The sequence below is a fragment of the Tractidigestivibacter scatoligenes genome (assembly GCF_001494635.1).
GTDB classification, from domain to species: domain Bacteria; phylum Actinomycetota; class Coriobacteriia; order Coriobacteriales; family Atopobiaceae; genus Tractidigestivibacter; species Tractidigestivibacter scatoligenes.
The window spans coordinates 114,169-575,541 of the sequence record NZ_LOJF01000001.1 but is presented as its reverse complement, the minus strand read 5'-3'; the positions used below and the strand labels follow the sequence as shown (position 1 = coordinate 575,541).

393 protein-coding genes, 21 tRNA genes, 1 other RNA gene, 6 pseudogenes and 1 riboswitch (2 of these 422 cut by a window edge) are annotated in these 461,373 nt (G+C 61.8%); of the genes and pseudogenes, 136 read left to right on the top strand and 285 right to left on the bottom strand.

What is annotated here, in order from left to right; genetic code table 11:
* The 5 genes from AUL39_RS02590 to AUL39_RS02570 form a co-directional block, all read right to left on the bottom strand.
* Nucleotides 1-608: the 5' portion of a DeoR/GlpR family DNA-binding transcription regulator gene (locus AUL39_RS02590; protein ID WP_070807534.1), read on the bottom strand. Its footprint begins 187 nt before the window's first position; only the first 608 of its 795 coding nucleotides appear in the window; it begins with the start codon at nucleotides 606-608; its stop codon lies beyond the left edge, outside the window.
* Nucleotides 609-616: 8 nt separating this feature from the next.
* Nucleotides 617-1,534: a 1-phosphofructokinase family hexose kinase gene (locus AUL39_RS02585; RefSeq protein WP_059053309.1), complete on the bottom strand. Its 918-nt coding sequence runs from the start codon at nucleotides 1,532-1,534 to the stop codon at nucleotides 617-619.
* A 120-nt stretch (nucleotides 1,535-1,654) separates the two neighbouring features.
* The gene (locus AUL39_RS02580; RefSeq protein WP_059053307.1) at nucleotides 1,655-2,110 is read right to left on the bottom strand and encodes a PTS sugar transporter subunit IIA; all 456 of its coding nucleotides are present in this window, start codon (nucleotides 2,108-2,110) and stop codon (nucleotides 1,655-1,657) included.
* 9 nt (nucleotides 2,111-2,119) lie between these two features.
* Nucleotides 2,120-3,631 carry a PTS fructose transporter subunit IIC gene (locus AUL39_RS02575; RefSeq protein WP_059053305.1) on the bottom strand — a complete coding sequence of 504 codons (1,512 nt, stop codon included), beginning with the start codon at nucleotides 3,629-3,631 and terminating at the stop codon, nucleotides 2,120-2,122.
* A 293-nt stretch (nucleotides 3,632-3,924) separates the two neighbouring features.
* Nucleotides 3,925-4,884, bottom strand: coding sequence for an ROK family protein (locus tag AUL39_RS02570; protein ID WP_059053303.1), 960 nt, complete (start codon nucleotides 4,882-4,884; stop codon nucleotides 3,925-3,927).
* Between the two features lie 251 nt (nucleotides 4,885-5,135).
* On the opposite strand from AUL39_RS02570, the gene AUL39_RS02565 reads away from it, so the two are divergent.
* The 3 genes from AUL39_RS02565 to mscL all read left to right on the top strand — a co-directional run bounded on the left by AUL39_RS02565 (nucleotide 5,136) and on the right by mscL (nucleotide 7,731).
* Nucleotides 5,136-6,686, top strand: coding sequence for a carboxypeptidase M32 (locus AUL39_RS02565; protein ID WP_059053300.1), 1,551 nt, complete (start codon nucleotides 5,136-5,138; stop codon nucleotides 6,684-6,686).
* A gap of 1 nt (nucleotide 6,687) precedes the next feature.
* Nucleotides 6,688-7,146 carry a D-aminoacyl-tRNA deacylase gene (gene dtd, locus AUL39_RS02560; protein ID WP_059053298.1) on the top strand — a complete coding sequence of 153 codons (459 nt, stop codon included), beginning with the start codon at nucleotides 6,688-6,690 and terminating at the stop codon, nucleotides 7,144-7,146.
* Nucleotides 7,147-7,287: 141 nt separating this feature from the next.
* Nucleotides 7,288-7,731, top strand: a complete 444-nt coding sequence (gene mscL, locus AUL39_RS02555; protein WP_059053297.1) for a large conductance mechanosensitive channel protein MscL — start codon at nucleotides 7,288-7,290, stop codon at nucleotides 7,729-7,731.
* A 234-nt stretch (nucleotides 7,732-7,965) separates the two neighbouring features.
* Here the strand turns inward: mscL and manA are convergent, their stop codons facing one another.
* From manA to AUL39_RS02530, 4 genes are all read right to left on the bottom strand, one after another.
* Entirely contained in the window at nucleotides 7,966-8,949 is a 984-nt protein-coding gene (gene manA, locus AUL39_RS02550; RefSeq protein ID WP_059053295.1) for a mannose-6-phosphate isomerase, class I, read from the bottom strand.
* Nucleotides 8,950-9,072: 123 nt separating this feature from the next.
* Complete coding sequence (locus tag AUL39_RS02545; protein WP_059053293.1) at nucleotides 9,073-10,473, bottom strand: cation:proton antiporter; 1,401 nt, start codon at nucleotides 10,471-10,473, stop codon at nucleotides 9,073-9,075.
* 36 nt (nucleotides 10,474-10,509) lie between these two features.
* Complete coding sequence (locus AUL39_RS02540) at nucleotides 10,510-11,118, bottom strand: TetR/AcrR family transcriptional regulator (RefSeq protein WP_059053290.1); 609 nt, start codon at nucleotides 11,116-11,118, stop codon at nucleotides 10,510-10,512.
* 488 nt (nucleotides 11,119-11,606) lie between these two features.
* Nucleotides 11,607-12,263 carry an HAD family hydrolase gene (locus AUL39_RS02530; protein ID WP_059053285.1) on the bottom strand — a complete coding sequence of 219 codons (657 nt, stop codon included), beginning with the start codon at nucleotides 12,261-12,263 and terminating at the stop codon, nucleotides 11,607-11,609.
* 126 nt (nucleotides 12,264-12,389) lie between these two features.
* Here AUL39_RS02530 and AUL39_RS02525 point away from each other — a divergent pair, with 126 nt between their 5' ends.
* The 5 genes from AUL39_RS02525 (at nucleotide 12,390) to glpK (ending at nucleotide 18,069) form a co-directional block, all read left to right on the top strand.
* Nucleotides 12,390-13,031: a glycerol-3-phosphate acyltransferase gene (locus AUL39_RS02525; protein WP_059053283.1), complete on the top strand. Its 642-nt coding sequence runs from the start codon at nucleotides 12,390-12,392 to the stop codon at nucleotides 13,029-13,031.
* 134 nt (nucleotides 13,032-13,165) lie between these two features.
* The gene (locus tag AUL39_RS02520; protein ID WP_059053281.1) at nucleotides 13,166-14,083 is read left to right on the top strand and encodes a choline/ethanolamine kinase family protein; all 918 of its coding nucleotides are present in this window, start codon (nucleotides 13,166-13,168) and stop codon (nucleotides 14,081-14,083) included.
* A gap of 92 nt (nucleotides 14,084-14,175) precedes the next feature.
* Nucleotides 14,176-15,396: an ethanolamine utilization protein EutH gene (eutH, locus tag AUL39_RS02515; RefSeq protein ID WP_059053279.1), complete on the top strand. Its 1,221-nt coding sequence runs from the start codon at nucleotides 14,176-14,178 to the stop codon at nucleotides 15,394-15,396.
* A 166-nt stretch (nucleotides 15,397-15,562) separates the two neighbouring features.
* On the top strand, nucleotides 15,563-16,573 hold the full coding sequence (locus AUL39_RS02510; protein ID WP_059053277.1) for an alpha/beta fold hydrolase: 1,011 nt from the start codon (nucleotides 15,563-15,565) through the stop codon (nucleotides 16,571-16,573).
* A 2-nt stretch (nucleotides 16,574-16,575) separates the two neighbouring features.
* Entirely contained in the window at nucleotides 16,576-18,069 is a 1,494-nt protein-coding gene (gene glpK, locus AUL39_RS02505) for a glycerol kinase GlpK (protein ID WP_059053274.1), read from the top strand.
* Nucleotides 18,070-18,231: 162 nt separating this feature from the next.
* Here the strand turns inward: glpK and AUL39_RS02500 are convergent, their stop codons facing one another.
* From AUL39_RS02500 to AUL39_RS11610, 5 genes are all read right to left on the bottom strand, one after another.
* Complete coding sequence (locus AUL39_RS02500) at nucleotides 18,232-20,760, bottom strand: homocysteine S-methyltransferase family protein (protein WP_059053272.1); 2,529 nt, start codon at nucleotides 20,758-20,760, stop codon at nucleotides 18,232-18,234.
* 18 nt (nucleotides 20,761-20,778) lie between these two features.
* On the bottom strand, nucleotides 20,779-21,486 hold the full coding sequence (locus AUL39_RS02495; protein ID WP_059053270.1) for a vitamin B12 dependent-methionine synthase activation domain-containing protein: 708 nt from the start codon (nucleotides 21,484-21,486) through the stop codon (nucleotides 20,779-20,781).
* A 4-nt stretch (nucleotides 21,487-21,490) separates the two neighbouring features.
* Complete coding sequence (locus AUL39_RS02490; RefSeq protein ID WP_059053267.1) at nucleotides 21,491-22,357, bottom strand: methylenetetrahydrofolate reductase; 867 nt, start codon at nucleotides 22,355-22,357, stop codon at nucleotides 21,491-21,493.
* A 126-nt stretch (nucleotides 22,358-22,483) separates the two neighbouring features.
* Nucleotides 22,484-23,329 carry an HAD family hydrolase gene (locus AUL39_RS02485; protein ID WP_059053265.1) on the bottom strand — a complete coding sequence of 282 codons (846 nt, stop codon included), beginning with the start codon at nucleotides 23,327-23,329 and terminating at the stop codon, nucleotides 22,484-22,486.
* Between the two features lie 310 nt (nucleotides 23,330-23,639).
* Nucleotides 23,640-24,338, bottom strand: coding sequence for a prepilin peptidase (locus tag AUL39_RS11610; protein ID WP_059053263.1), 699 nt, complete (start codon nucleotides 24,336-24,338; stop codon nucleotides 23,640-23,642).
* A 310-nt stretch (nucleotides 24,339-24,648) separates the two neighbouring features.
* Here AUL39_RS11610 and AUL39_RS02475 point away from each other — a divergent pair, with 310 nt between their 5' ends.
* The 4 genes from AUL39_RS02475 (at nucleotide 24,649) to epsC (ending at nucleotide 28,080) form a co-directional block, all read left to right on the top strand.
* Nucleotides 24,649-25,821, top strand: coding sequence for a cation diffusion facilitator family transporter (locus tag AUL39_RS02475; protein WP_059053261.1), 1,173 nt, complete (start codon nucleotides 24,649-24,651; stop codon nucleotides 25,819-25,821).
* An 8-nt stretch (nucleotides 25,822-25,829) separates the two neighbouring features.
* Nucleotides 25,830-26,276 (top strand): aminoacyl-tRNA hydrolase, encoded by a 447-nt coding sequence (gene pth2, locus AUL39_RS02470; protein WP_059053258.1) that lies wholly within the window; start codon nucleotides 25,830-25,832, stop codon nucleotides 26,274-26,276.
* 218 nt (nucleotides 26,277-26,494) lie between these two features.
* Nucleotides 26,495-27,406 (top strand): cysteine synthase A, encoded by a 912-nt coding sequence (gene cysK / locus AUL39_RS02465; protein ID WP_059053257.1) that lies wholly within the window; start codon nucleotides 26,495-26,497, stop codon nucleotides 27,404-27,406.
* Nucleotides 27,406-28,080, top strand: a complete 675-nt coding sequence (epsC, locus tag AUL39_RS02460) for a serine O-acetyltransferase EpsC (protein WP_059053254.1) — start codon at nucleotides 27,406-27,408, stop codon at nucleotides 28,078-28,080. The genes cysK and epsC overlap by 1 nt, the downstream gene beginning before the upstream one ends.
* Before the next feature lie 198 nt (nucleotides 28,081-28,278).
* Here epsC and AUL39_RS02455 read toward each other — a convergent pair whose 3' ends face one another.
* The 3 genes from AUL39_RS02455 to AUL39_RS02445 are packed head-to-tail and all read right to left on the bottom strand — an operon-like array spanning nucleotide 28,279 to nucleotide 31,578.
* Entirely contained in the window at nucleotides 28,279-29,673 is a 1,395-nt protein-coding gene (locus AUL39_RS02455) for an MFS transporter (RefSeq protein WP_059053252.1), read from the bottom strand.
* Complete coding sequence (locus AUL39_RS02450) at nucleotides 29,674-30,852, bottom strand: metallophosphoesterase (RefSeq protein WP_059053249.1); 1,179 nt, start codon at nucleotides 30,850-30,852, stop codon at nucleotides 29,674-29,676. It lies immediately after the preceding gene.
* 57 nt (nucleotides 30,853-30,909) lie between these two features.
* The gene (locus AUL39_RS02445; RefSeq protein WP_059053247.1) at nucleotides 30,910-31,578 is read right to left on the bottom strand and encodes a class II aldolase/adducin family protein; all 669 of its coding nucleotides are present in this window, start codon (nucleotides 31,576-31,578) and stop codon (nucleotides 30,910-30,912) included.
* A gap of 157 nt (nucleotides 31,579-31,735) precedes the next feature.
* Here AUL39_RS02445 and AUL39_RS02440 point away from each other — a divergent pair, with 157 nt between their 5' ends.
* The 3 genes from AUL39_RS02440 (at nucleotide 31,736) to AUL39_RS02430 (ending at nucleotide 36,381) form a co-directional block, all read left to right on the top strand.
* Nucleotides 31,736-32,719: a LacI family DNA-binding transcriptional regulator gene (locus tag AUL39_RS02440; protein WP_059053245.1), complete on the top strand. Its 984-nt coding sequence runs from the start codon at nucleotides 31,736-31,738 to the stop codon at nucleotides 32,717-32,719.
* Between the two features lie 226 nt (nucleotides 32,720-32,945).
* Nucleotides 32,946-34,901 carry a PTS beta-glucoside transporter subunit IIBCA gene (locus tag AUL39_RS02435; RefSeq protein ID WP_070807533.1) on the top strand — a complete coding sequence of 652 codons (1,956 nt, stop codon included), beginning with the start codon at nucleotides 32,946-32,948 and terminating at the stop codon, nucleotides 34,899-34,901.
* Between the two features lie 82 nt (nucleotides 34,902-34,983).
* Nucleotides 34,984-36,381 carry a glycoside hydrolase family 32 protein gene (locus AUL39_RS02430; protein ID WP_070807532.1) on the top strand — a complete coding sequence of 466 codons (1,398 nt, stop codon included), beginning with the start codon at nucleotides 34,984-34,986 and terminating at the stop codon, nucleotides 36,379-36,381.
* 181 nt (nucleotides 36,382-36,562) lie between these two features.
* Here AUL39_RS02430 and AUL39_RS02425 read toward each other — a convergent pair whose 3' ends face one another.
* The 3 genes from AUL39_RS02425 to asnS form a co-directional block, all read right to left on the bottom strand.
* Nucleotides 36,563-39,349 carry a glycoside hydrolase family 3 N-terminal domain-containing protein gene (locus tag AUL39_RS02425; RefSeq protein ID WP_059053243.1) on the bottom strand — a complete coding sequence of 929 codons (2,787 nt, stop codon included), beginning with the start codon at nucleotides 39,347-39,349 and terminating at the stop codon, nucleotides 36,563-36,565.
* Between the two features lie 181 nt (nucleotides 39,350-39,530).
* Complete coding sequence (locus tag AUL39_RS02420) at nucleotides 39,531-40,511, bottom strand: magnesium transporter CorA family protein (RefSeq protein ID WP_059053241.1); 981 nt, start codon at nucleotides 40,509-40,511, stop codon at nucleotides 39,531-39,533.
* Nucleotides 40,512-40,537: 26 nt separating this feature from the next.
* The gene (gene asnS / locus AUL39_RS02415) at nucleotides 40,538-41,947 is read right to left on the bottom strand and encodes an asparagine--tRNA ligase (protein ID WP_059053239.1); all 1,410 of its coding nucleotides are present in this window, start codon (nucleotides 41,945-41,947) and stop codon (nucleotides 40,538-40,540) included.
* A 107-nt stretch (nucleotides 41,948-42,054) separates the two neighbouring features.
* Here asnS and AUL39_RS02410 point away from each other — a divergent pair, with 107 nt between their 5' ends.
* Both AUL39_RS02410 and pyrE read left to right on the top strand, forming a co-directional pair.
* Nucleotides 42,055-42,582 carry a GAF domain-containing protein gene (locus AUL39_RS02410; protein ID WP_059053237.1) on the top strand — a complete coding sequence of 176 codons (528 nt, stop codon included), beginning with the start codon at nucleotides 42,055-42,057 and terminating at the stop codon, nucleotides 42,580-42,582.
* Between the two features lie 50 nt (nucleotides 42,583-42,632).
* On the top strand, nucleotides 42,633-43,295 hold the full coding sequence (gene pyrE, locus AUL39_RS02405; protein ID WP_059053235.1) for an orotate phosphoribosyltransferase: 663 nt from the start codon (nucleotides 42,633-42,635) through the stop codon (nucleotides 43,293-43,295).
* A 103-nt stretch (nucleotides 43,296-43,398) separates the two neighbouring features.
* Here pyrE and AUL39_RS02400 read toward each other — a convergent pair whose 3' ends face one another.
* The 3 genes from AUL39_RS02400 to AUL39_RS02390 form a co-directional block, all read right to left on the bottom strand.
* A complete protein-coding gene (locus AUL39_RS02400) occupies nucleotides 43,399-44,391 on the bottom strand; it encodes a DUF5692 family protein (RefSeq protein WP_059053227.1) in 993 nt (330 codons plus the stop codon).
* A 57-nt stretch (nucleotides 44,392-44,448) separates the two neighbouring features.
* Nucleotides 44,449-45,033, bottom strand: coding sequence for a TetR/AcrR family transcriptional regulator (locus tag AUL39_RS02395; protein WP_059053225.1), 585 nt, complete (start codon nucleotides 45,031-45,033; stop codon nucleotides 44,449-44,451).
* A 188-nt stretch (nucleotides 45,034-45,221) separates the two neighbouring features.
* Nucleotides 45,222-45,737, bottom strand: a complete 516-nt coding sequence (locus tag AUL39_RS02390) for a ferritin (protein WP_059053222.1) — start codon at nucleotides 45,735-45,737, stop codon at nucleotides 45,222-45,224.
* A 593-nt stretch (nucleotides 45,738-46,330) separates the two neighbouring features.
* On the opposite strand from AUL39_RS02390, the gene AUL39_RS02385 reads away from it, so the two are divergent.
* Complete coding sequence (locus AUL39_RS02385) at nucleotides 46,331-46,813, top strand: hypothetical protein (RefSeq protein WP_059053220.1); 483 nt, start codon at nucleotides 46,331-46,333, stop codon at nucleotides 46,811-46,813.
* A 28-nt stretch (nucleotides 46,814-46,841) separates the two neighbouring features.
* On the opposite strand, the gene AUL39_RS02380 is transcribed toward AUL39_RS02385, so the two are convergent.
* Nucleotides 46,842-47,063: a hypothetical protein gene (locus AUL39_RS02380; RefSeq protein WP_059053218.1), complete on the bottom strand. Its 222-nt coding sequence runs from the start codon at nucleotides 47,061-47,063 to the stop codon at nucleotides 46,842-46,844.
* A 90-nt stretch (nucleotides 47,064-47,153) separates the two neighbouring features.
* Between AUL39_RS02380 and AUL39_RS02375 the strand changes: the two genes are divergently transcribed.
* The 7 genes from AUL39_RS02375 (at nucleotide 47,154) to AUL39_RS02345 (ending at nucleotide 53,904) form a co-directional block, all read left to right on the top strand.
* The gene (locus tag AUL39_RS02375; RefSeq protein ID WP_059053216.1) at nucleotides 47,154-47,399 is read left to right on the top strand and encodes a helix-turn-helix domain-containing protein; all 246 of its coding nucleotides are present in this window, start codon (nucleotides 47,154-47,156) and stop codon (nucleotides 47,397-47,399) included.
* Between the two features lie 101 nt (nucleotides 47,400-47,500).
* The gene (locus AUL39_RS02370) at nucleotides 47,501-47,914 is read left to right on the top strand and encodes a holo-ACP synthase (protein WP_059053215.1); all 414 of its coding nucleotides are present in this window, start codon (nucleotides 47,501-47,503) and stop codon (nucleotides 47,912-47,914) included.
* Nucleotides 47,911-48,945 (top strand): NADH:flavin oxidoreductase, encoded by a 1,035-nt coding sequence (locus AUL39_RS02365; RefSeq protein WP_201783898.1) that lies wholly within the window; start codon nucleotides 47,911-47,913, stop codon nucleotides 48,943-48,945. Before AUL39_RS02370 ends, AUL39_RS02365 begins: the two co-directional genes overlap by 4 nt.
* A gap of 35 nt (nucleotides 48,946-48,980) precedes the next feature.
* Nucleotides 48,981-49,277: a hypothetical protein gene (locus AUL39_RS02360; protein ID WP_059053213.1), complete on the top strand. Its 297-nt coding sequence runs from the start codon at nucleotides 48,981-48,983 to the stop codon at nucleotides 49,275-49,277.
* The gene (locus AUL39_RS02355; RefSeq protein ID WP_059053210.1) at nucleotides 49,274-51,889 is read left to right on the top strand and encodes a DEAD/DEAH box helicase; all 2,616 of its coding nucleotides are present in this window, start codon (nucleotides 49,274-49,276) and stop codon (nucleotides 51,887-51,889) included. Before AUL39_RS02360 ends, AUL39_RS02355 begins: the two co-directional genes overlap by 4 nt.
* A 151-nt stretch (nucleotides 51,890-52,040) precedes the next feature.
* On the top strand, nucleotides 52,041-52,502 hold the full coding sequence (locus tag AUL39_RS02350; RefSeq protein ID WP_059053209.1) for a universal stress protein: 462 nt from the start codon (nucleotides 52,041-52,043) through the stop codon (nucleotides 52,500-52,502).
* A 358-nt stretch (nucleotides 52,503-52,860) separates the two neighbouring features.
* Nucleotides 52,861-53,904 (top strand): coiled-coil domain-containing protein, encoded by a 1,044-nt coding sequence (locus AUL39_RS02345; RefSeq protein WP_235810728.1) that lies wholly within the window; start codon nucleotides 52,861-52,863, stop codon nucleotides 53,902-53,904.
* 248 nt (nucleotides 53,905-54,152) lie between these two features.
* Here the strand turns inward: AUL39_RS02345 and AUL39_RS02340 are convergent, their stop codons facing one another.
* Nucleotides 54,153-55,118: a DMT family transporter gene (locus AUL39_RS02340; protein ID WP_059053207.1), complete on the bottom strand. Its 966-nt coding sequence runs from the start codon at nucleotides 55,116-55,118 to the stop codon at nucleotides 54,153-54,155.
* A 193-nt stretch (nucleotides 55,119-55,311) separates the two neighbouring features.
* On the opposite strand from AUL39_RS02340, the gene AUL39_RS02335 reads away from it, so the two are divergent.
* The 3 genes from AUL39_RS02335 to AUL39_RS02325 are packed head-to-tail and all read left to right on the top strand — an operon-like array spanning nucleotide 55,312 to nucleotide 61,367.
* Nucleotides 55,312-58,281 carry an insulinase family protein gene (locus AUL39_RS02335; protein ID WP_059053204.1) on the top strand — a complete coding sequence of 990 codons (2,970 nt, stop codon included), beginning with the start codon at nucleotides 55,312-55,314 and terminating at the stop codon, nucleotides 58,279-58,281.
* 1 nt (nucleotide 58,282) lies between these two features.
* Nucleotides 58,283-59,602: a 2-hydroxyacyl-CoA dehydratase subunit D gene (locus tag AUL39_RS02330; protein ID WP_059053202.1), complete on the top strand. Its 1,320-nt coding sequence runs from the start codon at nucleotides 58,283-58,285 to the stop codon at nucleotides 59,600-59,602.
* Nucleotides 59,592-61,367 carry an acyl-CoA dehydratase activase gene (locus AUL39_RS02325; RefSeq protein ID WP_059053200.1) on the top strand — a complete coding sequence of 592 codons (1,776 nt, stop codon included), beginning with the start codon at nucleotides 59,592-59,594 and terminating at the stop codon, nucleotides 61,365-61,367. The genes AUL39_RS02330 and AUL39_RS02325 overlap by 11 nt, the downstream gene beginning before the upstream one ends.
* A gap of 27 nt (nucleotides 61,368-61,394) precedes the next feature.
* Here AUL39_RS02325 and AUL39_RS02320 read toward each other — a convergent pair whose 3' ends face one another.
* Together AUL39_RS02320 and AUL39_RS02315 are read right to left on the bottom strand one after the other, a co-directional pair.
* Complete coding sequence (locus tag AUL39_RS02320) at nucleotides 61,395-61,979, bottom strand: nitroreductase family protein (protein ID WP_059053198.1); 585 nt, start codon at nucleotides 61,977-61,979, stop codon at nucleotides 61,395-61,397.
* Nucleotides 61,980-62,086: 107 nt separating this feature from the next.
* A complete protein-coding gene (locus AUL39_RS02315; protein ID WP_059053195.1) occupies nucleotides 62,087-63,247 on the bottom strand; it encodes an aminotransferase class I/II-fold pyridoxal phosphate-dependent enzyme in 1,161 nt (386 codons plus the stop codon).
* A 509-nt stretch (nucleotides 63,248-63,756) separates the two neighbouring features.
* Between AUL39_RS02315 and nrdD the strand changes: the two genes are divergently transcribed.
* The 4 genes from nrdD to nrdG all read left to right on the top strand — a co-directional run bounded on the left by nrdD (nucleotide 63,757) and on the right by nrdG (nucleotide 67,689).
* Entirely contained in the window at nucleotides 63,757-65,979 is a 2,223-nt protein-coding gene (gene nrdD / locus AUL39_RS02310; RefSeq protein WP_059053193.1) for an anaerobic ribonucleoside-triphosphate reductase, read from the top strand.
* Nucleotides 65,980-66,559: 580 nt separating this feature from the next.
* Nucleotides 66,560-66,850 (top strand): hypothetical protein, encoded by a 291-nt coding sequence (locus AUL39_RS02305; protein ID WP_059053191.1) that lies wholly within the window; start codon nucleotides 66,560-66,562, stop codon nucleotides 66,848-66,850.
* Nucleotides 66,843-67,112: a type II toxin-antitoxin system RelE/ParE family toxin gene (locus tag AUL39_RS02300; protein ID WP_059053188.1), complete on the top strand. Its 270-nt coding sequence runs from the start codon at nucleotides 66,843-66,845 to the stop codon at nucleotides 67,110-67,112. The genes AUL39_RS02305 and AUL39_RS02300 overlap by 8 nt, the downstream gene beginning before the upstream one ends.
* Before the next feature lie 28 nt (nucleotides 67,113-67,140).
* On the top strand, nucleotides 67,141-67,689 hold the full coding sequence (gene nrdG / locus AUL39_RS02295) for an anaerobic ribonucleoside-triphosphate reductase activating protein (protein WP_059053185.1): 549 nt from the start codon (nucleotides 67,141-67,143) through the stop codon (nucleotides 67,687-67,689).
* Nucleotides 67,690-67,822: 133 nt separating this feature from the next.
* Here the strand turns inward: nrdG and AUL39_RS02290 are convergent, their stop codons facing one another.
* The 3 genes from AUL39_RS02290 to AUL39_RS02280 form a co-directional block, all read right to left on the bottom strand.
* A complete protein-coding gene (locus AUL39_RS02290; RefSeq protein WP_059053183.1) occupies nucleotides 67,823-69,622 on the bottom strand; it encodes an ABC transporter ATP-binding protein in 1,800 nt (599 codons plus the stop codon).
* Between the two features lie 137 nt (nucleotides 69,623-69,759).
* Nucleotides 69,760-70,092, bottom strand: a complete 333-nt coding sequence (locus tag AUL39_RS02285; RefSeq protein ID WP_059053181.1) for a type II toxin-antitoxin system PemK/MazF family toxin — start codon at nucleotides 70,090-70,092, stop codon at nucleotides 69,760-69,762.
* A complete protein-coding gene (locus AUL39_RS02280; RefSeq protein ID WP_059053179.1) occupies nucleotides 70,089-70,388 on the bottom strand; it encodes an AbrB/MazE/SpoVT family DNA-binding domain-containing protein in 300 nt (99 codons plus the stop codon). The genes AUL39_RS02285 and AUL39_RS02280 overlap by 4 nt, the downstream gene beginning before the upstream one ends.
* 150 nt (nucleotides 70,389-70,538) lie before the next feature.
* Nucleotides 70,539-70,623, top strand: a riboswitch (ZMP/ZTP riboswitch).
* Between the two features lie 75 nt (nucleotides 70,624-70,698).
* Between AUL39_RS02280 and AUL39_RS02275 the strand changes: the two genes are divergently transcribed.
* Nucleotides 70,699-71,334: an IMP cyclohydrolase gene (locus AUL39_RS02275; protein WP_059053177.1), complete on the top strand. Its 636-nt coding sequence runs from the start codon at nucleotides 70,699-70,701 to the stop codon at nucleotides 71,332-71,334.
* Nucleotides 71,335-71,630: 296 nt separating this feature from the next.
* The gene (locus tag AUL39_RS02270) at nucleotides 71,631-72,809 is read left to right on the top strand and encodes a phosphoribosylaminoimidazolecarboxamide formyltransferase (protein ID WP_059053175.1); all 1,179 of its coding nucleotides are present in this window, start codon (nucleotides 71,631-71,633) and stop codon (nucleotides 72,807-72,809) included.
* Here AUL39_RS02270 and AUL39_RS02265 read toward each other — a convergent pair.
* From AUL39_RS02265 to yedF, 16 genes are all read right to left on the bottom strand, one after another.
* Nucleotides 72,806-73,279: a GNAT family N-acetyltransferase gene (locus tag AUL39_RS02265; RefSeq protein WP_059053173.1), complete on the bottom strand. Its 474-nt coding sequence runs from the start codon at nucleotides 73,277-73,279 to the stop codon at nucleotides 72,806-72,808. The two genes, AUL39_RS02270 and AUL39_RS02265, sit on opposite strands and share 4 nt — an antisense overlap.
* A 187-nt stretch (nucleotides 73,280-73,466) precedes the next feature.
* On the bottom strand, nucleotides 73,467-74,126 hold the full coding sequence (locus AUL39_RS02260; RefSeq protein ID WP_059053171.1) for a potassium channel family protein: 660 nt from the start codon (nucleotides 74,124-74,126) through the stop codon (nucleotides 73,467-73,469).
* 11 nt (nucleotides 74,127-74,137) lie between these two features.
* Nucleotides 74,138-74,791 carry a potassium channel family protein gene (locus tag AUL39_RS02255; protein ID WP_059053169.1) on the bottom strand — a complete coding sequence of 218 codons (654 nt, stop codon included), beginning with the start codon at nucleotides 74,789-74,791 and terminating at the stop codon, nucleotides 74,138-74,140.
* A 6-nt stretch (nucleotides 74,792-74,797) separates the two neighbouring features.
* Nucleotides 74,798-77,662, bottom strand: a complete 2,865-nt coding sequence (locus AUL39_RS02250; protein WP_070807529.1) for a cation-translocating P-type ATPase — start codon at nucleotides 77,660-77,662, stop codon at nucleotides 74,798-74,800.
* Between the two features lie 284 nt (nucleotides 77,663-77,946).
* Nucleotides 77,947-78,702 carry a response regulator gene (locus tag AUL39_RS02245; RefSeq protein WP_059053166.1) on the bottom strand — a complete coding sequence of 252 codons (756 nt, stop codon included), beginning with the start codon at nucleotides 78,700-78,702 and terminating at the stop codon, nucleotides 77,947-77,949.
* On the bottom strand, nucleotides 78,693-80,291 hold the full coding sequence (locus AUL39_RS02240; protein WP_059053164.1) for an ATP-binding protein: 1,599 nt from the start codon (nucleotides 80,289-80,291) through the stop codon (nucleotides 78,693-78,695). Before AUL39_RS02240 ends, AUL39_RS02245 begins: the two co-directional genes overlap by 10 nt.
* A complete protein-coding gene (locus AUL39_RS02235; RefSeq protein ID WP_059053162.1) occupies nucleotides 80,288-80,806 on the bottom strand; it encodes a GNAT family N-acetyltransferase in 519 nt (172 codons plus the stop codon). Before AUL39_RS02235 ends, AUL39_RS02240 begins: the two co-directional genes overlap by 4 nt.
* A gap of 111 nt (nucleotides 80,807-80,917) precedes the next feature.
* A complete protein-coding gene (locus AUL39_RS02230) occupies nucleotides 80,918-81,244 on the bottom strand; it encodes a hypothetical protein (protein ID WP_153001535.1) in 327 nt (108 codons plus the stop codon).
* A gap of 90 nt (nucleotides 81,245-81,334) precedes the next feature.
* Nucleotides 81,335-81,466 (bottom strand): hypothetical protein, encoded by a 132-nt coding sequence (locus AUL39_RS11525; RefSeq protein ID WP_268873214.1) that lies wholly within the window; start codon nucleotides 81,464-81,466, stop codon nucleotides 81,335-81,337.
* 61 nt (nucleotides 81,467-81,527) lie between these two features.
* On the bottom strand, nucleotides 81,528-82,091 hold the full coding sequence (locus AUL39_RS11405) for a hypothetical protein (protein ID WP_235810760.1): 564 nt from the start codon (nucleotides 82,089-82,091) through the stop codon (nucleotides 81,528-81,530).
* Nucleotides 82,092-82,249: 158 nt separating this feature from the next.
* A complete protein-coding gene (locus tag AUL39_RS02220; protein WP_059053158.1) occupies nucleotides 82,250-83,278 on the bottom strand; it encodes an XdhC family protein in 1,029 nt (342 codons plus the stop codon).
* A 51-nt stretch (nucleotides 83,279-83,329) separates the two neighbouring features.
* Entirely contained in the window at nucleotides 83,330-84,409 is a 1,080-nt protein-coding gene (gene selD / locus AUL39_RS02215) for a selenide, water dikinase SelD (protein ID WP_059053155.1), read from the bottom strand.
* Between the two features lie 2 nt (nucleotides 84,410-84,411).
* On the bottom strand, nucleotides 84,412-85,218 hold the full coding sequence (gene yqeB, locus AUL39_RS02210; protein ID WP_059053153.1) for a selenium-dependent molybdenum cofactor biosynthesis protein YqeB: 807 nt from the start codon (nucleotides 85,216-85,218) through the stop codon (nucleotides 84,412-84,414).
* A gap of 34 nt (nucleotides 85,219-85,252) precedes the next feature.
* Nucleotides 85,253-85,492, bottom strand: a complete 240-nt coding sequence (locus AUL39_RS02205; RefSeq protein ID WP_059053151.1) for a DUF3343 domain-containing protein — start codon at nucleotides 85,490-85,492, stop codon at nucleotides 85,253-85,255.
* Entirely contained in the window at nucleotides 85,479-86,678 is a 1,200-nt protein-coding gene (locus AUL39_RS02200; RefSeq protein ID WP_059053149.1) for an aminotransferase class V-fold PLP-dependent enzyme, read from the bottom strand. Before AUL39_RS02200 ends, AUL39_RS02205 begins: the two co-directional genes overlap by 14 nt.
* Before the next feature lie 16 nt (nucleotides 86,679-86,694).
* Nucleotides 86,695-87,306 carry a sulfurtransferase-like selenium metabolism protein YedF gene (gene yedF / locus AUL39_RS02195; RefSeq protein WP_032110448.1) on the bottom strand — a complete coding sequence of 204 codons (612 nt, stop codon included), beginning with the start codon at nucleotides 87,304-87,306 and terminating at the stop codon, nucleotides 86,695-86,697.
* A gap of 217 nt (nucleotides 87,307-87,523) precedes the next feature.
* On the opposite strand from yedF, the gene yqeC reads away from it, so the two are divergent.
* Complete coding sequence (yqeC, locus tag AUL39_RS02190; protein WP_059053146.1) at nucleotides 87,524-88,231, top strand: selenium cofactor biosynthesis protein YqeC; 708 nt, start codon at nucleotides 87,524-87,526, stop codon at nucleotides 88,229-88,231.
* Between the two features lie 244 nt (nucleotides 88,232-88,475).
* Here yqeC and AUL39_RS02185 read toward each other — a convergent pair whose 3' ends face one another.
* The 10 genes from AUL39_RS02185 to AUL39_RS02140 all read right to left on the bottom strand — a co-directional run bounded on the left by AUL39_RS02185 (nucleotide 88,476) and on the right by AUL39_RS02140 (nucleotide 96,859).
* Nucleotides 88,476-89,048 carry a hypothetical protein gene (locus AUL39_RS02185; protein WP_059053144.1) on the bottom strand — a complete coding sequence of 191 codons (573 nt, stop codon included), beginning with the start codon at nucleotides 89,046-89,048 and terminating at the stop codon, nucleotides 88,476-88,478.
* Between the two features lie 194 nt (nucleotides 89,049-89,242).
* The gene (gene dhaL, locus AUL39_RS02180) at nucleotides 89,243-89,887 is read right to left on the bottom strand and encodes a dihydroxyacetone kinase subunit DhaL (RefSeq protein WP_059053142.1); all 645 of its coding nucleotides are present in this window, start codon (nucleotides 89,885-89,887) and stop codon (nucleotides 89,243-89,245) included.
* 34 nt (nucleotides 89,888-89,921) lie between these two features.
* Complete coding sequence (locus AUL39_RS02175; protein ID WP_059053141.1) at nucleotides 89,922-90,926, bottom strand: dihydroxyacetone kinase subunit DhaK; 1,005 nt, start codon at nucleotides 90,924-90,926, stop codon at nucleotides 89,922-89,924.
* Nucleotides 90,926-91,387: an RpiB/LacA/LacB family sugar-phosphate isomerase gene (locus AUL39_RS02170; protein WP_059053139.1), complete on the bottom strand. Its 462-nt coding sequence runs from the start codon at nucleotides 91,385-91,387 to the stop codon at nucleotides 90,926-90,928. Before AUL39_RS02170 ends, AUL39_RS02175 begins: the two co-directional genes overlap by 1 nt.
* 58 nt (nucleotides 91,388-91,445) lie before the next feature.
* Nucleotides 91,446-92,360, bottom strand: coding sequence for a cupin domain-containing protein (locus tag AUL39_RS02165; protein ID WP_059053136.1), 915 nt, complete (start codon nucleotides 92,358-92,360; stop codon nucleotides 91,446-91,448).
* Nucleotides 92,361-92,430: 70 nt separating this feature from the next.
* Nucleotides 92,431-93,543 (bottom strand): PTS fructose transporter subunit IIC, encoded by a 1,113-nt coding sequence (locus tag AUL39_RS02160; protein ID WP_059053134.1) that lies wholly within the window; start codon nucleotides 93,541-93,543, stop codon nucleotides 92,431-92,433.
* A gap of 41 nt (nucleotides 93,544-93,584) precedes the next feature.
* The gene (locus AUL39_RS02155) at nucleotides 93,585-93,878 is read right to left on the bottom strand and encodes a PTS fructose transporter subunit IIB (RefSeq protein WP_059053132.1); all 294 of its coding nucleotides are present in this window, start codon (nucleotides 93,876-93,878) and stop codon (nucleotides 93,585-93,587) included.
* 62 nt (nucleotides 93,879-93,940) lie between these two features.
* A complete protein-coding gene (locus AUL39_RS02150; RefSeq protein WP_201783897.1) occupies nucleotides 93,941-94,786 on the bottom strand; it encodes a class II fructose-bisphosphate aldolase in 846 nt (281 codons plus the stop codon).
* A 110-nt stretch (nucleotides 94,787-94,896) separates the two neighbouring features.
* Entirely contained in the window at nucleotides 94,897-95,802 is a 906-nt protein-coding gene (locus AUL39_RS02145; RefSeq protein ID WP_059053127.1) for a sugar phosphate isomerase/epimerase family protein, read from the bottom strand.
* A 253-nt stretch (nucleotides 95,803-96,055) separates the two neighbouring features.
* Complete coding sequence (locus tag AUL39_RS02140; RefSeq protein WP_059053125.1) at nucleotides 96,056-96,859, bottom strand: DeoR/GlpR family DNA-binding transcription regulator; 804 nt, start codon at nucleotides 96,857-96,859, stop codon at nucleotides 96,056-96,058.
* 308 nt (nucleotides 96,860-97,167) lie between these two features.
* Here AUL39_RS02140 and AUL39_RS02135 point away from each other — a divergent pair, with 308 nt between their 5' ends.
* Nucleotides 97,168-97,647 carry a fructose PTS transporter subunit IIA gene (locus AUL39_RS02135; protein WP_059053123.1) on the top strand — a complete coding sequence of 160 codons (480 nt, stop codon included), beginning with the start codon at nucleotides 97,168-97,170 and terminating at the stop codon, nucleotides 97,645-97,647.
* 296 nt (nucleotides 97,648-97,943) lie between these two features.
* Here the strand turns inward: AUL39_RS02135 and AUL39_RS02130 are convergent, their stop codons facing one another.
* From AUL39_RS02130 to AUL39_RS02100, 7 genes are all read right to left on the bottom strand, one after another.
* Nucleotides 97,944-98,324: a Rid family detoxifying hydrolase gene (locus tag AUL39_RS02130; protein WP_059053122.1), complete on the bottom strand. Its 381-nt coding sequence runs from the start codon at nucleotides 98,322-98,324 to the stop codon at nucleotides 97,944-97,946.
* A gap of 101 nt (nucleotides 98,325-98,425) precedes the next feature.
* On the bottom strand, nucleotides 98,426-99,811 hold the full coding sequence (gene hydA, locus AUL39_RS02125) for a dihydropyrimidinase (protein WP_059053119.1): 1,386 nt from the start codon (nucleotides 99,809-99,811) through the stop codon (nucleotides 98,426-98,428).
* Between the two features lie 12 nt (nucleotides 99,812-99,823).
* The gene (locus tag AUL39_RS02120; protein ID WP_059053118.1) at nucleotides 99,824-100,840 is read right to left on the bottom strand and encodes an NTP transferase domain-containing protein; all 1,017 of its coding nucleotides are present in this window, start codon (nucleotides 100,838-100,840) and stop codon (nucleotides 99,824-99,826) included.
* A 41-nt stretch (nucleotides 100,841-100,881) separates the two neighbouring features.
* Complete coding sequence (arcC, locus tag AUL39_RS02115) at nucleotides 100,882-101,823, bottom strand: carbamate kinase (RefSeq protein WP_059053117.1); 942 nt, start codon at nucleotides 101,821-101,823, stop codon at nucleotides 100,882-100,884.
* A 135-nt stretch (nucleotides 101,824-101,958) separates the two neighbouring features.
* Complete coding sequence (ygeW, locus tag AUL39_RS02110) at nucleotides 101,959-103,161, bottom strand: knotted carbamoyltransferase YgeW (RefSeq protein WP_059053115.1); 1,203 nt, start codon at nucleotides 103,159-103,161, stop codon at nucleotides 101,959-101,961.
* Nucleotides 103,162-103,267: 106 nt separating this feature from the next.
* Complete coding sequence (locus AUL39_RS02105; RefSeq protein ID WP_059053112.1) at nucleotides 103,268-104,650, bottom strand: YgeY family selenium metabolism-linked hydrolase; 1,383 nt, start codon at nucleotides 104,648-104,650, stop codon at nucleotides 103,268-103,270.
* Between the two features lie 528 nt (nucleotides 104,651-105,178).
* Complete coding sequence (locus tag AUL39_RS02100; RefSeq protein WP_059053109.1) at nucleotides 105,179-107,968, bottom strand: beta-glucosidase; 2,790 nt, start codon at nucleotides 107,966-107,968, stop codon at nucleotides 105,179-105,181.
* A 147-nt stretch (nucleotides 107,969-108,115) separates the two neighbouring features.
* Here AUL39_RS02100 and AUL39_RS02095 point away from each other — a divergent pair, with 147 nt between their 5' ends.
* Nucleotides 108,116-108,832, top strand: coding sequence for a LytR/AlgR family response regulator transcription factor (locus AUL39_RS02095; RefSeq protein WP_059053106.1), 717 nt, complete (start codon nucleotides 108,116-108,118; stop codon nucleotides 108,830-108,832).
* 29 nt (nucleotides 108,833-108,861) lie between these two features.
* The gene (locus AUL39_RS02090; protein WP_160327007.1) at nucleotides 108,862-110,163 is read left to right on the top strand and encodes an ATP-binding protein; all 1,302 of its coding nucleotides are present in this window, start codon (nucleotides 108,862-108,864) and stop codon (nucleotides 110,161-110,163) included.
* A gap of 435 nt (nucleotides 110,164-110,598) precedes the next feature.
* Here AUL39_RS02090 and AUL39_RS02085 read toward each other — a convergent pair whose 3' ends face one another.
* Both AUL39_RS02085 and AUL39_RS02080 read right to left on the bottom strand, forming a co-directional pair.
* Nucleotides 110,599-110,913 (bottom strand): hypothetical protein, encoded by a 315-nt coding sequence (locus tag AUL39_RS02085; RefSeq protein WP_059053101.1) that lies wholly within the window; start codon nucleotides 110,911-110,913, stop codon nucleotides 110,599-110,601.
* Nucleotides 110,914-110,916: 3 nt separating this feature from the next.
* On the bottom strand, nucleotides 110,917-111,336 hold the full coding sequence (locus AUL39_RS02080) for a hypothetical protein (RefSeq protein WP_235810726.1): 420 nt from the start codon (nucleotides 111,334-111,336) through the stop codon (nucleotides 110,917-110,919).
* Nucleotides 111,337-111,600: 264 nt separating this feature from the next.
* Between AUL39_RS02080 and AUL39_RS02075 the strand changes: the two genes are divergently transcribed.
* Nucleotides 111,601-112,569: a Fic family protein gene (locus AUL39_RS02075; RefSeq protein WP_059053097.1), complete on the top strand. Its 969-nt coding sequence runs from the start codon at nucleotides 111,601-111,603 to the stop codon at nucleotides 112,567-112,569.
* A gap of 167 nt (nucleotides 112,570-112,736) precedes the next feature.
* On the opposite strand, the gene AUL39_RS11175 is transcribed toward AUL39_RS02075, so the two are convergent.
* From AUL39_RS11175 to AUL39_RS02040, 8 genes are all read right to left on the bottom strand, one after another.
* The gene (locus AUL39_RS11175) at nucleotides 112,737-112,901 is read right to left on the bottom strand and encodes a hypothetical protein (protein WP_160327006.1); all 165 of its coding nucleotides are present in this window, start codon (nucleotides 112,899-112,901) and stop codon (nucleotides 112,737-112,739) included.
* A gap of 238 nt (nucleotides 112,902-113,139) precedes the next feature.
* Nucleotides 113,140-115,197: an FtsX-like permease family protein gene (locus AUL39_RS02070; RefSeq protein ID WP_059053095.1), complete on the bottom strand. Its 2,058-nt coding sequence runs from the start codon at nucleotides 115,195-115,197 to the stop codon at nucleotides 113,140-113,142.
* Complete coding sequence (locus AUL39_RS02065) at nucleotides 115,187-115,999, bottom strand: ABC transporter ATP-binding protein (RefSeq protein WP_153001534.1); 813 nt, start codon at nucleotides 115,997-115,999, stop codon at nucleotides 115,187-115,189. The genes AUL39_RS02070 and AUL39_RS02065 overlap by 11 nt, the downstream gene beginning before the upstream one ends.
* Nucleotides 116,000-116,156: 157 nt before the next feature.
* Nucleotides 116,157-117,209, bottom strand: coding sequence for a sensor histidine kinase (locus AUL39_RS02060; protein WP_059053092.1), 1,053 nt, complete (start codon nucleotides 117,207-117,209; stop codon nucleotides 116,157-116,159).
* Entirely contained in the window at nucleotides 117,206-117,883 is a 678-nt protein-coding gene (locus tag AUL39_RS02055; protein WP_059053089.1) for a response regulator transcription factor, read from the bottom strand. Before AUL39_RS02055 ends, AUL39_RS02060 begins: the two co-directional genes overlap by 4 nt.
* A gap of 150 nt (nucleotides 117,884-118,033) precedes the next feature.
* The gene (gene dpaL, locus AUL39_RS02050) at nucleotides 118,034-119,257 is read right to left on the bottom strand and encodes a diaminopropionate ammonia-lyase (RefSeq protein WP_059053087.1); all 1,224 of its coding nucleotides are present in this window, start codon (nucleotides 119,255-119,257) and stop codon (nucleotides 118,034-118,036) included.
* Between the two features lie 280 nt (nucleotides 119,258-119,537).
* The gene (locus tag AUL39_RS02045) at nucleotides 119,538-120,932 is read right to left on the bottom strand and encodes a uracil-xanthine permease family protein (RefSeq protein ID WP_059053085.1); all 1,395 of its coding nucleotides are present in this window, start codon (nucleotides 120,930-120,932) and stop codon (nucleotides 119,538-119,540) included.
* Between the two features lie 355 nt (nucleotides 120,933-121,287).
* On the bottom strand, nucleotides 121,288-122,571 hold the full coding sequence (locus AUL39_RS02040) for a double-cubane-cluster-containing anaerobic reductase (RefSeq protein ID WP_059053084.1): 1,284 nt from the start codon (nucleotides 122,569-122,571) through the stop codon (nucleotides 121,288-121,290).
* A 403-nt stretch (nucleotides 122,572-122,974) separates the two neighbouring features.
* On the opposite strand from AUL39_RS02040, the gene AUL39_RS02035 reads away from it, so the two are divergent.
* On the top strand, nucleotides 122,975-123,481 hold the full coding sequence (locus tag AUL39_RS02035) for a hypothetical protein (protein ID WP_235810725.1): 507 nt from the start codon (nucleotides 122,975-122,977) through the stop codon (nucleotides 123,479-123,481).
* A gap of 215 nt (nucleotides 123,482-123,696) precedes the next feature.
* Here the strand turns inward: AUL39_RS02035 and xdhC are convergent, their stop codons facing one another.
* The 15 genes from xdhC to ssnA form a co-directional block, all read right to left on the bottom strand.
* Nucleotides 123,697-124,203 carry a xanthine dehydrogenase subunit XdhC gene (gene xdhC, locus AUL39_RS02030; RefSeq protein WP_059053082.1) on the bottom strand — a complete coding sequence of 169 codons (507 nt, stop codon included), beginning with the start codon at nucleotides 124,201-124,203 and terminating at the stop codon, nucleotides 123,697-123,699.
* Nucleotides 124,203-125,084 carry a xanthine dehydrogenase subunit XdhB gene (gene xdhB / locus AUL39_RS02025; protein ID WP_059053079.1) on the bottom strand — a complete coding sequence of 294 codons (882 nt, stop codon included), beginning with the start codon at nucleotides 125,082-125,084 and terminating at the stop codon, nucleotides 124,203-124,205. Before xdhB ends, xdhC begins: the two co-directional genes overlap by 1 nt.
* Nucleotides 125,084-127,426 (bottom strand): xanthine dehydrogenase subunit XdhA, encoded by a 2,343-nt coding sequence (gene xdhA, locus AUL39_RS02020; protein WP_059053077.1) that lies wholly within the window; start codon nucleotides 127,424-127,426, stop codon nucleotides 125,084-125,086. The genes xdhB and xdhA overlap by 1 nt, the downstream gene beginning before the upstream one ends.
* 234 nt (nucleotides 127,427-127,660) lie before the next feature.
* Entirely contained in the window at nucleotides 127,661-128,944 is a 1,284-nt protein-coding gene (locus tag AUL39_RS02015; protein ID WP_059053076.1) for an amidohydrolase family protein, read from the bottom strand.
* Between the two features lie 44 nt (nucleotides 128,945-128,988).
* Nucleotides 128,989-130,509 (bottom strand): NCS2 family permease, encoded by a 1,521-nt coding sequence (locus tag AUL39_RS02010; protein WP_235810724.1) that lies wholly within the window; start codon nucleotides 130,507-130,509, stop codon nucleotides 128,989-128,991.
* A gap of 438 nt (nucleotides 130,510-130,947) precedes the next feature.
* On the bottom strand, nucleotides 130,948-132,036 hold the full coding sequence (locus AUL39_RS02005; protein ID WP_059053072.1) for a BMP family lipoprotein: 1,089 nt from the start codon (nucleotides 132,034-132,036) through the stop codon (nucleotides 130,948-130,950).
* 40 nt (nucleotides 132,037-132,076) lie between these two features.
* Nucleotides 132,077-132,574: a nucleoside deaminase gene (locus tag AUL39_RS02000; protein WP_059053069.1), complete on the bottom strand. Its 498-nt coding sequence runs from the start codon at nucleotides 132,572-132,574 to the stop codon at nucleotides 132,077-132,079.
* 112 nt (nucleotides 132,575-132,686) lie between these two features.
* Nucleotides 132,687-133,811, bottom strand: coding sequence for a BMP family lipoprotein (locus AUL39_RS01995; protein ID WP_059053067.1), 1,125 nt, complete (start codon nucleotides 133,809-133,811; stop codon nucleotides 132,687-132,689).
* A gap of 158 nt (nucleotides 133,812-133,969) precedes the next feature.
* Nucleotides 133,970-134,902, bottom strand: a complete 933-nt coding sequence (locus tag AUL39_RS01990) for an ABC transporter permease (protein ID WP_059053065.1) — start codon at nucleotides 134,900-134,902, stop codon at nucleotides 133,970-133,972.
* The gene (locus AUL39_RS01985; RefSeq protein ID WP_082667180.1) at nucleotides 134,902-135,993 is read right to left on the bottom strand and encodes an ABC transporter permease; all 1,092 of its coding nucleotides are present in this window, start codon (nucleotides 135,991-135,993) and stop codon (nucleotides 134,902-134,904) included. The genes AUL39_RS01990 and AUL39_RS01985 overlap by 1 nt, the downstream gene beginning before the upstream one ends.
* A gap of 12 nt (nucleotides 135,994-136,005) precedes the next feature.
* Nucleotides 136,006-137,517, bottom strand: a complete 1,512-nt coding sequence (locus AUL39_RS01980; protein WP_059053063.1) for an ABC transporter ATP-binding protein — start codon at nucleotides 137,515-137,517, stop codon at nucleotides 136,006-136,008.
* Nucleotides 137,518-137,586: 69 nt separating this feature from the next.
* Complete coding sequence (gene xdh / locus AUL39_RS01975) at nucleotides 137,587-140,385, bottom strand: selenium-dependent xanthine dehydrogenase (RefSeq protein ID WP_059053061.1); 2,799 nt, start codon at nucleotides 140,383-140,385, stop codon at nucleotides 137,587-137,589.
* A 12-nt stretch (nucleotides 140,386-140,397) separates the two neighbouring features.
* The gene (locus AUL39_RS01970; RefSeq protein WP_059053059.1) at nucleotides 140,398-140,868 is read right to left on the bottom strand and encodes a 4Fe-4S dicluster domain-containing protein; all 471 of its coding nucleotides are present in this window, start codon (nucleotides 140,866-140,868) and stop codon (nucleotides 140,398-140,400) included.
* A 76-nt stretch (nucleotides 140,869-140,944) separates the two neighbouring features.
* A complete protein-coding gene (gene ygfK, locus AUL39_RS01965) occupies nucleotides 140,945-143,938 on the bottom strand; it encodes a putative selenate reductase subunit YgfK (protein WP_059053057.1) in 2,994 nt (997 codons plus the stop codon).
* A gap of 114 nt (nucleotides 143,939-144,052) precedes the next feature.
* Nucleotides 144,053-145,405 (bottom strand): putative aminohydrolase SsnA, encoded by a 1,353-nt coding sequence (gene ssnA, locus AUL39_RS01960; RefSeq protein ID WP_059053055.1) that lies wholly within the window; start codon nucleotides 145,403-145,405, stop codon nucleotides 144,053-144,055.
* A 669-nt stretch (nucleotides 145,406-146,074) separates the two neighbouring features.
* On the opposite strand from ssnA, the gene AUL39_RS01955 reads away from it, so the two are divergent.
* From AUL39_RS01955 to AUL39_RS01945, 3 genes are all read left to right on the top strand, one after another.
* Nucleotides 146,075-146,725: a helix-turn-helix transcriptional regulator gene (locus AUL39_RS01955; protein ID WP_174519236.1), complete on the top strand. Its 651-nt coding sequence runs from the start codon at nucleotides 146,075-146,077 to the stop codon at nucleotides 146,723-146,725.
* A gap of 4 nt (nucleotides 146,726-146,729) precedes the next feature.
* The gene (locus AUL39_RS01950; RefSeq protein ID WP_082667179.1) at nucleotides 146,730-147,956 is read left to right on the top strand and encodes a M20 family metallopeptidase; all 1,227 of its coding nucleotides are present in this window, start codon (nucleotides 146,730-146,732) and stop codon (nucleotides 147,954-147,956) included.
* A gap of 160 nt (nucleotides 147,957-148,116) precedes the next feature.
* Nucleotides 148,117-148,977, top strand: a complete 861-nt coding sequence (locus AUL39_RS01945) for a pirin family protein (RefSeq protein ID WP_059053049.1) — start codon at nucleotides 148,117-148,119, stop codon at nucleotides 148,975-148,977.
* Nucleotides 148,978-149,155: 178 nt separating this feature from the next.
* Here AUL39_RS01945 and AUL39_RS01940 read toward each other — a convergent pair whose 3' ends face one another.
* The 8 genes from AUL39_RS01940 to AUL39_RS01905 form a co-directional block, all read right to left on the bottom strand.
* The gene (locus AUL39_RS01940; protein ID WP_059053047.1) at nucleotides 149,156-149,695 is read right to left on the bottom strand and encodes a MogA/MoaB family molybdenum cofactor biosynthesis protein; all 540 of its coding nucleotides are present in this window, start codon (nucleotides 149,693-149,695) and stop codon (nucleotides 149,156-149,158) included.
* Nucleotides 149,696-149,700: 5 nt separating this feature from the next.
* Complete coding sequence (locus AUL39_RS01935) at nucleotides 149,701-150,774, bottom strand: molybdopterin-binding protein (RefSeq protein WP_059053045.1); 1,074 nt, start codon at nucleotides 150,772-150,774, stop codon at nucleotides 149,701-149,703.
* Complete coding sequence (gene moaC / locus AUL39_RS11605; protein ID WP_059053042.1) at nucleotides 150,771-151,751, bottom strand: cyclic pyranopterin monophosphate synthase MoaC; 981 nt, start codon at nucleotides 151,749-151,751, stop codon at nucleotides 150,771-150,773. Before moaC ends, AUL39_RS01935 begins: the two co-directional genes overlap by 4 nt.
* Nucleotides 151,752-151,754: 3 nt before the next feature.
* Nucleotides 151,755-152,702 (bottom strand): GTP 3',8-cyclase MoaA, encoded by a 948-nt coding sequence (gene moaA / locus AUL39_RS01925; protein WP_059053041.1) that lies wholly within the window; start codon nucleotides 152,700-152,702, stop codon nucleotides 151,755-151,757.
* Entirely contained in the window at nucleotides 152,695-153,837 is a 1,143-nt protein-coding gene (locus AUL39_RS01920; protein ID WP_059053039.1) for a sulfate/molybdate ABC transporter ATP-binding protein, read from the bottom strand. The genes moaA and AUL39_RS01920 overlap by 8 nt, the downstream gene beginning before the upstream one ends.
* A complete protein-coding gene (modB, locus tag AUL39_RS01915; RefSeq protein WP_059053036.1) occupies nucleotides 153,834-154,517 on the bottom strand; it encodes a molybdate ABC transporter permease subunit in 684 nt (227 codons plus the stop codon). Before modB ends, AUL39_RS01920 begins: the two co-directional genes overlap by 4 nt.
* A 6-nt stretch (nucleotides 154,518-154,523) precedes the next feature.
* Nucleotides 154,524-155,402 (bottom strand): molybdate ABC transporter substrate-binding protein, encoded by an 879-nt coding sequence (modA, locus tag AUL39_RS01910; protein ID WP_059053035.1) that lies wholly within the window; start codon nucleotides 155,400-155,402, stop codon nucleotides 154,524-154,526.
* Between the two features lie 258 nt (nucleotides 155,403-155,660).
* Nucleotides 155,661-156,017 carry a hypothetical protein gene (locus tag AUL39_RS01905; protein ID WP_059053033.1) on the bottom strand — a complete coding sequence of 119 codons (357 nt, stop codon included), beginning with the start codon at nucleotides 156,015-156,017 and terminating at the stop codon, nucleotides 155,661-155,663.
* Nucleotides 156,018-156,143: 126 nt separating this feature from the next.
* Here AUL39_RS01905 and AUL39_RS01900 point away from each other — a divergent pair, with 126 nt between their 5' ends.
* From AUL39_RS01900 to AUL39_RS01880, 5 genes are all read left to right on the top strand, one after another.
* Nucleotides 156,144-157,424, top strand: coding sequence for a Y-family DNA polymerase (locus AUL39_RS01900; RefSeq protein ID WP_059053028.1), 1,281 nt, complete (start codon nucleotides 156,144-156,146; stop codon nucleotides 157,422-157,424).
* Complete coding sequence (locus AUL39_RS01895; protein WP_059053026.1) at nucleotides 157,417-157,716, top strand: hypothetical protein; 300 nt, start codon at nucleotides 157,417-157,419, stop codon at nucleotides 157,714-157,716. The genes AUL39_RS01900 and AUL39_RS01895 overlap by 8 nt, the downstream gene beginning before the upstream one ends.
* A 149-nt stretch (nucleotides 157,717-157,865) precedes the next feature.
* Nucleotides 157,866-158,921, top strand: a complete 1,056-nt coding sequence (galE, locus tag AUL39_RS01890; protein ID WP_059053024.1) for a UDP-glucose 4-epimerase GalE — start codon at nucleotides 157,866-157,868, stop codon at nucleotides 158,919-158,921.
* A gap of 2 nt (nucleotides 158,922-158,923) precedes the next feature.
* A complete protein-coding gene (locus AUL39_RS01885; RefSeq protein ID WP_059053021.1) occupies nucleotides 158,924-159,991 on the top strand; it encodes a polyprenyl synthetase family protein in 1,068 nt (355 codons plus the stop codon).
* Nucleotides 159,992-160,035: 44 nt separating this feature from the next.
* Nucleotides 160,036-160,953: a peptidoglycan-binding domain-containing protein gene (locus AUL39_RS01880; RefSeq protein ID WP_059053019.1), complete on the top strand. Its 918-nt coding sequence runs from the start codon at nucleotides 160,036-160,038 to the stop codon at nucleotides 160,951-160,953.
* Between the two features lie 108 nt (nucleotides 160,954-161,061).
* On the opposite strand, the gene glgP is transcribed toward AUL39_RS01880, so the two are convergent.
* From glgP to AUL39_RS01850, 6 genes are all read right to left on the bottom strand, one after another.
* On the bottom strand, nucleotides 161,062-163,323 hold the full coding sequence (gene glgP / locus AUL39_RS01875) for a glycogen/starch/alpha-glucan family phosphorylase (RefSeq protein WP_059053017.1): 2,262 nt from the start codon (nucleotides 163,321-163,323) through the stop codon (nucleotides 161,062-161,064).
* A gap of 72 nt (nucleotides 163,324-163,395) precedes the next feature.
* Nucleotides 163,396-164,904, bottom strand: a complete 1,509-nt coding sequence (gene malQ, locus AUL39_RS01870; RefSeq protein WP_059053015.1) for a 4-alpha-glucanotransferase — start codon at nucleotides 164,902-164,904, stop codon at nucleotides 163,396-163,398.
* 131 nt (nucleotides 164,905-165,035) lie between these two features.
* Entirely contained in the window at nucleotides 165,036-166,241 is a 1,206-nt protein-coding gene (locus AUL39_RS01865) for an ABC transporter ATP-binding protein (protein ID WP_032110493.1), read from the bottom strand.
* A gap of 154 nt (nucleotides 166,242-166,395) precedes the next feature.
* On the bottom strand, nucleotides 166,396-167,262 hold the full coding sequence (locus AUL39_RS01860) for a carbohydrate ABC transporter permease (protein WP_042088917.1): 867 nt from the start codon (nucleotides 167,260-167,262) through the stop codon (nucleotides 166,396-166,398).
* On the bottom strand, nucleotides 167,262-168,164 hold the full coding sequence (locus AUL39_RS01855; protein WP_059053012.1) for a carbohydrate ABC transporter permease: 903 nt from the start codon (nucleotides 168,162-168,164) through the stop codon (nucleotides 167,262-167,264). Before AUL39_RS01855 ends, AUL39_RS01860 begins: the two co-directional genes overlap by 1 nt.
* An 88-nt stretch (nucleotides 168,165-168,252) precedes the next feature.
* A complete protein-coding gene (locus AUL39_RS01850) occupies nucleotides 168,253-169,593 on the bottom strand; it encodes an ABC transporter substrate-binding protein (protein ID WP_059053010.1) in 1,341 nt (446 codons plus the stop codon).
* 355 nt (nucleotides 169,594-169,948) lie between these two features.
* Here AUL39_RS01850 and AUL39_RS01845 point away from each other — a divergent pair, with 355 nt between their 5' ends.
* On the top strand, nucleotides 169,949-170,668 hold the full coding sequence (locus tag AUL39_RS01845; protein WP_059053007.1) for a GntR family transcriptional regulator: 720 nt from the start codon (nucleotides 169,949-169,951) through the stop codon (nucleotides 170,666-170,668).
* A gap of 306 nt (nucleotides 170,669-170,974) precedes the next feature.
* Here AUL39_RS01845 and AUL39_RS01840 read toward each other — a convergent pair whose 3' ends face one another.
* From AUL39_RS01840 to AUL39_RS01830, 3 genes are all read right to left on the bottom strand, one after another.
* On the bottom strand, nucleotides 170,975-171,610 hold the full coding sequence (locus AUL39_RS01840) for a metal-dependent hydrolase (protein ID WP_059053005.1): 636 nt from the start codon (nucleotides 171,608-171,610) through the stop codon (nucleotides 170,975-170,977).
* Between the two features lie 22 nt (nucleotides 171,611-171,632).
* Nucleotides 171,633-172,460, bottom strand: coding sequence for an HAD hydrolase family protein (locus AUL39_RS01835; protein ID WP_235810723.1), 828 nt, complete (start codon nucleotides 172,458-172,460; stop codon nucleotides 171,633-171,635).
* 166 nt (nucleotides 172,461-172,626) lie between these two features.
* Complete coding sequence (locus tag AUL39_RS01830) at nucleotides 172,627-174,243, bottom strand: alpha-glucoside-specific PTS transporter subunit IIBC (RefSeq protein ID WP_059053000.1); 1,617 nt, start codon at nucleotides 174,241-174,243, stop codon at nucleotides 172,627-172,629.
* Nucleotides 174,244-174,342: 99 nt separating this feature from the next.
* Between AUL39_RS01830 and AUL39_RS01825 the strand changes: the two genes are divergently transcribed.
* The 6 genes from AUL39_RS01825 (at nucleotide 174,343) to AUL39_RS01800 (ending at nucleotide 180,513) form a co-directional block, all read left to right on the top strand.
* Nucleotides 174,343-174,417 (top strand) — tRNA-Gln (locus tag AUL39_RS01825).
* Between the two features lie 205 nt (nucleotides 174,418-174,622).
* Complete coding sequence (locus tag AUL39_RS01820; protein WP_059052998.1) at nucleotides 174,623-175,618, top strand: ribose-phosphate diphosphokinase; 996 nt, start codon at nucleotides 174,623-174,625, stop codon at nucleotides 175,616-175,618.
* Between the two features lie 5 nt (nucleotides 175,619-175,623).
* A complete protein-coding gene (locus AUL39_RS01815) occupies nucleotides 175,624-176,313 on the top strand; it encodes a chloride channel protein (RefSeq protein ID WP_059052996.1) in 690 nt (229 codons plus the stop codon).
* A gap of 195 nt (nucleotides 176,314-176,508) precedes the next feature.
* On the top strand, nucleotides 176,509-177,903 hold the full coding sequence (glmU, locus tag AUL39_RS01810; RefSeq protein WP_059052994.1) for a bifunctional UDP-N-acetylglucosamine diphosphorylase/glucosamine-1-phosphate N-acetyltransferase GlmU: 1,395 nt from the start codon (nucleotides 176,509-176,511) through the stop codon (nucleotides 177,901-177,903).
* A 7-nt stretch (nucleotides 177,904-177,910) separates the two neighbouring features.
* Nucleotides 177,911-179,410, top strand: coding sequence for an alpha-amylase (locus AUL39_RS01805; protein WP_059052992.1), 1,500 nt, complete (start codon nucleotides 177,911-177,913; stop codon nucleotides 179,408-179,410).
* Between the two features lie 62 nt (nucleotides 179,411-179,472).
* Nucleotides 179,473-180,513, top strand: a complete 1,041-nt coding sequence (locus AUL39_RS01800; RefSeq protein ID WP_059052990.1) for an asparaginase — start codon at nucleotides 179,473-179,475, stop codon at nucleotides 180,511-180,513.
* Between the two features lie 239 nt (nucleotides 180,514-180,752).
* On the opposite strand, the gene AUL39_RS01795 is transcribed toward AUL39_RS01800, so the two are convergent.
* The 12 genes and pseudogenes from AUL39_RS01795 to AUL39_RS11590 form a co-directional block, all read right to left on the bottom strand.
* Nucleotides 180,753-181,958, bottom strand: coding sequence for an MFS transporter (locus AUL39_RS01795; RefSeq protein WP_167542305.1), 1,206 nt, complete (start codon nucleotides 181,956-181,958; stop codon nucleotides 180,753-180,755).
* Between the two features lie 173 nt (nucleotides 181,959-182,131).
* The gene (locus tag AUL39_RS11325) at nucleotides 182,132-183,247 is read right to left on the bottom strand and encodes a PASTA domain-containing protein (RefSeq protein WP_059052987.1); all 1,116 of its coding nucleotides are present in this window, start codon (nucleotides 183,245-183,247) and stop codon (nucleotides 182,132-182,134) included.
* Nucleotides 183,248-183,275: 28 nt separating this feature from the next.
* Nucleotides 183,276-184,619 (bottom strand): glycoside hydrolase family 3 protein, encoded by a 1,344-nt coding sequence (locus AUL39_RS01785; protein ID WP_070807528.1) that lies wholly within the window; start codon nucleotides 184,617-184,619, stop codon nucleotides 183,276-183,278.
* Between the two features lie 29 nt (nucleotides 184,620-184,648).
* A complete protein-coding gene (locus AUL39_RS01780) occupies nucleotides 184,649-186,394 on the bottom strand; it encodes a DUF5050 domain-containing protein (RefSeq protein WP_235810722.1) in 1,746 nt (581 codons plus the stop codon).
* 90 nt (nucleotides 186,395-186,484) lie between these two features.
* Nucleotides 186,485-186,631: pseudogene (locus tag AUL39_RS11600) on the bottom strand (zinc-ribbon domain-containing protein); the annotation flags it as partial.
* An 83-nt stretch (nucleotides 186,632-186,714) separates the two neighbouring features.
* A complete protein-coding gene (locus tag AUL39_RS01775) occupies nucleotides 186,715-187,725 on the bottom strand; it encodes a hypothetical protein (RefSeq protein WP_059052983.1) in 1,011 nt (336 codons plus the stop codon).
* Between the two features lie 442 nt (nucleotides 187,726-188,167).
* Entirely contained in the window at nucleotides 188,168-189,007 is an 840-nt protein-coding gene (locus AUL39_RS10765) for a zinc ribbon domain-containing protein (protein ID WP_070807527.1), read from the bottom strand.
* Between the two features lie 54 nt (nucleotides 189,008-189,061).
* Nucleotides 189,062-189,613, bottom strand: coding sequence for a hypothetical protein (locus AUL39_RS01765; RefSeq protein ID WP_235810721.1), 552 nt, complete (start codon nucleotides 189,611-189,613; stop codon nucleotides 189,062-189,064).
* 24 nt (nucleotides 189,614-189,637) lie between these two features.
* Nucleotides 189,638-189,703: pseudogene (locus tag AUL39_RS11595) on the bottom strand (zinc-ribbon domain-containing protein); the annotation flags it as partial.
* Nucleotides 189,704-189,762: 59 nt separating this feature from the next.
* Complete coding sequence (locus AUL39_RS01760; protein ID WP_143189944.1) at nucleotides 189,763-190,929, bottom strand: zinc ribbon domain-containing protein; 1,167 nt, start codon at nucleotides 190,927-190,929, stop codon at nucleotides 189,763-189,765.
* A 202-nt stretch (nucleotides 190,930-191,131) separates the two neighbouring features.
* Entirely contained in the window at nucleotides 191,132-191,848 is a 717-nt protein-coding gene (locus AUL39_RS10845; RefSeq protein ID WP_235810720.1) for a hypothetical protein, read from the bottom strand.
* A 141-nt stretch (nucleotides 191,849-191,989) separates the two neighbouring features.
* Nucleotides 191,990-192,157, bottom strand: a pseudogene (locus AUL39_RS11590) (zinc-ribbon domain-containing protein); the annotation flags it as partial.
* A gap of 261 nt (nucleotides 192,158-192,418) precedes the next feature.
* On the opposite strand from AUL39_RS11590, the gene AUL39_RS01750 reads away from it, so the two are divergent.
* The 7 genes and pseudogenes from AUL39_RS01750 to AUL39_RS01720 all read left to right on the top strand — a co-directional run bounded on the left by AUL39_RS01750 (nucleotide 192,419) and on the right by AUL39_RS01720 (nucleotide 199,135).
* Complete coding sequence (locus AUL39_RS01750; protein WP_059052975.1) at nucleotides 192,419-193,258, top strand: FHA domain-containing protein; 840 nt, start codon at nucleotides 192,419-192,421, stop codon at nucleotides 193,256-193,258.
* Nucleotides 193,255-194,511 carry a protein kinase domain-containing protein gene (locus tag AUL39_RS01745; protein ID WP_059052973.1) on the top strand — a complete coding sequence of 419 codons (1,257 nt, stop codon included), beginning with the start codon at nucleotides 193,255-193,257 and terminating at the stop codon, nucleotides 194,509-194,511. The genes AUL39_RS01750 and AUL39_RS01745 overlap by 4 nt, the downstream gene beginning before the upstream one ends.
* 84 nt (nucleotides 194,512-194,595) lie before the next feature.
* Entirely contained in the window at nucleotides 194,596-195,168 is a 573-nt protein-coding gene (pth, locus tag AUL39_RS01740) for an aminoacyl-tRNA hydrolase (RefSeq protein ID WP_059052971.1), read from the top strand.
* A gap of 169 nt (nucleotides 195,169-195,337) precedes the next feature.
* Nucleotides 195,338-196,180: a sulfide/dihydroorotate dehydrogenase-like FAD/NAD-binding protein gene (locus tag AUL39_RS01735; protein WP_032110505.1), complete on the top strand. Its 843-nt coding sequence runs from the start codon at nucleotides 195,338-195,340 to the stop codon at nucleotides 196,178-196,180.
* Nucleotides 196,168-197,575, top strand: a pseudogene (gltA, locus tag AUL39_RS01730) (NADPH-dependent glutamate synthase). Before AUL39_RS01735 ends, gltA begins: the two are co-directional and overlap by 13 nt.
* 796 nt (nucleotides 197,576-198,371) lie before the next feature.
* Nucleotides 198,372-198,848 carry a ribonuclease domain-containing protein gene (locus AUL39_RS01725; RefSeq protein WP_070807526.1) on the top strand — a complete coding sequence of 159 codons (477 nt, stop codon included), beginning with the start codon at nucleotides 198,372-198,374 and terminating at the stop codon, nucleotides 198,846-198,848.
* Nucleotides 198,849-198,856: 8 nt separating this feature from the next.
* Nucleotides 198,857-199,135: a barstar family protein gene (locus AUL39_RS01720; protein ID WP_059052969.1), complete on the top strand. Its 279-nt coding sequence runs from the start codon at nucleotides 198,857-198,859 to the stop codon at nucleotides 199,133-199,135.
* A gap of 204 nt (nucleotides 199,136-199,339) precedes the next feature.
* On the opposite strand, the gene AUL39_RS01715 is transcribed toward AUL39_RS01720, so the two are convergent.
* Complete coding sequence (locus tag AUL39_RS01715) at nucleotides 199,340-200,335, bottom strand: glycosyltransferase (RefSeq protein ID WP_059052967.1); 996 nt, start codon at nucleotides 200,333-200,335, stop codon at nucleotides 199,340-199,342.
* 141 nt (nucleotides 200,336-200,476) lie between these two features.
* On the opposite strand from AUL39_RS01715, the gene AUL39_RS01710 reads away from it, so the two are divergent.
* Nucleotides 200,477-201,631 carry a glycosyltransferase family 2 protein gene (locus AUL39_RS01710; protein ID WP_059052965.1) on the top strand — a complete coding sequence of 385 codons (1,155 nt, stop codon included), beginning with the start codon at nucleotides 200,477-200,479 and terminating at the stop codon, nucleotides 201,629-201,631.
* Nucleotides 201,632-201,911: 280 nt separating this feature from the next.
* Here the strand turns inward: AUL39_RS01710 and AUL39_RS01705 are convergent, their stop codons facing one another.
* The 74 genes from AUL39_RS01705 to tatA form a co-directional block, all read right to left on the bottom strand.
* Nucleotides 201,912-202,982, bottom strand: a complete 1,071-nt coding sequence (locus tag AUL39_RS01705) for a glycosyltransferase family 2 protein (RefSeq protein ID WP_070807551.1) — start codon at nucleotides 202,980-202,982, stop codon at nucleotides 201,912-201,914.
* A gap of 226 nt (nucleotides 202,983-203,208) precedes the next feature.
* Entirely contained in the window at nucleotides 203,209-204,000 is a 792-nt protein-coding gene (locus tag AUL39_RS01700; protein WP_059052960.1) for a hypothetical protein, read from the bottom strand.
* Between the two features lie 45 nt (nucleotides 204,001-204,045).
* Entirely contained in the window at nucleotides 204,046-204,984 is a 939-nt protein-coding gene (locus AUL39_RS01695) for a putative manganese transporter (protein ID WP_059054026.1), read from the bottom strand.
* A 36-nt stretch (nucleotides 204,985-205,020) separates the two neighbouring features.
* Nucleotides 205,021-205,893, bottom strand: coding sequence for a tRNA pseudouridine(38-40) synthase TruA (gene truA, locus AUL39_RS01690; protein ID WP_235810719.1), 873 nt, complete (start codon nucleotides 205,891-205,893; stop codon nucleotides 205,021-205,023).
* A 138-nt stretch (nucleotides 205,894-206,031) separates the two neighbouring features.
* Complete coding sequence (gene rplQ, locus AUL39_RS01685; RefSeq protein WP_059052958.1) at nucleotides 206,032-206,532, bottom strand: 50S ribosomal protein L17; 501 nt, start codon at nucleotides 206,530-206,532, stop codon at nucleotides 206,032-206,034.
* Nucleotides 206,533-206,565: 33 nt separating this feature from the next.
* The gene (locus AUL39_RS01680; RefSeq protein WP_059052956.1) at nucleotides 206,566-207,507 is read right to left on the bottom strand and encodes a DNA-directed RNA polymerase subunit alpha; all 942 of its coding nucleotides are present in this window, start codon (nucleotides 207,505-207,507) and stop codon (nucleotides 206,566-206,568) included.
* Between the two features lie 24 nt (nucleotides 207,508-207,531).
* Nucleotides 207,532-208,125 (bottom strand): 30S ribosomal protein S4, encoded by a 594-nt coding sequence (gene rpsD / locus AUL39_RS01675; RefSeq protein WP_059052954.1) that lies wholly within the window; start codon nucleotides 208,123-208,125, stop codon nucleotides 207,532-207,534.
* An 18-nt stretch (nucleotides 208,126-208,143) separates the two neighbouring features.
* Nucleotides 208,144-208,545 carry a 30S ribosomal protein S11 gene (gene rpsK / locus AUL39_RS01670; protein WP_059052952.1) on the bottom strand — a complete coding sequence of 134 codons (402 nt, stop codon included), beginning with the start codon at nucleotides 208,543-208,545 and terminating at the stop codon, nucleotides 208,144-208,146.
* 12 nt (nucleotides 208,546-208,557) lie between these two features.
* Complete coding sequence (gene rpsM / locus AUL39_RS01665) at nucleotides 208,558-208,929, bottom strand: 30S ribosomal protein S13 (RefSeq protein ID WP_059052950.1); 372 nt, start codon at nucleotides 208,927-208,929, stop codon at nucleotides 208,558-208,560.
* Nucleotides 208,930-208,950: 21 nt separating this feature from the next.
* The gene (gene rpmJ, locus AUL39_RS01660; protein WP_013252436.1) at nucleotides 208,951-209,064 is read right to left on the bottom strand and encodes a 50S ribosomal protein L36; all 114 of its coding nucleotides are present in this window, start codon (nucleotides 209,062-209,064) and stop codon (nucleotides 208,951-208,953) included.
* A gap of 125 nt (nucleotides 209,065-209,189) precedes the next feature.
* The gene (gene infA / locus AUL39_RS01655) at nucleotides 209,190-209,408 is read right to left on the bottom strand and encodes a translation initiation factor IF-1 (RefSeq protein WP_059052948.1); all 219 of its coding nucleotides are present in this window, start codon (nucleotides 209,406-209,408) and stop codon (nucleotides 209,190-209,192) included.
* A gap of 115 nt (nucleotides 209,409-209,523) precedes the next feature.
* On the bottom strand, nucleotides 209,524-210,318 hold the full coding sequence (gene map / locus AUL39_RS01650) for a type I methionyl aminopeptidase (RefSeq protein WP_059052946.1): 795 nt from the start codon (nucleotides 210,316-210,318) through the stop codon (nucleotides 209,524-209,526).
* Entirely contained in the window at nucleotides 210,315-210,941 is a 627-nt protein-coding gene (locus AUL39_RS01645) for an adenylate kinase (RefSeq protein ID WP_059052944.1), read from the bottom strand. The genes map and AUL39_RS01645 overlap by 4 nt, the downstream gene beginning before the upstream one ends.
* A gap of 60 nt (nucleotides 210,942-211,001) precedes the next feature.
* Nucleotides 211,002-212,279: a preprotein translocase subunit SecY gene (gene secY / locus AUL39_RS01640; protein WP_059052942.1), complete on the bottom strand. Its 1,278-nt coding sequence runs from the start codon at nucleotides 212,277-212,279 to the stop codon at nucleotides 211,002-211,004.
* A complete protein-coding gene (gene rplO, locus AUL39_RS01635; RefSeq protein WP_059052941.1) occupies nucleotides 212,273-212,722 on the bottom strand; it encodes a 50S ribosomal protein L15 in 450 nt (149 codons plus the stop codon). Before rplO ends, secY begins: the two co-directional genes overlap by 7 nt.
* Before the next feature lie 11 nt (nucleotides 212,723-212,733).
* Nucleotides 212,734-212,922, bottom strand: coding sequence for a 50S ribosomal protein L30 (gene rpmD / locus AUL39_RS01630; RefSeq protein WP_032110520.1), 189 nt, complete (start codon nucleotides 212,920-212,922; stop codon nucleotides 212,734-212,736).
* A gap of 2 nt (nucleotides 212,923-212,924) precedes the next feature.
* Nucleotides 212,925-213,446 (bottom strand): 30S ribosomal protein S5, encoded by a 522-nt coding sequence (gene rpsE / locus AUL39_RS01625; RefSeq protein WP_059052939.1) that lies wholly within the window; start codon nucleotides 213,444-213,446, stop codon nucleotides 212,925-212,927.
* 9 nt (nucleotides 213,447-213,455) lie between these two features.
* Complete coding sequence (gene rplR, locus AUL39_RS01620) at nucleotides 213,456-213,824, bottom strand: 50S ribosomal protein L18 (protein WP_059052937.1); 369 nt, start codon at nucleotides 213,822-213,824, stop codon at nucleotides 213,456-213,458.
* 60 nt (nucleotides 213,825-213,884) lie between these two features.
* Complete coding sequence (gene rplF / locus AUL39_RS01615; RefSeq protein ID WP_059052934.1) at nucleotides 213,885-214,421, bottom strand: 50S ribosomal protein L6; 537 nt, start codon at nucleotides 214,419-214,421, stop codon at nucleotides 213,885-213,887.
* 31 nt (nucleotides 214,422-214,452) lie between these two features.
* Nucleotides 214,453-214,851, bottom strand: coding sequence for a 30S ribosomal protein S8 (gene rpsH / locus AUL39_RS01610; protein ID WP_032110524.1), 399 nt, complete (start codon nucleotides 214,849-214,851; stop codon nucleotides 214,453-214,455).
* 87 nt (nucleotides 214,852-214,938) lie between these two features.
* Nucleotides 214,939-215,124, bottom strand: a complete 186-nt coding sequence (locus AUL39_RS01605) for a type Z 30S ribosomal protein S14 (protein ID WP_032110525.1) — start codon at nucleotides 215,122-215,124, stop codon at nucleotides 214,939-214,941.
* Between the two features lie 68 nt (nucleotides 215,125-215,192).
* Nucleotides 215,193-215,753 (bottom strand): 50S ribosomal protein L5, encoded by a 561-nt coding sequence (rplE, locus tag AUL39_RS01600; protein WP_059052932.1) that lies wholly within the window; start codon nucleotides 215,751-215,753, stop codon nucleotides 215,193-215,195.
* Between the two features lie 295 nt (nucleotides 215,754-216,048).
* On the bottom strand, nucleotides 216,049-216,738 hold the full coding sequence (locus AUL39_RS01595) for a zinc-ribbon domain-containing protein (protein WP_059052930.1): 690 nt from the start codon (nucleotides 216,736-216,738) through the stop codon (nucleotides 216,049-216,051).
* A 105-nt stretch (nucleotides 216,739-216,843) separates the two neighbouring features.
* Nucleotides 216,844-217,842, bottom strand: a complete 999-nt coding sequence (locus tag AUL39_RS01590; RefSeq protein ID WP_059052928.1) for a D-2-hydroxyacid dehydrogenase — start codon at nucleotides 217,840-217,842, stop codon at nucleotides 216,844-216,846.
* A 102-nt stretch (nucleotides 217,843-217,944) separates the two neighbouring features.
* Nucleotides 217,945-218,262 (bottom strand): 50S ribosomal protein L24, encoded by a 318-nt coding sequence (gene rplX, locus AUL39_RS01585; RefSeq protein ID WP_032110529.1) that lies wholly within the window; start codon nucleotides 218,260-218,262, stop codon nucleotides 217,945-217,947.
* 14 nt (nucleotides 218,263-218,276) lie between these two features.
* The gene (rplN, locus tag AUL39_RS01580; RefSeq protein ID WP_032110530.1) at nucleotides 218,277-218,645 is read right to left on the bottom strand and encodes a 50S ribosomal protein L14; all 369 of its coding nucleotides are present in this window, start codon (nucleotides 218,643-218,645) and stop codon (nucleotides 218,277-218,279) included.
* An 81-nt stretch (nucleotides 218,646-218,726) separates the two neighbouring features.
* Nucleotides 218,727-218,993 (bottom strand): 30S ribosomal protein S17, encoded by a 267-nt coding sequence (gene rpsQ, locus AUL39_RS01575; RefSeq protein WP_032110531.1) that lies wholly within the window; start codon nucleotides 218,991-218,993, stop codon nucleotides 218,727-218,729.
* Between the two features lie 17 nt (nucleotides 218,994-219,010).
* A complete protein-coding gene (rpmC, locus tag AUL39_RS01570) occupies nucleotides 219,011-219,226 on the bottom strand; it encodes a 50S ribosomal protein L29 (RefSeq protein WP_032110532.1) in 216 nt (71 codons plus the stop codon).
* Between the two features lie 5 nt (nucleotides 219,227-219,231).
* Nucleotides 219,232-219,657, bottom strand: coding sequence for a 50S ribosomal protein L16 (gene rplP, locus AUL39_RS01565; RefSeq protein ID WP_059052926.1), 426 nt, complete (start codon nucleotides 219,655-219,657; stop codon nucleotides 219,232-219,234).
* Complete coding sequence (rpsC, locus tag AUL39_RS01560) at nucleotides 219,657-220,367, bottom strand: 30S ribosomal protein S3 (protein WP_032110534.1); 711 nt, start codon at nucleotides 220,365-220,367, stop codon at nucleotides 219,657-219,659. Before rpsC ends, rplP begins: the two co-directional genes overlap by 1 nt.
* A gap of 7 nt (nucleotides 220,368-220,374) precedes the next feature.
* A complete protein-coding gene (gene rplV / locus AUL39_RS01555) occupies nucleotides 220,375-220,734 on the bottom strand; it encodes a 50S ribosomal protein L22 (RefSeq protein ID WP_032110535.1) in 360 nt (119 codons plus the stop codon).
* A gap of 13 nt (nucleotides 220,735-220,747) precedes the next feature.
* The gene (gene rpsS, locus AUL39_RS01550; protein WP_032110536.1) at nucleotides 220,748-221,008 is read right to left on the bottom strand and encodes a 30S ribosomal protein S19; all 261 of its coding nucleotides are present in this window, start codon (nucleotides 221,006-221,008) and stop codon (nucleotides 220,748-220,750) included.
* 29 nt (nucleotides 221,009-221,037) lie between these two features.
* On the bottom strand, nucleotides 221,038-221,874 hold the full coding sequence (gene rplB, locus AUL39_RS01545) for a 50S ribosomal protein L2 (protein ID WP_059052925.1): 837 nt from the start codon (nucleotides 221,872-221,874) through the stop codon (nucleotides 221,038-221,040).
* A 135-nt stretch (nucleotides 221,875-222,009) separates the two neighbouring features.
* Nucleotides 222,010-222,315, bottom strand: a complete 306-nt coding sequence (gene rplW / locus AUL39_RS01540; RefSeq protein WP_059052922.1) for a 50S ribosomal protein L23 — start codon at nucleotides 222,313-222,315, stop codon at nucleotides 222,010-222,012.
* Nucleotides 222,315-222,941 carry a 50S ribosomal protein L4 gene (gene rplD, locus AUL39_RS01535; RefSeq protein WP_059052918.1) on the bottom strand — a complete coding sequence of 209 codons (627 nt, stop codon included), beginning with the start codon at nucleotides 222,939-222,941 and terminating at the stop codon, nucleotides 222,315-222,317. The genes rplW and rplD overlap by 1 nt, the downstream gene beginning before the upstream one ends.
* A 45-nt stretch (nucleotides 222,942-222,986) precedes the next feature.
* Entirely contained in the window at nucleotides 222,987-223,607 is a 621-nt protein-coding gene (gene rplC, locus AUL39_RS01530) for a 50S ribosomal protein L3 (protein WP_032110655.1), read from the bottom strand.
* 250 nt (nucleotides 223,608-223,857) lie between these two features.
* Entirely contained in the window at nucleotides 223,858-224,478 is a 621-nt protein-coding gene (locus AUL39_RS01525) for a zinc ribbon domain-containing protein (protein WP_059052913.1), read from the bottom strand.
* Nucleotides 224,479-224,686: 208 nt separating this feature from the next.
* Nucleotides 224,687-224,995, bottom strand: a complete 309-nt coding sequence (gene rpsJ, locus AUL39_RS01520) for a 30S ribosomal protein S10 (protein WP_032110541.1) — start codon at nucleotides 224,993-224,995, stop codon at nucleotides 224,687-224,689.
* A gap of 40 nt (nucleotides 224,996-225,035) precedes the next feature.
* A complete protein-coding gene (gene fusA / locus AUL39_RS01515; protein WP_059052911.1) occupies nucleotides 225,036-227,132 on the bottom strand; it encodes an elongation factor G in 2,097 nt (698 codons plus the stop codon).
* Nucleotides 227,133-227,149: 17 nt separating this feature from the next.
* Entirely contained in the window at nucleotides 227,150-227,620 is a 471-nt protein-coding gene (rpsG, locus tag AUL39_RS01510; protein WP_032110543.1) for a 30S ribosomal protein S7, read from the bottom strand.
* A gap of 45 nt (nucleotides 227,621-227,665) precedes the next feature.
* Nucleotides 227,666-228,037, bottom strand: coding sequence for a 30S ribosomal protein S12 (rpsL, locus tag AUL39_RS01505; protein WP_032110544.1), 372 nt, complete (start codon nucleotides 228,035-228,037; stop codon nucleotides 227,666-227,668).
* Between the two features lie 252 nt (nucleotides 228,038-228,289).
* Nucleotides 228,290-229,402, bottom strand: a complete 1,113-nt coding sequence (locus AUL39_RS01500; protein ID WP_059052909.1) for a glycerol dehydrogenase — start codon at nucleotides 229,400-229,402, stop codon at nucleotides 228,290-228,292.
* Between the two features lie 106 nt (nucleotides 229,403-229,508).
* Nucleotides 229,509-231,515, bottom strand: coding sequence for a heavy metal translocating P-type ATPase (locus tag AUL39_RS01495; RefSeq protein WP_082667172.1), 2,007 nt, complete (start codon nucleotides 231,513-231,515; stop codon nucleotides 229,509-229,511).
* Between the two features lie 439 nt (nucleotides 231,516-231,954).
* On the bottom strand, nucleotides 231,955-232,299 hold the full coding sequence (locus AUL39_RS01490; protein WP_082667171.1) for an ArsR/SmtB family transcription factor: 345 nt from the start codon (nucleotides 232,297-232,299) through the stop codon (nucleotides 231,955-231,957).
* Nucleotides 232,300-232,473: 174 nt separating this feature from the next.
* Nucleotides 232,474-236,919 (bottom strand): DNA-directed RNA polymerase subunit beta', encoded by a 4,446-nt coding sequence (locus AUL39_RS01485; protein ID WP_059052904.1) that lies wholly within the window; start codon nucleotides 236,917-236,919, stop codon nucleotides 232,474-232,476.
* 5 nt (nucleotides 236,920-236,924) lie between these two features.
* The gene (gene rpoB, locus AUL39_RS01480) at nucleotides 236,925-240,443 is read right to left on the bottom strand and encodes a DNA-directed RNA polymerase subunit beta (protein ID WP_059052902.1); all 3,519 of its coding nucleotides are present in this window, start codon (nucleotides 240,441-240,443) and stop codon (nucleotides 236,925-236,927) included.
* Nucleotides 240,444-240,767: 324 nt separating this feature from the next.
* On the bottom strand, nucleotides 240,768-243,188 hold the full coding sequence (locus AUL39_RS01475) for a pyruvate formate lyase family protein (RefSeq protein ID WP_059052901.1): 2,421 nt from the start codon (nucleotides 243,186-243,188) through the stop codon (nucleotides 240,768-240,770).
* 99 nt (nucleotides 243,189-243,287) lie between these two features.
* Nucleotides 243,288-244,217, bottom strand: coding sequence for a glycyl-radical enzyme activating protein (locus AUL39_RS01470; RefSeq protein WP_059052899.1), 930 nt, complete (start codon nucleotides 244,215-244,217; stop codon nucleotides 243,288-243,290).
* 179 nt (nucleotides 244,218-244,396) lie between these two features.
* On the bottom strand, nucleotides 244,397-245,056 hold the full coding sequence (locus tag AUL39_RS01465) for a Crp/Fnr family transcriptional regulator (RefSeq protein ID WP_059052897.1): 660 nt from the start codon (nucleotides 245,054-245,056) through the stop codon (nucleotides 244,397-244,399).
* Nucleotides 245,057-245,257: 201 nt separating this feature from the next.
* Nucleotides 245,258-246,550: an MFS transporter gene (locus AUL39_RS01460; protein ID WP_059052895.1), complete on the bottom strand. Its 1,293-nt coding sequence runs from the start codon at nucleotides 246,548-246,550 to the stop codon at nucleotides 245,258-245,260.
* A 657-nt stretch (nucleotides 246,551-247,207) separates the two neighbouring features.
* The gene (gene rplL / locus AUL39_RS01455) at nucleotides 247,208-247,588 is read right to left on the bottom strand and encodes a 50S ribosomal protein L7/L12 (protein WP_059052893.1); all 381 of its coding nucleotides are present in this window, start codon (nucleotides 247,586-247,588) and stop codon (nucleotides 247,208-247,210) included.
* An 84-nt stretch (nucleotides 247,589-247,672) separates the two neighbouring features.
* Nucleotides 247,673-248,191 carry a 50S ribosomal protein L10 gene (gene rplJ, locus AUL39_RS01450; protein WP_059052890.1) on the bottom strand — a complete coding sequence of 173 codons (519 nt, stop codon included), beginning with the start codon at nucleotides 248,189-248,191 and terminating at the stop codon, nucleotides 247,673-247,675.
* Between the two features lie 384 nt (nucleotides 248,192-248,575).
* A complete protein-coding gene (gene rplA, locus AUL39_RS01445; protein ID WP_032110551.1) occupies nucleotides 248,576-249,283 on the bottom strand; it encodes a 50S ribosomal protein L1 in 708 nt (235 codons plus the stop codon).
* 108 nt (nucleotides 249,284-249,391) lie between these two features.
* On the bottom strand, nucleotides 249,392-249,823 hold the full coding sequence (gene rplK, locus AUL39_RS01440) for a 50S ribosomal protein L11 (RefSeq protein ID WP_032110552.1): 432 nt from the start codon (nucleotides 249,821-249,823) through the stop codon (nucleotides 249,392-249,394).
* Nucleotides 249,824-249,913: 90 nt separating this feature from the next.
* A complete protein-coding gene (gene nusG / locus AUL39_RS01435) occupies nucleotides 249,914-250,465 on the bottom strand; it encodes a transcription termination/antitermination protein NusG (RefSeq protein WP_059052888.1) in 552 nt (183 codons plus the stop codon).
* Nucleotides 250,466-250,468: 3 nt separating this feature from the next.
* On the bottom strand, nucleotides 250,469-250,867 hold the full coding sequence (gene secE / locus AUL39_RS01430; protein ID WP_059052886.1) for a preprotein translocase subunit SecE: 399 nt from the start codon (nucleotides 250,865-250,867) through the stop codon (nucleotides 250,469-250,471).
* Nucleotides 250,868-250,940: 73 nt separating this feature from the next.
* A tRNA-Trp gene (locus tag AUL39_RS01425) sits at nucleotides 250,941-251,016 on the bottom strand.
* A gap of 17 nt (nucleotides 251,017-251,033) precedes the next feature.
* Entirely contained in the window at nucleotides 251,034-251,183 is a 150-nt protein-coding gene (gene rpmG / locus AUL39_RS01420) for a 50S ribosomal protein L33 (protein ID WP_032110555.1), read from the bottom strand.
* Nucleotides 251,184-251,446: 263 nt separating this feature from the next.
* Nucleotides 251,447-252,652 (bottom strand): elongation factor Tu, encoded by a 1,206-nt coding sequence (tuf, locus tag AUL39_RS01415; protein ID WP_059052884.1) that lies wholly within the window; start codon nucleotides 252,650-252,652, stop codon nucleotides 251,447-251,449.
* A gap of 97 nt (nucleotides 252,653-252,749) precedes the next feature.
* A tRNA-Met gene (locus AUL39_RS01410) sits at nucleotides 252,750-252,826 on the bottom strand.
* Nucleotides 252,827-252,848: 22 nt separating this feature from the next.
* Nucleotides 252,849-252,924, bottom strand: a tRNA-Thr gene (locus AUL39_RS01405).
* 1 nt (nucleotide 252,925) lies between these two features.
* Nucleotides 252,926-253,009 (bottom strand) — tRNA-Tyr (locus AUL39_RS01400).
* Nucleotides 253,010-253,278: 269 nt separating this feature from the next.
* Nucleotides 253,279-253,353 (bottom strand) — tRNA-Thr (locus AUL39_RS01395).
* 80 nt (nucleotides 253,354-253,433) lie between these two features.
* Nucleotides 253,434-254,021, bottom strand: a complete 588-nt coding sequence (locus tag AUL39_RS01390) for an NYN domain-containing protein (protein WP_059052882.1) — start codon at nucleotides 254,019-254,021, stop codon at nucleotides 253,434-253,436.
* On the bottom strand, nucleotides 254,014-254,991 hold the full coding sequence (gene rlmB, locus AUL39_RS01385) for a 23S rRNA (guanosine(2251)-2'-O)-methyltransferase RlmB (RefSeq protein ID WP_059052880.1): 978 nt from the start codon (nucleotides 254,989-254,991) through the stop codon (nucleotides 254,014-254,016). Before rlmB ends, AUL39_RS01390 begins: the two co-directional genes overlap by 8 nt.
* Nucleotides 254,992-255,000: 9 nt before the next feature.
* The gene (cysS, locus tag AUL39_RS01380; RefSeq protein WP_059052878.1) at nucleotides 255,001-256,461 is read right to left on the bottom strand and encodes a cysteine--tRNA ligase; all 1,461 of its coding nucleotides are present in this window, start codon (nucleotides 256,459-256,461) and stop codon (nucleotides 255,001-255,003) included.
* Between the two features lie 99 nt (nucleotides 256,462-256,560).
* The gene (locus AUL39_RS01375; RefSeq protein ID WP_059052875.1) at nucleotides 256,561-257,478 is read right to left on the bottom strand and encodes a cysteine peptidase family C39 domain-containing protein; all 918 of its coding nucleotides are present in this window, start codon (nucleotides 257,476-257,478) and stop codon (nucleotides 256,561-256,563) included.
* Nucleotides 257,479-258,044: 566 nt separating this feature from the next.
* Nucleotides 258,045-258,530, bottom strand: a complete 486-nt coding sequence (ispF, locus tag AUL39_RS01370; RefSeq protein ID WP_059052873.1) for a 2-C-methyl-D-erythritol 2,4-cyclodiphosphate synthase — start codon at nucleotides 258,528-258,530, stop codon at nucleotides 258,045-258,047.
* Nucleotides 258,531-258,802: 272 nt separating this feature from the next.
* Entirely contained in the window at nucleotides 258,803-259,567 is a 765-nt protein-coding gene (gene ispD / locus AUL39_RS01365) for a 2-C-methyl-D-erythritol 4-phosphate cytidylyltransferase (RefSeq protein WP_082667170.1), read from the bottom strand.
* On the bottom strand, nucleotides 259,564-260,640 hold the full coding sequence (gene disA / locus AUL39_RS01360; protein WP_059052871.1) for a DNA integrity scanning diadenylate cyclase DisA: 1,077 nt from the start codon (nucleotides 260,638-260,640) through the stop codon (nucleotides 259,564-259,566). The genes ispD and disA overlap by 4 nt, the downstream gene beginning before the upstream one ends.
* A gap of 105 nt (nucleotides 260,641-260,745) precedes the next feature.
* The gene (locus AUL39_RS01355) at nucleotides 260,746-263,343 is read right to left on the bottom strand and encodes an ATP-dependent Clp protease ATP-binding subunit (protein ID WP_059052869.1); all 2,598 of its coding nucleotides are present in this window, start codon (nucleotides 263,341-263,343) and stop codon (nucleotides 260,746-260,748) included.
* Between the two features lie 147 nt (nucleotides 263,344-263,490).
* On the bottom strand, nucleotides 263,491-265,731 hold the full coding sequence (gene lysS, locus AUL39_RS01350) for a lysine--tRNA ligase (RefSeq protein ID WP_059052867.1): 2,241 nt from the start codon (nucleotides 265,729-265,731) through the stop codon (nucleotides 263,491-263,493).
* Nucleotides 265,732-265,952: 221 nt separating this feature from the next.
* The gene (gene greA / locus AUL39_RS01345; protein WP_059052865.1) at nucleotides 265,953-266,432 is read right to left on the bottom strand and encodes a transcription elongation factor GreA; all 480 of its coding nucleotides are present in this window, start codon (nucleotides 266,430-266,432) and stop codon (nucleotides 265,953-265,955) included.
* 51 nt (nucleotides 266,433-266,483) lie between these two features.
* Complete coding sequence (tatA, locus tag AUL39_RS01340) at nucleotides 266,484-266,825, bottom strand: twin-arginine translocase TatA/TatE family subunit (protein WP_059052864.1); 342 nt, start codon at nucleotides 266,823-266,825, stop codon at nucleotides 266,484-266,486.
* A gap of 166 nt (nucleotides 266,826-266,991) precedes the next feature.
* Between tatA and AUL39_RS01335 the strand changes: the two genes are divergently transcribed.
* The 3 genes from AUL39_RS01335 to AUL39_RS01325 all read left to right on the top strand — a co-directional run bounded on the left by AUL39_RS01335 (nucleotide 266,992) and on the right by AUL39_RS01325 (nucleotide 269,966).
* Nucleotides 266,992-267,807, top strand: coding sequence for a spermidine synthase (locus AUL39_RS01335; RefSeq protein ID WP_059052861.1), 816 nt, complete (start codon nucleotides 266,992-266,994; stop codon nucleotides 267,805-267,807).
* Nucleotides 267,808-267,940: 133 nt separating this feature from the next.
* On the top strand, nucleotides 267,941-269,248 hold the full coding sequence (locus AUL39_RS01330; protein ID WP_059052859.1) for an alpha-amylase family glycosyl hydrolase: 1,308 nt from the start codon (nucleotides 267,941-267,943) through the stop codon (nucleotides 269,246-269,248).
* A 97-nt stretch (nucleotides 269,249-269,345) separates the two neighbouring features.
* Nucleotides 269,346-269,966, top strand: a complete 621-nt coding sequence (locus AUL39_RS01325; RefSeq protein ID WP_059052858.1) for an NUDIX domain-containing protein — start codon at nucleotides 269,346-269,348, stop codon at nucleotides 269,964-269,966.
* 23 nt (nucleotides 269,967-269,989) lie between these two features.
* On the opposite strand, the gene AUL39_RS01320 is transcribed toward AUL39_RS01325, so the two are convergent.
* On the bottom strand, nucleotides 269,990-270,814 hold the full coding sequence (locus AUL39_RS01320) for a Cof-type HAD-IIB family hydrolase (RefSeq protein WP_059052856.1): 825 nt from the start codon (nucleotides 270,812-270,814) through the stop codon (nucleotides 269,990-269,992).
* A 175-nt stretch (nucleotides 270,815-270,989) separates the two neighbouring features.
* Here AUL39_RS01320 and AUL39_RS01315 point away from each other — a divergent pair, with 175 nt between their 5' ends.
* Both AUL39_RS01315 and AUL39_RS01310 read left to right on the top strand, forming a co-directional pair.
* Nucleotides 270,990-271,397 (top strand): YbaN family protein, encoded by a 408-nt coding sequence (locus AUL39_RS01315; RefSeq protein WP_059052854.1) that lies wholly within the window; start codon nucleotides 270,990-270,992, stop codon nucleotides 271,395-271,397.
* 64 nt (nucleotides 271,398-271,461) lie between these two features.
* Entirely contained in the window at nucleotides 271,462-271,779 is a 318-nt protein-coding gene (locus AUL39_RS01310) for an MGMT family protein (RefSeq protein ID WP_059052852.1), read from the top strand.
* A gap of 313 nt (nucleotides 271,780-272,092) precedes the next feature.
* On the opposite strand, the gene AUL39_RS01305 is transcribed toward AUL39_RS01310, so the two are convergent.
* The 3 genes from AUL39_RS01305 to AUL39_RS01295 all read right to left on the bottom strand — a co-directional run bounded on the left by AUL39_RS01305 (nucleotide 272,093) and on the right by AUL39_RS01295 (nucleotide 273,391).
* Nucleotides 272,093-272,169, bottom strand: a tRNA-Pro gene (locus AUL39_RS01305).
* Nucleotides 272,170-272,184: 15 nt separating this feature from the next.
* Complete coding sequence (locus AUL39_RS01300) at nucleotides 272,185-273,075, bottom strand: 4-(cytidine 5'-diphospho)-2-C-methyl-D-erythritol kinase (protein WP_059052850.1); 891 nt, start codon at nucleotides 273,073-273,075, stop codon at nucleotides 272,185-272,187.
* Nucleotides 273,076-273,091: 16 nt separating this feature from the next.
* A complete protein-coding gene (locus AUL39_RS01295) occupies nucleotides 273,092-273,391 on the bottom strand; it encodes a Veg family protein (protein ID WP_059052848.1) in 300 nt (99 codons plus the stop codon).
* Nucleotides 273,392-273,587: 196 nt separating this feature from the next.
* Between AUL39_RS01295 and AUL39_RS01290 the strand changes: the two genes are divergently transcribed.
* Nucleotides 273,588-274,664 (top strand): M24 family metallopeptidase, encoded by a 1,077-nt coding sequence (locus AUL39_RS01290; RefSeq protein ID WP_059052846.1) that lies wholly within the window; start codon nucleotides 273,588-273,590, stop codon nucleotides 274,662-274,664.
* Between the two features lie 181 nt (nucleotides 274,665-274,845).
* Here AUL39_RS01290 and nagB read toward each other — a convergent pair whose 3' ends face one another.
* The 4 genes from nagB to AUL39_RS01270 all read right to left on the bottom strand — a co-directional run bounded on the left by nagB (nucleotide 274,846) and on the right by AUL39_RS01270 (nucleotide 277,401).
* Nucleotides 274,846-275,580: a glucosamine-6-phosphate deaminase gene (nagB, locus tag AUL39_RS01285; RefSeq protein WP_059052844.1), complete on the bottom strand. Its 735-nt coding sequence runs from the start codon at nucleotides 275,578-275,580 to the stop codon at nucleotides 274,846-274,848.
* Nucleotides 275,581-275,828: 248 nt separating this feature from the next.
* A complete protein-coding gene (gene rdgB / locus AUL39_RS01280) occupies nucleotides 275,829-276,452 on the bottom strand; it encodes an RdgB/HAM1 family non-canonical purine NTP pyrophosphatase (RefSeq protein WP_059052842.1) in 624 nt (207 codons plus the stop codon).
* A 43-nt stretch (nucleotides 276,453-276,495) separates the two neighbouring features.
* Nucleotides 276,496-277,239, bottom strand: coding sequence for a ribonuclease PH (gene rph / locus AUL39_RS01275; RefSeq protein WP_059052840.1), 744 nt, complete (start codon nucleotides 277,237-277,239; stop codon nucleotides 276,496-276,498).
* A gap of 86 nt (nucleotides 277,240-277,325) precedes the next feature.
* Nucleotides 277,326-277,401: transfer RNA gene (locus tag AUL39_RS01270), tRNA-Val, on the bottom strand.
* 165 nt (nucleotides 277,402-277,566) lie between these two features.
* On the opposite strand from AUL39_RS01270, the gene ucpA reads away from it, so the two are divergent.
* From ucpA to AUL39_RS01235, 7 genes are all read left to right on the top strand, one after another.
* Complete coding sequence (gene ucpA, locus AUL39_RS01265; RefSeq protein ID WP_059052838.1) at nucleotides 277,567-278,358, top strand: SDR family oxidoreductase UcpA; 792 nt, start codon at nucleotides 277,567-277,569, stop codon at nucleotides 278,356-278,358.
* Nucleotides 278,359-278,581: 223 nt separating this feature from the next.
* Nucleotides 278,582-280,042, top strand: a complete 1,461-nt coding sequence (locus AUL39_RS01260; RefSeq protein WP_059052836.1) for an APC family permease — start codon at nucleotides 278,582-278,584, stop codon at nucleotides 280,040-280,042.
* A 59-nt stretch (nucleotides 280,043-280,101) separates the two neighbouring features.
* Entirely contained in the window at nucleotides 280,102-281,430 is a 1,329-nt protein-coding gene (locus AUL39_RS01255; protein WP_059052835.1) for an aspartate aminotransferase family protein, read from the top strand.
* Between the two features lie 9 nt (nucleotides 281,431-281,439).
* The gene (locus AUL39_RS01250; protein ID WP_059052832.1) at nucleotides 281,440-282,438 is read left to right on the top strand and encodes a phosphotransferase enzyme family protein; all 999 of its coding nucleotides are present in this window, start codon (nucleotides 281,440-281,442) and stop codon (nucleotides 282,436-282,438) included.
* 73 nt (nucleotides 282,439-282,511) lie between these two features.
* Entirely contained in the window at nucleotides 282,512-282,853 is a 342-nt protein-coding gene (locus AUL39_RS01245) for a P-II family nitrogen regulator (protein ID WP_059052830.1), read from the top strand.
* A gap of 38 nt (nucleotides 282,854-282,891) precedes the next feature.
* Nucleotides 282,892-283,662 (top strand): GntR family transcriptional regulator, encoded by a 771-nt coding sequence (locus AUL39_RS01240; RefSeq protein WP_082667167.1) that lies wholly within the window; start codon nucleotides 282,892-282,894, stop codon nucleotides 283,660-283,662.
* 64 nt (nucleotides 283,663-283,726) lie between these two features.
* Nucleotides 283,727-285,271: a Mur ligase family protein gene (locus AUL39_RS01235; RefSeq protein WP_059052826.1), complete on the top strand. Its 1,545-nt coding sequence runs from the start codon at nucleotides 283,727-283,729 to the stop codon at nucleotides 285,269-285,271.
* Nucleotides 285,272-285,351: 80 nt separating this feature from the next.
* Here AUL39_RS01235 and deoD read toward each other — a convergent pair whose 3' ends face one another.
* The 5 genes and pseudogenes from deoD to AUL39_RS01210 all read right to left on the bottom strand — a co-directional run bounded on the left by deoD (nucleotide 285,352) and on the right by AUL39_RS01210 (nucleotide 291,825).
* Complete coding sequence (gene deoD / locus AUL39_RS01230) at nucleotides 285,352-286,086, bottom strand: purine-nucleoside phosphorylase (protein ID WP_059052824.1); 735 nt, start codon at nucleotides 286,084-286,086, stop codon at nucleotides 285,352-285,354.
* 2 nt (nucleotides 286,087-286,088) lie between these two features.
* Complete coding sequence (locus tag AUL39_RS01225) at nucleotides 286,089-287,279, bottom strand: phosphopentomutase (RefSeq protein ID WP_059052822.1); 1,191 nt, start codon at nucleotides 287,277-287,279, stop codon at nucleotides 286,089-286,091.
* Nucleotides 287,280-287,342: 63 nt separating this feature from the next.
* Nucleotides 287,343-287,993 carry a deoxyribose-phosphate aldolase gene (gene deoC, locus AUL39_RS01220; RefSeq protein ID WP_059052820.1) on the bottom strand — a complete coding sequence of 217 codons (651 nt, stop codon included), beginning with the start codon at nucleotides 287,991-287,993 and terminating at the stop codon, nucleotides 287,343-287,345.
* A gap of 373 nt (nucleotides 287,994-288,366) precedes the next feature.
* Nucleotides 288,367-289,594, bottom strand: a pseudogene (locus AUL39_RS01215) (iron-containing alcohol dehydrogenase).
* Nucleotides 289,595-289,968: 374 nt separating this feature from the next.
* Nucleotides 289,969-291,825, bottom strand: coding sequence for a carbon starvation CstA family protein (locus AUL39_RS01210; RefSeq protein ID WP_059052819.1), 1,857 nt, complete (start codon nucleotides 291,823-291,825; stop codon nucleotides 289,969-289,971).
* A 421-nt stretch (nucleotides 291,826-292,246) separates the two neighbouring features.
* On the opposite strand from AUL39_RS01210, the gene AUL39_RS01205 reads away from it, so the two are divergent.
* The 4 genes from AUL39_RS01205 (at nucleotide 292,247) to AUL39_RS01190 (ending at nucleotide 294,855) form a co-directional block, all read left to right on the top strand.
* Nucleotides 292,247-293,320 carry a hypothetical protein gene (locus tag AUL39_RS01205; RefSeq protein WP_059052816.1) on the top strand — a complete coding sequence of 358 codons (1,074 nt, stop codon included), beginning with the start codon at nucleotides 292,247-292,249 and terminating at the stop codon, nucleotides 293,318-293,320.
* On the top strand, nucleotides 293,317-294,288 hold the full coding sequence (locus AUL39_RS01200) for a hypothetical protein (protein WP_059052813.1): 972 nt from the start codon (nucleotides 293,317-293,319) through the stop codon (nucleotides 294,286-294,288). Before AUL39_RS01205 ends, AUL39_RS01200 begins: the two co-directional genes overlap by 4 nt.
* Nucleotides 294,289-294,319: 31 nt before the next feature.
* Nucleotides 294,320-294,394 (top strand) — tRNA-Glu (locus tag AUL39_RS01195).
* Nucleotides 294,395-294,558: 164 nt separating this feature from the next.
* On the top strand, nucleotides 294,559-294,855 hold the full coding sequence (locus tag AUL39_RS01190; protein ID WP_059052812.1) for a PTS sugar transporter subunit IIB: 297 nt from the start codon (nucleotides 294,559-294,561) through the stop codon (nucleotides 294,853-294,855).
* A gap of 24 nt (nucleotides 294,856-294,879) precedes the next feature.
* Here the strand turns inward: AUL39_RS01190 and AUL39_RS01185 are convergent, their stop codons facing one another.
* The 15 genes from AUL39_RS01185 to glgB form a co-directional block, all read right to left on the bottom strand.
* The gene (locus AUL39_RS01185) at nucleotides 294,880-295,878 is read right to left on the bottom strand and encodes a transketolase family protein (protein ID WP_059052809.1); all 999 of its coding nucleotides are present in this window, start codon (nucleotides 295,876-295,878) and stop codon (nucleotides 294,880-294,882) included.
* Nucleotides 295,871-297,529: a UTRA domain-containing protein gene (locus AUL39_RS01180; protein WP_059052807.1), complete on the bottom strand. Its 1,659-nt coding sequence runs from the start codon at nucleotides 297,527-297,529 to the stop codon at nucleotides 295,871-295,873. The genes AUL39_RS01185 and AUL39_RS01180 overlap by 8 nt, the downstream gene beginning before the upstream one ends.
* A 147-nt stretch (nucleotides 297,530-297,676) precedes the next feature.
* Nucleotides 297,677-297,761: transfer RNA gene (locus AUL39_RS01175), tRNA-Leu, on the bottom strand.
* Nucleotides 297,762-297,777: 16 nt separating this feature from the next.
* Nucleotides 297,778-298,776, bottom strand: a complete 999-nt coding sequence (locus tag AUL39_RS01170; protein ID WP_059052805.1) for a Ppx/GppA phosphatase family protein — start codon at nucleotides 298,774-298,776, stop codon at nucleotides 297,778-297,780.
* Nucleotides 298,776-299,474: an FtsB family cell division protein gene (locus tag AUL39_RS01165; RefSeq protein ID WP_059052804.1), complete on the bottom strand. Its 699-nt coding sequence runs from the start codon at nucleotides 299,472-299,474 to the stop codon at nucleotides 298,776-298,778. The genes AUL39_RS01170 and AUL39_RS01165 overlap by 1 nt, the downstream gene beginning before the upstream one ends.
* Nucleotides 299,475-299,696: 222 nt before the next feature.
* Nucleotides 299,697-301,808, bottom strand: coding sequence for a nucleoside triphosphate pyrophosphohydrolase (mazG, locus tag AUL39_RS10840; RefSeq protein WP_160327002.1), 2,112 nt, complete (start codon nucleotides 301,806-301,808; stop codon nucleotides 299,697-299,699).
* A 151-nt stretch (nucleotides 301,809-301,959) separates the two neighbouring features.
* Complete coding sequence (gene mfd, locus AUL39_RS01155; protein ID WP_059052802.1) at nucleotides 301,960-305,430, bottom strand: transcription-repair coupling factor; 3,471 nt, start codon at nucleotides 305,428-305,430, stop codon at nucleotides 301,960-301,962.
* A gap of 213 nt (nucleotides 305,431-305,643) precedes the next feature.
* Nucleotides 305,644-306,588, bottom strand: coding sequence for a DMT family transporter (locus tag AUL39_RS01150; protein WP_059052800.1), 945 nt, complete (start codon nucleotides 306,586-306,588; stop codon nucleotides 305,644-305,646).
* A gap of 23 nt (nucleotides 306,589-306,611) precedes the next feature.
* Nucleotides 306,612-308,381 (bottom strand): phosphotransferase, encoded by a 1,770-nt coding sequence (locus AUL39_RS01145; RefSeq protein WP_059052797.1) that lies wholly within the window; start codon nucleotides 308,379-308,381, stop codon nucleotides 306,612-306,614.
* A gap of 233 nt (nucleotides 308,382-308,614) precedes the next feature.
* Nucleotides 308,615-311,890, bottom strand: a complete 3,276-nt coding sequence (locus tag AUL39_RS01140) for a 4-alpha-glucanotransferase (RefSeq protein WP_059052795.1) — start codon at nucleotides 311,888-311,890, stop codon at nucleotides 308,615-308,617.
* A gap of 3 nt (nucleotides 311,891-311,893) precedes the next feature.
* Complete coding sequence (glgA, locus tag AUL39_RS01135; RefSeq protein WP_059054016.1) at nucleotides 311,894-313,393, bottom strand: glycogen synthase GlgA; 1,500 nt, start codon at nucleotides 313,391-313,393, stop codon at nucleotides 311,894-311,896.
* Between the two features lie 11 nt (nucleotides 313,394-313,404).
* Nucleotides 313,405-314,499 (bottom strand): glucose-1-phosphate adenylyltransferase subunit GlgD, encoded by a 1,095-nt coding sequence (gene glgD, locus AUL39_RS01130; RefSeq protein WP_059052793.1) that lies wholly within the window; start codon nucleotides 314,497-314,499, stop codon nucleotides 313,405-313,407.
* A 3-nt stretch (nucleotides 314,500-314,502) separates the two neighbouring features.
* Entirely contained in the window at nucleotides 314,503-315,648 is a 1,146-nt protein-coding gene (locus AUL39_RS01125; protein ID WP_059052791.1) for a glucose-1-phosphate adenylyltransferase, read from the bottom strand.
* Nucleotides 315,649-315,721: 73 nt separating this feature from the next.
* A complete protein-coding gene (locus tag AUL39_RS01120) occupies nucleotides 315,722-318,151 on the bottom strand; it encodes a glycogen/starch/alpha-glucan phosphorylase (protein ID WP_059052788.1) in 2,430 nt (809 codons plus the stop codon).
* Nucleotides 318,152-318,286: 135 nt separating this feature from the next.
* Nucleotides 318,287-320,482, bottom strand: a complete 2,196-nt coding sequence (gene glgB, locus AUL39_RS01115) for a 1,4-alpha-glucan branching protein GlgB (protein WP_059052786.1) — start codon at nucleotides 320,480-320,482, stop codon at nucleotides 318,287-318,289.
* Between the two features lie 320 nt (nucleotides 320,483-320,802).
* Here glgB and nth point away from each other — a divergent pair, with 320 nt between their 5' ends.
* On the top strand, nucleotides 320,803-321,480 hold the full coding sequence (gene nth, locus AUL39_RS01110; protein WP_059052784.1) for an endonuclease III: 678 nt from the start codon (nucleotides 320,803-320,805) through the stop codon (nucleotides 321,478-321,480).
* 317 nt (nucleotides 321,481-321,797) lie between these two features.
* Here the strand turns inward: nth and AUL39_RS01105 are convergent, their stop codons facing one another.
* The gene (locus tag AUL39_RS01105; RefSeq protein WP_059052781.1) at nucleotides 321,798-323,117 is read right to left on the bottom strand and encodes an O-acetylhomoserine aminocarboxypropyltransferase/cysteine synthase family protein; all 1,320 of its coding nucleotides are present in this window, start codon (nucleotides 323,115-323,117) and stop codon (nucleotides 321,798-321,800) included.
* A 385-nt stretch (nucleotides 323,118-323,502) separates the two neighbouring features.
* Here AUL39_RS01105 and AUL39_RS01100 point away from each other — a divergent pair, with 385 nt between their 5' ends.
* Complete coding sequence (locus AUL39_RS01100) at nucleotides 323,503-324,240, top strand: DUF975 family protein (protein WP_059052779.1); 738 nt, start codon at nucleotides 323,503-323,505, stop codon at nucleotides 324,238-324,240.
* 99 nt (nucleotides 324,241-324,339) lie between these two features.
* Here AUL39_RS01100 and rbr read toward each other — a convergent pair whose 3' ends face one another.
* The 11 genes from rbr to AUL39_RS01045 form a co-directional block, all read right to left on the bottom strand.
* The gene (gene rbr, locus AUL39_RS01095; protein ID WP_059052776.1) at nucleotides 324,340-324,885 is read right to left on the bottom strand and encodes a rubrerythrin; all 546 of its coding nucleotides are present in this window, start codon (nucleotides 324,883-324,885) and stop codon (nucleotides 324,340-324,342) included.
* 90 nt (nucleotides 324,886-324,975) lie between these two features.
* Nucleotides 324,976-325,875 carry an HhH-GPD family protein gene (locus AUL39_RS01090; RefSeq protein WP_059052773.1) on the bottom strand — a complete coding sequence of 300 codons (900 nt, stop codon included), beginning with the start codon at nucleotides 325,873-325,875 and terminating at the stop codon, nucleotides 324,976-324,978.
* Nucleotides 325,875-326,354 carry an RrF2 family transcriptional regulator gene (locus AUL39_RS01085; RefSeq protein WP_059052771.1) on the bottom strand — a complete coding sequence of 160 codons (480 nt, stop codon included), beginning with the start codon at nucleotides 326,352-326,354 and terminating at the stop codon, nucleotides 325,875-325,877. The genes AUL39_RS01090 and AUL39_RS01085 overlap by 1 nt, the downstream gene beginning before the upstream one ends.
* 25 nt (nucleotides 326,355-326,379) lie before the next feature.
* Nucleotides 326,380-327,117: an HAD family hydrolase gene (locus tag AUL39_RS01080; protein WP_153001531.1), complete on the bottom strand. Its 738-nt coding sequence runs from the start codon at nucleotides 327,115-327,117 to the stop codon at nucleotides 326,380-326,382.
* A gap of 234 nt (nucleotides 327,118-327,351) precedes the next feature.
* A tRNA-Asp gene (locus tag AUL39_RS01075) sits at nucleotides 327,352-327,428 on the bottom strand.
* A gap of 434 nt (nucleotides 327,429-327,862) precedes the next feature.
* Nucleotides 327,863-328,699 carry a hypothetical protein gene (locus tag AUL39_RS01070; RefSeq protein ID WP_059052767.1) on the bottom strand — a complete coding sequence of 279 codons (837 nt, stop codon included), beginning with the start codon at nucleotides 328,697-328,699 and terminating at the stop codon, nucleotides 327,863-327,865.
* 52 nt (nucleotides 328,700-328,751) lie between these two features.
* Nucleotides 328,752-329,357, bottom strand: coding sequence for a recombination mediator RecR (gene recR / locus AUL39_RS01065; protein ID WP_059052765.1), 606 nt, complete (start codon nucleotides 329,355-329,357; stop codon nucleotides 328,752-328,754).
* A gap of 2 nt (nucleotides 329,358-329,359) precedes the next feature.
* A complete protein-coding gene (locus AUL39_RS01060) occupies nucleotides 329,360-329,707 on the bottom strand; it encodes a YbaB/EbfC family nucleoid-associated protein (protein WP_235810718.1) in 348 nt (115 codons plus the stop codon).
* Between the two features lie 56 nt (nucleotides 329,708-329,763).
* Nucleotides 329,764-331,968, bottom strand: a complete 2,205-nt coding sequence (gene dnaX, locus AUL39_RS01055) for a DNA polymerase III subunit gamma/tau (protein WP_059052763.1) — start codon at nucleotides 331,966-331,968, stop codon at nucleotides 329,764-329,766.
* 338 nt (nucleotides 331,969-332,306) lie between these two features.
* Nucleotides 332,307-333,461: a hypothetical protein gene (locus tag AUL39_RS01050; RefSeq protein ID WP_059052761.1), complete on the bottom strand. Its 1,155-nt coding sequence runs from the start codon at nucleotides 333,459-333,461 to the stop codon at nucleotides 332,307-332,309.
* Nucleotides 333,462-333,866: 405 nt separating this feature from the next.
* Complete coding sequence (locus tag AUL39_RS01045; protein ID WP_082667165.1) at nucleotides 333,867-337,007, bottom strand: glycoside hydrolase family 3 N-terminal domain-containing protein; 3,141 nt, start codon at nucleotides 337,005-337,007, stop codon at nucleotides 333,867-333,869.
* Nucleotides 337,008-337,154: 147 nt separating this feature from the next.
* Here AUL39_RS01045 and AUL39_RS11170 point away from each other — a divergent pair, with 147 nt between their 5' ends.
* The 5 genes from AUL39_RS11170 (at nucleotide 337,155) to AUL39_RS01020 (ending at nucleotide 341,897) form a co-directional block, all read left to right on the top strand.
* Nucleotides 337,155-337,871 (top strand): LytR/AlgR family response regulator transcription factor, encoded by a 717-nt coding sequence (locus AUL39_RS11170; RefSeq protein WP_059052759.1) that lies wholly within the window; start codon nucleotides 337,155-337,157, stop codon nucleotides 337,869-337,871.
* Nucleotides 337,868-339,265 (top strand): ATP-binding protein, encoded by a 1,398-nt coding sequence (locus AUL39_RS01035; protein ID WP_082667164.1) that lies wholly within the window; start codon nucleotides 337,868-337,870, stop codon nucleotides 339,263-339,265. Before AUL39_RS11170 ends, AUL39_RS01035 begins: the two co-directional genes overlap by 4 nt.
* 355 nt (nucleotides 339,266-339,620) lie before the next feature.
* Nucleotides 339,621-340,301 (top strand): methionine ABC transporter ATP-binding protein, encoded by a 681-nt coding sequence (locus AUL39_RS01030; protein ID WP_235810717.1) that lies wholly within the window; start codon nucleotides 339,621-339,623, stop codon nucleotides 340,299-340,301.
* Nucleotides 340,294-340,965, top strand: a complete 672-nt coding sequence (locus tag AUL39_RS01025) for a methionine ABC transporter permease (RefSeq protein ID WP_059052751.1) — start codon at nucleotides 340,294-340,296, stop codon at nucleotides 340,963-340,965. Before AUL39_RS01030 ends, AUL39_RS01025 begins: the two co-directional genes overlap by 8 nt.
* Nucleotides 340,966-341,039: 74 nt before the next feature.
* A complete protein-coding gene (locus AUL39_RS01020) occupies nucleotides 341,040-341,897 on the top strand; it encodes a MetQ/NlpA family ABC transporter substrate-binding protein (protein WP_059052749.1) in 858 nt (285 codons plus the stop codon).
* Nucleotides 341,898-341,978: 81 nt separating this feature from the next.
* On the opposite strand, the gene AUL39_RS01015 is transcribed toward AUL39_RS01020, so the two are convergent.
* The 3 genes from AUL39_RS01015 to AUL39_RS11320 all read right to left on the bottom strand — a co-directional run bounded on the left by AUL39_RS01015 (nucleotide 341,979) and on the right by AUL39_RS11320 (nucleotide 349,423).
* Entirely contained in the window at nucleotides 341,979-344,930 is a 2,952-nt protein-coding gene (locus AUL39_RS01015; protein ID WP_059052747.1) for a glycoside hydrolase family 3 C-terminal domain-containing protein, read from the bottom strand.
* A 158-nt stretch (nucleotides 344,931-345,088) separates the two neighbouring features.
* The gene (locus AUL39_RS01010; RefSeq protein ID WP_059052745.1) at nucleotides 345,089-346,303 is read right to left on the bottom strand and encodes a CapA family protein; all 1,215 of its coding nucleotides are present in this window, start codon (nucleotides 346,301-346,303) and stop codon (nucleotides 345,089-345,091) included.
* Between the two features lie 585 nt (nucleotides 346,304-346,888).
* Nucleotides 346,889-349,423: a glycoside hydrolase family 3 N-terminal domain-containing protein gene (locus AUL39_RS11320; protein WP_160327001.1), complete on the bottom strand. Its 2,535-nt coding sequence runs from the start codon at nucleotides 349,421-349,423 to the stop codon at nucleotides 346,889-346,891.
* Nucleotides 349,424-349,589: 166 nt separating this feature from the next.
* On the opposite strand from AUL39_RS11320, the gene AUL39_RS11005 reads away from it, so the two are divergent.
* Together AUL39_RS11005 and AUL39_RS00995 are read left to right on the top strand one after the other, a co-directional pair.
* Complete coding sequence (locus tag AUL39_RS11005) at nucleotides 349,590-350,393, top strand: LytR/AlgR family response regulator transcription factor (protein WP_059052741.1); 804 nt, start codon at nucleotides 349,590-349,592, stop codon at nucleotides 350,391-350,393.
* Nucleotides 350,390-351,718, top strand: coding sequence for an ATP-binding protein (locus AUL39_RS00995; RefSeq protein ID WP_059052740.1), 1,329 nt, complete (start codon nucleotides 350,390-350,392; stop codon nucleotides 351,716-351,718). Before AUL39_RS11005 ends, AUL39_RS00995 begins: the two co-directional genes overlap by 4 nt.
* 626 nt (nucleotides 351,719-352,344) lie before the next feature.
* Here the strand turns inward: AUL39_RS00995 and AUL39_RS00990 are convergent.
* Together AUL39_RS00990 and ffs are read right to left on the bottom strand one after the other, a co-directional pair.
* Nucleotides 352,345-353,004 carry a VTT domain-containing protein gene (locus AUL39_RS00990; RefSeq protein ID WP_059052738.1) on the bottom strand — a complete coding sequence of 220 codons (660 nt, stop codon included), beginning with the start codon at nucleotides 353,002-353,004 and terminating at the stop codon, nucleotides 352,345-352,347.
* Between the two features lie 101 nt (nucleotides 353,005-353,105).
* An RNA gene (ffs, locus tag AUL39_RS10760) (signal recognition particle sRNA small type) lies at nucleotides 353,106-353,201 on the bottom strand.
* Nucleotides 353,202-353,446: 245 nt separating this feature from the next.
* On the opposite strand from ffs, the gene AUL39_RS00985 reads away from it, so the two are divergent.
* The 4 genes from AUL39_RS00985 to AUL39_RS00970 all read left to right on the top strand — a co-directional run bounded on the left by AUL39_RS00985 (nucleotide 353,447) and on the right by AUL39_RS00970 (nucleotide 357,471).
* Nucleotides 353,447-354,166, top strand: a complete 720-nt coding sequence (locus AUL39_RS00985; RefSeq protein WP_059054009.1) for a GntR family transcriptional regulator — start codon at nucleotides 353,447-353,449, stop codon at nucleotides 354,164-354,166.
* Between the two features lie 343 nt (nucleotides 354,167-354,509).
* A complete protein-coding gene (locus AUL39_RS00980) occupies nucleotides 354,510-355,103 on the top strand; it encodes a hypothetical protein (RefSeq protein WP_059052736.1) in 594 nt (197 codons plus the stop codon).
* Between the two features lie 122 nt (nucleotides 355,104-355,225).
* Nucleotides 355,226-356,629 (top strand): AmmeMemoRadiSam system protein A, encoded by a 1,404-nt coding sequence (gene amrA, locus AUL39_RS00975; RefSeq protein ID WP_059052734.1) that lies wholly within the window; start codon nucleotides 355,226-355,228, stop codon nucleotides 356,627-356,629.
* A complete protein-coding gene (locus tag AUL39_RS00970) occupies nucleotides 356,626-357,471 on the top strand; it encodes a radical SAM protein (protein WP_059052732.1) in 846 nt (281 codons plus the stop codon). The genes amrA and AUL39_RS00970 overlap by 4 nt, the downstream gene beginning before the upstream one ends.
* Nucleotides 357,472-357,479: 8 nt before the next feature.
* On the opposite strand, the gene AUL39_RS00965 is transcribed toward AUL39_RS00970, so the two are convergent.
* From AUL39_RS00965 to AUL39_RS00955, 3 genes are all read right to left on the bottom strand, one after another.
* Nucleotides 357,480-358,841: an ATP-binding protein gene (locus tag AUL39_RS00965; protein ID WP_235810715.1), complete on the bottom strand. Its 1,362-nt coding sequence runs from the start codon at nucleotides 358,839-358,841 to the stop codon at nucleotides 357,480-357,482.
* A 370-nt stretch (nucleotides 358,842-359,211) separates the two neighbouring features.
* On the bottom strand, nucleotides 359,212-360,906 hold the full coding sequence (pgi, locus tag AUL39_RS00960) for a glucose-6-phosphate isomerase (protein ID WP_059052728.1): 1,695 nt from the start codon (nucleotides 360,904-360,906) through the stop codon (nucleotides 359,212-359,214).
* A gap of 68 nt (nucleotides 360,907-360,974) precedes the next feature.
* The gene (locus AUL39_RS00955) at nucleotides 360,975-361,532 is read right to left on the bottom strand and encodes a hypothetical protein (protein ID WP_059052725.1); all 558 of its coding nucleotides are present in this window, start codon (nucleotides 361,530-361,532) and stop codon (nucleotides 360,975-360,977) included.
* A 160-nt stretch (nucleotides 361,533-361,692) separates the two neighbouring features.
* On the opposite strand from AUL39_RS00955, the gene trxA reads away from it, so the two are divergent.
* Both trxA and AUL39_RS00945 read left to right on the top strand, forming a co-directional pair.
* Nucleotides 361,693-362,013: a thioredoxin gene (gene trxA, locus AUL39_RS00950; RefSeq protein WP_059052723.1), complete on the top strand. Its 321-nt coding sequence runs from the start codon at nucleotides 361,693-361,695 to the stop codon at nucleotides 362,011-362,013.
* 115 nt (nucleotides 362,014-362,128) lie between these two features.
* Entirely contained in the window at nucleotides 362,129-362,809 is a 681-nt protein-coding gene (locus AUL39_RS00945; protein ID WP_059052721.1) for a phosphatase PAP2 family protein, read from the top strand.
* 144 nt (nucleotides 362,810-362,953) lie between these two features.
* Here AUL39_RS00945 and AUL39_RS00940 read toward each other — a convergent pair whose 3' ends face one another.
* The 5 genes from AUL39_RS00940 to AUL39_RS00920 form a co-directional block, all read right to left on the bottom strand.
* Complete coding sequence (locus AUL39_RS00940; RefSeq protein ID WP_082667161.1) at nucleotides 362,954-363,694, bottom strand: Spy0128 family protein; 741 nt, start codon at nucleotides 363,692-363,694, stop codon at nucleotides 362,954-362,956.
* Complete coding sequence (srtB, locus tag AUL39_RS00935; protein ID WP_059052717.1) at nucleotides 363,675-364,616, bottom strand: class B sortase; 942 nt, start codon at nucleotides 364,614-364,616, stop codon at nucleotides 363,675-363,677. Before srtB ends, AUL39_RS00940 begins: the two co-directional genes overlap by 20 nt.
* A complete protein-coding gene (locus AUL39_RS00930) occupies nucleotides 364,617-365,717 on the bottom strand; it encodes a DUF7601 domain-containing protein (RefSeq protein WP_059052715.1) in 1,101 nt (366 codons plus the stop codon).
* Between the two features lie 61 nt (nucleotides 365,718-365,778).
* A complete protein-coding gene (lepB, locus tag AUL39_RS00925) occupies nucleotides 365,779-366,333 on the bottom strand; it encodes a signal peptidase I (RefSeq protein ID WP_059052713.1) in 555 nt (184 codons plus the stop codon).
* On the bottom strand, nucleotides 366,333-368,846 hold the full coding sequence (locus AUL39_RS00920) for a VWA domain-containing protein (protein WP_059052711.1): 2,514 nt from the start codon (nucleotides 368,844-368,846) through the stop codon (nucleotides 366,333-366,335). Before AUL39_RS00920 ends, lepB begins: the two co-directional genes overlap by 1 nt.
* Nucleotides 368,847-369,484: 638 nt before the next feature.
* Here AUL39_RS00920 and AUL39_RS00915 point away from each other — a divergent pair.
* A complete protein-coding gene (locus AUL39_RS00915; protein ID WP_059052709.1) occupies nucleotides 369,485-370,339 on the top strand; it encodes a LytR/AlgR family response regulator transcription factor in 855 nt (284 codons plus the stop codon).
* Nucleotides 370,340-370,375: 36 nt separating this feature from the next.
* On the opposite strand, the gene AUL39_RS00910 is transcribed toward AUL39_RS00915, so the two are convergent.
* The 6 genes from AUL39_RS00910 to AUL39_RS00885 all read right to left on the bottom strand — a co-directional run bounded on the left by AUL39_RS00910 (nucleotide 370,376) and on the right by AUL39_RS00885 (nucleotide 379,209).
* Complete coding sequence (locus AUL39_RS00910; RefSeq protein ID WP_059052707.1) at nucleotides 370,376-370,837, bottom strand: metallophosphoesterase family protein; 462 nt, start codon at nucleotides 370,835-370,837, stop codon at nucleotides 370,376-370,378.
* A 28-nt stretch (nucleotides 370,838-370,865) separates the two neighbouring features.
* Nucleotides 370,866-371,585 (bottom strand): LytR/AlgR family response regulator transcription factor, encoded by a 720-nt coding sequence (locus AUL39_RS00905; RefSeq protein WP_174519234.1) that lies wholly within the window; start codon nucleotides 371,583-371,585, stop codon nucleotides 370,866-370,868.
* Nucleotides 371,586-371,670: 85 nt separating this feature from the next.
* Nucleotides 371,671-373,011, bottom strand: coding sequence for a sensor histidine kinase (locus AUL39_RS00900; RefSeq protein ID WP_059052705.1), 1,341 nt, complete (start codon nucleotides 373,009-373,011; stop codon nucleotides 371,671-371,673).
* The gene (locus tag AUL39_RS00895; RefSeq protein WP_059052702.1) at nucleotides 373,004-374,227 is read right to left on the bottom strand and encodes a glycosyltransferase family protein; all 1,224 of its coding nucleotides are present in this window, start codon (nucleotides 374,225-374,227) and stop codon (nucleotides 373,004-373,006) included. Before AUL39_RS00895 ends, AUL39_RS00900 begins: the two co-directional genes overlap by 8 nt.
* Before the next feature lie 407 nt (nucleotides 374,228-374,634).
* Nucleotides 374,635-378,189 carry a pyruvate:ferredoxin (flavodoxin) oxidoreductase gene (gene nifJ, locus AUL39_RS00890; protein WP_059052700.1) on the bottom strand — a complete coding sequence of 1,185 codons (3,555 nt, stop codon included), beginning with the start codon at nucleotides 378,187-378,189 and terminating at the stop codon, nucleotides 374,635-374,637.
* A gap of 360 nt (nucleotides 378,190-378,549) precedes the next feature.
* Nucleotides 378,550-379,209: a hypothetical protein gene (locus AUL39_RS00885; protein WP_059052699.1), complete on the bottom strand. Its 660-nt coding sequence runs from the start codon at nucleotides 379,207-379,209 to the stop codon at nucleotides 378,550-378,552.
* A gap of 202 nt (nucleotides 379,210-379,411) precedes the next feature.
* Here AUL39_RS00885 and AUL39_RS00880 point away from each other — a divergent pair, with 202 nt between their 5' ends.
* The 4 genes from AUL39_RS00880 (at nucleotide 379,412) to AUL39_RS00865 (ending at nucleotide 381,634) form a co-directional block, all read left to right on the top strand.
* The gene (locus tag AUL39_RS00880; protein WP_059052697.1) at nucleotides 379,412-380,128 is read left to right on the top strand and encodes a GNAT family N-acetyltransferase; all 717 of its coding nucleotides are present in this window, start codon (nucleotides 379,412-379,414) and stop codon (nucleotides 380,126-380,128) included.
* A 46-nt stretch (nucleotides 380,129-380,174) separates the two neighbouring features.
* Nucleotides 380,175-381,167, top strand: coding sequence for a tRNA glutamyl-Q(34) synthetase GluQRS (gene gluQRS / locus AUL39_RS00875; RefSeq protein ID WP_268873213.1), 993 nt, complete (start codon nucleotides 380,175-380,177; stop codon nucleotides 381,165-381,167).
* Between the two features lie 97 nt (nucleotides 381,168-381,264).
* Nucleotides 381,265-381,355, top strand: a tRNA-Ser gene (locus AUL39_RS00870).
* A 202-nt stretch (nucleotides 381,356-381,557) separates the two neighbouring features.
* Nucleotides 381,558-381,634: transfer RNA gene (locus AUL39_RS00865), tRNA-Arg, on the top strand.
* Between the two features lie 89 nt (nucleotides 381,635-381,723).
* On the opposite strand, the gene AUL39_RS00860 is transcribed toward AUL39_RS00865, so the two are convergent.
* Nucleotides 381,724-382,116 carry a hypothetical protein gene (locus AUL39_RS00860; RefSeq protein ID WP_059052692.1) on the bottom strand — a complete coding sequence of 131 codons (393 nt, stop codon included), beginning with the start codon at nucleotides 382,114-382,116 and terminating at the stop codon, nucleotides 381,724-381,726.
* A 187-nt stretch (nucleotides 382,117-382,303) separates the two neighbouring features.
* Between AUL39_RS00860 and AUL39_RS00855 the strand changes: the two genes are divergently transcribed.
* Nucleotides 382,304-383,257: a patatin-like phospholipase family protein gene (locus AUL39_RS00855; protein WP_059052691.1), complete on the top strand. Its 954-nt coding sequence runs from the start codon at nucleotides 382,304-382,306 to the stop codon at nucleotides 383,255-383,257.
* Between the two features lie 106 nt (nucleotides 383,258-383,363).
* Here the strand turns inward: AUL39_RS00855 and serS are convergent, their stop codons facing one another.
* On the bottom strand, nucleotides 383,364-384,650 hold the full coding sequence (gene serS, locus AUL39_RS00850) for a serine--tRNA ligase (RefSeq protein ID WP_059052689.1): 1,287 nt from the start codon (nucleotides 384,648-384,650) through the stop codon (nucleotides 383,364-383,366).
* 147 nt (nucleotides 384,651-384,797) lie between these two features.
* Between serS and AUL39_RS00845 the strand changes: the two genes are divergently transcribed.
* On the top strand, nucleotides 384,798-384,992 hold the full coding sequence (locus tag AUL39_RS00845) for a DUF6724 family protein (protein WP_059052686.1): 195 nt from the start codon (nucleotides 384,798-384,800) through the stop codon (nucleotides 384,990-384,992).
* A 318-nt stretch (nucleotides 384,993-385,310) separates the two neighbouring features.
* Here the strand turns inward: AUL39_RS00845 and AUL39_RS00840 are convergent.
* A tRNA-Leu gene (locus tag AUL39_RS00840) sits at nucleotides 385,311-385,397 on the bottom strand.
* A 218-nt stretch (nucleotides 385,398-385,615) separates the two neighbouring features.
* Here AUL39_RS00840 and AUL39_RS00835 point away from each other — a divergent pair.
* The 8 genes from AUL39_RS00835 to dcm all read left to right on the top strand — a co-directional run bounded on the left by AUL39_RS00835 (nucleotide 385,616) and on the right by dcm (nucleotide 398,433).
* Nucleotides 385,616-387,403, top strand: coding sequence for a serine/threonine-protein kinase (locus tag AUL39_RS00835; RefSeq protein ID WP_059052684.1), 1,788 nt, complete (start codon nucleotides 385,616-385,618; stop codon nucleotides 387,401-387,403).
* Entirely contained in the window at nucleotides 387,387-388,589 is a 1,203-nt protein-coding gene (locus AUL39_RS00830; protein WP_059052682.1) for an FhaA domain-containing protein, read from the top strand. The genes AUL39_RS00835 and AUL39_RS00830 overlap by 17 nt, the downstream gene beginning before the upstream one ends.
* A gap of 3 nt (nucleotides 388,590-388,592) precedes the next feature.
* Entirely contained in the window at nucleotides 388,593-389,006 is a 414-nt protein-coding gene (locus AUL39_RS00825; RefSeq protein WP_059052679.1) for an FHA domain-containing protein, read from the top strand.
* Nucleotides 389,006-390,583: a Stp1/IreP family PP2C-type Ser/Thr phosphatase gene (locus AUL39_RS00820; RefSeq protein WP_059052677.1), complete on the top strand. Its 1,578-nt coding sequence runs from the start codon at nucleotides 389,006-389,008 to the stop codon at nucleotides 390,581-390,583. Before AUL39_RS00825 ends, AUL39_RS00820 begins: the two co-directional genes overlap by 1 nt.
* Nucleotides 390,584-390,585: 2 nt before the next feature.
* Entirely contained in the window at nucleotides 390,586-393,456 is a 2,871-nt protein-coding gene (locus AUL39_RS00815; RefSeq protein ID WP_059052675.1) for an FtsW/RodA/SpoVE family cell cycle protein, read from the top strand.
* Nucleotides 393,457-393,545: 89 nt separating this feature from the next.
* The gene (pknB, locus tag AUL39_RS00810) at nucleotides 393,546-395,534 is read left to right on the top strand and encodes a Stk1 family PASTA domain-containing Ser/Thr kinase (RefSeq protein ID WP_059052673.1); all 1,989 of its coding nucleotides are present in this window, start codon (nucleotides 393,546-393,548) and stop codon (nucleotides 395,532-395,534) included.
* Nucleotides 395,535-395,718: 184 nt separating this feature from the next.
* On the top strand, nucleotides 395,719-397,080 hold the full coding sequence (locus AUL39_RS00805; protein ID WP_082667158.1) for a Sau3AI family type II restriction endonuclease: 1,362 nt from the start codon (nucleotides 395,719-395,721) through the stop codon (nucleotides 397,078-397,080).
* A gap of 63 nt (nucleotides 397,081-397,143) precedes the next feature.
* A complete protein-coding gene (gene dcm, locus AUL39_RS00800; RefSeq protein WP_059052669.1) occupies nucleotides 397,144-398,433 on the top strand; it encodes a DNA (cytosine-5-)-methyltransferase in 1,290 nt (429 codons plus the stop codon).
* 302 nt (nucleotides 398,434-398,735) lie between these two features.
* On the opposite strand, the gene AUL39_RS00795 is transcribed toward dcm, so the two are convergent.
* From AUL39_RS00795 to AUL39_RS00750, 10 genes are all read right to left on the bottom strand, one after another.
* Entirely contained in the window at nucleotides 398,736-399,998 is a 1,263-nt protein-coding gene (locus tag AUL39_RS00795; RefSeq protein WP_059052667.1) for an AlbA family DNA-binding domain-containing protein, read from the bottom strand.
* Between the two features lie 354 nt (nucleotides 399,999-400,352).
* Nucleotides 400,353-400,428: transfer RNA gene (locus tag AUL39_RS00790), tRNA-Arg, on the bottom strand.
* Between the two features lie 51 nt (nucleotides 400,429-400,479).
* Entirely contained in the window at nucleotides 400,480-401,247 is a 768-nt protein-coding gene (locus AUL39_RS00785) for a hypothetical protein (RefSeq protein ID WP_059052665.1), read from the bottom strand.
* A complete protein-coding gene (locus AUL39_RS00780; RefSeq protein ID WP_174519241.1) occupies nucleotides 401,234-402,130 on the bottom strand; it encodes a phosphoribosylaminoimidazolesuccinocarboxamide synthase in 897 nt (298 codons plus the stop codon). The genes AUL39_RS00785 and AUL39_RS00780 overlap by 14 nt, the downstream gene beginning before the upstream one ends.
* 112 nt (nucleotides 402,131-402,242) lie before the next feature.
* A complete protein-coding gene (locus AUL39_RS00775; protein WP_059052663.1) occupies nucleotides 402,243-403,784 on the bottom strand; it encodes a HAMP domain-containing sensor histidine kinase in 1,542 nt (513 codons plus the stop codon).
* A gap of 9 nt (nucleotides 403,785-403,793) precedes the next feature.
* Nucleotides 403,794-404,531, bottom strand: a complete 738-nt coding sequence (locus AUL39_RS00770) for a response regulator transcription factor (protein WP_032110099.1) — start codon at nucleotides 404,529-404,531, stop codon at nucleotides 403,794-403,796.
* A 104-nt stretch (nucleotides 404,532-404,635) separates the two neighbouring features.
* Complete coding sequence (locus AUL39_RS00765; RefSeq protein ID WP_059052661.1) at nucleotides 404,636-405,877, bottom strand: hypothetical protein; 1,242 nt, start codon at nucleotides 405,875-405,877, stop codon at nucleotides 404,636-404,638.
* A gap of 9 nt (nucleotides 405,878-405,886) precedes the next feature.
* Nucleotides 405,887-406,153 (bottom strand): TIGR03905 family TSCPD domain-containing protein, encoded by a 267-nt coding sequence (locus AUL39_RS00760; protein ID WP_059052659.1) that lies wholly within the window; start codon nucleotides 406,151-406,153, stop codon nucleotides 405,887-405,889.
* Nucleotides 406,154-406,205: 52 nt separating this feature from the next.
* Nucleotides 406,206-407,552, bottom strand: coding sequence for an adenylosuccinate lyase (gene purB / locus AUL39_RS00755; RefSeq protein WP_059052658.1), 1,347 nt, complete (start codon nucleotides 407,550-407,552; stop codon nucleotides 406,206-406,208).
* Nucleotides 407,553-407,604: 52 nt separating this feature from the next.
* The gene (locus AUL39_RS00750; protein ID WP_059052656.1) at nucleotides 407,605-408,630 is read right to left on the bottom strand and encodes a hypothetical protein; all 1,026 of its coding nucleotides are present in this window, start codon (nucleotides 408,628-408,630) and stop codon (nucleotides 407,605-407,607) included.
* Between the two features lie 220 nt (nucleotides 408,631-408,850).
* On the opposite strand from AUL39_RS00750, the pseudogene AUL39_RS11395 reads away from it, so the two are divergent.
* Together AUL39_RS11395 and AUL39_RS11390 are read left to right on the top strand one after the other, a co-directional pair.
* Nucleotides 408,851-409,627, top strand: a pseudogene (locus AUL39_RS11395) (oleate hydratase); the annotation flags it as partial.
* 92 nt (nucleotides 409,628-409,719) lie between these two features.
* The gene (locus AUL39_RS11390) at nucleotides 409,720-409,959 is read left to right on the top strand and encodes a hypothetical protein (protein ID WP_059052652.1); all 240 of its coding nucleotides are present in this window, start codon (nucleotides 409,720-409,722) and stop codon (nucleotides 409,957-409,959) included.
* Nucleotides 409,960-410,365: 406 nt separating this feature from the next.
* On the opposite strand, the gene argH is transcribed toward AUL39_RS11390, so the two are convergent.
* The 6 genes from argH to AUL39_RS00710 form a co-directional block, all read right to left on the bottom strand.
* Entirely contained in the window at nucleotides 410,366-411,751 is a 1,386-nt protein-coding gene (argH, locus tag AUL39_RS00735) for an argininosuccinate lyase (RefSeq protein ID WP_059052650.1), read from the bottom strand.
* 157 nt (nucleotides 411,752-411,908) lie between these two features.
* On the bottom strand, nucleotides 411,909-413,129 hold the full coding sequence (locus AUL39_RS00730) for an argininosuccinate synthase (RefSeq protein WP_032110093.1): 1,221 nt from the start codon (nucleotides 413,127-413,129) through the stop codon (nucleotides 411,909-411,911).
* A gap of 452 nt (nucleotides 413,130-413,581) precedes the next feature.
* Nucleotides 413,582-413,657: transfer RNA gene (locus AUL39_RS00725), tRNA-Lys, on the bottom strand.
* Between the two features lie 61 nt (nucleotides 413,658-413,718).
* Nucleotides 413,719-414,984, bottom strand: coding sequence for an aminopeptidase (locus AUL39_RS00720; RefSeq protein ID WP_235810713.1), 1,266 nt, complete (start codon nucleotides 414,982-414,984; stop codon nucleotides 413,719-413,721).
* A 121-nt stretch (nucleotides 414,985-415,105) separates the two neighbouring features.
* A tRNA-Gly gene (locus AUL39_RS00715) sits at nucleotides 415,106-415,180 on the bottom strand.
* Between the two features lie 108 nt (nucleotides 415,181-415,288).
* Nucleotides 415,289-415,663, bottom strand: a complete 375-nt coding sequence (locus AUL39_RS00710) for a hypothetical protein (protein ID WP_059052645.1) — start codon at nucleotides 415,661-415,663, stop codon at nucleotides 415,289-415,291.
* Between the two features lie 538 nt (nucleotides 415,664-416,201).
* Between AUL39_RS00710 and AUL39_RS00705 the strand changes: the two genes are divergently transcribed.
* Nucleotides 416,202-419,996 carry a SpaA isopeptide-forming pilin-related protein gene (locus tag AUL39_RS00705; RefSeq protein WP_160327000.1) on the top strand — a complete coding sequence of 1,265 codons (3,795 nt, stop codon included), beginning with the start codon at nucleotides 416,202-416,204 and terminating at the stop codon, nucleotides 419,994-419,996.
* 89 nt (nucleotides 419,997-420,085) lie between these two features.
* On the opposite strand, the gene AUL39_RS00700 is transcribed toward AUL39_RS00705, so the two are convergent.
* The gene (locus tag AUL39_RS00700) at nucleotides 420,086-422,704 is read right to left on the bottom strand and encodes a hypothetical protein (RefSeq protein WP_153001526.1); all 2,619 of its coding nucleotides are present in this window, start codon (nucleotides 422,702-422,704) and stop codon (nucleotides 420,086-420,088) included.
* A gap of 283 nt (nucleotides 422,705-422,987) precedes the next feature.
* On the opposite strand from AUL39_RS00700, the gene AUL39_RS00695 reads away from it, so the two are divergent.
* On the top strand, nucleotides 422,988-423,977 hold the full coding sequence (locus AUL39_RS00695; protein WP_235810752.1) for a helix-turn-helix transcriptional regulator: 990 nt from the start codon (nucleotides 422,988-422,990) through the stop codon (nucleotides 423,975-423,977).
* Nucleotides 423,970-424,920: a WYL domain-containing transcriptional regulator gene (locus tag AUL39_RS00690; RefSeq protein WP_059052637.1), complete on the top strand. Its 951-nt coding sequence runs from the start codon at nucleotides 423,970-423,972 to the stop codon at nucleotides 424,918-424,920. The genes AUL39_RS00695 and AUL39_RS00690 overlap by 8 nt, the downstream gene beginning before the upstream one ends.
* Before the next feature lie 11 nt (nucleotides 424,921-424,931).
* On the opposite strand, the gene AUL39_RS00685 is transcribed toward AUL39_RS00690, so the two are convergent.
* Both AUL39_RS00685 and AUL39_RS00680 read right to left on the bottom strand, forming a co-directional pair.
* Complete coding sequence (locus tag AUL39_RS00685; protein WP_059052635.1) at nucleotides 424,932-427,910, bottom strand: helicase C-terminal domain-containing protein; 2,979 nt, start codon at nucleotides 427,908-427,910, stop codon at nucleotides 424,932-424,934.
* A gap of 1 nt (nucleotide 427,911) precedes the next feature.
* The gene (locus AUL39_RS00680; protein WP_059052633.1) at nucleotides 427,912-428,883 is read right to left on the bottom strand and encodes a D-alanine--D-alanine ligase family protein; all 972 of its coding nucleotides are present in this window, start codon (nucleotides 428,881-428,883) and stop codon (nucleotides 427,912-427,914) included.
* Between the two features lie 108 nt (nucleotides 428,884-428,991).
* On the opposite strand from AUL39_RS00680, the gene rlmN reads away from it, so the two are divergent.
* Nucleotides 428,992-430,050 (top strand): 23S rRNA (adenine(2503)-C(2))-methyltransferase RlmN, encoded by a 1,059-nt coding sequence (gene rlmN / locus AUL39_RS00675; RefSeq protein WP_059052631.1) that lies wholly within the window; start codon nucleotides 428,992-428,994, stop codon nucleotides 430,048-430,050.
* A 108-nt stretch (nucleotides 430,051-430,158) separates the two neighbouring features.
* Here rlmN and AUL39_RS00670 read toward each other — a convergent pair whose 3' ends face one another.
* The 9 genes from AUL39_RS00670 to rpmH form a co-directional block, all read right to left on the bottom strand.
* On the bottom strand, nucleotides 430,159-430,404 hold the full coding sequence (locus AUL39_RS00670) for a hypothetical protein (RefSeq protein ID WP_059052630.1): 246 nt from the start codon (nucleotides 430,402-430,404) through the stop codon (nucleotides 430,159-430,161).
* 8 nt (nucleotides 430,405-430,412) lie between these two features.
* Nucleotides 430,413-431,267 carry a ParB/RepB/Spo0J family partition protein gene (locus AUL39_RS00665; protein WP_059052627.1) on the bottom strand — a complete coding sequence of 285 codons (855 nt, stop codon included), beginning with the start codon at nucleotides 431,265-431,267 and terminating at the stop codon, nucleotides 430,413-430,415.
* Nucleotides 431,260-432,060 carry a ParA family protein gene (locus tag AUL39_RS00660; protein WP_059052625.1) on the bottom strand — a complete coding sequence of 267 codons (801 nt, stop codon included), beginning with the start codon at nucleotides 432,058-432,060 and terminating at the stop codon, nucleotides 431,260-431,262. Before AUL39_RS00660 ends, AUL39_RS00665 begins: the two co-directional genes overlap by 8 nt.
* Before the next feature lie 726 nt (nucleotides 432,061-432,786).
* Nucleotides 432,787-433,542, bottom strand: coding sequence for a 16S rRNA (guanine(527)-N(7))-methyltransferase RsmG (gene rsmG, locus AUL39_RS10815; protein ID WP_082667156.1), 756 nt, complete (start codon nucleotides 433,540-433,542; stop codon nucleotides 432,787-432,789).
* A 150-nt stretch (nucleotides 433,543-433,692) separates the two neighbouring features.
* Nucleotides 433,693-434,295: a Jag family protein gene (locus tag AUL39_RS00650; protein WP_174519233.1), complete on the bottom strand. Its 603-nt coding sequence runs from the start codon at nucleotides 434,293-434,295 to the stop codon at nucleotides 433,693-433,695.
* A 103-nt stretch (nucleotides 434,296-434,398) separates the two neighbouring features.
* The gene (locus tag AUL39_RS00645) at nucleotides 434,399-435,163 is read right to left on the bottom strand and encodes a YidC/Oxa1 family membrane protein insertase (protein ID WP_059052619.1); all 765 of its coding nucleotides are present in this window, start codon (nucleotides 435,161-435,163) and stop codon (nucleotides 434,399-434,401) included.
* Nucleotides 435,164-435,190: 27 nt separating this feature from the next.
* Complete coding sequence (gene yidD, locus AUL39_RS10810; RefSeq protein WP_235810712.1) at nucleotides 435,191-435,427, bottom strand: membrane protein insertion efficiency factor YidD; 237 nt, start codon at nucleotides 435,425-435,427, stop codon at nucleotides 435,191-435,193.
* A complete protein-coding gene (gene rnpA / locus AUL39_RS00640) occupies nucleotides 435,420-435,749 on the bottom strand; it encodes a ribonuclease P protein component (RefSeq protein WP_032110078.1) in 330 nt (109 codons plus the stop codon). Before rnpA ends, yidD begins: the two co-directional genes overlap by 8 nt.
* A gap of 9 nt (nucleotides 435,750-435,758) precedes the next feature.
* Entirely contained in the window at nucleotides 435,759-435,893 is a 135-nt protein-coding gene (gene rpmH / locus AUL39_RS00635) for a 50S ribosomal protein L34 (protein ID WP_032110077.1), read from the bottom strand.
* Between the two features lie 393 nt (nucleotides 435,894-436,286).
* Between rpmH and AUL39_RS00625 the strand changes: the two genes are divergently transcribed.
* The 7 genes from AUL39_RS00625 (at nucleotide 436,287) to gyrA (ending at nucleotide 447,011) form a co-directional block, all read left to right on the top strand.
* The gene (locus tag AUL39_RS00625; protein ID WP_059052615.1) at nucleotides 436,287-437,387 is read left to right on the top strand and encodes an ATP-binding protein; all 1,101 of its coding nucleotides are present in this window, start codon (nucleotides 436,287-436,289) and stop codon (nucleotides 437,385-437,387) included.
* 165 nt (nucleotides 437,388-437,552) lie between these two features.
* Nucleotides 437,553-439,115 (top strand): DnaA ATPase domain-containing protein, encoded by a 1,563-nt coding sequence (locus tag AUL39_RS00620; RefSeq protein WP_059052613.1) that lies wholly within the window; start codon nucleotides 437,553-437,555, stop codon nucleotides 439,113-439,115.
* Nucleotides 439,116-439,349: 234 nt separating this feature from the next.
* Nucleotides 439,350-440,447, top strand: a complete 1,098-nt coding sequence (dnaN, locus tag AUL39_RS00615) for a DNA polymerase III subunit beta (RefSeq protein ID WP_059052611.1) — start codon at nucleotides 439,350-439,352, stop codon at nucleotides 440,445-440,447.
* Nucleotide 440,448: 1 nt separating this feature from the next.
* Entirely contained in the window at nucleotides 440,449-441,537 is a 1,089-nt protein-coding gene (gene recF / locus AUL39_RS00610; RefSeq protein WP_059052609.1) for a DNA replication/repair protein RecF, read from the top strand.
* Nucleotides 441,530-442,066, top strand: coding sequence for a hypothetical protein (locus AUL39_RS00605; RefSeq protein ID WP_059052606.1), 537 nt, complete (start codon nucleotides 441,530-441,532; stop codon nucleotides 442,064-442,066). The genes recF and AUL39_RS00605 overlap by 8 nt, the downstream gene beginning before the upstream one ends.
* A 128-nt stretch (nucleotides 442,067-442,194) precedes the next feature.
* Nucleotides 442,195-444,162 (top strand): DNA topoisomerase (ATP-hydrolyzing) subunit B, encoded by a 1,968-nt coding sequence (gene gyrB, locus AUL39_RS00600; RefSeq protein WP_059052604.1) that lies wholly within the window; start codon nucleotides 442,195-442,197, stop codon nucleotides 444,160-444,162.
* 44 nt (nucleotides 444,163-444,206) lie between these two features.
* The gene (gene gyrA, locus AUL39_RS00595) at nucleotides 444,207-447,011 is read left to right on the top strand and encodes a DNA gyrase subunit A (RefSeq protein WP_059052602.1); all 2,805 of its coding nucleotides are present in this window, start codon (nucleotides 444,207-444,209) and stop codon (nucleotides 447,009-447,011) included.
* Nucleotides 447,012-447,149: 138 nt separating this feature from the next.
* Here the strand turns inward: gyrA and AUL39_RS00590 are convergent, their stop codons facing one another.
* Complete coding sequence (locus AUL39_RS00590; protein WP_059052599.1) at nucleotides 447,150-447,686, bottom strand: bifunctional nuclease family protein; 537 nt, start codon at nucleotides 447,684-447,686, stop codon at nucleotides 447,150-447,152.
* A gap of 217 nt (nucleotides 447,687-447,903) precedes the next feature.
* Between AUL39_RS00590 and AUL39_RS00585 the strand changes: the two genes are divergently transcribed.
* The 5 genes from AUL39_RS00585 (at nucleotide 447,904) to typA (ending at nucleotide 454,067) form a co-directional block, all read left to right on the top strand.
* Nucleotides 447,904-447,980: transfer RNA gene (locus AUL39_RS00585), tRNA-Ile, on the top strand.
* Between the two features lie 59 nt (nucleotides 447,981-448,039).
* Nucleotides 448,040-448,115, top strand: a tRNA-Ala gene (locus AUL39_RS00580).
* Nucleotides 448,116-448,619: 504 nt separating this feature from the next.
* Nucleotides 448,620-451,385: a magnesium-translocating P-type ATPase gene (gene mgtA / locus AUL39_RS00575; protein ID WP_059052597.1), complete on the top strand. Its 2,766-nt coding sequence runs from the start codon at nucleotides 448,620-448,622 to the stop codon at nucleotides 451,383-451,385.
* Nucleotides 451,386-451,614: 229 nt separating this feature from the next.
* Nucleotides 451,615-452,070 carry a hypothetical protein gene (locus AUL39_RS00570; RefSeq protein WP_059052595.1) on the top strand — a complete coding sequence of 152 codons (456 nt, stop codon included), beginning with the start codon at nucleotides 451,615-451,617 and terminating at the stop codon, nucleotides 452,068-452,070.
* A 158-nt stretch (nucleotides 452,071-452,228) separates the two neighbouring features.
* Nucleotides 452,229-454,067: a translational GTPase TypA gene (gene typA / locus AUL39_RS00565; RefSeq protein ID WP_059052592.1), complete on the top strand. Its 1,839-nt coding sequence runs from the start codon at nucleotides 452,229-452,231 to the stop codon at nucleotides 454,065-454,067.
* A gap of 149 nt (nucleotides 454,068-454,216) precedes the next feature.
* Here typA and AUL39_RS00560 read toward each other — a convergent pair whose 3' ends face one another.
* Nucleotides 454,217-455,098, bottom strand: a complete 882-nt coding sequence (locus AUL39_RS00560; RefSeq protein WP_059052590.1) for a class II fructose-bisphosphate aldolase — start codon at nucleotides 455,096-455,098, stop codon at nucleotides 454,217-454,219.
* Between the two features lie 299 nt (nucleotides 455,099-455,397).
* On the opposite strand from AUL39_RS00560, the gene AUL39_RS00555 reads away from it, so the two are divergent.
* Nucleotides 455,398-456,099 carry a GntR family transcriptional regulator gene (locus AUL39_RS00555; RefSeq protein ID WP_059052588.1) on the top strand — a complete coding sequence of 234 codons (702 nt, stop codon included), beginning with the start codon at nucleotides 455,398-455,400 and terminating at the stop codon, nucleotides 456,097-456,099.
* 204 nt (nucleotides 456,100-456,303) lie between these two features.
* Nucleotides 456,304-457,707: a PTS fructose transporter subunit IIC gene (locus tag AUL39_RS00550; RefSeq protein ID WP_059052586.1), complete on the top strand. Its 1,404-nt coding sequence runs from the start codon at nucleotides 456,304-456,306 to the stop codon at nucleotides 457,705-457,707.
* 114 nt (nucleotides 457,708-457,821) lie between these two features.
* Here the strand turns inward: AUL39_RS00550 and AUL39_RS00545 are convergent, their stop codons facing one another.
* A complete protein-coding gene (locus tag AUL39_RS00545) occupies nucleotides 457,822-458,580 on the bottom strand; it encodes a trimeric intracellular cation channel family protein (RefSeq protein ID WP_059052584.1) in 759 nt (252 codons plus the stop codon).
* 132 nt (nucleotides 458,581-458,712) lie between these two features.
* Between AUL39_RS00545 and AUL39_RS00540 the strand changes: the two genes are divergently transcribed.
* The 6 genes from AUL39_RS00540 to AUL39_RS00515 all read left to right on the top strand — a co-directional run.
* Nucleotides 458,713-458,803, top strand: a tRNA-Ser gene (locus AUL39_RS00540).
* A gap of 44 nt (nucleotides 458,804-458,847) precedes the next feature.
* Nucleotides 458,848-458,937: transfer RNA gene (locus tag AUL39_RS00535), tRNA-Ser, on the top strand.
* Between the two features lie 425 nt (nucleotides 458,938-459,362).
* A complete protein-coding gene (gene rpsF / locus AUL39_RS00530; RefSeq protein WP_059052582.1) occupies nucleotides 459,363-459,656 on the top strand; it encodes a 30S ribosomal protein S6 in 294 nt (97 codons plus the stop codon).
* Between the two features lie 47 nt (nucleotides 459,657-459,703).
* A complete protein-coding gene (locus tag AUL39_RS00525) occupies nucleotides 459,704-460,240 on the top strand; it encodes a single-stranded DNA-binding protein (protein WP_059054003.1) in 537 nt (178 codons plus the stop codon).
* Between the two features lie 47 nt (nucleotides 460,241-460,287).
* Nucleotides 460,288-460,566 (top strand): 30S ribosomal protein S18, encoded by a 279-nt coding sequence (gene rpsR, locus AUL39_RS00520; RefSeq protein WP_059052580.1) that lies wholly within the window; start codon nucleotides 460,288-460,290, stop codon nucleotides 460,564-460,566.
* A gap of 32 nt (nucleotides 460,567-460,598) precedes the next feature.
* Nucleotides 460,599-461,373, top strand: the 5' portion of a protein-coding gene (locus AUL39_RS00515) for a DUF2232 domain-containing protein (RefSeq protein ID WP_059052579.1). The gene runs 305 nt beyond the window's last position; the window shows 775 of its 1,080 coding nt (coding positions 1-775); the start codon lies at nucleotides 460,599-460,601; its stop codon lies off the right edge, out of view.

Below are 461,373 nucleotides of genomic sequence, written 5' to 3'. Positions count from 1 at the left end.
TCGACCTTCGTGGTGGCCGTGCGCTCGAACTCGGCAAGGAAGCCAAAATCTGGCTCGAAGGCGTCCGCGCCGAGAAAAACCTTGTCGAGGTAGATATCGGAGAGCGACGAGGCCACCATGGGGCCGGCAAAGTGTCGGTATTCGCGGCCCAGGATGCCACCCGTACACACAGGCGTGGCCTGCGGGAGAAACTGCTCGACGTAGATGAGCCCGTTGACATCGTTGGTGATGATCGTGATGCCACACTTCTCGCCCAGCCAGTGGAGAAAGGCCAGGGTTGTGCTGCCTGAGCCGACAAGGATTGTCTCGCCATCTTCGACAAGCTCTGCAGCACGACGACCAATGGCGTCTTTGGCACGGGCGTTCTTATGCACGCGCTGCGGAACTGCCGGAATGACATGCTGCGAAACAGGTACAGCGCCCCCATGCGTGCGCTTGAGCTGCCCCTCGCGCTCCATGGCGTCAAGGTCGGTTCGAGCAGTCACCGAGGATACGCCGCAATGCTCGCTGATCTGAGCAACCGAAACGGTGCCGGTCTCGTGGATCACGTCGAGAATGTACTTTTGCCGCTCGGCGGCAAGCATCCGGTGATTCATTGACGAATGCATGGCTCCCTCTACTCCACTACCTCCACGCGGATTGACTGCGCAAGCTTGTCGACAAGGGCAAAGTCCCCAAGGCCCGCGCTCATGGCCACGTTGGCGCCGGTTGCCATTGCCCGCGTGAGCGCAGGCTCTACCAGAGTAGGATCTTCCAGCCACAGCGAGAGGAAGCTCGCAAGCGTGGCATCGCCGGCGCACGCCGTGGAGAGCACCTTGACCTTGGCGGCATTGGCATGCCAGACGTGCTCGCCGTTGAAGAAGTAGGCGCCATCGCCACCGAGCGTGAGGAGAATGTTCTTGGCACCGGCATCGTGGATGGCATGAAGCGCCGAGACGATATCCTCCTCGCTCTTCACGTCCACGCCAAAGATGGCCGCGACCTCCTCGTCGTTTGGCTTGATGAGCAGGGGCTGCTTCTCGACCAGCTCGCGCAGGTGCGGATGAGAGATGTCCAGCACGAACTCCGCGCCCTTCTCACGCACCACGCCGACGAGCTCGTCGTAGTACGAAGGGTCAATCCCCGTGGGCAGGCTCCCGGAGACCACGAGGCACTCAAGGTCATCCAGGCCACGGATGAGCGAGAGCATCTCCTCCTGCTTGGCACGGTTGACCTCGGCGCCGGCATTGGGGAACTTGTACTCCCCCTCCGGCGTGGTGAGAAACACGTTCACACGGGTGATGCCATCAATCTGGACCGGCATCACCGGGCAGATCTTGTCGGCCTCGCGAACGATGTAGTCACCCGAGAAGCCCCCAAAGAAGCCAAGTATCTTGGAGTCGATACCGTAGTGCTTGAGCGTGAACGAGACGTTCAGGCCCTTGCCGTTCGGCGTGTACACCGCGTCGCGCGTCCTGTTGACATGCTCGGTCGATATGGTGTCCGAGGTGATGTTCATGTCGATTGCCGGGTTGGTGGTAAGTGTGTAAATCATTGAGCTTCCCTTGATCGTTCTCGACGCGTGTCACGCGATTGATATCGCCGTACTAGAAAGGGGACCCGACGCGCAGGCGACGGGTCCCCAGCACGAACCTCAGACCGGATGCCCGGTCATCTAGCTCTCGAGACCGCTGTTGATGAGACCCGCGATCTCCTGCGAATCTGCAGAGGCAAGTACCTTCTCGCGGAAGTCTGCGTCCATGAGAAGCACGGCCACCTTGGAGAGCAGGCGCAGCTGCTCGGTCTGGGTGCCGTCATCGGGGATGAGCAGGGCGATGGCGCAACGGACGGGCTTGGAGTCCATGGTTGCCCACTCGACCTCGCCGGAAAACTTCACCACGATGACGGTTGGCGTGCTGACCTCTGCGGTCTTGGCGTGCGGGATGGCGAATCCGCCCATCATCCCCGTAGTTCCCTCGGCCTCGCGCGCCTTGAAGGCCTCGAAGACCTTGTCGGCGTCGTTGGCCACCCCGTAGGAGACGGCCGTCTGGGAGAGGAACCTCAGAACCTCGTCCACGGTGCTTGCGGGGTTGTCCACGTAGACATGGGATGCTGGAACGAACTCGCTCATGCGCTCTCCTTACTCCACGACCTTGTCACCGTTCTTATGGTATTCGTTGCGCTTGAAGATGACGTAAAGAATACCGCCAACAAGGACGCCGGCAAAGATTGCAATGAGCCACAGGTACCAACCGTCAACGACGGGCAGGACCAGGAAGCCGCCGTGAGGCGCGGGGTCATGGACGCCAAAGAGGATGGTGAGAATCGCGGCAATCGAGGAGCCGCACATCATGATGGGCATCACGGGCCAGATGTTCTTGGTCATGAACGGGATTGCGCCCTCGGTGATGTGGGTGCAGCCCAGGACGATGTTGACGATACCGGCGTCATGGTCTTCCTTGGAGAAGTACTTCTTGCCCACGATGACGGCAAAGGCGGTGATCAGCGGCGGGACGATGCAGGCAGCGGAGACGGCAGCCATGAAGTTGGTGCCGAAGTTGTAGGTCGGGGTGCCGATGCCAGCCTGAAGCGCCTCGGTAAGAAGCGCGGTGCCGGTGACGTAGGCAGCCTTGTTGACTGGGCCGCCCATGTCGAACGCGCACATGCAGCCAATCGCCAGGCCGAGGACGATGGGGCCGGAGGCCTCGAGGCCCTCGAGGAAGCTCATCATGCCGGTGTTGATGGCGGCCATGGGGCCGGAGATGCCGAGCATGATAAGACCGGTGATGAAGGTAGAGAGCAGCGGGTACAGGAAGATGGCCTTGAGACCGTCAAGGTTCTTGGGCATGCCGGAGAGCAGCTTCTCCAGGCCGACGATCACGTAGCCGGCAACAAAGCCGCCGACGATGCCGCCGAGGAAGCCAAAGCCCACGCCCGCGCCACCGGCGTCGATGAGCCCGGTCTCAGGGGAGACGGGCAGGCCGGTGATGGCGATCATACCGGCAACAAAGCCAGGGACCAGTGCCGGGCGCTTGCCGATGGACTCGGCGATGTAGGCAGCGAGCACCGGGACCATGAGGTTCATGGCGATGCCGCCGATGATCTTGAGCATTGCCGCGAACGAGTTGTAGTCCGCCGCGGTGGAGTCGAACGACGTGATGCCCCAGAGGAACGAGACGGCCGTGAGGACGCCACCGGCAACCACGAAGACGAGCATGTGGCTGACGCCGTTCATCAGGTGCTTGTAGATGATGTGGCCCACGGACTCCTTCTCGTCGGAGGAGCTGTTGTCGCTCGAGGCGTTTGCGACCTCCTCGCTGAGCTCGCCCTGAGCCTTGGCCGCCAGAGCCTTGTCGATGAGGCCCTCGGGGTCCTTGATTGCGGCGGTCACGCCGACGCTCACCATGGGCTTGCCCGCAAAGCGCTCGGCCTGGACGTCCTTGTCGGCAGCGACAATGACGGCCTTCGCAGCCTTGATCTGCGCCGGCGTCACCTCGTTCTCGATGCCGACCTGCCCGTGGGTCTCGACCTTGATGGTGAGGCCCTTGGCCGCGGCGGCCTTCTCGAGGGCCTCCTTAGCCATGTAGGTGTGGGCGATGCCCGTTGGACAACCGGTAGCGGCAATGAGGTCGTATGTCGTGTCTTCGGCCATACCTTCACTCCCCTCTCTTGTGGCGCCCATAGCGCCAATCAGACGGTCCCGTGGGGCCGTGTCCTGCGGTGGAGATGCTGCTTCTTCACATCTCCTCCTAAAACTGGACACAACTTTATCACGTAATCGCAAGCAGGCGAGATAAAACGAAGAAAAACGAAAGTACAAGGCCCCAATGGCGGCTAACGGTAGTGCATTGACCGGGGAACGGCATGTTAGTGCCGGAGAGAAGCGCGTCTGCGCGGTGAACGGTCACCTCGCAGGCGCGCGCTTCTCGCACTGAAATGTCTACCTTACTTGCCTGCCTGGGAGCGCTTGCGAAGCTCGAGCGCCTCATACGCGCAGCCGTACATGGCGGCCTGGTTGCCCAGCGAGGCCGCCTCGATGGCAACGTCCTTGCACGTGGGAAGTGCGTGCGCCTGGAAGCGGCGGCGCAGCTCGGGGGCAAAGGTTGCAAACGAGCCGGCAACGCCGCCGCCGATGAGGTACATAGCCGGATCGACCACGCAGGAGACCTGCGACATCGCCTGCGCGAGGTACTCGCACATCTGGTCGACGGCGATCTTTGCGCACTCGTCGCCCTTGGCGAGCGCGCGGAAAACCGAGAGGGTGTCGGTAGCGTGCTCAACGTGGACCGGCGTCACGCCGCGGTGCTCGCACTCCTCGAGGTAGAGGCGCACGATGCCCTTGGCCGAGGCGTACTGCTCGAGGCAGCCGTGGCGGCCGCACCCGCAGGTCTCGGTCTCGTTGGGGTTCACGGTGATGTGGCCAATCTCACCGCCGGCGCCAAACGCACCCGCCACCAGGCGCCCGTTCACCACAACGCCAGCGCCCACGCCCGTGCCCAGCGCGATAAGCACAAAGCTCGAGACGCCATGGGCCACGCCGGCCCATAGCTCACCAAGTGCGGCGGCGTTAGCATCGTTCACAAAGGCAATCGAGGCGTTGGGGAAGGCAGCACTTATCGCAGCGACAAGGCCGTCGGGATCAAGCTGGATGTTGGGGAGAAAGCCCACTTTGCCGTCATCGGCAACGGGGCCGGGGATGTCCAGGCCGCAAGCGATAACGTCCTCGGGGGTGTTCTCGTGCGCTGCAAGAAGGAGCGTCAGGCCGTCGGTCACGATAGCGAAGGCCTCCGCGTTCACCAGTGCGGGCGTGGGGATCTTGCGCTCCTCGAGCAGCTCACCCTCGGGCGAGAAAAGCCCTGCCTTGATGCTGGTTCCCCCAATGTCAATGCCAAGGACGGCTTGCATGTCTTCCCCTCTCGGTTGGCTCTCTGACAAGTGATCCCCTTACCACAGGCGGCAGGGAGCAGTTGGCCACTATCATCCCACGACGATGGAGACCATGCACGACTCATGGCGCAGAAATGGCGAGGGCTGTCGCAATCGGCGGCGTACGCGTGACGACTACCGGCAAGCGCACGGGGCGCCCACAGCCATGGGCTACACTCGTTGTTCGTGCAGTCGACTCTTTGCGCCCCTCGGGGCAGTCTGGAGGCATCATGACCGACAATACGCCCTCCGCGATCAACGCGGCGCTTCCCAATCCCAAGCAGGACATGGCAGACCTCGACCGGCTGGAGCACCGGCGCTTTGCCCTGCGCTACGCACTTGACGAGATAGCCACCCTTGGCCCCTCCATTGACCCGCCCAAGGCAACGGAAGAGCGAGCAGAGGCGTCTGCGGTTCTCGACGAGGAGGCAACGCGCATTCTATGCGCTCCCGAGGTTGGAGCCCTGCTCAACCGCCTGGAGTCCAACTCTGGCATCATCGGCGAGACACGCGCGGCGCAGGTCAAGATCTTGAAGCGCGATCGCAGCTCGCTGGTGGACGTTCCCGCAGACGAGCGTGCGGCCTTCTGCCGCCTTGCCGTCGAGGCCAACGACGTCTGGCGCCGTGCAAAGGCGGCAAACGACTGGGCCAGCTTCGAGCCCTACCTCGACCGCCTCGTAGCTGCCCGCGTGCGCATGGCAAACGCCATGAACCCGGACGCAGACCCCTATGACGTCTGGCTGGACCAGTACGAGCATGGCACAAACCGCGCCTTCTACGACCCCTTCTTCGAGCAGGTCAAGAAGTGCGTGGTTCCATTGCTGGCAGAGTGCATGGCCGCACCGAGAAAGCCCAGCCACCGCGTGGTGGATGGCACCTTTGACGAGCGCCGCCAGTGGGACCTCGCGCGTGACCTCATGCATCTGGAGGGGGTGGACACCGACGCCCTCTGGCTTGGCTCGACCGAGCACCCCTACACGGGCGGCCCCTCCATTGGGTTTGTGGCCATCGCGACCCACGTCTATCCGGAGAACGTCCTCTCGAACGTCTTCAGCATGCTCCACGAGGGCGGGCATGCCATGTACGAGCAAAGCGTTGACCCGGAATACCGCTTCACCTCACTCAAGGGAGGCACCAGCTCGGGCATGCACGAGGCGCAGTCGCGCTTCTTCGAGAACTACGTGGGCAGAAGCGAAGCATTCTCCGAGCCCCTTGCGAGACTTCTCGCCAAGCACTTCCCCGGGCAGCTTGGCCGCATGACCCCACACCAGCTCTACATGGCAGAGAACTGCGCGGAGCCGGGCCTCATCCGCTGCGACGCCGACGAGCTCACCTATCCCCTCCACATCCTGGTGCGCTACGAGATCGAGCAGCTGCTCTTCTCGGGCGAGGCAAAGGCAGCGGACGTTCCCGGCCTCTGGGCCGATCGCTACCGCGAGTACCTGGGCGTGGAGGTGCCAACAGACACCGAGGGCGCCCTCCAGGACACGCACTGGTCCGACGGCGACTTTGCCTACTTCCCCACCTACGCGCTGGGCAGCGCCTTTGGCGCGCAGTTCAAGGCCGCCATGGTGCGTCAGGGCGTGGACTTTGACGGCTGTTGCGCCGCGGGCAATCTTGCACCCATTCGCGAGTGGTTGCGCGCCAACATCTGGCACTGGGGCCGTGCCAAGGACTCCGCGCAGCTCATCCGCATGGCCTGCGGCGAGGACTTCGAGCCGCGCTACTACACGGACTACCTCGTCGAGAAGTTCTCGGACATCTACGGGCTGGCGAGGTAACGTGCGTGCGCTGATCCAGCGAGTCGAGCGGGCATCGGTCGAGGTGGAAGGGCACGAGGTGGGTTCCTGCGGGGCAGGCTACCTCGTGCTTCTCGGCGTTGGCCCCACCGATACCGAGGACACGGCGAGGCGCATGTGGGAGAAGGTCCGCAAGCTCCGCATCTGCGCGGACGAGAATGGTCGTACCAACCTCTCGCTTGTGGACGTGGGCGGGTCTCTTCTTGTGGTGAGCCAGTTCACGCTCTATGCGGACGCGCGTCACGGCAACAGGCCTTCCTTCTCGGGAGCAGCACCAGCAGAGCTCGCAGACCATCTCTACGAGTTCTTCTGCGAGCAGGCCGAGAAGGACCTGGGGCCAAGCCGCGTGGGTCGCGGCGTATTTGGCGCACACATGCGGGTAAGCCTCGTAAACGACGGCCCCTTTACCGTGATGCTCGACTCAGAGGAGCTTGGACTGTAGTGCCCGAATTCTGGCATGAAGAGCTCCCCTCTACGTACGAAACCCCCAACGTGGTAGAGTTTTTTGACTATGGATAACGACATGCAGGTAGGCGTCGTTACCCTGTGGCCCCGGCCCAATGGTTTTAGAGAGAGGATCATCATGAAGGGCTTCTTCAGCGAATTCCGCGAGTTCATCTCACGTGGCAACGTGATGGACATGGCAGTTGGTGTCATCATTGGCGGCGCATTTACAGCCATCGTCAACTCGCTGGTTGGCGACATCATCCAGCCGCTCATCTCGGGCCTCACGGGAGGCGGCGAGCAGATTGGCCTCGTGGTGAACGTTGGGGCTGCTCAGCTCAACTTTGGCGCGTTCATCTCGGCAATCATCAACTTCATCATCATTGCGTTCATTATCTTCTGCCTGGTCAAGAGCATGAACAAGCTCGCCGAGGAGGCCAAGAAGATTGCCGGCAAGCAGGAAGAGGCAGAGGAGGCGGCAGCTCCAATCTGCCCGCACTGCCTTGAGGAAGTCAAGGCTGGCGCCACCCGCTGCCCGCACTGCGGCGGCGAGATCCCCGGCGGCGCGAAGTCTGCGGCTTAGCGACCGCACAACAACGAAGTGCATGCGGCGCCCGGAGGTTCAGGCCTCCGGGCGCCGTTGCTATGAGCTCCAAACACCAACCAGGGCCCCGACACCGTTGCCAGGTGCTGTTGAGAAGTATTTGGACACATAACAATGTCTAGCCGAGCAATTCTGTCCAATTCCTTCTCAGCAGCGCCTGATGAGCTGGCGCGGACCCTAGGTCAGATGGCCGAGCGGACAGGCAGAGCTCCTCTATGCGCGCTCGGGAAGGTGCGAGGTAATGAGCGTCATCTCACCTGTCAGGCGAACGTCGCCAGAGCCGGAAGGAGCCAGGAAGTGGCTTCCGGCGCGCACTGCGTACTCGACACCGGCACCGTCGCAGACGCTGCCGGAGCCCTCAATAACCGAGAGGCACATGAACGGCCACGGCTGGGCAAGCGTCTTCTCGCCAGACACACGCACGCGCTCCACGTCGAAGTTAGGGCAGGCCATAAGCTCGGTCACGCCGTCCTTCTCGGGCGCGGTGACCTTGCCGCTGGTGGGCGCCACCTGGTCGTAGTCAACCACGTCGAGCGACTGCTTGACGTGGAGCGGGCGCTTGGTGCCGTCGGGCTGCACGCGGTCGTAGTCGTACACGCGATAGGTGACGTCAGAGGACTGCTGGGTTTCAAGGATGAGGGTGCCGCCCATGATGGCGTGCATGGTGCCAGGCTCAATGCGGAAAAAGTCGCCCGGGTGGATGGGCACGTAGTTGAGCATGTCATCCCAACGGCCCTCCTCGATCATGGCGGCAAGCTCTTCTCGGCTCTTGGAGCGCTGACCCACGATGATGCGCGTGCCGGGTTCGCAGTCGATCACGTACCAGCACTCGCGTTTGCCCAGCGAGCCGTTCTCATGCTCCGCGGCATAGGCGTCATCCGGATGCACCTGCACAGAGAGGTTATCGCGCGCGTCAAGAATCTTGATAAGCAGCGGGAAGCGATCTCCCTCGGCACCAGCAAAGAGGTCGTGATGGTTTGCCCAGAGCTCTGAGAGATGCTGACCATCATACTCTCCGCCGTCTACCACGCAATCGCCATTGGGGTGGGCAGAGATGCCCCAGCACTCACCAATGGGGCCATCTGGAATGTTGTAGCCAAAGCGCTTCTCCAACTCGCGCCCACCCCAAATCTTCCCATGGAAGATGGGCACGAGAAATATGAGGTCCTGTGCCGTACCAGTTGTTGCGTCTGCCATTAAAGCCACCCTTCCCATGGTCACCATCAACGCATTCATCATACGATTGACGGACAGCCGAATCCCTCACGGCAGACGCTGCAAAAATCTGACATATTTAATTTTCTAAGTTAACTGAGACAATCACGAATCACCGTTGCCGGAGGGGCCGTCGCTAGGCTCGTCTCCCCCATGGCGGGCAATGTACTCGGCAGACGAGAGGGTCCTGCCAAGCTCGCGCCTGCGACGGGCGCGCGCCGCCTCAAAGCGCCTGCGCGAGGTCTGCATGGCTCGTCGCTGCCGCTCCAACGCCTCGTTTGCGCTCTCCTCGCCCGAGACAATGCTGCTGAGGGCATGCACGGGATGCGCCGGCGCAGTCACGCGAACAAGCGAGGTGAGAACGGGCACCACCAGCACCGTCACGGCACCGGCAGTCACAAGGACCGAGGCATCCTGGCTGGTCATGGCACCCGCATCCACCACAAGCTGGGTGATTGCAACCACAAGTGGCAGCGCCATCACACAGTATGCTGTTGTCACAAAGCGTTCCTGCGGCTCCATCTCACGCGTCTCGGGGTTCACGTGAAGCGATATCGCAACCGAGACCCCACGCACGGCGACAAGCAGCCCAATGAAGAGGAAAAGCAGGCCAGGGTCGGCAACGGCAGCAGAAAGGTCGATGCCTGCACCAGAGATCACAAAGAACGCCGGGATGAGAAACCCGTTGCCAATGGCTTCAAGGCGCGTCTCCAGGTCCTCGCTGCCATCTGGGAAAAAGACGCGCAACACAAAGCCGGCTGCAAAGGCACCCAGCACCGAGTCAAAGCCGGCCGCCTCGGCAAGGAAGAGCAGAAACACGAGAAGCAGCACAACCAGCCGAAGAGGCGTCTGGGTGCTGGCACCCGCGCTCGACCTTACAAAGTCACGAAAGCGCGCACCGATGCGCGCCGTGGACGTGGAGAGATGCGCAATGCGTACGCAGACCAGGAGAAACACCACAAGGACAATCACCGTAACGAGCAGAGACCTCGTGGAGAGAAGCAACGCCACCGCAATGACCGGCAGTACCTCGCCGGTGGCGCCATATGCCGTGACAGCGCGGCCAACGCGCGTGTTGGTGAGGTCGCGAGCGCGCATGATGGGTGCTAGGGTGCCGTAGGCCGTGGTGGTAAGCATGATGGCAAAAGCGATACCCGCCATACCGGTAAAGCGGCTAAAGCCCGTGAGACTCACAAGCGCAATGGCCGCTACAAGCGAGATGCCCCAGCAGATGGAGGCATGGCGTCCCATAGGGCCAACCAACTCGGAGGGCTTTATCTCATAGCCAGCCATCAGGAAGAGAAATGCCATGCCCAGCTCAGAGACAAGGGAGAGGGCGCCTCCACTCGTCCGGATGACATCTGCCCCATAGGGGCCAAGAAGGGCTCCGGCAAAGACGAGAAAGACAACCTCGGGAATGGCCCTGCCAGGTACGAGGCTTGCCACAAACGGAGCAAGCGCCGCCACAAGCATGGTCACGGAAAGCGAGAGGAGCTGACTTACCACCGTGCCATCTCCTCTCGCCTCGCTTGGCTTTTCGCCTTACTTTTTGAGCGTGGCCTCCAGGCCACCGCGCACAAACGCCGACACCTCGGAAAGGTGGCGTGCAATGACGTCAAGGTCATCGTCGTTGGCGAGGACCTCGATGAACGCGTCCGCACACATGGTAGCAAGAAGGCGTGGGGAGAAGCCGTCGGAGGTGTGGCCGTCCTTGCGCTCGGCACGGCTCGCGATGCTCTGGGCAATCTCGTCTACCTTGGCATCGAGATACCCCTTGATTACGGGGTTATCGCGGTTGCTCATGACAATCTTGGGAACCAGCGGATACTGCTCGAGAAGTTCTGCAAGGCCGTCGGGAAGCTGCTCGACATTCGTAGGCTCACCCTTGCCGTCACAGATCACAGAGAGATCGTGCTCGATCCACGTGGCAAGAATGGAGGGAAACTCGGTCATCAAGGGAGAGACAACGCTCTTGAACAGGTCTTCCTTGCTATCGAAGAAGAAGTAGAGAGCACCGGTCGTCACGCCAGCCTTTGAGCAAATCTGGCGTAGCGAGGCTCCCTCGTACCCGTACTCAGCAAACTCCTCCGTGGCTGACGCAACGAGGCTCCTCTTAGTCTCGCCACTGTCGGTCTGGGCCTTTCTCGACATCTGGCTACCGCCTTTTCTCCCTCTTGAGCATGTGGCTAAACACTGCTAATGCCCCCTCGGCACTAGCTCTTACCTGCAGTGCATTATGAACACAATACGTTATTCGATACACATTAGAAGTGAAGCATTTGATAGAAATTCAAGAAACTTCCCCTTGGCTTACTTATTCGCCGTATGGCCGGGCATCTTGGGGGCGCAAGAAGTGGTTGCATACGTTGGTCTGGCGAAGGTACTCATTCCCGTACGGATCGATAACGGGCACCAGCTCATCAGGGGTGTTTGCAAAAAACATATCGGGCTCCTTGTACACATGCGGGACCGCCAGCGTAAAGCCGCGACTGCAAGAGCCTTGGTACTTCCCGGTATCCTCATTAATAGAAAAGGAGCCGTACATGCACTCGGAACAGTGAAAACCAGCCATGAGAGAAACCTCCCACTAAAAGACAGCAGATATTGGCGCTGAAGAAACGGGCAGCCGGCCCCTTTGACTAACCCATTTCCCCTTGGGCGAGAAGGTCGCGCACCTCGAGGAGGCTCGAGCACACACGCGAGGCAACGGAACGAATCTCGTCATTGGGCTGAGCGAGGTCTGGAACCATCACCGTGAAGAAGCCACCTGTGGCCCCCGCGCGAACCCCATTGAAGGAGTCCTCGAGCACCATCGTACGAGGGGGCTTGGTGCCAAGGCGTCGCGCCGCCTCGAGGAAGATGTCAGGCGCGGGCTTGGCATGAGCGACTTCGCTCGAGGGGACTATTGCCTGGAAGCAGTCAAGGTCACCAATAAAGCGCAGGTTGCGCTCTATGCCCTTCTTGGACGAGGATGACGCCACGGCGCAGGGAACGCCTCTCTCCCCCAGATATGCCAGGAGCTCGTCAAGGCCTGGCTTCTTATCGACGCCTTGGGAGAAAATCTTCTCGGCAAGAGACGAGAAGTAGTCCCAGAATGCCCTTGTGTCGAGCTGGGGACTAACCATCTCGTGAAGAATGCGAGAAGCGGTGTCGCCGGCCGATCCGCGCACTGCGTCAGCAAGCCCAGGAGGAACCGCATAGCCAAAATGGGCCAGCGCCGGCTCCCAGCACTCCATCCAGACTGGCTCGGTGTCAACCATCAGGCCATCCATGTCGAAGATGACGCCGTCGAACATGTGGCGCACCCCTTCCGTCGCTTTCCCAGGCAAACGCCTCGTAGTAGGGTACCCTAACTGGGAAGCCTCAAGAATCTCTTCACTTCATCGATACCTTTGTGACGTAACTGAGGAGGCTTGACCGTGATGCCGAGCGTGGGAACTGCAGTGGCTTGCTCGCTTGCCATAGGCTACGTCTGTGGGTCTTTCCTCACGGCAGAGCTGGTGAGCAAGCACGTGAGCGGCAAGAGCGCCTTCGAGGTGGGGCTTGGCAACCCTGGCATGGCAAACATGGGCGCCACCTATGGCACCACGTGGGCCGCCGTCACGCTTGCAGGCGACATAGCCAAGACCATCCTCGCATTTGTGCTGGCGCGGGCACTCTTCCCAGACGTTGCCAACGTCACGGGCACGGCCGCGGCGGTGGGAACCACACTTGGGCACGTTTTTCCCGCTTGGCACCGCTTTCGCGGCGGAAAGGGGGTTGCCACAACCTGCTCTGGAATCATCCTCATGACGCCTATCGCAGGGGGCGCCGCCGCCATAGCGGGTCTACTCGTAGTGCTCTTTGGCGGGTATCTCTGCCTGGGAGCCCTTGTGATTCCCGCAGTATGGCTGGCGATTGAGCTTGTCAGCGGAGACATGCTTCATGCAACCGCTGGCGCAGTGCTTGTAGCCGTGGCCATCTGGTGCCATGGAGGTCCGGCGGCGGGCATTAGGACCGGAGAGACGCCCCGCGCATCAATCAGCAAGAAGTTCGTCTCGGCATTGTTCAAAAATCGCCATTAGCCCATCTCAATGAAATGGTTTGTCGAAGGTGTGATGTTCTGTTCTCACATGATGTTGTTCGGTTCTTACGTTATCTTTATACGCACTGAACAATTACCAAACAATCGCCTTCTAGGGCGAGCGAGGAGACAGGTATGCCACAAGCCACCATTGCGGCTAACGTCCAATCCATCGATCCAGAGACGCTTTGCAACATTTGCTCCACGCTTGGATGCGCACCACAGGACGTTACGGAGTTCTCGCCCATCGACGAGGGGCTTACCAACGACTCCTTCCGCTTTGTTGCCGCCGGCAAGCCCTACGTCTACCGCAGGCCAGGCGCTGGCACCGAGAAGATCATCAGCCGTGAGGGAGAGGCCTTTGCCCAGGGCATTGCCGCAAAGCTTGGACTAGACCGCACCTTCATCTACGAGAACCCTCATCAAGGCTGGAAGATCTCGCACTTTGTCGAAGGGTGCAAGCCCTTTGACTATCACAACACCGCTCACGTCGCGCGCGCCATGGAGATGGCCCGCGAGCTTCACTCCAGCGGTGTCACGTCCAAGTGGAGCTTTGACATCTTCGAGAACACGGCGGGCATCCTCAAGCTTCTCAACAATGACGAGAAGGCACGCTACAACGACTTCGAGCGCATCCGCACCCGCATTGAGGACCTTGAGGGACGCGTTCGCGCCACCTCGGGAGCACCGGTGCTCTGCCACAACGACTTCTACGACCCCAACTTCCTTGTGAGGGGCTCGGACATCTCGCTCATCGACTGGGAATATGCGGGCATGTCAGACTATGCCAGTGACCTGGGGACCTTCATCTGCTGCAGCGACTACAGCTACGAGGAGGCCATCGCGGTGCTTAGCAAGTACTTCCAGCGCGAGCCCACCAGCGAAGAGCTCTTCCACTGCATCTCCTACGTTGCGTTTGCCGCCTGGTACTGGTTTGTCTGGGCGCTCTACAAGGACCAGTGCGGGGACCCCGTGGGAGACTGGCAGGACCTCTGGCACCGCTATGCCTCCGAGTACGGTAGGCGTGCGGTGCAGTTGGTGCACGAAATCTAGAGGGCAACAAAAAAACGCGGTTGCATGCGACCCGCTCAGCACCCACGGGGTGCGGCGGGACAGGCGTGCGCACTCGCGACGTAAGGGGCAGCATGGAAGTCTTTGGCAGGGTCGTCGTCTTCATCATCATGGGCTGCGCGGCGGCGGGATGCATTGCATCAATCGTTCGCCCCGAGAGCGAGCTAGGCAAGGAGTTTGTCGCTGGCATAGACTCCATTGGCCCCATCTTCCTGCCGGTGGCGGGCATCATGGCGTCTGCCCCCTACCTCACGGCCTTTGTCTCCACGGTCTTTGGGCCGCTCTTTGGTGCGCTGGGCGCAGATCCCGCCATGGCGGCCACGACCTTCATTGCCGTTGACATGGGTGGCTACCAGCTGGCAGACGCACTCGCACAGACGCGCGAGAGCTGGATCATGGCCATGATGACCGGTTACATGGCCGGCGCGACGATTGTCTTCACCGTCCCCGTGGCGCTCAAGATGCTCGAGGTCAAGGACCGCAAGTACCTGGCCCTTGGCGTCATGAGTGGGCTTCTCGCCATCCCCATTGGCGTCCTTGTGGCGAGCGCCATCATCGCGCTTGCAAACCCCGTGATCCGCGAGACGGTCTCCACCAACGCCGCAGCCACCTACCAGCTGGCGCTCACGTGGTCCCAGATTGCCCACAACCTGGTGCCGCTAATCATCATCTGCGTGGCGCTGGCTGTGGGCCTTGCCACCAAGCCCGATGCCATGATTCGCGGCTTCATCGTTTTTGGGCGCGCACTTGACAGCGTGCTTAAGGTGGTCTTCGTGGTGGTGGTCATCGAGTACTTCACGGGACTCTTCTCCACCATCTTTGGGTCCTTTGGCTTTGACCCCATCATTGCGGACGAGCAGGACCAGTTCCGCGCCCTGGAGGTCTCCGGCGCCATTGGCATGATGCTCTGCGGGGCATTCCCCATGGTGTGGCTCATCAAGACCTACCTCGCCAAACCCCTCTCGAGGGTTGGACGTGCGGTGGGCCTGAGCTCAGATGCCACGGCAGGACTTCTTGCCGCCTCCGCAAACGTACTGGCCGCACTCGCCATGGTCAAGGACCTCAAGGCGCACGACAAGGTCATCGTGATTTCCTTTAGCGTCTGCTGCGCCTTCCTCTTTGGCGACCATCTCTCGTTCACCGCAAACTTCCAGCCCACGCTCATCGTGCCCGTGCTTCTGGGCAAGCTCGCGGGAGGCGTGTGTGCGATCTTCTTTGCGACGCGCCTGGCAACGAGAAAGGCCGATGAGCTCGAAGTGCAGGACCTTGCCCTCGAGGCCCAGTCGGAGGCCTAGGGGTCCCGGCGTCGCTGACGTACGCACGTTGACGCTTGGCTCCTACCGCTCGCCGTCAACGCCTGCCCACACGCAGCCTCATACCGTGCGGCCACGGACATCTGCGCGCGCCTCTCGCGGCGGCAAACAATAATGTTTGCTCAGCCACGACGAAGGAAGGGGCAGCATGTCCACAGAGGTCACCCTTGAGCGCTTTACGTTCCCCTCGACGGATGGCACATCGACCATCAGCGCATGTGCCTGGTGGCCGGCTGGCATGGCACCGTCACAGTCAACGGAGAGGCCCGCGCCCCACGGCGTGGTGCAGCTTGTGCACGGCATGGCCGAGCACATCGACCGCTATGACGCCTTCGCGCGCTTCCTGGCTTCCCATGGCTTTCTCGTTGTAGGCCATGACCAGATTGGCCACGGGCGCTCCTGCTCGCCCGAGCATTGGGGAGAGCTGCCCGTGGGAAGCGGGGCACAGGCGCTTGTGGAGGACATCGACGTCCTGCGCGGCATGACGCAGCAACGCATTGCAACGGGCACTCCATACATTGTCTTTGGCCACAGCATGGGCAGCTTTGAGGTGCGTTCCTACATCGCGCACCACGGAGAGGGGCTGGCTGGCGCCATCATCTGCGGTACCGGCTTTCTCCCTGCGGCAACATCAAAGGCGGCACTCGCAATTACGTGGTTCGAGTCGTTCTTCAAGGGTGCCGGGTACCACTCCTCCTTCGTTGACTCCATGGGGGCCGGCGGCTATGGGAAGGCCATTCCCAATGCCCGGACCAACCTGGACTGGCTCTCGTACAACCGCAAGAACGTTGATGACTACATTGCAGACCCATCTTGCGGCTTCATGTTCTCCGTGGGTGCCTACCACGAGGTCGCGGTTCTCACCTCCGAGGTCAACTCCCCAGCGTGCGCCGCAAGCGTTCCTCACGACCTGCCGCTGCTCTACATTGGCGGCGCCGAAGACCCAGTTGGCAACAATGGAGAGGGCGTCGAGAAGGCCGCGGCACTTGCCCGCGGCGCCGGTTCCACAGACGTCACGGTGAAGATCTACCCGCGCATGCGGCACGAGATCTTGAACGAGACGGGTCACGAGCAGGTCTTTGCCGACGTGCTGGCATGGGTCGAGAAGCACGTTGCCCAAGCTCCCGCGCCACAGGCCACCGCCAGCCAGGAGGCATAGCCATGGCAGCTGAGAAGTACGTCATCGCGCTCGACCAGGGCACAACCTCCAGCCGTGCCGTGCTCATCAACCGTGAGGGCCGCATGGTCGACTGCGTGCAGCGCCCCTTCCAGCAAATCTTCCCCAAGCCGGGGTGGGTGGAGCACAACCCGCAGGACATTCTCTACTCGCAGCTTGGCTCGCTCACGGAGCTTCTCGCCAAGCGCGGCCTCACGGCAAAGGACATCGATTCCATAGGCATCGACAACCAGCGTGAGACCACCATCGTGTGGGACCCCACCACCGGGCAGCCCGTCTACAACGCCATCGTCTGGCAGTGCCGGCGCACGGCAGATCTCGTGGAGCAGCTCTGCGGCACGCCTGAGGCGCGCCAGATGATCCAGGAGAAGACGGGGCTTCTCCCCGACGCGTACTTCTCAGCCAGCAAGATCCGGTGGATCCTTGACAACGTGCCCAGCGCTCGTGAGCGCGCCGAGGCGGGCGAGCTGCTCTTTGGCACCGTTGACACCTGGCTTGTGTGGGTGCTCACCGGAGGCCTGGTGCACGCGACCGACGTCACCAACGCCAGCCGCACGATGCTCTATAACATCCACGAGAACTGCTGGGACAAGGAGCTTCTCAACCTCTTTGGGATTCCACTCTCAATGATGCCCGAGGTTCGGCGCTCGAGCGATTCGTTTGGCGAGACGAGCTACCCCGGCGTGCCCGCAGGCATCCCCATCACCGGCGTGGCAGGCGACCAGCAGGCGGCATTGTTTGGTCAGTGCTGCTTCGAGCCGGGGCAGGCCAAAAACACCTACGGCACCGGCTGCTTCATGCTCATGCACACCGGACACGAGGCGCGCCTCAGCAAGAGCAACCTGGTCACAACCATCGTTGCCTCCGCGCCCGAGGTAGAGGGGACGGAATACGCACTCGAGGGCTCGGTCTTTGTGGCGGGCGCCCTCATCCAATGGCTTCGCGACCAACTGGGCATTGTCCAGAATGCCGCCGATACCGAGTGGATGGCAAAGAGCGTCGAGGACACAGGCGGCGTCTACATTGTGCCGGCGTTCACGGGCCTGGGTGCACCCTGGTGGAAGCCAGACGCCCGCGGAGCCATTCTCGGCATCACGCGCGGAACCACGCGCAACCATATTGCCCGCGCGGCGCTCGAGGCACTTGCGTATCAGATCTATGACCTTGCCGACGCCATGGCAAAGGACGCGGGCCACCCGTTGGGCGTGCTCAACGTGGACGGCGGCGCCAGCGCCAACAGCTTCCTCATGCAGTTCCAGGCAGACATCCTGGGCTGCGAGCTGAGAAGGCCGCAGAACACCGAGACCACCTCGCTGGGAGCTGCGTTTCTCGCGGGGCTTGCGACTGGCTACTGGAGCGGCATCGACGAGCTTAAGGCCCTGCGCGAGACGGATGACGTGTTCCGCCGCCAGATGGATCCCCAGCGCGTGGACAAGCTCGTGGCCGGCTGGCACGACGCCGTCCGCCGCGTGATGTAAGAACGCGCATTGTCACGTGTCACGTTCTTCTCGGCGCGCTCTTTAACCTGGAAAATCACCGCACGCGCACACAATCGGCACCGAATGTGTGACGTGTACAGGTTGATACACATTCGGACGACGAATGTGTATCAAGGACGCCCCCGAGACTGCGTCGGTGCCCTACCCCAGCACCTCTGAAGCGATGCGGGCCGTCTCCGTGGCGTCCTTCGCGTAGAAGTCGGCGCCGACCATCTCTGCATACTCGGGGTTGAGCACGGCTCCGCCAACCACGACCTTGCACCAGGGGGCCTCTTTGCGGAGAAGCTCGATGGTCTCGGCCATGGCGGGCACGGTTGCCGTCATAAGAGCAGAGAGGCCACAGAGCAGCACGTGGTCTTTGACCACGGCGTCCACGACCACCTGAGGCGGCACGTCTCGTCCGAGGTCAATCACGTTGTAGCCGTAGTTCTCAAGCAGCATGCGCACGATGTTCTTGCCGATGTCGTGGATGTCCCCGTGGACGGTGCACACCACGATAGAACCCTTCTCGGGCACGTTGTCGCCCTGCCCGCTGGCGTCCACGGCGGCCTTGATGGTTTCGAAGCCTGCCTTGGCGGCCTCAGCAGAGGCCATGAGCTGCGGCAGGAAGAAGACGCCCTTCTCGAAGCGCTCGCCCACCACGTCAAGCGCGGGAATGAGAACCTCGTTGATGGCATACATGGGGTCGTGTTCGGCGATAACCTGGGCGACCACCTCTGGCATGGGACCCTTGCGACCAGCAAGCACAAGCTCGCGAGCGCGTGCGGCGGGGTCTGCGGGCTCGGCGGGCGTCGCAGGGGTCACTGCAGAAGCGGCGGCTGAGGATGCGGCGGCCTTCTCAACGGGCAATGCTTGCGCCGGGGAGCGGTCGCTCCTCTCGGCGTAGTTGGCCACAAAGTACTGGGCACTCTCGTCTTCGCCGGAAAGCACGCGCCAGGAGTCGACCACGTCCATCATGCGGGTGAGGCAGGGGTTGATAATGGCCAGGTCAAGGCCCGCGGAGAAGGCCGCAGCAAGGAAGGTCCCGTTCACAAGCGGCCTGAAGGGCAGGCCAAAGCTGACGTTGCTCACGCCAAGCACGGTACGCACGCCAGGCAGCTCCTGTTTGACCAGGCGTATGGCGTCGAGAATGGCCTTGGGCTGGGTCTGGTCGGTCGAGGCGGCCATGGTGAGACAGTCGATGACCACGTCGTGACGAGGGATGCCCAGCTGCTCGCACTCGCGGACAATCTTGCGAGCAACCGCGAGACGTCCCTCCGCCGTAGCGGGGATGCCATCCTCGTCGAGCGTAAGACCCACCACTGCGCAGCCATAGTGCTTCACGATAGGCAGCACGTCGGCCATGGTCTGCGCCTTGCCGTTGGTGGAGTTGACCAGCGCCTTTCCGGGATAGCTGCGCACGGCTGCCTCGATGACCGCCGGGTCTGCTGCGTCAATCTGCAGGGGCAGCGTGCTCACGCCTTGAAGCTCCGAGACGAGCTGGCACATCACGGCGCGCTCGTCTATCTCGGGAAGGCCGGCGTTCACGTCGAGTATCTGCGCACCAGCGCGACCCTGTTCGATGGCCATGTTCATCACGTAGTCGTGATCGCCCGAGCGCAATGCCTCCTTCATCAGGCGCTTGCCCGTGGGATTAATGCGCTCGCCAATGACACCCACCTGACCGTAGTCAAGCGAGCAGATCGCTTGGGCGCTTGAGACGGCAAAGCTGTCGTGCACGTGACGCGCAGCAGGCATGCGGCCCGTAAGGAGCTCGCGCTCGCGGGATATGTGCTCGGGTGTGGTGCCGCAGCAGCCGCCAAACACGGTGACGCCCGCATCCAGCATGTCTGCGACGGCGGCAGCATACTCCTCAGGCCCCACGTCGTAGGTGGTCACACCGTCGACCACGTGCGGGAGGCCAGCGTTAGCCTGAGCCATCACGGGACATGACGCCCAAGGAAGCATGCGCTTGACCAGCGGCGCCACCGCCGCAGGGCCAAGACCACAGTTGATGCCCACGGCATCTGCCCCAAGGGAGGAAAGCGTAACTGCAGCAGCCTCCGGCGTGGTTCCTAGGAAGGTGCGGCCGTCCTCCCCAAAGGTCATCGTCACAAATGCCGGAAGGTCGGAGTTCTCGCGCACGGCGAGCAGCGCCGCCTTTGCCTCGGCAAGATCTGTCATGGTCTCAATCACAAAGAGGTCTGCACCAGCGGCGTCGGCGGCACGGACCTGCTCGGCAAAGAGGTCGTACGCATCGTCGAAGGGAAGCGGCCCCATGGGCTCGAGAAGCTGGCCCGTGGGACCAAGGTCCGCCGCCACGTAGCGGGCGCCTGCCTCGCGCGCGCAGGCAACAGCTGCCGAGAAGACGTGCTCGACGCTTGCCGCGTCGCCCAGCTTGGCAGCGTTGGCGCCAAAGGTGTTGGTGGTCACGACCTCCGCGCCCGCGGAGACGTAGGAGGCATGCACCTCGCGGATCTCTGCGGGGTTGGTAAGGCAGAGCAGCTCCGGAAGCTCGCCGGCGGCAAGGCCGCGCGCCTGCAGCTGCGTTCCCATGGCTCCATCGAAGAGCAGAAACTCCTCGCCACGCAGCACGGCCGCGAGGTGCTCGTCGCGCACACGACGCGAGCGGAGAACAAGGCGATCCTTTGGCCAGCGCGAATCTCCCTGTGCGGGACTTTTGGCACTCATGATCAGCTCCTCTCGCCGCTATCCTCGGCAGGTGTGGCCTGTTGGCCGAATGGTGCAGAAGTCAAAGCAGGGGCATCCCGCGCAGCTTGCGTGCGTGGATGGCTGGATGGTCTCGAAGAGGCCCACCACGGCGGTCACGCTCTTGGTTGGGACCATGAGCAGGGTGTCGGTAAGGGTGATGCCCAGCTGGCGCTGCGCGTCGAGGGCCTGCAGGAGAACGGGCTGCGTCGCCATGGGCATATCACCGTAGCCGGGGCTAAAGCGGAAGTTGGCAAAGAGACCGCGCTCGTGGCCCGCCGCAACGATGGACGCCTCGCAGGCGTCGGCCGTGCGCTCGACAAGCGTCGTGGCGGCGGCGTCAAAGACCACCTGCGCCACGCGGTCGGTGAGCGAGAGGCGCCGCAGCTCGCGCTCGACCCCCATGCCCACGGTTACTGCCATTACCCCAACCGCAACGGCACCGTCCATGTGCTTTTGCATGGAGGTGCCGAGAAGCTCCAATGACGTGCCGGCAAGCCGCACGAACGGCGTGCCGTCCTCCTTCGCGCCGCGCCCGTCCACGTCGAAGATACGCCAGACGCCACGCGGTACGCCGATGGAAAGGCAGCGCTCCATATTGGCGTTGATGCGTCCCTCTAGCTCCGAAGACATACTCTGCCCCGTATAGCCCATGTAGCGTAGGACCTCGGAGCGGTCGATGGAGTCTATGGCATACGACTCGACCATGGGACTACCCCAGGTAGCCCATGGCGACAAGGGCGTCGTGAGTGGCGCGGGCAATCTCCGGGTGGTTCATGCTGTAGATGTGGATACCGTCAACGCCGTTCTCAGCAAGGTCACAGATCTGCTCGCACGCATACTCGATACCCGCATGGGCCTGGGCGGCAGGGTCGTCACCCGCGCGGACAAGGCGCTTCACGACCTTGGCGGGGATGGACGCGCCGCAGTTAAACGCCATGCGCTGGATCTGCTTGACGCTCGTGAAGGGCATGATGCCGGCAACAACGGGGAGCTTGATCCGATAGCGCAGGCACTGCTCGCGGAAACGGTAGAAGTCGTCGTTGTCGAAGAAAAGCTGAGATACCAGGAAGTCCGCACCCGCTTCCTGCTTGATTCGCAAAGCGCGCATGGACTCGTCAAGCGAGGCAGACTCAACATGACCCTCGGGGTAGCACGCGGCACCAATGCACAGCGAGGGCGCGGTCTTGCGCAGGTGGGCGATAAGATCGGATGCATGCGCGAAATCGACCACGTCTGCGCCCGGCCTGCGATCGCCTCGAAGCGCGAGCGCATTCTGGATGCCCGCCGCGCGAAGGCTGTCCACGTAGGAATCAACATCGCTAGCGGTTGCGCCCATGCAGGTAAGATGCGCAAGCGCAGTGACCCCAAGGTCGCCCTCAATCCTGGCAGCTATGGGAACGGTGTTTGCCGAGTTGCCTGAGCCACCCGCAGAGTACGTCACCGAAATCCAGTCCGGCTTGTTCTCCGCAATCTGGGAAGCTACTCGATACGCTTCTTCAAGCGGCATCTCTCCCTTGGGCGGAAAGATCTCGAATGAGAGCGTCTGCCCAGCCGCAAGCTTGTCGGTAATCCTCATGACTCCCCAATCGCACAGAAATGGCCCCGAACTTGTAACAACACATGGTAGCCCTGACCAGCGACGAGCCATGACTGGTTTACGAGATGGCTACCGAGAGACGTTGGGCGCAGGTGTGCGCCGCCCTTAGTCACGCATGAACGAAGGCATCTTGCCCGCCTGGGTAGACCGGGCAATGTCGAGAATGGCATCTGCCACCGCATCCTCATCCGCTCGTCCAATGTGCCAATGGGCCGCCTTGGCGGCAACCGGCGTGGCATTGGCAACCGCCACGGAGTTCTTGAAGCGCGTGAAAAGGGGAAGGTCATTCTCGGCATCGCCAAAGCAGCAGACCTCGTCATTCGTGATGCCAAGGTTGCGCGCCAGCCACTCCCCCGCCACTCCCTTGTCCCAACCCGCAGGCAGGATGTCAATGTGTGGACGCTCTTGTATGGGAAAGACGAAGTCGAACTCGGGGCAGGCATCCTTAAGGGCAGCGCGCACCTCATGTCCGCGCTCAAAGTCGCCCACAACACGAACGTTCGCCTTGACGGTTGGACGGTCGGGCACCTCATCGACGCTGCCCGTCACCGCAAAGAAGTACGGCGCCCTATGCTTCTCGAGATAGTCGACGGGAGCCCCAACCGCGTACTGTTCGCCCGTATCGACGTAGTCAACAACAAGCCATGCGTCATCCATTCCGTCAAGCGTTCTCGCACAACGACGAAGCACCTCAAGATCGAGTGGAACCTCGTGAACGAGTTTGCCATCAACGTAGATGAGCTGGCCGTTGTCAGCCAAAACGGTTGCAAGGCAGGCCTCATCGTCGTCGAACATCCAACCGAGCGCCGAGGGGGCCCTTCCCGTGGCGGGGGCAAAGTGCACGCCCGCAGCCTGTGCGGCGTGGATGGCAGCACGAGCATGCGGTGTAACGATGTGCTCGCCGGCCCACGCAAGGGTGTTATCAAGGTCAGAAAGGATGAGTTTTATCACACGGTCCCCCAATCGGCACGTGCCGAACTACATACAGGCCTTGCCCCACGAGTGTAACGCGATGCAAGCGCACCGACATTGCGGCCGTCAAGCACCCCGACGTAGGGGGAGACGACCGGGGCGCGAGGCCGCGCACTCGAAGGGCAAGACCATTCGACAGGGGGCGACACGGGGCCGCAGGTCCCAGCCGAACCGCCGGCGGGTGTTGGGGGGACCGCCAGTGGCTCACTTATGGTACGACTACCGCAGCCCTCCCAACACCAAAAAACTTTTTATGAAACAAATTGGAATGAGCACAAGGTGCGAACGGTCAAAATGCTCGGTAGGCGGTCAGAATGACTATTGAAGCCAACACGAGTGGAGCAAGTGGAAACGCCTTTGGAAACGGCCCTCTCACCCCGCATAGTTGCCCGATTGCCCAGGCGCCAAGGCAGCATGCAAGGGCAAGCAAGCACGAGAGGGCAACGCATGCCATTCCCCCAATCGGTCCCAGGTACACCCCGCATGCCGAAAGGAGCTTGGCGTCGCCGCCGCCAAGACTCTGCCGAGGGCTACCCCTCACTCGTATCCATAGAGCGCGCGTAGCTACGAGAACAGACAGCACCGTCGCCCCGCCAAGAAGGGATATCTCCAACTCTTCCAGAGCATCACTAGACCACATGCTTCCGGCACCTGGAAACGTGGCCTTCAACCAGAGATACACGCAGCGTGCCATGATGGCTACGGCTACCAAGCTATTGGGTATGATGCGCCGGGCTAAATCAGTTACGCTGCAGGCGAGAAGCACCGCCACTAAGGCCGTAAGCTCTGCAAACTCCCACCAGCTCGTTGCAGTTGCACTCACGCAGAGGCCCGCAAGCGCACCGCAAAGACTTGCAGAGGCTCGCGTCCACACCGGCCATCCGGCCAATTCGCGCTCGGATACAGCGCGTCCCACCCCGCCCACAAAACACGCGCCAAGCAGGCAAGTTATCGCCAGCAGAGCGCCCCTTACTAGCACAACGTTCATCGCATCCTCCCCCTAGTAAGAATACATAGCCCGATGGTATACGAACACACGTACGTAAATTGGACTCGTGGTGCTGCGGCCAACGTCATTCCGCCAGCGAAAGTCTCGAATAATGGCCTCTGAACTGCAGAAAGAACACTGGGGGCCATTGGCCGTCAGATACGTGACAGATTCGCATACGGTCGAATCGTGACGCTTGGAGGGTTCATCGTCCCGCTCACGGAAAAGGGCTAGACTCATGCCCAATTGCCCAAATCGCAGCAGCAAGCAACGGTGCTTGGGTATTGCTCAGTGAGGGGAGATGGCAACGATGACCGATTGGCTTGTACGTACGTTCCTATCTGGCGTGAGCACGACAGAGCCAGCAGGCAGAACGCGTTATGGGCAGTTTGCCGGCATCGTCTGCATCATATGCAATGTGGTTCTCTGCATAGCAAAGGGAATCGTGGGCTTTATTGCGGGCTCCGTCTCAATCATTGCAGACGCCGTAAACAACCTGTCCGATGCCTCCAGCAACATAGTCGCGCTTCTCGGCTTCAAACTGGCAAGCAAGCCAGCAGACGACGAGCACCCCTACGGGCACGGGCGCTTTGAGTACCTGGCCTCGCTCACCGTTGCCGCGCTTGTGCTTGCCGTTGGCATCAACCTGGTCATCACGTCGGTCCAGAAGATCATCTCCCCGGAGCCAACGGAGTTTGGGCCCGCAGTTATCGTCGTTCTCGTGCTCTCGATGGCCGTGAAGTCATGGATGGCGTTCTTCAACGGCTCGATGGGCAGGCGCATCTCGTCCGAGACGCTTAAGGCCACTGCCATTGACTCGAAAAACGACGTCATCACCTCGGGCGCCGTCCTCGCCGCCGCCGCGATCTCGTACTTCACAGGCTTTGACCTCGATGGCATTGCGGGCACCGTGGTAGGCGCCTTCATCTGCTGGAGCGGCTTCTCCCTTGTGCGTGACGCCATCGACCCGCTCCTTGGCCGCACGCCGGACCCCACGCTCATCGAGCACATCCACGACAAGATCATGAGCTACCCCGGCGTCCTGGGAACACATGACCTCATGGTGCATGACTACGGCCCGGGCCGGCAGTTTGCGAGCGCCCATGTGGAGATGGCCGGCGAGGGTGACGTCTTTGCCTCCCACGACCTCCTGGACAACATCGAGCAGGACTTCCTCAAGGAAGGCCTGGTCATGACCCTTCACTACGACCCCATCGTGACGAATGACCCGCGCGTGGCAGACATGCGCCACTGGATCTCGATTCACATCAAGGAGATAGACCCGCGCCTCACGATCCACGACCTGCGCACCGTACCCGGTCCCACCCACACCAACGTGATATTTGACTGCGTGCGCCCGCATGACCTGTCGATGACCAATGACGAGCTCCGCGCCGCAATTTCGAAGATCGTCACGTCCAAGTACCCACAGGCAATCTGCAAGATCACCATCGACAACAGCTACGTATCGTCGCAGCAGTAAGGAATAACATGACAGGCTACAAGTCCAAACAGATGATTGTCATGAGGCGCGACCTTAAGATGCGCAAGGGCAAGATTGCGGCCCAGGCAGGGCATGCCTGCGTGGAGGCAACGCTCATGGCGCTTGCGCGCGAGAGGCGTCTTGACCAGGTACGCGTTCGCACGGCGCCAGACGGGACGCCCGCATGGGTCTACCTCGACCACCCTGAGGCAGACTCCACCGCGCTCTCGGACTGGTTCGACTCCGGTGTGGCAAAGGTCTGCGTATACGTAGACTCGGAGGACGCGTTGCTCGACATTGCCGAGAAGGGCCGTGAGCAGGGCTTTGCCGTAGCGCTCGTGCGCGACGCCGGACTCACCGAGTTCCATGGCGAGGCAACGCTCACCTGTCTGGCCTTCGAGCCGCTTCCGGCCGAGAAGATCGACCCCATCACTGGGAGCCTGCCGCTCTACTAACGTTGCCTTCGCTACGCGGCCACCGCGAGCATGAGACAAAGGGACAGTCCCTTTGTCTCATATCCCACCGTTGGAATGGGATTTATTTCCATTCATTAATTCCTACTTGTGGAGTGGGTTTATAAGTGTCACCCTTGTTCCTGACGAGTTGTCCGGCGGAGGAGCCCCAGTGGGGGCAGCCGACTTGCCTCGTCACCAGACGCACAAGGAGTAGAAAGATGAAGGCAGCAAGGAAGATCGAGGCCCTTATTGGCTCAACCCCCCTGGTAGACCTTTCGGAACTCGCAGATGGCGCAGCAACCATCTACGGCAAGTACGAGGCTACCAACCCCGGCGGCTCCGTGAAGGACCGCATCGCGCGCGCGATGCTCGACGCAGCCGAGAAGGACGGCAGCCTCAAGCCTGGCGGCACCGTGATCGAGCCCACGTCGGGCAACACCGGCGTTGGCCTTGCCATGCTCGCGGCCGCGAGAGGCTACAAGATGATCCTCGTCATGCCCGAGACCATGTCAATCGAGCGTCGTAAGCTCGCCGCGTCCTACGGTGCGCAGATTGTCCTCACGCCGGGCAAGGATGGCATGAAGGGCGCCGTCGCCAAGGCAGAGGAGCTTCGCCAGGAGACCCCGGGCGCCATCGTTGCCGGCCAGTTTGTGAACCCCGCAAACCCGCAGGCCCACTACGAGACCACCGGCCCCGAGGTTTGGGCAGACACCGAGGGAACGGTCGACTTCATCGTGGCAGGCGTTGGCACCGGCGGCACCATCTCCGGCACTGCACGCTTCCTCAAGGAGAAGAAGGCCTCCGTCCAGGGCATCGCCGTGGAGCCCGCAGAGTCCGCGGTCCTCGAGGGCAAGCCTGCCGGCTCCCACAAGATCCAGGGCATTGGCGCGGGCTTCATCCCCAAGACGTATGACGCCTCCGTTGTCGACGAGGTCGTGCCCGTCACCTCCGCAACCGCCATCGACACCAAGAAGCGCCTCGCTGCTGACTACGGCCTGCTCGTTGGCATCTCCTCGGGCGCAGCCGTTGCCGCCGCCGTCGAGCTTGCCAAGCGTCCCGAGAACGCGGGCAAGGTCATCGTTGCCATCCTCCCGGATACCGGCGAGCGCTACCTCTCGATGGACCTCTAATGGCCACCGCAACGACTGGCGTCGCCAGCACTGCTGGCTCCGTCGAGGACACGCGCACCGTTGACGAGATGTCGCTCTTCGAGGTCATGCGCGAGGACGCCCATGCGGCGCTCGAGCGCGACCCGGCGGCAAGCTCAATCTGGGACATCGTGTTCTACTCGACCGGAACCCATATCGTCTGGGCCTATAGGCGTCACCACTGGCTCTACACCCACGGCATGAGAAGCCTTGCTCTGCTCCTTGCCAAGCGCACGCGTCGCAAGCTTGGTGCGGACATCTTCCCCTCTGCGCAGATTGGCCGGCGCTTCTCGATTGACCACGGTATTGGCGTGGTCATTGGCGCCACGTCGATCATTGGCGATGACTGCCTTATCTACCAGGGGGTCACCCTTGGCATGACCGGCAAGCACGGCGGTAAGCGCCACCCCACGCTGGGCAACAACGTCATGGTGGGCGCCGGCGCCATCGTGCTGGGCAATATCACCATAGGCGATAACTCCAAGGTTGCCGCAGGCTCCGTCGTTGTCCACGACGTGCCACATGACGTCACCGTTGCCGGCGTTCCGGCGAAGGTCGTACGCGACCGTCGCTTCACCGGACCACGCCTGGTGGAGGACGACTTCGATCCCAGCAAGCTGGACGACGAGAACATCCGCTGGTCCTGCGCACTGTAGCTTCTCGGCAGGCTTGTTCAAGGAATATCGGAAAGCGAGCGCTCCCGCGTCTTTCGACGCCGGAGCGCTTGTTTTGTTGCAACTGACGTCAAAGTGTGCCCTCCGGCGACAAGTTGTCTCCGGAGGGCCATATCTGTTGCAATCGTCGCCAAAAGGGGCCTTCCGGCGACAAGGAGCGACAAGGAGCCGGCATCGCAGCTACCGCTTCTCCCCCTCCGCCGCAGCCTGACGCTCACGCACCTCGTCCATCGTGAGCGAGTCCGCGTTCTTCACGAACAGCAGCGGCACCGCCGAGATGGCCGCGCAGATGGCCACGTAGATGTAGAGGTACTGGTAGCCCACAAACTGCATGACCGCACCAGAGAGAATGGGCGTCACCACCTGTGCGGACATGCTTGCCGTGTAGTAGAAACCGGTATAGCGCCCCGTCGTGTTGGCGCTCGCCAGCTCCATGATCATGGGATACACGGTAAGCGAGACCGTCGCCATGCCAATGCCAAAGAGCGCCACCCACACGTAGATAATCGCCGAGAAGCCCGTGGCACCCGAGATGAGCAGTGGGGACACCACCATAAGCGCGATGCCAATATACGTAGTGACCTTCCGGCCAATCTTGCAGGAGAGCTCGGCCATGGGCATGTAGGCGACAATCGCCGCAAGCGTGGCCACGGTCTGCACCTGCGCGTACGAGCCGCCGGCCATCCCCCACACCACGTCCGCATAGCGCGAGATACCGCTGGTCACAGCGTTATTCGACATGAAGTAAAAGAAGACGCAGACAAGCACGCACACAAGCGAGCGACGCTTGACAGGATCCGTCTCGCGCTCCTTGCCGCCCTCGTCGGAGGCCTCGATCTCATCCTCGGGAATGCCCAGCTCGGCACTCTCGCGGTGCATCGCCGCAACCTCCTTGGGCTCGCGGAAGAACACCATGAAGATAATGGTTGTCACCAGCAGCATGAAGGAGATGACAAGATAGACGGGTATGTAGTCCGGGTTCTCCTCAGCTGGGACGAGAAGCGCGATGGCGACAAGCACAATCACGCCACCCACCGCAGCCATGAGTGAGTTGAAGGCGTCCGCCTTGCTGCGCACCGGGCGTGGGGTGACGTCGGGCATGAGCGCCACGGAGGGAGAGCGGTAGATCGAGAGCACCACAAGCGTCGCCACAAGCACAGTCACAAAGAGCGGCAGGTTGTGCATCGCGTTTGCCACGGCAATGAGGGGCGTGAGCGCCGCGGCGAGAAGCGCACCCACCACGATGAACGGCGTGCGCCTGCCCCAGCGCGTGGTGGTACGGTCAGAGAGCGCCCCCATGAGCGGGAGCATGAAGAGCGCAAGCACGTTGTCGAGCGACATGAAGACGCCGGTGAGCGTGTCGCCCATGCCAAACGTGTTCTTGAACATGAGCGGCACCAAGCCGTCGTAGGCCTGCCAGAACGTGAGCGCTCCCATGAAGGGCAGCGTCACCAGGACGGTTCGCCTCATGTTGAGCTTGGTGAGACTTCGGCCGACGGCCTTCTTCTCGTCGAGTTTCTCTCCGGATTTCTCGCCAGGTCTCTCTTCAGGCTCTTCTTTGGGTTTCTCTGCCATTTACCTGCCCCTTCTCTGTCGCTTTGCCACGCCGAGCGCAAACGCTGCGATTGCCGCCGCGCCAAGCACCGGAAGCGCTGGCCGCGCCATCTCGCGCGCCTCCTCCGTCGAGACGGGCACGCGCTCGGAGGCCCAGTCGGTGAGCGGGCGCTCCGTGCGAGACCCCACAAGCTCCGCATACGTGAGCAAGCGCGTGGTGTAGAGTGCCGCGTTCTGCCCGTCAAAGGAAAAGAGGCGCGCCGCTCGCATGGCCCCAGGTCCATAGGAGCCAAAGCCGGCAGATGGCGCGTATCCCAGGTCGATGTTTCCGTAATGGGAGACAAGCGTGTTCTTGTGGTCGTGACCAAAGTAGACAGCGAAGGTGCTCCCCTCGCGCGTAAGGGCGGCAATCTCGCCAGTATCCGCATCCGGACTGCACACGGGCTCTCGAAGCCCTCCGGAGACGCGAAGGTCGTCGATAGGTACAAGCGTGCGACCGGGACGGTAGTGAAGGCGGAACCCAGGGACGCCATGCTCGCCCTCGCAGGCATCGCGCAGGCAGTCGTAGACCTGGACGGGGGGAATGTGCTGGTAGAGAATACAGGGCACCTTATGGCCTGCCCGTTCTGCAAGCTGCTGCGCGCAACCCGTAATCCAGTTGGTGAGTGCGGGGTCGAAGGGTTCGTAGCCACCACTGCCCGAGCCCGCGCCGGAGTCCGCAACCAGCACAGCTAGACACACATCCTCGCCCATGTGCGAAAGCACGGGCACAGCAAGCGTGCCGGCCCCGTGGTAGAGCTTGGGCTCCCGTGCGGCAACGATGCCGTTGAGGCATCCGGGAATGGCCTTGTACCAGCTCTCCTGCTCATCGTTTCCAATGCCGCACTGGCGATCGTGGTTGCCATAGGTCACCACAAAGGGAATGTTCCGCTCGACCATAGGCAAGCAGATCTTCCTCACCACCGTACGCGCTCGCTCCGCGTTCTCCCCCAGAGCGAACTCCACCGCATAGCCCTTCACCTGGTCGCCGGTAAGCACCACAAGGTTGGGCTTTGCCTCGTCGAGCGCCGCGCGAAGAAGCGTCATCGTGTCCTCGCGCACGTGAGACGTCTCCTGGATGTCCGAGAACTGCAGCACACGGAAGTGTCCATCGGAGTCAAAGCGCAGCGGCCAAGCGCCCTTATCTATCTCGTCAATCACACGTTCCTCCTTTTGCGGGATTAATTTCCCAGGGAGAAAAACCCGCCACGGCAGCCTTTATGCCTTGCGGCCAGCAGGCTGGCCATAGGTCTCGAAGCGCTTTGAAACGCCCGTGACCTCTTCGCCCGAAAGCACGCGCGGCGTCCCCACGCACTCGGCCTGCCACTGGATTCGCGAGACAAACTCAAGGTTAACGGCAAGCCCAAAAGCAACGTCCATGCTTGGGCCACATGCAATGAGCCCGTGATTTTCCATGAGCACGGCGTTGACATGGGGGTGCTCGCCAAAGGTCGTGCCCACCGAGGCGGCAAGCTCAGGCGTGCCAAACGTGACGTAGGGCGAGAGCGGCACCTCCTCCGCGCCCGAGTCCGCAATCGTGAAGTGCACCGCACGAATGGGCTCGCCAAGCGCGGCCAGCGTGGTTGCGTAGGGCGAATGCGTGTGCACCACGGCACGGGCGGCCGGGCGGCGACGGTAGACCTCGGCGTGGAGCGGTGCTTCGGAGGAAGGCCGGCGGCTCCCCTCAACTATGCTGCCATCCAGTCGGAGCACCACAACATCTTGAGGAGTGGTCTCGAAGTACCCCAGCCCCGAGGGGCTGATGGCCATAAGGCCTGTCACCGGGTCATACTCGGAGAGGTTTCCACTCGTCCCCACGGCAAGGCCCTCTGTGGCAATCCTTTTGCCAAACACGACGATGCGTTCGCGCGCATCCTCCATCAGCATGGCGTGCTCCCTTCCGTGCCGGTCACGTGACGCGACACTCCGCCCAAGAGCTTACCCCATGCCCCTCGCCGCATTCGCCCAACCGACACGTTCGTCATCTGGTATCGTTCTCATAATGCGTGAGGGGAACGCATGCGCATGAGGGAAGGCGGGGAGTGTGGACATAAACGAGATCGCAAAGCTCGCGGGAGTCTCGCGGGCAACCGTCTCGCGCTATCTCAATGACGGTTACGTCTCAAAGGAGAAGCGCGAGCTTATCTCGCGCGTCATCAACGAGACGGGCTATGTGCCTTCTCAGCAGGCGCGCACGCTGCGCACGGGCAAGACCAAGCTTGTGGGCGTCATCATCCCCAAGATCAACTCGCACTCTGTAAGCCGCATGGTTGCGGGCATCACCAAGGTGCTTGGCCAGAACGGCTACCAGGTGCTTCTCGCCAATACAGACAATGACGAGAAGGTCGAGGTGGACTACCTCAACCTCTTTGCCGAGCGCAATAAGGTAGACGGCATCATCCTCATTGCCACGGTGTTCACGCATGCCCATCACAAGGCGCTGGACTCGCTCAACATTCCCGTGGTGATACTTGGCCAGCGCCTGGATGGCCACTCATGCGTCTACCAGGACGATTACCACGCTGTCTACGACCTCACACGCTCCATCCTCAAGACCTCCCACACCCCAGGCTACATTGGCGTCTACGAGAAGGACGTAGCTGCCGGGCGAGAGCGCCACCGTGCATTCGTGGACGCCTGCACCAGCAAGGGCGTTGCCGTGAGCCCCAAGGCACAGCAGAGCGCCACCTTCTCGGTGGACTCCGGCTACCTTTGCGCCGAGAAGATCCTTGATGCCGTGCCGGACGTTGACGCCCTTGTCTGCGCCACCGATGACATTGCCTTTGGCGCTATGACCTGCCTGCGCGAGTACGGCAAGCGCATCCCCGAGGACGTGCAGGTGACGGGAGTGGGAGACTCCAAGCTCTCGAAGATCATGACCCCCAGCCTCACAACCGTCCACTTCTACTACCTCACCAGTGGCGTCGAGGCGGCAAAGATGCTGGTAGACGCCATGACCGATGGCGATGGAGTCCCCCGTGAGCTGCGCATGGGCTACGAGATCTACGCCCGTACCAGCTCGCGCTAGCCACCGTGGCGCCAGCAGCGCCACTGTGATGTGAGACCGTTCACACCCGCATTTCTACCACTCACCGTTATTCCTGCAATCCACATTTGCTCAGCCGGCCATTGGCTACTATTGGACATGTGAGAACGATTTCATAGACAGCTGATTCAAACAAGTTTTCACGCGATGAAATCAGCTATGAGAACGGTTTCATAAGTATGGCCACTGGTTCGGGAAGGGAGACCACATGGCTCTGGACTATGCAGAAGCGGCACGCGAGGTTCTGGAGGCGATCGGCGGCTCGAGCAACATCGTCTCGGCGGCGCACTGCGCCACCCGCCTACGCCTGGTCATCGCAGACGACAGCAAGGTCGACAAGGCCAAGCTCGATGACGTGGTTGGTGCCAAGGGCAACTTCCAGGCAGCGGGCCAGCTCCAGGTGATCTTTGGAACCGGCACCGTGGACAAGGTCTATGACGAGTTCATCAAGCAGTCCGGCGTCACCGCCGCCTCCAAGGCGGAGGCCAAGGAGGCCGCTGCCAACCAGGGCAACGCGTTCCAGCGCGCCATCAAGGTCCTCTCGGACGTCTTTGTGCCCATCATCCCCGCCATCGTGGCATCCGGTATGCTCATGGGCATCATGGGTGCCCTCTCCTACATGGGATCTCAGGGCATCATCGCGCTCGACACCACGAGCGTCTGGTGGCGCATCGCGTCTCTCATCAACGCCTGCGCCCTTGGCAACCTCCAGATTCTCCTGGGCTTCTCCGCCGCTACGGTCTTTGGGGGCAACCCCTACCTCGGCGCCTCGCTCGGCGCGCTGCTCATAAGCTCCGACTTCATCAACGCATACAGCGCCAGCACCGCCATCGCCGAGGGAACCATGGTCACGCTCGACGTGATCCCGGGCATCTACAGCATCGACTGGGTGGGCTACCAGGGCCACGTCATCCCCATCCTGGTGGGCGTGTGGATCCTCTGCTTCTTCGAGAAGCGGCTCCACAAGGTCATCCCCGAGATGTTCGACCTCTTCCTCACCCCGCTGCTGTCGGTCTCTCTTGCCGCCTACATCACGATCCTCTTCGTCGGCCCCATCTTTGTCTGGCTTGAGAACAACATCCTCGGCCTGCTCATGTGGCTGCTCCAGGTTCCCTTCGGCATTGGCTACATCATCATCGGCCTGATCTACTCGCCCTCCGTTGTCACCGGCCTGCACCAGATGTACACCGCCATCGACGTCTCCATGCTCGCCCAGTACGGCGTCACCTACTGGCTGCCCATCGCCAGCGCCGCCAACATCGCCCAGGGCGGCGCCTGCCTGGCCGTTGCGCTCAAGACCCACTCCGAGAAGACCAAGTCCCTCGCCGTCCCCGCCGGCATCTCCTGCCTGCTCGGCATCACCGAGCCCGCAATCTTTGGTGTGAACCTGCCCAACATGAAGCCCTTCGTGGCAGGCATGATTGGCTCTGCCTGCGGTGCCCTGTGCTGCTTCATCTTCAACCTCGCCGCTTCCGGCACTGGCGTCACCGGCATCTTTGGCATCCTGCTCTGCATCGCGCAGCCGCTGCAGTACATCGTGATGTTCGCCGTGGCGTTTGGCGTGGCCTTTGGCCTCTCCTCCATGGCATACCGTGACAAGGAGACCGCCGCGGCGCCCGCGAAGGTTGCCGCCGAGACCGCTGCTGCCGCCGACGAGGTGCGCGCCCTCGAGGCCGAGGAGAAGGCTGAGGCCCCCGCAGCCGACGCTCCCAAGGCTGAGACCATCGGCGCCCCCGCCACTGGCACTGCCGTCGCTCTGACCGACGTCTCCGACCCCGTCTTTGCCTCGCTCGCCATGGGCAAGGGCATCGCAGTCGAGCCCAAAGATGGCAAGATTGTCTCGCCTGTCGACGGCACCGTGACCGTGGTCGCCGAGACCGGACACGCCCTTGGCCTGCTCTCCGATTCCGGCGCCGAGATTCTCATCCACATTGGCATCGACACCGTTGAGCTTAAGGGCGAGCCCTTCACACCCTTCACCAAGGTGGGAGACCACGTGAAGCGCGGCGACGTCCTCATGGAGGCCGACCTTGGCGCCATCAAGGAGGCCGGCAAGAAGGCCACCACGATGCTCGTGATCACCAACACCGACGCATACTCCTCGGTTGACCAGCTCGCAACCGGCGAGGTCAAGGCCGGTGACGCCGTGGTGGCCACGCGCTAGGCGCAACCACTGCTCCACATACGGGCGGTCGCCTCTGGTGGCCGCCCGTCTCGCATATCCGCACCCACTTGAGAGGAGCCCCATGTCCCCCACGCACGAGCGCTGGACGCCCCACTTCCACCTGGCCCCACGCCAGGGGTGGCTCAACGACCCCAACGGCCTCTGCCAGTTCCACGGTACCTACCATGTCTTCTACCAGGCAGACCCTGCCTGGCCAGCGGCCGGCAAGAAGGGCTGGGGCCACTTTGCGAGCCGCGACCTGGTGCGCTGGGAGGACCTGGGCGAGCCCCTCATGCCCTCGATCCCCGAAGACGCCGACGGCGTCTACTCTGGCTCGGCGCTCGTAGTGGCGGGCGGTGCACCGGACGGGGGTGACCTCCTGCGCCTCTACTACACCGGCAACGTGAAGTACGAGGGCGATCACATCCACACCGGGCGCGACGCCAACCAGATTATGGTCACAAGCGAGGATGGAATCTCCCTCTCTGAGAAGAAGGCCCTGCTCCGCCCCGAGGACTATCCCTCCGACCTCACGCGCCACGTGCGCGACCCCAAGGTCTGGGAGCAGGACGGCCGCTACTACATGGTGCTGGGCGCCCGTCGCTCAGACGACGTGGGCGACGTTATTCTCTACGAGTCCTCCGACGCCGTAACGTGGACGTACCGCGGGCGCATCGAGTCTGCGCACCCCTTTGGCTACATGTGGGAGTGCCCCAACGTCATCCAGGTGGACGGCCATGACTACCTCGTGGTTTGTCCGCAAGGCCTGCCCAGCGAGCCCACGCGCTGGCAGAACCTCTACCAGGCCGGATACTTCCCGCTGCCGCGGGGCATCCTTGCAACCACGCAGGTGGATGAGACGAGCTTCGTCGAGCTTGACTGGGGCTTTGACTTCTACGCGCCGCAGGTCTTCGAGGACGAGAAGGGCCGCTGCATCCTTATTGGCTGGATGGGCATGCCAGACGCGGAGTATACCTCGGCGCCGGACGGTCTTACCTGGTGCCACTGTCTCACCGTGCCGCGCGAGGTCACGGTGGGTGCGGATGGGCTTCTCCGCCAGTGGCCGGTTGCCGAGATAGACGGCCTTCGCGGCTTTGCCCAGCCCGTGAACCCCACCGTGGGTGCGATCCTCCCCCATCACCATGCCGACATCGAGCTTCTGGGCATCGAGGGCGACCTCGAGATGGGGCTGGACGGGCAGCTCGAGCTTTCCTTCTCTGCCAGCGATGGACTGCTGAGAATGACGTTTGCGGACGAGACGGCCGCCTCCGGCCGCACCGAGCGTGTGCTTCCGCTTGCGACTCTGCGCGAGCTCCGCGTGCTGGTGGACGGCTCCGCCGTGGAGGTCTACGTGAACCACGGCGAGGCGGTCCTCTCGACCAGGTGGTTCCCCACCGCGGACACGCTGCTGGTCACCCTGCACGCTACCTGCGAGAGCGCCCGCTCCTGGGAGATGGGCGGCGAGCCACCGCGCGCGTAACGACGCCGTGGGGGACGCCCGATGCACAGCGTCTCTCGCGTGGCGCCCGAAGGCTCATTTCGTACGGGTTTTCCGCTATTCCCCACGCTCCGGCGACAAAATGTCGCCGGAGCGTTTACTTTGTACGCACTTGCTGCCAAAACGGGCCTTCCGGCGGCGGGCGGCGGCGTCCCACTTCCCTTTACGAGTACGTAACCCTCACAGTAGGCAAGATCCCGTTCATGGCATTGGAGTTGACCACCACGTAGAGGTACCGATGCACCGATCTGCGCAGGTTGTTGAGGGTATAGGCGCTTCTCGGATCAGCGACGGTACCCGTTGCGGCGGTTGCGAGCATGAGATCCGTCCCGGCGGCAATCCCCTGGTCGTGGTCCATGTAGTAGTCGTCCACGCTGAAGTCCGAGAGGACAACGCCGTCAAAGCCCCACTCGTCACGCAGCAGCCCCGTTTGAAGGTCCTCTCGGCCACCGCCCCAAGTGTTTCCAAGGAAGCTGTAGCAGCTCATGATCGAGAGCGGCACATTCACCTTGGCCAGGGCCTGCTCCCCCGTCGACACGTCCAGCGCGGGCACCGCGTGCCGCGAGGACGACTTGACCACCATCTCGAACGGTCGCGCATAGATCTCGCGGACGACCTGCTCGGTGGCCCAGGTGCACAGATGCTCCCTGCGGCTGGTCTCCTGGTCGTACACGCAGAAGTGCTTGAGCATGTTAACCATGCCGCGCGAGGCGCCACCATCCACCATGGCCCGGGCAAGGGCCCCCGTAAGCAGTGGGTCTTCCGAGTAGTACTCGTAGTTCCTGCCCGAGAAGGACGAACGGTGCATGTTGATTGCCGGACTCCACCAGCCAAAGATGCCAGACGAGAGGGACTCCTCGCCAACGGCCTCGCCCATGCTGCGCAGCAGGTTAACGTCCCAGGTCTCCGCCACCAGGTACTCGCTCGGCCACACGCAGTGCGAGCCGCCGCGCTCCATGCCGCCCATCGCCACCGGAGAGTCGTCCCAGTCGGTTGCCGGCTTGCCTACGGAGTCGATCTTCTCGCCAGCATTGGTGCAGACAAGGGCAACCATGTCGCCAGGGGACAGCTGGTCGAGAAGCACGTCCCACAGGGGGTCGTCGAACGTGCGCCCCCTCAGGTCGATGAGCGAGACCCCGTTCTGGGCGCCGGTTTCCGGTGCCGTCGCCGTCCCGTCATCCTCCGCCGCCGCGTCGTACATGGAAAGCGTCACGCCGACCGATGCAGCAGTCTTGTCCTGCGCAGGTGCCGGGAAGCTCCCCTGCATGTCTTTGCGGGTGAGAAGCACCGGTGTACCATCGGCACCGGAGGCAGCCGGGTTATCGAAGTACTCGTCAAGATCGGGAAACCGCGCGACAACTTCTGCGCCCGTCGCGTCATCGGTCTGGTAGCGCCTCTCGTCCAGATCGAGCGTGCTCGTCTCCACCACGTGATGGGAGTCTGTGCGAAGGGAGACCTGGTACGAGCCGGCGGCAAGCACCCAGCAGCCATCCGCCACAGACCAGCTTGCCATCTGGCGCACCGGCCAGCTCAGCTCCAGCCTTTGGGACTCGCCCGGCGCAAGCTCGCCAGTCTTGGCAAAGGCGACAAGCGCCACCGAACTCTTCTCGACGGATCCGTCCCACGGGGCACCCACGTATGCCTCGACAACGTCTTTGCCCGAGAGCTGCCCGGAGTTGGCAACCTGCACCGAGAGTGCGACGTTCTCACCGTCCAGTCGGCAGTCGAGAAGCGACCACGAGAAGCTCGTGTACGAGAGACCATAGCCAAACGGGAAGGTCACGGCATTGTCGTAGTCGAGCGCGCCCATTGCGGCTGCCGTCTCGAAGTAGCGATAGCCCACGTAGACGCCCTCGAGGTACTCCATGAAGCGCGCGCCGTCGCCGGTGGTCTCGTTGCCGGGGTAGAAGTCGTGGACGTCGGTGTAGCGATGCTCTCCCATGGTGTTGAAGCTCGGGGCAAGACGCATGTCGCGAGCCCAGAGGTCACAGGTCCGGCCGCATGGGTTGCGCCTACCGCAGAGGACATCGCCCACCACCTCCGCGCCCACCGCACCGGGAAAGCCCACATGAAGCAGCGCGTCCACCTGGTAGGGGCTGCCATCCTCGACAAGCGGCCCAACCTCGAGCGTGGTTCCCGTGTTGAGAAGCACCACCACGTGGTCCGCAGCCTCTCGCGCCCCCGCAACAAGGCCCAGCTCCTCCGACGTGAGCTGGAGCGAGTGCTGTCCCTCGGCATAGCTCGCAGTCTCCTCGTTGGGGACAAATGACGAGAAGCGCTCGTCTGCCAGCGAGGCGTTAAGGTCAAGCGAGAGATCATACCCTTCCCCGCTCGCCCTGCCGAGAACCACCACGGCAACCGTCCCAGAGACGCTTGCGCGCACGTCCTCCGGATAGCTCGACCACGGCAGCTCCCCGATGTAGTACGTGGTGGTTGCGCGCACGTCCAGCGTGTGGATGCCTCCGCGGGGACGGTCCTGCACGTGCGCGGAGAGCCACTCGTGAACGGTGGGATTTACCTCGAGTCCCGCCCCGGCAAGACCATCGTAGAAACCGGTGCACACCGCATCTGGCGCAACCGATCCTGCCCCGTAACCGCCAAAGAGCGGGTCCTCGGCGCAGCGGCCCAAAAGGCTCACCGCGCAGCCCTCCGGCAGAGGAAGCACGCCGTTGTTCGCCAGAAGCACCATGCCCTCTGCCTCAATCGTGCGCGCGACCTCATGCGATGCGAGAACTGCCTCGTCGAGCGACGCGTAGGCAGGGGTGTAGTACGCGCTGTCCCACTCAGCGGTTACGTTGGGGTCAAGCGCCTCGACGCTCTGTACGCCGTGGACCTTCTCGGTATCATCGCCCCCGTCCTGTGAGGGCGTGGTGGCGCACCCCGCCTGCGCAATAGCTGCAAGCGCACCGACAGCAAGGCCGAGCGCCTGACGACGTGTAACATCCCGCATATCGACCCCTCACCAATACTCGATAGAAGCGCACCCACGCGCGTCTCGGCAAGGGTATCCGCCATACGGCAGCCAAACCCAGACGCGTCGCGAATGGTCGAGGACGTAACGCAAAATGCCGCGCCCGCCACTAGATGGCAGACGCGGCATGGAGTCGCACTTCTGGGCCCCACTCCGGCAGCTACCTGAGAACGCGGCTCTTGAGAATCCAGAACGTCGCAAACACGGATAGTGCCAGGGAAAGGATGACCGGGAACACCCAGGTCTCATCCATGGGAAGCCCGGTGTTCATGCCGTAGAACGAGAAGACCGTCGTGGGAACCGAGAGCACAAGCGTGATGATGGCGAGGGTACGCATCGTGAGGTTGAGGTTGTTGTTGATGATCGAGCCAAACGTCTCCATGGTCTCGTTGTAGACCTGCGTGTATATCTCGCACATCTCGATGGCCTGCTTGACCTCAACGGACGTGTCGTTCAGGAGGTCCCGGTCCTCGTCGTAAAGCTTGAGGATACGTCCGTAGCTTATGCGCTGGATGGTGGTGTCGAGCGCCTTGAGCGAAGTCGAGAAGTACACCAGCGACTTCTCGAACCCCAGCATCTTGATGAGCTCCTCGTTGCGCATGGACCTCCGAAGCTCGCGCTCGTTCTCACGAAACTGGCGGTTTACCGACCGCAGGTCAATCTGGTAGCGCTTGGAGATGTGCAACAGAATCTGCAACAGGAAGCGCGTGCGCTGCGTCGTGTTGATGTCGCGGACCCGGCCGCTCTCAAGTGCGGAGACAGTCCAGTTCTCCTTGAGGCTCACGGTCATGACCAGGTCCTTCTCGGGCAGGAAGAGCACGGCGAGCGGATGCGTGTCGTACTGGACGATCGACGTACTCTCGGCCTCGCTCTTGTCCTCCACAAAGGGGCAATCCACGATCACGAGCACCTGCCTGGTCTCGTCGTCCCGCTCGATGCGCGAGCTCTCCTCGTCATCGAGCGCAGAGGCGACAAAGTCCGGGATGACGCCCATCTCGTTTTGCATCCAGGCGCGTTCCCGCTTGGTGGGAGCTACGACACTCACCCAGCATCCCGGGCAGGGCCCCGCCACTCGAGAGGTGAGAAAGACCTTCTCGCCGCTCTCGTCCTCCTCGACGGTTGTCTTGAAGCACTCGATCACAGGCCCTGCCCCTACTCTTGGCGCCCTTAGAAGTCCGCGTTGCCCACGGTGCGCGGGTGCGGCAGCACGTCACGGATGTTGTCGACGCCCGTGAGGTACATGACCAGGCGCTCGAAGCCCAAGCCAAAGCCCGCGTGGTGGCAGCCGCCATAGCGCCGCAGGTCAAGGTAGTACTTGTACTGCTCGGGGTCCATGCCCAGCTCCTGGATGCGGCGCTCGAGCACGTCCAGGCGCTCCTCGCGCTGAGAGCCGCCGATGATCTCGCCAATGCCGGGCACCAGGCAGTCCGCGGCGGCTACGGTCTTGCCGTCATCGTTCAGGCGCATGTAGAACGCCTTGATGTCGCGCGGGTAGTCCGTCACAAACGTGGGACGCTTGAAGTGCTTCTCGGTAAGGTAGCGCTCGTGCTCGGTCTGGAGGTCGACGCCCCAGGAGACGGGGTACTCGAACATCGTGCCGGAGTTCTGGGCGTCCTCGAGGATCTTCACGGCGTCGGTGTAGCTCACGCGCGCAAAGTCGCTCGTTGCCACGTGCTGCAGGCGCTCCTTGAGGCCCTTGTCCACCCACTTGTTGAAGAAGTCCAGCTCGTCGGGGCAGTGCTCCATCACGTAGGCAATGACGTACTTGAGCATCTCCTCCGAGACGTCCATCTCGCCCTCAAGGTCGCAGAAGGCCATCTCGGGCTCGACCATCCAGAACTCGGCGGCATGACGGCGCGTGTTGGAGTTCTCGGCGCGGAAGGTGGGTCCAAAGGTGTAGACGTCGCCAAAGCTCATGGCAAAGTTCTCAGCCTGGAGCTGCCCGGACACCGTGAGGTTGGTGGGCTTGCCAAAGAAGTCCTTGCTGTAGTCCACCTTGCCGTCCTCGGTGAGGGGCGGGTTGGCCGGGTCGATGGTGGTCACACGGAACATCTCGCCCGCGCCCTCGGCGTCCGACGCGGTGATAATGGGAGTGTTCACGTAGAGGAAGCCACGCTCCTGGAAGAAGCGGTGGATGGCGAAGGCAGCCACGCTGCGCACGCGGAAGACCGCGCGGAAGAGGTTGGTGCGGCTGCGCAGGTGCTGCTGGGTGCGCAGGAACTCGCGCGTCTGGCGCTTCTTCTGCATGGGGTAGTCGGGCGCGGAGGCACCCTCCACCGTGACGGTTGCCGCCTGCAGCTCGAAGGGCTGGGGGCGATCCGGCGTAAGCTCAAGCTTGCCGCGCACGACAAGCGCCGCACCCACGTTCTGCGAGACGATCCCCTCGTACGTCTCGTCCCCCAGACGCTCGCGGTTGACCACGACCTGCAGGTCCTTGAAGCAGCTGCCGTCGTTCAAGGTGACAAAGCCAAAGTTCTTCATGTCGCGGATGGAGCGCACCCAGCCGGCAACGGTAAGCTCGGTGCCACCCAGCTGATCCATGTCCGCGTAGAGCGCGGCTATTCTCGTGCGATTCAAGGAACGTCCTTCCTCTTGGAATTGTGTCATGCTCGTTAACCGTCCTATCTTATCGCGACGAGCTGGCGCCGCATCCATCATTCTCCGCACTGGAAGGAGATGCCATCATGGACAACCCGCAGGCCACAGACTACGAACTTCTCGCTCAGCAGGTAGGCTCACTTGCCGAGGGAACGCCGGGCTGGCTGCCCGCGCTTGCCAACGCAGCCGCCCTCCTAGGCGAGGCGCTGCCAAGCATCAACTGGGTGGGCTTCTACGTTGCCACCAATGGCCCCGCGGGCAAGCAGGACCTTGTCCTTGGCCCCTTCTGGGGACGCCCCGCATGCGTGAGCATCCCCTATGGTGCCGGTGTCTGCGGAAGGGCCGTCGAGACAAACAAGCCCCGGCTTGTGCCCGACGTCCAGGCATTCCCAGGCCACATTGCCTGTGATGCCGCTTCGCGCTCGGAGCTCGTGGTGCCCATCCACGCAACCGCCGCGGACGGCAGCACCGCCATCTGGGGCGTCCTCGACTGTGACAGTCCCATACCCGCGCGCTTCTCGGCAGCAGACCTTGAGGGCTTCTCGCGCATAGTGCACGCGCTGGAGAAGTCTGCAGACCTTCTTGGTCCCGCCGTGGTTCCCGTTCGCCCGTAGTCGCGTAGAATCTCTTGCGAGACGATCGTCACCACCGAGAGGAGACGTCAATGGAGGAGTACAAGCGCCAGTTCATCGACTTCATGGTCGAGAGCAAGGTGCTCAAGTTTGGCGAGTTCACCCTCAAGAGCGGTAGGAAGTCGCCGTTCTTCATGAACGCCGGCGCCTACGTCACGGGCTCGCAGCTCAAGCGCTTGGGAGAGTTCTATGCCCACGCCATCCACGACAACTTTGGCCTGGACTTCGACGTGCTCTTTGGGCCTGCCTACAAGGGCATTCCCCTGGCGGTCTCCTGCGCCATTGCCTTCCACGACCTCTACGGCAAGGAGGTGCGCTACTGCTCCAACCGCAAGGAGGTCAAGGACCACGGTGCCGACAAGGGCAACCTCCTGGGCAGCGAGCTTAGGGACGGCGACCGCGTGGTGATGATCGAGGACGTCACCACCTCCGGCAAGTCCATCGACGAGACCTACCCCATCGTGACCGGCGCGGCTGCGGTCGAGGTCAAGGGGCTTATCGTCTCGCTCAACCGCATGGAGGTGGGCAAGGGCGGCAAGGTGAGCGCCCAGGAGGAGATCCAGGAGCGCTACGGCTTCCCCGTCGCGAGCATCGTGACCATGGCAGAGGTCGTCGAGGCACTCGACGGCACCATCATTACGCCGCAGCTCAAGGCTGCCATCGACGAGTACTACGAGAAGTACGGCGTAAAGTAGCACGCGGATACAAGCGCCGCTTCACGCGGCACAGAAACGCGGGGCGTCAGCACAAGCTGGCGCCCCGCATGCGTTGCGAGTGGCTTGCCTTGCCCTGCTCGTCCTACGCCGCCAAGTCCGCGCGACGGGCCGTGGCCTCCTCGAAGTCGCGAGTGCCCACAAAGACGTCCTGCTTGTAGGGATTGACGCCCAGCTTCTTGGCACGATAGGCGATTGTGATTATTGCCGCCACGTTTGCCATGAGCGCGATCACAGAGACAACGGTCGCCGTGGTGGGGTTGAGCGTGGAGTGCGTCACGAAGACCGACTCCTCCTGGAACGCGGGGAAGACCTGCGCAAACATGCACCAGATGGCCAGCGTGTTTGCGCGGTTCTGAATCCAGGCGCCCTTGTTCCAGAGCGCGTTTGCCACCGTGGGGGCAAGAAGCAGCGCCAGGCCGCAGTACCAGGCGTGGTGCGGCAGGCAGTTGTAGGTGTAGCAGAAGTTCCAGATGTCATAGGCAACAATGAAGACCCAGGTCATGTCAGGCCAGAGCATGTCTCGCCCGTCCTTGGAGGAGTAGACGTTCCACCAAGCCGTCATGCAGAAGATGTTGATGATGCCGGCGATGCCGTTGAAGACGTTGTTCCAGCCCGCGAGCTGCGTCGCGCCCTCTGAGGTCACCCACGTGGTCTCGCCTAGCGCAAAGAAGTGGTAGGCGCTCTCGAAGTCGGAGCATACGGCAATGAGGATGTTGATTGCGACAATCGCAAACGGGAAGGCGCGGAACCAGTGGGCGCGACCAAGGCTTCCCCACTGGTACTTGATGACCATGAAGCCAATGCAGCCGGCAAGTGCGGCGTACACCTTTGCGTAGTGGAACCAGCTGTTCTGGTAGATGTGAGTGGGATTGGTGAGCGCCCAGTCCTGGCCCTGCGCCACGCCCACGGCAATAGCAATGCAGTAGATGGTCATGGCCACGGGCAGCACGCCGAACATGATGAGGCCCCCAACCTTGGACCTGCGGGCGAACTCGTTGAGCACGATGAGCCCAACGAAGACCATCACCCACCCCAGGAGCTGGAACGGCAGATTGGCGCTGTGGTCGAACAACATGGCACTTCCTCTCTCTTGCTGTCTTTGGGGAAACGCTACTGTCGCGCGTTGGCGCGGCTAGTCCTGTTGGGAGCCAAGGTCAAGGTGGAGCGTGTCAGCGATGAGGTCGGCAACAAGCTCGTCCGAGGCGTCGGGGTGGGTCCTCATGTAGCTCATGAGGCCAATGATGAGCAGGTAGAACTCCTCGTAGGGATGGTGTATCTCCACGCGGTGGTACCTAGCGTACTCGGCAACGGTGGTGCGCGTGAGGTATTCGGCAAGAGTGCGTGCCGTCTGTTGGCTAAAGCGCTGGTAGAGAAGGGCGTTCTGGCTCTTGAGAAGGTCGGTCCTAAAGCTGTCCGTGTCAAAGAGATGGCGGCGGAGCATGGCAACGCATGTTTTGAGCGCGCCATCGACGTCCCCGCGCACGCGCTGAGCGTTCCACTCGCGCACAGCTGCCACGAAGGTGTCTACGTAGGCGTCGAGAATAGCGTCGGTGACCTCGTCGCGACTTGAGAAGTAGTGGTAGAAGAGGCTGCGCGTGATATTGGCCCGCTCGGCGATGTCCTTCACCGAGGTGTGGTCGATGCCCTTCTCCTCGTAGAGTGAGCGGGCGGCGGCAATGATCTGCTCGCGTCGCGTTTCTGCAATCTCGCCGCGCATCGGCCGCACCTCCTTTGTTGACACCATGTCAACGACGGGGCCAATAATAGGATGTGAAGAGAATGTGTGGCAACGAACAGTTTTCGAGAAACGTCAACAAGCCGCAGCCCAGGGGGTGCATGGCATAAAAAACGCGGCGACCCGCTTGGGGCCACCGCGCTTCTCGGCTCTGATTGTATTGCAGAGACTTACATGGGCATTGTGGGGGCAACAAAGGTGCGGGCCTGGTACTCGCGATCCAGGTCGTAGAGGCCCTTGGGGTCGGAGCCAAAGAGCTCCATGTTCTTGATCATGTCGGAGGCGTTGGTCTCCTCCTCGCCCTGCTCCTTCACGAACCAGTCGAGCAGCTGCATGGTGCGGAAGTCATGCACATCATAGGCGGCCTGGTAGCACTCGTTGATTGCGGCCGTGATGTAGCGCTCGTGCTCGAGGCCAGCCTGCAGCGGCGCAAGGTCGTTGGTGAAGGTCTTGTCGGGCTCGGCGATGGCCGCCATCTTGACCTGGTAGTCATTGTCCAGTAGGTAGCGGCGGAGGATCTTGGCGTGGGAGACCTCCTCCTGCACCTGCACCATGTACCAGTTTGCGAACCCCTTGAGGCCGCGGTCCTCGTAGTAGTCGGCAAACGTGAGGTAGAGGTATGCCGAGTAGAGCTCCTTGTTGATCTGGGCGTTAAGGGTGTCGCCGACCTTCTTGTCGAGTGCCATGGCAACCTTCTTTCCTGCCCCGCAGGGCGTTTGGGAAATGCATTCCATAGAAAGTCTACCCGTCAGAGTGAGGGAATGTCAGCTTCTTGAAACTTGCACCGACGGGCGGTGGAGGAAGGCCGCGGTGGGCGGCGGCGCCCGAGAGCCTCTTTTCGACGAGAAGGCCACCGAACCGTCCCTTCCAGAGCCGTTTTGGCGCCGGGGGTCGCATCTCGTACGGAATCCCTTCGGAAACCCCTGCTCTGGCGTCATATTGACGCCGGAGCAGCAACTTTCGACGTAATCCCTGCAAAAACGTGCCTTCGGGCGCCAACTCCAGCAGCGACGCTACCTCACGCCCCCGTCAGCGCCCACGCTCCCTCGCGCCGCCTCGCGCCCCCCCCAGCCCCGACGTTCCTCCGCGGAGAATAGCTCCTTCTCTTAAACGACAGCCGCATTTGCCCTGTTGGCGGACATTACCTTTAAGAAAAGGAGCTGAGCTCCGGGCTCTGAGCTAAGCTCCGGAGGCCGAGCTAAACTTCGGGCCGTGAGATAAACTCCGGAACAATGACGCAAGCCAGGTCATCGCGGCCCGGCAACGAGAGGAGAATGTCGTGACCAAGCTCATGGAGTACCTGCTGGAGCCGCAAACCGTCGTGGTTTTTGACATCGACGGCGTCCTTGCGGTCTACGAGTTTGGTGATCTCTCACACAGCGCCTGCCCCGACGAAGACTGGGAGGACTACGTGCGCACGCACGACCCCTACGCCAGTTCGCGCTCGGTTCCGCAAATCCAGCGCTTCATCAAGGACAAGGGCATCGACCACGTATGGGCATGCTCACAGGCAAGTGACGTCGAGGCACCAGGCAAGCGTGCCTTTGTCACCCGCTGCTACGAGCTTGCGCCCAGCCACGTGGTAACCGTTGCACAAAAGGCCGAGAAGGTCGGGTTTCTCCGCCAGCTAGCTCGAAAGCTGGAAATCCCCGAACGACGCGTGGCCATTGTGGAGGACACAGTGAAGACGTTGGACCTCATTGGCCAAGAGACGGACTGCGTCACGGTGCATGTCTCATCCTTCTTTGACTACGGGATGTAGCCCCGCGTCCGCCTGCGCGCCGAAGCGCCTACGCTATCCCCTCGTGGACCTCGCGCTCGGTACCATCTGCGTCACGTATGACCTCCACCCAGCGCTCTATTCGCTCCCCATCGAGCAGCCGCGCTGCCTCTTCCACCTTATCGGCGAGAAGGTCGAGCGCCTCGGGCGAGACAGACCCGCTTGCCGCCTGAAGGGCGAGTGCCCTTGCGATTTCGGCACAACCACGTAGCGCGTCTTGTGGGCTTTCCAAGATATCACCTGCCACATAGCGTTGTTGTCCTGGTAGACACCAGAATATTCTATTTTTGAATGTCTCGCGCGCGGGTCTACATTCCGGCGCATGTACGAGATTGCCGACAGACTAGTGGGGAAGGTCCTCCGTAAGTTGAGGATAGAGTCCGACCTGAAGCAGGAGCAGGTCGCGGCTCGCCTTGGCACCAATCAATCGATGATCTCGAAGTTCGAGTCTGGCGAGCGTTCGCTTCACCTGGGCGAAGTCTACGCATATGCCGAGGCACTAGGCACCACGCCTCAGCGCATCCTGCAGGAAGTCTGGGACAGCCAAAAGCCACCGCATGGCAACTGAGGAGGAACACCCAAAGTCTCTTCTCCGCGACGCAACCAGTTCCAAGCCGCGCTACCCTAGGCTGGAAAGTCACAAGGCAGCAAGCAACTAACGGGAGCCGCATGGACAGGGGAACGTACGCCACGGGAACGCAGCTCATGCGCATAACCAGGGCCCAAGAACTTCTCGCCAGCGCGAACAATCCCCTTGTCCACTTGCTCACGTCCGCAGAGCTTGCACAGGCAAACACGCGCGAGAATCCCGCCGAGTACGTGGCCGGCCACCTTGCTGCAAAAGGAGCGGCAACGGATGCCCTGGATCAACTCCTTCCCCCGGGCACGACAATCGACCCCTTGGAGCTAGAGACCCTCGACGCCACCTCCGGCGCGCCGACGTGCACGGTGCGCGGACGCCTGGCCGCCGTCCTTGCCGCACACGGCATGAAGCCGCCGCTCATCTCCATCACCAACGAGGCGGGTGCCGCGCTGGCAACTGCCGTGGCTTGGGCCCATGCCACAGGGAGCGATAACGCGTGATCTATGACCAACCTCTTGCCGTAGGCAATCTCATCCTCAAGAACCGCCTGGTCATGGTGCCCATTGCCACGGGGAAAGCTGGAGCGCGCGGCCAGGTGACCCAGGCACTCTGCGACCACTATGCCGTCCGTGCGCGCGGCGGTTACCTGGGCCTTGTCGAATGCGGCCACCACTTTGTCTGCGAGGAGGGCCGCGCTACCGCGCGTCAGGCGTCCATTGCACACGACGAGGACGTCGAGGGCCTCAAGCGCGAGGCCGCAGCCGTCCACGACCAGGGAACTCCCGTCTTTGTGCAGCTCTCACATGCAGGTTCGGCAGCAACCGAGAGACTCACGGGCACGCAGCCGCTGGCGCCTTCGGCCGTCACGTGCCCAGGCGCCAAGGTGGGCCACCCCCTCCCCCGCGCCATGAGCGCAGATGACATCACGCGCCTGCCGGAGCTCTTCTCGGCAGCGGCACGGCGCGCCCACGCGGCCGGCTTCGACGGCGTCGAGATACATGCGGCCCACGGGTACCTGCTGGACCAGTTCCTCTCGCCCCTCACCAACCTGCGAAAAGACGCCTACGGCGGCTCGCTTGAGAACCGCGCGCGGCTCCTTGTGGAGGTGCTCCAGGCCGTGCGAGCAGAGCTGCCCTCAGGCTACCCGGTCTCCGTGCGCCTGGGCGGCTGCGACTACATGCCCGGTGGCAGCACCATCGACGACGCGGTGGCATTCGCGCGCATGGTTGAGGCGGCGGGCGCGGGCCTCATCTCCGTCTCGGGCGGCATGTGCTACTACGGCAGGCCCGGCCACGAGGACACCCCAGGCTGGTTTGCGGACTCGTCGGCGCCCATCCGTGCGGGCGTGGGCGTGCCGGTGCTTCTGGCGGGCGGCATAAAGACGGGTGTGGCGGCGGAAGCGCTGCTCGAGCAAGGCGCCTGCGACCTTGCGGGCATTGGACGTGCAATACTGAACAGGCCCGCGTGGGCACGGCGCGAGACCACCAAGCTTCGCGCCGCCAACGCGCCCGCACGGGACGCCACAAGATAGCGAGGACACCGGCCGTGCAGGCCGAGGAGGACAGCATGGACGAGAGCGACATGAAGCTCGCGGAGCAACTGCGCGAGCAGCTCGAGGCAAACGGTGCAAAGACGGCCTTTGGCGCGCCAGCAGAGGCGCCGAGCAAAGCCGTCCCGCAAGACGAGCAGGACGATGCAGGCAGCCTCGTGGAGGGGCCGTTTGCCCAGGCAATGGCCGCCTACCGCAAGGCAAAGCGCTCGGGCGACGCCGAGGCAACGGCGGCAGCCGAGCGCCACCTCCAGGACGTAGTGCGCGCGGAGCTTGCCGGCGGCACCGAGCCCTGCTCGGGAGACGAGCGATGAGCGCCGAAGAGACCGGCGCCGGCGCCATCGCCAGCGTGCCCGGTCCCGCCCACGTGGACCTTGGCCCCAACGGACCTGGCTCGCTCGGGCGCCTCATCCCCTGGCCAGACGACGAGACCTATCCCAACATCCCCGCCGAGGACGCGCTCGAGCTCTTCCTTGGTTGGATCGAGTCGCGCGGCATGCAGCTCTGGGACCACCAAGAGGAGGCCCTTCTCGACCTGGCGTCCGGCGACCACGTGATCTTGGGCACCCCCACGGGCTCCGGCAAGAGCATGGTTGCCGTAGGCTTGCTCTTCATAGCCAACTGCACCAACCGTCGCGCCTACTACACGGCACCCATTAAGGCGCTGGTCAGCGAGAAGTTCTTCAACCTGGTTGACCTTCTCGGCAAAGACAACGTGGGCATGATTACGGGCGACGTGGTGATAAACAGCGAGGCGCCCGTCATCTGCTGCACAGCCGAGATCCTTGCCCAGGACGCGCTGCGCTTTGGCGAGCACGCGGACATCGGCTGCGTGGCCATGGACGAGTTCCACTTCTACAGCGACCGCGACCGCGGCTGGGCTTGGCAGGTGCCACTGCTGGCGCTACCCCACACGCAGTTCCTGCTCATGTCCGCCACGCTGGGCGACGTCACCGACATCGCCACCGCGCTCGAGGAGCACACCGGACGCGCCGTCGACAAGGTGCTCGATGCGCCCCGGCCGGTGCCCCTCTCCTACGAGTTCGTGGAGACACCGCTCGAGGGCACGGTCGAGCTGGCCCTTCGTGACGGCGACGCGCCTCTCTACATAGTGCACTTCTCGCAGGAGGCTGCCCTCAAGAGCGCGCAGGCCCTTTCGAGCTACGGCGTCTCGTCGAAGGAGCAGCGCGAGGCCCTGAGGGACGCCGTCAAGGGGGTGCGCTTCACCACCACGTTTGGCAAGACCCTGAAGCGACTCATCCTCACGGGCGTGGGCGTGCATCACGCCGGCATGCTGCCGCGATACCGCCTGCTGGTGGAGAAGCTCGCCCAGCAGGGCCTGCTGCCCGTAATCTGCGGCACAGACACGCTGGGCGTGGGCATCAACGTCCCCATCCACACCGTGCTTCTCACCCAGCTCACCAAGTTCGATGGCAAGCACATGCGCCGGCTCAACGCGCGAGAGTTCCACCAAATTGCGGGGCGCGCCGGCCGCGCTGGCTTCGACACCGAGGGGCGCGTGATCGCGGAGGCCACCGAGTACGACATCGAGCGTGCAAAGGCGCTGGCCAAGGCCGGCGGAGACCCCAAGCGCGCCCGCAAGATCAAGGTCAAGACGCCGCCCTCTGACTTTGTTGGCTGGAACAAGCAGACTTTCGAGCGCCTCATTGCGGCAGAGCCCGAGAAGCTCCGCCCGCGCCTGCGCATCACGCACTCCATGGTGCTTGCCGAGATCGAGCAGGGCGGGGACGCCTGGGCACGAACGCACAAGCTCATCGAGGACTCGGCCCAGACGCCGGAGGAGAAGGCCGCGCTCTCACAGCGCACCGACGAGGTCTTTGCCACGCTCATCGACGCCGGCGTGGTCGAGCGCCACGAGGAGGATGACGGCACTGCCTCCTACCTGCTCACCGTTGACCTACCCGAGGACTTTGCGCTTGACCAGCCCCTCTCGCCGTTCCTTCTCGCCGCCATCGAGCTTCTGGACCCGGAGAGCGAGACCTACGCGCTCGACCTCATCTCGATGGTAGAGGCCACGCTTGAGGACCCGCCGCAGATCCTGCGCGCCCAGGAGCGCGAGGCACGTGGTGCCGCCATCGCGGCAATGAAGGCCGAGGGTATCGAGTACGAGGAGCGCATGGAGCGCGCGCAGGAGGTCACCTACCCCAAGCCGCTCAAGGACCTTCTCGACGCCGCCTTTGCGGAGTACTGCGAGAAGGTCCCCTGGGCAAGCGACTACTGCCTGCGCCCAAAGAGCGTCCTGCGCGACATGGTCGAGACGGCAAGCGACTTCAAGACCTACATTGGCCGCTACAAGATCGCCCGCTCGGAGGGCACGCTTTTGCGCTACCTCTCGGACGCCTACCGCGTGCTTGATCGCACGGTGCCTGCCGAGAAGCGCGACGAGCGCTTGGAAGACATCGTGACCTGGCTGAGGCTGGTCGTGCGCACCACGGACTCCTCGCTCGTGGACGAGTGGGAGGGCTCCGGCACCGAAGATGGCGCCACGGTTGCCGCGCCAAGCGTGGACGAGGTCGTCCACGACAGGCGCGGCCTCACCCTGCTCGTGCGTAACGCCCTCTTCGCCCGAGTGCGCCTGGCGGCGCTGGGCAAGGTCGAGGAGCTGGGCGACCTCGACGCGGACTGGGGCTACCGCTCGGTCGTGTGGCAGCAGGCGCTCGACGCCTTCCATGCTGAGCACGAGCAGATCCTCTTGGACGCTGACGCTCGATCCTCTGCCTACCTCGACATCGACGAGAAGGACGAGAAGACAGACCACGTCTGGCACGTCCACCAGGTCTTCCGCGACTCCGACGACGACCATGACTTTGGCATCTGGGGCGACGTCGACCTCGATGCCACGCAGGACGAGGGAGCCGTAGTTTTCAAGACCTACCGCGTGGGGTTTGTCGACACGCTCGCCTAGGGGCAGGAGCATGCGGCAGGCCTACCGTTCGGGGCGCAAGACGCGCGTCTCCCCGTGTTTCTCGGGAAAACCGCCCCAACGGCGGGTAGAACGAGAGCGCGGGGCGGCGCGCAAGGCGTCAGCCTCAGGCACACTCGCTAGGGAGGACGCCATGGCAGAGACAAACCAGACCTACCAGGACCTCGGATACGACAAGATTTTCGTGTCACTCGACGGAACGGATCGCCAGGCAAAGGTGCTTCATCGCGCCATTGTGATGGCGGCAAACGACAACGCCGAGCTCTACATTGGCCACGTCATCGACTCGACCGCGCTCGAGACTGCAGGGACTTACCCTGTCGACCTCATTCCCTCGCTCGAGAAGGACTTCCGCGAGTCCATCGCCGAGCAGGTTGCCGAGGCAGAGGCGGAGCCGCAGATCAAGAGCGTCAAAGTCATCGTGAAGGCGGGGCGCATCCGCGAGACCCTGAAGGACGACATGCTCGACGTCATCAAGCCGGACCTCGTCATCTGCGGGGCGCGCGGGCTCTCGTCCATCAAGTACGCAATTCTCGGCTCCATCTCCACCTTCCTCACGCGTTCCACGACCTGCGACGTGCTCGTGGTAAAGTAGCTCACTCACAGCGGGTCACAGGCCGTTCACGGATTTCTTGGGTACCTTCGCGGTATCCCACAGAAATCCCACAGCTTGTTCTCCACAGAGGCGTCGTGGTTGGAAAGTCCAACAAACTCGCTGGTAAAAGTCGCGTTTTTAAATGTGGCCCCTTCCACTCGAAGGGGCCACAACCCTATATGAAGACTTGAGACTTTTGCAGGAAACGTGATACCTCACTTTTCACGCTAAGGTTATCTAGCTGCGTTCTTGGCATGTTCGCGCCAGAGCGCACCGTCAACGTCGGCCTCGGAGGTAACCTTTGTCGCTCTCGTCTACAACCCGAAACGGAGTCCTTGCGCTTGCCCTCGCCAGTACCATGGCGTTTGGAATTGTCGCGGTTAGGCCCGCAGTTGCCTTGGGCGAAACGCTCGATGACCTCGAGGCAAAGGTAGAGCAGACAAACGACGAGCTCACTACGGCAAACGACAAGGTTGCCCAGCTCCAGCAGCAGATTGACGATAACCAACAGCGCATCGCCGAGATTGAGGCCCAGCTTCCCGATGCGCGTGCCGCCGCCGCGCAGAGCATCCGAACCCAGTACAAGATGCAGCAAGGTTCGCAGGGGCTTGTCGAGCTAGTCCTCTCCTCTGAGAACTTCTTCGACTTTCTCGCCACCATCCAGTTCCTTGACTCCGTGACCTCATACAACAGCGACCAGATTCAGTCGCTTGTCGACCTCACGACCGAGCTTTCGAGCACGCAGGAAGATCTCAACTCCCAGCTTGCGCAGGCCGAGACCGAACGCCAGAACGCCCAGGATGTCCTTGACTCTGCCGTTGCCGCGCGTGAGGCGTTGCAGCAGCAGATGGCGGAGGAGCAGGCAGCGCAGCAGGCCGAAGCTGAGGCCGCGCTGCAGGAAGCAGCACAAAGTGAGGGCGAGACCTTCCAGACCGAGTCGGGCAACACGGCAACCGTTGAGGTGCCCGAATCCTCTACCAGCTCCTCGAGCGATTCCAGAAGCTCCAACAGCTCCAGTGAAAACGTCAACTGGCAGAGCGACAAAGATAGCTTTGTGGCGCAATGGGGTGCTCGCATTGACGCCTACCTGGCAGGCTCCCCGCTCGCTGGCTACGGCAGCACCTTCGCCGCAGCGGCTTGGGACTATGGCATTGATCCGCGACTCTCGCCCGCAATCTCGGCCGTTGAGAGCAGCAAGGGACTTTACTGCGCCTACTCCCACAACGCCTGGGGCTGGGGCAGCGTAAGCTGGAGCAGCTGGGAGACGGCGATCTATGCACACACCGCCGGCCTAGCCTCGGGCTACGGCGGTTACCTCACCTACTCCATGGCACAGAAGTACTGCCCGCCCAACGCGGCAGCGTGGTACTCATCCGTCGCAGCCAACATGGCGATGATCTAGGGGTGTTTCCGGACCTACCGCATCCTGCGGGCCCGCCGTCGGCCTCTCGTCGGCGTTTCGTCGGCCTTTCTCTCACGAAACCTGCGGGTTAATAGCAGTTAGCCTCGTGCGCCGCCGAGAGAAACCGCAGGTAGACGACTTGAGACCTTTTCAAGAGGTGCAATTAAGCCGCAGGTTTTCCAGCGCCCCCGGAAGGTCTTCTCAGACATTGCTGCTAACCCGCAGGTTTTCCAGCCGCCGCCCCCTGCCTACGCCGTGAGGTACACCATCGCAAGCACCAGCGCAAATCCCACAAGGTCTGCCACCGAGAAGCTCGTGCCCAGCCACAAGACCGAGGTCACTGTGGCAGTGAGGGGCTCGATGGTCCCCAAGAGGCTCGCGCGCATCGAGCCCGCGTCTTTCACTCCCTGCAGGTAGAGCGCGTACGCGCCAAAGGTCCCCACGACCACCATGAAGGCGAGCAGCGCCACAGCAGCCACATCCAGCTGCGGCATGTGCTCCCAAGGCCTATACGCAACAAGCAGGATGGCGCCCGAGAAAAGAAACGCCAGCCCGTTCACCACGAAGTTGCCCCACTTTGCCAGCTGGCGGGCAGGCAGGATGGAGAGGCACGCCGAGGCTGCCGCGCAGAGAAGTCCCCACACAAGCCCGCCCACAGGCAGGCTGAGCTGCCCGGGATTGCCTCCCGTTGCCAGCAGATAGGTCCCCACCAGGGCAAACGCGATGCCCAACACCTCTCGCCGCTTTGGCCCGCGGCGCATCCTCGCGCACACGTAGGCGAGCACGGCGAGCATCCCCAGGCTCTGCATCACCGTGGCCGTGGCGGAGTTGGTCCAGCTGATAGCCTCGAGGTAGGCCACCTGCGAGAAGAGAATTGCCCCTAGGCTCACGCCAAAGATCCCCACCAGCGAGCGCGGGTCGCACAGGGCGCGGGTGACCTGCCCCTTGTTGGTGACGCGCGCCGCTGCGAGAAAGAGCCAGCAGGCGGAGAGCTCGCGAACGCACGCGAGCCACAGTGGGTCGACCGCATACGCGTCCATGAGCAGCTTCGACGCCGTCCCATTGATGCCCCAGAACGTGCCGCCCACAAGCGTGCACACCACACCACGCAGGATGCGCTTACGACGCTGCTCGTCGCTGAGTGGCGCGGCGCCAGCCGCCATGGGATGGCTGTCCCTCTCGTCGAGCGAGCCTTCGTCAAGCGCCTCTGCCATTACGCGTTCCCCGTCCTTCTCAGATGAGACAAGGGGACTGTCCCTTTGTCTCACAGCGACATGTGATTCTACAGCGGAATGCATCATCCACAGCACGCCGGTCTGCTTACCGGGAAAAACGGGCACCATACCATGCGTGTTAAGCTTCTTCTCGAAACAAGATATCGGCGGCCAAAGGCCGCAAGGAGGAACCATGGCATCCGAAGGCATCACCGCAACACCCCAGCGTGACTTCCTCACGCCCGACCCGTCCCTCGCCCCCGGCAGCGTGCACGCCGGCTTCGAGGTTGTCTCCGCGACACCCATTCCCGAGGTCTCCGGCACCATCTACGTGCTGCGTCACCAGACCTCCGGCGCCCGCGCCATGTGGATCTCGTGCGCCGACACCAACAAGTCCTTCTCGATTGCCTTCAAGACGCCGCCCGCAGACGATACGGGCGTCTTCCACATCATCGAGCACTCCGTGCTCTGCGGCTCCGATGCCTACCCCGTGAAGGAGCCCTTCGTCAACCTGCTCAAGACGTCCATGCAGACCTTCCTGAACGCCCTCACGTTCCCGGACAAGACCATGTACCCGGTGGCCTCCACCAACACGGCCGACCTCGAGAATCTCATGGGTGTCTACCTTGACGCCGTTCTCCACCCCGCCATCTACCACCGCCGCCGCATCTTCGAGCAGGAGGGCTGGCATCTCGAGGCGTCAGACGACGGCTCGCTCTCGTACAACGGCGTGGTCTTCAACGAGATGAAGGGCGCCCTCTCCGACCCGGACGAGGTCCTGAGCCTGGCGCTCTCCCGCGCGCTCTTCCCCCAGAGCCCCTACCGCTTTGAGTCCGGTGGCGCACCGCGTGCCATCCCCACCCTCACCTACGAGGGCTTCCTTGACGCGCACGCCCGCCACTACGCCCTGCCCAACAGCTACACCATCCTCTACGGTGACATGGACATAGACCGCGAGCTGGCTTTTATCGACGAGCGCTTCCGCGGCGCCGAGAACCGCAACGCAGGTGCGCCCAACCCCCTGCCTCTCCAGCCCGCGGTCACCGCCGCCCCGGTGAAGGTCGAGATGGCAACCACCCCCGACAACGCCTCCGTAGGCTTGGCGTACGTTGTTGCCACGTCCAACCAGCGCGAGCGCGTGCTTGCCGTGGACGTGCTGCTCGACGCGCTCTGCGGCTCCAACGAGGCGCCGCTCAAGCGTCGCGTCCTCGACGCCGGCCTTGCCAACGACTTCCAGGCCGCGCTCATCGACGGCGTCGCCCAGCCCGAGGTGGTCTTCCAGCTCAAGGGCGCCCACGCGGACGTGTCTGAGCGCTTCCGCAAGCTCATCGAGGACTCCTGCCGCGAGTTTGCCGAGAACGGCATCCCGCACGACAAGCTCGAGGCCTCGCTTGCCCAGGCGGAGTTCAACCTGCGCGAGCGCGACTTTGGCTCCTGGGCAACAGACGGCGTGGCCCTCTCGATGCAGGCACTCTCGAGCTGGCTCTACGACGACAACCATCCCTTCGACTACCTGCAGTATGAGGACGCGCTGGCCGACCTTAAGAAAGGCCTGGACAACGGCCTGTTCGAGGGCATGCTCAAAGAGATCGTGTGCGAGAACCCCCACTCCGCGCTGGCGGAGCTCGTTCCCACCGAGGGTGGCGACGCTGCCGAGGAGGCAGACGAGCTTGCCCGCCTGCGCGCGCAGATGAGCGACAAGGACGTCGAGGACGTGCGCCGCGAGGTCGAGGCGCTCCGCGCCGAGCAGGAGGCGCCAGACTCCCCTGAGGCCCTGGCCACGCTGCCCACGCTTACCGTCGCGGACATCGAGCCAGCACGACCGGACCCTGAGGTCGCAGACGTAAAGGCGCCACTCCCCTGCCTCGCCCACGAACTTGACACCCGCCACATCGACTACGTCTATCACTACTTTGACCTGCGGCGTGTTGGCTTTGCCGAGCTGCCCTACGTGGGTGTGCTCACGGACCTTCTCGGCAAGCTCGACACCAAGCTCCACACGGCCTCGGACCTCGACACGCTGGTCGAGGCAAACCTTGGCAACCTCGGCTTTGGCTACGAGACCTACGGCCGCGACGACGACCTCTCGTTTGCCCGCCCCATGCTTGTGGTGAGCGCGAGCGCCCTCTCCGAAAAGGTCGACTCCCTGGCCAGCATCCCGCAGGAGGTCTGGGGCAAGACCCTCTACCTCGACGGCAACCGCATGCGCGACATCCTCACGCAGCGCAAGGTGGCGCTCGAGCAGTACTTCGTGAACTCTGGTCACGCGGCGGCCGCAGCGCGCGCAACGAGCTACTTCTCGTCCGCCTCGGTGGCATCGAGCCAGATGGGCGGCATCGACTACTACCTCTTCCTCAAGCGCCTGCTTGCCAACTGGGACCGCAGGCTCCCGGCACTCCGGGAGATCCTCCCCAACCTGGCAGACCGCATCTTCACCGCAGACGAGGTCACGGTGAGCTTCACCGGCCCCGCCGAGGACCGCAAGCGCTTCTGGGAGCTTGGCGGCACGCTGGGCCTCGAGGAGCAGGGCGAGAACGTCTGCGAGCACAGGCTCCAGATTCCCACCCCCAAGGTCTCGCGCGAGGGCTTCGTGATCCCCTCTAACGTCTCCTTCGTGGCACGCGCCGCCGCGCCAACCACGGCAGACGCAGGCACCCTGGGCACCTGGCAGGTGGCAACACGTGCACTCTCCTTCGACTACCTCTGGAACGAGGTCCGCGTGAAGGGCGGCGCCTACGGCGTGGGCTTTAGCCACACCACCGAGGGCATCCGCAGGTTCTGGTCGTTCCGCGACCCCAACGTTGCCTCCACGCTCCAGCGCTACGACGGCGCCGCCGCATGGCTTGCCAACTGGGCCCCCACGGACGACGAGCTCTCCGGCTACATCGTCTCCTCCGTGGCCGCGCAGGACGCTCCCGAGAAGCCCCGCGCGCTTGCCCGCAGGCAGGACATGCAGCACTTCAACGGCAGGCCCGCCAACTGGCGAAACATCATCCGCCAGCAGGAGCTCGACACCACCGCCGAGGCCGTGCGCTCGCTCGCGCCGGCGCTCGAGCCCACCGCCGCCCCCGCGGGCGTCTGCGTCTTTGGCCCGCGCGAGGCCATCGAGGCGTCCGGGCTCGACCTTACCGTGCACGAGCTCGTCGGCAGCGAGGAGGCGTAGCGTGGCGGGCGCCTCGGCAGGCGAGCGCCTCATAGGCTGGTACGGAGGCGTGGCCGAGAAGAACCTCTCGACGCGCCCAGACTTTGTGCGCAACTGGCTCATGCTGGGCTTCCAGGCCATGCGCGGCAAGGTCCACCTGGCCCCCTACGGCGACCTTCTGCCCTCGGGCAACCACGGCTACCAGCTCTTCATGGACTCCGTGGTGGGCGCGCTCGCAGACTTCGACAACGCCGTGGTCACAAGCATCTTCACCCCCAACGAGATATTCCACGCGCTGGGGGCGCGCCCCGTGACGGCAGAGGCCGTGGCCTCCTTCGCAAGCGGCGCCCAGGCGGAAGGCGGCTTTATCGCCGCAGCCGAGGGGCGCGGCGTCCCCGAGACGTACTGCTCCTACCACCGCATCCTCATGGGCATGGCAACCTCGGGCGTGCTGGGCAAGCCACGCATGCTCGCGAGCTGCTCGGTAGCCTGCGACGCCAACAATCTCACCTTCAAGACCTTGGGCCGCTTCTGGGACGTTCCCCACGTGTACGTGGACGTTCCCTACGACGTCTCACGCGACTCGGTCCTCTATGTGGCGGACGAGCTTCGCGAGATGGGCCGCGCCGCCGAGGGCGCGTTCTCACGCAAGCTCGACGAGGGGCGTCTGCGCGAGGCCTGCGCATGCTCCGAGCGCACCATGCGCGAGCTTGCGGCTACGCTCCCCACGCGCCGTGGGCGCTACCTGGCAAACACCATGACCATCGACATGATGGAGATGCTCGACCTCCATCTCTCGCTGGGACTTCCCGAGTGCGAGGAGCTGGCGCGAGAGATGCGGCGCGACTTTCTCGCTGCCTCGCCGTACGAGGGCGTAAACCTGGTGTGGGCGCACGTCTCGCCCTACTTCCTGGAATCTCTAGGTGAGCTCGTGAACACCAGCCAGACGTCGCAGATTGTGGCATCGGACATGATGTTCGAAAGCGTTACCGCAGGCGAGGCGTGGTTCGATGCATCGAGCCCCTACGAGTTCATGGCCGAACGCCTGGTGCGCAGCTGCTTCAACGGCCCGGCGACGCGCCGGGCGGACTGCATCGAGCATCTCGCACGCGAGACAGGCGCGGATGCCGTGGTACTTTTCTGCCACTGGGGCTGCAAGCAGACGGCAGGCGCGGCGCAGCTCATCCGCCGGCAGCTCGAGGGGGCAGGCTGGCCCGTGCTGGTACTCGATGGCGACGCCTGCGACCGTGCCAACTGCATGGAGGGCCAGATGTCCACGAGGTTCTCGGCCTTCCTCGAGATGGTCGAGAAGCGCAAGGAAGCTGAGAGACATGGCAGCTGAACAGCAGAAACATAACGAACTCTTCTACGCGTGCAAGTACACGCCCATCGAGCTCCTCGCGGGGTTTGGTGCCGCGCCACGCATCGCCGAGGCGGACGTTGCCTCCTTTGCGTACGCCGACGCACTGGCCCATCCCAACCTCTGTGGCTACGGCAAGGGCCTCATCGAGCGCATGATGGCGACCGATGTGCACGAGGCCGTACTTGTGACCTGCTGCGACGTGGTACGCCGCGTCTACGACGTGCTGCAGGCCTCTGGCCGCATGGACTTCCTGTACCTGCTCGACCTGCCGCACCGGAGAGGGCCTGCGGAGATTGCGCTCTTCCGTCGCCGTCTGCGGGCGCTCGCAGACGCCTATGCCGCGTACAGCGGCGCGCAGTTCGACGTGGGCGCGGCATGCGCCGCTTGCGGGACGGGCGTGGCGCGCGCGGACGACCGCGTGACGCTCATGGGCGCGCACGCTTCGGCATCGCTTGTCGCCGAGGTGGAGAAGGGCGTGGGCATGCCGGTGGAGAACGCCACCTGTACGAGCCGGCACCTCAAGGTCTCTCCCCCGCCCCAGCTCGCGCGGATGGCTACGGGTCCTGCCTGCGGCGTGTGCTGCGATGGCGGTGCAACCCCCGCAGCTGACCCCCTCGACGCTTTTCTCGACTGGTACGCACCGGCGCTTCTCGGCCAGATTCCCTGCATGCGCATGGATGACATTGCCGAGCGGAGCGAGCTTGTGGGCGAGCGCGGCCAGCAGGGCGTGGTCTACCACACCATGAAGTTCTGCGACTACTATGGCTTCGAATACGGAGCCCTTGCGGAGAAGGACGAGATTCCCATGGTCAAAATCGAGACGGACGGCACGTCGCAGAGCGAGGGCCAGCTGCGCACAAGACTCGAGGCCTTTGGCGAAACCCTGCGGGCCCGCGGCGGTGCCGCGCACCAGGTACAGCCCGCGCCGACGGCGTCAGGCGATGCACCCGCAGGCCCCACGGCAGCGGCCTACGTCATGGGCGTGGACTCCGGCTCCACCTCGACCGACGTTGTGATTATGGATGCAGACAAGCACATTGTGGCCACGGCCATTGTGCCAACCGGTGCCCGCGCGGCAGACGCCGCGGCTCGCGCCATGGACGAGGCGCTCTCCCAGGCAGGCCTTGCTGCAGGCGACGTGGCCCTGCGCGTCTCGACGGGCTATGGCCGTGACAACATCGAGGGCATGGACTCCTCGGTCACCGAGATCACCTGCCACGCGCGCGGCGCCCACTACCTCGCGCCGGATGCGCGTTCGGTCATCGACATTGGCGGACAGGACTCAAAGGTCATCCACCTGAACGCCAACGGCAGCGTGGCAGGCTTCGTGATGAACGACAAATGCGCTGCAGGCACCGGGCGCTTCATGGAAGCCATGGCGCGCGTGCTTGAGATGGACCTCGACGAGTTCTGCCGACGAGGCCTTGAGTGGCGCCATGAGGTGCGCATCACGAGCATGTGCACCGTGTTTGCCGAGAGCGAGGTCGTCTCGCTTGTGGCCGCAAACACCCCCACTCCCGACGTGATCCACGGGCTCGACGTATCGGTGGCGAGAAAGACCGCCACGCTCGCAAGCCGCGTGGGCGCCGAGCCGCCCTACCTCATGACCGGCGGCGTCGCGCAGAACGAGGGTGTGGTACGCGCGCTCTCCGAGGTGCTCAAGGCGCCAGTCGCCACGCACGAGGACTCGCAGCTCTGCGGGGCCATTGGCGCAGCCCTTATCGGCCTGCAGTCGCTGGGATGAGACAAAGGGACTGTCCCTTTGTCTCATCTAGATGAGAAGGTTCTCCAGCGCGAGCTTGGGCACGTGGTGGGTGCCCTCCTCGTCGCGCCAGTACGCAAGCCCATGCTCGCTCTCGCTCGTCTCCAGCACCACGCGTTCGCCGCGCACGCCCAGAGCAAGCACCAGCTCGGTAACGTAGTCCTCAGCCGAGACCCCCATAACCTCGTTCACGTCGGGGTCAAAGCTCTTGAGCATGCAGCAGCCAAGCCCGCGCGACGCCGCAGCCAGCGCGATTGTCTGCGCCGCAATGCCCGTGTCGATGAGGCGGACGAGGTTGGTTGCAAGGGCCTTGGGCGCGCACACGGCAATGTAGCCCGTGGGCCTCTCGCCTGCGGCGGGACCGTCCCAGTCGCGCAGCAGCGCTGCCCAGTGCAGGCGCGAGAAGACCGCCGAGCGCTCCGCAGGCTCAACGACAATGTGGAAGCGCAGGACCTGCATGTTGTTCCCCGAGGGAGCAAAGCGCGCTGCGTTTACCAGCGCTGCAAGGTCCCCGTAGCAGAGCGGTTCCTCCTCGGCGAATCGTCGATACGAGCGAGACGATCGCACCAGGTCCTGGAAGTTCTTCGAGTTCATGTCGCCACCCCCTTGCCGGGCATGCCCGACGGACTGCCGCCGGGGCCGCTCCCCGGCAGCGACAACGCACTCGGTGCCGCGCCCGCGCTTTCGCAGACGCGACCCCGCTAGATCCCAGACTCGCCAATCCTTCGGCATGCCTCGCGCAGGCGCTCCGGAGGCATGACCAGGGCAAAGCGCACGTAGCCCTCGCCCGAGGGGCCAAAGCTCGCGCCCGGCGTCACTATGACGCCGGCCTTCTCCATAAGCTCGAGCGCAAATGCCTGGGAGTCCATGCGACCATGCGGAATGCGCGCCCACACGAACATCGACCCGTGAGCGTTGGGGCGTTCCCAGCCAACGGCCTCCAGGCCGTCGCAGAGCGCATCCCTGCGCTCCTGGTAGAGCAGGCGCTGACGCTCGACCGAGTCGCGCGGGCCGGTGAGTGCGGCAATTGCCGCGTCCTGCTCGGGCAGGAACATGCCAAAGTCCACCTGGCTACGGAGCTTGCGCGTGGCGGCCACGATGTCCTCGCGCCCCACCAAAAACGAGAGGCGCGCGCCGGTCACGTTGAAGGACTTGGAGAGCGAGAGGAACTCCACGCCCACGTCGAGCGCGCCGGGATAGTCGAGGAAGCTCCCGCCGGCCGGGCCGTCGAAAACGATGTCGGAGTAGGCGTTATCGTGAATAACCACGATGTCGTGAGCCTTGGCAAAGGCGATGATTTGCTCGTACACCTCGGGCGTACCCACGGAGCCAACGGGGTTCGCGGGAAGCGAGACCACCATGTAGCGCGCAGCATCCGCAACGTCATCGGGGATGCCCTCCACCCACGGGAGGAAGTCGTGCTCAGCCGTAAGTGGGTAATACCAGGGCTTTGCTCCCGCCAGAAGCGTGCCGGTGGCAAAGACCGGGTAGCACGGATCGGGAATGAGAGCCACATCGCCGGGATCTGCCAGTGCCGCGCACACGTGACCCATGCCCTCCTGCGTGCCGCGGCAGCTCATGACCATGGAGGGCGTGATGCCCTCAACGCCAAAGCGCGTGCAGTAGTAGTCGCAGACAGCCTGGAGCAGCTCGTCCTTGTCGTGCAGGGCGTACTTCCAGTTGGCAGGATCTTCGGCGCTCTTTCGCAGCGCCTCAACCACGTGGCGCGGCGGCTCGAAGTCCGGCGTGCCAACCGAGAGGTCAAACACCTCGCGACCCTGTGCCTCGAGCTCGCGACGCTTGGCGTTAAGAGCGGCAAAGACCTCGTCGCCAAACAGGTCGAGCCTCTTTGAGAACTGCATGCACACCCCTCCCCGGATGCAGGCGTAACGTACGCATGGGACTGTAGACCACAAGCGGGCAAATGGGGACGCCTGTAGGCAATGACGAGCCCGATTGTTACATTGGGTGGGGCAGGCGGCGGCCAAGGGAGGGGCCAACGGTAGGGCGGAAGCCCGTCCGAGTCCCCAGGACCGGCTATCTGGCAGCTTGGACCGCATGGCACAAGAGGCCCACAAGACACCTCCACCGTTCACCGAAAATCGAGTCGATAAATGGCATCGTTATCTTAAATGTTTGAACTTCCGCCCTTTTCTCACCTGCGATGACTCTGCAATGTTCCAACGCAATATGAAATATCGAGATGCAATATCCGGTATTTATCTCATGCTCTGGGCACAAGATATTGTGGCATAGTAGACAGCGCCGCAACGCAGCACCGGTTGCAGCACCAAGAGAGACACACCAAACGCATTGCCAGCACCTGCACGTTTTTCTTCTGCCAGGCACTGTGCAAAGGGAGAGTGAGCACATGAAGATCATCAAGCGCAACGGTTCGGAGGTCACGTTCGACGTTGCCAAGATCGAGAACGCCATCCGCAAGGCCAACATGGAAGTGCCCGAGGACGAGCGTCTCACCGAGCGCGAGATTCGCTTCGCCTCGCTCAACGTCACCGACGAGTGCATGGAGTCTGGCCACACGGTCACCGTCGAGGAGGTCCAGGACCTCGTCGAGGACCAGCTCATGGCCCTCGACCACTTCTCTGTGGCCCGCAAGTACATCATCTACCGCTACGTCCAGAACCAGAAGCGCCAGAAGAACACGACGGACGACAAGATCCTTGCCCTCATCGAGTGCAACAACGAGGAGGTCAAGCAGGAGAACTCCAACAAGAACCCCACCGTCGTCTCCGTCCAGCGTGACTACATGGCCGGCGAGGTCTCCAAGGACCTCACCATGCGCGACCTTCTCCCCGCTGACATTGTCCAGGCGCACGAAGAGGGCATCATCCACTTCCACGACGCGGACTACTACGCGCAGCACATGCACAACTGCGACCTCATCAACCTCGATGACATGCTGCAGAACGGCACCGTCATCTCCGGCACGCTCATCGAGCGCCCGCACAGCTTCTCCACCGCCTGCAACATCGCCACACAGATCATCGCCCAGGTGGCCTCCTGCCAGTACGGCGGCCAGTCCATCTCGCTCACGCACCTCGCGCCCTTTGTCGACGTCTCCCGCAAGAAGATCCGTCGCTCGGTCTATGCCGAGATGGAGACCATCGGCTACAAGGCATCGCCCGAGCAGATCGACGAGATGGTCGAGAAGCGCCTGCGCGACGAGGTCGCGCGTGGCGTCCAGACCATCCAGTACCAGGTTGTCACCCTCATGACCACCAACGGCCAGGCGCCGTTCATCACCGTCTTCATGTACCTCAACGAGGCACGCAGCGCGCAGGAGAAGCACGACCTCGCCCTTATCATCGAGGAGATGCTCAAGCAGCGCTACCAGGGCGTCAAGAACGAGAAGGGCGTCTGGATCACCCCGGCGTTCCCCAAGCTCATCTACGTGCTCGAGGAGGACAACATCCACGAGGGCGACCCGTACTTCTATCTCACCAAGATGGCAGCCAAGTGCACCGCCAAGCGCATGGTGCCCGACTACATCTCCGAGAAGAAGATGCGCGAGTACAAGCTCTCCAAGGGCGAGACCGAGGGTCACGGCGACGTGTACACCTGCATGGGCTGCCGCTCCTTCCTCACGCCCGACCGTTCCGGCAACGGCTACGACAACGTCGCCAAGGCCAAGAACTACGAGCCCGGCAAGCCCAAGTACTACGGCCGCTTCAACCAGGGCGTCGTGACCATCAATCTGCCCGACGTCGCACTCTCGTCCGATGGTGACATGGACAAGTTCTGGAAGATCTTCGACGAGCGCCTCGAGCTCTGCCACCGTGCCCTGCGCTGCCGCCACGACCGTCTCTGCGGCACCCTCTCCGACGCGGCGCCCATCCTCTGGCAGTATGGCGCGCTGGCCCGTCTCGACAAGGGCGAGAAGATTGACAAGCTCCTCTATGGCGGCTACTCCACCATCTCGCTTGGCTACGCCGGCCTCTACGAGTGCGTGAAGTACATGACCGGCAAGAGCCACACCGACGAGGAGGCCAAGCCCTTCGCGCTCTCCGTCATGCAGCACATGAACGACAAGTGCGCCGAGTGGAAGGCCGCCGAGAACATCGACTACTCGCTCTACGGCACGCCGCTCGAGTCCACCACGTACAAGTTCGCCAAGTGCCTGCAGAAGCGCTTTGGCGTGGTCAAGGGCATCACCGATCACGGCTACATCACGAACTCCTACCACGTGAACGTGCGCGAGAAGATCGATGCCTTCACCAAGCTCAAGTTCGAGAGCGAGTTCCAGCGCCTCTCCCCCGGCGGCGCCATCTCCTACGTCGAGGTACCCAACATGCAGGACAACCTCGAGGCTGTCATCCGCGTCATGCAGTTCATCTACGACAACATCATGTACGCCGAGCTCAACACCAAGTCCGACTACTGCCAGGTGTGCGGCTACGACGGCGAGATCAAGATCGTGGAGGACGACGGCAAGCTCGTCTGGGAGTGCCCGCACTGCGGCAACCGCGACCAGTCCAAGCTCAACGTGGCCCGACGTACCTGCGGCTACATTGGTACGCAGTTCTGGAACCAAGGCCGCACGGAAGAGATCAAGGATCGCGTGCTGCACCTGTAAGCTCGATGAGGGCCGCCCCCGCGTGGACATGCTCGGCGCTCGTGCGTAGCGCTCGCTCGCTTCGCGACTCGCCGTCCACGAGGGGGCGGCCCCTTCTTACAGGCAAAGCACGCGAAAAGCATCCTAAGAGCAGAGGGGCGAGGCGCCTCCTTACGGGCAGCACGCGCTTGGCGGCTGGCGGGGGCAGAAAAGGCTCCCTGCTCGAAAACCGCGACTTAATAGCAGCTCTCTTGGCAACCGCAGGTGTTCTACCTGCGGTTTTTCTCGGCACGCGACCACCAGGGGGGGCGAGTAGCTTGGCGTGTCTCGCCCGCGCGTCTTGGCTTGACCGCGCTGACACTGAATTATTGCACGATATTCCACGATGTTACTGAGCTCAACTGGTCGAATGTCGTTCTTGCCAGGAATTTCGCGCAATAATTGTGGCGGTCTTGAGCAACCCCCTGCAAGAGACAAGTCACAACTCGCTTCCGTACGGGGATTTGGAACGCAACTATTCGTCAAGCCGCCATACGGTACTAATTAAGTACTCAATTTGGTACTATATTTGGTATCCAATTGCGTCAGCAAAGGAGCTCCCATGACTGCCATCTATTCCTCCGCAGCCCTCAAGACGCGCCAGCGCGAGATTAAGGACATTGCCCGCAAGGACGTGGTCCATATAACGGAGAACGGCAACGCAGCCTTTGTCTTCATGAGCGAGGAGCTCTTTGAGGAGCAGCTCAACAAGGCCGCCGAGGAGGCGGCGCTCACGGAGCGCATGCGCGCGTGCATTAAGGCCTCTGATGACTGCTTTGAACAGGGGGAATGCATCGAGGGAACTGATGCATTCTTCAGTGTGCTCGACGAGAGGCTGGCAGCCAATGGCTAAGATGCTGTACGCGCTCTCGTTTCTACATGACGTCGAGACCATCTACTCCCCTCGCGTTCGCAAGCACCTCGAATCAGTCCTCTCGATGCTCGAGACCTTTCCGGAAAGTGGCACGCTCGTCTCTTCGGAATACCTTACAAGCAAGTATGGAGGAGAAGTGCGCCGGTGCAATGTTGCGCCGTTCTATATCGTTTACACCTATGAGCGTTCAACCGATACGGTGCGCATACGTGGCCTTGTCCGGCAGCGCTCTACCCACTAGCACGTCTCAATCCAAAAGGGGTCTTCCCATGAACTACGCAACCATCAAGTACTGCGACATCGCCAACGGGACCGGGGTACGTACCTCGCTCTTTGTCTCCGGCTGCCGTCTGCACTGCAAGAACTGCTTCAACGAGGAGGCCTGGAGCTTCTCGGCCGGCAAGCCGTTCACACAAGACACCGAGGAGGAGATCCTCTCGTCGCTTTCCGCACCCTACATCGACGGGCTCTCCGTCCTGGGCGGTGAGCCCACGGAGCCAGAGAACGCCGCGGCCCTGGCGCCCTTCCTCGAGCGCGTGCGGGCAGCCTATCCCGAGAAGAACATCTGGATGTACTCCGGGCGCACCTGGGAGCAGCTCACAGGCAACGGCGACCACGCCTCACCTGACATGAACCGCATCCTCGACTGCCTGAACGTCTTGGTAGACGGCCCCTTTGTGCAGGAGCTGCACGACATCACGCTGCGCTTCCGCGGCTCGTCCAACCAGCGGCTCATCGACGTTCCCACAACGCTTGCCACGGGCGCAATCACCATCTGGGAGGATGATCCCCAGTTTGCCCAGCACGCGTGGGCATAGAAAGCGGCGCCCCGGCCAAAACCGGGGTCCCTTTTTCATCAGTTATCGCACACAGAGCACAGACGGAGCAAAATGCCCCAACTTCGCAGAATGGATTGCGAAGTCGGGGCGTACGTTGCGGAGAAGGCCTTCCCTACTCCAAGAAGCCGCCAGTCTGACGGTTCCAAAGGCTCGCGTACTCGCCACCACGCTCGACCAGCTCGTGGTGGGTGCCGTCCTCAACGACCTCACCGTGCGCAAGCACCACGATGCGGTCGAGCGACGCCACCGTGGACAGGCGGTGCGCAACCACGATGGAGGTGCGCCCGCGCATGAGGTTCTCAAGCGCGCCCTGCACGAGTGCCTCAGACTCGGAGTCCAGCGCAGAGGTCGCCTCGTCTAGCACCAGGATGGGCGCATCGACCAGAATGGCACGGGCAATTGCCACACGCTGGCGCTGACCTCCCGAGAGCTTGACGCCCCTCTCGCCCACCATGGTGTCGAAGCCGTCCGGCAGCCGCTCGATGAACTCGAGCGCATTTGCCTCCTCGGCAGCGCGACGAATCTCCTCCTCCGTGGCGTCAGGCTTGCCGTAGGCGATGTTCTCACGGATAGAGCGGTGGAAGAGCAGCGCCTCCTGCGGGACGTAGGCCACCTGGCGGCGCAGGCTCTGCTGGGTGCAGTGGCTCACGTCCTGGCCATCCACCAGCACGCGCCCCTCCTGCACGTCGTCCAAGCGCAGCAGGAGCTTGGTGAGCGTTGTCTTGCCAGAGCCGGAGCGCCCCACCAGGCCAACGCGTTGGCCTGCGGGAATGTGAAGGTTGAGGTCCTCAAAGACGTAGTCGTCCTTGGGTGCGTCCGGATAGCGGAAGCGCAGGTTCTCGAAGTCGATGCGTCCCTCGGTCACCTCAAGCGGCTTTGCGTCCTCGTCGTCTGCCACGAGCGTGGGCTCGTCCAGCACGCGCGTCATCTCGGCAGCGTCGCCAAGGGCACGGTTGATGCGCTGCATCATGGAGTTGAAGTAGTTGAAGCGCATTGTGAGGTTATACGTGTAGGTGAACATCATGACCAGCGTGCCGGCACTAATGCCAAACCAGGCATTGCCGCCCACCACAAAGATCGAGACCACAAACATAATCACGGTAATGAGCGCCGACGTGGTAAAGCCGCGCCGCATGGTCGCGCGCATGTTGATGTTCTCGGCCGCCATTGCCTCGCGGTCCGCCGTAGTAAAGAGCCCGCGCTCGTAGTCCTCACGGCCGTAGGTCTTGACGGCAAGAATGTTGGTTACGGCGTCGGAAAGCACGCCGGAAAGCTTGTTCTGAGCACGCGAAGCCTCTGCCGAGAGGGGCAGGATGCGCCGGTACATGCCGTAGGCGATGACCACATAGAGCACAAGCATCACCACGAGTATGGCAACAAAGAGCGGCGCGATCGGCGCGAGAATGCCCACCGTGAGCACGATCGAGGCAAGCGTTGGCCACAGCGAGTACGTCACCACGTCAACCAGGCCGGAATAGCCCGAGACAAACCGCGAAGTCTGGCTCACCAGGCTGCCGCCAAAGCGGCTGTTGTGGAACGTCATCGACTGGTTGGATAGTGTGTCGAAGCACAGGCGAGAGAGCTGGTAGTCACCGTTGATCTCCAGCTTGTAGACCGAGTAGTCCTGGAGCTTGGAGAGCGTCTGGCCAACAGCGTTCACCACGAGAAGCGCCAGCACATAGGGTCCAAACACGGGAAGCACCTGGTCTGCCGAGACGGGCGAGGCCTGCACGCGGTCCACAATGAGGCCCATCACGTAGGTGTTCGCAAAGGTGAGAAGCGCGATGTAGCCCACCGAGCTCACAATGGAGAGCACGAAGGCACCCATCTTCTGGCGCGTGACTCCCCAGAAGTAGTGCAGCGTGCGACGGATGGTCGCGCGGTCGTTCTTGTCGGTTGGTCGAACAGCCAAAACAATCCCCCTCAGGTTCCTTCGCCACAAGTGGCATGGGTGTAACTGACGTAGCTTGCCCCAAGCAAGCCAAACGATGCGCCGCATGCCTGTCATCGCGGCTAATTCACAAACAGGCGGGACGTAACGGCCCCGGACTACTTCAGCTCGAACATCCCCCTAATGGCAGACATGATGTTGAGCATTGCGTCACGGCCGGCGACCCCAACAAGCCGGTACCCACGGGCCGAGAGGTCAAGACAGCGCAGCTGCTCTACGCAGGCGTAGCCCTTCACTGGGCTCTTCCCCATGTCGAAATGGAGGGGGTACCCATTGTTCGTCGTAGTCACAGGGACCACTGCCGTCATGCTGGAGCGGCTGTTGAAGCCGTATCCACTCACAACGACGGCCGGCCGGTACTTGGCCGGCTCGTGACCGTAGGCCGAGCTAAAATCCACCTCGACGATGTCACCCTGTTCGAGATGAGTCACTCCACGACCTCCCCGCCAACGTCCTCGCCCCAATCCACCTCGGTGGGCTGGGAAGCATCCTCGTGCCCCCTGAAGAGGGAGTCAATCGACACGTAGGGAGCGTCGCAATAGCACCTGTGGCTCTCCTCGGCTGGACGCATCATGATGAAGGGGCCGTTCTCGTCTGTCCCGCAGCTAATGCTGAGATTGGACCCCACGGCAAGTCGCAGCGAGTCACAAACTGCCTTGGGAATGCGCACCGCCTTGGATGCGCCCCACGAGCAGAGCTTGGCCTCGCACTCCTCGACAACTGGCATAGCGCAACCTCCAATTCAAAAGATATCTTGAGAGATATCTTACCCCGTTGCAAGATGAGACAATCGCCACACGCCAGCGTCATGGCAACAAAGCGCATTCTTGATGTCAAGACCTTGCACCCCTCTCGGCGTGATACAGTGAAACCACAGGAAACGCGCTGTTACTGACGGATAATCGTGGGACACCACGGGGAAGCAGCGTGAACACAACCCGCCGACCGTCTGGGCAAGCGCACCTGAGTGGGTGCTTGCCCGCTGCTGTCTTTTGGGACCAGACCCGCTCGCGTGCGCACGAGAGAAGAGAGGACCCATGGTGGATCTGCTCGAGCTACTGCGCGACAACCCCTATCCCGGACGCGGCATTGTGGTTGGTAGCCGCTGCGTCTACTACTGGATCATGGGACGCAGCTCCAACAGCCGAAACCGCGTGTTTGTGAAGACCGAGGACGGCATTCGCACCGAGGCGCACGACCCTGCGCTTCTCGAGGACCCCAGCCTCATCATTTACCACCCCGTTCGCACCATGGGTGACGACCTTGTGGTGACCAACGGCGATCAGACCGATACCATCGTCGAGAAGGGCGACTTTATCGCAGGCTGCATGGCGCGCGAGTACGAGCCGGACGAGCCCAACTACACGCCGCGCATCAGCTCGGTGCTACACCCCGATGGCTCATTTGAGCTCTCCATCCTCAAGCGTGCCCGAGACGGGCGCTGTACCCGCGAGTTCTTCTCGTACGAGGGTGCCGACGGCGGCTGCGGCTACTTCATCAGCACCTACCAGGGAGACGGCAACCCGCTTCCCAGCTTTGCGGGAGAGCCCATCCACGTGGGCATGGGGAGCCCCGAGGAGATCTGGGAGGCGCTCAACACGCAGAACAAGGTCTCGCTCTACACCAACGTGAAGGGCGAGGTGCGCATCTTCAATAAGAACCTCGGCGACTAGGGCCGGCGGTGGGTTGGCACGGCATGTCTTTCCTGCGGACTCGAACAGCGCTTCGCGAGCTCGCCGCAGGAAAGATATGCCGTGCGCCCGCCGGTCCTCGTCGCCTCCACCTCCTGTTCCACTTGCAGCTCTTTTAGGTTTGCTTGCGTGTCACGGCTGATGGTCTTGCAGCCGTACTACGGTAAGCCTTGCCGTTCTTCTCCGCTGGCCTTTGCCTCTTTGCCTGCGGCGAGTTCGCGAAGCGCTGTTTGAGCAGCAGGCAAAGAGGCAAAGGCACAATACAGGAAAGGAAACGTATGAACTCGCTTGAACTCAAGTACGGCTGCAATCCCAACCAGAAGCCTGCACGCATCTTCATGGCGGATGGCTCCGAGCTGCCTGTGACGGTGCTCTCCGGCACGCCGGGCTACATCAACTTCCTCGACGCCCTCAACTCCTGGCAGCTCGTGCGCGAGCTGCGCGAGGCAACCGGCATGCCTGCAGCCGCATCGTTCAAGCACGTCTCGCCTGCTGGTGCCGCCGTGGGAACGCCGCTCTCCGATGAGGACAAGAAGGCCTTCTTCGTGGATGACGAGGGCGAGCTCACGCCCATTGCCTGCGCCTACATCCGTGCGCGCGGCGCAGACCGCATGAGCTCCTTTGGCGACTGGGCGGCCCTCTCGGACACCTGCGACGAGCGTACCGCCCTCTACCTCAAGCACGAGGTCTCGGACGGCATCATTGCGCCGGGCTACACGCCGGAGGCACTCGAGATCCTGCGCTCCAAGAAGCACGGCAAGTACAACGTGGTCCAGATTGACCCCAACTACGTCTGCCCCGCCGTCGAGCACAAGGACGTCTTTGGCATCACCTTCGAGCAGGGACACAACTTCTCAAAGATTGACCGCGACCTTCTCGGCAACGTGGTGACCAAGAACAAGGACATCCCCGAGGCAGCAACGATCGACATGATTGTGAGTCTCATCACCCTCAAGTACACGCAGTCAAACTCCGTGTGCTACGTGAAGGACGGCCAGGCCATTGGCGTTGGCGCCGGCCAGCAGAGCCGCATTCACTGCACGCGCCTTGCCGGCAACAAGGCCGACACCTGGTGGCTGCGTCGCCATCCCAAGGTGCTTGGCCTGCACTTTGTTGACGGTATCCACCGACCGGACCGTGACAACGCTATCGACCTCTACATCTCGGATGAGCACGACGACGTCCTGGCCGACGGCGCCTGGCAGCGCGTCTTTGCCGAGAAGCCCGAGGTCCTCACAGAAGACGAGAAGCGTGCATGGCTCGCCCAGCAGACCGGCGTGACGCTGGGCTCCGACGCCTTCTTCCCCTTTGGCGACAACATCGAGCGCGCGCACCGCTCCGGCGTGACCTACGTGGCGGAGCCCGGCGGCTCCATCCGCGACGACAACGTGATCGAGGTCGCCGACCGCTACGGCATGGCCATGTGCTTCACGGGCCTGAGGCTGTTCCACCACTAGGGTTTAAGCTCAAGCTCCCACAAGCGGCATCCGTTCTTCTCGCCGCCCTGCCAGATACCTTTGGCAGGGCGGCGAGGCTTCATTACCACGGCCTGGCACATCTCGGTGGCAATGCCCCTCCCCCACCAGCGGGAATCGATCGTGTAGCCCAGCTCGCACGAGCCGTCGGACGTCTCGATGAAGACCATGCCCACGAGCTCTTTGGTGTCCTTGAGACATGCGGCAAACTTGAGGTCAAGTGGCAGGCCGCCGGGTCCCGTCTGGCCCGCATCTGCCTGCGCGTATGCGGGCAGGAAGAAGCGCTCCAGTTGGCTTATTGCGTCCTCCTCGGACATCATTGGCCCAAAGGGCAGGTACCGCGTGACCTCCTCGGTAGAGTTTATGCGGTAGATGGAGGGCGCATCCGCAAGCGTGTAGCAGCGTAGCATGAGCCGCTCCGTCTCTAGGGGCAGGCGCTCGATCACATGCATGGTGGTTGCCTCTCAACTCATATAACTGGGCTCCAGTATCACACGAGAGACGTGCAGACTTTAACGCAGCATGTCCATCCAGCCTCTTTGCAGCGTAGTCTTTTTAGAGCAAGCCGCCCCGGATACCTTGAACGCGGCATCCGGGACGGCATCAAACCGCAAAAGGCGTCTTGGTGACAGGAGCCACCTAAGCGAAGGCGCGGCGAAGCACGCCGCGAGCCTTCTCGCTCGCAAAGGCAAGGATGTTGTCGCCCTCGCAGAGACCAGTGTCCCCCTTGGGGATGATGACGTCACCGGCGCGGTCGATTGCGATAATCACAGTCTCGTCGGGGAGCTGCAGCTCGCTCACGCGCTTGCCGTCTGCGCTGGAACCTGGACGAATCTCGATCTGCACGAGCGCGTGGTTGTCCTTACCCAGGCGCATGATCGTGAACACGTCCTCCATGTCGAGCCCCTCCTGAACGGAGCGCGCAAGGAGGTCTGCCTGGTTGATGCCCACATCGACACCCATGGACTCGTTGAACATCCACGCGTTCTTGGGATTGTTAACGCGCGCAACAACGCGAGGGACCTGGTACTCGACCTTCGAGAGGGTCGAGACAACAAGATTGACCTCGTCGCTTCCCGTTGCGGCAATGACCACGTCGGCATTAAGGATGCCAGCCTTCTCGAGAATCTCGGGGCTCGTCCCGTTCCCGCAGATGATGTCCAGGTCAGGCAGGGCGGCACGGAACTTCTGGACAGCCGCCTTTCTGTTCTCAATGACGGTGACAGAGGAACCGTCATCCTTGAGGATGGGCGCAAGATAGGCCCCCGTCTTACCACCGCCCACAATGATGATCTGCATGAGAGATCCCCCTACTCCGTCTTGCCCAGAATATGAGCGAACTTCTCCAAGGAGCCGCTCGACACTGCCGCATACACCACGTCACCGTGGCCCAAAAGAGTCCCAGACGTTGGAATGAAGGTCTGGTTGTTGTGGGAGAGCGCGATGACCTTGATCTCACCGACTACCGTGATCTCCCTGACTGGCCTGTTCTCAAGCAGGGACGGCACGTCGGCACGCACGATCTGCACCTCACCCGTGCCCACTTCGAATACCGAGTCCTGCTGGTGATAGGCAAGAAGCTCGCAAGCCCTACGCACACCCCAGTCGGTCGTCGAGATGGTTTGGATGCCCAATCGGCGATATGTATCGGCCTTGGTCACGTCGTACATTCGGGCAATGACGCGCGGAACCCTGTAGGAGTCGCGGGCGATGCGCGCAATCACGATATTCGCCTCGTCTGAGGTGGTGCAGGAAATGACCGCCTCGGCGCGGTCGATGCCGGCCTTCGCGAGGACGTCGCGGTCGAAGCCGACGCCTGCGAGCTTGCGGCCGGTGTATCCCTCGCCGAGCTCCTCGAGGCGCTCGGGGTTCTGGTCGATGGCGCACACGTTGTGCCCCTGGCGATCGAGCTTCCTCGCGAGCCCTGTGCCCATGCGGCCGAGCCCAACGATAATAACGTTCATGACGTCCTACCTTTCACTCTGGGTGTCCATGCGGACGCCGTTGCGATCATAGTGGCCTTGCCTGCGGACAATGGCCTTCCTCGCCTCTTCGAGCGCAAGCACCGCAGGGGGCAGAAGCACGAGGTAGAGGTAGTCCCATGCGTTGAGCGGGCAGGTGTGGAAGACGTCCTGAATCGGCGGGAACAAGGTGATGAACACGATGAGTGCCACTTCGAACAGTATTCCCTTATTGACCTGCTTGTTCGAGAACAGGCCCACCGAGAAGACAGAAGCAAGCTCCGTGCGGCAGTTCATGACCTCGCCGATCTGCGAGAACACAATGGCCGCGAGCGCCATAGTCGTTGCCCTCACGTACGTGGGGTCGAGGTCCGCACCAACGCCGAACATTGTGGCACCAGGACGCCAGCCCGCCGCCCACTGGGCAAAGAAGAACGCACCAAGCGAGGAGAGAGCGCCGAGAATGCCGTACCACAGGAACGCCTTACGCATGACCTTCCCCGTGAGCAGGGGCTCGGAGGGGTCTCGCGGAGGACGGTTCATGACGTCCTTCTCCGGGGGCTCGGAGCCCAGGCCGAGGGCAGGGAACATGTCGGTACCCAGGTCGATGGTGAGAATCTGCATCGTGGTGAGAGGGAGCGGCACGGCGCCGCCAGAGAACAGGTAGACAGCGGAGGGGACAGCCTCGGGCACGTTGGAGTTGAGGATGTAGAGCATGAACTTCCTGATGTTCGCGTAGACGGCCCTGCCCTCCTCAACCGCGCTCACGATGGAGGCGAAGTTGTCGTCCGTGAGAATCATGTCGGCAGCTTCCTTGGCGACGTCAGTACCCGTAACACCCATGGCAACGCCGATATCGGCCTTCTTGAGCGCGGGGGAATCGTTGACGCCGTCACCCGTCACTGCGACGACTTCGCCCATTGCCTGGAGGTTCTCAACAACGCGGAGCTTCTGCTCAGGAGCCATGCGAGAGAAGACAACCTCGCCCTCGAGGGCCTTGCGCAGCTCTTCGTCCGAGGTCTTCTCGAGCTCAGGGCCGGAGAACACCTTGGGGTGAGCGCTCTTCACGATGCCGATCTTCCTGGCGATGGAGACTGCAGTCAGACCGTAGTCGCCAGTAATCATGATGACGCGGATGCCAGCGCGACGACATTCAGCGACTGCAGCGGCAACCTCGGGACGCGGGGGATCCTGCATTACCTCGAGGCCAACGAAGGTCAGGTCATGCTCGATGACGTCGGGGGTGTACTCGCTCACAGAGGTGGGGACGCCCTTCTCGTCACGATGAATCGGTCGATAGGCAACCGCAAGCACGCGCAGGCCGTCCTCCGCATACCCGTCGTTGGCGTGCATGATCTTCTCGCGCAGGGAGTCGGTCATCTCCATGACCTCGCCGTTCACGCGAACCTTCGTCGAAAGACGCACCAACTCGTTGGGGGCGCCCTTCACGAACGCCACGCGGGTAGCCCCATCGAGGGGACGCTCAAGCTGGTGGATAGTGGACATGCGCTTGCGACGGCTCTCGAAGGGAAGCTCGCGCACGCGGGGAATGTGGCGCTCCACCTCCGAGAGGTCAAGACCGGCCTTCTGGGCCGAGACAAGCAGGCACGCCTCGGTTGGGTCCCCAAGCACCGTATAACGGCCGCCCTCCTTCTCGGGGGCAAGCAGACGAGCGTTCGAGCACAACGCGCCGCCAACGAGAAGCAGGCGAAGGTCATCGTCGTCTGCAGCAGCGAAGCTGCGCCCGTCCGCGCGGACCTCGCCCTTAGGTGCGTAGCCGACCCCCGTGACCTCGTACTCGCGAGATGGAGTCCACAGGTGGTTTACGGTCATCTCGTTCTGGGTGAGCGTGCCCGTCTTGTCGGTACAGATGACGCTCGTCGAGCCCAGGGCCTCGACCGAGGACAGCGACTTGACGAGGGCGTTGCGCTTGCTCATGCGTTGGACGGCCATTGCAAGCGAAAGCGTGACCGTGGGGAGCAGGCCCTCGGGAATGAAGGCAACCACCATACCAAGCGCAAAGATGAAGGACGCAGCGATGCTGTTGTGAACGAACGCCACGTCAAGCACGAGAAAGACGATGCCCATGCACAGCGCAAATACGGTGATCTGCTTGGTGAGGTGATCGAGCTGCTTTTGGAGGGGGCTCTGCTTCTCACCCATGTTCTGGGTAAGGCTCGCGATCTTACCAAACTCGGTCGACATGCCGATCTGCGTCACGACCACGCGGCCATTGCCCTCAGAGACGGAGGTCCCCTCAAACACGAGGTTGGGGGTTTCGGATGTCGTAAGGTCCTCGTCGAGCACCGCATCGGAGGTCTTGCGCACGGGGTTGGACTCGCCCGTGAGCGTCGACTGGTCTACCTGTAGGTCGCTCGCGCGAACAACGCGGCCGTCTGCAGAGATCTTGTCGCCCTCCTCGAGGAGCATCACGTCACCAGGGACGAGGTCCTCCGCAAGGATCTTCTGCTCGTGACCGTCACGAATGACGTTCACGAACGAAGGAAGCATCTTCTTGAGCGCTTCGGTCGCCTTGTCTGCCTGGTGCTCCTGCCAGTAGCTGAAGCACCCGTTGATGACATTCACCAGCCAAACTGCCACACCAAGCTCGGGCATACCGGCAATGAAGGCAATGATGCCGGCGACCCAGAGCAGTATGGCCATAAGGTGCGTGAAGTTTGAGAGAAAGACGACAACCTGGGACTTCTTCCTGGTTGCTTGAATGGTGTTCTTCCCGTACTTGGCTTGGCGGCTTGCTGCCTCGTTGGACGCGAGACCAGCCGAAGCCGTTCCCATCGCAGAGAAGACCTTGTCAGGCGTGAGCTTCGCTATCTCCTCGATTGGAGAGGACGAAACCTGCTTGGGAGCTTCCACGAAGGCCCTCCTTTCAACTAGGTGCACGCCGTCCCGACATGGGCGGCGCGCATGGCATCGACGATGACGCCGACGCAAAGGAAAGCCTATCCATGGCGGCACATCCCGACACCAAGTTTGAGAGCGCGGCCGAATTCAGCATATCTGCAGCATAAAAAACTAATGAATCAACGATAAAGATGCCATTAAAGCCGCAGGTAATAGTATATGTGATCTATTTTGTTATTCCTTATTGAGCGAGAGCCAGCCCGGAAGCGCTATTACCCATCCCAAGCCTCTTTGGGCTAGGCGTCGCGCGTGGCGCCCTCACCCTGGCCCATGCCAACCATGCGGTAGCCAACGCCAACATGCGTCTGGATGTAACGAGGATGGGCGGTATCGGCCTCGATCTTCTTGCGGAGAGACCCCATGTACACCCGAAGCGAGGCAAGGTCGCCCCCTTGGCCATCTCCCCACACCTCGTGGAGGATGTAGTCGTGGGTGAGGACCTTCCCGACGTTGTGCGAGAGGAGGCAGAGGAGCTTGTACTCGATGGGGGTGAGATGCACCTCATTGCCAGCCAGCGTCACGATTCCCGCGTCGTAGTCGATGCGAAGGTCGCCGTCCTCGAAGACAGACGGGCTGGGGGTGGCCTCAGTAGCGGCTGCCCCGGCATAGCTCAGCCGACGCAGAGCGCTGCGAATACGGGCGAGAAGTTCCCCCACCGAGAAGGGCTTTGTCACATAGTCGTCGGCACCGGCGTCCAGGGCGTCGATCTTGTCGGCATCTTCCGCTCTGGCGCTTACGACGATGATGGGCATCTGCGACCACCCGCGTATTGAGCGCACGACCTCCACGCCATCGATGTCGGGAAGTCCAAGGTCAAGGAGAACCAGATCTGGGTTGTCCGTTGCTGCCCGCGCTATTGCCTCGCGACCGGTGACGGCGACGACGCGCGCGTAACCATATGAGTCCAGAGCGGTCACGATGAGGTTGCGCACTGCTGCGTCGTCCTCGACTACGAGTATTCTGGGCTGGCCATTGGCAGTTGTCACCGGCATTCCCCTCCAGACAGGTCCCGCGCGGGAAGCGTAAAGGTGAACACGCACCCATGCGGCCTAGCGGAATCAAGGCGAATCGAGCCACCATGAGCCTCAACTATAGACTTGCAAAGCGAAAGTCCAAGGCCGAAGCTCCTACGACCATCGGCGAGACCATGGCCCACAGTATAGAAGGTATCGAAGACCCCATCACGATCCCCGGGCGGTATCCCCGGGCCATCGTCCGATACGCTGGTCTTCACCCAGCTGCCGTCTCTCCGCAGGGCAATCGTGATGTGCGAGCCAGCCGGCGTGTACTTTACCGCATTGTTCACCAGGTTTACTATCACCTGCACCATGAGACGCGCGTCCACGTCTACCAGGCAGTCGCCATCCGAAGGCTCAACGACGAGCGAATGCTCCGAGACGCGCCTGTCCACGTGGCGAAGTGCTTCCTCGACTACGTCATCCATGAGCTCGAGGCTGGTATTAAGACGCATCCCCCCATTCTCTAGGCGGGTGATTGCCAGGAGGTTCTCCACGGTTTCACTGAGCCAAGCTGCATCAGACCGCACGCCCTCGAGGAGACGACGGGACTCAGTGACACCGAGAGACCCATCCCTGTCGAGAAGAATGTCGGCGCTACCGATGATCGAGGTCAGAGGCGTCCTCAGGTCATGCGAAATGGAGCGGAGGAGATTGGCACGGAGCCGCTCCTTCTCCGCGCTCATTTGCGCCTCCTCGCGTTCCCTAAGCGCTCGAATACGACCCAGTGCGAGTGTCGCCTCACCAATGACGGCCGAGGCGACACTTCTCTCGTTGGGTTCGAGGGGCCGGTCGCCCATGAGGATGCCCATGACGCCCTCAGGCGGTCGCTTGTCCCCTACGGGCAAGTAGAGTCCGGAGGCAGAGGAGAAGCGGGGCGTGCCTTCTCCCGCCGGCTCGCCATTTTCGAAGGCGCACATCGCGACCGACGGTTCGGTTAGCACATCAAGACCCCAAGCCGGGCTCTCCCCAGCAGGGGTGAAGCTCCGTCGAGGCTCGACCTTCTCGCCCGTTGACTCATACCAGACCACATCCCGGTCGAGGAGCTTAGCGAGCTGGGCTCCTGTCGCCTCGAGAACCTCCGTGGGTCCCTCGAGCCCCTGGAGCATGTGATCGGTCTCGAGGAGCACTCTCAGGAGCCTTGAGGTCTCCTGCTCTCCTCGAATCCGCTGACGCAGCTCTACGGAAAGCTCGCTCGAGACGAACGCGACTATACACATGACGATGAACTCTCCGGGATACTGGCTGCCCCATGCCGCAAAGGAGAGTCGCGGTGACGTGAAGAAGTAATTAAACGCGAGTACCGAGAGGGCAGTAGAAATCACGCTGAGGAGGCGGCTGTTTGTGAAGAGCGCAACTAGCTGTACGGAGAGCACGTAGACCACAACGATTGACGCAGCACCCATCCCGAGGGAATCAAACCCAATGCCCACGGCCGTCGCAACCACAAGGAGCCCAACCATCACGATGGCGTCGACGACGTGGCGGGTACCGCAGGACAGCCTCTCGCGAAACTCGACGATTGATGAGAGGTGCCCGGATTGGATAACCGACTCGTGCCTCATCGCTCTGGGACCTCCCGTGCCTTGGGGTCGCAGCATGCGTAGGCCAGGCGCTCGTCGCCGTTGCGGCCCAGCCTGATGACGCCGCAGTACGAGAAACCCCTGCTGGCGAGAAGCCCCTGCATGGGCCTGTTGTCCCGATGGGTGTCCGCGCGAAGGTTGCGCCCGTGCTCAAGCGCCCAGTCGAGCATCGCGCCGCCAACGCCACGCCCCTGGCGAAGTACCGCAAAGCGATGCACGAGGTCATAGGGCTCGTCGTTTGGCCAGGCACCCTCGTAGATGTGTGCGTAGTCAGGCTCCGGCCCGGGGAGGAACGCGAAGCAGCCAAGGACGTTGCCGTTCTCGTCCACGCAAACGCGCGGGACGCCCGTGGCGATGTCCTGCTCCACCAGCCCGCGCGACGGGAAGGAGTTTCCCCACTGGTTGGGGTTGCCGGCCTCTCGCATGAAGGCTCGAGCTCTCTCGTACACGGCACGGGCGCCGTCGAGGTCTGAAGTCGTAGCTGGACGGATATGCATGGGCGCTCCCCAAGAATACGGGACTTGACATGCAACCCATTGTAGTAGAGGGCCCAGCCGCACTCATCGCATTACCTTGTGCGCATGAGACAAAGGGAGACTCCCTTTGTCTCACTCCGTGGTCAAGACCTCGGTATCAACCTGGGAGCCATAGACCGTGGTCAGCGTTCCCCAGAACACCACGTCAGCATCGCCAGCGTCCTCGTAGCGCACCTCGACGTTCGATGGGTCGAACGCCGTGATGGCATCGCCTTGAAGGGTTTCGACCCAGTTGCCCTCGGAATCGAAGTAGTCAAAGACCGGCGTCAGCGTGTCGCCTGCCTTGAGCTGCCCAAGGCCGCGACCGAGGACGTAGCCCTGTCCAGACATCCGGTAGCCCTGGACATACCCGATGGCCTCGCCATCACCGCGCTCGCTCGCCGTGGGCCAGGTCACCACCAAATCGATCCGCTCTCCGTCGTTGAGAATCGCCGGAATGGTTCCGGAGTAGCGAATCTCGCCATCCTCGGTCTCCTCGGGCTCGTCGCATTAGAACGAGAAGAAGCTGCCGTCAATCGAGAGCCACTCGCCGTCAAAGTCCACCGCGATATTACCGTCATCCGTTACCTGGTAGGCATCATCGGTGCCCAACATGAGGTAGCCGTCGCCATAGCTCTGCATGACCGTGATCTGGAAGTCCGAGAAGGCATCTCACGGGTTGTCGTCCATCTCTACAACCCAGTTAGATCCGTCCCATGTCGGAGTGCAGGATGGGGCTCGCGCCCTCTGGCTTCGCCGCCATGGGCATGGCGGACACTTCCTCCTGCTGGGCGAGGCCCGGGCTCTCCGAGATGGACCACGCGACGATCTCCTTGCTGCCGAAGTCGTAGACCGGCGCGAGGTAGGCCTTGCCGAAGGAGCGCTTGAACTCGGTGACGTCAGTGCCCATCTTCTGCCACGGGCCGTCCGCGGAGAAGTCGCGTCCGAGCACGTTCTCGAACACCTCGCCGACGACGCCCCTGTATGAGTTGTACCGGTGGTGGTCGGTCTCCCTGCGGATGCCGCACCTGAGCCCCATCTCGTTCATCATCTTGAGCACCGTCTTGTCCGCTATGCGGGCGCCGTCGACGGCGCGCAGCTCCATCGCCACCTGCGCCTCGAGCCTGCGGACGCGCTCCTCGAGCTCCTGCTCGCGCGTCCTCGGGGCTGCCTTGGGGCCGGAGCCCCTGGGCCTGCCCTTCGGCCTGGGCCGGAGCGACTCGTCGTGCCTGCACCTCAGGTCAGATGCCATAAAAAGGCCTCCCATTCCTTGGACTTCAATTTCCGTGTCCAAGAAATGGGAGGCAGTTCAGAGCCGCCGGGGGTCGTCTTTTAGGACAAGGGCGGAAGCCCTGAGTGAACAGGGCAACGGCGCCTTTAGGGCTGGTGCGGGCAATGAGACAAAGGGGAACTCCCTTTGTCTCACTAGTGCTGGTGCGGGCGCTCGGAAGCGGGGCGCAGTTCCGCACGGCAGCGAATCATCTCCGCCGCAATCGAGATGGCGATCTCGGGGGGCGTCACCGCAAGGATGGGGTCGCCAATGGGCAGGTGAATGCCCTCGTCGACCCAGGTGGGGTCGACCCCGCGCTCCTTCAGGGTCTTGCGCGCAAAGGCCGCCTTACCCCTACTGCCAATGCAGCCCACATAGGCGGGGTGCACGCGCGCAACCTGCTCGAGCACGTCGATATCCCATGCGTGCCCGTGCGTGGTCACCACCACGTAGTCGCGCGACGTCACCTGCGACTTCTCATCGAGCTTCGTGAAGTCGCCGAGCACCACGCGCTCCGCCGCCGGGAAGTCTCCAGAGACCGCAACGCCCTCGCGGTCGTCGAAGACCACCACCCTAAAGCCCACGCTGGCAAGGACGGGAGTAAGGGCACGACCAACGTGTCCGCCGCCAAAGATGTAGGCAATGGGGTCGGGACCGGCAGGCTCTGCGTAGGTCTTGCTCTCCTCGTCCCAAAGGGTTGTCTCCGTAGTAGCACGGGGGTCACCCTGGGGCAGCTCGTCGAGGCTGGCAAGCTCAAGGGTCACGTCCGAGAGGTCCGCCCAGTGCTCAGTGATCACGAATGGCTTGCCAGAGCGCAGGTGCTCCAGCAGGTCACCAAGCACGTCCTTGGCAAACGTGGGCTCCCACAGCTTCACGCCCACCAGGGCGTCGCCGCCGCAAGCCATGCCCGTCTTGGCATGCGTCATCCACTCCAGCTGGTTGGGCTCCTCGCCTGCCAGCACGTGCTGGCACCTCTCCTGCATCTGCTGCTCTATGCGGCCGCCGCCAATAGTGCCCAGCCAGGTTCCATCGGCGAGAAGCGCCATGCGCGCGCTCGCGCCACGTGGCATGGAACCGCGTGTGGCAAGGATGCTTGCGAGGGCAAAGGCCCGGCCCTCCTCGGCCTCCCTTAGGAGACGTCCTACAAATGCGATGTCGCGCAGGGTCTCGTGCGAGTCTGTCATAGGGTTCTACCTGCCATTCGTTTGGTTGGCGTTAGATGTGTCAAGACGCTTCTACCCAGCAAAGCTCAAGCGGATGCGCGGGCCGCCGTCGTAGGCCTCCACACGGCCCACCACGCGCGCGTCCGGAACGCGTCCGTCGGCGAGAAGGTCGGCAATCAGCGAGTCCGCATCGTCCTCCGCAACGGCAACCAGAAGGCCACCCGAGGTCTCCGGGCAGAAGAGGAGGTCGGCAAGGTCCTGCGGCACGCCCATCGCGTCCACGGATGCCTCGGCAAAGTGACGGTTGCGATACATTCCCGCAGGCAGAATGCCCAAACGCGCCCAGTCGCGCGCGTGGGCGAGAAGCGCCGGCGCGCCGGCGTCGATCGCCACACGAACGTCTGCGCCCTGGGCCATCTCAAGCGAGTGGCCCATGAGACCAAAGCCCGTGACGTCGGTGGTCGCGTGGACGTCGTGGCGCACGATCACGTCACGCGCCCAGCGGTTGAGGCACATCATCTGGCGCTCCGCCGCCGCGACGTCCGCGGGGTCTGCCAGGCCGCCCTTCTCGGCAGTGGTGATGACGCCCACGCCGAGCGCCTTGGTGAGCACCAGGACGTCGCCCGGGTGCGCGCCCGAGTTGGTGAGCATGCGGTGCGGGTCCACAAAGCCCGTGACTGCCAGACCGTACTTGGGCTCCTCGTCGTAGATGCTGTGGCCGCCAACGATGGAGGCACCCGCCTCGTAGACCTTTTCGTAGCCGCCTCGCAGGATCTCGTGGACAACGTCGGAGGACATGTCCTCGGGCACGGCCATCACGTTGAGCGCCACCTTGGGCTCGCCACCCATGGCATAGACGTCCGAAAGCGCGTTGGTTGCGGCAATGGCACCGTAGGTGTAGGGGTCATCGGCAATGGGCGGGAAGAAGTCGACCGTCTCAACAATGGCCACGTCGTCGGTCACGCGGTAGACCGCCGCATCGTCCGACTTGTCAAAGCCAACCAGGAGGTTGGGGTCACGCTGGACCTTGATGTCCTTGAGGAGCTTCGCAAGCTCGCCCGCGCCCACCTTTGCGCCGCAGCCGGCACACTCGGCGAGCTTGGTGAGCTTGACGTCGTTGCCGCCAGCGGATGCCACGTTGTTCTCTGCCATTGCTATCCCTCCAGCCTGTGCGAGAAGTGCAGCAGCGCCTCGAGGACGCCGCCTCCTACGGCGCGCGCCTTGTCGGAGACGCTGAAGCAGTGCCCCACCTTGCAGCGCGGGTCGATGTCCCCGGACTTCATGCCCTTGGTGACAGGGCGGCCCTCCTGGAGAAGGCCGCGCAGCACGCCGTCGATGGTCGCGTAGAGGGGCTCGCCAGAGACCTTGGCCACGAGGTCGCCCTTCTTGACCTGGTCGCCAATCTTTGCGATGGGTTCAAAGGGGCCGTCTGCCGGCGCGCGCAGCACGCGCTCGGTGGTGTAGCCGCCAATGTTTCCCGGCACACCGGTGTTGGGGATGGGCGAGCCGTCGTAGATAACGCGCCCCAGGTAGTGGCCGCGCTTGGTCTCGATGGCGGCATGGCAGTCCGCGCTGGAGTTCTCGCCCGCGTGGAAGCCCGGACCCACGCCAATCACCACGGGCGCCATGTCCTTGGTGGTCCCCAGGTTCTCTTTGGCGAGAATGGCGTCAACCACGGCCTCGGGCGCCAACTCGGGAATACTCTCCCCCTTGGGGTCCACCAGCACGGCGATGGTACCTGTGGCCGCGACCTCGGCCGCCTCGGACGCGCTCTCGCAGCGCACGGCGCGGATGCCCTCGACCTCGGCCTCGCCAAGACGCACGGCCTCCGAGAAGCACACGGTGCGGCGCACCGAGGTTGGCACCGCCACGTCCAGCATCACGATGGACGCTCCCGAGCGGTGGAGCCTCACGGCAATGCCCGAGGCAATGTCTCCCGCCCCTCTCACAACAACCAGCATGTCTCCCCCTCCGTCCAACTAGGAGCAGACGCCCCTAGAGTTCTAGCTCGTACAATCCAGCGCAGGCAAAGCGGCCCTTTGCGAGCCGCTCGAAGTCACCGCGCACCTCCGGCGGCATGGACCAGGCAAGCCCGCAGTCCGCGCGGATGCTCACGGGCGTTGGGATAATCCTTCCCGCGACGCCCGCCTCCTTGCAGGCAGCCTCGCAGGCCAGCGCCTCGTGCGTCGAGTCAAACGACGCAACAACGCGTGGCTCGCGCCTATGACGTGACATCGTCGTCGCCCTCCCCCTCTGCGGCCAGCTCGGCCAGGGCGGTAAGCGCCGCGTCCACGTCCTCCTCGGTGGTAAAGCACCCAAACGAGAAGCGCACCGCACCCGAGTCCTGCGTCCCCAGCGCCCGGTGCATGCGCGGCGCGCAGTGGCCGCCCGCGCGCACGGCGATGTCGTAGTCATGCCCAAGGGCATCCGCAACCTCGGAGGAATCCCAGCCCGGCAGGTTCACGCTCACCACCGGCGCGTGGTCAAAGCCGGGGGCGAGAAGCCCCTCCTCCGTTGCCGGGAAGTTGCCATAGATCGTGGCGCCCACACGGCGCACACCCGTCACGAAACGCCTCACAAGCGCGAGGTCGTGCGCGTGGATGGTGTCGAGGCCCTTCTCGGCGATCCATGCCGCCGCAGCCGAGAGGCCCGCGATGCCATGGCCGTTGAGCGTGCCTGCCTCCAGGTGCTCGGGGTAGCCCGCGGGCTGGCCCTCCTCGAAGGAGAGCACGCCCGTGCCGCCGCGCAGCACCGGGTGAACGTCCACGCCAGGCGCCACGGCAAGGCCGCCCGTGCCCTGCGGCCCCATGAGGGCCTTGTGCCCCGTGAAGGCCACGAGGTCAATGCCCAGCTCGTCCATGCAGATGGGGCGAGCACCCGCCGTCTGCGCGCAGTCGAGAAGCACCGGCGCCCCCACGCCATGCGCCGCCTTAACCACGCGCGCCAGCTCCTCGCGTGAGAGGACGTTGCCCGTGAGGTTCGAGGCATGCGTGAGGCACACGAGGCTCGTACCAGGCACGATAGCGTTTACCAGGGCGTCTATGTCAAGCACGCCGCGGCGGTCTGCTGCCGCGAAGCTCAGGGTCACGCCCCTCTCGTCCCTAAGGCGGTAGAGCGGCCGCAGGATCGAGTTGTGGTCCCAGTCCGTTGCCACCACGCGCCCGCCATCAGGCACCGTGCCCAGGATGGCCATGTTGAGCGCCTCGGTAGCGTTGGCGGCAAAGACTAGCCGCTCGGGGTGGCCAAAGCCGAGAAGGGCCGAGACCCGCTCCCGCGCAAGGGCGATGGAGCGAGCCGCGGCAAGCTCGGACTCGTGGGCGCCGCGGCCGCACGAGCCAAAGGTGCGCAGGGCGTCCGCGACGGCGTCAATCACGCACTCGGGACGCTGGTACGACGTGGCGGCGCAGTTGAGGTAAATCATGGTGCAGGCCTTGTCGCTACAGGGTGGTAACACCCGGCTCGCCCGCCATGACCTTGGCAATCTCGTACAGGTTGGTCACGCCGCCCACGGCGAGCTTCTCGCGAATACCGTAGAAGTCCAGGCAGGTGCCGCAGGTGAGGATCTGCGTACCGCGGCTCTCGAGCTCCTTGATGTCCTCGAGCGACTCCGAGCCCTCGCAGGTAAGGTGCGCGCCGCCGTTGAAGAAGATCATCTTCTTGGGAACGGACTCGCCGTGCGCCAGGGCGTAGATGAGCCCCTTCATGAGGATGTGGCCGAGCTTCTCGTCACCGCGACCCATGGTGTCGGTGTCCACGGCAATGACGGAGGCACCGGTAGCAGGCAGGTCGCAGAAGGCTTGAGCCTCGGAGGCGGCATTCTCGGAAGCGCTCACCTCACCGCGCGGGGTGAGGGTAAGGGTGGTCTCGTCACCAGATGCGGTAGTAGTGAGGTCGCAGTTCTTCTCAGCCGCCAGACGCGTGAGGTTACCCAGGGCAACAGAGTCGTTGACAACGACCTCGAGAGACTCGCCGGCTGCGAGCTTGGGCAGAGCCTCCAGCGTGAGCACGACGGGCTTGGGGCAGGTGAGGTTGCGTGCATCGATCTTCATGGTGACTCCAATCTGTTTGCCGGCGGAGCGCTGCGACTGATGTCAGGCGACGTCGGGCGTTAACCACACGAGTGTATAACGTTGGGCCGAAATGAGACAAAGGGACAGTCCCTTTGTCTCATCCGGTATGCTATGGGGCAAGGGAAACTCCCTTTGTGAGACAAAGGGACTGTCCCCTGGTCTCATTAGAGCATATGACTTTTTGTAAGGGTTCCTCATGAATCTTGCGGATTTGCTGCGAACGGATAGCGGCGTTCTATCAGTGGTTGGGAGCGGGGGCAAGTCAACCCTCGTGAACGAGCTGGCACGCGAACTGGGATGCACCGTGGTCATCACCACGTCCACGCATATGCTGGCGCCCGAGGGCTGTCCGCTCTTGCTTGACGCTACGGAGCTCGACGTTGAGCAGGCGCTCTGGTACACCCGCGTTGTCTGTGTGGGGACTCGCGCACCGGGCGCGGAGGGAGCCGCCGGAAAGCTGTGCGCGCCGTCGCTTGGCTTTGGCACGCTCGCCGTGCTTGCCGACCGCGTGCTGGTAGAGGCCGATGGCGCACGCAGACTGCCCCACAAGGCACACGCTGCACACGAGCCCGTGGTTCCGGCCGAGAGCAGCCAGACCATCCAGGTGGTGGGAGCATCGGGGTTTGGCGGGTGCGTGGGCGAAGTTGTGCATCGGCCGGAGCTCATGTGCGCAGCCGTGGGCTGCTCCGCGAGCGACGAGTGCACGCCCGAGCTGTACGCGCGCTTTGTTGCTGCAGAGCACGCGGCTGGCGTGGTGCGCGCGGACGACATCGTGGTGAACCAGGCCGATGACCAGGCCGGCATTGAGCTTGCCGTGCGGTTTGCCGCCGAGCTGCGCGCGTGCGGGGACGAGACGCCCGTCGCTGCCGGCTCCGTGCGCGAGCACCGCCTGGAGCGGGTGTAGCGCGAGGCCGGTTCCGCGGGCGCTTCTCGGCGCGGGCGATTCTCGGCCCTGGTCTCCCAGAAACCTGCGGCTTAATAGCAGTTAGCCTCGTGCGTCGCTGAGAGAATCCGCAGGTAGACGGCTTACGGCCTTTTCGGGGGTGTGCTATTAAGTCGCAGGTTTGCCAAGAGAGGGGGCGGAGCGAGGGGGGCGTTTCGGACGCAGCGGGAAGCCCTGCCAAAAACCCAGCGGGGCCCAATAGGGCCTACGCCCCAGCGGGCAGACAGCACGCTATCACAACACTCACGACGCCGATAAGCGCCAGCGGCACGCACCCGTCGACAAACGACGGCAGCGGCTCGAGCCGGTAGTAGAGCACGTAGCACACCAGGCTCACGACAAACCCCACAACTGCAAGGACAGCCACCAGCGCGGCGGCCCCGGTCTGTCCCGCGCCTCCAAGGGCCAGCGCGCAGCAGACCTCCATGCCAAGCCACGCCACAAAGAGCACCAGCTCGGTGGTGGGCTGACGCTGGAACATGCGCTGCGTGATGCCGAGAAGCGCCAGGTAGAGAACAACGGCGCCAACCAGGCACCCAACCACAACCCCCGTTGGAGCTAGGCTTGCCGCTCCCCCGCAGGTGCGCGTGGCCCCAAAGACGCCGCACGCCACCGAGCCGAGAATGGCCACGATGCCGATGGTCCTCAGCACCCCGTGCGCAGAACCCCCGCTCACCTTGGGCCAGAAGAAGATGACCCACCAGGCAAGATACAGCGCACAGCACGCAGCCATGAGCGCGTGCCCCTGTCTCATCTGCTCAAAAGCAATCGCGTCCACAATGGCCTCCCTTTACAGATGCCGCGGGGCCTCGTTACGAGAACCCCGCGGCAATCTGATAATAGCAGGAGGCTAGATGTAGCATGGCCCTATCTGCATGGGCATCCGATGTGAGCGAGAACAGCGCGCTCTCTTACTCTCGGACACCCGTCAAGGCAAGGTGAGCGCCATTCACGCCAAGCAGAGACACCTTTCTAGCCTTGAAGCTTTGCAGAGATTTCCTTCGCCATGGTCTGCAGAATCACATTGCAAGAGGTGGCACCCGCATCGAGATGACCGATGCTACGCTCCCCCAGCCTAGCTGCGCGACCGAGCCGAGCCTGCATGCCCTCCGTGCTCTTCCAACCTGCCTCGGAAGCCTCTGCCATTGCAGAGAGGCAAGACGAGAAGCCATCGCCCCTCTGCTCTGCGGCCTGGAATGCTTCACTTGCGGGCACCGCCACGTCCACTAGCGTCTTGTCGCCGGGCCTGGCTCCGGCAAGGTCCTCAAGCGCTTGTGCAGCGTCTGCGAGAGAATTACCAAACTCCTTAGCATTAATCTCATCAGAAGACGAGAGGTTCTCTGAAAGACTCATGAAGAAAGTTCCGTAGATTGGCCCCATCGAACCGCCGATGTCATCCACTAGAGTATCCGCGAGCACTTCAAGAGCATCTGAGAACGATGAGCTCGCGTCGATGCGCTGGCTGGCAAGTGTAAAGCCCTTATTCATGTTCACGCCGTGGTCACCATCTCCGATGGCTCCATCCACTTCGCTGAGGTAGTCTTTACTCTCGTGGATTGCGGCGCACAGGGCGAGCACGATGTCAGCGCTGCCCGCGTTCGAAAACTTCTCGGACATTCGTCCCACCACCAATCAATCGAATGGCAACGGCCTAGAGCTGCACTAGGGCAGGAGTGTTCACTGAAAAGTCCACACACTCCCTCAGCTCGTCATCTAGCTTCATGAGAGTGAGCGTCACCCCTCCCATCTCAAGCGAGGTAAACCAATTGCCCACGTAAGACTTGTACACTGAAATACCGCGATCCTTCAGGTCCGAGAAAACTCTTGCTGAAAGGATGTACTGCTCCATCACCGGAGTGGCGCCCAAACCAGAAATGAGAACAACTACGTCATCCCCACTCCCAAATGGAAGGTCGGAGCATACCGCCTCGACCATCTCGTCCGCCATGCCGTTGGCATCCTTCAGGGGCTCGACTTTGATGCCTGGCTCTCCGTGGTGGCCAATGCCTACCTCCATAGATCCGGGCTCAATCGAGAAGTTCGGCTTGCCGTACGAGGGAATGGTGCAGGGAGAGAGACCAATTCCAATGGAGCGCGTGTTATCGATTGCCTTCTGAGCGCAAGCAATAACCTCTTCAAGGCTGCCACCCATTGCGGCGCGAGCGCCACCGCACTTCCACATGAGGACCTCGCCCGCGACGCCCCTGCGCCTGTCGCGCTGGTCGGAGGGGGCTGACGCGACATCGTCGTTCGCCACCACAGTCGCGACGTGGATACCCTCCTTCTCCACGCGGCGCAGCGCCATCTTCACGTTCATGTTGTCACCAGCGTAGTTGCCGTAGAGAACTGCCACGCCCTTGCCACTGTCCGCCTCGCGGATGCACTGCTCGAATGCCTTAGCCGTCGGAGACGAGAAAATCTCACCGACAGCAACCGCATCTACCATGTTCTGTCCGCAGTAGCCGATGAACGCTGGCCAGTGGCCCGAACCGCCACCGGAGACAATACCAACACGCGGAGCGCCCTGGCCGACAAAATTCGAGACAACCGTCCTCGGATTTTCACTCGAGGCATGTACCAGCGACTTGTTCGCCTCAAGAAAGCCGGGCAGCATGTCCTCCACGAGCATATCCGGATCGTTGATCACTCGTTGCATTACCGCACCGCCTCCCCCGCGTGCCGGCTCTCGACCTCTGCTATCTCCCTGACCTTGGGTGCGCTGCCGCCCCCTGCAAACTCGAGCCCAAGCCACTCGTCAAGCATCCTAGTCACGTACACATACGAGACAATCCTTGCGCCGAAGGTAATGACTTGGCAGTCGTTGCTGCACACACTGCGCTCGACTGAGTAGGCGTCATGTCCCACGGCTGCCCGAATGCCCGGAATCTTGTTGGCTGTAATTGCCATTCCGATTCCCGTGCCGCAGACGAGCACAGCACGCTCGGCCTCCCCGGATACTATCTTCTCGCAGGCAGCCTCTGCAATATCGGGATACAGGACGGGGTCGGTAGAGTAGCACCCAACGTCGATGATTTCCTGCCCCTTCGATGTGAGGTAGCCCTTCAGCTGTTCCTTCAGGCTGAACCCAGCCTCATCGCTCCCAATCGCAATCTTCATCGCGACACCCCCCTCAGAAACGACGGGGATGCATCCGCATCCCCGTCTGAACCAACTGTTAGAGCTTGGTAATTCCAAATACTGCCTTTACAGGCTTAGCTTCAAAATTCACAAGCTGATACGAGGTCCCCGCAGGCAAGAAGAACGTATCGCCCTCTTGAAGTACGAAGCTTTCCTCAAGCTCGTTAAGGTTCACTGTGATGGGGCCATCCACGCAGTACAGGCAACCATCGCCTTCATGCTTATCTGGCTCAGAATAACGAGGTCCAAACCCTCCCGCAGGAAGGATCATCTCGCCAAAGTTTCCGAAGTCATTGCTCGTAATGAAACGGAGCAGCATGGGATGCTTGGTACCGTGAATGTTGTTTAGCTTGTCATAATTGTGCACTGCGTAGATTGCGCCAGTCTTGCGCATTTCTTCGCCCTCGGCTGGGAAGTGGCCGATGTCATCGGTGCAGGCCGGACGACCAAGCCCCGCGATTGCTCCACGCATATCGGGCAGGTTGTCATTGTTCTTGCCCTTGTAGTACTTGGTCTCCTCGTCGGAGGGAATCACTGCGGGCGGAATGTCCTTGCTCCAAGCCTTGGGCGCAATGAAGTACAGAATGCGCGTCTTGTGGTCGGTAAAGTTGTGGCCACTGTGCCAGGCGCCCTTCGGCATGCACAGGCCATCGCCGGTATCAAGCCATACGAACTGTCCGTTGCCGCTACGCTGAATGACGGGGCCATCCAGGATGTAGTAAGACTCATCCCCGGGGTGGATATCGAGCGGCATGAAGCACGATCCAGGTGCCAGCTCGTAGATTCCCAGCATAAAGGTATCGGTGGAGATGATTGTAAACGTGTTGTCAGAGGTGGAGGCATCGTTTGGCGGATAGAGCGCCGTCGAATAGTCCTGCTGTCGGATAAGCGTGGGAGCCTTCTTGTCGGGGTCAAACGGGAAGTGCTCGAGAATATCTGCAAGCTTTGCCATATCACTACTTCTTTCGTTGACTATTTTGACTACAACCTGAGGGAGATAGAACGTTTCAGAGTGCTAGCGTCTACTCCTCGTCATCGTCCTCGTCGTCATCATCGAGGTACTCAACCTCATCCTCAGGATCGACCTTCTTCTTGAGTGCCAGAAGGAGCACCGTCGTAACAAGCGCGCCAATGATGAGTGCGAGGAGGAACAGGGGCACGTTGTTAAGAGCGAAGAGAACGAACAGGCCACCATGGGGAGCCATCATGGTGAGGCCAAAGGCATACGAGAGTGCGCAGCCAGTTGCGGAACCGGCCATAAGAGCGGGAATTACGCGCAGGGGGTCGGCTACGGCATAGGGGATAGCGTACTCGGTAACCATTGCAATGGCGCCAGTGAACAGACCGATGATGCTGCCGGAACTCTTCTCTTCCGCGTTCCACTTGTGCAGCCCCATCTTGTTGCTAATCAGAACGGCAATCGCAATGCCGAGGGGCGGAGTCATCGAACCAATGAAGTTTGCAGCCATAGGAGCGAAGTTGTTGGCATCCATTGCGGCAAGGGCGAAGGCATAGGCAACCTTGTTTACGGTTCCGCCCATATCGAATGCAAGCATGCAGCCCTGGACAATTCCGAGGAGCACTGCAGAGCCTCCGGCGAGACCGTTCAGCCAATTGGTGAGTGCAGCGGTCAGGGCAGAAAGGGGAGCCCCAATCACGTAGAACATGAGGCAGCCCTCAATTAGCATGCCAACTACCGGGATGATGAGGGTGGGAACGATAGATTCAAAGCCCTTGGGAAGCTTGATCTTCTTGAGGAGCAGGACAATGTATCCAGCGAGAATACCGGCGATGATGCCACCGATGAAACCAGACGCCTGGCCAACACCCCAAGGATCGCCGGCAAGGAACCCGCCGAGCATACCAACCGCGATAGCCGGTTTGTCAGCTATTCCATAGGCGATGAAGGCGGCAACTATTGGCACCATGTAGCTGAACGCGCCCTTGCCGAGCCAGAACACCGTCGACGCAAACGTAGATCCGTAGGGCTCAACGCTGGGGACCTGATATGTTCCGAACAAGAATCCAAGTGCAATAAGGATGCCGCCGCCAATGACAAACGGAAGCATGTAGGAAACGCCGGTGAGCAGGGCGCTTTGGATTTGGCGCCCGACACTCTGCTTCTCTGATGCCATGTTCTCTCTCCTTTGCTGTGGCTCACAACAAAATGCTCTATTTAATCAAAAATTGAATCGGGGTTACGAATTACTCCATCAGGCGTAATACGCTTGATCTTGTCCTCGTACCCCTTGAAGCGCCCCATGTCAGTAATCTGGACATCGTTCGCAAAGACGATTAAGTCTGCCGCCTTGATGTTCTCTTCGGTTAGGCGGTGCTCGACTCCAACTGCGCCTTGCGTCTCGACCTTGACCTTATAGCCGCGCTTCTTGCACGCCTTGCGAATTGCATTTGCTGCCATATACGTGTGAGCTATGCCTGTCGCACACGAAGTCACTCCTATGACGTACATGTTCCCCTCCCAAAATGACAGCCCGGCCGGCACGAGCTGTCGTCGTGTTCAAACCTCGAAGGCTACTTGCCGTTCTTGAATACGGTGAGCACGTGCTTTGCATACTCCTTGATGAAGTCGACCTGCGCCTCCTGGTTCTCGTGCCACTGGCGCTGGCGACCTTCGCCGCTCAGCATCTTCGCCATGTTTTCGGTGGCAGCCATGCCCAGATAGCTGTAGTAGTTGAGCTTGGAGACGCCAGCGGTGATGGCCTCCTGGACCTGCTTCTCATCAACGCCGGAGCCGCCGTGCATAACAACGCGAGTCGTGTCTGGCATGGCCGCACGGATGTCGCGAACGCGCTGGATATCCAGAACAGGCGGCTCGGCATAGATACCATGGGCAGTGCCAAAGCAGACTGCGAGGGCATCAACGCCAGAGCGCTCAGCGAAATCCGCAGCCTGCTGAGGATCAGTGAAGGTGGTCTTGATCGTCTCGTGTGTCCAGCCCTCACCCATAGCGAGAGTCATGATGCCAAGCTCTGCCTCCACAGAGATGCCTGCCTTGTGGGCATACTCAGTAAACTCCTTGACCTTGGAAAGGTTCTGCTCGTAGGGAAGCGCAGAGAGGTCATACATGACCGAGGAGAAGCCGGCGCGCAGGCAGCGGATGATGAAGGAGAAGTCAGAGCCGTGGTCAACGTGAACGCAGACGGGAACCTTTGCCTTCTTAGCATACTCCACCATCAGGGGCCCAATAACCTCGACCTTGATGCCGTTCTCATCATGGACCTGAGCGTGATCGATGATGATGGGGACGTTAACCTCTTCCGCTGCGGCGAGGACCCCGCGAATCGTCTCAAGGTTGGGGGTGTTGATGCAGCCAATGGCATAGCCGCCTGCCTCGGCGTCCTTCAGAATCTGAGTCATGTTAACAAGCATTGATGTCTCCTCTCGTTGGGTGGGTGCACTAGGCCCACACGTCATTAATTGGCAGGCAAATTCGCTCTGCCAAGTGATGCCACATATCGAAAATGCGCCTAATCAGCCAGTTGGAGATCAAGCTGGGAATCCCTGCGGGAATCTACCTCATCTGCAATGCGGCGCAGATTCGCGAGACCCTTAACTGCAAGCTCCTCACCCGTCGGAGCAAAACGCCTCCAGATAGCGCAGTTGCGCGACAGCTCCTCGAAGTTCGGGTCAAAGGACTCGATGACGCAATGTCCTTCGTAGTCGATATCTTCCAGTGCGTTAAAGAACGCATGAAAGTTAACCATGCCGGTACCAGGGATTCCGCGTTGGTTCTCGTTGACATGCACGTAACCAAGCCACTGCTTACCGCACGTGAAGACTGGATCAGTCCAGTTGCTTTCCTCGTGAGACATATGGAAACAATCGAGGTGCACCCCCATATTAGGGGTACCCACAGCCTTGCAGTACTCGACCGCCTCCACCGCGGTGTTGAGGAAGTGCGTCTCGAAACGGTTGCAAGGCTCTACGCAAATGCGCAGTTCGGGATAGGTGTCGAGCGCATAGTTGGCAACATCTCGCATGCAGGAAACGGACCAGTTCCATTCCTGGCGCGTCTTCATCTTGCCAGTGAGGTAGCCCCACCCTGCATAGTTCACGCCCCCGGTCACTTTCGCTCCCAGCGCCTTGGAGATATCCACCATGCGCTTCATATGAGCTACAGCAGCTGCCCTCACCTCGGGATTAGGCGAGATGGGGTTTGTGTCCGCCCCAAGTGTGGTTGTTGTTACGGGTGTAAGACCGGTCTTTGAAAGCTCCTCGGCAACCTCCTGGACAGGAAAGGTGTCAGGGTGCGCCACGGCGAAGTCAATACTATGAAATCCAAGATCGCTTGCCTTGCGGATGACCCACAGGTCTTTCTCGGAGAAATCCTCGCTCCAGATAAAGGTGTCGACGCCGAAATCAAACTTTCTCATGGCATCCCTTTCGCTTGCATCCTGTTGAAGATTACTTACGCGCCTTTAGGAAACCGTGTCCGTCGTATCGCTTGCAACTGGACTCAATATATCGAAAGGAATGCACAATAGTTTGAAAATGTTTCGTAAGTCGTAGGCGGCAGTTACTGGTAGATATTCGTCAGTTTCGAAAGATGAGCTTCGATGTAATCTGGCCGTGCACAATTTACCAGCTATTTATTGGCGTTTACATCGACGCGTAGTATTTTCGTTTCTATGGAAGCAAAATGCTTGGCGAAGGATACACCGTGCTAGCAGCCCTTGATACAAGACCCTCAGGATCGCTGTCCATTACCACATGATCAACTTCGCCGATATCAGCAAACTTAATAAAGCTATGAATGCCGATTTTGCTCGAATCAATGAGAATGATTGAATGACGAGCATGCTCTATGAAGGATCGCTTCACTTCACTCCCATACGGGTTCTCGGTCATGAAGCCTTGAGATGGAGAGAACCCGTTTGAGCCAATAAAGGCTTTGTCTACGTATAACTGGTTTATCACGCCAATCGTCAGGGGCCCCCAACAATAACCGTGTCTAGGCCGAAGGGCTCCCCCCAACAGCACCACAGATGCACTCGGCAATTCGGAATCTATGAACATTGCCGTGTTGATGTCTTGCGTAAGCACGGTAATGTGCCTCTTGTTGACCAAAGTCTTGGCAAACTCAAACGCTGTCGATCCTGAGTCAATGATGATTGAGTCACCATCTGACACCAATGAGTTTGCAAGCTGAGCGATTACCTTTTTCTTGTCAACATTAATGGTCATTCTGCTCTGGATGTCGGCAACATCTCGCATACGGTCTAGCATTACGGCTCCGCCACGAACTCGTTTGAGCTTTCCTCCCCGCTCAAGAACTTCAAGATCAGACCGTATCGTTACCTCAGAGACGCCAAATTCTTTGGCCATTTCCTTTACGGTAATTCTGTTGCCATCGTTTAAGCGCTCGACCATTGCCTTGCGCCTGTCATCAGACCTAAGCTCTCTCGGCTCACCTATTTCTCCTGCAGTCATGCGGAGCTCCTCTCTCTACGGTCACTAATTTCGGGAGTCTTGGCAGCAGATGATGTCGTCGGGCAGCAACACAAACGTTCTTTTGTTATTCTCTATTATTATCTTCGATATGCTTTCATAATTCTGAGTTATTTCTTTCACCGACTTTTTCATTACTTTCACCTTATTGCTCATCTCAAAGCATCTCATCACTTCTAGGGTACGAACCGTTACTTTGAAAAACGCCGATTCGCCTGCAACCATCGGAATGAACAGTTAATAGCTCTGTCCTATGGGCGGAGTATATAGAGTGACCTTGGAGACATGCTATGGGTGAATTCATTTCCAGCAAGAACGTATTTGTGGACCAGGACGAGGATTCTCGTATCGATGTTCTTAAGGCAATTTCAAAGCGTGCAGAGCAGCTTGGTATCACCGATGACGCAGAGGCAGTGTTTCAGGCATTTCTCTGGCGCGAAAACCAGTGCGAGACCGGGATGGAAGATGGATTTGCCGTTCCCCATGCAAAATCGGCAGCAATCAAGTATGCATCAGTCATTGTATTTAAGACCAAGAAGGCGCTAGAGTGGCCGTCTTTCGATGGGAAACCTGTTGACATCTCAATAGCTCTCTTGGTTCCCGAGGCAGAAGCGGGCACCACTCATCTTAAGCTTCTCTCTAAAACTGCCATTCTTCTTATGGAACCGGACTTTAGAGAGTTCGTACGCAATTCGAATGATGCAGTGGCAATTGCCAAGCGCGTAGACGAGGGCGTTTCTTCCATTGAAGACGACGAGGACGAGGACTAACCAAATCCGAACTATTGCTCCTCGGAACGTTTGGCAACCCAGATTAAACAGCCCCTCGCACCACTGCGAGGGGCTGTTACTATAGGAATATTTTTATAACACATATTCCATTATGTATATATATTTAGCTATTTACTTCATAGTTTGCATGTATTGTCAATCTCGTTGTCACTTTCCGCGTTTTTCATTGTCACTTTCCGCGACCGCAGCCGTCCCACACGCCGAGAAAAACGGGCGGCGCCAGCACCAGCCAGCACCGCCCGCCTTGGGGAGCAATACTACTGAACGGACCAGACCTACACCCTCGCGACAGCCTTGATCTCGACCTTGCCGCCACCGGGGAGCGCAGCCACCTGGAACGCCGCACGCGCGGGATACGGGGCCTCAAAGAACTCGGCGTAGATCTCGTTCATGGCGCCAAACTCGTTGATGTCGGCGAGAAGGACGGTGGTCTCGACCACGTCGGCCATGGAGGCGCCAGCGGCCTCGAGGATGTTCTTCACGTTGGTCAGGCTCTGGCGGGTCTGGCTCTGGATGTCGTCGCCGGCGAGCTTGCCGGTAGCAGGGTCGATGCCCAGCTGGCCGGACACGTTGATGGAGCCGTTGGACGCGACACCCGCAGAATAGGGGCCAAGCGCCTTGGGGGCCTTATCGGTGACGATGGCGGTCTTGCTCATGAGAAACTCCTTCGCTTCCTGCCCGCAAACGCGGACGACCTATGGATGAGAAAACGGGGCCGAGAAACCCGCGGAGCTCGCTGCCCGCGGCGCGCACGGCCCTAGCGGGCCACGTAGCGGCCGGGCTTCTCGCCCGTGGGCTCGCCGTCGCGCACGGCAAGCGTGCCGTTCACAAAGACGAGCTTGGCGCGCCCGTGCGCCTCAAAGCCCTCGTAGGTGGTGTAGTCGACGGCCTGGTGCTGGTTGGCCGCGCTGATGGTCCAGCGCGCCGAGGGATCCCACACGCAGATGTCCGCGTCGGAGCCAGCGGCAAGCGCGCCTTTGCGCGGGTACATGCCAAACACGCGCGCCTGGCCCTCGGAGAGCAGGTGCAGATAGTCCATGGGACCAAGCTGCCCCTCGAACGTTGTCATGATGAGCGCCGGCCTGTGCTCAACGCCAGGTCCCCCGTTGGGGATCTTGGTGAAGTCGCCACGGCCGCGATCCTTCTGGCCATGCAGATTAAACGAGCAGTGGTCGGTCGAGATCTGGTCCACCTCGCCGTCTGCCACGGCCTCGCGCAACGCCGCGATGTCCGTGGGCTTGCGCAGCGGCGGGCTCATCACGTACTTGGCGCCGGCAAAGCCGTCCTCGCCCTGCTCCAGGTAGCGGGTATCGTCCAGCAGCAGGTACTGCGGGCAGGTCTCGAGCGACACGCGCACGCCGCGCTCGCGGGCAGCACGCACCTGCTCAAGGCCCAGGCGCGTAGAGCAGTGCACCACGTTCACGCGAGCGCCCGTAAGCTCGGAGAGGTACATCAGGCGGCTGATGGCCTCGGCCTCGCACTCGGCAGGGCGGCTCAGCGGGTGCCCCTCGGGCCCTGTGATGCCCTCGGCAAGCACCCTGCGCTGCAGCTCGTTGACAAGCGTGCCGTTCTCGCAGTGCACGCAGAGAATGCCATCGAAGGGCTTGATGGCCTCGAGCACCTCCATGGTCTGGGCATCATCCAGGCGCAGGTGATCGTAAGCAAAGTACGTCTTGAACGAAGTGATGCCCGCTTCGCGCATGTCCGCGATCTCCTCGCGGGTATGGTCGTTCCAGTCTGCGATGGCCATGTGGAAGGCATAGTTAGCCGTGCAGGTTCCATCGGCGCGCTTGTGCCACTCGTCGAGCGCCTGGTGAAGGGTCATGCCTTTGTCCTGCGTGGCGTAGTCCACGATGGTTGTGGTACCGCCGCAGGCCGCGGCGCGCGTGCCCGTCTCGAAGCTGTCAGCGGTCCAGTCCATGCCCGTCCAGCACTGCATGTGTGTGTGCGCATCAATGAAGCCCGGGTAGACCCAGCAGCCCGTGGCGTCGAAGACCTCAGCGTCCGCAAGCTGCGCCTCGTCGACGCCACCGGGAACAACGTCCGCGATCTTGGCGCCCTCGATGACCACGTCGCCGAGAAAGACTCCCTTCGGCGTGACCAGCTGGCCGTGCCTCAGGACCTTGCGTGCCTGTGCGACCATACAACCATCCCCTTACAGAGAAGAGCCCAGCTCGCCGGGGGCGCTGTCCTTCTCGCCCGCAGCGGGCCATATGTCCTGCCCGGATTCTATGGCCTCGCGCACAGCCACCAGCTCGCTGGCAACCCGCTCGAGGTCGGATGGGGTGTCAATGTCATCTAGCTCGGCCGGGTAGCGCGCCTCGACGAGCCGCGTGGCAGCAGCAAGGTCTGGATTCCTACGCAGCAGCTCGCCTCCACCCACGTCTCCCTCGAGGCCGAGAAGTGCGTCTGCCAGGTAGCCCGGAAAGATCACGGGGCTCCCTGGCTTGCCCTGCCACGCGAGGCGCGCCACGCAGTCAGGATGTGCGGCAAACTCGTCGAGCAGGGCCTCGACACTCGCGCCAGAGAGCAGCGGCTGGTCGCCCTGCACAAAGAGGTAGCCCGCGCGCGTGCCCAGCGCCTTGACACCTGCATGGACGGTCTGGCTCTGGAGCGCCCCCGCAGGCTCCGCGCAGGCCACATGCCTGGCCTCGCACACAGCTCGGACGCGATTCCACCTTGTGGAGACCACCACGTCCAGGCGCGGTGACACCAGTGCGTCAAGCGTGTGCGAGACCACCGCCCGGCCACGCAGCGGCTCCACGAGCTTTTGCCTGCCAAAGCGCGTAGCCTCGCCGTTTGCCATGACCACGCAGCCCAGCCTGGGCACCCCAGCAACGCCGGCAAACGCTGCCGAGAAGCCCACGTTTGCCGCAGCGGTAACGCCTTGTCGCCACGCCTCGTAGCGATGGAGGAAGTCCTCCCCCTCGGGCGTAAGGCTCGAGCTCCCGCCCTTTTCGCCACCAATTGAGCGCACGGTAAGAGAGCATCCCAGGGCACGCTCGGCATCATGCAGAATGCGCATGGCCTTGGTGTAACTCATGTCCATGGCCTTGGCGGAGGCAGAAAGACTACCCGTCTCGCGAACGCCAGCGAGCAGGGCCATGGGACCCGGGCCAAAGAAGCGCCCGCCATCCTCATCAATGAGGAACGAGAATACCCGTGGTTCCATGGCCCTCACCTCGTGCGCATTGCCGTTGCGATGTCTACATGCTACCCACGGACGATGGTACCAGTCTTGCCGGCAATACCGTCCGCCGCACGGTCGAGCTCGGTGATGAGCGACATACGTCCGGAGCCGGACTGTGCAAACTGCAGCGCCGCCTGGACCTTGGGCAGCATCGAGCCGGGCGCAAACTCGCCCGCGTCAATATAGCGCTGGGCAGTCTCGGGCGTGAGCTCGTCAAGCTCGGTCTGGTCGGGCTTGCCAAAGTGGATGGCGACCTTCTCGACGGCCGTGAGGATGACAAGCGCGTCGGCATCAAGCTGCTCGGCAAGGCGGGCTGCGGCAAAGTCCTTGTCGATGACGGCAGCAGCGCCCTTCAGGTGGTGGCCCTCGGTGTGGTAGACGGGAATGCCGCCGCCACCGCAAGCAATAACCACGTGGTCGGCCTCGACCAGCGAGCGGATGGTGTCAAGCTCGACGATGGCCTGGGGCTTGGGGCTTGCGACCACACGGCGCCAGCCGCGGCCGGAGTCCTCGACCACCGTGTAGCCGCGCTCGGCCACCATACGGTCGGCCTCCTCCTTGGTCATGAAGGCACCAATAGGCTTGGTGGGGTGCTCGAAGGCAGGGTCGTTTGGGTCGACCTCGACCTGAGTGAGCACCGTGGTCACGCCGTGGTGGATGTCGCGGTTGGCCAGCTCCTCGCGGATGGCGTTCTGGAGGTCGTAGCCAATGTAGCCCTGGCTCATGGCAACGCAGACCGAAAGCGGGCAGGGGATGTACTTCTCGGGATCAGAGCGTGTGAGCTGGGTCATGGCCTCCTGGATCATGCCCACCTGCGGTCCGTTGCCGTGCGCCACGATAACCTCGTTGCCCTCGGCAATAAGGTCGACGATGGCCTTGGACGTGTGCTTCACGGCCGCCATCTGCTCTGGCAGGTTCTTCCCCAACGCGTTGCCGCCCAGTGCGACGACGATTCTCTTGCCCATGCGTTCCTCTCCGTTCTCCCCTAGTCGTGTTCGTGTGAAAAAGAGCGCGGGCCGGCCAACCGAGCTCACCGGCTCGGCCCGACCAGCCCGCGCGTTCCCTTGTGGGTACTGCGCCAGTCGCCCCGATACCCGGCTTTAGGCCTCGAGCCAGCGGCTGCGGCCGCGCTGCTCGAGCTCCTTGAGCATGGCAACAGGATCCTTGGCCTTCTGCAGGAAGATCATGGCTGCCACTGCGTACGGCTTGTAGCTGGCCTCCTTGTACAGGCCATCGCGGTGGGCCTCAAAGACCTCGTTGGCAACCTCGCCGTGCTCGCAGGAGACGCCCTCGATGTCGGCCGGCAGCGGGTGCATGTAGATGGTGTCCATCCCGTTTGCGGTCTTGGTCATGAGCTCGGGCGTGCAGTGCCAGTCCATGTGGGTGGCGTTCTGGGCAAGAAGCTCCTTCTCCAGGGTGTCGATACCCTCGGAGTCGCCGGCGGCGTAGAGCTTGGTGCGCTTCTCCATGGCCGCGTAAGGAGCCCAGCTCTTGGGGATCACGATGTCAGCGCCCTCGAAGGCCTCCTCCATGGAGTGGGCCTGGGTGAACGTGGCGCCAGACTCCTGAGCGTAGACGCCGGCCTGCTTGACCAGCTCGGGCATGAGGTCGTAGCCCTCGGGGTGAGCCAGGGTGACGTTCATGCCAAAGCGGGTGAGCAGCATGATGAGCGACTGCGGGCAGGAGAGGGGCTTGCCGTAGGAGGGGCTATAGGCCCAGGTGACGGCGACCTTCTTGCCCTTGAGGTTGTCGAGACCACCAAACTCGTTGATGAGGTAGAGCAGGTCAGCCGAAGACTGCGTGGGGTGATCGGAGTCGGACTGCAGCGAGACGAGCGTGGGACGGTGGTCGAGGATGCCGTCGGCGTAGGACTGCGCCACGGACTCCGCGACCTCCTTCATGTACGCGTCACCCTCGCCGATGAACTTGTCGTCGCGGATGCCGATGACGTCAGCCATGAAGCTGATCATCGTGGCGGTCTCGCGCACGGTCTCGCCGTGGGCAATCTGCGACTTGGACTCGTCGAGGTCCTGGAGCTGCAGGCCCAGCATGTTGGTGCCGGAGGCAAACGAGAAGCGCGTGCGGGTGGAGTTGTCGCGGAAGTTGGAGACCGCGAGGCCCGAGTCGAAGATGCGCGTGGAGATGTTGCGCTCGCGCAGGTTGCGAAGGGCATCGGCGACCAGGTAGAGGGCGCGGAGCTCGTCGGTGGTCTTGTCCCACGTGTGCAGGAAGTCGCTGTTGTACATCTTGGAGTAGTCGAGCTTCTCGAGCTGGTCGAGGTAGTTCTGGAACGTGGCGTCCATTCGTTTCCCTTTCTTTGATACGCGTGACTGGGTCTTCCCGGTGACCGCTGGGTCTACGTGCAGAGGACCCGGTCGCAGCGGTGCGCCGCGACCGGGACGCAGTTAATTACTTGATGTCGTTGCCGGTGAGGCTGGCGCGGAACTCGGTGGCATCGCCGGTGGCCTGGCTGGGGTCGTAGAGGTTCACGGCCGCAACGTAGAGCGCGGCGCAGGTGGAGAGGTCCTGCTTGTAGGTGACCTCGTTGGGCGCGTGCGCCTGGGACTCGGCGCCGGGGCCAAAGCCAACGCAGGGGATGCCATAGCGGCCCTGGATGGAGACGCAGTTCGTGGAGAAGGTCCACTTGTCGCACAGAGGCCTGCCCTCACGCTTGTCCATGGACTTCTCGCAGCCGATGCGCTTGTCGCCAAAGAGGGCCTTGTGGGCGTCGACCAGTGCCTTGACGTGCGGCGCGCTCTCCTTGTTGATCCACGTGGGGAAGTAGGCCTCGGTCTCGTAGACCTCGCCGGTCCAGCTGGGACGGTCGTACATGTACATGGAGACCTTCACGTCGTCGCCGTACTTCTTGACGGCGGGGAGGTTGCGGACCTCCTCGAGGCAGGACTCGTAGGTCTCGCCGGCGGTCATGCGGCGGTCGATGGAGATGGCGCAGGAGTCAGCCACGGCGCAGCGCGAGGGGCTGGTGTAGAAGATCTGGGAGACGGTGCAGGTGCCGCGGCCCAGGAAGCGGGCGTCCTCGTAGTGCTCGGGGTTGTACTTGGGATCGAGCATCTTGACGAGGCCCTTGATGGAGGTGGACTCGTCGCAGCCGTTGTTGTTGAGGGCGCGGACGTCGTTGATGATGTCGGCCATCTTGTAGATGGCGTTGTCGCCGCGCTCGGGCGCGGAGCCGTGGCAGGAGACGCCCTTCACGTCGACGCGGATCTCCATGCGGCCGCGGTGACCACGGTAGATGCCGCCATCGGTGGGCTCGGTGGAGATGACGAACTCGGGCTTGATGCCATCGACGTTGTAGATGTACTGCCAGCACATGCCGTCGCAGTCCTCTTCCTGGACGGTGCCCACGACCATGATCTTGTAGCCCTCGGGGATGAGGTCCATGTCCTTCATCATCTTGGCCGCGTAGGTAGCGGAGGCAACTCCGCCCTCCTGGTCGGAGCCGCCACGGCCTCCGATGAGCTGGTCGTCCTCAAAGCCCTCGTAAGGGTCGAAGTCCCAGTTGTCGCGGTTGCCAATGCCCACGGTGTCGATGTGGCCGTCGATGGCGATGATCTTGTCGCCCGTGCCCATGAAGCCCATCACGTTGCCGAGACCGTCGACCTTGACCTCGTCAAAGCCGAGCTTCTCCATCTCGGCCTTGATGCAGGCCACAACGTCGCCCTCCTCGCAGGACTCGCTGGGGTGGGAGATCATGGCGCGCAGGAACGCGGTCATGTCCGCGTTGTAGGCCTTCGCCGCTTCCTTGATCTTGTCGTAGTCGAGTTCCTTCATTGGGTCCTCCTCGCATCGAGCAACGTTCTTGCTGACTTAGCACCATAAACAATAAGTCTGCTTACCAAACTTTTTGTTTGGTTGACCTTATTAAAGCACGTGCGAGAGGGAATTCAAGGGCCTTTGGCAAACTGTTCACTTTTCTCGCAGACGGTCTTTTTGACGCGGTAGACGGTGGGTGCGAAGGGTGCTTCCCCGCTCGGGAATCGGAGCGGGCCGCGGCACGAGACAGGTTGCAGCCCGCGAAGGGGCGTTGGGGGCGTCCCCGGCCAAACCTGCGGGTTAATAGCAGTGCGCCGAGAAGGGCCGGGCCATCTACCTGCGGTCCTTCTCGACAGGCCCCGCTCGCGACTTCTACTAAGCCGCAGGTTTCCCTCGGGGCAGTCGGCGGGGGACGGCACACGCGGCGGGGGACGGCCCGCGCAGGCGGTCGGCGAGTTCAGCTGGGCGAGACGGACCCCGCGCCACGAAAGGGCCCCGGCGACAAGATGCCGCCGGGGCCTAGGCTCCACGTTCTTCTCGGCAGCGCTACTGCTGCTGGGCGCGCCAGCGCTTCATCTTCATGTGGCGACGCACGAAGTACGTGCCCAGCAGGGCAATGATTGCCGCAAGCACAACCTCAACCGCGGTGATTAGCGGACTCTGCCCAAACATCCCCACCGTAAACGTGCTCGAGGAGTTCGCCTCGGTATAGAAGATGTTGTGGCAAGCGTTACGCAGCGCCTGGTGCCCGGCTGCCGTTTCCAGCGTGTCGCTGGTGAGCATATTGTTCTGCATGAACGCCAGGTAGAGGTCATTGCCCGCGCGCAGCCCGCGGTTGATGTTCACAGTATCAGCGGACAGTATGCAGTCCGTCACGACGGACCCGCGGAAGCCCCACTCGTTCCTCAGCACCTGGGTGAGCAGCGCGTGGCTCTCGGCAGTGGGCGTGGTGCCCAGGCGGTTGTAGGAGCTCATTATCGCCATGGTGCCGCCGTCCTTCACGGCAATCTCGAACGGGCGCAGGTAGATCTCGCGCATGGACTGCTCGTTTGCCCAGGTCACAAGGCCGCCGGCATCGCCGCGGTGCGTCTCCTGGTCGTTCAGGGCAAAGTGCTTGACGTAGCAGTACACGCCCTGCGACTGGATGCCGCGGACCTCGGCAGCAACGATCTCGCCGGTGAGCAGACCGTCCTCGCTCACGTACTCGTAGTTGCGGCCGCCAAAGGGCGAGCGGTGCGTGTCGGCACCGGGGGCGTACAGGCCGCCGACCTTGAGCGCCGTTGCCTCCTGGGCAAACAGCTCGCCCACGCGCTGCGCAAGCTCCTTGTTCCAGGTGTAGCCAAGCACGCTCTGGCCCGTGAGCTGCGTGCCGTTGTAGCTCGCCATGATGTTGTTCACGCCATTGGGACCGTCGCACTCGACAATCGCGGGCTTGCCCACGCTCTTGGCCGAGAAGGTCATCCAGCCGCCGTTGGAGACGAGCATCTTCTGCTCGTTAAGCGTCATCTGGTCGAGGAGCTTGTCCCACTGGGGGTCGTCATAGCTCAGGCCGGTCATGTCGGCCAGGGTAAGGCCGTTCTTCGCGCCATAGGTCACGTCGTCGACGTCAGGGTTCTCGACTGGCGCGGGGTTGTCCAGCGCGTCCTTGATTTCGGCAGGGGCCTCCTTCTCGGCAGGGGCCATCGTGGGGAAGGTGCCGGCCCAATCCGCACGCGAGAGGTACGTGACGCCGCCGTCAAAGCTCACGTCGTCAAACTGGTTGGTTGCAGCCACGCCGTCAGAGGAGCGGGCACCGTCGTTGGCGTCGTTGTAGATGTAGTCACGGTCGATGGTCACCGTACGGGTATCCACCACGTCGTGAGAGTTGCGACGCAGGCTCACCTGGTAGTCGCCGGCCTCCAGGACGTAGGCGCCGCCCTTGGCCTTGACGCCAGTGTAGTCGTAGCTGGCCATGTCCTCGTGCGTCCAGCTGATCTTGAGCGTCTGGGTCTCCCCAGGCTCAAGCAGTTTTGTCTTGTCAAAGCCGGCGAGAACAACGGCGCTCTTCTCGATGCCGCCGGGCGTGTAGGGTGCGCTGTAGTAGGCCTCGACAACGTCCTTGCCCGCAACGTCACCGGTGTTGGTCACGTCGACGGTCATCGTGATGGTGGTGCCGTCGTCCGAGAAGTCCGCGATCTTCTCGTCGAAGGTGGTATACGAGAGGCCGTAGCCAAACGGGTACTGAACCGTTGCGTCGTAGTCGATGTAGCCATCTGCCGCGGCGGTCTCGTAGTAGCGGTAGCCCACGTAGATGCCCTCGACGTAGTCCACAAAGTGGACGTTCTCCGTGCCGGCAGTCGCGTCGCCAGAGCCAGCGAACATGGACTGGTTGGTGTGCTGCACATTTGAGTAATCGTGTGCACCAAAGTTGTAGTAACTTGGGGCGCTCTCAACATCGTATGGGAAGGTGTCCACGGTGCGACCGCTGGGGTTCACGGCACCGGTGAGTACCTTGCCAATGGCCTCGCAGCCCGTAGCGCCAGGCGTGCCCACCCACAGGGCCGCGTCCACCTGGGGGGCGTCAACAAAGCCAAGCTCCATAGCGTTAGGACTATTGAGCACCACGATTACGCGGTCAAAGTTCCCCTCGACCATGGCGAGAAGGTCCTCCTCGTTGGGCGAAAGCTCAAGGTAGCTGCGGCCGGCCTCGGAGCCCTCATAGGCGGCCATGTCCGTGGGAAGGTCAAAACCTTCGCCGCCCTTGCGGGTGAGAACCACGATCGCTGTATCCGAGTACGCCTTGGCGTCGTCGATGACGTCCTGGGTGTAGCTGGACTGCGGCAGCTCGTAGAGGTTCCAGTCCGTGCCAACGAGGCCCATGTCTTGGGCAGAGATGGCATTCTCATCGTAGAACTGCTTGAGGTTGGGGTTCACGGAGAGGCCCGCATCCTCAAGCCCCTGGTAGAAGGTCACGTTCTTGCTGGTGTCGCCAGATCCGGAGCCCGTCCCGCCATAGCTGAAGTTGTTGTCTGCGGTCGAGCCAAACACGTTCACCTTGGTCACGCCCTCGAGCGGCAGGGCGTCATTCTCGTTCTTGAGCAGCGTGACGCCTTCCGCCTCCACCTCCTCGGTGATATCGCGCGTGGCCTGGCTTGCCTGCTGGACCTCGGTTGATGCCATATCCGGCTTCGTTGTAAACGTTGTCACAAGGTCAAAGTACGGAGACGCCACAACTCCCACCACAAGTGTCACCGCAACCACGAGCACCGACAGGATGCACATGATCACAAACAGCGCCTTCTTGGGACGCTTTACCGGCTTGGTCGGTTTTGTCGGCTTGTCCTTCTCGTCTGCCATCTCTCCCCTTTCCCCTGGGATCTTGCCTTCCCGCCGCATGATCGCGGTGGGAGTTCCGCTAGATGGTCCCATGATGGTCAGGACCCCCGCAGACTGGGGGCTGCTGTCATAATCGGGTGAGGGCCACGACTTAGTTGGGAGGCAACCGTGGCATACCGAATTCTTATCGTGGAAGACTCCCCCGCAGAGGCGGACGTCCTTCGAGGGCATCTAGACCGCTATGCAGCAGAGAGGGGTCTCTCGTTTGCCGTGACCGTACTCTCCTCGGCGGTGGAGTTCGTGAACGGAAGCCACCCGGCAGACCTCATCTTCATGGACATAGACCTTCCAGGCATCAACGGCATGGAGGCGGCGCAGATTCTTCGTGGCTACGACGAGCAGACACCGCTAGTGTTTGTGACCAACCTGGCACAGTACGCCATCAAGGGATACCAGGTAGATGCCCTCGACTTCATGGTGAAGCCCGTCCAGTACGATGACTTCTCGCTTCGCATGGACCGCGCCATGCGCCTGGTCAAGCGGACGTCCAAGGGCACCGTGGCCATTCCCACTCAAGACGGCATTCGCGTGGTGCGACTCGAGGACGTTCTCTACATCGACATCATGAAGCATGACCTGCACTATCACCTTGCCGGCGAGAATAACCCGCTGCGCGTGCGAGGAACAATCGCCAAAGTCGCAGAGGAGCTGGCCGACAAGGGCTTCCTCAAGATTGCCGCCAGCTGCGTGATCAACATGGCGCAGGTAGCACGGATACGCTCGACTTCGGTGGTCATGTCGGACGGAACGGAGCTCTTCTACAGCAGGTCACAGCGAAAGGCAGCGCTCGAGCGCCTTGCCGCTTACGTTGGACGGAGCGCATGATGGAGCAGCTGTTGCCCGCAGTACTCAGCATGACTGGTCTACTCGTGCGCGTTGCCTTGGGGATAGCCCTCTTTGCGGGAGCGCTAACCCCGCGCGAGCACTTCGCACGGCGTATGCTGGTTATCGCGCTCCTTCTCGTCTTCGCGATTGCACTGGTCTTGTCTGCAGGAATCGCATCCCCAGCTCTGTCACGCTCGCAGACGTATGTCGTCGAAGTAATGCTTTTCTCGGCCCTGCTTGTTGCCTGCTCATTTGCGGTGACCTACCTGTTTGACGCCTCCATATGGACGGCGCTCTTCTGCTGCTCCGCTGGGTACGCGATACAGAACCTAGCCTCTGGCTTGGGTGAGTTCATCTGGCTGTTTGTTGAGGGAACAGGCCCGGCAGCAGCTCTTTCGCGCGAAACGCCCCTAAGCACGTTTGCCCTGCTCACGTGGCTGGTCACGCTTGGGACCTATGCCATTGCCTACCCGCTAGTCACACGTAGGCTGAGCAAGCGCGGACTAGAGCAGGTAAGCGACCGGTCGATGATCACGATGATGGCCGTGGTCATTCTCATGGTCATAGGGTTTGACCTGGTGATCAAGGGCCTCTGCGAGATGGGCATCCCCGTTGCCTACGCGGTGCTCCTTCGGCTTGTCCATGGGTTTATCTGCGTCTTCACCGTGTGGATGGAGTACGAGCTGCTGGTTAACCGCAAGCTTGCCTCCGAGCGGGATACCACCGAGCGCGTGCTCGCCGAGCGCGAGCGCCAGTACGAGCAGAGCCGCGAGAGTATCGAGGCAATCAACATCAAGTGCCACGACCTGCGCCATCAGATACGAGCGCTGGCAAACGGGGGTGCCGTGGTTGATCCGACCGCGTTAGCAGACGTCGCACGTGAGGTCGACGTGTACGATGCGGCAGTTCGCACGGGCAACGAGGCGCTGGATACGATACTTACCGAGAAGAGTCTGGTATGCCAGCGCGAGGGCATCACGCTCACCTGCGTGGCAGACGGCTCGGCACTCGACTTCATGGCGCCGGCAGACATCTACGCGCTCTTTGGCAACGCCCTGGACAACGCCGTCGATGCTGCTCGCTGGGCGAGCCGGCGGTCGATTTCCGTGGTAGTGCGCCGTACGATGGGCGTTACGTCGATAAGCGTCGAGAACTACTACGACCTGGGCGCCCAACCCACCTTTGAAGACGGCCTGCCGCAGACGACAAAGGCCGACAAGGCCAACCACGGGTTTGGCATGCGCTCAATGCGCGCGATAGCAGAGCGGTACGGCGGCACGCTGGTTGCGCGGGCAGAGGATGGAACGTTCTGTCTCGACATCATGCTGTAGGTGCGGAGAGCGACGCGCCTCGGGGCGGGGCGGCTCGGGGCGGGGCGCTACACATTCGGACCCGATTGCGTATCCCGCACAGGACGGTACAGGTTCGCGAGACGAATGTGTGGCGGCGGGAGGCCCGCGAAGGGGCGTTGGGGGCGTCCCCGGCCAAACCTGCGGGTTAATAGCAGTGCGCCGAGAAGGGCCGGGCCATCTACCTGCGGTTCTTCTCGACAGGCCCCGCTCGCGACTTCTACTAAGCCGCAGGTTTCCCTCGAGGCAGTCGGCGGGGAACGGCGAGTGCGGCGGGGACGGCGGCCCACGCGGCGGGGACGGCGGCCCGCGCAGGCGGTCGGCGAGTTCAGCAGGCCGAGACGGACCCCGCACCACGCAAAGGCCCCGGCGACAAGATGCCGCCGGGGCCAGGGCCCCACGTTCTTCTCGGCAGCGCTACTGCTGCTGGTGTGTCACCGCCGCGCGCACGCGTCCGCGCGGGTCTTTCACCAGAAGCGTCACAACCCAGATGACCAGCCCAAGAGCAACCACGCAAACACCGAGGAACGCGTCGTTGGATAGTTGCTCGCCAGACGGCTGGAAGATGGCCACGCCCTCCTGAAGATACTCGGCCACCGCGTCGACCAGCCACATGAGCGACGCGCCCCAGAACATGAGGCACGGCAGACCCAGGCAGAGGTCGTCGTCGCGGCGCAAGTACCACACAAGCGTGAAGGCGACGGCCACCAGGACGGTGATGGCAAGCGTCATCGGCTACACCTCAAGCGCCGGGGCCTGCTCGGAGGCAGCGCGCTGCTCAATCGCGTTCGCGACGGCGCACAGGCCACCCCAGGCGGCGGTCACCACGACGGCCATCGCGACGCCGGTCGTCGCCATCTCGCCAAGCATCGCCGCAGCGTCCGCAGGCGTGGCCATGGCAGAAAGGAACGGGAAGAACGGCACGACCTCGCCATGCCAGACGTGCTCAAAGGCGAGAAGGGCGCTGCCGCCCCAGAGCATCTTGGAGAGCCAGCCGAGACGCTCGACACGGCGGGCGCATGCCTCGGTGTTCTCGCCGCTCTTCTTGGCCTTCTGCTCGATGACCTTCACAGCGGCGCCCTCGGCGGCGGGTACGACAAAGCAAGCCATGGCAAATCCCTTCGTTAGGGTGTGGTCGACACTTGTGCGTTTCATTGTACGTTGTTGTGCCGCGTTAGCGGAAGCCGCACCCAGCTTTGTAACCAAGTTTGTTGGACTCTCGCCCGAGTTTAGCCCATTTCTTAAAACGAAAATCGCCGACCTGCGGAAACGCGGCCGGCGATTAAGAAAAGGAGCTATTCTCCGCGCAAGGGTCAGCACCGAGTACCGCCGGGCGCAGCGGCGTAGCACCCGGCGACACCGTGCCACAACGATTACCGCCATTGGCGGTATAATCTTGGCGGTAAAGAGGAGGCCAGGATGCCGTACGAGCCGCCATTCGAGCGCAACGACAACATCGATTCACTCTGCATGGAGATTGCGGAGCTTGTCGGTTCCCTCTCCCCGCAGGCACCGCTCGCAAAAAGCCCTACCTTGCATCGTGAGCTTAGGATTAAGACCATCCATTCCTCGCTTCTCATCGAAGGAAACGGGCTCGACGAGGGAGCGGTGACCGCAATTCTCGACGGCAGGCGCGTTCTTGGCGACAAGCATGACATCCTCGAGGTGGAAAATGCCAAGCGCGCATACGACCTCATTCCAGAACTCAATCCGCTCTCCCTCGATGACCTTCTTCTTGCCCACCGCACCATGATGGAAGGGCTTGTTCCCGAGGCCGGTCGATTCCGCTCAGGCAATGTGGGGGTATTTGACGGCGAAAATCTCATCCATACGGGCACGCCCGCAAAGTATGTGCCGCAGGTAATGAAAGACATCTTCGACTGGCTGGGGTCAACGTCCATGCATCCCCTTCTTGCCTCCTGCGTCTTTCACTTTGAGTTCGAGTTCTGCCATCCCTTCTCCGATGGAAACGGCAGAACGGGCAGGCTCTGGCACACCCTCCTCCTTTCCAGATGGAGGCCGGTGCTAGCCTGGCTCCCCATTGAGAGCACCATCAGAAGACGGCAGGCAGACTACTACGCTGCCCTCGCACAATCCGACGCGGAGGGGTCAAGCGAGATCTTTGTGGAGCTCATGCTCGAGTGTATTCGCGACGCCATGCTTCCGTTTGCGAGAACGGCGAGCAAGCCTCAGACCGAGACGAGCGTCGCTCTTGACTTCTTCAAGAGGAACCCTCGCGGAACTATCCCATCGCTCGCACAAGAGATGGGATGCTCGCAGAGAAGCGCAGAGCGCCTCGTGGCACAACTGAAAGACAAGGGATTTCTAAAGAGAGAAGGCAGCGCAAGAGCAGGTACGTGGCTCGTGCGAGAGGGACCAGCAGAGTAGCCGTGCGGTCGCTGCCGTCCCCCGGCGGAGGCCGGTAAGAGCCCGCTCGTCGGAGTTTAGCTCCATTTCTTAAAACGAAAATCGCCGACCTGCGGAAACGCGGCGACCGTTTAAGAAAAGGAGCTATTCTCCGCAGAGAAGGGCAAACAGGGCCCGGAACCTCACCGTCAACCAAGGGCAAGGCACTGCACCAGGACGAGAAGCACCGGCGCAACCGAACAGCCCGCGCCAAAGACCCATCCGACGATCCCCGCGGAAATCCTGAAGACGAGAGCCATCAGGCCCACGGGTACGATGACGGCAAATACGGTGATGGCAAGCAAGAGTTCCATGACGTATTCCGTTCGCGTAAGGAGATACATCGACCTGCAAAAATGCGCCTTCCGGCAAGAAAACGGCGCCGGAGCGAGGGTTGTACGCACTTGCTGCGAAAACGGCCCTTCGGGCGTCAAAATGACGCCCGAAGGAAGGTTCCAGCGGCTTTCTCGTCGAAAAGGGACCCTTGGGCGCCCCGCGCCCCGCGCGTTGGCCCCGCACGGCGCCCGGCGCCAGGCGAGAAGACACCCTCCCCTACAGCGCGCGGCGCGTGGTGCGCACGGCGGAGCGCACGATTCCGTGGGCCATCCGGTACGTAAGTGCCAGGTACCCGCCGTACACCAGCGCAAACAGCACCAGCCCCAGGGTCATCCCGTCAAGCGCGTCGCTGTACCCAAAGGCACTCACCAGCTCGTTCACCACGCTGATTGCGCAGAGCGAGTGTGAGAGCCCCACGGCAAGCGGCAGCACGAAGGCAATGGCCACCTGCGCCCGCAGCGACCCAAAGATTAGACGCTCGGAGCACCCCAGCTCAGAGAGGGTGCGATAGCTGCCCGCAGAATCGCTCGCGTTGGAGAGCTGCTGGATGGCGAGAATGGCGGCGCAGGCAATGACCAGCACAAATCCAATGTAGATGGCCATGTACGAGATGAGCCCCGTTGTGGTTGTGCCATCGGCAAGCACACTCGTGACGGTGTCGACGGTCGTAAGCGCCGATCGCTCGCCCAGGCTATCGCCCAGTCTCTCCTCCAACCCCTTGAGCGCGGCGTCGCCCTCCTCGGTGGGGCCAGCGTACATAACGTCAACCACCTGCTGGTACGTGGGCAAGCTCGCCGCCAGGTCATCTGCCACTACAAACGTGCCGGGATTGGCCCCCAGGCCGTTGTCCTGGAGCACTGCTGAGGCGTCGTCGATCACCGTGGTACGAGCGGGCGTGAGCGTGGCCGCACCCACCGTGACAGAGAAGCCCTTCTCAAGCCCCCCGTTCACAAATGGCTCGACCTGGTCCATGTTGCAGAGCAGGAGGTACTGGCCCTCATCCAGCGATACGGGCTCCATTCCCAGCAGCGCACGGACGGCGTTGAAGTCGGACAGGCTCACGACCTCACCAACCATGGCGTGCTCGAACCCCTTGGGGATGGTCTCCCCAGTAAGTTCCGAGATGCGCTGGAGGGTCGAGGTGTCGCCCTCGAGCTCGGACGGGACAACGGCAATTCTCACCGTGGCGTGGCTTCCCACCGCAGAGAGGTCGACGCCCACCTTTGCAACCTCTGCCTCAAGGTCTATGGGGTCCGCAACGGGGTCCGTCGGGAGCACCGAGATCGACGCGCTGTAGGGGGTTCCCTTCTCGGCCATGGCGTTGAGGGTGTTGCAGATGCTCATGCCCGTGGTCATGGCCGTCATGGCAAGGAAGAGTATGAGCGCAATGACCCCCATGGAGAGCGCGGTGGTGTTCACGCGAGAGGCAATCTGTCGCGTCGTGAACATGTGGAGATCGCGCCAATAGAAGCCCCTCATGTGCGTGAGCAGCGCGGTAAGCGTGCCTGCAAGGCCATAGAAGAAGACGAACGTGCCTACTGCGACCATGACGGTGGTGATAATGAAGCCCCCCTGCATGGAGTTATCCATGGGGAATCCGTCCCTGATAAGGCGCCAGTACGCAACGCCCATGAGCACAAGGCCCGCCGCCGTCAACACAATGGAGAGCGGCAGCCTGCGCACAAACTGCTTCTCGTTCTGTCGCGCAGAGCTCATGAGGTCGATGAGCCTCACGCGGCGCAGCGTTATCCAGTTGAAGAGCATCATCACAACAAAGATCACGCCAAAGCACACCAGGGTGAGCATAAACGCGTCCGTTGAGAAGAAGAACGAGAAATGCTGGACGGTCGTCGCAAACATGCGAGCCGTGACAAAGAGCAGGACCTGCGAGACAAGCACCCCCAGGGCAATGCCCACGCCAAACGAGACTGCGGCCACCAGCAGCGTTTCCAGCGCAAGAACCACGTTCACCTGCCCCGTACGCATACCCAACACCTGGTAGAGGCCAAGCTCCTTCTTGCGCCTGCGCATGAGGAAGTTGTTCGCGTACACCATGAGAAAGCCAAGGATCACGGCGAGAAAGACGGTAAGCCCATCGAGGATCTGTCCCACCTGGCTGAGCGTCTCGCCCACGTCGCCGCGGAGAAAGTCGCCCTGGATGCTCATGGTGTTGAACGCATAGAACACGGCCACGCCCAGCACGAGCGTGAGGAAGTACACGGCATAGTCATGCAGGAGCTTGCGCATGTTGCCAAAGGCAAGCTTAGCGAGCATCGTCGACCCCTCCCTGCACGGCCACAACCTGCATGATCCGCTCGAAGAAGGCGTGACGGGAGTCGCTGCCGCGGTCGAGCTCGGTGAAGACACGCCCGTCACGAATGAAGAGCACGCGGCGGCAGTAGCTCGCGGCGGTCTCGTCGTGGGTAACCATGAGGACGGTGGCACCTCTCGACTGGTTGATTGACTCAAGGCTCTCGAGCAGGAGCTTGGCGTTCTTGGAGTCAAGGGCGCCGGTGGGCTCGTCGGCCAGCACCAGCTCCGGGTTGGTGACTAGGGCACGCGCGGCGGCAACGCGCTGGCGCTGTCCGCCGGACATCTGATAGGGATACTTGTCGAGCACCTCCTCGATGCCCAGCGAGGTGGCTGCCGCAACCACGTCGGCCTCAATCTGTGCGGCGGGCACGCGCCCAATGGTCAGCGGCAGCGAGATGTTCTCGCGCGCGGTAAGGCTGTCCAGCAGGTTGGAGTCCTGGAAGATGAACCCGAGCTTCTCTCGGCGAAAGTCCGCCAGGCGCGAGCGGGAGATGCGCGAGACGTTCGTCCCCGCAAGCATGATGGTGCCCGAGGTGGGCGCGTCGATCGTGGCAATGCAGTTGAGCAGCGTGGACTTGCCCGAGCCCGAGGGGCCCATGAGGGCGACGAACTCCCCCGCCGCAATGGTAAGGTTGATGCCGTTAAGTGCGTGCGTGGTGGCGCTGTGACCGCCGTAGGTCTTCGTCACGTCGCGCACCTCGAGCACGGGCGCCGGGGCGCCGTGGGCCATGCTCGCGCTGTCGCTGTCCATATGGCGTGCCATGTGTGGCTCCTTCTCGTGTTGGTGCAGGTGGGCCGTTGCGGCCGCCCGCCTTGTGATTGCGAGATACATGGTGGACCGCAGCCGTCTGGGCTGCCATCGATTGCCGTGACACAACCTTACGTTTGTGTCATGTCTCGCACGGCACGAGAAGCGCCTGCTATACGACGCGCGACCGCTCCCTGGGAAAGGCGATACTCATGGTCGTGCCAACGCCTACGGCGCTTGTGGCCCCCACGGCAAGGCCCATCTTCTCGCAGAGCGTCCGCACAAGGTAGAGCCCCATGCCGGTAGAGCGCTCGTGCGACCGGCCATTGGTGCCGGTAAAGCCGCGTTCGAAGATGCGGCCAAGGTCCGCCTCGGAGATTCCGCACCCATTGTCGGCCACGTTGAGCACCACGCGCTCGCTGGCGCTGCCGGCACCCTCGACGCGTGCCGAGAAGCTCAGTCGCGCCTCTCGCCCGTCGTGCTCGGGCACGGCGCGGTAGCGCACGGCGTTGTCGATGAGCTGTCCCAAGATGAAGACCATCCACTTAGGGTCGCAGAAGACCCAGAGGTCATTCTCGCCTTCAAGGACGCCCAGGTCAACGGCCATATGCGCCTCGATGAGAGAACGCGCGCGGGACTTCACGGCCTCACGCACCAGGTCGGCCAGATTGCAGCGGCGCAGGAGGTAGTCCTCGGCCACCGAGGTGCTGCGCGCATAGTAGAGGGCGTTCTCCACGTCCGCCTCCACGCGGGCAACCTCGCGCGAGAGGGACCGAGCGTCCTCGCCGCGGCTGTTTGCCAGCGTGAGGTTCATCGCGGCAAGCGGAGTCTTAATCTCGTGGACCCAAAGCTCGACGTAGCGGCGATAGTCCTGCATCTCCTCCGCAAGCTCGGCACCCTTTCGGTGCGAGGCCTGGGCCACGCTCTGCAGCGCATCCCAAGCAAGCTCGCCCTCGGGGTAGCTGGGCTCCGGCAGGGTGTCGACGGCATCGAGCACGTCGCCCTCACCCTCGGCCAGCCGCGCAAGTCCCCGCATAAACGAGCGCTCGCGCAGCCACTCCCACACAATGCTCACCAGTTCAAGCACAGCAACGAGAAGCACCACGAGTTGAGTAGCGCCCGTCTCCACGCCAACCATAGGCAGCATGACGGCGAGCAGGGCAACCACTGCCACGGAGCAGACTAGCCGCAGCGCGTGGCTGCGAAGGTACGTAAGAGGGCTCATACGTTATCGACCCGCAGCGAGTAGCCCATGCCGCGATGCGTTGTGATGGCGTGCGGCAGTCCCACCTTTCCAAGCGCCTGGCGCAGGCGGGTGACGTTGACCGTAAGGGTGTTGTCGTCCACAAAGGCGTCGGTTGCCCAGAGAGCCTCCATGAGGTCCTCGCGAGAGACAATGGCGCCCGGCTGGCGCATGAGGCACTCGAGAATGCGCAGCTCATTGCGGGAGAGCTCGACGGTCTTGCCGCCGTAGCTTGCCTCTGCGCGCACCACGTCGAGGCTCAGGCCACCCGCGCTGACACGGGAAGCCTTGCTCGGCTGTCTGCGGCGCAGCAGCGCCTCAAGGTGCACAAGGATGAGCTGCGGGTTTGCGGACTTGGCCACAAAGTCATCGGCGCCCATCGAGAGGCTCATGAGCTCGTCAAGCTCGGAGGTGCGGCTGGTGAGCACCATGATGGGAACGTCGCTCCTCTGCCTGAGGGCACGAGCCACGTACTGGCCGTCGGTTCCAGGAAGGCCCAGGTCAAGCACTACGGCATCGGGCGAGGCGGCAGTGATGTCCTCGACCAGGTGGTCAAAGTGGGTGGCGCACTGGACGTGGTGACCAGCGTTTGAGAGAAGTACCGACAGCTGCTCGCGCACGCTGGGGTCATCCTCAACGAGGTAGAGATTGGCCATCGCGCCCTCCGCATCCAGACTTGGTTATCTCGTACGGACAATCCTAGCATCGAGAAGGACGCGGCCGGCACGCTTGCGCGCACCGGCCGCTGTAGCCCTGGGAGGCAGGGCTCGTCCTTTGCAATGACGCCCTCAGGCGCTGAGGTGGCCCTACTCGGCGTCCGCGCTCTGCCACGCGCCGTCCCAGACGATCTGGCGGTAGCGAACGGGATCAGTGTCGCCCTCGGTCGAGAAGAGAAGCACCTGGGAGTCGGGACCAAGCTCGAGTGCCTCGCGCAGCTCAGCGTAGGCCGGATCGGTCATGAGCGTGGAGATGACGCCCATGCCCACGGCACCGGACTCGCCAGAGGTGACCGCGGGGTCACCCTTCACGGGCGCGGCAAGCATGCGCATACCCTTGGAGGAGACCCAGTCGGGGCAGCTCACGAAGGCGTCCGCGTGGTTGCGCAGGATGTCCCAGCCAATGGTGTTGGGCTCGCCGCAGGCGAGGCCGGCCATGATGGTCTGGAGGTCGCCACCCACGATGCGCGGGTTGCCATCCGCGGCAACGGCGCCCTGGTAGAGGCAGTCGGCGGCGCCGGCCTCCATGATCACGAACTTGGGCGGGTTGCTCGGGAAGAGGTTGGAGAAGAAGCCGACCATGGAGCTTGCGAGCGAGCCCACGCCAGCCTGGACAAAGACGTGAGTAGGACGGTTGACCTCAAGCTGGCGCAGCTGGTCCGCGGCCTCGGCGGCCATGGTGCCGTAGCCCTGCATAATCCACGACGGAATCTTGGTGTAGCCCTCCCACGCGGTGTCCTGCACGATCACGCCATGCTCGGTCTGCTCGGCCTCCTTGGCAGCAAGGCGCACGCAGTCGTCGTAGTTGAGCTCCTCGATCGTGACCTTGGCGCCCTCCTTGGCGATGTTGTCGAAGCGGGTCTTCGTGGAGCCCTTGGGCATGTGCACCACAGCGTTCTGGTGCAGGCGGTGGGCAGCCCATGCCACGCCGCGACCGTGGTTGCCATCGGTTGCGGTGAAGAAGGTCGCGTGGCCAAAGTCGTGCTCGAGCTGGTCGGACGTGAGGTAGTCAAAGTCGCAGTCCGCCACGTCGCGGCCGGTCTCCTCGGCGATGTAGCGCGCCATGGCAAAGGAGCCGCCGAGCACCTTGAACGCATTGAGGCCAAAGCGGTAGCTCTCGTCCTTCACGTAGAGACCGCCCAGGCCAAGGCGGCTGGCCATGCCGGAGAGGTTGGCGAGCGGAGTCACGGAGTACTGCGGAAAGCTCTTGTGGAACGCGCGGGCCTTGGCAACGTTCTCCAAGCTCATGACCTGCAGGTTCTTGTCCTCGCTCTTGGGCATGTGATTGGTGACCCACTTGAACTTAGGCTCCATGGTGCTCCCCTCTCTACGCGCCGACCCCGGCGCCCAATGGACTAGAAAAAGAAAAACTGTCTTACTGCCAAACTTTTTGTTAGCACACCAATTACACCACTTCCGGGACACATTGCAAGGGCTATTGTCGCCCCGCCGGCAAAAGGTCGGTCGCAGCCTTTGGACGGGACGGATGAGACAAAAATGAGACAAAGGGACAGTCCCTTTGTCTCATCGACGCTGCCCCGCAGGCAATCCTGCGGGGCGGCGAGCTTTTTGGTGCAGGTTGTGCAACGGGGAATTACTTCTCGTCACTCGAGCCGTTGCCGCCATTCCGGAGCGGCTTGAGGTTGCGCTGCTCGGGCGTGTTGTCCTCGGGCGGCAGGACGCTGTTCAGGATGATTGCCATAACCGCGCACGGTGTGATGGCCGAAGTGCCAAAGATGGTGGAGATCCACTCGGGCATGCCAGGGCCGGCCAGCGAGCCGGAGACCTGCGCGATGCCGATGCCAAATGCCACCGAGATGCCAAAGACGGTGCAGGCACGTGGGGTAAGGCCGTCCTTCACCAGGATTCGGATGCCGTTCAGGGTGATGGTGCCAAAGACGCTGATGGTGGCGCCGCCAATGACCGGCTGGGGGATCATGAGCAAGAGCGCCGAGAGCTTGGGGCAGAGTCCCGCGGCGAGAAACACAAACGCCGCGCCGCCAAAGACCCACTTGTTGATGACCTTGGTGCTCACGATGATACCCACGTTCTGGCCAAAGGCCGAGGTGGGAAGGCCGCCGAAGAAGGACGAGATAATGCTCACCATACCTTGGGCCTTGATGGCGCCGCCAATCTCGCGCTCGGTAGGCATGCGATCCATCGAGCCCGCGGATGCCGCGGAGAGGTCGCCGATAAGCTGCACGTTGACCATGATGTAGACCACTCCGAGCGTGATACAGGCGGCCGGATTGAACTCGATGGCGTAGGGCATGAACTGTGGAAGCGAGAACCAGCCGGCGCTCAGCACCTCGGAGCCATCCACCATGCCAAATGGGATGGCCACGATGCAGCCAATAATGATGCCAAAGAAGATTGAGCCGAGCTTGAGCACGCCCTTGCCAAAGTTGGCGAGCGCAAAGACAACGGCAAAGGTGATGAGGCCAACAATCCAGTTGTAGATGCCACCGAAGTTTGCCGAACCGGCGCCGCCAGCCATGTACTTGATTGCCGTGGGATACAGCGAGACGCCGATGGTGAAGATCACGGTACCGGTTACCAGCGGCGGAAAGAGGCTACGCACCTTGCTGTAGAAGATGCCAAAGAGTATGGCAACGATGCCGCCTACGAGCTCGGCGCCGAGAAGCACCGAGAAGCCAAACTGCGCGCCCACTGCCTGAAACGCAGGCAGGAAGGCAAACGAGACACCGGTAAGGATGGGAAGGCCCGAACCAATGCGACCAAAGAGCGGGAACTGCTGCAGCAACGTATCGATGGCCGAGAGGATGAGTGCCACCTGGATGATGGCCGTCTCCTGCTCCTGGGTGAATCCGCAGGTGGTGGCTATCATCATCGCCGGCGTGATGACACCTGCAAACGAGGCCAGGACGTGCTGGAGAGACATGGGGACAAGCGACCCTACCGGCGGTAGACCGTCTCGTCTGAAGAGCGACTCGTCGAGCTCCTGCTCTGCCTCTGCCTGTGCTGCCATGTGAGCCCTCCCCCGGGCGCCTCTACGCCCCGTCGGATGTCCTTGACGTGCTCAAGCGTGCCATAGGCCGCTTTGCCGCGTCAAATTATTAGTCTGCTTGTCATACAAATTGTTTGACAATCGACTGGGGACCCCCAACGGTAGGAATACGCCCGCCAGCGGTGAGCCTTTCGCCCCTCGCCCTCCGAGCCACGGCTGCTCTACCCTCGTTCTTTATCGGTATTTGAGAATCTGAGGTCGCGTTTGCCCAGTTGGCGAGCATCGTGATTCTCACATACCGCTAAAGAACGAGAGACACAGAAGGGGCCGGGCAACCATCGGCCACCCGGCCCCACAGGGAAAATGCTGCAAGCTGCTAGATCATCTCGAGGAAGGCCTGAATGCGCGTTGTGAGCTGGCCGTCGCCCTCGGCGGAGTAGTCGGTCGAGAGGTGCATGTAGGGGATGCCAGCCTCCTGCGCGGCCTTCTCCATGTCGAACGCCTCCATCTCGTAGATGGTGCAGAACGAGAGAGACGCGTCGATGATGCCGTCGGCGTGGAGCTCGCGCGCCATGCGAATGACGTCGTCGCGACGGCCCTGGTTGGGCGTGAAGATGGCGCACTGGATGTTGAGGTAGCGGTCTGCGATGTCGTCGAGCATCTCATCGACGGTGGCACCGTCCTCGGGCACGAGATCCTTGTAGTAGCGGCTACCGGTGCAGCACTCCTCGCCTACCACCACGCCACCGGCCTTCTCGATGATGTTGAAGAGTTTCCAGTTGGGCACGGCCATTGGCGTGCCGGTGTAGAGGATGCGCTTGGCGCCCTTGGGTGCCGCGCCAATGCCCTCTGCCGCACGCTTCTCGCACTCGTCGGCCATCTGGTTGATTGCGCCGGTTAGGCGCGCCGAGTCATCCATGAACGCTGCTTGCACGGTAAGCAGGCAGTCAAGGCCCGAGATGGGCACGGGGTCGGCCGCGCGGGTGGCCGAGAGGCGCTGCAGGGCACGGCGCTTGTCGTTGGCAAGCTTGATGGCTGCGCGCAGGCTCTCCTCGGTGATCTTCTGGCCGGTCTCCTCCTCGATGCGCGCAGCAAGCGCGTGAACCTGGTGGCGCCACTGGAGCTTGGTATCATCGTTCCTCACGTGCGGCACGTCCATGATGTACATGGGCTTGAGCTTGGAGAACTGCTCGTAGGCCTTCTTCTTGCCATCGCAGGTGTTCTCGCCAACCACGAGGTCGGCGCTCTCGATGTAGGGGCACACGCGACCCAGCTTGAAGCCCATGAAGCCCTTGATGAGCGGGCAGGTGTTGCGCGGCACGTACCTCTCGGCGTCCTCGGGCGCCCACTCGGCACCGGCGCAGAGGCCAACCTCCACGGCACCCGCGGCAGTCACAACCTCCTCGGGCACGTAGAGGCAGAAGCTGCCGATGATCTTCTTGGGGTTGCCCTCGCTGCGGCCGTCGACCATCTCACGGATGCGGCCGGAGTGCAAGTTCGCGGCAACGCCGTCCAGATAGGATGTGGATGCGGGCCTGTTCTTCTGGGTGAGGAACATGGTCTGGTACATCTCGCCCACAACGCCTAGAAGGCCATCGTGTGCCTCAACGTCCATGCCCAGGTCGCCCCACATCTTGTGGTAGTCGTACTCGTCTGCCATGGTGACTCCTCTCCTGTGTCCACGCATGGCCGACGTCCTCACGTCCAGGCAGAACCTTGCGAGAGACCCACATAGCTGCAGCACTGAACCCGTCTGGGAGCGTCCTCACGCCAACCCAGCCCGGACGGGCAATCTCTATGCGTCCACCGTTATCTAATTATTTGAATATCGGTGGTACCACATCATCATAACGGTTTGTAAGGTTGCCAGACTATCTATTGGGCGTATGGCAGACGGTCGGTGCCGTAAGGATGAAAAGAGACCGCAAAGCACGGCGAGCGGTGGCCTCGCGCCCCCAAGCGAACTGCCCCCAGCGCAAAGACACATCGCAGTATTATCTGCTCAGCAAACCAACGTCCCGCCAGGTGCGCCGCCCGCAATGCGACGCCAGAACGGAGAAGCCATGAACGAGACAAACGCCAAGATGCCGCAGCCAACGGAGCTCATCTCCGCCGATGACGCGCGCGCCCTCACTGCAACTGCCAAGCCCGGCCGCTCGCAGGCCGAGGCAGACACCCTTGCCGCGAATGCCCTGCGCTGGGCCATGCATAACGCGGAGGGTCAGACCAGCACGCGCATCCGCACGTACGCCATGTACGGCAGGACGTCAGTGATGCTCAAGTTTGCGCCCGGCGAGACCGACTGCGCTGGCGCGGGCAACGCCTTCTACAATGACCTTCTCGCTAACAGCAACGTCCTGGTGGCCGATGCCATCTCGAACATCATCCACGGCCGGCCGCAGGGACTCATCTCTCCCCTGCAGGAGATGCGCCTGCTCAACGAGTACAACGCCAAGCTCGTGGCGTTCCTTAGGCGCCTGCGCCGAGCCGGCTACGACGTAAAGGCCGGTGATGAGCTTGCTGCCGAGGGCGTGCATGACAACAGCACCGTCGTGGTGAGCTGGGGCTAGAAACGAGGGGGGTCTCCTCCACCCTGGCACGAATTTGCGGTTGGGCATCGTCTGCCAGAGCATCAATGCCCGTCCGTATGGCCTCACTTTGCGACACATTCGTCGCACGATTCTGTAACAAGCAGGGCGCGTCACACATTCGTCTCCGATTGTGTGACGCGCCCTCAGATGAGACAAAGGGAGTTTCCCTTTGTCTCACGATATGCCGGTCAGAGCTACGCGCTCTTCTCGGTTCCCTCGCCCACGACACCGTCCATCACGTCGACGGCCTTTTCCACCGCGTTCACGATGTTCTCGTAGCCCGTGCAACGGCACAGGTGGCCCGAGAGCTGCTTGCGGATCTCGTCACGGGTGTAGGTCTTGCCCGTGCGCTCCATCTCGATGGCGCTCATGATGATGCCGGGGATGCAGAAGCCGCACTGAACGGCAAATTCGTCAATGAAGGCCTGCTGAACCGGGTCAAGCGAGCCGTCCGCCTTCTGGACGCCCTCGATGGTGAGGATGTCCTTGCCCTGTGCCCAGTCCGTGAGGTAGAGGCAGGAGTCGGTTGCCACGCCGTCGATGAGGACGGTGCACGCACCACACTCGCCAACCTCGCAGCCACGCTTGGTGCCCGTGAGGTGAAGGCGATCGCGCAGCGTGTCGAGCAGCGACTCGCGAGGGTCGTAGCCAACCTCCACCGGCTTGCCGTTGATGGTGCACTTGAGAATGCGCATTGCCATTAGATATCAGCCCCTCCCTTGCGCGCGGCCTCGATGAGCGAGCGACGCGACATCTCGCCAATAAGCTGCAGGCGGAAGTCCTTCGACGCGCGCCAGGAGTCGCGCGGGTGCGTCTCGGCCTGGGCAAGCTCGCCGATCTTCTCGACTGCCTCGGCCACGGAAAGGCCGCGCACCGCGTCCTCGGCACCCGTGGCACGCATGGGCGTAGGGGCGGCGACGCCAAAGGCGAGGCGGATGTCGTCAATCGTGGACTTGTCGGCGCCGAGCTTGACCAGGCAGCAGCAGCCCATGGTTGCGATCTCGAGCGCACGACGCTTGCCGTACTTGAAGTAATGGCCGGTGAAGCCCTCATAGTGGTCACGCGGGATACGAATCTTGACCAGCACCTCGTCGCGCTCCCTGTAGGAACGACCAGGGCCGGCATACCACTCCTCAATGGGGATGGTGCGCTTGCCGCGCGTGCTCACCACGTCGAGCAGGGCGCCGTACGCAAAGAGCGTCGAGGCGCTGTCTGCCGAGGTGGCAGCGTTGCACACGTTTCCGCCAATGGTTCCCGAGACGCGCAGCTGCGGGCCACCCGGCGTGTCGCAGGCCTCGCCCAGCGTGGGAACCGTAGCCTGGATGACGGGGCTCGTAGTGACGTGGTGGAACCACGTGATGGGGCCAATCTCGACCGTGCCGTCGTCGGCCAGGGTCACGCCATCCAGCTCGTCGTGCAGGTTGTGAATCGAGACCAGGTGTGCGCCCGCAAGCTTGCCGCCGCGCACCTTTACGAGCACGTCGGTGCCGCCGGCAATCACGATGGCCTGGGGGTCCTCGGCCAGGGCGCGGCAGGCGTCCTCGACGCTCGTCGCCTCGTACAGGGATTCAATGTCGTACATCAGATCAGCCCCTCCCTCTTGAAGCCCTCAACAAGACGCTGCGGGGTCATGGGCATGTGATAGAACTTCACGCCGGTGGCGTCGAGAATGGCGTCGCGGATGGCGGGCGCCGGGGAGATGATGGGGGTCTCGCCAACGGCCTTGTTGCCGTAGGGGCCCGTGGGGTCGTCGGACTCGACGAAGTCGGCCTTGAGGTCGGGCAGGTCCATCATCGTGGGGATCTTGTAGTCGAGCAGGGTATCGTTGAGCACGCGCCCGGTCTTGGGGTCCACCTGGACCTCCTCGGAGAGCGCAAAGCCAATGGACTGGCCCATGCCGCCGTGCACCTGCTGCTCCACGAGCTTGGGGTTGATCAGGCGGCCGTTGTCCTGTACGGAGATGATCCTGTTGACCGTCACCTTGCCAAGCGGCATATCCACCGTGACGTCGGCAAAGGTGCAGCCCGTGGCAATGGCGTTGGTGTGGACGTTGGCCGTGGCGTAGGCGCTTAGCTGGTCGTTCGCGTCCACGTTGTAGTAGGCCTCAAGGGCGAGCGAGGCAAGCGTGCATACCTGGCGGCCGGTGGCGTCCCAGATGGCGTGGTCACGAAGGTCGAGGTTCTCGCCGGCGGCCGGATACAGGCGGTGCGCAAAGGCGAGGATCTTCTCGCGCAGCTCAAGGCCCGCCTTCTTGACGGCCGTGCCAGAGACGTAGGTCTGGCGCGACGCGTAGGCGCCAGCGTCATATGGAGCCACGTCGGTATCCTGGAACGAGACGATGTGGACGTCCTCGGTGTCGACGCCAATTGCCTCGGCAGCCATCTGCGAGAAGACCGTGTCGGCGCCCTGGCCAATCTCGGTGGCACCCATCTGGAGCTGCACCGAGCCGTCCTGGTTGAGCGTCACACGCGACGTTGCCGTCTCGAGCGCGAACGGCGCGACCGCCGTCTTGTACACGAAGAACGCAACGCCAACGCCGTGGCGGATGGGGCCTGTCTGGTTGGCGTACTCGCGCTTCTTCTCGTCCCAGTGAATCCACTCCTTGCCCTTCTCCACGCACTGCGGAAGCGTGCAGGTGTGGGCGGCAACGGCGCCACCGGGCGTGAACTCGTCCACGAAGCCCTCGCGGATGCAGTTCTTGAGGCGGAACTCGACACCGTCCCACCCGTTGTCATGGGCGATGTCGCCCATGAGGCACTCGGCCGTCCAGACGCCCTCGGGCACGCCGTAGGCGCGCATGGCGCCCGTGTGCGGTCCGTTGGTGTAGACGGTCCAGGCCTCGCTTCTGGAGGCCACCTCGTTGGTGTGGTAGAGCCAGCGGAACGAGTTCACCGAGTTGAGCACCAGTGCATGTCCGTGGTGGATGTAGCCGCCGGTGTTGGACCAGCCACGGATGGAACGGGCATGCAGGAGCATGTCGTCTCCGTAGGAGGCCTCGACGTCAAAGGACTTGGGCTGACGGCCCGAGGTGTCCCAGAAGAGCTCCTCGCGCGAGAGCTCGAGGCGCACGCAGCGCCCGCCGAGCTGCTGGCAGATCCAAGCGTTGAGCGGCTCGTAGTGGATGTCCTGCTTGGTGCCAAAGCCGCCACCGATGTAGGGCTTGATCACGCGCACGTCGCCCCAAGGGATGCCCAGGGCCTGGCCAATCACGCGGCGCATGATGTGCGGGATCTGGGTGGAGGCCACGCAGACGATCTTGCCGCCCTCCATGTAGCAGAACGAGGTGCAGGTCTCGATGTGAACCTGGGACTGCTCGCCCGTCTCGGTGTGGATGGCGATGTGGTGGTACGCGGGGTCGTTGATGGCGTCGTCCACCGTCTTGTAACCGTACTTGGCGAGGTTCTCGGGGCTGGTGAGCGCGCAGGTGTGGGCCACCAGGTTGTCTGGCTTGATGTCCTGAACCGGGTGCTCGGTACCCTTGAGCGACTCCTTGGGGTCGTAGACGACCGGCCACTCCTCGTACTCGACCTTGATCTTGCGCAAGGCGCGGTCGCAGGCCACGGTGTCTTCGGCCACGACCACGGCGATGTTGTCGCCATAGATGCGAATGCGGTCGTCGAGGAGCTTCCTGTCCGCAAGGTCGCGCTTCTCGGCGTGGCTGTCGGCGTACCAGGGGTGGCCCGCCACAGGGTAGGGCCTATCGGGCACGTCGAAGCAGGTGAAGACCGCCACCACACCGGGAACCTTCTTGGCCTCGGTGGTGTCAATCGAAACCACCCGCCCGTTGCCGATCGTCGAGTGGAGGATCCTTGCCTCAAGGCAGGGCTTGGGGCAGAGGTCGTCGGTGAACTTGGCACGCCCCGTGACCTTGTCGTACGCATCGACACGCGTGATGGGACGTCCAACCTCCCTCAGCTGTTCCATGACAAGCTCCCTCTCCTAGAAACATGTATTGCTGCATAACAAAATGTTAGTGACCCCGCGAGGGGCCGCGGTGTGGCAGCGGCGAATGGTCACAAACCGCTGCCGACCGTTCATCTATCTGCAATCGTCTCACATACCCTCTGAGCTGGGCGTTATTCACGTAAAAAAGCAACGCCCCCTAGAGCAAAGAAGCGCCGGACGCAGGGGCGTCCGGCGCTGCAACACCAGCGCAACCTACAGCACGCGCGTACCCGCAACGTACTTCTCGACGATGCGCCCGCCCTCCTCGGCGAGGTACATGTAGCGCTCGACGCGCTCGGCGGGGTTGCACTCGAGCGTCGTACGCAGGCCGGAGTCATCCAGGACCAGGACGTCCGCGTCATAGCCCTGCTCGAAGGTGCCCACCTTACCAAAGAACGCCCCGCCGCCAACCGTGGCAATGTAGAACGCCTCGGCGGTAGAGAGCGGCTTGAGGTTCTGGTCCACCAGGCGCCAGCGAAGCTTGGAACAGCCCACCAGGTCTGCCACCGCACGGAACATCGAAAGCGACGCGCCGCCCGCAACATCGGTGCCAAGGCCAACGTTCATGCCCTCGACCAGGTAGCGGCGAATGGGAGCGATGCCCGAGGACAGCTGCATGTTGGACTGCGGGCAGGTTGCGATAAAGACGTTGTGCTTCTTGAGGATGGCGATCTCCTCGTCCGTGGAGTAGTTGCAGTGGGCCATCACGGTCTTGCCCTCGCCGTCAAGCTGGCCAAAGTGCTCGTAGGTCTGGCCGTAGCAGGTCGACCACGGCGCCAGGCCATGCACCCAGTCAATCTCGGACAGGTTCTCGGAGAGGTGCGACTGCAAGGGCAGGCCCCTCTCCTGCTTGAGCTTGCCCAGGCCCTCCATGAGCTCGTCGGAGCAGGTGGGGGTGAAGCGCGGCGTAAGGATGGGCTTGGTGTTGGCGTAGCCCTTGGCCTCGACGTCGTTGAGCCAGCGCACCGTGTCGGCAAGCGAGGTGGCGGCGTCCTTCTCGCATAGATAATCCGGGCTGTTGCGGTCCATGTTGACCTTGCCCACATAGGTCTTGAGGCCCGTTGCCTCGAGCTTGTCCATGAGGAGCTCGGTGGGCTCCACGTGCATGGTGCCAAAGACAACCGCACGCGTGGTAGGCGAGTGAAGCAGGTCGTCGCTAAAGATGTCGTAGGCACGCTCGGCGTACGAGAGGTCCGCGTACTTGCTCTCCTCGGGGAACGTGTGGGTGTTGAGCCACTCGAGAAGCTCGAGGTCCATGCCCATGCCACGGAAGCTGTACTGCGGGGCGTGGACGTGGATGTCGTTCATGCCAGGGATAACGAGCTTGCCCGTGTGGTCAACAATGCGAATGCCCTCGTACTCGGCAGGAAGCTCCTGGTAAACGCCCTGGACAACACCATCAACAACTACCAGGTAGCCGTCCTTTGCCCAAGAGAGCGTGTGATTGTGGCGCGACCAGACGATGTCGCCCTTGATTGCAAATGCGTTCTCGTTCATGACGTACTCCCCTCACATAAGGCGCACAGCGCGTGTGCCACCGACTAGATGAAGAAATACTTGATGCAGAACAGCACGAACAGAACCCACATCACGCCAGAGATCTTCTTGCGGTTCTCAGCACCCGAGCAAGCGTTGATTGCCACGTAGGAGATGATGCCCAGAGAGATGCCCTCGGCGATAGAGTACATGAAGGGCATAGCAACAATGGCGACAAACGCAGGCACGGCCTCGGTCGCGGTGGCCCAGTCAATCTGCGTGACGGCGCCAAACATCATGAAGCCCACGATGACAAGGGCAGGCGCCGTGGCGAACGACGGGATGGCAAGGAAAATCGGCGAGAGGAACAGCGACAGCAGGAAGAGGATGGCCGTTGTGATGCCCGTGAGGCCGGTGCGTCCGCCCTGGGCGATGCCTGCGGTGCACTCGACGGCGGTCGCGGTAGACGAGGTGCCAATGAGGCCGGCAAACGTGGTGGCCAGGGACTCGGCGAGCAGGGCGCCCTTCACGTTGGGAAGCTTGCCGTTCTCGTCGAGAAGGTCTGCCTTGGACGCGGAGCCGATCAGCGTGCCAATGGTGTCAAAGAGGTTGGTGAAGAGGAACGCAAAGACCACGGACGCAAAGCCAACCGAGAAGAAGTTGGAGAAATCCAGCTTGAAGGCAATGGGTTCAATCGAGGGAACCGAGAGGCCGCGCGAGAAGTCGGGCAGGAGGCTTGCGAAGCCGGCGTCGGGGTTGGGCACGTAGACGCCGGTGAGCTGGCAGATGATGCCGATGCCCCAGGTGATGAGGATGCCAAGCAGGATGTTGCCACGCACGTTGTTGCACACCAGGATTGCGGTGATGATGATGCCGATAAGGGCAAGCAGCGCCGAAATGCCGGAGGTCGAGAAGGTGCCCGCCTCGATAGAGCCATGGAACGAGAACATCGAGACAAGCGTGGCCTCATTGGAGATGACCAGGCCGGAGTTCTTGAGGCCGATGATCGTGATGAACAGGCCCACGCCGGCGGTGATTGCGTACTTGAGGTTCATGGGGATGGCGTTGAAGATGGCCTCACGCACGTTGGTAAGCGAGAGGATCACAAAGATGATGCCCTCGACAAAGATCGCGGTGAGCGCCGTCTGCCAGGAGTAGCCCATGCCCAAGCACACCGTGTAGGCGAAGTAGGCGTTGATGCCCATGCCCGGCGCCAGGATGAAGGGGTAGTTGGTGAGAAACGCCATCATCAAGGTGCCGATGGTGGAGATGAGGACCGTCGCGGTGAACAGGGCGTCCTGCGGCATGCCCGTGGCCGAGAGGACCGAGGGGTTCACGGCAAGGATATACGCCGCCGTGATGAACGTTGTAAGGCCGGCGAGAAGCTCGGTCCTTACGGTGGTTCCACGCTCCTTGAGGTGGAAGAACTTATCAAGTGCACTCTCCATGTCACACACCACTTTCTCGTTGTTGGATGCCAACACGTACTGCCCGCAGACGGCCTTGGCAGCGTCCGCGGGTTGGTTCCACGCTTGATGTGTGTCTGAAGGTGCCGCGCTCTTGGCGAGCCATCGGGTCTCGCTCATGCAGCCATCGTGACTGCCGGCAGGTGCGCGGTTGAACTGACATTCGAGGTAGGTTGCTTGCTGGAAGGGCTTCTCGTCTCAACGGGTGATGGCGGGCATTGCTCTGCACCATCGTCGTGCCGTTTTGCTTGGGGTCTACCAACAAGTTTTGTTATCGCACTATTTGTTTTTTGTAATGTCGATATTAAGGAAACGTTTCTGATTGGTGTCATCGCGCCCGCAGGCGGTAGGCACTACTCCGCAAGCGGCTGCATATTATTTGAAGATTGATTTACCGTTATACATAGAAATGATTAACGGAAGGGCGAGAAAACGGCGCCCGAGAGGCGCTTTCGTACGTGGTCGCTGCCAAAACGGGCCTTCGGGCGTCAGATTCTCGCCGGAAGGCCCGTTTTCATCATGCGACCAGCAGGAACGTCGTCCCAGACGTCAGCGCTGCTACAGCGTGCTCTTTATCGCATCGACGTCGTCGTCGGAGAGGAACGTGTCCGCCTTGATCTGCTCGGTGTACTTCGCAATCTTGTCCTGGACCTCCTGCGAGACCTTGTCGGAGTAGCTGCCCAGGTAGACACCGCCGTTGTCCATGTTGGCCTCTATCACGGCACCGTTGCCAAAGGAGCCGGCCTCGACCTCGTCCATGGCCTGGCCAAACATCCAGTCGGTAACGGTTGAGGTAATCACGCTGGGGTTGTCGGGCCCCACCGAGTCGATGGGCTGAGCGATATCGAAGTGCGTGTCGACGCCCGCCTCCTCGAGCGCCTGGCGCGCGCCGTTGTCGACGGCGGAGGCGTCACCCCACATGACGTCGACGTTGTTCGATGCAATCCACTGGTTGGTGATGTTGGTGCCAAAGGACGCATCGGTGAAGCCCGCATCAAAGTTGTAATGACCCTCGACCTGCGGGTTCACCTTCTGCGCGGCAGCAAGGTAGGCAGCGTACTTGGTGAGTGTGGTGGGAAGGCGCATCCCGCCAATGAAACCAATCTGGCCCGCGTTGGTCATGAGGCCAGCCACCACACCGGCAAGGGCACCGGTCTGCTTGAGGTTCACCTGCACCGTCTCGACCTTCTCGAGGGTCTCGTAGTCTGCAAGGTCGGTGGCGGGATCGGTGTTGGTCATGAGGAAGTGCACGTTGGGGTTTGAATCCGCCGCCTCGGCAACAACGTCGCCCCAAGCTGAGACAAACTCATTGCCGGCAGCGATGATAAGGTCGACGTCCTGGTCCACATAGGACTGCGCCGCAGAGGCCGCATCGGCAGAGGCAGTGTTCTCCTTAGGCTCAAGCATCTCCCAGTTGGGATGTGATTCGATGGCCTTGGTAAGAGACTCGTAGTGCCCCTGACCCCAGCCGCCGTCGTTCTTGGGCCCGCTGATGACCATGGCCACCTTGTAGCTGCTCTTCTCAGCAGAGTCCGTGCCGGATCCGTCAGACGAGGACCCGCATCCCGCAAGTGAAAGCCCGCATGCGGCAACGGTCCCTCCCAGACCAAGCGAGATGGCATCCCTACGCGTAACGTTTGTTGCCATAGCAACCTCCCTCTCCCAGGCAGTCCTCCCTATGCCTGCTCTAGTCCCAATACCCCGCGTGAACGGCTGCCGCCTCAGCCTCGAGCTCGGGGAACGGTCCCACGACCTCGATGGGTTTCTGGCCAGCGGCAAAGATCTTCCTGCACGGCAGGTCAAACGTGGGGTTTTGCTCATTTGAGCCCGTGAGCTCGAGGAGCCTGCGCTCGGTCATAGCATAGACCACACGACCCACGTTTCCCCAGTAGATGGCGCCAGAGCACATCGAGCAGGGCTCGGCCGACGTGTACAGCGAGCAATCCCAGAGGTAGCTCTTCTCGTACTGCTGACTCGCACGCTCCATGAGCTGCGTCTCTGCGTGTCCGGTGCACTTGTGCGTCTCGATCTCGACGTTTTCCTGCTCGAGGAGGACCGTGCCTTCGGGCGAAACCAGAATTGCCCCAAAGGGCGTGTTGCCGTGCTCGCGCGAGCTCTTAGAGACCTCTATGGCCCTTCTCAGCAGTACCAGATCCTCATCGTGCGAGAACTCCTTGCGCGCCATGCGCTCTCTCCTCTCCGGCTCGCAGCGACGGGCAAGACCACCTGCCGCCACATTCGCGGTTACAAAAAAGGCCGCCCCCAAACGAGGGGACGGCCTTCAACGCAATGCAGCGTTACAGCGTGTTCTGAATGGCAGAGACCTCGTCGTCGGTGACGAAGGTGCCAGCCTTGATCTGCTCGGAGTACTCCTTGATCTTGTCCTGGACGTCCTGGGAGACCTTGTCAGAGAACTTGCCAAGCGTGATGCCACCGTTGTCCATGTTACCGGTAATGGCCTTGCCGCCGCCGAAGGACCCGGACTCGATCTCGTCCATGGCCTGACCAATCATCCAGTCGGTGACGGTGGAGGTCACAACGGTGGGCTGGTCGGCACCCACGATGTCGATGGGCTGCGCGATGTCGAAGTGCGTGTCGGCACCGGCGGCCTCGAGCGCCTGGCGTGCGCCGTTGTCGACAGCCGAGGCGTCACCCCACATGACGTCGACGTTGTTGGAGGCAATCCACTGCTGCGTGAGGTTGGTGCCGAGAGACGCATCGGTAAAGCCGGCCTCGAAGTTGTACTGGCCCTGAATCGACGGGTCAATCTTCTTCGCCGCCGCCAGGTATGCGGAGTACTTGGTAATCGTGGAGGGGAGCTTCATGCCGCCGATGAAGCCGATGCTCTTGGTCTGCGTCATGAGGCCAGCCACCACGCCGGCGAGGGCACCCGTTTGCTGAAAGTCGGGAAGAACCGTCTCGACGGGATCGAGGGTCTCGTAGTCGGTCATCTCGGTTGTGGGGTCGGTGTTGGTGATCAGGAAGTGAACCTTGGGGTGGCTGTCGGCCGCGTCGGCGACAACTTCGGCCCAGTCGGAGGCAAACTGGTTGCCGTTGCCGATGATGAGGTCGACGTCCTGATCGACGTAGGTCTGCGCCGCGGTTGCAGCGTCGGCGTCAGCGGTGTTCTCCTTGGGCTCGAGCATGGTCCACTTGGGGTGAGACTCCAGGGCCCTCTTGAGGGACTCATAGTGGCCCTGATCCCAGCCGCCGTCGGTGATGATGCCGCTCATGATCATGGCGACCTTGTAGCTGCTCTGCTCGGAATCGGACCCAGAGGCGGAGCTATCGGACGAGCTGGAGCTGGAGCCAGAGCCGCCGCAGCCGGCAAGGGCGAGCGCGCCCACGCTGCCGAGTCCCAGGACGATTGCCTGGCGCCTGTCGAGCATAGCGGCGGACAGAGACTTCTTGATTTCACTCATGATGTGCCCTTTCCTTCCTCCGTTATGAGAGGCGCAGGGTGCGCCCCTCATCCCAAACTCTTCCCCTCTGAACGTTACTAGGACGCAGGGGGAATGAAACCACAGAGTAACCTAAGCGGCACCCACCCCTCGGTGACGGGCCGGGTACCTCTGGGGGACTAGCGCTGCTCGCGGAAGTACGGCTGCCCGTTTGCCTTGGGGCCGGCGTGCTTGGAGCCAAAGAAGATGAGTGCCACGATGGTGAAGATGTACGGGATCATCTTGAAGAACATGACCGGGGCAGACTGGAACTGAGCCTGAAGCGCCACATTGAGACCGTCGAAGAAGCCAAAGAGCAGGCTGGCACCCAGGACGCCAAGCGCGCTCCAACGGCCAAAGATTACCGTTGCCAGGGCGATGAAGCCGCGCCCCATCACGATGCCGTCGGTGTAGATGGGCGTGTAGCACAGGGTGAGGAACGCGCCGCCGGCAGCGGCGAGTGCGCCGCAGACGATGCAGGCCAGGTACTTAACGCGCACGACGTCGATGCCAAGGGTCTCGGCCGCGTGGGGGTTCTCGCCCACGGAGCGGAAGGAGAGGCCGGCGCGGAAGTGCTTGAAGAAGTAGCGCACCAGGGGGACCAGGATAAACGCCAGGTAGGCAAGAAGCGTCTGGTTAAAGAACGCGTTGCCTATGAAGGGGATGCTCGAGAGCCCCGGAATGGCAATGCTCGCCATCTGGTCGCCGGTGGCGTTGGCCGAGTTGGAGCCGACGAAGAGGTTGTAGCCAAAGAGCGCGATGGCCGGCGCCAGGATGTTGATTGCCATACCGGTGACCACCTGGTCGGCACAGAGCGTGACCGTGCAGAACGCATAGAGCATGTTGATGAGGACACCCGCGAGCATGGCAACGACAAGGCCCAGCCAGAGGTTGCCGGTCATCTTGCCAACGGCGAAGCCCACAAATGCGCCAATGGCCATAACGCCCTCGAGGCCAATGTTCACGAGGCCAGCTCGCTCGGAGAAGACCTCACCTAGCGCCGCCAGCAGAATAGGCACGGCGCCCATGGTCATGGCCTTGAGGATGGTGGGAAGTGCAGTCATGAAGTCCATTACGCGTTCACCTCGGCCTTCTTGGCCTTAGCGTCCTGCCTTGCGGCGACGTAGGCCTTGATCTTGGGGAGCTTGACGGCGGCCATGCCGGCGACGGCGAAGATGATGATGAGGCCGCGGATGATCTCGACGATGGCGGTGGGAACCCCAATGACGCTCTGCATCATGGTTCCGCCGGTGGAGAGGACGCCAAAGAAGAACGCCACGAAGATGGCAGCGATGGGGTTGAGCTGAGCGATGAGGGCAATTGCCACGCCGTCAAAGCCAAAGCCCGAGCCAAAGCCATCGGCCAGGCGGTACGGGGTCTTGCCGAGGAGCTCGACGGCACCGCCCAGGCCCGCAATGGCGCCCGAGAGGATGAAGGCGAGCAGAACCAGGCGACGCACAGGGAAGCCGTTGACCCTCGAGGCGATGGGGTTCATGCCAACCGCGCGAATCTTGAAGCCGAAGGACGTGCGGAAGATGACGTACCAGATGAAGATGCCCAGAACGATGGCGAGAATGACGCCCACGTGCGTGCCAAAGACCTCGGGCAGGCGCGCGGACTGCGGAATGGCGATGGTCTTGGGCAGGCCGTTATCGGAGTAGACGTTCTTGTAGATGTACTCCATGAAGTACATGGCCACGTAGTTGAGCATGATCGTGGTAATCATCTCGTTGAGGCCGCGGGTGATCTTCATGATGCCCGGCAGGAGCCCCCAGATGGCGCCAGCCACGATGCCGGCGAGAAGCCCCAGCGCAAGGCCGGCAGGGCCCTCGAGCCCCAGGCCGAGCACGCACGTTGCGGTGGCGCAGCCACCCATGATGAACTGTCCCTCGCCGCCCAGGTTAAAGACGCCGCACTTGTAGGCGAACGCCGCGCACAGGCCGGTGAAGATGAGCGGGCAGGCGCGCTCGAGCGTCTTGCTCAGCTTTGCGCCGTCACCCAGGGAACCCTGGATCATGGCCGCATAGCCCTCGAGCGGGTTCTTCCCCAGGCATGCGATGATGATTGCGCCGATGATCAGAGCCAGGAGCACGGCGACGACCGGCGTGAGGATCATCATGCGCCTCTCGCTGCGCTCCTCCGGGCTCAGAGCCTTCTTTGCCACGTTAACCCCCTCCTACTTTCCTGCCATGGCGAGCGAGATCTCCTTGATAGGAGGATTCGCACCCGGGTACGTCCCCATGATCTGGCCCTCGAAGAGCACCACGATGCGGTCGGAAAGCTTGAGCACCTCGTCGAAGTCTGCCGAGATGAGAAGCACCGCGCACCCGGCGTCGCGCTGGGCCACGATCTGGTTGTGGATGAACTCGGTGGCGCCAATGTCCAGGCCGCGGGTGGGATAGACCGCCACGAGGAGCTTGGGGTGCCCCTCAAGCTCACGGGCAAGAATGACCTTCTGCTGGTTGCCGCCGGAGAGGCTGCGGGCCGTCTGGTCAACGGAGGTGCAACGGATGTCGTTCTCCTCGCGCAGGCGCTCAGCATAGGAGTGAATCTCGCCCATCTTGAGCCACTTGCCATGGCCGAGTGAGAACTGGTCGGACTCGGTCTGCTTGAGCACGAGGTTCTCGGCGATGGTCATGTCTCCCACAAGGCCCATCTTGTTGCGGTCCTCGGGGATGTTGCCCAGGCCGGCATCGATGAAGGTCTCGGGCGAGAAGACCGCAATCTCGGTTCCGTCGGGGCCAATGACCTTACCGGAGTCCGGCTTCACCAGGCCAGTCACGACCTCGGCCAGGGGCGTCTGGCCGTTGCCGTCGATGCCTGCGACACCCAGGATCTCTCCCTTGTGGATGGTGAGCGAGACGTCCTTCAGGCCGCCATGCTTGATCTCGGGGTGATACGAGACGTTCTGGAGGACAAACTCGTCCTTTGTGGCACCGGTGACCTTCTCGTAGGTGTTCTCGACGAACTTCTGGCCAATCATGAGGTCCGCGAGCTCTTGCTCGGTGGTGTCGGCAACGCGCAACGTCTCGACCGTCTCGCCGCGGCGAAGAACTGTGACGCGGTCGGAGATGCGCATGACCTCGCGCATCTTGTGGGAGATGAAGACGATGCCCTTGCCCTCGGCGGTGAGCGAACGCATGATGTCGAAGAGGCCCTCGACCTCGAGGTCGGTGAGGACGGCCGTGGGCTCGTCGAGGATAAGCAGGTCTGCCCCGCGGAACAGCACCTTCATAATCTCAACGCGCTGCTGCATGCCAATGGACATGTCGCCGACCTTCTCGTCGAGGTCAATCTCAAGGCCGTAGCGGTCCATGATGTCCTCAACGGTCTTGCGATCCTCGCCCTCCTGCAGAAGCGGCGAGTTGTGGCGCTTGTCGCCCAGGATGATATTCTCGAGGCCCGTCATGTCATCGATGAGCATGAAGTGCTGGTGGACCATGCCGATGCCCTGCTCCACGGCCACTCGCGGCGAGGAGATGCTCACCTCCTTGCCGTGCATGAAGATCTTGCCCTCGGTGGGCTGGTAAAGCCCTATGAGGACGTTCATGAGCGTGGACTTGCCTGCGCCGTTTTCGCCCAGGAGGGTGTGCACCTCCCCCTCCTGAACGTCGAAGGTCACGTTCTTGTTCGCGTAGAACGAACCGAAGCGCTTGCTGATGTTCTCCATTCTCAGCAACTCGGCCATGCCTACCGCCTTTCGCCGACAAACGCTATCAAACCGTCAGTTGAGCAAACGAATTGTTGCATCCGCGTGTTACCGGGACTTTTCCGCCTCCTTGCCAGCCGTCTTCTTGCGGGAATATGGCGTCCCCTCAAGGGGAAGCTTGGTACGAAGCACACCATCGACCCGGTGATAGGCGTTCTGGATGGCGGGTGCCGTGGGAATGGTGGCAATCTCGCCAATGCCCTTGCCGCCGTATGCAACCGGGAGCAGGTGTTCCTTCTCGACGTAGATGGCATCGATGTGGGGGATCTGGTTGGCGCGGAGAAGACCCAGGGTGCCATAGTGCGCCTGGGGGACGCAGTCCTTGAGCGGGAAGTCCTCGGTGAGCGCATAGCCCATGCTCATGAGGACGCCACCCTCGATCTGGCCCTGGATGGCGATGGGGTTCACGACCTTGCCCGAGTCGTGGGCAGCATAGACCTCGCTCACACGGCGGTCCTTGTCAAGAATCACGCAGGTGGTGGCGTAGCCGTAGCACACGTGGCTCTTGGGGTTGGGCTTGTCGGCACCCAGCTTGTCCGTGGGCTCGAAGTAGACATAGCGGAACTCGTGGCCCTCGAGCGCAGCGAGCGCCGCAACCGGGTCTTGGGGCACCACGGCGTGGCCGGCCGTGAGGTCGCCCGGGTGGTTGTCCACGTAGGGGGTGTCATCGTCGTACTCGATGGTGGCGCCGTCTCCATGGGCGCACACGGGGGTCGCAGGAACCTCCTGGCCGCGCTCGACGGCAAGCATGGCGTCGCGCAGCAGGAAGGCGGCACCGCGCACGGCCTCGCCGGTGATGACGGTCTGACGCGAGCCCGAGGTGGTGCCGGAGTCCGGCGCGGCCTCGGTGGAGCACTCGCCGTTCTCGATGGCAGACTTGGGAAGGCCCGTTGCCTCGGCAACGTCCTGCTGGAAGATGGTGTTGCAGCCCTGGCCAATGTCGGAGGTAGCCGAGTAGATCACGGCGCGGCCGCCCTCGACGCGGATGTTGGCGCGGCCAGCATCGGGCAGGCCAACGCCCACGCCGGAGTTCTTCATGGCGCAGGCGAGACCGGCGTGGTCTGCGTTCTTCTCGTACACATCCTTGACCGCCAGCAGGGTCTCCTTGAGGGCGGTGGAGCAGTCGGCTATCTGGCCGTTTGGCAGCGCCTCGCCGGGCTCGATGGCATTCCGGTAGCGAATCTCCCACGGTGAGATACCAACCTCGTCGGCGAGGAGGTCGATAAGGCACTCGAGAGCAAACTCGCTCTGGCAGACGCCAAAGCCGCGGAAGGCGCCGGCGGGCGGGTTGTTGGTGTAGTAGCCGTAACCGCGGATGTCGGTGTTCTGGTAGGTGTAGGGGCCAACGGCATGGGTGCAGGCGCGCTCGAGCACCGGGCCACAGAGGCTCGCGTAGGCGCCGGTGTCGAAGTTGATCTCGCAGTCCAGGCCGGTGAACTTGCCGTTCTCGTCGCAGCCCAGGGTGAAGGTGCCCAGCATGGCATGGCGCTTGGGATGGAAGTCGATGGACTCCTGGCGCGTGAAGCGGCACTTGATTGCACGCTTGAAGCGGTAGGCGGCAAGCGCGGCAAGGTGCTGGGCAGAGACGTCCTCCTTGCCGCCAAAGCCACCGCCCACGAGCATGGTCTGGACCACCACGCGCTCGGGGGTCTTGTCCCAGCCAAACATGTGGGCGACCTCCTTGCGCGTGTCGTAGGCGCCCTGGTCGGTCGAGAAGATCTTCACGCCGTCCTTGTAGGGAATGGCAACGGCGCACTCCGGCTCGAGGAAGGCGTGCTCGGTGAAGGGAGTCTCGAAGGTGTGCGTGACCACGTGCGCCGAGTGCGCGAGGGCTTCCTTGGCGTTGCCGCGGGTGACGTGGCGGCTCTGACAGACGTTGTCGTGCAGCTCAACGAGGTTGCCAAAGGCGTTGAAGCTCTTGTGGATGATTGGGGCATCGGGCGCCTTTGCCTCGGCGATGTTGCGCACGGGCTCGAGGGGCTCGTAGTCAACGCGCACAAGGCGCTTGGCACGCTCGAGAGTCTTGGTGTCCTCGGCAACAACCAGGCAGATGGCGTCGCCCACAAAGCGGGTGATGTCGCCCTCGGCGATAAAGACGTCCCAGTCCTGGATGAGGTGGCCAACCTGGTTCACCGGCACGTCCTTGGCCGTAAGGACGCCAAGAACGCCAGGCAAGGCCTCTGCCTTGGATGCGTCGATCTTGAGGACGCGGGCGCGGGGGTACTTGGAGCGCACGGCAGACGCGTACGCCATGTCCGGGAAGTCGCGCTCGTCGAGGTCATCGGGATACTTGCCGTAGCCCAGGACCTTGCGACGCACGTCCACGCGGAAGGCGCGCTTGCCCACGCCGTAGTCATCGCCGCGCTCGAGGTCCTCGTCAATCTGCTTCTCGCCACGAAGGACGGCAGCGGCAAGCTGGATGCCCTCGATGATCTTCTTGTAGCCGGTGCAGCGGCACACGTTGCCGCGAATGGCCCAACGGACCTCCTCCTCGGTGGGGTTGGGATTCTGGCGCACCAGGGCGGCACCGCTCATCACCATGCCGGGGATGCAGAAGCCGCACTGCACGGCGCCCACGGCGCCAAACGCATAGACGAACGCCTCCTGCTCCTCGTGGGTAAGGCCCTCGACTGTGAGGATCTGCTTGCCCTGGGCAAGCTTGGTGGTCATGACGCAGCCCTTGGTGGCAATGCCGTCGATGACCACGGTGCAGGTACCGCAGGCGCCCTCCGAGCAGCCATCCTTCACGGAGGTGAGATGCAGGTCATCGCGCAGGAAGCGCAGGAGCGACTTGTTCTCCTCGGTCGTGACCTCGCGACCATTCACATAGAAGCTGTAGGTTGCCATCTCTCCTCCTCCCTAGAGGCCCTTGGCAATGACGCCGAAGACATCGTGGATGACCCCGCGCGGGCACTTGGACGCGCACATGCCGCAGGAGATGCAGTCCTGCTGGTCGATAACCGCAAGGTTGTCGGTCACGTGGACCGCATCCGACGTGCAGGCCCGCTCGCAGGCACCGCAGGCGATGCAGCTTACCTGGCACACCGCGCGCACCGCAGAACCAATCTCGTGGTTGGAGCAGAGCACCTGGATGCGCTGGTGACGCGGAACGATGTCGATGATGTGCTGCTCGCACATGCGTGCGCACAGGCCGCAGCCGATGCAGGCATCGCGGTTCACGTGCGCCACGCCGTTCTCGTTGAGCTCGATCGCGTGCATGCGGCAGGCGGCAACACACGCGCCACACCCAATGCACCCATATGAACAGCGGTCGGGCGCGGGTCCCCCTGCGCACCTCACAACCGCGACCATGTCCCTCTTACGTGCCATATCTCAGTCCCCCGTATGCGTTGCGGCGGGACGGACACGCAGCCGCCCCGCCCGTGTGTTTCTCGTGGCTCCGCGCTTACTTGGCAAGCAGGTAGCCGTAGCTGTCACGGACCGCCACGATGGTGGCGCGCACCGCCTCGGGAAGACCGCAGGTGACGTCATCCACATCGTAGACCGCAGTGGTGCCGTCAAGCCTCACGAGCATGCCACCCTCGACGGGAAGGAAGCCCTCGTTCTGGGAGTTGTCGAAGTCCTCCCTGCTCCAGAACAGAGTGAGCTTGTCTCGGTACGGCCTGCCCTCGGAGTACGGGCAGAACACGGCGCAGTTACCGCACTCGTTGCACATGCCGTCCACGTGGACGATCTGGCGCTCGCGCATGCCGGGCACGCGGATGGCAACGTTGGCGCGGTTGGGGCAGACCTCACAGCAGGTCTCGCACACGGTGGCGCAGCCAAGGCAGCGCGTGTGGACGAGCGACGCGACGTCAGCCTCGAGGGTGCCACGGGACGCAAGGGGCGCCTCGTAGCAGGGATTAACGTTTGCCTCGCCCTTGGCGTCAAAGGAGGCCCCGGCAATGGCGGTAGTAACGGTCATGGCGTCGGCGATGGCCTTGACCACGGTAGCGGGCCCGCGACGAGCGTCGCCAGCGGCAAAGACGTGCGGCACGCTGGTCTCGAGGGAGTCCGAGACCACGGGGCGGCCCTTCTCGTCCAGCTCGCAGCCGGTTGCCTGATAGAGGCCCTGTTCGATGCGCTCGCCCACGGCTGTGATGACGGCGGTGGCGGGCACGCTTACGGTCTCGCCCGTAGGCTCGGGAGCGCGACGGCCAGAGGCATCAGGCGCGCCAAGGCGCATGACCTCGCAGGTCAGCGTGCCGTTGGCAAGGTCGCCCGGCGAGAGGAGCTCCATGAACTCCACGCCGTCCTCGAGCGCCATGACGAGCTCTTCCTCGTCGGCGGGCATGTAGCGGCGGGTGCGGCGGTAGACCAGGCGCACGTGCTCCACGCCGGGCACGCGCTTGGCGGCGCGGGCCACGTCCATGGCGGTGTTGCCGCCACCGATAACCACAACGTCAGACCCAAGCTTGCACTGGGCAGGATCCTCCTTGAAATCGCGTAGGAAGTCGATGGCGTCCAGCGCCTCGCCGCTGCGCAGGGCCGGACGACCCGGAGCCCAGGCGCCAATGGCCACCACGACGTCGGTGAAGCCCTGGTCGAGAAGGTCGCGCGCGTTGGTGACCTCGACGCCCGTCTTGAACGTAGCGCCGTATGCCGAGCAGAGCTCAACATCGTGATCGATGGCCTCATCGGAGATGCGGAAGCCGGGGATCACGTGACGGACGATGCCGCCAAGCTGGCCGGTACGCTCGAACACGGTAACGTCCACGCCGGCGCGCGAGAGGAACGATGCCGCAGCAAGGCCGGCAGGGCCGGCGCCCACAACGGCCACCTTGCGACCGGTCACGCTGCCGCGCACAGAGAGCGTGGGCAGGACCTCTGCCAGGCCCTTCTCGGCAGCCAGGAGCTTGAAGTCGCGGATGTGCACGTGCTCCTCGTAGTAGTTGCGCATGCAGGAGTTGCCGCAGGTGTGCGGGCAGATGGTGCCCGTGGTGAAGGGCAGGGCGTTGCGCTCGAGGATGATGTTGAGGGCGTCGGCATAGCGACCCTCCTCGCAGGCGCGAAGGTAGCCGGGGATGTCCTGCTCGATGGGGCAATCCTCGCGGCAGGGGGCCGTGAAGCAGTCAATGAGCGGCAGCTCGTGGCCCACGTGACGCTCGGGCGTAGGCTTGACGGGCTTGCGGTAGCGGGGGTTGGTGAGAGCGTCGTCCACGATGGCAGCAACCTTGGCGGGGTCAACGCCCGAGAATGGCTTCTCGTCGATGCCGGAGAGGGCCTCGTCAATCTGGCCAAGGTGCTGGTAGCCACCGGGCTTGAGGAGCGTGGTTGCCACGGTGACGGGCCAGATGCCCGCATCGACGAGCGAGCGAACGTTGAGGGCGTCCGCACCGCCGGAGAAGGAGATGCGCAGGCTGCCGTCGAACTCGTCGGCGATGCGCTTGGCAAGCGAGACGGTGAGCGGGTAGAGCGAACGGCCGGACATGTACATCTCGTTGCTGGGCAGCTCGGAGCGGGTGACGTCCACCGGGAAGGTGTTGGTGAGCTTGACGCCAAACTCGACGCCACGCTCCTTTGCCAGCGCGATGAGGCGGTTGAGCATGGGCACGGCATCGGCCCACTGCAGGTCCTCGTTGAAGTGATGCTCGTCGAAGACGATGTAGTCGAAGCCCAGCGAGTCGAGCGTCTTACGTGCGTACTCATACCCCAAAAGCGTGGGGTTGCACTTGATGTAGGTGTTCAGGCCCTTCTCGGTGATGAGGTGCGTCGCGATGCGCTCGATCTCGGCCGGCGGGCAGCCGTGGAGCGTGGACTCGGTGACGGAGCGGGAGACGCACGGCGAGATGGAGTCGACAAACGCGGCGTCAACGTGCTGGAAGCGGTCGAGGTTGGCCTTGGCCCACGCAATGGCCTCCTGGAAGGCAGGGGTGTTGGAGGCGTCCTTCATGTTGTTGATGTAGGTGTCGACCTTCTCGCCCTTGATGCCCTCGAGGTCGTAGCCAACCGACATGTTGAAGACGAAGCCATCGGGGTCGCCAAAGCCAAACTCCTGGGCAAGGAGCTTGCAGGCAACCCACGCCTTGACGTACTCGTCAAAGGCGCCGGGCACGGTGAGCTCGGTGGACCACTCGCAGTTGTAGCCCTCGTCGGCAGCAAGTATGCAGGGCTTGTTCACGCAGGCAGAGAGCTCGGCGCCGTCCATCTTCTGGACGGTCTTGAGCTCGAAGAAGCGAGCGCCGGTGACGTAGGCGGCAATGATGTTCTGCGCGAGCTGGGTGTTGGGGCCGGCAGCCGGGCCAACGGGCGACTCGACCTTCTCGCCAAAGATGGGACGGGCGTGGCCGCCGAGCTTGGCGAGACGAGACTCGCCAAAGATGGTTCCCTGGGTCTTCTTCTCGGTAAGGATCCAGTCCATGAGCTGGTCGAACGGGATGGGACGCATGATGTCGCTCATTGCGATTCCTCTCCAGAAACGCATTTCCGTGGGGACGTGAGGCGTGCGCGGCGCCACGGGATCCGCGCACGTCGTGGCAGTGGCGGCTTTGGAGCGCCGCTGCCGGGAAGGTGCCTAGTACTCGCGGTCGTTGAGCTCTCCCCAGAGCTTCTTGGACTGGTCGAGCACAAAGGCATCAATCCTATCCTTGTCAATGTCCGTGAACTCACGGTCACGGTAGACCACGCGACCGTTCACGATGGTGGTACGGCAGTCGTGGCCCTCGACGCCAAAGAGGATGTGGCCGTCGATGTTCTCCGCGCCAATGGGCGTGGGCGCCGGATAGTCAAACACGGCGACGTCCGCGGCGGCACCGGGCGCAAGCACGCCCAGGGGCTTGCCCTGCGGCTTGGAGGCGAAGTACATGTTGGCTACCTCGGCGTTGTTCTTGAAGAGCATGGTCATGGCCTCGCCCCAGGCCACGTTGGGCAGCGCGGAGTTGAGGCGCTGCAGGGGCACGAAGGCCTTGAGGGACTGCAGCATGTCGTGGGTGTAGGCGTCGGTGCCCATGGTCACGGTGATGCCACGCTTGAAGAACTCGAGCACCGGGGCAGTGCCCACGGCGTTGTTGGCATTGGACTGCGGGTTGTTGACGATCTTGGTGTGGGTCTCGGCAACAACGTCCATGTCGGCGGGGGTGATGTGGATGCAGTGGCCGAGCATGGTCTTCTCGCCCAGGATTCCGTGGTCGAGGAGGCGGTGAATCGACGTGCAGCCGTGCTTCTGGGCCGAGTCGTAGACGTCGTTCATGCCCTCGCACACGTGGATGTGGAAGCCGGTGAGGCCATTGTTCGCCTCGACCATGCGGTCGAGCGCCTCGTCCGGCAACGTGAAGAGGGCATGCCCGCCAAACATGGCAGCAATCATATCGTCCTGCGTGGCCGCCCAGCGGGCGAAGTCGGCATTCTCCTGGATGGACTGATCGAGCTTCTCCTTGCCGTCACGGTCAGAGACCTCATAGCACAGGCAGGCACGCATGCCCATCTCCTGCGCCACGTCCTTGATGGCAAAGAGGGAGCCGGGGATCTCGCGGAAGCTTGCGTGGTGATCGAAGATGGTGGTCACGCCATTGCGGAACGACTCCATCATGGTCACGTACGCGCAGGCGCGCGTGCCATCGAGCGTGAGGTGACGGTCGATGTTCCACCACTGCTGCTCGAGGTTCTCGAGGAAGTTGGTGGGGTTGCAGCCCTTGATGGCAAGGCCGCGCGCCAGACCGGAGTAGATGTGGGTGTGGCAGTTGATAAGACCGGGCATGATAAGGCCGCCGTGGGCATCGATGAACTCTGCCGTGGGGTAGGCGGCATCCATCTTGGCACGCGTGCCAACTGCCACGATCTTGTCGTGGTCGATGACAACGGCACCATCCTCGATGAAGGGCACCTGGGGGTCCCTGGTTACGACCCGACCGTTTCCAACAAGTAGCATAGGACCTCTCCTCCTTGCTACATGCCGCAGATCAGCTACGGCCCAACCTGTGTTCATCGCGGCCCTCTCATGCCGCGACGGCCGGGCGTTGCGCGAACGCGATTGCGCCGCATGGGCACCCGACTACCCAGCTGCAAACGAAGCGCAGGTACAAGGTCCTTCCCCGTTGGCCTCTCCCTGCAAATCACCGTATTGGCGAATCTTCGCACTACTTGTAATACAACCTAACAAATATTTTGCTTCAAATTGGCGTCCTGCTCGTCGCGGTCTGGAGAACATCGGCGTACGGTCGATTGCCGGTGTGGACGGTAACGTTATATTTTGAGAAAACTAACGTAGACGCGCCGGTCGACCAAGCCTGCACGCCTTTTTGATAAAACAATACCAATGAGCTGGGAATTGTTTATGGCGCAACGGCAGAGGAACCCATGGTGGTAATAAGCGGAAGGACGATATGATGCCGCTCTTGGACAACATCATGTCGCGTTCGTAAGCGTTTACGTTGAAACGGGCGTTCCCTTACATTCAATAAGCCCCTCGTGGTGCTAGTATTTTCTAACTGTTGGCTTCCCCGCCCATGTAGATGACTGCGCCATGCAGCCCGCGCCCGTGCGCTAGAAACTCATGCGCCTCGGCTGAGCGGGCCCGCCAGAAAGGGATCGAGGAATCATGAAGAAGTCCGAGGTCGAGTTTCTCTCTCGCCTTGCAAAGGGCATTGCCGCACAGTTTGGCAGCAATTGCGAGGTCGTTGTCCACGACCTGGAGTCCAAGGATCCGGACAGCACCATCGTCGCGATAGAGAACGGCCAGGTCTCTGGCAGAAAGCTCGGCGATGGCCCCTCCAACGTGGTGCTTAAGGCCCTGAGCTCAGACCCAGACAAGCTCCAGGACCACTTTGCCTACAACACGCGCACCGAGGACGGTCGCGAGCTGCGCTCGAGCACGGTCTTCTTCCGCGACGAGACGGGCAAGCCCGTGGCGATCTTCGCCATCAACTACGATTCCACGCCCATCATGGCGCTGCAGAACATGCTCAAGGACTTCACCTCGCTTGCCACCCCTGCCACGGACGAGCCTGATGTCATCCCCCACAACGTGAACGACCTTCTCGACGAGCTTATCGACCAGAGCGTGCGGCTTGTGGGCAAGCCCGTTGCCCTCATGACCAGGGACGACAAGGTCAGGGCAATCGGCTTCCTCAACGATTCCGGCGCGTTCCTCATCACCAAGGCGGGACAGAAGGTATGCAACTACTTTGGCATCTCTAAGTACACGCTGTACAGCTACATGGACGAGGCCAAGGCACAGAAGAAGGAGTAGGTACATGTCCAACGAGTGCCGCAATGACGACGAGGCAACAGGGCTCACGTCACGGCTCGTGGGCATAGAGAGCACAGACCCCGGTGCCTTTGAGGGCCACATCGAGGACTTTGTGCACACGTTGCTTGAGGAACGTCGCAAGCGCGCCGGCAGCCTTGCCGAATCCGTGCGGATCGAGGAGCTTGAGGCGCTGCCGGGACGCCGTTGCCTGAGAGCGCTCATTCCCGCGGAAGGAACGAGCGACGCCTCTGCCGGTCCTGCTGACCTCACCCTTCTCTGCCACATGGACACCGTGCGCGTGGGCGCCGGCTGGAGCGAGGACACGCCGGCCTTCTCGCCCGTTCTGCGCGATGGCGAGCTCTATGGCCGCGGCTCGTGCGATATGAAGGGTGGTCTGGCCTGCGCGCTTCTCGCCTTTTCGGATGCGCTTGACGAGATTGGTCGGCGCGGGAGCCTGCCTGGGCGCTCGCTGGCGATTGTGTGCACCGTGGACGAGGAGGACGAGATGCGCGGCTCGGAGGCCGCCATCCGCGCCGGCTGGCTGGGTGCCACCGGCTGGGTCCTCGACACCGAGCCCACCGACGGCCGTGCGCGTGGCTCGCACAAGGGACGCACCTGGTACGTCATCGACATGCACGGCGTTACCGCGCACGCCAGCACGCCCTGGCGCGGCGCAGACGCCATCGCCGCCCTGGCAGAGGCCGTCTGCCGAATCCGCGGATCTGTTGCGGCACTGCCCTCCCACCCCGAGCTTGGCCGCTCAACCGTCACGTTTGGGCAGATAAAAGGCGGCTACAGCCCCTATGTGGTGCCCGACGAGTGCCACGTGACCATCGACATGCGGCTGGTGCCGCCCACGGGCTCTTCGGATGCCGAAAAGATCGTACGCGATGCCTGCTCCGCGGCAGAGGCAGCCGTGCCTGGCGCTCATGCGGACGTGCGCTGCACCGGGGACAGGCCGCCCATCGAGCTTGACCCCGCATCGCCGCTGCTTGCGGCCCTTGCGCGGGCAAGCGAGGAGGCATGGGGCGAGACGCCGGCGACGGACGTCTTCACCGGCTACACCGACTCTGCCGTGGTGGCGGGTACCTGCGGGAACCCCACGTGCCTCTCGTACGGGCCGGGCAGTCTCGAAGTTGCCCACAAGCCCAACGAGCACGTTCCCGTTGCAGACCTCGCGCGCGTCCGCGCGGTGCTCTCTCGGCTTGCCGCCAATACGCTGTGGGGCTAGCGGGCCCTTCTCGGCAACGGATTCCGGCGGCAGGCCTCACCTGCAGCACCCATCCTCCTGCGACGTCCACCCTTGCGGTTCTCGTAAATGCTACTGTGCAAGTAGGGTATAAGGCCCCCGATGACCAAAGCCACACCACGGCCAATCAAAGGAGAAACCCATGCTCAGGCATGCAGCCAACGTCGTTAAGGGGTACCGCACGCAGGACGGCGCAGGAGTGAGCCTCGTACGCGTACTGGGTGACCAGACCGCACGTGACTTTGACCCCTTCCTCATGCTGGACTCGTTTGACAGCACCAACCCGGACGACTACACCGCAGGATTCCCACTCCACCCTCACCGCGGCATCGAGACCGTAAGCTACCTGCGCGAAGGCGCGATGCACCACCGAGACACCATGGGATTCGAGGACACCGTGACCTCGGGCGAGGTGCAATGGATGTGCGCCGGCTCGGGCGTGGAGCACGAGGAGACCATCCCGGCCGCACGGCGTCTGCTTGGCGTGCAGCTGTGGCTCAACCTCCCCGCCGCCGAGAAGATGACGCAGCCCACCTACCACGCCGTGAAGTGCGACGCCATCGAGTCCGTGCCGCTTGACGGTGCTGTACTGCGGCTGCTCGCCGGGTATTATGTTGACGAGAATGGCAAGTCCCACCAGGGGTTTGTTGGCAGCCACCTTCCACTTGACTACTACGAGCTCACCGTGGAGGCGGGCCACAGTGTCGAGATTCCCGTAGACGAGGACCGCTCGGTCCTGGCGTTCACGCTCGAGGGGCCCGCGCTCATCGGCGGCCTGCCGCTGGGCGAGAAGACCGCGGTCAAGCTTGTGGAAGGGGACCGCGTGGGCATCACCGCCACAGACGAGAAGCCCTCGGTGGTGCTGCTCATGAGCTCCGTTGCCCTGCGCGAGCCCATAGCATGGGGCGGGCCCATCGTGATGAACAGCACTGCCGAGCTGCGGCAGGCCTTCCGCGACCTCGACGAGGGGACGTTCATCAGGGAAGACGTCCGGAGCCTGTAAGTAGGCCCCTCTCGTCTCTGCCTCCCTCCCCCCTCCGTTCTTTAGCGGTTTTTGAGAAATGAGACCTGTGTTTGCCCAGTTGGCGAACTTTACAATTCACAAATACCGCTAAAGAACGGAGGGGAAGAGGAGAGAAACGGGACTACGGGAGCGAAGGGACTACGGGGGAGCGAAGAGGCTAGCCCCGCTCCGTGGCGCAGTCGGCGGGGCCTCCGCGCAGAATACGCAGCCCGTGCGCGATGGGCCCAATCACCGCAGAGATGTTCTCGCACGCAGCTTTGGAGCTACCGGGCAAGTTCACCACGAGCGTGCCCCCCAGGATGCCCGCCGCCTCGCGCGAGAGGCAAGCGTGCGGCGTGATGGCCATCGAAGCGGCTCGCATGGCCTCCGGAATGCCGGGCGCCATGCGCTCGCACACTGCGGCGGTAGCCTCAGGCGTCACGTCTCGCGGCGAGAAGCCCGTGCCGCCCGTGGTGACAACGAGCGCCACATCCGCAGCAGCGGCCTCGCGGATGGCGGCCTCGATCTGCGGACGCTCGTCAGGCACCACGCTCGTAGAGACAACGCGGTAGCCCTTCTCGCCGAGAAGCTCCGCGAGCGCGGGGCCAGAGGCATCCTCGCGCTCGCCGCGCGAGCAGCGGTCACTCACGGTAATCACCGCCGCGGTGTAGGACTCACCTTCTGTGACCTGCGGCTTGTTTGTCTCACTGTGGCTCATGTCTCCTACTTTCCAAACGGGCACACGGGGAAGGTGCATGGCGAGCAGTGCAGGCACAGACCGCCCTCGCCCATCTGCACCAGGTCGCGGCGGCGTACCTCCACACCGGCAACAAGGCGAGGCAGCACCAGGTCGAAGACCGTGGCCGCGTTGTACATGACGCAACCCGGAAGCCCCACCACGGGCACCGTGCGGGCCTCGCCCTCCGCGTCCTTCTCGTCAAAGTAACCCACCAGGAGCATCGCTCCGGGAAGGACCGGAGCCCCGTAGGTCACGATGCGCGCGCCGGCGCGCTTGATGGCGCCAGGGGTGTTGTCATCGGGGTCAACGCTCATGCCACCCGTGCACACAACCATGTCAACGCCAGCAGCGCGAGCATCGTTTATGGCCGCCACCAGGGCATCCATGTCGTCACCAGGCGTGGCATGCCAGGTGGTGGCAATGCCGTAGCGCGCGAGCTTGGCCTCGACCACGGGCGTAAAGCGGTCCTCGATGAGGCCCTTGGCCACCTCGGAGCCTGTGGCGATAATGGCCGCCGTCTTGAGGCGCCACGGCTCCACGCGCATGAGCGGCCCGTTCTTCTCGACGTCTGCCGCGTGCTCCGCCGCCTCGACCACGGACTCCTTCACCACGAGCGGAATCACGCGCGTGCCAGCCAGGTCGTCGCCCGCAGAAACGGCAAAGCCTCCCTTGCGGGTGGCCACCATGACCTCCTCGCAGTCGTTCACGGCAACAAGGCGCTCGGAATCGACGAGAAACACGCCGTCATGCTCCGCCTTGATGCCGATCTTGCCCTCGCGGGGCTCGCCGGCGGCAACGCAGCCCGGCCCAAGGCAGAGTGCCGCCAGGCGCCGCGCTGCGTCATCCTCGTGCAGCATGCCAGGGCCGGCCTCCCACACGTAGAGATGCTCCTTGCCCATCGAGAGCAGCACAGGCACGTCCTCGGCGGTGACCACGTGCCCCTTCTTGAAGCGCGGCCCCTTGTAGCGCGGCGACCCCTTGCCATCGCCGGGCAGAATCTGCGTCATGTCGTGGCACAGAACGTGCCCGATGGCGTCCTCGGTTCTCACAAGCTTCATGCCAGTTCGTCCTCCCCCATCACACGAACCTCGTCGCCGGCGCGCACGATGCCGCCGCGCGTCACCACACAGAAGATGCCGTCGGTGGGCATGACGCACATGCCGGTAAGACGGCGAATCTCGCAGTCGTTGTGGCAGGTCTTTCCAATCTGCGTCACCACCATGCGCGCGGGGCCCATGGCCACGGTGGTGCCCACGGGCAGGCTCTTCACATCAATCCCGCGTGTGAGCACGTTCTCGGCAAAGTCGCCGGGCGCAAGGTCGATGCCCTTTGCGCGCATGAGGTCCACGGACTCGTTTGCCAGCAGGCTCACCTGACGGTGCCAGGTGCCGGCATGGGCGTCGCCGGCGATGCCCTTGCCCACCACAAGCTCGATAGAGTCGACGGGATGCTTGCGCGTACCCTTCTTCTCCGAGATGCAGGTGGCAACAACGGTGCCGTGCGGCAGCTCCGACGCGGCGGGCGCCGCAGCCGTAGACGCATCCAGCGGCGCCGTGGGGTCGTCCCCCTCGGCGCGCACGAAGTGCCCGGACTTGCCGCCGTCCTTCTCGAGCAGGCGCACCTCGGTGATCGCCATGTCACGCTGGTGGGCCTTGCACATGTCGTAGATGGTGAGGCCGGCAACGGACGCCGCCGTGAGCGCCTCCATCTCAACGCCCGTCTCGCCGCAGCAGCGCGTGGTTGCCGTAAACGCTATGCCGTCCTCCTCGTACGCAAACGAGACGTCAACGCCCGTGAGCTGCACGGGATGGCACATGGGCACCAGCTCCCAGCAGCGCTTGGCAGCCATGATGCCCGCAACCTGCGCCACGGTAAGCACGTCTCCCTTGCGCACGCCGCCCGTGCGCACAAGCTCCAGCGTGTCTGGCCGCATGAGCACCTTGCCGGCGGCACGGGCCACCCGCTGGGTCTTTGGCTTATCGGACACGTCCACCATGCGGGCGCGGCCCTCCTCGTTGAAATGCGTGAGCCCCATGGCTCATCCCCCTATCTCGTTCATGGCGCGCAGCGAATCGCTTGCGCGCCCGTCATCCATCCTGTGCCCGCGCGGCTTTGCCGCAATGCCCGCGCGCATGGCATCGACCAGCTCTTGGCCCACAAGGCCGCGCAGGTTGACCTCAGTTGCGGAGTGCAGGCAGGGCTTGAGACGCCCGTCCGCCGTCACGCGTATGCGATCGCAGCTGCCGCAGAACCGGTGGGTCATGGGCCGGATGAGACCCACGTTGCCCTTCCAGCCCGGCGCGTGGTAGAGCTCCGAGACGCCCTGGCCGCCCACCGGCGCAAGCTCCGGCACGGCCGAAAGGACCCCATCTGCCGAGACAAAGCGTCCCTTGGGCCAGCCGGCGCACTCCCCCATGCGCATGAGCTCGATGAAGCGCACGGTGAGGTCGCGGTCGCGCGCAAGCTCGGCCAGCGGTCGCAGCTCATCGTCATTCACACCGCCGACAAGCACGCAGTTAATCTTGGTGTTGGTGAAGCCCGCAACGCGGGCCGCCTCGAGACCGGCAAGTGCGTCCGCAAGCGAACCACGCCGCGTGATGGCCTCGTAGCGCGCGGCATCAAGCGTGTCCAGGCTCACGTTGAGGCGCGTAAGCCCCGCGGCACGCAGGTCGCCAGCAATGGGCGCGAGCAGCGTGGCGTTGGTAGTCATGTCCACCTCGTCGATGCCCGGCACAGAGGCAACCATGCCCACAAGGTCAACAATGCCGCGCCTCACCAGGGGCTCCCCACCCGTAAGACGCACCTTGCGCACTCCCAGTGACGCAGCCGCAGCCACAATGTCGCGCATCTCCTCAAAGGAGAGGATGTCTGCGTGCGAGAGCATGGGCACGCCATTCTCAGGCATGCAGTAGACGCAGCGGCAGTTGCAGCGGTCGGTCACCGAGAGGCGCAGGTAGCGTATGTCGCGGCCGTAATCGTCACGCACGAGGCGCGCCTCCCTTCCCTGTGTTGTCCAAAGTAATTGCGTCAGGCGTTTCGCCGTTACCCGCCGAGACAAGCGGCATGACCGTCTGGGGCGGCGCCACAAGCACCAGCTGCGCGGGATTGCCAAGCGCAGCCCAGGCGTCCTTCTCGCACTCGTAGCGAAGTGAGGCGCCACCGGGCGTGCGGGCCATCACGATCGTCGAGAACGTCGAGTCTATCACCCGCTCAACGGTGCAGGGAATCGCATTCCCGCCAGCGGCGCTCGCAGCGCCGTCGCCTGCCGCATGCGCCTGGAAGTAGTGCGCGCGTATGCCCACGTGCGTAACGCCCTCGGACACGGGAAGCGACGTCTCCAGCGTGACGCCCCAGTCGTCGCACATAAGCAAGCCGGGGCCCGCCACCCGCGCTCGGCTCACGTTCTTGCAGCCGCTGATGAGGGCCGCCGCCAGCGTTGCCGGAGAAGCAAAGAGCTCGCGCACGCCCACCTTGGCGTCCGAGCGACCGCGGTCAAGAACGCAGACCGTGTCGCACATGCGGTAGACCTCGTCGCGGTTGTGCGAGACGTAGACCGCCCCGCCGGGAAACCCGCGCAGGACATCCGTCAGCTCGAGCTCCAGCTGCCAGCGCAGGTACCCGTCGAGCGCCGAGAAGGGCTCGTCAAGCAGGATGAGCTCCGGGTCGCTCGCGAGGATGCGCGCCATGGCGCAGCGCTGCTGCTGGCCGCCGGAGAGCTGGGCGGGCTTACGGTGCTCGAGGCCCTCCAGGCGCATGGCGGCAATCTCCCTTGCCGCACGCGCCGAGCGCTCCTCACGCGTGGCGCCAGCCGCCCCGGCGCGCACATTCTGCTCGACGGTCATGGTGGGAAAGAGCGCATAGCTCTGGAAGAGGTAGCCCACGCGGCGCTGCTGCGGCGGTAGGTCTACGTGCGCGCTGGAATCGAAGAGCGTGCGGCCCCCCAGCACGATACGCCCCGAGTCAGGGCGCTCGATGCCGGCGATACACTTGAGCGTCATGGACTTGCCGCAGCCCGAGGGGCCGAGCAGCGCCATGATCTCGTCCGGGCGCTCGATGGCAAACGAGACGTCAAGCGAGAAGGACCCGAGCCGCTTGGTGATGTCGACCTCGAGCGTCGTCATGCGACCGCCCCCCTCGCGCGGGCGGAGCGAGAACGCGCCTCGAGCATGTTCATGGCGAGAAGCACCACGGCGCTTATCGCCAGGTTCACGAGGACCCACTGGAACGCAAGACCATCCTCGCCGGTACGCCAGAGCTGGTAGACCGTCGTGGAGACGGTAGCGGTAGAGCCCGGGGTATAACCCGCGACCATCGAGGTGGCGCCATACTCGCCCAGCGCCCGTGCGAAGGCCAAGACCGAGCCCGCGATGATGCCCTGACGGCAGGCCGGCATCTTGACGCGCCAGAACACCCAGGTATTGGATTTTCCCAGCGTACGGCCAGCGTCGGCCAAGCTCTGGTCAAAGCCCTCGAACGCACCGCGCGCCGTGCGGTACATGAGCGGGAAGCTCACCACCACGGTGGCAAAGATGGCCGAGTACCAGGTCATGGTGAGCCTCACGCCAAAGGCGCCCATCGCCCAGGCGCCAATGGGGCGCCTGGGGCCGAGAAGCACCAGCAGGAGGTAGCCCACGACGGTGGGTGGCAGCACCAGGGGCAGCGTGAGCACCACGTCGAGGATGCCCTTCACCACCCGGGGCGCCCGCGCCACCACGTCCGCGAGCCAGATGCCGAGAAGATAGACGACCACCGTGGAGATGGCGGCTATTCTCATTGAGTTGAGGAGCGGGTACCAGTCCATGCCGCGCTACGCCTCGGCAAGCGGCGTGAAGCCGACCTTCTCGAAGCAGTCGCTGGCATCCTTGGTCTTGAGGAAGTCGAGGAAGGACACGGCCAGCTCGGGCTGGGGGGCGTTCTTGGTGGCTGCGGCCGGGTAGACCACGCGGCCGCACATCTCCTCGGTGGCCTCGTCCACCATCGCGAGGTTTGCCGAGGTGGCGTCGGTCTTGTAGATGACGCCGCAGTCGACGGCCGCCTCGGTTACCTGCGAGGTGACCTCCTTCACGTTGGTGCCGTAGGTGATGCAGCCAGCGTTTGCCAGCTCGGTCTCGTCGAGGTTGTAGTAGGCAAGGATCTTCTGGGTGTACTGGCCCACGGGCACGTCGGAGTTGCCCATCCCCAGCAGGATGTCGTGGGCCTGGAGCTTTTTGGCCATGTCATCGAAGCCCTGGACGGTCTTGGGGTTGCCGTCGGGCACGCAGAGCGTGACCTTGTTCTCGAGGATGTCGAAGCGCGTGTCGTGGTTGATGAAGTCGAGGCCCTCGTCGTTGCCGGAGGTGGCGCTGGCGTCAAGCTGGTTCATCTGCTTCTGGCCGGCGGAGATGAAGACGTCGCAGTCTGCCCCCTCCTGGATCTGTGTCTTGAGGGTGCCCGAGGAGTCGAAGTTGAAGCTTATGTCCACGCCGTCATTGGCTGCTTTGAAGAGGTCGCCCGCCTCGGTGAGAGACTCGGTGAGCGAGGCCGCCGCAAAGACGACGAGCGTCTTTGTCTCTGCCGCGGACGCGGTGTCTGCCGCCGTCGAGTCTGCAGACTGGGACTGCGTGCCTCCGCACGCCACCAATCCAAGGCCTGCCGCGGCTACTGCCGCCAACGCAAACGAACGCCTGGTGATGCTGGTGCCTGCCATGGTGCCTTCCTTTCCCTCGGTGTAATGCCTGCCTGGGGCGCATCTCTGGTGCGATGCTTTTTGCGTGCTGCCCATGTGGTGCCTGTGGGCTTCGCCGCCACAGATGTGGTGCCTGTCCGATGACGGCGTTCTTGCTTACAAACTATAACGCCATCCAAACAAAAAGTATGGAAAAGGTGGTGGGCGGGTCACAGGCGGCGCGGACGGCAGCGCGGACCGCACGACGCGGGCAACACAGGCAGCAGGTCAAGCGAGCCACTACTTCCCCGCCTCGCGCGAGCGCGTCTGGTCGTAGGCAAAGACCCACCAGCGCAGCTCCTCGGGTTGCCCCGCCGCCGGAACGGCGCTGCGTCTCTCTAGGTAGAGCTCCGTCTCGTGCCCACCAAAACGCACGTGGTAGCAGGCCTGCCGCCGCCCGCGCGTCTCGGCGCCAAACGTGCCCTCCTCCGTTACCTCATCGATTGCAAAGCTCCTCCCGTCCTTCCAGATGACCGCAACGGGCTCCAGGGAGCCGTCGCGCCCAAAGCGAGCGACGACGTCCACGTACTCGCGGTGCACACGGCGCCGCGTCCCGTCTGTGAGCGTTCGATATTCCATGGCCAGAGAATAGAACATGTGTTCCCTCTCGACAAGCGAACGAGTAGTGAATTCTCCGAGCGGAACACGCTTATTTGTGTCGCGCGGACGCCGTATAACCTTATGCGAGTTAGAACATGTGTTCCTAGATGGAATGGAGGAGCCATGGCACCAGATGCGCACGCACTCGAGAAGACCTACCTGGCAATCGACCTCAAGTCGTTTTACGCAAGTGTGGAATGCGCCGACAGGGGCCTGGATCCCTTCGCCACGGACCTTGTGGTGGCAGACCCAACGCGCAGCCCCAACACCATCTGCCTGGCCATAACCCCCGCGCTCAAGGCCAAGGGGGTCAGGAACCGCTGCCGCGTGCGCGAGATACCCCAGGGCATCCCCTACATCACTGCCATGCCCAGGATGTACCGCTACATGGAGGTCTCCGCGCAGGTGTACGCCATCTACTTGCGCTACGTGTCCAGTCAGGACGCCTGGCCGTACAGCGTGGACGAGGCCTTTCTCGATGTGACGCCCTACCAGGCGCTCTATGGCCCCAACGCACGGGCGCTCGCAAAGCGCATCATCGCCACGGTACGAGAGGAGACGGGCGTCTCGGCAACGGCGGGCATAGGCCCCAACATGTTTCTCTGCAAGGTGGCGCTCGACCTCATGGCCAAGCACGCCGCAGATGGCATAGGACAGCTGGACGAGAAGACCTTTCGCCGCGACGTGTGGTTCCACCATCCCATCACGGACATCTGGGGCATAGGGCCCGGCATTGCGCGCAGGCTCGCTCGGGCGGGCGTCTACGACCTTGCGGGCATCTGCGCCACGGACCCAACGTGGCTGCGCGGGGAGTTTGGCCGCAACGCCGAATGGCTCATTGACCACGCCTGGGGGCTCGAGCCCTGCACCATTGCGGACGCCCGCGGGTACGTGCCCATGGCGCGCTCGCTCTCCAACGGCCAGGTGCTCATGCGCGACTACGGCTTTGGCGAGGCGCGCGTGGTGCTGCGCGAGATGGCCTGGCAGAGCTGCCTGGACTTGCGGCAGCAGGCACTCGCGTGCGACACGGTGGGGCTCTACGTGGGCTACTCGGGCCAGGCCGAGCTCTTTGGGCACGGCGGCGGGCAGAGGGGCCTCGGACACCAAACGGCCGGCGAGCGAGAGGTGACGGACGCACTTCTCGCGCTCTACGACCAGACGGTTGCGCGCAACGTGCCCATACGCCGCGTGTGCCTGTGGCTGGGCGGCGTTGTCCCGGTGGCCATCGCAGCCCCCACGCTCTTCGACAACCCCGTGGCAGACGCGCGTGAGGCAAGGCTGGCCGGCGCCGTGATGCGCGCGCGACGGCGCTTTGGGCCCAACACCGTGCTTTCTGGCACGAGTCTTCTTCCCGCCGCCAATGCCCGTGAACGCAACCTGCAGATCGGGGGCCACCGTGCGTGAGGACGTGCGCCAAGAGATCGGCCGGCTACCTTTGGCATCCTCGTGGCCAGACATAGGCGAGCGCGAGCAGGAGCGCAGGGAAGCGGTGCTTAGGGGCATTGTCCAGCGCATTGTTGAGGACGGGCCGCGCCGTGCCATGGCCTCCCCCGAGCGGGGGCGCCAGTTCATCCCGTTTGCCGCCCTCCGTGGCTACGACGAGATGCTCGAGGAGGTGGAGCTCCGCGCCGCCGGCGCCGGAGGGAGCGCCTCAGCAGCCGCGGCGGAGAGAAACGCGCCTCCGGTGCAGAAATGACGCCGGGGGCGCGTTGTAGCAGCAACCACGTTGCCGGCGGGGTTCTCGGCGCCCACCAACCCCAACGCAGCGTACACATCGGCAACGTATACTGTCTTCTTGGCTTATTCGCCGCGAGGTACCTTGTCACAAGACCCGAAAGGAAACCCATGAGCGAAGCAAAAGACCCAAAGAACACCTGCGTGCTCGTCACCGGCGGCGCCGGCTTCATTGGCAGCCACACGGTGGTGGAGCTCCTTCAGGACGGCTACAAGGTAGTCATTGTCGACGACCTCTCCAACGCGTCGGAGAAGGTCATCGGCCGCATCAAGACCATCGTGGGCGACGCTGCTGCCGCCAACCTCACCTTCTACCGCGCCGACGTCAACGACCGCGAGGCCATGAACGCCGTCTTTGACGAGAACCACATCGACCGCGTGATCCACTTCGCCGGCTTCAAGGCAGTTGGCGAGTCCGTGAGCAAGCCCATCGAGTACTACACCAACAACCTGGGCAACACCCTCACGCTCGTGGACGTGATGCGCAACCACGGCTGCAAGGACATCATCTTCTCCAGCTCCGCCACGGTCTACGGCGACCCGGACAAGCTCCCCCTCACCGAGGAGAGCCCCAAGAAGCCCGCGACCAACCCCTACGGCTGGACCAAGTGGATGATCGAGCAGATCCTGACCGACCTCCACACCGCAGACCCAGAGTGGAACGTCGTGCTTCTCCGCTACTTCAACCCCATCGGCGCGCACCCATCGGGACTCATGGGCGAGGACCCCAAGGGCATTCCCAACAACCTCCTGCCCTACGTCGCGCAGGTTGCCATCGGCAAGCGCGAGTGCGTGCACGTCTTTGGCGATGACTACAACACCCCAGACGGCACCGGCGTCCGCGACTACATCCACGTCTGCGACCTTGCCACCGGCCATGCCGCGGCTCTCAACTGGATGAACGGCCGCACCGGAGTGGAGATCTTCAACCTCGGCACCGGCAAGGGCACCTCGGTCCTCGAGATCATCAAGGCCTTCTCGCGCGCCTGCGGCAAGGACCTCCCCTACCAGATCGACCCGCGCCGTCCCGGCGACGTCGACGCCAACTACGCCGACTGCTCCAAGGCCAAGCGCGAGATGGGCTGGGAGGCCAAGTACACGATCGACGACATGTGCCGCGACTCCTGGAACTGGCAGTGCAAGAACCCCAACGGCTACGAGGGCTAGCCATGGCAGCAGGCAGTGCCACAGACACGGGCAACGGGGGCAGGCTCTTCGCGGAATACCTCGCCGAGAAGCGCCCCGCCATCGAGGCGTACCTCGTCGGACACGCGCCCGCACCCCTGTCCGACGAGACGCACGCGGGCGATGACCTTTCGCGTTACCTTTACGACCCATTTGCGCGCTTCACGCGCTCGGGCGGCAAGCGCACGCGTCCCGCGCTGGTGCTGCTTGGCTGCGAGGCCGTTGGCGGAGACGCCTCGTGTGCCCTCTCGGCCGCGGCCGCAATAGAGGACTTCCAGTCCGCAGCCCTCATCCACGACGACATCGCCGACGAGGGCGAGATGCGCCGTGGGCAGCCCTGCGTGCACCGCACCGAAGGCGTTGGCGTGGCCATCAACGTTGGTGACCTCGGCATCGTTCGCACCTTCGGGGGCGTGCTCGAGGACGAATCGCTCGACGGCACAACCAAGCTGCGCGTGCTCGAGGAGATTGCGCAGATGGAGCAGCGCACCGTCGAGGGTCAGGCGCTCGACCTCGGCTGGGCGCGCGACGAGCGTTGGGACGTCACCACGGGTGACTACCTCACGATGGCCACGCACAAGACCGCGTTCTACTCCGCCGCCTCGCCGCTCTCCATTGGCGCCATCTGCGGTGGCGGAACGGACGCACAGGTGGAGGCGCTTGGCTCCTTTGGCATAGACGCAGGTCTCGCCTTCCAGCTGCAGGACGACCTCCTCAACCTCGTTGGCGACGCCGAGGCCCAGGGCAAGGACTTCCGGAGCGACATCACCGAGGGCAAGCGCACCATGATCGTGTGCTGGGCGCTCGAGCATCTTACAGGCGCCGAGAGGGACGAGCTTCTCGGCATCCTCTCGTTGCACGCAACGGACACGTTGGCGCTAGCCCGCGCGGTAGAGCTCATGGAGGGCGCGGGGGCCATCGACGCAGTGCGCAGCTACGCCCATGGCCTCGCGCGCAGCGCAAAGGCAAGCCTCAAGGGCGTCGAGCTCGCAGGAGACGCACACGCTGTTCTCGAATCTATGGCAGACTTCTTTGTGGAACGCAGGGGCTAGTCCGGATGCTGCCTCACGCCCACGATATCGAGGGGAACTAGGGTATGGAACCAATTCGCGAAGGCGCGTCGGGCGCCGCCGTGGAGGACATCCAGGAGCGCCTGGGCTCGCTGGGATACAAGATCGACGAGAAGGAAACTGCCGAGAAGACCTTTGGCCATTCGACAGCCACCGCCGTCGCGCGCTTTAGGCTCGACCACGGTCTGTCGCTGGGCGACGTCATTGATACTGCTACCTGGGCCGCATTGGTGGATGAGTGCTACCAGCTTGGTGACCGCACGCTCTACCTGCGCCTCCCAAACTTCCATGGCAACGATGTGCGCCAGCTTCAGGAGCGCCTCAACGTCCTGGGCTTCTCCTGCGGCGCGGTCGACGGCCAGTACGGCGCCCACACCGAGGCCGCGGTCAAGCAGTTCCAGGAGAGCGTTGGCCTTTTGGCAGACGGCATGGCCTTCCCCGACACCTTTGATGCCATCGACCGCCTGAAGCACGTGTGGGGCGGCAACCCCGCTGCTGGCCCACACCCGCAGGGCGGCATGGGCTTTGCCCGCGCCGCAGGCGTGCTCGAGGTCGTGAAGCTCTGCATCACCGGCGAGGACCCCATCTCGAGAAACGTAGCGGGCCGCATCTGGAACCTGGCAAGCGCCACGACAAACGCCTCAGGCCTCGAGCTTGTGGACTCCGCGGCATCCGACGCCTGCAAGGGCGCGCAGGCCGTGCTCGTGCTCTCGGCCGCTCCGCTGCCGGAAGGCAACAACACCTCTAACGTGGTGATGGATGACGTCGACACGCTGCCGCTGCGCCTGCGCACAGCCGTTGAGAGCTCGCGCGAGACCGTGCCCGTGGTGCGCATCGAGCTGCCCGTTGGCCCCAACTTCGAGGGCACCTTCACCATCAGCGACGCCCAGACCTACGCCGTGCTGCTGCTCGACGCCATCTGCGCCGCGTTCGAAGGGATGTGAGACAAAGGGAGTTTCCCCTTGTCTCATGGCGCAACTCATATAACGACGGCCCCGAAGCAACTTCGCTCCGAGGCCGTTTTTATGAGACAAAGGGAAACTCCCCTTGTCTCACAGGTGCCAGATGTCCTCGTTGTACTGACGGATGGTGCGGTCGGACGAGAAGGCACCCGCCTTCGCAATGTTCACCAGCGACTTCTTGCGCCAGGCATCGCGGTTCTCGTAGTCGGCAAGCACCTGCTCCTTCTTCTGGATGTACTCCTCAATGTCGAGAAGCGCCATGAACCAGTCCTTCCAGGCCATATCGTCGTGCAGGCGATGCAGGCGCTCAGCGTTGCCCAGCGCAAGGAAGGCGGGGTTGGCGATGAAGTCCACCAGGAGCTTCACACCGGGGCGCAGGTAGTGCGCGTGCGCATCGTAGGCGTGCTCGGCGTACAGCCGCTCGACCTCCTTGGAGGAGGTACCAAAGGTGTAGATGTTCTCGTCACCCACAAGGTCGGCAATCTCGACGTTTGCCCCGTCCAGCGTGCAGAGGGTCACGGCTCCGTTGAGCATGAACTTCATGTTCGAGGTGCCCGAGGCCTCCTTGGAGGCAAGCGAAATCTGCTCGGAGATGTCGGCGGCAGGAATCACGCGCTCGGCAGCGCTCACGTTGTAGTTCTCGATCATGACCACCTGCAGGTGCGGCGAGACAACCGGATCTGCCGCAATCCAGCGGGAGAGCAGCAGGATAAGGTGGATGATGTCCTGCGCGATGGTGTAGGCGGGAGCCGCCTTGCCGCCAAAGATGATGGTGAGCGGACGCGCGGGGATGTTGCCGTTCTTGATGTCGAGGTACTTCCAGATGATGTAGAGCGCAAGCATCTGCTGGCGCTTGTACTCGTGGATGCGCTTCACCTGCACGTCGATGATGGCGTCCTCGGGGATGCGCACGCCCTGCGTCTCCCACAGGAACTCGCGCATGCCGGCCTTGGCCTCAGACTTTGCGTCGTCCAGACGCGCGAGGACCGCATCGTCGTCCTTGAAAGCGAGAAGCCCGGAGAGGTCGCAGCTGGTGCGCCAGTCGGTGCCCAGGACGTCGTCGAGCACGCCCGAGAGCGCCGGGTTGGCGTCCATGATCCAACGGCGGAAGGTGATGCCGTTGGTCTTGTTGGAGAACTTCTCGGGATAGAGCTCGTAGAACGGGTGCAGCTCGGTGTCCTCGAGGATCTTGGTGTGCAGCGCGGCCACGCCGTTGATCGAGAAGCCGTAGTGGATAGCCATGTGGGCCATGTGCACCACGCCGTCGCGTACGATGGCCACGGCGTCGTTGCTGCCATTCTCGGCGCGCTCGAGCTCATCCAGCTTGACCACGATCTCCGCGATGCGCGGGGCAACGGTCTTCAAGCTCTCAAGCGGCCACTTCTCGAGCGCCTCGGCAAGGATGGTGTGGTTGGTGTAGGCCACCATGCGGCGCACCACCGAGACGGCCTCGTCGAACTCGAAGCCGTGAACGTCCACGAGCAGGCGCACAAGCTCGGGGATGACCATTGAGGGGTGCGTGTCGTTGATCTGCACCACGGCGTAGTCGGGCAGGTCGTGCAGGTTGGAGCCGCGCTCGACGGCCTCGTCGAGGATGAGCTGGGCCGCGTTGGAGACCATGAAGTACTCCTGGTACACACGGAGCAGGCGACCGGCGTCATCGGAGTCGTCGGGATAGAGGAAGAGCGTGAGGTTCTTGGCGAGCTCGCCCTTGTCGAAGTCGATGGAGTTGACCGGCACCAGCGAGTCGTCGACGCTCTCGAGGTCAAAGAGGCGCAGGCGGTTCTTGGTGGTGCGGCCATAGCCCAAGACGTCAATGTCGTACAGGCGCGACTTCACCGTAAAGCCGCCGAACTCGACGGTGTAGGCCTTCTCGTCCTTCACGAGCCAGTCCTGGCGGTCCAGCCAGCCATCGGGCTCCGCAGCCTGCTGTAGGTCAACAAAGCGCTGGTGGAAGAGGCCGTAGTGGTAGTTCAGGCCCACGCCGTCGCCGGGAAGTCCAAGCGTTGCGATGGAGTCCAGGAAGCACGCGGCAAGGCGGCCCAGGCCACCGTTGCCCAGGGACGGCTCGACCTCGCGCTCCTCGACGGCACCCAGGTCGTGGCCGGCGGCAGCGAGCTGCGCCTTAACGTCGTCGTACACGCCGAGCTCGATGAGGTTGTTGGTGAGCAGACGGCCAATGAGAAACTCGGCCGAGAGGTAGTACAGGCGGCGCTTGCCCTCGTTGAGGGGCATGGTCGCCGCATGCTCGCGGACGATGTCCTCAAGCATGGTGCAGATGGTGGTGTCGTCGAGCTCGGCGAGCGGACGGCCAAACTTCTCCTGGGAACGTGCCTCAAGATCGATCTTCATGCGTTGCGATACCTCCAAGTGTCGCGGTGACATGACAGAGTGGACGGTGGCCATGCGGCATCCCGCACTCCCCTATTCGGGAAGCTCGGGCTCCTTCGTGCCGGGGACCCGGTAGTAGGTGGTGGTCAGGTCAGAGAGCTCTGCCTCAACCTCGGGCGTCACGGCGTCAGGCAGCATGCGCCAGCGCCAGTTCTTCCCCACGGTCGAGGGGGTGTTGATGCGAGCGGAGTTATCCAGCCCGAGAAGATCCTGCATGCGGAAGATGCAGGTGTCGCTCACCGAGGCGGCAATGGCGCGGTTGCAGCCCTGCGCCACGGTCTCACCGGGCCCAAGGGCCAGGTAGCGCATGGTCTTCTCGCGCACGTCGGGCGTGGCGGTGTCCTTGAACCAGCCCATGGCAGTCTCGTTGTCGTGCGTGCCCACATAGGCCACGGTGTTGGCAACGTAGTGGTGCGGAAGGTCGAGGGAATCGCCCTCGGAGTCAAAGCCAAACTGCAGGATCTTCATGCCGGGGAAGCCCGTGTGCTCGCGCATGGCTATGACCTCTGGCGTCATGAAGCCTAGGTCCTCAGCAATGATGGGCAGCTCGCCCAGATGCTCGGCGACGGCATCAAAGACGTCGCTGCCGGGACCCTTGGCCCAGCGCCCAAAGCTCGAGTCAGGCGCGCCAAAAGGCACGGACCAGTAGGACTCGAAGCCGCGGAAGTGGTCGATGCGCAGGATGTCGTAGAGCTCGAGGCTAGCGCGCAGGCGCTCGACCCACCAGGCAAAGCCGTCCTCGGCCATGCCCGCCCAGTCGTAGATGGGGTTGCCCCAGTACTGACCGGTCGAGGAGAACTGGTCGGGCGGGGTACCGGCCACGCACGTGGGGTTGCCCGTGGCGTCCACGCGGAAGAGCTCCGGAGTGGCCCACATCTCCACGGAGTCGCGCGAGACGTAGATGGGGATGTCTCCAATGATAAGGACGCCGCGCTCGTTGGCGTAGTCCTTCAGGCTCTTCCAGTGACGATAGAAGAAGTACTGCGTCATCTGGTGGTAGCGCATGCGCTCGGGGTGCTTGGCGCAGAGCGCTGCGCTCGCCTTGCCGCGACTGCGGTACTGCTGCGGCCACTCGTAGTACGCCTTGAGGTCAAACTCCTCCTTGACGGTCATGAACTCGCAGTAAGGCTCGAGCCAGGAGCCATTCGCCTCGCAGAACTCCTCGAAGTCCTCGGGCGGCGCCGCCGAGAAGCTCGGGAGCGCACGCTCGAGCAGCGCCCTGTGACCGCGGAAGAGCGTGCCGTAGTCGACATTCTCTGGGTCGTCTCCAAAGGGCAAGACAACGAGGTCCTGCTCGGTGAGGTAGCCAAGGCGAACGAGATCCTGGATGTCTATGAAGTACGGATTCCCCGCAAAGGCGGAGAAGGACTGGTAGGGCGAGTCGCCAAAGCTTGTGGTGGTGAGGGGTAGCACCTGCCAGTAGCGCTGGTGGGTGCGGGCAAGGAAGTCCACGAAGTCATACGCCTCGCGACCAAAGGTGCCAATGCCCACAATACCCGGAAGCGACGAGACGGGCATGAGAACGCCGCTTGCTCTCTCCATGTTTCTCTCCTTCTCTCGTTCTGCGCTCTCGCGCAGGCCGTCATCGATGTCGCTCCCGCAAAAGGGCCCCGACCCGTCCGAGAAAGCGGGCCGGGGCCGCACCAAGCCGATGTCGCGGGAGGGAGGGAAGGCTACGGCTTGATGATGTTCTTACCGGACGCCTTGTCAAAGAAGTGGACAGCGTTCGGCTCGAACTTGAAGGAGATGGGTGCGCCATCGGCAAAGGACCTGCCCAGGGCGCCGTCGAAGTCGATGGTGGGAATGACGAGGACAAAGTCGTAGCCCTCGACGCTCGCGTGCACGTGGACCGTCGAGCCCATGAGCTCGGAGACGTCGATGGTGCCGGACATTGCGCCCGGCTCGTCCGCGTTGGCAAGCTGAATCTGCTCGGGACGCACGCCTGCGGTGACATCGAGCGAGGTGACGCCGGCTGCCTCAAGGGCCTTGCCAGTCTCGGGCGAGATGGCAATCTTGGTGTCGAGCGCGTCGAGCACGTAGCCCGAGGCGGTCTTCTCGAGGTGGCCATCGAAGAAGTTCATCTGCGGCACGCCGATGAAGCCGGCCACAAAGAGGTTGGCGGGCTCGTTGAAGACCTCCTGCGGGGTGCCAACCTGCTGCACCACGCCGTCCTTCATGATCACGATGCGGTCACCCAGGGTCATGGCCTCGGTCTGGTCGTGCGTGACGTAGACGAAGGTGGCGTTGATGCGCTTGCGGAGCTTGATGATCTCGGCGCGCATCTGGTTGCGGAGCTTGGCGTCCAGGTTGGAGAGGGGCTCGTCCATGAGGAGCACCTTGGGGTCGCGCACGATGGCGCGGCCGATGGCGACGCGCTGGCGCTGGCCGCCGGAGAGGGCCTTGGGCTTACGGTCAAGGTACTGGGTGATGCCCAGGGTCTCTGCCGCCTGGCGGACCTTCTGATCGATCTGGTCCTCGGGGACCTTGCGGAGCTTCAGCGGGAAGGCCATGTTGTCGTACACAGTCATGTGAGGATACAGGGCGTAGCTCTGGAAGACCATGGCGATGTCGCGGTCCTTGGGGGCCACCTCGTTCATGACCTTGCCGTCAATGGTGAGCTCGCCGCCGGAGATGCTCTCGAGGCCGGCAATCATGCGCAGCGTCGTGGACTTGCCGCAGCCGGAGGGGCCGACAAGGACGACAAACTCGCGGTCGGCGATGTCGAGGTTGAAGTCCTCGACGGCCACGACGCCCTCGTCGGTGACCTTGAGGTTGCTCTTCTTCTCGGGCTCGGCGGCCTTCTTGCCAAAGTGGTGCTTCTTGGTCTTCTCGATATTGGGATAGATCTTGGTGATGTGCTTAAGGCTGACTTCTGCCATGGTTCTCGGATTCCTTCCTTAGGTCGCAGCCGGGGCCCGCGTCCCCACGATAGGCTGCATGTCTTTGAGGAGGTCCCCCTCCGCGGGGCCCAGAGCGGGTCCCGCGAAGAGAGTGGGAAAGAGGGGGCGAACTCAGACGTGCCCGGTCGTTGGCCTAGCCCTTGACTGCGCCGGCAGCCACGCCCTTGATGATGTACTTCTGGCAGGAGAGGTAGAACACGATGACGGGGATGATGGCCATGAGGATGATTGCCATGGTTGCACCCAGGTCGACCGTTCCGTAGCTGCCCTTGAGGTACTGGATCTGGATGGGGATCGTGCGGTACTGGTTGATGTCCAGGACCAAGTACGGGAGGAGGTAGTCGTTCCAGACCCACATGATCTCGAGGATGCCGACGGAGATGAGCGTAGGCTTGAGCATGGGGAGCACGACCAGGAAGAAGGTGCGCACCGGGCCGCAGCCGTCGATGGCGGCAGCCTCCTCGATCTCCAGCGGGATGGACTTCACGAAGCCGACGAACATGAAGATCGCAAGGCCCGCACCAAAGCCCAGGTAGACGATGGGGATGGTCCAGGGCGTGTTGAGCTTCAGAGTGTCAGCCGTCTTGGACAGCGTGAACATGACCATCTGGAAGGGCACGACCATCGAGAAGATGCAGAGCGTGTAGATGACCTTGCAGAACTTGGAGTCCACACGGGCAATGTACCAGGCCGCCATGGAGCAGCAGACAAGGATCAGCGCGGTGGAGAGCACGGTGATGAGGGCACTGTAGCCAAACGCGCTCCAGAACGGGTAGTTGCCGAAGGTCATTCCGGTGATGAAGTTGGACCAGCCGGCAAAGCTCTCCTCGGTGGGCAGGGCAAACGTCTCGGTCTTGACGAAGGTGTTCAGCTTGAAGGAGTTGATTGCCACGCACACAACGGGCAGGACCCAGATGACGCAGATGATGGTAAAGACGATGGTCAGAATCTTCTTGTGACGCGCCTCGGATGCGAGCGTCTGTGGCTGCTGGTTTGCCATTACTGCTGCACCTCCCTCTTACGGGTGTACGAGAGTTGCGCAAGGCCCATGGCTGCCACGAGGATAAAGAATATGACCGCCTTTGCCTGGGCAACGCCACGCGATGCACCGGTACCGGAGTAGAACGTGTTATAGATGTTCAGGGCCATCATCTCGGTTGTGTTGATGGTCGAGCCATCGGCGAGCTGCTCGTACGGCAGGCCTCCCGTAAGCGCGAGGTTCTGGTCGAAGAGCTTGAAACCGTTGGTGAGCGAGAGGAACGTGCAGATGGTGATTGACGGCATGACGTTGGGGATGATCACCTTGAAGAGCGTCTGCGCCTTGGTTGCGCCGTCGATCTTGGCTGCCTCGATCATGTCCTCGGGAACGGCCTGGATGCCGGCAATGTAGATGATCATCATGTAGCCGATCTGCTGCCAGCACATGAGGATGATCAAGCCCCAGAAGCCGTACTTGGTCTCAAGGACCACCGACGTGCCGTACTGCTGCAGGATGCCGTCGAAAATCATCGACCAGATGTAGCCCAGGACGATGCCGCCGATGAGGTTAGGCGCAAAGAAGATCGTACGGAAGATGTTCGAGCCCTTGATGCCCTGCGTGAGCGCGTAAGCCACAGCAAACGCAATCACGTTGATGAGGACAAGGCAGACGATGGCAGTGAGCGCCGTGTACCAGAAGGAATGCTGGAAGGACTCGTCCGCAAAGGCGGAGGCGTAGTTGGAAAGACCCACGAACTTGGCGCTCGAAACGGTCTTGAATTTGCAGAAAGAAAGGTAGATGCCCTGGATAAACGGCCAGACGAAGCCAATGCAGAACGCAGCCGTCACGGGCAAAAGGAAGAGCCACCAAAAATGTCTGGTCGACTTTATCTGGGAGCTCTGCTTTATGGCTTTGCTTTTCATGCTTTTCCACTCCCGCGTGAGAAAAGGAACGGGGACCAGGCGCCGTAAGAACGCCCGGCCCCGTATGCCAGTCAGAGGTCAGATGAGACTAGGCGTTCTGAACCTTGTAGTTCTGAGCCCAGCCGTCGACGAACGCGGTCTTGAAGGTATCCCAGTTGGCGTCGGACTGATCCGCCGTGTAGGCGTTGAGTGCGGACACCAGGCCCTTGCGGTACTGGTCAACGTTGGGCTGGTAGTTGGTAGCCCAATCCATGGTGTAGTTTCCGGCCTTGGAGAGCTCCTCCGCCTTGTTGAGGTAGCCGTTGTCGCCCTTGGCGGCGTCGGTGTAAGGAAGGACGCCCAGCTGAGCGACCATTTCCTTGGAGGCCTCGGGGTCGGTCACCATCCAGAGCCAGAAGTCCATCGTGGCCTTCTTGTCCTCATCGGAGGCCGCGTCGTTGATGGCGAGGCGGTTCTCGGTACCGTTGTTGAGACCGGCCTTCTCCTCGCCGGACACGCCGCAGTAGTACGGAATCATCGTGGTGTTCTTCTGGGCCTTGGAGATGGTGGCGTAGTCCCAGGAGCCGGTGAAGAAGAACGCAGCCTTGCCGGAGGTGAACTCGGTCGAGGGGTCGTGACCACCAGTGGAGAGGGTCGAGGGATCCTCAGCGGAGTTGTTGATAGCAAGGTCGAAGATCTTCTTGTAGTTGGGGAGGTAGGTGCCCTTGATGGAGGCAGGGGTCTCGTCCCAGCCGCCGTCGTCCTTCTCCTCGTAGTAGTACTCAAGGTTGGCGAGGTGGCCAGTCACGCGCCACGAAGAGGAGTCGTCGAGGTCGGTCGCCGCGAAGGCGTCAAAGCCCAGGGTGGCAGCGTTCTTGTGGATGTCCTCCACGACCGCCTTCAGGGAGTCGAAGTCCTTGATGTCGTCGACGCTGTGGCCGGCCTTCTCGACCAGGTCGGCGTTCACGACGATGCCGTAGGTCTCATAGCAGAGGCCAGCGCAGACCAGGCGGCCGTCGGAGTCCTTGTAGGTGTACTCGGAGGTGGAGAGGGCCTTCTCGATGTCGGTGCCAGAGAGGTCCATGGCGCTGGAGCCCCACTCCTTGACGCCGGCGGTGGTGCCAATGTTGAAGAGGGTGGGGGCGTCGGTCTTGTCCATCTCGGACGTCAGGGTCTGCTCGTAGGTGCCGGATGCGGCGGTCTGGACCTTGACCTTGACGTTGGGGTACTTCTCCATGTAGCTCTTGGCGAGGGCCTGGGCGGTCTCGTCGAGCTCGGGCTTGAAGTTGAGCCAGTAGACGTTGCCTGAGCGGTCATCAGTGCTGGAGCTGCCGGCGTCAGACGAGCTGGAGCTGTCGCTGCTGGAGCTGCTGCCGCAGCCAGCAAGGCCAAGGACCGCCGCCGACGCCGCACCGAGCGTGATGAACTGCTTCCTCGAAATGTTCCCCATCGTGATCCTCCCGTTGCTTCCTGTTCGAACGACGCCTTCCGCCGTTCTTGCACCTGCGCGGAGCTGGTGGTCGAGGTTATTTCTCGGGCACCGCTCCGTTTCTTGCCTATGACAATAGCGTGACGGAATTCTTGTTCAAACAAGTTTTGACTGAGCGGTATCTATTTTGTGGTGAACGGTAGGCATGAGTTGTCATACATCTATTGTTTTCGCAGGTAGATTGCTATTTTGGTGCAATCGGCCACCGGTTACTCGTCCAAATAGCTTTCAGGAGTTCTAGGATATCCGGTACCGCACATGTTCCGCTCCCGCCACGCCCCCTGGGCCCGGCGGTCCGCAAGCAAGGAGAGATTACATGCCTAAGGCGATCTTTGAGGGCATCTACCGCGACCTCAAGGGCAAAATTCAGGAGGGTACCTATTCGTACCAGGAGCTCCTCCCCTCCGAGGGCGAGCTCACGGCAGAATATGGGTGCTCGCGCAACACGCTGCGCAGGGCGGTCTCCATGCTTGCAGATGACGCCTACGTTCAGCCCATGCACGGGCGCGGCGTGCGCGTTATATGGCAGCGCGAGGCTCACAGCGCTCAGGGATCGCTTGAGGGCGTGGAATCCTTTGGCGAGTACGCACGAAGGAATGGCTTTGTGCCTGGTACTCAGGTCAAGTCCTTTGAACATGTCACCTGTGGGGCAGGGCTGGCGCGGCGCACCGGCTTTGCCGAGGGCGTCGAGCTTGTACGCGTGGTACGCGTACGCACGCTGGACGACGTCGCACGCCAGATTGACCACGACTACTTCCTGGCCTCAGCCGTCCCTGGTCTTACCGCTGAGCAGGCCGAGAAGTCCGTCTACAGCTATCTCGAGCAGAACCTGGGAATGCGCATCCTCACAAGCCGGCGCCGCATCACGGTGCAGTTGGCAACCGACGAGGACTGCAGCTACATGGACCTCGACCCGTACAACTGCGTGGCGGTTGTGGAGAGCCAGTCCTATAACTCCGACGGCGTGATGTTCGAGTACACGCAGGTACGCCACCACCCGGAGCTCTTCTGCTTCACCACCGTGTCGAGAAGGTAGCTGCCGCGAGGGCGACGATTGTGTAGCAGGTCGATACACAATCAGGGCGCGAACGTGAATCGACCTGCGCTGGTCACAGCTTCGGGTGCGAACGTGTAGCGAGAGGGTACGGGAAAGCCGTGTCCCCAGCCACCCCCAAGCGGAGAATAGCTCCTTTTCTTAATATCAATACTCGCGACCTGCGCAAACGCACCGGCAATTTAAGAAAAGGAGCTATTCTCCGCAGCTGGGCGCGTCCTGGAACGGGCCCGGCACCGGCAACGGGACGGAACAGGCACCGGACCCGGGCCGGCACCGACAAGACCCCTACAGCCATCCCGCAAGCAGCGCGGCAACGGCAGCAACGCCCAAGACGAGAAGCACGCCGTCCACCACACCCCCAACCTTGCACAACCCCAGCGACTGGCCCCTTGAGACGGGCCAAAAGAGACGCTCGGGCATCTTGTTGAGTAGGTCAATCACGAGATGAGAGAAGTATCCAACCGTCAGAGCCAGCGCGAGCTCCGGAACTGCCAGGAAAGCGCCGCCAAAGAAGAGTGCCGTTGCCACGAGCGAATGCGAGAAGCCCCTGTGACCCGACGCGCGCCCGCAGGCGAGAATCGCCACAATCACCGCGACGCCCGCAACCTGATACACCCCCGCTGCTCGCACAAACGCAACGGCGCGCGCCCAAAGATCGGACCCAACAAGCGCATCGGCGCCAAACGATGAGGCAACCACGGCAACAAGAAGCCACCACGCCCTTCTCAGCTGGCGAGAGGCCTCACTGGTTGAGACGTCGGTATCGGGGAGCAGGCCACCCGCCGCCCCTGCGGCAAGGCAGGCAAACGTCGACGCATCGCCAGTAATCACCGGCACCCCACCCGTCAGCGCAAGCGGAATGTATTTCGCCGCCGCAAGCGCGGCAGCCGCTCCAACGGCAATGTGCGTCTTTCCGGTCATTGCGACACCCGCCCCAACAGGCCTAGATGAGCCCTAGCTTAGAGAGGGCAGTTGCCACACCGTCGTTCCCAACGGTGCCAGTCACGAATGCAGCCGCAGCCTTCACGTCCGGCGATGCGTTACCCATGGCAACCGGAACATCAACCTGTTCAAACAGGCTGAGGTCGTTCTCGGAGTCGCCAAAGCCATACGTGGTTCCCGCATCCCCCAGGTAGTCGAGAATGACCCTCACTGCACCGCTCTTGCAGTTCTCGCGCAGACCAACCTCGCTGTTACCCAGCTCCAGCTCCATAATCGAGACGTCCACCACGCCGGCAAGCCGCTCCACCACAAGCCTTGCCGCGGGTGTAGGCAGCACAACCTTGTGGGCCCGACCGCCCGGGATGCACTCGAGGGCCTCGGATACGCTCTCGGGTGAGGGTCGGTGCGTGCCAGCCGTGCCTCCGCACACGTCAATGGAGCCGCATGCAGACTCGAGCATCGCGCCCGCGCCCGTCTCGGCAAGCACCTCATCCACACACGACAGCACCTCGGGAGGCAGAGCAACGTCACGAAGAACCGTATCGCCCACCTTAACGTAAGCGCCGGCGAGGCAGGCCATGCCCGAGAAGGGCAGCGAAGCCATCTTGGGGTGAATGTCGAGCGGTGAGCGCCCCGTGCAGATGAACGCGCGGTTGCCGGCTTTCACAAAGCGCCTGATGGCATCTGCCACGGCAGGACTGGGGACCGGCGAGAGCTTTCGCTCCTCGTCTGCCATCTGCTCCCGGGCAACTGGGTCGGTCCAGCCCAAGGTCCCATCGATGTCGAAAAACGCCGTCACACGCTCGCCCAAGAAAGCCTTGCCCCTCACCACACGCGGCGCGGTACGGACGGCCTCAACAGCGACACCGCATCTTCGCCGAAACAACCTTTTTCCATGCCATTCAACCACTTGTTCAAACTTCCAACAAGAGGAGGTTGCTAATAAGTCATGTCAACTATATAAATTGACGCGACCTAATGTCAGCAATGCAGTCTCACTCATCACGCCCCAAGACCTTCTCGACACGTTCTGCCACCTGCGTCACGTTGAGGCCCACGATCACCTGCACCGCACGGCCAGTGCACACGGCGCCACGCGCTCCGGCAGCCACAAATGCACCGCTTGCCGCGACCTTCTCAGGGTCGTGCACATCCACGCGCAGCCGCGTGGCGCAGCTGGTGATGCCCTCGATGTTCTCGGCACCGCCAAGGAGCTCCACCAGTCGTATGGCATAAGCGTCCTCCTGGCTGGCGTCGGCCTTCTCGCCCTCTACCCCAAGGCGCTTGCCATCTTGCGCGCGCGGCATGCCATGGGCGTCGCGGTACTCGTCCTGGGTGCGCAGCCGCACGTCCTCCTCGTCCGCCCGTCCCGGCGTCTTGAAGTCAAAGCGCAGGATGAGGAAACGAAACACCAGAAAGTAGATGACCGTGAAACACAGACCTATTGCCAGCGCCACGAGGTAGGTCTGACCATGCGTTGCCGAGAGGGGCACAAAGTCGAGCGAGGACATCTCGATGAGACCACCCGAGAAGACGCCCACCACGCCAAAGGCGTTCATGGTCATGGAGAGGCAGGCCGCAAGCGCCGCATGCACCACAAAGAGCTGGGGTGCCACAAAGAGGAACGTGTACTCGATGGGCTCTGTCACCCCGCAGAGCACCGAGGTCAGCGTCACGGGCACGAGAAGCGCCAGCACGCGCTTGCGGCGCTCGGGTCTGGCGGTGACGTAGAACGCGGCAGCTATGCCCGGAATGCCAAAGAGCTTTGACCAGCCCGTAGCCGTAAGGGAGGCCCATGGCGCAAGCTCCGCAAGCGGACGCGTGGACGCGGCAAGATCTGGCAGCGCATTTGCCCAGGCAGCGTAGATGCCGCCCTGCACAATTACGTTGTCATAGTAGAAGGGCGCGTAGAGCAGATGGTGCAGACCAAACGGAATGAGCACGCGCTCGAGAAAGACAAAGATCCCCACACCCGCCGAGCCGGCGTTGAGTATGACCTGCTGAAAGACATGCATGCCCACCTGCACCTTTGGCCATACCAGCACCACCACGCCCGCAAGGGGCAGCATGACGAGAAACGCAATCATGTACACGAAGGTCGAGCCCGAGAAGACCCCCAGCCACTCGGGCAGACGCGTGTCGAAGAAACGGTTGTGGAGCGCAATCACCACTCCAGAGACGAGAAGTGCACCCGCAATGCCCATGTCGAGCGTTCGAATGCCGGCAATGGTTGCAATTCCCTCTGCACTGCCAGCAGTAGCCGAGAAGTCCACGCCAAGCTCTGGCGCCCATGACGAGAGCATCGAACTCACGAAGTAGTTGAACGTAAGATACGAGACAAACGCCTCCAGACAGCAACGGCCGGCCTGTTTCTTGGCAAGGCCAATGGGAAGCGCCACGGCAAAGAGCAGCGGCAGCTGGTTGAAGACCGTCCAACCTCCGTCGAGAATCACGGTCCAGAACTTGGTCCAAGTGGTATCCGCAGCTGCGATGGGCCCCATGATGGACTCTGTGGTGAAGAGCGTGCCCAGGCCCACCACAACCCCCGCGAAGGCGAAGAGCATGGCGGGCGTGAAGAGCGCGCCACCAAACCGCTGGATTGCCTTCATCATGTTGTGATCCCCCTCTCGGCGCGAGGAACGCGCGGCACCTCGCACTCCCACACTCTGATACACTAGCCGAGAAGCCCGCTTGGCGGGCGCCACGCGCACTGGGGTATCGTCCAACGGTTAGGACACGGGTTTTTGGTGCCTGGAATGTGGGTTCGAATCCTACTACCCCAGCCAATCCTCTTCTCGCATGTGCCTTCATATGGCGCGAGAGCTGGGATGCATTGAATTCTCCGCGAACGGTAGAGTGACGCCCCTCGCCTTGGGATACCCGTGAAACGCGCGTGTAATGTGGCGGCAGGCGCATTGGCTGCGCTATCATCGTGGCGGCGCGAACAGCCTGAATAGCCGGGATAGGTCCCAGACGGAAGGACGGCAGTCGATGTACGAAGACCTGAGCAAGCCCACCACCTACCAGAAGGAAATCAAGCTTTACTCCGGTACCAGCAACCCCAAGCTCGCCCAGGACATCGCAGACATCCTTCACCTCAAGCTTCAGGGCCTCAAGATCGAGAAGTTCGCCAACGGCGAGATCTATGCCCGCTTTGAGGAGTCCGTCCGCGGCGACGAGGTCTTCTTCATCCAGACCATCGCCGGCAAGAACGTGAACGACCTCATCATGGAGACCCTCATCGTGGCTGACGCCGCCACCCGCGCAAGCGCGGAGAGCTTCACGGCGGTCATCCCCCACTACGGCTATGCTCGTCAGGACCGCAAGGCTTCCAGCCGCGAGCCCATCACCGCTCGTCTGGTTGCCAACCTCCTCGAGGCCGCCGGCGTTGACCGCGTGATCACGCTCGACCTGCACTCCGGCCAGATTCAGGGCTTCTTCGACATCCCCGTGACGCACCTCACCGCCCTGTACAACTTTGGCGACTACTTCAAGACCAAGAACTTCGATTGGGACAACACCGTGGTTGTCTCGCCCGACATGGGCCGCGCAAAGGTTGCCAAGAAACTCTCCGACTACCTTGGCTGCGAGGTCGCCATTGCCCACAAGAGCCGTCCCAAGCACAATGCCGCCGAGGTCATGGGCGTCATTGGCAACATCGTGGGCAAGACCTGCATCATCAATGACGACATGATTGACACGGGCGGCACCCTTGTGGGATCCATCAACAAGCTCAAGGAGATGGGCGCGGGTGACATCTATGTCTCTGCCACCCACGGCATCTTCTCCGGCCAGGCTGTCGAGCGCCTGCAGAACGCGCCCATCGTCGAGTGCGTGGTCACCGACGCCATCCCCTGCGAGGCCGCCAACAAGCCCGGCTCCAAGATCAAGCAGATCAGTATCGCCGAGCCCCTTGCAACCTGCATCTACAACGTCTACACCAACAACTCGGTCTCCCAGGGCGCGGCTGGCCACTCCGAGGTCTAAGGTACATGCAGAACGAGAAGCCCAAAACGCATGAGAGGATTATCGACGCCGCGGAGGAAGCCCCCCGCGGCGTCGCTCTGTTGCGCGCATCTCTCGTGCTGCTGCTCTGGGCCATGGCGGCCGTGGGCTTTGTGATTGGCGCACTCGGCGTCTCTCGCCTCTTTGGGCCAGGGGCGGGCTTCCCCCGCTTTGACGGAATCGACTACCTTGGGCTTGATGCACGCGCGATGTGGGCGTTCCTTGCGCTTCCCCTTGGTTGGGTGCTTGCGCGCCTTGCTGAGCTTGCCGGCAGGGCAGCAAAGCTGACGTGCGGCCGCATGAAGACCGTCCCCGAGGCCATTCTCTGCGGCATTGTCCTGGGGCTTGTTGCCATGGCGCTGCCCGAGGTGCTCTTCTCAGGGCAGTCCGGCACGTGGGACCTTCTCAGCGGCTGGCAAGCCATGGGCGCCGGGATGCTGCTTGCCACCTGCGTGGCAAAGCTTGCCTTGACGCAGCTTTGCGAGGAGACCGGCTGGATTGGCGGAGAGTTCTTCCCCCCATCTTCTGCGGGGTCGCCGCTGGCTACGCCGTCGCAATCATCACCGGGGGCGACCCCATGCTCGCGGTGGCGCTCTCCACGGGTGCCCTCGTGGGAGCTAGCACGGGAAAGTGGCTGCTCAGCGCCTGCGTGCTTGCGTTGTGCTTCCCACCGGTGAGCCTGCCCGTGGTGGCGCTTGCGGCATTTCTCGGCGCAAGGGCAAACGCCAAGCACAACGGCTAGCGGCCGAGCATATCCCTGCGGCCCTCGGGCCCTGCACATCCCTGAGCTATCATTGACCACACATGAGGCCCCCTGGCACGCGCCAGGACGGCCCGCGAGTCTCATATCACCGCGAACACAGGAGGCAGCCATGCCCGTCACCGCGATTGTCCTAGCCGCCGGCGAGGGAACGCGCATGAAGTCCCATCACCCCAAGGTCATGCACAAGGTCCTCGACAAGCCGCTCGCATGGTGGGTTGTCGACGCTGCCCGCAAGGCCGGCGTCGATCGCATCGTGCTGGTGGTGGGCAACGGCGCCGATGAGGTCCGCTCGTACTTTGCGGACGAGAAGGACGTGGAGTTTGTCGAGCAGACCGAGCGCCTGGGCACCGGCCACGCCGTGCGCGTGGTGCGCGACGCCCTGGGCGGGTTTGCCGGACCCGTGGTGGTTCTCAACGGCGACCTGCCGCTTGTTCGCCCCGAGACCATTTCTTCCCTGGTAGACGCCACCCGCACTGGGCACAACGCCTGCACGCTGCTCACCATGACGCCGCCGGACGTCTCTGGCTACGGCCGCGTGCTCATCGAGGACGGCGGCGTGCGCGCCATCATCGAGGACAAGGACTGTACGCCCGAGCAGCGTGCCACGCTCCTCGAGTGCAACGCCGGCGCCTACTGCTTCTGCGGCGAGCGCCTCTCGACCAACATCGACAAGGTCAACAACGACAACGCCCAGGGCGAGTACTACCTCACCGACATGGTGGGCATCTACGCGGGCATGGGAGAGCCCGTCTCGGCCGTCCACTGCGACGACTACGAGGAGCTCCTGGGCGTCAACGACCGCGTCCAGCTGGCGCAGGTCACCAAGATCATGCAGCACCGCATCAACGAGGGTCTCATGCGCTCCGGCGTCTCGATGCTCGACCCCGATCAGGTGTGGGTTGGTCCCGAGGCCACCGTTGGCAAAGACACCGTCCTTCTCCCCCAGACCTTCCTCTGGGGCAAGACGTCTGTGGGCGAGGCGTGCACCGTTGGCCCCAACAGCCGTCTTGAGAACGCCACGGTGGGCAACAACTGCACCGTGGACGAGACCGTGATTGTCGACTCCGCCATCGACGACGACGTCAACTGCGGGCCCCGCGCCTACCTGCGCGGCCACACCCACCTGCTGCGCGGCGCAAAGGCTGGCACGCACGTGGAGCTCAAGAACTCCGTGGTTGGCGAGGGCTCCAAGGTGCCGCACCTCTCCTACATTGGCGACACGCAGATGGGCGCCGGCGTCAACATTGGCGGCGGATCCATCACCTGCAACTACGACGGCGTGCACAAGAGCCACACCACCATTGGCGACGGCGCCTTCATTGGCTCGGACACCATGATGGTGGCACCCGTCAACATCGGCGCCGGCGCCATTACGGGCGCGAGCTCCTGCATCACGCACGACGTGCCCGACGACGCCCTTGCCATCGAGCGCAGCCAGCAGAAGAACATCGAGGGCTACGCCATCGCCCGTCGCGAGCGCCTGGGCATCAAGCCCCGGAAGTAGGGAGCCCATGGCCATCAACACGAAGAACGGGCTCATGCTCCAGGCCTTCTCCTGGTACCTGCCAGCAGACGGCCAGCACTGGCGACGTCTCGCCAAGATGGCCCCGCGCTTCGCGGAGGAGGGCTTCACCTCGGTGTGGATGCCGCCTGCCTACAAGGGGCAGGCGGGCGCTGAGGACGTGGGCTATGGCGTCTACGATCTCTGGGACCTGGGCGAGTTCGACCAGAAGGGCTCCGTGCGCACCAAGTACGGCACGCGCCACGAGTATCTTGCAGCCATCCGCGCCATCCAGGAGCAGGGCGTCAATGTGCTGGCAGACGTTGTTCTCAACCACCGCATGGGTGCCGACGGCACGCAGCTGGTGCTGGCACAGGAGTGCGATGCCCAGGACCGTACAAAACCCGTAGGTGAGCCGCGCGAGATTCGCGCCTACACGCGCTTTGAGTTCCCGGGACGCGCCGGTAGGCTTGACCGCTACCAGTGGGGCATCACGGACTTCACCGGGGTCGACTACGACGAGCTCGAGGGCACAACCGGCGTCTACCGCTTTGTGGGCAAGGAGTGGTCTCGCGAGGTGAGCGACGAGCTGGGTAACTATGACTACCTCATGGGAGCCGACGTCGACCTGGATGACCCCCGCGTGCGTGCGCAACTGACAACATGGGGCGCTTGGTACCTGGGGCTCACGGGCGTGGACGGCGTGCGACTTGACGCCGTGAAGCACATGAGCCGCTCGTTCTACCTCGACTGGCTTGCTCGCATGCGCGAGAAGACCGGCAAGGAGCTCTTTGCCGTGGGCGAGTACTGGTCCCAGAGCGTGGGCGAACTGCGGGGCTACCTGGGACGCGAGGGCGCCATGAGCCTCTTTGACGTGCCGCTCCATTTCAACTTCTACCGTGCGTCCACCGCCGGTGACGACATAGACCTCACCCACATCCTGGACGGCAGCCTGGTGAGCGTGGACCCCATCCACGCCGTGACCTTTGTGGACAACCACGACACCCAGCCCGACCAGGCCCTCGAGTCCACGGTGGAACCCTGGTTCAAGCCGCTTGCCTACGCGCTCATCCTGCTGCGCGAGGCGGGCTATCCCTGCGTCTTCATGGGCGACCTCTTTGGCCTTCCCAACGACCAGATTCCCGCCGTCCCCGAGCTTGAGCTGCTCATGGAGGTGCGTCGTCGCTTTGCCTACGGCGAGCAGCGCGACTGGTTCGACGAGAAGGACCTTATCGGCTGGACGCGCGAGGGCACGGCGCGACACGGGATTTCCGGCGCCGCCGTGCTTCTCTCCACGCGCGCGGGCAACGCAACAAAGCGCATGTGCGTAGGTGCGGGGCATGCGGGCGAGACCTGGCGCTGCGTGCTGGGCGTCGACGGCACCGTCACGATTGACAACGAGGGCTGGGCGGAGTTCTCCACCGGGGGCGCACGACTGACGGTCTACCTGCCTGCGGCGACGGCGGACAAGCTGGACAGCATCCCCATCCTGGTGAGGCCGGAGGCGTAGGGGCCGGACGACCGGCCGTCGGTACTTCTCGGCAGAAACGCACTTCTCGAACGGAGCGACGCATGAAGAGGATTCTCATGGTGGCCACGGGCGGCACCATTGCATCCATGCCGGAGGCAGACGGTACGGGCCTTGCCCCGGCGCTCACGGGCGAGGAGCTGGCCGGCTATGTTCCGCAGGCGCGCGGCCTGTGTGACCTGGACATCGTTCAGCCCATGAACATCGACTCGACCAACATGCGCCCCAGCGACTGGAAGCGTATTGCCGCCACGATCATGGAAGCCTACGACAACTACGACGGCTTTGTGGTGCTGCACGGCACGGACACCATGGCCTACACGGCAGCAGCCCTCTCCTACCTCATCCAGGGCAGCCCCAAGCCCATCGTGCTCACGGGTTCGCAACAGCCCATGGCGAACCCCTTCACCGACGCCAAGCTCAACCTGTACCAGTCGCTGCTCTACGCCACCGACGACGACTCGCACGACGTGACCATCGTGTTTGGCGGCTCGGTCATTGTGGGAACGCGCGCCCACAAGCAGCGTACGATGAGCTTCAATGCATTCACCAGTGTGAACTACCCGCTGCCTGCCATCATCCGCAACGACCGCATCGTGCGCGAGGGCAGGGAGGGAATGACCATCCCTGGAACAGCGGGTGCGTCCGTTGCGGCACGGGCGGGGCGACCGCGCGTCTACGAGCGCCTGGACGAGCACGTGGTTGTGGTGCGCCTCACGCCGGGCCTGGGGCCGGGGATTCTCGATGCGCTGGGGCCCGACTACGACGCCGTGATTCTCGAGACCTTTGGCATCGGCGGCATCCCAGAGTGCAAGGGTGCCCACTTTGAGCAGGCGATCTTTGACTGGATTGACTGCGGCAAGACCATCGTGCTCACCACGCAGGTCTCGGAGGAGGGCCTTGACCTGGGCGTCTACGAGGTCGGAAGCGCCTATGCCAACGAGCCCGCAATCCTTCGCGGTGACGACATGACCACGGAGGCCCTGGTGGCAAAGACCATGTGGGCGCTCGGCCAGACACGCGAGCCGGCGGAGGTGGCGGAGCTCTTCTATAGGCCCGTGAACCACGACCGTGCCGTGCGGTAGGCGCACGACGCCGGCCTGGGCGACGCCTGTCCGAGTGACGCCCAAAGGCACGTTTCCACAGCATTCCCGCACGAAAGAAGCTCTCGGGCGCCGAATTGACGCCTGAAGGCCCATCTCGTACGGAATCCCGTATAAACCCTCGCTCAGGCGCCATTTTCTCGCCGGAGGGCGCATTTTCGCAGGCAGCGGCAGAGGTCACAGAGGCGGCAGAGACGCGACGTGACCAGCCACGCCCGTCCCTACTCCCGGGCATCCTCGCGCTTCGTGAGCGCCAGCGTGACGCCCACCAGCGCCGCTGCCACCACGGCGAGCACGGCCCCCACCAGGCCAACCGCGCGGATCCCCGGGCCAGAGACCACGACACCTCCCACAAAGGTGCCAAAGGCAATGCCCACGTTAAACGAGAGCGGTTCGAGCGAGCTGGCCAGCGTGAGCGCCTTGGGGTAGCGCCTGCGCGCCACGTCCATGAAGTGGGACACGCTGGGAATCGACGCCACGTACATGACCAGTCCCAGAAGCATCACCAGAACCAGAGAGCCCGGCATCGACGAGCCCGCCACGTACAGCCCTGCGAGAATTGCCGCCTGGGCGAGAAAGTCCGCAACCAGCGCCTTGATGCCAAAGCGCATGTCGACCCAGCCGCTCAGCAGGTTCGAGCCAAACGTGATGACTCCGTACAGCACAAGCGCCCCGCTCACGGCCACGGCATCCATCCCCAGCACCTGCTCCATGTACGGCGTCACGTAGCCGTAGAACGTGTACACCGAGCCAATGCCAAACACAAACACCAGCATGCCCGCAATGATGCTGGGCTCGCCAAAGAGGCGTGCCTGCTCACGTACGGTTGCAGGCTCGTCGGTCTGGCCGCTTCTCGGCATGCAAGCGGCGAGAAGGGAGCTGGCCACAAGCGAGAGAACGAGCGTCCCGTACATGGCAACGTGCCATCCGACCGTACTCGCAAGGATCTTGCCCACGCTCGTCACCACGATAAGCGCCACGGAATAGCTAGCATACACCAGCGTGAGGGCACCGGACGACCTCTTGGCACCAACCAGCTCGGGGATGAAGGTCACGCCAACCGCCAGCAGCGCTCCGGAGATCGACCCCAGCAGCACGCGCGCCGCAAGCAGCACGCCAAAGCTTGGAGCGAACGCCAAGAGCGCGTTGCCCACGCAAAAGATGACCAGGTAGACAAGCATGACGGAGTAGCGCCTAACGCGGCCCGTCGCCAGGGCGAGCACCGGCGTCATCACCGCGTATGGCAGGGCAAAGAGGCTGATGAGCTGGCCGGCAGTGGCAAGCGAGACGCCCATCTCCTCTGCCAGGTTCGACTCGATGCCAATCACGATGAACTCCGAGCAGCCCAGCGCAAAGCCCATGAGCACGAGAAGGGCCACGCACAGACGCGCGCGGCCCGGCGTAACGCCAGTCACAGTCTCTTCCATGAACAAATCCCCCTCAGAAGACGGCAACAGCCGAGAAGCCCAGCACGCACGTTGCACCGGTCGGCCAACTTTCCCCGAACTGCACGCACGTCTCGCAAAATGCGAGGCACGGAGCCTCGGTGGCCCCGCGCCTCGCTCGCCTGCTTATCGCATATGCATCTAACGTACCAACGCTACTTGACGGTAACGTCCGTCTCCATAATGAACCCGAGGTAGCTTGCCTTATAGAAGGAACTCACGTCATTTGGCACATCGTACCAGCCCCACTGGTCATCCTTGTTCTTGAGAAGCGCCAGGCAATTCTCGGTGCCACCGTCGTTGTTGGGCTCGCCGCTTGCCCACGAGCTCCACGAGAAGTCATCGCCGTTGACCCACTGCCACGAGTCTCCGTCACGGTAGCCCCCTAGCCAGCACACGCGAACGCCGCTGCTGCCAATGGTATCCAACACCTGCTGGTATTCGTCGTCATTGTGAATGACTGCAAGGTAGCCACCATTGCTCTCGCAGTATTGCTTGGCTTCCTCCCATGTCACGGCCTGCTGGACAAGCTCGAAGTGATGCTCGATTCGTGGCTCAGCACCCTGGGAGACGACCAGATCGACAGAGGTTCCCGGATCGGCATCAGAGCCAGCGGAGACGCCCTGAGAGATCACAGACCCCTCCTCGACACTAGAGCTGTACTCCTTTGTGACCTCCCCAAGCTTCAGCCCCAGGTCCTGCAGCTTGTGTGTTGCCTCGTCGTAGGAAAGCCCACTCAGGTCGGGCACGGTCACAGAGCCAGCCTCCTGCGCAGCGTCATCGCTCTTCTCGGACGCCGCATCGGCGGTGCTCGCGGTGGAAGGCTGTGCATCACTGCCGGTGGTTGAGAATGGCCCCAGCTTAAGCTGGTACATAGCGAACGCGCCACCCGCACAGACAGCAACGATGGCAACGATCACAACCGCAACAACCCAGCCGTGAGACTTCTTGCCACCCCCCGCCTTGGCTTCTCCCTCGGGCGGCTGCGCGTAGGGGGCACTGTATTGCTGGGATGTGCCGTACGGGGACGCGCTGTCCTGCGGCGCACCGTACTGGGGAGCAGACGAGGGAGCCGCGCCACCGAACCCCTGCTGAGGCGGCATCTGCAAGCGTTGGGTCTCCGCAGCTGTGGAATCCGCGGCAGCATTGGGGCTCACGCTCTCCGCGGCCCCTGCCACGGGCTTGGATCCCGAACGCCTGACCGGAGCGCCGCAGTTGGTGCAGAAGGCAGCATTGTCATCTATCTGGGCCCCGCAGTTCGTACAAAACATGGCACAATCCTCTCTGCCTCCAAGGCGGCTATTCGCTCGTTCCAGAAGCGCTCGACGTTGCAACAACGGCATCCGAGGGAGAAAGCACACTTCCGTCCTCGCTCATCCGCCCAAGCTTCACTCGCAGTATGCGGGCAACGGACTCATTGATGCGGTCCTCTGTAATCTCGCCGCTGTTGACCGCGTCGAGAACGCCCTGATAAGCGGCCTGCAAATCCGCCGGCATCAGCACCATGTCGGCACCGGCCTCAATCGCGCGCACGCCAACCTGGTCGCTCGAGACAACGTCGGTCACCGCACCCATGCCCATGGAGTCGGTAATAACGATGCCCTCATAACCAAGCTGGTCGCGCAGCACGTCCGTGATGATTGCAGGACTGATGCTCGCGGGATCGTTGTTGCCCGTCACCTGAGGACACGAGAGGTGCCCAACCATAATGAAAGGCACGTCTGCGGAGATGGCGCTCTCAAAGGGAATCAGCTCCTCGGCGGACATCTCGTCCAGCGTCTTCTGGGAATAGATGCTCGAGCTGTGCGAGTCGCCCTCCGCACCGCCAATCCCCGGGAAGTGCTTTGCGCAGCACAGGATTTGCCCGTCGAGAAACCCCTTCACCTGGGACTCCACCATCGGCGCCACCACGTCCGACGTCGAGCCAAACGAACGCTTTGCCATGGTGGTGCTGCTGGTGTTCGCGATATCCGCATCGGGTGCAAAGTCCACGTTGAAGCCAAGCGGGGTGAGATAGCTCGCAATGTGATTGGCAACGTTGTACGCGTTCGTGGTGTCACCCATGGCGCCCACGTCGCACATGTCCCCCACATTGGAGATGTCAAACCCGCTGTTGCCGCCAACGCGAGAAACCGTGCCGCCCTCCTCGTCCACGCAAAGGAACAGCGGCAATCCCTCGACCTCGCACGCGAAAGACTGGGTGTTTTGGAGCATCGTGCGGGTCTGATCGGGATCCTGGAGGTTCGCCGCAAAGTACACGACGCCTCCCACGGGCATCTGCTGCAAGGCCTGCTTTGTGGCGTCACCCGCCTGGACAACCTGCCCCACGCCCGTGAGCGCCTCCGGCCGCACCGCAAAGAGCTGCGCCACCTTCTGCTCGAGCGTCATCTGTCCGAGCTTCTCCTGGACCCGTCCCTCCAGCTGCTCCTGGGGCGAGAGCACCGGGGCATCGCTCGTCACAGCCTCCCCGCCGTTGTCTGCACTCTCCGCTTGCTGAGAAGCGGCATCTGACGTGTTGCTCAGCTGATGCGCAGCGATGAGCCCACCGGCCACCGCACCAGCCGCTACGACGGCGGCAGTGAGTGCACGTCGCCGTGTTACGTTGCGCTTCTTGCTGCTATTGGTTGCATAATGCTTGGCCACGATAGGTCCATCCCTGCTCGAGTGACGTACTAATTCGCATATGTATTCTGTGGCTCTCCGTCGAGGCTATAGGTATCCGCAGAGTAAACGGCACCCCCTCCGTTGCCACCACCAAGGACGACAAGGTGATCTCCGCTCGAGCAGATTGCATAGGGCAAAGTTTGGCCCAAGTCGAGACTGGCCGTTGTCTTGTTTCCGTCAGATCCGTATATCCCAAGCAGCGGTACGGAACTCTCGCCAGTGGAGTAGATGATGGTGTAGACAGTGTCATCCACGACGTTAAAGAATCTCGAGAATACCTCGCCATCGTTCGCCTGGGCGAGGGTCGAGACGTTCGAGCCATCCAAGTCCATTGACATTATTTCCCCCGGGGATCCTCCATCTAGATGATCCCTCGTGCACATGTAGATTTTTCCGTCTTGAACAAAAAGGCTCATGACCTCGACATTCAGGTACAAGGCTATCTCCGTTTCGTCGGAACCATCGAGCTTGATTGAAACGATGTCTGACGAATACGCACTGTCGATATCGGAGCCGAAGTCATCGAGGGAGTTAGCGGCATAGTACAGCCGACCATCATCCATAAAAATGGGGATGTCCTGCGTGCCATCGACGGTAAATTCCGAAAGTTTCTGCTGGTTGGAGCCGTCTTCGTCCATGGACCACAGTTCAAAGGTCTGCTCGGGGTCGTCTCCTCCCCAACCCACGTAGTAGCCAAGGACAAAGTAGAGCTTCTGCCCGTACAGGTAGAGCTGCCTGATGGCATAGGTGCCATCCAGGTCATAAATCCAGTCCAGCCCATCGCCGTCAGGCAGGTGATAGAGCTGCTGGGGGTTCGAGCCATCGGTCCCTACCGACCAAATTGACGCCCCCATCCTGCCACCGCTCGTCTGCATCACAAAGTAGAGGGTGTCTCCGCTGAGGTTGAGGCCGTAGCAGTATGAGGTAGTCTCAGAGCCTGTCTCATCTGCAAAAACCTGTTCGGGAGAGGAACCGTCGTTCTTTGCGCGATAGATTCCCCCCAGGGACTTTGAGTAGAAATAGTCATAGGTTCCATCGCTTGCTGCCAGGGCATTGTTAGCGTAGTTGGACGGCATGTTGCCGACGAGGGAGGCAAGCGCCTCGTCGCGCTTGGCAGTCGCGACCTGGGAGAGGCTTTGTGCCTTCCCGTTGTCGTTGGGGTCCTGCGATGCCGCGGCAACGGCGGCGGCGATCTGCTCATCCGTCACCCTCGCCGGGTCGGCGGGAGTCAGCGTGATGATGGCGTCGGAGCCGTCCGCACTCCCGTCACTTTGGCCGGATCCGCCTGCGTTCACGCTGTTCTGTATGACCTCGGGAACCGCGGCGACCGCTTCAATGGGATTGTATGAGGGCACCGAAATCGTGACGGGATCCTCGGGCACCTCATAGATAGACCCATCCGCCAGTATGGGCGAGGCCTCGACCGTGGCCTCGTAGGAGCCGGGTGAGAGGGAGAGCCCGCCGCCGTCTGCGTCGACATACACGGTCTTGTCGACTGACTTGCCGTCAGAGTCGGCACCCGTAACGTGCAGCGGGATGCGTGTGGCGTCGTTGCTGTAGTTGGGTGCCTCAACCTTTATCGAGACCTGGCGCTCTGCGTGATTGCCGTACCACCAGAGGCCAACGCCTCCCGCAACCACCACGGCAGCGCAGATGCCCGCAACCAGCACCCCACGGTGCTTTTTCTTGGGCTTAGGCGGCTGGGGAACAGGCTGAGAAGCACTACCCGCGGGTGGCACGACGGGCTGGCGCATGGCTGTAGACGGCGATGCAGCAGGCATCGGCGTAGTAGCAGCTGGCGAGGCGGCGGGAGGCGGCGCGGCCTGCCCTACGTCCACCCTCTTGCCGCAGGAGGAGCAGAACGTCGCGCCCTCCCTGAGCGGCGCCCCGCACCACGGGCAATGGCGCACGGCATGTTTGATTGGCGATCCGCACTCCGGGCAAAACGCCGAATCATCGGGTATCTGCGCCCTGCACTTCGGACAAAACATGATGCTTCTCTCTTCTCGATTGCCTGACTGGTGCCAACCCAGTCCGCTCTATCGCATCCCAGTCCCAGGACCTTGCGGGCTGCTTACTGACCATACGCCGCAGAGATTACGAGGTCATTGTCATCGAGGGTTACCAGGAGCACGCTGCTGTACTCATACTCGGTCTCCCATCCCGATTGTTCACCCCAGTCTGTGATGATGTATTGCACGTAGTAGGTACTGCCATCGGACCCAAGGATCTCTGGGTCATGAGCGCGCAGCGGATACGCACCGTCAGACGGATCGAGACCGTGAGCAAAGGAGCCCGTTGTCGATCCGATATAAGGATCGATCGATGCGTGCCAATCGGCATCCGATATCAAGGTTACGGAGTCGCTAGACGTGTAGTTTCCACTGGGGCTCACTGCGTTGGTCTCGTACGCAATCGTAAAGTCCATAGCCACCTGCTGGCGCTTGGCCTCCCTGGCAGCCTTGTTTGCAGCCACGGCGTTGTCGCGCCAGGTAACAGCAGCCTGGGCGAGTGTTTCGGCCCTCCCGTCATCATTGGGGTCCGCCTCGGCAGCAGCCTTCGCAGCAGCAATCTGGTCGTCTGTCACGCTCGCCGGATCATCCACAGTCGCGAACTCGATCGTCTCGTCTACGGAAGTCTCGTCGGCATCCCCCACCGTGACACTTGCTGAATCCGCCGGAACCGAATACAGCGAACCATCTTCAAGTATGGGCGATGCAACGACACGAATCTCGTAGTCGCCCTGGAGCAGAGAGAGACTTGGATCATCAAGCCCCACATACTCCGTGCGGTCCACGGAATTACCGTCCAAATCCGTGCCCGTAATCTCGAGCGGAATGCGAGTCGCCGCAGAGGTGTATCCCGGAGCCACTATCGTAAGTTGGACGGTACGCTCGGCATGGGCTGCATCCCAAGCCGCCTGCTCAGCAGCCTTCCTATCCTGGTCGGCCTTCCACCACAAGCCGCCTCCAACAGCCGCGATGGCAAGCACCACCACGAGCGCCACGACAAGCCCTTTGTGGCGCCGGCAGCCCTTCTTGGGAGACTCCGCATCCTTTGCGCCCTGGCCAACGGAATCTGGCACGGGAACCCCATTTGGCTGTACCGGAAGTGGCGTCGGCTCGGTAGCCCGAGCGCTGCCCATGTCAGCAACATTAAGGGGCGCCCCACAGTTGGGGCAAAACGCCGCATCCTCGCAATCAATTCTCGCCCCGCAATTGCTGCAATACATTCTCGCCTCCCGCGTCAATTCGAGCAGAACTCAGAACAATAAACCTCGGGCTTTAGGGCTTGGCCACCTGCAGCGCTTCCGTAGTCCTTAACCTTGGCACCATACGTGGGGCAGAACTTGGCACCTAGCCAAAGGCGTGAGCCGCAATTGGAGCAAAACGAGGGCTGGACGGCTGAACCTGGAACGTCTTTGGGCGGTTGGCCTGATGAACCACAGCGGTACTGAGGGACTGGTCAACCTCAACCATATCCTCCATGACAAACTCCCTCGTGTTGATATGCCTGTAAGACGATGCCTAGCCGAGCTTGTGGCCGCAGGAGAAGCAGAACTTCTCGCCGGGCGCAACCTCGGCGCCGCAGTTGGGGCAAACGTTTGGCGCGGGCGTTGCGGGGGCAGCCTCGACTTCCGCAGGCATGACGGTAAGGCCGGAGTCATCGGCTTCGATGGCGGGTGCGGGCTCGGGCACCTGGACGGGTGCATTCTGCTCGGCCTGCACCTGAGGGGCTGCGGCGACCGGCGTCGGCTCTGGAGCCGGGGCAGGCTCAGCCACCGGCATGGCAACGGGCTCGGGTGCCACAGCCGGCGCGGGTGCGGGGGCTGGCGCTGGCGCAGGGGCCGGTACGGGGGCATCGACGCGGGTGCCGCAGTTCATGCAGAACACGTCATCCGGCCCCATGGGCGCACCGCAGGTTGGGCACGTGCGACCACCAGGAACGGGAGCCATGACGGGAGCAGCCTGCGCCTGCGCGGCCATCACCTGAGCGATGGGAAGGCCGCAGCCCCTGCAGAACAGATCCGTTGCAGAGACAAAAGACCCGCAGTTGGGGCAGCGATACGTCTGAGCCGCAGCAGTCTCTGCTGCCTGCTCTGCCTTAATCTGCTCAATCTGCGCCTCGAGTGACGCTCGCTGCGCGTCAATGCTCGCAATGCCGTTGTAGAGGGGCTCACGACCAGCCGTGAAAGCGGGGTTGCCCTTCGTCATGTCGTAAAGGCTCGCGCCAAGCTGTGCAGCCATGTTCTGGCGCTGCTTCATGAGCTCGTTTATCTGCATGTTGAGCTGAGCGGTCTTGCCCGACCTGCTCACAGTGTTGACCCCACGGTTAAGAGAGTTCGAGACGTTATCCAAGAATCCCATTGCTTGTCCCCCATCGTTGTTGTTGCTCAGACCGGTACATCAACTTAGCGCTGGTTATGCCCTCTGCGGGTTGCCGGCGATAATCGCAAAGACAATGCCCGCGGCGCATGCAAACAGGCAGACCAGTTCACCCGTAAAGTCGGACGTAAAGTCACGCGACGACCCCAAGAGCATCATGCAGACTATGGCGAGCACGGCATACACAACGAGGCCCACGAGCATGTAGCGCTTCCCGCCTGCGCTTCTCTTAGCCAGGTAGTACGCAGCACCACCAGCAATAAGGAATAGAGCAACAAGCCAAATTACGAAGAACGCCATGAACCATTCGCCGCCGGACACCCCCATCGAACGGTAACTCCCCCAGTCAGAGGAGAGCTGACTGAACTGCGCGAGCGTATAGCTCTTCTGGAAGCTTGCCCCCACGCCAAAGAGCGAAGCCGCATTGCTCACTGCGGAAGTGGTCGCATCCATCGTGGCCCAAGGCATAAACGCCGAGAAGATAGCCAGCGCCGCGCAGGCAACCGAGATGATGCTCTGGAGAGACACCGACACACCAGGCTTTACGGGAGCGGGGGTGCCCATGGTGACGGGAGAGGAAGCCGGCATCGCAACGTTTGCTGCACCAAGCTTGGCTCCGCACTTAGGACAGAACGCAGCTCCATTGGCAATTTGGGCACCACACTTTGGGCAGAACATTGTCATTCCTTTCGAGAGTAACGGAGTAGGTCGATGGGCAAAGGCAGGGGCTTCTTGCGCTAGCTCGTCTTGCTGAACTCGAAGTCCTCGTTTTCCAAGCTACCAAAGTAACTTCCATCTGGGTAATAGGCGCTTCTCGTTTTAGCCGTAAGTTTGGGAGTTGTCGCAGTTTCATCAAATGTAAAATCAATCTCATAAGAATCGTTATCGCTATAGCTCTTGTCGATTGACTGAACGTCAAGCTTGTACGAGAAGGAGCCATTGTTGTCCGTCATTGTGATGTCTTTTACCTCGTAGTAGACATCGGCGGGAGAGGAATCGACTGGGTTATCTTCCGAATCGTGCGCGTGGTAGCACACTTTAAGATCTGCGGTAATCTTCCCCGCCGAGTCAACGGACTTGACCGTAAGCACTGGGGGCATTTTCTGGGAACCATAGCAATCCAGCGAACCGCTCGAGGTCTTTTTCAGCTCTCCAGTCCAAGTGCCGACAAGGGCACTTTCCCTTGTAGAATTGCTCGATCTGCTCGTAGCAGAACCACTATCTGAGGAGGAAGAGTCCTTGGAGGCAGACGACGCGCTTGCATCGGTCTTGTCGGTTGAGTCCGTCGAGTCGCTTGAGCTCTGGGTGTCCTGAGAGCTTGACTCGTCCGCAGGCTGCTCCTGCACCTGGCCGCCATTGGGGTCGAACGAGTTGCCGTGATCGAAATAGTACATGGCTGCCGCCGCACCACCCGCAACGAGAACAAAGGCGACAATTGCCGCAATGATCTTGGGAGCGTTGGACTTTCCGGCACGCTTGCGAGCCTCCTTGAGCTCCCTCTTCGCGCGCTTGTAGTCCTCTTTCGCCTGCTCGGGAGAGTCGACCCCACCAGAGACCACGGTTTGGGGCGTCTGATAATCCGCGCCAAGCGAGTCATACTCACTGGACGGCGAGGCGGGCTGGCTCCAGGCATTGGAGGGCAATGGCGTCACATAGCGCTGGGTCTGGTCAATGGGAACCTCGGGCATGACGGGACGCGCGTCTGTGTTGGACGCACCGGTTGCAGGAGCCGCCGAAGACCCATCTCCCGTCACTGCAGCCTGCGCAACGGTCTTCTCCTGCCCTTCTACCTTTGCTTTAGGCGCGTCTGCGAGGTTTGCCCCACAGTTGGGGCAGAACGACGAACCGCCTCGTTCAATCTCCTGCCCACAGTTCCAGCACTTCATTGCTCCACCAACCCTCATGCCATAGCTACAACCAACGTCCGACGTGCTGTGCACATGGTACGTCAAGGCTTTTTCTATATTGTTGCGCAACCTCCAAAGAAAGTAACGACGCCCTTTGTACGGAGCTTGTTATGGCCGCTAGACCCTAACCAGCAAAAACGTGGCTGGCACGCGATACGCACCAGCCACTGTGAACAGTACGATTGGATGAGAGCCACGCCTATTCAGCCACGTTAAGCGTGGGAGACATGTCTTCCACAATCTGAGAGCCACGTGCAGAAGAATCCCTGGGCCAGGTGAACTCAAGGGCCAAAATACGGGAGTCGTTCACGTATTCGCGCACGTAATAGCCGGTGTCGCCATTCCAATAAGAGACAACAAACCAGCCATCCCCCGTGGCGTCATAATCAACATCGTGGCCATTCTCCGCTACCTGCTTGACGTAATCGAGGGACTGGCCGCTATCGTTTGCCTTTGCCCAGACATTGATAACCATACCCGAGCCAGAATCCTTGAGCGTGATGCCCGTCCCATCGGAGTACGTCTGCGATGTCATGCCACTAGGCAAGGTGACCGAGAGCCCATAGGTTGCCGAGGTTACCGATCCCGCGCTCTCGTCGTACGTGATGTCGGTTTTCGGCTTTGCGCTAGTCTCCGAGCTCGTCGTCTCTTCGCTCTTGTCAGTTGTCGTGGCGTTGGTGGTTGTCTGGTTTGTCGTGGACTCGCTTGTCTTCTCACTCGAGTCTGCCTCGGTAGAAGATGCGGTGGTCTGCTCGCTCTGTTGCACCTGGCTTGCCGCAGATCGCTGCGATAGGAAGAAATAGGCACCCACGCCGACAACGGCAACCACGGCGATGCACGCCACCACTATTGCGACGGTGTGCTTGGAAGAGTGGCTATTTGCGTCTTGAGATGCTCCGCCGGTAGCTTGAGCCATCTGGGGCGCGCTTTGAGACGCACCGTAAGGAACGCTCAGAGGAGGGCGAACGGCGGTTTGGCCAGCGGGTGCAGCCGATGCCTGCGTGGGACGATAGGCTGGATTTCCCTGACCCTGAGTACCAGGCTGTCCGGCAACCGGTGCGCCACATTGCACGCAGAAGCTAGAGCCTGCCGGAATCTCCGCACCGCATGACGTGCAGAAACGCTTTTGGGGCTGTGTGCTTGCTGCCGTATCCAACCGAGTGCCGCAGTTGGTGCAGAACGTGCTGCCATCAGAAAGTTGAGCCCCACAATGCGGGCAAATCATTGCAACCTCCTCAAACCGGGTTATGACCATGGTAATCAGACCGCAGGTGCAATCCTGCACAAAACCCGTCTGGCTAGATTGGCCCCTGATGCAGACCAAGGAACTGGCTTCGTGCGAGAATGTGCTCAAACCGCACGCGCAAAGGAGCCCCTCTTGTTTGGTCAGGACACACCAAGTTCAATTTTGTACCAAGACCTCAAGTCATTTGGGGGAATATCGAACAAGGAAGCGGCGCGCATACTGCTCTCGGGCAGGATCAGCGTGGGTGGCAGGGCGCCGCGCGATCGCGTGGACGAGCGTACGTTTCTCTCGCGCGAGGTGGTTCATGCGCAGCCGGGCCAGGTGAACCCCGGCATTTTTGCCGACCTCGCGGGCGCCTCCCAAACGCTTCTTGGCCGCATGCTCGCCAACGGCGCGGGCCCTGGCAGAGACGGTATTCTCGCGCACTACCTGGGGCCGGCTGCCGCACAGATGCAGTGCACGCTCGCGCAGTTTGGGCTTGATTCGCTGCTCTACGGAAACGAAGCCCAGAGACTGGGACGCGTGCGACTTCGCAATGAGTCCGACCGCTCTACTCTCGCCCTCATGCTCTTTGTTGCGGCGGGCTGCCTCGCGGATCCAGCTGCCGCCGTAGCCACCGTTGAGAAGTTTGCGCAGAGGTTCCTTGCGATGGACATAGGCACTGTGGAGACCTCTATGGGCACGCAAGTGATGCCCGACGAGAGCGCCCCATTGGCACTGGGGCTGCTGCGCATTGTGAACGGCGCTGCCCGGCCGCCCATATACCCGCTCAGCCCTACAGGGAGCACCATTGGGTCTCTCGCCTCGGGACCCAACGCAATCACCGACGTAGACGTAGACGTCTCGCGCCAGCACCTTCGCATCTGGCGCGACGGCTCGCGATGGGTCTGCCAGGGCCTAGGCTCCACTAACGGCACCATGCTCATCAGCGGCGCAGACAAAAGCGCGCAGGTAGTGGAGCCGCCGCGCTCGGGGAGAAGCAAGGGCACATATCCCCCCGTCGCCCTCGAGCGAGGGGACATCCTTTGCCTCGGGCGTACCACGCGCTTTCTCGTCATGGCGCTGCAAGGTGCCAAATGAGCTTCTCGGGCACTGGAGCACCGCGTTCCTCGGGCGATGCGGGACCAGGCACGCCTTCCGGTTCAGCCCGACTCATTGAGCTGGACTCGCTTGACTGCTGCTCCCCCACAGCTGTTGGAGCCGCGGATACTGCAAGCAGGCAGTACATGACGCTTCTCGCTGCGGGCGGCGAGAGCACGCACCGCGGAGGCTCCGGACGCGCAACCAAGGTGTTCAACGCATACGGCGAGGCGTTCTGTCTGAAGTCGCTCCTAGGCGCGAGCGGGAGCAACGCAGACAGGCGGCGCTCCGAGGCCATATTCAAGGGAAGGGCACAGGCGTTTCGCGAGGAGTACCTCGCCCAGCGCACTGTGAGCGGTATCGAAGGATGGCCCGCAACGCAGGGTTTTGGAACGTATGCGGGAGGCCCCGTTATTCTCATGGATTGGGTCGAGGGTAGAACGCTGCGCTCAGTTGCCCCCTATCTGCCGAGGACCACGCGCTACGGCATGGGCGTGGCGGCAGAATGGGTGGCATCCGTTGGAGTGCGCGTGCTGCAAATCCTCGTGGCGGCGCAGGATAGGACCAGCGGCTTTTCTCACCGTGACATCTCCCCTCGCAACATCATGGTTAGACTTGACCGCTACCCCCTACGAGACCAACTGGCAAACGGGATACTTGACCTGGTACTTATTGACCTCGGTAGCGCAGCGTCCATTGACGCCCGGCAGATGGACCCCAACGCCGCCCCAGACTTCACGCAGCAGACGAACATCTGGCGTAATGGCACCATCGAGTACGCTCCGCCCGAGATGCTCACGCGCGACGCACCGGGCGTGCAAGTGCTGCGGCACTCCTCCAAGATCGACGTGTATGCGCTGTGCTCGGTTCTCTACGAGCTGTACTCCGGCCACACGCCCTACCAGCTCATGGAGCACGCAGACCTAAGCCCATATCGCGTGAAGTGCGATTACGCGCCCATCAACGTGCCGCCGCGCGAGAGTGGCGACAAGGGGCTTCTGGATTGTCTTCTCGCCGGCCTAGCTGCAGCCCAAGGTGCGCGCCCAAGCATTTCGGATCTTAAGGAAACGCTGTGGCACTGGCTGTCTGACCGCGCTCCTGCCATGGCGCAATCGCTAGCGGAGAGGCCACCCCGGGTGATGTATGCACCCCCAGCGCACGACCTGCGCCTCGTCCCCACACCGCATGACGCGGGAGGGCTACGCGGCACCGACTCTAGGCTTCCCGAGACGATCGAACGCCGCATGCGATAGGGGCTGCGGGCCGCGTCGCAACGCCGCTACCCCGCATGCGCTACCCTTACCGTGACCACAAGCAGCCACAACGAGAGGAGCGGCATGTCCGCGCGTCCCAAGGAGATCCGGCTCGTGTGCGGCCTGGGCAACCCCGGCCCAGAGTACGAGCACACGCGTCACAACATTGGCTTTGCCACCGTCGACGTGCTGGCCGAGCGCGCCGGCACGCGCTACTGGAAGAGCGAGGCCGGCTGCATGGTTGCCCGTGCCCTCATCGGCGGACGCGAGGTCATTCTCGCCAAACCGCAGGACTTCATGAACACGAGCGGCGGCCCGCTCTCCAAGCTCATGCGACAGGAGCACGTGACCCCCGCAGAGATCCTGGTGGTGCACGACGAGGTTGACCTTCCCGCGGGAGAGGTGCGCGCCAAGTGGGGCGGCGGCCTTAATGCCCACAATGGCCTGCGCTCCATTGCTAACAAGCTCGGAACGAGGGACTTCTCGCGCGTTCGCTGCGGCATTGGTCGTCCGCCCGGAAAGATGCAGGTGGCAGACTACGTCCTGCGCGAGCTCAAGGGCGGTTTCCTGGACGAGTTCCTCATTCTGGCCCAGGACGCGACGTCTCTCTGCGAGCAGGTCGTGAGAGACGGTATGCCCGCGGACGCCCTACGCTAGCCCCGGCAACGAGCAACCGCTCGCCTCAAAACCTGCTGCGATAAATCATGTAGGCGTTGTTGTGGGTAATCTACAGTTCAGCCAACAATTAAACTAAGACGTTGGTGGGCCTTGGGCATCTCCGCCCGGGGTCAAGTCTGAAGCGGCTTTAGGAGAGGAGTCAGGCTTCATGTATAAGATCCTCGAAAAGACGCAGTTCTCAGAGAAGGTGTTCAAGTTCCGCATCGAGGCGCCGGAGATGGCCAAGCACGCACACGCTGGCCAGTTCCTCATGGTTCGCGCCAACGAGACCGGTGAGCGCGTGCCGTTCACCTTCGCGGACTGGAACCCCGAGGAGGGCTGGGTCGAGTTCATCTTCATGGTGGTCGGCAAGACCACGAAGATGCTCTCTACGTACGAGCCCGGCGACGCCATTCTCGACGTCACCGGCCCGCTGGGGCAGCCCACGGTCATGGCCCCCGGGACCACCTGCGTCATTGGTGGCGGCGTTGGGCTTGCCATCGCGTATCCCGTTGCGCGCACGCTGGTGAAGACCGGCCACGAGGTTCACGCCATCATGGGCGCCCGCACCAAGGACCTGCTCCTTCTCGAGGACCAGTTCCGCGAGCTTCTGCCCGACGACCACATCCACATCACCACCGACGACGGCTCCTACGGCGAGAAGGGCGTGGTCACTGCCCCGCTCGAGCGCCTGCTCCAGGCCAAGGCCGTCGACGAGGTCTTCTGCGTTGGCCCCGTCCCCATGATGAAGTTCTCCACGCTCACGGCCGAGAAGTATGGCACCCCCATCACCGCGTCGCTCAACCCCATCATGGTCGACGGCACGGGCATGTGCGGCTGCTGCCGCGTCGAGATTGACGGCAAGACCAAGTTTGCCTGCGTCGACGGTCCCGATTTCGACGCAACCAAGGTCGACTGGAACGACCTGCGCGCGCGTCAGGCTGCATACCGTACCGAGGAGGGCCAGGCCCTCAAGGCCTATGAGGAGGCGAACTGCGCATGCCACAGGTAAACGGTCGCTTTGTTCCCGACATGAAGTCCCCGCGCACCCCGGACAACGAGGAGCCGGCGGAGGAGCGTGCCCACGACTTCCGTCCCGTCGACAAGGGCTTCACCAAGGAAATGGCGCTGGCCGAGGCTGAGCGCTGCATGGACTGCAAGAAGCCCCTCTGCGTCGAGGGCTGCCCAGTCAACATCAAGATCCCTAAGTTCATCGAGAAGATTCGCGAGCAGGACTTTGGCGCCGCTCTCGACATCATCCACGAGGACTCGATGCTCCCCGCAATCTGCGGTCGCGTGTGCCCGCAGGAGAACCAGTGCGAGGGCCGCTGCATCCGCGGCAAGAAGTCCGAGCCCGTGGCCATCGGCCAGCTCGAGCGCTTCCTGGGCGACCAGCCCGAGCTTGCTAGCAAACCGCAGATGAAGCCCGCCAACGGCAAGAAGGTCGCCGTCATCGGCTCTGGCCCCTCCGGCATCACCTGCGCCGGCGAGCTTGCGCGCAACGGCTTTGACGTCACCGTCTTCGAGGCGTTCTTCACCGGCGGCGGCGTGCTCGTCTACGGCATCCCCGAGTTCCGTCTGCCCAAGGCCGTTGTCAAGCGCGAGATCGACGGCCTCAAGGAGCTGGGCGTCAAGTTTGAGTTCAACTCCGTGATGGGCAACCTGGCCAACGCCGACGAGCTTCTCAACGAGAAGGGCTTCGATGCCATTTACGTGGCAACCGGCGCCGGCCTGCCCAAGTTCCTCAACATCCCCGGCGAGAACCTGCCCAACGTGTACTTCGCCAACGAGTACCTCACCCGCGTGAACCTCATGAAGGCGAACAAGTTCCCTGAGTACGACACCCCCACCAAGCACGCCAAGCAGGTCGTGGTCTTTGGTGGCGGCAACGTTGCCATGGACGCTGTCCGTACGGCAAAGCGCCTGGGTGCCGAGCGCGCCATCATCGCGTACCGCCGCACCGAGGCCGAGATGCCCGCCCGTCGCGCCGAGCTTCACCACGCCAAGGCCGAGGGCGTCGAGGTCATGCCGCTTGTCTCGCCGCTCGAGTTCATCGCCGGCGAGGACGGCAACGTGTGCGCAGTGAAGGTCCAGAAGATGGAGCTGGGCGAGCCCGACGCCTCTGGCCGTCGCCGCCCCATCCCCATCGAGGGCGCCATCGAGGAGATCCCCTGCGACGTGGCCATCTCCGCCATTGGCACCAACGCCAACCCCTTCGCCAAGAAGATTGGCGGCATGGGACCTCAACAAGTGGGGCTACATCGTTGCTGACGAGAACGGCCGCACCTCCAACCCCCGCATCTGGGCTGGCGGCGACATCGTCACCGGTGCCGCAACGGTCATCCTCGCCATGGGTGCCGGCAAGACCGCGGCAGCAAGCATCACCGAGACGCTTACCGCCGAGTAGCACAGCGCTTCTCGCAAGTTTTGCCGCGTTTGCGGGCCCCGAGGCCAGATTGCCTCGGGGCCCGTTGCTTGTCTGCGGTAGCGTCCGCGGCGAAGCCTCGTCTCCAGGGCACCCACATGTAGCGGAAACCTGCGGCTTAGTTGCAGTTAGCCTCATGCGTCGCTGAGAAGAACTGCAGGTCGAGCGCTTGCGGCCTTCTCGAGCGCCGCTATTAAACCGCAGGTTTTCTCAGTGAGCGAGAAACGCACGGCGGGATGGGACATCGCTGTGCTCAAGCACCTTGAACAGACGTTTTCGCACGAAATTCTTGGGTCAAGTCAGCTATAACTGGACAAATACCGTACCTATCAGGAATTACGTTCAATAATTGGCGTCCTCGGCCAACGAGCTGTAGAGCCCTCGGAATGCAGAAAGCGGCGCGCGATTGAAAGCTCGCTACACTAGTGCACAAAAACGGTCTATCGGACGGTATTTTTCTTCCGGCTGCACAAAAGTGTCCTATCGAACGGTGCCCTCCACGCATCCTCATCAAGAATTGAATTTAATTTGCATTGTTATACATATTTTTAAAGATATATGCATTTTCATGCAATGTTGATTTGAAGTTTGATATCATTGCGCAGAGGGCACCGTTCGATAGAGCGATTTTGTGCATCAGTCTCCAAAATCCCGTTCGTTAGAGCGTTTTCATGCAGCCAGCAGGGAATCACCTGGGCTTGGAGCATCCGCTGCAATGACCCAAGGGTAGTCCGCATACAATCGAGAAGAACCGAACGCCACATCGCGGGGAGGAACCTTGAGAAAGCTTCACTGCTTTGCACATGCGTTTATCATCGCGCTGCTCACCGCCGTCTTGGGTCTCTCCCTTGCTGCTTGCGGCAGCAGCACCTCTCAACAGGCAGGTTCCCAAGACCAGCCGCAAGCCACCACAATCTCTCGCGATGGCAGCTATACCAGCAAAGAGGACGTGGCGCTCTACCTGCACACCTATGGAGAGCTTCCATCAAACTTCATCTCGAAGACGAAGGCCCGCGAGGCAGGGTGGGACCCACAGGAGGGCAACCTCGACGAGGTCTGCCCCGGAAAGAGCATTGGCGGCAGCGTCTTCTACAATGATGACGGCGCGCTGCCGGACGCACCGGGGCGCACCTGGCACGAATGCGACATTAACTACCAGGGCGGGCATCGCGGCCCAGAACGCATTGTGTACTCCAACGACGGCCTTGTGTACTACACGCCAGACCACTACGAGACCTTTGAGCAGCTCTACTAGGAGGAGCCGTGGCAACCGTGAAAATCCGTGAGGCGAGTGACGCCTCTGAGCAAGAGATATTCCAGCAGATTGCAAAGAAGCTCAAGTTTCCCGACTACTTTGGCAACAACTTCGCCGCGCTAGAGGACTGCCTTGGCGACATGACCGAGAGCACCCGCGTCGACATCGTTCGCTATCGCGATGACCCCGACCCAAAGCGGCGCGCGTTCTTTGGGACCCTCTGCGCCGTGGTGGCTCGGGTGGCGCTTGAGAACCCCAATGTCCACCTTACGATGTACGAGAAGTAATCGCGCAAAGCGCAAGCGGCTGGCCCACTGCGTTCTGCTTCTTGCAAAGAGCCACGGGACGCACGGCAACCGTTCCACACGCTGCGCACGCCGCTCCAAAGACAACGATGCCCAGCGCGTAAAGGCCCGTCCCCTCGCTTGTCAGGCTGCGGTAAGGCAAGCGTCACAGTTCAAAAAAGCCGCAGCCGCAGGTAGCGCCCGCGCCTACGCCAAAGGCGGCATAGGCTTCCACGCAGGGTCGTGCAGGGCCTTCCTTGAGTCGCGGTACCCCGCCCAGAGCCTGGCCCAGCTGGGACCAAAATGGCCTCGGTCCACCAGGACCAAGCGCAGGAACTCCTTTGCAAACGAGAGGAACGTGCCAAAGCCGTACCCCACGGAGTTGTAGTCTCCGTGCAGCATGAAGTAGCGCGCCATGTACCCGCGGTTCCGCATGATGTAGTAGCGGGTCATGTCTGAGGTCGATGAAATCTGCCTCACGCCAGACGCGCCAACCTCCTGATGGCGCACCTCTCGCGTACGCCGCAGCACGTAATCGGGCACCAGCACGGGCTGGCACACCTTGCTTGCCAGGTAGCCGTAGATGGCGTCGTCGTAGTAGATGAAGAAGCGGTAGTCAGGCAGGCCGATCTTCTCCACAACCCCGCGCCTAAAGAGCCCGCCCTCAAAGCACATGACGTTCACGTCCAGGTGGTCGGCGCCATTGAAGCCCGCACGCGAGAGCGGGTTATAGATGCACAGCGACGTCATGAAGTGGTGCTGCCAGAAGAAGGGCGTGCCGTCGTAGTCGTAGCGCTGGCCCTGCACCACGTCATAGCGGGCCGACCATGGCTCCAGGCGCTCCAGGGCCTCGGGGAGAACGGCCACATCATCATCCATGACCCAAAACCACTCCGCACCAAGCTGAAAGGCACGCTTCACGCCCTCTGAGAAGCCACCAGAACCGCCAGTGTTGGTCTCCTGCGGGTCATAGACCACACGCTCCACGCCGCCTGCGGAATCCGGCTCTGAGACCGTCTGGCCCCACTGCGCCGCAAGGCGCGCGGAGAAATCCGCCACCATCTGCGCCGTCTGGGGGGAGTTCTCGTTGTCCACCACCACAATGCGCCACGGTGCCACCGTAAGGGCCGCGATTGAGTCGAAGAGCGAGCCCAGCAGCTCCTGGCGCTTGAAGGTGACTATCACAATAGCGAGACGATCCATGTCCCATCCAAGGTTGCGGTGGCCGGTACAAGGCGTGCAAGGCGTCCGGGCGGGCGAGCAATGCGTCAGCCCAGCGCCGAGTCACTGTATTATAGGGTACGGCCGCGGACCCACCGTGGCGGTCGGCGGCAGGGAGGTCACGTGGAAGCCACGAATGCAACAGGCAAGGCACCCGGAAGCAGCAGGCGATTCTCGCACAAGGTTTCAGTGGTGGTCCCCACCTACAACGTGGAGCGCTACCTCGACCAGTGCCTTACCAGCATCCAGATGCAGCCGTTCGCGAACATCGAGGTCATCTGCGTGAACGACGGCTCGACAGACGGCTCGCTGGACATCATGCGCGAGCATGCCGCGCGTGATCCCCGCGTACGCGTTATCGACAAGCCTAACGCCGGATACGGGGCCGCATGCAATACCGGCATCGATGCCGCCACCGGGGACTACGTGGCCATCGTCGAACCGGACGACTACCTCACAGGCAACATGTTTGGCGACCTTCTCGCCTTTGCGGACTCGCTCGACGGCGGCCCGGTGGACATCGTGAGGTCCTCCTACTGGCGCATCTTCAACGCCAGCACACCCAACGAGCTGCGCACGGTTTGCCTGTACCAGGATCGCGTGAACCCGCCGAGCCAGCCCTTCGCCATCGGCGACGGCATCGCCCTTCTAGAGCACCATCCGGCAATCTGGACGGCCCTCTATCGCAAGGCATTCTTGGACGAGAAGCACATCCGCTTCCGCGAGTACCCGGGCGCCGCCTGGGCCGACAACCCCTTCCTGGTTGAGACCCTCTGTCAGACGGACCGCATTGCCTACGTGAACCGCCCTTACTACAACTACCGCGAGGACACGGAGGAGAAGCTCGTCGCCTCCACGCGCCGCGATCCCCTGCTGCCAATAAAGCGCTGGAACGACATGCAGGACATCGTTGAGCGCTTGGGCGTCACCGACAGGCGCGTGCTCTCGGCGCAGACCAAGCGCGCCATCAACTATTGCGGCCTCACCATTGACGCGGTTGGCCTTGACCACCCTGGCGTTCGCGAGGCTGTCACAGCCGTTTACCAGCGGCTCGACTACGACTTGGTGATGGAGCAGCCGCTGGTGACGCCAGCCGCCAAGCGGCTCTACTGCGAGCTCACGGGCAGGCCAGACCCAAAGATTGGCCACCTCTCAATGCTGCCTGCTGCCGCTGACGAGGTGTGGTACCGCCTGCGGCACACAAGCCCCAGCTACACGTGGTTCTCAATCACAAGCTTCCTGCGGCACCGCAGGGGTCGCGCCGGAGCGGGCGCGTAGCGAGGGGGGCGCATGCGGGCGGCTATGGCCGCAAAACGTGAAACCTGCGGCTTAATAGAACCCCGCAGAACAGCCACAAGCTATCTACCAGCGGTTCTTCTCAACAGCGCACGGGGCTAACTGCTATTAAGCCGCACCTTTCATGATTGCGGGCTCTGGACTGTGACGCGCAGGCTCTGGGCTGTGACGCGCGGGCTTACGGACCGTGAGGCGCAGGCTCTGGACCGTGGGCTATGAACTGCGGACTTGCGGCCAGCAGGCACGCCGGCACCCGACGCCCCTACAGCGACGTGCAGAACGGACCCAAGCCCCTCTCGCCACCACGCTTCATAAAAGAGGCGAGAAAGCCTTCGGTATACGCAAGGCCGGCGTTGCCGGAGCGAATGGGCCCCTGCATGGCCTTTGCGCCCATGCCGCGGGGACGCGCCACGTCGGCGGCAAGGCGCGCGCGGTCTGAGGAGACCATCTCCCCAACAAGACGACGACGCTCCGCCGCCGAGAGGCCGGAGCGGTCCGAGAAGACCCCTGCCACGCAGTCGACGAGGCACTCGAAGTAGCGGTTCTGGATGAGCCCCATGCTCGTAGGATCCCCGTCGAGGCCCCAGTGGTGGTAGACGCCCACAAGGGTGCCATACTGCCGCTCGAGCGCCCGGTAGTCGCGCACGGAGAAGCCGGGCAGGCGCTGCGGAGAGCGGCTCTCAACGTGGTAGTGCGCGTGTCCGGTAAGTCCAACCCGCTCGACGTCACGCACGTAACCGGCCATAAACGAAAGGGCATCCGTGCAATCGCCGTCCCCGTCGGCAAACGAGAGGCCCAGTCCCTCCACGCGAGAGCGCAGGAAGAGCTTTGCGCAGGGTGACGAGAGAAGATTGCCCTCGAAGAGCTGCCATGCACCAGCACGGAAGTCGTGCTGGGTGGGAAAGACGTAGGCGGGCTGGTTTGCTTCAATGGACTCCTGCCGGCGTCCATCCCCCACGACGGTTGCCGAGAAGCCCGCTATGGCAAGCTCAAGCGAAGACTCCTCCGCCGCACCCACCAGGTCTGCCAACATGTCTGGGTTCGCCCAGCCGCTCGCATCAAAGAACACCAGGTAGTGACCACGCGCACGGGACATCCCCAAATCGAGCGCAGCCGCCAAGCCGCAGCCATCGGCCTGCACCAGCGAGATGGTGAGGTCTCGCTGCGCCATGTTGTCGACGATGCCCGGCGTTCCGTCCGTCGAACCGTCGTCTACCACGATAGTCTCGTGGCTTCTCAGCGTCTGGTTCTGGATGCTCTCTAGAGCTCGGCGTATCGTGGCAGCATCACCGCGCGTGGCAATGACAATCGAGACAACGGGCTCCCTATGCATGGTGCTCGGCATATCCTGGCGCGACTCTCCTCCCCGAAGACCGTCCCAGAGGACTGCGTTGCAGCCCCACCAAATGTTGAGGAAAGGGTATCAGCCGTTCGTGGAGCCTGCGTGACAATCGCGGGCAACTACCATTACTACAGATAAAGCCCAGGAGAGAGACACAGCGCTAAAGATGTAGTGCCGTTCGCCGCTCGCACAGGGACGTTCGCCGCCAGCGCGGACGCTATCCCTCGTTGCTGACAAGCGTGCCCACCGCAAGGCCGAGCGACGCCTGGTCAATCACGCGGTAGCCCGTCGAGACGGCATTTCCGCTCTCGTCGGTTGTGGTCTCGTCCACCATGGGCGCATCAACCTTCGAGAGGCCATCCGTCCCGGCCGATTGCACCTTCTCGGCCAAGTCGAGAATCTCCTGCGACGACATGTCGGTGCGTATGGACGAGAGGAACTCGGTCGCACGGCTTATGAGCGAGTTCACGCCCACACCGGCGAGCGAGCGCACCTCGTCCCACACGGCACTCGTCGAGACAATGACATGCGTGACGGGCAGGTTGGCCGCCGTGGAAAGCGGAGAGACGCAGGCCGCGGCGCCAGTGCTGTTGAAGAGCTCGGCCAAGGTAGTGTCCTGTCCGTTGTAAGAGACCTTGGTGTCGGTGGGAATGGAGACGAGCTTGCCCGTGGCTACGGTCTCGTCGTAAACCAGGAGCTCCGCCGAGGAGAGGTTGGCCCCGCCCGTCTCGGACGCATCGAGGTTGTCCGTAGTGAGCAGCAGGATGCCCATGAAGGTGTCGCTCGATACGGTATAGCCAAGGTCCGACACGGATGACGTCTTGCTCACCGAGGAGCTGAGGCTGCTGTCGCCCAGGTGAGACTGTGCCTGCGCACGCTTCCATGCGGTGGAGACAACAATCCCACAGGCGACAAATACCACAACAAGCACGATGCCGGCTATAAGGTTGCGGTGAGGGTTGTCGCGAGGGACGTCGGTCCGTTCAAATCGCTCTCGCTGTTTAGCCATGGAACCCTCCCGTCATCCACTGCCTGGAGCCGGGCATCCCGGCATCTAGAAGAGGATACCTGAAGCGGAGACGATAAGTCCCACGACGACCCCAACCACGTAGACAAAAGCCATGATGGCAATGTTCTGGCGCACGTTGTTGTTGGTGCGAAAGAGCACGAGAAGCCCAACGCCGCCAGAGGCGAGAAGGCCCGCCACCATGGGCCCTGCACCAAGTACCCCATCGAGATAGAGCTCGGTAATGGCAACGGAGGCGCCGCAGTTGGGGATGAGCCCCACGAGCGCCGCAAGGAAGGTTGCCCGCACGGGGTGGCTTCCAAGGAGCAGCGCCAGCTCGTCTCCACCCATGACCTCGATGAGCAGACCAAAGAGGAACGTGACGAGAAGGATGAACCCCGTCACCTGCACGGTATGCACGGCGGCAGAGCGCACGATGGCCCAGTGGCCGTGCCCGTGGTGGTGGGCGTGAGTTGCATCACCGGAGGCCTGCTCGGAGAACGTGTCCTCCTCTCTCTCCTCGTCCTCGCAGTGGCAGCGCGCACGCTCGCAGAGGTCGTGGATGTGGGGCTTGGGGTTGCCCACGTGGCGCACGGCATGCAGCACGGCATCCAGGAGCAGGCCCACGATAATACCCACGACAACCTTGAGCAGCATAATCGAGAGCAGACGCCCAACGGGCTCCTGGTGGGCGAGAAACACCGGCACCATCTCGTCTGAGGTCGAGAGGATCACGGCCACCAACGTGCCAACCGTGACCACCCCGCCCGAGAAGAGCGTAGCCGCCATTGCGGAAAAGCCGCACTGAGGAATGGCGCCGAGAAGCGCGCCCACAATGGGGCCGGCGTGCCCCGCACGCGCAACAATTCCCTGCACGCGGCCCTCGGTTGAGTGCTCGAGCGCCTCCATGGCAAGGTAGGTCACAAACAGGAAGGGCACGAGCTCAAGCGTATCAAGCACCGAGTCGGCAATCACGTCGACAAGCATGTCCAAAGCATATCCTCCAACACAACAGGCACTGGGCTAGGCCCAGGGCGCGAGAAGTCCGTCGGGGTATTCTACCCCGACGAACGTGAGGCCCTGCGCCGGAGCGCATGGCCCCGCAGCAGCTCTATCTTGTGCTGCAAGGACCTTCTCCACCCAAGAGGGGGCCCTGTGTCCTCTGCCCACCTCAACAAGGGTGCCAGCGATGGTGCGAACCATGTTGTGGAGGAATGCGTTGCCCGTAACGTCTATCGCCACGAGGGGCTCCCCGGCCTCCACCACGCGCGATACCTTCACGCGCTCGAGATAGCGGCTCGTGGGCTTGCCCTCTGCCGAGGTCGCCTTGCAGAAGCTCTTGAAGTCGTGCTCCCCAACCAGGCAGGTGGCTCCGGCCTGCATATCATCCACGTCCAGGTCTCCGCGGTACCACCATGCGTGATCCCAGGCGAGCACAGGCCGCGCATCCCCGGTAGCAATGCGGTAGCGATATGAGCGCGAGGTAGCGTCAAAGCGCGCCGAGAAGAGCGCATCACCGCGATAGAGCCCCCGGATGGAGATGTCGTCCGGGGTAAGCGCCACAATCGAGCGCGAGAGCGTTCGGCCAGCAAGGTTCAGCTCCCCCTCGCTCACGGGAATGCTCACGTACTGCGAGAGTGCATGAACGCCGGAGTCTGTCCGTCCAGCACAAACAAGCTCCACATCGCGCCGTAGGACTGTCGAGAGCGCGCGCCGCAGCTCGCCGGCAACCGTTCGCATGGCGGGCTGCTCGGCAAAGCCGGCAAAGTCCGCCCCGCGGTATCCCACGCAGAGCACAAGCGTACCCGAAGCAGGAACTCCCTCAACCAAGGGCACCTCTCGCTCGGTGCGGCTTGGACGGTGGATGGGCATGGGACCGTTTGGAGCTTCTGGCATGTGGTGTGAGCTTTCTTTTGACAAACGTTTACGACGCATGGAGCTTACCACGAGGGCCGAGGACCCTACGCACAAGAAAAGGCCCCAGCCGTTTGGCTGGGGCCCCAGTGAGTGCTTGGACCTTCTGTAGGGGATGACCTACTCGGCCTTCTCCTCGGTCTCAGCCTCGGCGGTCGGCTCCTCAGCAGGGGCCTCCTCGGCCTTGGGCTCCTCGGAAGGCGCCGCAGCAACCTTGGTCACAGTAGCCTTGGGCTCAGCCTTGGTCTTGGGCGTGACGGCCTCGGTCACGAGCTCCATGATGACGACCTCTGCGCCGTCGCCCTTGCGGGGACCAAGCTTCATGATGCGGGTGTAGCCGCCGTTGCGGTCAGCCCACATGCCCTGAGCGGCCTTCTCGAAGACCTCGCGGACAATCTCCTTGTCGCCAACCTTTGCGATGGCAAGACGGCGGGAGTGCAGGTCGCCCTTCTTAGCCCAGGTGATGACCTTGTCCACGTCCGGACGAATGGCCTTGGCGCGCGGCTCAAGGGTCTTGATACGATCATTGGCAAGCAGGGCAGAGACCAGGCTCTTCTTCATGGCCTTGGTGTGGCTGGCATCGGTGCCAAGCTTCATGCCCCTCTTCTTGTTGTGCCTCATGTCTAGCTTCTCCTATGCGATGCGAGCGGCGGCCTAAGCCTTGAGGGAAAGTCCCATGGACTCGAGCTTGTCCTTGACTTCCTCGATGGACTTGACGCCAAAGTTGCGGATGTTGAGAAGGTCGTTCTCGGAGAACTCCACGAGCTGACGCACGGAGTGGATGCCGGCGCGCTTCAGGCAGTTGTAGGAGCGGACGGAGAGGTCCAGGTCCTCAATCTGCTTGTCGAGCTCGGCGTTGTCCTCCTCGGCGCCCGTTGCGAAGATCGACTCGTCCTCCTGGGGCTCATCGACGTCCGCGAGGCCCATGAAGGCCGTCATGTGCTGGTTGATGATATTGGCGGCCTCGACGATGGCGTCACGCGGGCTAATGGAGCCGTTGGTCTCCACCTCGAGCAGCAGGCGGTCGTAGTCGGTGTGGCGACCAACGCGGCAGGGCTCGACGGACTTTGCGCAGCGGCGCACGGGCGAGTAGAGCGAATCCACGTGAATGATGCCGATGGGGTCGCTCTCGCGCTCGTTGTCATCACCAGAGACGTAACCGCGGCCAATGCCAATGCGCATCTTCATGGAGAGGTGCGCGTCGGCGCCAAGGGTGCAGATCACGTGGTCGGGGTTCACAAGCGTGAACTCCGCGGGGATGTCGAAGTCCCCGCCGGTGACCGTCATGGGACCGTCGACGTTGATGGAGGCGGTTGCCTCCTCGCCGGTGCCCATGGAACGGAACACAAGGCCCTTCACGTTGAGGACGATATCGGTGACGTCCTCGTAAACACCCGGCACGGTGGTGAACTCGTGCTGCACGCCATCGATCTGGATGGCCTCGACGGCTGCGCCCTCGAGGGAGGACAGCAGCACGCGACGCAGGGAGTTACCCAGCGTGTCACCATAACCACGCTCGAGCGGCTCTGCGCTCACGCGTGCGAGGTTGTCGCTGATCTCTTCTACCGACACAGTAGGCCGGATGAACTCGGACATTGCTACCTCCAAACTGTGTCGGGCTTACTTGGAGTAGAGCTCGACGATGAGCTGGGCGTCGATGTCGAGATCGATCTGGTCACGGCTGGGAAGCTGAAGGACGGTGCCCTGGAGCTTCTCGATGTCGACCTCAAGCCAGGCCGGCACAGCCATGTGCTCGGAGGAGATGAGGGCCTCCTTGATCGGGAGAAGGTCCTTGGCCTTGGGGGCCACGGCGACGACGTCGCCAGCCTTCACCTGGTATGAGGGAATGTCCACGCGGTGGCCGTTCACGGTGATGTGGCCGTGGAGAACGGTCTGACGGGCCTCCTTGCGGGTGCGGGCAAAGCCAAGACGGAACACGACGTTGTCGAGCCTTGACTCGAGGATGGTCATGAGGTTGTCGCCCGTGATGCCCTCGCGCTTGAGAGCCAGCTTGTAGTAGCTACGGAACTGCTTCTCGAGAACGCCATAGATGAACTTGGCCTTCTGCTTCTCGCGGAGCTGCGTGCCGTACTCGCTCTCCTGGCGGCGGCGCTGCTTGGGCTGACGGTGAGATTCCTTGTTGATTCCCATAACGACGGGATCGATGCCGAGCTGACGGCACCGCTTAAGGACAGGCGTCCTGTCAACTGCCATTAGTGGTGTCCTTCCTAGCTACACGCGACGACGCTTGCACGGACGGCAACCGTTGTGCGGAATGGGGGTCTTGTCCTGGATGCCCGAAACCTCGAGGCCAGCAGCCTGGAGGGAGCGGATGGCCGTCTCGCGGCCGGAACCGGGGCCCTTGACGAACACGGAGACCTTGTGCAGGCCGTGCTCCATGGCTGCCTTAGCCGCGGCCTCGGCAGCAAGCTGTGCCGCGAACGGCGTGGACTTACGGGAGCCCTTGAAACCAACGGTGCCGCCAGACTGCCAGGAGATCACGTTGCCCTGGGGGTCGGTGATGGAGACGATGGTGTTGTTGAAGGTGCTCTTGATGTGAGCCTGGCCAACCGCGATGTTCTTGCGCTCAGAACGGCGCACGCGGGTGGTACGGGCATTCTTCTTCTGCGGCATTGTGTTATCCCCTTACGCCTTCTTCTTTGCACCGATCTGACGCTTCTTGCCCTTGCGGGTACGAGCGTTGGTGTGGGTGCGCTGACCGCGAACGGGGAGGCCCTTGCGGTGGCGAAGGCCACGGTAGCAGCCAATCTCCATCAGACGGGCAATGTTCTGCCTCACCTCGCGGCGAAGGTCGCCCTCGGTGGTGTAGTTAGCATCGATGTAGTCACGAATCTTGGTGACCTCGTCCTCCGTCAGGTCCTTGACGCGAGTGGAGGGGTCAACACCGGTAGCCGCGCAAATCTTGGTTGCGGTGGTCTGGCCGATGCCGTAAAGGTAGGTAAGTCCGACCTCGACACGCTTATCACGCGGAAGGTCGACGCCATTAATACGGGCCAACGTGAGTCTCCTCTCAGTTATCTAGCCCTGACGCTGCTTGTGGCGCGGGTTCTCGCAGATTACGTATACCTTGCCGTGGCGACGAATGATCTTGCACTTGTCGCACATCTTCTTGACCGAAGGACGTACCTTCATGTGTCTTTCCTTCCAGTAGACAGTACCTGTACTGGTAGTACATCTGGCCTGGCAGGTGGTGCTGCCTGGCACTCTATCTCATCGCCCAGCCGCAGGCGTGAATAACCAACCGTTGTGCGCAGCGCCTACTTGTAACGGTAGGTGATGCGACCCCTCGTGAGGTCATACGGCGAAATCTCCACCACGACCTTGTCTCCGGGAAGAATCCTGATGTAGTTCATCCGAATCTTCCCCGAGATGGTGCAGAGGATGGTCTTACCGTTCTCAAGCTCGACGTTGAACATGGCGTTAGGCAGCGGCTCGATAACCTTGCCCTCAAGCTCGATTGCATCCTGTTTGCTCAAATTCAACCCTCTCAACGCTGTGACAGCGACCAAATATCTTACCTAAAATCCTCACAAACGTCCACGTTGCACTTAAATCGCACAACGTGGACGCATTTTATCTGCGAGAAGGGCGCTAGGCGTCCTTCTCGCCACCCTGCATGCTGCACCAAGGTCCAATCTCGTCGGCAGTGAGGATGACGGGACCATCCTTCGTGATGGCAATGGTGTTCTCATAGTGAGCGGCAGGAAGGTTGTCATTGGTAACAACGGTCCAACCGTTCGAAAGGGTATGCGAGTCATAGGAGCCCAGGGTGATCATGGGCTCAATGGCGATGACCATGCCAACCTGGAGACGAACGCCGCGGCCGCGCTTACCGTAGTTGGGGACGTTGGGGTCCTCGTGCATAACGTGGCCCACGCCATGACCAACGTAGTCGCGTACCACGCCGTACCCATGCGACTCGGCAAGCTCCTGAATGGCTGCGCCGACATCACCCAGGCGATTGCCGGGAACAGCCTGTTCGATACCCGCCTTGAGGCAGTCGCGAGTAACCTCGCAAAGACCCTTTACCTCGTCCGACACATTGCCAACGTAGAACGTCCAGGCGTTGTCCCCCACCCAGCCGCCAAGCGTGGCGCCCGTATCGATCGAGATGATGTCGCCATCTTTGAGAGCAACAGCAGGAGAAGGGATGCCATGGACGATCTGCTCGTTCACAGAAGAGCAGATGCTGGCGGGAAAGCCACTGTATCCCTTAAACGTTGGGGTAGCGCCATGGAGACGAATGTAGCTCTCAACCACCTGATCGATCTCTCGGGTGGTAATGCCGGGACGAACCATCTCCCCGGCACGACGAAGGGCCGCCTTGGACACAGCCCCGGCGGCCTTCATCTGTTCAATCTGCCCTGAGTTCTTGATGTGAATCATGCGGTGAGGAGCGCGCGCACGTCGGCATAGACCTCGTCGACCGGCCTGTCTCCATCAACCTCCTTGAGAATCGAGTGACCGCGATAGTACTCGATGAGCGGGGCAGTCTGGGTCTGGTACACATCCAGGCGCTTCTGGATGGTCTCAGGCTTGTCGTCGTCGCGCTGATACATCTCGCCGCCGCAGCGCGGACAAACGTCAACGCCAGCAGGAGCAGTGTAGCCACAGGAGCGGCAGGTACGACGCGAGCTCAGGCGCTTAACAATGACGTCGGGCTTGACATCGACAAGAAGCGCCGCGTCAAGGTTGCGCTCCATGGCAGCAAGCTCGGAATCGAGCGTTACAGCCTGAGCGGTATTGCGGGGGAACCCATCAAGGATGAAACCCGCCTGGGCGTCGTCGGCCTGAAGACGCTCCTTGACAAGGTTAATTACAAGTTGGTCGGGAACGAGCTTGCCAGCGTCCATGTAGGCCTTGGCCTGAAGACCAAGCTCCGACTGAGCCTTGACGGCCGCGCGCAGGAGGTCACCCGTGGAGATATGGGCAAGGCCAAACTCCTCGACGAGCTTCTGTGCCTGTGTGCCCTTACCAGCTCCCGGGGCACCGAGCAGAACGATGTTCATGTGCATCCCCCTTCGAAAAAGGTGCCGGCCCCGCGGCCGGCACCCAGCGCAACAGATTGCCTACTTAAAGAAGCCCTCGTAGTTGTGCATCTTGAGTTGGCTCTCGAGCGACGCGATGGTGTCCATGGCCACGCCAACCATGATGAGCACCGAGGTCCCGCCAAACGACTGGATGAGTGTGTCGTTAGTGAACCAGAAGATGATGGTGGGCACCACAGCAAGGACTGCCATGAAGAGCGCACCGGGAAGCGTAACGTGGTCGATCGTGCTCTTGATGTACGCTGCCGTCGCAGCCCCTGGCCTTACGCCGGGAATAAAGCCGCCCTGCTTGCGAAGCTGGTCAGCTGTCTCCTCGGGGTTGAAGACCATCGAGGTGTAGAAGTAAGCGAAGAACACAATGAGAACAACCGAAAGAACCCAGTTGAGCCAGCCCGAGGAAAGGGCATTTGCAACTGCCTGGATCCAGCCCACACCAGGGAAGAACACGGCGATCTGGGCCGGGAAGTACAGCACAGCAGAGGCGAAGATGATGGGGACGACGCCAGCCGTGTTGACCTTGATGGGCAGGTAGGTGTTCTGCCCACCCATGACCCTGCGGCCCACCACGCGCTTTGCGTACTGCACGGGAATGCGGCGCTGGCCGCGCTCCACATACACGATGAGAGGTACGATCGCGATGATCACGATGAGCGTGATGATCGTGAGCAGGGCGTTGCCGTTGGTGGTCACCGAGGAGATGAGCGCCGAGGGCAGGCCAGACATGATGTTCGCGAAGATTATGAGAGACATGCCGTTGCCAACGCCGCGCTGGGTGATGACCTCGCCCAGCCACATGATGATCACTGCGCCCACAAGCATCGTGAAGACCACGATGACGTTCTCGAGTGCCTCGGGAATCCCCATCTGGGAGAACGACACGCCAAAGCTCTTGAAGTAAAAGAGATAGGCGATGGCGTTGAGAAGTGCAAGGCCAATGGTGAGGTAACGGGTGTACTGCGTAATCTTACGCTGACCCGACTCCCCCTCCTTGGCAAGCTCTCCCAGCGAGGGCACCACTGCCTGGAACATCTGAAGGATGATCTGGGCAGTGATGTAGGGCATGATGCCCAAGCTGAAGACGGACATGCGCGAAAGGGCACCGCCCGAGAACAGGTTGAGCACCGCCATGGCACCGCTCGAGGAGACGCCGGCGGCATAAGCGCTCAGCATCTCCTGGAACGGAGCTCCAGGCACGGGAAGGTACGCACCGAAGCGGTAGAGGACGAGGATCCCCACTGTGAGGAGAATCTTCTTCCTCAGTTCCGGCACTCGGAAAGCGTTGGCGATTCCGTTTAGCACGCCGGCTCGACCTTTCCTCCGGCCGCCTCAATCTTGGTCTTGGCCGAGGCGGAAACCTTGTCCACCTTGACAGTGAGCTTCTTGGTGAGCTCGCCGTCACCGAGGACCTTCACGGGAACATAGGCGCGCTTGATGACGCCCTTGGCAACCAGGGAGTCGGCGTCGACGGTGTCGCCGTCCTCGAAGACCTCCTGGAGACGGGCAACGTTCACGGGCGCATACTCGACGCGGTTGGGGTTCCTGAAGCCGGGGAGCTTAGGAAGACGCATGGCGAGCGGCTGCTGGCCGCCCTCGAAGCCGGCGCCCTTGCCGCCGCCAGAGCGGGAGAGCTGGCCCTTGGTGCCGCGACCAGCGGTGGTGCCGTGGCCGGAAGAGTTGCCGCGGCCAATGCGCTTGCGGTTCTTCCTGGAACCCTCTGCGGGGCGCAGATCATTGAGCTGCATTTGGGTGACTCCTAGTTCTCTTCAACGGTCACGAGGTGCTTGACCTTGAAGATCATGCCTCGGACGCTGGGGTTGTCGGGCAGGACGGCGACGTCGCCAATCTTGCGAAGGCCCATGGCACGGCAGGTGGCCGTCTGGTCCTTCTTCACCTGCGTCACGGCGCTGCGGACGAGGGTGACGGTGAGTTTCTTCTCTGCCATCGCTAGTTCTCCTTCCCGACGAACATCTCGGAGACGGTGATGCCACGGCGCTCGGCGGTCTCCTGGGGGCTGGAGAGCTCCTTCAGGCCCTCGGCAGCAGCCTTGATGATGTTCATGGCGTTGTCGGTGCCCAGGGACTTGGAGAGAACGTTGGTGATGCCAGCAAGCTCGAAGAGCGGACGGACAGGGCCGCCGGCGATGACACCGGTACCCTCGATAGCCGGCTTGATGAGAACGCGGCCGGCGCCGTAGTGACCCTCGACCGTGTGGGGGACGCTGCCCTCGGCGGTGACGGGAACCTTGAACATGTTTTTCTTGGCGTCCTCGACGCCCTTCTGGATTGCCAGGGGCACCTCAGTGGAACGGCCCATGCCGAGGCCTACGTTGCCCTTGCCGTCACCCACGACGACGAGAGCCACGAGGGACATGCGACGGCCGCCCTTGACGGTCTTGGAGACGCGGTGGATGTAGACGACGCGCTCCTGAAGATCCGTGTCCTGCTGGCGCTTACGATCACGTGCCATTGAATCCTCCTAGAACTTCAGGCCCGCGCTGCGGGCACCATCTGCCAGAGCCTGGACACGGCCGTGATAGATACGGCCGCCACGGTCGAACCTCACCGTGGTGATGCCCTTCTCGATGGCGCGCTTGCCAACGAGCTCGCCCACGAATGCGGCGGCCTCCTTGTTGGAGCCCACCTTTCCGGTTGCGCGGAACTCGGGGTCGAGGGTAGAGGCAGAGCATAGGGTCTTGCCCTCGGTGTCATCGATGACCTGCGCGTAGATGTTGGCGTTGGTGCGGTGCACGCAGAGACGGGGACGCTCTGGGGTACCGAAGATCTTGGCGCGGACGCGACGCTTGCGACGCGCGAGGCCAGCTGCCTTCTTCTGATACTTGTTCATTCCTTCTCCTTAGTCACGCCATCACCTGACGGGGTGATGGTCTTGTGCCTGGTCCTATTACTACTTGGCGGCCTTGCCGAGCTTGCGACGGATGTGCTCGCCCTCGTAGTGGATACCCTTGCCCTTGTACGGCTCGGGCGGACGCTTCTCGCGGATCTCAGCGGCAACCTGGCCAACCTGCTCCTTGGAGATTCCCTTCACCGTGATGTGGGTGTTGTCGGGCACCTCGAATGAGATGTTATCGGGGCAGGCGAAGATGACGGGGTGAGAATAGCCAAGGGAGAGGTCGAGGTCCTTGCCCTTGAGTGCGGCGCGGTAGCCAACGCCCGTGAGCTCGAGCTTCTTCTCGAAGCCCTCGGAGACGCCCACGACCATGTTGTGGATGAGGGTGCGGACGAGGCCCTGCTGAGCGTTGGACTCCTTGGACTCGTCAACGCGGGAGACCGTGAGGACGTCACCGTCCAGGGCGATGCTCACAAGCTCAGAGAAGGTGCGGGTGAGCTCACCCTTGCTGCCCTTGGCCGAGACGGTAGTGCCGTCGATGGTCACCGTGACTCCAGCCGGAATCTGGACAGGCTTCTTACCAATACGAGACATTGTCTCCTCCTATCTTGATTCAGCGGGAGTTTTACCAGATGTAGGCGATGACCTCGCCGCCGACGCCGAGCTTGCGGGCGTCGCGGTCGCACATCATGCCCTTGGAAGTAGAGATAACGGCAGTGCCGAGGCCACCCAGGACGCGGGGAAGCTTATCCGCCTGGGAGTAGATGCGAAGGCCCGGCTTGGAGATGCGACGGATGCCGCGGATGACGCGGGCACGCCTGTTGCCGTACTTAAGAGTGATGTGAAGGGTCTTCTGGGGCTTGGTGTCCTCCACCTCGTAGCCCTCGATGTAGCCCTCCTCCTTGATGACGCGGGCAATCTCAACGAGCACCTTGGTCGAAGGCATGGAAACCTCGGCCTTGCCCGCTGAGTTCGCGTTGCGGATGCGCGTCAGCATGTCTGAAATGGGATCGGTAATCTTCATTGATCCTTCTCCTTCGTCATGATGAAACTGCGTGTCCGGTTCACCCAAACCCATGGCGTGGGCGCCTGGACGCCAGAGCCCTGCGCCCTACCAGCTTGCCTTGCGGACGCCAGGAAGCTCGCCCTTGCTCGCCAGCTCGCGGAAGCACACGCGGCAGAGCCCGAACTTGCGATAGACGGAGTGGGGACGCCCACAACGCTGGCAGCGGTTCTGCTTGCGCGTCGAGAACTTCGGCTCGCGGTTCGCCTTGACGATCATCGATGTCTTAGCCACAAATCCTCCTTCATAGTGCATCTTGACCGCTCGGGACTTTCCCGGGCGAGGTCATTGCGATATTTGGCCTACTCCGCCTTGAACGGGAAGTGGAAGGCGTCGAGAAGCGCCTTGCCCTCTTCGTCGGTGGGAGCGGTGGTCACGATGGTAATGTCCATGCCGCGCGTGCGGTCGATCTTGTCGAAGTCAATCTCGGGGAAGATCAGCTGCTCGGTGACGCCCATGGAGTAGTTGCCGCGGCCATCGAAGCTCTTGGGAGAGAGGCCACGGAAGTCGCGGATACGCGGGATAGCGACGGCGATGAGGCGGTCGAGGAACTCCCACATGCGGTCGCCGCGAAGGGTGACCTTGGCGCCAATGGCCTGGCCGGCGCGCAGGTGGAAGGTTGCGATGGACTTGCGGGCGTGCGTGACGAGCGGCTGCTGGCCGGTGATGGCGCGCAGGTCCGAGATGGCGCCGTCGATTGCCTTGGAATCGGTTGCGGCCTCGCCAACGCCCATGTTCACGACGATCTTCTCGAAGCGAGGGATCTGCATAACGTTGCCGTAGTTGAACTGCTTCTGCAGCTCGTCGCGGACTTCGTCGTAGTACTTCTGCTTGAGGCGGGGCACGTACTTCTCTTCTGCCATGTTCACTCCTTAAATCATGGTGGTTTACGTGCGGGGTTTCTTTCTCGCACCCCCTGGGTTGGCACTCCCAGGAGCCAGTGGCTGCACCGCGAGACAGCATACTCCCTGCCTAGCGACGCAAGGTCAAATCATAGTGTTTCCGGCGATTTTCTGCCAGCCCTCATGTTTGCTTGTTTTGGGGCTGAGAAATTCTCCTCAGTATCAACACGAGAAAGCCCCTCCCCGCTCCCACGGGAAGGGGCCATAACGCTTGTTGATCCCTGCCACAGCGCGGTCTGAGAAGCTCCGCACGATGCTAGTCGAGCTTCTTTCCGCACTCCGGGCAGAAGTGAGAGCCGGGCTGGACGGGCGCTCCGCACTCAGGGCAGAAGTGTCCGGCGGCAGGTGCGACGACCGTCTCCGGCGTTGGCTGGGCAGTTGGTGCGGGCGGCTCCGGCGCAGGCTGGGCGGACTCCGCGGGCGCCGGCGGGACAGGCGCCTCCGGTGCAGCGCTAGCGGGCGGAAGCTGCGAGTTGGAACGGTTGCTCAGCATGCCCTTGATGTCGTTGGTGTTGCGGGCAATGATGACGCTCAGCATGATCGACTCGAAAGAGACGCGCTCGAGAAGCTCGACAATAAGGCAGAGAATGGCGCACATGATGAGCGTCATCAGGAACGCCACGATGCCATCCGCAATGCTGGCGAGAACCAGCGCCAGGAAGAAGAAGGCAGTAAAGATGGCGCAGAAGATGTAGAGCGCTCGTAGGATCTTGTCGATGACGAGCTTGTCAAAACGCAGGAACGGACCCCATGTGCTCTTATCTTTTACGCTGAATGGCTGGTCGTTGCCGTCGCTAGCGTATGTGCGGTACACAACCACCGCAAGCACAATGGCCGCAATGAACCCAATGACCAGCAGCGTCGCGAAGATTCCGCCAGCTGCCTCCAGCCCCATTCTAGGACTGCCAAAACCATAGTCGTTGTAGCCGTACCCGTATCCGTACATGGCGCTCCTTTCAGTTGGTCGAGCGTCGCTCGCCCGTCATCCCACGGTGCTACGCGCGCGGCGCGGGTCCCCCTAGGCTCCCCTCATGGTAATACAGGTGCCCCGTCAACCACGAACGATGTTCTTGAGCTGTTCTCCCCTAACGTAGCGCCTAAGGTTCTCAGTCGCCAGGGCCACAACGCGCTCAAGTGTGGCATGCAGATGCCAGAATCCCGCCACGTGTGGCGTGATGAGAAGGTTAGGCGCATCCCACAGGGGGTCGTCGGCCGGAAGCGGCTCGGGCGTAGCCACGTCCAGTGCCGCACCCGCAAGCTTGCCATCCTCCAGGGCACGACGCAACGCATCCTGGTCTATGAGGTCGCCTCGCCCTGCATTCACCAGGTACGCACCGGTCTTCATGCTGCCGAGAAATGCATCAGCTACAAGTCCTTGAGTCTCCGCAGAGCTGGGTAGGAAGCAGGCTACCACATCGGCTTTGGGCAGCATGTGAACCAACTCATCCATGGTTGTCACTCGGGAGAAGGCCTGCTCATACTCGGGCGTAGACATGCTCGGGAGATGTCGCCTCACGCCCACGCACGAGGCACCCACGGCAGTGCAGAGGCGGGCGAAGCAGAGGCCGATATCCCCCGCGCCAAGAACCAGGACTCGTGCGCCAGCCAGGGTCGAAACCATCCCCTCGTCTGACCATGCGTGGGCACGTTGGTCGTCCCGGTAAGCAGGCAGACGCTTCATGAGCGAGAGGAGCATGGCAAAAGAGTGCTCGGCGACGGCCGGACCATAGGCTCCGGTGCCGTTTGTCACGATGGTCGAAGGGGCGAGCACGCCAGGCGCGAGGTATGCCTCATACCCAGCCGAGCCAAGCTGAATCCACTGGAGGCGTGGCGATGCCTCGATGAGCGCCGGCGCCACGTTGCCGAGAATAACGTCCGCCTGGGACACCCGCTCTCGGGAGATATCGAGCTTTGGGGTCCTGGGAAGACGGCTCGTGTCGCCTACCGGTGCCGCAAAGTCAAATGTCGCCGATGGCATTGTCGCCATCATCGCAGCAGCCTGTTTCTCTGTTACAGGAATCTTTACCAGCACGTTATCTACAGATGGCATGGGGTCTCCCCAATTCCTCGCTTGCGGGCGAATACAAACGAACCCGGCCGTCGCAAGCGCGACAGCCGGGTTCGAGACTAGTGCATGTCCTAGCGCAACGGTTTAGAACTTCGCGCCGCACTTCTTGCAGACGCGAACCCTGCGACCATTGTCATCGACGTCATGACCAACGCGCGTGCGCTTGCCGCAGACGGGGCAAACGAGCATGACGTTAGAGACGTGGATGGGAGCGGGCTTCTCGATGATGCCGCCCTGCTGGTTCATGGCGTTAGGCTTGGTGTGGCGCTTCACAATCGCAGCGCCATCGACAATGACCTTGGAATCCTTCGGCATGGCACGCAGAACCTCTCCCTGCTTGCCCTTGTCCTTGCCGGTGATGACCTCGACCTTGTCGCCCTTCCTCACGTTCATCTTAGGCATGTGTCCAGGCCTCCTTACAGCGTCTCGGGTGCGAGCGAGACGATCTTCATGTACTTGCGATCGCGCAGCTCGCGGGCAACGGGCCCGAAGATACGCGTGCCCTTGGGCTCGCCCTCCTTGTCGACCAGGACGCAGGCGTTCTGGTCGAAGCGGATGTAGCTGCCGTCCTTGCGGCGGGCCTCCTTCTTGGTGCGCACGATGACGCAGCGCACGATGTCGCCCTTCTTGACGCCGGAACCGGGAGTTGCCTCCTGGACCGCGCCGATGATGACGTCACCGAGGCCAGCGTAGCGGCGCTTGGAGCCACCGAGGACCTTGACGCACTTGACGCGCCTGGCGCCGCTGTTGTCAGCGACGTTGAGCATGGTCTCCATCTGAATCATGTGATGTTCCTCCGAACCTATATCCCACCAGAGGTGCGCCCACGCGAGCGGCGCACATGGGGAATCCTGGGTGTTCGCTACTTACTTGGCCTTCTCGACAATCTCGACGACGCGCCAACGCTTGGTCTTGGACAGCGGGCGGGTCTCCATGACCTTCACCGTGTCGCCCAGGCCACACTCGTTATTCTCGTCGTGGCAGTGGAGCTTCTTGGAGATGGTCATCATCTTGCCGTACTTGGGGTGGTGCTTGCGGTAGCTGATCTTCACCGTCACAGTCTTGTCGCCGGAGAGCGAGACGACGGTTCCGGTGCGAACCTTACGCGCGTTCCTGCTTTCGGTCTCTGCCATGTCTTATCTCTCTCCTGCTACTTCTGTGCAGCGGACTTCTCCGCGGCGATCTGACGGGCGCGAATCTCGGTCTGGACGCGAGCGATGTCGCGCTTCACGAGCTTGACGCGAGCGGTGTTGTCCAGCTGGCTGGTGGCCATCTGAAAACGGAGGTTGAAGAGCTCGGCCCTGCTGTCGTCCAGCTTCTTGGCAAGCTCCTCGTCCGAGAGGGCCTGGATGTCCTTGTACTTCATGGTGACTATTCCTCCCCGTCCTGGTCGGCGCGGGTGACGATCTTGGTCTTGATGGGCAGCTTGTGCTGGGCGAGACGCAGGGCCTCCTTGGCGGTAGCCTCGTCGACACCAGCGATCTCGAACATGATGCGGCCCGGCTTCACGACGGCCACCCACTCCTCGGGGTTGCCCTTGCCGGAACCCATACGGGTCTCTGCCGGCTTCTTGGTGATGGGCTTGTCCGGGAAGATGGTGATCCAGATCTTGCCGCCACGCTTCATCTCACGGGTGATGGCGACACGAGCGGCCTCGATCTGGCGGTTGGTGATCCAGTGAGCCTCCTCGGCCCTCAGGCCGTACTCGCCAAAGTAGAGCTTGGTGTTGCCCTTGGCGTGGCCCTTCATGGAACCGCGCTGGACCTTGCGGTGAAGAACGCGCTTAGGTGCGAGCATTAACGGCTCCTCCTCTCATTGCGGGCACGACGGGGACGAGAAGAGCCCTCGAGAGCCGGCGTGGGCTTGGGCTGGCCAGGCAGCTTCTCGCCCTGATAGATCCAAACCTTGATGCCGCAGGCACCCATGGTGGTGCGGGCGGTTGCGGTGCCGTAGTCGATGACGGCACGCAGGGTGTGCAGGGGCACGCGACCCTCGCGGTACCACTCGCGACGGCCCATCTCGGCGCCGTTCAGGCGGCCAGAGCACTGGATACGGATGCCCTTGGCGCCGGCCTTGCGGGCGGACTGGACCGCCTTGCGCATGGCACGACGGAAGGCAACGCGCTGCTCGAGCTGCTCGGCGATGGATTGAGCGACGAGGTTGGCGTCGAGCTCGGGGCGCTTTACCTCGATGACGTCGACGGCGACCTGGCCCTTGCCGACCTTGGCGACCTTCTCAAGCTCGGAGCGCAGGACGTCGATCTCGGCGCCCTTCTTGCCAATCACGATGCCCGGACGGGCGGTGTACAGGGTGACCTTCACCTTGTCGCCAGCGCGCTCGATGTCGACGCGGGAAAGGGCTGCCTTCTCGAGGCGCTTCTCGAGGAACTTACGAATCTCGAGATCGTTGCCGAGCTTCTCGGCGTAGTTCTTATCGGCGTACCAACGGGAACGCCAGTCCTCGGTGATGCCGAGACGGAAGCCTGTAGGCTGAACCTTCTGACCCATGCTTTCCCTACGCCTCCTTTCGAGGAGCGACGATGACGGTGATGTGGCTCGTGCGCTTGTTGATGCGCGAAGCGGAACCCTTGGCGCGAGGACGGATGCGCTTGAGCGTAGGGCCCTCGTCGACGTAGCAGGCCTTCACGTACAGGTCGTCGCCGCGCAGGCCGTTGTTGTTCTCGGCGTTGGCGATGGCGGAACGCAGAACCTTCGAGACGTCATATGCAGCAGCACGCTTGGTGAACTGCAGAATCTCGAGGGCCTTGTCGACGGGCTTGTTGCGGATGAGGTCCACGACGGCGCGAGCCTTGCGCGGGGCGATGCGCACGTAACGTGCGACGGCCCTGACCTCGTTGGAATCGGTGTTAGCCATTCGAGCTTACCCCCTAGTTAGCCTTGTGGCCACGGAAGGTGCGGGTGGGAGCGAACTCGCCCAGCTTGTGACCGACCATGGACTCGGTGATGTACACGGGAACGTGCTTGCGACCATCGTGAACCGCGATCGTGTGGCCGACCATCTCCGGGTAGATGGTGGAGGAGCGGGACCAGGTCTTGATGACGTCCTTCTTGCCAGCCTCGTTCATAGCGGTGACACGCGCGAGGAGGCGAGTCTCCACGAACGGACCCTTCTTGAGACTTCTGCTCATGCTTTCTTTCTCCTACTACTCGTGTACCGTTACTTGGACTTGCGACGACGGATGATGAGCCTGTTGGAGGCCTTCTTCGGGTCGCGCGTCTTGTAACCCTTGGTGGGCTTGCCCCAGGGCGTCACGGAAGGACGGCCAGAGGTGTGGTTCTTGCCCTCGCCGCCGCCGTGCGGGTGGTCGACAGGGTTCATGACCGTACCACGGACGGTGGGACGGACGCCGGCCCAACGGTGACGACCGGCCTTGCCGATGACGATGTTGGAGTGCTCAGCGTTACCAACCTCACCGATGGTGGCACGGCAGGTGAGGAGCACGCGGCGAAGCTCGGAGGACGGGAGGCGCAGGATCGCGTAGCCGTTGTCCTTGCCCATGAGCTGGACCGAGGTGCCGGCGGAGCGGGCCATGGCCGCGCCCTTACCGGGCTGGAACTCCACGTTGTGGACAAGCGTACCAACGGGGATCTCGGAGAGCGGCATGCAGTTGCCGGGCTTGATGTCCACGCCGGTCTTGCCGGAGATGACGGTGTCGCCGACCTTGAGGCCCTCGGGAGCGAGGATGTAGGCCTTAGCGCCATCGACATAGTGGAGAAGCGCGATGCGAGCGGAGCGGTTGGGGTCGTACTCGATGGTCGCGACCTTGGCCGGCACGTCGTCCTTCAGACGCTTGAAGTCGATGCGACGATACATGCGCTTGTTGCCGCCGCCCTGGTGACGGACGGTGACGCGGCCGTTGTTGTTACGGCCACCCTTCTTGCGCAGCGGCTCAGTGAGCGACTTCTCGGGCTTAGAGGCGGTAATCTCGGAGAAGTCCGAGACCGTCTGGAAGCGCCTGCCAGCGCTCGTAGGCTTGAGGTGCTTGACTGCCATTACTTCTTTCCCTTCTGTTTCCGTTGGCCACCCTGCTCAGGGATTGGCGGGGTGACACCGGATTACCACGGTACCGCGCGTATCCATCATGCGCGGCATAAGAGCCCGGGCCCCCGAAGGGGCCGGGCAGGATTGCTACTCGGCGTCGGCCTGCTGCTGGGTAGCGAAGATCTCGATCTGCTCACCGGGGGCGAGCGTCACGATGGCCTTCTTCCAGCTGCGGGTCATGCCAACCTGGTAGCGGACGCGCTTGGCCTTGCCGCGCACGTTGATGGTGTTGACCTTGACCACGTGGACGTTGAAGAGCTTCTCAACGGCCTCGGCGATCTCCTCCTTGGGAGCCTTCTTGGCAACCTCGAAGGTGTACTTGCCCTGCTCCATGAGGTCGTAGGAACGCTCGGAGACCACGGGGCGGATGATGACGTCGTATGCGGACTGCATTATGCAAGCACCTCCTCGAGCTGCTTCGCGATGTCGGTGGTCATGACGAGGGCACCGTTGTCGATGAGGTTGCGGGTGTTGGCCTCGGAGACGGCGATGCAGTTGACCTTCTCCAGGTTGCGGAAGGAGAGGTAGCTGTTGACGTCGTCATCGGGGATGACCACGGTGACACGCTTGCCCGAGACGCCCAAGGCATCGAGAACAGCCTTGGCCTGCTTGGTCGAGGGCTTCTCGAAGGAGAGGGCATCAACGAGGACGAGCTCGGAATCGGCGACCTTGCCGGAGAGCACGGACCTCATGGCGAGCTTGACCATCTTCTTGTTGATGCGCTTGGAGTGGTCACGCGGGGTGGGGCCAAAGACAACGCCGCCGCCGGTCCACTGGGCAGCACGGATGGAACCCTGGCGGGCACGACCGGTGCCCTTCTGGCGCCAAGGCTTGCGGCCGCCGCCGGAGACCTCGTGACGGTTCTTGGTGGAGTGGGTGCCCTGACGCAGGCAGGCGTCCTGGCAGACCACAACCTGATGGATGACCGGGATGTTCGGCTCGATGCCGAAGACGTCGTCGGAGAGGTCGGCCTGGCCGGCCGCCTGTCCCTCGACGTTCTTGATGTCGTACTTGGACATGAGTCCTCCTTGTTAGCCTAAGTGTGTGCCTACTCGCGTGGGCCCCTAGGCCATGCGGACCTGGACCAGGGCGTTCTTGCCACCGGGCACGGCGCCCTTGATGAGCATGAGGTTCTGCTCAGCATCGACGCGGACGAGCTTGAGGTTCTTGACGGTGACGCGCTCGTCGCCCATGTGGCCGTACATGTGCAGGCCCTTGCGGACGCGGGCGGGGTAGGCGCACTGGCCAATGGAGCCAGGCTTACGCTGGTTACGGCAGCCGTGGGTCATGGGGCCGCGGGAGAAGTTCCAGCGCTTGACGGTGCCCTGGAAACCCTTGCCCTTGGAGGTGCCAATGACGTCGACGGACTTGACGTCCGCGAAGTCGGCGACGGTCACGACGTCGCCGGTGTGGTGCTCCTCGCCGTTCTCGACACGGACCTCGCGCAGGTAGCGCATAGGCTCGACGCCGTGGGCGGCAAAGTGACCAGCCATGGGCTTGTTGACGTGCTTGGACTTGATGTCTCCGAAGCCGATCTGGACGGCATCGTAGCCGTCGGTCGCCTTCGTCTTCACCTGCGAGACGGTGCAGGGGCCAGCCTGGATGACGGTGACGGGGACGACGTTGTCGTCCTCATCCCACACCTGCGTCATTCCGAGCTTGCGGCCAAGGATCGTGCTGACCATGCTCATTCCTTACCCTCGGTGGTCATGGGACCAATGGGCAGCTCCTCTGCCCTCCCCAGCGGACCACGTCCTGTAGAAGCGGCGCATGGGGGCGAGACACAACTCTCCCCTTTAGCGCAGCCTGTCTAGTTTACACGCAGGACTGGGCGTTCACAATGTCTTCGCAGATTTTTTTGACCCCTAGGAGCTGGGGATTCGCATTCCGCGCCGTCGGGCGTATCCATAGCACTCAACGGCGTCTCGCAACGCCCTACTGTTGGCGTTGCGTGGTCCCGTTGGCGGGAATGAAGGACCCCATGACGCGCTGGCGCTCGTGCTTCTCGCGCATAAGATCACGAGCGAGAAGTACGATCGAAAAGACCCCCATGACAATGCCAAGCGCAAGGAGGCAGAATCCCGCGCCGAGGTTGACGTAGTACGCGGCCCACGTGGAGGTAAGCAGCATGAAAGATACCGAGCAAACCTCAAAGAGCGAGAAGGCCGTAGTAATGGAGGAGAGAACAAGAGACGCGGTGTTGCGGTGAACCATGGGAAGGACTGCGGTTGCTATAGCAAGGAGCACGAGAACTGCGCCATCAGGGGCATCAGTAAGGGCTACGGAGTAGTCATAGGTAGCCCCTGAGACCACGAGGAACGGAAGAAACGCGGCGATGCCAATGAGGAGCGCCGCAGCCAAGGTCACAAGCTCTGCGGAGGAGACAGCAGTTCGCGCCAGAGCGGGAGCCACGACAGGTTGCACGGGGTGAAGCTGCGCCTGTTGACTAACGTGGGCCTCAGAGGCGCTCCGTGGGGGCATCGCAAGGTTATAGCCGCAGTTGGGACAGAACTTCTCCGTGCCGGCAAGCTTCTTTCCACACTGAGGACAGAACATGCAACCCCCTAGCCTCGAGAACCAACAGTCAAGATACTACCCGTATGCGTGGAATCGAAATGCCGGGCAAACCAATCCCACAAACAAGAATGTGGGATTAAATTGCCGGGCAAATCAATCCCATTGCAGGCCAAACTAATCCCGCAAACGAAAAGGGGGTCCGCCTCCATGTGGAGACGGACCCCTTGTGATTGTTTAGACGCTCGAACTAGAGCTTGATCTCGATGTCCACGCCCGCAGGAAGGTCGAGACGCATAAGCGAGTCGACGGTGGAGCTGCTGGGGTCGAGGATGTCGATGAGACGCTTGTGGGTGAGCATCTCAAACTGCTCGCGGGAATCCTTGTCCTTGTGGGGCGAGCGGATGACCGTGTAAAGGTTGCGCTCGGTGGGCAGGGGGATGGGGCCGGAAACGCGGGCGCCGGTCTTCTGGGCGGTGTCCACAATGAGCTTGGCGGACTGGTCGACGACCTCGTGATCGTAGCCCTTGAGGCGAATCCTGATCTTCTGGCTTGACACTGTAAACCTCCGTAAATGAGCTATCGCTCGTGGTCGTTAACTAGGAAGCGGTGCCGCCGGCCTTGGCGACAATCTCGTCGCGGACGGCCTTCGGAACGGGCTCGTAAGCGCTGAACTGCATGGTGTAGCTCGCGCGACCCTGCGTCTGGGAGCGGAGGTCGGTGGCGTAGCCAAACATCTCGCCCAAGGGCACCTTGGCGCGGATGACCTTGGTATCCTTGCGGTCCTCCATACCCTCGATCTTGCCACGGCGAGAGGACAGGTTGCCCATGACGTCGCCCATGTACTGCTCGGGGGTCTCAACCTCAACCTCCTCGATGGGCTCGAGAAGGACCGGATCGGACTTCTTGAGGGCGTCCTTGATCGCCATAGAGCCGGCGATCTTGAAGGCGGCCTCGGAAGAGTCGACCTCGTGGTAGGAGCCGTCAACGAGGGTCACCTTGATGTCGACCACGGGGTAGCCGGCGATGACTCCGCTCTCCAGGGCCTCCTGGATGCCCTTGTCGATCGAGGGGATATACTCCTTGGGCACGACGCCGCCGACGATGGCGTTAACGAACTCGTAGCCCTTGCCCTCCTCGTTGGGCTCCATGTCGATGATCGCGTGACCGTACTGGCCGCGGCCACCGGACTGGCGGACGAACTTGCCCTCGGCGTGCTGCACGGCGTGGCCGGCGGTCTCGCGGTAGGCGACCTGGGGCTTGCCCACGTTGCAGTCGACCTTGAACTCGCGGCGCAGACGGTCGACGATGATCTCGAGGTGCAGCTCGCCCATGCCGGCGATGATGGTCTGGCCGGTCTCCTGGTCGGTGTGGACGCGGAAGGTCGGGTCCTCCTCGGCCAGCTTGGCGAGACCAACGGACATCTTCTCCTGCTCGGCCTTGGTCTTGGGCTCGACGGCAACGTCGATGACGGGGTCGGCGAACTTGATGGACTCGAGGACGATGGGCTTGTGCTCGTCGCAGAGGGTGTCACCGGTCTGGGTGTTCTTGAGGCCGACGCAGGCAACGATGTCGCCGGCGGAGCACTCCTCACGGTCAACACGGTCGTTGGCGTTCATCTCGAGGATGCGGCCCAGACGCTCCTTGCTGTCCTTGACGGAGTTGTAAACGTAGGAGCCTGCCTCCGCCTGGCCAGAGTACACGCGGATGTAGGTGAGCTTGCCCACGTACGGGTCGGTCATGATCTTGAAGGCGAGAGCCGAGAAGGGCTCCTTGGGATCCGCGTGGCGGACCTCGGGCTCACCCTTGAGGTTCTTGCCGTCGATCTCGGGAACGTCGAGCGGGCTGGGGAGGTAGTCCACGACGGCGTCGAGAAGCTCCTGGATGCCCTTGTTCTTGTAGGCGGAGCCCACAAAGACGGGGTTGAGCTCGTTGGCAATGACACCCTTGCGGATAGCCGCCTTGAGGAGGTCGACGGGGACCTCCTTCTCCTCGAGGACGGTCTCCATGAGCTCGTCGGAGAAGTTGGAAGCTGCGTCAAGCAGCTCCTCGCGCTTCTCCTGGGCGAGGTCGGCAAACTCCTCCGGGATGGAGTCCATGGGCTCGGGGTAAATCATGCCCTTGGCGTCTTCCTTGAAGTCCCACGCGGTCATGGTGACCAGGTCGATGAGACCCCAGAAGTTGGACTCGGAGCCCATGGGGATCTGCGCGGCCACGGCGGGGGCGGAGAGGCGCTCCTTCATGGTGTCGATGGCGTGGAAGAAGTCAGCGCCCACGCGGTCGAACTTGTTGATGAAGGCGATGCGGGGGACGTTGTACTTGGCAGCCTGACGCCACACGGTCTCGGACTGGGGCTGGACGCCGGCGACGGCGTCGAACACGGCGACAGCGCCGTCGAGGACGCGCAGGCAGCGCTCGACCTCGGCCGTGAAGTCAACGTGGCCCGGGGTGTCAATGATCTGGATGACGTGGTCCTTCCAGAAGCAGGTGGTAGCCGCGGAGGTGATGGTCACGCCGCGCTCCTGCTCCTGAACCATCCAGTCCATGGTGGCTGCACCGTCGTGGACCTCGCCAATCTTGTGGGTCTTGCCGGTGTAGTAGAGGATGCGCTCGGTAGTGGTGGTCTTGCCGGCATCGATGTGGGCCATGATGCCGATGTTTCGCAGGTCTTCGAGCTTATATTTCATCTGAGCCATATGCAGCTACCCCCGGCCTAGAAGCGGTAGTGAGAGAACGCGCGGTTGGCCTCGGCCATCTTGTAGAGGTCCTCGCGACGCTTGACGGAGGCACCCACGCCGTTGGCGGCGTCCATGATCTCGTTGGCGAGGCGCTCGGCCATCGTCTTCTCCTTGCGGGCGCGCGAGAAGGTCACGAGCCAGCGGATGGCCAGCGTGGTGGCACGGCGGGAGTTGACCTCCATGGGCACCTGGTAGGTGGCGCCACCGACGCGCTTGGGCTTGACCTCGAGCGTAGGACGGATGTTGTCCATGGCCTTCTTGAAGACGGAGAGGGGATCCTCGCCAGTCTTCTCGGCAACCATGTTGAAGGCACCGTAGACGATGCGCTCCGCGGTGGCCTTCTTGCCATCGAGGAGGACCTTGTTGATGAGCTGGGTCACGAGGCGGTTGTTGTAGACGGCGTCAGGCTGGACCTCACGACGCACTGCTGCTGCACGACGCGGCATGTTTGTATCTCCCTAGAACAGTTGGCTTGCGTTGCTTGTGATGATTTACTTGCCGCGCTTGGCGCCGTAGCGGGAACGGGCCTTCTTGCGGTTCTGGACGGCAGCGCAGTCGTAGGCGCCACGGATGATCTTGTAACGGACACCAGGGAGGTCACGGACGCGGCCACCACGGATGAGCACGATGGAGTGCTCCTGCAGGTTGTGGCCCTCGCCGGGGATGTAGGCGGTGACCTCAATGCCGTTCACGAGGCGCACACGGGCGACCTTACGGAGGGCGGAGTTAGGCTTCTTGGGCGTGGTGGTGAAGACGCGGGTGCAGACGCCACGCTTCTGGGGGTTGTGCTGGAGCGCGGCGTTCTTAGACTTGGCCTTGACGCTCACGCGGCTGTGGCGGACGAGCTGGTTAATGGTAGGCAAAGTTCTCTCCTTCTATACCTATCTACGTGCGTGTACACGAATCTTAAGGGCAGCGCAGCACCGTCACCCTGGATTGGCGCGAGGTGATACGTTACGCGCGCTCACCGCAGTTGTCAAAAAGCCACGGGACCGGGCGTATCCCTTCTTCACGTGACGCACACGCAACCGGGGCGCCTGGGCACGAAACGGGCGGGGGCCACCTGCGTGGCACCCCGCCCGTCACCGTAACGCCTGGTTGAGCAAGCGCTTCCGCTACTCCTCCTCCTCGTCATCCAGACCAAGAACGGTCCTGCCGATGGCATCCGTTGCAACGATGGCCGCGTAGAGCTCGTCGGGCGTGACGTCGCCGGCAAGGTTGTGGATCGTCTCGCCGGGGACACAGGCGTTCTTGGCAATGGTGCGAATCTCGTCGTCGGTGGTGACACCCAGCTCCTTCAGCGTGACCGGCAGGCCAACCTCGAGGCAGAACTCCTGAACATCAAGGAACTCTTCCTCGGTTGCGCCCTCGAGCGTAAGCTGCACCAGGGTGCCAAAGGCCACGCAGTTGCCATGGGGAACGCTGTGGCCGCCGAGAGAGGTGAGACCGTTGTAGAAGGAGTGAGCCGCCGCGCAGTTGACGTTATCGGCACCAACGCCGGAGAGGTAGACGTTGGCCTCGATGATGGCGTCCAGGGCAGGCGTCACCACGTGCTTCTCGCACGCGGCAAGCGCCTGGGTGCCGTAGTCGCGCAGCGTCTGGTAGCAGAGCTTGGCGAGCGCCATGCCGGCACGCGTGATGCCCGTGCCCTCGAGGCTGGGAGACTCGGTGCGGATGGATGCGCGGCCCTCGAAGTAGGTGCCCAGGGCGTCACCCATGCCGGCGACCAGGAAGCGCACCGGGGCGTTTGCGATGACCTGGGAGTCAACCATGACGGCATCGGGGTTGGTGGGATAGAAGAGGTACTTGTCAAAGCTGCCATCATCGTTGTAGATGACCGAGAGGCCCGTGCAGGGTGCGTCCGTAGCGGCAACGGTGGGGATGATCACCACGTGCTTGCCGGTGTAGTACGCCGTTGCCTTGGCGGTGTCGACGGCAGAGCCTCCGCCCACGGCCACCACGGCGTCGATGTTGTCCTCCTCGACGATGGCCTTCATCTTGGCAATCTCGCCCTTGCTCGAGATGCCACCAAAAACCTCGTAGCGACGGTAGTCGTCGGCGTCACCAAAGCTTTCCTCGAGCTGGTCGTGGCAGGCCTTGTAGCCGCTCTTCGAGCACACGAAGAGCCAGCGCTTGCCCATGTAGCCCATCTCATCCTTAAACTTGAGCAAAGCACCCTTGCCCTGGACGTACTTCAGGGGCTCACGCATCGCACGCAACAGCTTCATGACAGTCTCCCTTTCGCACTTGTCCGGCCACAATCCTCCCGCGTGGCATCGCTGTAAGTATCCCACGGGGCCAGGCGAAATGCCGCCACAATTCCAGTTGCCCAAACTAGCGCAGCACCCGCATGGCATTGAGGACGCAGAGAACCATAACGCCCACGTCGCCAAAAACTGCCAGCCACATGGGGGCGAGACCAACCACGGCCAGGCAGAGAATTGCGACCTTCACCACAATGGCGAAGACGATGTTCTGCCGGGCAATGCGGATGGTGCGGCGGGCAATGCGGATGGCCACAGCGATCTTGGAGGGCTTGTCGTCCATGAGAACCACGTCGGCGGCTTCGATGGCGGCGTCCGAGCCCATAGCACCCATGGCAATTCCCACGTCCGCTCGTGCGAGAACAGGCGCATCGTTGATGCCGTCTCCCACAAAGGCGAGCGTCGCGTTTCTCTCGCGCTCGCCGAGGAGGCGCTCGACCCGATCGACCTTGTCCGCCGGGAGAAGCTCCGCGTGGTACTCGTCTAGCCCGAGGTCACGAGCAACGCTTGCCGCGGTTGCTTCGCGGTCACCCGTGAGCATTACGCAGCGGCGGACGCCCTCGGCCTTGATGTTGGCAATCGCCTCGCGGGAGTCGTCCTTGACCTCGTCGGAGATGTGGATGTGGCCTGCGTACTCCCCGTCCACGGCCACGTGCACCACGGTGCCCCCGGCGGTGTGGCAGCGCTGCCAGGTGACGCCCACCTCGTCCATTAGGCGGTCATTACCAACCGCCACCCTGTGGCCGTTGACCGTGGCAAGCACGCCGTGGCCGGCCTCCTCGGTAACATCCGAGACGGTACAGCCGTCATTGTCACTTGGATAGGCATCGCGGAGCGCAGCCGCGATGGGGTGCGTGGAGTTGTGCTCCACATGGGCAGCCAAGTGGAGGAGCTGCTCCTCGGTTAGACGCGACGGATGGACCGTAGTGACCTTGAAAACGCCCTTGGTGAGCGTGCCCGTCTTGTCGAATACGACAACCTGCGCATTTGCCAGGGCCTCGAGGTAGTTCGAACCCTTTACGAGGATGCCGTGCTTGGAGGCGCTTCCAATGCCACCGAAGAACGCGAGGGGCACCGAGAGGACCAGCGCGCAGGGGCACGAGACCACGAGGAAGGTGAGAGCACGCAAGAGCCACTTGGCGAAGTTGGCGCCAAAGTCCCCCGAGACGAGCGGCGGGAGTATCGCCACAGCAATGGCCAGGTAGACCACGATGGGCGTATAGACCTTGGCGAAGCGCTTGATGAACTTCTCCGAGTGGGACTTGCTGGAGCCGGCATTCCTGACCATGTCGATGATCTTGCTTGCCGTGGACTCGCCAAACGCCTTGGTCACGCGCAGGCGAAGCACGCCGGAAAGGTTCACGCAGCCAGAGAACGCATCCTCGCCAGGCTTGACCGAGCGCGGCACGGACTCGCCCGTGATGGCACGGGTGTCGAGGCTCGAAGTACCCTCGATCACAGTTCCGTCGAGGGGGATCTTCTCGCCAGGCTTTACCAGGATGACCTCCCCCACTTGCACCGTATTGGGGTCGACAACGACCACCTCACCGTTACGTTCGACGTTAGCGGCATCGGGGCGGATGTCCAGAAGCTCCTTGATTGAGCGCTTGGAGTTGCCCTCAGCGATGCCCTCGAAGAGCTCGCCCACCTGGAAGAAGAGCATTACGAAGACGGCCTCGGCAAACTGGGGCTCTCCACCGGGCACAAAGCCAATGAGCAGGGCACCAATGGTGGCAATGGACATGAGGAAGTCCTCGTCGAAGGGGTGCCCGTGCGCCACGGATTCGGCGGCCTCGGCAACCACACTTTCTCCTGCTACCACGTAGGACGGCAGGTAGATAAGGAGCTGTGCCCAGAGTGGCAGGTTCGTTACGCGCTGGATGATAACTGCCGCGACGAGAAGCACCGCGGCTACGATGATGCGGCGCTTGAGGACCGACGGGTCCTCGTCGTCATCGTCCTCGTCGCCGTCGTCGCCCTCGCCTTCGAGCGTCTCCTCATTGGCATCGGCGCAGGTAGAGCAGGCGGTCTTCTCGTCCTTATCGTCATCCTCGTGGTGGCAGCATGAGCAAGACATCGTGTCCTCCGTTAGTTCAGCCGTACACCTAGGCGCTCAGATGTCCAATCTCGTGAACACATGAGCACGTGTTCATACGAACATTACCACGATGGTATCCCCTGGTCAACGGGGACCTCTGCACCTGATCGTCATACTGGCTTTAGCCTTGCCTTCAGCTCGCTGTTATTGCGCGATATTTCTCGCCGATACAGCATCCAACCAGTTGACTCACCACTCATCAAGAAATTTCGTGCAATAAATTGAGCCGAGAGAAGACATCGACCTATAGCTACCCTACGGCGAGTGGCAAAGCGACCCCGCCCGCATTCCTGTTCTATATCGGTTTTTGAGAACTCAGACGGACGTTTGCGCAGGTCAAAAGAATCGCCGTTCTCAGATTCCGCTATAGAACGATGCTACGTTGAGGGGGACAACGCCAATCAAGCGGCGAGACAACCTACTCCTCGCTGGCACGCACGGGTTCGGCGGCGTGCAGCAGGCCAACGGAGATGAGGGTGGTCACGTGCTCGTCTGCCAGCGAGTAAATCACCCGACGCCCGTCGCGACGGGCCGTCACCAACCCACGGTCGCGAAGCAGCCGTAGCTGGTGCGATATTGCCGACTGCGAGACGGCGCAAATCTCCTCAAGGTCGGAGACGCTCTTCTCGCCCAGCGAGAGCGCCCCCAAAATGCGGAAGCGCGTCAGGTCAGAGAGCGCGTCAAAAATCTGCGTGGCGTCATAGACCACGTCGTCGTTAGCTAGATACTCGTCGAGAAGGTCCCTCGAGCACGCCTCATTCATGGGTCCTCCCCCACCGTTGGCGGCAACATCAACTCTCATTCTGGTTCATGGTACCCGGTTACCCCCTGGCTGGCACACGAGCCCAGGGCCACGCGCACAAAGCGGGCCCCGGCACGATGCCGGGGCCCGCTTGTCTATCTGTGCGACAGGTTTGCCGCCTGGCCCGTTCGTGGGCTACTCGTTGTTCTCGTCACCGTCGTCAGACGCGTTCTCCTGCTTGACTACCTGCGAAAGCAGGTCGTCCAGGGAGCCCAGGTCCTCGTTGATGACGTCGGAGTCGTTGGACTGCGCGTCAGAGGACCCACCGATAAGCTCGTCGTCGTAGTGGTGCTTGGCGGGAGCCGCGGTGCCCAGCATGATGTCAGAGTCGGCATCGGGCGAGAAGACCATGTTGAGGAGCTGCGAGAGGTCCTCGGAATCTGCCTCGTCGTCATCCGGCTCGAGGATGTAGAGCAGGCCACGGGCCTCAAGGCCGTCGCGAAGCTCCTCGATGGCCTTGGCTCCAATGCCATCGATGCGCAGCAGGTCATCCTCGGTCTTGCCGATAAGGTCACCCACGGTCTCGATGCCCACCTCGCTGAACTTGTTGGTCCAGCGCTGCGAGACGCCAAGGTCGTCGAAGAGGTAGAGCTTGGCATCCTCGCTGGAGAGGGTGCGGCCGTTCTTCGAGTAGACCCCACCGTAGCCGTAGTCGTCGCCCACCCAGTCGAGCTGCTTGGGGAGCTTCTCCTCGATACCCTTGAGCTCGTCGGGAGCCCACTCGGGCAGGCTCTGCGCCTGCGGGGAGGTGGGGCCGTCAATCTTGGTGCCATGGTAGGTAAGCTCGACGCCGCGGTACGCGGAGAGGCCGGTGCCGGCGGGAATCTGCTTGCCCACAATGACGTTGGACTTGAGGTCGAGCAGGTGGTCCACGTCACCGGCAATGGAGGAGTCGGTGAGGACGCCGGCGGTGCGGATGAACGACGCGCTGGAGAGCCAGGAGTCGATGGAGCTGGCAACCTTGAGCGTACCAAGGATGACGGGCTCCGCCTCGGGCGGAGTGCCGCCAGCCAGGGCAACGTTGCGCACCGTGTCGGCAAAGACGTAGCGGTCCACGTACTGGCCGAGGAGGTACTGGGAGTCGCCGGGGTTGGTCACCTGGACGCGGCGCAGCATCTGGCGGGCGATGACCTCGATGTGCTTGTCGTTGAGGTCGACGCCCTGGGAGGTGTAGACGTCCTTGACAGAGGCGACAAAGGTGTGCATCGTCGACTCGATGTCGGTGAGCTTGCGCAGCTTGCGGAAGTTGACGAAGCCGCGGGTGATCTGGTCGCCGGCGCGGACCTCGACGCCGTCCTCCATGCCCGGCATGAAGCGCGCGGACGCGGGGATGCGCCACTCCTCAAGGATGCGGGAGCGGTCGTCGCTGTCGACGATACGGATGAGGTACTCGGTCTGCTCGGGCGTGATGAGCAGAGTACCCGAGACGGGCGCGAGGTCTGCCTCGCGGCCAAGGATCTTCTCGTTGACGTTGCCGACGACGTCGAACATGCGAGCGACCGTGGGGAGGCCCTGCGTGATGTCGTCAGCGCCAGCGACGCCGCCGGAGTGAATCGTACGCATCGTGAGCTGGGTGCCCGGCTCGCCGATGGACTGGGCAGCGATGATGCCAACGGCCGTGCCGATGTTGACGGGACGACGGGTCGAGAGGTCCCAGCCGTAGCACTTCTGGCAGACGCCATACTTGGACTTGCAGGTGAGAAGGGCCCTGAGCTGGACCTTCTTGAGCCCGTGGGCAACGAGCATCTTAAGGTCGTCTTTGGACTCGATGTAGCCGTCGCGAGCGATGAGAACCTCGCCAGTGGCAGGATCAACGATGTCGTTGAGTGCGCAGCGGCCAATGAGGTCGGTGTCCACGTCGCTCTCGCCCGGCTTGATGAGCGGGTAGGTCACGGCCTCGTCGGTGCCGCAGTCCTCCTCGCGAACAATGACGTCCTGTGCCACGTCGACCAGACGGCGGGTAAGGTAGCCCGAGTCGGACGTGTGAGAGGCCGTGTCCACCAGGCCCTTGCGGGCGCCGTAGGTGGAGATGAAGTACTCGAGCGGAAGTAGGCCCTCGCGGAAGTTTGCCTTAATGGGCAGGTCGATGGTATCGCCGGACATATCGGCCATGAGGCCACGCATACCGGCGAGCTGGCGGAGCTGCGTCTTGGAACCACGGGCGCCGGAGTCAGCCATCATGTAGATGGGGTTGTCCTCGGCGAAGCCCTCGAGCATCTTGGAGCCAAGCTCGTTGGTGCACTCGGTCCAGGCGTTGACGACCTCCACGTGGCGCTCCCTCTCGGAGAGGAAGCCGTCCTCGTAGTACTCGTTGATCTCGTCGACCTTGTCCTGCGCCTCGTCGAGCATCTCCTGCTTCTCGGGCGGGATGACGGCATCCCAGACCGAGACCGTAAGGCCAGCCACGGTGGCGTAGTGGAAGCCCGTCTCCTTGATGGCGTCGAGGATAGGCTCGACGTCCGCGGTGCTGTAGCGATCGCACGCGTCGTTGACAAGGTTCTTGATGTCGCCCTTGTTCATCTTGTAGTTGATGAAGGGGTAGTCCGCAGGCAGGCAGCGCGTGTTGAAGATAACGCGGCCAACGGTGGTGTCGACGCGCACCGAGTGATCGGTGACGTCGTAGTCCACGGGGCTGTTCCACTTGTCGAAGGTGCGGAAGATCCTGCGGCCGTTCTCGACAACGTTGGCGTCCTGGGCCCTCACGCGAACCTTGATGTTGGCCTGGATGTCCAGGTTGTCGCGGTTGTCGAAGGCAAGGATGGCGTCATCGAAGTCCGCGAAGACGCGGCCCTCGCCCTCGGCGCCGTCCTTGGCGGTGGTGAGGAAGTACGTGCCAAAGACCATGTCCTGGGAAGGCACGGTAACGACCTCGCCGGAGGCAGGCTTGCGCAGGTTGTTGGTCGAGAGCATGAGGACGCGCGCCTCGGTCTGCGCCTGCGTGGAGAGAGGCACGTGGACCGACATCTGGTCGCCGTCGAAGTCGGCGTTGAAGGGGGCGCACACCAGCGGGTGCAGGTGGATTGCCTTGCCCTCAACAAGGACCGGCTCGAAGGCCTGGATGGAGAGGCGGTGCAGCGTAGGTGCGCGGTTGAGAAGCACCAGGCGATCCTGGATGACCTCATCGAGCACGTCCCAGACGGCGGGCATGCCGCGGTCGATGGCGCGCTTGGCACCCTTGATGTTCTCGACCTTGCCCAGCTCGACCAGGCGACGCATCACGAAGGGCTTGAAGAGCTCGAGCGCCATGGCCGAGGGAAGACCGCACTGGTGCAGCTTGAGGTGCGGGTCGACCACGATGACCGAACGGCCGGAGTAGTCGACACGCTTGCCCAGCAGGTTCTGGCGGAAGCGGCCCTGCTTGCCCTTGAGGGCCTCGGCGAGCGACTTGAGCGGGCGTCCGCCACGGCCGGTGACGGGACGACCACGGCGGCCGTTGTCAAAGAGGGCATCCACGGACTCCTGGAGCATGCGCTTCTCGTTGTTGACGATGATCGCGGGGGCGTCAAGGTCGAGCAGGCGCTTGAGTCGGTTGTTGCGGTTGATCACGCGACGGTAGAGGTCGTTCAGGTCGGACGCGGCAAAGCGGCCACCGTCGAGCTGCACCATGGGGCGCAGGTCGGGCGGGATCACGGGGATGACGTCCAGAATCATGTTGGCAGGGTCGTTGCCGCCCTTGAGGAAGGCGTCAACAATCTCCAGGCGCTTGATGGCCTTCTCGCGCTTCTGCTTCTGGGAGTCCTCGGACGCGATGATGGCGCGGAGCTCGGTGGCCTCCTTCTCGAGGTCGATGCCACGGAGCAGCTCGCGCACGGCCTCGGCGCCCATGCCGCCCTTGAAGTAGATGCCGTAGTAGCGCTTGAGCTCGGAGAAGAGCGCCTCGTCGGAGATGAGCTGGCGCTTCTCGAGCTGCATGAACTGCTCGTAGGCCTCGCGGCGCAGCGCCTTCTCCTCCTCGTACTCCTCCTCGAGGTCGGCAATGCCGGCACGGACCTCCTCCTCGGAGAGCGGCTCGACGTCGTCGAACTCGTCTCCAGAGGCCTGGCCCTGCTCCTTCAGGCGCTCGATCTGGTCGTCACGCTCGGCGTCCAGCTCCTCGAGGTCTGCGGCAAGCTCTTCCTTGAGGTCGTCGGCATCGGCCTCGCGGGCCTCAGTGTCGACGTCGGTAATCACGTAGCTCGCGAAGTAGAGGACCTTCTCAAGATCCTTGCTCTTCATGTCGAGCAGACGCGACATGGGGAAGCTCGCGGGGCTCTTGAAGTACCAGATGTGGCTCACAGGTGCGGCAAGCTCGATGTGGCCCATGCGCTCGCGGCGCACCTTTGCGGTGGTCACCTCAACGCCGCAGCGCTCGCAGACGATGCCCTTGAAGCGGATGCCCTTGTACTTGCCGCAGGCGCACTCCCAGTCCTTCACGGGACCAAAGATCTTCTCGCAGAACAGGCCGTCCTTCTCGGGCTTGAGCGTGCGGTAGTTGATGGTCTCGGGCTTCTTGACCTCGCCGTGCGACCAGCTGCGAATCTGGTCGGCAGAGGCGAGAGAGATCTTGATAGCGTCGAAGTCGGTGGTATCGAATTCTGCCACAGTCGCTACTCCTTATCGCTGTTGGCGTCGCCGACGAGGTTGTCGGACTCGCCGAGGTCGCGGGCAAGGCCCTTGACGAGGTCATCGGTGGTGTTGATGTTGGCGAAGACGTCCACGGGGTTCTCCTTGGCCGCAGGCTTCTCCTCCTCTGCCTTGGGCTCGGCCTTCTTCTTGTAGGAGATGGGCTCGATGTCGAGCGCGAGGGAGCGCATCTCCTTGACGAGGACCTTGAAGGACTCTGGGATGCCTGCGGGTGGAACGTTCTCGCCCTTGACGATGGCCTCGTAGGTCTTGACGCGGCCATTGGTGTCGTCGGACTTGACCGTGAGGATCTCCTGCAGGACGTTGGCCGCGCCGTAGGCGTAGAGGGCCCAGACCTCCATCTCGCCGAAGCGCTGGCCGCCGAACTGGGCCTTGCCGCCCAGGGGCTGCTGCGTGACGAGGCTGTAGGGGCCGGTCGAACGCGCGTGGATCTTGTCGTCGACCATGTGGCCGAGCTTCAGGATGTAGGAGGTGCCAACCGTGATGGGGCTCTTGAACGCCTCGCCCGTGCGACCGTCGTAGAGCGTGGTCTTGCCACGGTCGTTGAGCTGCGGCACGAAGTCAGCGTTCATGTGCTTGCCGTACTCAAGCATGGCCTTGTTCATAAGGTTCACGTTGGTGCGGCGGATGATCTCGGCGACCTCCTTGTCGGTCGCGCCGTCAAAGACGGGCGTGGCCACGGGGATGGGGCCGGGGACGTAGGTCTTGGAATCCGGCGTGGTGTCATCCCAGCCGTGGGTTGCGCCCCAGCCAAGGTGGCACTCGAGCAGCTGGCCAACGTTCATACGAGAAGGAACGCCCAGCGGGTCGAGAAGGACGTCCACAGGGGTGCCGTCGGCCATGTAGGGCATGTCCTCGACGGGCAGGACCTTGCACACAACGCCCTTGTTGCCGTGGCGGCCGGAGATCTTGTCGCCCTGCTGAATCTTGCGGCGCTGTGCGACAAAGACGCGGACAAGCTCGTTCACACCGGGCTGGAGGTCGTCTCCGGCCTCGCGGCTAAAGCGCACGACGTCGACGACGCGGCCGTAGGCGCCGTGAGGCATCTTGAGCGAGGTGTCGCGCACGTCGTGGGCCTTGGCGCCAAAGATGGCGCGGAGCAGGCGCTCCTCGGCCGTGAGGGCCGTCTCGCCCTTAGGCGTGACCTTGCCCACCAGGATGTCGCCAGGGCCTACCTCGGCACCAATGCGAATGATGCCGTCATCGTCGAGGTTTGCGAGCATCTCCTCGGACTGGTTGGGAATCTCGCGGGTAATCTCCTCGGGACCGAGCTTGGTGTCACGGGCGTCGATCTCGTGACGGGAGATGTTGATCGAGGTGAGCAGATCCTCCTGAACCACACGGTCGGAGACGATGATGCCATCCTCGTAGTTGTAGCCCTCCCACGGCATGTAGGCCACGGTGAGGTTCACGCCGAGCGCGAGCTCGGAGTGATCGATCGAAGTGCCGTCAGCCAAGGGCTGGCCAGCCTCGACGTGATCGCCCACATGCACGATGGGACGGTGGTTGATGCAGGTGCTCTGGTTGGAGCGCTGGTACTTGGGCAGCTCGTAGTCCTCGGCACCGTGCTCGTCGGAGTAGACAACCACGTGGGCGGCGTCGACCTTGTCGACAACGCCAGCGTGAGCCGCGCGGATGACCTCGCCGGAGTCGAGGGCGGCGCGAGCCTCCATGCCCGTACCCACGTACGGGGCGTGCGGACGAATCAGAGGCACGGCCTGACGCTGCATGTTAGCGCCCATGAGGGTACGCTTGGCATCGTCGTGCTCGAGGAACGGGATGAGGTTGGCTGCGACGGAGAGCATCTGACGCGGCGAGACGTCCATGAAGTCGACGTCAGAAACCTCAACCTGGGCAGGAGCGCCAAAGGAGCCGTCGAAGTCGCGCGTACGGGCGATGACGCGGTCGGGGTTGGTGATGTTGCCCTTGGAGTCCACGACTACAAAGCGGCGCGTCTTGGGGTCAACGGGGGTGTTGGCCGGCGCGATGTTGTGGTTCTCCTCCTCGTCGGCGGTCATCCACACGATCTCATCGGTGACCTTGCCGTCGACGACCTTGCGGTACGGCGCCTCAATGAAGCCGTAGTCGTTCACGTGCGCATAGAGCGCCAGCGAGCCAATGAGGCCGATGTTGGGGCCCTCGGGGGTCTCGATGGGGCACATGCGGGAGTAGTGCGAGTTGTGGACGTCGCGGACGGCCGTCGGCACGTTGGTGCGGCGGCTGGAGCCAGACTTGTGGCCGGCAAGGCCGCCAGGGCCAAGGGCCGAGAGACGACGCTTGTGCGTGAGGCCGGCCAGCGGGTTGGCCTGGTCCATGAACTGCGACAGCTGAGAGGAGCCGTAGAACTCCTTGATGGCCGCCACAATCGGGCGAATGTTGATGAGCGACTGCGGCGTGATGTCATCGGCGTCCTGGGAGGCCATGCGCTCGCGCACGACACGCTCCATGCGGCTCATGCCGATGCGGAACTGGTTCTGGACGAGCTCGCCCACGGTGCGCACGCGACGGTTGCCAAAGTGGTCGATGTCGTCGGTGTGCTTGGTCTCATCGCCAGCGTGAAGGGCAAGGAGGTAGCGGAGGGCCGCCACGATGTCCTCGTTGGTGATCACGCGCTCGTTGGCATCAACGTCAAGCTCGAGCTTCTTGTTGACCTTGTAGCGGCCAACGCGCGCAAGGTCGTAGCGCTGCGGGTTGAAGTAGAGGCCGTCGAGCAGCGAGCGGGCAGAGTCCACGGTGGGGGGCTCGCCGGGGCGCTGGCGACGGTAAATCTCGAGAAGGGCATCCTCGCGGGTGGTGGCAACGTCGCGCTCGATGGTCGAGCGGACAACCTCGGAGTCACCGAGAAGCGAGAGAATCTCGTCATCGGTCTCGGCGATGCCCAGGGCGCGCAGGAACGACGTTGCGCTCTGACGACGCTTGCGGTCGATGGAGACCACAAGGTGGCCGCGCTTGTCGACCTCAAACTCGAGCCATGCGCCGCGTGCGGGGATGAACTGCACGCGGTGGACGAGGATACCGGAGTCCATCTCAGCGGCAAAGTACACGCCAGGCGAGCGGACGAGCTGAGAGACGACGACACGCTCGGAGCCGTTGATGATGAAGGTGCCGCGGTCGGTCATGAGCGGGAAGTCGCCCATGAAGACGAGCTGCTCCTTGATCTCGCCGGTCTCCTTGTTGATGAAGCGCACGTCTACGAAGAGAGGAGCCTGGTAGGACAGGTCCTTGGCGCGGCACTCAGCCAAGCTGTGGGACGGGTCACCAAACTGGTGCTCACCGAAGGTCACCTGCATGGTCCCAGCGGAGTTCTCGATGGGAGAGAACTCCGAGAAGGACTCGGCGATGCCGTCGGTCATGAAGTGCTTGAACGAGTCCTTCTGGACGGAGATGAGGTTGGGCAGCTCCATCGCAGGCGGGATTTTGCTAAAGCTCTTGCGCGTACGGGTGACTTGCGGTTTAGTAAGAGAAGTCTTTGCGGTAGACACCAGGCTTTTCCTCCTTCAAAAGGGTGGAAGGCGGCAATTGTCGCAAACTAGTAATCTAGCCAAGCGCCGCTCTTCCGTCAATGAAAAGTCTTGACTTGTATTGCATTTTCTATTAGATTCCTCCTTTTTTCACACGGTTCCCGCAAAATCCACGGTATGAGTGTGGAGGAGTTGTGTAAGACAAGGTGGACCCCGGCCATCTCACGCTATGACCTCTCTGCCGCAGCGGCTTCTCCTGAAAACGGAGAGGGGCCAGTGGAGCGTTCGCCCACTGGCCCCCTCTGGGGGATATGTCGCAATAGCTACCGGTCGAAAGCAACGCGACTAGATCGTCAGCTCGGACCTTGCGATGAGCTCGTCCTGGATGGTAGTGCTGAGGTCTGCCCAGTAAGCCGAGTAGCCGGCAACGCGCACGATGAGGTCCTGGTGCTCGAGCGGGTGCTCCTTGGCCTCGATCATCTGCTTCTTGGACATGACGTTGAACTGGACGTGTTTGCCGCCCATGTCATGGAAGTACGTCTCAATGAGGGCCTTGAGCTTGTCGCGGCCGGACTTGTCGGCAAGGCTCTGCGGAGTGAAGCGCATGTTGAAGAGGACGCCGAACAGGTCGACCTGGTCCACGCAACCAGCCGAGCACATGACGGCAGCCGGACCATTGGTGTCGGTGCCCTGACGCGGCGAGACGGCGCCGTCGGACATTGCCGTCCAGGCAACGCGGCCGTCGGGCAGCGCGGAGCACTTTGCACCAGTGCCGGCATGGAAGCCGATGGAGTGCGGGGCGACCTCAAAGTGGCTGCCGTAGGCGGAAGGAATCTTGAACCAGATGTCCTCGATGAACTTGTAGCCCCAGTTGACAAGCTCGTCGACCTCTGGGATGTCGTTGCCGAACTTGGGCATGGCAATCATCTTTGCTTGCAAGTCCTCGTAGCCCTCCCAGTTTTTGTGGATGGCGTCGAGCAGGGTCTCCTTCGAGCAGATCGGGTTGTCGACGAAGATTTGGTTCTTGAGGACGTACAGGTTGTTGCCCAGGTCCTGGACGCCCACCGGGACGATGTACTGGGTGTTGTCGTTGTGGGCGGCGCCGCCTAGCGAGCATACCTTGCCGCGGTCGATGCAGTCGTCAACGAAGCAGGACATGGCGATGTCGGGGAAGGACTCAAGGTGCTCGATGCGGCACTGGCGGTTGCTGTTGGCGGCTATCTGCGCCCAGTACTCGCACTGCTTGCGATACGCCTCGATGAACTCGTCATAGGTCTTCATCTCGAGGAAGTTGCCGGTCTTGGGACCAATCTGCTCCTGCGAGTACCAGTTGAACCCATTGTTGAGCGTCATCTCGAGCATCTTGCCGTAGTTCTGGACGATGGGCCAGACGGAGCTCTGCTTGCCCGGAACCTGGTGAAGGACGCATCCGCCGATGGCATAGTTGCGAGCCTCTTCGAGGGTGTAGCCACGCTCGAGCAGGTACTGGATGGTCGTGTCGTCACCGAAGAACGCGGGGAAGCCCATGCCCATGGCAACAACCTCGAGCGCGCGGTCCATGAACTTCTCGTCGATGTTGGCGTGCCAGCGTACCGAGAGCGTCGGGTGAGGCGTACGGACCTTGGTAGCAGCGTCGAGGAAGAGATAGGACAGCCGGTTGGTGGCATCCTTGCCGGTCTTGGGATCGACGCCGCCCAGGACAACGTTGTGGAAGTGGGACTCGGCCGAGACCGACGGGACCATGACGTCGGGCCAGAACTGACGCTTCTCCATGATCTTGCACCTGAAGCACTCGAGAAGGTCCTGGGCGTACTTCTCATCGATGTAGCCGCGCTCGATGTCCTTCTTGAAGGTGGGATAGAGGAACTGGTCCATGCGGCCCATGCCCATGCCGTAGGTGCGGGTGTCCCAATAGACCATCAGGACTGCGAAGAAGAAGGACTGGAGCGCCTCCTGGAAGGTCTCGGCTGGATATTCGGGCACACGGTCGCAGACGCGGGCAATCTCCTCGAGCTCGACCTTGCGCTGCGGGTCCCTCTCGACTGCCGCCTTCTCGCGGGCAAGGGCAGCGTAGCGGTGAGCATAGTCGATGACGCCCTCAAGTTCATAGCGAAGGGCAAGGTAGAACTCGTGTGCACGGTAGTCTTCGTCGGTGAGGACGGTGAGATTCGCAAGCTTGTTGTCAATCTCTTCGATAAAGCCACGGGCACCCGTGGTGATCATGCGCGCACAGTCAGGGACGTTCCAGGCCTTCTCGGCATACATCTCGGAGACGGTGTTGGTCAGGTAGCCGCCAGCCTCACCGATCTTGGCCTCGAACTCCTCCTGCTCGGGACCCATGTACTTAATCCACATCTCCTTGCCGCCGATGTTGTGCCAGTACTGTGCGATGGCACGGGCCTGCTCGGCCTGCTCGGGACCGGTGAACTCATAGAAGGTTCCCGAACCCTTCCAACCGTACTTGTCGATGTAGTCCTCGACCCAAGATGCCGCAAGGTCGGGATACCACTCGGGCGACATCTGCGTGGCAGAGAAGTCACCCACGAGCAGCTGGTCGTCATCAATGAAGATGGGGATCTCGCGCATGATCTTCCTCACAGAGAGGCCGCGCTTGCGATAGAGGGAGTAGCCCTCGTACTCCTTGTAGCCGTCGGTAATGAGCTGGGCGCGCGCCATGGACATCTTTGCCGTATGGCGAAGCGGGTTCAAGCGGCTCCAAATGAGCTCACCGCGCGTCTGTCCCTCGTACTTCTTGTAGTCAAGCATGAAATTTCTCCTTTCCAATACGCAATACCTGGTCGAACCTGTATCCCATCCGCAGTATGCTGACGTCTGGCATGGAGCGGATTCTTGCCCGGTGATCGGTCAGGCGGATTGGTGCAGTGAGAGGTTGCGCTTGAGCGTCTCGAGATCCTCGAGGTGCTCGTCGCTCTGGCGTGCGAACCGCGGGTGGAAGCCCTTGAAGTCCATCTTGTCGTACTTGTTCTCGCCCAGGTTGTTGTAGGGCAGAAGCTCAAGGTGCTCCATCGGGTCAAGCCCGAGCTCGTCACGGACGAAGAGGATGATTGCCTTGATGCTGTCCCTGTCATCGTTAAATGTGGGGATGAGGGGCGTCCTGAAGATGACCGGCGTGCCCGTCTCCACGATACGTCGGGCGTTCTCCAGGATGGTCTCGTTGGGCGCACCCGTACCCCGCTTATGCGCTTCGGAATCCATGTTCTTGAGGTCGAAGTACACGAAGTCGCAAAGCTCCACGATGCGGCCGGTAACCGACCAGGGATAGAACCCCTCGATCTCTACGGCAGTGCGGATGTTCTCGTCATGCGCGGCGGCAAGCAGGTTGACCGTGAAGTTTGCCTGCATCTCGCAGGCTCCCCCCGAGACGGTCATGCCGCCACCTGAGTTCTTGTAGAGCCTGCGGTCACGTACCACGACGTCCATGACATCCTGAACCGTCATGGGCTTGCCCTCGAGCGTACGAGCCTTGTTGGGGCAGGCCTCAACGCAGGCGCCGCACGCAACGCAAAGCGACCGATCCAACACAAGATGCCCGTCTTTGAACCTGTTGGCCTCTTGCTTGCAGACGCCCACGCAGCGCCCGCACGAGGTGCAGGAGTCTTGCTTGTAGAAGAGGACCGGCTTGATGCTTTGCGACTCGGGATTCTGGCACCAGAAGCAATGCATTGGACAGCCTTTGAGAAAGACCGTCGTGCGCACACCGGGTCCATCCTTGGTGGAGTAGCGCTGGATGTTAAACACTTGGCCAACCAGATTGGGATCAAAGGGAGCAGACACGCCAATTCACCTCTCTCTTGAGGCTGGTCACGACAACCCGAGGGTCAGTGACGTACTCGATGGCCCCATTATTTGGAGGGGGTATTCGAAACTCACCTGCAACCTGCAGGGAGTTCGTTGAGAGGACCGCCGTGCGGCGTCAGTGCAACTTTTTCTGATTCCTACCTGGGGAAACGCACCTAGTTGTTCATGAAGTCGCTCACGTCATGAGCCGCCCGCTTGAGCCCAGCGCAATTGGTGAGCTTTATCCTGCCGCGACCCACGCGCCTGATGAGACCGTCATGTTCCATGTTTTTGAGCAGGTAATAGAACTGGCGCTCACTCACATTCATGACACGCCGCAGGGGTTCAATACGGGGAGCAAAGCCTGCGTCACGCCCCTCGACGGCCTTGAGCAGGTAGTAGGCGAGCACCTCATCGTAGGAAAAGAGAAGCCGCAGCATAAGCCGCTTGTACATGGCATACAGCCGATCTGTTATGCGGCGTCCGAAGTAGATGTTGAAATCCTTGTCCTCGAGCAGCTCATCAAGGACGTCTGTGAGGACGATCATCTTGCAAGGCTCGTCGGTACGCACCTCACAGTTGAAGTTGTTGCCGCGCATCTGTGAGAACTTGCCGATGAAGTCCCCTGGGCCGAGCGAGTCGATCCAGAACTCACGACCAGTGTTGGCGAGCGCATGGACCGAGACGGTGCCCTCGAGAATGAAGTAGTTGGATATCTTGTCCTCCGCATCAGATTTGATAAAGGTCACGTTTGCGGGAAACGAGACACGCGGAAGCGACGCCAGCGTCTCATCTGAGACATATTGGCGAAGCTCAGCGCAAGCATCGGATTCCATGACGCCCCCCGACGTTCATAGATGTAGCGGCACTTGTCAGTATTGTTTCAATCGCCTGCCAGCCGTGCGCCCTTCTGGCTAATCGCATCGATGTTTTCGGTCGATGGGCATAACCCAGCACCGCCCGCAGAGAGGGCGCACGGCTCGACCCTCCCTGCGGGCATGCTGGACGGACGTCCAGCCTATGACCTCTTGCTAGCCCTAATCCCGAGTGGTTACAGGAGGATCGACCTTCTTGGGCAACAGGCAGGCCGCAATGATCGAGATGATGAAGCCGCCCAGGGCAAACTTCACCGAGGCGTCGTAACCAAAATTGGTGCCGAGGTAGCCGCCCATGAACGACCCAACCGCCGGGCCAATTCCCATGCAGATGAGCGCCGCGAGGCCCCAGACCTTACCGAAGTACTTGTTGCCAAACACCGATCCGGCATAGCCGGCGGCACCGCCGGGTTCAACGGCCCAATAGAGCGAGAAGAGGACACAGCACACGACGCCCAGCCAGAGCATGTCCTTGGTATTGAAGAGAAGCAAGATGCAGGCGACAGCGGCAACCGAGGGGCCAGCAATGAGCACCATGCGACGAGCAACGGGCTCGGAACCCGTCTTGGTAACGAGCCGGTCGGCCACCTTGCCGAGGATTGGCATCGTGAAGATGCCACAGGCACCAATGACGATATACATGTTGGAGGCGGTGCCGGCCTCAATGCCGAGGCTGTTAGTCCAGTACATCACTATCTGGGACCAGATGAGGAATTCGCCAATCATGGAGCCAAGCAGGGCCGCGATGTCACACCACATGGCACGGGTCTTGAAGGCCTCGGCAACGGTGAAGTCGTGAGGCTTGGGGGCATTGGGGTCCTTCTCCGGAATGTTGCCGAATGCCTTGAGGCCGTATGCATCGGGGTTCTTCTGGGCTACGAACGCAGCGACGAGAAGCGCAACCAGGAAGAACACGCCCATGATGCGCATCACGAGACGCCACATACTGGGGCTCTGAGCCAGCAGGGGCTTCATGAAGAGGGTCAAGATGACCTGTGCAATGGGTGCACCAGCGAAGGCGATTCCCCACATAGTTGAGTACTTGTCGCCGACAAACCACTTGCGGCACGAAGTGGTCGAGGAAACCCACAACATGCCAGTGCCCACGCCAGCAAAGAAGCCATAGCAGAAGAGATACAGGTGGAAACTCGTCACGAATGATGTGAGAACCATCCCGAGGGCGCACATGATGGAGGCGATGAAGTACGCGGGACGGGTTCCGCTCTTATCAACCACCCTACCCGAAAAGTAGGCCGTGACTGCATATATGGACATCATTAGCGAGTAGCCCGTTGAGAGCATTGTGCCGTCCCAGCCAAGGTCCTGGCCCATAGGACCCTGCAGAATTGAGAAGGTGGAGCGAAAACCAAAGAGACAGAAGCATGCGAGAAAAGCCGCAACGACCACCTTGCGCGATCTGGACTTGCCATCAGCTGCGGACGCGGCATCAACCATGACGTTCTCCTTTCACTGGTGACAGGCTAGGTACGCCTGCCGAGGCATCTTGGGTACTCACTTGGCATTGCTCGATGGGCCGAGGGCACGCAAAATCATCCCTTCTCTACGCGATGAACTCCGTGCCACCATCGGACGTTGCCGCTCGTTAGCCCTGGTGCCTCTCTGCCCTGGTTGCTCCCCTCCCTTCACAATGCTGTTGAACGCTTACACGACCTGTACCTGCGCAAACGCGCAACTCATTCTCACGGTGCACATCGTATGAAACTCCATTTCGAAAATGAATCTGCAAATTGCATCGGAGTTGGTCAATTGGTTGAGTGACAGGCACAAGCGTGCCTGACCTCTGGACACTGAAGATGCAACGGGCGTCCACGGGTACCCGCGGAGCCTGCCAGCCCGCCTCGTACCCGACCAGGCACATGGGTGAAATGAACAGACGTTGGAAGGAGATGCCGCGAGTTGTTGCCAGCGCATAGGAATTCTCAGTAGCCAACTGGGCGAACACGACCAAGCACGAGCAGGCCGGTAACAAGCCGGGAGCGCGGCGCATAACCGTGGAGCACACAGCCACTGATTGCGCGCGCATACAAAAAGGGGCCGGACCACCCGGTCCGACCCCTTGAGGTTCATGCAGAGCGCCTGAGAAACCCGAAGTTACTTCAGGGTGACGGTAGCGCCGGCCTCCTCGAGCTGCTTCTTGGCGTCCTCGGCGTCCTCCTTCTTGGCACCCTCGAGCAGGACGGTAGGAGCGGACTCCACCTTGTCCTTGGCCTCCTTGAGGCCGAGGCTGGTCAGGGCGCGGACAACCTTGATGACGGCAATCTTGTTGGAGCCGAAGGAGGTCAGCTCAACGTCGAAGTTGGTCTTCTCCTCCTCCTCGGCGGCAGCAGCGCCAGCTGCGGGGGCAGCGGCGACGGCGACGGGGGCAGCGGCGGAAACGCCGAAGACGTCCTCCAGCTCGTGGACGAGCTCAGAAAGCTCGAGGGCGGGCATCTCCTTGAGGGCCTCGATGATCTCTTCCTTGGTAGCAGCCATGCTAATTCTCCTTTGTGTTGGGGCACCTTATGTGCCCTCAGGTTTTTCTGGTAATGCCGGTAGTGCGTGTAGTGCGGCAGGGCGCTAGGCGGCCTGCTTGTCGGCGACCGCCTGGAGCGCGGTGACGAGGCCCCTGGCGGGACCAGCGCACACCTGCGCAATGCCGGAGAGCGGGCTGCCAATGACGTACACGAGCTTGGCGAGCAGCTCGTCGCGGGACGGGAGCTCGGCGTACGCGAGAGCCTCCTCGGCCGAAATGGCCTTGCCGTCGGCGATACCACCCAGGATCTGCATCTTCTTGAGCTTGTCGGCCTCCTGCTTCAGGACCTTGGCGGCCTCGACAGGATCCTTCTCGTAGAAGACGTAGGCGCAGGTGCCCTTGAGCATATCGTCGATGTTGGGCATCTCGGCCTCATTGAGGGCAATGCGCACGATGTTGTTCTTGTAGACCTTCATGTGTGCGTTGGCCTCGCGCAAGGCGCGACGGAGCTCCTGGGCCTCCTTGACGGTGAGGCCGCGATAGTCAACGACAAAGACGCCCTTGGAAGCCTCGAGGGAACCCTTGACCTTCTCGAGCATGTCGATATTGGACTGTGCTGGCATGTGAACACCTCCTTCTCATGCGTTTCCGGGCACGATCCGCCGACGCGGCGGGCCCCTCGCATGAGAGGGCCCCGCTTGGCGCAGCCAAACGGGGCCTCATAGGTTCATAGCTGAGACCACCTCGGCAGGCGGGTTTCCCCTTTGAGCCCTAAGGCACCGGCTGTCTTTGGCAGCGGGACGTGCAACGTGTGCAATGCAGGCCAGAAACCTGCAGTGGTTATTCTCGCACGCGAGACGCCCGTGCGTCAAGATGCCCAGGCGAGACACGCCATCGACACATAAGCGTCCGGGATTGCATGCGATGAGACAAAGGGAAACTCCCTTTGTCTCACAAAAAAGCCCCGCTCGGGCGAGCGGGGCTTACATACCACGATGCGAGAGGAGCTAGTCCTCCATGAAGTCGCGGGTCTTGGTGGTGTCGACCTTGATGCCAGGGCCCATGGTGGTGGAGATCACGATGGACTTGACGTACTTGCCCTTGGCACTCGACGGCTTGACGCGCAGCAGCTCGGTGAGGAGCGCGCCGTAGTTCTCGACAAGAGCCTTGACGTCAAAGGACGCCTTGCCCATGGGGACGTGGCAGATGCCATAACGGTCGGCGCGGTACTCGACGCGGCCGGCCTTGAGCTCCTTGACCATCTTCTCGACGTCCATGGTCACGGTGCCCAGCTTGGGGTTAGGCATGAGGCCGCGGGGGCCGAGGATACGGCCGAGACGGCCGACCTTGCCCATGAGGTTGGGCGTGGCGATGACGGCGTCAAAGTTGATGTTGCCCTTCTGGACCTCCTCGATAAGGTCATCGGAGCCGACGATGTCGGCGCCGGCAGCCTCGGCCTCGGCGGCCTTGGCGCCCTCAGCGAAGACGGCAACGCGGACGGTCTTACCGGTGCCGTTGGGCAGCGAGATGGAGCCGCGGATGTTCTGGTCGGCCTTGCGGGTGTCGACGCCCAGGCGAATAGCGACCTCGACGGTCTCGTCAAACTTGGCAGAGGAGAGCTCCTTGGCGAGCGTCATGGCCTCCTTGGGCGAGTAGACCTTGCCGGCCTCGACCTTGGCGGCTGCGGCGTTGTAGTTCTTTCCGTGCTTGGGCATGTGATACCTCCTGTGGTCAACGGGCTATTTGCCCTCCCACATAGTTGGCGGCATGGCCGCCGTATCCTGAGAGTCGCCCCGTACGGGGCGCATGGTGCCTGATTAGTGCTAGTCCTCGGCGATGGTGACGCCCATGGAGCGAGCGGTGCCCGCGACGATCTTCTTGGCGGCCTCGATGTCGTTGGCGTTGAGGTCCGGCATCTTGATCTGGGCGATCTTGGTGAGCTGCTCCTGGGTGAGCTGGCCAACCTTATCACGCTGGGGCACGCCGGAGCCGCTCTTGAGACCAAGCTCCTTCTTGATGAGGTGGGCCGCAGGCGGGGTCTTGGTCACGAAGTCAAAGGTGCGGTCCTCGTAGACCGTGATCTCGACGGGGATGATGTCGCCGGCCTGGTCCTTGGTGGCAGCGTTGAAGGCCTGGCAGAACTGCATGATGTTGACCTGGGCAGCGCCAAGGGCGGGGCCAACGGGAGGCGCGGGGTTAGCGGCGCCAGCCGGAATCTGGAGCTTAATGAAGTGAGTAACCTTCTTCTTGGGCATGATGTTCCTCCTGGAGAGCGTGCTTTGTATCTATCTTCACGCAGGCGCCCGAGAAGCCATCCTCACCGATACGGGACCTGCCAGAAGTTCCTAGCTGATGACCGAGATCTGGTCGAGCGTGAGCTCGACGGGGGTCTCGCGCCCAAAGATCATGAGCATGACCTTGACCTTGCCTGCCTCGGCGTTGACCTCGGAGACCTGGCCGTCGAAATCTGCCAGAGGGCCGGAGAGAACGCGTACGGACATGCCGGGCTCGATGTTGGTCGAGGTGCGCTTGGGGGTGGGAGCGGCCGTGCTGGTGCGCACACCACCGCGACGCATGATCTTGTCGAACTCGTCGCGTCGAAGCGGCGTGGGCTTGCCGTCGAGACCAACAAACCCCGTGACACCGGGCGTGTTGCGAACGACGGCCCAGGTGTTATCGTCTACCTCCATACGCACGAGGACGTAGCCAGGGAAGACCTTGGCCTCCTTGGTCTCGCGCTTGCCGCCGTCCTTGACCTCGGTGACCTCCTCGGTCGGGATCTGGATGTCCACGACCTTGTCACCAATGCCATAGGTCTCGATGCGGTGCTCGAGATCGGTCTTGACCTTGTTCTCGTACCCGGAGTACGTGTGAATGACGTACCAGCGCTTAGCCATGGCCTATGCCCCCAAACTCGTGTAGCCAACGAGCAAGGCCACGATGCCGGTGTCAACAAGCCAGAGGGCGATGCCGAAGACCAAGAGGGAGACAATCACGGCAACGGAGTAGTTGCGAAGCTCATCCCTCGAAGGCCATACGACGCGCTTCATCTCGGTACGCACGGCAGCGAAGTAGTTGCTGATGCGCTTACCAAGGCCCGGCTTCTTGTTGCTCGCCTTTGCAGGCTTGTTCTGCTTCTCGGGTGCCTTGGCAGCGGCAGCAGCCTGCTGCTTGTGCGCACCCTCAGCCTTCTGGGGGTTGGAAGAGGCGGCGGAGGCAGCCTGGGCGGCCTCGCGCTCGGCGCGCTTCTGGGCGCGTGCCTTGCGGGCGCTCCTCTTGTTCCTGTCCTTGTTCGCCATCCTCACAACTCCTAAAAGACTGGCCTTTACATGGAAACCGGCTAACCCCGAAGGGAAAGCCGGTGGGAAATTCTGGCACGCCAGGAAGGACTCGAACCCTCAACACTCGGTTTTGGAGACCGATGCTCTACCAATTGAACTACTGGCGTGTGTGGACCCACCTAGTTTAGCGGGTCTCGCGGTGAAGCGTGTGCTTACGGCACCACGGACAATACTTCTTCATCTCAAGGCGATCAGGGGTGTTCGCCTTGTTCTTGGTCGTGGTGTAGTTGCGGCGCTTGCACTCAGTGCATGCAAGTGTAACAAGTGTACGCATGAATCCTCCTGAGACACCATGTCACTTCGAGGCCATCCTCGAAGATGGCGCGGTGGAGAACGTTACCATTACCTAACGCGTTCTGTCAACCAAACACGATTCTTAGCGGCCAGCTCACATAACATTCACGCAAGTAGCCGGCATTGGGCTGACAGAAAACGATTGAGGGCGCGAACAAAAAGCTCAATTCCAATGTGCACCACTCAAGAGAAGGGCCCGACACCCTTGCGGATGCCGGGCCTTGAGGTCACTTCTAAGAGAAGCTACTCGACGATCGTCGCAACACGGCCGTCGCCGACGGTGTGGCCGCCCTCGCGGATAGCGAAGCGCAGGCCCTCCTCCATGGCGATGGGGTGAATGAGCTCGCAGGAGATGGTGACGTGGTCACCCGGCATGGCCATCTCGACCTTGTTGCCGTCCTTGTCGGTGAGCTCGGTGATGTCACCAGTCACGTCAGTGGTACGGAAGTAGAACTGGGGACGATAGCCGGAGAAGAACGGGGTGTGACGGCCACCCTCCTCCTTGGTGAGGACGTAGATCTCGCCGGTGAACTTGGTGTGAGGGGTAACCGAGCCGGGCTTGCAGAGAACCTGGCCGCGCTCGATGTCCTCGCGCTTGATGCCGCGGAGCAGGATGCCCACGTTGTCGCCAGCCTCGCAGAAGTCCAGCGTCTTGCGGAACATCTCGATGCCGGTTGCAACGGAGGTCTGGGTGGGCTTGATGCCGACAATCTCGACGGGCTCGTTGAGCTTGAGCTCACCGCGCTCGACACGGCCGGTGGCAACGGTGCCGCGGCCGGAGATGGTCATGACATCCTCGACGGCCATCAGGAACGGCTTCTCGTTGTCACGAGCAGGCGTGGGGATGTAGGAGTCAACGGTGTGCATGAGCTCGATGATGGAGTCGACCCACTTCTGCTCGCCGTTGAGGGCGCCGAGAGCGGAGCCACGGATGATCGGGGTGTTGTCGCCGTCGAAGCCGTACTCGGAGAGCAGGTCGCGGGTCTCCATCTCGACCAGGTCGATGAGCTCCTCGTCGTCGACCATGTCGCACTTGTTCAGGAAGACGATGATGTACTTAACGCCGACCTGACGGGCGAGCAGGATGTGCTCGCGGGTCTGAGCCATGGGGCCGTCGGTAGCGGCGATAACGAGGATGGCGCCATCCATCTGAGCAGCGCCGGAGATCATGTTCTTGACGTAGTCGGCGTGGCCCGGGCAGTCAACGTGAGCGTAGTGGCGCTCCCAGGTCTCGTACTCGACGTGAGCGACGGAGATGGTGATGCCGCGCTGGCGCTCCTCGGGAGCCTTGTCGATGTTCTCGAAGGCGGTGTAGGCAGCCTTGCAGCCCTCGGTCTCGGAGAGAACCTTGGTGATGGCCGCGGTCAGCGTGGTCTTGCCGTGGTCGACGTGACCAATGGTACCGATGTTTACGTGCGGCTTAGAACGATCGAACTTCTCCTTGGCCATTGCCAATCCTCCTTTTGGAACGAACCTCTCCGGCCATTCCATGGTACAGAAATACGCCTATTTATGCTCAGCGGCGCCGAAGCGCCGCAGAAAAGCCTGGTACCGGTGACTGGATTCGAACCAGTGACATCGCGGGTATGAGCCGCGTGCTCTAACCAGCTGAGCTACACCGGCATGGAGCCGTGCACTTGAAAAATGGAGCCCGCGACCGGATTCGAACCGGTGACCTCTTCGTTACCAACGAAGTGCTCTACCGACTGAGCTACACGGGCATGGTGGGGATGCTTGGACTCGAACCAAGGAACCCAGAGGGAGCGGATTTACAGTCCGCCGCAGTTGCCGCTGTGCCACATCCCCATTCCGTTTTCAAGCACCGCACGGGGCGAACCCCCTGCAGCGGAGTGAATAATACGACGTGGAAAAAATCCTGTCAACGCGTACCCCGGTACCGGGCGTATCTATCCCACGAATACCGCACAATTCCAACAAGACCACAGGTAGAAGCTATGGCACCAAGCGGTATTACGACTCAATTTGCTTCCCAAGACCACCGTTCACGCAAAAGGTGTCGTACCGTTTACAAAAAAGATTCGGCCGAAGGCATATGCCTCCGGCCGGAAGGTTCCTGGAGCCGGTAGAGGGAGTCGAACCCACAACCCACGGTTTACAAAACCGTTGCTCTGCCATTGAGCCATACCGGCGGTGAGGACATGATAGCGTGTTTGAGCCAATCTGGCACGCGTTGTGCGGGATTGGCTCGCCACTAGTGGCTCAATTCCTGCTATCTGCGTCCACGCAGCTTGTCCAGCTTGGCGCGCGTCTCGGCGTCGAGCCTGTCTTCCAAGCTTAGGTGCGTGTGCGACCCACGCTCCCGCACCTCCTCGACACCCTGGTTCACAATGCTCATGTTCTGTGCGAGAAGCGCGCTCGAGACCGTGGTCACCGGAATCCCGCCAACGGTGTAGCGGATCGTGTTGTCCGAGGTCACGAGCAGCACGTCCCTCTCGGCATGGCGCGCCTCCGTGACCAGACGCTCTATGACCGTGTCGGCAGACTCGCCCGTGCGCGAGAAGACCACGCGTACGCCCGCCGTGCTCCAGTTGGGGCGCTCGCTCGAGAGGTTGCCGGCCGCATCGAATACCACCACGGGCTCATAGCTTCCCTGGGCATAGGCGGCGACGTCGGCGACGAGTGCCTCACGGGCGCGATCGAACGGGTCGTGCCCGTATGGGTCGCGCGAGAGGTGCGCAACGTCAGCCAGCGCGCCAGCGCCTGCGTGCTCGTCGATGAGCGCGGCATAGCGCGGGGTCCCGTGGACCACGTTGTAGCCGTCGACCACGAGAAGCGCGAGCCGTATGCGCCTAGGCATCCGAGCGCGCCCCCTCACTCACGCGGCGAAGCCACTCATAGCACATGACCGTTGTGGCCTGCGCAACGTTGAGCGACTCGACGCGTCCGCGCTGCGGGAGTCTGGCACCAAAGTCACAGTGGTCGAGCACCAAGCGGGAGATGCCCTCCCCCTCCGAGCCCATGACCAGGGCGAGCCTTCCGTAGACAGGTGCATGCCACACGTCCTGCTCCGCATGCTCGGTTGCGGCGCACGCCCAGAAGCCGGCCTCCTTGAGCTGGTCGATCGCACGGGCAAGGTTGGGGACCTGGGCTATGGGAAGGTGCAGCACCGCGCCGGCCGAGGTCTTGTAGGCGCCCGGGCCAACGGTAGCCGCGCGGGCGTTGGCGACAACCACGCCAGCCGCACCCACCACCTCAGCGGAGCGAACGATGGCACCAAAGTTGCCCTCGTCCGTCACGTGGTCAAGCACAACCACCAGGGCGTCTCCCTCGCCCGATGCGGCAATGACGTCCTCGATGGTCGCGTACGAGAAGGGCTTGGTCCGCACGACGATGCCCTGGTGGGCACCGTGGCTCGAGAGGCGATCTAGGCGGGAGCGCGGGACTACCTCGCACTCCACGCCGGCGTCGGCAAGCCTGCGCACCAGCGTGTCAAGCGTCTTGTCAGTCCCTTCGGGCGAGCCGGCGCCATCCTGCACGTAGGCGGTGCGAATGGGAATGCCAGCGTCAAGCGCCTCTGCAACGGCGCGACGCCCCTCGATGAGGTCGGAGCCAAGCGTCGCAGGACGCTGCTGGTCCTGGCGGTTACCCGCACGCTGCGGGCGCGAGTCCGAGCGCTGGGGTCCGCGCTGGCCGCGGCTCCCCTGACCCTGACGGCCACCGCTTCCACCCGTGCGCTGATCGCGTCCGCGGTACTGGCTACCGCGCCCAGCTTGAGAAGGGCCCTGCCCCTTGCGTGAGGAGCCGCGGCGCGCGTCGCCTCGTGCCATTCTCATCACCTACGCCCTGCGCAGGCGAGCGCCCGCGGCAGTGTCCTCGAGGACCAGGCCCAGCCCGGTGATAGCATCGCGGATGCCGTCTGCGGTGCCCCAATCCTTCGCCTTGCGGGCCGCCTGGCGAGCAGCGATGAGCGCATCCGCGGCCTCGGCGGCAGAGTCGCCCTGGTAGCCGGCGTACTTCTCGGCAAGGCCCACCAGTTCGGCGGGGAGCTCGTCCTCCTCGGAGGCAAGCGTGACGCCCAGGACGCCCGCAAGCTCGGCCAATGCCTCTGCCGCAGCCTTGGCGGCCTTGCCGCCGGCAGCGGTGCCGGCATCGGCAAGGTAGGTGTTCGCCGAGGTCACAAGCGAGAAGATCGCGGCGAGACCGCCAGCGGTGTTGAAGTCGTCGTCCATCTGGCGCGTGAACTCCTCGCGCGCCTCGCTCACGGCAGAGCCCAGCGTGGCGTCGAGCTCCTCGCTGCCCGTGCCGTTCTTGGCTGCCCAGAGCAGGTTCTTCTCGCAGGTGCGCAGGCGCTCGAGGGTGCCCACGGCCCCCTCCAGGCGATCGAAGGAAAAGTCGAGGGGAGCACGATAGTGGGTCTGCAGCATGAGCAGGCGCACGGCGTCGGCGGGGTACTTGTCGAGGACCTCCTTGAGCGTATAGAAGTTGCCCAGGCTCTTGGACATCTTCTCGCCGTCCACGCGGAGCATGCCCGTGTGCATCCAAAGGTTGGCAAGGGGCTCATGCCAGGCGCACATGGCCTGCGCGGTCTCGTTCTCGTGGTGCGGGAAGACGAGGTCTGCGCCACCGCCGTGGATGTCGATGGGGGTGCCCAGATAGCGGTGGATCATGGCGCAGCACTCGGTGTGCCAACCGGGGCGCCCGTCGCCCCAGGGGCTCGGCCAGCTGGGCTCGCCGGGCTTGGCGGCCTTCCAGAGGGCAAAGTCGAAGGGGTCGCGCTTCTGGTCGTTGACCTCCACGCGCTCGCCGGCGCGCATCTGGTTGAGGTCGCGCCCAGAGAGGATGCCGTAGTTGTTATCAGAGCGCACCGAGAAGTACACGTCGCCGTTGTCGGCCACGTAGGCGTTGCCCTGCTCGATGAGGGACTCGATCATCTCCTGCATGGCCTTAATCTCGTGCGTGGCGCGCGGGCGGATGTCGGGGTCGAGAATCCCAAAGCGATGCATCTGCTCGATGAAGGCGTTAGAGAACTCCTCTGCCACGTCGGCGGCGGTGCGACCCTGCTCGTTGGCGCGGTTGATGATCTTGTCGTCCACGTCGGTGAGGTTCTGGGCAAAGGTGACCTCGTAGCCCTTGTACATGAGGTAGCGGCGAATCACGTCAAACGAGAGGAACGTGCGCGCGTTGCCAATGTGAATCTGGTCATAGACGGTGGGACCACAGACATACATGCGAATCTTGCCCGGCTCGATGGGCTCGAGCTCCTGCTTTCGGTGCGTCTGGGTGTTATAGATCTGCATGGTTTGCTCCTTGGGATGTGTGCACAAGTACAGGCATTGTAGCAGCACACCGGGGAGCAGCTGGGGAGGGAGGTCTCCTAGGCAGCAACCCCCAGCATGCTAGCACCGCGGGAGCTTGCTAACGCCTGACCAGAACCCGTCGACGCCTCGACGGTACCCGCAACACCGCCCAACCAGTACCTTAGTCCCGTCGAGCACCTCAAAGCCTGCGGATGCAGTTCCGTTGTAGCTTCCCGCGCCAGAAACAACGGCAAGCGCAGTTCCTACAGAGTTATTGCCAACGTAGCTCACGGCGTAGTCGGTGCCCTCGGTGAGAGTTGCGCCGTCAAGCGTAACCGTTACCTGCGGCGTTACAGGCTCTCCCGCATACACAGCATCCTCCACCGTGACAACGGCGTTCCGAAGCGAGACGGGCCCGGGCGCAGACACCGGACTCGATACATACCAGTAAGCATCTGCGTTGGAGGCACGCACGCTCACGCACTCGTCAAGCGACGACGTAGCGCCCGTAAGCGAGTCATGGGCAATGAAGGCACCACTTTCCTCGTCGTAGCCCAGAAGGGTCACGGCGTGCGGGTTGCCGGTGCTTGTGTACAGCACGATGCCGGCAGGGTTCTCATCAAGCAGGGCGAGAAGCTCTGCGGTTCTCTCCTCCACGGTCGAGCCGGTTATGTAGCCGTGCTCCACGGCATAGGTGGCCTCCTGCGTGCTCACCGAGAAGCTGAAAGGCAGGCCGCCCGAAGACGGGATGGAGGAGGTGGTGATCGAGCTCCAGTCCTGGTCGCCGTTGAGAAGTGCCGCCCGGCGAAGCATGTTGGTGGCGGCATAGATAGTGCAGCGCCCGGTACTGCCGGGCTCGTTCACAAAGACGTCGTCGGCCAGGGTCTCTTCCAGCGTGGCGGCGCGTGCCCTGGCAAGGCCCAGTGAAAGTGCGATGGCAAGTGCCGCGAGCAGCGCGAAGGCCATTCGAATGGGAGCAGCAGCGCTGGCGTAAAGCTTGCCTGTGGTAATGGACATATGCGATTCCTTCCCGGCCGCGCGGGTTGGGGCAATGTCGTTCTGTCGAAGTTCGGTGGTGCCAATAGCATGAGATGGCGCGTGGTGCGATGGTGCGGTTATTCAAGTGCGTGGTACATCGTGCGCGGCCTGTCCATATACGCGCTGAGCTTGGAATGGATACCCTGCCGCGCGCATGCGTAACAGAGTAACCCCAGGTCTGCGTGGCACATGAAGTTTGCGCAGAGTCTCCTAGAGGCCTGCATCTCATGACCATCAAATCAGTACAGGCTTGAATGGTGTCCATAGGAGTTGGCGCGACGTGACGGGCGTCGTGATATGGCGCAGCGAGCGGCATCGTTGTTACCGGCTCGTCACGTAGTCAGGAGCCCTACCTGGGCAACCGCAGCGACGGCTCAACGCGCCGGTAACAAGGCGCGAACAGAGAGGTTCGTTGTTACCGGGCAGTTGTGAGCCCGGAGCTGTCAACAGGGGAAACGCATTCGAACTCAAACGCGCCGGTAACAAGGGCAGAATCGAGAGGCTCAGCCATGCGAGAGGCGCCGCCATGCCCTCTCCGAGAAGAGCTATCGGCCGTTTTCTTTGTCGAGAAGCACCACAGACCAGGCGGCTATGCCCTCCTCGCGTCCCACGAAGCCAAGGTGCTCCGTGGTGGTTGCCTTGACGCCCACCTGCGACACGTCGACGCCCATGGCCTGCGCCATGGTCTGGCGCATCTGCTCGCGGTACGGCGCGAGCTTTGGAGCCTGGGCAGCAACGGTGCAGTCTGCATCAACAAGCAAGAAACCCTGCTCGCGGGCAAGCCCCATCACGCGCGAGAGCAGGACCATTGAGTCCGCCCCCTCGTAAGCGGGGTCAGTGTCGGGAAAGAGTTGGCCAATGTCGCCGGCCCGCATGGCACCCAGGATGGCATCCATGAGGGCGTGTGCCAGCACGTCCGCGTCGGAGTGGCCAGCCAGGCCTCGCTCGCTAGGCACGGTGACACCGCCAAGCACAAGGGGGCGTCCCTCTGTGAAGGCGTGAACGTCGAAGCCATGTCCAATGCGAGTCATGTCCGCCCACCTCCGTGGCCTGTGCCTGGCTACTTGCCTGCGTAGCAATCCTTTGCAGAGAGAATCATAGGCATGTTATACACGATGGCTGCGGAAATGAGCCATCGGTCGAATGGGATGTCGCCGGAGGGCGCGTCATGTTGCAAATCGCACCAAAAACGGTGTTTCGGCGACATTTTGTCGCCGAAGGGCTCCTGGTGTTGCAATCCGCGCCAAAACGAGCCTTCGAGCGTCACCACAGCGCCCACCGCGGTAGCAGCGAGAAGCCAGGCCTACATCAGCAGTCGCTGCTCGAGCGCCGTGCATGCGATGGCCAAGTCTTCCGGCACCGTGACCTTGATGTTGTCGCGCGGGGAGTCGTAACAGCGAACCTTCCCACCGTGGCGCTCCACGAGGGAGGCGTCGTCAGTTCCCTGGTAGCCCTCCCAGGCAGCGGACTTGTACGCCGAGGTGAGTGCGCGGGTGCGAAACACCTGCGGCGTCTGGGCGGCCCAGTAGAAGGAACGGTCTGGCGTGGCGATAATCACGCCATCCTCGACCAGCTTGAGCGTGTCCACCGAGCGCGTGGCGCAGATGGCGCCCGCAAGCTTAGGGTCTTCTCGCACGCAGGCAATAACGCCCTCGATGACCTCTGTCTCGATGAGCGGGCGCGCCGCGTCGTGAACGGCCACAAAGTCGTACCCGCGCGGCATGGCGGCAAGGCCATGCGCAACGGACTGCTGGCGTGTCTCGCCAGATGCGGCAAGGGTAACGGGCGTGAGCAGGGTCACACGCGAGAGGACCTCATCGCGCACCGTGTCCACGCGATCCGGCGCGCACACCACCACGATGTGGCCAACCGATGGCGCGTGGTCAAAGGCGAGAAGAGGCCAGCACATGAGCGGCAGCCCGCAGAGGTCCACAAACTGCTTGCCGCGCGGGTCGCCAAAGCGCTCGCCCGTGCCACCGGCAACGATAATCGCCACGGTATCGGGCTGGTTGTCCTCCTTGCCCACGCGCGCAGCGTCGGCGCAGGCGCATGTCTCGGGGGCACTCATTCGCTCTGTCCCCACATGCGATGCAGGCTGTTTGCCAGCGCATCCGGGTTCTTGACGCCAATCTCGCCCAGCTTGGAGGAATCGTCCTCGGCGGCCTCCAGAATCTCCTGGAGCGAGCCATACTCGTCCACGATCTTGTCGGCCATGCCCTCGCGAACCACAGAGACGCGCGAGAGGGTGCGCAGGCCAAGCGGGGTCATGATGGTGTCCTCACCATAGTCGTCGTAGCCAAGGATGCGCGCGACCACCTTTGGCGAGCGCAGCTGCGGGTTGGCCATCTCGTGGAACTGCTTGCGGATGGCACGAGCGTGCTCCTCGGAGGAGTCCTTTGCGTAGTCACGGATCATGAGGTTGTATGTCTCGTCCATGTCCCCCAGGAACTCCTCGCGCTGCATCTCGGTGATGCGGCCGGAGGTGCCCAGCTGGACAATGCAGCGGTCGAGCTCATCGCCGGCGGACATGAGCACCTCGAACAGGTAGAAGATGTTCGTGATATCACCGAGCGTGACGAAGTTGTCAAGCTCAAGGCTCGTGAGGTGCTGCAGGCTGCGGTCAAGTTGCGAGCGGGTGTTTTGCATGGCGGCAGTGAGCTGGTTCACGGTGGACATGATCTCGGCCACAGGACGCAGCTGGAAGCCATGGCCATCCACGTAGACGTTCACCACCGAGCGACGCTCGGAAACCGAGATGACCATGGCTTTGGTGAGCAGGCTCATGCGCGCCGCCGTGCGGTGACGCGTGCCCGTCTCGGTGGTTGGCAGCGATGGATCGGGGTTGAGGTGGTAGTTTGCCCGCAGGATCTTGGTGAGGTCCTTGTCAATGATGACCGCGCCGTCCATCTTGCAGAGCTCAAACAGGCGGTTTGCAGTGAACGAGACGTCCATGGCAAAGCCGTCGTCCCCGGCGGCAAGCACGTTCTCCGTATCGCCAACGCAGATGAGAGCGCCCAGGTGACCGGCAATGATCATGTCAAGAGCCACGCGCAGCGCTGTTCCCGGCGCCGTCATCTTAATGGCGCTGTCGATGCGCTGCTGGGTTGTGAGGGCCCCTTTGTCTAGCTCGGCAGGATCCATGGCGCCTCCTCGGACAAGCCGGCCCGCGCGAGGCGGGCCGGAGAAATCTCAAACCTAGAAGCAGTATATGACGAGCGGGGGCGCTTAGGCACTTACGCCTTGAGCCTACGCGCCAGACGCAGCAAGCCCACCCTCCTGTGGCGACGGGTGCGTGTCGGCGTCAACGGACCAGCGGTCACGCGCCGAGGGCAGCTCCATGTGCTCGTGCTTGCGCGGCGCAGGAATCTCGCCCGTCCCCTTGGAGAAGACAAGCTCATCACCGTTTGCGTCCACCTCAATGATGTCGCCGCGCTGCCACTTGCCCTCCAGGAGCTCCTCGGAGAGCGGGTCCTCGATGAGGGTCTGGATGGCGCGACGAAGCGGGCGCGCACCGTAGATTGGGTCGGTTCCGCGCTTGGCCACAAGGTCGCGGGCAGCGTCGGTAAGGTTGATCGACATACCGTTGGCAATGAGACGATCGCGCAGGTCGGAGACCATAAGCTCCACGATGCCGCGGAGCTGGTCGCCCGTAAGCGACTTGAAGACCACGATCTCGTCCACGCGGTTGAGGAACTCGGGACGGAAGAGCTTCTTGAGCTCGGAGGTCACGCGGCTTGTGATCTCCTTGTCCGAGAGGCCCGAGGCTCCCGATGCCGAGAAGCCCATCGTGGTGGTCTGCGCGATGTCGCGCGCGCCGATGTTGGAGGTCATGATGATAACCGTGTTGGAGAAGTCAACATGACGGCCCTGGCCATCGGTGAGCCTGCCCTCGTCCAGAATCTGGAGCAGTACGTTGAAGACGTCTGGGTGGGCCTTCTCGATCTCGTCGAAGAGAACCACCGAGTACGGACGCCTGCGCACGGCCTTGGTAAGCTCGCCGCCCTCGTCGTAGCCCACGTATCCCGGAGGGGCACCAACGAGCTTGGAGACGGTGTGCTTCTCCATGAACTCGGACATGTCAAAGGTGATAAGCGCCTCTTCGGAGCCAAAGAGGAACTCTGCCAGCGCCTTGGCAAGCTCGGTCTTGCCCACGCCAGAAGGCCCGAGGAAGATGAACGAGCCACCGGGGCGACGCGGGTCCTTGAGCGGCGAGCGGCTGCGCCTGATGGCGCGGGCAACCTTGGTCACGGCCTCGTCCTGCCCAATGACGCGCTGGTGGAGAACATCCTCGCAGCGAAGGAGCTTGGATGCCTCCGCCTCGGTGAGGTTGGAGACGGGCACGCCGGTGATGCTCGAGACCACGTCGGCGATGTCGTTCTCGTCCACGGTCACCACGTTCTGGGCGAGCTTCTCGCGCCAGGCGCTCTCGAGCTCGTCGCGCTTGGCAACAAGCTCCTTCTCCTGGTCGCGCAGGCGCGCGGCATCCTCGAACTCCTGGGCGGCGGCGGCCTTGGCCTTCTCGTCCCTCACGCGGGCGAGGTCAGAGTCGACCTGGGCAATCTCGGGGGGCAGCGTGGTCTTGTGCACGCGCGTGCGCGCACCCGCTTCGTCGATAACGTCGATGGCCTTGTCAGGCAGGAAGCGGTCCTGAATGTAGCGGTCGGCAAGGGTGACGGCCGCCTTCAAGGCCGCCTCGGTGTAGTGGACGTGGTGATGCTCCTCGTAGCGGCTCTGCAGCCCATGCAGGATTTCGAGGGCGTCCTCGGGGCTAGGCTCGCCGATGTAGACTGGCTGGAACCTGCGCTCGAAGGCAGAGTCCTTCTCGATGTGCTTGCGGTACTCCTCGGCCGTAGTGGCGCCAATGACCTGGATCTCGCCACGCGAGAGAGGCGGCTTCAGAATGGACGCCGCATCAATGGAGCCCTCGGCCGAGCCCGCCCCGATGATCGTATGGATTTCGTCGATGAAGAGGATGTCATTGGGGTTGTCCTCAAGCTCGGCGACAACCTTCTTCATGCGCTCCTCGAACTCGCCGCGGTACTTGGAACCCGCAACGAGCGACGCCACGTCGAGCGTCCAGATCTGCTTGCCACGCAGGATGTCGGGCACGTTGCCGGCCGAGATGAGCTGCGCCAGGCCCTCGACGATGGCCGTCTTGCCAACGCCGGGGTCGCCCAGGATGAGCGGGTTGTTCTTCTGCCTGCGCGCAAGCACCTGCATGACGCGCTCAATCTCGCGGTCGCGATCGAGGACCGGGTCGAGCTTGCCCGACTCGGCAAGCTTGGTGAGGTTGCGACCGTACTTCTCGAGCATGGAGCCATCGTCCGAGGAAGGCTGGCCACCCATACCCATGAAGGTGCTGGGGTCCATACGAACCTCAGCCGCGGGCTGGCCCTCCTCCTCGGTGCCCTTAGAGACAAGCTCGTTCACCGCATTGCGCACGGCATCCCCAGAGACGCCCATGGCGCGCAGAGCGTCCATGGCGCGACCATTGCCTTCGGACACAATGCCCAGGAGCAGGTGCTCGGTGGCGATGTAGGTCTGGCCGTGCGTCATGGTCTCGCGATAGGCGGCCTCGAGCACGCGCTTGGTGCGAGGCGTGAAGGGGATGTGGCCACCGGGAACGGGCTCCGTCTCGTCCTGGGAGAGCTGCTTTACCGTCGCGAGCGTCTCGTCATACGTGACGTCGAGCTTTGCGAGCGCCTGCGCGGCAACGCCGTCGCCCTCCTTAATGAGGGCCAGGAGCAGGTGCTCCGTACCCACGTACATCTGGCCGAGGTTTCTCGCCTCGTCCTGGGCCAGGCTCATGACCTTCCTCGCCCTGTCAGTGAATTTTTCGAACATGCGCTGACGTCTCCTCAATGCCATGCGGGTCGACAAGAAACGCGCGGACCAGATGGCCCGCGCGCAGGGTTGCGTTCCCCGCGCCGTCTTCTTGGGTCTGTGTGTACCCACGCGCGGGAGCGGGCAAACACGCGGACAAAACGTACGCTATTGCTCGGGGTGGCTCTTGAGCCACTCGTCGCGGTCCGGCGCGATGGCGCGCATGGCCTCGATCATGCTCGCGAACAGGTCATCGAGCTCCATGTCGTTGAGCTCGGCGCCGTGTCGGATGACGTCGCGGCTGCAGCCTGCGGCAAAGCGCTTGTCCTTGAACTTCTTCTTGAGCGACTTGACTTCGAGGTCCATGACCGACTTGCTGGGGCGCATGAGAATGGCGGCCTGGATGAGGCCACTGAGCTCGTCGGCGGCATAGAGCACGCGCTCCATCTTGGACTCGGGCTGGGGAAGCTCGGGGTTGTTGTCGGAGTTATGCGTCTGGATGGCGTGCACCAACTCGGGCGTTCCGCCCTCGGCCTCGATGAGCTCGCCGGCCTTCACCGTGTGATTGATCGGGTCCTGGAACTCCTCCCAGTCAAGGTCGTGGAGAAGCCCCACCTGGCCCCAGAAATCGACGTTTGCCGGATCGTACTTCTCGGCGTAATAGCGCATGAGGCCCTCGAGGGTCTCGGCGTGCTGGATGTGGAAAGGATCCTTGTTGTAGCGCTCGAGCAGGGCGAACGCCTGGTCGCGCGTGAGGCCGGTCGAGAGGGCAGGCGCCGAGGCGTCGCGTGCGGCCTCGTTGGCAGCGCCATTCTCGGCGTCGTCCGCGATTACGTCCACGGACGCAGCGGCGTTGTCGGTCTTCTCGGGGAGCTGCGAGGCAATGTCCGCACGAGTGACAACCTCGGGCTTCATCTGCGGGAAGAGCAGCACGTCGCGAATGGCGGGCTGGTCGCAGAAGAGCATGATCATGCGGTCGATGCCGTAGCCAATTCCGCCCGCGGGAGGCATGCCGTACTCGAGCGCGCGCACGTAGTCGTAGTCGTAGCCCATGGCCTCGTCGTCGCCCATGCCCTTTGCCGCAACCTGCTCCGCAAAGCGGCCGGCCTGGTCGACGGGGTCGTTGAGCTCGGAGAAGGCGTTGGCGTACTCGTGGCCGCAGATTACGAGCTCGAAGCGGTCCGTGAGACGCGGGTCGTCGGCCTTGCGCTTGGCCAGCGGGCTGACCTCCTCGGGGTAGTCGCAGACAAACGTGGGGTCTACCAGCGTGGACTCGCCCAGCTCGTCGTAGAGCTCGAAGAGGAGCTTGCCGGCGCCCCAGCCGTCCTCGGCCTCGATGCCGTTGGCGCGGCAGAGCTCGCGCAGGTGCTCGATGGGCGTGTCCATGTCCACGTGCTCGCCCACCACCTGCGAGGCGACCTCCGAGAGGGGCACGGAGCGCCAGGTGCCGCTCATGTCCACCTGCTGACCCTGGTACGAGATGACCTCATGGCCCTCCTCGCAGCCACAGACCTCGCGTGCGATGGCCTTGAAGAGGCCCTCGGTGAGGCGCTTCATGCCGTCGAGGTCGGAATAGGCGCAGTACGCCTCCATCGAGGTGAACTCGGGGTTGTGCGTGAGGTCCATGCCCTCGTTGCGGAACTGGCGGCCAATCTCAAACACGCGCTCCATACCGCCCACAATGAGGCGCTTGAGCGGCAGCTCGGTGGCAATGCGCAGGTAGAAGTCACGGTCAAGAGCGTTGAAGTGCGTGACGAAGGGCTTCGCGTTGGCGCCGCCGAGAATGGCGTGCATCATGGGGGTCTCGACCTCCATGTAGCCGTCGGCCTCCATGTAGCGGCGAATCAGGCTGATGATGGCGCTGCGCTTGCGGAACACGTCGCGGACCTCGGGGTTCATGATGAGGTCGACGTAACGCTGGCGGTAGCGAACCTCGCGGTCGGTGAGACCGTGGAACTTCTCGGGCAGTGGGCGCAGGGACTTGGAGAGCAGCACGACCTTGGTAGGCGCAATGGAAAGCTGGCCGCGACGGGTGCGTAGTACGCGGCCAGTGGCGTTAACGATGTCACCGAGGTCAAGCTGGCGGAGAAGCGCCCAGCCCTCCTCGCCGAGGTCATTCACGCGGCAGAAGAGCTGAATCTGGCCGGTGACGTCCTCGAGGACGATAAAGGCCACCTTGCCCTGACGGCGGAGCGCGCGGATGCGACCGGCAACAGAGACAACGTCTTGGGTGTCCTCGCCCTCGGGGAGGCTTGCGTAGTCCTTCTCGAGTTGGGCTGCATGGGCCGTGACCTCGCTTGCAATGGGATAGGGGTTCACGCCCGCATCGATGAGTGCCTGACGACGAGCGCGGCGCTGGGCTCTCTCGTCATTGGTGTTGTTCTCGCCCATCTTGGACTGGTCGGCCATTGCTGCTCCTCGTACTCGCGCGCGCCCGTCGGTGCGCATTGCCTTCTCGTGCCTGGCCGGCGTTTAGCGGCCATAGCGCAAACCATTGTACTGTAGCGTTTTGACGGATGAGACAAAGGGACAGTCCCTTTGTCTCACGAAAAGGCCCCTCCGGGGAGGGGCCCAAGTCGCTCTGTGCTCGCGGGATGAGACAAAGGGACTGTCCCTTTGTCTCACGGAGGTTAGCGAGTAATGTTCACGATCGTGTAGCTCTTGGTCTTGCCGGCGGGCGTGGTGAACTCCACCTGGTCACCCTTGCCGCAGCCGATAAGTGCCTGGCCCGCGGGGGACTCGTTCGAAATCTTGTGCTCGAGCGAGTTGGTCTCGGTAGTGCCAACGATAGTGAACTTGGTCTTCTTGCCGCGCTCGTCCTCAAGCTCGACGGTGGTGCCAATGGAGACCCTAATGCCACCGTGCTGCGCATCCGCAACGACCCTGGCCACGGAGAGCGTCTGGCGAATCTCGGCAATCTTCGACTCGTTCTGGGACTGCTCCTCCTTGGCGGCATCGTACTCGGAGTTCTCCGAGAGGTCACCGAAGGAACGAGCCTCCTTCAGGCGCTCAACGATCTCGTCGCGAAGCTCGCCCTCGCGGTACGCAAGCTCGTCAACAAGCTTCTGGCGGCCTTCGGCGGTAAGAGTGATTTCCTTGCTGTTATCCATGACTCTGCTTTCCTCGTAGTGCGTGGGAAGGACGTACCCCGGGCGCCTGGGTTACTCGCCCAGCTTGGCGCCACACTTCTTGCAGAAGGCGGCGTCGGCGGCGTTCTCGGTACCGCACTTGGGGCAGAACTGGACGTCCTCCTTGGCCTTCTCGGCGGGGGCATCCTCAACGTCGGCGTCGTCCTCGTCAGCGACGACCTCCTCGGCCTCGTCCTCCTTGGGCTCCTCGACCTTCTTGGAGTCCTTGTCGTCGCCCTCCTCCATGCCCTCGCGCACGTTCTTGACGGTCTTGCCAAGAGCGGAGCCGAGCTTGGGGAGGTTCTTGGGCCCAAAGATGATCAGCACAACGACAACGATGATGAGCAGCTCGGGAATGCCAAGTCCAAGAATCATGGTGAGGTCCTCCTAGATGTGGATGAATGAGGCGAGCACACTTTGCGTGCTGCCGCATCCGCTAGTATAGCCGAGGATGTTTCCTACTCACAATATAAACTGGGAGTTTGGGTATAGGCCCCTGTGCTGTCCGCCCCCGCTGCAAACTACCTCGTTAGGAGCGCACATGCCTACCTGGCTCATCGTCGTGATCGTCATCTCCTGGGTTCTCTTTGCCATTGTCTTGGCGCTGCCGTGGCTGCTTAAGCGGCGCGGGGTTGAGATGCGCCGTACCAAGTTTGGCCCTGCTCTCATCTTTGAGGCGGCCGACGACGACGGCACCCCCGTTCGCCTCCTCAACGTGAACGGAACCTTCCAGAGCGTCTGCTACCTACCCGACGACCTGCACTTCGAGCTCGCTTGCGTGTACCACCGAACCATGGCGGAAGTCTGCTACGACCTGCCGAACGCCACGCGCGCGCTGGTCATTGGCGGCGGCGGCTATTCTCTGCCCAAGTGGCTCGTGGCACACCGGCCCAAGCTCCACGTCGATGTTGTGGAGATAGATCCGCGCGTCACCGTAATTGCCCGAGAGCGCTTCTTCCTCGACGACCTCATCGAAAAGTACGGCGCAGGGCGCATCTCGCTTGTAAACGATGACGGCTGGGACTACCTGCGTCGCGCCGAGAGGCCCTATGACGTCATCGTGAACGATGCGTTCTCGGGCAACCACCCGCTCGGCCAGCTGGGGACAGACGAGGGTGCGCAGCTCATCCGCACCAAGCTCGCGCCCGGCGGGGTGTATCTCGCCAACCTGCGATGCTCCGCCCAGGGTCGCCACGCGCGCATCCTTGATGAGGTTGAGCGGGCCTTCTCGGCGAAGTTTGCACACGTTGCCTATGTGCCCGAGTGGCCGGACAAGCCCGAGGAGCGCGGCAACAACGTGCTTGTCGCCACGGACGCTGAGCTGACGCTGCCCGAGGGCGCCGTTGTTGTGAAGTAGACGCGGTTGTGCCGGCCGCCGATTGCGCCCCCCGAACGCGTTGCCTTGTTTAAACAAGTATTGCGTCCCTTGCCGCGATGGTCCACCATGTGCATCGACCTCACTAACCGGCATCTGCCGAGAAGGGACCCACATGGCACAGGACACCTGCACATCCATTCGCAGCCTCGTTATCTACTCCGTCTTTGTGCGCAATCACACGCCCGAGGGCACGTTTCGTGCCGTGATTCCCGACCTGCCTCGCATTCACGCGTTGGGAACCGACGTCGTATGGCTCATGCCCATCCATCCCATTGGCGAGAAGAACCGCAAGGGAACGCTCGGAAGCCCCTACGCAAACCGCGACTACCGGACGGTCAACCCCGAGTACGGCACCATGGAGGACTTCCGTGCACTGGTGGACGCCATCCACGCCGAGGGCATGAAGTGCATGATCGACGTGGTATACAACCACACCTCCCCCGATTCGGTCCTCTTTGAGGAGCACCCGGAGTTCTTCTTCCGCAAGCCCGACGGCAAACCCGGCAACCACGTGGGCGATTGGTCCGACGTCATCGACCTCGACTACAACGTCTCGGCGCTCTGGGACTACCAGATTGAGACCCTGTGCCAGTGGGCCCGCATCGTCGACGGCTTCCGCTGCGACGTCGCCTCCTTTGTGCCCGTGGAGTTCTGGAAGCGCGCTCGCGCCGAGGTGGCGAAGGTGCGCCCCGGATGCCTGTGGTTGGCCGAGACGGTCCACCGCTCGTTTGGCGCCGCATGCCGCGCGGCGGGCATGACCTGCGCTCGCGACTCCGAGGCCTTCGAGGCCTTTGACATGGAGTACGAGTACGACGTCCAGGAGGCCTTCGAGCGCTACCTCAAGGGTGAGGTTCCCCTCTCGTGCTACCTCGACCTTCTCGACTTCCAGGAGAACCTCTACCCGCAGAACTACGACAAGCTGCGCTTTCTCGAGAACCACGACGTGCCGCGCATTGCCTCCTACGTGAAGAGCGAGTCCGACCTGCGCAACTACACGGCGATGGTCTACTTCAAGAAGGGAACCACGCTTGTCTACGCCGGCCAGGAGGCTGCCTGCTCGCACCTTCCGAGCCTCTTCGACCGCGACACCGTCGATTGGAACACCGGAATCGACCTTTCCGACCTCATGCGTCGCATGGCCGATATCAAGCATACGGAGCTTGACGCAGACGACGCCTTCTTCGTGGCGTCAGATGACGAGAACGACATTGCCATTCTGCGTCGTGAGCACGAGGGCAGGCGCAAGGTTGGCGTCTTCTCGCTCAAGTCTCGCCCGGCAAGGGTGGAGGTACCGCTTCCCGACGGCGCGTACGAGAACCTCATCGACGGTTCGACCGTCACGGTGCAGGATGGGCACCTGGCATGTGCCGGAGCGCCCATTGTACTCGCGGCAGACGTGGAACGCGCCTGGGGCGTGTAGCGGGCGAGCGAACGGGAGGCATCCCGTCGCGGTAGCATGAGGCCGGGTACCCAGCGCGGGCGCCCGGCCTTTTTCCCAGAAAGGAAGCGCGACCAATATGTCTGAACCACTAAGGGACAAGAACGGCCTCACCGAGGAGGAGTTCCTGGCAAGCTACAGCCCCAAGGACTACCCTCGCCCGTCGCTCACGGCAGACAACTGCATCTTCCGCGTTGGGCCCGATGGCGCCCTCAAGCTGCTGCTCATTCGCCGGGGCGGTCACCCGTTCCTGGGGTGCTGGGCGCTTCCGGGCGGCTTTGTGAGCCCGGGGGAGACGGCGCTCGAAGCCTCCAAGCGTGAGCTGCTCGAGGAGACTGGCGTGGAGGGGCTCGCGCTCGAGCCGGTGGGGCTCTACAGCACGCCCGGCCGAGACCCGCGCGGATGGACCATATCGCAGGCGCACATCGCCGTAGATGACCTTGGCGCAACCGCGCATGCCGGAGACGACGCAGCCGCCGCAGCCTGGTTCGACGTTGCGGCAACGGAGAAGGACGGCCGCACGCGTCTCTCGCTTACCGCCAACGGCACAACGCTGACCAGCAGCTTTGCTGTGGAGGCTGGCCCCGTGACGGGCATCCCGCGCTCACGCGACGTGCGCGGAGACGGGCTCGCCTTCGATCACGCGCAAATCATCGCAGACGCCTGGCTACTGCTAAGCCACTCGCGCAGAAGCAAATAAGACAAAGGGACTGTCCCTTTGTCTCATTTCAGCAGGTACTTATAGACCACCTCGGCACAACCGTCGTGGTCGTTGTCGGCAACCACTGCGTTGGCGACATTTTTCACCTCGTCCTGGGCGTTCCCCATGGCAACGCCCAGCCCTGCCACACGCAGCATGTCGAGGTCGTTGCCCGAGTCGCCCACGGCAATGCACTTCTCAACAGGAATGTCGAGAATCCTGCCGAGGTCCTTAAGGGCAGAGCCCTTGCTCACGCCCTTGGGCGAGAACTCAAGGGAATCTGCCAGGCTAAAGACAGCTTCAACGGGAATCCTGCGATCAAGAACGCGCTTCAAGACGTCCTGCGCGCCCTCGCCCACCACCGGGTGCACGATGTACTTGGCGATGCTGGCAGCATGTCCAAGAACCCATCCCTCGATATCCTCAACTTCGTGGCACGCCCGCACAAACGTGTCGTGGAATTCTCCGAGGCCATAGCGCTCGAGGCGATCAAAGCTGCCTGCGGGATAGTATGCTTCCGTGCCCGAGAAGACCTCGAGCATAACGTCCTTGCCACGGTGCGTCTCAAGAAGCTGCGGGATCACCGCGGGATCAAAGTTGTGCTCGACAAGCAGGCGGTCCTGCCGCAGGTCAAGGACTTGGGCGCCGCTCGTGCATATGACATAGGACACATCCGGAAGCTGCTCGCGGTAAGGAAGCATCAGGCTTGGGCTACGCCCCGTCGCAATGGCAACTGCCTTGCCTGCATTGGTTGCTGCGCGTATGGCCTCGAGCGTTGAGGGAAGTATGTGCTTCTGGGTGTCAAGAAGCGTTCCGTCCATGTCAAAGGCTATGAGGTCGTAGGCCATGCTGTCCCTTCCATGAGTCGCCCGCCGCCTTCTTGCGGCCGCCGTCGAATGTACACCGAGATGGACGGACACCGGCCAATCTCCACCGCAGCTGTGCAAAAACCAGATATCATAGCACGTCTTCTCAATGTTAGAATCGGTTAACAATATACGACACGAACACAGGAGACGGGCGATGGCAGCGCGCGGAAAGCTCACGAGAGGACCTTGGATTGCGCTGGGCTGCGAGTGCCTTGGGCTCGGCACCATCGGCGTCGTACTGCCAATTCTGCCTACGGTCCCCTTTTACATGGCGACGGTCTTCTGCTTTGCCAAAGGCTCCGAGCGTCTGCATGACTGGTTTACTGGTACAAGTCTCTACGAGAAGCTCCTCGAGGGGTTTGTGAGCCGCGGGGCCATGACAATGTCGGACAAGCTCAGGGTCGTGGGAACCGTCACCCTCGTAATGGGGATTGGGTTTGCGCTGATGAGCAAGGTACCGGTGGGTCGCGCCATTCTCGCCGTTGTGTGGGTATGCCACCTGCTCTACTTCTTCCTGCGCGTACAGACGCTCCCAGAGGGACAGACGCCCGAAGGCGAGTAGGCTTTCATGCTCACTTTCGCGTATGCTCTGAGAATGGCGGGTGTCGAGCGAAACGGAACACGCGATGACAGACGGAGACTTCTTCCAGCGGGCATACAACATCGTGCGGCAGGTGCCTAAAGGCCGTGTTGCCACGTACGGGCAGGTAGCACGCATGATGGGTGAGCCGAGAAAGGCGCGCTACGTGGGGTTTGCCATGCACTCAAGCCCTGGCATGAAGGGTGGAGTTCCCTGCCACAGGATCGTATTCGCCGACGGCAGCCTAGCGCCCGGCTTTGCGTTTGGCGGTGCCGACGAACAGCAAAGGATGCTCGAGGCCGAAGGCGTGGGGTTTCTCCCAAACGGCAAGGTTGACCTGCGGCAATATCTCTGGGAAGCGTAATTACGCGAGCGTTTGGGGACGGGCCGTAACCGCCGGCCATGGGCACACTGCACAAAATTTGCGGTTGCCGGTAAAAAATAGGGGTTACGCTTAGTATCACCCCGCTGGTGCCATTTACCTACCTGCGGTTCCGCAAAAGGTTAGAGTCTTCGTACTCGGCGATTCGCCCAAAAAGGGCCGGCAACCGCAAATTTTGGGCACAGGCGGCTTCGAGAATCGCCAGCGGGCAATCCCATCCGCTAAGAAAGACTCTGCTGTGTGCCTTTCGAAAAGCAAAAGCCCAGGAGCACACGCTCCTGGGCTGCAGTTTAGATGGTCGGGACGACTGGATTTGAACCAGCGACCTCTCGGTCCCGAACCGAGCGCTCTACCAAGCTGAGCCACGTCCCGTTAGCAGACGACACTTTAGCAGACTTGGCCGTCCAAACCAACCGTAAACACAGCCTTTGCCCACCATCCGTGCTCATTTTCCGCAGCACGTGCAATACGCTCGGCCACGGAAGTAGTTTCGCAGATGGCAAACGAGCAGGAACCGGAGCCCGTTATCTGCGATGCCATCACGCCCGGCTGTCGCGAAAGCCAAGCGGCTGGCTCTCCCATGACGGGCTGCAGGCGAAGCGCCGCCGGAGCAAGGTTGTTGTAAAGGTGCGCCGCGGCGCCTTGGACATCGCGCAGCGCAAGGGCATCGCACAGTGCATCGCAGCTGCTGGGCAAGGCAGGATCGCGGTCGAACTCCTCGTACACCTCGCGCGTTGAGCTGGCGCACCCAGGGGGCATTACCAGCGCAAGGGGCACCCCGACAAGCGCGGGAAACGTCTTCTCCAGCGTATCGCCTGCTCCCCTCAGAAGCGACGGCACCGGATTGAGGAAAAATGCCACGTCCGCACCCACGCGTCGCGCCACGCCAACAACGCGCCGGTCAAGCGGGTCGACACCCCAACGCTCCGCAAGGGCACGCAGGACGGAGCCGGCGTCTGCCGAGGAACTACCAAGGCCTCCTCCGCTGGGAATTTGCCGCTCAATGCAAACGGAAACGCACTCGTCGACGCCCAGTTCCTGCGAGAGAAGCCCGATCGCCCGCTGGGTGGCGTTGCGCCGCGCGGGGCCGTCTAGCGCCGGTTCGAACAAAACGCTGGTCTCATCCGCAGGCTCGATAGTGATGGTGTTGCCAAGGCCAACCGGTACCATGACCGAATCGACGCGGTGGTAGCCACGCGCGTCCTTCTCAGCATAAATGCCCAGGTGCAAGTTGACCTTGCAGGGCGCATGGACAATCTGTCGGCACGAGCGCGGCATGCGGCCTCCGGCGAGACTACTCTTCGGGGAGGTCGGCCGTGTAGTCGAGCAGGCGCTCACCGGTGTTCATGTCGTAGAGCTCGACGGTGCCGGTAAGCACGTCGACGTACTGGTAGGACTGGCGCGCCTTCCGGCCGCGGCGCTCCTCGACCTCAATCACGAACAGGGACGGGTGCACGTGAACCAAGGTACCCGCGCGCTCGACGATGCGCGAGCGGCCCATGTTGGCGCGGACCTTCACACGCTGGCCCTCGAGGGCCTTAAGCTCGTCGCGAATCTGGTCGATGCGGTTAACAGGCGGAATGTCGTTCTCCATGAGACTCCCAACAGGCCACAGCTGGCCCAAGTATCGTTTACACAAAGTCTGATAATACCCATAAGTAACGCTGTTCCTGCAGTTGGGCAAGAAAAGAGCACGACAAGAACACGGGTTGACCTGCGGATTGGCGGGACCCGCTTCGCCTTTCGCGCCAGGTGCTACACTTCCGGCGTCATCGACTAAGGAGGACGCAATGGACGAGACGAGAAGGGCACAGGTAATCGAGAACCTGCAGGGCATGGGACTAACGCAGGCACTAATTTCGGACCCCATGTCGATCTACTACCTCACGGGCTACTACACCGAGCCCTATGAGCGCTTCCTGGGGCTCTATCTCAGCGCAAGCGGAGCCTCGACGCTCTTTGCCAACCGCCTCTTCCCGGATGCCTCCGCGGCGTGCGAAGACATCCGCACTTTTGACGACACCGAGGATCCCGTGCCCATGGTCGCCGCAGTCACAGACCACGGCGCGCCGCTCGGCGTTGACAAGAAGCTCGCCGCTCGTTGGCTGGTCCCGCTCCAAGAGGCTGGCGCTGCATCCGCGTTTAAGCTTGGATCCACAGCCGTGGACAACGCCCGCTCTGTGAAGTCTCCGGAGGAGCAGGAACTCATGCGCGCCGCCTCGCGCACCAACGACAAGGCCATGGAGTGGCTTGCTGCCCAGGTTCACGAGGGCGTGACCGAACAGGAGATTGCCGGAGGGCTTCTCGACGTCTATCGCTCGCTTGGCGCGCAGGACCACTCCTTCGCACCCATCGTGAGCTTTGGGGCAAACGCGGCAGACCCACACCACTCTCCCGACGGCACCGTCCTTGCCAAGGGCGACGTCGTTCTCTTCGACGTGGGCTGCCGGCGGGACATGTACTGCTCGGACATGACGCGCTCGTTCTTCTACGGCGAGTCCACCGAACACCAGCGGGCGGTCTACGAGTGTGTTCGCCGCGCAAACGAGGCGGCCGAGGCCATCGTGCGGCCAGGGGTCACGTTTGCCGAGATAGACCGTGCCGCACGTACGATCATTGAGGATGCAGGCTGGGGACAGTACTTCACGCACCGGCTGGGGCACCAGATTGGCCTCGAAGACCACGAGCCGGGCGACGTCTCGTCCGTACACGACGAGCCCGTGCGCCCCGGCCAGTGCTTCTCCATCGAGCCGGGCATCTACCTGCCGGGTGACGTGGGCGTGCGCATCGAGGACCTGGTCATCGTGACCGAGGATGGCTGCGAGGTGCTCAACTCGTATCCCAAGGAGCTCACGGTCCTGGCGTAGGCCGGCTGCCGAGAAGGGGCACGCTCCGGGGGCAGGGCTGTGCGCCGGGGGCGGGCCCCTCCCCACCAAAACTGTGGCTTAGTTGCAGTGCGGAGGCCCCCCAGCAAAGCTGCAACTTAATTGCAGCCCTTCGATGGGGCGCAAGCCGTTTACCAGCGGTACCGTATGGCCAGATCCGCGTCTACGCCTCGGGGCAGAGCGCCAGGGCCGCCTCGTCCGCAATCACGGTGCAGCTGGTGTGCAGCTGCAGGATGGACGCCGGGCACTGCGGGGTAACGGGGCCAAAGCACATGTCGTAGACGGCCTGGGCCTTCTCGGGACCAGACGCCAGGATGAGAATGCTGCGCGCGTACATGATGGTCTGCACACCCATGGTGTACGCCTGGCGAGGCACGTCGTCCGCATTGTCGAAGAGACGGCTGTTTGCCTGGATGGTACTCTCGGTAAGGTTCACGCAGTGCGTGCCCTTTGAGAAGTGATCGTCCGGCTCGTTAAAGCCAATGTGGCCGTTGCGGCCAATGCCAAGGAGCTGCAGGTCGGGATAGCCCGCGTCACGTACCATGCGGTCGTACTCGGAGCAGGCCTCGTCCGCGTTGGGGTTAGCGCCGTCGGGCACAAACGTGTTGGCAAGGTCGATGTTGATCTTGTCAAAGAAGTTCTGGCGCATGAAGTAGTGGTAGCTCTGCGGGTCTTCGTGCGTAAGGCCGCGGTACTCGTCCAGGTTGTAGGTAGTGACCTGCGAGAAGTCACAGTCTCCCTTGCGGTTCCACTCGGCAAGCTGCTCGTAGGTGCCAATGGGCGTGGTGCCGGTAGCAAGGCCAAGAACGCTGTTGGGCTTGAGAATCACCTGAGCAGAGATAACGTTCGCCGCCTTGCGGCTCATGTCCCGGTAATCCTTGGTGCGAATGACTCTCATGACGATTCCTCCTTCTGCAAGCGGGCGACCCTCGTGGCACCCGCCCGTGGCATGCAAGCCACGTTTGACGTGTGCGGCCACCAGGGCGAGGTCGCGATTGCTATGAGAAGGATCCGCCACGTCGAGGCCCCTGCCCGTCCATGGCGACCCGGGGCACGCGCTCCGGACAGCTTCATTTTACCTGTGCGAGACGAGACGGCGCCCTCAAACCCAAAGACTACGCGAATGCACCGTCAACATCCACCGGGCTACAGCTTGGCAGCCAGGTCCTCCAGCGCGTGGAACCGGTGCGAGATGGCGTTCTTCTCGGCAGGTGAAAGCTCGGCCATCGTCTTTCCCGGGGTATCCGCTGGCAGGAACAACGGGTCGTACCCAAAGCCGTTGCCCCCACGGCGCTCGTGGCCAATCGTTCCCTCGCAGTCACCATCTCCGCGCAGAACCTCGTCACCACGGACGAGAACGACAGTGGAGTGGAAGCGCGCACCGCGCTTCTCGTCGGGGACGTCTGCCATGAGGCGCTCGAGCTTGTCGTTGTTGGCGTCGTCGTTACCATGCTCGCCGGCCCAGCGCGCCGAGAAAATCCCAGGCGCTCCGTCAAGCGCGTCCACGCAGAGCCCCGAGTCGTCGGCAATCGCCATGGGAAGGCCCGTCTCGGCAACAGCCGCCCGGGCTTTGATGAGGGCGTTCTCGAAGAAGTCCGCGCCGTTCTCGACGGGATCGGGGAAGTCTCCAAGCTCGCCCAGGGCAACAAAACGCACGTCAGGAAGGGCCTTTGAGAGAATCGCCTCGATCTCGGTTACCTTGTGCGGGTTGCCCGTGGCCACCACCACGGTACGCGAGGGATCAAGGCCGTTGATGTCAATCTTTGCCATTGTCGTTGTCCTTTCGATGCGCGCGGTCCCGTCGTTGCTGGCGCTACGCCTCAAATCCCGTGACCTCGCGCTGAATCTGGAGGAGCTGGTCGATGCCCTTCTGGCCAAGGTCAAGCAGGCGCCCCAGCTGCTCGCGGTCGAACGTCGCACGCTCGCCGGTACCCTGGACCTCCACAATGCGGCCATCCGAGGAGCCCACGAGGTTCATGTCCACGTCTGCATGCGAATCCTCGGGATAGTCGAGGTCGAGAAGCTCGACGCCACGCACGACGCCCATCGAGATGGCGGCGACCTGCCCCGTGAGGGGAACGCGCTTGATGCGGCCCTTCTCGCGCGCGGCGACGAGCGCCTCGTAGAGCGCCACCCAGGCACCGGTGACGGATGCCGTACGGGTTCCGCCATCTGCCTGAATGACGTCGCAGTCCACGGTCACCGTGAACTCACCGAGGTGGCGAAGGTCGCACACGGCTCGCAGCGAGCGCCCCACCAGGCGCTCGATCTCCATCGAGCGACCCTTGCGACCCTTGTACTCACGCGGTGTACGGCGGTTGGTAGACGCAGGGAGCATGGCATACTCCGCCGTGACCCAGCCATCCTTGCTCGCGCCGCGCCACTTGGGCACGCCGTCTGCAATGGTCGCCGCGCAGAGCACGCGCGTGTCACCAAACTCGGCCAGGCACGAGCCATCGGCGTTCTTCATGATGCCGGGGGTCAGCTTGACCGGGCGCATCTCGGCAACAGACCTGCCAAAGCTGCGCTCGGGCTGGGCGGCGCTCTCCTGGGACATGGTGTCTCCCGTCTGCCGACGCTCGACCGCCGGCGCTCATGCAACGGGGCCAGCCGGCTCACGCCGACCGGCCCCGGTCTTCTCCATGGTGGGCGATGACGGATTCGAACCGCCGACCTTGTGCGTGTAAGGCACCTGCGCTAGCCACTGCGCCAATCGCCCATGCTAAGCGAGTGTACCACGGACACCCGAAGCCGGTAGCCTTCGGTCGCGCTTCATGCCACCTGAGAATCTGTTTACCAATGGGCAACGCATGAGAAAGACCGCCGTTCCCATAGCGCGTTCTACTTGCTGGCGAGAGAGTCGCGCCAAGGAAAGGAGAAGAGCATGGGTAGGCTCGACGGAAAGGTCGCGGTTGTTACGGGGGCATCTAAGGGCATCGGGAGCGGCATCGCTACGGTATTTGCGCAGGAAGGCGCTAAGGTTGTGGCTGCTGCGCGCGGGGAGGAAGTCCTCGGCTTTGCTGCCAAGCTGCGCGAGGCCGGCTTCGATGTAACGGGCGTTCGCTGTGACGTAAGCAGCTACGACGACTGTGCACGTATGGCCGAGACGGCCGAAGAAGCATACGGCCACGTTGACATCCTCGACTGCAACGCCGGGATTTGCGTACTCGATGACTTTCTTACCGGCAGCGACACCTGGCGTGACTCGCACATCGACATCAATATCAAAGGCGTCTGGAACGCCTGCAAGGCCGTGGCGCCGTTCATCGTCAAGGCTGGCGGCGGCGCCATTGTCATCACGAGCTCTGTAACCGGCGACATGGTTGCCGATCCCGGCGAGGTCGCCTACGCGACCACCAAGGCGGCACTCGTAGGCTTCACCAAGGCGCTTGCACGCGAGCTCGCCCCCAAGAACATCCGCGTAAACTGCATTTGCCCCGGCTATGTGCGCACGCCGCTCGTCGAGGGCATGGCGAAGCAGTCAGACCCAGATGACCCCGAACGAGCAATTAGAGCAATAGCCTCCGCAGTCCCCCTTGGGCGCCTTGGCACCCCCGAGGAGTGCGGTAAGCTCTGCGCGTTTCTCGCATCCGATGATGCCAGCTATCTCACAGGAATCCAGGCCGTCATCGACGGCGGATCGACGCTACCCGAGACCACGTCTATGGGCCAGTAGACAGTCTCGTAGCAGAGGGTATGCGGGGACGCAGGGCACAGGCTGCCCTGCGCCCCTTTTCTGAACGAGGCTTAGCCAAATGGCACCTTAATGGTTTGCTCAATGGTCTGTTTCCGCACGAACATAGCCTATTCATCGATAGGAAACGAAAGTCGCTCCCGTATAGAAACGTCTGGAGCGCTTAATGCAGCCATCCACCGAATTTTGGCGAACGGAGGACAACATGGCGACAATTGGCGCAACCCCCACAACAGCATCGGTCCCGCAAGCCCAAGTCGATAAGCAGAAGCCGGTCAACGGACTCCATCGCACCCTCAAGCTCCTGTACGTCTACACGCTAGCAACGGGTGCCATCTTCACCTTCATGTGCTATTGGGACGGCATCTTCATGTCCTATTGCGGCCCCGCAACGTTTCTGGGCTTTGCCCTCATGACCCTCATGGTGTTGCCCATCGGATTTGTCTACTCAGAGCTTTCCACGATGCTTCCCTCCACTGGCTCGTGTCTCGTCTTCAACACCGTCGGCATCAACAAGCATGCAGGCTTCTGGTCGGCATGGCTCATCATGTGCGCATGGCTAGCCGTACCAGCCGCAGGCGTCCTGGGCATTCTCGATTGGCTCGATTTCCAGTTCCTTGGGAACAGCCTGGGAGACTCCACACAGGTGCTCATCGGCGCCGCTGTCCTCTGCATTTGGTGCGTGATCTCGCTCGGCAAGAATGTCGTCGCTGGACGCCTGCAGACCGTCATGCTCTTCACGGCAATCGGCGGCGTCATGGTCACGGCGCTCTTGCTGTTCTTTAGTGGGCACTGGTCTCTTGCAAACTTCTCGAACTTCTTCGCAAACACCAACGCCGCCGACTATGGACTGGGCATTGGCTGGGTAATTGGATGCGCGTACCTCATCACTCCGTACTTTGGCTTTGAGTGCGTCCCCGCAATGGTCGAGGAGGGCAACTTCCCCATAAAAGAGCAGAAGAAGGCCATTCTTGGCTCCGTTGTTACCTGCGGCGTTGTGTACTCCGTCTTCTACCTTGCCCTCGCTGGCTGCATGGATTGGTCTACGTACGCATTTGACGGCTCGCCGTTCATCACGTTCCAGACGCTTCTCGCAATCTTTGGCAACGGCGGCTGGGTACAGGCATTCATCGTCTTTGTTGGGATTACCGGCGTCGTCATGCCCATCTTCACCTCGGTCCTGGGCTTCTGGTACTCCGGTGTCCGCATGATGTATGCCATGGGTCGTCAGAACTTCCTACCCAAGGTCTTCTCCAAGTGCAACCGCTGGGGCCAGCCGATTCTGCCCAACATCCTGATTCTTGGCATCTCCATTGGTTTTCTCGCCATGTCCTCAATCAGGGCGTTCTTCGACCTCATGGCTTTTGCCTGCGCAATCTGCTACGCCATCAGCTCCATTTCCGCCCTGCGGCTCGAGCGGAATCACCCCGAGTGGCCGCGCCCCTACAAGTGCGGCCACGGCCTCAAGGTCGCCTCGCTCGCCATCTCCATCGCCGTTGCTGGCTTCTGCCTGATTGGGGTGGGGACCGCCACTTGGATTGGCTTCATTGGCTACATGGCGGTTGGCGCAGCCCTCTGGGTTGCCATGATCGTCTTCAAGTGGCGTGGCGCCGGAGAGGACTCGCACGTCTGGATGAGCACCCCAGAAGGAAACCTCCAGTACTAGCACCAAGGGGCACGGAACCGCCCGTACGGCCAGCGCACGACAAGCCTAGGAGAGCAACAATGAGTGAGAATGTCGGGATTCTCGAATCGAACAGCTTCAGCATGAAAAACATTGGAGAGCTCGACCCTAGCATGCAGGAGCTCGTACGCCGCAGGAGCGTCCTGGGGCCTTGCTATCGCCTCTTTTACCAGAGGCCTCTCCACCTCGTGCGCGGCGTTGGAAGCCACGTCTTTGACGCCGATGGCACAGACTACCTCGACGCCTACAACAACATCCCCTCGGTTGGCCACTGCAACCAGCGCGTTGTTGACGCGGTAACGCATCAGATGTCCACGCTCAACACGCACACGCGGTATGTGCACGAGAACATCCTCGACTACGCCGAGGACCTGCTCTCGACCATGCCAGACGAACTCGACAACATCATGTTCATGTGCTCGGGCTCCGAGGCCAACGACCTGGCCGTACGTCTGGCTCAGTTCATCTCTGGTGGAGAGGGAATCATCGTTACCAAGGAGGCCTACCACGGCAACACGGCGCTTATCTCGGGCCTCTCCCCCTCCATTGGGCCCAACGTACCTATGAGCCCCACCATGCGCATGATCCCTACACCCGACACCTACCGCCTGGAGACGGGAGATATCGGCGGATGGATGTGTGATCGTATTTCTGAGCAGATCTCCGACATGCGCCGTCACGGCATCAAGTTTGCCGGCGTGCTCTTTGACGGAATCTTCTCGAGCGATGGCGTGTTTCCCGACGATGCGGGATTCCTTAAGCCCGTAGTCGACCTGGTCCACCGCGAGGGCGGTCTATACATTGCCGACGAGGTCCAGCCCGGCTTCTGCCGCACCGGCGACGCATTCTGGGGCTTTCAGCGGCACGGGATCGTCCCCGATATGGTCACCATGGGCAAGCCCATGGCAAACGGCATCCCCTGCTCCGGCATGGCGGTGAAGCACCAGATCATTGATGAATACGCCCGGCTCTATCCCTACTTCAACACGTTCGCCGGAAGCCCTGTGGCCATGGCTGCGGCGCAGGCAACCCTCGCTGAGCTGCGCGAGAAAAACCTCCTGCAGCATGCGCACGACACGGGAGCGCACCTCAAGCAAGCCATCGTCGAGGCCTCTGCCGCTTCCGGCCGCATTGGCGACGTTCGTGGGGCTGGCTTCTTTATCGGAGCCGAGGTCGTTGTCCCCGGCGCCACGAGGCCCGACCGCCTCACCGCCGTCAAGCTCGTCGAGCTCATGCGTGAGCACCACGTACTGGTCTCGCTCTGCGGACCGTTTGGCAACGTACTTAAGGTGCGGCCGCCCCTGGTCTTCTCGGAAGATGACGTCGACATCTTTGCGAACGCCCTCGAGCGCTCGCTCAACGAACTCTAGGAGGCTGCCATGGCAAGCACGTTCGCAAACAAGGGCCTCTATCAGCAGGTCGCCGATGAGGCCATTAGGTACTACCCCTACGACGGTGCCGAGGCAAAGCTCCTTGCCTTCTCGGAGAACGCCACCTACGTGCTACGCGATCCCCAGTCCCACGAGCCTTACGGCGTACTGCGCATTGGCCGCCCTGGCTACCACACCATCGAGGAATACGAGGGCGAGATGTCCTGGCTCCGTCAGATTAACGACTACACCCCGCTGATAGTGGCAAACCCCCTGACGGGTAGGGATGGTAAGTACATCCAAGTGGTACCCGGACCAGACGGACGCAACTACTCCTGTGTAGTCACCGAGTTCCTGAAGGGCGAGACGTTGGAAAACGGTGACGACAGCTACTCGACCGACGAGTACGAGCAGCTGGGCGAGATAACCGCATACCTTCACCGCCAGTCCTATATCTGGAACGGCACGAAGAACATTGTGCGTACCCACTGGGACTACGACACCATGATTGGCGACCATCCCATCTGGGGCCGCTGGCAAGCCTTCGGTGGCTTCAACGAGGAGCAGCGAGACGAGCTCACGCGCTGCTGCAAAATCATCAGGCGCCGTCTGGAACGCTACGGCAAGGCCCCCGAGAACTTTGGTCTCATCCATGCAGATCTTCGCGGCTCAAACGTGATGGTCGACGAAAGTCAGATTAAGGTCATCGATTTCGATGACTGCGGCTTTGGCTGGCATCTCCACGACCTTGCAGGGTCGATTTCCTTCATCGAGGACCGAGACTTTGTTCCGGACCTCATCAACGCCTGGCATGACGGCTACTGCAAGGTCATGCCCTTCACCGATACGGACTTCGTGGAGATTGACACATTCATCCTACAGCGGAGACTGCAGCTAACCGCGTGGCTGGCAAGCCACAGCGACTCGGACCCCGTGAAGGACTTGAGCCGCGGCTGGGTCGAGGGCACCATGTACCTCGCCGATAGATACCTGCATGTATTTGGCTGAGTATCCCATCACGCAGAGAAGAACGGCGATTCTCGGCCAAACAACTTCAACGGCTACCAGGGAGGGGTTTCCCATGAAGGAAATCGAATTCATCATCAATGGGTCGAAGCTTCCCAACCTCATCACCATTCTTTCTGGCTTCTCGAGCAACGGCGTGTTTATTACCCAAGGATTTGGCTATGGCCACCAGCACGGAAAGCGCCAGGTATATACACGCAACGATGACGAGGGCGTTATGCTCCTCCCCAAGACGAGCGTTCGCACGGTAGTGCCCGATGACATAGCCGAACCCATCATCGACGAGGCGGTCGAACGCCTGGGGAACTCCACCTTTGGCGACGGCAAAATCTTTATCCGCGATGTTGACAACGCCGTTCGCGTCCGCACGAACGAGCGCGGTGACATCGCCCTTTAGACGCAACTCCGTCGAGCAGGGGGCTCGTCAAGGACATCATGAGAAAAGTGGTAGACCAAACCATCAAGAACATCTGCGAGCTCATCGAGCGAGGGGAGACGTCCGCAGAAGGGCGTCTCCCCTCTGAGCGTGAGCTGGCGCTTCGACTTTGCGTGTCTCGAGCAACGGTGCGAGACGCCCTGGCAGAACTGCGCAGTCGCGGGGTCATTCAGACTCGACGAGGCGCCGCAGGCGGTAATTTCGTGCAGCGCGAGAGCGATCATTGGGCGGATATGGGAAAAATCTCGGTCGTCACCTCGGCCGAGCACATAATTGAAAAGGGCGTAGGCGAGCAGACCAGCCTTGCCCATGCAACCACGGCAGACGGCACCCCCGTGGCAACCGCCGTGCTCCACGTTGGCTACGAGACCTGCCCCTTTGACGTGGCGGAACTGTTTGGGTATGGCGGTTCCAAAAGGATGCTTGTAGTGCGCAGGCTGCGTCACGTGGGCTTCGATCCCGTTGGCTTTGAGGTTGGCTTCCTCGAGCCCAGGCGCTTCCCACGGCTTGCGCGTAAGAACCTTACCGGCTCGATGCTCGACCTGCTGCGTTCCGAGTACGGCGTGGACTACGCCGGCTCGCACGAGCTCATCGAGGTGGTCCCCGCACAAGGCGAGGTTGCATCACGACTTGCCCTCGAAGAGGGAGAGCCCGTGCTGCATGTGACCTACCGGATGTTGGACGGCGAAGACAGAACCATCATGGTGTCGCGTGACTACTACCGTACCGACCGTGTGAGGTTCAATGTTTGGCACCATACTAAAGAGTAGGGTATGCCAGAGAACGGAGTACCGCCCCACAGTTCACTCCGCCCCGCCTGCTATACTTGGCGCCATGAATACTACACTTGCATCTCTTGCCCGGCTTCTCGACCACGAGGGGCTGCTGGCCACCACAGCAAACATCACCGCCGAGAAGGGCGCCACGCCCGTCACGGGGGTCGACTGCGACTCGCGCGTTGTTGCCCCCTCCCACGTCTTTGTGTGCAAGGGCGCCGCCTTCAAGCCGGCATACCTAACCTCCGCGCTCGAGAAGGGCGCCGTGGCGTATCTCTGCGACGAGGACCGCGCAGCCGAGCTGGCAGACGTTGCCCCCGGCACCCCCGCGCTCATTGCCACAGACCTGCGTCGCGCGATGGCGCTCGCCTCGGCCGAGGCGTTTGGCCACCCCGACCACGACCTCACCGTTGTTGGCATCACGGGCACCAAGGGCAAGTCGACGGTCTCCTACATGCTCCGCGCCGTGCTCGATGGCGACGAGCCGTACGCGCACGCCGGCGTCATGGGCTCCATCGAGACCTTCGACGGCATCGAGCGCGAGGAGAGCCACAACACCACGCCGGAGTCCCCGGACCTCTGGCGCCACCTTGCCAACGCTCGCAAGGCCGGCCTCGCCTACATGGACATGGAGGTCTCGAGCCAGGCGCTCAAGTACGACCGCGTCTTGGGCTTGGACCTTGCCGTGGCCTGCTTCCTGAACATTGGGCGCGACCACATCTCCCCCGTTGAGCACCCCAACTTCGAGGACTACTTCCAAAGCAAGCTCCGCATCTTTGACCAGGCGCGCGTTGCCGTGGTAAACCTCGACTCCGACGAGATTCAGACCATCCTCGAACGCGCTCAGCGCTGCGAGCGCGTGGTGACCTTCTCGGCAAAAGATAGCTCGGCAGACGTCTGGGCGTCGGACATCGAAAGCGCCTACGGCATGGTCTCGTTCACCGCGCACACGCCCAGCTGGGAAGGACCCATCTGCCTGGGCATGCCCGGCCTCTTCAACGTCGACAACGCCCTTGCGACCATTGCCATCTGCGAGGTCTTGGGCATTGGGCACGAGAAGATCGCCGAGCCCCTCTCGCACGCGCGCGTTCCCGGCCGCATGGAGCTTCTCCCCAGTCCGGACCCCAAGGTTGTGGCGTTGGTTGACTACGCCCACAACAAGCTCTCCTACCAGCGGTTCTTCCCCTCGGTTAAGGAGGAGTTCCCGGGATATCGCATCATCGCCGTCTTTGGCGCGCCCGGTGGCAAGGCGTACGAACGTCGCCGCGAGCTTCCCGAGGAGGCGGCCAAGTACGCCGACTACCTCATCTACACCGAGGAGGACCCGGCAAACGACCCCGTCGAGGAGATCTGCCAGCAAATGGCGGACGCTACGCCAGAGGGCGCGGCATACGAGGTCATTCTCGACCGTGAAGAGGCCATTCGCCGCGCTGTCCAGCTTGGCTACGAGGGCGAGGGTCCGGCCATTCTCTGCCTGCTTGCCAAGGGTGACGAGACGCGCCAGCACGAGGGCAATGAGTTTGTCCCCTGCCGCACGGACGGCGATATCTACGAAGAGGCCGTTCGCAACTGGCACGCCGCGCATCCGGGCGTGGCTGAGTAGGGCGCAGCGCTCCGTCGACGTATGAACTGGCCCGGGCACCCCTGCGGGAGCCCGAGCCTTCTTGTATTCCTCTGCAGTAGCTAGTTGCGCAGCACCTGCTCCGGCTTTGCCAGGCTTAGTGCGACCTCCATCATCTGCGTGAGGCTCTCCTGGCGCTCCTCTGCCGTGAGTGCCTCGCCGCGGGAGACGACGTCCGTCACAGTGAGAATCGTGAGCGCGCGCCTGTGGGCACGCATTGCGTTGAGGTAGAGCGCCGCCGACTCCATTTCCACGGCAAGAACGCCCATCTTGGCCCAGCGCTGCTCCGCCGTGCGATCGTCGTTGTAGAAGACGTCCGACGAGAGCACGTTGCCAACGCGAACGGGATAGCCCAGGCGCTCCGCCGCATCTGCCGCGCGACGCAGGAGGCCGAAGTCCGCGATGGGGGCGAGCGTTCCAGGCACGTTGAACTGGTGCGCGTAGTTGGAGTCCGTGCAGGCGCCCATCCCGAGCACGATGTCGCGCAGGCGCACGCTTGGCGCAACGCCGCCCGCGGTGCCGATGCGCACGATTGACTCGACGCCGTAGAAGTTGAAGAGCTCGTACGAGTAGATGCCGATGGAGGGCATGCCCATGCCGCTGCCCATCACCGAGACGGGGCTGCCCTGGTAGGTCCCGGTGTAGCCCAGCATGTTGCGGACCCCGTTGAACTGCTCGACGCCTTCGAGGTAGGCCTCAGCGAGGCGCTTGGCGCGAAGCGGGTCTCCCGGCATGAGGACGAACGGTGCGATCTGGCCCGCGACGGCCTCGTTGTGCGGTGTGGGGGTGCGTGCCATGTCTATGCCTCCAGGATCTGCTCGAGGTGAGACGTGCCGTTGGGAAGCGCGGGGACGCCGAGGTAGTCGAGGACCGTCGCCGAGACGTCCGCGAACGTTGGCCGCGTGCCCAGGTCGACGCCGGCCCGCACGTGAGGGCCGCATACGAGCCAGGGCACGTACTCACGCGAGTGGTCGGTAGACGGTGTCACGGGATCGCAACCATGATCTGCGGTAATCATGAGCAGATCATTGTCGCGCAGGCCCGCCACGATGCGCGGGAGCTGGCTGTCAAAGTAGCTGAGGGCGCGGGCGTAACCGGATGCATCGTTGCGGTGACCGTAGATCATGTCGAAATCCACGAGGTTCGTGTAGCAGAGTCCCGTGAAGTCGCGTCCGGTCGCTTCCACCGTTCGCTCGATGCCCTCCTCGTTGCCCGAGGTGAAGACGTGGTCGGTGATGCCGCGGTGCGCAAAGATGTCGTAAATCTTGCCAATGGAGAGCACATCCTGCCCAGCCTCCTTGAGCACGTCGAGCATCGTGGTCCCGGTGGGCTCAAGCGAGAAGTCGTGCCTGCGGGGCGTGCGCTCATAGTGCGGCCACTCCCCTGTGTACGGGCGCGCGATGACGCGGGCAACGCCATGCTCGCCCGTGAGGATCTTCCGCGCGATGCGGCAGTACTCGTAGAGCTGCTCGGGAGGCACCAGATCCTCGTGGGCCGCAATCTGGAAGACGCTGTCGGCCGAGGTGTAGACGATGAGCTTGCCAGTCTCGAGCTGCTCGCGACCATAGTCCTGAATGACCTGCGTGCCGGAGTAGGGCTTGTTGCAGAGCACCCCGCGGCCCGTCTGGCGTGTGAACTCGTCGAGCACCTCTTTGGGGAAGCCGTTGGGGTACGTGGGGAAGCGCTTGGGCGAGATGACGCCCGCCATCTCCCAGTGCCCCACTGTGGTGTCCTTGCCGGCCGACGCCTCGCGGAGACGGGCAAACGCGCCAGTGGGGGACGCAACCGGCTTGAGGTCAACGTGATAGGGAGACTCGAGCGCCCCTTCGATGTTGAGAAGTCCGAGCGACGCCATGTTGGGAACAGCAAGCTCGCCCGTGGTGGCGCAGGCGCACAGGGTGTTGCTTCCCTCGTCGCCCCACTCCGCGGCGTCCGGCTCGGCGCCAATGCCAAAGCTGTCAAGGACGATCAGAAATACGCGCCTGCCCATGTGACCTCCCCTTTTATGCCCAACGGAGCAGAGGCTCCGCCGGGCACCTAGACTCCAGTGCCTCTAGAGGCATTGCCCCTCGACGATCTTGATGCTGGCACTGCAGCCAAGGCGGTCGGCGCCAGCCTCGACCATGGCGAGCGCCTCCTCCTTGGTGTGGATGCCGCCCGCGGCCTTGACCTTGCAGCGGTCGCCGACGGTCTTGCGCATGAGCGCCACGTCATGCACCGTTGCGCCACCCGTCGAGAAGCCGGTGCTGGTCTTCACGAACGAGGCACCTGCGGCAACTGCGTCCTCACAGGCGCGGACGATTTGCTCGTCGTCAAGCAGACAGCACTCCAGAATGACCTTCACGGGGCGGCCCTGTGCAGCCTTGACGACGGCAGCGATGTCATCGATGACGTAGCGGTCGTCTCCGGCGACAAGGTGACCCCCGTTGATCACCATGTCAATCTCTGTGGTTCCGTCCGCCACGGCCTGCGCGGCCTCGGCGGCCTTCGCCTGCGTGGAGCAGGCGCCAAGGGGGAACCCGATGCAGGTGGTTACGCCCACGCCGGTGCCCGCAAGGCGCTTGGCTGCCATCGCCGTCCAGCACGAGTTGATGGCAACCGTCGCGAAGTGGTACCTGATGGCCTCATCACACAGGCGCTCGATGTCAGCCTGGGTCGCGTTCTGCTTGAGGTTGGTGTGGTCGATGTTGCCGTTCAGTTCCATGAAATGCCCCCGTGTTTTGAGAATCCTCCCAATGACTTCTGGCCTCACCTTGTCACAACCAGGGAATTGGTGCAACGAGATCAACAGCCAGCGTATCGTCGAGTGCCGGCTTCCGAGTGCAGCGCGTCTCAGTTCAACCGCTGACATTCTCGGCAAATCAACCTCACGCATATAAGTGAACCTCACACGTGTTATTTCTTTTCTGATATCTTCCGAGAAAAGCCCAGTTGGCATGTTCTTAAAATCAAAGAAGAAATATCACGTGTGAGATTTCCGAGGGGGCAAGGTTGGCATGCCAAGAATGCACAAGGGGGGTCGGAGCCAAAGGCTCCGACCCCCTCGGACGGCAACGCTTGTACTACTAGGACGGAAACTAGAAGTTGACCGGCTCGTCGTAGTAGCAGCACTTGAGGATCTTCTCGAAGTCCTCCGCCTTGGTCTCGCGCGGGTTCTCCGGCGTGCAGGCATCCTGAACTGCGTTGGCAGCAATGGTCGGGAGCTTCTCGAGGAACTCCTTCTCGGAGACCATGACGGGCTCGCCGGTCTCGTCAGCCTTGACGCCGCCGTTGGCGTAGTTGTTGATGCTCTGCGGGATGTGCAGCTCGTCGTTCATGCTGCGAATCTTCTCGACCAGCGAGTCGATGAGCTGGTCGTCGGTGGTGCCGGGAAGGTGCAGGATCTCCTTGGCGACATAGGCGTAGCGCTCGTGAGCACGCGGGTCCTTGGAGTTCCACTGGATGGCCTTGCCCAGGTACATGGCGTTGGCGGCACCGTGAATGATGTGGCCGTTCTCGAAAGCAGCGCCGGTCTTGTGGGCCATGGAGTGCACGATGCCGAGCAGGCCAGAGGAGAACGCCAGGCCGGCCAGGCACTGAGCCTCGTGCATGTGCTTGCGGCCCTCATGATCACCAGTGTAGGAAACGGGCAGCCACTGCGTAATCTCGCGGATGCCATGCAGCGCGTCGGCGTCGGTGAACATGGAGGCAGCGGTCGAGACGTAGGCCTCGAGGCAGTGCGTAAGGGCATCCATGCCGGTATGCGCGCAGAGCTTCTGGGGCATGGAGTAGGTAAGCTCGGGGTCCACGATGGCCACATCAGGCGTGATGTTGAAGTCTGCCAGCGGGTACTTGATGCCGTGCTCGTAATCGGTAATGACGGAGAAGGCCGTCACCTCGGTAGCGGTGCCCGAAGTGGAGCTGATGGCACAGAAGTGAGCCTTCTGACGCAGCTCGGGGAACGAGAACGGCTGGATGATGTTGTCGAACTTCTCATCGGGGTACTCGTAGAACACCCACATTGCCTTTGCGGCGTCGATGGGGGAGCCGCCACCAATGGCAACAATCCAATCGGGGCCAAAGTCCTGCATGAACTTGGCGCCCTTCTTCACCGTCTCGATGGAAGGATCGGACTCGACGCCCTCGAACAGCTTGACCTCAAAGCCGGCATCTTCCAGGTCCTTCTGAACGTCCTGCAGGAAGCCGCCACGGCGCATGCTGTGGCCACCAGAGACGATGACGGCCTTTCTTGCCCTTGAGGTTCTTCACCTCGTGGCGAGCGCCCTCACCAAAGTACAGGTCACGCGGGTTGGTAAAACGTCCCATAGCACATCCTCCAATTCACCGGCCGCCACCGATGGCGACAAATGCCTGAGAAGACCGCTCGGCCTTCCCTGATGCCCTACCCGGAACAACTTGAAGCCGGACGAGCAGCGAAAAACGCACCACCAGTCCGAACCTGAATGCGGCCCCATCCTATCAGATAGACGCCAGCGAGAGGCCACTTACGGCAGGCGGCTTCGCGCAGGAACAAGACCGCATCTCTGCTCCACCGACGTCCATACCCTTGGTCTTCTCCGACACCCCGCTGTGACTAAATCTACATATTTTCATCACATTTTGAAGCAGGAGGAATACGAGAAGGGCGTCCGATGCCACCGGCACCAGGCGCCCAGTCAAACACTCTGCGAGAGTCCGCCTTACGCGGTTACCTCGGTCTTGGTGTCCACAGCAACGTCGTGCTTGGACTCCTCAACGTGCTTGCGGCCAAGCTCGGACCACTCGGGCTTCTCGTCGGGGATGGAGCCAGCCTTCTTGGTGAAGAGCTCCTTCAGGCAGCTGTAAGCGACGATGACACCCAGGATCACGATAAGGACGGCAACCACAAGCTGCAGGCCCTTTGTTGCGATGACCGCAAAGGACTGGTCGGCGGCAACTGCGGTCCAGCAGCCATAGATGCTCATGCCGAGCGACGTGAAGGTGCACACGAGCAGGAACGCTACAGGCACGTAGAGCATCCAGCCCTTGCGACCGGTGCACTTGCAGAAGACGGCGAGGGTAATCATGGTCATGCCGCCAAGAAGCTGGTTGGACGCGCCAAACAGCGGCCAGATGTTGAGGTAGCCACCAAAGCACAGGGCGATACCCAGGACCAGCGTGACAGCGATGGAGAAGGCCGTGTTGGTGAGAACCTTGCGGGCACCGGCCTGCTCGGCAGAGGTGGAGGCGGCGTCGTTGGTCTCGTAGAAGAACTCCTGCCAGCTGGTGCGGCCAATGCGGGCAACGGCATCAACGGAGGTGAGCGCCAGCGCAGAGACGTTCATGGTCATGAAGACCGTGGCGAACGTGGCGTTGAAGCCCATGAGCTCCATGCCGCGGGCGACGCCGGCGGCGAAAATCTGGAACGGCGTCGAGGCGGTGCCAGCGTTGAGGGCGCCCGTGCCAGCGGTGTTCATGTCGCCAAACATGATGCCAGCGGTTACGATGGCAAGCACGCCAACAAAGGACTCGAGGACCATGGCGCCATAGCCAACGGGGAGCATGTGGGTCTCGTTAGAGATCTGCTTGGAGGAGGTGCCGGAAGAGACGAGGCTGTGAAAGCCGGACAGGGCGCCGCACGCAACGGAGACAAACAGAACCGGGAAGAGGTAGTTGCCCTTGGCGGCCAGGGCATCAAGCGTCTCGGAGCTGACGACCATCGGCGCCGTTATCGTGGCCTGGCCATTGATGCCCAGCGCGATGATGCCGAGAACGGCGCACGCGATCATGGCGACCATCATGATGGTCGTGAGGAAGTCGCGCGGGGTCTTGAGCGTCTGGATGGGCATGGCGCTGGCAAGGATCAGGTAGAGCGTCACGACGGCAATCCAGCCGGTAGCGTTGAGGTAGATCGGAAACACCATGCCAAGCGCAAAGGGAACCGCGATGCACACGAGGGCACACAGGAACTTTGCGACACCCTTGAGGTCCCACTTGCGGCACGCCCAGCCAAAGAAGATGGCCGAGAAGGTAAGCAGGATGGAGATGGTGCCCGCGCAGCCACCGGCGTAGGACTTGGCGAAGTCAACGGAACCGTCGGCAGCAGCGGTGGTAGCAAACGTGCCCGCCACCATCGAGACGAACGCAGCGATGACAATGCAGCAGAACAGCCAAGAGAAGGCCAGGAACAGGTGGCGACCGGCCTTGCCGATGTACTTCTCGATGAGCTGGCCGAGCGACTTGCCGTTGTTCTTGACAGAGGCGTACAGCGCGCCAAAGTCATGGACGGCGCCAAAGAAGATGCCACCGATAAGGACCCAGAGGAGCACCGGGAGCCAACCAAACATCATGGCAACAATGGTGCCCGTGACAGGGCCTGCGCCACAGATCGAGGAGAACTGGTGGGCAAACACGGAGAAGCGCTGCGCAGGCGAGAAGTCCTTGCCGTCCTCCATGCGGACCGCAGGGGTGAGGGCCTTGGGATCGACGCCCCATGACTTAGCTAGCCAGCGCCCGTACCCGAGGTAGCCAATAATCAGGACCACCGCACTTATCAAGATGATCGTGATGCCATTCATGTCGTCTTACCTCCTTAGGGTAGGGCGCTGCGGACCGTTTCCGCTGTTTGCGCTCGGTGCGCGGCATGGTACATCCATGTGGCTGGGCGAGGTATTTCTCGAACTGTTCAAATGTATTGGATATTTTCAGAAAATTCTGGATATATTTGGATAACACTCAAATGAATCTATCGAATATTGGATATTTTTTGCTAGTTCAAAAACACCGTTCGCAATACAACTCCCTTCAAACATTCTCCAAGATGTAATCGTTTTGGACCTCTATTCGAAACAATTTTCAACCGTTCACCGTTTTTAAATGACCGTTCATGGTATTTGCAGCAATGCTTTCCGTGCTTCTGGGAAGGGAGCACCCTTAACCACAGTGAGCATTAATGTCTGGCGTATGGGATACCATGAGGGTGGAGAAAGGAGGCGCAACGTGGCGTACGACCCCAGAAGAGAGGACTACCAGCGTCTGGCGCTGCGCTATGCGCAGTCGCTGCCCAAGGGGGACCCAGTTGCCGCGGCCAAGGCGTTCACGGACTTTGGGCGTCGCTTTGCCCGAGACCGCGACACCCTGCCCCAGTCTGACGCCGATCGCGCCTTTCACCTGGTAGCCGTTGCCGCTGAGGTCATAGACTACCAGCTGCCATTCTCAAGCGAAGCCAAGGCGGACGCGCTTATCGCTCGTGGGCGAGACCTTCTCGATGAGGCGGTATCGCTTGATCCAACGTGCCACGACGCCATCCGCATGCGCGCCTCCCGCACCAACCCCAGCTTCGACGCCCAGTTCGCCTTCCTCAAAGAGGGCGTAGGAGAAGTTTATGCCTCATGCCAGGCGGCCCGCGCCGCCGTCCCTGATGACGGCGACGACGAGCGCGTTGCACTTGGCCGCGACATTGCCATGCGCCCCTATCGTCGCTGGATGGCGGCGCTTGCGGAGGAGGCCCTCATCTGCGGACGCAACCGCAGCTCCATCGAGACCGGGGAGCGCCTGCTGGAGCAGGACCCGTCCGACCAGGCAGACGTGCGCTTTACGCTGGCGCTTGCCTATGCAAAGCTTGAGGACCAGACGTCGCTTGACGCACTAGCCAAGCGCTACGGGGCAATTGTGCCTCCGCGCGCGGCAGACGACGCCTGGATTGAGCTCGCCCGCCTAGCACTCGCTCACAAGAGCCACGACATGTCCCTTGCCCGCCAGCTTCTTGAGCGCCTGGCCAACACGTATGAGGGCTGCGCCTCTGCGCTTATCTCCCAGACGGAACTCCCAGACGGCGTCTTTGCCCGCCTTGCCGTGCCGCCCTACAGCGAAGACGAGCTGATCCTTGCCGTTTCCGAGGCAACGGTGCTGCTTCAGGAGGGTGATGACAAGAGCGGGCGCGGTGTTCTCGGCTCTTGGATTGCCCGAACCACGGCCAAGCTTTATCCCGAGGCGCTTGCCGAGGCCCAGGAGCTCTCAAACCCCTATTACCAGCGAGAAGCCAAGGGGCACCAAGGCGGTGACGCCTCGTGAACGGGCGAGAGGAGCTTGTGCTCAGGTGCGCGCAGAGGAGGCGCGAGAAGATTGGCACCCTCTCCGACGAGGGGTTTGCCGAGCTCTGTTTAGCCGTGCGAGAAAATCCAACGGCCTTTGTCGACTCCCCCGAGCAAGCGTCGTTCGCCACGCTCGTGGGGGCGCTTGACGCGTTTCACCGCGCCGGGGCAGACGATGACCTCCTGGATGACGACGAGTTTCGCGCGGCTCGCGAGCGCAGGCTGCAGGCGCTCTCGGCCGGGTGCGCGCAGGCGCTCTCGCAGGATGACGGCTGTCTTGACGCTCAGCTGGTTCAGACGCTTGCCGCAGAACTCAATCCCGATGACAGGCTCGACGCGCTCCTCCAGATAGAGGCGAAGGCTGACGCCGCCACGGAACTCTCGCTTGGGGCCACGGGCGATGCCTGGGACGACGTCTTCATGCGGCCCCAGCTTCGCCTGTGGGACGCCATTGCGCGCACCTGCCTTGACGGCGGGCGCTACCGCATGGCACTCGAGGTTTCACAGGGCCTCATGGCAGCCTCGCCTGCCGACCGGGTCGGCGGTCGTCTCACTGCAGCGCTGGCGCTGGCGCGCCTGGAGGACGAGGAGGGCTTCAACGAGCTTGATGCACGGCTCTCCGGGCGCGAGAACTCGTGGCTCAACCTTGGGCGCACCATCCTTCTCTACAAGTTGGGTCGCATGAGCGCCGCGCGGCGCGCGCTGCGCGGGTACGGAGAGCTGTGCGAGGGAGCGGCATACGCCCTGCTCAGGCCCACGTTTGTGGAGATCTACCTGCCAGATAGGCCAGAGGTTCCCGCGGGGGGCTTCGAGGAGGCAACCTTTGCCGTCCACGAGGCCGAGCCCATCATTGCCGACGTGCCGGACTTTATCGGTTGGGCGGATGGCTTCCCGTGGTTCCATGCGGCTGGCGAGTCCTATGCAGAGGCCAACGGCTACGACTGGTAGAATCGCCTCTCTCTGATATACTCTCACCTGCGTCCCCATCGTCTAGTGGTCAGGACATCGCCCTTTCAAGGCGACGACACGAGTTCGAGTCTCGTTGGGGGCACCATTTGCACCAGGCTGCGGCCACCTTCCCTCGTGAAGGCGGCCGCTTTTTGGTGCTGAGAAAGCGCTGCCTCCCCACCCCAAACGCCGCTCCGTCACGCTACTATGGCTGATAAGGTCACGTGCCCCGGGCGGCAAGGCGCCGCTCGCATCGAAGGGAGCCCAAGCATGTCGGACAAGAAGAAACGCATCCTCATCGCGTGCGGCTCCGGCATCGTCACCTCGACGATCGCACGAAAGAAGATCGAGGAGCTTCTCGACACGCATGGCTATAAGGGCCGCTACGAGATTGTGCAAGTGCCTCTCAGCACTGCCTCCAAGAAGTCAAAAGACTGCGACTTCATCGTGGCAACCGCCATCAAGCCCTCCGAGCTGCACTGCCCGTTTGTTGACGGCACCCCCTACCTCATGGGACGCCACGAGGACGAGGCCAACAAGCAGATCCTTCACCTCATGGGGAAGTAGGTCACAAGCGGTTGCCTCGCGCAACTATCCCAATCGGGCAAGAATAGCCGTCGCCATGCCCCCGGGTGTGAGTCCGGCACGCTCCAGAAGACGGCTCTGCTCGTCTGCCTCGGGATAGCGGTCTGGCGCGCCCAGGCGCAGCAGTCCAGGAGCGGCCCCCCGGTCGAGCAGTTCCTCGGCGAGAAGCCCGCCAAGTCCGCCCACTACGCTGTGCTCCTCCACCGTCACTGCCAGTCGCGAGCAGGCGAGAAGCTCAACAACGCGCTGGTCAAGCGGCTTGATTGTACCCACAGCCACCACTCGGCAAGATAGTCCACGCTCGCGTAGCAAACCGGCAGCCGTCAGCGCGCGAGAGGTGATGGAGCCGCAGGCAGCAATGGCAACGTCTGTCTTGTCGCCGGGCGCGTCATCCGCAAGCACGCGGCAGCGTCCAAGCTCGAAGTCACCTGCAGGAAGCGCCCGGTCGCCGGCAGGCGCCTGCGTAATGCGCACGTAGGCCGGCCGCGGATTGCGCGCAAGCTCAGCAAGTGCACAGGCCAGCTCGGTGTTTGTCGCCGGCGTCACCACGGCGAGGCCGGGAATCGAGCGCATGCAGGCGAGGTCCTCTAGCGCCATGTGGCTGGGGCCCAGGATGCCCGCGTGGTATCCTGCGCCAAGCCCAACCAGCACGACCGGAGACTCCATCATTCCTAGGTTCACGCGCACCTGGTCGAGCACGCGAGCCGTAATGAACGGTGCGTAGGACGGGGCAAACACATGGAAGCCCTCGTTGGCAAGGGCAGAGGCAACCTCAACCTGGTTCTGCTCGGCAATGCCGCATTGAACAACGGAACCCGGCAGCTTGGAGCGAAGCGCATCCAGAGCAAGGCGGCGGCCATAGTCCGAGACAACGGCCATGACCTGAGAATCATTCTCGGCAATCTCTCCCAGCGCCCGACCAAAGGCCACGCGCGAGTCCAACTGGTCGAACTCGGCAGGATTCGCGACAATTGCAGGTGCCACAGCAGCGACTTCCCTAGCCATGGTCCACCTCCATGCCAAGCTCCCTGACCGCCTGCGCGTAGAGCTCGTCGGTCAGCTTGTTGTCATGCCACTCCACGCAGTTCTCGGCAAACGAGAGGCCCTTGCCCTTGGTGGTGTGGGCGAGCACCGCGCGCGGCCGCGCATGGCTTGGGACAAGCACGCTCCAGAGCGCGCTCACGTCATGGCCATCCACCTCGATGGCCTCAAATCCAAAGGCGCGGAACTTCTCCGCAAGGCTTCCTGTGTCGAGAATCTGCGCCGTGGGGCCATCGAGCTGCAGCCCATTGACGTCGACGATAACCGTGAGCGACGCCAGGCCCATGTGCCCCGCAAGCGCGGCAGCCTCCCAGACCGAGCCCTCGTTGCACTCGCCGTCGCCTAGAAGGCAGAAGACGCGCGAGCCGCTTGCCCGCCTGTTGGCGGCAATGGCCAGCCCACACGCGTAGCCCAGCCCCATGCCCAGGCTGCCGCCGGAGGCCTCGATTCCGCGGGCGGGGTCTCGTCTGGGGTGCTTGAACAGCACCGCATTGGGACCGAGAAGCCCGCGGTCGATGTCTTCCTGAGAGATCAGACCCGCGTGCAGCAGGGCGGGATAGAGTGCGAGAGAGGCGTGGCCCTTGGAGAGCACAAAGCGGTCGCGCTGCTCCCAGAGAGTGCCGTCGGCCCCGGTGCGCATGACGCCACCGTAGAGCACGGCTAGAATCTCTGCCGCAGAGAGGCTGCCGCCCAGGTGGAACGGCATGTTTGGATTGGCATGCGCAAACTTAACGACGGCACGGCGAATGTCCAAGGCAAGGCCGCAGAGGCGGCGGCGCTCAGCTGGCGCAAGCGCGGGCGCGAGCGCCGTGGGAAGCCAGCCGTCCTGGACGGAGGTCCCGGCGACCTCCTGTCCCGCGAGCAACCACGTGAGGCCCCACTCGATGACTGTTGCGTCCGCAAGGCCGATGGTCTGGCGCAGCACCAGCACGGGGTCACTTTCTTCACAACCAAGCGCCTCTGCGCGCTTGCCGGCAGCCGCGGCAGAGTAACGCACCTTGGACCAGGTGATCTTTCGTCCAGAGCAGCGCTCCACTGCATCAAAGGCCGTCTCGTGCGAGAAATCCGCCTCCGCCAGGCCCGGGCACTCCCCCAGGTTCTCCCATCCCTCCTGGCATATGACCGGCTTGCCGTCGACTGTGCGAACGCGCAGCAGGTAGAGCACTGGGCTGCCCGGCTGTATGCGCAGGTGCTCGGCAACGTCTGCGGGCGCAGGCACAACGCGCTTGTCGAGCACGTTGGTCACGAAGTCCTTGCCCTGCTCGCGGAGGGACTCGCCAAACGAGAGGGGCCGCTCGCCCGCAGGGTGCGAGAGAGCGCGCTCCGAGACAAAGGTGCCCGACCCACGCACCTGGACGAGAAAGCCCTCGTCAACAAGCTCGCTGATGGCGCGCCGCACGGTACCACGAGAGATGCCAAAGCGCGCCATGAGCTCGTGCTCGGAGGGGATGCGCGAGCCAGGGGCCCACTCGTGAAGGCCAATCTTCTCGCGCAGAAGGTCTGCAAGCTGCGAGTACACCGGGGCAGAGCCTGCCTTGCCTGCAGCTCGCTCTACAGGCCTGCTTGTGACTGCCTGCGGCGCACCCCGGAGCGCATCCGCGTCGTTCTCTGCCATGCTTGCCCCTCCCCTGCTACAAGCACATCGACGTTGCGAGACATAGTTGTACACCACTTGTCCTCATATGTGATACGCAACGGGATGTTCTGGGCGCATGCGCCAAAACAACACGCCAGCGGCGGGCGGGCCTGCCGAATATTTAGGTGGTAGGGGCGGTGGGACTCGAACCCACAATCCTTTCGGCGAGGGATTTTAAGTCCCCTGCGTATGCCAATTCCGCCACGCCCCCAGCTTGCCCGGAAGTCTTACTCCCCAGACGGCTTGAGCGGTCTCATGGTGGGCTTCCACACCACCGGAGACTCGCGCCCCTCAAGCATAGCAGCAGCAACGATAGAAAGGCCGAAGAGAAGGTCGCTCTCGCTCGCCGTAAGGCTAGAAAATCCGGTCTGGCGGAGAAGCTCGGACACGGCAACAGCACCGCCAAGGATTACGGGGGCACGCTTTGCCCGGATGCCCTTCAGCGCGGCGCGCTCCTCCTGCGTAAGCGACGCCAGCCGCTGCTCGAGGGCATCGACCTTCTCGCGCGTAAGCTCGTGGAGGTGAACATAGGCGGGATCATACGGATCAAGCGCGGCATCAATAGCCACAAGCGTGGTAACTGTCCCGCCCGTAACCACGAGCGTCTGGGGATTGCCCAGGCGCGCTCCAGCGTCCTTGAGCGCCTGCGAGAAGGTCTGTGCCGCGTACTCGTGGGCCTGAGCCAGGTCAGCCGCGGAAGGCGGGTCCTCACGTGAGAGGAAGCGCTCCGTAAGACGCCTGCAGCCAACCTGGACCGAGGTGACCCATCCCAGGTCAAGCGTGCCACCGGTAAGCTCGCCCACGGCAAGCTCGGTAGAGCCACCGCCGTTGTCAGCCACAAGGATGCGACGGCCGTCAAAGTCCTGGGCAACTCCCAGGAAGGTGAGCGCACCCTCAATTTGCCCCGGAATGATAAGCGGGTCGAGCCCGAGCGACGCAAGTGCGGCCCCAAGCTCGGGCGAGTTCGAGGCGTCGCGGGCGGCGCTCGTGAGAGTGCAGCACACGGCCTCAGCGCCGGACTCGCGCGCCGAGTCTACATACGCCTTTGCACACGCAAAGACGCGCTCCATGGCCTCCTGCGCAAGTTTGCCGGTCCTGTCTACGTCCTGTCCCAGGTTGCAGATGTTCGACTGCTTGCCAAGCCTAATGACCCGCGACCCCTCGACGTCCGCCACCGCAAGGCGACAGGTGACCGTACCAATATCGATAACCGCAACCCTACGCATTAGTTACCGCTTCCCGAGGAATCCGCGTGGTACCGAAAGATGACGTCGGCAGCGCTTACATACCAAGGGACGTCTGCCGAGACAACCGTACCCGTACCCATAGGGGCGGCGTCGGTGCTGCTGTCTGAGAGGCCCTCGACAACCACGCCGGTCTCGCCCTCGCCAACGTAGCCGCGCTCCCGCGCGAGGTCCTGGACGCCTTCAGGCGTCATAAGTGCGTCAACCTCGCTGGTGAGCTGGTCGTTGCTTTGGGTGGTGGCGTCATAGGTGGCCTGGAGATCAAGCCCCGAGCGCCAGGCGGCGTAGAGGTTGCACGCCGGCCCATAGAGCATGACCACCATGGCAATTACCACGGCAGCAATGATGACGGGAAGGCGATGCGCGCCGACGAACCCCTCGGCGCGCGAGACCGTTGCAGAGGCAGCGGACGAGGCGCCAGAGGCAACGCCTGCGGCTTTGGAGGCAACGTTGGAAGCAACGCCGGTCGTTGGATCGGCGGTGCGCTGCGCACGGCGCTCGGAACGCGTGCGCGTGCGAGAAGCACTGGCAGCGCCAACAGAGCGAGTCGCCGTTGCACGGCTGACGGCGGCGCGACGCGAGGAGCGCCTGCAGGCGTTTGCAGACTGCGTGCGGTTCGAGCGCAAGCGCTGTGCAGTACCCGTTCCAACATGGCGCCCCGAGGGGCTGTCTTCCTCCACGCGAACGCCCTCCATGACTGACGAAAAGGGCGAGCGATGTGCCCTACCTGCGGAATAGGTGTATACGGCAGGTCTTGGCGACACGTCTGTGGAACCCCTTAGCGCAATCTCTGTGCCCGAATATCTGCTCATGCCGCTACTTCGTTTCTAGTTTGATTTGGCGTGACAGCGCGGGTTTACCGCGTGGCATCCAGTGTATACCAGAAGTGCCCGCGTCCGAACTCAGGAGTGCTTCTCCTCTTGCTTCGCACGGTCCCAAAGCTCATTCAGTTCCGCGGTCGAGAGAGCATCAAGGTCGCGGCCCTCGTCGCACGCCAGGCTCTCCATGCAAGACCAGCGGTGACGAAACTTCTCGTTGCTCTGGGACAAGGCCCCTTCTGCGTCGATGCCCTCCATGCGCGCAACGTTCACCAGCGAGAAGAGCAGGTCTCCAAACTCGAGCGCACGACTCTGCGAGCCTGCGGGCTCACGCTCGAACTCATCGCGCTCCTCGCGCACCTTTTCCCACACGCCAGAGACGTCGTCCCAGTCGAAGCCGACCTTTGCCGCACGGGCGCTAATCTTCTGGCACTGCATAAGCGCAGGCATCGAGCGCGGCACCGAGTCGAGAAGCCCGGGCTCGCTCTCCATAGTGGGACCGCCGGCCTCCTCGCGCTCGCGACGCTTCACGTCTTCCCAGATGCGCGCCACGTCCTCGGGGGTTTCGGCATCCACGCCACCAAAGACGTGCGGATGGCGGCGAACGAGCTTCTCGTCTATGGTACGGCACACGTCGTCGATGGTGAAGCTGCCCTCCTCCGCAGCAACCTGGGAGTTGAGAACCACCTGGTAAAGCACATCGCCAAGCTCTTCTGCCATATGAGAGGGGCTGCCCGCGCGCAGGGCCTCTGCTGCCTCATAGGCCTCCTCGACCATGTAGCGCACGAGGGACTCGTGCGTCTGCTCGCGGTCCCACGGGCAGCCGTCCTCCTGGCGCAGGCGCCACACCGTACGCACAAGACGGTCAAACTCACGGTGCGCGCCGGGAGCGCCAGGACGAGAAAGACTCTCTGCGTCCACGGCATCAAGGCGGCTTGGCGCGGCAGAGCATGTCGACTTCTGCGTCGAGGCCGGCAGAGGCGTCACCTGCGGAGCACAGCCATTCGCGTCAATGTCACCGTCGCGCATGGCGGCAGCCAGCGCCTCCGCGACAATTCCCGCACCGGTCGAGCCGGGATGCAGGCGCCCGTCGGCAAAGAGGAGCGGGTTTCTCGGCAGGATATTTGTGCCGTCAACAACGGTTACGTTGGCGTGGGGTTGGCACGCGCGCTCAATAGAACGCCGCACCCAAGAGAGCGACTTGCCACTGGGAATGCCGGCAAGCGCCTCATTGTCGTCCTCGTCCGCGCGCCAGAGCGGCGTGAGCACGTAGATGGGCGTGCGTGGGAAAAGCTCGCAGAGACGGTCCAAGTAGGCGGCTGCATCACGGCGGATCTTCTTGCCCGAGCCCTTGCGGCCCCAGTCATTGGTCCCGTAGGCTACGGTTATTGCCGAGGGCGGCTCCTTTCGCAGAGCCTTCATTCCCACAAGGGTCTGCGCGTCAAAGACGTAGCCGCACACGGCCTGGTTCACCAGGTCTAGGCCAAGCCCCTCCGAGAGGAGCGCCGGGTACGAGAGAGACGGGCATCCCACAACAAAGCCCTGGGTAATAGAGTCGCCAAGGGCAAGCAGATAGCCACGGCGGGGTGCGGGTGTTGCCATGCCGTTAGAGGCAAGGTTGCCTACGGCAACCGACATGATGAGCGGCAGGCAGATACGCACCTCGACAGGCACGCGTTGGGGATTGTCAAAGCGCACGGAGATGCGGCCGTCTCGCACCGCGACGGTGTGGGCCTGTCCGCCCCCCACTACTACGTCAATGCCGTCGATAAGGCCGTCCTCCGCCTTGCCCAGGCTGCCAAGGTGCTCCATGACCTCGGCGTACAGGGGGTGCGCAGGGTCCAGGGCACCTGTCACGCGGCAGTCAAAGGAGACCTCGTTGCCCGTGGTCACAAACGCCAGGCATATGCCCGAGGTCGCGCGGGCACGGCGCCCGCGACCAACGGAGTCCAGGTAGCGCTGTTGCTTTTTGGAGAAGCGATAGGGCTGCACAAGGCCGTCGCCCGCGTCTTCGACGAGAAGAGCCCCGCGCAGGTAATCCGTGATCTCTCCGGGCAGAGGCGTCTCGGTGGAGGCCGAGTCCGCATCGCCGGAATGCGGCGCCGTTCTCGTCCCCATGCGCGCCGCCGCAAGCGCCGTGCGCGCCAGCTTGCCAGACTTAATGAGCCTTGCTCTATCGTCCTTGCTCAAAGCCATTGAAGCTGCCCCTCTCGTCATGTTGTGCCTTACGCCAGCTCTCGCCAGCATAAGGCAACGAGACGGACTGGGGCCGTGAGGCCCCAAATGTGTGGCGGGCACTCCTCAAAGAGGCAACGTGAGTGTCAAACCCTGAGCGCCAAGCCCCGCCCTACTCGTCGTCCGTCTCGTCTCCGCCGCCAATCTCCTCCAGCACGCCGAGCGCGGCAGGCATGACCTCCTCTTGCTTTGCGCGGAAGGGATACGCCAGCTTGTGCGTCTTGGGGTAGACCAGGGCCCCGCGCTCCTTGAGCTTGAGCACCGTCTTTCTCGGCACGTCAATCCCCTGGTAGACCAGGCGCCCGTTGGTAAGCGAGACGGACGTGCAGCCCAGGCGCTGCGCGCGGATGCGAATGCGCGCCCGGTCAAGGAGGTTGCGACCGGCAAGCGGCAGCGCACCGTGGCTCTCCTCGAGGTCGCGCTGGATCGCATCCACGTCGGAAAGCTCGGTGGCCGCGGCAAGCCTGCGGTAGGCAAGTACGCGCTGGTCTACCTCGGGCATGTACTCCTCAGCAAGGTAGAAGTCGGCAGAGAGGTTGATGGTGACCTCGGGCACCTCCACCTCGGCGGTCTCACCACGAGCCTCGGCAACGGCCTCGCCCAGCATCTGAGTGAAGAGGTCAAAGCCCACGCTGGAGAGGTTGCCGTGCTGCTCGGCGCCCATGAGCGAGCCCGCGCCGCGAATCTCGAGGTCTCGCATGGCAATGCGCATGCCACTGCCCAGATCCTGGTACTCGTTGATGGCGGTGAGGCGGTCGGTTGCCTCGGGCGTGAGCGGCGCCGTGGAGGGGAACATGAAGTACGCGTACGCCTGCGTGCGGCCACGCCCTACGCGGCCCTTGAGCTGATAGAGCTGCGCCAGGCCCAGACGCTGCGAGTCCTCGATGATCAGCGTGTTGGTGCGCGGGTTGTCGATGCCGCTCTCGATGATGGTGGTGGCCACCAGCACGTCAATCTCGTGCTCCTGGAAGCGCAGCATCACGTCCTCTACCTCGCGGGCGCTCATCTTGCCGTGCGCCACGCCCACGCGAGCCTCGGGCGCCGCCTCCATCACGCGCGCCACAGCGTCGTCGATGGTGGTCACGCGATTGCTCACATAGTAGACCTGCCCCTTGCGCCCAAGCTCGTTGCGGATGGCAGCAGAGACCAGGTCTGGGTCCCACTCCCCCACGTGCACCTTCACGGGCAGGCGCCCCGGTGGCGGCGTCATGATGAGGCTCATGTCGCGCACACCACTCATGGCCATCTGCATGGTGCGCGGGATAGGCGTTGCCGAGAGCGTAAGCACGTCGACCTGCTCGCGCATGTTCTTGAGCTGCTCCTTGTGCTGCACGCCAAAGCGCTGCTCCTCGTCGATGATAACGAGCCCCAGGTCATGCGGGTTGACGTCTGCCGAGAGGAGCCGGTGCGTGCCAATGAGCACGTTCACCGTGCCCGCGGCAAACCCCTCGAGCGCCTGCCGCTGCTGAGCCGGCGTCACAAAGCGCGAGAGAACACGAACGTCCAGGTCAAAGGGCGAGAAGCGCGCAAAAAACGTCTCGAAGTGCTGCTCGGCCAGAATCGTGGTGGGGCACAGCACCATAACCTGCTTGCCGTCCTGGCAGCACTTGAACGCCGCACGCAGAGCAACCTCGGTCTTGCCAAAGCCCACGTCGCCGCAGAGCAATCGGTCCATGGGCTTTCTCGCCTCCATGTCGGCCTTGATGTCCGCCACGGCCGAGGCTTGGTCGGGCGTAAGGTCGTAGGGGAAGCTCGACTCCATATCCAGTTGGGCGGGGGTATCCGGGGAGAAGGCATAGCCCGTCACCGAGGCGCGGCGCGTGTAGAGGTCCACCAGGTCAAACGCCAGTTTCTTGGCGGAGCGCCTGGCCTTGCCCGTGGCGCGCGACCAGTCCGCCGTGTTGAGGCGCGTGAGTCGCGGGCTTGAGCCGTCTGGTCCCACGTAGCGCGTGATGCGGTCGACCTGCTCGAGCGGCACGTAGAGCTTGTCGCCGCCGGCGTACTCCAGGAGGAAGTAGTCGCGCATGCGGCCGGCGACCTCCTGGCGCACAATCTGCGAGAAGAGCGCGATGCCGTGCGTGGCGTGGACCACGTAGTCGCCGGGCTTGAACGGAAAGGTCACGCTCGTAGGATCCACGCGCTTGGCGCGGCGGCGGTTTCGGGCCGTGCGCGGCGTGAGGTCAGAGATCGAGAGCACGCCCAGATGCGCCGAAGGCACCACGATGCCCGCAGGCACCGGCGCGTCCGTGAACGTCACGGAGCCGCGTCGCAGGGGCGTTATGGCACTGTTGGCGTCTGCCGAGGTCACGGGTACGGCGTTCTCGGCTGCCGAGCCCAGCGACTCCGCAAAGGGGATGTGCTCGTCGGTCAGGCGCAGCTCGAGAGACTCGCGGGCCCCGCGGTCCGGCGCGGCAAACACAACGCTCACGTTGTCGTTCACCAGCTGGCGCACCACCGAGATGAGCTTGGTGTCCGCGCCCGCCACGTTGGGCTGGCGCACCTTGAGCTCTGCCGTCACCGAGCCGCCCACCCTCAGAATCGACGAGAGGGACAGGCGCTGCTGGCGGCCAAAGTCCATCTCGCGCGGGCTGGTGTAGAGCCCGTCTGTCGAGACGTGCGCCGAGGAGGCCGACGCCGAGATGTCATCCATGGCTCGCTGGCAATCGTCGAAGAGCGCGCGGGGCTCGGCGAGCACAACCAGGGCGTCCTTCGAGATGTGCTCGATGGGGCTGGCCGAGCCACCGTAGAGCGCCAGGAGGTACTTCTCGAGCGAGGGCTGAGCAGAGCGCGCCTGGATTGCCTCGAGGTCGGCTGCCACCTTGGCATCGTTCTGCGCGCGGTTGTAGAGGGCCTTCTCCGCGCGGGCGATGGTCTCGTTGGTGAAGGCCATCTCGCGACAGGGCACAACGTCAACGGAGTCCAGCTCGCCGATGGTCTGGCCCGTGGAGGGCACCATGCGGCGCACGCGGTCGATCTCGTCGCCAAAGAACTCGATGCGCACCGGGGACGTTGCCTGCGCGGGAAAGACGTCGACGGAGTCGCCATGCACGTGAAAGGTGCCGGGCGCCGCCACGTCCTCGGCGTCGCCCACGTCCGTGTAGCCCATGCCAACAAGCAGCGGCGCCACGTCCTCAAAGGGCACCTCGTCACCAACGGAGAAGGTGCTCGAGGCAAAGTAACCGGAGCCTGCTGGCGGCACGCGACGCAGAAGCGCCGGCGCAGAAGCAACCACGACGCACTTCTCGCCCGCAGCAAGCCGGGCAATCGCACGACAACGCGCGCCAATCACGGCGTCATCGGGGGCTGTCTCAGCCCACGGGAAATCGCGGCGTATGGGGTAGCGCGCAACAACATCCTGGCCAAGCCAGGCAGCGAGCGCCCGCGCGGTGCGGTCCGCCGCCTCCTCGCCCGAGACAACAACCAGGCACGGGCGCGGGTCACGTGCCCAGAGCGCCGCAATCACCAGCGGGCGAGCGCTCTGCCCCACGGCGAGAGATGCGTCGTTGCCAGAACCCAGCTCGTGCAGGAGCGGCACGAGCTCCGGCGCGGAGAGCAGCTGGCGAGAAACCCTATTGATGAACATCGAGGCAGCTCCTTGGGTGCGGCACATCACCTGGCGGCCGGGCACCCCGCCCTGCCAAAGGACATGCAAAGCGGCCCGCATGGCCATGCATGCGGGCTCGCTTGTGGTGGCAATTCTCCGCGATTGTAGCAGGTGACGGGACCAGGGTCGAAGCGTCCTCGCAAATGAGACAAAGGGACTGTCCCTTTGTCTCATGCACTGGTCAGTACGGGCCTATGCGCCAGCCTTCTCCCCTCGCCCAAAGAGGGTCTTCACGTCTGTCGCCGCCGTGATGGCGCCAAGGATGATTACAACGGCGCACACCACGCCACGAGCATCGGGCATCGTGCCCAGAAGCAAAAGCGAGAAGGGGATGGCCCAGGCGGAGTACGTGATGTTGAGCGCCATGGCACGTGAAGCACCAATGGTGGCAATCGCCTTGTAGTAGAGCAGGTACGATGCCGTGCCGGAGAGGGCCGCAAGCGCGATGGTGGGCATGGCGCTTGAGGTAAGGGCCTCGATGGCACTGGGCCAGCCACCGAGGAACGGCAGGATGACCAGCGCGTACGTAAGGGCAGAGGTGGTCTGGCGTATCTGCATGGCGCACTCGTCGTCCACGCTCGCGTTGCGCAGGCCCCAGTCGATCACCACAGCCTCGGTGCCCCAGCCAAGAACGCACACGAGGGCGCCAACGATGCCCATGCCCCAGCTTCCGGGCACGCCGTCGACGGGCGTCCAGCCCAGCACGGCGACCGCAACCAGACATGCCGCAAGCCCCGCCCACTGGTATGGACGCATGTGCTCCTTAAGGACCACGGTTGCAAGCGCTGCGCCGTAGGCTGGGAAGAAGGCCGAGATGGCAGCCGTGTAGGCAGGGCCAATGTTGTTGATGGCAAGCACGTAGCCCGTCATGCCCACGGGACCGCCGATAAGGGCGGCGCCCACGATGACCAGGCCACTCTTGCTGCGAAGCGTACGCCAGGTCTCGCCCAGCTTGCGACGAATGCCCATGTAGGCAAACGAGAAGACCGCCGAGCTTGCGTCGTGCAGGAAGGTGCTCGTGAAGGCGGCGAGCGCGATTGCCTGCGGCGTGGCGGCAAAGGCTGGGTTGGCCAGCGCGATGCCGAGAATTACCGTGTCAAGCGCCCAGGTGAGCGCAGCGCCAAAGCCATACGGCATGATAGTCCCCTCTCAACAGCCTGTTAGGCAGTTATGGTGTCGTTCTTCTCGTACCACGAGAGAACCTTGTCAACATATGTGACGGCGTAGCTCTTGTAGATGTCGAGCCACTCGCCCACGCCCGCCCCCTCGGCGTCCTTCTCAAGCGCCCAGACGTACCAGCACCAACCGCCGAGCACCACGCGTGCCCAGAAGTGGCGCCGCTCGACCGGAGTCGCCGCTCGCCCAAAGTAGGCGTCAATGGCGGCGTTGGCCTGCTCCTCGTTGTACTGGGAGCAGATGATGAAGGTCGCCGTGTCGTTGCCAGGGTCTCCCATGCCGGCAAACTCCCAGTCGATCACGCTCATCGAGCCGTCCTCGCCAATGAGGAAGTTGAGCGGCAGATAGTCGTTATGGCAGAAGCAGGCAGAGAAGCCCTCGTCGGCGACGCAGTACTCATTCAGGCGGGTGACCTTCTCGCGCAGCTGTTCATAGCCTGGGACGCCAATCTCACCATGGGACTTGAGCAGTTGCTCGTAGCCAAGGCCGTCCTCGTAGAAGTCGAACTTGGCATCGATCTTCGCGTCCGACTCGTGGAAGGTGCGGGCTAGCGCCATCGCACGCGAGACCTCATAGTGGTTGAGGGGGTCGACGTTTCTCGCGTTGGGCACAAAGCGCGAGATCTTCCAGCCCTTCTCGGCGTCCTCGTAGATGAAGGTGCGGTCTATCCCCAGCTCGTGAGCAACGGTGTCTGCGTCCTTCTCGGCAGTGCGGTTGATGAACTTCTCGGTACCAATGCCAGGGTGGCGATAGACGTACTCGTCTGTCCCCACGGCAAAGTGGAAGGTGAGGTTGGTGAGCCCGTTCTTGATGGGATAGAAGTCGTGCAGCTGCGTGCGCTCGCACCCCAGGACGTCCACGATGTTGTCGATGGCAGGGCACTCGACAGTGGAGAGAAAACCGGGGTCAAACTCCACCAGCTCGTCCACCGAGTCAAACTCCAGGACCTGGTCTGCCGGATAGCGGCGCATGTCCATCGAGAGGCAGTCGGGGTTGCGTGCAAAGATGGTCTCCCAGAGCTCGTCGGCGTACTTCTCCTCGTAGAACGGGCTGCGCACGATGCTCTCGAGAATGCGCACGAAGGTGTTGGAGAAGGCGCGGTCAAAGTACACGTGGCCGAGCATGGCCCACGCATCCTTGCCGCCAACCGTCACGGAAGTGATGCGGTCATTCTCGTCAACGCCCAGGCACCACTCGTCCGTAGGGCCATCCATGTAGACTGCCGAGTAGTAGGCGCGATAGACGTACGTCTCGAAGGGGTTCTTGGCGAAGTAGTCATCCGACGAGCAGACGTAGGTGTTCCTCAGCTGGTCACGAACAAGCCAGAGCGTCCAGTTGTTATTCCGTTCAGCATAGAGGTCGTTGTTCACCAGGCGAACACCGTACTTCTCGACAAGGTAGGCAAACTCATCCGCACGATAGCCAACAACAACGGTGATGTCTGTTATCCCCGCCTCGTGGAGCTGGCGAATCTGGCGCTCGATGAGCACCTCGCCGCGAACGCTCGTGAGTCCCTTGGGACGCCAGTACGAGACGGGCACAAAGCGAGACGAGAGGCCAGCGGCCATGATGACCGCGTTCTCTACGCGATAGGGCTCCAGCGCCTTGCGGCCAAGCTCGGTGATGGCGGTGCCTGACACAAGCCCCATGCTGCGAAGCTCATCCAGTTCCGGAGAGGCCGCCTGAGCACGGGCATCGCCCGGGGAGGTGGCAAGCGTACTGAGGATGTCGAACTCTTTGCGCGTGAGTGCCATGGCAGATCCTTTGGACAAAGATAAGGTTCATGTAAAGGATGCAGCCAATCATAACTGAACGCTTACACAGAGTTTTGGGATTTTTTAACGTTGTTGAGAATTTACGTAAGCGGCATGGTTATCTGCGCCACCACGCAAGGCCAGAGAATAGCTCCGATTCTTAAACGCGATTACCGCGACCTGCGCAAACGCAATAGCGCATTAAGAAAAGGAGCTATTCTCCGAAAGCCTTGCTACTTCCCGGTAGCCCTCCCGGAATCATCTGCAAGCTCGCGAAGCCAGGCGGCCGCAGCCTCAACGTCTGCCGCATCCGCCTGCCACGCCCAGTTGCCCTCGGCCACGCCGGGCACGTTCATGCGCGCCTCGTTCCCAAGGAGAAGCACGTCTTGGAGCGGCATGATTACCACGTCGTTCTCGACGCCAACGGTGCGGCGCTCGATGTCGCGTGCCACCTCGGCGGCCTTCTCGGCGTCACCGTCAGCAAAGCTACGGGAGCACCAGCCCACCAGGGTCTCGGTGTCGTGCGTGCCCGTGTAGACTACAGACCCCCTGTTGGGCGTGAACTCGTTGCGAACGTCCTGGTCGGCAAACTGAACAATGCTCATACCTGGCACACCCGTCTCGGCTATAAGCGCGCGAACGGCGGGAGTGACGTTGCCCAGGTCCTCGGCGATAAGCGGCAAGCCGCCAAAGAGCTTGTTGGCTGCACGGAAGAGATTGGCGCCAGGCCCAAAGGCATACGCGCCTTCGGTCGCCGGCTTTCCAGCCTCAATCTCGTAGTACGAGGAGAACCCAATAAAGTGGTCAAGGCGAACGTAGTCATAGAGCTTGAACGCGCGATCAAGCCTGCGCAGCCACCAGTCGTAGCCGTCGGAGCGCAGGACGTCCCAGTCGTAGGTGGGGTTGCCCCAGAGCTGTCCCTCGGCGGAGAGCTGGTCGGCGGGGGCGCCGGCCTGCATGGCAGCATGGCCATTCTCGTCCAGGTCAAAGATGTCCGGCTCGCTCCACACGTCCGCAGAGTCAGCCGAGACGTACATGGGCATGTCGCCCACGATGCGCACGCCGCGCTTGTTGGCATATGCGCGGAGCTCGTTCCACTCAAGCTGGAACTCAAACTGCAGCTTGCGCGCCGCCTCGATGCCCGGCACCAGCTCTGGGTCATCCGCAAGGCGCGGAGAATAGCTGCGATAGTGCTCTGGCCAGGCCTGCCATGGGGCATCGTCAAACTTGTCCTTCAGTGCACAGAAGGTGGCGTAGGGGGTAAGCCAGTAGTCGTTGTCGTCGCAGAACTCCGCAAAGCGACCATCACCAAAGAGGGAGTCGTCAGCGAAAACCTCCTCGGGATCACGCTCGAGAAGAGCAACATTGCCCGCATTGGCAGCCAGCCCCGCATAGGGCGAGCCAAACTCGTCCGTGGGGTTCACGGGAAGCACCTGCCAGTAGCGCTGGCCGCAACTGGCAAGCCAGTCCACGAAGCGCTTTGCCGGCGCCCCCAGCGTTCCCGGCTTGCCGTTGTTGGGCACCGAGGTCACGTGGCACAGCACACCCATACCGCGCTCGAGCGGCTTCTGGAGTCGCTCGTGCCTATGGAAGTGCAGCACCGCCGTGCCCAGCGGCCACAGGAAGACCTCCGCCTGGCCCTGCGATACCTTAGGGTCGCGGCCGGAGACAACATCCGAGACCTCCATGCCGCTCTCAATGGGCACCCGCACGGTATGCGAGTCTTTCAGGCTGGCGTTGACCAGCACGCACACGCAGTCGCTCTTGGTTCGGCTCCTGCGCCAGAACCCAAACACGTCATCGCCCACCGCAAACGGGTTGAACCTGCCGTCCACCAGCACGTCGAGCGTCTTGCGCACGGCAATGGCGTTGCGGTAGATGTCAAAGCAGTCCTTGTCACCGCCGCCCCAGGGGTAGGCCGCGCGGTTGTACGGGTCGCGGAAGCCCTCCATGCCGCGCTCGTCCCCATAGTAGATGCAGGGAACCCCAGGCAGGGTCATCTGCAACAGCGTAATTGCCCACAGGCGGCTCTTGGCCAGGTTGCGCTGGCCGGGGTCAAGGCGATACGACGCACGCTCGGACTCGGAGAGCGTGTCGGGGTTGGGTGCGCCGCCGAGCGTCGTGAACAGCCGCTCGCGGTCGTGGCTGCCCAGGAGGTTGAGCTCGCTGTAGAGCGCCTGGCCGGGGTAGTTCTCGCCCAGCTGCTCCAGGCGTCTTGTGAGCTCCTGCGCGCCAATCTCGTTGCGCATGAAGGCGAGAAGGCCCTCGCGCAGCGGGTAGTTCATGGTGCCGTCAAGCTCAGAGCCCTCGAAGTACTGGCGCAGCGAGCCGTAGGCGGTCTTGTTGCTGGCGTCCTCCCACACCTCCCCAATGAGAAGGCCGTCGGGCTTCTCGGCGAGAACCGCATGCTTGATGTCCGCGATGAAGCTGTCTGGAAGCTCGTCGGCCACGTCCAGGCGCCAGCCGCGTGCGCCATCGCGCAGCCACCGACGCACCACGCCCTCTCGGCCACAAATAAACTCGTGGTAGGAGGGGTCGTTCTCGTTGATGGCGGGAAGGTCGTCCACACCCCACCAGCTGTCGTAGGTCCCGTCGTCATGGAACGTGTACCACGAGCGATAGACCGAGTCCGTGCTCTGGTATGCGCCCACGGAGTCTGGGTAGTTCCCGTACTTGTTGAAGTAGCGAGAATCGCAGCCCGTATGGTTGAAGACGCCGTCCAGGATCACCGAGATGCCCATCTCCTCGGCGTCCACGCACAGGCGGCGGAAGCTCTCCTCGTCACCAAGCATGGGGTCGATGGCCATGTAGTCACCGGTGTCGTAGCGGTGGTTGCTTGCGGCCTCAAATATGGGGTTGAGGTAGATCACCGTCACGCCCAGATCCTTGAGGTAGCGCAGCTTCTCGCGAACGCCCTCGAGGGTTCCGCCGTAGAAGTCCCAACGCTTTATGCGGCCATTCTCGTCCTTGTCGTAGGTAGGGGGCGTGGACCAGTCGTCGATCACGGTACGGCCGGGACCTGCGATGTGTGGGCGCTCCATGGCGACGTCGGCCCTGTGGCGCCAGTCCTTCCCACGGGCAAAGCGATCGGGAAAGACCTGGTAGACAATGCCGCCGCGATACCAGTTGGGCTGGATGGCACGCTGCTTGTACACGGTTATCTGGAACGATGGCGGGTCGCCATAGGCAAACGCGCCCTCGCCGGTAGTCCAGCCGGGCTGAGCGCCATAGCGCCACACGGCGCCATCGGACGCCTCGATGTCGAAGCTGTACCAAATGATGCCGGTCCTGTCCGGCGTAAAGGTAACCGAGAAGTGCGTCACACCGCCGCGCTTCTCGCCATGCATCTCGAGGAGTCGCTCACCCACCCCGTCCGTCCAGGTGCGAAGGGTGCAGAACACCACCTCGTCATCCCAGACGTCGATGCCTACAGTAACGGCGCCGCCCAACCGGACGGCGCCAAAGGGATCTCTGTACTCCCTCTCGGAAGTTACGTGCCGCGCCTTCAAGCCTTACCTGTCTCTTCTCTTGTTGTACCTAATGACCTCAGGGTGAAGTCCGTGGTAGATGTCCATGTAGTCGTTTGCGGCACGGCGCCAGCTGAAGTCCGTCGCCATGGCCTGGAGCATGAGCTTAGTCCAGAGCTCCTGGTTAGTCCAGAAGATCTCGCAGGCCCCCAGGAGGGTGTCGGCCATCTCGTCCGCGTTCATGTTGGAGAAGCGGAAGCCGGTACCCTCGCCGGTGAACTTGTTGTACGGGACCACAGAGTCGCGCAGGCCACCCGTCTCGCGCACGAGAGGAAGCGTGCCATAGCGCATGGCAATCATCTGGGAGAGCCCGCAGGGCTCAAACTCGGACGGCATGAGCAGGATGTCGCCGCCAGCGTACATGCGGTGCGAAAGCGCGTTGTCAAAGGCGATGCGCGCGCACATCATGTCGCCGTACTTCTGGTCGAAGTAGCGGAACGCCTCCTCCTGGTCAGCGTCACCGGTGCCGAGAATGGCCACCTGGACGCCACGCCTCATGATGCCGTCCATGGCGTAGCGGACAAGTCCCAGGCCCTTCTGGTTGGTGAGACGGCCAATCATCACCACAAGCGGGCGTGTGGGGTCCTGGCGCAGACCAAGCTCCTCCTGGAGGGCACGCTTGCACTCGGCCTTGTTGGCAAGGTCGTCGGCAGAGTAGTTGGCCGGAATCATGGCGTCTGTCTTGGGGTTCCAGATGCTCGTGTCGATACCGTTGAGGATGCCCGTCAGGATGTTGGAGCGCCTGCGGAAGATGGGATCAAGCCCCTCTCCGTAGAACGGCATCTGCAGCTCGTAGGCGTAGCTCGGGCTCACGGTGGTAAGGGCGTCCGCGTAGCACAGGCCACCCTTCATGAAGTTGATCGAGTCCTTGTCGCAGTAGAGCTGGTCACGAGCGGCGGGGATGTCAGCAAGGCCAAGGATGTCGGAGAGCATCTTGTCTCCGTACTGGCCCTGGAACTTGATGTTGTGGACCGTCATGACGGTCTTGACGTTGTTGCACTGCGGCGCGCCACGGTAGAGCTCGCGCAGGAAGACGGGGCAAAGCGCTGTCTGCCAATCGTTGCAGTGCAGGACGTCGCAGGCAAGCTCCGGCACCTTGACGATTGCCTCGCAAATGGCCTTCGCAAAGAAGGCAAAGCGCTCGCCATCGTCAAAGTAGCCGTAGAGCCCGTCACGCTTGAAGTACGCCTCGTTGTCCACGAAGTAGAAGTCGAGCCCCTGAAGCTCGAGCTTCTCGATGCCGCAGTAGACATTCCTCCATGCCAGGGGCACGTAGAAGTCCGCAACGTGCTTCATGCGGTCCTTGTACTCCTGGGGAATGGTGCCGTACTTGGGCATAATAACTGCCGCCTTGGCACCAGCGTGCTTGAGCGCGCGCGGGAGGGAACCCGCCACGTCGCCCAAGCCGCCAGTCTTGGCGAACGGCACCGCCTCCGAGGATGCAAAGAGGATCCTCAGCTTCCTGCGGTGTGCGCTTGTTGGCATGGTTCCCACCTTTACTCGCGACCCTTTTCCTTGATGAGGACGTCCTCGGGGGTGCCACGAAGCTCGGTGCCTGCCGGGACGACGTTGTTCCTGTCGACGATCGCGTTCTCTACGCGAGCGCCGCTCTTGATAACGCAGTCCTGCATCACCACGGAACCACGAATGGTGGCACCGCTCTCCACAATGACATTGCGGCCAAGGACGGAATCGCCAACGTTGCCAAAGATGCGGCAGCCAGCGGAGACGAGCGAGTTAGTGACGTGGGAACCCACCTCAAACTTGGCGGGCGACGTGTCGTGCGCCTTGGTCTTGATGAAGCGGCCCTCGGGGAAGAGCTCGGCATTGATCCGCGGGTCGAGCGCGTCCATGTTGGAGCGGTAGTAGCTCTTCTTGTTGAACACCGCCGCCGCATAGCCATCAAAGTTGTACGCCTGAACGTTCACGCGACCGTAGTCGTTGCCCATGGCCTCAAAAAGGTCAAGGTAGTCGGTGGCAGCGTACCAGTCGAACATGTCAAGCAGCAGCTGGCGGCTAATCACAAAGCAGTCAAGGAAGGCGGTATCGCCAAACGAGACGCCGTGCTTCACGCCAGTGACGCGGGAGCCATCCATCTCAAAGCCCGTAACGTCGGCGTCGTTGCCGCTTGCCTGCTTGGTAAGCACGGTGACGTCCGCACCAGATGCCACGTGTGCGTTGTACAGGTCGTTGAGGTCCATGTTGTAGACAAAGTTGGCGGTCGAGAAGATCACATAGTCAGACTTGGACCTGGTGAAGAAGACCTTGTTGTGGACAAGGTCGCGCAGCAGGAAGCGAGCACCCGTGCGAGAGGTGCCAAAGGCGGAGCCGGGGAGGACAAACAGGCCGCCGTTCTTGCGGTCGAGGTTCCAGTCCTTACCGGAGCCCACGTGGTCGATGATCGAGCGGTAGTTATAGGGCATGACCATGCCAACCGTGCGCAGGCCGGCGTTGACCATGTTGGACAGGGGGAAGTCGACCAGGCGGTAGCGGCCAAGGAACGGCATAGACGCAACCGGGCGGCTCTCGACGAGTGCGCTCGGAGACTTGGCCGAGTAGTTGCACGTGATAAGACCAATGACCTTTTCCATTGCTTACTCCCCCTTCCCGACAACGACGTCATTCCCAATGACAGCCGTGTCCTTCGTAGAGTCGACGCTACCGAGGTTCACGTTCTCCTCGACGACGGAGTTCTCGCCCAGGATTGCGCGAACAACATGCGCGCCGTTCTTGACGACGGCACCGGGGAGCAGGACGGAGTCGACAACCGTGGCATGCTCGCCCACGTATGCGTCGACCGAGAGAATCGAGTGCTTGGCCTTGCCGTAGACCTGCACACCGTTGGCAACGAGGCAGTCGTCCACGTCACCATCGCGGCCCACAAACGCGGGCGGCCTCGTGGAGGCGTTGCTCATGATGGGGAAGTCTTCGCTGTAGAGGTCGAAGGCGGGGTTGGGGCCGAGAAGGTCCATGCTCGTCTCGTGGTAGCTCGAGATGGTACCCACGTCGCGCCAGAACCCGTTGAACTCGTACGTATACAGGCGCTTGCCGTCTGCCAGAAGCTTGGGGATGATGTTCTTCCCGAAGTCGTGCTCGGAGGTCTGGTCGATGGCGTCCTCCTTGAGGGAGCTCTCGAGGAGGTCGGCGTTGAAGATGTAGATGCCCATAGAGGCGAGGTTCGAATCGGGCTTCTTGGGCTTCTCGGTGAACTTGAGGATGCGCTCGTCCTCGTCCTGGGTGATGATGCCAAAGCGCGAGGCCTCTTCCCAGGGCACCGGCATCACGGCGATGGTGAGGTCGGCGTTGTGGCGCTTGTGGTTCTCCAGCATCTTGCCGTAGTCCATGCGGTAGAGCTGGTCGCCCGAGAGGATGAGCACGTACTCGGGATCGTTCTGGTCAATGTAGCCCAGGTTCTGGGTCACGGCGTCTGCCGTGCCCTCGTACCAGGCACCGCCCGTCTGGGTGGCGTAAGGCGGCAGAATGGAAACGCCGCCGTCACGCTCGTCGAGGTTCCACGCCTCGCCGGTGCCAATGTAGGAGTGCAGGAGGTACGGGCGGTACTGCGTGAGAACGCCCACCGTCGAGACGCCCGAGTTTGCGCAGTTGGACAGCGCAAAGTCGATGATGCGGAACTTGCCCCCGAACGAGACCGCAGGCTTTGCCACGTTGCTGGTGAGCGCACCAAGTCTGCTGCCCTGTCCTCCGGCAAGAAGCATCGCGATGCATTCCTTCTTGCTCATAAGGTCCCCCATTCCCTTCAATCGTCCCAACACTTGCCACGTACCTTCAACCCGCAAGTTCGCGGGATGGTTCCTAAGCCTCAATATGCCAGATGTCACTCATGTACTCGCGAATGGTTCGGTCACTAGAGAAGTATCCGGCCTTGGCGGTATTGTGCAGCGCAGACTTGTTCCATGCGGCGCGGTCTCCGTAGGCGGTGGTGAGCTCGTCCCAGGCGTTAACATAGGAGCGGAAGTCACGCAGAACAAGGTCTGGATCGTTGCTCACCATGAGGTAGTCGTGGATGCTCTCGAAGTTGCCCGAGAGGCGAGCGAGCGAGCCGTCGGAGAGCATGTCCACAACGCGGCCAAGGCGCTCGCGATCGGTGTTGTACTGGTCCCACGCGAAGTAGCGGCCAGAGGCGTGCAGCGCCTCCACCTCTTCGGTACGCAGACCAAAGATCTTGATGTTCTCGTCACCCACGAGCTTGGCAATCTCGACGTTGGCGCCGTCGTAGGTGCCCAGCGTGATGGCCGCGTTCATCATGAGCTTCATGTTGGACGTGCCGGAGGCCTCGGTGCCGGCAGTCGAGATCTGCTCGGAAATCTCGGCCGCGGGGTAGATGAGCTGAGCGCTCGACACGGCGAAGTTGGGGACAAAGGCGACCTTGATCTTGTCGTTCACGCGCGGGTCGTTGTTCACCACGTCGGCCACCGAGTTGATGAGTCGGATGACCTCCTTGGCAAAGGTGTAGCTCTGTGCAGCCTTGCCCGAGAAGATGAACGCCGTGGGGCGCGGGTCAAAGTGCGGGTCTGCAAGGATGCGGTTGTAGATGTCCAGGATCTTGAACACGTTGAGGAGCTGGCGCTTGTAGGCATGGAAGCGCTTTACCTGCACGTCAAAGACCATGGAGCAGTCAAGGTCGACGCCAGAGGTCTCCTTAACGTAGGCGGCAAGGCGCTGCTTGTCGGCAAGCTTGGCCTTTTCCATCTCGTCCAGGAAGCCGGCGTCATCCTCGTAGGCAGTGAGCTTCTCCAGCTCGAAGGCGTCATCCAACCAGCCCGTGCCAATGGCGCCAGAGATGAGGCGCGCGTAGGAGGGGTTCGCCTCGGCGAGGAAGCGACGGTGAGAGACGCCGTTGGTCTTGTTGTTGAACATCTCGGGGTTGAGGCGGTAGAAGTCCTTGAGCACGCCCTCCTCGAGGATGCTCGTGTGAAGCGCGGAGACGCCATTCACCGAGTGGCTGAAGATGATGGAGAGGTTTGCCATGCGCACCTGGCCGTCCCACAGTATGGCGGTGTTCTTGAGCATCTCTCCCCAGTCGTCGAAGGTGTGGGGGAAGCTCTCGCGATAGCGACGGTCGATCTCCTCGATGAACATGTACAGGCGTGGCATGAGGGCACGGAAGGTGTCGATGGGCCACTTCTCCAGCGCCTCGGGCATGACCGTGTGGTTGGTGTAGGAGATGGTCTGCTTGGCGATCTTGAAGGCCAGGTCAAAGTCCACGCCACGCTCGTCTACCAGGATGCGCATGAGCTCGGGGCCGCACATGGCGGGGTGCGTATCGTTGGTGTGGATGGCCACGTGGTCGGCAAGGTGCTCCCAGTCGGGCCCAAAGTCGCGTTCGTAGGTACCGAGGATGGTCTGAAGGCCAGCGGAGACAAACAAGTACTCCTGCTTCAGGCGCAGGATCTTGCCATGCTCACCGGAGTCGTTGGGATAGAGAATCGTGGAGATAGCCTCGACGTCGGAGCGGAACTTGTTCGCCTTGGCATAGTCGCCAGCATTGAACGCGTCGAGGTCGAAGTTCTCCTCGTAGGGCTCGGCGCTCCAAAGGCGCAGGTGGTTGACCTTCTTGGTGCCATAGCCAACGATGGGCACGTCATACGGGACGGCGCGCACCTTCTCGCCGCCCTCCTGGGTGAACCAGTAGCGGCCGGTCTCGTCCTCGTGGCGCACAACCCGGCCGCCAAACTGCACAATCACCGTGCCGGAGTCACGGCGAGACTCCCAAGGGAAGCCGTTCTCAAGCCAGTTGTCGGTCTTCTCGACCTGGCGACCGCCCTCGATGACCTGGCGGAACAGGCCGTAGTGGTAGCGCATGCCGTTGCCATAGCCGGCAATGCCCTCGTGTGCCATGGAGTCGAGGAAGCACGCGGCGAGACGACCGAGGCCGCCGTTACCCAGGCCGGGGTCTGCCTCCTGGCGGCAGATGGTCTCCAAAGAGCCGCCCATGTCCTCCACGCCCTTGGCGACAAGATCATGGACGCCGAGGTTGAGCAGGTAGTTGTCAAGCAGCGGACCAAGGAGGAACTCGAGGGAGAAGTAGTAGACCTTCTTCTCGCCCTTCTGGTGAGTGCCAATGCCAACGTTGCGCGACTTCTTTGCGATAAGCGTTGCGAGCACCTGATAGCGCTCGAGCTGGGTGCAGTCCTCGAACTTCTTGCTGAGGTCTGCCATGCAAGCCTCGCGGTACTGCTTCTCGAAATCTGCGGTGTCCTTGAAGATCTTTTCCTGTGCCATGTGACTCCAATGTCATGTCCTGCGGGACGGAACACCCCCAACATTACATGGGAACGTTCCCGTCTCATTATACGGGCGCATTCGTCACGCGCGCGTTGCCTGACGGTATGGCACGCGTGACAAATGGCGGTTTTCTTACTTCTTTGCCGTTCTGCGCGATGCGGGCTTGGCCTCTGCAGCAGGCTTCTTTGTTGTCGTCGGCTTCTTGGCGGCGGCCGGCTTCTTGGCCGCTGCGGGCTTGGCCTCTGCCGCAGGCTTCTTGGTGGCGGCAGCCTTGCTTGCCGGCTTCTTGGCGGCGGGCTTAGGGGCGGCCGTTGTTGCCGACGACTTTGCGCGCGCAGCGGTGGTGCGGCGCTTCCTCAGCGCGCCGGTGCGGTGCAGGACGAGGCCGCCCAGCGGAGGCACGCGGACGACGACGGACTGCTTGCGGCCGTTCCACGCAATCTCGCTGGTCTCGAGCTTGCCGATATTGACCACGCCAGAGCCGCCAAACTGCTCGGCGTCGGAGTTGAACAGCTCCTCGTAGTAGCCCTCCTCGGGCACGCCAAGGCGGAAGTCCTCGCGGGCGTTCACGTCAAAGTTGATGAGAATGACGAGGTCGTCCTTGGGGTTGTCCCCCTTGCGGATGAACGAGATGATTGACTGCTTGGCGTTGTCGGCGTCAATCCACTCGAAGCCGTCGCTCGTGTAGGAGTTCTGCCAGAGCGCGGGATGCGCGTTGTAGAACGCGTTGAGCGCAGCGACAAACTGCTGCTGGTGACGGTGGGTATCGTACTGCTCGGCCAGGAAGTACTGGATGCCCTCGTAATAGCGCCACTCGATGAACTGGGCAATCTCGTTGCCCATGAAGTTGAGCTTGCCACCCGCGTGCGTCATCTGGTAGAAGGCAAGCGCCCTCATGCCGGCGAACTGACGCCAGTAGTCACCGGGCATACGCGTGATAAGCGAGCACTTGCCGTTTACCACCTCGTCGTGGCTAAGCGGCAGCACGAAGTTCTCGTTGAACTGATACATGGTCGAGAACGTGAGCAGCCTGTGGTTGCCCGGGCGATAGGGAAAGTCGGTCTGCATGTAGTGCAGTGTGTCGTTCATCCAACCCATGTCCCACTTGAAGTTGAAGCCCAGGCCGCCGTCCTCGGGTGGGTAGGTCACGAGCGGCCACGCCGTGGACTCCTCGGCAATCATCGAGACATCCGGGTAGTACTTGCCCACCGTGGAGTTGCACTGGCGGATAAACGCGATGGCTTCGTCGTCTTCCTCGGTGCCGCGCGAGTTGAACTTCTTGAGGCGCGGATCGTCCACGCCAAAGTTGAGGTAGAGCATGGAAGTGACGCCGTCCATGCGGATGCCATCGGCGTGGTACTCGTCAATCCAGTAGAGCAGGTTGGAGATGAGGAAGGTGCGCACCTGGCCGCGCGAGAAGTCGAACTTGTGCGTACCCCAGTTGGGGTGAATCTCGTTCTCGTAGAGCATCTCGCCGTTGAAAGTGGCGAGGCCCTGCTCGTCGGCGCAGAAGCCGCCCGGTACCCAGTCGAGAATCACGCCGATGCCGGCCTTGTGGCAGGCGTCGACAAAGTGCTTGAACTGCTTGGGCTCACCGTAGCGCGAGGTTGGGGCGAAGTAACCCGTCACCTGATAGCCCCACGAGCCGTCAAACGGGTGCTCCATGATGGGCATGAGCTCGATGTGCGAGTAGCCCATGGTGCGCACGTAGTCCACCAGCTCGACGGAGAGGTCGTCGTACGAGTAGAACTCGCCGCGCTGAGCGGGGAACGGATCGCCAGGGCCGGGATAGGTGCCGTCCGGGCGCGGGTCTCCCTGCGGCTCGTCGCCGTGACGGCGCCACGAGCCAAGGTGCACCTCAAAGATGTTGAGCGGGGTCTTGAGCTTGTCTGCCTTGGCGCGCTTGGCGAGCCATGCCTTGTCGCTCCATGTATAGCCGGTGACGTCGTACGTGCACGAGGCCGTACCCGGTGCTTTCTCGGCAAAGAACGCGTACGGGTCTGCCTTGTAGAGGCGCTTGCCGGAGTTTGTCTCGATCACAAACTTGTAGAGCGAACCCATCTGGACGCCGGGGACAAAGCCCTGCCAGACATCGCCAGTCTTGGTCTTGGTGAGCGGATTGGCCCCCTCATCCCAGTTGTTGAACTCCCCAATCACGTGAACGCTCTTCACCTGGGGCGCCCAGACGGCAAAGTGGAAGCCCTCGGTGCCGTTCTCGTCGACGGCCTGGTGTGCGCCCATCTTGTCGTAGCTGCGGTACCACTCGCCCTTTGCCAGCAGGTAGAGGTCGTCGTCGCTCAAGTACAGAGAACTGTCACGAGTCTGCATGCTCGCTCCTCACGCGTCGTTTGTGTCCCCCATGGGGTGTGACGTGCGGTTTATTGGCCGTCGCCCCCGTCATTTTCCAATTATATTCCATAAACGCAAACCAACCGGGGTCGCACAAGTGTTGAGCCAAGGAGTGCGGGAACGGTTCCACATAACGGTGCGAGCGGTCTATCTCAACTCCCGAACGGAGCCTGACAGCGGTAAGCGCGAGGCCGTAAGGCGCGGACGGCTTAGGTGACAATTGCGCTCACGGCACCTCGCATCCGAGCGCTCAATTGCGGGCCATTGGGTATCATTGTCGCCAGACGAGAGGAGCTGCCATGCCAAGGGAGTCAAAGAAGTCTAAGCGAGAGCGCGCCACCGAGATTTGCCGCCGCATGGGCGAGTTGTACCCCGGCGTCAAGAGTGCTCTTGCGTTTGCGAACCCATTTGAGCTGGTACTATGCGTGCTTCTCTCGGCACAGACCACCGATGCCGGCGTGAACCGCGTAACACCCGAGCTCTTCTCGCGTTGGCCGGACGCCGAGTCTATGGCCGCCGCGGACCCGGTGGAGGTTGGTGAGGTCATACACTCCATTGGCTTTTGGCGGGCAAAGTCCAAGCACTGCGTGGAGACGGCGCAGATGATTGTCTCTGACTTTGGCGGAAAGGTTCCGGGGACCATGGAGGAACTCTGCCAGCTGCCTGGCGTGGGGAGAAAGACCGCCAACATCGTGCTTAACAAGGCATTTGGCGTGGTAGACGGCATAGCGGTGGACACTCACGTGTTCCGTCTGGCAACGCGCTTTGGGCTCACCCGCGCAACAACGCCAGCTGCCGCCGAGAAGGACCTTCTCGACGTGATTCCGCGCGAGCTGTGGGGCAACGTCAACGAGGAATGGATCCACTTTGGGCGCGACGTATGCACGGCGCGCTCGCCCAAGTGCGCGGGGTGCCCCATGGCCGACATCTGTCCGAGCGCCGGCCAGCCCGACCGTTACTTCAAGCGGAAGAAGTAGGAGCTTGGCGGCTCGACGGCTCGCGACGTCCTGGTGACGCCGGAAGGCGCGTTTCCGACGCGGTACCGTACGAGAAGGCCCTTCCGGCGAGAATCTGGCGCCCGAACAGGGGTTTTGTACGGGATCCCGTACGTGGAGGCCCTTCGGGCGCCGTTTTCTTGCCCGAGGGCGGTTTTCCGCAGCCACTGCGCACAAAAGGGGCCCTCCGGCGATTGTTCGTCGCCGGAGGGCCGTCTGTGTTGCAATTCTCGCCAAAAGTAGCCTTTTGGCGACAAGCATTAGGAACGCGAGAAGACTGGTGAGTCGCTACCAGCAGCCTATGCGTTGGCGAGCGCCTGGTCGAGGTCGGCGATGATGTCGTCCACGTCCTCGATGCCAATGGAGAGGCGGATGAGGTCCTCGGAGAGGTGTGCAGCCTTGAGCTGCTCGGCCGTAAGTTGGGAGTGCGTGGTGGAGGCAGGGTGGATGATGAGGGACTTGGCATCGCCCACGTTGGCAAGGTGCGTGAAGAGCTTCACGTTGTTCACCACGTTGAGGCCAGCCTCACGGCCGCCCTTGACGCCAAAGACCACTACGCCGCCAAAGCCGTGGTGCAGGATGCGGCTTGCAACCTCATGCGAGGGATCGCCCTCGAGTCCGGAGTAGCGCACCCAGGAGACCTTGGGGTTCTCCTGGAGGTACTTGGCCACAGCGAGTGCGTTGTCGGAGTGGCGCTGGACGCGCAGGGACAGGTCCTCGATGCCAAGGCCAATGAGCTGGGCCGCATACGGAGAGAGCGTAGGACCAAAGTCGCGAAGCTTGTTGGCAAGCACGCGGGTAGCGAAGGGCGCGGCGGGAGCGGCGTCAGCGAAGACGATGCCGTGGTAGGAGGGGTCGGGCTGAGCCAGGGTGTGCCACTTCTCGGGGTCCTGCTTCCAGTTGAACTTGCCGGTGTCGATAACCGCGCCGCCCAGCGTAGCACCGTGACCGCCAATCCACTTGGTGAGGGACTCGATCACGACGGCCGCGCCGTCCTCGGCGGGACGATAGAGGTACGGGGTCGCGAAGGTGTTGTCGACAAAGACGGGCACGGGCGAGGGCAGCGAGTTGGCGGCCTCAACGATGGCGGGAACGTCCGCCACGTCGACCAGGGGGTTGCCGATGGTCTCGACGTACCAAAGCTTGGTCTTGGGAGTGGTGGCAGCAACAAAGGCGTCGATGTCGTTGTTCTCGACGAAGGTGGTCTTCACGCCTAGGTCGCCGAGGGTGTGCAGGAAGATGTTCCAGGTGCCACCGTAGAGCGAGTCGGAGGCAACGATCTCGTCGCCCGCACCCACCAGGTTGGTGAGGGCGAGAATCTCGGCTGCGTGACCAGAGGCGACGGCAACGGCGCCGGTGCCACCCTCGATGGCTGCCACACGGGCGGCTACGGCATCGGTGGTGGTGTTGGTCAGACGGCCGTAGACGTTACCGGGACGGGAGAGGGCGAACTTGGCGGCGCCGTCCTCGGCGTCCTTGAACTCGAATGCAGCGGAAGCATAGACGGGAAGTGCCGCGGAGCCGGTGGTGGGATCGGGGGACCAGCCGGCGTGGACCTGCAGGGTGTTGAAGTGCTTCTCGGGATCCTTGGCGAAGTCGGGGTTGAGTTCGAAAGCCATGATGCTTGCTCCTTGTTTCTCGTAATGCGCTGAAAGTGTGATATCGCAATTGCTGATAGCTGGTGCTTCCGGATGAGCCCGAGCGCGTGGCAACGTCACTGTTACTCGCGGTCGGGCTAAGGCATCTGCCTGCCCGGAATTGGTTGGTATGTCTGTGTCCTCTCCATGGCTCCCAACTATAGCCACCCACGCGGCGAGAAGGAACCCTCGTAGTTCCACAAGGTTTGGATAGGTTGTTATCGTGCAAACAGATAGCGACGAACTACTGGCTTTCTAACTGGTCATTAAGCCACCGTCGGTGCTTTTTGCAATCCCATACCATATGCTGTCATCGTGAACACTATGCCAGCACCTCCCGCAACCAGACCAACAGAAGGGGCAAGCCATGTGGACCAGAGCAGAACTAAAGGATCGCGGCAAGGCTGCATTCAAGCGTAACTACTGGAAGACGGTCCTCGTCGCCTTCATCCTGTCGTTGCTCACCTACTCGACGTCGCTTTCCCGCGGCTCTTCCGACGCAAGCAGCGAGGGCCTCTCCGAAACCACCCACATGCTCGCGGACCCCGCCTCTGCCCTCTCGACCAACAGCCAGTTGGTTGCAGGCTTCTTCGTGGGTATTGGGCTTACAGCCCTAGTTGTCATCGCGGTTCTCGGCATCCTGATTGGAGTGTTCCTCGTTCTGCCCCTCCAGGTGGGTTGCCAACGCTTCCTGTTTCTCAATCTTCGCGAGCCGGCAAATGTGCGAGAGGTTCTCTGGGCATTCGATAGCAGCTACCTCAATATCGTGAAGGTCATGTTCTTGAAGGACCTCAAGATCTTCGCCTGGGCACTGCTGCTCGTGATTCCCGGCATCGTGAAGGCCTACGAATACCGGCTGGTTGACTATCTCCTCGCCGAGAACCCCGCGCTTTCCTCCGCCGAAGCATGCGAGCAGAGCCGCGCCCTTATGGACGGCAACAAGTGGAATGCCTTTGTCCTCGACCTCTCGTTTATTGGCTGGAACATACTTTCGCTCCTCACGCTGGGGCTCGTTGGCCTTTTCTACGTCTCGCCTTACGAGAACAGCACCAACGCCGCGCTGTACGAGGCGCTTCGCTACGCTCCTGCTCTGCCCCAGGAGTAGAGCAGGACTTCTCGTCACGCAGAAAGAGGCGCCCGCCCCGAAGCACGGGACGGGCGTCTCTTGTCTCTCGCTAGATTGGCGAACCCTATGCGACAAGCGCTAGTAGTTGATCGCCTGCTCCTCGAAGTAGCTCTGCGGGTGGTTGCAGACGGGGCAGACCTTGGGGGCCTCGGGACCAACGTGCAGGTGGCCGCAGTTGAGGCACTTCCAGACCTTGACGCCCGGGCGGTTGAAGACCTCGCCCTTCTCGACGCGCTCGGCGAGCTTGTTGTAGCGCTCCTCGTGGTGCTTCTCGACCTCGCCAACCAGACGGAACTTGGCAGCGATCTCCTTGAAGCCCTCCTCGTCAGCGGTCTCGGCGAAGCCCTTGTACATCTCGGTCCACTCGTAGTTCTCGCCGGCCGCAGCATCCTTGATGTTGGTCAGAGTGTCGGGCACGTCGCCGCCGTGCAGATACTTAAACCAAAGCTTGGCGTGCTCGGACTCGTTGCCAGAGGTCTCGGTGAAGATGTCGGAAATCTGGACGTAGCCCTCCTTCTTGGCCTTGCTGGCGTAGTAGGAGTACTTGCGGCTCGCCTGGGACTCACCTGCGAACGCTGCCTCGAGGTTCTTCTTGGTCTGCGAGTTTTCAAAATCGACTGCCATTACTGCTCCTCTCCTTCCCCCTCCTTGGGGGAAACATTGGGCTACGAAGCCGTGTCCCGCCTGCCTTCGCAGGCGGCTCCCATGGTAGCATCAGGTGCACCAAATGTTACCGTTATTATGACAAAAACCCTCCTTCGAGAGCTCCGTCAGTAACGTCTGGGTATCCGACGCGTTCACACCCCTTCTACCCGCCGCGCGCTCCTCGCGCGAAAGCTCCACGCAAAGAGTATCAAGGTCCACGCCGCCGCGCGGGTCGGCTCGGTGAGCGAGGAGTATGCGCAGGACTTCGGCGCGCTTCTGACGGTGAGAGCCCTCGAAACGCGACTGCCGCACATGCGAGCGCGATCGACGCGAGGGGTTGGGAACTGTTGCCTTAAGGTGCGCCCCATAGTCGAGAAGGGCGTAGTACCAGGTACGTGGATCGTCTGTGGGATCGTTGGCGTCTGGTGGGCATGTGGCGCGCACGATGGGCACCAGCTGCGTGTCAGAAACGCCCTCCTCATGGGGAAAGAGCTCGTGGAGAAGAACGGTGCGCACGTTTGTCTCGAGATACACGCCGGGCATGTCAAAGGCGAATGAGCGAATGCCAGCCGCCGTTGCCGGGCCAACGCCAGGGAGCGCCTTCAACGCGACCTCGTCGGAAGGCATCTGGCCGCCCGCCGCCGAGACCTCCTGCGCTGCGCGCCAGAGCGAGAGCGCGCGCCTGTTGTAGCCCAGGCCCTGCCACTCGTCCAACACATCCGCGGAATCCGCGGAGGCCAGGGCATCAACCGTAGGAAAGAGCCCCAGCCAGTGCTGCCAGCGGCCGTCCACGCGCGAGACCTGTGTCTGCTGCAGCATGACCTCAGAAATCCAGATGGCATAGGGGTCTCTCGTGCGGCGCCAAGGGAGGTCGCGGTAAAGCTCACGCCCGCGGGCAAGCACCGCAGCGCGAAACGAGGCAAGCTCCTCAGCTGTCGGCAGCGAGCCAGAGTCTGCAACGGACGGCATTACTCTGTCGCAGCCTTGGCCTTGCGCTTGTTGCCCACAAGCCTGAACGAGCCAGTCATCTGCGGCATCTTGCCCTCCATCACAACCTGGTAGAGGGTCACGGAGTCAAAGTAGGAGCGCAGCATACGCTCGGCGTTGCACCAGATGGGGTTGAAGTGGCACTCGGCCATGCGCGGGCAGGGACCTCCGTCATCACCGGCGTAGTCACAGGACGAGATGAGGATGGGGCCCTGCACTGCCTCCACGAGCTTGAGGAGCGACGTGGTACGCGGGTCGACGGCCAGCCTCATGCCGCCATGGGCACCGCGCGTGCTCTCAACGATGCCTGCCAGAGCAAGGTCGTGCTGGATAGACCGAGCAAAGGAGTACGGGACGTCATTGTCCTTAGCAGCTGTGCGCACCGAGACCACACCGTCGGGATTCTGGACGAGAGCCGCCAGCATACGAAGCGCGTAATCGGTCTTTCTCGAGATTTCCATAGCTACCTCCTGGCAGCCCGACGGGCTAGCCCCTCCTCCGGCTCATCTTTGCGGGCGAGCTTCCCCATTCGAGAATCTCCCAGCCACGCTGCCGTGCCAATTTTCTAAGCGTCTCTCCCGGGCACACCGCATATCCCTTGGCGGCCGCTGAGAGAAGCTCTGCATCCGTGTGGTGGTCGCCATAAGCGTACGCAAGGGTCCACGCACCCTCGCCCAGGTGGGCGTCTGCCCAGCGCGTAACTGCCGCGACCTTTTCGGGCCCCTGTACCACGGTTCCCTCGACGCGCCCCGTGTAGTTGCCCTCGGCATCGCGCTCCATGCCAGTGGCAATGTAGTCGTCCACGCCAAGGGCCTTGGCAGCATCGGCGGCGATGGGTGCAAACGTCGCCGAGACAAGCAGCGTGACGCAACCTTCCTCGCGCCGCTTGGCAACCTCTGCGGCAACCTCCGGACGATAGCGGTCCTTGAGGGTACTCTCGTAGAACTCGTGCATAATCTTGTCGATGTCTCGGTGGCTGAGGTCCTCGAGCGCACCAAAGACAAGCTCGCGGGCCTCGTCTTGGCTCTGTGGAAGGTGCAGTTTGTATCGCAGGCCCCACCAGACGAGTGCAGCGGCCCGAGGCACAGACATGAGGCCGTGACGCCACAGATACACTGAGAAGAGCGCACCGGACTGACCGTCGATGGACGTGCCGTCGAAGTCAAATACAGCCAGCCTGGCCTTTCTCTGCGGTTGCGCGCTGTCGTTTGTAGAAGCGAGCATGCTGTGCGTCTCCATAGTGCTGTTGGGAATCGTATCGTGCCAATAATACCAGTCCGATAATGGCACGGGGTGAATTGTACTATTTGCCGTATCAATTCGGACGATTGACGGGTACCTGTCGCAATGCGTCGACGTGATGACATGACCGGTAGGCACGCAGTGTTGGACAGGCGTTTCTCGCACATCTCGTACACATATGAAAGGAGCCCCTTGCGGGGCTCCTTGAGTTCACAATGGCGGGATATGCGGGGCTCGAACCCGCGACCTCCGACGTGACAGGCCGGCGCTCTAACCAGCTGAGCTAATACCCCACGCGCGTTGTGCGGGAGCTATTATACGCAGAGGGTGCAAGGTCTGTCTAGCCCAAAATTGAGAAAGTTTTGTGGGGTCGAGGGAGCCGGCTGGAGCCCAAAGCGTTAGAGGGGGCAGGACTGCAGCTTCTCTTGCATTTTCCGATCGTTTAAATCGGTCTAATCAATCGGAATTTGCAGGTCTCAATTTACAGCGGCTGCTCGGGCATAGACAGGCGCCCCAGTTCGCCGTTTAGGGGTGGTTAACCGTTCGGAATCTGCGTCGTTCCCGCAATGCCGCGGCATTTCGCCGTTTAGGGGTACCTATCCGTTCGAAATCCGCGACCGAGATAGAAGCTACTCCCCCTGCCGCCGGGAGAAAAAGGCGATCAGTACCCTCCCAGAGAGGGCAACACCCATCACCAGCAAAACCAGGACCGCAAGCGGAGACCCGTTTACTCGAGAGCCACATCCGTAGTGGCACCGGTCGAGTCCGCCACGTGGACCACGGAGCCGTCTAGCGTTGCCGAGGAAATGGTTCCCGTACCCGTAATGGTGCTGCCAGAAGAATCGGTCACCAGCATGGGCGTCGAATCGCCACCAAGCGTGTAGGCCATAACGTCCCACGTGCCGTCGGACTTGTTCTCGGGAACCACAATCACCGAGTTGTAGAGGATAAGCGAGACAGGCGTGCCCTCGCCGGTGAACTCCTCGGTCTTGTTGCCCTGGGCGTCAGTGGCCACAACGGCATACGTTCCGTCTCCGGTGACCTCAATCGAGTAGGTGACGTTCTGGTACGTAACCGAGCCGTCCGAGGTGGTCTGGACCTGCTGCGGCTCCTCTGCCGTGGTGGCAGCGGGCTCAGCGCTCTGCGCGTTATCCTGCGCGCCAAGGAAGGTGACAAAAGCAACAATCGCGAGAATGACGAAGAGCCCAACCACACCGGCGATAACCAGCAGGACAGACTTGAGGTTTGCGGGCTTTCGCTCGGGCTTCGAGCCATACGCCGGACGGTTGCGCCCACTCAGGCGACGGTTGCGGGAGCGCCTCTCGGCACGGTCGCGAGCAATGTCTGCCGCCTCGGCCGCGTTATCACGCGTGGTCACGCGAGCGCCCTGGCCCGCAGAGAGTGTCTGGAGGGAGTCGACGGGCGCCGCACTCTGGCGCGGGGCTGCGCTGTCGTCGACGTCCTCGGGGACGGCGTGCGCTCCAACCCTAGAGACTCCGGCGGCATGCCTGCCCGCAGCGTGCGCGGGGCGCCTGTACCTCTCGTCATTGGATGCGTAGCTCATCTCGTCTCCCCTTGCATGTGTCCTGTCAACACCATCCTAGACCTCTGCGTGGCTATACCTCGCGGCGCGCCTCTATGGCACGGCCGAGCGTTACCTCATCGGCATATTCGAGGTCTCCGCCAACGGGAAGGCCGCTGGCAAGACGAGACACGCGCACGCCCAGGGGGCGGATGATCCGCGAGAGGTATGTGGCGGTTGTCTCGCCCTCAACGTCCGGGTTGGTGGCGAGAATGACCTCCTGGACCTCGCCCGAGGCAAGACGCGAGAGCAGCTCCTTCACGTGGAGCTGCTCGGGGCCAATCTTGTCCATGGGCGAGATGACGCCACCCAGCACGTGGTAGAGACCGTGGTAGCTGCCCGTGCGCTCGATGGCGGAGACATCACGTGGCTCTGAGACCACGCAGATGGTCGTCCGGTCGCGTGAGGCGTCCGAGCACACGTCGCAGGTGTCGCGCGTGGCATAGCTAAAGCAGATGGGGCAGAAATGGACCTGCTCCTTCACCTCGAGAATCGCCGTGGCCAGCCTGCGCGCCTCCTCCACGTCGGCCTCGAGGAGATAGTACGCAATGCGCTGGGCAGACTTGGGGCCAATACCCGGCAGCCTGCCCAACTCGTCGAGGAGGCGCTGCAGCGCGTGCCCGTCGTTAAGCCGGTCCATCCCTAGAAGAGCCCCGGGATGTTAAGGCCGCCGGTGACGGCGCTCATAGCCTTCTCGGTAGCGGATTCTGCCTGCTCGAGGGCGTCATTCACGGCGGCAAGGATCATGTCTTGCAGCATGTCGACGTCCTCTGGATCAACTGCCTGCGGGTCGATGGTGATGGAGCTAATGCGCAGGTCGCCCGTGGCCGTGACCTTTACCGAGCCGCCGCCAGCCGAGGCCGAGACCTCGGTTGCCGCGGCCTTTTGCTGTGCCGCAACGAGCTGCTCCTGCATCTTGCGGGCCTGGGCCATCATCTGGTTGCGGTTCATACCGCCCATGTTGTATCCGCCTCTGGGTCCCTTGGACATGTCTTCCTCCTGGTTGCTTGATGTGCGTGCTGAAATATGGCTGATAAGAACGTTGGCTAGTCTGTGCCCTCTCCATCCGAAGCGGAAGGCGCATCAGGCGAGTCTGGCTTCACGACTACGGAGCCGCCAAAGGCGTCCTCGAGCATCGCCGCGATGTTCGCGAACTCCTCGGTGAGGACCGGGGCGTCGTCTGCCGGAGGCGTGGCGGGCGGAGTCGGTTTGGGGGTCGGAGCAGGTGCCGGAGCGGGGGCCGGCTGCGGCACCGACGCGGGCTTGGGCGCGGGGGCTGGTTGCGGAGCCGGGGTCGGGGCTGGCTGCGGCGTTGGAGCCGGCGTGGGGGCGCCGAATTCCGCGTCCTCCTCGTAGGCAGAGGCATCCGCATCGCTGTACGGAACCTGCTCGACCACGGGGGGCTCTGGAGCGGGTGCGGACTGCCCTGCGGGCGCAACGGGATCCCACGGCATGGGATACGACGTTGGTGCCTGTTGCGGTGCGGCCTGGGGCGCGGGTGCCGGTGCAGGTTGAGATGAGGGCGCAGGCGCCGGGCGCGGGGCAGATGCGGCTCGGTCGGACTGTGCTATCGCCTGGCTCGAGAGGCTCGACTCGACAAAGACGACCTCGCGCGGGCCAAAGACGCTCGCGACAATGGGCAGGTAGAGCTCGCGTACGTCAGCGCGCTCGAGCATGCGGGCCGCAAAGTGCGAGCCCGTGGGCAAGGACACGGTGAGCTTTGCGCCGTCATCCGAGACGATGCTGGAGTTAAGGAGCAGGGAGCCCCTAGACGCCGATTTGGCCATGAGGCCCTCGGTGACGCGCTTCCAGTTGCGCTGCAGCGTGGCGCCATCGGTGATGGGAGCGCCAGCTGTCGGCGCAGCCGAAGTACGCGGGACAGGAGCGGGCTGGGGCGCCGGGGCTGGCTGCGGCGCCGGGGCTGGCCGCGGCGCCGGAGCAGGGGTCGGCCTTGGCGCAGGCGCTGGGCGCGGCGTGGGGGCCACCGGCTGCGGAGCCGGGGCTGGCGCCGGAGCGGGCGCGACGACCGGGGCGGACGCGGGAGCTGGTGCTGGCACAGCCGGCGCGGGAGCCGGCGCCGCCACGCGGCCGGGCACCGAAAGCGCGGCAACCTGTCGCTCGAGGTTTCCGATCCTCTCGGCAAGCGACTCCAGCGTGAGGTCGGATTCTGGCCGGGCAATTCTCGTCAGCGCAATCTCAAGAACAAGGCGCTGATTGGTGGCCGTTCGCATCTCGCTGGAGGCCTCGCCCAAGATGGTGAGCACACGGGCGATGCGGTCCGCAGAGCCAAATGCCGTTGCCTCGGACGAGAGGCTCGCAAGCTCCTCCGACGACGCGGCAATGACCTTCGCCGGATCGCCCACCACCGCGGTCACGTACACGTCGCGCATGCGCGACGCAAGCTCGCGCGTGAACTGCAGCAGGTCGCGCCCCTCGGACGCAAGGCGCGAGACCTCCTCGAAGAGCGACGCCACGTCCCTCTCGGCAATTGCCTTTGTCACGTTGCCCAGAACCGCACCGTTGGCCTCGCCAAAGAGGTCCTGGGTAGCCGAGAGCGTGATGGCGCCGTCGCCAAAGACCGAGACCTGCTCGAGCGAGGTGAGCGCGTCTCGCATGCCGCCGCGCGCATGGCGAACGATAAGCTCGAGCGCAGCGTCTTCGTAGGTGAAGCCCTCCTGCGTGCACACGTACGCCAGGTGGGCCTGCATCTCGTTAGGGCCAATAGCGTGGAAGTCAAAGCGCTGGACTCGCGAGAGAATTGTGGCCAAAATCTTCTGCGGGTCGGTGGTGCACATGATGAAGACCACGTGGCTCGGGGGTTCCTCAAGCGTCTTGAGCAGCGCGTTGAACGCCGCCGGCGTGAGCATGTGGACCTCGTCGATGATGTAGACCTTGTAGCTGCCACGGACGGGCGCGTAGTTGACGCGGCTGATGATCTCCTCGCGGACGTTGTCGACGCCCGTGCGCGAGGCCGCGTCGAGCTCAAGCACGTCCGGGTGCTCACCTGCGGCGATGAGCTGGCACTCCTCGCAGGTACCATCGGGCAGGTGACCTGCGCCGCGTTGGCACATGAGCGCCTTCGCCAGGATGCGCGCCATGGTGGTCTTGCCGGTTCCGCGCGGTCCGCAGAAGAGGTACGCATGGCTCACCTTGCCCTCGAGAACCGCGCGCTTGAGGGTCTCGACCACGTGTTCCTGGCCGACAACCTCTTCGAACGTCTTTGGGCGGTACTTCGTGTAGAGCGATTCCATGGGACCTCCGCGCCTCTTGCCTGAGAGTCCAGTATACCCGCGGGCATTGGGGATGGACCGCGCTCCACCGTGTCACCTTGAACGACGGCGACCGCACGCGGACCGGTGCGCGGCCGCGACCCCGCTCGACGTCGTCTGCCTCGGCCAAAAGCGCACACGAAAACAATTCGTCCTTCTCGCCAGGCGCGTTTTCCCAGGAAACTGGTAGTAACCGGTCGTTTTGGCGTGCGTTTATTGCGGGCCGAGAAGCCAAGGTCAGCCCAGCCAGCCCCACCGGCCGTCAGCCAGCCACCGCTAACGAGAAGCGCCACGCACAGCGTCGCCCGCGCGACATCCGCCTAGAAATAGATCTCCTCGTCGTGAATTGTCATCTCGGGCATGTGGTCTTCTGCGAGCTCGCGGCTCAGCACCCTGCCACGCGTTCCCGGGAGCAGCGACCAGATTAGTTTCTGGCGTTCCTCGGCCAGCTTTTTCCTGCACAAAGCCTGCTTTTGCCTTGTGTAATCGCCCTGCCCCAGACGCTCGATGATGCTCATGGCCTGCAGCATCACGCGATCCAAGCCACCGCGCTCAAGCAGGTCTTCCTTGGTCACCGGAAGCACCGACAGCCCCTGCACCAGCAGGTCGCGGTCCCGGCGCTTGTCGGCCACAATCGCCGCACGTATAGGACCAATCGCAGCGATACCGTTCTGCTGGGAATTAGGCTCCGCATCTGCATCGAAGTCTTCGCCAAAATGCGGCCCGCCATCATAGTTGAAACCAACGGAAGTGCCCACCACTATGGTGTCCGGAACTCGGCTGCGTTTGGCAACGAGCAATTCCGCATCGCCACCGGCCACAACGCGAGGATTAAGCCGCAGCTCACCAAGCTCGTATCCCAGCTCGTGGAGCGGCATTCTCGCCAGCGCATCAACTATAGACTCCTGCGGCGACCACGCTTCATCCATGAGCCACTCGGCTATCCTGCGGCTTTGCTCGAGCCCGGCAACATCGTTCGCATTCGCAAGGTATGCCCGAATCTTCTTTGCCGTAGTTACCGGCTTGATGCCAAACGTCACCGGACCGTTGCGCGGGTCCGCACCACAGCGCGAGAACCTGCCGCACAGCTCCAGCCCAACAAGCAGCTGAACCACAGGGGACATGATGGTGCCAAGTTCAATAAATAGCAGCTCAGGACAGGATATCTGCACCCCATCTGCCACTTCAATCACGGGATTTGCGGGCAGCCCGTGGGTGTAGATGGTATTCTGGGCTGCATTCGATCGGATGCGTGCGTTCTGCTCGGGCACCATGACCTGGAACTTGCCGCGTAAGTCGGCGGGGTCCACTCCGGCAGTGGCGAGCGCGTTGCCCAGACGGCGCGCGGTCCAGCGGACGTACGGCTCCGGCGTGGGCGCAAGGAGGCCCTTCCTGCTCGACGTGAGCGTGCGCCGAGAAGAGCGCAGGGCACGCAGGATGAGCAGCGCGGTGAGCTTGTTGAACGTGACTCGCATGGCACACCCTAACTTTAGTTGTGTCGAAAGGATACTCAGGCGAGACATACGACGCATCAAGCCATAGGCAAGCGGCACGTCGCTCGGTAAGCGGTGGCGCAGTGGTGCTGCAGTCGAGCAACCCCGGGCGGGCCTGGACAGGTCCGTCGGCAGCGTCGGCGGCGGCATCGGCGGCGTCAAAAGCGCACACGAAAACAATGCGGCTCGTTGCTTTCCTGGGGAAACGTCACCGCTGCAACGAAGTAATTGTTTTCGCGTACGTTTTCGCACCAAGACGCGCAGACAGCCACATAGGGAACCGAGAAGGACGAGCACCCATATGCCGAGAAAGGCGGGCCCACCCACAAGGGGCAGGCCCGCCTCGTTCAACGCTGTCGCGCAACAACGCGTTTGGCGCCTGTACCGCTACGCCTCGCCACCGTCGCCGTCAGCAGCGCTCGTCGTCGCTGAAGCAGCGGCAGCCCGCTCGGCCGCGCGCTTCTTGTGGTTGCGCCAGCCGGTCCAGAACACCAGCGCAATCAGGCCGATGGAGACCACGTTCACGGCAATGGTCACCTTGGTGATAACCTGCATGCCGGGCACGTAGACGCTGCCGGGCATTGCGCCCTCCATCGCCTTCGAGTTAGCGGTGACGTACAGCAGGTGATGGATTGCCTCGCGACCATAGTGGTACTCGGCAGAGTTGTTCGCGTCGTACGTGTAGTTGTTCTCGTTGGAGCGCAGGCGCGAGTCGCCGCCACCACGAATCATCTGGCTAGAGTCCATGTACGGGCCAGCGGAGTTGGCGGAGTCGGTGATGATCCAGCCGTTGAAGCCCCATTCGTCACGAGCAAGGCCGGTGAGCAGGGCATAGTTGCCGCCCGCCCACGTTGCGCCAACGCGGTTGAAGGCGCTCATGATGGCCTGGCAGGCATCGACCTTGGTCATCGCCATGGAGTAGCTGCCGTCGGCGCCCTTCTCGACGTAGTTCTCATCAACCGCGCCGGTAGAGTGCATGCAGATGTCGAAGGGCTTGACGAAGACCTCGCGGATGGCCTGCTCGTTGGCCCACGTGGCGCATCCGCGCTCCGTGCCACCGTCACCGCGGTGGTTCTCCTGGTCGTTGAGGGCAAAGTGCTTGATGGTAGAGTACACGCCCTTCTCCGCCGCTGCCTTGATCTCGAGAGAAGCCACGGTGCCGCTGATGACGGGATCCTCTGAGTAGTACTCGCCGTTACGTCCCGTGAAGGGCGTGCGGTGAATGTTCATCGAGGGCGCGTACCAGCCGGTAGTTCCGCCGATGTTCGCCTCGTTGCCGATCATGGTGCCGTAGGCGGTGGCAAGCTCCTGGTTCCAAGTCTGCGCCATGACCACAGGCGAGCAGAACATCATGCCGGTTCCGCCGTAGATGAGGCCTGCCGCGGTGTCCGCGTCGATGTTGAACGGCTTGCCAATCGACTGGATGAACTCCGATCCATAGCCCGAGTGGCCGATGAGCTCGCGGTAGTCATCCGCGGTGAGCTCGTCGAGGAGCTGGTCCCACATGGGGTCGTCGTACGCCTTGCCACGCAGGTCGATGAGCTTGACGCTGTTGTCCTTGCCATACACCGGGGTATCGGTAATGGCGGAGTCGTCCACGGGATTACCAGAGTCGAGCGAGTTGAGCTTCTCGACAAGCGAGGAGTCCGCAACCTTGACCCACGTGTACGCAGCGGGATTGCCGTCCGCATCGGTGCCGTTGATCTCGGCGCCCCAGGTAGAGACGTTGTTCTCGTCAGGCTCTCCGTCGTGCTTGGGGAAGGTACCCTCCCAGTCCGCGCGTGTGAGGTAGGTGATGTCGCCCTTTGCGTCGTCGAAGAGGTTGGTCACCTGGCTACCACTCTTGGAGTCGGTGGCGTAGGTGGTGGTGTCGACCTCCGTGTTTGACGGCACGTAGCTGTTCACAAGCGCGGCGTTGCCGGAGACGTTTGACCCCTTGGCCGCAAGCACGTTGTTCACGGCGTCGTGCGAGTCGTGGGCGGCGGTGATGTAGTAGGTGCCCGCGTCCAGGATGTAGGTCTTCGCTCCGTTGGCGTCGTACGCCTTGAGCGCGTCCTGGTCGAAGGTGACGGTGACCGTCTGGGTCTCGCCGGGCTCGAGGAGCTTGGTCTTGCCGTAATTCACCAACTGGACGGCGCTCTTCTCGACGCCGTTGGCACGGTCGTAATCGGTGTAGGGGCTCTGCGCGTAGACCTCGACAACGTCCTTGCCCGCTACGTTACCCGCGTTGGTAACGTCAATCGAGACTGTGCAGGTGTTGCCGTCCCAGGTCGTCTTGTAGTTGGCCCAGTCAAAGCTCGTGTACGAAAGGCCATAGCCAAACGGGTAGACAACCTCGCTGTCGTAGTCGAAGTCCCCGGCGTTGCCCTGCCCAAGCACGGCGTCCTCGTAGCGGGTCTCGTAGTAGCGATAGCCAACGTAAATGCCCTCGGCATACGAGACGTAGGCGTGCCCGGTGTAGTTGCCGTCTGCGTCGACGTACTGGTAGTCGCCAAAGTTCTGGGCGGCCGGAGAGTTGAGCGAGTTCGCCTCGAAGGTATCGACCGTCTTGCCGGAGGGGTTGACCTCACCAGAGAAGATGGCCGCCAGCGAGTCGGTGCCGTAGGTGCCGGTAGAGGGCACGAACAGCACACTCTTGATGTTGGGGAACTGCTTGAGCCACCCAAGGTTCAGCGCCGAGGCGGTGTTGACAACAACCACGCCGTTGTCGAAGTTGTCGTTGATGTACTGGAGAATCTCAAGCTCCGTCGAGTCGGGCTCGAGGTAGCTCTTGACCTGGTCCTCCTTGCTCGATGCGTACCGGTACATGGAGCGAGGCATGTCACGGCCCTCGCCGGCAACTCGGCGCATCACAAAGACGGGAACGGTGCCCTTGGCAGAGTCGAACAGACCGTCCGTCGACTCAAGCTCGCTGAACGGGCACTCGTTGATGTGGAAGTCCTCGTCTGCGCCAAAGCTGATCGAACCGCGACCCATGGAGTACTTGCTTCCGGCACCCTTGGTGTAGAAGTCCAGAAGTGTCTGGTTCACGTGGAGACCGCGGCTCTCAAAGGAGTTCGTCAGCTTGCTGGAGTCGCCGCTGGCGCCTGTAAACATCGTCATAATGCTCTGGGTCGCCGTGAGGTTCTTCACCGACTCCCCGAAGAAGCTAAACGTCGTGCCCTGCTCAAACGGCATGGTGTTGTCGTCGTTCTTGAGCAGGACGTAGCCCTCGTTTGCAATCTGGCGGTCGAGGCTCTCCTCGGCATCGCGAATGCTGTCCTTGTCATAGTCGGCCTTGTAGTAGTCAAGGTCCAGCCCCTCGGTGTTCGCCTTGGAGTTGTCCCACGACTGCTGATAGCCGGCCATGTTGTTGACCATGCGCACGATCATTCCGTTGCCCGGCAGAATCACGTTGACGGCGACCATAAGCACCGCCAGTACGACTACCAGGGCAGACTTGAGGATGGTCTTGATGACTCTCCCCACCTTGCGGGCACGGCTCACGGTACGCACTCCGCCGGAACCCTTCTGGTTCTTCTTTCCCATCTTCTCCCCTCCGTTGCTTTCTCAGGCGGGACGCACACCCGCCCAAACTTCAATTCGAGTGGAAAGGTAGTTCAGCTAAGCTTGGAAAAGACAAGGGGTGACCAAATCCGTCACCGCCGGGACAGAATCGGAATCGAGGTGAACGGTGTGGACACCTACAAGGTGCTGATTGTCGAGGATGACGACCAGGCGGCAAGCACGCTCTCCGCGCACCTCGAGCGCTTTGCCGCGGAGCACGGAATCCGCTTCCTGGTGACCCGCCTTGCAACCGCCTTTGACCTCTCGTCCGCCGACGCAGTCGACCTCATCTTCATGGACATCGACCTGCCGGGCATCAACGGCATGGAGACGGCGCAGATGCTGCGCGAGGAGAACGCCACCACCCCGCTCATTTTCGTAACGAACCTCGCCCAGTACGCTGTAAAGGGCTATCAGGTGGACGCGCTCGACTTCATGGTCAAGCCGGTTGGCTACGGCGACTTTGCCATGCGCATGGGGCGAGCCCTCCGCGCAATGGAGAAGAACGCTACGCGCACCATTGTCCTTCCCACCGCAGGCGGCACGCGTGTGGTCGACGTACGGGACATCGCCTATGTCGAGCGCGCAAAGCACGACCTTCTCTATCACGTGACCGGCATCGACCATCCGCTCCGCCGGCGCGGGAGCATAAGCGGCGCGCGAGAAGAACTCCCGCAAGGCCTCTTCATCACCGTGAGCCAAGGGTGTCTCGCCAACATGTCCCACGTGAGTGCGGTGCTTGGCGACTCCATTCAGCTGGATGACGGAACCTCGCTCTTCTTTAGCCGCTCGTGCAAGAAGCCCTGTCTCGAGACGCTCGCGCGCTACTTCGGGGGCACCGTATGAGCGATTGGAGCCAATGGCCTGCTCTAGGAATGGTGTACGCCACGCGGGCAACCCTGCTGTTTGTCGAGGTCATGATTGCGGCATGCCTGTTTGCTCATGGACAGCCAACAAGGCCGCACCCCTGGCGTCGCGCCGCGGCGATAACCGCAGCGGTCTTTGCGGCAGGCATGCTTACTCCATGTATCAACGTATTCCTGCAGATTCCCGATCTATCGAACTATCATCCGGGGGCACTCGAGTATGGGCTTGGCTACGCCCTCGTCCCCATGCTTATCACATGCTCTCTGTTCCTCCTCGTCACCATCCCATCGCTTCTCGCCTGCTTCGAGATAAGCCCGTGGGCCGCAATCTTCTGCGCGACGGCCGGCTACTCTCTTCAGAACCTTGCCAGCGGACTCGGAGAGACTGTTGGGCTTCTCCTCACCGCCGCAGGCGTTCCGGGCATTGTGCCGGGCGAGAACGCGTGGCTCACCGCGATAAGCTGTGCCGCAACCTATGTAGTGGCCTACCTGCTCTTCATTGGGCGCATCGACTCCAAGGGCCTGGAGGGTCAGAGAAACCCGGCCATGCTCGCCATGATCGTCGTGGTGATGTTTGGCATCATCGGCTTTGACCTTATCCTCAAGTACGTTGTCACCGTGAGCCTGCCGCTGCCCATCGTCCTATGCCTGCGCTTGTTCCACGTGCTTATCTGCGTCTTTGTGATCATCGCCGAGGTGGAGCTTGTTGTGGTGCGCCAGCTCTCCTCCGAGAAGGCCGCCACCGAGCGTCTCCTCGCCGAGCAGGAGCGCCAGTACCAGCTCTCGCGCGAGAACATCGAAGCCATCAACATCAAGTGCCACGACCTACGCCACCAGATTCGCTCGCTCGCAGCGGGAGACAAGGCCGTCGACAAGGCGGTGCTCGAGAACGTCGCGCAAGAGATCGACGTGTACGACTCCAAGGTCCGCACCGGCAACGACGCCCTTGACACCATCCTTTCCGAGAAGAGTCTGCTTTGCGAGAGCCGCAAGATCACGCTCACCTGCGTGGCGGACGGCGCCGCGCTGGACTTCATGGCGCCCGCCGACCTCTACGCGCTCTTTGGCAACGCGCTCGACAATGCTATCGAGGCCGTAGAGCACCTGGACGATGCGGCAAGGAGGTCCATCTCGCTCATCGTGCGCAGGCGCGCCGGAACCGTGACCATCCACGTGGAGAACTACTACGACCCCACTGCCAGTGCAAAGAGCTTCAAAGGCGACGTGCCGGCAAGCACTAAGGGCGACCCTCTCAACCACGGCTTTGGCACACGCTCGATGAAGGCGATCGTCGAGCGCTACGGTGGCACGCTTGCCTTCTCGGCAAACGGGACGACCTTCTGCGTGGATGCCGTGATTCCAGAGCGCGCATAGGCGCTCGTCCACTGCTATCACCTGACGCGATAGCCAGTCAACGCGAATAACGATTTGAGATTCAGCCAGACGCTAGCTACAGTGTTGGAGCATGAACACGACGAGCAGCACATACACCTTTGCGCTCATGCGCCAGCAGATGCCCAAGCCCGGGCACCCTCGTCGCTAGCAGCCTGCCGCATCACCCGGCACGGGCCGCCAGCGCGAAGGGACCGGGCGTCTTACCAGCACGGCTTTTGCACAGGGTCGTGCACTTTACCAGCAGGCGGCATCGAGCGGAGCGCACGTTTTGATTTCTCTGGAACATCTTTGCAAGACCTTTGAGGGGGGCAGCGAGGTCCACGCCCTAAACGACGTGTCCCTCACCATCCCCACCGGCGACGTGTTTGGCATCATTGGCATCTCCGGTGCCGGCAAGTCAACGCTGGTCCGCTGCCTCAACCTCCTCGAGCGTCCCACCTCCGGACGCGTGGTGGTTGATGGTACCGACGTGACCAACCTCAAGGGCGCCGCACTTCGCGAGTACCGCCGCCATGTGGCGATGATCTTCCAGGGCTTTGGCCTTCTCGCGCAGAAGACAGCCCTTGAGAACGTCTGCTTCCCCTACCTTGCGAGCACGGGCAAGGTCACGGCAGAGAACCGCGAGGAGGCCCTGGGCTACCTGGACCGCGTTGGCCTTGCAGACCGTGCCAGCTCCTATCCGGCGCAGCTCTCGGGCGGCCAGAAGCAGCGCGTGGCCATTGCCCGTGCGCTTGCCTGCCACCCGGACTACATCCTCTGCGACGAGGCCACCTCGGCCCTCGACCCCGCAAGCACGGCCTCGGTCCTGCGCCTTTTGCACACGATCAACGCCGAGACGGGCGTCACAATCATCGTGATTACCCACTCCATGCAGGTTGTCGAGGACATCTGCAAGGACGTGGCAGTGCTTGTCTCGGGCAAGGTCGTTGAGCAGGGCAGCGTTGCCGAGGTCTTTGCCAACCCGCAGCACGAAGTGACCCGTCAGCTTCTGGGAAAGGAGAGCTGGGATGAGTAGCCTTGCATCCTTCTTCGCCCAGTACGGCTCGCTTCTTGGCGAGGGACTGGCCGATACGCTGGTCATGCTCTTTGTGTCCACGGCCTTCTCGTACGTCATAGGCATCTTCCTAGGCGTTGTTCTCTGCGTCACCGCACCGCGCGGGCTTCACCCCATGCGCACCCTGAATGCCGTACTCGGTTGGGTGGTGAACATTGGGCGCTCCATCCCGTTCATCATCCTTCTGGTCTCGATGTTCCCGGTCACGCGCGCCCTGGTTGGCACCACCACCGGCGTGCAGGGCGTGATTCCGCCCCTGGTGCTCTCCACCACGCCGTTTGTGGCGCGCATGGTCGAGCAGTCCCTGGCCGAGGTCCCGCGCGACGCAATCGAGGCAGCAGAGGCGTGCGGAGCGTCCATCCCGCGCATCGTGGTCTCTGCCCTGCTCCCCGAGGCCCTGCCCTCCATTGTCCGCGGCATCTCGATCACGCTTATCGCGGTTCTGGGCTACACGGCCATTGCAGGCGCAGTTGGCGCGGGCGGGCTGGGCGACATCGCCATTCGTTACGGCTACTACCGCTACCAGGACGAGGTCATGATCGCCACTCTCGTGCTCATCATCATCCTGGTGCAGGTAATCCAGAGCACCTGCGACGCCATCGCAAAGAAGATTGACCACCGCTAGCAGGAACGCGTTGCGCTTCTCGGCAGCGCTCCTACCACCACTCTCATCATTTTTCCAACAGAAAGGAACCCGTCATGCTCACCAGAAGGAACTTCATTGGCACCGGCCTCGCCGCACTTGCCGCAACCACCCTCGCTGCTTGCGGGAACTCCGGTTCCAGCTCGTCTTCCAGCAGCTCTTCCGCCAGCGACTCGGCGCAGAGCCAGACGCTCACAGTTGCCGCGTCCCCCTCGCCCCACGCAGAGATCCTCAACAACTTTGCCGCGCCCAAGCTCAAGGAGCAGGGTATCGACCTTCAGACCAAGGAGTACACCGACTACATCATCCCTAACCAGGTGACAAGCTCGGGCGAGGTCGACGCCAACTACTTCCAGCACATCAACTATCTCAACAACTACAACGACGAGAACGGCACAGACCTGGTGGGCGTGGCCGCCATCCACTACGAGCCCTTTGGCATCTACGCCGGAAAGTCCTCTGACCTGGCCGACATCGCAGACGGCGCGCAGATTGCCGTTCCCAACGACCCCACCAACGAGGGCCGCGCGCTCCTTCTCCTCCAGCAGGAGAACCTCATCACGCTCAAGGACCCCGACAACCTCGAGGCCACCCCGGTCGACATTGCCGAGAACCCCCACAACCTGCAGTTTGTTGAGGTCGAGGCAGCGGCGGTGCCGCGCCAGCTCCAGGATGTTGACTTTGCCGTCATCAACGGCAACTACGCAATCGAGGCCGGCTTCCACGTGAAGGACGCCGTTGCCGTGGAGTCCAAGGAGGGCAAGGCCGTCGAGCAGTACGCCAACTACATCGTGACCACGCCCGAGAAGAAGGACGACGACCGCATTGCCGCGCTGGTCAGCGTTCTCACGAGCGACGACTTCAAGCAGTACCTCTCCGACACGTACGGTCAGGACGTCCTTCCCGCGTTCTAAGGCGAGAAGGCACCTCACACAAAGGCGGCCCGCCCCCACCCGGGGACGGGCCGCTTGCTTTATGCGAGTAGAACTGCCTTGCTACTTCTCGTCAGACGCCTTCTTGTCGCCCTTCTTGACCTCGGGGACATCGGCAGCCTCTCCGTCCTTGCCCTCGGCGCCCATGAGCTTGTGGTTCTTCACGGCCTTGTAGCCGAAGAACGCCGCCAGGGCGACGAGCACCGCAGAGCCGCCCCACACGCCATACTGCCACGGGGCAACGCCGTAGGTAATCTTGGAGCCCGGCACCATGCCGTTCATGGCGTTGGAGTTGGCAACGGTGTAGAGCACGCGGTGCATGGACTCGCGCATCTCGGAGACAACGGTCGCCGTGTTGGTGCCCTGGTACTCGCCGGTCATTGCCGAGTAGGTGAGCTGAAGGTCGGTGCCGGCATAGATGGCCTGGTTCTTGTTCATGTAGTCATAGAGCTCGAAGTCCGTGATGACCATGCCCTTGAAGCCCCACTCGTCGCGCAGGACGCCGGTGCACAGGCTCTTGCGGCCGCCGGCCCACTCGGCGCCAACGTAGTTGAACGAGCTCATCACACCGGTGCAGCCGGGCATGGTCTTGGTTGAGACAGTGCCCTTGTCGTCCGAGATGTACTTCATCTCGTACGTGGCCTCCTTGACGGTGGTCTCGAACGGACGCAGGTAGATCTCGCGCGCAACCTGCTCGGTGGCCCAGGTGCAGACGTGCTGCACGCGGTAGGACTCCTGGTCGTTCATCGCGAAGTGCTTGATCATGGCATAGCAGCCGTTCTCGGCGGCACCACTCACCACTGCCGCGCCAATCTTGCCGGCAAGCAGCGGGTCCTCGGAGTAGTACTCGAAGTTGCGGCCGGCGAAGGGCGAGCGGTGCGTGTTCATGGCCGGCGCGTACCAACCGTTGTACGCAGAGGCCAGGGCCTCCTGGCCAACCATCTGGCCCATGCGGTGCATGAGCTCCACGTTCCAGGTCTGCGCCATAACGACCTCGGAGCAGTAGGAGCAGTTGCCGGTGGGACCGGTGAGCGAGGTGAAGCCGGCAGGGCCGTCGGGCTCTACCGTTGCGGGCTTGCCCACGGACTCGACCTCGGGGGTGTTGTAGGCGTCGTCGTTCAGGCAGGTGGCCATCTCCTCAACCGAGAGCTGGTCGAGGATGTCGTTCCAGGCCTCGGAGTCGAAGTCCTGGCCGCGCATGTCAATGAGCTGCAGGCCGTTGTCCGCCCCGGTGGTTGGCATCGTGGCGTTGGGGTCCTCGTGGTCCTCGTGCTTCCACTCCACAAGCTCCACGCCGCAGTCCGCCGCGCTCTTGTCGGCGGCCTCCTCGGGGAAGGTCCCCTTAAAGTCCTTGCGGGACATGGTCTTGACGTTCTTCTCCATGTACTCCGTCATGTCGTCGAACTTGTTGGTAATCTGCGCCTCGGTGGCGGAGTCGGTCGTGTACTTCTTGGCCGAGAGGGACACGGTCTTCTGGTCCACGACGGTGTGCGAGTCGGTGCGGAGGCTGATGACGTAGTCGCCCGCGTCGAGCACGTACGCCTGCTCGTCGGAGCTGTAGGAGGCCATGTCGCGCACGGGGAACTCGATGGTGACCTGCTGGCTCGCACCGGGGTCAAGCGCATCGGTCTTGGCAAAGCCGCCCAGCACGACGGCTGCCTTCTCGAGCCCGCCTGCGGTATAGGGGGCCGAGTAGTACACCTCTACGACGTCCTTGCCGGCAACGGAGCCCGTGTTGGAAACCGTGACCTCAACCTTGACCTTCTCGTCGTCCGCATTCACAGAGTCGAGCGTCTGCGAGAACGTGGTGTACGAGAGGCCATAGCCAAACGGGAACACCACAGCCTTGTCGTAGTCGAAGCCGTCGTAGTTGCCCGCCTCAGCCTCGACTGCAGCGGTCTCGTAGTAGCGGTAGCCGTAGTAGAGGCCCTCGGCGTACTCCACAAAGTAGGCGTTGCCCGTGGACTTCTCAGGATAGTAGCCCTCGATGTCGGTGTAGCGCTTGCCGCCAAAGTTCTTGAACGTGGGGTCAGCCGTGAAGTCTGCGGCCCAGATGTCCGTGGTCCTGCCAGAGGGGTTCACGGTACCGGCGAGTACCTGACCGAGGGCAGCCGCACCGGTGGCGCCAATAGATCCAACCTCGAGAATCGCGTCGACCTCGTAGTCACCAGAGACCAGGGGGCCAAGCTCCATCGACGTGGAGAGGTTGAGCACCGCGACAACCTTGGTGCAAGCCGCCTTCGCGGCTGCGATGACGCTCTTCTCCTCCGCCGTAAGCTCAAGCTCGTGCTGGCCGTCCTCGTAGTTGGCCGTCTCGCTGTTGGCGGTGAAGTTCTCGGAGACGCCAGACTCCACGTCTGCCTTGAGGTCACGGGAGAGGTCGCCGCCCTCGCCGCCGCCACGGCCAATGAAGACCAGGCCAACGGTGCCGTTAATGGATGCCTGAGCGTCAGAGCTATAGTCGGACCAGGGAATCTCGCCGATGTAGTAGGACGCCGTGGACGGGTTGTCCATGGTGATGGCGGCCTTGGCGTAGTTGGAATAGTTGTTGTTGATCCAGTCGTAGGCGGTGTCGTTGATGGTGAAACCCGCCTGGCTGATGCCCTGGTAGAAGTTGATGCAGGAGTTGGCGTCAACGGTACCGGAGCCAGCCCCGCCATAGACCGGGTCGGCCGCGTAGCGGCCGAGCATACTCACGGTCTCGGACGTGGAGAGCGGCAGCGCAGCGTTGTCGTTCTTCAAGAGGACGATGCCCTCGCCCTCGATCTCGGTGACCAGCTCGTTTGCAGCCTCGGTCGCCTGCTTGCGGCCACGGTAGTCCGCTGTGTAGTACTCCGCGTCCCAGCCCTCGGAGCCCTCGACCTTCTCGACCGTTGCGGGGCGACCGCCCACGTAGTGGTCGAGAAGCGAGCTGAACTTGTTCGCCGCTACGTTGGCCGCAGCGGTGACGCCCAGAAGGCCCACCGACGCGATGGTAGAACCGATGAACTTCCTTCTCGTAGTGTTCTTAGCCATTCCCCACTCCCCTTACGTTCCCTCCGGCCCCGAGGGCCGCTTGTTCGACGATAAGGGTAGGCAGCAGGCGTGCGCGGCACCAAAGAGGGTCGCATCCGGTCATTTATCCGTCGCAAATTGCAGTTGCTGCCCAGCAGCGGCGCCCACTGGCAGCGGCGTCACTGGTCTATCTGGAACTCCGAGCCTATGACCTCGCTGGTCTTTGAGCGAATCCACTCGCCTGGGTTGTCGAGGTCCGCAAGCAGCTCATTTACGGAAGCCATGTCGTCGGTGTAGTCGCGCGCCAGGTAGACCGTGTCAGCATCGCCTTCTGCGTGCTCGATGAGCGTGTGCCACGCCACGTTCTGGATACCCACCGCGCCGTCTTCACCACGAACAAAGTCGCAGCTCAGCATGCCCGAGAGAACGCAGTCAGGCTTGTGGTAGCCCGAGACAAAGTCCCCCAGCCCATATGCTACGAGCGTGGAGCCAGAGCCGTCCGAGCGCTGGAGCCACGCCATGGGCTGAATCACGTGCGCGTGGCTGCACGAGACCAGCCCCGCACCCGCGTCCGCGCATGCCTGCGCAGCCTCTACCTGCTGTTCGTTTGGCGTGTTGGTGTACTCGGTTCCCATGTGGAGGTAGACGACCACAAAGTCCGCCTTCTGCTTGGCGCGGGCCATATCTTCCCTCATGGCTTCTTCGTCCCAGGGAACGGCGTAGTAGTCGTTTGGCAGCTGGTTCTGCGTGTAGCCGTTCTGGCCGTAGCTATACGAGAGAAACGCCAGCGTTATGCCGTTCTTCTCGACCGTTCGCACGTTCTGGCGGTCGCGCTCGCTTGCGTAGGAGCCAATGACCGTGATATTGGGGTAGCTAGCCCAAACCTTCTGCGCATTGAGGATGGAGTCCGTCCAGGTGTCATACGTGTGGTTGGAGTTGGTGTTCACCACGTCAAAGCCCGCGTCCGACACCGCCTGCGCCATGGAGTCCGGCGTGTTGAAGCTGGGGTAGCCAGCGTAGCCGTGTCCTTGGTAGACACCGAGGGTCGTCTCCTGGTTCACGAAGGCGATATCGTAGCTGGAGATGACGTCGCGCACGTGATCGTAGAGCGGGCCAAAGTCATAGCTGAGGTCTCCTGTGGTGCCCGACCACGAGTCCGCGTACTCAAGGGTGTTCTCGTTGGCAAGGTTGTCGCCAACGGCACAGAAGCTCACGCTATCCGGGGCTTGCGTTACCGTTTGGTCGTCCGTCGCTTGCTGAGCGTTAGAGGCGTCCTGGTCCGATGCGTTGGACGCAGCGCAGCCCCGCGCAACCAAGACGAGAGCAGCCACCACGACGGCCGAAAGGACGAGCGCGAGTAGGGCTTGGGGCTGCGGCTTGTTACGGCGACTCATGGACTCCCCCAACGTCTGCGCCTTTGCTTGTAGACCTGTAATGTAGCGCTTCCATTGGGGGAACCGCCGTGGTTCTGCTCTCAATTCGCAAGCGGGGCCCCGGCACATGCCGAGGCCCCGCAAAGTTTGCGCGTCCGGGCCGTATACGGGAGGGAGAGTCCCGGACGTTGGTGCAAGACGGCATAGGGAGGTTGTCGTCGAGCCATACCATACGGTCCTGCGGGCGGCGGTTCTTGTATTTGGCGCAAGTGGTCGTCTGCTTGTCACCATTGGTGGGTTGCAGGGGTTCCCTGCCAGTACTAGCGGGCGTCCACTGCACCCAGCCGACGCCAGTCGCTCCCAGCCGGCAGCAGACTCGCCCTGCCGCCCGCCACCCGCACCGGCCACCCATACCGGCTGGTGCTGTGGAGAGGAAATTCGATAGATAACGTCGTTCTCAGTGGCAAAAATGTCGATTTTCTTCTCGTTGGCGCCTGGGGCTCGTTGGCGCCGGGGGCCCCTCTCGGCACCTGGGGACTTCAGCCGAGGGGCCCGCAGCCACAACGGCTGCGAGCCCCTCGCCACAAGCATCGTTACCGCCGGAGGCTATGCCTTATCGGGTTTGACCTCGGTCTCAGGCTCGGTGAGCGGCGCGACCTTGTAGGTCTTGGTGCGGTCGTCGTCAATCACACCGGACCAGTTGAGGCCAAAGCAGAAGTCATAGGTATTGCCCTCGGAGTCGGTGTAGCAGTCCATATCGCGAGGTACGTCCTCAAGCTGGGTCTCCACTGTGTCCATGTCCTTGGGCATCTGGAACTGGAGAAGGGCGCTGGGCTCAACCTCGCCAGTGATGATCTTGGCAATAGAGGCATCCGGAATGTTGAACCCGGTGCCGCTGGGGCCGGCGTCGCCCGCCCATGTCATGAGAATGGCGTCGGCAGAGGGCTCGATCTCGGAGAAGACCATGGGGTGGTCCGCCTCAATCACAAGGATGAGCTTAGCGGACTCGGGCAGCTTGGCCTTGGTGTCCAGCACAAGGTCAAGCTCACTTTCATTGGTGGCATAGGTCGACTGACCGTAGTAGCTGCGGTTTGTCATCTCCACGCCGCTCTCGGTCCCATGCTCGTACCACGTCTTGCCGTCAACAGGGTCGCCGGCAAGTGACGTCTGACGCACGCTGCTGCCATCGGCGGTGTACGGACGGTACTGCAGCGAGATGGGCACGTAAGTGATGTCATCGTTTGAGCTGGCACCAAACATCGACGTTGCACCCATGACGCCATCATACGCATCCTGCGGGTTCTTAATCTTGATAAGGGCGTAGTCAACGCCCGAGAAGTCAGAGAGGCGCGTGATGTCGGACTCCTGATACTGCGGGTCCGTCTCGCCATCGAGGGGTGCGCCGGTGGGGTCACCAACCTCATCAGTGACCACGTCGAAGTACTTGCTCGCCACGTCAATGTCAAAGCACGGCGTAATGCTCGCAGGCGTGGTGCCAAAGAAGCTCGAAGAGGAGGGCGTGAAGAGCTGCGGAATGTAGACCTTGGGCTTGTCGCCCAGACCGTTCTTCGAGATGAGCCCACCCTTGTTCTTGAGCATGATGATGCACTTCTCGTTGCACTCCTCGGCAAAGTCTGCCGCCGCCGTGCTCTCAAGGACCTCCTTGGCCTTGCTGCGATCGGAGTAGGGCTGGTCGAAGAGCTGGACGTTCACCATGAGGCGCAGAATGCGCTTGGCGGACTCACGCACGCGGGCGAGCGCCTCGTCCTCTCCGAGGTCCTTCTCCATCTGCTCGTAGACGGGGTCACCGACTTCCTCAGGCTTAAAGCCGCCACCGTACTGGTCAACGGAGGCATCAATCATCAGGCGATAACGCCCCTGTTCGTCCATGTTCTCGGTACCACGGCCGCTCGTGATAATTCCCCAGTCCGTGCAGACCATACCCTCCCAGCCTGCATTGCGGAGAATGGAGAGCTGCTGCTTGTTGAGGCCACCACCAACACGCAGGCCATACTCAGCATCCGTGGAGAAGGGGATGCCGTAGTTGGGCATCACGGCCGCCATCTGCTCTGTCTTGGAATCGAGCTTCATTCCGCCGTCCAGGAACGGGATGAGGTGCGCCTTGTAGTTGCCACCAGGGAAGACATCGTACTTGCCAGTGTCACCATGGTCGTTGCGGCCGCCCTCGATGGAGCCGGCGCCCACAAAGTGCTTGAGCATGGTGGCAACGGAATCCTTGCCCCAGCCCTTGTCATCAGTAGCCTCATCGTCGCCCCAGGTCGACTGCATACCGCCAGCAAAGGCAGCGGTGAAGTCGCGGTCAAGAGCGGGGTCCTCGGTCTCGGCTCCGGGGAGTCTCGACGTGATGGGGTTGGTGTAGAGGTCTACCTGCGGGCCAAGCTCGCAGCGGATGCCCATTGCGCTCCAGGCACGGCCAATCCACATGCCAGCCTTGCGCCACAGATCTTTATCCATGGCCGGAGCGAGCCCAACGGTCGAGGGGATGCCAAGGGTCGAGTAGGGGTCGGTGGAGCAAATGTACGGGATGCCGTGGGGGCGCTTCTCGCACTTCTCCTGGATCCCATTGATCCAGGAGATGGCAGACGCGTACGACTCGTCATTGGGGGTAAGACGAGAAACGCCTGCACAGGAGCCCTTGTCGATAAGGCTCGTGTCGTTGGGGTCCGTTTTCACGCCAGGCTGGTCCGGAGTTCCCTGAACGCCGCCATGCCACATGAGCTGCACGCACTCCTCGGCGGTAAGCTGGCTTGCCAGGTCCGCAGCGCGATCATCTGCGCTCTGGCGCCAGTCCTCAAAGAGCGAGAGCTTGCCATCGCCGTCCATATCGCGGAAGGCAAGGCCGTCCACCTGAATCATGCGCGCAGTGTCCATAACGCCAATCTCGGGACCACCGTCAGGGTTGGTGTAGCGGGTCCAGCCGTCGCGGGTCTCCTCGCTCGTCCACTTGGCCTGGACGTCCGATCCGTCCGGGTCGATGGGGTACTTGTCGGCGCTGGGAACGCTTGAGCCCGCATCGCTGGCAGCATCCTGCGTGCTCGTGGAGCCACAGCCCGCCAGAGCAGCAGCGCCTGCGCCAACGGCAACGCTTCCGATAAAGTCTCTCCTCGTCATCCCACTCATGTTCTTTTCCTTCCCTCTCACCCGCTTGCTATCATTGCGGCAGACACGCAAGCTCCTTGCCTGGCCGGGCCCCGGAGAAGAGTGCCTGCCGCTGTGCCTCAAGGTACGATTGGTGCCCTGGGGTTTAGATTTGTTGGCGAAATCTGTTGAGGAAACGGCGAGGACGATGGCAAGGGCAGTGGTGGGCGGTCCAAATGGCAAGGCAGACGGCATGCCCGACGAGACGCGCATCCCAGGCGATGCTGGAAGGGCAGCCGCAATTCGCGTGCTTGTTGTTGAGGACGAGCCTCAAGAGGCGGAACGCTTGCGTGCGCTTCTCTCGCGCTATGCTGCCGAACGCGGCGAGCGCTTTGAGGTCTCTGCCATGACCTCCGCGGCAGAGTTTCTCTCCAATCGGCCAGAGGTTGATCTTGTGTTCATGGACATTGGGCTACCGGGAGTCAGCGGCATGGAGGCGGCTGAGATTCTCCGCGACCACGACCAGCGTACGCAAATCATCTTTGTGACGAGCCTTGCACAATATGGCGCACGCAGCTACGAGGTGGACGCCCTGGACTTCATCGTGAAGCCCGTGAGCTACCACAGCTTCTCCCTGCGCATGGACCGAGCGGTCCGCGTGCTTAGACGCACCATCGGGAGAAGCGTGATTATTAAGGAGAAAGGCGGCATCTCCGTCATTCCGGTGAGCGACATCACTGCCATCGATGTGCAGGGTCACAACCTTGCCTACCACCTCACCGACAATCGCGAGACGCTGGCGCGAGGAACGTTGAGCGCGCTTGCCAAAGAACTTGCTGGTACCTCATTTGTCCAGATATCGAGCAGCGCCCTTGTGAACATGGACCACGTGCGCACAATACGTGGCTCTGACGTCCACACCTCCGACGGCGGGGTCTATGTAATTAGCCGGCCCAAACGCAAGGCAGCCTTTGAAGCCATCGCCGCCTACTACGGTGGGAGAAACTCATGACACCCCTTATGGACACGATTCACGCACTTCTCTCAATCCTGGACTTTCTCGTGCCATTGGGGCTTCTCGCCACTGCGTTGCCAAGAAGGACCGGCTTTGCATGGCGTGTGGCAATTGCGGTTGTTGGCTTCGCCTTCTACTTCCTGTTCACGTGGTTCGCAGGACGTGGCCTTGTGCTTTCCGGTGGAGATAAACTTGCCTCACTACTTACGCAGGTAGCGTTCTTCTCGACATTTGTCCTGCTCATGGTGGGCATGGTTGCCATTTGCTTTGAGGGTACAGCATGGACCGCGCTCTTCTGTGCTTCTGCTGCGTACTCCGCGCAGAACCTTGCAGCGGGGACGCGGGACTTCATTGGAATTTGCCTTGGCACGGGCGTGCAGGCACCTGGAAGCGAACCGGCCGCATTTAACGTTCTGATCTCCGCCGCTGTGGTCCTTGGCTTCTACCTGCTGTTCGTGCGACCCATACGCAAGCAGGGCCTTACGCTTGTGGAAGACCGGGCAGCTCTTCTACTATTGGCGGTTGTCATCTTCTTCAACATCGCATTTGACATTGCCAGCAAGAACCTCCTGAGATACGGCGTCTCCATCACATATGTCCTCATCATCTCCTTTGCTCACCTCTCCGTATGCCTTCTTGTGCTCTACCTCGAGTACGAGCTCCTCTTCAACAGGCGACTTCAGGTGGAGGCAGCGGCTACCGCGCGGCTTATGAGCGACCGCGAACGGCAGTACCAGATGAGTCGCGAGACTATCGAGGCCATCAACATGAAGTGCCACGACATCCGGCACCAGATTCGCCACTTCCCGGGTAGCGGCGCCAGCGTAGACCCCGCGGTTCTCGCAGACATTGCGCGCGAGGTCGATGTCTACGACTCCAAGGTGCAGACGGGAAACGAGGGCATAGACACCATTCTTTCCGAGAAGCGCCTGCACTGTGAAGGTAAGGGCATCGAGTTTGACTGTGTTGCCGATGGCTCCGCCTTGAGGTTTCTCTCGAACGCAGAGCTCTACTCGCTCTTTGGAAACCTGCTGGACAACGCGATAGAGGCGGTGGAGCGGCTGGATGACCCCACTGAGCGGATTGTTTCTCTCAACGTGAGGTCCGCAGCGGGCATGGCAACGATACACGAGGAGAACTACTTTGACGGAAGCGTGCATATGAAGGATGGCGCGCCCGTCTCGACCAAGGGAGATCAGCTCAACCACGGGTACGGGTTCCGCTCCATGCGCACGATTGTGGAGTCCCACGGCGGAGCGATCACCTGCGGCACCAACGGCCGCGTGTTCTACGTGAACGCCGTGATTCCGCAGCCAGAATAGGCAGGCGCCTACAGCGGGCCTTGCACTCCTCGGCATTGGCATTGCATGAACGAGTGGTGCTGTGGAGAAGATAATCGACAGATAACGGTGTTCTCAGCGGCCAAAATGGCGAATTTCTTCTCGTTAGCTCCCAGGGTGTTTCTCGACAGGGCCTGCACTACCCGCCAAACTCCTTCGCACCACAAAAACGGGGCCCAGCCTCAGCGCTAGGCCCCTCGCGGGATGCATCCGGAGGGAATGGGAGGAGAGAGCCGGATGCCGCGGCGGCGCCTATTGGGATGTGGGAGAGGTGCCGCTACAGCCTGAGAATAGAACCTGCCAGGCCGTTGGCTGTTCCCTCGTCACAAGATGCACTCCAAAAGGCACAAACTGCACGTTGGCTTCCCCGACCGGCAAGGAAGCCATTTGTGGGTCCGTGGGTTAGAGCTCAGCCAGTGGTTTTGGTGCCGCGGCAAGCCATTCCGGCGCCGTATTTCACCGTTTAGGAAAATTCCGAACGTTTAGACCACCCTAAACGTTCGGAAACGGCGGAACAGAAACAAAACCGCAGAATTGGAACGTTTAAGCCTCCTTAAACGTTCGAAAAAAGCGCCAACAGCCGCCGGGGCCAGCACCCCGACCGCGCCCTACTCCGCGTCGGCAGCCTTCTTGGCTCCCATGCGCGCACGAATTGCCCCGGCAACCGCAGGAATCACGGACACCAGGATGATGCCCACAACGACCAGCTCGAAGTGCTCCTGCACGGCAGGAATGCCGCCAAAGAAGTACCCCAGCAGCGTGAAGAGCGTGGACCACGTGATGCCACCCAGCACGTTGAAGATCACGAAGTTGCGCCAATGCATGCCGCCCATGCCCGCGATGAAGGGCACGAACGTGCGGATGAACGGGAAGAAGCGCCCCAGGAAGATGGCTAGGTGCCCCCACTTGTCCAGGAACTTCTCGCTCTTCTCCATGCGCTCTGGGGTCATGGCCTTGACCTTGCCCGAAGCCACAATCCGCGTCCCAAAGAAGTGCCCAATCATGAAGTTGCACTGGTCGCCCAGGATGGCAGCGACCCAAGCCACGCCGAGAAGCGCAAAGATATTGAACCCGCCGCCCTGCGCAAAGAACCCGGACGCAAACAGCAGCGAGTCACCCGGTAGGAACGGGAAGAACACGACGCCCGTCTCGACAAAGATGATGAGAAACACGAAGCCGTACGCGGTGAGAGGGCCGGCGGCGATCCAGCTCGCAATGGCGGCACGCGGGTCGCGAAGCAGGTTGGCAATGAAGTCAACGAATCCCATAGACAAACTCCCTGTTCAGGCAAAGTAGGCCAGGCACGACAATCGGTCTACAAAAAAGCCCCAACGGCCGTGGTGCGCGCGACCCATGGGGCATGACAGCGCGCTCGATGGGAACGGGTGCCCGCCAGAGGCCCCTTATGGCTGCTGCCTCCCGGCCCTGACCAGGTTCGAGGTGTTGCGTCACCCGCACCCATCCAACGCGCTGGAGAACACTGTACCAAAGAAGGGGCCGCGTCACTCTCGCGCCACGAAAACGCGACAAAGAGCGAGGGAGCGAGAATGCCCCCGAATCACCCATCGCCGCCAGCCATCGCCACGCTTCTATTGACCGAGAAATAGCTTTGCTTTGGGCGTTAATTCAAGAAGTGGGCGTTTATCACAGCTGCGAGAGGCAGGCACTCGGTTTACAGTTGATATGTCTATTACTGAGAGGGGCGAGAACGTGCTCAAGTATCAAATTGTCATTGATGACCTGCGCCTGGCGATAAAGAACGGGACATATCCGGCATACTCCCAGCTTCCCTCGGTAAACAAGCTGTGCGAGCAGTACAACGTGAGCAAGATCACCATCAACAAGGCGCTGGGCGAGCTTGAGGCGCAGGGGCTCATCTCGCGCCGACGCGGGTCTGGCTCGTTTGTGAAGAAGGTAGAAACTTCAACTACCGCTGCAGACGCAAACGACACCTCCGGCCAGATGACGGGCTTTCTCGCCGAGCACCAGGCACGCGGCGAATCCGTACAAACCGTGGTCTACGACTTCTCCGTTGTTCGTCCGCCGCACCACGTGGCCGAGGAACTTGACGTGGACGACGACTCCTTCACCTACCACGTATGTCGCGTGAGGTGCGCAAACGAGAAGCCCCGCGTGATCGAGTACATCTACATGCCCATCGACGTGGTAACGGACCTCAAGCTCAAGAACGTGCAGAATTCAATCTACGCGTTTATCGAGAAGGACCTGGGACTCAAGATTGCCAGCGCACACCGCATCATTCGCGCCGTGATGCCCTCGGCTGAGGAGCGCAAGCGGCTCAACGTCCCCGAGGGGGAGCCCCTGCTGGAGGTTGAGCAGGTGGGGTACCTCGATGACGGACGGCCGTTTGAGTACTCCGTCTCGAGGCACGTCAGCGACTACGAGTTCCACTCGATCTCAACGAAGTAGGGCGCGGGGTTCTCGGCGATAATGGACGAGGGCCCACGGATTGATCAGATCCGAAGGCCCCCACTTTTGGCAGCTGCCAAGCTGTTTAAAGCTCACGCAGGTCGCAGCGCAAGGCCTTTGCCAGTCACGCCGCGCTCCTCTGCTCGATGTATATGATTCCCCATCGTGGCTTTCTCAACCATGCCGCGGGCGCGAGCGGTCCTTTTCATCGGAGAAGCACACGCAGCAGACAATTCGCCCACAACCCCAGACCCAGTCCGGCAAACCACATACGGCGGCGACCGCCTTGCGTGCCCCGATGCGCTACCATGCTGCACGTATGCGAAGGCAGCAAGGAGGACCCATGGCTAAGAAGCCCAGCGCAAAGGCTCGCAAGGCAAACGAGGAAGCCGTTCGCCAGTCAAAGCTAGACGAGAAGTACGGCAAGCCGCTCTTCTCTCTCACCTATGACATGAACGAGTACGAGCTGGCTCGCGCAGCCAACCTCTATGGCCCCGACCGCATGAAGGACATCTTCAACGGTGCCGCGATTCTCTCGCTTGCCCTGCTCATCCTGGTTCTGGTTACCATGAGCGAGAACATCGTGCTTACCATAGCCCTGCTGGTCATTGCCGTTATCACGTCCTCCATCACCACAAGCTGGAGCCGCTTTGCAACCTTCCTTGCACGCAAGAGCACGCTGGGGCTTGTTGGTGAGGACAACCGTCGCCACATTGTGGTGACCGAGGAAAAGGTGGTAGAGGAAGGGCCCGACGACCGCGTGGTTGAGTACCCTCTCTCCGAGCTTAAGCACTCCCGCTCGAGCAACGAGGCAACCGTTGTCGACTTTGGCAACAAGCGCTGCGTCTACATTCCGCGCGCACCCATGAGCGAGGGCCGTTACCAGGCGCTTGTTCGCTTCTTCATCGATCACGAGCCCAAGAAGGGCAAGCGCTAGGCCGAAAAGCACGCCTCGTCGCCGCTAACGCGCGGCGCCGTCCATCGTCCGAACGCCGAAATTGGTATGCATGGGCCCTCGCAACGGGTATTGACTCTGGTAGCGACCAAGGAGGTCCTGCCATGAGCATTGTTGCCGCATTCGCCGTTCCGCACCCGCCGCTCATTATTCCGGGGGTAGGTTCTGGCAAGGAGAAGATTTCTGCCACCATCACCGCGTATGACGAGGTGGGGCGTCGCATTGCCGAGCTTGCACCGGACACGGTGGTCATCTCGAGCCCGCACGCCATCATGTATGCGGACTACATCCACATCTCCCCCGGACGTGGGGCGCAGGGTGGCTTCTCGATGTTTGGCGCGCCGCAGGCCCGCTACGAGGCGGTCTATGACCAGGAGTTTGTTCGCGCCCTAGCGCACGCCTGCAAGCTGGAGGGTCTCTCGGCTGGCTGCGAGGGCGAGAGGGACCCAACCCTCGACCACGGCACCATGATTCCGCTCCACTTCATCCAGCGCCACACCAAGGACTTCCAGGTGGTGCGCATGGGCATCTCGGGCCTCTCGCCAGCAGACCACTACCGCATGGGCATGCTGGTACAGCGCACCGCACGCGAGCTTGGCAGGCGCGTGGTCTACGTAGCCTCCGGCGATCTCTCGCACAAGCTGCTCGAAAGCGGCCCGTACGGCTTTGCGCCGGAAGGTCCGCAGTTTGATGAGAAAGTCACGCAGGCCTTCTCGACCGGCGACCTCCTGCCCCTGCTCACTATGGACCGCGGCTTTGCCGAGCGCGCAGCCGAGTGCGGTTTGCGCAGCTTCCAGATAATGGCGGGCGCACTTGACCGCACAGCCATCAAGCCTGAGCTTCTCTCCTACGAGGGTCCCTTTGGCGTGGGGTATGGCGTGGCGGCATTCACCCCCGTGGGCGAAGAGGGTGCAGACGAGAGTCGCGCGCTTCTCGAGCAATACGAGGCCTTCCACAAGGCAGACCTGGCCCACCGCAAGGCGGCAGAGGATCCGTACGTCTCGCTGGCGCGCCTCTCGCTCGAGACGTACGTTCACGAACGGCGCCGCATCTCGCCGGATGAGAAGCCCAACCTGCCGGCAGAGCTGCTCTCTTCCCGTGCCGGTGCGTTTGTCTCGCTCAAGAAAAACGGTGAACTGCGCGGCTGCATTGGCACCATCGCACCGGTGCAGGACAACCTTGCCGAGGAGATTTGCGCCAATGCCATCTCGGCCGGGCGGCACGACCCGCGCTTTCCGCCGGTCACCGCCGACGAGTTGGGTGAGCTTGTCTACGACGTGGACGTGCTGGGCGCGCCGGAGCCCGTGGAGTCCGCAGATCAGCTGGACCCCAAGCGCTATGGCGTCATCGTAAGCTGTGCGGACGGCAGGCGCGGGCTTCTCCTGCCAGACCTCGACGGTGTGGACACGGTATCTGAGCAGCTGCGCATTGCTGCCGGCAAGGGGCACATAGACCTTAGGCGCGACGATTGCACGCTTGAGCGCTTTGAGGTTGTGAGGCACACGTGAGCCGCAGCGCAACATGCGACGTCTGCCGGCGCCACTGTGTGATTCCAGAAGGCGGGGTGGGCTTCTGCCGTGCGCGCACCTGCCAGGGCGGAGACGTGGTAGCGGGGAACTACGGCCGGCTCACCTCGGTGGCAATCGACCCCGTTGAGAAGAAACCGCTGGCAGAGTGGCATCCTGGCGCACGCGTGCTCTCGGTTGGGAGCTATGGGTGCAACATGCGATGCCCCTTCTGCCAGAACTTCGAGATATCGCAGGAGGGCGCCGACGGCGTCCCCTGGCGTGAGGTCTTGCCGCAGGAGCTGGTTGATTTGGCGCTAGAGTGCGCCGAGCGCGACCCGGGCATCATAGGCATTGCGCATACCTACAACGAGCCCCTGGTTGGCTGGGAGTACGTACACGACTGCTCGGTGCTGGCCCACAAGGCGGGCCTTGCCAACGTGCTGGTGTCCAACGGCTGTGCCAGCACCCATGTGATTGACACGCTGGCCCCGCTTGTGGACGCCGCGAACATCGATCTCAAGTGTTTCTCGGCCGAGGGCTACCGCGAGCTGGGTGGCAGCTTTGAGGACGTGAGACACACCATCGAGGCGCTGGGGACGAGTAGCACGTGCCATCTTGAGGTGACCACGCTTGTGGTGCCCGGGGTCAGCGACTCTCAGGCCGCCATGCGCCAGGAGGCGGCGTGGCTCACCAACGTGAGCAAGGAAATCGTGCTGCACGTCACACGCTTCTTCCCGCGCTGGCACATGGCAAACGCCCAGCCTACGCCGGTAGCAACCGTGATGCGCCTGGCAGACGTGGCGCGAGAGTACCTGCCGCACGTCCACGTGGGCAACTGCTAGGGTCGGGGCTAGCATCCTATCGTGAAGGCTGCGTACAGAGGCAGTGACCTAAGCTCAGTGCCCGTCTCGTTGGTACTCCGCGAGAAGTTTTGCTCTGAGAGCCTTATGGCATACGGTGATCCTCCCTCTGCCATAAGGCGCTGCAGGCTCTTCGCACGCACGTTGCGCGCCGACTTGACCTCAACAGGCACTACCTCGGCGTGGTCGTTCTGAAAGACGAAGTCAACCTCACCACGTGACGAGTCCTCCTCTGGCATCCAGTAGAACGTCTTGATGTCATTTGCCTGCAGGGACTGCATCACGAAGTTCTCGGCAAGAGCACCACGGAAGTCGGAAGAGAGCTGTGAGGCAATCGTGGCGTCCAAGAAGAGTGACGGGGCAATGCCAAATTTCTTGAACATAATCCCCGTGTCCGCAACGTATACCTTGAAGTAACTGCCTTCCTCGTCGTTATATGGGCTGAGCGGGACATGCGTATCCTTGGTGAGTTCGTTGCGAGTCACAACGCCAGCGGCCTCGAGCCATTCTAATGGCTCCAACAGACGAGCGCGCCGACCACCGCGCACAACGTCGGCGTACTTGAACTTCTTGGTGGAGGAGCGAAGGAGCTGCTTGGGCAGGCTATCCCAAATACGCTTAGCAGAAATCCCACTGATGCCATTCTCGGGATCTGTCATGTCCGCCGTATAGGTGGCGTCAATCTCCGCAAGTTCTTCCATGGCCATGTCAAGCGAGCCGGTCTCAAGCCACTCGCGAAGAGGCATAGGCATGCCTCCTACCACCAGGAAGCGGTGATAGAGATCGAGCGCATGCTCGTGAAGCACGTACGGCTCGCAGCTTTGTGCATGTTCGCGTATGGCGTTTGCCATGGCCTTCTCGCCAGATGCCCAAAGGAACTCTTCAAAGTCCATGGGGTGCATCTCAAGCTGACGAACGCCCGAGGGGAACGGGAGACGGCGGCTTTTTGTGGTCACGCCCAAGAGGCTTCCGCTCGCGATGACACGCCATGGCGAGCCGGAGAAGAACCTCAGGGAATTGAGAGCCTTCTCAGACAGCTGAACCTCGTCAAAGAAGAGCAGGGTGCGCTCAGGATCAAGCGAGAGGCGCTTGTACTCAGCGATTCTCGACGCAATGCGATTGAGGTCATCAGTGGGACCGTCGAAGATGCGCTCGATGTTCTCTAGGTCCGTCTGGAAGTCGAGCTTGACGAATCCCTCACCCGCGAGCGCTTTCCCCACGTGCTCTATAGCGCTGGTCTTTCCCGTGCGGCGGGCGCCGCGAATAAGCAGCGGATGCGTGTCGCCGCGCTTGAACCAAGCGCGAATGGCATTCTCGATCTTTCTCCCCATGTAAAACGAGTCCTGTGACAAAGTCTCCTCCATCCCCGCCCAAGCTCATCAACTATAAATGTAGGTTTATTCTAACAGGATGTACACGTTTTTCTGTCATTTCGTGTACAGGCTGTACACGTTTTTAATTCATTTCGTGTACAAGACGTACACGAAATGACACTCTCATCGCCTGAGGGGTCGTGGATCGGAACCGCGGCGTGCCGCCGCTGCAGAAACGCACGCTCCGGCGAGAAAACGGCGCCCGAGAGCCCCATTTGTACGCACTTGCTTAGAAAACGGGCCTTCCGGCGTCGAAATGACGCCCGAAGGCCCGCTTCATACGTAATCGCTGCGGTAACGCGCTCTCCGGCGCCAATATAGCGACGGAGAGAACGCCTGATCGCCGTGCCTACTCCCTGTGAGCGCGATAGAACGCGATGAGCGCCTGGGTCGACGCGTCCTGCTGCGCCAGCGCCTCGTCGTCGTGGAACGCGGGCGTAATCTGCTTGGCAAGCTGCTTGCCCAGCTCAACGCCCCACTGGTCGAAGGAGTCAATCCCCCACACCGTACCCTCGACAAACACGATGTGCTCGTAAAGCGCAATGAGCTCGCCCAGCGCGTGAGCATCAAGCTTGACGCCAAAGATTGACGTAGTGGGGCGGTTGCCAGAGAAGCAGCGTGCAGGCACCATCCACTCGGGCGTCCCCTCGGCGCGGACCTCGTCGGCAGTCTTGCCAAAGGCGAGGGCCTTGGTCTGCGCAAGGAAGTTGGAGAGGAACAGCTCGTGCACGTCCTGCTCGCCATCCTTGGCGGGGTTGGCCGTATTCGCAAAGGCGATGAAGTCCGCGGGGATAAGGTGCGTGCCCTGGTGAATGAGCTGGTAGAACGAGTGCTGGCCATTGGTGCCTGCCTCGCCCCAGAAGATCTCGCCGGTAGTGGTGGTAACCGGGGTGCCATCCCAGCGCGTGGACTTGCCGTTGGACTCCATCGTGAGCTGCTGGAGGTAGGCCGGGAAGCGATGCAGATACTGGTTGTACGGAAGCACCGCGTGGCTCTCGGCGCCGAAGAAGTTGTTGTACCACACGTTGATCAGGCCCATGAGTGCCACGACGTTCTTCTCGAGCGGCGTCTCGCAGAAGTAGCGGTCAATGTCATGGAAGCCGGCGAGAAACTCCTCGAATACCTTGGGACCAAAGGCAATGATGAGCGAGAGGCCCACCGCGGAGTCCACGGAGTAGCGCCCGCCAACCCAGTTCCAGAAGCCAAAGGCGTTCTGCGGGTCAATGCCAAAGTCCTCGACCAGCTTGAGGTTGGTGGAGACGGCCACAAAGTGGTGCTTCACTGCCTCTGCCACAGAGGCATCGGAGCCGTCGATGGCACCGGAAGCCTTAAGGCCGTTGAGCAGCCACGCCTTTGCCTCGCGCGCGTTGGTCATGGTCTCAAGCGTAGTGAAGGTCTTGGAGACGACAATCACCAGCGTGGTCTCGGGGTCGAGGCCCTTGACCTTCTCAGAGATGTCGTTGGGGTCGATATTGGAGACGTAGCGCACGCTGATGCCGGCGTCCGCGTAGGGCTTCAGGGCCTCGTAGACCATGACCGGACCAAGGTCGGAGCCGCCAATGCCAATAGAGACCACGTTCTTGATAGCCTTGCCCGTGACGCCCTTCCACTCGCCAGAGCGCACGCGGTCGGCAAAGGCGTACATGCGGTCGAGAACCCCGTGGACGTCGGCCACGCAGTCCTGTCCGTCCACCACAAGCTTGCCGGCGTCCGCGGCAGGGCGACGCAGCGCGGTATGCAGCACGGCGCGATCCTCGGTGGTGTTGATGTGGACGCCCTCGAACATGGCCGTGCGGCGATCCTCCACGCCCGTCTCGCGCGCAAGGTCGCACAGGAGCTTGATCGTCTCCTCGGTCACCAGGTTCTTGGAGAGGTCAAAGTGCAGGTCGTTGAGGTCAAAGGAGAACTTGTCCACACGGTTTGCATCCTCGGCAAACCACTCCTTGAGACTAATGCCATTTGCAACCAGCTTGTCGTGGTGGTCCTGAAGCGCCTTCCAAGCAGCGGTCTTGGTGGCGTCGACGGGTGCGGGAATATTTGGCATGGCGTTGCTCCTTGTCACACTGGACAACATACGTATTAAGGATACCGCGTATGCCGGAGACCGGAGCGCTAGAAGGGCTCTCCCAGGGGAGGTATCTGCTTGAGCCGCGCCCACATAAGCTGCTTTTTTCGCTGGTCGCCAAGGGCGTTCGCAAAGCCGCCCAGCGCCAGCACGCGCACGCCTCGCACGTAGACAACATAACCGGGCTCAAGCATTGCTTCCGAAAAGCTCTGGAGGGCAGCAAGATCATCTGCATAGGCGTCACGCACAGCCTGCGCAGCGGCATTGTCGCAGCACACAACGGTTGCGGGGTCAAGCGCCGCAAGCGCCTCCCGTACGAGGGATGCAGGCAGCGCGCCGGGGGTGCCGGGCGCCGGAAGGCAGAGCGTGCACCAGTCCTCTGGCTCGTAGCCAAGCTTGTCGAGCGACTTTCTCAGCGCCACGCCATCTGGGCCAGAGAGAAGCTCTGCACCAGCCTGCTCCTCGGGCGAGAGCTCGCCCTTGGCAAGAACAACAGCCGAGAAGGCATTGCCACCCATGCGCACGCCTCGCGCCGCCAGGCCAGATAGCTCCGCCCGCGCCTTCTCCACGTACGCCTCGCGACGCCTGTCTCGCTCCGTTGCCATTGCACCCTCCCCGGATGCCGCTTGCCAAGGCAAGCGACCGTTCACATGTGATAATGGAGATAGCATTTTGCACCCCATGTCACACCCAGTGTAAATCGGGTATAAGCCCTCTCGACACGAAACCGCGGGCGAAGGCGTCCGCATCCGCTGGGAGGCAGACATGGCTACAACCCCTATCACCACCGACAAGTTCGATTCCGTAGTTTCTGGCTCTGCGAAGCCTGTTCTCGTTGACTTCTGGGCCTCTTGGTGCGGCCCCTGCCGCGCGCTTGGCCCCGTTGTCGAGGAGATCTCTGGCGAGCTGAGCGACAAGCTCGACGTCTACAAGTGCAACGTGGACGAGGAGGCGGACCTTGCCACCAGGTTCCGCATTGTCTCCATCCCCACGCTCATCCTGTTCAAGAACGGCAAACCCGTTCACACCATGGTGGGCAACATGCCTAAGGCCGAGCTCAAGAAGGAGCTTGAGGCCTACCTGTAAGGGCGGTTTAGGGTCACGCAATCGCAGCATGCCCTAGACTTGTACGTAGCGCAGGGCGGATGCCTTTCGGCGTCCGCCCCTTTTTGTATCTGGTCATCGTGGAAAGGACTCGCACATGGCCGACCATCTAGCAGAGAAGGGCCACGCCTTTAGAAGGCTTGTGCGAGAGAACCTTCGCCTCATTCTTGCGGCAGTGGCGGCCTGCGTCTTTATCTGGCTTCTGGAGGAGGTTGGCGAAGGCGAGCTCACCAAGCTGGATGCCGGTGCCTACCAGCTCTTTGTTCAGGACCTACGCCAGCCGTGGCTCACCCCGTACATGGAGTCGATTTCCGAGCTGGCACAGCCGGTGGTACTTCTCGTCATGCTGCTGGCCGTAGAGGCATTTGCCCCGGGGCGCAGGCCTGGCGCATGCGCGGCAGTGAACCTGGTGTGCGCCGTGGCGCTCAACCTCCTGCTCAAGCAGTTGGTCCAAAGGCCCAGACCTGACGGATTCCGCCTTATTGCCGAGACTGGCTACAGCTTTCCCTCCGGACACTCCATGGTAGCCATGGCGTTCTACGGACTTCTCGCCTGGATGGTCTGGCACTACGAACGCGACCGGTTTGTGCGCTGGTTCTGCGTGATTGGCTTTGGCCTGGTGATTGTCCTTATCGGCATTAGCCGCATCTACCTAGGCGTCCACTATGCGTCAGACGTTATTGCCGGCTTCTGCGTGTCGCTCATCTGGTTGGCGCTCTATACCAAGCTCGTGGTGCCACTCATGCTGGATGAAGGGAACGTCACGGCGCAGGAGTGACGCCCGAGCAGCGACTTTGTACGGGATTGCTGCAAAAGCGTGCCCTCCGGCGCCGAATTGACGCCGGAGGGCACAGCGGAGCGATTCTTTTGTCGAAAAGAAGACTTCGGGCGTCGCGCAAGCGCCAAACGCCCAACGCCGCGCTTACGACCTCGCCTCGCGCTCCTTCTTCTTGCGACGAATGGCCATGACGATAAGCACAGCGCCACCAATGCAGATTGCAGTGCTCAGCTGGATGAGCCCCCATGTAGCGTCACCAGCCACAGGAAGCTTGACGCCCAGAATCTCGACGGGCTTCTCGGGCCCTGGCACAGGCTCGGGCTGGCCCTCAAAGCTGTGCGAGAACGACGCAGTGTCCGGCTTATAGCCATCAGACTCGCGCCTAATCACCACGTGCGATACCGCAAGGCCGTCATCGGTGTTGTTAACCTCAATCTCAACGTCGTAGACAGTATCGTCCACGGTGAGCCCTTCAGTCCCCGAGGGATCCGTGACGCAACGCAGCTGATAGGAGAAGACGCCCGCGTGCGAGAAGGTCAGTGCATCAGCTGCAGCAGCGTTCCCCAGCGTCAGCGAAATGTCCTTGCTCGTATCCCCATCCAGGGTAAACGTGTAGGTATCGCCCTCCGCATTAGCTGGCAGCGGCGCCACGCCGTCCCTCCCTGCAACGCGCGTGAGCTGGTAGGTGAAGGTGCTGCTCAGCTCCTCGGGGACCATGCCGGTCTTCGAGAACTCCTGCCCCACGGTGAAGTGGTCGACAACGGCTGCAAGCGCACGCGAAGGCGCGGCGAGCAGGGCAACCGCAATGGCCATCGCAAGCATGCAGACGGCAGCGAGGGCATGCGCCCGCGCCCGTGCGTACAGCCTATCCTCTATCGCGCCCATCTATCCTTCTCCTCCTGTTGTTCCCGCTGCGTTTCCGCGATGGTGCGCCAACCACCCACGCAATGAGCAGGAACACGAGCAACCCAATACCAATCTTTGCCCATAGCGCCAAACCCTTGTCGGCGGTGCCGGAAAGCGTCCTGGAGACACTCTCGTCGGTGAAGGTGTTCTCGTACGTCTCGTCCGTGATGCGAGCCACCACAATGTGGCGGTCATTGGTCCCGGACCCGCACGTCGAGAGCACCAGCACGTGATCGTTCTCGCCGATCGCACCATCTCGCCAGAACTTGGCGTGGGCCTTTAGATAGGCTAGGAACTCAGCCATAGATGGAGAGCTCCCAACCGTCGTGCTATAGACAACTTCGTCGTACGCATCGGCAAGAAGGTAGGCGCATATCTCAACGCCGTGGTTTTTGCCGCCGTAGTAGATGTTGCCGTACCTGTGCTGCCAGAAGAATTCCTCGTCACCAAACTTGTCCAGGTCGCCAAACATGAGGGAGTTCTCCATGTGGTGGCCAAAGATCACCGTGCTTGGGTCTGTGAAGTCCCGCGCATTGCGGTAATCCAGGAAAAGCGAGCCAGAAAGGGCAAACTCGCCCTTTGCGTTGGTGTTGAGGTACTTCTCGTTGTCTGGCCCCTGAACCAGCGGGTAGTCAACGCCTGTTCCGTAGAGCGTGAGCCAACCAACCACGTCTGAGTTGGATGCCGCAAGCTCTTCGAAGCTTGGGTCGTTATTCTCTGCCGGACGATACGAGGCAAAGTTCTCCTCGCTTGCCTGGCCCTCCACCCGGTTGTTGTCGAACACAGAGTAGGCGGTAAAGAGAACAACGAGCAGCAACACAGAGAGAACTATCCCGTCGACCAGCCAATTAGCGAGTCGTAGGGCCCCACGGGCCAGCCGACGGGATAGCGAATGGGGCATTTACTTCTCGAGCTTCCTCTTAGCAGCACCGTAGGCAACAACGCCGGCGACGGCAACGCAGCCCAGCATGATGAAGGGCAGGTTGTTGATGATGAGGCCCGTGGGGGTCACGTCCGAGTGGGTGTTGGTCATGGTGCCGTTGTTGGTCTTCTCACCAATGAGCAGGTTGTCCTGAGAGGTGCTCTCGGCGCCGTTGGCAGTAGCCTTCCAGGACTGGGTGTAGCCATCAACCTTAGTCTCCTGGACAGAATAGGTGGTACCAACGAGAACGTTGGAGAAGGTAACGCCCTTGGCGTCGGCAGCCTTGAAGGTGACGGTACGGGTAGTAGCGCCGTCAGCAGCATCTGCGAACTGAATGTCGGTAGCACCATTAGCGGTCGCAGTGATAGCGTTCAGAGCCTGCGCAGCAGTCTGCCCGTTGGGAAGCACAGAGGGAGCGGTGAAGGTCACCGTGAACTCGAACTGCTTGCTCTTGTCACCCTGCTTGCCCTCAACTGCCTTGGTGATCGTGAGGTCAGTGTTGTTCTCAGTAGTGTTCTCGGTGTACTTGTTATCGAACTCGATAGCGCTTGCCTTGTCGGTGTCGGTGTTGGCGGTGGAGTTCACGTCACCCTTGGCGATTACAAAAGAGCTGAACTCAAGACCATTGTCGCCGTTAACAACGGTAGCAATGAGGGTGTAGACCTGCGGGTCATCCTGGAAGGTGCCAACGCCGGTGTTCTGCGTGGTGTTTTCCTTGATGGTCCAGGCGTAGACGCCAGCGTGCGCAAAGGCGCTGGCATCAGACTTGCCGCCAAAGGTGATGGCACCAGTGCCAGTGTTCTTTGCGGTGTTGGACGCATCAGTCAGCGTGATGTCAGCAATCGCGGCGGTGGGGCCGTCGGTGTAGGTCATCTCGTTGCCAACGCCAGTGGTAAGCGCCTTAGGCGTAATGGTATACGTGAAGGTCGCCGACACCGTGGAGCCCGGGTTGAGGTCGAGCTGCTTCTGGACCTGCGGTACAGTCGCAGTCGCTGCCAGCGCGGTGCTTACGCCGCCAAACAGAGCCGCAACAAGCGCAATTGCGGATGCAAGTGCGACAAACCCTCTGTTCTTTCTCATCTCATCTTCCTTTCGACGTGCGCCCCAGGGGACGCGACTTGCCTTGTCTATCACACGGCTCTCAGAAGTTCCTTCTCCTGATCACCGTCATGACCTTTCCTTCCGTGCTCGTGTCGATGTCCACCGGGCCGTAGAGCCTGCTGTCCTTCGACTCTGGGCGGTTGTCGCCCATCACGAACACCTGACCTTCGCCTACCGTCACTGGATACGTGATGCCTTCCGTAAACGGCAGCGTCTCGGTGTATATCTTGTCTTCGCTCTGCAGGTAGCCGTTGATTACCAGCCCGTCTGAGGAGAACTCCACCGTGTCGCCCGCAACCGCAACAACCCTGCGGAGCTCCTTGGAGTCGCCGTCGTCGACCACAATCACGTCACCGGCGGCATAGGTCTTCTCCAAGCGGTAGTACACGACCAGATCCCCCTCTCTGAGCGCTGGCGACATGCTCTCGTCAGGCGCTTGGAACAGACCAAAGACGAAGAGGAACACCATTGCGACAAAGCCCAGAACAAACGCGATCTTGAGGACGAGAAGAAGAAGCTCCGCCGCAAGCGACGGCTCCGAACCTTCGTCCGTGGGCTCTGCGCTCCCCGACGTAGGGGCAAAGTGGCTGGGCATCACTCCCCTCGCACGCCGTGACGCCGGGTTATGGCAACGCACAGGACGGCGGTGATGGCACCCACGCCCAACACTGCGGGCAGGATGGGAATCCCCTCATTGCCGTCGAGGCCAGTGATAGGAACCAGTGGCTTGGAGTTCGTGAAGCTCACCTTGGTGTCACCGGAGAGGCTGAACCTTGCCTCAGAGCCGGTCTGCTCGGATGCGTCCCCAACCTTATACGTGGCGGTGTAGCCATCACCGTTAGCCTCGGTGATAGTGACCTGGTCACCGGGGAGCAGGGCACCGCTATCTGGCGCAATGGTCTTGCTGTCGCCATCCTTGAGCGTGTATGTCTTGTTATCGATGACGGTCTGATCGCCGCGCTTCACGGTGACGTTGAACGTGAACTCCTTGGTCTTGTCGGCAAGGTCGCCCGTTACAGTCTTCGAGAGCGTGAGCGTAGGATGCTCGCGGTTGGTGACAACAATGTCCTTGTCGTCAGCTCCCTGGTGGACGGTAAAGCTGTTGGTGACGTCATCGCCCACCTTCACCTCGGTGGTGTAGTCATCCTTGCTCTTGCCATCGGGGTAACCGGTCTCTGTGGCGGTATAGGTATCCTCCCAACGCAGGTTGGTTAGGACCTTCCTGTCGCCAGGCTTGAGGGTATAGGTCTGATCATAGGCCTCTCCGCTCTTGGCATCTCCCTTTACGTTGACAGAGAACTCCTGGTCGCTGTTCGTGACTTCGTTACCGTTCTTGTCGTAGAGCTTCTTCTGCACCACGAGCAGGACGGGGTCGACGGTAGGCGAAACAAACTCCCCCGTTTTGTCAGCACCAGTAGCGTCCTTGTAATTGATGGTTGTCGTGCCATTGGTCTTGTACGACTTGCCATCTGCCTCCGGTGTTGCCGTGAGAATGCTGTCGTCAATCGTGACGCGATAGGTAAGCTTAGCGTACTTGACCGTGGGGTCGTCATCGATGGTGTTAGAGAGCGTTCCGACTTCCCAGTTGATGGTCTTCTTATCCGCATCGTACGTTGCGGTTCCCTGGCTTGTCGTTATGCTGTCCACGCTGCCAGCAGGAATCGTGAAGCCCGTACCCATGGGATCGGTAACACTGGCGTCCTGTACCGCCGCCTTGATGTTGCCGGCTATCTCTGTAAAGATCTTCTTGAGTTCCTCTGGCTTTTCCGTCGACTTTGCGTGGTTGTGATCTGTTGCGCATTGAGAAAGGACGCTCTTACCCGTGTCGCCAGCATTCACTGCAACGGTCCACATGGTGTAGCCAGCGTTCTTCGCGATGGTCGCCTCGGCGATGGTGCTGTTGCCGTGGTTGTAGTACCACCGATTCCGTCTGTACCATTCCCCAAAGGTCTGCAGAGAATTGCCCTCTCCCACTGCTTTCGGGTAGTTGAATTCTGTGGAAGGAACGCTGGTGTTCGTGTCGTAATGCCAGCCGGTCCACCCACCAACATAACCGTTGTCGACGTAGCCATACACAAGATTGGTTAGATAGTTCGTAGGGTTTTTGATGTCATAGCTATACGTAGGCTCGCCATCGGACAGAAGCACGATGTTCTTAACGTCTGCGTTAGAGTTTGCGAGAAGCGTCTCAGCCTGCTTGATGCCGGCTTGAGTGAAGGTTCCACCGTCAGCGTAAATACGATTGATGGCCCTGTTGAGGGCGGACGAATCGTTGGTAAGCCCTTGGTCAATCGTCACGCCGCGTGCGAACGAGACGATTGCGATACGCGTGTGCTCGTCAGGCAGAAGCGTGCTCACGAATTGTTTTGCCGCTTCTTTGGCAGCTTTCATGCGGCCGTTATCGTCCATGCTGCCCGAACGGTCTATCACAAGCACGATGTCGCTCGTCTTGGTGGTGTCCTTGCCCTCAACACGCACCGTGACATCCCAGGTGTTGACCATCCCGTCAACGGCAGTTGCGGTCTTCGAAAGCTTTACCTCGCCGGGCTGGGTGGGGTGGCCTGAATCCGCCGTAGGCAGCGCCATGAGCCTCATGCTAAGAAGGCGGCTCGGTGACGGAGAAGAGCCAAAGTCCACCTCGGGATAGACGCTCTCGTCTATGGTGCCGTCCCCCTCTTCGGGGCCGGTGAGGTGATCGGGGTTCAGACCAAGATCCGTATCGTCCGTGCTTGCGGATCCAGAACTGCTGGTATCTACCGCCTTGAAGTTGGCGACGTATGTGGCCGTCTCTTTGACAGGGGCAAAAGTAGCCTCTGTGCTCACCTCTTCGCCATCGCGCGTCCAGTCGACGAAGACGTAGCCATCAGCTGGGGTTGCTGTAACGGCAGCCACTTCGCCTTTATCATGTGCCGAGAAAGTCTGAACAAGATCCTCTTCGGGGCCAACGGCACCGCCTTCGCCCGCCTTGAAGGTGATTGTGGTAGATGACGCATCCGCGTCCTCAGCGGCATATGCCTGCCTGCCGGCAAGCCCTAAGCCAGCCACCATAAGCGAAACGACAAGCACCGCCAGGGCAACAAGCGATTGCCTCGCGAGCTTTCTCCTCATGTGACCAGCCCCTTACTTGTAGTGTGTGTAGCGTTCGTTTTGTGAGGGTCGAGCCGGCAATAGGCCGCACGAAGGGACAAATCAGAGCCAAAGCCCCTGTAATGCAGGCCTAAGGACCGGCCAGCCAAAGTGCGACCGAGTCGTTCCCCTTTCACGTTTCTATCAGATGGGTTGCAGGGTACTTCGACTTTGGTCCCAAAAAGCATAATTTGAGTATGAAACACCGTTTTGTAGAGAATTCCAAAGTCGTCAGCCCCGCGCATGCCCCGTCGTGGTATATGGAGACGACCATGGAGCACCTAGTCGATGTCACCCAATGGGCATCATCACAGGCGCCATTGTAGGCCCCGTGGGCCACTGCCTTGTGTTTAGCCGCTGGTCTAGCAGTGAAGATTCGCCATCCGTATGTAATTCTATGTATATATAGTTGACGATATGACCAATTAATGCATTATGTATTTATGTGGGCAAATGGGTTATTTATGGTCTTAAGGGGTAGTAGTTAGGTCTTATTTTCCCATTCTCACCTACTGTGACGCTTCATGTCATACACTGGGTCAACGCAACTTCCGGTAGCGCTGATAAACATTTATGCAATGCATATTTATGTCTTGCACTTGGAGAGGGGTGAGCTCGTGATGACAGTCCATAGCGTGCTTGACCTGAGTACCCTGGTACTTGTCTCGTGTACGTCGGGAATCCCCGAGCAGTGCGCCCCTTACCTCGCAGATGGCTTCACCTTTGTGGAGCCCTTTGGCAAGGGGAGCACGGCCGGCATGCACGCATTCATGGACTACTTCTCTAGGATGGCACCGCTCATCACCAAGCTGGACCTCTCGTTTGGCTGCCCCGTTCTGGTCTTTCAAAACGGCGAGACCTCCGTGGTGTTCATTGGGAGCGCCTCGGGCGAAAGGCATCTTACGGTGTCCCCACGCGCAACGCTCGTTTGGAGCACCAGCACTCCCGAGAAACCCCAGCTCGTTCACATGCACTTCTCGATTCCACCGATCGAGAAGCGCAGCAATTCGTTTATTCCAATCAACTCGCTGCTCGACTCTGCTGACACCAGAGTTCCCGAGTATGCTTCGCTCATCTACATCCGTGACATCGGGGGAGTTTCTCACGCAGTGCATCCCGACGCCGTTGTGTACCTCGAGGCAGCCCACCAGTACGTGGATGTTCACCTGCTGAGAGAAACGTTTCGCACCAGAAGTTCGCTTTCTGCAATGCTGGACAGGCTTCCAGCCACGTTTGTGCGCGTGCACCGCAGCTTTGCGATCAACGCCAAGCTCGTCACGTCCATGTCGAGCAGCAAGATCACCATGTCAAACGGAGAGCAAATCTACGTTCCGGTTAAGCGCCGTACAGCCGTGAGGCACCAGCTTCGCGAGGCAATGGAGGTCAACCCTTACAACGACGCGCCGGCAGCTCATGCCCAGGCGACGGGGGAACCCACGACCAGCGAAGCCACGTCCTCAGCAAACCAGCTGTAGCCACCCACGGCCTCCGACCTTTTCGGAACGCGCGCCTTACTCGGCCTCTTCCAAAGGAATGATGCGAGCCGAGACGACCTTGCCTTCCTCGCAGATGATGCGTCCCATGCTGGGGCCGCCGGAGCGCGGGTAGGTGGGGCTTCCGGGATTCATCATCAGCACGCCAGTTGCACGGTCCTTCTCGACGAACGGGCGATGCGTGTGGCCGCAGATGGCAATGTCGCAGAGCTTGAGGTCTAGCCGCTCGCGGTAATGGCAGACCTCCCAGCGCAACCCGCTCGAGAAGAAGATCTTGACGCGCTTGACCTCGGGGCCAAAGTCGTAGGACCAGTCGTTGTTGCCTAGGCACAGCTGGACCGGGGCTATCTGGCTAAGCGTACGGTAGTCCGAGGCAGAGCAGATGTCGCCCGCATGAACTATGGTGTCCGCACCTTGGAGCTGGTCGAGCAGCCTCTTGGAGAGGTATCCGTGCGTGTCCGAGATGATGTCGTAGCGCATCCGTGCTGCCTCGCTACCCACTAGGCCTCTACAGTCCAAGTGCGCGCTTGAGGGCAACCACGCGACGGCGCGAGACCGAGATCTTCTTGCCCTCAATGCCGTTGATGCCAAGCTGGAGTATGCCGCTGGACACGACCTCTACGTCCTCGACGTACTCGAGGTTCACGATGTAGCCGCGGTGCACGCGGAAGAAGCCATGCGGCGCGAGCTTCTGCTCGAGCTTGGCAAGCGAGATGGTGGAGAGGTAGCGGTCGTCATCCGTGTAGATGCAGGAGTAGTCGTCCTTGGCCTCGATGTAGCGAATCTGGTCGATGGGCACAAGGACCTTGCGGCCACTCTTCACCACGGGGATGCGCTCAACCGAGGAGTGGGACTGCGGCTGTGGCTTGACGCGCGACTGGACCTTGTCCAGGGCCTGGTTAAGACGGTCCGTCTCCACCGGCTTCATGAGGTAGTCGATGGCGTCCACGTCAAAGGCCTCAAGCGCATACTCGCTGTAGGCAGTCACAAAGACAACGGCGGGCGGGTTCTTGAGCTTGTGGAGTGCCTCCGCAAGCTGCATGCCGTTGGTCTTGGGCATAGAGACGTCCAGGAAGATGACGTCTGCGCGTGCCTCCATGAGCCGCTCTACCGCTTCGCGTGCGCTTGACGCCTCGGTGATGGCATCCACGCGCCCGGTCTCCTCGAGGAGGTAACGCAGCTCGGAACGGGCGGGAGCCTCGTCATCGACAATCATCGCACGCAGCATTGCAACAACCTACCTTCCGCTGCGGCACACATCCCGCCGCAGACACGCAAAGAAGCATCTTTGCCTACCGTTTACCGTTAGTATGCTACCCCTTGGACCCGTTATGCAACGTCAGGGCCGCCTCGCCCAGTCGCAGGGTCACGCAGGTCCCCTCTCCAGGCTTGGAGATAATCTCCACGCCCGAGCCGGTGCCGTAGAAGCGCTCCACGCGCTCGGCAACGTTCTTGAGGGCGATGCCCGTCCCCTTCTCCTCGCCACTGGGCTTAGAGGCCGCGGCAAGTAGCTTGTCTGCCGTCTGCTGGTCCATTCCCAGGCCATCGTCTGCCACCGCTACCAGCACGTCATTGCCGTCCACGGCAACGTGGATGTCTATGTGAAGGGCACCTTCCTCGCGCATGGCGTGACGCACGGAGTTCTCCACGATGGGCTGCACCAGAAACGAGGGCACGGGGAGGCTCTCGCAGCCAGGCTCCACAAACTCCTCCTCCACAATGCGGTCCTCGCCAAAGCGCGCCTTCTCAATCTTGAGGTAGCGGCGCGTCTGCTCCAGCTCGCGCGAGAGTGGGATAAGCTGGTCAGACCCCTCAAGCGTGCGGCGGTAGAAAACCGAGAACTCGCGGAGAAGGTCACGTGCCTTGGTTGGATTGGTGCGCGTGAGCGATGCGATGGTGTTGAGGGTGTTGAAGAGGAAGTGCGGGTTGATCTGCGCCTGGAGTGCCTTTACCTCCGCACGGGCGAGAAGCTCGGCCTGCCGGTCCAGCTCGTAAGACGAGAGCTGCGTCGAGAGAAGCTCTCCGAAGCCCTTCGCAATGGCCAGCTGCGTACGGTCGATGTCTGTGCCGCTGCGGTAGTAGAGCTTGATGGTACCCATGGGCTCATCCTGCACGAGGAGCGGCACGATGATGCCAAACGTGCGCCCAGAGCGGTTCTGCACCAGGTTGAAGTGACGCGTGGTCTGGTCGCCATCGTCCATCGAGACGAAGGTCTCCATGCGCTTGCTCTCGAGGACCTCAAGCGTGGGTACCGTGTTCTCGCTGCCCGGGGCCGTCCCCACGCCATGCTCGCCCTCGTAGGCAAGGACCTTCTTTGTGTTGGTGACGGCTATGCCAACGGCTGCCGTCTCGGGAAGGAGCAGTCTGCAGATGTGTGCTGCGTTATCCGGCGTGAGGCCATGGTTGCAGCTGCGAAGCGTCTCGGAGGCAATGGCAAGGGTTCTCTCGGTCGCCTCGGCACGCATGGTGTCTGGCACCAAGTTGATGGTGCCAAAGGAAACAATCACCACGGCAAGTCCCGCGCCCGAGAGCATGGACGCAATCACGTTGCCCTCTGCAACGCCCCAGGCAACAAGGAGGAGCAGCGCGGCGGTCACGGCGCTGAGAATAACGTTCACCGAGTTTGGAGAGAGCGAGGTCGAGCGATCACTCATGCGAGCTTCCTTTCGCGGGCGTGCCTGTGCTCAGGAGCTCACGCTGGAGATAGCGACTGTTCCAGATAGACGAGGCGATACTTGGCCAGATGGTTGCAAACGAGAGGTAGCGTGTAGAGGCCTCCTGCGCGTACCTATCCGCCTCGCGGCAACCGGTGCGAAGGATGCGCAGGTTGTCGGCACGGTCGCGCCCCACAAGGGCGCGGCGGGCGGCCGTTGCCCTCACGCGTGAACGCACCTGTGGGGTAAGCCACGGGCCGGGGTACGGCATGAGCGATTCGGGTGTAACGGTACGCAGGTCGCGGCGGGCGTTCATGGCCTCGAGCTTGCGGTATTCGTAAAACCAGCGGTAGACGTCCTGCATGAAGATGGAGGGCGTGGGCGCCATCTCCTCGGGCGGCTGCATGCGCACGTGCCATGTGTTGTCAAACCACACGTCGATGCCATTGGCGCGCAGGTCGAGGAGATAGTCGAGGTCTTCTCCGCGCGTGATGTAGGGATCGAAGGGAACCCGCGTGAAGGCAGAGGCGTGGATGGAGCAGCAACCGCCGCAGAGGTAGCTCGAGCGGAGTATGCGGGTGGGCGAGGTGAGGTAGCGCTTCATCATCTCATTGAAGCCCGCGTGCTTGGACCACAGCTGCTCGCACCACTCCTTCTGGACCGGCGCGTAGGGGGAGCTGCGCACGTCCACGTAGCAGCCGCTCTTGGCAAGGATGGGGAGGTTCTGGCGGGTGAGGGAGTCCAGACCGTAGACAGCGTCGATGAGGTAGTCCTCGTTGAGAGCCACCTCATCATCGTCCATAAAGACCACGGCATCGTGGCCAAATGCCGAGGCCACAGCCAGCCCCATGTTGCGTATGGCGCCACAGCCGCGAAGCGCTATGGGGTCTCCCTGCAGCTTGGCGTACATGCCGGCGCACTGCTCCTGGACTGCGGCAGCTTCCTCGTCGCCAATGACAACGGGGTTCAGGTCCATGTGGTTGCGGCAGACGGAGTTCACGCGAGCGCGGGCTGCTTTGGCACACGATGGTGCCGCGACGAGAAGCACAATCACGCGGTCCACGCCTCGCACCTGCTCAAGTGACGAGAGACACATTTCAAGTTCTGGCAGCGGCTTGGTGATGGGCGTGGAGTAGTCGTAGGAGCCGCGTTCTCCCAGCCGGCCGTGAGACTGGCTCTCGGCCCAGTACGAGGGGATCACGATGACGGGATTCACGGCAGCCTCCGGTTGAACGAACGATGATCGCAGCTTTGCGCAGCGGTGGTTCCATGGTACCGCACGTGGGCGGCCCCCTGTCCGCCCGGACAACCAATGCCCCTCTCTGCCCCCTCTCCTCTCCCCCCTCCTCTCCCCCCTCCTCTCCCCTCTCCTCTCTCCTCTCCCCTCTCCTCTCCCCCCTTTCTGCTGCCTCTTCCCTTTCTTTAGCGGTATTTGAGAATCCGGCTCCATGTTTGCCCAGTTGATGAGTGGCGCAATTCTCAAATACCGCTAAAGAAAGGGATAAAAAGGGAGGGCGAGAAGGAGCGGGCACGGTGACATACCCACAAGAAAGGGCCCCTGCCGCTGGGCAGGGGCCCTTTCGCTGCACGGACTAGCCGACAGCAGGTATTACTCGGCAGACACTACGCGTCGGCGTACATGTCCTTGAGCTTGAGAAGGTGCGCGTAGCGAGCCATTGCGGCCTCCTCGTTCTCGGCGAAGAGCTCCTGAGCACGGCCGGGGAACTCGTTGACGAGACGAGCATAACGAGCCTCGTTCATCAGGAAGTCCTGGTAGCCACCCTTCGGCTCCTTGGAGTCGAGCGAGAACTTCTTGCCATCGGGCGCAGAAGGATCGAAGCGGAAGAGGTTCCAGTAGCCGCAATCGACGGCGCGCTTCATCTCCTCCTGGCAGTGCATCATGCCGCCCTTCTTGATGGAGTGCATCTCGCAGGGGCTGTAGCCGATGATCAGCGACGGGCCGTTGTAAGCCTCGGCCTCGCGGATGGCCTTGAGAGTCTGCATGGGGTTGGCGCCCATAGCGACCTGAGCGACGTAGATGTAGCCGTAGCTCATGGCAATCTCGGCGAGGGACTTCTTCTTGGTGGTCTTGCCGGCAGCAGCGAACTGCGCAACCTGGCCGAGGTTAGAGGCCTTGGAAGCCTGGCCGCCCGTGTTGGAGTAGACCTCGGTGTCGAAGACAAAGACGTTGACGTCGCGGTTCTGGGCCAGGACGTGGTCAAGGCCGCCAAAGCCGATGTCGTATGCCCAACCGTCGCCGCCGAAGACCCAGAAGGACTTCTTGGTGAGGTAGGACTTCTCGGCCAGGAGCTTCTCAGCCTCAGGGGTGCCAGCGGCCTCGAGCGCCTTGACGAAGGCTGCAGCCGTGGTCTTGGAGGCATCGGCGTCGTTGCGAGCCTCGAGCCAAGCGGTGGCAGCGGCCTTGAGCTCGTCGGAAGCGCCAGACTCGAGCAGTGCCTCGGTCATGGCAACAACGCGGTCACGCTCGGCCTCGTAGCCAACCTCCATACCAAAGCCGTGCTCGGCGTTGTCCTCGAACAGCGAGTTGTTCCACGCGGGACCGTGGCCCTCGGCGTTCGTGGTGTACGGGCAGGTGGCAGCGGGGTTGCCCCAGATGGAGGAGCAGCCGGTAGCGTTGGAGATGAACATGCGGTCGCCGAAGAGCTGGGTCACGAGGCGAGCATAGCTGGTCTCGGCGCAGCCGGCGCAGGAGCCGGAGAACTCAAGCAGCGGCTTGTGGAACTGGGACGCCTTGATGTTGGAGTCGCCAGCGAGCTCGCTCTTCTCGGTGACCTTGTTGACGGCGTAGTCCCAGACCTCTGCCTGATCGGCCTCGGCCTCCTGGGGCACCATCGTGAGGGCGCCACCCTCCTTGACGTCGCTCTTGGGGCACATGGCGACGCAGTTGTAGCAACCCATGCAGTCGAGCGGGGACACGGCAATGGTGAACTTGTAGCCAGTGCCCTTGGGGAGCTTGAGGTCGGTGGTACGCATGGCCTCAGGCGCGGCAGCGGCCTCCTCCTCGGTCATGGCAACCGGACGGATGGTGGCGTGCGGGCACACGTACGAGCAGGTGTTGCACTGGATGCACTTCGTGGGATCCCAGCGCGGGACCATAACGGCGACTCCGCGCTTCTCGTATGCGGAGGCACCAAGCTCCCACTGGCCGTCGGCGTGATCCTCGAAGGCGGAGACGGGCAGGCTGTCGCCGTCCATCATGTCAATCGGGGTGAGCAGCTCCTTGACCTGCTTCACGATGGCCTCGCGGCCCTCAAGGGTGAGGGTGGAGGGCTCGTCAGTGGCGTTGGCCCAGTCGGCAGGCACGTCGAACTTGCGGTAGGCGGTAGCGCCAGCCTCAATGGCCTTGTGGTTGGCGTCGACGATGGCCTGGCCCTTCTTCATGTAGGACTTGGTCGCAGCGTCCTTCATGTACTTGATGGCGTCCTCAGGAGGAAGCACCTTGGCCAGCGAGAAGAACGCGGACTGGAGCACCGTGTTGGTGCGCTTGCCCATGCCAACCTTGGCAGCAAGGTCGATGGCGTCGATCAGGTAGACGTTGATGTTGTTCTGCGCGATGTAGCGCTTGCCGGCGGCAGGCATCTTCTCGGCGAACTCAGCGTCATCCCACTGGCAGTTCACGAGGAACGTGCCGCCCGGCTTGACGTCGCGGACCATCTTGAAGCCCTTGACGATGTAGCTGGGGTTGTGGCAAGCCACGAAGTCTGCCTTCGTGACGTAATAGGGCGAGCGGATGGGAGAATCACCAAAGCGCAGGTGGCTGATGGTGACGCCGCCGGTCTTCTTGGAGTCGTACTGGAAGTAGGCCTGGACGTACTTGTCGGTGTGGTCGCCGATGATCTTGATCGAGTTCTTGTTGGCGCCAACCGTACCGTCGCCGCCAAGGCCCCAGAACTTGCACTCGATGGTGCCAGGAGCAGCAGTGTTGGGGGCGTCGGGATCCATGGGCAGCGACAGGTTGGTGACGTCGTCCACGATACCGATGGTGAACTCCTGCTTGGGGGAGTCCTTCTTGAGCTCGTCGTACACGGCGAAGGCTGCCGCAGGCGGCTCGTCCTTGGAACCAAGGCCGTAACGACCACCAATGACGGTGATGTTGGAGAGGCCGGCCTCGTACAGAGCGGAGACGACATCCTCGTAGAGAGGCTCGCCCACGGAGCCGGGCTCCTTGGTGCGGTCGAGGACGGCGATCTTCTTGGTGGTCTCGGGCAGAACGGCCACGAGGTGCTTGATGGAGAACGGACGATACAGGTGGACCTCGATCAGGCCGACCTTCTCACCCTTGGCCACCAGGTAGTCGATGACCTCCTTGAGCGTGTCGCAGAAGGAGCCCATGCAGACCACAACGCGGTCGGCATCGGGAGCGCCGTAGTAGTTGAACGGCTTGTAGTCCGTGCCGATGCGCTTGTTGATCTCGTCCATGTAGGCCTCGACGACGTCGGGGAGCTCGTCGTAGAGGGTGTTGCAGGCCTCGCGGTTCTGGAAGAACGTGTCTCCGTTCTCGTGGGAGCCACGGGCGTGCGGGTGATCAGGGTTGAGTGCGTGGTCGCGGAAGGCCTGCACGGCGCCCATGTCGAGCATCTCGCCCAGCTCGTCGAAGTCCCAGGTAGCGACCTTCTGGATCTCGTGGGAGGTGCGGAAGCCGTCGAAGAAGTTGAGGAACGGGGTCTTGCCCTTGACGGCAGCGAGGTGCGCGACAGGGGAAAGGTCCATGACCTGCTGGACGTTGCTCTCACAGAGCATGGCAAAGCCGGTCTGGCGGCAGGCCATGACGTCGGAGTGGTCGCCAAAGATGTTCAGCGACTGCGTGGCGACGGTACGGGCGCTCACGTGGAAGACCGTGGGGAGCTGCTCGGCAGCGATCTTGTACATGTTGGGGATCATGAGGAGCAGGCCCTGGGATGCGGTGTAGGTGCTCGTGAGGGCGCCTGCGCCAAGAGAGCCGTGAACGGTGCCTGCGGCGCCGGCCTCAGACTCCATCTCAACAACCTTGACCGGAGTACCAAAGACATTCTTCATGCCCTTAGCGGCCCACTGGTCGACGTGGTCGGCCATAGGGCTAGACGGCGTGATCGGGTAGATGCCCGCCACCTCCGTGTAGGCATACGACACCCAAGCCGCAGCCTCGTTGCCGTCCATCGACTTGAATTTTCTCGCCATATCCTCTCCTTCTCAGCAATGCCGCCGCCGTGACGGTAGTTGCCAAACTTAGCGGCCCGGGGACTAGCTGGCCCCGAGGCTTGTGCCTTGAATACCGCGCAAAGCAGTTACCCAGACAGACTTCATGATACCGCAACGCCCTCGCCTTAATACGGCAACGGGTTTGGCGAGAGCGACAAGGGAGCGCGACTGTTTAGCAGCTAAATACCCTGTTCTAACTAGGGATTCCTTGAACTGCGGCAACGCTTCGAATGACGGCGAAGCGAATGCAAGAAGGCCCTTGGAGAGCATAAGGAATTAGCTGCAATTTCTTACCGCTTACCGTCAAAACAAGACCGCCCACCGCTCTATCGCACGCTTTTACCGTTTTTTCTTTTGGGCTGCCAATAGACGCTCATATCCCTCGGCAAGCTTGGCCCCCCGAGGGCCGGCCGCATCGCTGGCGCACACAATGCCGTGCTCATCAGAAACAAGGAAGATCTCGTCGTAGACAAGGGTGTTGTCGAGAAGTCCCTGGGCGATTCCCTGCTCGCGTGTTACGGTAATCCCAACCGTATTAGCGAGGTCACACACAAGCGTGACCGAGCCTGACGCGTCTTCTGCGGCACCCATGCCACAAACGAGGGTATCCCCGCGGGCAACCCAAAGGGTCTCGGGAGCCACGCCGGTCTCTTCGGCCTCTCGAGCAGACTCTATCGCCCGGTCTGCAAGGGTTGTCGCAGTTGGCGAATCGATTGGCTCGTAGGGACCAACGGTCATGGCCGCCTGGCCCTTTTCGTCCAGAACAATCATGAGGACGCCATCAGGATTGAGTGCGGAGCCATCGCGCAGCGTCCACTCGATGTGCTGCTTTGCCCAGGCAACCAACTGGGTGGAGACCGCCTGTCCGTTGACCACGCGCTTCGAGAGCGCGCGGAGGTGGCGGTTCTCCATGGGAAGTCCGCCAGAGGCCAGACGCCACCGGCACACAAGAACTGGGCGCCCCAAAGTGAAGTCCTGCTCTGCCTTATTGTCGCTCATTGTTGCCACCCTCCCGGCATGCGCTGGCATTGCCGAAACAGCTCTTTGACGTGTGGTTCCAAGGGCTTCTCGCCCGGTGCACCCGCGGCGAGCGCCCAAGGCTTGCACCGAGCATGGTACCCAATGCACCGCTGGCGGTACTGTGAGAAGATGTGACGCTATATGCATGCAAGCTGCGAGATATATGAGAGGTGCAAGAATCATGGCGCGGCGTGACGAACGCACGTGTGACGAGAAAATCGAGCTGTCAGAGGAGCTAACGCTCGAAGAGCCAACGGAGGCGGCACTGGAGGCGGCAGCCAGGCTGGTTGGTAAGACCTGGTATCCAGACGAACCAGCCGCATGGCGGGGTGCCTGCGAGAAGGTTGAGCTTGCACATCATCTCGAGCACGCAACGTACGTACGCGCCGCAATGCTCAACGGGAGCTTTGCGGGAATCATTGCCGCCGCCCCCACCGAGGCGCACGAAGTCAAAGCAGCCGCAGACGTGAGTGCCCTCTGGTATCGAGATCACCTTCGAAAGGTTACTCCGTGGGCAATTGGGACCAGCGACGAAGCAGCCATTGGAGCGTCCCTAGCTCCGGTTACTGCCGAAATGATCCTCACGCAGGAGTTTCTCAAGAAGCGTGATGCCCGTTCTGCCTGGGAAATCACGCTTCTGGCAATTGATCCCGCGTGCCAAGGCCATGGCATTGGGAAAGCCCTTCTCACGGATGTGGTTGCCTACCTGCAAAGCCAGGAGGCGGCGGGCTTCTTCCTTGCAACCGACGACGGCTGTGACTTTGGCTTCTACGACCACCTTGGCCTCGAGCGCATAGCTGCCAGAGAGACGCCAATCGCAGCGGAGGGCCTGGGAGACCAACCATTCCACGTCTACCTCTACGGCGCACTGCTTGGAGATCCTTGCGATGTGCGATAGCGTCAACACGGGAGCTCTCCCCCAGAACGCCGCAGAGTTTTCTGGAGTGTCTGGCGCCACGCAGACAAACCAGCCGGTAGTTGGTCGCTTTGCGCCAACTCCCTCTGGACGCATGCACCTGGGGAACGTCTTCTCGGCCCTCATGGCATGGCTCTCGGCGAGGAGCGCAGGCGGTCGCATGATAATGCGAGTAGAGGACCTTGACCCTCGGGCTCAGGACCGCGCAGTAGCCGGCCTTCTTATGGACGACCTCGCTTGGCTTGGCCTTGACTGGGACGAGGGTCCCTACTTCCAAAGCGAGCGCGGGGATTTGTATGCCAAGGCGATCGCGCAGCTTTGCGAGCAGGGCCTCACCTATCCTTGCTTTTGCACGCGATCCGAGTTGCACGCGGCAACAGCGCCTCACGCTTCCGATGGTACCTACGTCTACCAGGGCACATGCAGGAACCTCTCCCCCAAAGAGATAGCTGAGAAGTCCAGGCTCCGGGCTCCCGCAACTCGGCTGCGCGTACCCAACGAGGACGACCCCACCGGCACTGTCTCGTTCTGCGACATTGTCTATGGCCCCTGCTCGGAGGTTCTCGCGCGGGAATGTGGTGACTTCTTGGTGCGCAGAAGTGACGGGGTTGTTGCCTACCAGCTTGCGGTTGTGGTCGATGACGCCCTTATAGGGGTGACGCAGGTGGTGCGCGGACACGACCTGCTTGGGTCGGTCCCGCGCCAGATGTACCTCCAGCGAAAGCTTGGGTTTTCCTCCCCCTCCTACGCCCATGTTCCGCTCCTCGTAGGCCCGGACGGGCGGCGCCTCTCCAAGCGGGACCACGACCTTGACCTTGGCGTTATTCGCGAGAATGGCTATTCTCCCCGCAAGGTGATTGGGTATCTTGCCTCCCTTGTGGGGCTTGCAGAGAAGGGCGAGGAAGTCTCGGCGGACGAGCTTGTACCTCGATTCTCCTGGGATGCCCTTCGCAAGCATAGGGCCGATATCGTGATGGAACATGAGACGCTTCCTCCTTTTGCAGATGCCTCTCGCCCGTAGCCGCGGGACCGATAAAGAAAGTTGGGAACGCCCACATCTCGAAAACTGGGTTGTGACAAGCCCGCTTTGTGGGGTATCATGCTTGGGCACAACGTTCGGAGAGCTGACCGAGAGGCCGAAGGTGCTCGCCTGCTAAGCGAGTATTCCCTCCAAGGGAATCTGGGGTTCGAATCCCCAGCTCTCCGCCAGAGCATTAACGTACGAACTTGCCCGCTAGCAAGGGTGCTTAGTTACGACGTGAGCATATGGGGCCGGGGGCAGCGATGTTCTCGGCCCCTTCGTTTTGCCGACTCGCACAGCAGTACAGAGCAGTCCGCATTGCGACAATAATGTGTGCGAGAAAAAGTTCTTGACGTCCCTAAGCATTCGTGCCATATTATCTAACCGCACGCGCCGTTACCTCAGCTGGATAGAGGACCTGACTACGAATCAGGGCGTCATAGGTTCGAATCCTATACGGCGCACCACGAACTTGAGAGCCAGGCGAGAATTTCTCGCCTGGCTGTTTTCTTATCCATGGCAATTGTGCTTGCCGCGCCTCTACACCACGTACCGCTTACGGCCTTTCAAAGCTAGGCCGATACGTTGCGCCCGTAGAGCCCAGCGACTGATACGCATATGGGACTCTCCGCAAATCGCAAAGATCCATTAGGTCGATTAGGGCATGTTCCCCGTCTTTGAAGTACGCGCGCAAGACGATGCCCGCCTTGTCGCCTGCAGCCCCATCCCCGAGTAGCTCCATAAGATCACCTATGACGCCCGGAGAGAAAATGGCCCTCAGCTTGTGAGCGGACTCACCATATGCAACGCTGGTGGAAGGACCGCTCACCTCCTCGCTTACCATGAGCGACCCATCTTCGGCATAACCATACTTGACCACCGTGACGTCATCAAACTGCTTCTTCCGAGAGATGACCTGCATTTCTCCGCTCTGCATGTTCTTAGCCATCTTTGACCCCTCCCCATTTGATTGCGTGTTGAAGCTAGTCTACTCTATTGACTCAAAATTACAGAACATATGTTCTCATAATTCACTCACCGGTAATTCTCTTCGGCGAGCGGCATACGAGGGATGTGGCGGAGAGGAATATCTCCGGGTACTTTAGAACTTAGTTGTCCGAGGGACGGAGGATGGGATGAGCAAGGTCGACGGAGTAGGCGTTGCGTTCTGCGGTGGCGGCTTCCGCTCGTATGCTGAGGTCGCTGTTGTCGAGGATCTGGCACGGGAGGGAATCAACATTGGCGCTGTTGCGGGCACATCGATGGGCTCCCTTGTCGCCGCCCTCGTGGGGGCGGGCCTCTCGCCCGAGCGCGTTGCAGAGCTGCTGGTTGAGTTGGACCGCCGGGTTGTCGAGACGGGCACCCTCAAGAACCTGCGTCTGCGCGTGATTAACATGGTGACCTCAAACGGCATCGTCGAATCCGAGAAGATGCAGGAGCTTGCTCGCGGCGTCCTTGGCGAGGCGGGCATCCATACCTTTGCAGACTTTATCATGCCGGTTGCCATGCCGGCCGTAGACATTGTCTCGGGCGAGCTCACCGTGTTCACAAACGACCCGGAGCTCTTCAAGAGCACGGGCGCTGGCTGGACCTGCATCTCGGGCGATGACCTTGACGTGGCAAGCTGCGCCTGCGCCTCGGCCTCGTATCCCCTGGTCATTGCGCCAACCACCTATAGGGGCCACGTCTACATGGACGGAGGCTGCCGCATGAACCTCCCCACTCCACTCTTCGACCGCAGCTCGGTGGATGCGGTAGTGGGCGTGGGAATGATTCGCCAGCTCGAGCCCCTCAATGACCTCAAGCCGCTTGCCATTGCCCAGAGGACCATGTCGTGCGGCGCAAACCAGCTCGACCGCCTGCACGCACAAGCTGCCGACATCTACGTCAACCTGCCCGTTTCCGGCGCAGACGCCTTCCAGGCGGGAACCGGCAAGCAGGTCATTGACGAGGCGCGAGAGATGCTTCGCGCCAATCCGGTTGACTGGAGCCCCGCACGGCCCAGCGCCTTCTCGGCCATGCGCCGCGCCGCCGTGGACGCCATTGCCAGCATGGTCCGTGGCTGGCAGAGCTCCCAGCAGAACTCCTAGCGCGCTCAACTCATCCGCGCACAAAAGAGGGGGTGCCGCCACCAGGCGACACCCCCTAATGAGACAAAGGGACAGTCCCTTTGTCTCAAGAGAAACTCCCTCTGTCTCATGCAAGAGGCTTGATGACCTCCATGTCGCGCATGTAGGGACGCAGAACCTCGGGCACCGTAATGGAGCCGTCGGCGTTCTGGTAGTTCTCCATGATTGCGGCCATGGTGCGTCCAACGGCAAGGCCAGAGCCGTTGAGGGTGTGGACCAGGCGCGTACCCTTGAACTCCGCGGGGTCCTTGTAGCGGATGTTCGCACGGCGTGCCTGGAAGTCCCAGCAGTTTGAGCAGGAGGAGATCTCCTTGTAGTTGTTGTAGCTGGGCAGCCAGACCTCGAGGTCGTAGCACTTGGTGGCCGAGAAGCCAATGTCACCGGTGCAGAGCGTGACCACGTGGTAGGGAAGGCCAAGGAGCTGCAGGCACCTCTCGGCCTCGGCGACCATGCTCTCGAGCTGGTTCATCGAGTCCTCGGGCTTGGCGAACTTGACCATCTCGACCTTGTCGAACTCGTGCACGCGAATGATGCCGCGCGTGTCTCGGCCGGCAGAGCCTGCCTCCTCGCGGAAGCAGGGCGTGAAGGCGGTGTACCAAAGTGGCAGCTTGTCACCGTCGAGAATCTCGTCCCTGTGGATGTTGGTGAGCATAACCTCGGCCGTGGGGATGAGGTACATGCCGCCGCTCACGTGGTAGAGGTCCTCGTCGAACTTGGGCAGCTGGCCCGTGCCAAAGAGGGAGTCATAGTTGGTAATGACGGGCGGCCACCACTCGGTGAAACCCGCCTTCACGTGCGTGTCAATGAAGAAGTTGATAAGCGCGCGCTCCATGAGGGCGCCCGCGCCGCCAAGCAGGTAGAAGCGCGTGCCGGCAAGCTTGATGCCACGCTCGAAGTCGATCATGCCGGTGGAGGGGCCAAGGTCCCAGTGCGCCTTGGGCTCGAAGTCGAACTGCGTGGGCTCGCCCCAGCGACGGACCTCGGGGTTGTCGGAGTCATCGACGCCATACGGCACGGACTCATGCGGGATATTGGGGATGGCGGCAACCAGGTCAAACAGGTCCTTCTCGACCTTGGTACGCTTATCGTTAAGCTCGGCAATGCGGTCCTTGCTAGCCGCAACCTTGGCCTTTGCAGCCTCGGCCTCGTCCTTCTTGCCCTCGCGCATGAGCTGGCCCACCTGCTTGGAGATGGAATTGCGGTCCGCCTGCAGCTGCTCTACCTCAGCAATGACCGAGCGACGCTCCTCGTCAAGCTCGAAGAAGCGCTCGCGATCCCAATGCGCGTTCTGGCGAGAGGCGCAAGACTTGTCAACGAGGTCTGGATTCTCTCGCACGAACTTAATGTCGAGCATGTGTGAACTCCCTTGCGTATGTGCGACGATATGCCGCAGCGATGTCCGGCGCGCCAAAGCCGCAGCTGCGGCCCGACGGCGCTCCAAGTATATACTTGTGCGGTATCCGTTGGCCCCTTGCGGGCCCAAAGCCCGGGAGGCTTACGTATGCAGGACTTCTTCACCTGGCTTTTCAGCGACAAGACCGGCGTAGTGTGCCTCGTGATTGGCGGCATGCTGGTATGCCTGCTCATCTCATTCGTCCTTGAGCGTCGCACGCGCAAGCAGTACTACAACCACGAGAAGTCCGACGACGATTGGGACCTGTTTGGCGATGACGACGATGAGGACGCCGATAAGTAGCCCTCAAGGCTGAGAAGAACGTGACGGCACCGGTGCAGCAAGCGACGGTGCCGCTTGTTGTGTGTACGAAACCCCCGCTCCGGCGCCATTTTGCCGCCCGAGTGCAGGTTTTAGCAGCAAGTTTGTACAAAAGGGGCTCTCCGGCGGCAATTTGTCTCCGGAAGGCGCGTTTTGGCAGCAGGTGCGTACAAAATCCTTGTTCCGGCGGCATTAATTCGCCTGAGTGCGCATTTCCGTGTTGCGCCGCGCGAGAGCAGCCAGGCAAGCGTAAAGAAGAGCGCCTCCGCTGGAACCCAGCGAAGGCGCTCTGGCAATTCATGGTGCGGGCGAAAGGACTTGAACCTTCATGAGATTGCTCTCATACGGACCTGAACCGTACGCGTCTGCCAATTCCGCCACGCCCGCGTGCTGGGATATATTACAGCATCCAGCGAAAAATGCCAACCGAAGTTTGGCAAAAGTCACAGCTGAAAGGGCGTCGGGTTCAACCCCGAAAGGACATCTGCCAACAGTCAAGCGTCACATTCCTCTCGTGCCAGAAACTCCCACCAACCCGTTTAGGTAGAATGTCCTCATCACGGCCAGAAAAAAACGAAGTCACAAACGCACAACGAGGAGTTGCCGTGGGCAGCACCAACCCCACACAGAGCGCCGTGCGGCCGGTCAAGCCCGGCTCGCACGCTATCCCCGAGGAGACGCTCCTCGGGCGCTACCGTGTGCTCGCCCGGCGGGGCGCCGGTGGCTTTGGCACCGTATGCACCTGCTGGGACACGCGCCTGCAGCGCAGGGTTGCCATCAAGCGCATTCCGCTACTTGCCGCAGGGGACTCCACTGGCATCTCCGCCTCAACGGCGGACGAGGCGCTGGCCGAGGCGCGTACCGCCTGCCTTCTCGCCCACCCAAACATCGTGACGGTCTACGACTTTGAGACAGACGGTACCTACGCGTACCTGGTCATGGAGTACGTGGACGGCCTCAACCTTGCCGAGCTTCTTGCCCGCGTTGAGAACGGCGTCCTTACGCACGAGGAGTGTGCCCACGTGCTGCGTTCGGTTGCTGCCGCACTCACCTATGCCCACGAGAACGGCGTGCTCCACCTGGACATCAAGCCCACGAACATCATGATCGACCGTCAGGGCACCGTGAAGCTGGCGGACTTTGGCATGGCAACGCTCGCCTCGGCTGCCGGCTACGGCGGGGCGCGCGGCGGCACGGTTGGCTACATGCCGCCCGAGCAGATTCAGGGCCTTCTTGTAGACGAACGCACGGACGTGTTCTCCCTTGCCGTCGTGACCTGGCAGGCGCTTACGGGGAGAAGCCCGTTTGCCTCCGCTACGCCCAAGGGCTCGCTCGACGCAATAGTTCGCGGCCCCAAGCCGCCAATCTCCAAGCTTGATCCAAGCCTTGCCCCCGAGGCCGAGACCGCCCTGCTCCGCGCCCTGTCCCCCACTGCCGCCGAGCGGACCTCCTCCGTAAAGGAGTTTGCGCGGGCCATGCTGCCCGAGCTTGGCGACGGTGCCGAGGGGGCAGAGTCCCTTCGCGAGCTGGTTGACCAGTCCGAGAACGACGACCCGTCCCTTGCCGCCACGCCATCCAAGCTGCCCGCGCACGTGCGCCTGCCCTGGTTGGCCCCTGCCCTCGAGCGTGCGGCCTCCGCAGTATGCACGTTTTTTGCCATGCACACCATCCTGCCTGCCATCCCCAGCACGACAGACGCCTTTTCGCTGATAGGGGCCCTGGTCTCTGCTGCGGCGTGCGCCGCGTGGCCGCCCATAGGCTCTGCTATCGCAGGCGTTGCCCTCGTGGTGGCGCTTGCCACGGCACACGTTACGGCGTCGTCATTCCCGCTGGCGCTTGTGACCGCAGCAAGCCTTGCGGTGTGGTGGGTCACCTGCGGCCACACGGACCACGTTTCCACCGCAGCCCTGCTTGCCCCCGTCTGCCTCAACTCGCCCGCCGCGGGCGTTGCTCTAGCCGGCTACGGCATGGACCCTCTTCCCGCGGCTGCCACAGGTGCCGCAGGAGCACTTCTCTCGCTTCTCGCAGGGGCTGCCGCAGCAGGGGGCTTCTCGGCCCAAACAACCGTAGCAGCACTTGTCCCCATCCTCTCAAGCCCTGCAACATGGGCCATCGTGGCGGGGTGCGCAGCCTCGGCCCTTCTGGCATCTGCAATAGCCATGAGAGGAAGCGTTGCCTCGGGCATTGTGGGACAGGTTGTGGGTGCCGTCTCCATCACCTTGTTTTGGCTTCTCGCCTGCAGAGTGGAATCTAGCGGGTATTGGTTTGGCCAGATATTGGAGGGCTGTGGGCTTGCTGTATTCTTGAGTGTGTTTTTGTGTGTGGAAACCGTCCTGAGGGGTCCTCTGGACGAGGACCAGGAAGGCGAGGACTCAGATGAGCTTTCTCAGTGATTTTGAGGACCGAATAAGCTCGGTCTTCGAGTCTGCCCCACAGGGCTATGCGGAGCCATTCTCATTCAAGAAGCTTGCCAAGCACGCCGCCCGCAAGATGGAGAGCGAGACGTACCGCATAGATGGCGTGGACACCGCACCCGCTCTCTACACGGTGCTGGTCTCGGCCGAGGACGACTCCCTTATGCGCCCGCTGTACGAGCGCATTGACTACGAACTTGGCGAGTTCATCACCGAGTCCGCCAACAAGAAGGGCTATGCGTTGGTAGGCAGGCCACTCGTGCGCTTTATGGTTGACGAGTCCTTAAAGTCCGGCAAGTTCTACGTTGACGCCGAGAACGTCAACGAGCAGACGCTTGCGCGACTTCGCGAGGAGGAGCGCGCATTCCTAGGCGGCAACTCCAGCGTTGGAGGCGCAGCGGCAATTGGCAAGCCGCGTGGACGGCGAGGCGTGGGTCATCTCAACCCCATTCCGCAGCCCGTAGCGCCCATGCCTTCTCCACAGCCCATCCCCAGCGGCACCGATGCCGGCCTGGACGTAATGCCCATTGACTATGTCGAGCCCGCAGGCACCGTGATTCCCGCGATGGCCTCGCCTTCTTCGTCTACCCCCATGCCGGTGCCCTACGTTGACGCAAGCCCATCACAGGTTGTGCCTCCCGTTGCCGTGCCCGTTGTGACTCCAGCCGTTCCTGGCGGCCAGCCGGTTGTGCAACCCGTGGCACAGGCAGTCCAGGAGCAGGCCCAGGCCGTTATGGCCGCAACTCCGCAGCCCGGCAGCATCCCCGCGCCCACTCCGCAGCCGCAGGCTGCTAACCAGGCACCCACCCCTGTGCCAGACACCCGACGCCGCAGCGTCTCTGTGCCCGCAGCTCCTGCCCAGGCCGCAGCGCCCCATGCCGCAACCTGCATGCTCATCGACCGCCAGAGCGGCCGCACCTATGCCGCGCAGGCCCCCTCGTGCCTCATTGGGCGCGAGCGCTCGCAGTGCGGCATCTACCTGCGCGATCCCAACGTCTCCCGTCGCCACGCAGAACTCTCGTACGACGGCAGCAACTGGCACATCGTTGACCTCAACTCCACCAACGGCACGCTCGTCAACGATATCGACGTGGACGAGTGCGTCCTGCGCGACGGTGACCTCATTACCGTTGGCCTCGTGAACCTCGAGTTCAGGGAGAGCTAGGCCATGATCGACCTAATCCTCTTTGCCGGGCGAATCATCCTGGTAGTGCTTCTTTACGTGTTCCTCTTTGCCGCCATGCGCGCGGGCGTGGGCCTAGTGCGTGGACAGCGCAGGGACACCGCCATCTGGTGCGTGGACGTCGAGAAGGGCTCGCGTGCCATGCGTGGCCTGCATGTGGACGTGCTCGGCCCCGTGGTTGTGGGCCGCTCGCCCTCCTCTGACATCGTGATTGACGAGCCATACGTATCGGCAACGCACGCGCGCTTTACCATTCAGGGCCCCGCCCTGGTTCTAGAGGACCTTGGCTCCACCAACGGAACCATGGTCAACGGCCATGTCATCGACCAGCCCGTCACCCTTCGCGACGGTGACGAGGTGCAGGTTGGCGACACCGTCATGCGAGTGAGCCGCCAATAATGGCCGCCGAGGACCAACAGACACCGCTCAAGGACACGCCTCTCGAGGAGGTCGTGCCTGACGTCCCCCCAGCGGGGGCGGTGGGAAAGCATGCCGCGGCTGCCGAGCAGACCGTACACGCCGCCGTGGACCAGAGCGCGCCAGCCGACGAAGAGGCCACGCCCGCGCCACAGCCCAAACATGCGGCGCCGGTTGAGCAGCCCGCGTCCTCCGCTCCCGAAGGCACCCACGAGGAGGAGGCACCAGAGGACACAACCCAGCCGCAGGAGCCCGTCAACGCTCCCGGACGCGCGACCATCCCCGTGGAGGGTCGCGCCGGAGCCGATGCCACCTGCGGGAAGAACGCGTTCATCTCCTGGGGCGCGCGCTCCGACGTGGGCCTGGTGAGAAGCCATAACGAGGACTCGTTCCTCATTCGCACGCCCTGCTTTGCGGTGTGCGACGGCATGGGAGGTCACGCGGCAGGCGAGGTTGCAAGCTCCATCGCCGTAGAGACCATTGGCGAGAAGGCCCCGGCAACCGCAGACGACACGCTCCTGGGCGCAGCAATCGAGGCAGCCAACCAGGCTGTCATCAAAGGCGCAGAGGAAGGCCGCGGCAAGCCCGGCATGGGCTGCACCGCCTCTGCCGCGCTCATTGACGGAAACCGCATGGCCATTGCCCACGTGGGCGATTCTCGCATCTACCTTTTGCACGCAGGCACTCTGGTGCGCGTGACGCGTGACCACTCCTACGTGGAGGAGCTTGTTGACGCTGGCCAGATAACCGCTGACGAGGCACGCGTGCACCCCTCGCGCTCCATCATCACGCGAGCCCTGGGCTCAGACCCGGACATGTACGCCGATCACTTCTCCATTGAGGTGTCCAACGGCGACCGCGTCATCCTCTGCTCGGACGGCCTCTCCAGCATGGTTCCCGACAGCGAGATAGAGTCGCTGGCGGTCTCGAGCGCCACGCCGCAGCAGGCAGCAAACAACCTGGTTTCCGCCGCGCTCACCGCCGGTGGCGCCGACAATATTACCGTCATTGTGGTGGACGTCCTCAACGACGGTGTGGCGGCTGCCGCGCGCAAGCACTCGGTGGGGTTTGCCCTTCGCGTGGTAGTTGCCATGGTGCTCGTGGCCGTCGTGGTTTTTGGCGGCATCTTCGCCTTTGCAAAGAACGAGTGGTATCTGGGCGTAGACGGAGACACCGTAGGTATCTACCAGGGAATTGACGGCGAGGTTCTTGGCATTTCCCTCTCCAACCTTGTGCAGACCACGGCAGTTGAGGTAAGTGACCTGCCCGCAAACGTGGCCACACAGCTTGAACACGGTGGCGTTCGCGTTGACAGCGAGCAAGAGGCCCTCTCGACCGTGGAGTCCTATCGCACGCAGATAGACGCCGAGAAGACCAAGGCAGCCGAGAAGGCCGCCGAGGTCACCGCCGAGGGCAACCCCACAGGCGAGGCGGCGCCGGCTGACGGAACGCAGACGACCGAGTCTGGCACAGATTCCGGCGCGGACTCCGCAAACGGGGACACCGCGACAACAGCCGACACTACTGGGGATACGACGCAGACAAACGGGGGTGAGTGACCATGGCCAACGAGAGAATCCGCGGTGGCAACCGCAGAAACATGGAGCTGCTCTTCCTCTGCCTGGCAGCCGTGCCGGTGGTCCTGCTCTACGCCCTCTACATTGTCAACGACAACGTGGCGCTCTCCCTGAGTACGCTCGCCGTCCCCGTGGGGCTCTTCGTTGCGTTTGCCGTAGCTCACATAGCCGTGCGCATCCTTGCGCCAGATGCGGACCCGGTGATATTGCCCGTGGTATTTCTCCTCTCGGGCATTGGCATAGCCTTTGTTACGCGGCTTGCCCCAGACCTTGCCGAAAACCAGGTGATGTGGCTCTTCATCTCGGTTGCGGCGATGGTTGCGACGCTCTTCTTTGTGCGGAACCTCGACAAGCTTGCCGACTACAAGTACACGCTGGGCCTTATCGGCGTGATCTTGCTCATACTCCCCATGATCATTGGTACCGAGAAGAACGGCAGCAAGCTCTGGCTTACGTTTGGCGGCTTCTCGTTCCAGCCGGGCGAGCTTGCCAAGATCCTCATCGTTCTCTTCTTGGCCTTCTACCTGGCATCCAACCGAGAGGCGCTCTCCATCACTGCTCACCGCGTGGGACCCTTCCGCATTCCGCGCTTCCGCATGCTGCTCCCCCTCTTCATCATGTGGGGCATCAGCCTGCTCATAGTTATCTTTGAGCGCGACCTGGGCAGCGCCCTGCTCTTCTTCATGTACTTTGTGATCATGCTCTACGTGGCAACGGGTCGGTGGAGCTATGTCTTCATCGCCCTTGGCCTTTTGGTCATTGGCTTTTTCTTCTGCTACAACTTCTTCTCGCACGTGAAGATTCGCGTGGACATCTGGCTTGACCCCTGGTCAGATACGCAGGACAGCGGCTACCAGATCGTGCAGTCGCTCTACTCCATCGCCGACGGCGACCTAGTGGGCACGGGCATCGGCAAGGGCCTGCCCACCCTCATTCCCTTTGTTGAGAGCGACTTTCTCTTCTCGGCCATTGCCGAGGAGATGGGTCTTCTGGGTGCCAGCGCGGTCATCATTCTCTACATGCCCTTCTGCGTGCGCGGCTTTGCCACGGCGGCCCGCGCCAAGTCCGATTCCTCTGCCTTTGCCGCGGTAGGCCTTACCACGGTCATTGGCTTCCAGGCGTTCCTCATCATTGCTGGTGTCACCAAGCTGTTGCCCCTCACGGGCGTGACGCTGCCCTTCATGAGCCAGGGCGGCAGCTCGCTGCTCTCGAGCTTCATCATTGTTGGCCTGCTCCTGCGTGCGGGCGACGAGGGTACTGGCCGAGAAGCGCAGCTTGTGGCCAGCACACCCGAGAACGGCAACGGGCACGTCTCGCTGCTGGGCGCCCAGGCATCCGCCTTTGTGCACGGGTCGCACGCCCGTGGTCGCTTTGAGGTGCAGGGCGATGAATCTGGCGTCCTTGGGCGCGTTGCCCTGGGCAAGCGACTCACTGCGCTTATCACCGCCTTTGCAGTGCTCTTTGCGGCGCTTATCGCCAACCTCACCTACCTGCAGGTGATTCACGCCAGCACCATCCAGAACATGCCGTCCAACAACCACACCATTGCCAAGAGCGCCTACGTACAGCGTGGTGCCATCATCACCTCCGACGGTGTCACGCTGGCAGAGAGCCTGCACCAGGAGGACGGCACCTACCTGCGCTCCTATCCGCAGGGGTCGCTGGCCGCCCACACCGTTGGCTACATCTCGACACGTTACGGCTCTGCCGGCATTGAGTCCACCATGAACGAGACGCTGACAGGCAGCTCCAACTACTCCGACTGGAGAAGCGCGCTCTACTCACTCGCGGGCGTCCAGGAACCGGGCAATACCGTGGCACTCACCATCAACTCCCAGATGCAGCGCACGGCCGAGTCTGCCCTCGAGGGCTACACGGGCGCCGTGGTTGTGCTCGACCCGTCCACGGGAGCCGTTCTCGCCAAGGCAAGCGCACCAACGTACTCCTATGACCAGCTGGATAGCGTCATGAGCTCCAGCGGCTCGGGGTCCCAGCTGCTCGATCGCACCACGCAGGCGCTCTACTCGCCAGGCTCCACCTTCAAGGCGGTCACGCTCTCTGCCGCGCTCGACACCGGTACCACCACGCTCGACACCGTCTACGACGCTGAGCCAGCGCTCACCATTGGCGGCGCCGAGGTGAGCAACTACGGCTACAACGACTACGGCACCCCCACCCTGAAGGAGGGCTTCGCACTCTCTTCAAACACGGTCTTTGGTCAGGTGGGCGTCCAGGTTGGGGCCTCCAACCTGGTGAAGTACGCCGACGCCTTTGGCTATGGCACCAATGTGGGCCAGGACTTCAATACGCTGGTGTCGCTCATGCCAGAGCCTTCCGAGATGACCGAGTGGGAGACCGCGTGGGCAGCCTGCGGCCAGCCCGTGGGACAGCACGCAAGCCCCGCCGGACCGCAGGTAACCGTGATGCAGAACGCCATGGTTGCGCAGGCAATCGCCAACGGCGGCGTGGTCATGAACCCGTACGTGGTAGACCACGTGCTCTCGCCGGAGGGTGCTGTTATCTCTACCACGCAGCCCAAGTCTTTGGGACAGGCAATCTCCGCCGACACTGCCTCACAGGTCAAGGAGGCCATGCTGGGCGTTGTTGACCACGGCACCGGAACCAGGGCCAAGGTCCAGGGCGTCCAGGTTGCCGGCAAGACTGGCACCGCCCAAATCGAGGACGGCAAGATCAACTCGTTCTTCATCGGCTTCGCGCCGTACGACAACCCCACGCTCGTCATCTCTGTTGCCATCGAGGGAGAAGATGGCGCCGACGTCGAGGGGTACGCTGCCGCAGTGGCGGGGCAGGTCCTTGCGAGCTGCCTCAATATTCAGGCACTTGGCGCAAGCTGATGAAGATAGGCTTTACGAACGCGAACCGCAGAGCACTTTAAACGTAGACACAAGACGCGGTGTTGCCGCTTGGGTGATAGGAGAGGCAGATGGCAGACAGGGTCCTTGGCGGAAGGTACCAGGTCCTCGACAAGGTGGGGACGGGAGGCATGGCCACGGTGTACCGTGGCATGGACCAGGTCCTGGGGAGGACTGTCGCAATTAAGACGATGCTGCCCCAGTACGCAACCGACCCCTCGTTTGCAGCGCGCTTCAAGCAGGAGGCGCAGGCAGCGGCTGCGCTCAACAGCCCGTACATTGTCTCGGTCTATGACTGGGGCAAGGACGGCGATACCTACTACATCATCATGGAGTACCTGCGCGGAACCGACCTCAAGAGCGGCATCCGCAAGCATGGAGCACTCGACTGCAAGAAGGTTGCGCAGATTGGCTCGCAGATAGCTCAGGCACTCTCCGTGGCCCACAACCATGACATCATTCACCGAGACATCAAGCCGCAGAACATTATGGTGCAGCCCGATGGCAACATCAAGGTGATGGACTTTGGCATTGCCCGCGCCAAGAACAGCCACCTCACTACCGACAACTCCGTGCTGGGCACGGCGCACTACGTATCGCCCGAGCAGACCCAGGGCAAGCCCCTTGGCCCCACCACCGACCTCTACTCTCTTGGCATCGTGATGTACGAGGCCGCTACCGGTCGCGTTCCGTTTGATGGCGACAACGCCGTGACCGTGGCCATGAAGCAGGTCACCGAGCAGCCCGTGCCGCCCAGCCAAATCAACCCCAACGTGGACCCGCAGCTTGAGGCCATCATTCTCAAGTGCATGCAGAAGGACCCCAAGGACCGCTTCCAGACGGCTGACGAGCTCTACCACACGCTTCACGATTACCTTGCCGGCCGCATGCAGGCGGTCAACAACGCAACGGCAATGCTGCCCGCAGCGGCAACCACGCCCCTGGCCGCTCGCGGGAGCAACGCCACGCAGAGCATGCCGCGCATGCAGGCCACCGGCAGGATGCGCCCCCAGTCTGCTACCGAGCAGGCTGCCCAAGAAGAGGAGGAGCGCCGGAAGAAGCAGCGGCGCAACCGAGTGCTTGCTGTCATTGGCGCAATAGCGGGCATTGCGCTTGTGGTGTTTCTCGTTGTGAGCGTACTTGGGTCCGGATCAAAGGCATACTCGGTGCCCAACCTCCTGGGCCTTACGCAGGATGAGGCCGCGGCAATGCTCGACTCTGACGGTCATGGCTTCGAGATAGGCGAAGTGACCGAGCAGTACTCCTCTACCGTCGAGGAGGGCAAGATCATCGAGCAGACGCCCGGTGCCGGACGAACGGCAACGGAGGGCTCGAAGATTGACATCGTGGTCTCGAAGGGAGAAGAGCCGGCAGCTTCGGTCACGGTGCCAGACCTCACCAACTGCACACCCTCCGAGGCACAGGACCTTCTCAACAAATACGGGCTTAAGGGCCAGGCGGGGGATTCTGTCTACAACGCCGACGTTGAGGTTGGCCACGTAGCGGAGCAGGAGCCCGCAGCCGGTACCTCGGCCAAGGCCGGAGACACCATTACCTATCACCTCTCGCAGGGCGCTGAGCAGGTCTCCGTTCCCAATGTTGTGGGTGACTCCCAGTCCGACGCAACAAGCGCGCTCAAGAGCGACGGCTTTAGCGTGAACGTGGTGCAGTCCTCCTCGTCCAGCGTCGAGAAGGGCTACGTGATTAGCTCCAACCCGTCTGCCGGCACGAGCGCCGACAAGGGCAGCACGGTGACCATTACGGTGTCCACGGGCCCGGCGTCCGTCTCGGTGCCCAACGTTGTGGGCTATGACGAGTCCTCGGCCGAGACCGCGCTCAAGAATGCAGGCTTTGGCGTCTCGGTGACTACCGAGACGAGCAGCACCGTTGCGAAGGGCAAGGTCATCTCGCAGTCTGCTACCTCGGCGACCTCGGGGTCGACCATCACGATTGTGGTGTCGAGCGGCTCTGGCTCGAGCAGCAATAACACGACGGGCAACGAGGGCAACACCTCGGGCGGAGATCACTCGGGTAGTAGCGGCACTTCAGGCAATCACTAGTACCACCGGTTGACAACCGGCAAGCGAGAGTTGCGAGCCTCCGGTCTGCAGGATGCGGACCGGAGGCTTTGCTGTGATGTAGGGGAGACGGGCGAGTCACAGCTCGTCTGGGTTATAGCGGTAAGCTGGTCTTGCAACACCACCCGTAAACAGCATCGATGCTTCGCGCCTGCCGGAGGCGACCGTGGATAAGAGCCATCTTCCCTATGACCCAACCAAGATTCACTCAATAGTTGAATACGCAGAGACCCTTGTTGGGCACACGCTTCGCGAAAAGACTGACGCACCAGCGCTTCAAAGCCCGAAGCGACGGCGCGGATCATTTGGCAATGCATTGGAAGAGTACTTCTTCGAATACAAGCCAAACAGCGACTCCATGCCAGACTTTCCTAAGGCAGGACTCGAACTCAAGTCAACACCAGTAAAACGGACAAGAAAGGGAGAGCTCGTAGCGAAGGAACGCCTCGTCCTCATGAAGATTAACTACATGACCGTGGTGCACGAGACATTTGAAACGAGCCATCTCGTTAAGAAGGCATCTAAGATACTTCTTGTCTCCTACGTTTGGGAGAAGGACTCCGACCCGCTTGATTACAAGGTAGAGATGGCAGAGCTATGGGGCCTTCCAAAAGAAGACATGCCCCAGTTCAAAATTGATTGGGAGACGGTAGTAAACAAGATTCGCGCCGGCCACGCGGAGGATATCTCGGGCTCTGATACCCTCTACCTCGAGGCATGCACTAAAGCCGCCAATTCGACAGAACGAACCAAGCAACCATACTCTAGTGTTCCCGCCAAACCACGGGCTTGGGCACTGAAAGCATCCTACATGACCGCCGCAGAAAACAGGCTACGCCAAAATAGACAAGCAATCAGGCGCATGCGGGGAGAAGATAGCCTTGGTCTTCTCGACCTTGTACACAGGCGTTTTGTTCCGTACTTCGGAATGACCGAAGAAGATTTGTGCAGAAAATTCTGTGTCACAAGGCCCGGAAAGCGACTTCCCAAGAACGCCTGCGCACTTGTAACCAAATCAATCCTCGGTGTAGAAGAAAACGCTGAGATAGACGAGTTTGCAAAAGCGGGCATCCAGCCCAAGACCATACGTCTAAATAAGAGCGGTCGTCCAAAGGAGGACATCTCCTTTCCTGCATTTGACTACTTTGAACTCGAAAAGACACCCTTTGAGAGCTCTAGATTCTATGGTTACCTCCAACAAATGTGGCTTCTCGTTATTTACCGCGAGAGCTCCGATGGAGCTTACAGACTCTCTGACGTAACACTCTGGCAGATGCCCGAGAAGGACATCCCCGAGGCACGGCGCTGCTATGAACAGATGCGCAATAACGTAAGGGAGGGGCATGCTGAAATCTCGGTAAGAGCCACCGAGAATCGTTGCTGTCATGTACGGCCCCATGCACGAGATGGACACGATACTCGACCTCAACCCCATGGCGCACCAGTCGTAAAGAAGTGCTTTTGGCTCAATGCCTCATACATGAAAACGGAGATTGAGATGGCCATAGCTACACACAGCCACAATTAACAACACCGAGATCGGCTATCATGATCGCCTAGGAATTAGTCCACAGACAGCGAACGGAGAAACGTGGACGAAGAGATTAAGGTAGCCGAGCTCTTTGCTGGAGTCGGCGGATTCAGGCTCGGCCTCGAAGGCTATTGCGACGACGCCAAGGGCTGGAACCTGCCTTCCGCGGGCCCATACAGAACTGTATGGGCAAACCAATGGGAGCCCGGCTCTGATAAAAGGCAGTTTGCCGCCCGTTGCTACGAGGCCCGCTTTGGGAAGGGTTCCCTAGTAAATGAGGATATTGCCGCTGTCCTTGACGAATACGATGCTGGTCAGCGAGCCATCCCCGATGTCGACATTGTGGTTGGTGGCTTTCCCTGCCAAGACTATTCAGTTGCTCGTCCTCTCTCTCATGCCGATGGCATTGAAGGCAAGAAGGGCGTCCTCTGGTGGTCCATCTACCGCTTTTTGCGAATCCAACTTGCCAAATCGCCTGATAATGCGCACTGGTGCTTGTTCGAGAACGTTGACCGACTTCTCAAGAGTCCAGCGAAACAGCGAGGGAGAGATTTTGCTGTCATTCTCTCCTGCCTCGCTTCGCTTGGCTATTCGGTGGAGTGGAGGGTCGTTAACAGTGCCGAATACGGCTTTCCTCAGCGTAGGAAACGCGTCTACATTCTTGCTGAACGCAATGTGCAGTGGGACCTCAAGGAGAGGCTCCTCCATGGTGCAATGGCAAGCGCCTTTCCCATGGAGGCGCCAGAGGCAGTTAGCTATGTCGACATCCCAGCTGACCCCTATGTTGTCTCCCAATCTTTCAACGTAGGCGGAAAACTCTCACCTTTCTTGGATGCGGGCGTAATGGTTGGAAGCAAGGTGATTACTTGCAAGGCGCTGGAGGCCTATAACGGGCCTCGAGAGACTCTAGGAGACGTTCTTATCCCCGATGTGAACGTACCCGAGGAGTTCTTCGTTCCTGAGTCGCAGCGGGAGAAGTGGGAGTACCTCAAAGGCTCAAAAAAGGAGAAGCGAACCAATAAGGCCACGGGTTTCGAATACAGTTATTCCGAAGGTGCCATGTCCTTCCCGGATCCAACGGATAGACCTTCTCGAACCATTCTTACGGGTGAGGGCGGCCGTGGCGCGTCACGCTTCAAGCATGTTGTGCAGTGTGCGGATGGACGACTTCGCCGACTAGTTCCAGACGAGCTAGACCAGCTCCAATGTTTTCCAAAGGGTTGGACGGACACGGGAATGACCGATGGGCAGCGCGCGTTTTGCATGGGCAACGCACTTGTTGTTGGCATCCCCCACCTTATTGGTCTTGAAGTTGCAAAGGAATTCTCTTCTAAAAAGGGCAGCGAATAGCGGGCGGCTTCAATTCATGTTGTGCTGCTACGCAAGGAACTACGCACGGTAAGGAGCGAGGCGTGCAAAAGCCCAGTTGTCTATGAGGCCGGCACTCGACCGTGCGTAGTTCTCATTCAGGCCTTTTTCCGGCAAGTGAGCTAGTCGTGCTTCACCCAGAAGCTTCCTAGATTGCGGGGTAGCAAGTTCCACAATTGCAAGGTTTGTTGCTCCACAGTTGTAAGGTACGTGGGTTCGACGCTGTGCCAACCAAGGCAGCCACGCAGGCAGTGCTGGGCGCAAAGCCGTCTTGGGTCTCTCCCCTACCGTTCCCCGCTGGTGCTGAGTAGGGCGTTCACCAGCTCCACGTCATCGGGATCGGGAGAGCCAAGCGGTAGGCCACATGCCTCGAAGAAGTGGCTGCCCGCAAACTGACGCGCACGGAACGTCTCGTGCGCACCATCGTCGAGGTAGCGAACGCGCGAGATGCAGTCAGTGCTCGCGCAGTAGAGGGCGCCATGCCGAGCCGCGTAGCCAAGGTACGTCTCGTTTGCCGACCAAAGGGTTACGCCAGCCATGTGCTCAAGCTCGTATGCCACCGCAAACTCCCGCCAAGAGAGGCCGCGCAGCCGCACGTAGCGATCGAGCAGTGACGCCATTCTCGTCACGCGGCGCAGCGTGGCAGTAGCGTCCATCAGACGCGCATCCGACCGCGGCGAGAAGAGCGTGCGCTCCGCGAGAGATTGCAGAGCTTGTTCGCGCTCTTCTCCCGTGACCATAACCGCAGGTACCGAGAGCTTCATAGACTCGTTGGGAAAGAGCTCGATTGCCGAATGCGCAACGACCGTCTCGTCTCGCTGAGAAGTTCTAAACACCAGGCTGTCGTGCGCATGCTGGATGCGGCAGCCAATCCCGTAGCAATCGAAGGCTGCGCGCATTGCAGCGGCACCCTCGTTGATGCTTGCGCGGGAATTGACCTCCTCGGCCTCTGGACCGAGTCTAAAGAGGTAGAGGTCAAAGAGGGCAACGGGGTCTACCGCGTCATCTGCCATGGGATAGTAGACCGTCCGGCGGCAGAAGCGGCGCACGTCCAGGCGTCGGCTTGTCGCGCGATCGTAGAGGTCTACCAGCGCGGTTCCGTCGGCCGGCCCTGAGGTTGAGCCCTCGCGTATCTCGACGATACCGTCAGCAACGTATGGCGGGAAATCCCCCTCGTCAATGCGCACCAGAATTACGCCGCAATTGTCATCCGATGGGTCCGCTAGGAAGCGAACCTCAAAGTGCGGTGCTGGCGAGACGTGACGGCGGCAGAGCTCGCCTATCACCTGGCTAACGTCTGCGGTGCCTCGCGGGACGGGCATGACCTCGCGGGAGTCATCCGCAATGCCAATCACCAGCCAGCCGCCGCGCGAGTTCGAGAACGACGCCACAATCTTGGGAATCTTCCTGCGCACGCTGGGACCAAAGGTCTGCTTGAACTCCAGGACAAAGCCTTCCTCAAGATCCGAGAGTTGGGCAAGGTCCTCCCAGGTCACATCGCCAATCGCTTTGGGCCGACCTTGCTCGTCGCGAAACGGGCTAAACATGGTTCCCCCTTCACCAGCGGTTGTGGGGTGACGGCACGGTGATGGTTTGAGTGTAGCGCTCATGCGGTACCAGCCGTAGGGAGGCGCATGACGCCGAAGGGGGGAATTGCGCGCCCACGCTCTCCTGCGGAAACTCGCCCTCCGGCGAGAAAACGGCGCCGGAGAGAGCGCTATCGAAGCAATCACGTACAAAACGGCCCTTCGGGCGGCAAAATCTCGCGCGAAGGGCAATTCTTGCAAGTAAGAAGTGGCGATTCCAGCAGGCGCGCTTCTCGCACGGCTTCGTACCTGGCGCGCCGACACAAAAAAGCAAGCGGGCCAGAGCCCCTAAAGGCCCTGGCCTGCGACGATTCGTGGTGCCCCCGGGCCGATTCGAACGGCCGACACCAGGTTTAGGAAACCTGTGCTCTATCCCCTGAGCTACGAGGGCGTGCGAGAAGACATTCTACCATCGACAAACGGCGTATGCCATGGTACAAGCCTACTTCTTCTTGTTGGTACGACGCTCCTTTGCGGCTTCCTTCTCGGCCTGGCGCGCAGCCTGCGCCGCGTTCTCGCGCCGACGCTCGGCCTCGAAGAGCTCTGCGAGCTTCTTGTCGCTATACCCAGCAACCTTGCGCTCGGTAGCCTTGCGAACGGGGCGACGCACGCGCCAGTCGTACACGAAGGCGCCAATGATAAGGCCATACGCAAGCACCAGCGACGCCACCGAGGCAATGCCAACAACAGTCTGGTAGTCGGTGCTGTCGGCAGGGAATGCCCACACCAGAATCAGCGAGACGATGGTCATGCCAAAGCCAACGCCAATGAGAATCCACCATGTGCGGTCGGTGCGACGGTACTCCTCATTAGTGCGAAGGATAAGGTCGTAGCCGCGCTGGCGGAAGTCCTCCTCCTCGCGCTGCTTGCGCTTCTCCTCCTTGCGGGCCTCCTTCTGGGCCGGACTGTTGCCTCCGCCAAAGAGGCCGCCGCCCATGCCGCCCATGCCGGCGGAGGAGCCGGAAGATGCTGCGCGAACCGTCGAGGCCGCCTCGCGGCTGGGCTTGGCGCCGGCCGCAGAGCTGCGATAGCTCCTGGTGGTCATGGGGTCGCGCTTCTCGGCCTCGTCCTTTCCGGACTTCTCGGCCTTTGCGCCGCGCTCGGGCTTCTCGGCCTTGGCGGCATCGGCGGCAGGCTTAACGTTGCCGCTCAGGCCGCCAGCCTCCTGCGCCTCCTTGCGGGCGCCGTCGATGGTATCACGCAGTGACATGGGACTCCTTCATGGGCTCAAACTCGTGGCCGGTGATAATCTGGAACGCCTCCTGGTAGCGGCTGGACGTTCCCTCGATGACGTCCTTGGGAAGGTGGGGCGGCTCGCCGGTCATGTCCCAGTTTGCCTTGAGCCAGTCGCGCACATACTGCTTGTCGTAGCTGGGCTGGACGTGGCCGGGCTGGTAGCCATCGGCAGGCCAGAAGCGGCTGGAATCCGGCGTGAGGCACTCGTCGATAAGCGTGAGCTTGTCGTCGATGAAGCCAAACTCAAACTTGGTATCGGCAATGATGATGCCGCGCGTGGCTGCGTACTCAGCCGCCGCCTTATAGATGGCGAGAGAAGCGTCGCGCAGCTGGGCCGCGGTCTCCTCGCCCACGATCTGGGCGCAGCGCTCAAACGAGATGTTCTCGTCGTGGTCGCCCAGGGCCGCCTTGGTCGACGGGGTAAAGATGGGCTCAGGGAGCTTGGACGCCTCCACCAGGCCACCGGGAAGCTTGATGCCGCAGACGGTACCGTTGGCGTCATAGGTCTTCTTGCCTGAGCCGGTGAGATACCCGCGCACGATGCACTCGATGGGGATGGTCTTTGCCTTCTTGACCAGCATGGAGCGGCCGGCAAGGTAGCTTGCGTAGCGGTGGTACTCTGCGGGGTAGTCGGCGACGTCCATCGAGATCAGGTGGTTGGGCATGAGGTCGGCAAAGCGCTCAAACCAGAAGGCCGAGATGCGCGTGAGAATCTCACCCTTATAGGGAATCTCGTCCGGAAGAATGTAGTCAAACGCGCTGATGCGATCCGATGCGACCATGAGCAGGGCGTCCCCGCAGTCATAGATGTCGCGGACCTTGCCATGGGAATCCGGGCGAAGCTCGATGTCTGCCACGATAGACCTCGTTTCCTGTTGATAGTGCGCCCGCTGGTCAGGCACGCAGTGAGTAGTGTAGCGCACGCCCGCAGAGGTCGAGCACATCAGAGCGCCTCTGTCGCAGTAACCCCTACTTCTCCTGTTGCTTCTCCTGCAGCGCCTGCTTGAGATTGCGCCGCCCGCGGTTGAGAGGCACGCGGATGGTGAACGTGGTGCCCTTGCCCAGCTCGGAGTCAACCGAGATGGTTCCGTTATGCCGGTCCACAATCTCCTTGGTAATGGAGAGGCCCACGCCCAAGCCGCCTGAGACCCGCTCTCGGCTTACATCCGAGCGCCAGAAGCGCGAGAAGGTCTGCGGGATGTCCTCCTTGGCAATGCCAATGCCCGTGTCGCGCACCGAGATGATGGCGTCCGAGTGGTCAGAGCCAACCGAGACAACAACCCAGCCGTCCTCGTCGGTGTAGCGCATGGCGTTGCTCATGAGGTTGACCACGGCCTCGCGGATAAGGTCCGGGTCGACGTCCGCCTGGCACTCGCCATGAGCCGTGTCGTCCTTGAAGCGCAGGTGCAAGCCCTTCTCGTGGAAGAGCTGGTGCTGCGAGCTCACGAGGCTTTTGACCAGATAGACCACGTCGGTGCGCTCCACCTTGAGCTCCGTCGTGCCGTTCTCGAGGCGCGAGAGCTTGAGCATGGCGTCGACAAGGCGAGAAAGACGGCGCGTCTCGGACGCAAGGGTCTCCAGGTGCTCGTCGTCTGCGGGCAGGACACCGTCCTGCATGGCTTCGACGGTCGCGAGGATTGCCATGAGCGGGGTTCGCAGCTCGTGCGCAACGTCGCTGGTAAGGCGGTGCTCGAGCTTGAGGTCCTTCTCGAGCGAGGTTGCCATGTCATCGAAGGTCTCACCAAGCTGGCCAATCTCGTCCGTGCCGCGCACGCCCGTGCGAGCGGTGAGGTCACCGTTTCTAATCTGCGAGGCTGTACGCGTGATGCGCTGGATGGGCTTGGTGAGCGAGCGCGAGACAAAGTAGCCAATGATTACCGCGAGCACCACAGCAATGGCCGCGGCTGCGGCAATGGCGCTGTAGGAGCTCGCACGGAACTTGGCATCTGAGGAAGTGAGGAGCGCATCCGAGCCAAAGGCCCAGAGCCGCACCGTACCCACCATCTCTCCCTCGGAGTCAACCACGCTGGCCGTCACTACAGACTCCGAAGCCGTGGGCACCGTACTTGTCCCCGTGGTGGTAACGCCGGAATCGCCATGGCGAGACATTCCCAGCGTGTCGTCGTAGATGATGTTGCCGTCCGCGTCGAGCACCTGGAGCCCAACGTCTGGCGAGGAGACCGAGAAGGAGGACGCGTTGGCGATAACCCCTGGCGTCCAGCCCCCGGCCGTGTCATACCCAATGGCCAGCGTATCAGCCGCCGACTGGGCGAGCGACTGCATGTTGCTTCTGGTATAGGCCTTAAACTGGCTCTCCCACACCACCGCCAGGACCATCACGAAGATGGCCGCCGTCATGACCGCGGTAAGCGCGAACGAGATGGCCAACTTGGTCGAGTAGGTCCAGCTGTGCTTGGGGTCTGGCTTTATCGTGTTAAACGAGCCACGGCCCGTGGTGGCCTCAGAACCACCACCGGCCGCGCGATCGTTACTTGGTCCATGCGAGGCCACGCTGGCCTCCTACTCGGCTTTGGCCTTGGCCGCCTTGGCCTTGTCGTCGGCCTGGGGAGCCTCAAAGCGATAGCCAACGCCGTGAACGGTGTAGAGCCAGCGCGGGTTGCGCGGGTCGTCGCCGAGCTTGGCGCGCAGGTTCTTTACGTGGGAGTCGATGGTGCGCTCGTAGCCCTCGAAGTCATAGCCGAGGACCTTCTCAACCAGCTCCATGCGCGTGTAGACGCGGCCGGGATAGCGGGCAAGCGTGGTGAGAAGCTTGAACTCGGAGGCGGTGAGGTCAACCTCCTTGCCCTCGACCATGACCTTGTGGCCGGAGATGTCGATGACAAGATCGCCAAAGTCCAGAACCTCAAGCTGGGGCTCGGTCTCGGTGTGGGCGCGACGCAGCAGCGCGCGCACGCGGGCGATGAGCTCACGCGGCGAGAAGGGCTTGATGAGATAGTCGTCGGCACCAAGCTCAAGGCCAATAACGCGGTCCTCGACCTCGCCCTTGGCGGTAAGCATGATGATAGGCACATTAGAGGTTTCACGGATGGCACGGCATACGCGCTCGCCAGAGAGCTTGGGGAGCATGAGGTCGAGAATCACAAGGTCAAACGAGTGCTTCTCAAACTCCTCGACGGCGCTCTGGCCGTCGCCGACACCGCGCACGATATAGTTCTCGTGGTCGAGGTAGGCGGCCACGACGTCACGGATTGCCTTCTCGTCTTCTACCAGCAGAATCTTCTTCTCGTCTGAAGCCATACGGCCTCCTTTAAGCTTGGCAACGCTCGATGGATAGATGAAACCCACCGTTTCCATAGTAGTTCCATAGTAGTGTACCCCACTAGGCCCAAAGTCGAACCAAGCTATAGGGGGAAGGTTCTCACAATTACGGAAGCGGGGTAGCCGGTGGTGGCGTCCTTGACCGACGAGAACGTCACAAAGGTGTTGCACTCGCCAACACGCGCCGGGTACTCGCCATAGTCCACGCTCCTATCGACCGAGGAAAGCACGCTGTAGGTTTGGTCGTTGGCGTTAACCACAATGTAGGAAGAACGACTTTTGATGAAGTAGACGCCGTTTTTGCCAGCCGCTGCGCACTCGAACGGCTCGCGGGAGAGGTAGAGAAAATCGCTGCCGTCACTCGACCCGATATAGGTGCCCATGTTGCCAAGAAGGCCACCCGAGCTGTAGTTTGCCTCTACGGAGACCACAAACTTCTCACCCATGCGGCAGGCTCTGAAAGGCTTAACCGAGGCGGGCATCACAAGCTGGTCCACCTTGGTCTGAAGACCATCGGCGATGGTATAGGCGGTGACCCCGTAGTAGGTTCCCTCGCTCGCGCGCACGCGGGGAGCAAGGACAACCCAGTCACCGCAGACGGCAGGCGAGGTGGCAAAGCGGCCCGGCGACTCCACGACGGCTTGAGCGTCGGAGGAGCCAACGGTCCAGAGATAGCAGTAGGAGGTCTCAGCGGTTTTCGAGCCAGAGGTTGAAGGCTGCACCTGCCAGATAACAGAGGTTCCGCTACAGGCAACGGGAGCGGGGTCCCAGTCGGAGTCTGCCTGCCAGAGGGTCTTGGTCTCGCCCGTAAGGGCGCCGTTTGAGAACGCCGAGGCAAAGAGGCTCCACTCGCGGGTGATCATGTCCAGCTCAACCCATGCGTATACCGAATCCGAGCAGGCAACGCTATAGATTACCGAGGTAGTGGTACCCGTGACAGTCTTGGTGACGACCTCTTTGAGCTCGCCCGATGAGGTCGAGAAGGCCGAGGCCACCACCATGGGATTAGAGGAGGCCCCAGCCGTAGTAACAGGAAGCCACACGCCCTCGGCAGGATGCAGAACGTTACCCAGGGGCAGCGTCCACTGGTTGCTTGCAGAGTAGGGCAGGTCGACCGAGGTGAAGGTATCGAGGACGCTTGTGCCCGTGTCTTCAGAGACGTTGACGGGCTCGGCCGTGTCCGCCGTGTCCTGCGCGGTGTTTGTGCAGCCCGCTAGGACACCTATGGTTGCAGCGGCAGAGGCAGCCGCAACGCCCGTCTTGAAGAACGAGCGTCGAGAGATGCCCGCACGGTGGGACGCTTGTGTGTGGCGGTGGCCAAGCACGTCGAGCTCCTAGGCGCGCGCCGCGGACTGGGCCTCGCGCAGGGCGTGGCTCAGCTGGTCTGCGCAGGAGGTGCGGCGGGGGCCACAGGTGTTGCCCTCAAGGGTGTTTGCAACCTGGTCGACGGGCTGGCCCTTAACCAGCTTGCCAATGGCCTTAAGGTTGCCGTTGCAGCCGCCATCAAAGGCAACGCCCTCGATGGTGGAACCGTCATCACTCAGGTCAACGTGGATGGCCTGCGAGCAGACGCCTCGAGGCCGGAAGTCATAGTGGAACATGGATTCCCCTCTTATTGGTCATGAGTGGCGAGAAAAACGCTGGTACAACCATCTACTCGAACTCGAGCTTCTCCAGGCGATCAAACACGACGTCCTTGCGTACAAGGAAGCTCTGCGGATCAAAGATTGCGTCGAGCTGCTGCGGAGTAAGCGTACAGCGGCTGTCTGCGGCGAGCTTGTCCTTGAACGACGTGCCCGGTGTGCAGTCCTGCACCTCGTGCCAGGTTGCCATGGCATCGTCCTGAACGATCTTGTAGGCCTCCTCGCGGGTGATGCCGGTCTCGACAAGGGCGAGAAGGACCTTGCTCGAGTAGATGAGTCCACGAGTCTTGTTGAGGTTAGCCAGCATGCGCTGCGGGTAGAGTACCAGCCCGTCCACAATGCGGATAAGGCACTGGAACATGTGGTCAAGCGCAATGAAGCTATCGGCCTGGGCAACACGCTCGGCCGAGGAGTGCGAGATGTCACGCTCGTGCCACAGCGCCACGTTGTCAAAGGCAACCTGGGCATTGGCCTTTACTACGCGAGAGAGGCCACAGACCTTCTCGGCAGTGATGGGATTGCGCTTGTGGGGCATGGCGGAGCTCCCCTTCTGGCCCTTGCGGAAAGGCTCCTCCACCTCGAGGGTGTCGGTGCGTTGGAGGTTGCGAATCTCTGTAGCAATGCGCTCGCAGGTAGCCGCCGTGGTGGCAAGGACACCGGCGAGGTAGGCATGGTGGTCGCGCGAGATGACCTGCGTGGAGAGAGGATCGTGCACCAGGCCAAGGTACTCGCAGACGTACTCCTCGACAAACGGGTCAATCGAGCTGTACGTGCCCACCGCACCAGAGATAGCACCAAATGCCACGTTGGCACGGGCGTCCTTAAGGCGGTCATAGTCGCGCTTAAGCTCCCAGGCCCAGCTGCCAAACTTCATGCCAAAGGTCATGGGCTCGGCATGGATGCCGTGGGTGCGCCCAACGCAGAGGGTCTCGCGCTCCTCGAAGGCACGGCGCTTGCAAATCTCGCCGAGCTTCTTGCAGTCATCAAGCAGGATGTCCGTTGCCTGCACCAGCTGGTAACACAGCGCGGTGTCGCCAAGGTCCGAGCTGGTCATGCCAAAGTGGACCCAGCGGCTGGGCTTGGGGTCGCCCTCGGGGACGTCTGCGTCGATGTGACGGCCCATGTCGGTGAGGAAGGCAATGACATCATGGTTGGTGACGGCCTCGATGGCGTCGACCTCATCCTTATCAAAGGCGGCGTGCTCGCGAATCCAGGCTGCCTCCTCCTTGGTGATGCCAATCTTGCCAAGCTCGGCTTGCGCCTCGCATGCAAGGACCTCAATCTCTTGCCAGATGGCGTACTTGTTCTCCAGCGAGAAGATGCGGCCCATTTCGGGACGGGTATAGCGATCGATCATCTGCGTTCCTTTCGCAGCGAGGTCTTTGATGCCTTGATTCTACCGCGGCAGTCTATTTGGATGTGGAGGCACGGTGCTGCTTGGCAGCAGCGCGTGTAACGGAACCCGCACGCCGAACAGATGAGCTTGCCGCATCTTGCGCCCTAGATACGTAGCCCGTAAGGTCTGCGCCGGTGAAGAGCTTGATGACCCAGAAATAGAGAAGAAGCACAGCAAGGGGCACCAGACAGGATGTCACAATGGTTGCAGCCACCGTGTCAATTAACTTGTTGAGTTGCTCGCCCACGGCGTTTGCAGCGTCTGCAGCGCCAGAAGCAAGCGCGTCGATTCCACTCGTTATTGCAGACCCAAGCATCTCGAGAATGTTCTGATCCTGCTCGGTATCCTGATTGCTGTTCTCCTCATAGACAGTTGCACTTGTCTCATCTGCCTTTTGGGCGGCCTCTTCCGCCGCGAGAGACGTCTTGTATTGCTCGTCGATGGTATTGGTGAGTGTGGCACTCACCGGCACAAGCGTTACCAGCGCAATACCAACCACCACGAGTTTGGCCGCCCACGTAAACAGAACTTGCCGCGGGCCCCAATCCCTATACGTCCATAGCCAACCAAGTGCAAAGCAAATCCCTATAGGAACCAAGAACCTAAACCCCACCATGCCAAAGGTGGTAAGGAGAAACTTCTCTAGATAGATGATGGCAAGAACAACCGATAGCTTGCCCGAGAGGTCTGCTAGCTGGTTGGCTATGGGGGTACCCACGTCATCCGGGATGGCAGACACCGCCACAGATGCTGTTGTGGCAGTTGCAACAAGTCCCAAGGCACCGGTCTTCTGCTTGTCGAGCGTCTCGTTTACCCCGGTATAGGCTTCAGTCGAAGAGTAGTATGTCCCAAGTGGAAACTCGCAGATGAGAAGGAGCGCTACCAAGATTACCGTCGCTACCACCGTTGCGGGGGTTGCCAAATCGAACGGCCACCTCTTTGGGGGCGTGGGCAGCTGGTAGTCCGGCCCTGTGGAATCACCCTGCTCCACAGCGGGCACGACTCTCTGCAAGGCCTCGCTAAGGTTGCTCTTTTCCATATGCTCTCCCATCTACAGGGATAGAGAAAACAGAACGTGTGTTCTACTTCATACTACATCACTGCGGACCAATGTTAACCGAAGACCTTGGGAGTCGCCCCAGCGGCGCCTCCTTGAGGCAAGTCGGCCCAAGCTTAGCCGCCTTGCCGCCGGTTGCCGTTGGGTATAGAACAGGCATGTTTCTGTTTTCGCAGGTCACCAGTGTAGAGAGGCGCTGTGCATGCAACGTAAAGATGCCAAAATGGAGCTCGCACTTGCTCTCAAGCGGCTCATCCGTTGCCACCCCCTCGACAAGATCACGGTGACCATGCTCGCCACCGAGGCGGCCAAAAAGGTCGCGCGGGCCATTGTGGTTGAGAGTGACGGCGCCGAGAAGCGCATTCCCCTCACCGAGAACGACCAGGTCTACATCACCGACGGCGGTTGCGTCGAGAATGCCACGTGGGGCTCGCAGAACACCGTGGCCAAGGTCGACCCCGAGATTCGTCCTGGTGGCGGCTGGGACATGTGGCGTCGGATTGCCGCGCAGGCGCCTGACGGTTCGTTTGGCCATCCCGATGTGTTCTGCAGTGACCCCGAGCAGTCCAACTGGATGAGCGCCACCGTCGATACCGATGACCCCGAGATTCTCTCGGCGATTCAGCACGTCTGCCGCCGAGACCCGCTCTCCGGCCGCGTGGTAACGGGCGGCATCGTGACCGCGCGCGACTCGAAGTAGCTGCTCAGCTGGACCATCAACCGCCAGCCACAGTTCAAGACCCAACCCAAGGGCCACGTACTTGTGTGGGTGTACGCGCTCTTCACCGACCGCGAGGGCGGCTTTGTCAAGAAGCCCATGCGCGAGTGCACCGGCGCAGAGGTCTGCGAGGAGTGGCTGTACCACGCTGGCATCCCCGAGGACCGTATCGTGTCGCTGGCACAGGAACATGCCAACACCACCACCTGCTACATGCCCTACATCACGGCCTTCTTCATGCCCAGGAACGACACGGACAGGCCTAAGGTGGTTCCCGAGGGCGCCGTCAACTTTGCTTTTATCGGGCAATTTGCGAGGTCGCGCGCGACACCATCTTCACCACCGAGTACTCCATGCGCACCGGCATGGAGGCCGTCTACACGCTGTGCAATGTGGATCGTGGCGCCCCCGAGGTCTGGAGCTCCGTCTACGATGTGCGTTGCCTGCTTGACGCTACAACCAAACTGCAGGACGGCCGTAAGGTCACTGATATGAAGCTGCCGCTCATCGAACGGAAGGCGCTTGAGACCGCGCTCCGCAAGGTCAAGAGCACGGACATCGAGAAGCTGCTCAAGGAGTACGGCGTAATCTAGCCGCTCTAGGAACTGGTGCGGAGGCCCGGAGGCGTCACGATTGCCTCCCGGGCCTTTCTTTGCGGCAAGGAACTGCTCACACGGGCTCTTGGTGCATAAAAACGCTCTATCGGACGGACATTCTAGCTTTGGCGCATAAAAACGCGCTATCGGACGGTGCCTTTGAGCTTGCGGTATCAATCTTGCAACTAAGTATGTAAGGTACTGAATATTTTTATAGATATTTTCATATTCATGGATAATTAGTTTCATGATTGATTGCTGGTCTCTGAGAGACCCGTCCGATAGCGCGTTTTTATGCAGCTGGCCACGAAATCCCGTCCGATAGCGCGTTTTTATGCAGACATAGCACCGGGGCGGGCACGCTCGTGCGCGCTCGCCCCGCTTTTGCCAGTTTTAGACTGCCTTACCGACCCTCGTCGGCCGCTAGGCGCTCCTTGGCCTCGGCAAGCTGCACGCGCACCGCCGCCTCGCCCGTACCGCCATAGGTCACACGAGCGTTGGCAATGCCCGCGGGGTCAAGGTCCTGCGCGATGTCATCCCCAAAGAGGGGGCTTGACGCCTGGAACTCCTCTGCCGTCAGGTCCTCGAGGCCCTTTCCGTGCTTCTCACAGTAGAGCACCAGCTTGCCCACGACCTCATGCGCCTCACGGAACGGCATGCCCTTCTTGGCCAGGTAGTCGGCAACATCCGTGGCGGCGGTAAAGCCCTTGCCTGCCTGCGCGAGCATGGTCTTGGCATTCACGGTCATGGTCTCGAGCATCCCGGAGGCAATCGCCATGCAGTCGAGCAGAGTCTTGGCCGCATCTGCCGGGCCCTCCTTGCACTCCTGGAGGTCCTTGTTGTAGGCAAGCGGGAGCGACTTCATGGTGGTGAGCAGCGCCATGAGGTCACCGTAGACGCGACCGGTCTTGCCGCGCGTGAGCTCGGCAAAGTCTGGGTTCTTCTTCTGTGGCATGATGGACGAGCCGGTAGAGTAGCTGTCCGAGAGCGTGATGAAGCCAAACTCCGTGCTGCTCCACAGGACAATCTCCTCGCACAGGCGCGAGAGGTGCATCATGCTTACGGCGCAGGCGTAGTCGAGGTCGAGTAGGTAGTCGCGGTCCGAGACGGCGTCCATCGAGTTGGAAATCGCGTGATCAAAGCCCAAAAGCTGGGTGGTGTAGTCGCGGTCGAGCGGATAGGTGGTGCCGGCGAGCGCCGCCGAGCCCAGCGGGTTGGCGTCAGCAGCAGTACGAGCGGCGACAAGGCGCGTGTAGTCGCGCGAGAACATCCAGAAGTACGCCAGCATGTGGTGCGAGAAGAGCACCGGCTGCGCGTGCTGCAGGTGCGTATAGCCCGGCATCACCACGCCCAGGTTCTTCTCGGCAACGCTCAAGAGGGTGCGGCGCAGCTCGACGTTGCCCTCGAGGAGCTCCTCGCAGAGGCGCTTGGCGTAGAGACGGATGTCGGTCGCCACCTGGTCGTTGCGCGAGCGCCCCGTGTGCAGGCGCGCGCCGGGCGTGCCGATGTCTGCGGTAAGGGCCTTCTCAACGGCCATGTGGACGTCCTCGTCGTTCACATCCCAGGCAAAGGTGCCATCCGCGATCTGGCCAGAGATCTTCTCGAGTCCGGCATCGATGGCCGCGGCGTCATCGTTGGAGATGATGCCCTGCTTGGCCAGCATCTTGGCGTGCGCGCGCGAGCCCTTGATGTCCTCCTGCGCCATGGCCTTGTCATCCTCGAGCGATGCGCCAAACTCCTGCGTGAAGGCATCGACGCCCTTCTCGAACCTACCGCCCCACAGTGCCATGCGAGCCCCTCTCGATACCGTGCCAGTGTGCCTGCTAGCTTACCGCAACAGCTCGCGCAAACGAGCTGGTAGAAAAGCCGCCGCCGGGAACCCCGACGGCGGCATCGCTTCCCACGTGCTTCTTGGGCGGACCGAGTCTGTCCCGCCCAGTAGCGATCTACTGCAGCTTGGAGCCGGGGCCCTGGACGCGAGACCAGGTCTTGGACTGCAGGCCGTGGATGGTGATGAAGCCCTTGGAGGCCGTGTGGTCGAAGGTGTCGCCCTCGTCGTAGGTGGCCAGGTTGTAGTCGTACAGGCTGTACGGCGAGCGCAGGCCGTCGACGAACAGGCCACCCTTGCAGAGCTTGATGCGCACCTCGCCGGTGACGTACTTCTGGGTGTAGGCGTTGTACGCGTCGATGGCCTCGCGGTTCTGCGAGTACCAGAGGCCGCGGTAGACCGTGGAGGCCCACTCGACATCGAGCTTGGCCTTCTGCTTCAGGGTCTCCGCATCAAGGCACAGCGTCTCGAGCGACTGGTGAGCCTGAATGAGCAGCAGCGCGGCGGGGCACTCGTAGCACTCGCGGCTCTTGATGCCCACGACGCGGTCCTCGATCATGTCGATGCGGCCAAAGCCGTTACGGCCGGCGATCTCGTTGGCCTTGATGATGCAGTCGAGCAGCGACATCTTCTCGCCGTTGATCGAGACGGGCAGGCCGCCCTCAAAGCCAATAACCACGGTCTCGGGGTCGGCGGGGCAGTCCTCGGGGTTCTTGGTCATAGTCCAGATGTCCGCGGGCGGCTCATTCCAGGTGTCCTCGAGCACGCCGCACTCGATGGCACGGCCCCACAGGTTGTCGTCGATGGAGTAGGGCTTCTTGTGAGTGGTGGGCACGGGCACGCCGTGGGCCTTGGCCCACTCCATCTCGGAGTCACGCGTGGTGAGGTCCCACTCGCGCACGGGCGCAATAATCTCGAGCGACGGGTCAAGGGCGCGAATCGAGGTCTCGAAACGCACCTGGTCATTGCCCTTGCCGGTGCAGCCGTGAGCGATGTACTTGGCGCCGTACTCGTGCGCGATGTCCACGAGGTGCTTGGAGATGATGGGGCGAGAGAGCGCGGAGAGCAGCGGGTAGATGCCCTCGTACTTGCCGTTTGCCCAGATGGCCTTGGAGACGATGGTCTCGGCGTACTCCTCGCGCATGTCGACGGCCTCGGAGGCGATGGCGCCCATGTCGAGGGCCTTCTGCTTGATCCAAGAGAGGTCCTTCTCATCCTGGCCTACGTTGCCGCAGATGGCGATGACGTCCATGTTCTTCTCGACCTGCAGCCACTTCACGATGACGGACGTGTCCAGACCACCGGAATACGCGAGGACGACCTTTTCCTTCTCAGCCATGTTGGTGCACCTTTCTGTTGTTGGGCCTTGATACCCCTTGCAGACATGCGAACAAACGAGCGCCGTGGTTGTTTCGCGGCGTCACGAAGAGCCCCCGATCGTGCCGGGCGCTGCTGGGTGCCTTGTCTAGAACTGCCTGTGACGAGAGAGACGACAAGAACCTATGCCAGCGCACGCGACATCGCGGGGCTGATTCGTCGGTTCTGGCGTCGAAGAGAGACCATGCCATGGCTGCGTGCAGTGCAAATCATGCGTTGGTCACCCCTTCGAAAAGTGGCGCGCGATATCTCGCGCGGCTGTCGTTGCTATGCGCGACTATAGGCCCGCATGGGGCAGGCTGGCAAGAGCGTACGAGAAAAGAATTCTGCTTGAAACAAAAGGGTCGCGCTTGTGCGATGGCAGCAATGTAAAAGCAGGCCACAGCCACATGGGCCGTGACCTGCTGTTTCTCGTGGTGCGCCCTGAGGGGGTCGAACCCTCGACCTTGGGATTAAAAGTCCCCTGCTCTACCAACTGAGCTAAGAGCGCGTGCCGTGGCCAAGCCACTATAGCAGCGCAATTCTACCACGTGGCGAGCTCTGGGTTAGCCCTACTCCCACGGCCACTGGCCGTTTATGAAAACAGGGGTCTCGGTGCCGTCGGCAGCAACGCCCCAGATGTTGAGATCGTCGGAACCCACCATGAAGTCCACGTGCGTGTGGCTCTGATTGACGCCGGCAGCCATGAGCTGCTCCTTGTTCATCGAGAGGCCGTCCTTCACGCACTCGGGGAAGCCCATGCCCAACGCAAGGTGGCAGCTGGCGTTCTCGTCATACAAGGTGTCGTAGAAAAGGATTCCGCTCTGGCGGATGGGAGTGTTTTTGGAGACGAGCGCGACCTCGCCAAGACGCACGGCGTTCTCATCCGTCTCGAGGATGTGCTGCAGGACATCCTTACCAGCCTTGGCACCATAGTCCACCACAGCGCCGCCCTCGAAGCGCAACCAGAAGTCACGAACCGTCTGGCCGTTGTGCACAAGCGGCAGCGCGGAATACACGATGCCATCAACGCGCATGCGGTCAGGTGAGGTAAAGACCTCCTCTGTGGGGATGTTGGGGAAGAAGACCGTGCCGTCCTGGAGCCGCCCGGCGCCGCCCTCCCAGATATGGCCCTCGGTAAGACCAACGGTAAGATCCGTGCCGTTGGAAGAGGCGTAGCGCAGCGCCGAGTAGTGCTTGCGATTGAGCATGCGCTTAGTCTGCTCGAACGAGGCATTGTGCGTTTCCCAGGCGCTCTCGGGGTCGTCGCCTTCGGCGCGCGAGGTCTCGAGAATGGCTACCCACAGCCGATAAACCGCCTCGGCTGGGGAGAGCTCGGGGAAGACCTCGTGAGCCCACGCCTTCACGGGAACGCCGGCTATGCACCAGGCGTTACGCCCAAAATCCATGCCATCGCGGAACGACTTGCACTGCTCGTTACGCGCACGCGATGCAGTAGCGGGCTTGGCAGGATCTATGCCCTTGAGCGACGACGGATCAGACCCCTCGAGGAACAGAAACGCCGCACCAGCTTCCGCAAGGGAGTTAAGCTGCTCACGCTGCCAGGAGGGAACCGTCTCGAACCAAGACGTGGGGACGTTCTCGTACGTCATGCGAGTCACTTGGTCATCGTGCCAAATCACCGTCACGTGGCCTGCGCCAATACGGTATGCAGCACGGACAACCCTACGCGCAAAGTCAGCCCGCTCAACGGGTGCCGACAGTACAAGCTCCTGCTCGGGGTGAAGAGCGACACCCTTCTTTACCAGCAGGTTTGCATAACGATCAAGCTGCTCCGAGATAGCCTCGGTTGCCAGGCGGCATTCTTCGTCCGTCATGGGAATGGCAGTCATGGTAATGGTCCCTTCGGGTTTGGTGCGTGGCGCGCCCATGCTAAGGCGCTTACCGTCATATGGTTAGTACCCATAAAAAGGGCCCCCGAAGGGGCCCGGCGTATTCTGGAGCGGGCAACGGGATTCGAACCCGCGGATGATGGCTTGGGAAGCCATTGCCTTACCACTTGGCGATGCCCGCATGTGTCGTGATTCTATCACAGCAAGCCGGCGAGGTGGCTCCACTCCATAAGTTAGCCGTTCGCCTGCCACCGCACGCCGCGGTAGGCAGGCACCCAGGCAAAAGCGCCTACAGGTAGACGTCTGCCTCCTCGCGGCCAAACTTGTGCAGCAGCTCGTGGCAGGGCCTGCAAGCAGCACAGTCGCAGAACTTGGCTCCGGCCTTCTTGCGCTCCTCGGAGTGGGCCAGCATCTTGGCGGCACCCTCCTCGCCAAAGACCTGCTTACCCGTGTCGGAGCCCACAAAGCCGATAAGGTCATCGATGGTGGTCTGGTGCGCGCTAATGGCGTCAAGCAGCGTGTTTGTAGCGGCGTCAGCGTCATTGCCCTTGGCAACGGCATCCTTCCATGCCTGCGCGGCACGCTTGGTCTCTTCCGAAGCCGACGGAGCGGCGAGCATTTCGTCAACCTTCGAGGCGGCGTAATCCAGCAGCTGCTTGTCCATTTTGGTTCCTCTCTCGTGAGCCATAATTACCTGCTGGTAGGTATACCCAGTCCACAAAAACTGGGTGAGGAGAACGGCCCTCGAATCCCATAGCCAAAGTTGATGCATATTTCTCGCTACGTATTTTGGTCGAGATTGCCATCTTTGCGGAATCCATGTTTCACCAGCTTACAAAGGGTGTTGTAGAAAACTCTGCAAGCTGTGTGCCAGCAACCTGTACGCGCAGCGTCAAAAGAGTGCAAGCTTCTCCCTTTAGCCTAGGTCCCCCTCAACAGGCCCATCGATGTATGGAGGAGGACGCATGAAACCAGAGCGACCAAAGGAACTCAGAGGGGAAGCGAATCACAGGCGCGCTAAGAGGGACGTCCCTCGCGCACGACTCGTTGGTGGAGACAAGCTGCGAGGCGGACCCCACGTTGGACCGGGACATGCAGGGAGGCGATCGCTGTGGCGCGGGATTCTGGCCCTCGCAATGGCAGCCGTTGTCGTTGCCGAGCAACTGTTTGGAGGTCTTCCTTTGGGCGGTGCCGGGGTTGCGTTGGCACAGTCTCCAGCAACAGGCAACACAAGCATTGCCTTCCTGCATAACCCCAATGGCAGCAGGTACATCAGCGATGTGGTAGGTGTGACGCGCCAGCAGGTTGTGGACGAGCTCGCAGCGCACGAGAACGACAGCTACTACCTTGGCACCCCCTACAAGGGCGTCAACGACACCGGAAACAAGCCACGGCCAAACGGGGATCCGGGTGGCTACTCTCCCGGCATGCAGTGCAACGGGTTTGTCGCCTACGTCCTCGACAAGGTGGGTGGCACGCCATACCAAACCTTCGTGAATACCGACGGCCACCGCGGGAACTGGGCGGCGTTGGTTAACTGGTTTGCGGTCTGCCAGCACAATGACGTTATCTCCTACACCTTCGATTCAAAGGAGGAGATGCTGGCATCCGGCCTGCTCCAAAAGGGAGACATCATCTGCGCCATACCCTACACGTCCGTGTTCCGGGCAGGAGCAGATGCCTATGGCAACACCGTAGATGACCACGTGGGCTTCTTCTGGGGAAGCACCTCTGACGAAGACCTCTTCTGGCATTCCGCCCACAGGCCAAATGGTTTGGGGTCGGGAGACACGCTTATTAATGGCAACCAGATCTCAGCCATTACTCCCAAGTGCTTCCCGTCCTGCTGGGTTCTGTTCCCGCTGGGCCCGTCCAACGGTCAGGTGGAGCTGTACAAGCAGTCGGCAAACAAGGCCATCACGCAGTATAACACCAGCTATTCACTCGAGGGAGCATGCTATGGGCTCTACTCCGACGAGCAGTGCACGCAGCTGGTGCAGTCTGCCACCACAGACTCCGATGGCCATGCCGTGTTTGCGAACATCCCCTCGGGGGACTACTACGTTCGCGAAATCTATCCCTCGCAGGGCTATCTGCTGGACGAGAAGGTCTACAGAGCCACTGTTAGCTCAGGCACCACAGCGCAGGTGGAGGGAAATCCCGTTGAGGAGGTCCCTGCAAGCGCGCCCGCCGGAGCCATAGTCCAGAAGCTGGATTCCCAGACAGGAGGAACGGCACAGGGCGACGCCTCTCTGGCGGGGGCGCAGTTCACCGTCTCCTACTACGGAAACACCACCGGAGACATCTCTGGCCAGGCACTTCGCACATGGGTCTTTGCGGCGGGCGAGAATGGCGTGACAACCTACAGCAGCTCTCAGCTTGTCTCTGGGGACGAGCTGTACACCAACTCGCAAGGCGAGACGGTCTTTCCCTTGGGCACCTATGGCATCCAGGAGACCCTTGCTCCAAAGGGCTACGAGCTTACCGATACCTCTGTTCATGTGGCCACCGTCACGCTCGAGGACGGCATTGCCACCTGGAAGACACTTGATGGCTGGAACAATAGCAGTGCAGTGAAAGACGTAATGGGGCGTGGCATCGATGACCAGGTAATCCTCGGCTCAATCCACGTAAACAAGATTGACCACCAACTCAGGGAAGGCGTTTCTCAGGGTGACGCCACATTGGCTGGGGCGAGGTTCCAGGTGCGCAACATGTCCGACCACGCCGTCAACGTTAATGGCATCGTCTACAACATTGGAGAGGTTATCGAGGGCGTGGAGTTGGTGACAGACTCCTCTGGTAACGCCACAAGCGAGAAGGTCCTGCCGTTTGGCACCTATGAGCTGCGAGAAATCGAGGCACCCGAAGGCTACCAGCTCAACTCGAATTGGGTAGGCATCGCAACCATTGCCGACTCTCAGACTCCCGCCAATGCCGGCACTGTGGACGAGAACATCGAAAGAATCGTGTTCCCGCCAGTAGCAAAGGTGGACATCAACCTCGGGGCTAATGGGCCGCAGGGTGACGCCGTCTTCGAAGGCGCCGAAGTGAGCATCACCAATGCCTCCCAAAAGCCTGTGATATATGGCGCCAAGACCTTTGCCCCCGGTGACGTGGTGTGCAGGCTCTCGGCAAACGCCGAAGGCAAGTTCCCGGCCATCGAATTGCCCTATGGCACCTACGTACTCAAGGAGACAAAGGCTCCTACGGGATACCTCCTCAACGAGGACTGGGCCAAAACGATTGTGCTTCATGAGGGGAACCAGGCTCAGGTTGAGCTTCCAAACACTCCGGTATCTGGAGGCATCAGTGTTGACAAGATCGACCACGAGCTTGAAACCTCAGCTCCACAGGGAGACAGCGCACTTGAGGGCGCACGCTTCGAGATTACCAACAACTCTGCCCATCCCGTGGTTGTAGCAGGAGAGAGCTTTGCTCCTGGTGAGGCCCTCAAGAACGTCGACCTCGTGACGGACGCTCATGGCCATGCAACAACCGGTTCCCACCAACTTCCCTATGGGCGCTACTCCATTCGCGAGATATCTGCTCCGGAAGGCTACCTTGTCAATACAAGCTGGAAGGCCGATGTGATCATCCAAGAGGATGGGGTGGTGGTCTCCGCTCAGGCGCCCGTCGATGACCAGGTTGTTCGCGGAGGGGTTCGCGTTGGCAAGCTTGACCGCGAGACGCTCGTGGACGCACCGCTTGGTTCTGCGACGCTCGCCGGGGCAACGCTTGCTGTGACGAACGCCTCCGAGAACCCAGTCGTTGTTGATGGCGCTACAGTCAACCCTGGCGACATTGCGGCAACGCTGACAACAGACGAGGACGGCATTGCCTCCACCAGCGCAAATACCCTTCCATATGGCACCTATAGGGTTCGCGAGGTGTCTGCGCCCACGGGATACCTTCTGGACAGCGAGGCCAGGCTCTGGTCGGCAACGTTCCGCGTAGTCGATGACGGCACTATTGTCGACCTTACGGCGCCTGAGGACGCAGTTCATGACCAAGTGGAGCGCAGTGACATTCGCTTCGTCAAGCGCGATGAGAGAACGCAGGAGTCAATGGGCAACGTAGCGTTTCTCATCACCAGCCTCACCACGGGAGAACACCATATTGCCGTGACGGATGAGAACGGCATCTTTGGCTCCTCCGTCTTCGCCTCCCAGCAGCGTACCAACGCAAACGACGCTGCGTTGGAATCAAACGGCGCGGCTTCAGGAGAGGCGGAAGTGGATTCCTCAAAGCTGGATTCTCACAGCGGCATATGGTTTGGCGGCTCTCTCGAGGGCGACCAAGACCCCATCGAGGGGTTAGCCTCGCTTCCGTACGATCGATACCAAATCCAGGAGCTGCGCTGTGAGGCCAACCGTGGGAGAGCGCTTGTCTCGTTTGAGCTCACGACCGAATTCCCCGGGTCGCGGCACAACGAGGTGCTTGACCTTGGCACCATAGACAATCGAGAGGAAAATGAGCCATCCATCCAGACAACAGCAACAGACGAGAAGACAGGAAGCCACGAAGGCGTGGCACAAAACACCACGGGAATCGTCGACGTCGTAGCCTACGAGGGACTTGTTCCCGGGAGCGACTATGAGCTAAAGGGGACGCTCATGGACGCTGAGAGTGGGGAGCCACTTCTTGACTCAGGCGGCAATCCCATCGAGGCATCGCAGAAGTTCATCCCCACCCAGGCGGACGGACAGGTTGCCATGCCGTTCGAGACGGATGGCTCAGCCTTCGAGGGCAGGAAGGTAGTTGTCTTCGAATCTCTTTATCGAGGCGGACAGGAAGTTGCCAGCCACAAGGACCTTACTTCCGTAAGCCAGTCTGTCGACTACCGAGAAGACGTGCCACCGAGCGAGAAGGGCAGATCCGGACGAGAGGGGACGCCCAGAACTGGTGACGAGACGGCGCGTATGGCCATTGGGGCCTGTGCCGCACTTGGATGCGCTGGCATTATTCTCGCGCTCTGGCGCAGGAAGAAGGAGTGACGTTAGGGTCGCGCCGCGTTGACACACAAAGGGGGCCGGCAAGGCCGGCCCCCTCGAACTCGCAGACTCCAAAAACTCGAGGCACATGCCTACGAGCGCCGAATCATCTCCGTGACGAGCTCGGCGACGGAGGCAGCCTGGTCACCGTCGACGTTCTCAGGAACGTCCTGCTCGGTGCGAGAAAGCGCAGGCAGCCCATTCTCTCCCAGGCCCATGACCGTCACCGCTCGCACGGAGGTGCGCATAGCAACGGAGGCGTCGGTATCAGCCCAGTCATACGTATGTGTCTTTAGATCCACATGGAGGTCGGCCGCCGTTCCAGTGAGGAGCCTCAAGAGTCTCCTGTCTGCGCGACGGGTTGGCTCAAAGCCCTCGTGCGTCAGGAGCGAAAGGTCGCCGGCACCAACGCAGTCAAGGTTCACAAGAAATGCGCCGCGAATGGCAGAGCGGTGCTCAGTCAAGAAGGAGCGCATGCCAACATGGTCGAGGTCCGAAGCGCCAAGGGCAACAAACCAGATGTCGTGACAGACAAGCTCGTCGTCACCCATATGGAGCACGGCAGCACGCAGGTCTTCCTCGGTAGGAACGTCGGCGGGAGCTTCCACGGTCTCTTCGTTGGGAGCACCGTCTGCTGTGGGCTCGTTCTGCTCGGCATCATAGGGGGTCTCGGCGAGAGACGATCCATCCGCAGGCGCGGTTGCGTTGGGGTCATCCGATGCATCAGCGGGAACGTCATCAACCAGCCTGAGACCGCTCCTTGTGGTGGCGCCTCCCTTCCAGGAGTCGGAATCGGAGCTGTCATCCCAGTTTTCGGGATCATCGCTCAACCAGTTACCGCCACGCATGGCCTGGTTCCGAGAACGACCACCAGCATTGTCCTTGCTGCGGTTGAAGAAGTTGAAGTGGTGCCTCTCGGAACGATGCTCGGGCTCGGGCTCCTGCTGCATCCCAAGGTCATCCGCGCTAATAACGTCCAAGCCGTCCTGCTGGGCATCGACTGGCTCCTGAACGGGCGCCGGTGTTGCAGGGGCAGGGGTGATCACGGGCACATCGGGGTCAGGCACGCTGCTGCGTATGCGCTGGGCGTTCCTGGCGTCTGCATCGCTCAGAAGGTTCCCCATGCTCCTCCTGGAGGGGGTTGCCGCCGTGCGGGAAGGAGCGAGCCGGGTGGCATCTGGATCGGATGCCAAGGGATCGGACATCTGCGACGGGTCAGGAAGATCAAAGAGTGCAGCTCGGCGCGCCACATCCGAAACCTGTGGCTTGAAGTTCGACTTGCCCCAGTTGGGATCGTCCGGCTTTTCGGGACGCTTGCGAGGCGTTGGCGCTGTCGGGCGCGTAGACCCAAGGTCGTCGTTGGGCGTCGCGGTGAGACCCGAGTCGTCCTTCTCGCCTACGCCACGGCTCTCAAAGCGGTCAAACATGCTCGCAAGCTTCTTGCGGTCGAAGAAGCGGGTCTTCTCGGGAGCAGGTGCAGGGGTATCTGCGGCGGCACCCTCAGCAGGCGCCGCAGCGTCAACGTCAACACCGGCAGCACCAGGGGTAGGCACCTCCGCCGTAGCGTCAACATCTGCCGCAGGAGTAGCAGGGGCAGGCTCCACGCTTGCATCAGTGGTACGGGAGGGCATTGGCTTGGGGAGGCTCTCGGTAGAGTCCGCAGTGTCAACTTCGGTTTCGGCATCAATGCGCGCGCCGGCGCGAACAGGGCTTCCGGGCAACTCGCTGGTCTCATCGGCGTCGTACGACGAGGCTCTCATATTCCTAGAGGAGTCAACGTACTCAATCTCGCAATCGGCAGGAAGGATTCCAAGGGCAGCAATCACATCCTTGCCGTGACGGACGCCAACTACTTCCTCGGGTTCCGGCTCGGAAGCCGGAGCAGGCTCCGGGACGGTCTCAGCCTGACTTGCGGCAAGCTCAGCAGCCCGAGCTGCCTCCTGCTCACGCTGTTCCCTCTCGATGGCGCGCTGCGAAACGGGCTTCTCGCCAGAGGGGCGAACGTTATCAAGGATGCCGAGAAGGGCGGCAACCGAGGACTTGTTGTCATTAGAGCCAAGCGAGCAGCGAGAGAACTTCTGGTAAATGCCATCGGCGCCAAATGCCGCGAGGGGAATCGCAAGCAGGATGCCAAGTACCCAGAGGACCGAACGGAAGGGCGCGGGCAGGAAGGAGAACACCTGGAGCAGGGCACAAATTCCAACGGCAGGGACAAGCCACTTGAGCGCCTTGCGCAACATAGGGATGTAGCGGGAGAGCGGACTTCCGTACAGGAAGCTGTCGTGCGGAGAATCGTAGTGGGCAACCACCACGATGGGCCTGTTGCCCTTGGCAACAAGCTCGCCCGTGGCATGGTGCACGGCAACCACATTCTGGCTGCGCGCGGACGGCCCAAGTTTGGAGAGGAAGCCGCCTCCAATTCCAAGCGCATCAAGCATCAGGAGAGCCGCTGGTACCACAGCAAGAATGACGCCAAGGGCAGAGACACCCGTGCCAGAAAGGACTGTCCCAATAAACATCAGAGCGAGAAGGACGCAACGTACCATGCGCCCAAGGCCCGGAGCATCGAACTCCTCCACGTTAACGTCCACGTCATGCTGACGCATGAGGTCGGCGATAGTCTGGGCGGCCTGGAGCTCTTCCTGGCTGTTTGCAGGAGAGATGCCAATCTGATCCTCCAGGTAGTCCATATAATCATGTGTCATGGCCATGCTGTACATCCTCCGCTGGTCACGCGGCCCCCTCGGTCGCGAGAATGCGCATATACTTTGTCGAGTATACGTCTTGAGGGACCTCGATATCACCCCTGTACCCCCTGGACGGTCTTCTGCACGCCAATTCCCCCACAACGAGCGCACATGACAGCACCCGAAGCGCGCCGAATGTCATCCGGTCTACTATCTTCTAGTCCAGATGAGTCAATGTCACGGCTATGGCTGATGGGGGCACGCAGGCCGCCGCCGTGGTTTGGACGGGAGGGTCGAATTGAACGCTGTGGACGGCTATGCCGAGATCTCAAAGGACGACGAGCAGGCAAGGAGAATCGCTTCGCTCGCCCTTGCCTTCATGAGCTCAGACACCATTCGCGACGCCACCATCTGGCACGCGTTCTACTCCGACCTCACAAAGGCAGACTCTTATCGCACGGCATTCCGCCGTGACAGGGCTGCCCTTGCCGAGTGTGGGATCACGGTGAGGCGCGTCGACGGCCCAGAGGCGCTCTGGCAGGTGGACAGCGCATCGTTCGTGGAGAGCACTGAGCTCTCGGAGGAAGACGCCATGGCGCTCGACGTGGCCTGCCTTCCCCTCGTCGACGACCAGGACTTTCCCTATGGAGCAGAGCTGCGCATCGCGCTCTCAAAGATCGATGATGCCTTTGACTATCCTGCGTCAGTTGCGCTGCCTGCCGAGGAGCGAGTCCCAAGCCGACAGCTCGCCACCCTTCAGGAGTGCAGCTTCTCTGGTATTGCGGCTTCCATCGACTACACCCGTGCCGACGGAACAACCATCAAGCGGCGAATTGCCCCCTACGGCTTCTTTGGAATGCGCGGGCACTTGTACATGGTGGCGCCTGCCATCGACGACGCCGGATCTGTGATCGCTGGTTCTTCTCGCACATACCGCATTGACCGGGTCCACCGCGCATCAAAGATTGCAGGAACGTCCTTCGAGATTCCGGAGGACTTCGACATTAGGGACTGGCAGAAGCTCCCATTCCAGCTGGGGCCAACCTCGTGCGAGGGTGTGTTTGCTGTACCTGAGGATGCGGTGCGCGAGTTCATGCAGGTCACGAGAGGCAAAGGGACGTTCGAGACGCCAACGGCCACCCACGAACCCCACGCAACCACAACGTGGCGCGTTGAGGTGAGCAACATTGAGGACGCCGCGTCGTGGGCCATCGCGGAAGACATTACGCCCCTCTCACCAGCAGAGCTTGTTGCTGCCTGGTACGCAAAGCTTGAAGGGGTTGTTGCACATGGCTAGTCGCAAGCAGGGTGCTGGTCGCAAGGGAGGACTGCAGGAGGCCCGCGAGCTGGTGGCCATCATATCGTCGCTGGACCATGCCGGTGACAGCATCAACGTTGTCACCATCGCAGGACGCCTGGGTATCTCCAAGGAAGAGGCGCGCCACCGCATGGAACTTATCCTCTCCGCGAGTGGAGAGGGTGCGGCGGTTCTACCCCTCTCGGCAGACGCCGGCAACGGGCGTCTCACCCTGGAAGGGGGCGCAGGCAACCACGCGAGAAGGCTTCGCCTCACCAAGTCCGAGACCATTGCGGTGCAGGCGGCCCTCGACCAGTTGGGGATTCCTGTAGATGCGCCGCTGCGAAAGAAGATCTCCTCATCGCTTTCTCCCACAGGCATCAGCAATACCCATGTCGCGTGTGCCCTGGGTGATGACGGCGGCATCACAGACTCCAACAAGTCCCAGGTGGGAGAGACAATCCTCACGTGCTCGAAGGCAATATCCCAGCTTGGGATGCTCGACTTCATGTATCAGGGCATTGCGGACGACGCCCCCAGGCAGCGTCACGTTGACCCGCGGGGGCTGCGCAACACCAATGGCACCTGGTATCTCGACGCCTATGACCCCTCCCGCCATGGGGAGCGCGTCTTTCGGCTGGACCGCATGAAAGGCGTGAGCGTCGCCCTGGCAGAAGAAGTTGGCTCAGAACCAGAGGAGAGTGTTGGCGCGCGCACGGTACGCGTTACCTTCCACGACAGACACTACCTCGAACTTCTCGACTGGCCCGGTCTGCACGTTGAGCGCGACGACGGCTCCGTGGTCTACGCCAGGATTCCCTACTACAGGGGAGACTGGCTGCCTAGGCGCCTCGCTGCGTGTTCCGGCACCGTATACATAGGCGACAGCGAGGTCAGATCCCTCGCCGTCGCCTATGCGCGCAAAAAACTTGATGAGCAGTAGCTGTTCCGCACCTATCGTTCGTGCGACGAGCGCCACATCTCGATATAGCGACCCACATTCGCGGTCTCCAGCGTAGTCACGCTCTTGGAAGGCAGCGACCCCGTAAAGGACCGGCCATAGCGCTTCTGCACTACGCGCGAATCCGCGAGCACCAGCACCCCGCGGTCGTTCGACGTGCGAATAAGGCGGCCTGCGGCCTGCTTTACCGAGATGACCGCCTCGGGAAGCGAGTAGCGCCACCACGCACGGTCCTCACGCAGGTCTCGCTCACGTACTATGGGGTCGTTGGGGCTCGCAAACGGTAGCTTTGGGATGACCACGCACCTCAGCGTGTCACCGGTGGCATCGAAGCCCTCCCAAAACGAGCGCAGTGCGAGCAGCGACGTGCGTTTCTCGGCCAAGAATTGCTGGCGCAGGCGTCGCGGAGAGGAGCCACGCTCTTGGCATACCAATGCAAGCCCCGCCTTGTTAAGGCGCGGCCCAAGCTCGGCGTACACACGCTCCATATCGCGCCTGTTGGTAAACAGCGTGAGCACAGAGCCATCCATCGAACAGTGAACGTTATAGAGCAGGTCGATAAGGGAATCGAGGTAGTTACTCTCGTTTGGTGCCGGCATATCTTTGGTCACAATGACTGACATGCTGTTGTCAAAATCAAAGCTTGAATCAAGCCGCACATCTTTGTGCATGGCTGCAGGCAGGCGGTCAAGCCCCACCGCATGGTCAAAGTGCGAGAAGTCATCCCTCACTGCCATAGTGGCCGAGGTGAACACCACGCTCTTCATCTCGGGCAGCCAGTTCTGGGCAAGGTCCGCACCCACGTCGAGCTTCTCGGCCAGGAGCTTCTCGGCGCCAATGCGCCGCTTGGAGCGGTATAGCTCAGCGGAATACACGTACGTTTGGTCCTCTCCGCCAAGGATAAGCCGCAGGCTCTCTAGCAGCTCGGTGACAAAGCGCCCAGACTCCGTAAGATCCGCGGCCAGCTGCGGAGCGACCTCGGCAAGCTTCTCCTCAGCCTCGCTCAAGTGCTTCGCCGCCTCGTCCAGATGCGCCACGGCAGCAGACCCCGCCTCTGCCACAGCACCCCACTGCGACGTTTCGCGGACCTTTTCGTCAATCCAGAGAGTCACCATGTCGTAGCCGCCGTCGCCCCTTGCAAGCGGCCCAAGCTCGTGCACAGCCATGAAGAGGTCTGCCGTGGACACGGCCGCACGCGAAACGGCCGCCGCCGCCTTGGTGAGCAGCCCCTGTACAAGCGTTGCCCCCTCGAGCTTGGATGCCGAGACGGACGTCATCACCGTGTGCAGCGCACCGCTCTTGGTGCCACCAAGCAGCTCAAACGCCGCACGGGCGGCATCGCCAGAGACCTCGTGCGCCCACTGGCGACGGGCCTCGCCCTCAAAGGAGTGGGCCTCGTCAATCACCCAGTGACGAATGGGTGGCAGAATCTTCCCCTCTGCAGCAACGTTGCGCAGCAGCAGCGAGTGGTTGGTCACCACCACGTCGCCGCTGGCGGCACGGCGACGTGCACCATGGACCAAACACTCGTTGGGGAAGTACGGGCAGCGCGTGCGCAGGCACTCGTTGGGGGTGGTAGTGAGCATCTGGCGTGGGACGTAGCGCCAACGGATTCCCAGCGCGTCAAGGTCGCCGTCAGGAGACTGGCAGGCGTACGCATACGTTACGGCAATGGCCGTAAGCATGTCGCCCGCAATGGCATTGTCTGAGCGCCCATCGTTGCGTGCCAGCTCAAGGGGAAGATCCTCCACGGCAGCGCGATCAAGCCTGTGCAGGCACGGGTAGTGCTCGTAGCCCTTCAGGCTGTGGAAGCTGAGCCCCTTTGGCAGCGCGCGGGCAAGCGCCGGCAGCTCGTGGGAGACAAGCTGGTCGGTAAGGGCGTTGGTCTTTGTCGCAATTCCCACGGTCACGTTGTTGCGCTGGGCGAAAAGGACCTCGGGCAGCAGGTAGGCGATGGACTTCCCAACGCCCGTGCCTGCCTCGATCGTACGGTGGGTCGAGGTGGCAAGCGCGTCTCGAACCTCAAGCGCCATCGAGACCTGCTCTGGGCGGGTCTCGTAGTTCTCGTACATGCGTCCAACCACGCCGTCTGCCGTGAACTCGTCCCGTATTACCTCAGGAGCGGGCGCAACAAGCGCCTCGTCGCTCTCAGCGGCATCCGCGCGAGGATGTGCCTCCTCGCGGGAGACCAGTCCATGACGCAAGGCCTTCAGCGAGAAGGCCTCCGGGCCGCTCTCGGCTGCAAGGTGCGCGATAACGGGCCTGAACGGCCACTCCACCTCGGGATGCATATCCGAGAGCTTGCCTAAAAGCCCTGCTGGTAGATCAGAAAGGCCCAATAGGATGATGCGCCACATCCCGCAGAGCGCATCAACGTCGTCACCCGCGCGGTGCGTGACAGAATCGCAGCCAAACGCCTCCGCCATGTCCGAGAGCCGGTGGGACGAGAGGCGCGGGAGCGCTATGCGAGAGAGAGCGAGTGTGTCAATCCACGTGTCCGACACCTCCGCGCCTCCGCGGACCCCCTCGATGAAGGTGCGGTCAAAGGTCGCGTTGTGCGCCAGCACAGGAGAGCCGCCCACAAAGTCCGCCAGGTCGCGAACCGCTTCCTCGGGACTAGGTGCGCCAGCAACGTCTACATCGCGTATCCCCGTGAGGCGCTGAATCTCTGGTGGAATGGGCCTGCCGGGGTCAACGAAGGTCTCAAATCGCTCGACCGCCTCGCGGCCAGAGAGTCGCGCAGCAGAGATCTCTATGAGCTCGCAGTCTTTAAACGAGAGGCCCGTGGTCTCGGTATCGAGCACCACGATGTCCTCTTCAAGCAGGTCAAACCCATGGGTTTGTGCCCGTTCGGCAAGGCTTTGGTAGTTCGCGCGAATGTCCTCGGGCGTTCCAGGGAGAAGCAGCCGCTCAAGGGCGGCTGCAGCTCGTTGCGTGTTCTCTTCTCGCCCGCCAACGTTGGCTAGGGCCATGCTATGCCTCCGACTTCCCATGGGCCTCGAGCGCATACTCCACGAACTTCTTGCAGAGCTCGGGGAACTCGATGCCGCCATGACGGGCGGAGTCGGGCAGTAGGCTTGTCTCGGTCATGCCGGGAATGGTGTTGGTCTCGAGAATCACTGGCGTGCCATCCTCACGCACAATGAAGTCGCTGCGCGAAGCCCCAAGGCAGCCAAGGGCACGATGCGCGCGAACGGCCAGCTCCTGGGCACGCGCGTAGACGCCGGCCTCAAGGCGAGCAGGAATCACGTGGTGCATGGAGGAGGGCTCATACTTGACCTTGAGGTCATAGAACTCCGCTCCGGTCACAATCTCAACAATCGGTAGCGCCTTTGGCTCGGCGTTGCCAATCACGGGAACGGTGATCTCGGTGCCGGTTACGCACTCCTCGATGAGGGCCCTGTCGCCACCAGCCGTCGCACGCTCCACGGCCTCGCGAAGCTGGGAGGCGCTGGTCACACGCGTGACACCAAAGCTCGATCCATTGGCCGCGGGCTTCACAAAGAGCGGCAGGCCAAGCTCACCCACAATGCGATCAACATCGTCATCCGTGAGCTTTGTGCCAGCCGCAACGTCAGTCCCACGCGGCGTGGGGATGCCAGCCTGACGGTAGAGGGTCTTGGCAACCTCCTTCTCGGTGCTCACCGCGCTGCCAAGAACTCCCGAGAAGGTGTAGGGCATGTGCAGAATCTCGAGAAGACCCTGGATGCAGCCATCCTCGCCGTAACGCCCGTGCATTGCGACGAAGGCCACGTCGTACCCTCCGGCAACGAGCTTCGACACAAACTCGCCGTCTGCGGCATCGAGCAGGTCAACGCCCTTGAAGCCTGCCTCAGTAAGCGCCTTCTGGCACGCGCGCCCAGAGTCCAGGGAAATTTCCTTCTCGTCAGACCAGCCGCCGGCTATAACGACAACCTTGAGGCCCAACACGTCCTGACTTGTCATGTGCTCTCCCTCGCATCTCTCCGCCGTGCGGTAGACTCAACTCACACGGAGACAGTAACCCAAAGAGGATACTCCACCACACCATACGACAAGGGCAAGGGGCCAGAAATGCAGACGGAAGACGTCAACCGAAACAACGAGAAGCTCGACCTGAGGAACTGTACGCACGGCCAGCTTGAGACCCTTCTCGCAGAGCTTGGCCAGCCCAAGTTTCGTGCAAAGCAGATTGAGGACTGGGTGTGGGTTAAGAACGCCACCTCACTCGACCAGATGACCAACCTGTCCAAGGCGCTGCGAGCCGAGCTTGCGGACTACGTCACACTCGGAGGCGTCGAGGAGATAGCACGACAGGTCTCGCAAGACGGTAGCCGCAAGTACCTGCTTCGCTTTCCTGATGGCGTTGCCGTTGAGTGTGTTGGCATGCCCTCGAAGAACCGCCTTGCCGTGTGCGTCTCTACGCAGGCCGGCTGCGCCATGGGCTGCGCGTTCTGCGCAACCGGCGCCTCGGGCCTTACCCGCTCGCTGACGGCTGGCGAGATTTACGAGCAGGTTATGCACGTGCGTGATGACTTCAACACGCGTGTTACCAGCGTTGTGATGATGGGGCAGGGCGAGCCCATGATGAACTATGACGCTACGCTTGCTGCTCTACGGCGTCTCAACTCCCCTGAGGGCGCCGGCATTGGCGCGCGACACCTCACGGTGTCCACCTGCGGCGTTATCCCCATGATTAAGCGTTTTGCCAATGAGCCCGAGCAGTTCACGCTCGCCGTTTCGCTTCACTCCGCCAACCAGAGCACGCGCAACATCCTCATGCCTGGTGTCAAGAAGTACTCCCTCATTCACCTCTATGACGTGATGGGCGAGTATGTGGACAAGACCGGCCGCCGTCCCACCTATGAGTACGCACTTATCCAGGGCGTCAACGACAACGAAGACGAGCTTGGAGCCCTATGCGACTTCTGCCGAGGCACCCTGGCACACGTGAATATCATTCAGCTTAACGAGGTTCCTGGCTCAAAGCTCAAGCCCGCAAGCCCCGAGCGTGCCGAGGAGTTTGTTGCTCGTCTGGCTTCCGTTGGTGTGGAGGCTACTATCAGGAACTCTCGCGGCGCTGATATCGACGCTGCGTGCGGTCAGCTCAGGCAGCGTATGCAGGAGCTGTAAGCCGTTTAACGCTCTTCTTGGAAGAGGGGCGGTCACTCATTGGTGATCGCCCCTCTTAATTAGAACATATGTTCTTAATTATAAGTTCTTACCGCTTCTGCGGATTCCCTAGTATCCAAGGTCTTTCCACTGGCGCATGGTTGTCTGGACGTTAGGTAGAGGTCCATCGTCCGGCATAACGTCACCTCTCACTGAGTTGATAACTTCGTTTATGCGCCTGTAGGAGGTCTTAACCGTATCCACCATCTTATTGATATTCTCCTTTGCCTCGTCGGAGAGGACCTCTTTGTAGACCACATAACCAACGCCAGCAGCGGTTGCGATGACCACCACACCACGAAGTAGCTTCTTCATTCCTGCTCCTAGTCCCTTGTGAGAAGGTCGACGAGGTGGGCGAGCGCATCCTCGTCCTCGAATTCAATCTCCACCTTGTTCCTTCCACGGACTGTCTTAACCTTTACGTTGGTATCTAGTGCCAGCCTCATCTGTCGTGCCGCGCGCTTGAAGGACTGTGGTACAGGTTGGCGATGTACCGGTTCCGCCTGGCTGTTGTCAGAAAACAGTGGTGCAAGGGTTTCTGTCTGTCGTACCGACAAACCCTGAGCAACGACCTTCTCAGCAAGACGAACCCGTCCCTCCTCAGATGGGACGGCGAGAATTGCCCTCGCGTGGCCAGCAGTCAGCTTACCCTCACTCATGAGCTCCTGGACTTCGTCTGGAAGGTCAAGCAGCCGGAGTGTGTTAGTTATTGCAGACCTCGACTTAGATACGAGACGAGCTACCTCTTCCTGAGTAAGACCGTTATTGTCAAGGAGCTGCTTGTATCCCTGTGCCTCCTCGATAGGATTGAGGTCAGAGCGCTGGAGGTTCTCGATGAGAGCAAGTTTGAACACGTCCTCATCGCTAATGTCTCTGATGACGACAGGTACTTCATCTAGACCAGCAAGCTTTGCCGCCTGATAGCGTCTCTCACCTGCAACGATCTCATAGGTAATTCCCTTTTTTCGAACGATTATTGGTTGAAGTATGCCATTCTGCTTGATGGAATCGGCAAGCTCAGCAAGTTCATCAGGATTGAAATTCTTGCGTGGCTGCCCTTTGTTTGGCTTGATTTTCGTAATTGGCAACGTTGAATCTGCAGCTGGGGCGCCTACTTCTGCATTCGCTTCGCCCATCAGTGATTCTAGTCCCTTGCCCAGTCCTGATTTCTTAGCCACGACGAATCACTTCCTTAGCAAGCTTTGTATAGGCAGAAGCACCCTTGCTCATTCGCGCATACATTGTTACTGGCAAACCATGACTTGGTGCTTCAGCAATTTTGACATTGCGTGGAATGTATGTCTTGAATATCTGCTGACCAAAATAGTTCTCGCACTCCTCGACCACCTGGTGCGAGAGCGTTGTACGCGTGTCATACATCGTCATGACGACGCCAAATATCGCGAGGGAAGGATTTAGGCGACTCTTAACCATCTTCATTGATTCAATGAGCTTCGTAACTCCCTCTAGTGCGTAATATTCGCACTGGATAGGAATCAGCAGTTGATCTGAAGCAACAAGTGCATTAATTGTGAGCAATCCGAGCGATGGGGGGCAGTCGATAAATACGTAGTCAAATTCATCCTTAATCTTTTCGACAACGTTTTTTAGAATGCTTTCACGCGCCATTGCTGATACGAGCTCTATTTCTGCACCAGCAAGTTGAATTGTTGCTGGTGCTACAAAAACTCTATCTTCAACCGTATCGACAATTACATCCTCAATTGGGAAGTCTTGGAGCAAGACATCATACATATCGTGCTCTAGATCTTCCTTCTCGATGCCATATCCACTTGTCGTGTTCCCCTGAGGGTCCAAATCGATGACAAGTACCTTCTTCTTAGCCTCTCCAAGCGCTGCAGAAAGGTTTATCGCCGTCGTTGATTTTCCAACTCCGCCCTTTTGGTTGATAATCGCTAAAACTTTCGGGTCTCTATTGGTAAATCCGCGTTTTACATCTTGAAAGCCCACGAATGACCCCCAATTGCCGAGTATGTTTACGTCTAAACTGTGTTTGCTCACCAATGTGGTGTGTGACAATCATAGGGTATTGTTTCACGTGAAACTTCGAGAATCTTTCTCGAAGTAGCTTTGTTTTGGATTCTGGTTAATCGAATTAGCCGTTTCACGTGAAACATCATTGTTCATCACTATATTCAATAATGACTTTTTTAATTTTCAGACGTTTCACGTGAAACACTACTGGATTGAGTCTTTGTTGGAAACCAATGCATATATCACGAAGCTCAATAGCTGGGCTATTTGCCAAATATTGATTACAACGAGTCTTTTCATATGAAATATCGAAAATTTCACTCTCTATTGGTGTTGTGATTTATCCCACTATAAATACGTTCAATAGTGACTTTAAGATTCGACGAAGTAGTTTCACGTGAAACGTCCAAAGCTTACGCTCTAGGCGATTTTACCTTCAATCAATATTCAACAAACTTCGAGTCTAAGACTGAGCTAGAGTAAAGCCGTTTCACGTGAAACAGGTTATATGCCGCAAAGAAGATAATAGCAATCCCAAAGGTTTGCACTCTTAAGTTATGCAGCTAACCATGAGTCGTGTTTCACGTGAAACAGCTAAAATCTTCCGCTCATAGAAATTCGGCTCCCATCGAAGCAATCCGGTGAGAGCCGTAAAAGATACGTCGATAGAGCCGAATAGCAAAAATAGATACTTACAGTGTCTTAGTGGAGTCCAAGGGGGCTTCTCTTTGCCATACCATTCTGACGCGGAAGCTTAATACGAGGATTACCTGTCTTTGTATATACAAGAATAGTTCTATGTCCAAGGTCATGAGGAAGATCATATTCAAACCGGCCAGATTCCTCAAGCCCGCAAATCCTTGCAGCACGAGAAGCAGCTTGAGTCTCTTCATCACTCGGGTTCCCTTTGCCAACAAGAAGGGTACCATTCCTTCTTAAACAAGGCGTAGCATATTCAATGAGAACATTCGTTTGGGCAACAGCACGAGCAACAACAACATCAAATCGAGAGTGACAAGTTTCGGGAACTTCCTCCGCACGTGCATGCAGACACGAGACACGATCAGCGAGCCCCAGGACATCAGTAAACTCTTCAACGGCATTAACCTTCTTGCCAACAGAATCAATGAGTGTGCTCTGACAACCACTCACAATTGTAAGAGGCAGTCCAGGATAGCCAGCTCCAGTACCAACATCTAATAGCTTCTCGTCTGGCCCCAATACAATGGGGTTATGAGCAATTAACATCAGTGAGTCGATGACATGCAGGACAATAGCCTCATGTTCATTGGTAATCCTAGTGAGATTAATACTGTTGTTCTTCTCAACGACGAGCTCTAAATGTTGAATGAGTAGCTCGGCCATTTCTGGGGTCACAGTAATCAACGAAAGGTCAGTATCGGAGGCGAGAATCTCAAGGAGCTCATCTTTAAGAACCTCATGGGAGTTTTGATCCATCTTCACTCCTTATAGCAAGACATACGATTCCATAGAGTTTTACATACTGCCAAAAACTCTTGAGTCAAAAGATTTTGGCAAGAAAAAAAAGGGAGGGTGACTATCTCACCCTCCCAAACTGTAGCGCATGTAGAACCAATAAGAGATGGACTACAGCTTAACCGGCGTTACCACGACGTACCTGTCAGGGTCGTCACCCTCAGAGTGTGTAGTGACCTCGGGATCATCACGCAGTGCAAGGTGAACCAAACGACGGTCGTACGCATTCATAGGAGCAAGCTTGACGCTGGAGCCATGGCTCTTGGCACGAGAAGCAGCGTTGATAGCCATCTGCTCGATCTTATTCTTGGCCCGGCTGCGGTAGCTCTCAATGTCAACAACAATGGGATAGTAGAACTTGAGACGACTGCTCACGAGCGTGGAGATAACCGTTTGCAGAGCCTCCAGCGTGCGACCGTGGCGGCCAATGAGGACGGCAAGGTCTCCACCGCTCACATCAAGAATGAGCTCACCCTCATCGCCATCGTACTCGTCAATGGAGGAGTGCGTCTCACCAAAGAGATTGAGAATGCCGCGCAGGTACTCAACGGCAACATCGGCAATGCGGTCGGTCTCGTCATCAGTCAGAGCAACGCCAGACTCATAGTGCTCACGAATCTGCGCGAACTCATCAACAGAGGAGTCCTGTACATCGGCATCAGCCGATACAACCTCCTCAGACTCGACAACCTCGTCGAGGATTCCTTCCTCCATCACAAACCTCCTAAACAGGTAGGTATAAATTTCATTAGATATTAGTTATCCCGTATATTAACAGGCGTATCGGCGAAATGAATAAGTATTTAGCGCTTAACCTCTAGCTCTTCTTATGAGGCCGGGGCTTCTTCTCCTTGCGCACCACATCAACGGTGACGGAGGACTGGCCCTGCATGCTCTGCTCTGCCTCAGCCTTGGCCTTCTCCATGACCTTGCGCGTCACGAAGTACTGCTGCACGATGCCCCACAGCGCAGAAGCGTTGTAGTAGAGGACAACGCCAGCGGGGATGCTCCAACCAAACCACGCCATCATCACGGCCATGACGGCGCCCATGCCAAGCTGCTGCTTGCGCTGGTCCTCAGAGACCTGACCAGAGTTGATGGCCATCTGAAGGAACGTGAGGACGCCAAAGAGAATTACGAAGAAGATGTAGATAGCAGCAGGACCCCATCCGTCGGAGCTGATCATGCCACCTGCAGAGCCAGCAAGCGAGGGGATGATGCCGTAGAAGCTTGCATCAGAGGGGATGCGATCGCGAGCCACCGTGAACAGTGCAAAGAAGACGGGCATCTGGAGCAGCACTGGCAGACAACCCATAACAGGGTTGAAGTGAATGTCAGAGTAGAGCTTCTGCATCTCCTGGGCCTGGCGCTCGGGATCGTCGGCATACTTGGCCTGCAGCTCCATGATCTTGGGCTGTGCAGCCTGCATGCGTGCGGAAGACTCAACCTGCTTGTTCATCAAAGGCATGATGAGCACGCGGATGATGACGGTGAGGATGATAATTGCGAGGCCCCAGTCCCCGCAGAATCCCTCAATGCCCGCGAGCACGCCGGCGAGAAAGTCAATAATCCAATCCCACATGGTTCCTCCGTGTGTGTCCCCAGACGATTAGGGAACGAGGTCGTATCCACCGGCGTGGAAGGGATGACACCGCAAGATGCGCTTCACGGCAAGCCACCCGCCCTTCGCCAGACCGTACTTGGCTATAGCCTGTCGAGCGTACTCCGAGCAGGTGGGCGTATAGATGCAGTGTGGAAGGAACAAGGGTGAGATGCGACGCTGATAGAACCTAATGGCCCTCGTAGCCGCGCGCGAAAGCGCAGACTCCCCCTTGGATTCAGCCACACACCACACCGGCCCTCTCGAGCAACCTCTCAAGGGACGTCGCCACGCGCTCGGGAGAGCTGTCATGGGTCTTGTCGGTCGAGAAGAGGATTACGTCGTAGCCGTCACGCGGTAGCGAACAAGCGCGTGCTGCCTCTCGCAGGACGCGCTTGCACCTATTTCTGTAGACGGCGTTTCCAAGCCTTTTTGGCGCAACGAAGGCGACCTTCGGCAGGTCGCCTTCGCTCGTTGGCACCACTCGAATGCGCAGTAATGCGTCGTTGTAGCGCTTCCCGCGCGAGAAGACCCTCTCAAATTCGGCACGCGATTTGATGGTCTCCATGATGCTGTGTTAGACGGTGAGCTGCTTGCGGCCCTTGGCACGACGACGTGCGAGAACCTTGCGACCGCCCTTAGTGGCCATACGGGCGCGGAAGCCGTGGGTCTTGGCGCGCTTACGCTTGTTGGGCTGATACGTACGCTTCATGATGTATTCCTCCCATACGGGTCTAATGTCTTGAGCACTAAGCCCAAAGATTGTAAGGGTCTCTCCGTCAAGATGTCAATTTAATGCAGAATAACTGCACGGATTCTCAGTGGGTTGTCTCATGGTAAGGCTTGGCGCCAGCCACTCCCCAGTAGAAAAGCTTTGCAAGAAATCTTCCATGAGACGAAAAGACCATACCAACCTACTGACAACTTTCTTCCTGATGCTATGATTTTCCAGCCGGTATTTTACGTTGAGTCCCAGTTATCAACCATGTTTCATCCTTTGTTGAAAACTTTCGTTCACATAGAAATCCGAGTGAAAGTTTTCATCCAAGGTTCAAACGAGGTTGAAAAGTCAGAGCTGGTGAAAAGAATCAAGAGGTAAAGCGGGATGGACCACGCGTTCTATCCGTTCGTCGACAACACGCCCCAAGATGCGGGCAAGGGAGACGAGAAGTCCACAGAGAGTTCCCAGGGCGAAGGCGGCAGCAACGCCTCCCAAGGCGAGCTTGGAGCTGTGCGCTATCCCGCCCGTATCGCCATCTACGACGACGCGGCGGCCGCGCCACGAGTGGTGGTCATCGAGCCCACGGACATTCGCAGCTACCTCGAGGAGATCACCGCAACCGTCAACCGCTTGGCACACGAGCAGGGAAGCACCATTCCCTTCACCGTGATTCGCGAGATTGTCGAGAACTTCATCCACGCCTACTTCATCGCGCCCACCATCACGATCCTCGACGAGGGCAACACACTGCGCTTCTCTGACCAAGGACCTGGTATACAGGAGAAGGACCTGGCCATGGAGTACGGCACGACCTCCGCAACCGAGGAGATGAAGCACTATATCCGCGGCGTGGGGTCTGGTCTTCCGTACGTGCAGCAGTACATGACCGACAAGGGCGGTAGCCTCACCATAGAGGACAACATCTCCGGGGGGACGGTCGTCACAATCTCTACCAGGCCAAAGGAGGACGCCGAGAGGTGCGCGGCACCAGGCAAGCCTGCGGGAGCAATGCCACAGATGCCACAGCCCTATGGGCAGAGTCCATATCCCACCCAGCAGATGCCAGGAGTCTACACACAGACCTACATGCCAGGTTATCAACAGTACTACCAGCCAGCGCAACCGCAGGTCCAGCAGGGCTTCTACTCGCAGCAGGGCTATCCACAGCCAAGCTACCAGCAGCAGGCCCCAGCGCCAGCACCGGCCACAACTCCATTCTCGACGCCGGTGCCTACGCCCGCGCCCGAACAGCAGCCACCAGCGTGGACGGCCGAGCTTGGTCGCATCAACCTCTCGGACCGCTCGCAGGCAATACTCGAGTATCTCTCGGCACACGAGATGGTTGGGCCCACGGAACTCGTGAGGGCCTACGGCAAGTCGGCTCCCACGTGGTCGCGCGAGCTTGCCAACCTGGTACAGATGGGCATTCTCAAGAAGGTGGGTCAGAAGTACTACCTCACACAGCTGGGGCAGAACTTCGTGTAGAAAGTCCTTCTCAACAGTCCTAAGACAAAGTTTTCAACATTTCTCGTGGTTCTCGACTCTCATAGAGTTCATAGGGTAGAGTTTTCAACAATTTCCTTATAATGGTCTCTCGCACGAGAGACAGGTACCGTATGCACCCATGAAAGCCGAGAGGGACACACAGACATGGAACCAGAGATCGACTCAGACACCGAGGCACTGTGGCAGGACATGTTCGACCTGGTGAGCAAGCGTCACCTGCCCGGCTCGGTCATGGCCATGCTGCGCAGCTGTGCCCCAACATCGCTTGATGCCGGCGTGCTCCACGTAGAGACACACAGCCGTACGGTGAAGAACCGCCTCTCGAAGAACCTTGATGTCATCAACGAGTGCCTCACCGAGGCAGCCTTCGAGCCAACCACACTCGACATCTCGTTTGTACAAGACCCAGACGCAGCCCCTCTCGCCCCAAACTCGGCAGTGACGCCCGAGGAGGCACGTAGATGGATGGCGCCATCGCCGCAGACGGCAGCGCCAACCCCAGCGCCGGCACCCGCGCCGCTGCAGCGAAACCCCGAGGATGCGTGGCTTGACGAGAACGCCGCGCGCGAGGCCGCAGGCCACGAGCGGCGCGCGGCAAATCCCCTGGTGGACGATATCTCCGAGATGGACTCCAAGCTCACCTTCGACCGATTTGTCGTGGGCGACGAGAACACATTCGCCTACCAGGCAGCACTCCAGGTGGCAAACGGCGAGAACCGCACCTACAACCCTCTCTTCATCTATGGCAAGAGCGGACTGGGAAAGACGCACCTCCTTCGTGCCATCCAGAACTACATCTCGGCAAACGACCCCACGCGCGTCTGCGTATACAAGGATGGCTCGTCCTTCATCACCGACTACACCACGGCCATGTCACACCGCGAGAGGTCGGCGCCGGACATCCTGCGCGACCACTATTACGACATCGACGTCCTTATCATCGATGACATCCAGAAGCTTGCTGGCAAGGCAGGCACCATCGACTTCTTCTTCGACGCCTTCAACCACCTCACTAGCGCCGGCAAACAGATCGTACTTGCGGCAGACCGCTCGCCCTCGCAGCTGGGCGCCGAGGCGGCCTTCGACGAGCGTGTGACGAGTCGCCTTGACTCGGGCTTCTCGACGTCGATTCAAGTGCCAAACTACGAGCTCAAGTTGCGCCTCATCACCACCTTCTGCGAGCGCATGCACGAAGACGCAGCTGAGGGGCACGTGGGACTGGCCATCACGGGCACCATCTCCGAGGACAACATTCGCTACATGGCCGAGCGTGCGGGCACCAACATCCGCGTTATTGAGGGCTTCTGCCAGCGCTGCCTCATCGCCGAGACCCACCGCGAGCAGCGCGGTGAGGAACTCTCGCACGAGGACATCAACCGCCTTGCCAAGGAGTCGTGGCCAAACGGCGAGAAGCAGTACAAGATCGAGGAGATCCAACGCGCCGTCGAGCAGTACTTCGACATCTCGCACTCTGACCTCGTGGGCGAGAAGCGCAACAAGGACATCATGAACGCGCGGCACATCGCCGTATGGCTCTCGAAGGAGCTCTGCGACGCCACCTATGCCGAGATTGGCGAGCACTTTGGTGGCAGGAGCCACGCCACGATGCTCAACAGCATCCGTGTGGTGGACAAGAAGCGCAAGGAGGACAAGATCTACCACGACCGCCTGGTGCAGATCCGCGACAACATCACCGAGAACACGTAGGTCAAAAAGATGGGAGAAAGGCGTACGAAAACCCTCGAAAAGTGGGGGCACAATGTTGAGAGAGTTATCGACACGCCTTCAACCGTCGAGAATCGCAGGCTTCAAGAAGACGAACCAAAAGATTTGTTATGGCATCTACCAGCGAGTTTGTGAGTTCTCAACTTTTAGACAGACCTTATTACTACTATTGCTTTTATATATAGATAAAGAACTAATAGATAAGAGAGGGCAGCCATGAGGTTCACCGTAAGTCAGTCTTCACTTCTCAAGGCACTGTCAGTCGTTGCCAAGGGCATGGGGACCAACTCAACCCTTCCCTTGCTCTCGGGCATCTACATCAAAGCCGAGGAGGGCACCCTCGAGTTCCAGACCAACAACCTCACCATCACAATCCGCCACCGCATCCCCGCAAACGTGGAGGAGGCCGGCGAGACGGTGGTCTCGGGCAAGATGCTCACGAGCATCGTGAAGACGCTCGACGATGCGGCTGTAACCTTCGACGGCGGTGAGCGCACCATCTCCATCTCGTGCGAGAAGTCCTCGTTCCGTCTGAACACCCTTAACCCCGCCGACTGGCCGGCGTTCCCCGAGTACTCCCTCGAGGACGCAACGGAGCTTCCGAGCGAGCTTCTCTCCGGCATGGTCGACAAGGTTTACAAAGTGACCTCCAAGGAGACCACGCGACCCATCCTGCAAGGAATCCTGCTCACCGCCGCTAACAACACCATCCGCCTTGTTGCCACGGACTCCTACCGCCTGGCTGTCTGCGATGCCTCTGCCGAGACGGGCGAGGGCGAGTTCCGCACCATCGTGCCCGGCTCCGTCTTCCACGACGTGCTCTCGATGCCCAACCTCGAGGAGCGCATCTCCATTGGCACCACCGACAGCCAGGTGGTCTTCACCTTTGGCAACACGACCTTCATCTCGAGCAAGATTGAGGGCAACTTCCCCGACTACCGCCAGCTCCTGCCGTCGAGTTGCAATACCTCGGTGCACATTGACGTCGAGGCCTTCTCTGCGGCGCTCAAGCGCGTCTCGGTTGTGGCCATCTCCAACGCCTCCGTGCGCTTTGACATCGACGCTGACGGCAAGGTCATGCGCCTCTCGGCATCCTCGCCCGACCAGGGCGAGTCCACCGAGCTTCTGCCCGTGGAGGTCGAGGGGCAGAGTCTCTCCATCGCGCTCAACTACCACTACGTCTTTGACTGCGTGAATGCCATTTCGGACAAGAAGGAGCTGGTCCTGGAGCTGCAGAGCAACATGCAGCCTGGCATCTTCAAGACCAACGGCAAGATCAACTACCTCTACATGCTGATGCCTGTCCGGATGTAGCGTGGGCCTTCTCGTAGAGAGCCTGGGGCTCAAGCAGTTCAGGAACTTCCGCGAGCGCGAGGTGTCCTTCTCGCCCACGACCACGATTCTTGTGGGGAGAAACGCCGTGGGCAAGACAAACACCGTCGAGGCGCTGCAGATGCTCACGGCGGGGGCGTCGTTTAGGCACCCCACGCCGTCGCAGCTCATCCTTGCTGACTGTGAGCGCGCCCGCATTCACGCGCGGCTTGCGGGCGACGGGCGCGTGGTTGACGTTGCCTGCGACATCACCCCGCAGCGCAGGCAGTTCTCGCGCAACGGCAAGCACTGCCAGGCGGCGGACATGCCCTCCTCGCTCATGAGCGTGCTCTTCTGTCCAGACGACCTCTCGCTTGTGAAGCGTGGCGCGTCCTTCCGCCGCGTGGAGCTGGATGGCTTTGGCTGCCAGGCGGCCGTGGGCTACTCAAAGCTCCTCGCCGCCTACACCCGTGCCATCGAGCAGAGAAACCGCCTGCTCAAGGACGAGAGGCCCGACCTCTCGCTGCTGAGCGCCTGGGACTCGTCCGTGGCTGTGGGCGGAGCGACCCTGCTCCAGGCCCGCGTGCGTCTCTTTGGGCGCCTGCGCGAGAAGATTCTGGACGTCTACGGGAGCATTGCCGGCGGCGAGGAGCTCACCTGCACCTACGAGAGCACCGTCTGCGACGACCCACTCGCGCTCTCGCGCGAGGGGCTGGCCGAGCGCTTCCTTGCACGCCTTGAGGAGGCGCGCTCGGATGATCTGCGCCGCCAGCAGACCACGGTGGGGCCTCACCGCGATGACATGGTCTTTGCCATCGACGGCAGAGATGCCCGCAGCTTTGGCTCACAGGGTCAGCAGCGTTCCATCGTGCTGGCGCTCAAGATGGCCGAGGTGCTCGTCTCGGAAGACGTCACCGGCTCGCGCCCGCTGCTGCTACTGGATGACGTGATGTCCGAGCTAGACGAGACGCGTCGCCAGTCTGTGATCGAGTTTGCCCAGAGCGGCATCCAGACGGTCGTCACCACCACTAACCTCGGATACTTCTCGGACGAGCTCCTTGGGCGCTCGAAGGTGGTGGAGTTTGGTGAGTGAGGACTACGAAGGCATATCGTCGCTGCTCAAGGGCATGTTTTCGAGCCCCGAGGCGCGCCGTTCCATGAGCGCTAACCAGCGCGCCGCCTACGTGTGGCATAACGTGAACGGCGACGTGGAGCGCGCCCACACCACCGGCGTCTTCCTCAAGGAGCCGCACGTGAAGGGGGCCGCCCCCATACTGGGCGTCTATGTGGATTCGCGCATGCGAGCGGTGGACTTTAGAGCGAACCGCGAGGTCTACAGGGCGCGCCTTTCCATGGGTGGCCTTGAGGTCTCTGAGATTGAGTTCATCGTCTCCCAGTACGGGCACGGTGCTGCGTCGCGCAAGGAACGTGCAAGTGGTGCTGCCGCGGACGAGACGTCCAAGGCACCCCTGCCGGAACTTACCGGAAGCGAGCAGGACACTGTCAAAAAGCTTGCGGAATCCGTACCGGAATCTCTCAGAGGGAGCGTCTACAAGGCCATGAGCCTGTCCTTCAGGCGCGAAAAGAGCAGAGACACGAACGACGGAACTTCTCGGCCCTAACACGCCTCTCCGTGGCGCTGATGCGCAGGTATTCTGTTTTAGACACCCCAAATTCTTGCGTGCCGAGAAGAAAAGTGCCCATGGAGTACACTTAACTCTGTATCTTGCTCAGCTCTGAGGGGAGTCACGTGGCAAAGAAGAACGACAACTCGTACGATGCGAGCGAAATTAAGGTCCTCGAGGGCCTTGAGGCCGTGCGCAAGCGTCCTGGCATGTACATTGGTACTACTTCGTCCGCCGGCCTGCACCACCTGGTGTGGGAGATTGTCGACAACTCCGTCGACGAGGCCATGGCGGGCTTCTGCACCAAGATTAAGGTGACGGTCCACCCTGACAACTCCGTGACCGTCGAGGACAACGGCCGAGGCATCCCCGTGGCCAAGCACCCCCAGAAGAAGATTTCGACCCTCGAGGTCGTCCTCACCATCCTGCACGCCGGCGGCAAGTTTGACAACCAGGCCTACAAGGTCTCCGGCGGCCTGCACGGCGTGGGCGTCTCGGTGGTAAACGCCCTCTCCAAGAAGATGGTGGTCCAGGTCAAGCGTGACGGCGGCATCTACGAGATGCAGTTTGCGCGCGGCAAGACCACCGAGAAGCTCAAGGAGCTGGGCAAGACCAAGACAACCGGCACCACCATCACCTTCTGGCCCGACGATACCATCTTCGAGACGACGGTCTATGACTACGACACCCTGCATGACCGCCTGCAGGAGACGGCATTCCTCAACAAGAACCTCAAGATCATCCTCACCGACGAGCGCGAGCTCACGCCCCGCGTGGACGAGTTCTGCTACTCGGGCGGCATCATCGACTTCGTGAAGTACCTCAACGGCTGGAACGGCCAGAAGTACGAGAAGGAGGTTCTGCCCGGCCTCTCGAAGCCCATCTACATCGAGGGCAAGTCAGACCCCGACGCGCCCTTCTCGCAGATGGGTGAGGTCGAGGTGGCCCTGCAGTGGAACACCACCTACTCCGAGCACACCCTCTCCTTTGCGAACGACATCTACACAGAGGAGGGCGGCATGCACCTCGAGGGCTTCAGAACCGCCCTCACCAAGGCCGTGAACGACTACGGCAAGCGCCAGAACATCATCAAGGAGAAGGACCCCAACCTCACCGGTGACGACATCCGCGAGGGCCTCACCGCCGTGGTCTCGGTCAAGCTCCCCGACCCGCAGTTTGAGGGCCAGACTAAGGCCAAGCTTGGCAGCTCCTACATGCGCACGCTTACCAACCGCATCGTGAGTCAGGGCATGGCCGAGTACCTCGAGGAGCACCCCAACCAGGCAAAGGAGATCCTGAAGAAGGCCTCGCAGGCCGCCAAGGGCCGCCTCGCCGCGCAGAAGGCGCGCCAGGCCACGCGCCGCAAGGGCCTTCTCGAGAGCGCGAGCCTGCCCGGCAAGCTTGCGGACTGTTCCGTGCGCGACCCCGAGATGACCGAGCTCTTCATCGTCGAGGGTGACTCCGCAGGTGGCTCGGCCAAGATGGCGCGTGACCGCTCCATCCAGGCGGTGCTCCCTCTGCGCGGCAAGATCCTCAACGTGGAGCGCGTGCAGGAGCACCGCGCCCTCTCGAGCGACACCATCACCTCGCTCATCACGGCCATTGGCACGGGCGTCGACCAGGAGTTCGACATCAACAAGGCGCGCTACCACAAGATTGTCATCATGACCGATGCCGATGTCGACGGTGCTCACATCCGCATCCTGCTTCTCACGTTCTTCTACCGCTACATGAAGCCCATGATCGAGGCCGGCTACGTCTATGTGGCGCAGCCGCCCCTCTACCAGCTCAAGCCCAAGGGTAAGAAGCACGGAAAGTATATCTACACCGACGAGGAGCTTGCCGTCGAGGCCAAGAAGTTCGAAGACTCCACCAAGTACACCGTCCAGCGCTACAAGGGCCTGGGCGAGATGGACCCCGAGCAGCTGTGGTCGACCACCATGGAGCCCAAGAACCGCATCCTCCTCCAGGTGACCATCGATGACGCCATGGCGGCCGAGCGCGCCGTCTCTGACCTCATGGGCACCCAGGTCGAGAAGCGCAAGGACTTCATTCAGACGCACGCCAAGGATGTGCGCTTCCTCGACATCTAAGGCCTTCACCAGGCGCTATAGGCGAGAGATGAGAAAGGCAACTCGTGGCAGACGATAACAACAGGAACCATGGTCCCGCCGATGACGAGGACGATCTCGAGAATGGCGTGGGCCCGGACGAGGGCGACGAGCTCGAAGACGATGACGAGCTGGACGATGAGGACTACGACGATACCGAGGATGACGACTCGGACGACGATGACGCCGAGGATGTAGGACATCTCGCCGGCGCGGACCTCGACCATACGATTTCCGACGAGGCAGGCACCCGCCTCGACCTCACCGACATCCATGGCGGCACGCTCAAGCCCACCGACATGGCTACCGAGATGAAGCAGTCCTTCCTCGAGTACTCGATGTCGGTCATTGTGGCGCGCGCCCTGCCGGACGTGCGCGATGGCCTCAAGCCCGTCCACAGGCGCATCCTCTACGCCATGAACGAGGCGGGCATCACGCCCAACAAGCCCCACAAGAAGTCGGCCTGGACGGTCGGCGAGGTCATGGGTAAGTATCACCCCCACGGCGACGCTGCCATCTATGACTCGATGGTTCGTATGGCGCAGGACTTCTCGATGCGCCTGCCCCTCATCGATGGTCACGGCAACTTTGGCTCCATCGACGGTGACCCCCCGGCGGCCATGCGTTACACCGAGAGCCGCCTCACGCGTGCGGCCATGGAGATGCTCGCCGACCTCAATAAGGAGACCGTCGACCTCCAGCCCAACTACGACGAGTCGCTCACCGAGCCCGCCGTCCTTCCGTCGAGGTTCCCTAACCTCCTCGTGAACGGCTCCTCGGGCATCGCCGTTGGCATGGCTACCAACGTGCCGCCCCACAACCTCCGCGAGGTTGCAGCAGCTGTCAACATGCTCATCGATAACCCCGATGCCACCACGGACGAGCTCATGACCGTGCTTCCCGGGCCCGACTTCCCCACGGGTGGCGTCATCATGGGCACCGAGGGCATCCGCGACACCTACGAGACCGGTCGCGGCTGCATCACCGTGCGCGCCAAGGTCCACGTGGAGCAGGTCAAGAACGGCCGCCAGCGCCTGGTGGTCACCGAGATTCCCTATGCCGTCAACAAGGGCCTTCTCCAGGAGAAGATCGCCCAGGCGGTCAACGAGAAGAAGATCGAGGGTATCTCGGACATGCGCGACGAGTCCAACCGCAAGGGTATGCGCATTGTCATCGACCTCAAGCAGGGCGCCGTCCCGCAGGTGGTCCTTAACAACCTCTATAAGAAGACGGCGCTGCAGTCCAACTTCAACGCCATCGACATCGCCCTGGTAGACGGCGTGCCTCGCACGCTTACGCTGCGCGAGATGCTGCAGTACTACATCAATCACCAGATTGACGTGGTGACCAGGCGCACCCAGTTTGACCTCGACAAGGCGCTGAAGGATGTCCACATCAAGGAGGGGCTGCTCATCGCCGTCGATAACATCGACGAGATCGTGCACATCATCCGCTCCTCCGAGACCGAGGCCGAGGCAAAGCGCCGCATGAACGAGCGCTTTGGCCTGGACGACCCCCAGTGTGACGCCATTCTCGCCATGCGCCTGCGCAAGCTCACCGGTTTGGCCCGCGAGCAGCTCGCCGCCGAGATCGAAGAGCTCCATAAGCTCATCGACTACTACCGCGATCTTCTCGCCCACCGCGAGAAGATCCTGGGCGTCATCAAGGACGAGCTTGGCCAGATCGTGGAGCGCTTCGCCGACAAGCGCCGTACCAGCATCTCCTCCCAGGAGGCACAGGACCTCGACGTCGAGGACCTCATCGCCGAGGAGGACATGGTGGTCACCGTCACCCACTCCGGCTACATCAAGCGCCTGCCGGTTGCCACCTACCGCTCCCAGCGTCGCGGCGGCAAGGGCGTCCAGGGCCTCTCGCTCAAGGACAACGACTTTGTCGAGGACCTCTTCGTGGCGTCGACCCACGACTACGTGATGTTCTTCACTAACTTTGGTCGTGTCTACCGCCTGAAGGTTCACGAGCTGCCCATTGGCAGCCGCCAGGCGCGCGGCTCGGCGATTGTGAACGTGCTCTCGCTCTCCGAGGGCGAGCACCCCACGGCCGTAATCACCTGCCGCGACTTCCCCGCCGACGACTATCTCATGTTCGCCACCAAGAGCGGCATGGTGAAGAAGACGGCCATGTCCGAGTACGACCGCACCCGTCGCGACGGTCTCATTGCCATCAACCTCAAGGCCGGCGATGAGCTGGTCAACGTGAGGCGCGTGCGCGCTGGCGACAAGGTCATTCTTGTTACCACCGACGGCAAGGCCATCCTCTTTGATGAGTCTGACGTTCGTGCCATGGGCAGGGACACCTCCGGTGTGCGCGGCATCACCCTCAAGAATGGCGCCTCCATGCTGGGCATGGAAATCACCAACGGCAACGGTGACCTGTTCGTAATTACCGAGAACGGCTACGGCAAGCGTACCCCGGTGGCCGACTACCCCGAGCACAAACGCGGTGGCCAGGGCGTCTTCACCATTGCCATGACGGCCAAGAAGGGTAACCTCGTGGCCTGCCGCGTGGTGGGGCCGCAGCACGAGCTCATGATCGTCTCGGTCGATGGTGTGGTCATCCGCGTCAAGACGAGCGACATCCCCAAGCTCGGACGTTCCACGCAGGGTGTGAAGGTCATGAACCTCGCCGACAGCGACCACGTCTCCGCCGTGGCGCGTATGGTCGCTCACAAGAAGAAGGCGCCCAAGCACGATGCCAACCAGGGAATGCTCGACCTTGCAGCGGCCGGTGCCAAGGACGTCGACGAGGATGAGCCCGTCGACATTGGTGGCGATGAGGAGGTCTCGCCCGACCTTCTCGACGAGGACGAGTGAGACAAGGGGACAGTCCCTTTGTCTCATTGAGTAGCAGGGGCTAGCAACGAAAAGGACCCGACAGCCGTTGAGTTGGCTGCCGGGTCCTTATTCTTGCGGTCCGATGAGACAAAGGGACTGTCCCCTTGTCTCATTGTCTCATTTCTGTGGGGCGTTGTCGCCGCCGTCGGTCACGTTGAAGTCGTCTGGCGAGAGGCCCTCCACAAACTCGTGGAAGTCCTGCATCTCCTGATTGTGCTCTTGGTCCTCAATGGCGCCAAAGTCGGGCATGCCTGCTACGTCGAGCACGGACTGCTCGGCGAAGAGCGGCGCCCCGCAGCGTACGGCTAGCGCGATGGCGTCAGACGGGCGGCAGTCAACAAGAACCTGGCGACCGTCCGCGTTCACGAGGTCGAGCTGGGCATAGAACGTGGTGCCCGAGACATCGTTGATGATGACGCTGCGCAGGTGCCCGCCAAGGGACTCCATAACAGACTTGAGCAGATCGTGAGTCATGGGGCGTGCGCTGTTCTCAGGATTGACGCCCATGCTGATTGCCGTCGCCTCTACCGACCCAATGCGGATGGGAAGGCTGAGCGGCTCCTTCTCGTTTTGCTTTGCTGGCTTGAGGACAATGAGGGAAGAGACTGGCCCCCCGCCAATCACCACCGTTTTGATGTCCATTTCCGTAAGCATGTAGCCACCCCCTGTCGTGCTGTTGCCCGCCTATCCTACCCAAACATGCTGGGTGCACAAGCTTGGTCACGAAAACTTCTGCCGAGAGATGCCAGGATGCCTGCGCATTTGGCGTCCCAAGCCCTGTACTATCGATGTTCCCGAAGAATCTCCCAAAATTTCTTGGGAGTGGTTGTTGACCTTGAGTGGGGTGGGGTGTAGTATTCCTTCTTGCGTTGGGCCTGTAGCTCAGTTGGTCAGAGCGTCCGGCTGATAACCGGGAGGTCACAAGTTCGAACCTTGTCAGGCCCACCACCTTTTGACAATAGTCACCCCAGCGTTAGCCGAGTCGCCGCTGGGGTGATTATTTATAAGGGGACATAGCTCAGCTGGGAGAGCGCGGGCTTTGCAAGCCTGAGGTCGTGGGTTCGAACCCCATTGTCTCCACCACATGTTCGAGGGCCCTGCGGTTGTCTCCGCGGGGCCTTCTCTTTTCTCTCGTTCCCTGGTATCCCCCTCACCCCTTCCCTCCCTTCTTTATCGGTATCTGTGAAACAGACTTCACGTTTGCCCAGTTGCCGGCTAACAAGATTCACAGATACCGATAAAGAAGGGAGGGAGGATAAGGAAGGGGGGTTGGGTAAAGAAGGGAGACCGGCTAAAGAGGGAGGGGCTAGCTAAAGAGGGTGGGGTATAGTGAGAGCAACTGATTCAAAGGGGCGGGAGCCCCTGACGCCAAGGAGGTGCCATCCATGAGCGACGGTAGTCATGCTCGAGAAAACTCAAGCTCAGTGAGGTTGGCGCCTGCCAAAAGGGGAGACGGGCGCCGTCGGTAGCGCTGGCGCGGCCCCACCCTGCTCATTCAAGCCTATTGTGTGCCCGCCTCGCCGCCGGTTCCTACGCAGCTGACGTTGTACTGCGTCCCTGCGTGCATCCCCGGATCGGAGGTGGCCCATGAGGCTGCTCACCAACGGGTTCCTGTCCAGGCTGACAAGGACGGGGCTTATCGCTCACCGTGCGGAGACGCCAACGGGGAAGTCGTCCCAGCTCGAATGGCTGTGCCGTGTCTCCTCGCTCGAAACGGAAGAGCTTCTCAACGAGTTCAACACCAGCCATGACGGCCTCTCTGCCGAGAAGGTCGAGCTGTCCCGTGCCGCATGGGGTTCAAACGAGGTCGCGCACGCCCATCGCGACCCTGTGCCGGTGCGCTTCGCGAAGGCCTTCGTGGACCCCTTCACGGGAATCCTCGCGCTTCTCGCCGTGGTGTCTCTTGTCACCGATGTGATTCTGGCTGCACCCGCCGAGCGCGACCCTTCGACCTTCATCATCATTTTCGCAATGATTGCCGTCTCCGGCACTTTGAGATTCGTGCAGGAGGGCAAGAGCGACGACGCCGCGGCGGCGCTCGCCAAGACGATACAGACCACCTGCAACGTCGAGCGCGCGGACGTGGGGCGCGTGGAGATTCCCCTGGCAGACGTGGTTGTTGGCGACATCGTGCACCTTGCATCGGGCGACATCGTGCCGGCGGACGCACGGCTCATTCAGGCGCGCGACCTTTTCCTCGGCATGTCGTCGCTCACGGGAGAGAGCCTTCCCGTGGAGCGTGTGGCAACGCCTCGCCCCGCACCCGCCGATGACACCCGCACCGCAGGGGACCTCGACAACATTGTGCTCATGGGTTCCACTGTGGTCTCGGGGAGTGGCGTGGTAGTGGTTGTCGCCACTGGGGCAAACACCATGTTTGGCGGCATGGCGACAAGTCTTGGTGCCAAGCGCGGCAAGACTGCCTATGACGAGGGAATCGCCTCGGTGAGCAGGCTCCTGCTGCGCCTCATGGTGGTCATGGCGCCTCTCGTCCTCGTCATCAACGGACTTACGAAGGGCGACTGGCTCTCGGCGCTGCTCTTTTCGCTCTCGGTTGCCGTGGGTCTCACGCCCGAGATGCTGCCCATGATCGTGATGACCTGCCTTGCGAAGGGTGCCGTGGACCTCTCCCGCGACCGCGTGATCGTGAAGCGGCTTGACGCCATCCAGAATCTTGGTGCCATGGACGTGCTTTGCACCGACAAGACCGGCACGCTCACCGAGGACCACGTCGTTCTCGAGCGGCACCTAGACCTCATGGGACGCGAGGACCCGCGAGTGCTCGGCCACGCGTTTCTCAACAGCTTCTTTGAGACGGGCGTGCGCAACCTCATAGACTCGGCAATTATCTCGCGCGCGACCGAGGAGACCGCCCGCGGAGTTCCCGGCATCGACGCAGACGAGCTGTCAACAAGCTGGCACCTTGTTGACGAGGTTCCGTTCGACTTCGAGCGCCGCCGCGTGAGCGTTGTCGTCGAGAACAACGACGGCCGCCGCCTCATGGTCACCAAAGGTGCAATCGAGGAGGTCCTTGGGGTCTGCACCGAGGTCGAATACGACGGCAGTGTGGTCCCTCTTGGGGGCGACGTTCGCGAACGGGTGCTCTCCACCGCCTATGACCTTGCCGACAAGGGCATGCGCGTGCTGGGCGTGGCTCGCAAGGAGGATCCCGCGGCGGCGGGGGTCCTTTCCGGGGAGGACGAGCACGGCATGACGCTCATTGGCTACCTGGCATTTCTCGACCCGCCAAAGAGGAGCGCCGCACAGGCGGTTGCCGCCCTGCGCGAGCATGGCGTTGCGACCAAGGTCCTTACCGGCGATTCCCTTCGGGTTGCGTGCACGGTGTGCGAGACGATCGGACTTGACGTGGAGGGGACGCTTGACGGTGCGGCGGTCGCCAAACTGTCAGACGAGGAGCTTTCTGAGCATGCGGAGCACACCACCGTGTTCGCAAAGCTCTCGCCCGACCAGAAGGTGCGCGTCGTGCGGGCGCTCCGCTCGTGCGGACACGTGGTGGGCTTCATGGGAGACGGCGTGAACGACGCCGCTGCCATGGGGGCTAGCGACTGCGGTGTCTCGGTGGATTCTGGTGCGGACGTGGCCAAGGAGGCAGCGGACATCATCCTTCTCGAGAAGGACCTTGGGGTTCTGGAGCGGGGCATCGTTGCGGGGCGGCGCACCTTCTTCAACATGAACAAGTATGTGAAGATGACGGCCAGCTCCAACTTTGGCAACATCTTCTCGGTCCTGGTGGCGAGCGTGTTTCTCCCCTTCCTGCCCATGACCGCCGTACAGCTGCTACTTCTCAACTTCATCTACGACTGCGCCTGCGCCGCCATCCCCTGGGACAGCGTCGACGCACGGGAGCTGCAGGTCCCCCAGACGTGGAGGTCTGGTTCCATTGCGAGCTTCATGCGCTGGATTGGACCCACAAGCTCGGTGTTCGACGTGGTGACCTTTGCGCTGCTGTTCTTCTGGGTGTGCCCGAGCGTGGCCGGGGGTAGTTGGCAGGCCATTGTGGGGAACCCTACCGCTACGGCTCTCTTCGCTGCGACCTTCCAGGCAGGTTGGTTCGTCGAATCAATGTGCACACAGGTACTCTTCGTGCATTTGGTTCGGACCGAGCGCATCCCCTTCGTGCAGAGCATGGCAGACTGGCGCGTGCTGCTGCTTGACGCCGGTGCCATCGTGCTGTCGCTGGCCATCCCGTTTACGGGGGTTGGGGCTGCCCTTGGCATGGCGCCGCTGCCCGTGGCATTTCTCGCCGTGCTGCCCCTGGTTGTGCTTGGCTACGCGGTTCTCGTACTGCTGGCGAGAAGGGCCTATGTGCGTCGCTTTGGACGCCTGCTCTAGTGGCCTGGTACCTTGCTGCCGTGACGCTCTTGCCCCCTCCGCTCCCTCCTCTCCTGTTCCTTCTTTATCGGTATCTGTGAATTCTGCTTCTCGCCAACTGGGCAAACGCAATGTCCGTTTCACAGAAACCGATAAAGAAGGGGGGGGTGGGGAGGAGAGTACCACCATGCCGTGGTCCGGAACGGCTACCATGTGTGTGTCAGAACAACGCAGGCAACAGGGAGGCCTCATGGGTGCCGAGAAGAACGGACAGGGCGTCTCGCCGGAGCTGGATGACCTCTCGAGCACCCTCATGGGCCAGGCGTTCGACGTGCTGGCAGAGGGCGTTGAACTGGATGTGATTCTCGCCGTCGAAGATGCCGCCTGCCACGTTGCCAGTTACACCTTTGCCGATGATGGTCCGGAGGAGTGCCTCGAGGGTGCCCGCAAGAAGGTGCGCGACCTTGCGCGATCTCACGGTGACGCGGGCGCCAAGCTTGGAGACCCCATGCGCTATGCCCTTGCCTACGAGGGTGCTGTTGCCGACGAGCGCGGCGCCTACCAAGATGCGGTATTACTCGAGTTTGGCGAGCGAGGCCGTACGAGTTTCTCGGCCTTCTCGCTTGTAGATGGTAAAGGCGAAGGTGACAACTTTGCCTGGACAGACCCCGCCCCTGCCGGCGAGGTGGAGAACCTGCTGGGATAAGCGAAGCGTCGCGCTCCTCGGCCTCTTTGGCGTACCATATAGCAGTTTGCGTGGAACGATGCGCTGTGGGGTCCGCTGGCCCTCGCGCTGGTATAAAGTTGCCGCGAATCCGTAAGCGTTGGCGTTTGCTACGCTAGCGAGCTAGACGAGAGGTGCCCATGCTCCAAGAGCAGATTAGAAACATCGCAATCATTGCCCACGTCGACCACGGCAAGACTACGCTGGTTGACCAGATGCTCAAGGCCACCCACGCCTTCCGCGAGAACCAGCAGGTTCAGGAGCGCGTGCTTGACTCCAACGACCAGGAGCGCGAGCGAGGCATCACCATCCTGGCCAAGAACATCTCCATCGAGTACCAGGGCATCAAGATTAACGTCATCGACACCCCGGGCCACGCAGACTTTGGCGGCGAGGTCGAGCGCGTGCTCAAGATGGCAGATGGCGCGCTGCTGCTGGTAGACGCGGCCGAGGGCCCCATGCCCCAGACGCGCTTCGTCCTCTCGCACGCCATTGCCGCACACCTTGCAATCATGGTTGTCATCAACAAGATCGACCGCGATGGCGCCAACCCCGAGAAGGCCCTGAACGACTGCCTCGACCTCATGATGGACCTGGGTGCCACCGACGAGGAACTTGAGTTTGCCATGGAGCACGTGGTGTACGCATCGGCCGTCAACGGCTTCGCACGCCTCGACCCCAACGACGGCAACATGGATATGTATCCGCTGCTCGACATGATTATCGACGCCATGCCTGCGCCCGACGTCGACCTCGAGGGTCCGCTGGCCATGCAGTGCGTGACCGTTGACCACTCCGATTACGTGGGCCGCATTGGCATTGGCCGCATCTACTCGGGTACCATCCACGCCGGCGACAAGATTCTTGTGGTGAAGAACGACGGCAGCCGCGAGATGAGCCAGGTCAAGCAGCTCTTCACCTTTGACTACCTGGGCCGCAAGGAGTGCAGCGAGGCCCAGGCGGGCGACATCGCTGCCGTGGTGGGCGTTGACCACACCGATATTGGCGACGTCTACACCGACCCCGAGAACCCCGTGGAGCTTGACCCCATCGAGATCGATCCGCCCACCATGTCTGTTGTGTTTGAGGCGTCCACCTCGCCGCTCGTGGGCCGCGATGGCGACATTGTTGGTGGCCGCCAGCTCAAGGAGCGTCTGATGACGGAGCGCGAGAACAACGTCACCATGCGCATCGAGGAGCTGCCCGATAAGACCGGCGTCGAGGTTGCTGGTCGCGGCATCCTGCACCTCTCGGTCCTCATGGAGCAGATGCGCCGCGAGGGCTTCGAGTTCCAGGTTGGCCGCCCGCGCGTCCTCTTCAAGGACGATGGCCATGGCCACAAGCTCGAGCCCATCGAGGAGGCCGTGGTCGAGTGCCCCGGCGAGTACTCCGGTAAGGTCATCGAGCTCTTTGGCAACTCCGGCGGCAACATGACCAACATGGTCTCGGGCGTGAAGCAGGACCACCTCGAGTTCAAGATTCCCACACGTGGTGTCATGGGTCTCAAAAACCGCATCCTCAACGTGACCCACGGCGAGGCTGTGTTCTATCACAACTTCCTCGAGTACGGTCCCATGGAGGGCGAGCTGGGCAAGCGTCAGAACGGCGCCATGATCTCCATGTCCACCGAGAAGGCCGTGGCCTACGCCCTGGGCAACCTGCAGGACCGCGGAACGCTCTTCGTTGGCCCCGGTGACGAGTGCTACGAGGGCATGATCGTGGGCGAGCGCTCCAAGCCTGGCGACATCGTGGTGAACATCGCGCGCACCAAGAGCCTGGGCAATCAGCGCAGCTCCACCGCAGATATTGCGGTGCAGCTCACGCCGCCGCGCACGTTCACGCTGGAAGAGGCGCTTGAGTACATCATGGATGACGAGCTGGTCGAGATTACGCCCAAGAACATCCGCATGCGCAAGCGTATCCTCTCAGAGGTCGAGTGCCGCAAGTGGCGCGTGCGCCACGGCCTGGTGGACAAGTAGGACAACGACCTGCACAACCTGCAAGAACAACGAGGGCGCCGCGGGAACTCCGCGGCGCCTTTTTGCTGTAGATAACTGACTTACTCTCGATTGTCGTGAAAAGAACACGTCAAACCGATTTACTGCAAATATCTAAGCGGCTCCAATGGTTAGGCAACGGGGGCCTGCCCGTTTGAGAGCACATTAATGACGTGCTTGAAGTCTTCAAACAGCGTCTCATGAGCAACCGTAGTCATATCTTGCCAATAGACAATCGAACCCGAATCCTTCGCTTCGAAATCCTTGATAAGCTTCCGAACTGCTTCGCCTGCAAACTTTGCGCCATAGGTGAAGTAGTTGACCTTACGGATGCCCGCTTCAACGCACCTTTGGTAGTCAGCGTCAGATACACCGGAACCGCCATGCATTACCAGAGGTACATCTACGCGGTTGCGGATTTCACGCAATACATCGTAGTTAAGGTGTGGCTCTCCCTTGTAAATGCCATGAACAGTGCCAAACGAGCATGCCAAAATATCGAGCCCGGTTTCCTCTATGAATTCTGCCGCCTGGTCGGGATCGGTGTACGTTGCCTGTCCAACATGATCATTTTCATGACCGGCGCCATTCTCGCGCGTGCCCATCGAACCAAGCTCACACTCGAGGCCGCAGTCGTAGTTGGCTACCATTCTGGCAGCGCGCTTAGAGTTGGAAACATTTTCATCGTAGGGGAGAAACGAGCCGTCATACATGGCTCCAGAGAAGCCCAAATCTAGCGCCTTGCGCATGTACGAGAGATCCTCGCAGTGATCAAGGTGTACGCACACGAGTGCGGAGGAGCGCTCGGCCGCCTCAACCATCATCGGGCCAATCCACTCGAGAGGCGCAATCTCTTCGTGCCCCTGGGCATGGCTCAAAATAACGGGGAAACCAGTTTCCTCTGCAGCTTCCACTGCAGCACGAACTGCCTCGAAGCTCGGTGTATTGAAGGACGCAACAGCAATGCTGTGCTGTTCTGCTACTGCACAAATATCGCGAAGGTTAACAAGCATCTTGTCTCCAATCCGATTGGGCGCCCGGAATAGCCGCCGATTACCCAAATATCCTAAATCATAGAGACAAAAAAGTAGAGACAAATTTGTAGTAACTATATCATTTGCAGCTACTCAGCTGCCGACCGCTTATCTCTCGATAGCCATATTGGTCGAGACTTATATGTAGTGTCTTTATTTGTGGAACCGGATGAGAATGGGGTATGTGACAAGATGGATAAGTTGTAGGAAACAGGCGTCTGACTTGTTCCGCATCAATCCTTTGTATTCGAAGCTGACTTGAAAAGCCAGGAGGAACCATGGAAGAGAAGCGCATGACAAAGCAGGATGCTATCTACCATGACCTTAAAAATAAAATACTCTCCGGCTATTACCAGCCATGGGGAACGATGGACAACGAATCCGTACTCTGCAAGCGTTACGACGTGAGTCGGACTACGCTCCAGAAAGCTATTCAACACCTCAAGCAGGATGGACTTGTTCACAGTCGACAAGGAGCCGGCACTTTCGTAAATCCCCCAGAGTTCTTTAACCTCTACAGCCTTCGATCTCTGAGCGAGCGTAACGCCGCAAGAGGACGTACTGTCGAAAGCAAAGTTCTTTTCTACGAGGAAGTGCCGTGCGGGAACCTTTCGGATATTTTTCACTTAGGCTCGGATGAGCCGCTTGTGCACTATAGCCGTCAGCGTTTTCTTGACGGTAAGCCACGTCTTGTAGATAACGCCTACATGCCTAGATACCTCTTTCGTAACCTAAACGAGGAGACGCTCCATGGCTCTATGCTTTCTTATATGGAAACATGCGGATATACGGTAAGCCATGACTTGCAGACCATTCGTCCCATCGTTGCCGATGACCACATTGCCAACCTGCTTTGTATTCAGGTAGGTACTCCAATATTTCAGACTGACCACGTAATCTATTCAACACGAAATGTCGTTCTGCAGTTCGTATCGGAGATTTCCAACGAACAAGAGATTAAAACGCAGTCTGTCAGGTAAGGCACTGAATAGTTATTGAACCTACTCTGCAACCGCATGATTCTCTAGTTTCCGCCGACCGGTAAAAACATACCGGTCGGAATTTTTTGAAGATATGAATTTGTAGAGACAAATTTAGGTGTACATTATCGTGCCGAAGAGGTAGTCGAGCGCTCCGGCGCTTGCCTTCCATAAGGGAATTGATAATAAGAGAGGGGTACGCGAGTGAGTAAGAAGATCGTTGCTATCACATCGTGTGTTACTGGCATTGCGCACACATATATGGCTGCTGAAGCCATGAAAAAGTATGCAGCCGAGAAGGGTTATGAGATTCACGTCGAGACACAAGGCGCTACAGGCGTCGAGAACGCTCTCGAACCGGATGACATTGCCTCTGCAGACGCAATCGTATTTGCCGTAGACAAGGCCATTGACGAGTCGCGCTTTGCAGGCCGAAATGTACTTGAGGTTACGGCTGACGCTGCGCTCAAGCACCCAGACACTACCATCGAAGATGCGCTTGCGGGTAAGGGGGTGAAGCGCGTTGAGGGCGCAGCTGATATGTCTACTGATCAGCCTGCTCCCGCTGCAGCAGCGAATGGAGCCAAGGGAGTATTCCAGCATGTCATGGATGGCGTCTCCCACATGATCCCAGTTGTTGTTGCAGGTGGCATTCTCACCGCGTTGAGCTTCTGTTTCGGGCTTGATGTGGCAAATCAAAATGGAACAATCGGTTGGGCTCTCAATGCTATGGGTGGCATTGGCCTTGGCCTGATGATTCCGGTCTTCTCGGCATTTATCGCAAGCTCTGTGGCTGACCGTCCCGGTTTTGTACCTGGCATCATTGGCGGCATGATTGCGGCAAACATTGGTGCTGGCTTCATTGGCGGCATCGTCTCTGGTTTGCTCGCTGGTTACATCACCTTTTATCTCAACAAGTGGATCAAGCTGCCTGTTACGCTGAATGGCCTCAAGCCCATCCTGATTCTGCCAATTCTGAGCACTGCGGCTGTCGGACTCATTATGTACTTTGTTGTTGGACAGCCCGTTGCTTGGCTCACTGCGGCACTCAATGATCTTCTCACGAATTCAGTCAACTCAGCGCCGCTCCTGCTCTCGTTGATCTTCTCCCTTATGTATCTCGACCTTGGCGGAGCGATGTCGCACGTGCTGTATGCATTTGCAGTTGGCCTGCTTGGCGAAGGCATTACCGCCCCGATGGCTGCCGCTATGCTTGTTGGCATGGTGCCTCCGATTGGCCTGGCGCTCGCTACGATTGTTCGTGGCAAGCTTTGGAGTGAGGATGAGCGCGCGGCGGGGAAGGCATGCCTGCTGCTCGGTCTGTCCTTCATCACCGAGGGATGTATCCCCTTTGCTGCGAGCTATCCCCTCGAGATTATCCTGTCGACATTTGTGGGCAACTTTGTTGGTGCGTCCATTTGCCTTGTGAGCGGAGTCACTCTTAACGCGCCTCACGGCGGGCTATTCCTGCTGCTCATCCCCGGCGTCATTAACAACCCGATTGCATGGGTGTTGAGTATTGCCGTGGGCTCTATCGTAAGCTGCGTCTTGATCATCGCGCTGATGAGCATCCGCCGTAAGCGTGAGGCGAAGAAGAGCGCTGCGTAAAGTATTTCCGCTGAGGAATGTCACCTGAGTCTGAGAGATGTGCGCCCTACGGCTGCACAATTCGCAAATAGGCAACGAGGGCGCCGCGGGAACTCCGCGGCGCCTTTTTGCTGGCTAGCCGTTCCGTCTCCGAGCAGAGCTGCGGTTTCTTCTCGCAGAGCTCTTGGTCCTCGAGACGCGGCGGGTGATCTTGCGAACCCCGCCGGCCACGCGCGGGGCAAGGTTCACGTCGTTGGGCGAGATCACGTTGTAGTGAAGCGACCAGCGCCTGAGGCCCACGGTCACTGCGACGCACAGGAAGGCCGCCCAGGGCTTCCCAAGCCAGAAGACCATGACCGTCACGTAATAGATGGTAGAGCCGGCCAGGGCGCACAGTGCGTAGTAGTTGCTCGGCTTGAAGATGCGGGGGATGTCTCCGAGAAAGACGTCACGCAGCATGCCGCCGCCCACGCCGGTCAAGGTTCCCATGAGGATTGCCGAGAACGGCAGAAGCCCATAGACGATGGCCTTGTCGGTTCCCATGAGCGCGAAGAGTCCCACAGAGACGATATCGACCCACTCGATGAGATTTGAGAACTTATCGAAGAGGCTTGGGAACAAGAAGGCGAAGATGCCCATGCCTGCGGCAGCGGGTATGGCGTAGGGAGAAGAGAGCATGTAGACCGAGTCCACCTGCATGGTGACGTCGCGGATAAGTCCGCCGCCCAAGCCGCAGAGCATCGCGAGGCCAACAAAGCCCACAAGATCAAGCTTACGCTCGTGGGCCACCAGCACGCCGGAGACGGCGCCAACCATGAGCGCCGCCAGGTCGAGCCAGGCAGGCAGTGACACAGCGGCCATCTCGGGGCCAAACTTTGAGAACAGCTCCGGCATCCTGACTCCTTTTGGGTTGGGTAACTGTAGATTTTCTCGCACATTTGCGCGTATCGGCGAGAAGAACTGGTGGAGAGAAAAACTACTTCCCATTTCCCGTGAACATACGATATACTAGCCGTCGCGGTTCCTGGAGAGTTGTCCGAGTGGCCGAAGGAGCACGATTGGAAATCGTGTATACGCCTAAAGCGTATCCTGGGTTCAAATCCCAGACTCTCCGCCAGTAAATCCAGCGGCGTCCCACTGGGGCGCCGCTTTTCACCCCACGGAGGGGTGGCAGAGTGGTTGAATGCGGCGGTCTCGAAAACCGTTTACCCCTTCGGGGGTACGAGGGTTCGAATCCCTCCCCCTCCGCCATTTGAAGGTCAGGGCAGGTGCCGTTGGGCGCCTGCCTTTTTTGATGCCCCGGGAAAGCCCGTAGGTGTACAGAGCGCATATATGGAGAAGTTGTGGGGCAGAATGTCCTCGCTACGAATTTCTGTGGAGCGCGGCCACAGCATCTACCGCCCCCAGGGCAATGCCTGACAGCTACGTGCATGCGGGCTGTCCGCGCGGCGTCAAATTAGTGTCAGGAAGAATCCGTAATCTTTGGGACGGAGTAGGACGCGTGGAAGCGGAGGCTATTGCGTCGGTGGGTACGACGCTTGTGGATTTGGGCACACAATCGCAGGTCACAGATGGTCATATCTGCAACAGCTGTGATACGATACCAAATCGCATGCTTCCTGCCCTAGGCGCAAACCTTCACGACCTAGGGCCATCAGCCCAGAGGAGGTGACAACATGAAGGCTTATGAACTGCTGTTCTTTGTCGATCCCACTACCAACGAGGAGACCCGCGCTGGCGTTATGAAGCGCATCGAGGTCGCTATCACCACTGACGGCGGCACCGTTGACTCTGTCGAGGACTGGGGCAAGCGCAAGCTCGCCTACGAGATCGACCACCTCACCGAGGGTGACTACACCCTCATCAACTTCCACGCAGATCCTTCCCAGATCGCAGAGCTCGACCGAGTCCTGCGCATCAACGATGCCGTCAAGCGCCACATGATCGTGGCCCGCACGGACAAGGACTAGTCAGCGGAAGGCGGGCCCTGTGCCCGCAGAGAGAGGTAGTGAGCAACGTGAGCATTAACAGGGTGAACATCTCGGGCAACCTTACCAGGGACCCGGAGCTTCGTTCCACCGGCGGCGGCACTCAGGTTCTCTCCTTTGGTGTCGCAGTCAACGACCGTCGTCGCAACCAGCAGACCGGCGAGTGGGAGGACGTGCCCAACTTTGTCGACTGCGTCGTGTTCGGCGCGCGCGCCGAACCGCTCTCGCGCTACCTCAGCAAGGGCTCCAAGGTCGCTATCGAAGGAAAGCTTCGCTATAGCTCCTGGGAGTCCAAGGAAGGTCAGCGCCGCAGCAAGCTCGAGGTAGTGGTGGACGAGGTCGAGTTCCTCTCGTCCAGGAACCAGGCAGCCGCACCGCAACAGGCAGCTCCTGCTCCGCAGTACAACGCGCCGCAGCCCCAGCCGGCTCCCTACGCGGCGGCTCCGCAGTCAGCAGCACCCACACAGTATCCCGCACAGCCGGGCTACTCCGCTCCCGCTCCGGCCGCGCCGCCTGTCTCTACGCCCCCTGCAGCAGACGTCTACGACGAAGACATTCCGTTCTAGTAACAGTAAGGCGGCCCCAGGGCCGCCGTTAGAAAGGCAAACCAGACATGGCTCAGCAGCAGAAAAAGCAAGAGTTTCAGCGCCAGCCGCGTCGCAAGTACTGCCAGTTCTGCAAGGAGGAGACCGAGTACATCGACTACAAGGATGTGCAGCTCCTCCGCAAGTTCATGACCGACCGCGGCAAGATCAAGCCCCGTCGCGTCACTGGCGCCTGCACGCAGCACCAGCACGATATCGCGGTTGCCATCAAGCGCGCCCGCGTTATGGCGCTCCTGCCCTACACCGTTCCCGTGGTCTCCAGCCGCGGTGGCCGCAGCCGCGGTTAAGGTGCGGGGTTCGAGAAAGAACCAACTAGGTCATGACGGTGGAGAAGGACACAGACGAGCAGACCAGGGCGCTTGCGCTCTGGAACGCGTCTAACCCCAAGGACAACTCGTCCGAGCAGGGCGGAATTGTCCCTGCGGGAGACGGCGCACAGGCACCGCGCGGCAGGTCGTCGCTCGTTGCCGGGCTTGTCATTTGCGCACTCGGTGGCGTGATAGCCGCGTACATCCCCATGCTCGGGTGCTTTGCCATAGGTTGCGGCGCGGTCATCACCTTGGCAGCGCGCAGCCCCCTGCAGAGTATTGCTACACTCGCCTGCACGCTTGTGCCTACGGCGATAGTGGCTGCCGTGGCGCAAGTTGCCACGGTCCCAAGCGTTCTTGTTGCCTGTGCCATAGGCATTGGGACGGCATGGGCATCTGCACGTAGCAGACTGTCGCTTTCGGTTGCGTTTGCGCTCATCACGTGCGGTACGCTCGCGCTCATTGGCGTAGATGTCATCCAGCTGCAGTCGATGGGCTCCTCCATGGCCGACATGATCACGCAGCTCGTGAACGTGTATGCAAGCGGCATTGGCGTGTCTTCCGTCTCGGCGGCAACGCAAGTCGAGACGCTGCGGGCGACGTTGCAGGTCTATTGGCCAAGCGCGTATCTCGTTGTGGCTTTGATCGAGTTTCTCTGTGCGCTTCTCGGCGTCCGCGCGTCGGCGAAGCGCGAGGATCTTCGCGTCACCATGCCAACGCTTATAGAGTACGACGTACCCGTGTGGCTCGTCGGTGTGCTTGTAGCCGACATCCTTGGGCTTGCGG

Excerpts from the sequence above, each read along its gene's own strand:
- AUL39_RS01320 (WP_059052856.1), bottom strand. The coding sequence starts at position 270,814 with ATGGCCTACGACCTCATAGCCTTTGACATGGACGGAACGCTTCTTGAC.
- AUL39_RS01980 (WP_059053063.1), bottom strand. The coding sequence starts at position 137,517 with ATGGCCGAGTTGCTGAGAATGGAGAACATCAGCAAGCGCTTCGGTTCG.
- AUL39_RS02585 (WP_059053309.1), bottom strand. The coding sequence starts at position 1,534 with ATGATTTACACACTTACCACCAACCCGGCAATCGACATGAACATCACC.
- AUL39_RS02040 (WP_059053084.1), bottom strand. The coding sequence starts at position 122,571 with ATGGCAGACGAGTACGACTACCACAAGATGTGGGGCGACCTGGGCATG.
- AUL39_RS02320 (WP_059053198.1), bottom strand. The coding sequence starts at position 61,979 with ATGAACTCGAAGAACTTCCAGGACCTGGTGCGATCGTCTCGCTCGTAT.
- AUL39_RS00920 (WP_059052711.1), bottom strand. The coding sequence starts at position 368,846 with ATGAGGAGAAAGCTCGCGAGGCAATCGCTTGTTGCCCTGGCGGTGCTT.
- AUL39_RS01080 (WP_153001531.1), bottom strand. The coding sequence starts at position 327,117 with ATGCTCGCTTCTACAAACGACAGCGCGCAACCGCAGAGAAAGGCCAGG.
- AUL39_RS01290 (WP_059052846.1), top strand. The coding sequence starts at position 273,588 with ATGGACGAGACGAGAAGGGCACAGGTAATCGAGAACCTGCAGGGCATG.
- AUL39_RS01390 (WP_059052882.1), bottom strand. The coding sequence starts at position 254,021 with ATGCCTAGGCGCATACGGCTCGCGCTTCTCGTGGTCGACGGCTACAAC.
- AUL39_RS01120 (WP_059052788.1), bottom strand. The coding sequence starts at position 318,151 with ATGGCACAGGAAAAGATCTTCAAGGACACCGCAGATTTCGAGAAGCAG.
- tatA (WP_059052864.1), bottom strand. The coding sequence starts at position 266,825 with ATGATTCTTGGACTTGGCATTCCCGAGCTGCTCATCATCGTTGTCGTT.
- ispF (WP_059052873.1), bottom strand. The coding sequence starts at position 258,530 with ATGACTCGCATTGGACATGGCTTCGACGTTCACGCCTTCACAGAGGGA.
- AUL39_RS02145 (WP_059053127.1), bottom strand. The coding sequence starts at position 95,802 with ATGAGAAAGTTTGATTTCGGCGTCGACACCTTTATCTGGAGCGAGGAT.
- AUL39_RS11525 (WP_268873214.1), bottom strand. The coding sequence starts at position 81,466 with ATGCAGAGCTATGGCGACGGCTACCTCATGTTGGGCACCGATGATGCC.
- AUL39_RS02000 (WP_059053069.1), bottom strand. The coding sequence starts at position 132,574 with ATGGCGCGCAAGGAGTTCTCGCACGATGAGGATCTGGTACTGCTGAGA.
- AUL39_RS02500 (WP_059053272.1), bottom strand. The coding sequence starts at position 20,760 with ATGAGTGCCAAAAGTCCCGCACAGGGAGATTCGCGCTGGCCAAAGGAT.
- AUL39_RS00980 (WP_059052736.1), top strand. The coding sequence starts at position 354,510 with ATGGCTAAGAAGCCCAGCGCAAAGGCTCGCAAGGCAAACGAGGAAGCC.
- AUL39_RS02265 (WP_059053173.1), bottom strand. The coding sequence starts at position 73,279 with ATGCATGTGATCGAGCGCCTGCCCCTAGAGACGGAGCGGCTCATGCTA.
- AUL39_RS01225 (WP_059052822.1), bottom strand. The coding sequence starts at position 287,279 with ATGGGCAGGCGCGTATTTCTGATCGTCCTTGACAGCTTTGGCATTGGC.
- pyrE (WP_059053235.1), top strand. The coding sequence starts at position 42,633 with ATGGAGGAGTACAAGCGCCAGTTCATCGACTTCATGGTCGAGAGCAAG.
- AUL39_RS01815 (WP_059052996.1), top strand. The coding sequence starts at position 175,624 with ATGCAGAACGAGAAGCCCAAAACGCATGAGAGGATTATCGACGCCGCG.
- AUL39_RS01805 (WP_059052992.1), top strand. The coding sequence starts at position 177,911 with ATGGCCATCAACACGAAGAACGGGCTCATGCTCCAGGCCTTCTCCTGG.
- AUL39_RS00720 (WP_235810713.1), bottom strand. The coding sequence starts at position 414,984 with ATGACGGACGAAGAATGCCGCCTGGCAACCGAGGCTATCTCGGAGCAG.
- AUL39_RS01970 (WP_059053059.1), bottom strand. The coding sequence starts at position 140,868 with ATGGCACGTAAGAGGGACATGGTCGCGGTTGTGAGGTGCGCAGGGGGA.
- AUL39_RS01715 (WP_059052967.1), bottom strand. The coding sequence starts at position 200,335 with ATGGATCGTCTCGCTATTGTGATAGTCACCTTCAAGCGCCAGGAGCTG.
- AUL39_RS02300 (WP_059053188.1), top strand. The coding sequence starts at position 66,843 with ATGGCTAAGATGCTGTACGCGCTCTCGTTTCTACATGACGTCGAGACC.
- yqeB (WP_059053153.1), bottom strand. The coding sequence starts at position 85,218 with ATGCTGGTTGTTGTGAGAGGGGCGGGAGACATTGCCTCGGGCATTGCC.
- AUL39_RS02075 (WP_059053097.1), top strand. The coding sequence starts at position 111,601 with ATGCCGTACGAGCCGCCATTCGAGCGCAACGACAACATCGATTCACTC.
- AUL39_RS01010 (WP_059052745.1), bottom strand. The coding sequence starts at position 346,303 with ATGAGTCGCCGTAACAAGCCGCAGCCCCAAGCCCTACTCGCGCTCGTC.
- selD (WP_059053155.1), bottom strand. The coding sequence starts at position 84,409 with ATGGCAGAGAACAACGTGGCATCCGCTGGCGGCAACGACGTCAAGCTC.
- rpmC (WP_032110532.1), bottom strand. The coding sequence starts at position 219,226 with ATGAAGTACAAGGACATCCAGGCCCTCTCGGACGAGGAGCTTGCCAAG.
- AUL39_RS00645 (WP_059052619.1), bottom strand. The coding sequence starts at position 435,163 with ATGTGGGATTGGATTATTGACTTTCTCGCCGGCGTGCTCGCGGGCATT.
- AUL39_RS01060 (WP_235810718.1), bottom strand. The coding sequence starts at position 329,707 with ATGTCCAAGGGACCCAGAGGCGGATACAACATGGGCGGTATGAACCGC.
- rpsG (WP_032110543.1), bottom strand. The coding sequence starts at position 227,620 with ATGCCGCGTCGTGCAGCAGCAGTGCGTCGTGAGGTCCAGCCTGACGCC.
- rph (WP_059052840.1), bottom strand. The coding sequence starts at position 277,239 with ATGTCCCAGGAGAGCGCCGCCCAGCCCGAGCGCAGCTTTGGCAGGTCT.
- AUL39_RS01355 (WP_059052869.1), bottom strand. The coding sequence starts at position 263,343 with ATGTTCGAAAAATTCACTGACAGGGCGAGGAAGGTCATGAGCCTGGCC.
- AUL39_RS01940 (WP_059053047.1), bottom strand. The coding sequence starts at position 149,695 with ATGAGCCACAGTGAGACAAACAAGCCGCAGGTCACAGAAGGTGAGTCC.
- AUL39_RS02150 (WP_201783897.1), bottom strand. The coding sequence starts at position 94,786 with ATGACTCAGATTCTGAAGGACGCCGAGGCAGGCGGCTATGCCATTGGC.
- AUL39_RS00905 (WP_174519234.1), bottom strand. The coding sequence starts at position 371,585 with ATGCTGCGTGCGATGATTGTCGATGACGAGGCTCCCGCCCGTTCCGAG.
- rdgB (WP_059052842.1), bottom strand. The coding sequence starts at position 276,452 with ATGGCAAAGATTGACATCAACGGCCTTGATCCCTCGCGTACCGTGGTG.
- srtB (WP_059052717.1), bottom strand. The coding sequence starts at position 364,616 with ATGCCCCATTCGCTATCCCGTCGGCTGGCCCGTGGGGCCCTACGACTC.
- AUL39_RS00995 (WP_059052740.1), top strand. The coding sequence starts at position 350,390 with ATGACACCCCTTATGGACACGATTCACGCACTTCTCTCAATCCTGGAC.
- AUL39_RS02425 (WP_059053243.1), bottom strand. The coding sequence starts at position 39,349 with ATGCGGGATGTTACACGTCGTCAGGCGCTCGGCCTTGCTGTCGGTGCG.
- AUL39_RS00555 (WP_059052588.1), top strand. The coding sequence starts at position 455,398 with ATGGAAGAGAAGCGCATGACAAAGCAGGATGCTATCTACCATGACCTT.
- mfd (WP_059052802.1), bottom strand. The coding sequence starts at position 305,430 with ATGTTCATCAATAGGGTTTCTCGCCAGCTGCTCTCCGCGCCGGAGCTC.
- glgD (WP_059052793.1), bottom strand. The coding sequence starts at position 314,499 with ATGGAAAAGGTCATTGGTCTTATCACGTGCAACTACTCGGCCAAGTCT.
- galE (WP_059053024.1), top strand. The coding sequence starts at position 157,866 with ATGAGCGAAGCAAAAGACCCAAAGAACACCTGCGTGCTCGTCACCGGC.
- AUL39_RS02090 (WP_160327007.1), top strand. The coding sequence starts at position 108,862 with ATGACTGGTCTACTCGTGCGCGTTGCCTTGGGGATAGCCCTCTTTGCG.
- dnaX (WP_059052763.1), bottom strand. The coding sequence starts at position 331,968 with ATGGAATCGCTCTACACGAAGTACCGCCCAAAGACGTTCGAAGAGGTT.
- rpmJ (WP_013252436.1), bottom strand. The coding sequence starts at position 209,064 with ATGAAGGTACGTCCTTCGGTCAAGAAGATGTGCGACAAGTGCAAGATC.
- rpmG (WP_032110555.1), bottom strand. The coding sequence starts at position 251,183 with ATGCGTACACTTGTTACACTTGCATGCACTGAGTGCAAGCGCCGCAAC.
- rplO (WP_059052941.1), bottom strand. The coding sequence starts at position 212,722 with ATGCAGCTCAATGATCTGCGCCCCGCAGAGGGTTCCAGGAAGAACCGC.
- rplN (WP_032110530.1), bottom strand. The coding sequence starts at position 218,645 with ATGATTCAGATGGAGACCATGCTCAACGTCGCTGACAACAGCGGCGCC.
- AUL39_RS00590 (WP_059052599.1), bottom strand. The coding sequence starts at position 447,686 with ATGCTTACGGAAATGGACATCAAAACGGTGGTGATTGGCGGGGGGCCA.
- AUL39_RS00620 (WP_059052613.1), top strand. The coding sequence starts at position 437,553 with ATGGAACCAGAGATCGACTCAGACACCGAGGCACTGTGGCAGGACATG.
- AUL39_RS11610 (WP_059053263.1), bottom strand. The coding sequence starts at position 24,338 with ATGAACGTTGTGCTAGTAAGGGGCGCTCTGCTGGCGATAACTTGCCTG.
- nth (WP_059052784.1), top strand. The coding sequence starts at position 320,803 with ATGCCAAGGGAGTCAAAGAAGTCTAAGCGAGAGCGCGCCACCGAGATT.
- AUL39_RS01210 (WP_059052819.1), bottom strand. The coding sequence starts at position 291,825 with ATGAATGGCATCACGATCATCTTGATAAGTGCGGTGGTCCTGATTATT.
- AUL39_RS02005 (WP_059053072.1), bottom strand. The coding sequence starts at position 132,036 with ATGGCAACAAACGTTACGCGTAGGGATGCCATCTCGCTTGGTCTGGGA.
- AUL39_RS01885 (WP_059053021.1), top strand. The coding sequence starts at position 158,924 with ATGGCAGCAGGCAGTGCCACAGACACGGGCAACGGGGGCAGGCTCTTC.
- AUL39_RS01735 (WP_032110505.1), top strand. The coding sequence starts at position 195,338 with ATGTATAAGATCCTCGAAAAGACGCAGTTCTCAGAGAAGGTGTTCAAG.
- AUL39_RS01025 (WP_059052751.1), top strand. The coding sequence starts at position 340,294 with ATGAGTAGCCTTGCATCCTTCTTCGCCCAGTACGGCTCGCTTCTTGGC.
- pth2 (WP_059053258.1), top strand. The coding sequence starts at position 25,830 with ATGACAGGCTACAAGTCCAAACAGATGATTGTCATGAGGCGCGACCTT.
- typA (WP_059052592.1), top strand. The coding sequence starts at position 452,229 with ATGCTCCAAGAGCAGATTAGAAACATCGCAATCATTGCCCACGTCGAC.
- AUL39_RS01300 (WP_059052850.1), bottom strand. The coding sequence starts at position 273,075 with ATGCCGCGCTCGTGCCGACAGATTGTCCATGCGCCCTGCAAGGTCAAC.
- AUL39_RS02165 (WP_059053136.1), bottom strand. The coding sequence starts at position 92,360 with ATGGCAAAGCTTGCAGATATTCTCGAGCACTTCCCGTTTGACCCCGAC.
- pth (WP_059052971.1), top strand. The coding sequence starts at position 194,596 with ATGTCCGCGCGTCCCAAGGAGATCCGGCTCGTGTGCGGCCTGGGCAAC.
- AUL39_RS01295 (WP_059052848.1), bottom strand. The coding sequence starts at position 273,391 with ATGGAGAACGACATTCCGCCTGTTAACCGCATCGACCAGATTCGCGAC.
- rbr (WP_059052776.1), bottom strand. The coding sequence starts at position 324,885 with ATGGCAGTCGATTTTGAAAACTCGCAGACCAAGAAGAACCTCGAGGCA.
- AUL39_RS00795 (WP_059052667.1), bottom strand. The coding sequence starts at position 399,998 with ATGTTTAGCCCGTTTCGCGACGAGCAAGGTCGGCCCAAAGCGATTGGC.
- rsmG (WP_082667156.1), bottom strand. The coding sequence starts at position 433,542 with ATGGATCAAAACTCCCATGAGGTTCTTAAAGATGAGCTCCTTGAGATT.
- AUL39_RS02355 (WP_059053210.1), top strand. The coding sequence starts at position 49,274 with ATGAGCGCCGAAGAGACCGGCGCCGGCGCCATCGCCAGCGTGCCCGGT.
- dpaL (WP_059053087.1), bottom strand. The coding sequence starts at position 119,257 with ATGGAGCCTAAGTTCAAGTGGGTCACCAATCACATGCCCAAGAGCGAG.
- AUL39_RS02360 (WP_059053213.1), top strand. The coding sequence starts at position 48,981 with ATGGACGAGAGCGACATGAAGCTCGCGGAGCAACTGCGCGAGCAGCTC.
- argH (WP_059052650.1), bottom strand. The coding sequence starts at position 411,751 with ATGGCACTGTGGGGCGGTAGGTTCGAGAAGGGCGTCGATGCCTTCACG.
- nrdG (WP_059053185.1), top strand. The coding sequence starts at position 67,141 with ATGAACTACGCAACCATCAAGTACTGCGACATCGCCAACGGGACCGGG.
- AUL39_RS00560 (WP_059052590.1), bottom strand. The coding sequence starts at position 455,098 with ATGCTTGTTAACCTTCGCGATATTTGTGCAGTAGCAGAACAGCACAGC.
- AUL39_RS01695 (WP_059054026.1), bottom strand. The coding sequence starts at position 204,984 with ATGCTTGTCGACGTGATTGCCGACTCGGTGCTTGATACGCTTGAGCTC.
- AUL39_RS01935 (WP_059053045.1), bottom strand. The coding sequence starts at position 150,774 with ATGAAGCTTGTGAGAACCGAGGACGCCATCGGGCACGTTCTGTGCCAC.
- AUL39_RS02060 (WP_059053092.1), bottom strand. The coding sequence starts at position 117,209 with ATGAGCCCTCTTACGTACCTTCGCAGCCACGCGCTGCGGCTAGTCTGC.
- AUL39_RS00650 (WP_174519233.1), bottom strand. The coding sequence starts at position 434,295 with ATGGAGGAAGGAATCCTCGACGAGGTTGTCGAGTCTGAGGAGGTTGTA.
- AUL39_RS02270 (WP_059053175.1), top strand. The coding sequence starts at position 71,631 with ATGAACTCGCTTGAACTCAAGTACGGCTGCAATCCCAACCAGAAGCCT.
- AUL39_RS00750 (WP_059052656.1), bottom strand. The coding sequence starts at position 408,630 with ATGGAAAAGAGCAACCTTAGCGAGGCCTTGCAGAGAGTCGTGCCCGCT.
- rpsC (WP_032110534.1), bottom strand. The coding sequence starts at position 220,367 with ATGGGTCAGAAGGTTCAGCCTACAGGCTTCCGTCTCGGCATCACCGAG.
- xdh (WP_059053061.1), bottom strand. The coding sequence starts at position 140,385 with ATGGCAACCTACAGCTTCTATGTGAATGGTCGCGAGGTCACGACCGAG.
- AUL39_RS01680 (WP_059052956.1), bottom strand. The coding sequence starts at position 207,507 with ATGTCCGAGTTCATCCGGCCTACTGTGTCGGTAGAAGAGATCAGCGAC.
- purB (WP_059052658.1), bottom strand. The coding sequence starts at position 407,552 with ATGATCGATCGCTATACCCGTCCCGAAATGGGCCGCATCTTCTCGCTG.
- AUL39_RS01250 (WP_059052832.1), top strand. The coding sequence starts at position 281,440 with ATGGCAAGCACGTTCGCAAACAAGGGCCTCTATCAGCAGGTCGCCGAT.
- AUL39_RS00770 (WP_032110099.1), bottom strand. The coding sequence starts at position 404,531 with ATGGCTTCAGACGAGAAGAAGATTCTGCTGGTAGAAGACGAGAAGGCA.
- fusA (WP_059052911.1), bottom strand. The coding sequence starts at position 227,132 with ATGGCTCAGATGAAATATAAGCTCGAAGACCTGCGAAACATCGGCATC.
- AUL39_RS00815 (WP_059052675.1), top strand. The coding sequence starts at position 390,586 with ATGGCCAACGAGAGAATCCGCGGTGGCAACCGCAGAAACATGGAGCTG.
- AUL39_RS00910 (WP_059052707.1), bottom strand. The coding sequence starts at position 370,837 with ATGCGCTACGACATCATCTCGGACACGCACGGATACCTCTCCAAGAGG.
- glmU (WP_059052994.1), top strand. The coding sequence starts at position 176,509 with ATGCCCGTCACCGCGATTGTCCTAGCCGCCGGCGAGGGAACGCGCATG.
- mscL (WP_059053297.1), top strand. The coding sequence starts at position 7,288 with ATGAAGGGCTTCTTCAGCGAATTCCGCGAGTTCATCTCACGTGGCAAC.
- AUL39_RS01780 (WP_235810722.1), bottom strand. The coding sequence starts at position 186,394 with ATGCGCCAGCCCGTCGTGCCACCCGCGGGTAGTGCTTCTCAGCCTGTT.
- AUL39_RS02510 (WP_059053277.1), top strand. The coding sequence starts at position 15,563 with ATGTCCACAGAGGTCACCCTTGAGCGCTTTACGTTCCCCTCGACGGAT.
- AUL39_RS02070 (WP_059053095.1), bottom strand. The coding sequence starts at position 115,197 with ATGCTCGCTAAGCTTGCCTTTGGCAACATGCGCAAGCTCCTGCATGAC.
- AUL39_RS02155 (WP_059053132.1), bottom strand. The coding sequence starts at position 93,878 with ATGTACGTCATAGGAGTGACTTCGTGTGCGACAGGCATAGCTCACACG.
- AUL39_RS00830 (WP_059052682.1), top strand. The coding sequence starts at position 387,387 with ATGAGCTTTCTCAGTGATTTTGAGGACCGAATAAGCTCGGTCTTCGAG.
- rplK (WP_032110552.1), bottom strand. The coding sequence starts at position 249,823 with ATGCCCAAGAAGAAGGTTACTCACTTCATTAAGCTCCAGATTCCGGCT.
- rplA (WP_032110551.1), bottom strand. The coding sequence starts at position 249,283 with ATGCCCAAGCACGGAAAGAACTACAACGCCGCAGCCGCCAAGGTCGAG.
- AUL39_RS01465 (WP_059052897.1), bottom strand. The coding sequence starts at position 245,056 with ATGGAATCCGATGCTTGCGCTGAGCTTCGCCAATATGTCTCAGATGAG.
- AUL39_RS00710 (WP_059052645.1), bottom strand. The coding sequence starts at position 415,663 with ATGGACAAGCAGCTGCTGGATTACGCCGCCTCGAAGGTTGACGAAATG.
- AUL39_RS01475 (WP_059052901.1), bottom strand. The coding sequence starts at position 243,188 with ATGCTTGACTACAAGAAGTACGAGGGACAGACGCGCGGTGAGCTCATT.
- mgtA (WP_059052597.1), top strand. The coding sequence starts at position 448,620 with ATGAGGCTGCTCACCAACGGGTTCCTGTCCAGGCTGACAAGGACGGGG.
- AUL39_RS01180 (WP_059052807.1), bottom strand. The coding sequence starts at position 297,529 with ATGGCAGAGAACGACGCGGATGCGCTCCGGGGTGCGCCGCAGGCAGTC.
- AUL39_RS01705 (WP_070807551.1), bottom strand. The coding sequence starts at position 202,982 with ATGCATAGGGAGCCCGTTGTCTCGATTGTCATTGCCACGCGCGGTGAT.
- nrdD (WP_059053193.1), top strand. The coding sequence starts at position 63,757 with ATGAAGATCATCAAGCGCAACGGTTCGGAGGTCACGTTCGACGTTGCC.
- rplF (WP_059052934.1), bottom strand. The coding sequence starts at position 214,421 with ATGTCTCGTATTGGTAAGAAGCCTGTCCAGATTCCGGCTGGAGTCACG.
- xdhA (WP_059053077.1), bottom strand. The coding sequence starts at position 127,426 with ATGGAACAGCTGAGGGAGGTTGGACGTCCCATCACGCGTGTCGATGCG.
- AUL39_RS00885 (WP_059052699.1), bottom strand. The coding sequence starts at position 379,209 with ATGAGCGACAATAAGGCAGAGCAGGACTTCACTTTGGGGCGCCCAGTT.
- AUL39_RS02345 (WP_235810728.1), top strand. The coding sequence starts at position 52,861 with ATGGCGTTTGGAATTGTCGCGGTTAGGCCCGCAGTTGCCTTGGGCGAA.
- rlmN (WP_059052631.1), top strand. The coding sequence starts at position 428,992 with ATGCAGACGGAAGACGTCAACCGAAACAACGAGAAGCTCGACCTGAGG.
- ispD (WP_082667170.1), bottom strand. The coding sequence starts at position 259,567 with ATGAGTGCCCCCGAGACATGCGCCTGCGCCGACGCTGCGCGCGTGGGC.
- AUL39_RS01100 (WP_059052779.1), top strand. The coding sequence starts at position 323,503 with ATGTGGACCAGAGCAGAACTAAAGGATCGCGGCAAGGCTGCATTCAAG.
- map (WP_059052946.1), bottom strand. The coding sequence starts at position 210,318 with ATGATTCACATCAAGAACTCAGGGCAGATTGAACAGATGAAGGCCGCC.
- AUL39_RS01045 (WP_082667165.1), bottom strand. The coding sequence starts at position 337,007 with ATGGGAAAGAAGAACCAGAAGGGTTCCGGCGGAGTGCGTACCGTGAGC.
- AUL39_RS10845 (WP_235810720.1), bottom strand. The coding sequence starts at position 191,848 with ATGGCTCAAGCTACCGGCGGAGCATCTCAAGACGCAAATAGCCACTCT.
- AUL39_RS02395 (WP_059053225.1), bottom strand. The coding sequence starts at position 45,033 with ATGCGCGGCGAGATTGCAGAAACGCGACGCGAGCAGATCATTGCCGCC.
- AUL39_RS02370 (WP_059053215.1), top strand. The coding sequence starts at position 47,501 with ATGGACAGGGGAACGTACGCCACGGGAACGCAGCTCATGCGCATAACC.
- rplQ (WP_059052958.1), bottom strand. The coding sequence starts at position 206,532 with ATGAGGCACAACAAGAAGAGGGGCATGAAGCTTGGCACCGATGCCAGC.
- rpsR (WP_059052580.1), top strand. The coding sequence starts at position 460,288 with ATGGCTCAGCAGCAGAAAAAGCAAGAGTTTCAGCGCCAGCCGCGTCGC.
- rpsK (WP_059052952.1), bottom strand. The coding sequence starts at position 208,545 with ATGCCGCAGAAGAAGAATGCCCGTACCACCCGCGTGCGCCGTTCTGAG.
- rpsD (WP_059052954.1), bottom strand. The coding sequence starts at position 208,125 with ATGGCAGTTGACAGGACGCCTGTCCTTAAGCGGTGCCGTCAGCTCGGC.
- AUL39_RS00955 (WP_059052725.1), bottom strand. The coding sequence starts at position 361,532 with ATGGCAACGGAGCGAGACAGGCGTCGCGAGGCGTACGTGGAGAAGGCG.
- AUL39_RS01860 (WP_042088917.1), bottom strand. The coding sequence starts at position 167,262 with ATGGCAAACCAGCAGCCACAGACGCTCGCATCCGAGGCGCGTCACAAG.
- xdhC (WP_059053082.1), bottom strand. The coding sequence starts at position 124,203 with ATGGCAATGCGCATTCTCAAGTGCACCATCAACGGCAAGCCGGTGGAG.
- rpsQ (WP_032110531.1), bottom strand. The coding sequence starts at position 218,993 with ATGGCAGAGACCGAAAGCAGGAACGCGCGTAAGGTTCGCACCGGAACC.
- AUL39_RS01840 (WP_059053005.1), bottom strand. The coding sequence starts at position 171,610 with ATGACCGGAAAGACGCACATTGCCGTTGGAGCGGCTGCCGCGCTTGCG.
- AUL39_RS02245 (WP_059053166.1), bottom strand. The coding sequence starts at position 78,702 with ATGCCGGTGACAACTGCCAATGGCCAGCCCAGAATACTCGTAGTCGAG.
- rplD (WP_059052918.1), bottom strand. The coding sequence starts at position 222,941 with ATGTCCAAGTACGACATCAAGAACGTCGAGGGACAGGCGGCCGGCCAG.
- AUL39_RS02085 (WP_059053101.1), bottom strand. The coding sequence starts at position 110,913 with ATGACGCTTGCCATCACCGTCCTGGTGGCCGTCGCCTTCACGCTTGTG.
- hydA (WP_059053119.1), bottom strand. The coding sequence starts at position 99,811 with ATGGTCGCACAGGCACGCAAGGTCCTGAGGCACGGCCAGCTGGTCACG.
- AUL39_RS02375 (WP_059053216.1), top strand. The coding sequence starts at position 47,154 with ATGTACGAGATTGCCGACAGACTAGTGGGGAAGGTCCTCCGTAAGTTG.
- lepB (WP_059052713.1), bottom strand. The coding sequence starts at position 366,333 with ATGCCCAGCCACTTTGCCCCTACGTCGGGGAGCGCAGAGCCCACGGAC.
- AUL39_RS01525 (WP_059052913.1), bottom strand. The coding sequence starts at position 224,478 with ATGTTCTGTCCTCAGTGTGGAAAGAAGCTTGCCGGCACGGAGAAGTTC.
- AUL39_RS02235 (WP_059053162.1), bottom strand. The coding sequence starts at position 80,806 with ATGCATATCCGTCCAGCTACGACTTCAGACCTCGACGGCGCCCGTGCC.
- arcC (WP_059053117.1), bottom strand. The coding sequence starts at position 101,823 with ATGGGCAAGAGAATCGTCGTCGCACTGGGCGGCAACGCGTTGGGGAAG.
- AUL39_RS01645 (WP_059052944.1), bottom strand. The coding sequence starts at position 210,941 with ATGAACATCGTTCTGCTCGGTGCCCCGGGAGCTGGTAAGGGCACACAG.
- recR (WP_059052765.1), bottom strand. The coding sequence starts at position 329,357 with ATGGACCGGCTTAACGACGGGCACGCGCTGCAGCGCCTCCTCGACGAG.
- AUL39_RS00760 (WP_059052659.1), bottom strand. The coding sequence starts at position 406,153 with ATGTTCCACTATGACTTCCGGCCTCGAGGCGTCTGCTCGCAGGCCATC.
- AUL39_RS02260 (WP_059053171.1), bottom strand. The coding sequence starts at position 74,126 with ATGCAGATCATCATTGTGGGCGGTGGTAAGACGGGGGCCTATCTTGCG.
- disA (WP_059052871.1), bottom strand. The coding sequence starts at position 260,640 with ATGGATCCTGCCGAGCTAGACAAAGGGGCCCTCACAACCCAGCAGCGC.
- AUL39_RS00900 (WP_059052705.1), bottom strand. The coding sequence starts at position 373,011 with ATGAGTGATCGCTCGACCTCGCTCTCTCCAAACTCGGTGAACGTTATT.
- AUL39_RS02530 (WP_059053285.1), bottom strand. The coding sequence starts at position 12,263 with ATGTTCGACGGCGTCATCTTCGACATGGATGGCCTGATGGTTGACACC.
- rplL (WP_059052893.1), bottom strand. The coding sequence starts at position 247,588 with ATGGCTGCTACCAAGGAAGAGATCATCGAGGCCCTCAAGGAGATGCCC.
- AUL39_RS01795 (WP_167542305.1), bottom strand. The coding sequence starts at position 181,958 with ATGGAAGAGACTGTGACTGGCGTTACGCCGGGCCGCGCGCGTCTGTGC.
- AUL39_RS02130 (WP_059053122.1), bottom strand. The coding sequence starts at position 98,324 with ATGAGCAAGACCGCCATCGTCACCGATAAGGCCCCCAAGGCGCTTGGC.
- AUL39_RS00685 (WP_059052635.1), bottom strand. The coding sequence starts at position 427,910 with ATGGCCCTAGCCAACGTTGGCGGGCGAGAAGAGAACACGCAACGAGCT.
- AUL39_RS02065 (WP_153001534.1), bottom strand. The coding sequence starts at position 115,999 with ATGGCACGCCATATGGACAGCGACAGCGCGAGCATGGCCCACGGCGCC.
- truA (WP_235810719.1), bottom strand. The coding sequence starts at position 205,893 with ATGCCAGAAGCTCCAAACGGTCCCATGCCCATCCACCGTCCAAGCCGC.
- AUL39_RS01035 (WP_082667164.1), top strand. The coding sequence starts at position 337,868 with ATGAGCGATTGGAGCCAATGGCCTGCTCTAGGAATGGTGTACGCCACG.
- AUL39_RS02305 (WP_059053191.1), top strand. The coding sequence starts at position 66,560 with ATGACTGCCATCTATTCCTCCGCAGCCCTCAAGACGCGCCAGCGCGAG.
- yedF (WP_032110448.1), bottom strand. The coding sequence starts at position 87,306 with ATGAAGATCGATGCACGCAACCTCACCTGCCCCAAGCCCGTCGTGCTC.
- rplW (WP_059052922.1), bottom strand. The coding sequence starts at position 222,315 with ATGCAGTCCGCATACGACGTCATCATCCGCCCCGTGGTCTCCGAGCGT.
- AUL39_RS01325 (WP_059052858.1), top strand. The coding sequence starts at position 269,346 with ATGTCTGAACCACTAAGGGACAAGAACGGCCTCACCGAGGAGGAGTTC.
- rplC (WP_032110655.1), bottom strand. The coding sequence starts at position 223,607 with ATGGTCAGCACGATCCTTGGCCGCAAGCTCGGAATGACGCAGGTGTGG.
- AUL39_RS01765 (WP_235810721.1), bottom strand. The coding sequence starts at position 189,613 with ATGCCGGCTTCCTCTCCCGTCACCATGGGCACCCCCGCTCCCGTAAAG.
- greA (WP_059052865.1), bottom strand. The coding sequence starts at position 266,432 with ATGGATAACAGCAAGGAAATCACTCTTACCGCCGAAGGCCGCCAGAAG.
- rplE (WP_059052932.1), bottom strand. The coding sequence starts at position 215,753 with ATGGCAGAAGAGAAGTACGTGCCCCGCCTCAAGCAGAAGTACTACGAC.
- serS (WP_059052689.1), bottom strand. The coding sequence starts at position 384,650 with ATGCTCGACATTAAGTTCGTGCGAGAGAATCCAGACCTCGTTGACAAG.
- AUL39_RS01830 (WP_059053000.1), bottom strand. The coding sequence starts at position 174,243 with ATGATGAAGGCAATCCAGCGGTTTGGTGGCGCGCTCTTCACGCCCGCC.
- AUL39_RS01185 (WP_059052809.1), bottom strand. The coding sequence starts at position 295,878 with ATGGCTAGGGAAGTCGCTGCTGTGGCACCTGCAATTGTCGCGAATCCT.
- pknB (WP_059052673.1), top strand. The coding sequence starts at position 393,546 with ATGGCAGACAGGGTCCTTGGCGGAAGGTACCAGGTCCTCGACAAGGTG.
- dhaL (WP_059053142.1), bottom strand. The coding sequence starts at position 89,887 with ATGTCCGAGAAGTTTTCGAACGCGGGCAGCGCTGACATCGTGCTCGCC.
- ssnA (WP_059053055.1), bottom strand. The coding sequence starts at position 145,405 with ATGCTACTTGTTGGAAACGGTCGGGTCGTAACCAGGGACCCCCAGGTG.
- AUL39_RS01955 (WP_174519236.1), top strand. The coding sequence starts at position 146,075 with ATGAAGAAGTCCGAGGTCGAGTTTCTCTCTCGCCTTGCAAAGGGCATT.
- AUL39_RS00680 (WP_059052633.1), bottom strand. The coding sequence starts at position 428,883 with ATGACAAGTCAGGACGTGTTGGGCCTCAAGGTTGTCGTTATAGCCGGC.
- AUL39_RS02170 (WP_059053139.1), bottom strand. The coding sequence starts at position 91,387 with ATGAAGATTGCGATTGGGAGCGATGAGGCTGGGTTCAGCCTGAAGGAA.
- AUL39_RS02010 (WP_235810724.1), bottom strand. The coding sequence starts at position 130,509 with ATGAGCGAGACCCGATGGCTCGCCAAGAGCGCGGCACCTTCAGACACA.
- AUL39_RS11390 (WP_059052652.1), top strand. The coding sequence starts at position 409,720 with ATGCGCACCGGCATGGAGGCCGTCTACACGCTGTGCAATGTGGATCGT.
- AUL39_RS02455 (WP_059053252.1), bottom strand. The coding sequence starts at position 29,673 with ATGGCAGAGAAACCCAAAGAAGAGCCTGAAGAGAGACCTGGCGAGAAA.
- xdhB (WP_059053079.1), bottom strand. The coding sequence starts at position 125,084 with ATGTACGACATTGAATCCCTGTACGAGGCGACGAGCGTCGAGGACGCC.
- ucpA (WP_059052838.1), top strand. The coding sequence starts at position 277,567 with ATGGGTAGGCTCGACGGAAAGGTCGCGGTTGTTACGGGGGCATCTAAG.
- AUL39_RS01150 (WP_059052800.1), bottom strand. The coding sequence starts at position 306,588 with ATGCCGTATGGCTTTGGCGCTGCGCTCACCTGGGCGCTTGACACGGTA.
- rpmD (WP_032110520.1), bottom strand. The coding sequence starts at position 212,922 with ATGGCAGAGAAGAAACTCACCGTCACCCTCGTCCGCAGCGCCGTGACG.
- AUL39_RS02015 (WP_059053076.1), bottom strand. The coding sequence starts at position 128,944 with ATGAACGAGAACGCATTTGCAATCAAGGGCGACATCGTCTGGTCGCGC.
- AUL39_RS01995 (WP_059053067.1), bottom strand. The coding sequence starts at position 133,811 with ATGAGTGAAATCAAGAAGTCTCTGTCCGCCGCTATGCTCGACAGGCGC.
- AUL39_RS02445 (WP_059053247.1), bottom strand. The coding sequence starts at position 31,578 with ATGCTGATGGAGGATGCGCGCGAACGCATCGTCGTGTTTGGCAAAAGG.
- AUL39_RS01700 (WP_059052960.1), bottom strand. The coding sequence starts at position 204,000 with ATGGCTAAACAGCGAGAGCGATTTGAACGGACCGACGTCCCTCGCGAC.
- AUL39_RS01880 (WP_059053019.1), top strand. The coding sequence starts at position 160,036 with ATGGAACCAATTCGCGAAGGCGCGTCGGGCGCCGCCGTGGAGGACATC.
- AUL39_RS01145 (WP_059052797.1), bottom strand. The coding sequence starts at position 308,381 with ATGGCACTCACGCGCAAAGAGTTCGACATCCTCAGTACGCTTGCCACC.
- AUL39_RS02280 (WP_059053179.1), bottom strand. The coding sequence starts at position 70,388 with ATGCCAGTTGTCGAGGAGTGCGAGGCCAAGCTCTGCTCGTGGGGCGCA.
- AUL39_RS00880 (WP_059052697.1), top strand. The coding sequence starts at position 379,412 with ATGGCGCGGCGTGACGAACGCACGTGTGACGAGAAAATCGAGCTGTCA.
- cysK (WP_059053257.1), top strand. The coding sequence starts at position 26,495 with ATGAAGGCAGCAAGGAAGATCGAGGCCCTTATTGGCTCAACCCCCCTG.
- AUL39_RS02160 (WP_059053134.1), bottom strand. The coding sequence starts at position 93,543 with ATGGCATCAGAGAAGCAGAGTGTCGGGCGCCAAATCCAAAGCGCCCTG.
- rplR (WP_059052937.1), bottom strand. The coding sequence starts at position 213,824 with ATGAACAAGTATCAGAAGAAGGCAGCTGGCCTCGCGCGTCGCAAGCGT.
- AUL39_RS01595 (WP_059052930.1), bottom strand. The coding sequence starts at position 216,738 with ATGTACGGATACGGGTACGGCTACAACGACTATGGTTTTGGCAGTCCT.
- AUL39_RS11005 (WP_059052741.1), top strand. The coding sequence starts at position 349,590 with ATGGCAAGGGCAGTGGTGGGCGGTCCAAATGGCAAGGCAGACGGCATG.
- AUL39_RS02080 (WP_235810726.1), bottom strand. The coding sequence starts at position 111,336 with ATGAAACGCACAAGTGTCGACCACACCCTAACGAAGGGATTTGCCATG.
- AUL39_RS02520 (WP_059053281.1), top strand. The coding sequence starts at position 13,166 with ATGCCACAAGCCACCATTGCGGCTAACGTCCAATCCATCGATCCAGAG.
- deoC (WP_059052820.1), bottom strand. The coding sequence starts at position 287,993 with ATGGAACTGAACGGCAACATCGACCACACCAACCTCAAGCAGAACGCG.
- AUL39_RS00785 (WP_059052665.1), bottom strand. The coding sequence starts at position 401,247 with ATGTCACTGCGTGATACCATCGACGGCGCCCGCAAGGAGGCGCAGGAG.
- rpsF (WP_059052582.1), top strand. The coding sequence starts at position 459,363 with ATGAAGGCTTATGAACTGCTGTTCTTTGTCGATCCCACTACCAACGAG.
- AUL39_RS01820 (WP_059052998.1), top strand. The coding sequence starts at position 174,623 with ATGTACGAAGACCTGAGCAAGCCCACCACCTACCAGAAGGAAATCAAG.
- AUL39_RS01070 (WP_059052767.1), bottom strand. The coding sequence starts at position 328,699 with ATGAGCTACGCATCCAATGACGAGAGGTACAGGCGCCCCGCGCACGCT.
- AUL39_RS02140 (WP_059053125.1), bottom strand. The coding sequence starts at position 96,859 with ATGACTGCAGGAGAAATAGGTGAGCCGAGAGAGCTTAGGTCTGATGAC.
- AUL39_RS01015 (WP_059052747.1), bottom strand. The coding sequence starts at position 344,930 with ATGGCTAAGAACACTACGAGAAGGAAGTTCATCGGTTCTACCATCGCG.
- mazG (WP_160327002.1), bottom strand. The coding sequence starts at position 301,808 with ATGGCTTTGAGCAAGGACGATAGAGCAAGGCTCATTAAGTCTGGCAAG.
- secE (WP_059052886.1), bottom strand. The coding sequence starts at position 250,867 with ATGGCGAACAAGGACAGGAACAAGAGGAGCGCCCGCAAGGCACGCGCC.
- AUL39_RS01090 (WP_059052773.1), bottom strand. The coding sequence starts at position 325,875 with ATGCCGTCCGTTGCAGACTCTGGCTCGCTGCCGACAGCTGAGGAGCTT.
- AUL39_RS02350 (WP_059053209.1), top strand. The coding sequence starts at position 52,041 with ATGGCAGAGACAAACCAGACCTACCAGGACCTCGGATACGACAAGATT.
- glpK (WP_059053274.1), top strand. The coding sequence starts at position 16,576 with ATGGCAGCTGAGAAGTACGTCATCGCGCTCGACCAGGGCACAACCTCC.
- cysS (WP_059052878.1), bottom strand. The coding sequence starts at position 256,461 with ATGCAGATCTATAACACCCAGACGCACCGAAAGCAGGAGCTCGAGCCC.
- AUL39_RS02100 (WP_059053109.1), bottom strand. The coding sequence starts at position 107,968 with ATGGCAGACGAGAAGGACAAGCCGACAAAACCGACCAAGCCGGTAAAG.
- AUL39_RS01240 (WP_082667167.1), top strand. The coding sequence starts at position 282,892 with ATGAGAAAAGTGGTAGACCAAACCATCAAGAACATCTGCGAGCTCATC.
- yqeC (WP_059053146.1), top strand. The coding sequence starts at position 87,524 with ATGAATCTTGCGGATTTGCTGCGAACGGATAGCGGCGTTCTATCAGTG.
- AUL39_RS01500 (WP_059052909.1), bottom strand. The coding sequence starts at position 229,402 with ATGAAGCTGTTGCGTGCGATGCGTGAGCCCCTGAAGTACGTCCAGGGC.
- rpmH (WP_032110077.1), bottom strand. The coding sequence starts at position 435,893 with ATGAAGCGTACGTATCAGCCCAACAAGCGTAAGCGCGCCAAGACCCAC.
- AUL39_RS01945 (WP_059053049.1), top strand. The coding sequence starts at position 148,117 with ATGCTCAGGCATGCAGCCAACGTCGTTAAGGGGTACCGCACGCAGGAC.
- nifJ (WP_059052700.1), bottom strand. The coding sequence starts at position 378,189 with ATGGCGAGAAAATTCAAGTCGATGGACGGCAACGAGGCTGCGGCTTGG.
- nusG (WP_059052888.1), bottom strand. The coding sequence starts at position 250,465 with ATGGCTAAGCGCTGGTACGTCATTCACACGTACTCCGGGTACGAGAAC.
- AUL39_RS02325 (WP_059053200.1), top strand. The coding sequence starts at position 59,592 with ATGGCAGCTGAACAGCAGAAACATAACGAACTCTTCTACGCGTGCAAG.
- rpsE (WP_059052939.1), bottom strand. The coding sequence starts at position 213,446 with ATGGCACGTGATCGTAAGCGCCAGCAGGACACGGATCTTCAGGAGCGC.
- AUL39_RS01745 (WP_059052973.1), top strand. The coding sequence starts at position 193,255 with ATGAGCTTCTCGGGCACTGGAGCACCGCGTTCCTCGGGCGATGCGGGA.
- AUL39_RS01190 (WP_059052812.1), top strand. The coding sequence starts at position 294,559 with ATGTCGGACAAGAAGAAACGCATCCTCATCGCGTGCGGCTCCGGCATC.
- AUL39_RS01020 (WP_059052749.1), top strand. The coding sequence starts at position 341,040 with ATGCTCACCAGAAGGAACTTCATTGGCACCGGCCTCGCCGCACTTGCC.
- deoD (WP_059052824.1), bottom strand. The coding sequence starts at position 286,086 with ATGGCACGCACCCCCACACCGCACAACGAGGCCGTCGCGGGCCAGATC.
- AUL39_RS02275 (WP_059053177.1), top strand. The coding sequence starts at position 70,699 with ATGGTGGATCTGCTCGAGCTACTGCGCGACAACCCCTATCCCGGACGC.
- AUL39_RS01310 (WP_059052852.1), top strand. The coding sequence starts at position 271,462 with ATGACAGACGGAGACTTCTTCCAGCGGGCATACAACATCGTGCGGCAG.
- AUL39_RS02540 (WP_059053290.1), bottom strand. The coding sequence starts at position 11,118 with ATGTCGAGAAAGGCCCAGACCGACAGTGGCGAGACTAAGAGGAGCCTC.
- AUL39_RS02135 (WP_059053123.1), top strand. The coding sequence starts at position 97,168 with ATGGGTGAATTCATTTCCAGCAAGAACGTATTTGTGGACCAGGACGAG.
- rplP (WP_059052926.1), bottom strand. The coding sequence starts at position 219,657 with ATGCTCGCACCTAAGCGCGTTCTTCACCGCAAGGTCCAGCGCGGTTCC.
- AUL39_RS11325 (WP_059052987.1), bottom strand. The coding sequence starts at position 183,247 with ATGTTTTGTACGAACTGCGGGGCCCAGATAGATGACAATGCTGCCTTC.
- AUL39_RS00570 (WP_059052595.1), top strand. The coding sequence starts at position 451,615 with ATGGGTGCCGAGAAGAACGGACAGGGCGTCTCGCCGGAGCTGGATGAC.
- AUL39_RS01850 (WP_059053010.1), bottom strand. The coding sequence starts at position 169,593 with ATGGGGAACATTTCGAGGAAGCAGTTCATCACGCTCGGTGCGGCGTCG.
- AUL39_RS02390 (WP_059053222.1), bottom strand. The coding sequence starts at position 45,737 with ATGGCACTCGACAAGAAGGTCGGCGACACCCTTAACGCCCAGATCAAC.
- AUL39_RS02525 (WP_059053283.1), top strand. The coding sequence starts at position 12,390 with ATGCCGAGCGTGGGAACTGCAGTGGCTTGCTCGCTTGCCATAGGCTAC.
- AUL39_RS01460 (WP_059052895.1), bottom strand. The coding sequence starts at position 246,550 with ATGGTTGATGCCGCGTCCGCAGCTGATGGCAAGTCCAGATCGCGCAAG.
- AUL39_RS01125 (WP_059052791.1), bottom strand. The coding sequence starts at position 315,648 with ATGAGCAAGAAGGAATGCATCGCGATGCTTCTTGCCGGAGGACAGGGC.
- AUL39_RS02430 (WP_070807532.1), top strand. The coding sequence starts at position 34,984 with ATGTCCCCCACGCACGAGCGCTGGACGCCCCACTTCCACCTGGCCCCA.
- tuf (WP_059052884.1), bottom strand. The coding sequence starts at position 252,652 with ATGGCCAAGGAGAAGTTCGATCGTTCTAAGCCGCACGTAAACATCGGT.
- AUL39_RS00700 (WP_153001526.1), bottom strand. The coding sequence starts at position 422,704 with ATGGCCATGACACATGATTATATGGACTACCTGGAGGATCAGATTGGC.
- AUL39_RS01900 (WP_059053028.1), top strand. The coding sequence starts at position 156,144 with ATGGCACCAGATGCGCACGCACTCGAGAAGACCTACCTGGCAATCGAC.
- AUL39_RS00990 (WP_059052738.1), bottom strand. The coding sequence starts at position 353,004 with ATGGGATTCGTTGACTTCATTGCCAACCTGCTTCGCGACCCGCGTGCC.
- rplX (WP_032110529.1), bottom strand. The coding sequence starts at position 218,262 with ATGCCTAAGATGAACGTGAGGAAGGGCGACAAGGTCGAGGTCATCACC.
- lysS (WP_059052867.1), bottom strand. The coding sequence starts at position 265,731 with ATGGCCGACCAGTCCAAGATGGGCGAGAACAACACCAATGACGAGAGA.
- AUL39_RS01335 (WP_059052861.1), top strand. The coding sequence starts at position 266,992 with ATGCCTACCTGGCTCATCGTCGTGATCGTCATCTCCTGGGTTCTCTTT.
- AUL39_RS01375 (WP_059052875.1), bottom strand. The coding sequence starts at position 257,478 with ATGTCCATTACCACAGGCAAGCTTTACGCCAGCGCTGCTGCTCCCATT.
- AUL39_RS02475 (WP_059053261.1), top strand. The coding sequence starts at position 24,649 with ATGACCGATTGGCTTGTACGTACGTTCCTATCTGGCGTGAGCACGACA.
- AUL39_RS01490 (WP_082667171.1), bottom strand. The coding sequence starts at position 232,299 with ATGAATGAGGCGTGCTCGAGGGACCTTCTCGACGAGTATCTAGCTAAC.
- AUL39_RS02200 (WP_059053149.1), bottom strand. The coding sequence starts at position 86,678 with ATGATTTACCTCAACTGCGCCGCCACGTCGTACCAGCGTCCCGAGTGC.
- AUL39_RS02315 (WP_059053195.1), bottom strand. The coding sequence starts at position 63,247 with ATGCAGTTCTCAAAGAGGCTCGACCTGTTTGGCGACGAGGTCTTTGCC.
- modB (WP_059053036.1), bottom strand. The coding sequence starts at position 154,517 with ATGGACTGGTACCCGCTCCTCAACTCAATGAGAATAGCCGCCATCTCC.
- AUL39_RS01905 (WP_059053033.1), bottom strand. The coding sequence starts at position 156,017 with ATGTTCTATTCTCTGGCCATGGAATATCGAACGCTCACAGACGGGACG.
- AUL39_RS02580 (WP_059053307.1), bottom strand. The coding sequence starts at position 2,110 with ATGAGCGAGTTCGTTCCAGCATCCCATGTCTACGTGGACAACCCCGCA.
- eutH (WP_059053279.1), top strand. The coding sequence starts at position 14,176 with ATGGAAGTCTTTGGCAGGGTCGTCGTCTTCATCATCATGGGCTGCGCG.
- AUL39_RS10765 (WP_070807527.1), bottom strand. The coding sequence starts at position 189,007 with ATGGGATTCTTGGATAACGTCTCGAACTCTCTTAACCGTGGGGTCAAC.
- nagB (WP_059052844.1), bottom strand. The coding sequence starts at position 275,580 with ATGAGAGTCATTCGCACCAAGGATTACCGGGACATGAGCCGCAAGGCG.
- AUL39_RS02565 (WP_059053300.1), top strand. The coding sequence starts at position 5,136 with ATGACCGACAATACGCCCTCCGCGATCAACGCGGCGCTTCCCAATCCC.
- AUL39_RS01105 (WP_059052781.1), bottom strand. The coding sequence starts at position 323,117 with ATGGCTTTCGAACTCAACCCCGACTTCGCCAAGGATCCCGAGAAGCAC.
- AUL39_RS01855 (WP_059053012.1), bottom strand. The coding sequence starts at position 168,164 with ATGAAAAGCAAAGCCATAAAGCAGAGCTCCCAGATAAAGTCGACCAGA.
- AUL39_RS01050 (WP_059052761.1), bottom strand. The coding sequence starts at position 333,461 with ATGCGAGTCACGTTCAACAAGCTCACCGCGCTGCTCATCCTGCGTGCC.
- AUL39_RS02570 (WP_059053303.1), bottom strand. The coding sequence starts at position 4,884 with ATGCAAGCCGTCCTTGGCATTGACATTGGGGGAACCAGCATCAAGGCA.
- AUL39_RS00730 (WP_032110093.1), bottom strand. The coding sequence starts at position 413,129 with ATGGCTGAGAAGGAAAAGGTCGTCCTCGCGTATTCCGGTGGTCTGGAC.
- AUL39_RS02240 (WP_059053164.1), bottom strand. The coding sequence starts at position 80,291 with ATGAGGCACGAGTCGGTTATCCAATCCGGGCACCTCTCATCAATCGTC.
- AUL39_RS02340 (WP_059053207.1), bottom strand. The coding sequence starts at position 55,118 with ATGGCAGAGGCGCTTGACGAAGGCTCGCTCGACGAGAGGGACAGCCAT.
- AUL39_RS00545 (WP_059052584.1), bottom strand. The coding sequence starts at position 458,580 with ATGCCGGAGCTGTTCTCAAAGTTTGGCCCCGAGATGGCCGCTGTGTCA.
- AUL39_RS02490 (WP_059053267.1), bottom strand. The coding sequence starts at position 22,357 with ATGAGGATTACCGACAAGCTTGCGGCTGGGCAGACGCTCTCATTCGAG.
- glgA (WP_059054016.1), bottom strand. The coding sequence starts at position 313,393 with ATGCCAACAAGCGCACACCGCAGGAAGCTGAGGATCCTCTTTGCATCC.
- AUL39_RS02255 (WP_059053169.1), bottom strand. The coding sequence starts at position 74,791 with ATGAACGTTATTATCGTTGGGCTCGGCCGCATGGGCACAGGGCTCGCG.
- AUL39_RS02435 (WP_070807533.1), top strand. The coding sequence starts at position 32,946 with ATGGCTCTGGACTATGCAGAAGCGGCACGCGAGGTTCTGGAGGCGATC.
- AUL39_RS02575 (WP_059053305.1), bottom strand. The coding sequence starts at position 3,631 with ATGGCCGAAGACACGACATACGACCTCATTGCCGCTACCGGTTGTCCA.
- AUL39_RS00825 (WP_059052679.1), top strand. The coding sequence starts at position 388,593 with ATGATCGACCTAATCCTCTTTGCCGGGCGAATCATCCTGGTAGTGCTT.
- AUL39_RS01245 (WP_059052830.1), top strand. The coding sequence starts at position 282,512 with ATGAAGGAAATCGAATTCATCATCAATGGGTCGAAGCTTCCCAACCTC.
- rpsS (WP_032110536.1), bottom strand. The coding sequence starts at position 221,008 with ATGAGCAGAAGTCTCAAGAAGGGTCCGTTCGTGGAGACTCGCCTCCTC.
- rplJ (WP_059052890.1), bottom strand. The coding sequence starts at position 248,191 with ATGCCAGCACAGTCCAATATCGACATGCTCGAGAAGGTCAAGGGTTCC.
- AUL39_RS02120 (WP_059053118.1), bottom strand. The coding sequence starts at position 100,840 with ATGGAACCACGGGTATTCTCGTTCCTCATTGATGAGGATGGCGGGCGC.
- AUL39_RS11405 (WP_235810760.1), bottom strand. The coding sequence starts at position 82,091 with ATGGGAGGCCTTTTTATGGCATCTGACCTGAGGTGCAGGCACGACGAG.
- AUL39_RS01330 (WP_059052859.1), top strand. The coding sequence starts at position 267,941 with ATGGCACAGGACACCTGCACATCCATTCGCAGCCTCGTTATCTACTCC.
- malQ (WP_059053015.1), bottom strand. The coding sequence starts at position 164,904 with ATGGAGAGAGCAAGCGGCGTTCTCATGCCCGTCTCGTCGCTTCCGGGT.
- AUL39_RS00915 (WP_059052709.1), top strand. The coding sequence starts at position 369,485 with ATGACAGTCCATAGCGTGCTTGACCTGAGTACCCTGGTACTTGTCTCG.
- pgi (WP_059052728.1), bottom strand. The coding sequence starts at position 360,906 with ATGCCAAATATTCCCGCACCCGTCGACGCCACCAAGACCGCTGCTTGG.
- moaC (WP_059053042.1), bottom strand. The coding sequence starts at position 151,751 with ATGGGGCTCACGCATTTCAACGAGGAGGGCCGCGCCCGCATGGTGGAC.
- AUL39_RS01085 (WP_059052771.1), bottom strand. The coding sequence starts at position 326,354 with ATGGAAATCTCGAGAAAGACCGATTACGCGCTTCGTATGCTGGCGGCT.
- AUL39_RS00945 (WP_059052721.1), top strand. The coding sequence starts at position 362,129 with ATGGCCGACCATCTAGCAGAGAAGGGCCACGCCTTTAGAAGGCTTGTG.
- AUL39_RS01590 (WP_059052928.1), bottom strand. The coding sequence starts at position 217,842 with ATGCCATCTGTAGATAACGTGCTGGTAAAGATTCCTGTAACAGAGAAA.
- AUL39_RS01260 (WP_059052836.1), top strand. The coding sequence starts at position 278,582 with ATGGCGACAATTGGCGCAACCCCCACAACAGCATCGGTCCCGCAAGCC.
- AUL39_RS02175 (WP_059053141.1), bottom strand. The coding sequence starts at position 90,926 with ATGCAACGAGTGATCAACGATCCGGATATGCTCGTGGAGGACATGCTG.
- AUL39_RS00940 (WP_082667161.1), bottom strand. The coding sequence starts at position 363,694 with ATGGGCGCGATAGAGGATAGGCTGTACGCACGGGCGCGGGCGCATGCC.
- AUL39_RS02205 (WP_059053151.1), bottom strand. The coding sequence starts at position 85,492 with ATGTCACGTCATAGGCGCGAGCCACGCGTTGTTGCGTCGTTTGACTCG.
- AUL39_RS00860 (WP_059052692.1), bottom strand. The coding sequence starts at position 382,116 with ATGGCTAAGAACATGCAGAGCGGAGAAATGCAGGTCATCTCTCGGAAG.
- AUL39_RS02495 (WP_059053270.1), bottom strand. The coding sequence starts at position 21,486 with ATGGTCGAGTCGTATGCCATAGACTCCATCGACCGCTCCGAGGTCCTA.
- AUL39_RS02035 (WP_235810725.1), top strand. The coding sequence starts at position 122,975 with ATGAACGAGACAAACGCCAAGATGCCGCAGCCAACGGAGCTCATCTCC.
- amrA (WP_059052734.1), top strand. The coding sequence starts at position 355,226 with ATGAGCATTGTTGCCGCATTCGCCGTTCCGCACCCGCCGCTCATTATT.
- epsC (WP_059053254.1), top strand. The coding sequence starts at position 27,406 with ATGGCCACCGCAACGACTGGCGTCGCCAGCACTGCTGGCTCCGTCGAG.
- AUL39_RS01235 (WP_059052826.1), top strand. The coding sequence starts at position 283,727 with ATGAATACTACACTTGCATCTCTTGCCCGGCTTCTCGACCACGAGGGG.
- AUL39_RS01845 (WP_059053007.1), top strand. The coding sequence starts at position 169,949 with ATGCCTAAGGCGATCTTTGAGGGCATCTACCGCGACCTCAAGGGCAAA.
- AUL39_RS01760 (WP_143189944.1), bottom strand. The coding sequence starts at position 190,929 with ATGAGGGTTGGTGGAGCAATGAAGTGCTGGAACTGTGGGCAGGAGATT.
- AUL39_RS02220 (WP_059053158.1), bottom strand. The coding sequence starts at position 83,278 with ATGACAGACTCGCACGAGACCCTGCGCGACATCGCATTTGTAGGACGT.
- AUL39_RS00625 (WP_059052615.1), top strand. The coding sequence starts at position 436,287 with ATGGACCACGCGTTCTATCCGTTCGTCGACAACACGCCCCAAGATGCG.
- AUL39_RS01950 (WP_082667179.1), top strand. The coding sequence starts at position 146,730 with ATGTCCAACGAGTGCCGCAATGACGACGAGGCAACAGGGCTCACGTCA.
- AUL39_RS00930 (WP_059052715.1), bottom strand. The coding sequence starts at position 365,717 with ATGAGAAAGAACAGAGGGTTTGTCGCACTTGCATCCGCAATTGCGCTT.
- AUL39_RS11175 (WP_160327006.1), bottom strand. The coding sequence starts at position 112,901 with ATGGAACTCTTGCTTGCCATCACCGTATTTGCCGTCATCGTACCCGTG.
- AUL39_RS01990 (WP_059053065.1), bottom strand. The coding sequence starts at position 134,902 with ATGGACTTCATGACTGCACTTCCCACCATCCTCAAGGCCATGACCATG.
- AUL39_RS02335 (WP_059053204.1), top strand. The coding sequence starts at position 55,312 with ATGGCATCCGAAGGCATCACCGCAACACCCCAGCGTGACTTCCTCACG.
- AUL39_RS01800 (WP_059052990.1), top strand. The coding sequence starts at position 179,473 with ATGAAGAGGATTCTCATGGTGGCCACGGGCGGCACCATTGCATCCATG.
- glgB (WP_059052786.1), bottom strand. The coding sequence starts at position 320,482 with ATGCAGACTCGTGACAGTTCTCTGTACTTGAGCGACGACGACCTCTAC.
- AUL39_RS11320 (WP_160327001.1), bottom strand. The coding sequence starts at position 349,423 with ATGAGTGGGATGACGAGGAGAGACTTTATCGGAAGCGTTGCCGTTGGC.
- rplV (WP_032110535.1), bottom strand. The coding sequence starts at position 220,734 with ATGGCTAACACCGATTCCAACGAGGTCAGGGCCGTCGCACGTTACGTG.
- AUL39_RS00855 (WP_059052691.1), top strand. The coding sequence starts at position 382,304 with ATGAGCAAGGTCGACGGAGTAGGCGTTGCGTTCTGCGGTGGCGGCTTC.
- glgP (WP_059053017.1), bottom strand. The coding sequence starts at position 163,323 with ATGAAGATCGATCTTGAGGCACGTTCCCAGGAGAAGTTTGGCCGTCCG.
- AUL39_RS01170 (WP_059052805.1), bottom strand. The coding sequence starts at position 298,776 with ATGCGTAGGGTTGCGGTTATCGATATTGGTACGGTCACCTGTCGCCTT.
- rpsH (WP_032110524.1), bottom strand. The coding sequence starts at position 214,851 with ATGAAGATTACCGATCCCATTTCAGACATGCTGACGCGCATCCGCAAC.
- AUL39_RS01865 (WP_032110493.1), bottom strand. The coding sequence starts at position 166,241 with ATGGCAGAAGTCAGCCTTAAGCACATCACCAAGATCTATCCCAATATC.
- AUL39_RS00690 (WP_059052637.1), top strand. The coding sequence starts at position 423,970 with ATGGCTAGTCGCAAGCAGGGTGCTGGTCGCAAGGGAGGACTGCAGGAG.
- manA (WP_059053295.1), bottom strand. The coding sequence starts at position 8,949 with ATGGCAGACGCAACAACTGGTACGGCACAGGACCTCATATTTCTCGTG.
- AUL39_RS02105 (WP_059053112.1), bottom strand. The coding sequence starts at position 104,650 with ATGAAGGAACTCGACTACGACAAGATCAAGGAAGCGGCGAAGGCCTAC.
- rnpA (WP_032110078.1), bottom strand. The coding sequence starts at position 435,749 with ATGGAGACCATCAAATCGCGTGCCGAATTTGAGAGGGTCTTCTCGCGC.
- dnaN (WP_059052611.1), top strand. The coding sequence starts at position 439,350 with ATGAGGTTCACCGTAAGTCAGTCTTCACTTCTCAAGGCACTGTCAGTC.
- AUL39_RS02055 (WP_059053089.1), bottom strand. The coding sequence starts at position 117,883 with ATGGCCAATCTCTACCTCGTTGAGGATGACCCCAGCGTGCGCGAGCAG.
- AUL39_RS02045 (WP_059053085.1), bottom strand. The coding sequence starts at position 120,932 with ATGGCAGCACAGGCAGAGGCAGAGCAGGAGCTCGACGAGTCGCTCTTC.
- AUL39_RS01255 (WP_059052835.1), top strand. The coding sequence starts at position 280,102 with ATGAGTGAGAATGTCGGGATTCTCGAATCGAACAGCTTCAGCATGAAA.
- AUL39_RS00820 (WP_059052677.1), top strand. The coding sequence starts at position 389,006 with ATGGCCGCCGAGGACCAACAGACACCGCTCAAGGACACGCCTCTCGAG.
- ygfK (WP_059053057.1), bottom strand. The coding sequence starts at position 143,938 with ATGAGCGACATCATGCGTCCCATCCCGTTCGACCAGCTCATGGACTGG.
- AUL39_RS02410 (WP_059053237.1), top strand. The coding sequence starts at position 42,055 with ATGGACAACCCGCAGGCCACAGACTACGAACTTCTCGCTCAGCAGGTA.
- AUL39_RS02400 (WP_059053227.1), bottom strand. The coding sequence starts at position 44,391 with ATGTTGTTCGACCACAGCGCCAATCTGCCGTTCCAGCTCCTGGGGTGG.
- AUL39_RS01920 (WP_059053039.1), bottom strand. The coding sequence starts at position 153,837 with ATGACGACGCTCGAGGTCGACATCACCAAGCGGCTCGGGTCCTTCTCG.
- rplB (WP_059052925.1), bottom strand. The coding sequence starts at position 221,874 with ATGGCAGTCAAGCACCTCAAGCCTACGAGCGCTGGCAGGCGCTTCCAG.
- AUL39_RS01315 (WP_059052854.1), top strand. The coding sequence starts at position 270,990 with ATGGCAGCGCGCGGAAAGCTCACGAGAGGACCTTGGATTGCGCTGGGC.
- AUL39_RS00845 (WP_059052686.1), top strand. The coding sequence starts at position 384,798 with ATGCAGGACTTCTTCACCTGGCTTTTCAGCGACAAGACCGGCGTAGTG.
- AUL39_RS01495 (WP_082667172.1), bottom strand. The coding sequence starts at position 231,515 with ATGTCTTGCTCATGCTGCCACCACGAGGATGACGATAAGGACGAGAAG.
- rlmB (WP_059052880.1), bottom strand. The coding sequence starts at position 254,991 with ATGGCACGAGGCGACGCGCGCCGCGGCTCCTCACGCAAGGGGCAGGGC.
- modA (WP_059053035.1), bottom strand. The coding sequence starts at position 155,402 with ATGGCAGGCACCAGCATCACCAGGCGTTCGTTTGCGTTGGCGGCAGTA.
- AUL39_RS00670 (WP_059052630.1), bottom strand. The coding sequence starts at position 430,404 with ATGAAGAAGCTACTTCGTGGTGTGGTGGTCATCGCAACCGCTGCTGGC.
- ygeW (WP_059053115.1), bottom strand. The coding sequence starts at position 103,161 with ATGGACGCCACGTTCCAGAACTACCTCGACCAGCTCGAGAAGCTCGAC.
- trxA (WP_059052723.1), top strand. The coding sequence starts at position 361,693 with ATGGCTACAACCCCTATCACCACCGACAAGTTCGATTCCGTAGTTTCT.